The sequence below is a fragment of the Streptosporangium saharense genome (assembly GCF_014203715.1).
Classification (GTDB): domain Bacteria; phylum Actinomycetota; class Actinomycetes; order Streptosporangiales; family Streptosporangiaceae; genus Streptosporangium; species Streptosporangium saharense.
The window spans coordinates 1-447,004 of record NZ_JACHJP010000004.1; the positions used below are offsets into that span (position 1 = coordinate 1).

Genomic DNA, 447,004 nt, shown 5'->3' on the forward strand with positions numbered 1-447,004 from the left:
GGATCACCCGAGGATGCCCTGCTCAACGGTCTGGACCCCGGCCGCTCGAATGGACGCGCTGAGGCTAGCGATCAACTCTCAAACACCTTCTGAGACGCTCCTCGCTGCGGATGTAGTCGTACCCCTGGACAGAGTCGAAACCACTTACGGCCCTGTGATGCGATGTTGATCATCTCGGAGTTGAAGCGTAATGCCCAAAGTGCAAGGTTCCGCCCTCTTGCGCTCCTTATTTCCATGATCAATCCAGGTCTCGGCTTGTATCATCTATGAATGGCTTGGGAGTGGGCTCTCCAACTAGCACCATCGATCGCCACGGTGGCTGCCGCATCCTTCGGATTAATTCGCAGTGACGGCAGGCTCCGTCGGAACCTTCGTCATGATGTCGAAACTCTCAAGGAACTACCCGAAGGATCTTCAGCTCGAAGGGCTATGGAAGAGCATGTTGAGTGGGAAATAGCTCAACTGCGCGGGTCGGCGAAGGACGGGCAACGAGACATATCAGGCGCAGTGCTAGGCGTGATCATGTTATTAGGCTTCGGATATCTATCAGTTTGGCTCGTACAGCGCGATGCATGGTGGAGCTGGTTTTGGATTCCGTCGGCCATGCTAGCATCCATTGGGATTTACGGCCTTGCCGAAGGACTTACCATTAAAAAGCGCAATACTCAAGACCGAGCTGTCGAATAAGCGTTTAGTTTTATTTTTAGTGCTCGCAGTTGTTGCGATTTGAGCTGTCATTGGGCTGGGCCAACCTCCAGGCTCCGTGCCTGGCTGGCGAGTAGGCGCGCCCGCGAGGCGGCGTGGAGCGTCCTTGGAAGATCGAAGAGGCTCAAAAAATGATCAAAGCCCTGGGTAGAAAACCCTTCGTGGCCCGATCTTCCTATATTGGTGGCACACCTGCGACCGACCTACATCTATTAATGCAGCATATCAAGAAGGCATAAAAAATCCGTTTTGAGGTATTAGGCCATTCACATGAAGCCACATGCAAGTTTTCAGATAGCACTGAAATTTTGAACTACCGCCGCACTTGCTGAGCTAAAGATAATAGGCAAGGTTTATGGCCAGGTACGGCGCGCGGCTGGTGCGGTGGGTGGCCCGTGATCCCGCCGTCGGCCTAGACCAGCGCCCACGCCGCACGCTCGGGCGGCGGGCCGTGCGGCGACGCGCTTGATCCTTATGAGAGCAATTCGGCAGTGTCCGCGCTACGTGATCGTGATCGCTCCACGCCCGGTGCTCAGAGCTTGGCGAGCAGAGCTACCACGTCGGCGAAGCTGCCGGTCAGGGAATCGGGGACGCCCCTGCCCCTTTCGGCAGTGGCCAGGGATGGACGCCCGATGACCCCAGTTTCGGTGTAGGCGCGCATGCCCTCAGCCAGCAGATGGCGGCGGTCGTGGGCGTTACCGACAGCGGGCAGGCTCATGACGACCGGGGCCTCAAGCACCGGGTCGAGGACGAAGGGCGGCCGGTGCCCATCCCGCCGGAGCTGGTGGCGATCCTGCGGGAGCACCTCGACGAGTTCGGCGCGCACGAGGACGGCCGACTGTTCCGGACCTCGCGCAGCGGGGTGATCTCCATCGGGACCTACTGCGAGACGTGGAAGGCGGCTCGACTTCTGGCGCTGACTCCCGAACAGCAGGTGTCCCCATTGGGCGCCCAGCCGTACGACCTGCGACACGCGGCCGTGTCGCTCTGGCTCAACGCCGGAGTGGCGGCTTCCGACGTGGCCGAGCGAGCGGGGCACGGGGTGGACGTGCTGCTCAAGGGCTACGCCAAGTCCATTGACGGGGGTGTGGAGATCGCCAACCGGCGGATAGACGACGCGCTCGCCGCATGATCACGGACACGCACGGGGGACTCGTTCCAGTCGAAGGAATCATGGAAGCGATCGACGCTGATGGCACGGCGAACCAGATGATCGTTATCACCTGTCGCAGATCTCTGCCTCCGAAGCCAATGGCCAGCCCTTGGCTAGGCGTCGGATGATCCGCATGAACGTTTGCAGCTGCTAGGCCCTCGTTCTCGCTGATCATTACCCTGGCCTGAACCTAATCAGTGGTTTCGGCTTTGGCGAAACGACTGACGGCGTCACTCGGTAGCGCGAAGGGTAGGAACGCTAGCTTGATCTCGCGATCGGGATCTCCGTTAGCGTGCATCACGAAGTCGATGCGCCCGTCTGTGTCGTGTGTACCGCGCCGTTTGTAATTTGGGTGTGCCTCGATCTGCTCGATCGCTGTCTTCACAGTTACTGAAACGTTCTTGGTGCGGATGAACACCAGCAGCGCGGCCTTTGTGTCCCGCCACACCAGGTAGCCGAAGAGTTGAGTGAGGGCATCCCGGACGGTCTTTGGGCCTTTCCAGACCTTGCACTCACCAATGAAGACGTTACGATCCCGTTCGCGTACAAGGATGTCAGTCTTACCTGCTCCGTTGAAGACCTCACCAGCCGCTGTGCCTTTGAACTGGGCGTTGAGGTTGATGAGCAGCAGATCGCGGATACTTTCCTCGTCCATACCCGCAGCCACTGAGGGAGTGCGCTCTAGCGCGTTGCGTTGGGCGTCCAGGATTTCAAGTGCCGCCTCGTAGTCAGTTTCAGCTAGTACCGGCTCAGGTGCGAAAGGCTCGTTCCCGCTTGCTGGAGGCCTTCTGGGCGCGATCGTCTTTCGGGTGACCGGAACGCTGTAGGTATCGGCATCTGGCCGCCGCCGGATCGGGAAACCGATCTCGGCCTGAAGGTTGCGCATTGCCAGCAGTTGCTGCCTGCGGGCGGAGACCCATCCCGATACCGCCGATCGCAGCCCCTCATTGTGCTGATCGATGTCCTGCCTGCACCATTCTAGGTATGTATCGATTAGATCCAGCTCTCTCTCAAACTGGATCTGCGCTTGAGCAGCGTCAGTGAAGTTGCCAGCCACGGTGACTCGTAGCTCCGTGGTCCCGAGGGAAGCAACTCGTGGCAGGACACTCGTCCATACCGACGGCTGGCACCAAAAGACCTCAGCCTCCCCTGTGAAGGGAACGACCAGGGTGAGCATAGGGACTCCACGGACGACCGTCTCACCGAAGGAACGATGTTCCTCGTCTGTCTCGGCTATGTCCAGCATCCAGGCCTGGTCTCGGAGAAGACGCGGGCAGTCCACAGTCCCTTCACTCACCAGTGTCTCGATCAGATCATGTTCCGAGGCTTTGAGGAAGGCGTCGATCTCCCAATTGGCTATGCGGTTGCGGACCTTCTCAGAGGTGGTCCTGAGGGTGTCGGGGAGCCGGTAGCTGTGGAACAGCGCTTCTGTCACGTCACCATCATGACGGCTACCAACGACAGAAAGCCGATGCCCTCGGATGACCTCTGCAGTGCTCGGACCTCGCGTGGGGTGTGACCCACGTTGGGACGTACTGAGAGGCATGGAAGACGGCCCGGCTCCTGACGTTGACTCCCCAACAGTGGGTATCCCACTCTGTACGATCTGCGCCACGCGACCGTGTCATTCTGGCTCAACGCGGGTGTGGCCGCTCCCGAGATGGCCGAGTGGGTGGGACACGGGGTGGACGTGCTGCTCAAGGTCTACGCCAAGTGCATCGACGGGGGTATGGAGGTTGTCAAACCGGCGGATAGACGACGCGCTCACCACATGATCACACTTATGCTCAAGAGGTCCCGTTTGGCGCGGGGCCCCTTCGTTTTGCGGGCTCGACCTGGGGAAACGTGACCAACATCATTCCGCGTATATTCCGCGACCACCGACCTAGAGGTGCCCAGGGTGGCGTACGGCTGCGCAGCCCCTAAACGACCAACGGCGCCCCACCAAGCCGTCAGACCTGGTCAGGCGCCGTTTCTCAAGCGAAGCGGAGAGCGTGGGATTCGAACCCACGAGGACTGTCACCAGCCCTAGCGGTTTTCAAGACCGCCGCCATCGTCCACTAGGCGAGCTCTCCTGGGTGACGCGTCGAGAACGCGTCAGATTGCACTTTAGTCTCTCACTGGTCCGGGCGTGCCCTGGACGGGCGAGCACCCAGCAGTCTGGGTGCTCGCCGTACGGGCCGGGTCAGGGTTGTTGGGGGATGGCGAAGCCGTCTCCCACGGAGGCGGCCAGGCGGAGGTAGGCGTCGCGGGTGGAGGGCTGGAGTCTGTCCAGCTCGATCTCGGCGCCCTCCTCCAGGTGGGGGTCGTAGGGGACGCGGATCACGGCTCGGCAGCGGGCCGCGAAGTGGGCCTCAAGGCGGTCGAGGTCCACGGTCGACTTCGACCTGGGGCGGACGCTGCACAGCACGACCGTGGCCGAGCGGACCAGTTCCTCGTAGTGGTGGGCCTCAAGCCAGTCGAGGGTCGCCGAGGCGGCGCGGGCGCCGTCGACGGACGGGGAACTCACCAGGACGAGCTGGTCGGCCAGGCCGAGGACACCGGACATGGCCGAGTGGAGCAGGCCCGTACCGCAGTCGGTGATGCAGATCGAGTAGAAGTTCTCCAGGACCTGCGCTACCGACTGGTAGTCGGAGGAACTGAACGCCTCGGACACCGACGGGTCACGGTCGGAGGCGAGGATCTCCAGCCGGGACGGCGCCTGCGAGGTGAAGGCCCTGACGTCCACATAGCGCTTGATCTGCTTACGCTCGTTCAGCAGGTCACGGACCGTGGCGGAGGTCTCAAGCTCCACCTTGTCCGACAGGGTGCCGCGGTCGGGGTTGGCGTCGACCGCGATGACCCTGTCACCGCGCGACTGGGCGAGGGTGGCGCCGAGGCCGACCGTGGTCGTGGTCTTGCCGACACCACCCTTCAGGCTCAGTACGGCGACGCGGTGATGGCCGGTGGCCACAGGAGTGCGGGCACGGGTGACGAGCTCGCGGCGACGCCGTACCTCGGGCGACTCACCTGGCTTGATCAGCCCGGCCGACGCCCGGTAGACCAGCCTGCGCCAGCCACCGGAGGGCGCGTTGCGGCGTCCCCTGAGCAGCGAGTCGGGATCCAGGCTGTCAGCCGAGGGTCTGGAACCCGCCGGCTGCCTGGACGGCGCGCTGAAAGCCGGCGGCGGTGCCGAGTGACGACGTCTCGCCTGGTACGGCTCCCGCACCGGTTCGGCCGTTTCCTGGCGGGGTGCGCCGGGGTCGCGTTCGGGGACGGACGGAACTCCCCGAGAGGGCGTCTCCTGGAAGGCCGGGGACTCCTGGGGGGCGGTGGGCTGGGGGAAGGACAGGTCCCTCAAAGTGGGCTCCCCCTGGGCGAACAGCGCCTCCCGGGAGAACGACACGTCCCGGAACGACGCCGCCTCCTGGGCGGGCGGTTCCTCAGGGAAGGACTCCTCAGGCGTGCCCTGGGGAGGTGTCTCGACGGAGTCGAACGCGGAGGTCGCGGGGGTGAACGCCCTGCCCCAGTCTCGACCGAAGGCACCGGTCTGGGGGGACTGCCCCAGCGCGCCTCCCCCGGCCGCCTGCCGCAACGCGTCACTCACCGTCGCCTGAGGCGATCTGTCACCCTCGGGCGCCTCACCGGTGGAGGCCGGACGTTCCTCGGGTACGGCCCGCTCCTCATCCGCGCGCGAGAAATCCTCACGTGAGGAATCCGCGCGCGAAGGATCCACGTGTGAGGAACCGGCACGCGAAGCATCAGGGCGTGAGGCGTCAGAGCGTGAGGGATCAGCGCTGCGGGACGGCTCTCCGCCGAAGGTGAACCGGTCCTGGTCGTCTCCGGTGGGCCGGGAGCCTTCCGAAGCGGCTGAGGCACCGAGGGGGAAGGCGTCCTGCCTGCGGGCCGACGGCGTGAAGGGTTCGAGTCCCCGGGAGCCGGGAGCGGGCTCGCCCAGGACGTCGTGACCGACCAGGGGAAAGGTCTGCGAAGCGTCGAGCGGCCGGTGGGCCTGCTCGAACGCGTCCTCCGACGGCTCAGGGGGCTCGGACCCGCTCGACGCGTTCCTGGAAGCGGGGCTCCCCTGGTCGGCCGAGGGGTCAGCGAGAGCGGGAAAACCGGGGTCGGTCGACGATCCCTGGTCGGCCAGGGTTTCGGAGACGGCCACCGGAGCGCTGAGGGGGCCGGAGCCCTGACCCGCCGCCGGGCCGCCGGAAGGCTCCGGTGAACCCCCCGAACCCGAAGAAGGAGCGTCCGGAGGGGAATCGGGGGCCACTGAACCGCCCGGATCCGCGGGGGCGGAAAGAACGTGGAAGCCGGGGTCGGTGGCCGTACCCTGACTGGCCGAGATTCCGGGCGCGGAACCGCCCACCGGGCCGTCGGAGAAACCGCCGGACGTCCCTTGAACGGACGGGGAACCGCCCACCGGACCTTCGGTGAAGGCGGTAGGAGCCTCCTGACCGGCCGAAGAGCCACGGCCGGGGAAAGTCCCCTGCTCGGCAGGAGAACCGGCGGGGAAAGGCGCTTCCTGCTCGGGTGGAGAACCGGGGAAAGGCGCTTCCTGGCCGCCAGGAGAATCGGCCACCGGAGCACCCGATGCCGAAGCCCCTAAAGAGCCACCGGAACGAGCCCCAGAAGATCCGCTGCCCGCCTCATGATCATCCATAGGGCGGGTGCCCTTATGATGGGCGGGCGTGTCCTCCTGGCGGGGCAGCGGTTTCAGGGGGGCGAGGAAGGCCTCGTCGTCACGGCTCGGGACCGGCGGGGGCGGGGGCACACTGAAGGCGCCCGCCTCCCTCCACTCGGCCGCGTCCGCGTCCTCGACAGGAGCGGCGAAGGTGCCGGCAAGACTGCTCACCAGGTGGTTCGAGGGGTCGGCGACCGTACGGAACAGCGACGAGGACGCCGTGTCCGGCTCGGCGGGAACCGAGCCCCAGGGGTCCTTGGGGTAGGGCGAGATGACGGCGTCGTCCAGCGCGCCGCTCTTCGCCGCGATGGGGGGCGCCTCCTCCTGTTCCTTGATAGCGTCGAGCCAGGCAAGCTGTTCCTCGAGAGATTCCTCACGATCGTGCCTTGCCACCGTGTTCCCCCTCGGGATGGGCGTAAAGAGGGCAGCAAACACATAGCAGGTTAACGCCCTGTGTTCTTGTCAATGCGGGCAACCACCAAGTTGATCCCCAGCGGATAGCGTTGGAGACATGCACGCCATCGTGATCGATAAACCCGGTGGACCGGAAGAGCTGAGGTGGCGGGAGGTCCCCGATCCCCAGCTCGGTCCGGGCGACGTCCTGGTCGACGTGGCCGCCTCCGCGGTCAACCGGGCCGACATCCTGCAACGACGTGGGCACTACGCCCCGCCTCCGGGGGCCTCGCCGTACCCCGGGCTTGAGTGTTCCGGGGTGGTCGCCGAGGTCGGCGCGGACGTCGAGGGGTTCAGGGCCGGTGACCGGGTGTGCGCCCTGCTGAGCGGGGGCGGTTACGCCGAGCGGGTTGCCGTGCCGTGGCAGCAGGTGATGCGGGTGCCCGAGGGGGTCGACCTGGTCGAGGCGGCGGCGCTGCCCGAGGTCGCGTGCACGGTGTGGTCCAACGTGTTCATGACCGCGCGGCTGCGCAGGGGCGAGACGCTTCTCGTCCACGGCGGCGCCAGCGGGATCGGCACGCTGGCCGTACAGCTCGCCAAGGCGTTCGGGTCGCGGGTCGTGGTCACCGCGGGGTCGGCGGAGAAGATCGCCCGCTGCCTCGAACTCGGTGCCGACGAGGGGATCAACTATCACGAGGGTGACTTCTCGGAGAGGGTCCAGGCGGATGTCATCCTCGACATCGTCGGCGGGCCGTACCTCATGAGGAACGTCAGGGCCCTGAAGACCGGCGGCAGGCTGGTTGTGATAGGGATGCAGGGAGGCTCCAGGGGGGAGCTTGACCTGGGGGCGCTCCTCACCAGGCGAGCCTCGGTGCACGGCACCACGCTACGCGCGCGACCCGTCGACGAGAAGGGGGTCATCGTGCGTGGCGTCGTGGAGAACGTCTGGCCGCTGGTGGACGCGGGGGTCGTCCGTCCGGTCATCCACTCCCGGGTGCCGATGAGTGAGGCCGCCGAGGCTCACCGGCTCCTCGAATCCGGAGAGCACGTCGGGAAAATCCTGCTAGTAGGTTGAGGACTATGAACGCTGAGGAGAGCACTCCCCATGTTGTGGTCGTGGGCCCGCAGGGGCTCCAGACCGAGGAGGAAGGCGAAGGTCGCTCTGTCGCCGACCTGGTCGAGCAGCCCGCGAAGGTAATGCGCATCGGCAGCATGATCCGGCAGCTCCTCGAAGAGGTCAGGGCGGCTCCGCTGGACGAGGCCAGTCGTAAGCGACTCAAGGAGATCCACCAGAGCTCCATCAAGGAGCTTGAGGACGGTCTCGCGCCCGAGCTGGTCGACGAGCTGGAACGGCTGTCGCTTCCCTTCACCGACGACGGCAACGGCACACCGCCGAGCGACGCCGAGCTGCGGGTCGCGCACGCGCAGTTGGTCGGCTGGCTCGAAGGTCTGTTCCACGGCATCCAGACGACGCTCTTCGCCCAGCAGATGGCGGCCCGCGCCCAGTTGGAGAACATGCGCAGGGCGCTGCCCGGTGGGGTCTCCCTGACGCAGCAGCAGGACGGCCCCCACCAGCAGAGCAGCTCGGGCCCCTACCTGTAACCCCCGTAGAGGGTTTCGAGGATCTCGGCGACCCCGTCGTCATCGTTGGCCGCGGTCACGTGATCGACCGCGGCCAGCACCTCCCCGTGGGCGTTGGCGACGGCGTACGACGTCCCGGCCCAGCGCAGCATCGGCAGGTCGTTGGGCATGTCCCCGAAGGCGACGACCTCGGCCGGGGTGACGGCGCGTCCCTCGGCGAGGGCGGCCAGGGCGGAGGCCTTCGTCACACCGTGGGCGCTCATCTCGATCATGGCGCGGCCGCTTGAGTGGGTGGGCGTGACCAGGTGGCCGACCAGTTCGCACACGTTGTCCTGGAGGGCGTCCGGGTCCATTCCCGGATGCAGTGCCAGGAGTTTCGCGCAGGGCAGAGCGGTGAGCGCGTTCGTCCTGGCGCCGGTCAGTCCCGCCACGCGGTCCAGGCTGTCGAGAAGGAAGCCGGATTCGCGGGCGAACCCGCCCTCGTATTCCACCGAGAACGCGAGCCCCGGGATCTTCTCCCTGAGCCGACTCACCACCTCTTCAAGGACATCCGGGTCGATAAGGTGAGATTTCACGATCTGTTCAGTGTGCAGGTCGTAGACAAGCGCGCCGTTGGCACATATGGCCAGCCCCCGATGCCGTACGGCTGCCGCGATCGGACGCATCCACCTGGGCGGACGCCCCGTCACGAAGACCAGGGTGGCCCCGGCGCTCTCGACGAGCGCGAAGGCCGCTGCGGTGCGGGGTGAGACGGTGCCGTCGGAGCGCAGGGCGGTGCCGTCGAGGTCGGTTGCGACGAGCCTGGGACTTCCCATAACAGGCTCCAGTCTGCACCGTCCCAGGATGGGCGCCGCCTCTGGGATCGCCTCCGAGGAATCTTCCTCGTGGCGGGAACACGACCGCGCCGGATAGTGTTAGATGTGATGGCGTTGTATTAGCTGAATCCCGTTGTGAAAGCCAGTTTGACTGAACCACCCCGGGGCCCGCTGTACGACACAGGGGGTTCATGAGGTGTGAATCCCAAAGTTTCAAATCCTGAGGGAGAGCTTTAATGGCTCAGGGAACCGTCAAGTGGTTCAACGCTGAAAAGGGCTTCGGCTTCATCGCACCGGACGGCGGTGCACCGGACGTGTTCGTGCACTTCTCCGAGATCCAGGGCAGCGGCTACCGCAGCCTGGAGGACGGCCAGCGAGTCGAGTTCGAGATCACGCAGGGCCAGAAGGGTCCGCAGGCCTCGCAGGTCCGCGCCGTCTGACCATAGACCTCTGTAAGGAGGTAAGGCGGGGTTCGCTTAACGCGAACTCCGCCTTTCTCCTTTTCCGGACCTTCCGCCTTTCCCGTCACGGCCCGTCAAGGCGCCGTCGGAAGCCCTGAAGGCCCTCCAGAGCCTCCGGAAGACCCCGGGTGGGGATCAAAGAAGGCCCCCCGCCGCAGAAGCGGCGAGAGGCCTTTCAAGCGAGGCGGCTACCTGACCTTGACCGGTTCGAGGACGTCGAGCCCCACGAAGGGACGCAGCGCCCGGGGAACCTCGACCGAGCCGTCGGCCCGCTGGTGGTTCTCCAGGATGGCGACGATCCACCGGGTGGTGGCCAGGGTCCCGTTCAGCGTGGCCACGTGCCGGGGCTTGCCGTCCTTGTCACGGAACCGTACGGCCAGGCGGCGGGCCTGGAACTCGGTGCAGTTGGAGGTCGAGGTGAGCTCGCGGTAGCGGCCCTGGCTCGGCACCCACGCCTCGCAGTCGAACTTGCGCGCCGCGCTCGTCCCGAGGTCGCCCGCCGCGGTGTCGATGATGCGGTAGGGCACCTCGATCTTGGCGAGCATCTCCTTCTCCCAGGCCAGCAGGCGCTGGTGCTCCTCCGCGGCGTCCTCGGGACGGCAGTAGGAGAACATCTCGACCTTGTCGAACTGGTGGACGCGGATGATGCCCCTGGTGTCCTTGCCGTAGGAGCCGGCCTCCCTGCGGAAGCAGGACGACCATCCGGCGTAGCGGTAGGGCAGCTCGGCGCCGTCGAGGATCTCGTCGGCGTGGTAGGCCGCCATCGGCACCTCGCTGGTGCCGACCAGGAACAGGTCCTCCTCGGGCAGGCGGTAGACCTCGCTGGCGTGGGCGCCGAGGAAGCCGGTGCCCTGCATCGACTCGGGCTTGACCAGGACCGGCGGGATCATCGGGATGAACCCCGCCTCGACCGCCTGCTGCATGGCCATGTTGAGCAGGCCGAGCTGCAGGCGGGCGCCCGCGCCCTTCAGGAAGAAGAACCTCGATCCCGAGACCTTGGCGCCGCGCTCCATGTCGATCGCGCCGAGCAGTTCGCCCAGTTCGAGGTGGTCGCGCGGCTCGAAGTCGAAGACCGGCTTCTCGCCGACCTCCTCGATCACGACGTAGTCGTCCTCACCACCGTGGGGGGCGCCCTCCTCGACGATGTTCGGCACCGTCTGGATCAGCTCTTCCAGCTCGCCCGCGAGCTTCTCCGCCTCGGACTCGGCCGACTTGACCTGCGTGGCGAGCTCCTTGGCCCGGTCGAGCAGCGCGGCCTTCTCCTCGCCGGAGGCGCGGGAGACCGACTTGCCGATGCTCTTCTGCTCGGCGCGCAGCGACTCGAAGCGACTCAGCGCGCCGCGCCTGCGCTCGTCCAGGTCGAGCAGCGTCTCGACGACGGCGTCGTCCTCACCGCGGGCACGCTGCGACGCCCGTAGCCGGTCGGGATCCTCACGAAGGGTACGCAGGTCAATCACAGCACAAGGCTACCGACGTCACACCGCGGCCTGCGCGCCTATTAAGCCCGCCTTAGGTCTGTCTTAGACCTGTCCCGCCCTGATCCGGGCCAGCCAGCTCGCGGCCTCGGCGAAGTCGGAGTCGGAGGTGCCCCTCTTGACCTGGGGCGTCAGGCCGTCCGCGCGGGGGTAGCTGCCCAGGAAGCGCACCTCGGAGCTGACGCGGTGCAGCCCGGAGACCGCCTCCCCGACCCTGGCATCGGACACGTGGCCCTCAAGGTCGAAGTGGAAGAAGTAGCGGCCGATGCCGTCTCCGGTGGGCCGTGACTCGATGCGGGTCAGGTTGACCCCGCGCACCGAGAACTCGGTGAGCATCTCCAGCAGCGCACCCGGGTGGTCGTCGGAGAGGAAGGCCACCAGGGAGGTGCGGTCGGCGCCGGTCGGCGCGGGCAGCGGCCCCGGGCGCGCGACCCTGACGAACCTGGTCACCGTGTCGGAGCGGTCGCCCACGTTGGCCACCAGCTCGACCAGCCCGTAGTTGTCGCCCGCGATGCGTGCCGCGATCGCCGCGTCGTACGGCGAGCCGGGCAGGGCGACCTCCTGGGCGGCGGCCGCGGTCGAGGGGGCGGCGACGACCACGGCCTCGGGCAGCTCGCGGGCGGTGAAGCCACGGCACTGGGTGATGGCCGCCGGGTGGGTGAAGACCCGCTTGATGTCGCGCATGCGGGTGCCGGGCCGTACCAGAAGGGAGAACTCGACGGGCAGCAGCAGTTCGGCGACGATGAGCAGTTGCCTGCCCCAGGCCAGCTCGTCCAGGGTGGTGGTTATGCCGCCTTCGAGGGAGTTCTCCAGGGGGACGACGGCACCGTCGGCCTCGCCCTGGCGGGCCGCGTCGAGCGCGGCGCTGACGTTGGCGCAGGGCAGGCGCTCGGCGTCCGGGGCCAGGGTCCGCAGGGCCTCCTCGGTGAAGGTGCCCTCCGGTCCCAGGTAGGCGAGTCTGGGCATGACCCCAGGCTATCCGCCGCCCGCCGGAAACCGCGCCCGGAAGCGCGCATCCGGACGGGTCACACCACCGGAAAACCCGAAAAAGCCGGAAAAGTCGCTCGGCGGCGGGGCAGCCACACCGCGAGCAGCCAGACCAGGACGAGCGCGCCGAGGCCGAAGCCGTTCTGCACGATCTTGCCGACCACGGGGCTGAGGACGGGAATCTCCGCCGCCTTGATCGTCACCCCCCACCACGGGATGGGCAGCACGTAGTACAGCCAGACCCCCGCGGCGACGCGGACGCGCACCGGATCACGGCCGTCACCGACCAGCGCGCCGAGGACCACGACCACCCAGGCCAGGTGGTGGATCCAGGCGACCGGCGACAACAGCACGGCCATCAGCCCGACCAGGGCGACCGCCGTCGTCGGGTGCCCGTCGAGCATGGCCCTGCGGGCGTGGCGGAAGCCGTACCAGGCGATCACCGCGACCAGCGCGAGCCACAGCAGGGAGGTGAGCTGGTCGGGCAGGTAGAGCCGGATGAGCATGCCGCGCACGGACTGGTTGGTGGTCGCGGCGTTGGCACCGAGGCGTTCGGGGTCGAGCAGCGCGCCGAACCAGAAGTCCGTGGCGTCGGACGGGATGACCAGGAACGGCAGCACGGTCAGCAGCGCGGCGGTGAAGGCGGCCATGAGGAAGGCGTCGCGCTGCTCCTTCCTGGCGCCGGGGCCGAAGCCGGTCAGCAGGAGATAGATCAGGAAGACGCCGGGAGTGAGCTTGACCGCGGTCGCCAGGCCGATCAGCACGCCACGCGGCCACGGCGGTCTTCGGGCCACGCAGTCGGCCAGGCAGAGCGCGACGAGCAGGATGTCCACCTGGCCGAAGCGGAACTGGTCCCTGATCGGCATCAGGTAGGCGCAGGCGACCGTCAGCAGCGCCAGGAGCAGCGGCACCTTCCACCCGCCGAGCCGCTCCAGGGCGGGCCGGAAGGCGTAGCGGACGGTGACGGCCAGCGTCAGGAGGATCAGCGCGGTCCACACCCACTGCGCGAGCGGCCACGACATCATCGCCAGCGGCGTGGCCAGCATCGCCGCGATCGGCGGGTAGGTGAACGGCAGTAACTGCGGCGCGGGCGTCACGAAGTCGTAGACCGGCCGTCCTTCGAGCAGCTCCCGGCCGCCGGTACGGTAGACGTCCAGATCGACAAGGCGCTGGTCGTCGACGTTGCCCAGCCACGGGAGCACCAGCGGGGCGAGCGCGACCAGCACGACCAGCAGGGCGGGCAGCCACGTCCACGGTGCCGGTCGTGGTGGCCGCCCGGCCACGGTCGCCTCGCCATTCCTCACGACCAGGCAGGCTACCGTGGGCGTGGGGAAGCGTGGACAAGCCGCCGACGGGGAGAGACACATGGGTTCCGGTGCTGGGCACGTCCGCGCCGCGCTGGCCGTCCTGCTGACGTTCCCGGCGCTCGCCGGATTCCTGCTCACCGGTACGGCCCCGGCCCGCGCTGAGACGGCGCCCGCCAGGGTCGTGGTGGTCGGGGTGCCCGGTCTCCAGTGGGGTGATCTCGACCGGGCGCGGACGCCGAACCTGTGGCAACTCGTCGAGCGGGGCGCCTCGGCCTCGATGTCGACCAGGGCGGTTCCCCCGCCCTCGCGGAGTCTCACCTGCCCGGTCGCGGGCTGGCTGACGGTCTCGGCTGGGCAGCGGGCGGGCGCCCCCGGCGACTCCTGCGCACCGGCGGCCCAGCCGGTGACCGGCCAGGACGGCGGGGCGAGCGTGCCCGGCTGGCAGGAACTGGTGACGTTCAACGCGGTCAAGACGTCGTATCGGCCCGTGCTGGGCTTGCTGGGTCAGCGGGTCGTCGACTCCGGGGGGAAGGTCGCGGCTGTTGGCCCGGGAGCCGCCCTCGCCGCCGCCGACAAATCCGGAAATATCGGCAAATATGCACCGGACGTCGCGGGGCTCGGCGATCTGACGCCGTACCAACTGGTCGTCGTGGAGATCCCCGACCTCACCGCGGCGTGGCTCGCCCGTCCCAGGGACGCCGACGGGGTCCCGGCCGCGCTGCCGGACCAGGCCAGACGGGACGCCGTCGCCGCCGCCGACCGGGGAGTCGGCACGCTGCTCGCCAAGCTCCCCCAGGGCGGCACGGTCCTGCTCGGCGGTCTGTCGGACGCCGCGATCTCGGCGCACCTGCACGTCGCGATCGCCGACGGCCCTTCGCCGGGCGGTGAGCCGTACGGTCCCGGCTATCTTGGCGCCACCTCGACCAGGCAGGAGGGGCTGGTCACCAACACCGACCTGACCGCTACCGCCCTCACCCTGCTCGGCCTCGGCCTGCCGGACGGCGCCGTCGGCCGCCCCTGGAGCGGCGCGGCACCAACCGGAGAGAGCCCGGAAGGGATCGTGCGGAGCCTGACCGAGGCCGATCTGGCCAGCCAGGTGCTACGGCGGGTGCAGGGGCCGTTCTTCGCGGTCTTCGTCAGCGCGCAGTTGCTGTTCTACCTGCTGGCCGCCTTCGCCGTACGGCGTGGCTGGGGTGGTTCGCGGGCACTGGCGGCCACCGGGGTCGTCGCGACCGTCGGCGGGTCCATCCCGGTCGCGACCTTCCTGGCCCAGCTCGTGCCGTGGTGGTCGTTCCCCGCCCCGATGGCCTCGGTCATCGTGACCATCCTCGCCATCGCGGGCGCCGTGGCCGGGATCGCCCTGGCCGGGCCGTGGCGCCGGAACGTCCTCGGCCCGCTGACCGTGGTCGCCTCGATCACCTCGCTCGCCCTGCTCGGCGATGTGATGACCGGTTCGTCCCTCCAGGTGAACGCGGTCACCGGCTACGAACCCGTCACGGGAGGGCGGTTCTACGGCTTCGGCAACATCGCCTTCGCGGTCTACTCGGCCGGGACGATCCTGGCCATGGCGGGCATCGCCCACTGGCTGATCTCCCGGGGACGGCGCCCGCTGGCGTTCACGTTCTGCCTGCTGTACGGCGGGCTCGCGGTGTTCGCCGACGGCTGGCCCGCGTGGGGGGCCGACTTCGGCGGGGTGCCCGCCTTCCTCATCGGGGTCGCCGTCTTCCTGATCCTGCTGGCCGGGGGCCGGGTCTCACCGCTCAGGCTCGTCCTCGTCGGCCTGGCCGGTGCCGTGCTCATCGGGGCCATCGCGGTCGTCGACTGGCTCAAGCCCGCCGAGCGCCGTACCCACCTGGGCACCTTCGTGCAGCAGGTGATCGACGGCGAAGCGTGGACGGTCGTCGGCCGCAAGTTCGGGGCCATGGTCGGAGTGACGGTCGGCAACTGGTCGCTGACCCTGCTGTCGCTGGTCGCGCTGGCCTTCCTGTTCCTGGTGCTCGACCGCCCCTCCCGGTGGGGCGCCTCCGCGCTCGCCCGCGCCTACGCGGCGGCGCCGCCGCTGCGCGCCGGGCTGATCGGCGCGCTGGCGTGCGCGCTGGTCGGGTTCCTGATGAACGACTCGGGCATCGCGATCCCGGCGATGGCGCTCACGGTCGCGGTGCCGCTGACGCTGACCGCCTGCGTGCGCGCGCTGCGGACCTCGCCGACCACCACGCCAGCGCGAGCGTCAACGCCAGCAGGGACCACGGCACCACCTGCTGCCTGACGACGGTCTGCAGCCAGAGCATGTCGTCGGGGCGCAGCGCCTCCCTCGCGGGCAGGTAGCCCAGCGACAGGATGACGACCCTGGCGATCAGGAACCCTTCGAGGGCGGGCCAGGCGACCATGGCCAGCAGGGCGAAGGCAAGCCCGTCGTACCACGGCAGCGCGTAGGTCGCGGCGAACAGCCAGGCGACCACGATGGCCACGGCGACCCCGGGCGCCGAGTGCTCCGGCGCGGCCCGCAGGAGCAGCCAGGCCAGCAGGACGAGCAGCGCCAGCGAGCCCACCTGGGTCCAGGCCGAGTAGGCGCCGGGCCCGAACGCCTCCTGGAGCCCCGTCTTGACGAGCTGCCACGGCGTGCCGAGGGAGACCTTCCTGCTGGCCGCGCCGACCTGGTCGAGCACGTGCGGCCCCGCGACCGCGTAGATCGCCAGCACCGTCGCCGTGGCGGTGCCCGCGACGACGGCGAGCCTGCCGGGACGGCGACGCAGTTCCCAGGCGGGGCCGAGCGCGACGAGCCCGGCGTTGAGCTTCACCCCGATCCCCACCCCGAGCAGCACCCCCGAGGCCGCCCCCCTGGCCATGAGCGCGGCCACCATGCAGGCCACGGCCAGGGTGTCCACGTGCGTCCCCGCGCCCAGGTGGTAGATCATCAGCGGGTTCGCCGCCCACAGCAGCGCCGCCCTGGCCCGCAGGTCGGCGTCCCCCCTGGTGAAACGGTCGAGCAGCAGCGCCGTACCCGCGAAGGCGAGGGCGTTGACCAGCGCCATCACGAAGACGGTCAGCCTGACCGACTCTCCCCCGGCCAGACTCGCCAGCGCCTGTACGGCCGTCGCCACCGGCCCGTAGACGCTGGTCACGCCCGTCCACTCCTCGACGGCGCCGAGCACAGGGTCAGTGGGCAGCGCCGAGGGAGCCGTCTCGTAGGGGTTGTGGCCGAGCGTCACCAACCGGCCGTAGGCGGCGTAGTTGAGATGGTCGGCCGACCCCGAGGGCGGCAGGAAGGCCAGCAGCGCCACGACCGCACAGCCGAGCCCGGCCAGCAGCCGTGGATCAGGCCGCCACCTGGCCCGCAGGGCACCGAGGAGACCCACGCCCCCCAGCAGGATCGCCGCCGCGGCCATGCCGATCACCAGGTGGGCGTCCGGCCGTACCCCCAGTGAGTACGGCGGCTGCCAGGCGGGCCCGGCCAGGTCGGGGACCATGACGGAGGGACCGAGCAGCCCGATCAGGACCGTCAGTCCGGCGGAGAGCCCGAGCACGGCGAAAGCGGCGACGTCGAGCGCCCGCGGCGTGCCCCGCGCGGGAACCCGTGTGTCGTCGGCAACCGTCGCGTCCTGGGTCACCCGCAAATTCCAGCACACCCGGACCGGTGCCCCGGCCGGTGCGCCGGTTATCCCCGGACCTGTCCCCGGACCAGGAGGGCCCAGGCGACGTCACGGAACTGCTTCGCCCGGTGGAGCTGTGCCTTCCAGTCGGTGCCGGTGGCCCGGTGCGCCATCTCGACCTCGACCTCGCGCACCCGGAACCCCTTGCGGACCAGGTCGATCGTCAGCGCCGTCTCGACGCCGAACCCCCTGGCCAGCGGGCGGGCGGCCTCGAAGGCGGCCCTGGTCAGGCAGCGCTGGCCGTTGAGCGGCTGGGCGGGCGTCCAGCCCGTGGCGCGTTCGATGCCCCGCCTGGCGAGGTTCACCACGAGCCCGTGGCCGCCGAGCTTCACCCGGGTGACGAAGACCGCGATGGTCATGTCCGCCTCGCCCGCCGTGACCGGCTTGATCAGCGGATCGGCCGCGCGTGCCGTCTCCCCCAGATCAGCGTCGAGGAAGAGCAGGTGGCGGGGGGACTCACCGTCGAGCAGTCGTACGGCCTCGGCGCCGCTCTCCATGGCGGCGGCCTTGCCGCGATTCCTGCTGTGCCGGATGACCCGGGCTCCCGCGGCCTTGGCCACCCGGCCTGTCTGGTCGGTCGAACCGTCGTCGACGACCATGACGAGGTCCACCCCGGCCAGTTCCAGGGCCGCGGCCACGGTCGCGCCGATGCGGTCGGCCTCGTCCTTGGCCGGGATGATCACCGCTGTCCCGGTCATGCTTGTCGCTTCGCCGACAGCAGCTTGTCGGGCATCGCCTCGTACACGGTGAAGACCGAGTCGAGGCCGGTGACCTGGAGAATCTTGCGGACGGCCGGTCGCGGCGCGGCCAGCTCCAGAGTGCCGCCGCGTTCACGTAGTCGCTTGAGCGCGGAAAGCAGCACGTTCATCCCGGTGGAGTCGCAGAACTCCACGCCGGACATGTCGATGACCACGTGGGTGGCCGGGCTCTCCTGGAGCAGCCGAGTGAACTCGGCCTGCAGGCCAGGCGCGGTATACAGGTCGATTTCGCCAATTATGGCCATGACGGTGTGCCCGGCATGTGATCGAGTTGAGACTTTTAGCTCCACAGCGGGCACACTAGCGGCGCAAAGGCAACCGGTCACGTTTCCGCCACGCGACCCGAGTCGTCGGCCCTTTGTCCCCCGTTTAGGCCCCATGAAAACTCTGAGTGCGCAAAACTTGACCCAGAGCGACACCGGCTTAGCCGGAAAGGGGGGAGACCCGGGAACCTCCCGACCGTCCTGCGCTACGTCAGTGGCGGCCGTTGAGTAGAAACGGGCTCGAACGCATCTATGAACACCGACCTTCCTGAGGATCCTCAGCGACAACGCCTCCGCGAGCACCTGGAGGCCATGGTCACCCGCACCGAGAAGGCGACCTCGTGGCACGACGCCGCCAACTCGCTGCGTGGCCTGGTGAACCGTGAGGGATACGTCCCGATCAGAACCCGCCTGGCGAGCGCGGACCTCGACTTCCTCGAAGGCGCACGTGAGGAGCTGCTCGGCTTCGCGGCCCTGGGCGTCCGGCTGCTCGACCTGCACCAGCCACGTGACGCGGGCGGCATCACCAGCGACACCGCCAACCCGATCCTGCGCTGCCGAAGCTGCATGTGGCGCTGGCCGTGCCCGACGTTCCGCGCCATCTCCGAGTCCTTCGACAGCCCGAGGACACCTCTCTCCTACCAGCGTGTCGAGCCGGACCCCCGTGGCCTGCTGCCGATCGAGCTCGACCCCGACGACGCGCCGCCGGGAGGCACCCACCCCTACGCCACGGGGTGACGCAGCGGCAGGCGGATCTCGAAACGGCAGCCCGGTCCGGCGTTGACGACGTCGATGGTTCCCTCGTGAGCCTCGACGATGCCCCGGGCGATGGCCAGCCCGAGCCCCGCCCCCGCGCCGTCCGTGACGGGCGTCCTGGCCGCCTCCCCGCGGAAGGCCACGTCGAACACGCGGGGAAGGTCCTCGGCCGGGATGCCGCCGCAGCAGTCGGCCACCGACAGGCAGGCCGTACCCTCCTCGGCGCTCGCCCGCACCCAGACGGTGCCGTCGTGCGGGGTGTGCCTGATGGCGTTGTCCACCAGGTTGCGTAGCGCCCTGGACAGCTCCCCCGCGTCCGCCTCGACCGGGACGACCCGCTCGGCCTGCGCGGCGAGCCGTACCCCCTTGGCCCTGGCGAGCGGCTCGGCCCCGGCCAGGGCGTCGGCGACCAGGTCACCGAGGCCGATCCTGCTCCTGGACAGGCGCAGGGCGCCCGCGTGGATCCTGGACAGTTCGAACAGGTCGCCGACCATGCCCGCGAGCCGGTCCACCTCCAGACGGATCTGGGTGTGGTAGCGGCCAACCGTCTCGGGGTCGGAGACGACGCCGTCCTCAAGGGCCTCGGCCATGGCGCGCATGCCGGCCAGCGGGGTGCGCAGGTCGTGGCTGACCCAGGCGACCAGCTCGCGGCGGGCGCTCTCCAGCGCGCGTTCCCGCTCGTGGCCGAGGCGCAGCCGCTCGTAGGCCTCTTCGAGGGTCATGGCGATGGTGTCCAGCTCGGCGGGCAGGCCACGCGGCGGGGTGAACTCCCCGGTCGGCGGTACGGCGTGCACGGCGTCGACGAGCTTCCTGCTGGCCGCGACGACCCGGCGGGCGAGCACAGTCGCGACGCCGAGGCCGACCAGCCCGCCGACCGCGACCACGCTGAGCACGATGTCCCGGGAACCGCCCGCGATGATCATCTTCAGCGTGATGGCCACCACGCCGCCGACCGTCGCGACGACGCTCACCACGGCGACCACCGCGAGCATCACGCCGATCGACCGCTCGCGCAGCAGCCGCATCACGCCGAGGCCGGTCAGCGCGACCAGCAGGCCGAGGCCCGCGGTGACGGCGACGATCTCCAGCATCTCGGGGATCACGGCACGTCCGAGGGCTCGTAGCGGTAGCCGACCCCCCACACCGTGACGATGCGCCTCGGCGCGGTCGGGTCGGGCTCGACCTTCTCCCTGAGCCTGCGCACGTGCACGGTCACCGTCGAGGAGTCGCCGAAGGACCAGCCCCAGACCTGGTCGAGCAGGGCCGTACGGCTGAACGCCTGGCGGGGGTTGCGCATCAGGTGGGCCAGGAGGTCGAACTCACGGGCGGTCAACGTGATCTCCCGGTCGCCGAGCCGTACCTCGTGGGCGCCGACGTCGACCGTCAGGTCGCCGTCCCTGAGCACGCCGGTGCCGGAGGGGGCGGTGGCGCCGCGGGCCCTGCGCAGCACGGACTGCACCCGCAGGGCCAGCTCCCTCGGGCTGAAGGGCTTGGTGACGTAGTCGTCGGCACCGGTCTCAAGGCCGACGACCCGGTCGATCTCCTCACCGAGCGCGGTCAGCATGATGACCGGGACCGGCCAGCGTTCCCTGAGCTTCCTGCAGACCTGCAGGCCGTCCATCCTGGGCAGCATCAGGTCGAGGACGAGCAGGTCAGGTGGGCTGGCCAGCGCGCGTCTGAGCGCCTCGGCGCCGTCGTCGACGCACTCGACCTGGTGGCCGTCACGTTCCAGGTAGCGGGCCACGACCTCGGCGACCGTCGGATCGTCCTCGACCACCAGAATCCGCGCGCTCATGGTTACACCGTAGGCCCGTTCCCCATGATCGCCACACTCCGTCACCACTCCGTAAGGATGAGATCGTTATGGTTCGCCACGCACGTCCGACCTTCGTGGAACATACGGTTGCTGGCATGGTTCGTACCGTCCTGGGCGTCGTGGGCGCCCTTCTCGCGCTCTACCTGGTCTTCGCGATCGTCATCCCGGCCCTGTTCGGGCTGCTGAAGTTCGTCCTCGTGCTGGGCGTTGTGGCCCTCATCGTGGTCGCCGCGGTCACGATCGTGAGCAAGTCGTCCAAGTGACCCTGCTGCTCGCCTGGCTCCTCGACGGTGGCGGCGGCGCCGTGACGGCGGCCGCCGTCATCGGTCTTGGCGTGTTCCTGCTCGCCTGGGCCCTGCGCGGGGTCCCCGTCGCCGCCGAGCCGGGCGGGCACTTCACCCTCTCCATGCGGGAGAGGGCGGGACGACTCGTGTTCGTCCGCCAGCGCGACCCCGACCGAGCCGGGATGTCCCGGCCGAGAGCACCCTCAGCGGGCCCGGCGCCCGCGTAACAGACGTCCGGAGCGCGGGCGCCTTCTGTGCTGTTTCCCTCCCTGCCTGTCGCGGGGATCCCAGTCAGAAGGGCTCTGTTCATGTTCGACTCCGTCATCGGGTTCACCGCCCACCTCATCGACCTCCTCGCCCAGCCCCTGGGCTCGGCCGCCCTGGCCATCGTCGTCTTCACCGTCTGCGTCAGGTTGGTGCTCCTGCCGTTCGGCGTCATGCAGGCCAGGGGCGCCAGGGCCCAGGCGGCGCTGGCACCGAAGCTCGCCGAACTGCGTAGGCGGCACGGGAAGGACCCCGCGCGGCTCTACAAGGAGACGAGCGCCCTGTACACCGCGGAGGGGGTCTCACCCTTCGGCGGCTTCCTGCCCGCCCTGGCGCAGTTGCCGGTCCTCATGGTCGTCTACCGGGTCTTCGTCTCCCCGACGATCGCGGGCCACGCGAACGCGCTGCTCACCCACGGTCTGTTCGGCGTACAGCTCGGCCAGCACCTCGCCGGGACTGTCGCCGGGTTCGGGCTGATCAGCGGGCCGACGCTGGTCTTCGCCTGCCTCTTCCTGCTGCTGGCGGCCGTCGCGGCCGTCACCTCGCGGCGGATGCGGCTGACGCCGGTCGAGGGTCCCGGCTCCGGGATGCTGCGCCGGGTGATGCCGCTGCTGCCGTTCATGACGGTCCTGGCCGCGGCCGTGCTTCCGCTCGCGGCGGGGATCTATCTGCTGGTCACGACGGCGTGGACCGCGGCCGAGCGGGCGGTGCTGTACCGCGCCGCGTCCGCGGCGGTGTGATCCGTGGGTCGTCACCGAGGGTGATGACGAAGGCCGGGCACCGGTGAAGTCGGCGCCGTCGGCAAAGAAATGGCCGGTCGTGCCCCGCCTCATTTTCCCCGTGAGGCGGGACGCGCCCTACCCGCACTCGCGCAAGGCGGGTTCGGGGACGGAGACCTTTCCGTTACCCACGGTGTCGGCCGCCGTGACGACCGCCCAGACCGTGGTGATCTCCCCTTCGTGCCTGACCCCCCAGCTGGTGGCCAGATATTCGACGATGCCGAGCCCCCGGCCCCCCAGAGAGGAGAGTGTCGGGCGCCCCGCCCTCGGTTCCGTGGCGGCACCGCCGTCACTCACCGCTACTTCCACGTGCTCGTCGGCCCAGCGCCATGCCACTCTGATCTGACCGGACGGCAACGGATGCGCGTGCCTGAGCGCGTTGCTCAGCAGCTCGCTCACCACGAGGACCGCGTCGTCGATAGCGGTCTCGTAGACCCCCCATTCCTGCAGGTCAGAGCAGAGGCGTTGGCGTGCGACAGCGACGCTGGACGGTGCATACGGCAACAGAACGACGCTCGACGCACTCACCTCCCCGTATCCCTGTTCCCCCTGAGGAACCACACCCCAGTACGACCGAAATGCCCCGTTAGTTGGTCTTAGAAACCGAGCGGCAATTACAGCTTGTGCACATTCGACAATAGATCAGCTCATCCGTTACCGGCCTGTTACCGGGAGTGCGTGTCGGTCAGGTAAGGGCGCCCGGCGTGTCGGCAATGCGCAGCGCCAGCCGCATCCGGGTGCCGCCTCCGGGACGGGGATGGGCCGAGACCTCTCCGCCCTGGGCGCGGGCGAGGCTGCGGACGATGTAGAGCCCGAGGCCGACACCGCCGAACCGGCGGCGGTCGCCACTGTCTCCCTGGACGAAGCGATCGAAGATCCGCTCCCGGCTCGTGGGCGTTATGCCCACACCCTCGTCGTCCACTACCACCACCACCCAGTCACCGTCGGTCCAAGCCTCGACCCTGATCAGGCCACCGTCCGGTGAATATTTGAACGCGTTCTCCAACAACTGGCCCAGCACGATATCGGTGGCGATGGCGTCTCCGGACACCGGGGGCAGGTTTTCCGGGACATTCACCTCAACTCGATGCACATCAGACAGATCAGGCAGACCAAGCGTCGCCGCCCTGACCAGCCTTCCGAGGTCGATTCCCTCGATCTTCAGGGGCAGCTCACCCGCCCCCGCCCGGGAACCGAGCAGCAGGTTGTCCATCAGCTTGCCGAGGGAACGCGCCCGCTCGGCGATGATGTGCACCGCGGAACGACGCTCCTGGTCGGTCATGCCGTCCCAGCGGGCGGCGAGCGTCCCGGCGAAGCCCTGCACCACGGTGATCGGGGTGCGCAGCTCGTGACTGGTCGTGGCCAGGAAGAGGTCCTTGGCCTCCTCAAGCTCCTTGGCCCCCGTGACGTCGCGGAAGTCGACGACCACCTCGCCCGTCTCGACGATCTCCGCGCTGAGCACGTCGAGCCAGGTCCCTGAGGGAAGCTGCAGCGTGAGCTTGTCCCCCGGCCCCGGCAGCTCGAACGGCGGCGGCCCCCCGACCACGTCGATCGCGGCGAACCCGGTCAGCTCGGCCGCCGCGGGGTTCCACTGGACGACCCTGCCCTGCCCGTCAAGCACGGCGATGCCGTCGGCGCTGGCGTCGAAGACCGCCCGCTGGTGGGCGCGCTGCCGTACGGCCTCCTGGTAGGCCATCGCGTTGCCGACCGCGATGCCCGCGTGCCCGGCCAGCAGTTCGAGCAGCTCAAGCTCGACGTAACCCGCCTTGTGCTTGGCGAACAGGGCATACAGCGCGCCGTACGGCCTGCCGCCCGCCATGGCCAGGCCGAGCGCGATCGTGTGCAGACCGGGCAGCTGCGACCAGATCAGCTCGTCGAGACGCCCCTGGTCGCCCGTCTCCAACATCACGGTCCTGCCGGTGCGCAGCAGCTTGCCGACCAGGCTCGTGCGCATGTGCGCGGTCGAGTCACGCAGCGACTCGGGCAGCCGGTGACTGGCCACGAGGCGGAGCCTGTCGCCCTCGATGAGCACGAACCCGCCCGCGTCGGCCCCGGTCAGCTCGGTGAGGCTGGCCGCGATCCTGTCGAGCACGGCGGGCAGCTCCCGCTCGGCGTTGATGTCGGCGACCACGTCGGTGAGCCTGCGCACGAGCCTGGCCCTGCGGACCGCCCGCTCCTGGGCGCTCTCGTCGTCCTGGACCAGGTGGTAGACGCTGGTGTAGCCCAGCAACGCGCCCGTCTCAGAGCGCAGCGCGCTGGTGTCGAGCCGTACGTCCAGCAGACTGCCGTCCCTGCGGAAGCGCTTGGTTCGCAGCGAGACCTGGCCGCCGGTGCGCACCCGTTCGAGCACCGCGTTGTGCTCGGCCGTCAGCTCCCCCGGCACCAGCGGGGGCCTGCGTCCGAGCATCTCCTCGGCAGGCCAGCCGAAGAGACGTTCCGCGGCGGGATTCCACGCCAGGACCGCCTGGTCGCGGTCCAGAACGACTATCGCATTCGGGGCACTGGCGACGATCGCGCGGCCGATCCCCTCGTCGCTTTCGGCCCTGTCGTCACCCACAGGACCATAGTGCCGTGTCAACTGGCCTGATCTTGGCACTTCGTCCGCATGTGCTGACACTCGTTGGGACGATCCGTCCGATACGCTGCGGTGACCACACGCCTGGACACGGAAGGGTGGGGCCATGGCATCCGGGTCAGCCAGCGATCTCGACGCCCTGCTGCGGGTGACCTCACCCACCTACGTGGGCGCCACCCACCCGGACATCGCGTTCGGCACCCTCGACGGGCCCGTAGGACGGCTGACGCTCGCGGCGACACACCGGGGCGTCGTCGCGTGCAGCTACGAGGACGAGAACGTCGTCTTCGAACGCGTCAGCAGGGAGATCGGCTCCTTCATCGGTCCCGATCCCCGAAGGCTCGACCCGGTCCGCAGGGAGCTCGACGCCTACTTCTCCGGCAGGCTCCGCGCCTTCACGATCACCGTGGACCTGCAGCTCGCGACCTCCTTCGCCAGGACCGTGCTGCAGATGATGTTGGCCGTGCCGTACGGAACGGTGACCACCTACCGCGAGATCGCCGAGCGGATCGGCAGGCCCCGCGCGCTGCGCGCGGTCGGCAACGCGCTGGGCAGCAACCCGGTCTGCGTGATCGTGCCCTGCCACCGCGTGGTCGAGAGCGAGGCCGTCCTCGGCGGCTACGCCGGAGGCGCGACCGCCAAGGAACGTCTCCTACGCGTGGAGAGCACCGCCCGCCTCTAGCTTTTCGTACGGCGCCGCAGCGCGCCGATGGCCAGGGTGACCAGGCCGGAGACCAGGAAGGCACCGACGGCGGCGCTCATCCAGGGCTGCGGGACGAACCCGACAGCCTGCCTGGCGCCGTCCCAGACCGCCGCCCACCAGGAGACCTGCGAGGGCGCCGCGAGCATCCACCAGGTGACGAAGCCGAGCGCCCACGGCAGGACCATGACCAGACGGGAGGGCGCGTTCTCTGAGATGTCCCAGTTCCTGCCCCTGCCCAGCAGGAAGTAGTCGACGGCCAGCACGCCGAACATCGGCACGAACACCGCGCCGATGATGCTGAGGAAGGCGCCGTAGGAGTTGACGTCCACGACCAGGGCGATGCCCGTGGTCAGCACGCCGACGGCCACCGAGAAGACACGGCGGTCGATCCTCGGCATCAGGTTCTGCAAAGACATCGCGGTCGAGTAGACGTTCGCGAACGACTGGTCGGTCTCGCGCAGCACGAGGATTCCGAAGAACAGCGCGCCCAGCGGGGCCGCGACGAACGGTCCGAACACCGCGGTCGGGTCGCCCGCGACCACGCCGTGCCCGGCGAGCGCGACCGCGTAGACGCCGACGGCCAGACAGGCGACCTGGGCGATGGTGTAGCCGCCGACGATGCCGGTGAAGGCGGCCCGGCTCGACCGCGAGTGCCTGGCGTAGTCCGCCGCGACCGGCACCCAGGAGACCGAGAGGGCGACCACGAAGTCGACAGCGGCGGCGAAGGAGTCCCAGGAACCGCCGCTCTGCGCGGGGGTCTCACGCAGGAAGACCACCGCGAACCAGACGACGGAGACGACCACGCCGATCGTGACGAAGCGCCTGAGCAGCCGGATGGCTCCCAGCGGGTAGATGGTCAGCGCCGTCGTCAGCACCCCCGCCGCGATTGCCCAGACCGCGTAGGGGACCGAGGGCCCGAAGATCGCCTGGGCGCCCATCGCGACGACCCACAGCTCGAACGCTCCCCAGCCGATCATCTGGATGACGTTGAGCACGGTCGGGACGTAGGACAGCCGCACCCCGAACAGGCCGCGCAGCAGCACCATCGCGGGCTGCCCCGTCTGCACTCCCGGCACCGCGGCCAGACCGACCATCGCGGTGCCGATGAGGCTGCCGACCAGGGCCGCGAGCAGCGCGGCGCCGAGCGTGAGCGGGTTGTCGTCACCCAACGGGTTGATCAGGAAGAGCGCGAAGGAGAAGCCGAGCAGGCTGACGCCCAGGTTGGCCCAGAACGCTCCCTGGTCGAGCGTGCCGAGGGTCTTCGGAGGTGCCTGGTCGAGGGTGAGGGGGGCCTCGGCATGCTTGGAATTGATGACGTCAGACGTCATGACGCTCCCTACGCCGGCATTACCCGGACAGGTTCATGCGGTCGGCGACAGCCGTAGTCGCCCTCTCAGCCTGGTTGCCCCAAGCTCCCGCGTCTGTTTACGTGCCGAACCGGGATCACCCCAGTTCGCGCCCCAATGATGCACTATTTGTCCGCTCCCGGCTACTTCCCTGGTTCGGCTGGCAGCCGCACGACGGCGACACCGGCCTGGGACTCGCCGAACCCCCAGCCCGCGACGAGGGAGCAGCCGACCGCTTCCAGGAGATCGCTCCACGGCCAGTGGCCGGTGCCGTAGTAGAAGCCGCCCTCGCTGCGCGCGTCACGCTCGGAGAGGCAGAGCATGCGGAGATGGTCGCGAAGCGCGGGGTGCGTGACCGCGCCCAGCCTCTCCTCCCAGGGCTCGTCGGCGGACCTGTCGTGGATCGGCACCAGGTGTTCGGGGCCACGCTCGGTGAACGTGGCGGCCCGCATCGCGTCGGTGAGGGTGCCGTCGGTGGCGACGCGCAGCAGCACGGTCAGCCAGGTGTTCAGTTTCTTGGACGCCTTGTCGGTCAGGTCGACGCCGTGTCGGCCCAGGAGCGGCCCCAGCTCCGCGCCGCGTACCAGCCCGGCTTCTCCGGCTGGGGAGAAGGTCCGCAGGTCGGCGACGAAGGCGTCGTCGAACGGCCGGGGACCCTTGTGCCCGTCAGCGCCCCACGGCCCCGTTCCCGCCAGGAGATCGGCGTCGAAGTGGAACAGCGACCCACTCAGGTCGAACCGCCACGTCCAGGGGGAGAAGGGGTACTCACCATCCGAATCCGGAAGGAACCTCGGCTTCCGATCCGACAGCGTTTCAGGAGTGGCCCAGGGGTTCGGGAACAGGAACTCGTCGAGGGAGTCCGAGGCGTAGTAGACCCCGTATCCGGCGGTGGGGTCGGTGACCGGCTTCCCGCCGAGCAGGATGTCGAAGGCACCGGCCAGCGCGGCATCCCACCCGTCGAGGCCGGTCTCGGGTGTCACGATGGCGCTCCTTCAGTCGTTTCGGTTCGGCCGTTGGCACGCGTCCGGACAGGCGACCCTCTCAGCCCGGTTGGCCTCAGGTTTCTTACGCGTCGAGCCGGGATCAGCCAGATTCGCGCCCAATGAGGATTAAACCGGTTGCTTCCCGCACGAGAGGGTTGTTTGACTGGCCCCGAGCAGACGCAGATGAGGGGGGATGTTTCATGCCCGCGGGCACCGAGGACGCCGTCGTGCGCCCTCGATCGGGTCATCATCCCCACCGGAGGCTTCGGCGGGGGTGATCCCGCGTGGGTCGCGACGGCACGGTCAGCCGATTCGCCACCCATCCCGTCTGGAGTTCCTCCGTTGCCACGCCATCGCGCTCGTGTCAGTTCTTTCCGCTGCGTCAACTGCCGCCTCGACGTGTCCACCGACGCGCCGGGCACCGCGCACCGCAACCACTGCCCCACCTGCCTGTGGTCCAGGCACCTCGACCGCACCCCGGGTGACAGGGCCGCCGACTGCGCCTCGGGCATGGCGCCGATCGCCATCCACGCGCGCCAGGACGGCGAATGGGCGATCATTCACCGCTGTACGGCATGCGGCACCCTCGACGCCAACCGCGTCGCCGGTGACGACAACCCCCTGACCCTGATGCGTCTGGCCGTCGCCCCGCTGGCCCGTCCACCCTTCCCCCTGGACTACTTCGCCCGGCTCTGAGACGCCCCGCCGTACGGTCAGACGTAGTGGAACTCGGGGTGGGGGTGCATCAGGAAGTCATGGTGGGAGATGTTCCAGGCGTAGGCACCGGCCATGGCGAACTCCACCACCTTCCCGGGTTCCAGGGCGATCGGTACGTTCTCGGCCAGTTGGTCCTTGGGGGTGCATAGCTGGCCGCCGATCGTGATCGGCTCTCCGGGGACGCCCGGAATAACGGGCTGGCTGTGGCCCTTGGTCGCGGGGGTGCGGATGTGGTGGGTGCCTCCCGCGACGACGGCGAACAGGCGGCCGTGGACCCGTTTGACGTCGATGACCTGGGTGGCGTACCGCCCGCAGTAGACCGAGACCGACCGGCCAGGCTCGATCCTGAGCGTCTCACCGGAGCGGCGCAGCCCGGCCAGGCCCTTGCCGTAGGCGGCCCAGTCGAAACGGTCGTCGGGATCGGCGTAGGAGACGGCCATGCCGCCCCCGAGGTTGATCTCGGTCACGCCCAGGGAGCGGGCGTAGTCGAGGACTTGCTCGTTGAGCTGGAGCATGCGTTCGGCGTCCAGGCCGCTGGCCAGGTGCGCGTGGACGCCGCGAAGCCGTACCGCACCCTGCTGGTCCAGCAGGTCCAGGCAGACGGCGACGTCGTCGGGGTCCATGCCGAAGGGGGTCGCGCCGCCGCCCATGGCCAGGGCCACGTCACCGAGTGAGACGGCGAGATTGACCCGGAGCAGGATGTCGGCCTCCCGGCCCGTGGCGATCAGACGGCGCAGTTCACCGGGGCTCTCCACGTGCAGCCGGGCCACCTTGGCGTCCAGGGCCGCGGCCAGTTCGGCGTCGGTCTTGCCGGGTCCGCCGAAGGCGATCGGGACCTCGGGAAGCACCCCGAGCACGTGCGCGAGCTCACCGCCCGAGGCGACCTCGACGCCGTCCACGTGCCGGGCCAGCACCCGCAACAGTTCGGGGTCGGGATTGGCCTTGGCCGCGTAGTACAGCTCGACGTCGCCCAACGCGTCGCGGACGGCCGCCGCGTGCTCGTCCAGCGCGGCCAGGTCGTAGACGAAGGCGGGCAGCCTCCCGGCCTCCGCGAGTTCGTGAGCCCGTATGGTCGCTGCGTCCATGGGATCTCCGATCGGCCCGGCGGCGGTGACGTTGTTGATCAAATCGTAGAAGATCTTCCACCGCCCGGCCGGACACTCGGCGCGACAGCCGTACGACCAATCGGCACGGAACCATCCCCGCACGCGCGGGGAGCACCCCTCGTGGCCACGACGCAGCGTCCGGCGTGGGGGACCATCCCCGCACGCGCGGGGAGCACCCTCGGTGACCTGCGGATCCATCAGCGAATGTGGCCCAAAATCATCACTTTCATTGACTTGGGCATTTCAGACATACCCCTGACAGGGCGATGAGAGAGCCGGAAGGCCGCAAGCGCAGGGAGTTGGGGGGCGCGGGGGGTGCGGGCCCGCGCCGGGGAGGTCGCGCTGGTGGTCACCTGAGAGGTCCTGAGGATGCTCGGTGACGGCGCGTTCGGAGGGGATGAAAGGGCCGGTTCAGCGCGGCCGTCGCTGTGTGTACGACGTGAGGGGTCAGGCCACGAACGGGGTGGCGCCGCTCTCGCTGACCATGGGGCGGCCCGCGAAGTTCCAGGACTGCATGCCGCCGCCGACGTTGATCGCCTCCCGGCCGATGCGGTTGAGCCAGGCGGCGGCGTGCGCCGAGCGGCCGCCGACCCTGCACACCACGTAGACGGGCGCGTCCTGCGGAACCTCCTCGACCCGGGCCTGCAGCTCGCCAAGCGGGATGTGGACGGCCGTCGGGGCGTGCCCCGCCTGCCACTCGTCGAGCTCACGCACGTCAAGCAGGAACGCGTCGTCCGGCACGGCCTGCGCTTCGATCTCAGGAACACTCATGCACCCATTGTTCCAAGTCCGCCGACCGATGTGGCGCAAAGTGCCCCAGCAGCCCCCGACTCGTCCACAAGCGGCCACCATTCGACTCCGCAGAGCAACCTTTGACGAAATGGACAACCTGGTTTACCTTCTACCCAAGAAAAGACAACCTGGTTTACCAATGGAGGAACCATGACCGTCGCGAACCTGGCGGACGCCCCCGTCTTCGCCAACGGCGACACCACCACGCGCTCGCTGGCCGTACCCTCACGAGGCTCGTCCGAGCTCGCCGTCTGGGCCTTCGACATGAGCCCCGGCGCCTCGGGGCCCGAGCACACCGTCGATCGCGAGGAGGTGTTCGTCGTCACCTCGGGGCGGGTTGTGGCCGTCCTCGGCGGCGTCGAGCACGTGGCCGGGGAGGGGGACGCGCTGATCGTCTCCCCGAACACCCCGTTCGCGCTGCGCAACCCCTCCCAGACCGAGCGGGCCACCGGCACCGTCTGCACCTCGGCCGGGATCACCGCCTCCCTCGGCGGGAAGACCATCCTGCCCCCGTGGGCCCAGTGATCACTTGAGCAGGCGTGACATGCGGCGGTCGGCCAGCGGCTTGCCGCCCGTCTGACAGGTCGGGCAGTACTGCAGGGAGGAGTCGGCGAAGGAGACCTCCCTGATCGTGTCTCCGCACTCCGCACAGGGCTCGCCGGTCCTGCCGTGCACCCGGAGGCCGGACTTCTTCTCGGCCTTGAGGTCCTTGGCCGCCAGCCCACGGGCCCGGTCGAGCGCGGTGCGCAGGGTCGTGACGATGGCCTCGTGGAGGGCGGTGACCTGCTCGTCCGTCAGGCTTCCCGCGACCTTGAAGGGAGAGGTCCGCGCCGCGTGCAGGACCTCGTCCGAATAGGCGTTGCCGATGCCCGCGATCACCTTCTGGTCGCGGAGCAGCCCCTTGATCTGGGCGCGGCTGCCGTTCAGGATGCCGCCGAGGACCTCGGCGGTGAAGCCGTCGGACAGCGGGTCGGGGCCGAGCGCGGCGATCCCCGGCACCTCACCGGGGTCGCGCACGACGTAGACGGCCAGCCGCTTCTGCGTGCCCGCCTCGGTCAGCTCGAAGCCCGGCTCCTGCTCCCCCGTCTCGTACGGCGCCAGCCGTACCCGCAGCGCCAGGGGGCCCTTGCCCGGCCTGACCGCCCTGGCACGGGAGAGGTCGTCATGCCAGCGCAACCAGCCCGCGCGGGCCAGATGCGTGACGAGGTGGAGCCCGTCGCAGTCGAGGTCGATGAACTTGCCGTGCCTGGTCACCCCGGTCACCGTGCGCCCGGCCAGGGCGGTGACCGGAGGATCGACGGTCTTCAGCGCCTGGAAGCCGTAGACCTCGACGGCCCCGACCTTCCTGCCGACCGCGTGCCCGCGCAGGAACTCAGCGAGCGACTCCACCTCGGGAAGCTCTGGCATGCCCCCAGGCTAATTCACAACACATCCCAGAAGGCGATCTCGTGGCGCATGCCCTCGGTGAAGAAGCGCGCTGCCCTTGCGGGGTCGGTGACGGTCTCGTCGATCATCGTGGCGACGCGTCCGGCGAGTTCGGCAAAGCCGGGGTCGGCGTAGGTGTCGATCCAGGGCCGGTAGCGGGACTCGGCGGGGGCGTCGGCCGCCAAGGCCTTGCCGAGCGTCGAGTAGCCCCACATGCAGGGGTAGAGCGCGGCCAGCCCGTCGGCGTAGTCGGCGGCCGACTCCAGCAGGAACGTGGTGTAGGCCGCGCAGGCCGGTCCCTTCTTCACCCCGCCCAGGTCGGCGCCGAAGCCCGCCGACAGCGAGCGGTGCAGGTCCAGCTCCTCGTGGAGGGTGGCGTGGGCCAGATCGACCAGGACGCCCAGGTGGTCGTCGGGGGCCTGCCAGGCCAGCCGGGAGAAGACCCGCACGTAGTCGAGCAGGAACAGGTAGTCCTGTTCGAGCCACGACCGGAACACCGGTTCCGGCAGGTCTCCCCTGGCGATCCCCACCACCGTCGGATGGGCGAGCTGGACGTCCACGAGAGGACGGCCAATGGCGTGCAGTTCCTCGGAAACGCTCATAAGTCGAGCATTATCGCAGTTCACCCCATCTCGCCTGGTACGGCCCCGCAGCATGAAAACCTGCGCGGCATAGGATTTTGGGCATGACGACCATCGCTGAGGAGATCCTGCTGCTCGCCTACGACGAGGCCGAGGGCAGGCAACTGATCGGCTCGACCGAACTCGACGCCGCCCTCGGCGGCTCCCTCCTGGCGGAGCTGGCCGTCAGCGGTCGCATCGACCTCACGAACAAGAAGGTCGCCGTCCTCGACCCCACGCCGCTCGGCGAGCGGGAGCTCGACGCGACGCTGGCCCTGATCGCCGCCGAGACCAGGCAGCGCAAGCCCGACTGGTGGGTGCGCAAGCTGTACTCCTCCGGGCTGCGCAGGCGGCTGCTGTCCGGCCTGGCCGAGCGGGGCGTGCTCGACGAGCGGCGGCGCAAGATCCTGGGCATCTTCCCCAGCACGCGCTACCCGGAGCGCGATCCCCAGATCGAGCAGGAGATCAGGGAGCGGATCGGCGGCGTGCTGACCGGGGCCGAGCCCGACGAGCGCTCCGCGGTGCTGATCGCCGTACTGCACGCCGCGAAGATCGACCGCAAGGCCTTCCCCGGGGCGGACAAGGCGCGGATCAAGGAGATCACCGAGGGCAGCTGGGCGGCCGACGCGGTGGCCAAGAGCATCGCGGCCGTCAACGCCGCCGTGGTCGGCGCGGTCGTGGCGGCGAGTGTCGCCGCCACGGCCGGCACCGGCTGAGGGCTATTTGCCCAGAACGTCCTGAGGGACCGGCTTGTCCTCGGCGAGGGCCTTGAACATGCGCAGCGCCTTGGCCCGGTCCCACTGGACCACGGCCTGGCCGTCGATGGTCGGCAGGGAGCCGACGGGGACGACTGTCGTGATCGGGTTGTCGCCCATCGCCAGGCCCAGGGAGAGCAGGTCGAAGGTGCCGGTCTCCTCGCCGACCTCGACCGAGTCCGCAGCGCTGAGGGCGAGCGGGATGGAGGTGAAGGGGTTGAGCAGCACACCGGGGCTCGCCGCCTTCTTCACCACGGCGGAGAAGAACTGCCGCTGGCGCTGGGTCCGCTCGAAGTCGGGGATGGCGCCGGTCGCGCGGGTACGCACGTAGCCGAGGGCCGTCCCGCCGTCCAGCACCTGGCGGCCCTTCTTCAGGTTGATCCCGGCCTTGCGGTCCTTGATGTCCTGCTTGACGTCGATCTCGACTCCGCCGATGGCGTCCACGATGCCCACGAAGCCGCCGAAGCCGATCTCCATGTAGTGGTCGATCCTGATGCCCGTCACCTGCTCGACGGTCTTGGGCAGCAGCTTCTGGCCGCCCTCGAAGGCGTAGGCCGCGTTCAGCTTGCCCCGGCCATGGCCGTCGATCGGCACGTAGGAGTCACGCGGGAGGCTGACCAGGGTGGGACGGTCGCCGGTCGCCGGGATGTGCAGGAGCATCATCGTGTCGGTCCTGCGCCCGACTGCCGAGCCTGTGGCGAACTTCTTGCGCTGGGCCTTGGTCAGGCCGGCGCGGCTGTCGGAGCCGACCAGCAGCCAGTTGGTGCCGGGGGTGTCGGCGGGACGGCCCTCGTAGTCACCGAGCGCGTCCACCCGCTTCAACCGCGAGTTGATCATGAAGTAGCCGCCGATCGCGACCACCAGCACCACCACGAGCAACCCGACCAGGATCCGTACGGCCAGCCTGCCCGGCCGCTTCGGCCGCCAGGAGCGCCTCGGGACGTTGTTCCCCGAACCGGGGGGTGGCGGTGGTGGCCCACCCGGGCCGCCCGGGGCGGGCTGCAGGGGCCTCACCGCGCCGGAACCCTGTCGCGGCTTGCCGTACACCCTGGAGGTCGCCCGTGGCTCCCCGCCGGGAGCATTCCTGGAGGAACCCTGCGCCGGATAGGCGGGCTGGCCCGCTGCTCGCGGCGACGCGGGACCCGGCGTCGGCGGCCGCAGGGCACGGGTGCGGTCGTCGTCTTCGGTCCAGTCACCCACGTGGTATTCCCGCCGCCTCTCGAACTCACGATGAGACCGTCATTATCGACGCTACGTCGTGGTTCCGGCGCACGTAGGCGTGTGCTCAAGCTTTCGCTATGGAAAAGTACATAAAGGGGTGGTTGTCAACCAACTATGTGATCGTCGGCCCATCCGGAAACATCGACCCCCAGGTGGATCGTTACCGTAGAGGACGACCGCTGCTCGAAAGGAAGATCGTGTCCACTTCGGACCCGTGGAGTACCTGCCCGTGCGAACGCACGGGAACCACTGACCCAGCCGGGGGAAGCACCCGGTGAACACGGTTCTCGGCCTGCTGGCCGTACTGCTCCTCACTCTCGCGACCGGTTACTTCGTCGCCCAGGAGTTCGCCTTCGTCGCCGCCGACCGGGGCGTTCTGCGTGAGCAGGCCGACGCCGGCGACGCCGCGGCGGAACGCGCGCTCACGGTGACGGGGCGCCTGTCGTTCATGCTCTCCGGCGCCCAGCTCGGCATCACCGTCACCGCGCTGCTCGTCGGTTTCATATCCGAGCCCGCCATCGCCACCGTGCTGCGCCCCCCGCTCGAAGGGGCCGGGGTGCCCTCCGCGGCGGTGCCCGGCCTGTCGATCGCGCTGGCCGTGGCCGTGGCGACCATCATCCAGATGGTGTTCGGCGAACTCGCCCCGAAGAACCTCGGCATCGCGCGGCCCGAGCCCGTCGCCAAGTTCCTCGCCCGCTCGACGCTCGTCTACCTCAGGATCGCCGGGCCGGTGATCCGGCTGTTCGACTCCGCCGCCACCGGCCTGCTGCGCCGGGTCGGTGTCGAACCGGTCGAGGAGATAGAGCACGGCGCGAGCCCCGAGGAGCTCTCGCGGATCATCTCCGAGTCGGCGACCTCGGGCGACCTGCCCCCTGGCCTTTCCGAGCTGCTCGAACGGGCGCTGGAGTTCGGCGACCGCACCGCGGAGGACGTCATGGTGCCGCGCCCCAGGGTGGTGCTGCTGCGCGCCGAGCGTCCCGTCTCGGACCTGCTTGACGCCGTCGCCGAGTACGGCCACTCCCGCTACCCGGTGCTGCGGCACGACAACGGCGAGGAGGTCGCCGGGGTCACCGGGGTCCGCGAGCTGCTGAGGTCCGGCGTGACCGAGGGCCCGATCGAGCGGATCACCCGCCCGGCCCTGCTGGTCCCCGACTCGCTGCCGCTGCCGATCGTGCTCGAACGCATGCGCGCCGCCATGGACGACCTGGCGTGCGTCATCGACGAGTACGGCGGGCTCGCCGGCGTCGTCACCGTCGAGGACCTCGCCGAGGAACTGGTCGGCGAGCTGGTCGACGAGAACGACCCGGAGCCCGCGGGGGTCGTCGCCAACGACGACAGCACCTGGGACCTGCCCGGCACGCTCAGACTCGACGAGATCGAGCGCGCCACCAGGCTCTCGCTGCCCGAGAGCGACGACTACGACACCGTCGCGGGCCTGGTCCTGGCCACCCTGGGCAGGATGGCCGAGCCCGGCGACCAGGTCACCGTCACCCTGACCCTGGAGAGCGACCCGCTCGACGACGACGGCGAGCAGGAGGCCGAGGCCACCCTCACCGTCCTGTCCGTCCACCGCAGGGTCCCCGAGTGGGTACGGCTGGCCTTCCCGGTGGCCGAGCGCACCGGCCCTCCCGAGGATCATGACGAGTCCACGGACGAGCTCCAGCTCCCCGTGCCCGCCTCCCGGCAGAACGGACACAGGCAGGCGGTGAACGGCCGATGAGCACGACCGGAGCCCTGCTGCTGGGCGTCGCACTGTTGATCGGCAACGCCTTCTTCGTGGCCGCCGAGTTCGCGGTCATCTCGGCCCGCAGACACCGCCTGGAGGAGCTCGCGGGCAGGGGTGGCAGGCTGACCCGCCTGGCCGCCCGCGCCGCCGTACGAGGAGGCAGGGAGCTCTCCCTGATGCTCGCCGGGGCGCAGCTCGGCATCACGCTGTGCTCCCTGGGTCTGGGCATGGTGACCGAGCCCGCCGTCGAGCACCTGCTCGAACCGGTCTTCGGGGCGGTCGGCGTGCCCGAGTCGCTGCGGGTGCCCATCGCGCTGGTGATCGCGCTCGCGGTGATCACCTTCCTGCACATGGTGGTCGGCGAGATGGCCCCCAAGTCGTGGGCGCTGACCCACCCCGAGGTCGCGGCGATGGGCCTCGCCCTGCCGTTCCGGGCCTTCACCCGGGTGGTCCGCCCGGTGCTGGCCGGGCTCAACGGACTGACCAACGGGGTGCTCGGCCTGTTCGGCGTGCGCCCGAGGGACGAGCTGGCGACTACCAGGACCCCGGTCCAGCTCGCGATGCTGGTCGGTGAGTCGGGCCGGATGGGCCTGCTCGACCGCGCCGAGCACGACCTGCTCACCCGGGCCCTGCGGGTGCACCAGCAGCCCATCGAACGGCTGGCGCTGCCCCTGGCGCGGGTGGCGAGCGTCGCCGGGGACGCGACTGGCGAGCAGGCCCGCGCGGTCGCCGCGCAGAGCGGTCACCTGCGCCTGCTGGTCACCTCGGAACGGCCCGGCGAGGTCCTCGGCGTGCTGCACGTCAGGGACGCCCTGGTCCGCCCCGACGCCTCCCCCGCCGAGCTGGCCCGCCCGGTGCCTCTCCTGGGCCGGGACACCACGATCCCCGAGGCGGTCTCAGCCCTGCAGGAGGCCCACGCCCACGTGGGGCTGGTGGTCGAGGAAGACAGGGTGGTCGGCATGGTCAGCCTCACCGACCTGCTCGGCGAACTGCTGGACATGCGGGTCCTGGCCACCCGGTAGATCTTCGGAAGACGCGGGCCGGTGGGAGATGTCCTCTCACCGGCCCGTTTCTCTGTCAGCGTAATCAGGCCTGCCGTACCGGCTCGTGTAAGTGAGACGAAAGCGGCCAGTAAGGGTGGACTGCTACACCTTGCCGTCGAACCGACATCCGGGTCTTCTCCACGAGGGAGCGAACGACTAGTTTGATCACCGATCAGCCCGTAACCGCCACCCTCCACGGACGGACCCCGATGCGCGAGCGCGCCCCAGAGACAACGCAAAAACCCCGGTGCTTTCGCGACCGGGGTCTTGATCGAGTGGGCGAGGAGGGATTTGAACCCTCACGTCCTTTCGGACACACGGACCTGAACCGTGCGCGTCTGCCGTTCCGCCACCCGCCCTTGTTGGGTGCGCTGAAACACTAGCACGGATCAGCCGATACCCACGAACCCGGATACGATCCTCCTAGACGCGAGCGGAGCAGCTGGGGCGCGAGAGAGCGAGGAACAGCCCCGGGCGGCCGTGACCTACATAGACGGAAGAAGGGAGGGACCCGGTGGGAGTCCTTCAGCGCTTCGAGCGGAGGCTCGAAGGTCTGGTTGAGGGGGCCTTTGCGCGGGCATTCAAATCCGACCTTCAGCCGGTCGAGGTGGCCAGCGCGGTCCAGCGGGAGATGGACGAACGGGCGGCGATCGTCGCGCAGGGCAGGACCCTCGTGCCGAACGACTTCGTGGTCGAGCTGTCGATGACCGACAGCGAACGCCTGGAGGTCTACGCCGACAGCATCAGCCACGAGCTCGCCAACCTCGCAAGGGAGTACGCCAAGGAACAGGGTTACTCCTTCGTCGGCCCCGTACGGGTCCGGTTCGAGACGGCCGAGGACCTGGCCGTCGGCCTGTTCCGCATCCGCTCCGGAGTGATCCGCGGGGCGACCGTCGAGCAGGACGAGATCCGCCAGCCGGTGAGCGACGTGCCTCCCGCGCGCTCCCACGCCTTCGACGGGCGTCCCCGTCTGCTGGTCTCGACCCAGGACGACCCGCAGGGGCAGCGCTCCTTCGATCTGACGACCCCGGTGACCCTGCTGGGCAGGGGAACCGACTGCGATCTTCGACTGGTCGATCCCGGGGTCTCCCGCCACCACGCCGAGCTCCGGGTGGAGGGGCCGCAGGTCGTGCTCGTCGATCTGGGCTCGACGAACGGCACCTTCGTCAACGGCCAGCCGGTCCGCCGGGTCGAGCTCCAGAACGGCACTCGCGTGACGTTGGGGCGAACGACTCTGGTTTTCCGGCGCGATTAAAGGTAAACAGACGGTTCATGTCCGAGCTCACGCTGCTACTGATCCGCCTCGCGTTCCTGGCGGTGCTGTGGTTCTTCGTGATCGCCGCGGTAGGTGTGATCCGGACAGACTTGTTCGGATCACGCGCCGGTGCGCCGATCCCCCCGCGCAAGGCCCCAAAGGCCGTCAAGCCCGTCGCCAAACCCAGGAAGGGGGAGCCCCGGCAGATGGTCGTCACCGGCGGCCCCCTGCAGGGCACGACCATCACCCTGTCGGAGACGCCGATCACCATCGGCAGGGCGACCGACGCCACACTGGTGGTCAGCGACGACTACGCCTCCAGCCGGCACGCCCGGCTCTTCCCCCAGGACGGTCAGTGGATCGTGGAAGATCTCGGCTCTACCAACGGAACATACCTCGACCGTTCCAAAGTCACCCGTCCGACTCCGGTGCCGCTCGGTGTTCCGATCCGCATCGGTAAGACCGTCATCGAATTGCGCAAATGACCATCGCACTCCGTTACGCCGCCCGCTCGGACGTCGGCCTCCTGCGTGAAGGCAACGAGGACTCGGCGTACGCAAGCGGCCGACTGCTCGCCGTCGCCGACGGCATGGGCGGCCACGCGCACGGCGAGGTGGCCAGCTCGGTCGCCATCGCCGCGATGTCCTCCCTCGACGAGGACACCCAGGGTGTCGACCTGCTCGGCGCCATCGAGGCGGCGGTCAGGGACGCCAACCGCAGGCTCCACCAGATGGTCGGCAGCGATCCCAGCCTCAAGGGCATGGGCACAACACTGACCGCCATGCTGTGGTCGGGCACGAGGGTGGCCCTGGTCCACGTGGGTGACTCGCGCGCCTACCTGCTGCGCTCCGGCGAGCTGTACCAGATCACCCACGACCACACCCTCGTGCAGTCGCTGGTCGACGACGGCCGGATCACGCAGGAGGAGGCGGCCACCCACCCACAGCGGTCGATCCTGCTGCGGGCACTCGACGGCAGCGGCGAGGTCGAGCCCGACCTGTCCCTGCGCGAGGCCCAGATCGGCGACCGCTACCTGTTGTGCTCCGACGGCCTGTCCGGGGTGGTGACCGCGGAGACGATGCACCAGACGCTCTCCACGATCGACGACCCCGAGGCGGCGGTCCGCGCGCTCATCGACCTGGCCAACCGGGGAGGTGGCCCCGACAACATCACCTGCGTGCTCGCCGACGTGCTCGACGTGGACGAGGGGACCGCCCTGCCCGTCGAGGCGGCCGTCGTCGGCGCCGCAGGATCGACTAGGCAGTCCTCCTCCCCGACGCCGGACACCCCCGCGGGCCGCGCCAGCGCCGTCACCATGCCGCAGCCGGTCATCACCGACGACGCGTTCGACGAACCGGTCGCCAGGGCCGCGGCGCGACCGGCGAAACGCCGCCGCCTGTGGCCACTTCTGGTCTCGGTCGGCGGCGTCGTCCTCGTCGGCGGCAGCCTAGGGTGGTATTTCGGGACACAATGGCTGGAAGATCAATATTTCGTGGGAGCGAAAGGTGACGAGATCGTGGTTTTCCAGGGCGTGAAGACCAATCTCGGTCCGTTCGAACTCTTCGACGTCGCCCGGAGCACCACGGAGTCGGTCTCAGCCCTTGGCGCGTTCCAGCGGGGCCAGGTGCTCGACGGCATCCCCGTAGCCAACGTCGACGCCGGTCTGAAGAAGATCGCGGAACTGAAGTCCTCCGCGACCCCGCAGAAGGCCGAGCCGACCCCGAAGGCGACCGGCAAGAGCAGCACCCCCACCCCGGACGCGACAAAGTAGATATATGAGCACCCCAAGCGCCGAGCTCGTCCCCCTGCCCGCCAAACGGCGGGTGGCCCAGTTGGTGATGCTCGCCTTCGCGATCGTGATCGTGATGGGCGCGTACGCCAACGTGGGCCTGGCCATCGACGGCCGGGTCCCCGCGGGCATGCTCACCTACGGCCTCGGCCTCGGCGGGTTCATGCTGGCCGCCTACCTCGTGCTGGCGAAGTTCGCCCCCTGGGCCGACCCGCTGATCCTGCCGCTGGTGACCCTGGTCAACGGGCTCGGCCTGGTGATGATCTACCGCCTGGAGCAGGCGAAGATGGGCGGTGCCTCGGCGACCAACCAGCTCGTCTGGACCGGCGCCGGGGTCGTGCTGTTCTCCGTGACGCTGATCGTGCTGCGCGACCACCGCGCGCTGCAGCGCCTGACCTACACCGCGGGAGCGGTGGGCCTGATCCTGCTGGTCTCCCCGCTCACGCCGTTCCTCGGTAAGGAGATCAACGGCGCCCGCATCTGGATCGGCATCGGCGGCGCCAGCCTGCAGCCCGCCGAGTTCGCCAAGCTCGCGCTGGTCGTCTTCTTCGCCGGCTACCTCGTCGCCAAGCGCGACGTGCTGGCACTGGCCGGGCGGCGGCTGCTGTTCATCGACCTGCCCCGAGCCCGCGACCTCGGCCCGGTCCTCATCACCTGGGGCTTCAGCCTGGCCGTGCTGGTGGTGCAGAAGGACCTCGGCTCCTCGCTGCTGATCTTCGGCACGTTCATCGCGATGCTCTACATCGCCACCCAGCGCACCTCGTGGGTGCTGATCGGCATCCTGCTCTTCGTCGGCGGCGCGATCCTGGCGGGGATGATCTTCAGCCACGTGCAGGACCGCTTCACCGTCTACCTCCACCCCCAGGACCCCGCCCTCTACGACAAGGTCGGCGGCAGCTTCCAGCTCCTGCAGGGCCTGTTCGCGATGGGGCAGGGCGGCGTCATCGGCACCGGCCTCGGTCAGGGGCATCCCAAGCTGATTCCGCTGGCCTTCTCCGACTTCATCTTCCCCGCCACCGGCGAGGAGCTCGGGCTGACCGGCCTGATGGCGCTGCTGATGGTCTACGCGCTGATCGTCGAGCGCGGCCTGCGCACCTCGATCGCGGCCCGCGACCCGTTCTCCAAGCTGCTGGCGGGCGGTCTGTCGTTCATCCTGGCCTGGCAGGTCTTCATCATCGTCGGCGGCGTGACCAACCTGATCCCGTTGACCGGCCTGGTCACGCCCTTCATGTCCCAGGGCGGTTCGGCGCTGCTGGCTAACTGGATCCTTATCGCGTTGCTGGTACGCATGTCGGACAGTGCCAGGAAGCCCCCGCCCCAGGCCATCCAGGACGAAGGAATGACGCAGGTGTTCCAGCGATGAACGCTCCCCTCAAGCGCGTTGCCGTGGCCTGCCTGGTGATGTTCGCCCTGCTCATGATCAACGTGAACTACCTGCAGGCCGTACGGGCCGACGGGCTGCGCTCCGACTCGCGCAACGTCCGCAACTTCTACGCCCGCTACGAGGTCGAGCGGGGCCGGATCACCGCGGGCGACAAGGTGCTCGCCGAGTCCGTGGACACCGGCGACAACCAGTTCCGCTTCCAGCGGCGCTACCCGGGCGGCAAGGTCTACGCGCCCATCACCGGGTTCTTCGCCCCGGAGAGCGAGCGCGACATGGAGGCCGCGGAGAACAAGCTGCTCAACGGCTCCAGCCCCGACCTGCTGGTCCGGCGCGGCCTCGACCTGATCTCGGGAGAGCGGACCAAGGGCGCCAGCGTCGATCTGACGATCAACCCCAAGGCGCAGGAGGCGGCCTACCGGGCGCTGAGCGCCAGCGGCAAGAAGGGCGCCCTGGTCGCGATCGAGCCGAAGACGGGCGCGATCCTCGCCATGGTCTCGGTCCCCACCTACGACCCCAACACGCTGGTCGGCCCGGACAAGGACACGGTCAACAAGGCCTACGGCAAGCTCGACAAGAACGAGGACAAGCCGGTGATCGACCGGGCGGTCGAGCGCAGCTACCCGCCGGGCTCGACCTTCAAGGTGGTCACCCTGGCGGCCTACCTCGAAAGTGACGACAGCGTCACCCCGCAGACCGAGGTGGACGCCCCGCAGGTGCTCGACCTGCCCAACACCAGCGCCGACCTGCCCAACTACGGTGGCGCCGCGTGCGGCTCCGGCCGGGTCACGCTGACCTTCGCGCTCGAACGCTCCTGCAACACCCCGTTCGCCAAGATCGCGATGAACCTGGGCTACGACGCCCTGAAGGAGCAGGCGGAGAAGTTCGGCATCGGCGGCGATCCGCTGAAGATCCCGATGGACGTCGCGGGCAGCGGCATCGGCCCCGAGGAGGACAAGGCCGCCCTCGCCCAGACCTCGATCGGCCAGCGCAGCAACCAGATGACGCCGCTGCAGATGGCCATGGTCGCGGCGGGCATCGCCAACAACGGCGTGGTCATGAAGCCGTACCTCGTCAACAAGATCGCCGACGCCGAGGGCGGCGAGATCGACGCGGCCAACCCCACCGAGCTGTCCACCGCGATGAGCGAGGAGAACGCGGCCAAGCTCAAGGAGATGATGGTCAGCGTCGTCAACAACGGCACCGCGAACGCGGCGCAGATCCCCGGGGTGACCGTGGGCGGCAAGACCGGCACCGCGGAGACCGCGAGGGGCAAGGCCCCGCACGCGTGGTTCATCTCCTTCGCCCCCGCCGAGGACCCCAAGATCGCCTTGGCGCTCATCGTCGAGTCGGGCAGCGCGGGTGACGACGCCTCCGGTGGCCACACCGCCGCGCCGATCGCCAAGAGCGTGATGGAAGCGGTGCTGGGCGGATGACCGACCTGCTCGGAGGTCGATACCGCCCGCTCGGGCGGATCGCTACGGGCGGCATGGGTGAGGTCTGGCGGGCGAAGGACGAACTTCTCGGCCGGGAGGTCGCGGTCAAGCTGCTGCGCAGCCATGTGGCCTCCGATCCGGCCTTCCGTGACCGGTTCAGGATGGAGGCCAGGTTCGCGGCGCGGCTCGCCGACCCGGCCATCGCGCAGGTCTTCGACTACGGCGAGGCGGAGGACGTCGCCTACCTCGTCATGGAGCTGGTGCCCGGCGAGTCGCTGGCGACCATCCTTGCCCGCGACGGCGCCCTGGGGACCGGGGTCACCCTCGACGTGGTCCACCAGACCGCCAAGGGGCTGCGGGCCGCGCACAACGCGGGGATCATTCACCGCGACATCAAACCGGGCAACCTGCTGGTCACCGGGGCCGGTGTGATCAAGATCACCGACTTCGGCATCGCCAGGGCGCTTGAGGCGGCGCCGGTGACCCTGACCGGCACGGTGATGGGCACCGCCCAGTACCTCAGCCCCGAGCAGGCCTCCGGCGCGCCGCTGACCTTCGCGACCGACATCTACTCCCTGGGCGTGGTGGCCTACGAGTGCCTGGCGGGCAGGCCGCCGTTCGTCGCGGACACCCAGGTCGCGGTCGCGCTCATGCACATCAACGCCACCCCGCCGCCGCTGCCGCTGAGCGTGCCGCTCGTGGTGCGCGACCTGGTGATGGCGTGCCTGGAGAAGGACCCCGAGCTGCGCCCGGTGAGCGCGGGCGAGCTGGCCCAGCGAGCGGCGACGCTGCGCGACGTCGTGGCGTCGGGCACCGCGTCGAGTGCCCCTGACCTGGCCATGCTCACCGATCCCGCCGGGTGGCGCTCCGAGCCGGTGGGTGAGTGGCCGAGGGAGGTCGCCTCCGCTCCGGCCACCCCGCCCCTGCCCGACGCCGCTCCCCCCGCCTCTCCGCCCGAGGTCACCCGGGTCTCCCGACGGCGTACGGCGTTGCGGCGCACGACGATGGTCGTCGCCGCGGTCGCGGGATGCGCCGCCGCCTTCGGGCTCGGCACCCTGGTGGTCAGGGACGCGACGGTCCCCGCGGGCAACACCGGCCCGACGGAACCGGTCATTCCGACGAGCGCCTCGGTGACCAGAACCCCGACGGCCAAGCCGGGCAGGACGAAGCCCGTGTGGACGAGACCGCCTGTGGCGCCTACGAAGTCGGTCAGGACTACGCCCACGCCTTCGGCTACGGTAAGCACATCGGCCTCTCCGAGCGTCCGGCCGACGAAGTCACCATCGCCCAGCCCCAGTCCGTCCACCCCGACCCCGACGCCCACCAGCAGCCCGCCGGCAACGTCAAGCCCCACCCCGAGCACCAGCCCCACAACCGGCGACACGAACGAGCCGACCGGGGAGACGTGATGTGGCAACGGGTCGATGATGGACACCGGTGGCCCGAGAGGCTACCGGCACCCAAGATGAACGGTAAGGGACAGTGCAGGAAATGACTCAGCCCCGACGCCTCGGCGATCGCTACGAGCTTGACGGCGTCGTCGGGCGTGGCGGCATGGCCGAGGTCTATCGCGCACGAGACATCCGGCTGGATCGGATCGTCGCCATCAAGACTCTCCGCGCGGACCTGGCCAGGGACCACATCTTCCAGGCTCGTTTCCGCCGTGAGGCGCAGTCCGCCGCGTCACTGAACCACCCGTCCATCGTCGCGGTCTACGACACGGGCGAGGACGTGACGGACGGCGCGCCGGTGCCGTACATCGTGATGGAGTATGTCGACGGCCGCACGCTGCGCGACCTGCTGCGCGCCGACCGGAGGCTGATGCCCGAGCGCGCGGCCGAGCTGGTCGACGGCATCCTGCGGGCGCTCGACTACAGCCACCGCGGCGGGATCGTCCACCGGGACATCAAGCCGGCGAACATCATGATCACCCGCAACGGCGACGTCAAGGTCATGGACTTCGGCATCGCCCGCGCGATGGCCGACTCGGCCGCGACCATGACGCAGACCGCGCAGGTCATCGGAACCGCGCAGTATCTCTCGCCCGAGCAGGCCCGTGGTGAGCGGGTGGACGCCCGCAGCGACCTGTACTCGACCGGCTGCGTGCTGTACGAACTGCTGACCGGACAGCCCCCGTTCACCGGCGACTCCCCCGTCGCGATCGCCTACCAGCACGTGCGCGAGGACCCGATCCCGCCCTCGCAGATCGACCCCGACATCCCCAAGTGGGCCGACGCCATCGTGCTGAAGTCGATGGCCAAGGACCCCGCGCAGCGCTACCAGAGCGCGGCGGAGATGCGGGCCGACATCCAGCGGGCCATGTCGGGCATGCCGACCGACGCCCAGACGACGGCCATGAACGCCAACTACGGCGCCACCCGCACCATGCAGCAGCAGCCCCCGGCGCCCGAGGGCCCCTCGACGCAGCGCACCACCACTGTCCCGCCCTACGAGTACGGCCAGCAGGAGGGCGGCAGGCCGGAGCGCGGCCGTCGCCGCCAGCAGCAGAGCGGCAACACCGCGATCAAGACGGCGGCGTGGATCCTGGTCCCGCTGCTGATCATCGGTGCCTTCATCGGCGTCGGCTACATGTTCCTGAGCGCGCCCGGTGGCAGCTCGGCGGCGGCGAAGGTGAAGATCCCCGAGCTGGCCACGCAGACCCTCGCCGCGGCGAAGAAGACGCTGACCGACCTCGGGCTGCAGGTGAAGATCGAGGAGACCTTCGACGACAAGCTGCCGAAGGACACCGTCATCGACACCGACCCGCCCGCGGAGACCGAGGTCGACAAGAACAGCGTGGTCACGCTGAAGGTCTCCAAGGGTGTCGAGAAGGTCGAAGTCCCCGACGTGCTCAACATGACCGTCGAGGAGGCGACCTCGGCGCTTGAGGCCAAGGGCTTCAAGGCGAGCGTGCAGACCAAGGTGTCCACCCGCCCGCAGGGCAAGGTGTTCCAGTCCGACCCCGCGGCCGGTGAGAAGGCGGCCAAGGACAGCACGGTCCGGATCTACGTGCCCAAGGAGGCCGTCGAGGTGCCGGGCGTGGTCAACCTCACGGTCGAGGACGCCACCCGGATGCTCAAGGACGCGGGCTTCAAGCCCAAGATCGTCAAGCAGCCGAGCGACCTGCCGGAGGGCACCGTCCTCAGCCAGGGGCCCCAGGCGGGCACCAAGCTCAACCCCGGCACCACGATCACGCTGGTCGTCTCCAGCGGGCAGCCCCCGCAGCCGACCGAGCAGCCCACCTACCCCGACGACCAGACGAACAACCCGCAGCAGCCGGAGCCCGAGCCGACGGAGACCGACGACGGTTCGATCTTCGAGCCGCCGCCGGACGAGGGCGGCGAGCTGGGCTGAGCCCCTGACCTGGGCACTCGTGAGGACCTCCGCCTTCGGGCGGGGGTCCTCACCCGTTGTCGCCCCCGGAAGACGAAAAGAGCCCTTCCGCCACTCGGGGGCGATGGCGGAAGGGCTCACTGGTTAGTCGTTCAGGGCACCGAGAGCGTTACACGCCCCCGGTCTTTTTCTGTACGGCTAGCGCTCGGGGAAGGCGGGGTCGAGGGGCAGGCGGGGTTCGATCCAGGGGAAGACGACGAACCACAGGAAGGCCGCCGTCGCCCCCGCGAGCATCACGGCGGTGAGCGCCCTGACCACGAGGGGGCCGGGAAGCGAACGCCAGAGCCAGCCGTACATGACGGTCTCCTATCCTCGGCGGTCCTCGCGCCGTTCGAGTTCGCCGAAGACGATGAGCCGCTGGGCGGCGGAGTACTCCGGGTGGCAGGTGGACAGCGTGATCACGGCCTTGGTCGGTCTGCGGCCGGGCATGCCGGGGACCGGGGCGATGACGTCCGTCTGGCCGGGATCGACGACGCGCTCACCGGTGACCCGGTAGACGTAGCCCGCCTGCCGGGTCTCGACCACGATCTCGTCGCCCCTGCGCAGTTCCCCGAGCCTGTTGAACGGCGCCGCGTAGGTCGTCCGATGGCCCGAAAGCACGAAATTTCCTACTTCGCCGGGTAGGGCGGTGCCCGGGTAGTGTCCCGGCCCCGTCCGCAACTCGTCCCAGCCGACGCCCTCGACCACCGCGTACTCGTAGTCGTCGCCGAACCGGGGAATCCTGAGCAGCGCCAGCGCGTCCCCCCTCCTGAACCAGGCGGGCAACCGTGCGGGGTGGATCTCGGGCGCGAGCGGAGCCGTGAAGGCCGGGAGGGCGGCGCGGAAGCCCTCGCGCAGCTCCGCCTGCCGCCGTGCCGTGTAGGAGCCGGTCCCCCACAGCAGGTAGGCGCAGAAGAACAGCACGACCACCCCGGCGGTCATGCTCGTCTCCCCGAAAGCGCGCAGTATGGCTCTCACGGACTCACCGTATTGACGGCGAAACGCCGTCCCCGGGGGGAAATCGCGGTATTGAACCAAGGTTTGCGTGGTTATGGCACGCTATGGGATCGCCATGTCACGGGTGTCCCGACTATTCTTACTCGGGTCTTCGCCACCAGCGACTACGCTAGTTGACACGGCCTGCGCATGATCCGACCGCGCAGGGTTGACGCAGGAGAGCCCCAGTGCCCAAGTCCAAGTCTCGTAAGAAGGCGGTTTACACGCCGCCGCAGACCTCCCAGCAGGTCAAGATGAGCCCGCGCTGGCTGGCGCCGGTCATGGTGGCCTCCTGGATCATCGGGGTCCTGTGGATCGCCGTGTACTACGTCGCCCCCCGGGCTCCAGGGATCATCACCCTGCAGAACTGGAACCTGCTGATCGGGTTCGTTTTCATCATCTTCGGTGTGGTCCTGTCCACCCGCTGGCGTTAGCTTTTTCCACAGCGTTTATCCACACCCTGGGGAAGCATCAGGGTGTGGATAGGCGAATCAACCGGGGAAGCCGAGCTGCAACTGGTAGATGTAGGGCGGCATCGTCAGGACCACGGCGACCAGTGCGGCGAACACCAGGGCACATCCACCCCACTGGAACGCGTTCCGGCTGCGCTGCGGAGCATAGGCGAGGATCCCGCCGACCACGGCACCGGTGATCAGACCGCCCAGGTGCCCCTGCCAGCTGATGGTCGGGACCATGAAGGTGATCACCGCGTTGATGCCGATCAGCCAGAGCACACCCCGGGCGTCGTAGCCGAGGCGCCTGGAGACCACGAACAGCGCGCCGAACATGCCGTAGATCGCGCCCGAGGCGCCGACCGCGGCGATGCCGAACAGGTAGACGGCCACGGCCCCGCCGAGCGCGGACAGCAGGTAGAGCGCCAGGAAGCGCAGTGAGCCGAGGCGCCGTTCCAGCTCGGGACCGATGACGTACAGCGCCCACATGTTGAACAGGATGTGGGTGATCATGAACGTGTTACCGGCGAGCGGCGCGTGCAGGAACGCCCCGGTGACCAGACGCCACCACTCGCCGTGGTAGACGGCCCCGGCGTCCATCTGGAAGTTGGCGATCACCGGACCCGGGCTGAGGGTCTCCGCGACGTAGGCGAGGACGTTGAGGACGAGCAGCGTCCAGGTGGCCCTTGGGGCCGTGACGGCCCTGCCGCCGAAGACCGTCTGCGTCCGCCGTACGGTCTTGTTGCCCTCGGAGACACACTCGGGGCACTGGAAGCCGACCGAGGCCTCGCGCATGCAGTCGGGGCAGATGGGCCGGTCACAGCGCTGGCAGCGGACGTAGGTCTCACGGCCGGGGTGCCGGTAGCACGTGGGAACGGCTGCCGTCTCCGGCTCGCTGGGTGGCGGTGTGGTCATGGCGTCTCGGTGGCCCCTTCGACCGTGCTGTCATCCACAGACTGCCAGCCTATTCATGATCCCGAGCACACGCACCAGGGAAAAGTCGTCCGCATGGCCACGGCGGCCTCCCCGGCCCCGGGCGTCCCAGGAAGGGCCCTGCCCGGGGAGGCCACGGGGAACCTCAGCCCTGGACGCGGTCGATGGTGACCGACTCCAGCACCACCGGCTCGACGGGCCGGTCGTTGGCGCCGGTCCTGGTCTTGGCGATGGCGTCGACGACGTCCTGGCCCTCGACGACCTCACCGAAGATGGTGTGCCTGCCGTTCAGGTGCGGCGTGGGGACCACGGTGATGAAGAACTGCGAGCCGTTGGTGCCCCGGCCGCCGACGATGCCCGCGTTCGCCATGGCGAACAGGTAGGGACGGTTGAAGTACAGATCCGGGTGGATCTCGTCGTCGAACTTGTAACCCGGGCCGCCGACGCCCTGGCCCAGCGGGTCACCGCCCTGGATCATGAAATTGTCGATGACCCGGTGGAAGATCGTGCCGTCGTAGAGCTTGGTGTTCTGCTGCTTCTCCCCGGTCTCCGGGTGCACCCACTCGCGGGTGCCCTCCGCCAGTTCGACGAAGTTGCGCACCGTCTTGGGCGCGTGGTCCGGGAAGAGCTGGATCTTCACCGTGCCACGATTGGTGTTCAGGGTCGCGATCAACTTCTCAGCCACGATCGGGCTCCCCCTTCTTGTCGTTGGTCAAAACCTCTGCGATGTGCAGTTTTATGGCGCCTCAGTGGCCTCGGCGGTAGCCGGTCCATCCAGCATCCTCCCACGACCAGCGATGATTGATCCGCCTTCGAGCGGGAAGGGGACGCAACGGGGCCCAGACAACTGGGGAGGTTAACGTGCCTCTTACACTATTTGGAAAGCGTCAGGCGATCGTGATTCCGGACACTCGACTGAACCAGGTGAAGGCTCAGGTCACCCGTGTCGGTGACCTCGCCTCAGAAAGGGTCGGTCCGATGGCCACCCAGGCCCGCGAGGCCGCCGGTCACGCTCGCGACGCCGCCGCCTACGCGCGTGGCAGCGCCGGTGACAAGCTCTATGTGGCGAGAGAGTGGGCGGCGCCGAAGCTGGACGCCGCGGCGCACTCGTTCGAGGAGCAGATAGCGCCCAAGGTCAGCGCGCTGCTGTCCCAGGCGGCGAACAAGGTCGATCCTCGGCCACCCGCCAGATCCAGGAAGTGGCCGACACTTCTGCTGCTCACGGGTCTCGCGATCGGCGCGGTCGGTTTCGCGCTCTACCGCAAGAACTCGGAGCAGTGGAGCGACGCCATGAAGGAGAACGCGGCGGACGCCTCCCGGTGGGCGTCGGACAAGGCACGCTCCACCTCGGAGAAGGTCTCCGACGTGACGGACGAGACCGCCTCGAAGGTCGAGGACAAGGCCGGCAAGCTCGGAGACAAGGCCGAGCACAAGGCGGACCAGGCGTCCAGGAAACTGTCCTGACCTTGTCGTGTTGAGCGGTCCGCGCCGGTTCTCCGGCGCGGACCGCTTTTCGAGCCGCGGGCCGTACGGCTCAGCGGGAGGTTCTGAGCAGGCGCGTCCCGCAGCCGAGTTCGTGGCCGACGCGGCGCAGTCCCCGCGCGAAGCCGTCCCTCGTCCTGTCGCCGAACCCGGCGAAGAACCGGTTGGCCAGCGGTACGGCCCAGCGTCTCCGTTCGGCGACGTTGAAGACGCGGTGGACGAGGAGGGTGCCCTCGGGGTGCGGCTCGACGGTGTGCTCCCCTCGGTACCACCAGCCGCCCTGGGCGGCCAGGGTCGTGTCGGTCACCTCGACGGTCATCGCGTGGGCGGGCGTCCTCAGGACGAAGCGTCCCGGACCTCCCTCGACCGTGCCGCCGTGCTCGGCGAACAGCCAGGCGTTGTCCTGGCCGACGGGGCCCGGCCTGACGGTCAGGATCAGCCGTCCGACCCGGTCGGGCGGTGCCTCGACCACGCCCGAGATCTCATACAGCAGGGTCTTGCCCATCCGTACCTCCTGAAGCGGTGTGGTCCGGCCAGGCCAGTTCCCCCGACGCGAGCCGGTCAAGGACGCCGCGCACCCAGTCGAGCTCCGCGCCGCGCAGGGCGCGCTCGCATTCGAGCTCCAGCGTCAGCAGCGGGGGCAGCCCGTTGTCCCTCAGGTTCCTCAGGTGCGCGTCGCAGGCGAAGACGGCGCTCTCCAGGACGGCGGCGCGGGTCAGCAGCGCCCGCTCCGCCTCGCGCACCGGCAGGCCCCCGATGAGGGAGAGCGCGGCGGTCAGGGCGCGCGTGTCCGGCCCCGGCTCCTCAAGCAGGCGTCTGAGCCGGGTGGTCAGCTCTGCCCTGCCCTCGTCGGTGAGCCGGTAGACCGTCCGCTCCGGCCTGCGGCCCTGCCTGCTCGTCTCGACGGGGACGATCAGCTCCTCCCCGGCCAGCCGGTCGATCGCGTGGTAGAGGCTGCGCGGCAGGCCGGTCACGTAGTCCTTGTGCGTGTCCAGGATCATGCGGTGCAGCTCGTACGGATGACTCGGCCTGACCGAGAGCAGCGCGAGCACGGTCAGTCCGACCAGGTCGGGGCCGCGTGCCATCACACCTCCATGGTGCGTGCTTCTTTATTGCAGTATGCACTATGGAGGCGCGCCGTACGATCCCTCGTGGGGGTCAGTTCCGGTCGTCGATGGTCACCATCACCGTGCCGATGGTGACCTTCATCCCTTCCTCCGGCTCCTCGGCCCGCGGGGTCTCCGGCTCCACGGCGTCAGGGACGATCTCCTGCCTGTACGGCTCAGCCTTCTTGGCGGGCTTGGCCGGTTTGGCCGGTTTGGTGTGCTCGGTGGCGAACGTCAGCTCCGCCGTACCCTGTGGCCGCAGCTCCTCGATCGTGCACCGCACCGCCCTGCCGCTGAAGCGGCACCCGGGGCTCGCCCCGGTGATCCGCCGCCCGCCGAAGGTCCTGCCGACCACCGAGACCCTGGTCGCCGGGATCGACCCGGTGTTGAGGACCGTGACGCCGTAGCCGCCTCTGCCGATCGGCCTGCCCGCGGCGGCCAGTTCGGCCGGGGGCTGGGCGAGCATCCTCAGCTCCGTCAACGAGCCGTTGAAGACGTTCTGTCCTCCCGGGAGCGACCCGCTGTCCGCGGACTGCCAGAAGGTCTGCCGCAGCCAGCCCGAAGGGAGGGGGCCGGGTTCGGCTCCCCAGCGGGCGAGCCAGAGCGGGTTGCGGCCGAAGGCCGAGGAGTCGCCCGTGCAGTTCCGCCACCAGTCGGTGGTGGTGTAGATGATCGCGTCCCGCCCGGTCCGCTCGCGGTACCGCGCGGTGAAGTCCTTCAGCCAGCCGACCGTCCGCTCCCGGTCGAGGCCGTAGCAGTTGTCGAGGCCGTTCCGGTTGGCGTAGGGATTGTCCTCGATGTCGAGCACACCCGGCAGGGTCCGGCCGTCGGCGCTCCAGCCTCCGCCGTTGTCGACGAAGAAGTCGGCCTGCTCGGCGCCGCCCGACTCGTGCGGCTGGGCGAAGTGGTAGGCCCCCCGGAACAGCCCGGCCCCGGCCGCGCCACCCTCCTGCGCGGCGAACAGGGGGTTGCGGAAGGTCGTGCCCTCGGAGGCGTAGACGAAGGCGAACGTGCCGCCGCCCCCGATGACGGACGGCCAGTCGATCTGGCCCGTCCAGTTGCTGACGTCGACCCCGCGGATCTCCTGGAGCGTGCCAGGCATCGGCTCGACCGGCCCGACGGCGTCAGCCGTACCGGGGACAAAGGTTCCGGCCACGACGAGGGCGATCATCAGAGGCAGACGTTTCACGTGAATCCCTCACCCTCGCGTGGTACCGGGCAAGATCCTGACCGATGCCCCCAAGGATCGCAAGGGCCGGGAACGAATGGCACGGGAGATGGCGTCTTTCTTGGAGGAATGTCACCGGGAGAATACCAACCTGGGGGTTCACGGTTCGGAGTTTCGGCATGTGAATGGCCTTTCCCGAAAAGGCCCTTCGAGTTTCCGGTGAATTCCCAATCTGTCCGGAAAGGGGGACCACCTAGGATGATCATGTGCCTGAGCCTGTGACCCTGCGGGGTGAACGCGTGTGCCTTGAGCCGCTCGCCGCCGAGCACGTCGGCGGTCTCGTCGCCGCCGCCACCGAGTCCCGTGAGACCTACGACTTCACCCGGGTGCCCCGGGACGAGACGGCGATGAGCGCCTACGTCCGGTCGGCCCTCGACGACCAGCGGACCGGATGGGCGCTCCCCTTCGCGATCCGCGACCTCTCCTCGGGGAGGGTCGTCGGAACCTCCCGCTTCCTCGACCTCGACTACTGGTCCTGGCCGCCTTCCTGGCCGCCTGGCCGTACGGTCCCGCGTGCCGAAGGGGTGCCCAGCGTGGCCGAGATCGGCAGCACGTGGCTGGCCGCCTCCGCGCAGCGGACGGGATGCAACGCCGAGGCCAAGCTCCTCATGCTCGGCCACGCCTTCGAGGTGTGGGAGGTCCTGCGGGTCACCCTCAAGACCGACGCCCGCAACGAGCGCTCCCGCAGGTCGATCGAGCGTCTCGGCGGTCAGTTCGAGGGGGTACGGCGCGCGCACGCCAGGGCCGTGGACGGCACGGTCAGGAACACCGCCTACTACTCGATCCTCACCGAGGAGTGGCCGAAGGTCCGGTCGTCGCTCAGGGACCGGCTGAATCGGTGATCGTCGTCGCCGGTGGGCGGTGGTTCAACGTCCTGACGGCGACGACCGCGGCCAGGTCGGCGGCCAGGCGCAGTTCGACGGCGTCGAGCAGCGGATGGTCGAGCCAGTGCAGCCGGGCCAGGTCGGGCTCGCCCTCGTGCAGGATCGGCCATCGCCTGGCGGGGGTGAAGTCGTCGACCACGAGTGTCCCACCGGGGGTGAGCAACCGCGCGGGGTCGGCCGCCGCCCCACCCTTGCCCGCCCCGCCCCCGTCAAGAACCACCAGGTCGTACGGCGCGCGGTCGTGGATCGCCTCCCAGTCGCCGTGGACGACCGTGACACCGGGCACGTCCGCGAACAGCTCCCGCACCGCCCGCACCCGGTCGAGGTCGCGCTCGACGCTGAGGATCGTGGCCCCCGGGGGCGCGCCGGTGGCGAGCCAGGCCAGCCCGACCCCGTATCCGGTGCCCGTCTCCGCGACGGAGGAGGCCCCGCCCGCGAGCACCCGCAGCAGGCGTCCCTGCTCGGGACGGCAGGAGAAGGGGAAGCCCTGCCGGTCGGCCAGCTCGACCGCCCTGGCGACCAGCGGGGGAAGATCGAGCCCCCGGTAGGACTCCGTCCCGTCCTGTGCCATTCCTACTGCCCGTAGGAGTAACGGAGCTGGGCGTTGATCAGGAAGTTGAGGCGGTAGCGCATGTGGCTGACCACCTCGTGCGCGGGGGGCTCCTCGGGGGTCAGCAACGTCCAGCGCAGCGAAGTCTCCCCGCCGGCCGGTGCCAGGTCGAAGCGGATCTCGTCACCGAGCCTGGTCGGCCAGAGCGACGACCAGACCACCAGCTCCGGCTCGACCGAGCGGAGCACCCGGGGCCCGATCTCGTCGGGCAGCAGTTCGAGCCACTTCCTGGCGCCGGGGAGCTGCGGGTTGGACAGGCTCTCCCACACGACCCTGGGAGGCGGGGGCTGCCTGCGCTCTCGTGAACCCAACTCGATCACCCCGCCAGAATAGGCGAATGCCGCAAACCCCACCACGGATTAACAAACCAGATATTTGGCCATTTTGCGCGATGAGCTATTCCGTCCAGCCTCATCGTGGGAGGTAGCGTGTGTTTGTGAGTGAGCGGTGAGAACGTTTCGGGGGGCCGTGTGACCAGGCCGTTTGTGCTGGCGTCGGTGGCCATGTCGCTTGACGGTTACATCGACGACGCGACGCCCGAACGGCTGCTGCTGTCCAACGACGAGGACTTCGACCGGGTGGACGCCGTACGCGCCACCTGTGACGCCATCCTCGTCGGCGCCGGCACCGTCCGCGCCGACGATCCGCGACTCCTGGTCCGCGCCGACCGTCGCCGCGCGGCCCGGGTGGCCGAGGGCCGTCCCGAGTCTCCCCTCAGGGCCGTCATCGCCGGGCGTCGGCCCCTCGACCCGGCCGCGAGGCTCTTCACCACCGGCGAAACCGCCAAGGTCGTCTACGCCGCGACCCCGGACGTGTCCGTCCAGCGGGACGCCCTCGCCGAGGCCGCCCCGGTCGTCGACGCCGGGGACCCACTCGACCTGGACATCGTCCTCGCCGACCTCGCCGAACGGGGGGTGGAACGCCTCATGGTCGAGGGCGGCGGCACTGTCCACACCCTGTTCCTCGCGGCGGACCTCGTGGACGAACTACACGTCGTCATCGCCCCGTTCCTCGTCGGCGACCCCGCCGCCCCCCGCTTCGTCAACCCCTCGCACTTCCCCCAGAACGCGAGGAACCGGATGCGCCTCCTCGAAGTGCGCCCGATCGGCGACGTCATCCTCGCCCGCTACCAACCCGTCAGGACGCCGGGCATCGAGACCGGCACGGGTATCTGACGGCTCCGCAAGAACGGCCTCAGAAGGCAAAACTGATCGCGTTCATCGCTGATCCTCTTGTGGTGCCACAGTTATCCAGCAAACAGTTCGAGAACTCATCCCAGAGCATATGAAACCCCTCACACCATCACGCGCCAACATCGGCCATGAGCGAGGTCATCGACGTGCGAAAAAATCGTGTCGCAGAGCGCCCTCAGGAGAGGGTAATCCGACCGAAGAAATTGATCGTCCCAGATATCCTATCAAGGAAAGATCTGGCATCGAAACCTTATTCGACTTCCCAAGGTTATCGATCGCAACGAACCCGACGCCATCCAGGGAGTTCGATCCGGCCTTCCAATAACCAGATCGCCGCCCGGGTTCGACAGTGAAATCCTTGGCGTCGAATTCGAGTCCGCCCCGAGACCACCGCCAGCGGAACCTCCGCGCCGCATGTCACCTCCGAGGGCATTCCAGGTAGGAGAAATTTCTCAAAAGATATTCTCTGCCCCCACTGCTCGGTTGGGTCACCCCAGGCGACCTGACCGATGATCATGGAAGCTGCCCTTCGACACCTCAAGGACGATCAGGGTAGGGGTTAAAGAACACTCTCCGTCCGGTTAGAGGATCTTTCGCTCTTCGATGACAAGCTCATGTGTGTACTGGTTGCACGTACGGGAGGGGTGAGGTTGAAGCCGGCGAGAAAGTCCGCAGAGGACGTGTTACGGGAGTTGGTGCAGTCATCGGCCATAGCGATTCACTCAACTCCGGCGCTGGTCGGCAGTGTGGAGACGGCAGCAGCGAAGGATGACAAGAAACGAAAAGAGAAAGGTGATCGGCCACTTCGCCGGAAGAGCGGCCTGATCGCCCTCCCAGGTTCAGAGGTCAGGAAGTCACTACAGTTGGCCCCGTGGCATCTACTGCACAACCTCGCCCACGCTCTCTCGTTGTCTCGTCAAGGCGCCGGCCGTGGCCTGGCGGAGCACTGGGGAAGCCTTAAGTACAGTCAGGCGCTGACCTCTGTCCCCGAAACGTACATACGATTGTCCAGCGAGGGGAAGGGCATAGCCCGGTACTACAAGCAGCTCCAGTCACGCGAGCTGGCACAGGGGTTCGCCCTGGCGCTGGCCAGGCACGTTCTCGGGCAACGTCACCCGGATCATTTCGTATCGATCGTCAGCGCAGACATCGTCATCCGGGCTGGATGGCCAAAAAGATCGTTGGGTTATCCGTACCAGCCCGACTTCTTCGCGGAGGTCTGGAAACCAGGTGAACCATCATTGGTCTACTCGATGGGGATCAAGGGAAATCATGGCCGCGGATCCGATTCCTACAAACAGCTCGCGGCATGCTCGGCCCACGTGGAGGCTATGCACATCGGAACGTGGGGTCAGGCCCCCTGCTTCATCTTCAGTACGGAGTTTTCGGCGGAAGGTCCCGTCACGACCCACTGCCTCCATACCTCTGGAGAAGGTGGTCGACCACCCGCTCTCCCCGAGTATCCACTGAAGAACCTGGACAACGCCGCCGAAGACGCGAACATCATGCCGGGAGTCCAGCCTCCATCTGAAGGGGATGAAGTCCCGGATTCCGAACCTGGATTCCATGTCCAGTTCCAGCGTTATCCCTGGTTCCATCATGTCCTGGCACGGACAGCCACGGCCGGGGTGGCAGCCTTCGCCGGTGACGGTGACGCCATCGCCCAGTACTTGACCACACGCCAGGGAAGCAAGCGCTATACCGCCGGGCTCGCGCACCCCACGACAGGAAGCGTCAAGGACGCGGCCTACGAACTGCTCGGCATCCCTTTCGTCGGTACGGATCACGTCTTCCGACTGAATGACAAGCGTGTGGAGGCGTTCTCCGGAGTCGCGCAGGATCTGTTCGCCCTCCTCTCTCCGCAGGCAAAGGACAAGAGACCGCTGCCGGGAAGAGTCGAGCAGTACCGCAGGGAAATATACGACAGACGCGGAACCTGGCCTGTGCAGATATGGGATGAGAAATGGGAAGGCCCCGTCTCGGTTCACGAGGACGGAACCGTCCTGGCGATTCGCCTCCTACGTCTCTGACCACCGGCGTCTCGGCTGCCGGAGCATACAACCGTTCACAGATCACGGGGTGGCCGAAGGTGAGGTGGAGGGACGGAAACACGGCGACTGCACCAGCAACGCGAGTTCCTTCTCAACGGTGGAGTCAAGAGCGAGGCCGAAACCGTCACTCGTCTCTCCGGAAAGACGCGGTTCCCCCTCGTCGAATCTGTACGTCATCGTGATCTTATGACCCGCACTCTCCCAGTTGCCTCGGATCTTCTCCGCCACTGCAGAAAGACCGTCCTTGGGCAGGTCTTTCAAGTGATACGACCGCACGACATAGATCTCTCCTGTCAGAGCACTTCCCTCATTCGGAATGCAAGGATGCTCGGCCAAGCTCGTAGGGATAAGCTCCATCCGAGGCTTCGGGGTTATCCCGGAAACCACCTGCCGGATCAGCTCCTCAACTCGGGCCGTGGCCTGAGCCTCCGTCAGCTTGGACCCACCATCTGTCATGGAATCACTCCTTGCGCAACCGCCGAGCCCACCGAGCACCACCAGCACGACAAACACCGCTAACGTTCGACGCCATCTCATATTTCCTCCTGGAAACCAGTCGATCACTCTGAAGGAACCGGCTGTTGCAGGTACTTCATAAGAGCCAGATCCGGCGCTGGAGGAATCTTCACTGATTCGTATTCACCTACCACGACAGAGCCGATATTTCGCAGCGACTCTGATCTGTCATCCCAATAGGCTGAATGCCCTCCGGGTTCGACGGTGAAATGTCTGGCGCCGAATTTGGGCGCGTAAGGGTCCTCACCGAACGCCCCGATCTGTGCTACGAAGTCGTCAGGTGCCCCGCCGATCCACACGTGCGCCGGATCCACTCCCAGGTCGCGGGCATGATCGACTCCGAGGCCGGGGCTTCCGACGAACACCAGATCGTCGGCGAGCTTACCGAAGGGGCGCCGCACGGCGGCCTGGCCCGTGGTCAGCGAACCGTAACTGTGCCCCACCATGGTCAGGTTGGCCGGGACGTCGGGGGCGTGGGAGGCACGCAGCCCGTCCACGAAGGAGGCCAGCTCCTTCGCACCGCTCTCCGCGGCTCCCTTGAAAGCCACCGTATGGCCCGGAGTGAAAACCTGACCCATCTGGGGAGCGTCGTAACCGAGCCAGGCGATGGAGGCGGTCCGCTTCCCAGGACTCAACCTGTAAGCCTGGTCCCAGGTGGTCAGCGCGCGTTTGAAGTCGCCACCTCCCCCCTCGATCGTGGTAGTGAAACCGGGAACGTACGTCGTGACGTGATTGGCCGTGTCCGGATCACCGTAGGAGACCACCGCCCGGCCCTGTCCGGTCGCGTCGAAAGCCAGCAACAGCGCCGGGGGCCGACCGTTGCGGCCTCCGTCGGCGCGGGCGGCCTTCACCGCCTCAACCCGAGCCAGCATGGTGGAGTACTCCGCGATCTTGGTCCCCAGAGCGGTCTTTCCTCCGACTCCCATGAAGCGACCGGGCGGCGGACGAAGTGCGTCCTGCTTCTTGAGCAACTCGGCGCGTTCCTCCCGGAGCCGCTTCTCCTCAAGGGAGAGGAAGGCCCGATTGGCCGAGTCACGGGTGGCGGAGGGGAGACCGTTGAGGGAGCCGACCACACCCGGCGCCTTGTCAATCAGCCGCTGGCGGGCGGCGGGATCCAGCATCCGCCACCAGGCACCGACCCGTCCGGCCAGACCTGCGTCCTTGTCCTGCCGCTGCAGTTCCAGCACCTTGCCGAGGGTCTTGGGGTCGCCCGTCCGCGCCTGGGCCAGCAGGGTCCCGGCTCCGTTGGCGTCTGGGGCGAAGGCGCCAAACAGCCCGTATCCCACCAGTCCGGTGGCCAGGTCCGCGCCCATGTCTCCGCCTCCACTCGCGAAGAGGTCCGGGCCCGTCTGCTTGATGACCTCCATGCGCTTGCGCAGTTCACCGGCCTGGGTAGCGGCCCATGTGCCTGCCTCCCCGACCGTACGGCCGGCCGTCGCCGCCACGCATGCCGCCGAGCACTCGGCGTTCAACCGCGATCCCGCTTCGGGCAGCGTGTGACCGGCGCGGTCCAGCTCCGCCGTTAAGCGCTCCATCGCCTCGACGTCCATCCCGGCGAACGCGGCTCGTGTGGCGGTGGCGACCTCGATCGTCGAGGAGAGGCGGGGCGGCCGGGGTGGTGTCTCCCCTCTCTTGGCGATCAGGTCGGCGATCTCTGTGAGCGTCTGCTCGAAGGCCGCCTGTAATCGCCTGCGCCGTTCTATCAGCTCCTCACCGAACCGAGGCGCCCCACCTCCCACCCAGGCACTCGCCGCCATACTCTGGGCGGCCTTGTCCAGTGCCGAGGCATGGGTTTCTGCGAGTTCGGCGACCGTGCGGTACGCGGCGAGCAACGGCGCCGCCACAGAGGCCTCACTCGGATTCGTCACCGAGCAATTTCACCAAAAAAATACTAGATGATCAATAATCCGATTACTAATCTCTATTTCGCGATGTTGCGATGGCTTGAAGACCGGTCCAGGTCAGGTAGCCGTCGATCAGTTGTGACCGATACCGGGTCACCCTCAAGTCACTTTTGATCGCATGCTGGAGGCCAGGAAGCCGACAAACGGCCTATTATCACCAGCGACGCGCTGAAGCTCAGAGTGAGCATCCCGAGCCGGGTGGCCAAGTATTTCGCCGGAGAAGAACCGGTGAGCCGTTTCCAGTTCGTTGTCGATCACCGGGGCGCCTTCGGGCGAAGCGACTGTGCCCGGGTACTGGCGATCTCTCACTCTGGTTTTTTATCGGTGACTCAAGGGCCACCAACGCTGCGGGCCGACCCCGGGGCCCCGGTTAAGGGCCCCGGGGTGGGGGTTTCAGCCGAACTGGCCGGGCTGGTAGTCGCCTGCGGGCTGTTGGATGATGACGTTCACCCGGTTGAAGGCGTTGATGAGGGCGATGCTGGAGACCAGGGCGGTGAGTTGTTCCTCGTCGTAGTACTTGGCGGCGTTCGCCCAGGCCTCGTCCGTGACGCCCCCGGCCGCGTCGGCGATGCGGGTGCCCTGCTCGGTCAGTTCCAGGGCGGCGCGCTCGGCATCGGTGAAGACCGTGGCCTCCCGCCAGGCCGCGACCAGGTTGAGGCGGACCGAGGTCTCGCCCGCGTGCGCGGCGTCCTTGGTGTGCATGTCGGTGCAGAAGCCGCAGCCGTTGATCTGGCTGGCGCGGATCTTCACCAGCTCCTGCGTCGTGGCGGGCAGCGTTGACTCCACGATCGCCTTGTTCGCCGCGATGAAGTGCTTCACGACCTTCGTCGCGACCGAGCTGCCGAGCGGGTTCAAACGAGCGTCCATCGTGCGCTCCCTGTCGTTGCCGGTGGTTACACCCTCTAAGACCGAGCGGCCCGTCCGGATGTGACAGGGACGGGACGAATGTGACGCGTGTCTCCCCATCACCCCAGAATCTGGCCGGTTGGCTCATTTTCTAGCCGGGTGTGTTATTTTTTGGCCATGCGGTCAGAAAATCGGCAGATGTCGTTCATCGAGGAGGCGCGACGGGCGCAGATCATCGCGTCCGCGATCGAGGTGCTCGCCTCGGTCGGCTTCGCCAAGGCGTCGCTGGCGGCCATCGCCAAGCACGCGGGCATCAGCAAAGGGGTGATCTCCTACCACTTCGCCGGCAAGGACGAGCTGATGGAGGAGATCGTCAACCAGATCTACACGAAGATCGCCGAGCACGTCGTGGCCAGGCTGGAGGGCCAGACCACCGCCGTGGGGATGCTGCGCACACACATCCTGTCCGTGGCCGAGCACATGCGCGACCACCGCAGCCAGATCCAGGCGCTGGGCGAGATCTTCCACAACCTGCGCGACGCCGAGGGCAGGCCACGGTACGGCGCGCACACCAACGAGGAGGTCTACCAGGCGGTCGAGCACATCTACCGGTTCGGCCAGAGCACGGGCGAGTTCCGTGCCTTCGACCTGCGGATCATGGCGGTCACGCACTCCTCGGCCGTCGACGCCATGTTCGCCTACTGGGCGGTCACCCCCGGCCACGACCTCGACGCGCACGCGCGGGAACTGGCCGACTTCTTCGAAAGGGCGGCGACGTGAAGGTCGAGACCAGGATAAGACTGTTCGCCGTCGACAACCTGCGCGTGGTGCTCACGATCCTGGTGGTCCTCCACCACCTCGCGGTCACCTACGGCGACATCAACGCGTGGTACTACTTCGAGCAGGCCAGGGACGCGAGCGGCATCCTCCTCGACATCCTGGTCATGTTCAACCAGGCGTTCTTCATGGGGTTCTTCTTCCTCATCTCCGGCTTCTTCACCCCCGCCTCCCACACCCGCAAGGGTGGCCGGGCCTTCATGCGTGACCGGCTCAAGCGGCTCGGCATCCCCCTGCTGGTGTTCATCCTGGTGCTGCGGCCCCTGTTGACCTTCGGGTCCTACAAGGGCGACATGCCTTACTGGATGTTCTACATCGGCTCGTGGGACCCGGGTCCGATGTGGTTCGTCGAGGTGCTGCTGGTCTTCTCCGCCGTCTACACGCTGTGGCCGAAGCGGGCCGACGAGCCGAGGCGCACCGAGCTGACCGTGCGGGCGGTGGTGCTGTTCGTGCTGGGGCTGTCCCTGGCCACGTTCCTGTGGCGGTTCCTGGTGCCCGTCGGGGTCTACTGGAACGTGGTGGGGCTGCCGACGCCCGCCTACCTGCCGCAGTACGCCTCGATGTTCGTCGTCGGGGTGCTGGCCCACCGGCGTGGCTGGTTCGAGACGCTGCCCTCCCGAGCGGGACGGCTCGGCCTGCTCGCCGCGGGCGGGGTGACGCTGGTGCTGCTGCCGCTGAGCTGGATGACCCAGGGCGCGCTCACCCAGGCGCTGACGGCCACGTGGGAGTCGGCGTTCGCGGTCTCGATCATCGTCTGGCTGAGTGTGCTGTTCAGGGACCGGTACAACCGGCAGGACCGGCGTGGCCGGTTCCTCTCCGACCACGCCTACACGGTCTACTTCGTCCATCCGGTCGTGCTCGTCGCGGTCAGCTACGCGCTGGTCTGGCTGCACACGCTCGCGATCGTCAAGTTCGTCATCGCCGCCGCCGTCGCGCTGCCGCTGTGCTGGGGGGTGGCCTGGCTGGTCCGCGCGCTTCCCGGTGCCAAGCGGGTGCTATGAACAGGTGGTGTCGGTCGCGGGCATGACGCCGTCCACCAGATAGCGGTTGACGACCCTGTCCACGCAGGCGTTCCCGGGGGCGAACAGCCCGGCGTAGACGGTGTGCCTGAAGGCGCCGCGCAGCGTGACCAGGCGTGATCCGGTCAGCGCCCGGTGGGTGGCGAGCTGGCCCGGGTACGGCGCTCCCGGGTCGCCGGTCGCGCCGACCATCAGGACCGGCACGTCGTTGCGGACCCGGGTCGGCGGCTCGGCGGGCGCCACGGGCCAGAACGAGCAGGGGGTGAGGTTGCGGATGAGCGGCCCGAACAGGGGCTCATCCGCCCGATGCGCCTGGATGTCGCGGTAGTAGGCCTCCGGGTCCCGCGAGGCCGCCCGGTCCGCACAGAAGATCGCGTTCTGTACGGCTGCCGCCCCCTCGGCGTCGGGTGCGGAGAAGCCGGTCAGCACCTGCTCCAGGACCGGAGTCGGGGTGACCTTGATCCCCTTGGCGGCGTCGCCGAGCACCCTGACGTCGGCGGCGAAGCTCCCGTAGGCCTCGTCGCTGTCGCCCCCGGTGACGTTGAACATGATCATGGGCAGCACCCGGCTGTCCACCCGGAACCGGCCGACCTTCAGCGGACCGCGATTGGCCGCCCGGTCGATCCGGTCGATGACGGCCAGCACCTCGCCCGCCGTACGGCCAAGCCGGTAGCGGTCGTGGTGCCGGGCCGTCCAGGCGGCCCAGTCCCGCATGACCCCGGCGAGGGCGGGTCCCTGGTAGCGGGCCAGGTCGGGGCCGTAGCGATCGACGTCGAGAACGCTGTCGAGGACGACCCGGTCGGCACGGCCAGGGAACATCTGGAGGTAGACGGCGCCCAGGTAGGTGCCGTACGACGAGCCGAGATAGGACAGCTTCCGCTCGCCGAGGGCGGCGCGGATCACGTCCATGTCCCTGGCGGTGTTGCGGGTCGAGACGTGGGGCAGCACGTCCCGGTGGACCGCGCAGCGGGCGGCCAGGTCCCTGGCCAGCGCCGTGGTCCGGTCGAAGGAACGCCGGTCGGGTCCCGCGGAGCCGACGATGGCGCCGGGCCAGCCGCAGTTCAGCGGGGTGCTGCGCCCGACGAAGCGGGGGTCCATCCCGATCAGGTCATAGCGGGCGGCCACCTCGGGCTCGGCCTTCTTGACCATGAGCGCGAGATAGGTCACGGGGACGCCGGGTCCGCCGGGGTTGTAGAACAGCGTCCCGCGCCGGTGCGCGGGATCGGTCGCCCTCAGCCGGGACATCGCGACCTTGATGGTCCGCCCGCCGGGACGGCCGTAGTCGAGCGGCACCGTGACCTCGGCGCACTGCGCCTTCGCCGCGTCCAACTCCTTGCCCGCCTCGTCGTCGGGACCGTTCTGGCAGCCGTGCCAGTCGATCCCCTGCTTCTCGAACCTGGCCAGACCGTCATCGGCCCGTGCCGTGGCCGTACCGGTAAAAGCTGTAAGCACCGTGGCCAGCACCGCCACCGTCCCGCGTCCGCGCATCGGACTCTCCTCTCACCTCGTTCGGGGCACGAAGCTAGGCCGGGCGGGTACGGCGGCGCGTCAGTCTGGGGTCTGGTTCTCCCACCCCGCGCCACCTGCTCTTCTCCCCAGAAGGTCCGCGACCCCTACGACTCCCGAGGGAGGGGGTCCACCCGGGGGCGCAGAGGGCCGGGGCGCGCGGTCATCCCCCGGGGGCACGTGTTCGCCGGGGTGGGGAACCTAGCATGTGTCACGCGAAGTGGCTGTTCAGGAGGAATGCCGCGATGTTCCGAGTCAACCCGCGTGACGGGACGCTGGCGGCCCTGGTCCTGCTCGGGGGTGTCGTCCTCAACAACCTTGTCTACGGCTCTTCGGGGCCGCTGGTCCTCCAGGTGGCGCTGGCGTTGCCGCTGGTGTGGCGGCGGTACGCGCCGTTCACGGTGTTCTGCGTGGTGGCCGCGGTCGCGCTCGTCCAGTGGGCCGCCGACGTCCAGACGCTGACCGACCTGGCGTTGCTGGTCGCCCTCCACACGGTGGCCGCCCGTTCTTCCCGGTGGCACACGCTCGCCGCCGCGACCGTCCTTGAGGTCGGCGTCCTGCTCGCCGCCGCCCGCTGGGCGGCCCCCGCCGACAGGTTCCTCACCTCGGCCGCCTTCCTGACCGCCGTCCTCGTGGCCGTCGCGGTCACCGGGGTGAACACCCGCATCAGGCGGGAGCGGGCCGTACGGCTCGAAAGTGAGCGGGACCAGCGGGCGCGGCTCGCGGTGGCCGAGGAGCGCGGGCGCATCGCCAGGGAGATGCACGACATCGTCACCCACAACCTGTCGGTGATGGTCGCGCTCGCCGACGCCGCCGTCTTCGCCCAGCGGTACGCGCCCGAGCGGGCCGACGTCGCCATGCGGCAGATCTCCGGCACCGGACGGCAGGCCCTGACCGACATGCGGCGCACCCTGGGCGTGCTGCGGGCCGACGAACCGGACGCGAGCCGGCACCCGGCGCCCGGTCTGGCCCAGTTGGAACCGCTCACCGCCCAGATGCGTGCCGCAGGACTGTCCGTCCAGCTTGACCTGGAGGGCGACGCCACGGCGGTTCCCGTCGCCGCGCAGCTCACGGTCTACCGGCTGGTCCAGGAGGCGCTGACCAACACGTTCAGGCACACCCCCTCGGGGACGCGCGCCGCCGTACGGGTGCGGTGTGATCGTGACGCCGTCACCGTCGAGGTCGTGGACGACGGTCCTCCGGCGCGGGTGCCCGATCCGTCAACGGGACACGGCCTGGTCGGCATGCGCGAACGGGCCGCGGCGTACGGCGGGACCCTGGAGGCCGGTCCCCGCGAGGGCGGCGGCTGGCGGGTCGCGGCCAGTCTCGACCTGAACGCGAGGGAGGCGATGTGACGATCCGGGTGCTGCTGGCCGATGACGAGTCGCTGCTGCGGATGGCCTTCACCATGGTTCTCGACGCGCAGCCGGACATGGTGGCGGTCGGTGAGGCGGCCGACGGTGCCGAGGCCGTACGGCTCGCGAGGGCACTCCGTCCCGACGTGGTGCTCATGGACGTCCGGATGCCCGGGATGGACGGCATCGAGGCGACCGCCAGGATCAGCCGTGACTCACCGTCGTCGAAGGTGCTCATCCTGACGACGTTCGACCTCGACGAGTACGCCTTCGCCGGACTGCGGGCCGGGGCGTCCGGCTTCCTGCTGAAGAACGCGCTGCCCGAGGAGTTGCTCGCGGCGATCCGTACCGTCGCGGCGGGCGATGCCGTGGTCTCCCCCAGGATCACCCGGCGGCTGCTGGAGACCTTCGCCCACCGGCTTCCCCTCGGTGAGCACCCCGTGTTCGACGAGCGGCTCGAACGGCTGACCGCACGCGAGCGGGAGGTGCTCGTCGAGGTGGCGCGCGGTCTGTCGAACACCGAGATCGCTGCGGAACTGCACCTCGCCGAGGCCACTGTGAAGACGCACCTGGGCCGCGTCCTGCTGAAACTCGAACTCCGCGACCGCATCCAGGCCGTGGTCTTCGCCTACGAGAACCGCCTCGTCCACCCGGCGTGAGCGTCGGTCAGAACAGCGTCAGCGGCTCGACCTGCACGGGTTCCGGCAGCGGGACCAGGCCGGGCAGGTGGGACCGTACCTCGTCGTGGAAGCGGCGGGCCAGCGCCGGAGCGTCGGCGTTGCCGGGGGTGTGCACGAAGAAGGTCGGCGAACGCCCCTCCCGCAGCCACCCCACGACCGTGTCCACCCAGGGCCGCCACCCCTCAGCCGTGCGCTCGGCGTCGTCTCTGCCGATGTAGCGGACGATCGGATGGCCGGTGAGCGCCGCCGTACGGCGTGGCATGCGGGGTTTCTTCGACCAGGACTCCCGCTCGGCGTCGGTGGTCGGCGGCGACTCGAAGAGGACAACGGTGTCGAAGGGCACCCATTCGGCCCCGGTCCCGGCCAGGACCCGTTCGAGCAGCCGCGCGGACCGCTCGTCCTCGAAGAACGCGCGGTGCCTGACCTCGACGGCGTAGCGGTGGGACCGGGGAAGCCGGTTGAGGAAGGCCGCAAGAACCCCGAGGTCACCCGGGGTGAACGAGCCGGGAAGCTGGATCCACAGCGCGTGCGCGCGCGGGCCGAGGGGCTCGATCGCGTCGAGGAACGCCCCCAGCTCCTCCTCGGCGCCGGTCAGCCGACGCTCGTGGGTGATCGTCCTGGGCAGCTTGGCCACGAGCCGGAAGCCGGGGTCGGTCTGCCGCGCCCACAGCTCGACCGTGCTCCTCGCCGGGGTCGCGTAGAACGTCGTGTTCCCCTCGACCGCGTTGCACCAGCTCGCGTAGGCGTGCAGCCGCTCCCCCTGCGGAAGCGGATGGGGGATGAAACGCCCCTGCCATGAGGTGTTCGTCCACATCGCACATCCCACATGAAGCCGCATACTCCGACGCTATCCGAGCATCGCGTGCGGGCCGTACCCCAAGCCGGTTCAGCGAGGCTCGAAGAAGGCGAGCGCCCGCGCGGGGTTCTCCACCATGATCGCGTGGATGGCCTCGTCACCGACGCCGAGCGCGCGCAGCGCGGGCAGGAAATAACGCGAGATGTAGTCGTATCCCTTGCCGCCGTACTTCTTGAGCTGGATCTTCTGGCACACGTCGTGACCGAGCACGATCTGGTGCGCGTAGCCCCGCTCGATCAGGTCCGCGACGCCCCGGACGACCTTGTGGTCGCTGGTGAGGAAGAGGTGTCCCCACGGGCTGCCGGGCGCGGCCAGGAAGTCCAGCTCGATGAAGGCGCCGCGGGCGACGAGACGCTCGGCGAGCGAGGGGTTCGTCACGGCCTCCATGCAGTGGCCCATGATGACGTTCGACGGGTCAACGCCCTCCTCGTCGAGGATGTCGAGCACGGCGATCTTCTCCTCGCCGACTCCCCCGACGTGGAAGGTGATGGGGGCGCCGGTGATCCTGCTCGCCCTGCCGCTTGCGCGCACACTCTTGAGCTCGTTCTCGGTCAGCGGCGCGGAGTCGGCGCCGACCTCGCCGATGATGCCCGAGCGGACCCCGGTCTCGCCGACTCCGAGCACGACGTCACGCACGATGATGTCGGTGAGGTCGTCGACCGTGCGCTCGTCCATGTCCTCGGGGTGGAAGGTCGGGGTGTACCACCCGCCGCCCATGACGACGTTGAGCCCGCTCTCCTGGGCCAGCCGCCGCAGACCCTCGGGATCGCGGCCCACGCCGATGGGCGAGACCTCGACGATCGTGCCTCCCCCGGCGTCGGCGAAGGCGCGCACCTCGGCCAGCATCTCGTCGAAGTCACCCATCGCGTCGCTGTCGGCGTTGGGGAACCCGTGGCGGGTGCGCGCGAGGTTGGCGAGCGTGAGCGGCTCGGCGGCCTCGGGAGAGTCCTCGCCGGGACGGCGGAAGCGCGCCGGACGCCGCAGGTCGACGAAGACGTGCTCGTGCATGAGCGTCTCCCCGAGCGTCGCCGGATCGACCGGCCCCGTGACGGTCAGCGCCTTGCCCGCGATGTTCGGGATCTCGAAGGGGTAGCGGCTCACGAGTCTGCCTTCGGGGTCGTGATGGTCAGAAGTCGCCTGGGGTTGCCCACGGTGACGGTCTCGACGAGGGCGTCGTCCGCGCCGATCATCCTGAGGTACTGGACGAACTGCTGCAGGATGAAGCCGTACCCGCCCCCGCCGTAGGCGAGAAGCTGCGCCTTGGCCGAGACGTCCTGCGACAGCAGGACCCGCTCCGCGTGCCCCCTGCGAGCCAGTTCGAGTACGGCTGCCGCCACATCCTGGTCGTCGGCGACACTCAACACGGACGGCAGCCTGCCGAGCTGGTCGAACTGGACGAACACCCCGCGTTCGAGGAGCGGTTCGAGCTCGTCGGGGCGCGGGGAGAGCGGGTCGCAGTGCCCGACGACGACGCGCGTGAGGTCGGCGCCCTCCTCGGCGAGCAGGTCGAGCACCCGCCCCTGGGTCGTGGGGTCCGCGGACCGGCCGAGCGTGATCGCGGCACCGGTGACCGCGGAGGCCCGCGCCGCCGCGACGAGGATCGCACGTTCCGCCGGATCGTCGGGGTCGAGCGCGCCGAGTTCACCGATGACGCCCGCGCGCACGCCGTCCACGCCCTCGGTGATGTCGCGGACGATCTCCTCGGTGAGCCTGTCGGCGTCTTCGGAGCCGTTCTGGCGGTAGCGTCCGGCGCCCATGACGACGGCCAGGCCGGTCGCCTCGGCGATACGGCGCAGCGCGGCCGGGTCACGCCCGAGGTCGGGGGTGGTGACGTCCACCAGCGCGCCGCCTCCGGCCTGTTTGAACGCGGTGGCCTCGCGGACGGCGAGCTCCTCGTCGCCGAGGAGCAGATTGTCCCGGTTGGGGACCCCCATGCTGACCTCGCCGAGCAGGTCCATGGTGAGCGGTTCGTAGGGTTCCGTCCCGTCCCCGAAGTCGCTCAGCAGGTGTTCGTGGGGCATGACCGCGCCGAGGGCGTCCGGCGCGAGGTCACCGGTGACGGTGACGACCCTCGCCGCGCGCGCGGTTGCCATGGTCGAGTCGGTGGTGGACACCGGGCCAACATAACATAGAAGATCGTATATGATACAGAGGGCAACACGTCCCGCTTTGGGGCTGTTCGACTTCGGGGATCCGCATCCCGATGTCGCCCGCCGTACAGGAGACTCGCCGGGTGAACACGTCACCCCAGGAACCACGGCCCCGCGCGAGCCGTACCGTCTCCCGAGCGGAGTTCGCCGCCACCTCCCGTGAGATGCCACTTCTGGACGACCGGAAGTACCGCGACGACATGGACCATTACGTCAATGACGACCTCTACGACCCGTACGACCGCGCGTACGCCAGAGGCGAGTTCGCAGAGTCCGAACGGCCTGCCCGACGAGATGACGACCCACAACCGCCTCCGCAGCTCTCACCACACTCATCGGCGCCTGGCGTCGTCCGCTCCTAGGCTGGGCAGCGCTCGATAGGCCTCGCGCAGGTCAGGAGCCTCGGGGAGGCCGCGAGTTTCGAGGGTGGTGATCACCTCGTTCGCTCTCCAGTGGTTGGACGGCACCAGCACGCCGCTCGTCATGGCTTCGAGGACGAGCCGACCGGCCTCGTCGGGCTGGTCGGCCGTCAGCAACGCCAGAGCCAGGTCGAGACGCGTGGACACCGCCCTGCGCGGGCGGAACGGGACATCCGCCTCCATTCGTGCCACCACCTGCCAGGTGTACGGCACAGCGGCCGGGCCGCCGAGCCACGACAGCGTGGTGGCGACGTAGGCCTCGCTCTTCGAGGGGTCGTAACGGTAGTGGTGCTCCGGGCGGTCGGGCATCGACAACGGCGAGACCAGTTGAGCGACCCGGTTCAGCGCGTCACGTGTCTCCGGACCGGACCCGAGCCGTGCCCATATTCGGCCCTCCTGCGCGGTCGCCTGGATGAAGGCGGAGCTTCTCCTCGGCGCGAGCGCCTGGGCTCCCCGGGCCAGGGTCAGGGCTCGGCGGTAGTCGGCGGTCGTGACGGCCTGCCATGCCTCGGTCTCCAGGCACCACGCCTCGATCTCGGGGTGTTCGGCATGCCTGGCCAACTGTGTGGCCGTCCTGAGCCACGTCGCGGCGGCCTCGAACTGGCGGAGGTCGATGTGACAGGTGGAGGCCAGCAGGGACAGCCAGCCTCCGGCCGCGAGAAGGCGACGGTGCTCGACGAACGTCTTCTTCGCGTCGACCAGGTGCGAGACATAGGTCAGGTGTTGCCGTATCCGGCCGAGCAACTCAACCGGTGACGTCCCCTGGTAGGCCGTCGCGAGATCGTCAACGACCTCCTCCAACCGGTCGAGGGTCTCACCACCGACATCACTGGCGGCGACCCTGCGGGCCAACTCCAACGCTTCGGTCTCCTCGTCGAGCTGGGCAGGGGTGTCATCGTCGTCGCTGAACAAGGCGGACTCATCGGTGCCGAACACGCGGCAGTACAGCACGGGATACGGGTCCTTGGGCCGGTGCTTGCCCGCCTCCCAGTTCTTGATCATGCGGATCAGGGACTCCCGTTCGGGCAGCCGAGCGCGGATCCGCGGCATTGGCCAGTTCCCGAGCCAGATCCCGCTGTGTCCACAACTTGCCACGCCTACCGGCGCGCAGCCGTACGGCCCAGGGGGAACGGTACTCATCGCACACCTCAAAGACGTGGGAGCCGTCTGTCCCCCTCAGTCTTCCCCGCCCGTGTTTTCGGCATGGCCACTTCGGGAAATCGCCGTACGGTCCCGGTGGCCGCTCGCCAGGATGAGCACCTGCGGGCCTCTGACCGGCCGGTCCTTCACGACGGAGATCGTCGGCGCGCCGTACCATTCTCCCGGTGAAAGCATGACCTGTACGGTCAACCATATGGATCCGCAGTATGCCGCCGAGGCGCGGCACATCTGGAAAACCTATGTGCCGCCACGGGGGCAGGCCAATACCGTCCAGGGCGAACTACTACGGGCGGTGGAGAAACTCTATGACGAGGCGTACCGCAATGGGAATGTCAACTGGGGCGAACACCACGAGCGGCTTCTGGCCTACCTGAGAGAAAAACTCGGAAGGTCAGGAATATTCGACAATGAATCATCGCGACAATTGACCAAGGATCTGGACCGGCTGGCCGACTTCGAGCATCCATGTGTCGAGAACGACCCCTTCGACCGAGTCACATACCGCGTCATCGACTGGTGTCGCGCTCATCCCGATCCGGTTCCCCACAAATATGATCCGGAGCTCCACTGCTGAGGCGCTTGTCTCCCCGAGACCCTCTCAGTGGCTCAGAAAGGATGACTCGGAAGCGTCATCGTGACCGGTTCTCGTTGGGGAATGCACGTTTTCCCGCGATTCGAGGGCGACGGTTTCCGGATAGACGCTGACTGGAGAACAAGGGCACGGAACCTGCTCGACCAGGAATCGAACGCGATCCGGTCAGGCCTCGCGGAGCTGGGATTTCCTGCCGGGAAGACAGACGGTCTGCCCAGCGGGCAACGAGGAACGGGGCCCTTCTGAAATCGGGATAGCCTCGACCACGTGGATCCTCATCTCGCTGACGTTCCTCAGGGACTCACCCGCAGGGCACGTCACTTTGTTCGTGTCCACGGTTTCCGGGTGGGCTACCTGAAGGTCGACCAATTTCGGGATAGCTGGATCGCGTCGTCGGGAATCCCGACATATGAGATCGATCGTGTCGCGGATTACGCGGCGCGCTGGGGCGGACTCGTGCTTCCTCCCGCTCCGTATTACGACGGTGGCCCCCGGGTTCTGTCCCCGGACATCCCGGAAGGCTCACCGGCCGAAGGCTGGTCGTTCGAGGCAGGACCACAGCGGACGGCGCTTCCCTACTCCTTCATGATCGGCCCCGGTGGTGAGTTCGGCATTCACGGTGACCGCTGGGTGCCGCTGCACGCGACGGTCGAGGGCTGGGTGGAGTCGGTCGCGCTGGCCTATCACGCGTCGATGTGGGCCAAGGAGATCATCAGGGTTACCGCCGACGAGGTCGAAGCGATCCCGTTCAAGGACTACGAGCCCATCCAGGAGGTGGCCGGAATGACGGACACCTGGTGGAGGGGGGCGGACTCGCTGGTGGCGGTCTACAGAGGAGAGGCGGAACATTTCGCCGCCCCCGGGTACCGGACCGCGTTGGTCTACACGGGCCTGGACCGCTGGGGACTTCACGGTGGCTGAGCCGTACGGCCCGGCACGTCTGTCACGGCAGGAAGATCAGGCCGAGGCCGATCAGGATGTCGAATACGCCGCACCATTCGGCGTAGGAGCGGGCCACGACCTTGCCTCGGTGGAGGTGGGCGAAGTCCCAGGCGCCGTGTAGGAGCCATCCGGCTCCCACGACGTAGTGACCGATCTCCGGAGTGAGGGTCAGGCCGACCAGGGCCAGCGTGCCGTACGCGATCATGCCGATTGCCTGGAGCCTGAACTCGCCGGATTGGCGTGAGTGGACGAACAGGACGGCGCGACCAGGTCAAGTAACCGTGCCCCAACGCCGAGCAGCGGCAGGGTCTGCGCGAGGCTCCTCGTCCCGGCGTCCAGGCCGATGCCGTACGGCTGACGCGTGAGCACGGGTCCGACATCGCTGCCCTGACCGAGGACGACTGCCCGCTCAGCAACCGGGAGCCGGAGGGCATTCCGGACATAAGCCTTGATCAAGGAGATAGCCACGCCTCGGGGACGGTACGCAACTACCTGTCGTCGGCCATGACCAAACTCGGCGCCGGATCCCGCCACGCCGCGGCCCACCGCGCCTGGGAGGAAGGCTGGATCTAACCCCTGTTCCTACGCCAGTCGTCGAGGGCCGCCAGCGCCCGGGGCGTCTCCTCGGGGAAGCTCAACGTTTTGGCGAGCATCCACAACGCGCCCTGCAACCGCCGAGCCCGCAGAAACGGCTGAAGGTCCCGATCATCCGGATCCACCCCATAATCCTGTACGGCCCGCCGCCCCGGGAAGCGTCCCGAACCGAGCATGCAGGCGAGGTCCCAGCCAACCGGCCCCGAGCAGGTCTCCTCGAAGTCGATCCACAGCGGCCCTTCGGGGGTGGCCAGGAGGTTCCCGGCGTGCGCGTCCCCGTGGACGGCCTGGACGGGACCGGGCCAACGGCGTGACTCGGCGCGCAGCAGGTCGAGCTCCTCGCGCAGCTCGGCGAGTGTCCCCCGGTCCGGGTGGGCCCGTGCGTCCAGCCGGTCGAGCAGGAAGGTGGTCTCCTCAAGCGCCGGACCGAGATAGGGCAGCTCTCCGGGATAGTCGCGAAGGACCGCGTGCAGATCCGCCAGGGCCCGTCCCACGTCCACGGGCTTCAACTGCCTGTCCCGGTCGTGCTCCGCGTAGGCCCAGAAGGTGACCGCGTAGCCGTACCGCTCGAAGGGGCCGGGAGGAAGCAGGTCACTCACCGGGACGACCGGTGCGCCCCGTTTTGTCAGGAAGGAGACCACGGCCACCTCGCGTGCGAGCGCGTCCACGGGACGCGGTCGGCCGAACGTGGTGACCGTGGGGACGCGGGCCACGATCGGCGCCGGTCGAAGGTGCACCCGGACGCTGAACGAGTCCTTCAGCACCACCGGATCATCGACCCGCACCCCGTGGTCGGCGGCGATCGCGACGGCGGCGGAGACGGCTCCCGCGGAGCTCACCGTGCGTCCCTCAGTTTGCGGATGTAGGTCGCGGTGAGCGCGACGGCGCGGTCCTCGTCGTGTGACAGGTCCGCGAGGGCGCGTGACGCCGTGGTTCCCGGAATGTCCGCGAGCGCCTGTGTCAGCCTTCGGCGTGCGGACGGCTCGACGGTGCCGTGGGCGAGGCGGCCGACGAGTCCGGTGGCGATCTCGTCCGCCGACGCGGGATCGGCCGCCAGTGCGCTCAGCGCGTCGGCCGCGTCGACGTCGTTCGCCCCCTCGACGATCATGTCGATCAGCGTCGGGACCGCGTCGGCCACTCCGCGCGCCCCGAGCGCCAGTGCCGCGTACCTGCGGACCACGAGGTCGGGGTTCGTGAGCGCGTTCCGCAGCAGCGTGGTCGCCTCACCGCTCGGAATCTCGGTGATGGCCTGGACTGCGCGTTTCCGCACCTCGGCCGTCGGTGAGCCGAGGCCCTCGGCCAGGAGTGTCAGCCCGCCCTCGCCCGATCGTTCCAGGGCCCATCGAAGCGCTCCGGCGACGTTCGGGTCCGTCTCGTTCAGCACCGCCTCGACCAGGGCCTCGACCGGCACCGGGCTCTCCTCGCCCGAGGACAGGGCCGCGCGCTGACGCCTGCCCGCGCTCTCCGCCCCCAAGCCCTGCAGGAGCGCGACGGTCTGCAGGACGTCCTCCCAGTCGGCGGGCCCCGCGGCGCCGATCCGGCGCAGGCGCGTGAGCAGCTCCATCTCACCCGCGATGCGTTCGCGCGTCTGGCGGATGAGGTCGGCGACGAGCTCCGAGGGCCTGAAGCCGGGATCGTCCAGCGCGCGCCCGACCTCGCGCAGCGAAAGCCCCAGCGACCGCAGGCTCTCGACGTGGAAGATCCGCCGGATGTCCTCGCTGGAGTAGGCCCGGTAGCCCGCCTCGGTACGGCCCGTCGGCCGCACCAGGCCGAGCGACTCGTAGTGCCTGAGCATGCGGGCGCTGACCCCGGACCGCCGTGCCACGTCACCGATCAACATCGCCCGTCACCCCTCCCGGCCCTCCGAACCAAGAACCTCCTGCCCAGCCGAGCCTAGGGCCTCCTCGCCGTGGGCCTCCTGGCTGGTCGGGCCGAGGGCCATGATGCGCTTCGCCTCCCCGATCGCGTACTCGAACCCGGCCTCCGGATCGCGCGACAGCCGTTCTGTGGCGATCGCGTGCTGACGCACCCGAGGGTCGGGATCCGTCATCGCGGCGCGCAGGGCCGGAACGATCACCTCGCCGAGCGCGACCAGCGCCCGGCTGAGACTCACCTGCGTCTCACGCTCGCCGCGCCCGAACTGCGTCGCCAGCACCGTGGCCAACCCGGGCTTCTCGTCGTCGGGCACGAGGACGACCGCCGTCCGCCAGGCGCTCCTGGCCACCTCGTCGTCGGCGTCGGTCAGGAGCTCCCGGGTGATCGCCGGCCACGCTCCCCGGTCCCCGATCTTGGACAGCGTGTGCAGCGCCTGGCTCCGCGCCTGCGCGCGCTCGGAACGGAGCTCCTCGACGAGCTTGGGAACCGTCATCGACGCCGGGTGGCGGGTGAGCGCCCAGGTGAGCATGTCCCGCACGTAGAAGTCGGGCTCGACCGCGCACCGCTCGACGAGCCCGTCGACGAACCGTGGGTCGGGGGTCGTGCCGACCGCCAGCGCCGCCTTCAACCGCACCGAAGAGCGGCTGTCCCCAAGCCCCTGGAAGGCCGTGTCCTGTCTCGGCATGGTCATCGGGACCACCTCCTCGACCACAGTCAAAGGCTTGTCACCGTGTCAAGGTCAAGCCACGACGGTCATGACCACTTGCGGCCACGGACACGCCCTTGCCAGCGGTGAGGCACGGACGGATACTCAAGGCCGCTGATGATCTTCGCGGTGGATCCTCCTACGGAATGGGACGTGATCGCATGCCCGATGAAAACACCAGTCAGGACCAAGAGGACATCCCATACTCCGTCTCCCACGAGGAGGCGCAACGGATCTCCCGGGAGTATCTGGACAAGGCCCGCAGAGAGTTCGAGGAGCAGACCGGCCAACTCCCCCTCGCCGACCAGGTCAAGGCTCGCGAGGCCGAGACGCAACTGAACGCCAACGGCTGGGAGGTGTACCCCGTCGCGAGGTGGTGGGGCTTCGAGATCGTCCTCAACGCCGCGGCCGCCCAGGTCGCCGCCGAGATCTCGGAGCTGGTAGGGGAGATCGCCGGGGCCGTCCTTCCCAGGCCGATCGGCGCGCTGGTCGAGCTCTCCTTCAGGATCCGTGCTCTTGTCATCCAGGCCGTCGGCAGGCACCACGGTTGTCGGCTGGTGTCGCCCTGGTTCGCCCCGGGGATGCTCCTGCCCCTCTCTCTGGCCCCCCGGCAGGACACCTCGCTGTGGTGGACGGCCATGAACACCTCCCACAACTGGAGCGACAACGAGAGGTTCCCCAACCACCTGTCCAGGTCCAACCCGGCGCTGGCGGAGTTCCGCGGCCGACTGTACGCCGTGCACCGCGGGGACCGGGACGAATCGCTCTGGTGGACCGCCTACGACCCCGGCAGCAACGAGGGTTGGAGCGACAACGTCGCCTTCCCCGCCCATCGCAGCGCCGACGGCCCCGCGCTGGCCGCCTACAACAACCAGCTGTACTGCGTGCACCGCGGCGGCGGCAACGACCAGCGCCTGTGGTGGACCCGCTTCGACGGCAACCGCTGGAGCCCCGACACCCGCATGAACGGCGGGTCCAGCCGAGGCCCGGCCCTGGCGACCTTCAACGGCATGCTGTACTGCGCCTACCGGGACGCCAGCAACGACCAGATGTGGTGGACCCGCTTCAACGGCACCAGTTGGAGCAACGACCAGCTGTTCGGCAGCCACTTCACGGCCTCCAACCCCGCCCTGGCCGTCTTCAACAACAGGCTGTACTGCGTGTTCCGCGGCGGCGGCTCCGACCACTTCCTGTGGTGGACCAGTTTCGACGGCACGCGCTGGAGCAACGCCCAGCGGATGCCCGCCCACCGGAGCGCGGAGGGCCCCGCCCTGACCGTCTTCAACAACAGGCTGTACTGCGTGCACCGCGGCTCCGGCGACCAGAGCCTGTGGTGGACCAGCTTCAACGGCATTAGCTGGAGCCCCGACACCCGGCTGCCCGGCCACCTGAGCGCCCAAGGCCCCGCCATCGTCTCCTACCGTGACCCCTACGGCACCGAAGACCAGCTCTTCTGCGTCCACCGCGGCCATGGATAGAACCGCCTCGTGAACGGTCCTGGGTGGAGCCCGGGAGATTCGAACTCCTGACATCCTGCTTGCGAAGCAGGAATCGCCAGAGGTGGGGCGGCCCACGTTCTTTGTTGACCAGGGCCGTCAGACGGAGGGTCCAGTCGTTGCCGATCCGGTCCGCCGGCGGCGGCTCGAAGCCGCCCCTCACGGGGGCGAATCCGGCCGCCGGTCGCGCGGCTACGTTCAGCTCTGTCGTGCCAGAGAACCGCTGAACGCCCCCGTGACCGTTCCGAGGACGTTGTAGTTCGCCAGGATCTCGATTCCTGCCTGACCGTTCAGCCGGACGCTCATTGTCAGATCCGCCAGGCAGATCTGTCCCGGTGGCGCGTTGGCCGGGGCGCCGGTGGCTCCGGCCTTCAGAACAAGGTGGTCGCTGTTGACCTCGGCGAGCTGCCAGCTACGTGAGCAGCCAACCTCCTGCCCCCAGTCGAGGGCGCGCTGGTCTGCGATGGTGTCGCCGACGCTGCCCTGCTTTATCGTTATCTCGTCAGTTCCCGTCGCTTTTTCCTGCCTGGTGGGGTCGGGGAAGGTCATTGTGATCTGCCCTCTCCAGGTGCCGAGGTACTGCTCCGGCACATCGCTGCTCTTGCCGTCGCCCTGGGGAAGCAGCCACGCCAGCAGGCTCACCACCAACGCCAGCAAGCCGGTGACCGCGGCGATGACTCCTGCGCGCTCACCCACGTTCTGGCCCAGGAAAAGGGACCAGGAGATGCGCTGCCTGTTTCCGGAAGGGATGTCACCGGGGTGAGGTGTCTCGGAGGCTTCGCCTGTTTCGGAGAGGTCTATTCGCTCATTCTGGCGGGGAGCTACCGACCTGGCGGGGTCAGGATCCGTGGAATCTCCCGGCGCACTGTCGTTCCCGTCTGCTTGGTCAGCGGACTCGCGTAACTCTTCCTTGCGGGATTCACTGGACTCTCTCGGTCCGGATTCCGGCATATCCGTTTCCAGCTTTCAATTGATGACACTTCCCAGCTTTATCGAACACCTACCGGCGTTGCCCTGTCAGTAGGTTGATCGGGCCCAGTGGTCGGCGACGAACAAGGCGGCGTCCGAGGATTCCGGCACTTCGCGCCGGGGCGCCGTCGGAAGTTGCTCATCCACACCCCGCTCTGTTTCAGCGCTCCTGACCTGACGGTGCCGGGTACGGGCAAGGACCTGGTGTTCCGCACCAGGAACGGGACTCCGGGATGTCGGCCATACCAACAGGAGACGGTCTGTCGACAGCAGATCCGGCCGGTCATTCAAGAAAGGGCGGTCGCGGAGGCTTAGTCACTCACGCCCCGTTATCTTGACTGGTAACGGGGCGTTTTCGCGGGTGGAGCCTAGGAGATTCGAACTCCTGACATCCTGCTTGCAAAGCAGGAATCGCCAAAGGTGGGGCGGCCCAAGTTCCTCGTTGACCAGGGGCAAGACGTCCATGGACGTCCGTGGGCGTCCGGGTGAGTACTCCGGCGTTGTCGCGCAGTTAGACGCGCAGAACCTCATGCGAGCCGCACTTACCGCCACCAGCAATCCCCGCGTGCGCGGGGAGCATTTCTGCTGGCCGAGCACGTACTCAGCGCCGTACGGACCATCCCCGCGTGCGCGGGGAGCATACTCGTTCACCTGCGACTCTATCGCCCAGAGGCCACGAAATCATTCGGTTGGAGTGAGCCAGAGCAGTGGCGGCCCCGCAGGGAGGGAGGCACCCGGATGGCCCGTGAGATGACTTCCCGGGGGTGTGGCCGTGGTCGTGGGTGGGCGCCTCCCTGCCTCCCTGAGGCGGCTTCTGCGCTGCTCAGAGCGTAAATCTCCGCGAGGGAGGCGGTCAGGGACTTCTCCCTGCCTCCCCGTGTGCTCCCTGGTCGCCTCCCTGCTTCCGGAGACGGTGTTGACCGGCGCTTCGCGCGTCTTCTGGGCGCTTCGCGCCGGAAGGAAGACCCTGCGTCGGCTCGCGCGCCGGCGCACTGCCCGGCCCGCGTCAGGGCCGTGCCGGTTCGCTCGGACGGCCAGGAGACGACTCCCGGTAAGGGCGAGAAGTTAAGTTAAGCCGGACGGTCCCGCCCTGAGCTTCGCTGAGGGCGTCGTGAGGGTTACCGGAAGGGTCACTTAACCCGGTTAACCGGCTAACTTTGCTGACTTTCTGCACGTCAGCCCGGGTTAAGGCGCCGATCGGGGTCGAGTTAGAAACTTAACTGCCCTCTGATGGACTTAACTCACCCCCGGGGCGCCCTGCGGTCGGCCCTGGCCGGTTCTCCGATGCGGCGGGAGCGCCTGGTCCATCCTCAGCACCACGGCGAGAGGGAGGTCCGTGCCGTGGTTTCGGGGTCGTCATGATCCGTCGTGGTCAGCCTCGACGAATCACCGTGAGGGGGTCAGGTCAGGCGTCGTCCCCGGCCGAACGCGACGGGATGCGGCGGTGCTGAACGCTCGGAACCGGGGAAGAACGCTGAACCATCTCCGCAACTCCGCAACTCCGCAAACAGCCCCTCTACCAGCACAAACGCTTGCGGAGATAGAGACCGGCTGCGGAGTTCTATCTCCGCAACTCCGCACTTCCTGCGGAGATAGAGGCCGTTTGCGGAGATGGAGTCACTCCAAAATTTTCTATCTCCGCACTCGTTTCCCCAGGTCAGAGGCCCTTTTGCGGAGTTGCGGAGATGGTTCAGCCCTCTCCACAACAGCGTCACGACCGAACCTCCCGCCGACCCGCCACACGACCGAACGGCGAGACGGCGAGACGGCGAGACGGCGAGACGGCGAGACGGCGAGACGGCGAGACAGGACGCTGAAACATTTAGGCATCTCTGCAACCCTGCAAACCGGCCCTCTACCAGCACAAACGTCTGCAGAGATGAACCAGGTCAAGGACCATGCATCTCTGCAACCCTGCGCCGAGTGCAGAGATAGCCCGGTCGTGCAGAGATGGACCAGACCGAAGCCTTGTCATCTCTGCACGTGTTTCCCCAGGTCACAGCCACCTTTGCAGGGTTGCAGAGATACAAAGATGTTTCAGCCCTCCCCACAACAGCCGCACGACCGAACCTCACCGACCCCTCGCACGGCCGGACGTCGGGAAGAGAACGCCGAACCATCTCGGCAAGTCGGCAAGTCGGCAAACAGCCGCTCTACCAGCCAAAACGTCTGCCGAGATAGCAGAGACCGGCAACCACCTATCTCGGCAAGTCGGCACCCGTTGCCGAGATAGCCCACGTTTGCCGAGATGAGTTCACCCGACAACTTCTATCTCGGCAAGCATCGCCCCAGGTCAGAGGCACTTTTGCCGACTTGCCGACTTGCCGAGATAGTTCGGCCCTCCCCACAACAGCAGCAGAGACGGACCCTGTAGACCGGCCCCGGGCAGTCATCGGGAGAGCGGCTCGGGCAGGAGGAGCTGGGCGGCCCGCAAGCAACGACGGCGCGTGTCCCCGGCGCAACGCGCCCAGAAGACGCGCGAAGCGCCGATCTCTAGGAAGCTCCGAGAAGGTCATGAATTGTGGTTACCACGTAGTCGGCCCCAGCTTGCTTCAAGCGCTCAACCTTACCTGGCTTATTGGCGTACCCCACAGCCACTACACCCGTCCGCTTGCATACCTCCATGTCGCTCTCCGAGTCCCCAATCAAAACGCTCTCTGACGGAATAGCACCGAGCCATGCAAGCGCCTGCTGTACGAGATGAGGGTGAGGTTTCATCAACTCGGGATCGGCATCTGCCCGCGCCGAGATATGGTCCACATCCATCAGGAGATCATGTCGGGTCAGGTAGGCAGTGACAGCATCAACCGAGTTATTACTCACGATGGTCACCGACCTACCTGCGTGACGCGCCTGGCGGATGAGTTCGACGGCCCCCGGCGTCGGGCGAGAGGTTTCCGTTGCCTTCATCTCCCACTTTGTCAGCGCTTTCAGAACCGCATGGTTCAGGCCTTTACCGAGTCCCGCGCTGAAACGAAAGACCTCCATCGGGTCATCCTGCTCTCGTATGCTCAGGGGTAGATCTACCCCTGAGGCAGCGAGTAGTTCGCGGAGTGAGGCGGCCACTTCAGGCGCTGGCAGCCCGGCAAAGATGTCGCAGATAGGCCCGTCGAAGTCGAGCAGGAGGTGCCGCGCATGCCGTACGGCATGCGCGGCCGTCCGCGCGGTCATGAGACTTCTCGCCCTACGGTGTTCCATACGTTGTCAAACCATGCCCGGGACTGGCGGACAAACTGACCTGAGGTGGAATCCTCCCCATCGCTCACAGCGAAGTGGAATAGCTCGGCATCCTTGCCGCCCAAATCGAAAATCGGGATGGGCGCTCCGCCGAGAGCGACCGTGTGCTCTGAGATCGGATAGAAGCCGAAGAATGCCTCTTCAGCGTTGAGTACGTAGAGCTTGAAGCGTGGCGGTTCTCCGTGGACACGGATCTCTGCCGAGGCTGCCTTAACCAACCCAAGGTCCCGTAGCTCTTGGACAGATTCCACGATCGCCTGAGCATGCCGAGATGAGATCCGGTCCATGCGCTTACGGATTAGCGGTTCGTCTTCCAAGCTGTCCACACGGCAGGGCAACGACCATGGGCGTTCCGTATCCGGTACCAGCATGCGAATGGTGATGCTGTCAGGGATCAGCTTTCCCGCTCGGATGCCGTCAAGTGGTTCCTGAATCGCACCGTGCAGAGTCTCTCCCGAGAATCCCGCGAACTCGATCGTGACATCGGGCTTCTTAAACGCCTGCTCAATGTGCGGACGCAGCCCGACCGGACGCGCAGTGCGTTCGCGCACGAAAACGCCGCTTCCCTGGCGAGAGACCACCAGGCCTTCATCGCGAAGTTGTCGAATGGCCTGCTGCACGGTCATGCGGGCCACACCGAAGTTCTTGGCCAATTCTGGGCCGGAAGGAAGCTTCTCCCCGGGAGTGAACTTTCGAGTCAGGATCGCGGCCCTCAATTGATGGGCTACCTGCAAGTACGGCGGGCGCGGGTCATCCGGATCAAGTTCCATACCGCAAGCCTACTGCCACCTGAACAACATTCCCAGCCAAGTTGGCCAAGCGCCTTGACATGGCTAGCCAGGACAGTCAGCATAGTGCTTGCCCAGCTTGGCCAGCCATGCTGGGCAAGCGAATGCAAACAGCCGGAGTGCGGCCCAGTCGCCAAACCGTCCGCACCCCGGCACATCGATCAGTTGGGAGACCTTTCGATGTACGTTCAGAGTACCTTCATGCCCGAAACCGGCCCCGAGATCAGCGATGAGACGCTGGTCAAGGAGTACCTGGCGGGAGACCGCGAGGCGTTCGCGACGCTCTACCGCCGATACCTCGACAGGGTCACCGGCTACGTGTTCAACAAGACGAGGCAGGAGTTCGCGGCCGACCGCGAAGACCTGGTTCAGGAGATCTTCACTGAGGCCCTCGCCCTGCTGCCCACCTTCCGCGAGGCCGACTACGACAGCGACCCGTTCCGCCGGTGGCTCTACCACGTCCCTGCGGGCAACGTCCTGTTCCAGTACTTCCGGCGCTACTGGTGCGCTCGGCAGGCACACGCGGGGTCGGTGGACGAGAGCGCCCGCTACTTGCGGGAGGAGACGCGACAGGCCGCCGCCCCCATCATCACGCCCGACGCTGAGCTGCCGCAGACCATTCGCGCCATCCTCGACGCTCTGCCCGCCGACGAGCGGCAGGCCATCGAACTGCGCTACCTGGAAGGTCTGTCCATTCCGGTCACAGCGCGGATCATGCAGCGAACCGAAGCGCAGATCAACTGGCTGGTCCGCAAGGCGCTGCGCATGCTCGGCAAGCCGACCCCCGGCCCCGCCGGACCCGTCTCCGCCCGCCCCCGGGGCTCCAACAGCGAGGTTCGGCGTGCCCTGCTGACCTCCGCCTGCGAACTGCTCACCGAGAAAGGAACCTGCACCGGCCCCGAGATCACCGCTCGTATCGGCCGGGGACCTACCATCATCGCCCACTACTTCGACAGCGTCGGAGATCTGATCGCTCAGGCAAGGCACCTGCTCAACCCCACCCAGGAAGCCCCCGCGCCCGTGCCGCCGCGCAGGAAGCGCGCCAAGGGTCAGGTCCGGCTCGACCTGCTCAACGCGGCCCGTGAGCTGTTCACCGAGAAGGGAACCTTCACCGGTCCCGAGGTGGCCCGCCGAGCCGGTGTCGACCCCGCCTGTATCAACCACTACTTCGGCGGCATCGCGGGCCTGCGTGCCGAGGCCGAGCGCTCCGGCGAGTCGCTGGCGGTGGCCGCGTGACCAAGCCCAACGCGCGCCGCCGCCAGCAGCTCCGCCGCCAGCTCGCCGAACGCGACGGAGCCCGCTGTTTCTACTGCGCCCACCGCTTCCGCCACCCCGACCGGGACGCCACCCTCGATCACCTGGTGCCCGTCTACTACGGCGGAACCTGGGTGCGCGCGAACCTGGTGCTGGCCTGCGAGCCCTGCAACATCGCCAAAGGCCACCAGGCCCCGGCCGAGTTCCTGCGCTCACGCGGCTTCCGCCCCGGCCTGCGCCACCGCACCACCGCCCTGCTGACCCGCCCCTTGGGTGACCTGCGATGGAGGAGGGGCGGAGGAGCCATGGAGGAGGGCGTGGAGGACTCCCCGCGACGGCACCGACCGGGGCCGCTCGGCGTGGCCCTGACCGTGCTTCCCGCACTGCTGCTGCTCGGCTGGACCACCCGGCGCTGAAACCCGGCGCCCGATGCGCCCCCTACTCCTGGGGGGCGCACCCGGCGCGTTCGCCCTGTACTCCAGCCCAGTAGCCCCCAGTAGCCCCCGCACCCGGGCGCCACTCTGCCCGTCCGGTTCTCCCGTGTCCTTCCGCTGCCCGAGAGGTAGCCCCGGAATGTGCCGGCCACAACGGCGCCCGGGGCCGCGACCTCACCCAGACCTCACCGAAGGAGGCACACCCGTCATGACCGTCCCCACGACGGAAGCCCCGCTCAACGACCTTGAGCTGTACCGCGTCACCGACGCCATGCGACTGCTCAAACTCAGCCGCACCGTCATCTACCAACAGCTACGCGCCGGACGGCTGCGCTCGGTCCACGAGGGCCGCGCCCGACGCATCCCGCCATCCGCCATCCGCGACTACATCGCCCTGCTCGAACGAGAGGCACAGGCCGCCTGATGACCACCACCGACAACGACCGCGACCCGTTCGACTGGCTGACCATCCCCGACATCCTCACCGACCTCGACATCCCCGAACACGACTGGCGGGAATGGGAGAGCACCGGCCAGGCCCCGTCCGGGGTCATCTTCCCCGACGGGCAGGTCCGCATCAGCCGCCTGGCCTACGACCGATGGCTGGACCAGCTCCCCGACTACACGGCCCCGCTCACCGACACCGAGACCGCCTACGGCGTGATTCGTCACGCGATCCGCCACGCCGGAGACCGGGGCCTGAGCCGTGACGAGGTGTGCGAGCTGTTCTGCGACCATCTCGACACCACCACCATCGACGAGACCCTAAACGTGCTCCTCAAGACCGGATGCTGTCTCCCGACGACCATCAACGCCAACGGCCGCACCGTCACCCGCTACCGCTACTGGGGGCCGCGATGACCAAACGACGCAGCCGCGGGGACGGCGGCCTGCACTGGGACGAACGCCGCCAGCGCTGGATCGCCACGGCCAGTCTCGGCTACAGGCCGGACGGCAAGCGCATCACCAAGCGCGGAAGCGGCAAGACCAAGACCGAGGCGAAAGCCAAGCTCAAGGAAGTACTCCGCGACCACGAGGACGGCCTTGCCGTCGCGCCTGGCAACTACACGGTGGCCGAAGCTGTGCGGTACTGGCTCGCTCACGGCTTGAAGGGCCGTAGCGCCCGGACGGTGGCGCTGTACACCGACTTCGCCGAACAGCATGTGATTTCCGCGCTGGGCGCCCAGAGGCTGCGGAAGCTGTCGGTGGAGGACGTCGACAAGTGGTTGGCGGTCAAGGCCGCGACCCTCAGCACGCGCTCGTTGAAGATGATCCACGGCATCCTGAACCGGTCGCTGAAGAACGCCATGAAGCGCGACAAGGTGAAGCGCAACGTCGTGGATCTCTGTGAGGTCCCCGAGGGGCGGGAAGGACGGAAGTCCAAGGCCCTCACGCTGGCCCAGGCCGAAGCCGTTCTCGCCACGGCGGAGGCTTCGTCGGTGCGGATACGCGCCTACATCGTCTTGTCGCTGCTGACCGGCGCTCGTACTGAGGAACTTCGAGAGCTGGCTTGGCCTTTCCTGGTGGCGTTCGACGAGACGCGCAAGGCGTGGATACCGGTCCCTCAGGCGGGATGGGAGCACACCGACTTCGCCGTCTACGTGTGGCGATCTGTACGGAAGGGCGGTGACACCAAGACCGAGAAGTCGCGCCGCACCCTCAAGCTCCCCCAGCGTTGCGTGGACGTGCTGCGGCAGCTTTGGGACGAGAGCGAGGATGACCGGGTGTCCGCTGAGGAGGCCGGGCGGCTGGGCAAAGACCTGGTGTTCTGCACCAGGAACGGGACTCCGCTCAGCGCGGGGAACGTCCGGCGCGACTTCCGGAAGGTCCTGACGAACGCGGGATTGGTCGCGGAGGAGTGGACGCCGCGCGAGATGCGGCACAGCTTCGTCTCGCTGCTGTCGGACTCCGGGATGTCCATCGAGAGCATCTCTCGTCTCGTCGGCCATACCAACACGGTGGTGACAGAGACGGTCTACCGGCAGCAGATCCGGCCGGTCATGCAAGAGGGGGCGGTCGCGATGGACGACATTTTCAGGGAGGAATCTGAGGCTTAGTCGCTCATTTAGTCACTCACGCCCCGTTACCTTGACTGGTAACGGGGCGTTTCCGCAGGTGGAGCCTAGGAGATTCGAACTCCTGACATCCTGCTTGCAAAGCAGGCGCTCTGCCAACTGAGCTAAGGCCCCCGAGATCAGGTCGCCGATCGGCACGTGTGACCTGCTTCAGGCGTACACGGTAGCAACTGGACGCCCTCCCTCGCCACTTGACCCGTGGGCCACGGGTCAAGGAGATCAGAGGGCGGAGGCGCCCACGGGGGTCTCGGCGGGGCGGTCGGTCAGGACCAGGGAGGGGAGGTCCCTGACGGAGTCCAGGATGTGGGTGGCGCCGCCCTTGAGGAGGCGTTCCCTACTGTGGGCGCCGGTCATGATCCCGGCGACGACCGAGGCTCCGGCGCGTCGGCCACAGAGCATGTCGTTCTCCGAGTCTCCGGCCACCGCGACCTGGCGGACGTCCTGGACGCGCAGCCGCAGGAGCGCGCTGAGCACCATGTCGGGCATCGGGCGGCCACGGCCGACGTCCTCGGGGCAGAGCACGAGGTCGAACCGGTCGGACCAGCTCAGGTCGGCCAGCACCCGGCCGATCAGGGAGCGGCTGAACCCGGTGGTGAGGCAGACCTTGACGTCGCCGTCGCGGAGGGTGTCCAGCGTCTCGACGATGCCGTCGGAGGGGACGAGGCCGGAACGGCCGATGGCGCCCTCGTAGGAGCGCTCGAAGGTCAGATTGGCCGCCTGGGCCTGGGCTTCGTTGTCGGGGAAGATGCCCCGGAAGACGTCGAGCGTGGAGCGGCCCCGGGACCGGTGTACGTGCACCATGGCACGTGCGTACGCGCCGGTCCCGGGCACGATTCCCTGTGTGGCGATCGCCTCGGCGAACGCCCGTTCGACCATGGCGATATCACCGATCGTGGTGCCCGCCAGATCCAGACAGACGAGCCTGATGGGGAGCGTTCCCCCACCTTGGGCAAGGACCATGAAAGCACCCGAATCGGTAGCCGCGTTGTTCAGTTCTCGCTGCCTGTGGCCTCAGTCCACAGGTCGAGCTCGGCGCGGTCCGCCTGCACCTTGCGCCAGATCAGCAGTCCCCCAAGCGCGACGAGCGCGAGAACGAGCAGCTTCTTCACGGTGTGACCCCACTTCTTGACGGTCTCACCTGCCGGGGTGAGACAACGCCCGGTTCCAACGTTTTCCCTGCAGCCTAGCAAGGGATCGGGCCATGATCCGGTCTGGGCGACAAGCCGAAGCGGCCAATCACCATCAACCGGGTGATTCTAAGCATCACGCCGTACGGCTCGCATCCAAACGGCCGCAATACGCGACGAGTCGGGCCTCACGGCCGTTCCCGCTTCACCATAACCCCCGGAAACGCCCGGCGGCGCCCCCACCTAAGGATGAACCCCCACAAAGCCAGCCTGATCAGCAAATATGCTTATTTTGGGGGTGGACATACGGGGCTTCAGAGCCGCTCCCGGCGCCCCTTCGTCCTGGGCCTGGTCAGCGCGTCGCGCCCCCGGTGCACGATGTCCCTGACCGCCTTCAACCCTGCCTCGTCCCCCGCCGTCACCAGCGCCGCCTTCGCCGCGTCGTAGGCGTCGAGCGCCTCGTGCCAGTCGGCCGCCTCGGCGTCGGCCCCCGCCCTGTCCAGCAGGTCGATCTCCTCGCCGAGCGAGGTCACCTCCTCCTCGACCCCCCGCCTGGCCTCCTCGAACCGAGCCCGTTCCCGTACAGCTGCCCGCCCCCGCCGTACCATCCCGCGCGCCACACGGGCAAGCAGGGCGGCGGCGGCCAGGCCGAGCAGCCACAGGACGACGATCCAGCCGACCGGCATCCGGCTCGTCGAGCCCGACAGGTCGGCGTCGTCGACGTTGACCGTCTCCATGTCGGTGACGTCCGCGCCCTGGAAGGTCGCGCCCTTGAGGTGGGTGAAGGACAGGTTCGCCCCGACGAGTACGGCGTCGCGGAACACGGCGTCGAAGTACTGGCCGCTGCTGAGGTTCGCGTGCTCCATCCTGGCCCGGGTGAAGTCGGCCCGGTCTCCCTTGGCGCTGCCGAGGCGGGCGTCGCGCAGGTCGGCTCCCACGAGGGAGGCGCCCCTGAGGTCGGCACTGCTGAGGTTCGCCCTGGCCAGTACGGCGGAGCCGAGGTTGGCGCCGGTCAGGTCCCCGCTGCCCAGTTCGGCGCCGGTGAGACGGGCCTCGCGCAGGTCGGCGCCCCTGAGGGAGCGGAGCCTGGTGCCGGACAGCGACGCCCTGCGCAGGATCGCGCGGTCGAGCCGTACGGAACTCAGGTTCAGGCCGTCGAGACGGGCGCCGGTCAGGTCGGCGCAGCTCAGGTCGTCGGGGAAGTCCCTGACGCCGGTGAGGTCCCGGCCCGCGTACCGCTGGCCGCTGCCTGGCTCGCAGTTCGCGCTCGGGACGGGCAGTTCGGTGGGGACTCCCTTGCTGCCCGCGAGGTCGAGGCCGTTCGCGTCGCGGAAGTTGGCCTCGGTGACGTCGGCTTCCTCGAAGGACGCGCCGTCGGCCGAGGTCGAGTAGAGCTCGGCCTTGGTCAGGTCGGCCCGGTGGAACACGGTGCCGATCAGGATCGCGTTGTAGAGGCTGGCGTCCGCCGCCTTCACCCCGGTGAGGTCGGCCCGGCGCAGGTCCGCGTAGTGGGCCTCGGCCTCGCGCAGGTCGGCGCCGGTGAGCGTGGCACCGTCGAACTGGGCGTTGTAGACCCTGGCCCTGACCATGCTGACCCCGGTGAGGTCGGCGCCCTCCAGGTGGGAGTAGGCGAGCATGGCGTCGTCGAGGGTCGCCTCGCGCAGGTCGGCGCCGCGGAGGTCGGCGTTGGGCAGGTTCGCCTCGGTGAGGTCGGCCTCACGCAGGTCGGCGCCCGCCATGTTCACGGTGGACAGGTCCGTCCCCTTGAGGGAGGCGCCCCTGAGATCTGCCCGGGTGAGGACGGTGCGCAGCCGTACGCCGTCAAGGGTCGCGCCGTGCAGGTCAGCGCAGGTCAGGTCGGCGGGCAGGGCGGCCGTGGTGAGGTTCCTGCCGGACAGGTCGATGCCGCTGCCCGGCCTGCACGGCGCCTCGGCGGAGGCCGCAGGCGCCTGCGTCACGGCCGCCAGGATCACCATCGGGGTGAGAAGGCGGAGAAGGACCCGCATTTTTTCGCTCGCTATCTCCCCCGAAACACCCGGATCCTACCGAAAGGGAGGTCAGGCGTCCTTCACGAGGTCGGCGTAGTCGGGGTGACGCTCGATCCACTGCCCGACGAACGGGCAGCGCGGCACCACCTGGACGCCCTCGGCGCGGGCGGCGTCCAGTGCCGTACGGACGAGCACGGCACCCACCCCCTTGCCGCCGAACTCGTCCTCGACCTCGGTGTGGGTGTAGACGATGACGCCGTCGCGCCGGACGAACTCCAACTGTCCCGCGTGTTTCCCGTCCACCAGTGCCTCGTAGAGATCGCCTTCGGGTGAGAGCTTGACGTCGACGTGCACGAGAGGTCCTCCTTCGTCGGGCCACCGGGGGTGGCGGCGTACCGGTCAGCCTTCCCCGGGCGGGGATTCATTCCCCGGCCTGTGAACACGTGGTTAAAAGGCACCCAACAGGATTTCCGGTCAACGGTAAACTGGGGTCGTCACGGCGATCTCGGTCCGCCCGCATGTCACGGCCGTGGGACGCCTCCGATCCGACAGCCCGCAGAGGTGGCCACGTGACCACGGTCGTCCACGTAACCGTCGTCCCCGGCGACGACGCTCCAGAAGTGATCCTTCTCGTCGCCCTGGCCGGGGAGCTCGACTACACCAACGCCGAGCGGTTCCGCCACGACCTGCACGAGGCCGTCGGCTCGGAGCCGCGTGACCTGGTCATCGACCTGACGGAGCTGACCTTCTGCGACTCGACCGGCATCCAGGTCCTGCTCGGCGTGCGCAGGCTCGTCCAGGCCCGTGGGCGCAGGATCGCGCTGGCCAATCCACACCAGCGGCTGAAACGGCTCTTCCACCTGACCGGGCTCGCCGAGGCCTTCGGCGTCCAGCCGAGCGTCGCGCTGGCGGTCGAGGCCATGACGAGCCAGACACCGCTGGAGACGTAAGTCGGCGAGGACCGGGCAGATGTCTAGCATCATGGAACTCGTCAGCGACGCCCTGGCTCCGGTTCGGCGACCACCGGACAGGACGAGGTCGAGGGGGATGGCGTGACCGGCGACCAGGGACAGCAGTGGCCCATCGACGAGGACCTCAGTGCCCTGCGGGATCATCTCCTGCGCAGGGCGACACTGGCGGGCCTGCGTGGCGACCGCCTCGACGACCTGCTCATCGCCGTCAACGAGGCCGTCATCAACGTGCTCGAACACGGCGGCGGCGAGGGCACGGTGACCATACGGCACGACACGGCCGCCATCACCGTGGACATCGTCGACAGCGCGGGCGTGCTCAGTCAGCGCGACGTGCCGCCCCGGCGTCCGGCCGACGCCGTACGGGGCTTCGGGCTGTGGCTGATGAGCCAGCTCTGCGACGAGTTCACCATCCGGCGCAGTGACGGCCGTTCTCGGGTGCGCCTGCGGATGAGCCTGGACGCCGTACCCGCCCGATAAATCCCGAAAAATCCCAATAAAGCCCAGCAGCCCGGTCGAAGCTTTGCCTCGTGCGGGGATCGACGCGCGCGTCCCAGGGGGATCACCTGGCCATCGTCAGCGCGCGAGGGGGATTCGATGGGCCGTCTGAGGGTGATCGGCGTCGTTGTGGTGGCCGCGGCGACGGGAGCCGCGCTCGCCGGGTGCTCAGGACAGGACGAGGCGAAGGACCCGGCGGCGGTCGCCGCCGCGGCGAAGGCCTCGGCGTCCGCGGTCGCGGCGAGGAAGGCGGCCCAGCTCAAGTCCAGGGCGGCGACGGCGGCCCAGGTCCGCGCCAACGAGCTGGGGCAGATCCCCGTCCTGATGTACCACCGCATCGTGGAGAAACCCGGCACCCAGGACGACCGCACCCCCAAGCAGTTCCGCACCGAGCTGGAACGGCTGGCCAAGGAGAACTACGTCCCGGTCACGGCCGCCGAGTACGTCACCGGGCGCATCGACATCCCCGCGGGCAAGCATCCGGTCGTGCTCACCTTCGACGACTCCTCTCCCTCCCAGTTCGACCTGGACGGGATGGGCGTCCCCAAGCCGGGGACCGCCGTGGCGATCCTTGAGGAGGTCGCCAAGCGGCACCCGGGGTTCAGGCCGGTCGCAACCCTGTATGTGACGCGTGACATGTTCGGCAAGGCGTCGCCCGAGGAGGGCGCGGAGATGCTGACGTGGCTGCGCGACAAGGGCTTCGACATCGGCAACCACACCCGCGACCACAAGAACCTGCGGGGCAAGCCCGAGGACCAGGTGGCCTCCGAGATCGCCGCGGGGCACAAGCTCATCACGGACCTGATCCCCTCCAAGCCCGTCACCCTCGCCCTGCCGTACGGCAACCAGCCGAGCACCAAGACGTGGGGGCTCAAGGGGACCTCGGGGAGCGTCACCTACGACTACGGCGGGGTGTTCCTGGCCGGGTACACGCCCGCGGAGTCGCCCTTCAGCAAGAAGTTCGACCCGGTGGGCATCCCGAGGATCCGCTCGATGGACAAGACCGGCGACTGCGCGAAGTTCTGCTCGACGGCCTGGCTCGACTGGCTGCAGGCCCATCCCGACGAGCGCTACACCTCCGACGGCGACGTGAACACTGTCGCCTTCCCGAAGTTCAAGTCGCCCTTCGCGCTCAAGCGCTTCAGCGACAGGATCCTGGCCTACTGAACAGGGCGAGGGTCTCCCGAAGCTGGGAGTGACGGGGTTCCGGCAGGTCGCCGGGGTCGAACCAGCCAAGCCGGTCGAACTTGTGCGGCTCGCCGATCGCGACCCTCGTGGGATCGACCCTGACCGCGAAGACGACGGCCACCCAGTGGGAGTCGAGTTCGGGGCGGACGACGTTGCGGACGCCGAGCGTCTCGACGTCGAGCGCGTCCGCCGTGTACTCCTCGCGGACCTCGCGGGCGACGGCCGCCTCGAACGACTCGCCGTACTCAAGGGCTCCGGCGCCGCAGTCCCAGGTGCCCGGCTCGTCCCGCGCGCCCGCGCCGCGCCGGGCGAGCAGCACCCGGCCCTCGCCGTCGTGGCAGACAAAGACACACGACACGGCGGGCGTACGGCGCGCCTGTCCTGAAATTTCCATTTAAAAGTGGTCCAGTAGCTCGGGGAAGGCCTGCAACGTGAGCACCCGGTCGTCGCCGGGGTCGAGGGTCGCCTGTTCGAGCACCCAGGTGTTGGCGTTGGGGATGAGGACCGCGTTCATCCCCGCCTGACGGGCCGGGATGATGTCTGACTTGGGGGAGTTCCCGATCATCCAGGTGCTCGTGGGCGTCAGCGTGTGCTCCTCGGCCAGCCGCAGGTAGGCCGTGATGTCCTTCTCCGGGACGATGTGGACGCCGTCGAAGTGGTGGGCCAGCTCGGAGGCGTCCAGTTTGCGGCGTTGCTCCTTGGGGTCGCCCTTGGTGAGCAGGAGCAGCCGGTGCCTGGCGCCGAGGTCGAGGAGCGTCTCGGCGACGCCGGGGACGAGCTCGACCCGGTGCTCGACGAGCGCGACCGCCAGCTCGTCGATCCTGCGCCGCTCCCGCTCGGTCACGGGCCGCTCGTTCAGCCGCTCGAAGCACTCGCCGAGACTGCGCAGGAACACCTTGCTGCCGTAGCCGTGGACCGCGGTGTTGGCCGCCTCGATGTCGTTGAGGACGGCCCGAAGCGCGGCCCTGTCGAGGGTCGGATGCTCAAGCCAGTCGAGGAAGTCGTCGATGACCCGCTCGAAAAGGACGTTGTTCTCCCAGAGCGTGTCGTCGGCGTCGAAGACGAGCACCTGGCCGGTGAACCTCGGGGGCACGGCTCTCCCTCGTTCGGGGTCCTGCATGCCGTACAAGAACTAGCAGGGGGTTTGAAACGGGGGCAAAGGGTTTTCGCCGCTCCCGAGAAACTCAGGAGGACGAGGCGGCCTCGGCGATGACCTCGTCGACCTCTCGGCGGCGTTCGGCCTCCTCGGTGGCGAAGCGCTCGACCTCGATCTGTTCGGCGATCTCCTCGTCCTGCCGCATGAGGGCGTCGAGGTCGCCCTTGGACATCTCCAGCACGCCCATGTCGTCGTAGGCCTGGCGGATGCGGTCGCTCCACAGGCCGATGTCCTTCACGCACGGGACGATCCGGCTGAACAGCAGGCTCTGGAACATCCGGATGTACGGCGAGTCCTTGAGCATCTCCTGGGCCTCGGCGCGGGGGATGCCGAAGTTCTCCCAGATCTCCACGCCGCGCAGGCGGTCGCGCATCAGGTAGCAGCCCTCGATGACGAAGTCCTCGCGCTCGCGCAGCTCGGCGGCCGAGAGCTGCGCGTAGTAGTCGCGCAGCGCCAGGCGGCCGAAGGCGACGTGCCTGGCCTCGTCCTGCATGACGTAGGCGAGGATCTGCTTGGGCAGCGGCTTGGTGCTGACGTCGCGGATGACGCCGAAGGCCGCCAGCGCCAGGCCCTCGATGAGGACCTGCATGCCGAGGTAGGGCATGTCCCAGCGGGAGTCGCCGAGCGTCTCGCCCAGCAGGTCCTGCAGCTTGCCGTTGATCGGGTAGACCATCCCGAGCTTCTCGTGCAGGAAGCGGGTGAAGATCTCCACGTGCCTGGCCTCGTCCATGGTCTGGGTGGCCGAGTAGAGCTTGGCGTCCAGGTCGGGGACGGTCTCGACGATCCTGGCGCCGGTGATCATCGCGCCCTGCTCACCGTGCAGGAACTGGGAGAACTGCCAGGTGGCGGCGTGGTGGCGCACCTGCTTGCGCTCCCGCTCGCCCATCTTCTCCCAGTGTTTTGTGCCGTAGATGGCCAGCGACTGGTCGGGCATGCCGAGGGGGTCGTAGGGATCGACCTCGATGTCCCAGTCGATGCGTTTGACCGAGTCCCACTGCTTGTCCTTGCCCTTCTGGTACAGGGCCAGCAGTTTCTCCCGGCCCTCGTCGTACTCCCAGGTGAAGCGGGCGTCGCCGGTCATCGGCACGTCCCAGGTGACCTCGTCGACGGGGGTTGTGTAGAACCGGTGGGTGGACACGGTGACTACCTCCAGGGCACGCGGACGTACGCCGTAGGAACGGTTTCACGCGCCCCCTGGGGTGTCAACGGCGGTCGGGCAAGTCCGCAACCTGCGAGAAACCGGTCCTCACACCGCCTCGACCGGTGCCTGGGCCTCCGTCGCCGGGTCGGGGGCGCGCAGCCCGCGCACCCCGGGGAAGAGCAGCGCGGCAAGCGAGGCCAGCAGGATGAGGGCGGCGCAGCCGAGCAGCGCTGACCTGGCCCCGACCAGGATCGCCGCGGGCCCGGCCAGCATCAGGCCGATCGGGCCGAACATGAGCGACCCGAGCGCGTCGTAGGAGCTGACCCGCGACAAGGCCTCCGGCGGCACCTCACGCTGCATGGTGGTGTTCCACAGCACCCCGAAGACGTCGAAACAGATCCCCATCACGACGGCGCCGAGGACCACCGTCCACAGCGGCGCGGAGATCCCGATCAGGAGGTACGGCAGCGCGGTCGGCAGCGTCATGAGCGTGGCGACCAGGATGGGACGGCTCGGCCGCAGCCGCAGGGTGACGAGGATGCCCGCGAGCATGCCGACCGCCTCGCCCGCCAGGACGGCCGACCAGGCCGCCGCCCCGCCCATCTGCTCCTTGGCAACCAGCGGCCCGAGCACGCCGTGCGCGGCCTGCATGGCCAGCACCAGCAGGGAGAACTGCGCGACCACGACCCACAGCCACTGCCGGGAGACGAACTCGCGCCAGCCGCCACGCAGGTCGGCGAAGACGGAACGCACCCCGTCAGCGAGCGACGTCTTCGCTGCCTGTACGGCTTCCGCGGCGGGGGGCACCGGTCTGAGGCGCAGCGCGGTCACGAGCACGGCGGCCAGGGCGAACATCAGGCCGCTGACGACGAGCGCCCAGCCGGCGCCGATCAGGACGACCGTCATGCCGCCCATGACGAGTCCGGCGACCCGGGAGATGTTGGTGCCGAGTCCCAGCAGGGCGTTGGCGGTCTGCAGGCGGTCGGCCTCGACGACGTCGGGGACGATGCCGGTCAGGGCGGGGAAGAGGATGGCCGTCGAGACGCCGCTGAAGGCCGCGGCCGCCGCCAGGGCGGGCAGCGGGGTCCAGCCGATGAGCATCATGGCGGCCAGGGCGAGGAAGGCCAGGGCGTTGAGCGACTCGGCGATCATCATCACCCTGTGGCGGGGCAGCCGGTCCGCGATCACGCCGCCGACCAGCATGAACACCACCATCGGCAGTGCCTCGGCGGTCAGGACGACCGACAGGGTCCTGGCCGTCGCGCCGGGCAGCGCGAGGACGCCGAAGGCGAGGGCGACCGGGGCGAAGGCGGCGCCGAGCACCGAGATGGTTCTGGCGACGAGCAGGAGGGTGAAGTTCCGGTCCCTGAGCATGGCGAGGTCACGCCGGTAGCTGTGCACGTGCTGTCTCCAAAACCCCAAACCGGAAAGAGACCCCATTCTTCCGGTTCTTCGGCCATATGTCGCATCAATATTCGACCTGACCTCCTCGCGAGCCGGGCAACGCAGAAGAAGCCCCAAAAGCCGAAATATCCGACAATTGACTGACAGTCAGCACCTCATGTCACCCTCACGGTCACGGCGGCCCGATGGCCGGGGGTCCCCTGCCGAAGGAGCCCGATGAGAACGCTGAGCCCCATGCGATGGGCGGCGCACGAGGACGGCGCGAAGATGGTCGACCGGCTGGGGGAGCTGGTCTCGTGCGAGTCACCCCCGGGTTCGATCCCGCACCTGCGGGCCTGCGCCGACCTGGTCGCGGGCTGGGGCGAGGCCGTACTCGGCAGACCGGTGCGGCGGGTCGTCAGGGACGGCCTGCCACATCTGCTGTGGGCCGCGCGCGACCAGCGGGTGCTGCTGCTCGGCCACTTCGACACGGTGTGGCCCGCGGGCACGATCAGGCAGTGGCCCTTCACCGTGGACGGCGACCGCGCAACGGGACCGGGGGCCTACGACATGAAGGCGGGCATCGTGCAGATGTTCACCGCCCTCGGCCTGCTCGCGGACACCTCGCGGGTCGGCGTGCTGCTCACCTGCGACGAGGAGAGCGGCTCCGTCACCTCCCGCGAGCTGATCGAACGCCAGGCCCTGCGCTCGGGGGCGGTGCTCGTCTGCGAGGCCAGCGACCCCACGGGCGCGCTGAAGGTCGCGCGCAAGGGTGGCTCCCTCTACCGGCTCACCGCCGTGGGCAGGGCCGCGCACGCGGGCGTCGAGCCGCAGCGCGGCGTCAACGCGACCGTCGAGGTCGCCCACCAGGTCCTCACCGTGCAGTCCTTCGCCTCCCCGGCCGAGGAGACCAGCGTGACGCCGACCGTGCTGGCGGGCGGCACCACGACGAACACCGTCCCCGAGTCCGCGACGCTCTGCGTGGACGTCCGCGCCTGGACGCGGGACGAGCTCGAACGGGTCGATCTGGAGATCCGCGGGATGACCGCGCGCCTGCCCGGGGCCGTGCTGTCCGTCGGCGGCGGGATCAACCGTCACCCGCTGACCCCGGAGGTCGCGCTGCCGCTGCTCGCGGTCGCGCGGGCGGCGGCCGAGGACATCGGCCTGCCGCCCCCGGACGGCGCGCACGTGCCGGGCGCCTCCGACGCCAACTTCACCGGGGCGCTCGGCGTGCCGACGCTGGACGGGCTCGGCGCGGTCGGCGGCGGCGCGCACGCGCGGGGGGAGTACGTCGAGGTGGGGACGATGCCCGACCGGGCCGCGCTGCTGGCCGCGCTCGTCGGGAGGCTTCTGACGACGCCTTCCTGACGAAGACCCCACATCGGACGGTCGCCCCCAATACGCTGTGATCGGCCGCGCTTCCCGCGGCGCCAGGGGCTACCGCGAAAGTGGGCACGACACATGAACAGCGACGGTCGGCGGATCGGGGTCGAGGAGGAGTTCCTGGTCGTCGATCCGGTCACCAGGTGCGCGGTTCCCCAGGCCGAGGCGGTGCTGCGCAGGGTTGCCGACCGGCTCGGCCCCCAGGCGGGCGGGGAGATCACCAAGCTCCAGGTGGAGTCGCGCACGCTGCCGTGCCGTACGGTCACCGACCTGTACGGCCAGCTCGCGCGGGGCCGGGCGGCGATGGACGCGGCGGCCGCCGAGGAGGGGCTGCGGATCATGGCCAGCGGCACCCCGGTGCTGGGGGACGTTGTCCCCTCGCCGATGACCGAGGGCCCGAGGCAGGACCTGGGCAACGCCACCTTCAGGGGACTGCACGACGAGCTGAGCATCTGCGCCCTGCACGTCCATGTCGAGCTGCCGGAACGCGACAGGGCGGTGCTCGCGGGCAACCACCTTCGCCCCTACCTGCCCACGCTGATCGCGCTCACCGCGAACTCGCCGTACTGGTCGCGGAAGGACACCGGCTACGCGAGCTGGCGCACGCTGGTGTGGAACCGCTGGCCGGTCGCCGGGCCCCCGCCGTACTTCACCTCCGCGGAGCACTACGACACCTTCGTCGCCACGCTCCAGGAGGCCGGGGCCCTGGTGGACGTCGGCACGATCTTCTGGGACATCAGGCCCTCGGCGCACCAGCCGACCCTTGAGGTGAGGGCGGCCGACGTGCCGACCACCGCCGAGGAGTCGGCGATGGTCGCGGCCCTGGTCAGGGGGCTGGTGACGGCCTCGCTCACGCTGGTCGACCGGGGGGACACCGGGCCGGTCGTCTCGGCTGAGCTGATGCGGGTCGCCTACTGGCGCGCCGCCCGTGACGGGCTCGGCGGCTACGGCGTGGACGTGCACACGGGCCGTGCCGTGCCCGCCGCGGAGCTGGCCGTACGGATGCTCGACGCGGCGGCTCCCGGGCTTGAGGAGCACGGGGACCTCGACCTGGTCGGCGGCTGGCTGAAGCGCCTGGTCGGGGAGGGCGACGGGGCCACGCGTCAGCGACGCGCCGCCGAGGACGGCGGGCTCGCCGCTGTCGTCGACCACCTCCTCGCCCGTACGGCCCCGCCCGCCCTCCAGGAGGAGAGCACGTCCGCGTAACGACATCCCGGTCCGTCCGGTTCACCCTGGGGTGAAGGACGGACGGACTGGGAGGCGTTTTCCGTTGACCGAGACCGCACAGCACCCGACGATCCCCGTGGACACCCGCCGCAGACCGCCCGCGGTCATGGCCCGCGACGCCGGGGTGTTCGCCGACATGATGACCACCCGCAGGTCGGTGCGGGAGTTCGCGCCCGACCCGGTGCCCGAGGGCGTGATCGAGGCGGCCGTGCGGGCGGCGGCGAGCGCGCCCAGCGGCGCCAACCTGCAGCCGTGGCGGTTCGTCGTCGTGACGGACCCCGAGCGCAGGCGGCGGCTGCGCGAGGCCGCGGAGGCCGAGGAGCGGGAGTTCTACTCCCATCGCGCCCCCGCCGAGTGGCTCGACGTCATCGCCCCGATCGGCACCGACTGGCGCAAGCCGTTCCTGGAGATCGCCCCGGTGGTGATCGTGATCTTCGAGGTGCACCAGGGGCCGCGCACCCCCAAGCCCTACTACGTCAAGGAGTCGGTGGGCATCGCGGTCGGCCTGCTGATCGCGGCGCTGCACCACGCGGGCCTGGCCACGCTGACCCACACGCCGAGCCCGATGCGTTTCCTCAACGAGGTGTGCGGACGGCCTCCCGAGGAGCGTCCCTACCTGGTGATGCCGGTCGGCTATCCGGCGGCGGACGCCCGGGTGCCCGACCTGAGCCGCAAGCCGCTGACCGAGGTGATGGTCCGGTGCTGATCGACTACCGGAGATGCCCCTCGAAGAAGGCCAGCAGGGGTTCGACGTGCCGCTCCGGGCGGCGCCAGTCGGCCAGCAGGTCTTCGAGCAGGTGGCGTTCCTCGACGAGTTCGGTGCCCCGGTAGCGCCGGACGACCGGGTGGATGAACGCGCTCTCCTGCGCCCTGCCCGGCTCGGGGTGGCGTTCGATGGCGAAGACGTCGCCGTACTCGTCACGGCCCCAGCGCAGCGTGACCGTGTAGTAGTGGGACTCGTCCCCGAACCGGGAGACCGCGTAGTCCTCCGGCAGGTCCGTGTAGTGCCTGACCAGCCCGCTGCCCTCGTCGAGGACCAGCACGTCGCACAGGTACTCGAACTGGGTCCACAGCGCCGAACTCCAGTTGACCCGGTCCAGCACCAGCGACGTCAGCTTCTGCGGATCGGCGGGAACCGTGTCGTACGGCAGCGCCACCCCGTCGTAGCGTTCGCGCAACAGGGTCGTCAGCGTGCGCAGGTTGTAGCGGAAGCCGTCGATGAAGGCCGAGGACGCCCTGCGGAAGTCACGCGCCTGGGCGAGGGTGCCCGCGAAGTAGAGGTCCTCGACGTTGGCCGAACGCCAGTCGGGGCGCAGTGAGGGGAGCCTGTCGTCGCGCTCGGTCTCCGGGCGGCAGGCCGGGTCGAAGATCGAGGTGTCCATCCTGAAGCCGGTGCACCTGATGACCGCGTCGTATTCGAGCACGGCCTGTTCGCCGTCGGCGTGGGTGTAGGTGATGCGGACCTCGTAGTGGTCCCCGGTCCAGGCGATCTCGTCGATGACGCAGTCGAGCACCGAGTGCAGCGTCTTGAACTGGTAGCTGTCCAGGATGGCGCCGTACTGTCCCCGCACGTCGCCGGGGTGCTTGGTGTTCCACGCGAGCCGCAGCGGCCTGCGGCTGGCCAGGTGCACCATCGCCGCGTGACCGAGGATGGCGTTAGCGGTCTCGAACGCCGAGTTGCCCTTGCCGACGACGAGCACCCGCTTGCCCGCGTACACCGCCGGGTCGGTGTCCATCTCCTCGTAGCCGACCGCGTGCTCGATCCCCTTGATCTGCGGCACGTACGGCGCGCCCCACCCGGTGGCCACGACGACGCACCGGCAGCGCAGCACGCCGTCCCCGGTCCGCACGAGGAAGCCGTCGCCAGAACGCTCGATCGCGTGCACTGCGGTGCCGTACCGGACGTTGAGGTCGTGCAGGTTCTGGAAGTCGGCCAGGTAGCGCACCAGGTCGTCCGCCTTGGGGAGGTACTCCTGGCTGTAGGTGGGGAACAGCAGGCCGGGGGAGTCGTTGAGCAGCGAGTTCCAGTCCCAGCGCAGCCGGATCTCCGGGTCGTCGCTAGTGGTGTGCACCTTGTTGAGGGAGATCAGCCTGCGGTGCCGGGGGAAGGAGCGGAAGAAGCTCGCGGGCGCGTCCGCGCGCTCAAGCGCCACGTAGTCGGCGCCCGCCCGTTGCAGGTAGTAGCTCAGCTGGAGGCCGGCCGGTCCCCCGCCGACGATGACGTACTGGTGCGTCTCCTCGCCCGTGGGCGACCCGGCCTCAGGCATGATCTTCCCTCACTTGTGGTTCCCTCCGACCATGGGGGACGGCCAGAAGGCTGTCAATGACGCGTAGTTGGCCGGATCCGGACGTGTCACCTTCTGAGCACTTTCAGCGATGACGCCGGGGATCGCGCCGTGTCACCATCGGCTCCCGCCCGTGTTACTGATCCCCTCAAGTCCCCTCAAGGAGTGACGTCATGGCACACATCGAACTCGGCGTGGACGAGCGTGAGTTCCCCGGCATCTCCGGTCTCATGCGGTTCAGGCCGGAGACGGCCGGACCGCTCGGCGCCCTCGCCGAGGTGCTGCTGCGCGGACCGCACCCGCTGTCCGCCGGTGAGCGCGAGCTGATCGCCGCCTACGTCTCCGGTCTCAACGAGTGCGACTTCTGCTGCTCCTCCCACTCGGCGTTCGCCGCCGCCCAGCTCGACGAGGGGATGACCCTGGTCGAGCAGGTGCGCGCCGACCTGGACACGGCGCCGGTCTCCGACAAGCTGCGTGCCCTGCTGCGGATCGCGGGCGTCGTGCGCGGCGACGCCCGCCAGGTGAGCCAGGACCTGGTCGAGGCGGCCCGCAAGGAGGGGGCGAGCGACCTGGAGATCCACGACACCGTGCTGATCGCGGCGGCGTTCTGCATGTTCAACCGCTACGTGGACGGCCTCGGGACGCTGGCCCCGGAGGGCACGGAGGGGTATGCCGCCTCGGCACGGCGCATCGTCGAGTCGGGTTACCTTTCCTGATTCCAGGTGATCGTCTGTCCGGGCCGCCGGTTGTGACGGCTTCGCGGCCCGGACAGGTGGCCTTCATGAGTCCGCATATATCCGGATATCGCTGGGGTGATTAATCCGGCATATGCGGCCGATAGCGGATTTATCCGTAGTTAGCGGGAGACCTTCCGCCGCCTGGCGAAGTGGTTCCACACGGCCCCCAGCCGGACACCGCAGATGAGACCCCCGACGACCAGGAAGAACGTCCCGGTGACGTAGGTCCACCAGCCCCCGCCGTGGGAGAGGTCGTGAACGCCGCGAACGATGGAGGAGAGGCCGAGAACGGGGAGAATGAAGGTCAGAAAAATCCACGTGCTGTCAGGCTGTCCACCGAATGATTCCTTGGGAGACATATCCCTACTGTACGGCGCGCTCCCCGTTGATGAAACGAATTATTCCGCCGCCCCAAACCGGTAACGCAGGGGCGTGTCGGGCCTTTCATGGCCGGATGGCGTGCCTAGGGTGGGCGTTATGGACTGGTCGTTGTTGACCTGTGCCTTTGTCGGCCACCGTACCTACGCGCCTGACGAGCCCGAGTTGCGCGATCGTCTGCGTACGGCGACGGCCTCGGGTGAGGCGTGGCGGTGCCTGCGCTGTGCGGCCTTCGCCGTCGGGCCCGCCCAGGGAGGTGGTCCCGCCGAGCTGGCGCCGGACGTGAGCCGGGGTCGCCACCTGCGCGACATCGTCGTGCTGCGCTTCTTCGCCCTTGAGCGCCTGGTCAGGACGGTTCTATTGCTCCTGGCGGCCTACGCGGTGTGGCGGTTCAGGGGGAACCGGGGGTCGCTCCAGCAGATCTTCGAGAAGGAACTGCCGATCCTCGGGCAGGCCGGGCTCGACGTCCAGCACTCCCGTGTCCTGTCTTGGATCCAGGGCGCGCTCGGCGCCAGCGAGACGACCCTGCGCTGGATCACCGTCGCGCTGGTCGCCTACGCCGCGATCGAGCTGGTCGAGGCGGTCGGGCTGTGGCTGCTCAAACGGTGGGGAGAGTACTTCGCGTTCGTCGCCACCGGCGTCTTCCTCCCCCTGGAGATCCACGAGCTGACCCAGCGGGTCACCCCGCTGCGGCTCGGCGCCCTCCTGGTCAACCTGGCCCTGCTCGGCTACCTCGCGTGGACGAAACGGCTGTTCGGGCTGCGTGGTGGCCGGGCCGCCTACGAGGCCGAGCGCAGGAGCGAATCCCTCGTCGAGATCGAGCGCGCCGCCATGAACGGCCGGGACCGCTCGCTTTGACTTAGAGCGCGCTCTAACTTCTAGTCTGCCTGACGACTGCCGCATGTCACGTGGCCCCAGGCCGGTGCGAGAACGAAGGAGCCGACACCATGAGTGAGTCCACGACCCGCGAGGAGCGCTACGACCACGGGCGCGAGATGCTCGACACCATCGACGGCACGGCCGGGGCGAACGTCCTCGCGGCGCTCGGGGACGTCGCCCCCGAGCTGGCCCACCAGATCGTCGCGTGGGGCTTCGGCGAGATCTACTCCCGCCCCGGGCTCGAACCCCGCGACCGGCAGCTCGTCACGCTCGGGATGCTGACCGCGCTCGGCGGCTGCGAGCCACAGCTTGAGGTCCACGTCAACGCCTCGCTCAACGTCGGGCTGACGCCACAGCAGATCATCGAGACGCTCCTGCACTCGGCGGCCTACTGCGGCTTCCCGAAGGCCCTGAACGCGACCTTCACCGCGAAGAAGGTCTTCGCCGAGCGCGGCCTGCTGCCGATCACCTGACCACGCGGGTACGGCCCCGCAGAACCACCTCGACACGAACGCGCGCCAGGCCGTACGGCATAGCCCTGACGTGGATCACTTCGACACGGACATGCCATGCCGTACGGCTCAGGCGCCCGTGTCCTCGCGGACCTCGTCGATTGGGCGTCTGACGCCGATGCCCTCGTCCGGGGTGAATCCGAGGCGCATGATCATCTGTGGGTATTCGCCGGACAGCAGTTCCTGGCGGGCGAACTCCCGCAGGTGGACCATCTCCAGGGACTGGGTGTGGAAGGCCGCGCGGACGTCGTGCGCGCTGGCGTGCAGCAGGACGCGCTGGAGTGCCTGACCCGCCGCGATCCAGTCCTCGCGGGAGTCGGCCAGGGTGGTCAGCACCGCGATCAGGCCGGTCGAGGTCGCGGTGAGCCGGTCGGCCTCGCCGCCCCACGGACGGCCGTGGGCGTAGTCGCGCTGGGCGAAGGCGGGTTCGGTCGTCACCGGCTCGCGGGGGTAGGCCTCGGCGGGAACGCCGTCCGCGCGGCCGCTCTCCGGCGCCCTGCCCCAGCGGATGACGTCCATGGTGAACAGCGTGGCCTGGGCCTGCACCTCCTGGGCCGCCTCGGTGAGCGCGGCCAGCACCCGCACCGCGGCCGTCGAGCGGATCGGCGTCAGCCGCGCCCCCTCAAGGGCGGCCTGCTGGGCCAGCTCGTCGAGCAGCCGGTCGGGAATCGGCTGGTCGGTGAACCCGGCGCGGTGGGTGCGCCGCCGTTCGACCTGGCCGTAGAGCATCAGGGTGTGCTCGTCCGGTTCGACGGGTTCGCCGAGCCGTACGGTGGCCATCAGGGCGGGACGGTCGGGGTCGGGCAGCACCCGCACCAGCGCCTCGCGGCCCATCGCGCGCAGGGCGATCCGCATGTTCTCCAGGGCGGCGCCACAACTGATCAGCTGCTCCCTGCCCGTGATGTCGCCGACCCGGAGCTTCCTGTCGCTGTCGGCCCGCAGGGCGATCTCCTCGCCGTCCACGGCGAACGACCAAGGTTGGGTGTTGTGCACGGACGGCGCCCACACCGCTGCCTGGATCGCCGCGTCGATCGTCTTCGTGGTGTCTTCGGGCCGCATGGCTTCCCCTCCCTCTCCCCATGACCATGCCCCGGAAATCTGTCAGATGTCAGCGTCAAAAGTCCCCGATTCGGGGGACCTATGACCACTTGCCAGCCGTGTGACCTGGGGGCGGTCAAAAGACTCCGGCATCAGGGACTTCCGACTCTCGCCAAGCCGCCCTTCCCGTAGTGAAATGCGGGCAGCCGCGACACCGTGCCGCTCGGCCGATGATCTACCCGAAGGGAGAGAGCGTGGACCCCTGGCTCCTCACATACGACGGTTTCGATCCTGCCCACGAGGGGCTGCGGGAGATGTTCACGACGCTCGGCAACGGTTACTTCGCCACCCGGGGCGCCGTGCCCGAGGCGCGGGCCGACGACGTGCACCACCCGGGAACCTACGTCACCGGCTGCCACGACCGGCCTGTCGGACGGCCCGCCGAGGACGAGGACCTGGTCACCATGCCCAACTGGCTGCCCCTCACCTTCAGGGCGGAGGGCGGCGACTGGTTCGTCCCCGGCGGGGCCGAGCTGCTGACCTGCACGCACACGCTCGACATGCGCCAGGGCACGCTCTCGCGGCTGCTTCGGGTCCGCGACGGGATGGGCCGGATCACCCGGTTGGAGCAGCGGCGCCTGGTCTCCATGGCCGACCGGCACCTGGCCGCCCTGAGCGCGACGATCGTCCCGGAGAACTGGGAGGGAACACTCCAGGTCCGCTCCGCGCTCGACGGACGTGTCCCCGAGGACCCCGCGGACGGGCGGGGGCGGCTGGTGCCGATCTGCGCGCACGCCGCCCACGGGGTGATCGAGCTGCTGACGCGCGTCGCGGCCTCGGGTGTCGAGGTCGCGCTCGCCGCGAGGACCACGCTGTCCGGAGGGCGGGCCGAACGGATCGTCGGGGAGAGCGTCGAGGAGGGCTGGGTGCACGACGACCGCGCCGTGTGGGTGGGAAGGGGCGAGGAGGTCACCGTGGAGAAGATCGTGGCCCTCTACACCTCCTCTGACCTGGCCATCACGGAGAGCGAGGCGTCCGCCAGGGCCGCCGTGGTGCGCGCGGGCTCCTTCGCGACGCTGCTGAGACGGCACGTGAACGCGTGGGGGCGGCTGTGGGCGGACAAGCACCTGTACGCCGAGGACCCCAGGGCGCAGCAGGTCCTGAACCTCTACGTCTTCCAGCGCGCCCAGGCCGTCTCCCCACGGGCGGGCCGGACGACCGCGGAGATCGACTTCAGCGACGGGTGCTGGCTGACCCGCTCCCACGTGTTCGCCGAGGCGGACCGCCGTGGATGATAGGACTTTCGCCTCTGCCCCGGCGCCTGCCCGTCGGGCGAAGCTGGCATGCATGAACGTCGACTCGGCCGGACTGGACGTGCTCTCCCGCCAGGAGTGCCTGGACCTGATCTCCTCGGCCACGATCGGTCGGATCGTCTTCACCGACCGCGCCCTGCCCGCCGTACAGCCGGTCACCTTCTATCTCGACGGTGAGGACATCGTCATCCGCACCGGCACCGGCTCCAAGCTCGCCGCCGCCACCCGGCACACCGTGGTCGCCTTCGAGGTGGACGAGTTCGACGTTCCGACCCGCACCGGCTGGTCCGTCACCGCCGTCGGCCGCGCGCACGCCGTCTCCGACCCCGGCCAGATCGACCGCCTCTCGCGGCTTCCGCTGACCGCCTGGGCTCCGGGGGAGCGCAACCACTTCATCGTCGTCCGCGCCGAGCAGGTCTCAGGCCGCCGCATCAGGCGCTGACGCTCCCCGGTCTCAGGTCAGGGGGACGCTCCATTCGAGGTGGGTGCCGCCCTCGGGGGGCGAGGTGATGTCGAGGGAGCCGCCGAGCCGTTCCGCGCGTTCCGCCAGGTTGCGCAGTCCGCTGCGCCTGCCGTCCTGGGGCATCCCGGCGCCGTTGTCGGCCACCGTCAGGGTGAGCCGCCCGCCGCGCGCCTCCACGCTCACGTCCGCCTTGGTCGCCCTGGCGTGCCGTACGACATTGGACAGGGCCTCGCGCAGTACGGCCAGCAGGTGCTCGGCGACCGGGGCGGGGATGTCGTGTTCGAGACGTCCCTCCATCTGCAGTCCCGGCATGAAGCCCAGGTGGCCCCGCGCGCCCTCGACCAGCTCGACGATCTTCCCGCGGATCCCGGCCTCGGTGTCGTCCTGGGGCGTCTGCAGGGCGAAGATCGTCGAACGGATCTGCCGGATGGTCGCGTCCAGCTCGTCGATCGCGTTCTGCAGCCGGGAGGAGGCCTCGGGGCGCTCGACCAGCCGTACGGTGCTCATCAGCGTCATGGCCACCGCGAACAGCCGCTGGATCACCACGTCGTGCAGGTCGCGGGCGATGCGGTCACGGTCTTCGAGCAGGCCGAGGCGTTCGGCGTCCATCCTGCTCTCGGCCAGTTCGAGCGCGATGGCCGCCTGTCCGACGAAGGCGTGCAGGGTGAGCAGTTCGGCCTGGTTGAACGGGATGCGTCCGGGGGTCTTGCCCAGGGAGAGCACACCGCGCACCGCGCCCTCGGCGCCGATGGGCACCGCGGCGACCGGGCCGAGCGACATGTGCTCGGCGATCGCGGCGGGGGTGCCGGTCTCCGTGGGGGCGGTGACCATGAGCGGCTGCCCGCTGGTCAGGGCCTGCCCCTCGAAGGAGGTCCCGACCGGGACCCGCGCCCAGTCGCCCGGGATCTCCTCGTCGTCCTTGGGGCCGTCGGCGATGATCACCTTCAGGTGGTCGCCCGACTCGTCGGGCAGCAGGACCGCGACCATGTCGGCGCCCGCCATCTGCCTGGCCCGCCGCGCGATCAGGGTCAGCACCCGCTGCGGGTCGGCCCCGGACAGCAGGCTGGTCGTCACCTCGGAGGACGCCTGCAGCCACACCTCCCGCCTGCGGCTCTCCTCGTAGAGGCGGGCGTTCTCGATGGCCACACCGGCGGCGGTGGCCAGCGCGATCACGATCGCCTCGTCCTCCTCGTCGAAGGCCCCGCCGTCGCGCTTCTCGGTGAGATAGAGGTTGCCGAAGACCTCCTCGCGGACCCTGATCGGCACCCCGAGGAAGGAGCCCATCGGCGGGTGGCCGGGCGGGAAGCCGTACGACTCGGGGTGGTCGGAGATGTGGGCCAGGCGCAGCGGCCTCGGCTCCTTGATGAGCAGGCCGAGCAGGCCGAGACCGTGCGGCCAGTGCTCGATGCGGGCGATCTCCTCCTCGGACAGGCCGATCGGGATGAACTGCACCAGGGTGTTCTGCTCGCCGATCGCGCCGAGGGCGCCGTAGGAGGCGTCCACGAGGGTGGTCGCGGTCTCCACGATCCGGCGCAGCACGGTCTCCAGATCGAGGTCGCTGCCCACCGAAACGACGGCGTCCAGCAGGGCGTGCACCCGGTCCCGGGTGGCGAGAACCGCCTCAAGGCGGCTCTGCAGCTCCGTCAGCAGCTCGTCCAACCTCAGGTGTGGCAGCAGGCCACCGGACTCGGTCCTACTCATACTCGGAAGTCTCGCACCCGAAGATCCCGCCCTGAAGACGGGGGAGTGTCCCTGGCACAAAAAGCGGCGAACCGGACCCTCAACAGGGCACAGGAAGCACAGCCGGAAACCCGAAAACGGGGAAGAGAGCGGTTCCGAAGGTGGTGATCTCCGCCACGGCACCGTCCTCGATCCGCAGGACGTCGATCTTGAACGCCTCGAACTCCGTCCCGCCGGGCACCCGGAGGTAGCTGACCGCGGCGGGCATCCGGTTGGCCTCGGTCGGCAGCAGGCGCCACTCGCCGGGCCCCGTCAGCCCCTGCTGGAGCAGCGGCGCGATCATGGCCAGCCCGTCGTAGCACATGGGCAGCGGCGGCATGGTGATCCGGATGTCCTCGCGCATCAGGGCGAGCGCGGCCCCGGCGTCGGCCCGCTCGTGCGCCTCGATGAGACGCCTGAGCAGTTCCCGTTCCGTCTCGCTCGGCGGTTTGGGCGCCGGCCGTACCGGACGCTGGTCCCTGACCGTCACGCGGGCCCGCTGCAGCGCGCTGTTGGCGGAGGCCACCGTCATGTCCAGGGCGGCGGCGGTCTCGGCCGCCGACCATTCGAGCACGTCGCGCAGGATGAGGACCGCCCGCTGCTTGGGCGGCAGGAGCTGGATCACCGCGAGGAAGGCCAGCTCGATCGTCTCCCTGGTCACCACGATGGCGTCCGGCTCGGCCTCGCCCGGCGCCACCTGGTCGAGCAGGTGGTCGGGGTACGGCTGGAGCCAGGGCAGGTCCGCGAAGGAGGTGACCGAACGCGCCCGGCGCCGGGAGTGGTCGATGCAAGCGTTCGTTGCGATCTTGTAGAGCCAGGCCCGGAAGAGCGTGCTCCCCTCGAAGCCGTCCCTTCCCCGCCAGGCCCTCAGGAGCGTCTCCTGGACGACGTCCTCGGCCTCCTCGAAGGAGCCGAGCATCCGGTAGCAGTGCACGTGCAGTTCCCGGCGGTGCCGTTCGACGACGGCCGCGAAGGCCGTCTCGTCCCCCGCGAGGGCGGCCGTGACGAGTGGGTCCTCGCCGGTCTCCTGGTCAGTCCTCCACACGGTAGGAACCTAGCCCGCGACCAGGCCGCAGGTCACGTTGACGATCGTGCCGGTGATCCCGGCCGCCCTGTCCGAGGCCAGGAAGGCCAGGGTGTCGGCGACCTGGGCCAGCCTGGGCATCCGCCCGAGCATGGTCATCCCGGCCATCATCCGCTCGAACTCCTCGGGGTCGAAGTCGCTCATCCCCTCGTTGACCTCGGCGACCTTCTCGCGCGTCATGGTCTCGATAACCCCTGCCGTGTGCAGGCCGACCACCCGCACCCCGCTCGGCCCGGTCTCGGCGGCCAGGTAGCGCAGGAACGCCTCGACCGCCGCGTCCGCGGGGCCGGTGCTGCCCATCATCGGGGCGGTTCCCCGGGAGGAGCCGCTGGTGACCGTCATGACGACCCCGCCGCCCCGGGTGGCCATGTGGCGGGCGGCGACCCTGGCGGTGAGGAAGTTCGTCAGCAGGCCGTTCATGACGGCCGTGGTGAGGTCCTTGGCCGACATCTCGACCAGGGGGACGCCCTGCACGTCCCCACGGGTGATCAGGTTGAGGGAGACGTCCACCCCACCGGCCCTGGCGACGACGGTCTGGAAGTGCTCCTCGACCGAGCGCTCGTCGAGCGCGTCCACCCGGTCGATCTCGGCGCGGCCGCCCTCGGCGGTGATGTCGGCGGCGACCGCCTCAAGCGACTCGCGGGTACGGCCGGCGAGGAAGACCCTGGCGCCTTCCTTGGCGAAGGTCCTGGCCGCGCCGCCGCCGATGCCGCCGCCCGCGCCGTAGATGATGATGTTCTTGTCCTGCAGAAGCTGTGTCATGCCCCCTGTAACGAGGGCTCCGGCGCGAACTCATCGGTGCGCCCAGAAGTTTTTCCCGATTTTTCGTGACATGGCCAAGACCTGGGAAGACGCCGAGGGCCGTCGCACCGGGTTCGGTGCGACGGCCCCGTGGGCGACTCAGCCTAGGAGATGCTGAAGTCGTCGGCGTAGACGTTGCCCTGGCCGTACCAGCCATGGATGGAGATCGTCACCGTGCCGTTCGAACCGGTGGTGAAGGGGACAGAGAGCTGGCTCCAGCCGCCGGAGGAGGTCCAGGTGCTGCCGGTGGCGCCACCGGAGACGTTGAGGAAGGCGTAGCTTCCCTGGACCCAGGCCTTCAGCGTGTAGCTGCGGTTGGGGGCCAGCGTCACCGTCTGGGAGCACTCACCCGTCTGGCTGCCCGTCGCCGCGACCTGCAGGGAGTGGGTGCCGCCGTGGGCCGGGGTGCCGACCACGGTGCCGCCCGACTGGCAGTTCCACGGGTTGAGCGCGCCCGACTCGAAGTCGGCGTTGGCCACCGTACCGCCCGGGGTGCCGTTGACCGTGAGCGTGTAGGTCGTGGTGTGGCTTCCCGAGGGAGCCGTTCCCGTGACCGTGAGCGGGTAGGTGCCCGGAGCCGTCGCCGCGGTGGTCGCCAGCTTCAGCGAGGAGGAGGCACCCGCGTTGACCGAGGTCGGGGTGAAGGTGGCGGTCACACCGGCGGGCAGGCCGGTGACACCGGTGAAGTTGATCGTCTGCGCGGAGCCGGAGGTGACCGCGGTGTTGATCGTCGTCGTCGCCGTCGCCCCGGCGCTCACCGCACCGGAGGCGGGGGAGGCCGAGATCGAGAAGTCGTTGGTCGACGTGCCCCGCACCGTGAGGTTGTAGGTCGCGGTGTGGCTACCGGAGGCCGCCGTGCCGGTGACGGTGATCGGGTAGGTGCCCGGGGTGACCGACGAGGTGGTGACCAGCTTCAGCGAGGAGGAGGCACCCGCGTTGACCGAGGCGGGGGTGAGGGTCGCGGTCACGCCGGAGGGAGCGCCGCTCGCCGTGAGGTTGACCGTCTGCGCCGAGCCGCTGACGACGCCGGTGTTGACCGTCGCCGTCGCCGTCCCACCCGGATCGACGGAGCCCGAGGCGGGGGAGACCGCCACCGAGAAGTCGTCCGACGGGTTCTGGCCGCCGCTGGTGAACGGGGCGAACGCCTGGCTGAAGTACCAGGTGCTCTGCTCGATGCCGGAGCAACTGTCGGAACCCGCGGTCCCGGGGCAGCCACCGTTGTCACGCTGGAGCGCCCAGAACGACAGGTAGGACAGGTTCTTGCTGATCGCCCAGTTCAGCACGGGGGCGGCGTCGGCGGTCCTGAACGTCTCGGCGGGACCGAAGTCGTCGATGCCGATCATCTCGATGACGCCGATCATGTTCCACAGTTGCTCGGACGTCTTGTTCGGGTACAGCCGCGCCAACTGGTCGTGCAGGCCCGTCGCCGCGGTCTGCGTGTCGGTGGCCATGTTGTGGCTGGCGTTGTCGTAGTAGTCGAACGTCATGATGTTGACGACGTCGATCCTGGCGTTGTTCGCCACCGCGTTGCGCAGCACGGCCAGGCCGCTGTCGGCGAGACCGCTGGTCGTGGTGGGCAGGGTGTAGGCGAACTGGATGTTCTTGCCGTTGGCGGCGGCCCAGTCCTCGACCTGCTTGATCGCCTTGTTGCGGCGGTCGATTCCGGCGCTGTTGGTCAGCGAGTTGTCCTCGATGTCGAGGTCGATCCGGGTGACGCCGTAGGTGTTGATGACGTTCTGGAAGACCGAGGCGATCGAGTTGACGTTGGTGCAGCTGTCGGCGATCTCGGTGCCGGTGTTGTCGGCCGTGTAGCCGCCGAACGACGGGATGACGTCGCCGCCCGCGGCCCTGATCTTGTTGATCGAGGCGCCGAAGGTGGAGGACGAGATCGGCATACTGGTGTCGCCGTTCCAGTAGGCCGTACACGACCCCTTGGTCGCGGTCTGCAGGAACGCCATGGTCAGATACTTGGCGCCGGACTGCTGGGAGAGGACCGCCGGGTCTTCGCCGGTCCACGCCTCGAAGTAGGGGGCGAAGACGCGGCTGGGCAGGCCTGCGGCGGCCGCCTTGACCGGGGCGTCGGCCTTGGATGGGGCGGCGTCGGCTGCCATGGTGCCCACGGCGGTGACGCCGAGCACCGTGACGGCTGTGGTGACAGCCGCCAGGGCAGCGCGCAGCGAAGTGCGAATGTGCATTGCAGACTCCCGTAACAGAAGTCAGGCGGGACCCAGAACGGGCCCCGGGATGGGGGGGTGGCGCATCCGGCAGGCCGATGCCGTGTCCGATGCGTGGTTCAACGGAGAGTTGGGAGAACGGGTTGCGGATCCGCGTGTGACCCAATGGTTGGATCAGCCCGTATCTTTTGTCAAGTTTCTTAACAATTCCCGCCGGTAAGTTTCTTAACGATTTCCCGAAACCCGGTCTGACCTGGCCTTATACCCTTCCGCAAGGGCCTGGAGCTCCCACCGACAGCGGGGGGTGAACAACCGTGTACGACCCGGAATCGCCCCTCGCTCGCCAGTCACGGAGAGTGACCATCGCGGGGTGTCGTACGGCCCCGGCACCCCTGCCCAGTGCCCCCGGTTTTTCCGGGCGGGGGAAAACGCGGGAAAGCGCACGGGGAGAACCATCTGGTCAGGCCGGATTTCGGTTTCCTGACACCTTCGCGCCGCCTGTCTGACGGCCCACGCGCAGGAGTTCTGCACGAATTATCCAGAAAAATGTAGGAGAAACGCGGATAAAGGGTGAAAAATGGTGTCTCGGGAGTTTGGACCTCCGGCGGAAGAGGCGGTTGCGATGGTCCGCTCAGAACCGATCGGTTTCTCGCTCGCCGGTGGCCTGCTCGCCACCGTCACCGCGACGGCGCTCGCGTCGTTGCTCTTCACCCCGGGACAGGTTCGCGGACGGCTGCTGGTCATGGCCCTCGCGGTCGGCGCCCAGGCCCTGCGGGTGCCCCGCTGGCCCTCGGCCCTGGCCACGGCCCTCATGGCGTGGCTGCTCACCACCGGGTTCCTGGTCAACACCGAGGCCGAGCTGACCCTCGACACCGACGACCTGCTGCGCCTGTGCCTGCTGCTGCTCGTCGCGGCCCTGGCCCTCGGCGCCCGCGCCGCCGCCCGTCGCCGACCCCCTGCTGGAGACACGACCCCTACCTGACCGGACGGCCGGAGGACAGCGACTCCCCGACCGTCCGGAGATCATGAAGCGCGTTTCCCCACGGTCCTTGAATACGATTTCCTTGACTAGATCCTGACATTCGATTGTCATCGTCACGAGATGAAAAACAGCCATTTATCGTGGGATTTCTGCCAGGCCGTACACCCACGCACCGGAGGAACGTGCGGCGATCGGCGGGAACCACCTGGGCCCGGCCGGCGACTACTCGGATGTCCACTCAGGCCAACCAGAGAAGGAGGATCGTCCATGAAGACGCTCGACATCGTGGCCCGCAGGAAGAAGACCCGCAGCCGCCTGCTGAACAACCACGGCTGACAGGACTGAGCTGGTCATGGACGGTCGCCGCCGAGGATTTCTCCTCGGCGGCGGCCGGTCAGGGACGACGTGAGCGAAAAGGGAGCGTGTGTGACGCAGACCGAGTTCCGGCGAGCGCGAACGTTGATGATCTACTGGCATGACGGCGAGCTGACTGCCGAGAACTACCTGGAGAGCCGCTCGACCGACGAGGAGACCGAGAACGCGGTCGCCGTGAACGCGCGGGCGATCGAGCTGCTCGAACGCTTCACCGACTGGGCGACCGTCGAGAAGGTCGCCGTCGACCTCGGCGAGTTCGACCCCGCCTCGGTGCGCGAGGCGGTCCTGGCCCTGGCCGAGGCCGGGCTGCTGGTCGAACGGGGTGCGGAGGGGCGTGAGGAGCGCTTCCTCGACACCTGGCGCGACTGGGGAGAGGAGGCCCGCTTCTTCCACTTCGGCACCCGCAACACGATCTACACCGGCGACACCCTGGAGCAACGCCGCAGCGACGCCCGCTGGGTGCGGGAGACCGGCGGCACCCCACCGGCCATCTTCAAGACCTATCCGGACGCGCCCCGGGTCTATCTGCCCAGGGCGTTCCTGCCGCTGGCCGAGCCGTACGGGCAGGTGCTGACGCGGCGGCGGACACACCGCGTGTTCACCGGAGAGCCGGTGAGCCTGGCGCAGCTTTCCACGACGCTGTTCTACACGTTCGCGCCGATGCAGCTCTACGACGCCGGTGACCTGGGCACGCTGATCCTGCGGACCAGTCCGTGCGGGGGCGCCAGGCACGAGCTTGAGGGCTACGTCGCGGTGCTGGACGTCCAGGATGTGCCCCCGGGGCTGTACCACTACAACGCCGAGTCGCACGCGCTGGAGCTCGTCGATCCCGACTTCGACAGGGCACGGCTGCACCGGGTGACCTTCGAGTCGGAGATGTGCACGCCTTCGGCGTTCGTCTGCTTCGTCACCGTGGTCTTCGAACGGACGATGTACAAGTACCGGCACTCCCGCGCGCTGCGGGTGACGACGCTCTCGGCGGGACACCTGGGCCAGACCTTCGTGCTGACCTCGACCGCCGTCGGCCTCGGCGCCTGGCAGAGCGCCGCCTTCCGCGACGAGGAACTCGACGAGGCCCTCGGCGTGGACGGCCTCTCCGAGGGCGTGCTCTACATGTTCGGCGCCGGGAACCCCGTCCTCGGCGAGACCGGCATGCCCGCTGGCATCACCCGCGCCCGGCTCACCGACCCCCGTCAGCTCCTCGCCCCGCGCCCGGCCGAGTGAGCGGTACGGCTACCGCCTACCTGCGGCTGTGGCGGCACCGCTGGGTGCCGTCACTGCTGCTGGTCGGCGTGTGCGCCAGGGTGCCGCTACAGGCCTACGTCTTCGCGGTGCTGCTGCTCGCGGCGGAGCGGACCGGCTCCTACCCGGCGGCGGGCGTGGTGACGGCGGCCAGCGGCGTCGCCTACGCCGTCGGGGTTCCCGTGCACGGACGGCTCGTCGACCGGTTCGGGCAGACCTGGCCGCTGACCGTCGCGGCCTGCGTCAACGCGGTCGCCTTCACCGGCCTGCTGGTGACGGCCCAGGTGAACCCGACGGCCGCGGCCCTGGCGGGGTGGGCCGCCGTGGTCGGCCTCTCGCTGCCCCCGGTCGCCGCCGCCGCGCGGGCGCTGTGGTCGCAGGTGATCGCCGACGACGCGGTACGGCGCACCGCCCTCGCCGTCGACGCCATGGTGCTCGACGTCGCCCTGGTCGCCGGGCCGCTGCTGGTCACCGTGGTCAGCGTGGCCGTGGGACCCGCCTGGGCGCTCGGCGGCTGCGCGGCCGTACTGCTCGGCGGCACGCTGTGGTTCAGCACGCTGCCGCCCTCACGTTCCTGGACCCCGGCCCGACGCGGGGGAAGCCTGGCCGGACCGCTGCGCTCACCGGGCGTCGTCGTGCTGCTCGCCGTCTCCGTGCTCACCGGGGCCCTGCTGGGGGTGCTCCGGCTCGGATTCGTCGAGTTCGCGGGCGAGCGGTCCGGCCAGGCCTCCGGCGGCCTGGCCCTTGCCGCGTTCGGCGCGGGCAGTCTCCTCGGCGGCCTGCTGTACGGCGCGCGGCCCTGGCGTGCCGACGCCGCCATGCGGATGCGGGTGATCCTCACCGGATACGCCTGCGGCGTCGGGCTGCTCACGCTCGCGCCGACCGTGTCCGTGCTGGTCGCGCTCTGCGTGCCCGCCGGGCTTTTTTTGGCCCCGTTCGTCATCTGCAACTTCGAGCTCATCGGCCGGTGCGCTCCCGAGGGGACGCTGACCGAGGCCTTCGCCTGGGGCATCACGGCCACCTTCACCGGCTCCGCGCTGGGCAACCTCGTCGCCGGGGCGCTCGCGGGCTCCCCCTCGGCCGTGGTCTTCGGCGCCGCGGCGGGCTTCGCCGTACTGGCCGCCGTCGTCGTGACCGTCGGGACGGCGGCCCTCCAACCGTCAGAGAAAGGCTCCTGATGCGCGTGCTGACACGCCGTTCCCTGGTCGCCGCGGCGACGCTGGTGGCCGTCCTGCTGTCCGCGGGCTGCGTGCAGACCTACCCGGAGGAGCCGGCTCCCGAGGTCAACCTGGTCAGCGTGGACGGCTGTGGCGCCCCCTCCACGACCGTCGCCCTCCCGCCGAAACGGGTGGTCGTGCTCACCCCGAGCGTGCTGGAACTGCTGCTCTGGCTCGACCTCGGCGACCGGGTCGTGGCCATCGGCCAGCAGCCCCGCCCCGGCAGCCTGCCGGAACGCTTCTCCGCGCAGGTCAACGCCCTGCGGTCGCTGTCCGGCAAGTACACCGCGGGCAGCGGCTACAAGGCGGTGCCGAAGGAGGAGCTGCTCTCCGTTGACCCCGACCTGGTCGTCGGGGGGTTCGCCAGCAACTTCGACGCCCCGGGGGCCATGTCCCGGGACGATCTGGAGCTCCGGCGGATCCCGTCCTACCTGGCCCTGTCCACGGCGTGCAAGAAGGCGGTGACCCGCCCGCTGACCGGCTTCGACCTGGTGTGGCGGGACCTGGAGAACCTCGGCACCCTCTTCAGGGTACGCGACCGGGCCGAGCGGGTCATCGCGGAGATGCGGCGGAAGATCGCCCCGGTCCAGGAGAAGGTCAGGGGCGTGAAACGGCCGACCGTCTTCCCGTTCGAGTTCGACGAGGGGACCGCCACGCCGTACGCGCCGGGCAACAGGCAGGCGGTCAACGCGGTCATCGAGACGGCCGGGGGGCGCAACGTCTTCGGCGACAGGAACGAGGCCTACACCAAGGTCGGCTGGGAGGAGGTGGTCGCCCGTGATCCGCAGGTCATCCTGGTCATCATCTACGACCGGGGCGATCCCGCCGCGAACGAGGCCCACTTCGCGGAGGCCGAGAGGTTCCTGACCACGAGCCCGGCGCTGCGCGGGGTGAGGGCGGTGACCGACAAGCGGTTCGCGAGGCTGGTCTACGAGACGGCCTCGGTGGGCGGGGTGCGCAACGCCGACGCCGTGGTCGAACTCGCCGAACAACTCCACCCCGCCCGATGACCGTGAAACGCCCCGGCAGGAAGGCCGTCTGGGGGGCCTGTGCCGTACTGGCCGGAGTGCTCCTCGCCGGGCTGACCGCGTCGGTCCTGCTCGGCACCGTCACCGTCTCCGCCGACGCGGTGGCCCGCATCGTCGCCTGGCACCTGACCGGCCAGGGCGAGCCCACGTGGAGCGCCAGCCAGGACACCGTGGTGTGGAACCTGCGGCTACCGAGGGCGCTGCTGGCCGCGCTGGTCGGCGCGGGCCTTGCCGTGTCCGGCGCCGCGACCCAGGCGCTGGTGCGCAACCCGCTGGCCGACCCGTACGTGCTCGGCCTCACCTACGGCGCCGCGGTCGGGGCGGTCGCGGTCACCGTCACCGGGATCGCGCCGCTCGGCGGGGCCTCGGCCGGGGTCGCCGCCTTCCTGGGCGCGCTCTGCGCCTTCGCCGTCGTCTACGCGCTGGCCCGCGCGGGCGGCGCCCTCGCCCCGCTGCGGCTCGTCCTGGCCGGAATGGCCGTCACCTACGCGCTGTCCGGGGTGACCAGCTTCCTCGTCCTGCAGGCAGACGACCCGGGCACCACCCACTCGGTGCTGTTCTGGCTGTTCGGCAGCCTGGCCGAGGCGGACTGGGCCTCCCTCGGGCTGCCCGCCCTCGTGCTGGCCGCGACGATGCTCGCCCTGCTCGCCCAGGCCAGGCCGCTCAACGCGCTGCTGCTCGGCGACGAGACCGCGGCGGGCCTGGGCGTCCCCGCGGCCCGGCTGCGCCGTCACCTGTTCCTGCTCGTCGCCCTGCTCACCGGGGTGATGGTCGCGCTGGCCGGGGGCGTCGGTTTCATCGGCCTGATCGTTCCACACGCCGCCCGGCTGCTCGTCGGCAGCGACCACCGCGGGCTGCTGCCCGTCGCGGCCCTCGCCGGGGCGGCGTTCCTGGTGCTCGTGGACATCGCCGCCCGTACGGCCCTGCACCCGCAGGAGCTGCCCGTCGGGGTCGTCACGAGCGTCATCGGCGCCCCGCTGTTCCTCTGGCTCGTGCACACCCGGGCCCGCGACACCACAGGACTTTGAGACCACCATGACGAGCCTGATCCTGCGCGACGTGCACGTCACCATCGGCACGACCCCGGTCGTCACCGGCGTCAGCCTCACCGCGCCCTCCGGTGGGCGCGTCGGGATCGTCGGCCCGAACGGCAGCGGCAAGAGCACCCTGCTGCGGGCCGTCTACCGGCACCTCCCCCTCGCCGGGGGCAGCATCACCGTCGGCGGCGAGGACCTGTGGGCGCTCACCCCGCGCCGGGCCGCCCAACTGGTCGCCGCGCTGCCCCAGGAGACCCGTTCCGACTTCGACGTCACGGTCTGGGAGATGGCCGCGATGGGCCGCACCCCGCACAAGCGGCCCTTCGCCGCCGACACCGAGCGGGACGTCGCCGTCGTCGCCGACGCCCTCGCCCACGCCGGGGTCGCCCACCTCGCGGGCCGCCGCTTCACGACCCTGTCGGGGGGTGAGAGGCAGCGGGTGCTGCTGGCCCGCGCCCTGGCCCAGCAGGCGCCCGTCCTGGTGCTCGACGAGCCGACCAACCACCTCGACGTGCGGCACCAGTTCGACCTGCTCGGCCTGGTCACCTCGGCGGGGACCACCGTCGTGGCGGCGCTGCACGACCTCAACCTGGCCGCCGCCTACTGCGACCACGTCTACGTGCTGGCCGCCGGGCGGGTGGTCGCGGACGGCCCGCCGTACGAGGTGCTCACGCCGGAGCTGGTCAGGGAGGTCTTCGGGGTGGACGCCCACGTCACCTCGGTCCCCGGCACGGACGCGCCCCACCTCATCCTGCGTCCGGCGGCGGGGGGCCCGACGACCAGGTGAGTTTGATTGTGAGCTGGCCCTCGGTCGAGGCCTTGGCGATCAGCGCCCCGGTCTCGGCGTTGAGCTTGACGCCGAACTCGATCTCGATCTGGTCGGGCTTGAGGCGGCCCGACCTGAAGGACTCGATGGCGTCGGCCGCGGCGCCCTCGACGTCGGCCAGCGCCTCGCCGAAGCGCCGGGCCACGTCCGTCAGCCCCTTCCTTGAGACCCGCCGTACCCCCTCCTCGTCGGCCGTCTCCACCACGATGTGACCGGTGGTGGTCTCGAACCTGATCAGCTCGGACACGGAGCCTCCTCTAGTACGGCCAGGCCGTCGCGTTCTTCAGGTAGTGGGCCGGGGGCGGCCCCTTGTCCGGGTGGTCCGGCAGCCAGGTGTCGTGGATCGCCTTCCACCGCCCGTTGGCGCGGATCTCGTCCAGGACGTGGTTGGTGAACCTCAGCAGTTGTGTGTCGCCCTTGCGGAAGGCGAAGCCGTGCGGCTCGTCGGAGAACCAGCTGCATTCGGGGTGGATGTTCCAGACGCACCTGCCGCCCCCGGGTGGCGAGGCCGTGTCGGGCAGGAGCCGGGTGTCGGCGCTCATCTCCTTCAGGCCGATCAGGATGTTCTCGTCGGAGGAGACGGCCTCGGCCTGGCCCTGTTCGAGCATCAGCAGGCAGTCGCTGGTGACGGCGGCGACGACCGGGACCAGCCCGACCCCGAGCTGCCTGACGTGGTCGACCGAGACGGTCGAGGCCCCAGAGCACACCCGCTTTCCGCGCAGGTCCTCCACGCGGCGGTACGGTGACCCGGCCCTGACCAGCATGGTCTGGCCGGTGTCGAGATAGTTGCTGGAGTAGGCGATCTCCGTCGCCCTGCGGCAGGTCGTGGTCATCGACTGGGCGAACAGGTCGATGGTCCCGTCGTTGAGCCGCCTGACGCCCTCGGAGAAGGGCACCGTGACGAAGACGACCCGCTGCCTCGCCCGCGGCCCGAACAGGGCCTTGGCGACCTCCCTCACCAGGTCGATCTCGAAGCCCTCGAACTCCCCGGTCCTCGGGTTGCGGAACGACATCCTGGGCGTCGACTGCGAGACGCCCACCCTCAGTCTGTCGAGGCGGGGCCGTACCGCAGAAGGGGGCAGACTGTAGCGGGGGTCGCAGTCCGGTTCGTCCCGCGTCGGGCTCGGCTCCTGCGGCACGGTGAACAGCGCGCCCTCGGGCGTCGGCTCGGTGACCGGTGGCGGTTGGTACGGCGTGGCGCAGCCGGAGACCGCGAGCGCGAGGGCGGCCAGGGCCACGGCGGCTCTCCTCACAGATACCTCCTGATCCTGGGCCAGAGGCCGAGTCCCGCGGCGACGGCGGCGCAGCAGCACAGCGCCACGCTCAGCGACCCGAGCCGCGAGGGCGCGGACGGCACCCGTACGGCCAGCAGCCTGATCTGCCTCGCTCCCTCTTCGAGCTTGGCGGTGTTGTCCCGGTCGACCGCCTCGAAGGCACCCGCGAAACTCCCCCCGGGCAGCGCCGCGGCCACCGCCCCGTCGTTGTTCCCGGCGATCAGCTCCCGGTGGATGGAGGTCGTGTAGCTCTTGCACCAGACGGTCTCCCGCTGCGCGCAGCGCGCGTTCTGCCGGAAGTTGCGCAGCGACTGCTCCCAGTTGAACGGGCTGGTCCCGCCGAGCAGGAGGTGGGTGTCGGCGTAGGCGGTCAGCGCCGCGCGCTCGGTGTCGACGAGTTTCCCCTGGTCGGTCAGGAGTGTCTCGATGGCGCCGAGCTGCCTGTCGGTCTGCGGCCAGTTCCGCAGCGACCAGCCGGTCGCGCCGAGCACCACGGCCACCAGGACCGTCGCGCCGAGCAGGCCGAGATTGAGCACCCGTCGTGTACGGCGTGCCAGCGACCACTGGATCAGGACGAGCCCGCCGATCGTCACCAGGAGCAGCACGAGGTGGGCGACGGAGGTCCACAGGGCGGTGCCCTTGGCGTCACGGAGGTTGTCGGTCTCGTCGCTCTGGAGCCGTCGCGCGGCGGGCAGCAGCACCGTGCGCAGGTAGGAGCTGGCCTCGTGCAGGTAGGAGGCCCCGAGCAGGGCGGGCCCCACGGCCTTCCTCACCTCCTCGGGACCGGCCGTCTCGTCCTTGGCCGGGGCGATCAGCTTCTCCGCCCTGTCCACGAGGTCGGTGTAGACGGGAAGCTGCAGGGCGAGCTCGGCGAGGTTGGTCGCGCGGGAGACGTCTCCCCCGGTCAGGCCGCCCGCGTCGGCCAGGCGTTCCCTGATCCGGTCGATCGCCTCGTCGTAGCGTCCCCGCAGGGTCGCCCGGGCCGAGGGTCCGGCGAGGAAGTGCCCGGTGGCGGAGGTGTCGGCCTTGGCGAGCGACTGGTAGATCACCTGCGCGTCGTCGCTCAGCCTGGCGGCCATGTCGGCCTGTTCCCCACCCGCCCGCTGCAGGGCGTTGTCGGTGAGGGTTCCGGTCACGCCGACGCCGAACAGCGTCGTCGCGGTGAAAATCATGTACAGCAGAAGTCTGGTCCGGGTGTGCCTGACGATGTGACCGACCTCCGTCGTCATCGACACGATTGGCGGCATATACCGCTGGTCACCTTCGGCAAGAATGCCACAGGGCTCGGCTTTTCTACCAGCGTTCCACACTTCCCGAAATTTCAAGAACTGCGGCAATGGCCGAATCTTCCCCGTAATGCTGACCCGGTACGTAGTCTTTTACGGTGAGGGTCGAACCGGGAGAGGAAACCTGGTGGGTGCGAATCCGTCAGGCCGGTGGCGAAGTCCTGGGAGCGGGCGTGCTGCTCGACCAGAGAACCGTGCTGACATGCGCCCACGTCATTCCCGACCGGGCCGAGGAGGTCGTCGCGGAGTTCGTCGGCAGGCCCGGCGCGCGGGCCGTGCCTGCCACGGTGGTCTCCTGGGTCCCCGCCGACGACGACCAGCGCGGTGACCTCGCCCTGCTCGACCTGGCCTCGCCCGCGCCCCCGGGGAGACGGCCGGTGCTGCGACGGCCCAACCTGTGGGGTCGCGAGGTCTACACCAGGGGCTTTCCCTCGCTGCTCGACGACGGCCTGTGGGTGCGGGCGCGACTTGGCGGCAGGGCCGGTCCCGGCGGGGAGTGGGTCCAGATGGACGCCGAGCCGTACCGGGAGATCCACCCCGGCTTCAGCGGCGCGCCGGTGGTCGACGGGCGGAGCGGCGACGTGCTGGGCATCGTGGTCAGCGAGTTCCCCGGCCTCGCGGGGCTGGCGTGGATGATCCCGGTCGAGACGATCGTCCGCCACCTCCCGGCGCTGGCCGGGATGGTCGCCGACAACCCCTCGCTCACCGACCAGATCAGGGAGTTCTTCGGCCCCGGCCGCTCGGGAGGCGCGCTGGTCGTGGTCACCGGCGACGCCCCGGTCTCCGGCTCGCTGACGCAGCCCGCGCAGAACGAGGAGGACGTCTCGGGCAAGTCCGTCGCCGAGGTGTCCCGGCGGGTCAACCGCGTCCTCGAACGGCACCCCGAGCGGCAGATGTTCGTGTTCGACGCCGTGGACGAGGCCGCCGACCCGGAGAACCTCGCGCGGGAGGTGATCAGGCCGCTCACCGAGGCGGGCCACCAGGTGATCACCGGGCTGCGGCAGGAGTCGACGCGCCTGCGCGGCATCCTGAGCGTGCCCTCGGTCTCCCGGCGGCTTGAGGTGCTGGACGTGCGGATCACCGAGGCGCGGACGGCGGCGCGCTCCGCGCGGGCCGAGCACCGCAGGGTCGCCCGCCTGGTCACCCCGGTCCCCGACTGGCCGGACGACGGCCCCGCCCTGCAACTGCGGGCCAACGGCCTGCGGAAGAATCCCACACTTTCCGATCTTGAGGAATGCGAGCAGCAAACAAGGGAGCTTCTCCGCAAATCCACTGAAACACACAGAGAACTCAAGAGAATCTACGACGAGTACAAAAGCCTCAAAAGCCTTCTTCGTGCCTACCATTTGGGGTCGGGCGTAGAACGTTCGGAACGTGACCGAATTCTGGCCGAACGATACTCGCGGGCCCACAACCTGCTTTTCACCGTGCCGTGCGACCTCGCGGCGGCGAGCGAGGCGGTCGACCACTACATCCGCGCGTTGAGGGAGAGCCCATGACCGCGTGCGCCTTCTGTTCCGGCGAGGTGGACGGGGACGGCTACTGCGTCGAGTGCGGCCTGCCCGCCGACACGGCTCCGCGGCCCGCCGTCTCCGGGAGCCGGATGCTCAGGGCTGCCGACGGGCTCGTCTCCGTGCCCGTCCCCTCGGGAAGAGACCCCTCGACCCGGGTGATCTCCGACCCGAGCCGGGTCCGGCTCAACCGCAGATGCCGCAGGGGCCACGTCATCAACTTCACCTACGCCGGACAGCCCGTCGTGCTGAGAGGGTTCTGCCCGACCTGCAAGACGCCGTTCGACTTCACACCCCGCCTGGCGCCGGGGGAACTCGTCGCCGACCAGTACGAGGTCGTCGGCCCCATCGCGCACGGCGGCCTCGGCTGGGTCTACGTGGCCCGCGACCGCCACCTCAACGACAACTACGTCGCGATGAAGGGCCTGATCCAGCCCGACGACCCGGTCGCCGTGAGCCTCGAAGTCTCGGAACGGCGCTTCCTCATCTCGCTCGACCACCCCAACATCGTCCGCATCTACAACTTCGTCACCCACGACGACAGCCGGGGGGAACGCGGCGGCTACATCGTCATGGAGTATCTCGACGGCCAGTCCCTCGGCGAGATCCTCGCCAACCGGCACACGCGCCCCGAACCCGAGCACGTCCTCGCCTACGGCTACGAGATCCTCCTCGCCCTGGACTACCTGCACGGACGCGACCTGCTCTACTGCGACATGAAGCCCGACAACGTGATCATCACCCCCGACCGGGTCAAGGTCATCGACATCGGTGGGGTACGGCGCTGCGACGACCCCTCAGGCCCGGTCGTCGGCACCCCCGGCTTCCAGGTGAGCACCAAGGAGCGCAGGGAACGCGGACTGACCGTCCGCTCGGACATCTACGCCGTCGGCAGGACGCTGGAGAAGCTCCTCGGTCCCGGCGGCACCCCCCGCGCCGGGCTGGCCGTCGAGTCGCTCAGGAGGCTGGTCCAGCGCGCGGCCCACCAGGACTGGGAGCGCCGCTTCGCCTCGGCGGCGGAGATGCTCGAACAGCTCAGGGGCGTGCTGCGCGAGGTCAGGGCCTTCAGGCCGGAGCACGTCCCCCCGGTGTTCGAGCCTTCGACGGTCTTCGACCCCGGCGCCGACCTGCTCGATGGCGGTCTGAGCGCCGTCCCGCCGCTGGAACGCTGGACCCGTGGCCTGCGCGGCGCCCTGCCCGGACTCCCCCCGCCCTCGGCCCTCGTCGCCCGCGGTCTGCCCGTTCCCAGGATCGACCCCGACGACCCCGAGGCCGGTCCGCTCGCGTCCATCGGGACCACCACCGCCCGTGGCCTGCTCGACCAGCTCTCCGAGGTCCGCCCTTCGCCCGAGGTCGCGCTGCGCCGCTTCCGCGCCCACCTCGAACTGGACGAGCTCGACGAGGCCGAGACCTGCCTGTCGGGCGACGGCTGGCGGGTCACCTGGCACCGCGGCCTGCTCGCCCTGGCCCGCGAGGAGTACGGCACGGCGCTGTCGTGCTTCGACCGCGTCTACGGCGCGCTGCCCGGCGAGACCGCGCCGAAGCTGGCCCGCGCGTTCTGCCAGGAGCACCTGGACGACCTCCGGGCCGCCGAGGAGGGCTTCGACGTCGTGTGGCGGCGCGACCGCTCGCAGACCAACGCCGCGTTCGGGCTGGCCAGGCTGCGGGTGCGGGCCGGAGACAGGCCGGGCGCGGTCGCGATCCTCAACGAGGTGCCGAGGGTCGCCCAGCATCACGACGCCGCCCGGGTGGCCACCGTACGCGTCCTGTCCGAGGAGTTGCCCGGCGGGAACGCGCCGGACGGCGAGGACCTGGCACGGGCGGCGCGGCTGCTGGCCTCACTGGTCCTGGACGGAGGAGAGCCGACCGGCAAGGTCAGGGACCGCCTCACCACGGCCGTCCGGGAGGCGCGCCTGTGCGTGGAGCCCGGCGACGAGGCCCGCAGGGAGCTTGAGCGGTCCTATCTCGCACTCGCCAACCAGGCCACCACCTGGCAGGACAGGGGCAGGCTGGTCGATCTCGCGCACTCCGTCCACCCCTGGAGCCTGCTGTGACCCTGAGATTCGAGCTGAACATCGACCAGGACCCGGTCATGACCATTGGCCAGACCGAACTGCACGCCGTCCTCAGGGTGGCGGGAAAGCGGCTCGACGGCCCCGTCCCGGAGACCGAGCGGTGCGAGGTCCTCATCATCGACTGCTCCGGCTCCATGGGCGGGCCCAACCGCAGGTCAGAGGGCCGCCGCCTGAAGATCACCGCCGCGACCAGCGCGGCCATGACGGCCATCGACACCCTGCCGGACGGGGTGGTCTTCGCCGTGGTCGCGGGCAACCACGAGGCCAGGACCGTCCACCCGCCGAAGCCCGCGGACGAACGGACCAGGGCCCGCGCCAAGGCCGCCGTACGCCGCCTGACCTGCAACGGCGGCACCAACATCGGCACCTGGCTCACCGAGGCCCGGCGGCTGCTCTCCTCCCGCCCCGACGCGCTCAAACACGCGATCCTGCTGACCGACGGCCAGAACAACGAGCCCGCCGCCGAGTTCGAGCGGGCGCTGGCGGCCTGCGAGGGCGCGTTCGTCTGCGACGCCCGGGGCATCGGCGAGGACTGGGTCGCCCACGACCTGCTGCGCGTCGCCACCGTCCTGCGCGGCTCCGCCGACGCCGTGGTCGACGACGTCGACCTGGAGGCCGAGTTCGGGCGGATGGTCGAGGCGGCGCTCGGCAAGGTCACCCCGGGGATGCTCCTGCGCTTCACCACGACCCCGCCCGCCAGGCTGGTCTCCCTCAGGCAGGTCTATCCCGACCGGGCCGACCTCACCGGGCACGTCGACGCGCTCGGGGACCGCGCCTTCGAGCTGGCCAGCGGCTCATGGGGGGAGGAGTCCCGCGACTACCAGCTCCACTTCGAGGTCTCCCACGCGGACGCGCCGCACTTCACCGACCTGCGCGTGGCCCGCGTCGAGGCGATGGTCGGCGGCGAACGGCGCGGCACCGCCAACGTCATGGTCCACTGGACCGAGGACCCGGCCGCCTCGACCTTCACCAGCCACACGATCTCGCTCTACCAGGCCCAGGACAACATGAGCCAGGCCGTGGACGCGGGCCTGGCCGCCTACGGCAGGAACGACCTGGCCGGAGCCGAACGCGAATGGGCCCGCGCGGTCCGCCTGGCCGCCCGCTGCGGCAACCAGCGTGCCCTCGACGAGCTACGGCGCTTCGTGGAGATCCTCGACCCCGACGAGGGCCGGGTCCGCGCCCGCCCCAACCTGAGCCACCACGACGTCCAGCTCGTCAAGGTGGCCCTGTCCCACTACGAACAGGCCCCCGAGGAGGAACCGGCCCCCACCGGCCCCCCGTGGATGTGCGACTGCGGCCGAACCTCCCCCTCGACCGCCAACTTCTGCATCCACTGCGGCCACACCCACCGCTCCTGAACTCTCAGGGCTTCCAACCGGGGTCCCTGCCGATGGCACCGAGGAGGCGGTCGAAGGGCGGCGCGTCCTCGGGCACCGCGACCGGCGGCCCGAAGGCACCCCGCTTCCTGCCCATCTCCACCATCCGCTCCGTGAAGCCCAACGCCCGCGCGACCGCCTCCACATCCGGCCCGTACGGCTCGCCGACCGCCCTGGCCAGGTCCCAGCGGTGCACGACCATGTCCACGAGGAACATGTGGGCCAGCGTGGTCATCGGCATGCCCATGGCGGGACTCATCCCCTCCCACGCCCGCGGCTTCTCCCAGGCGGCCAGGGTGCGTCCGGCCCGCTCGGGGAAGTCACCCGCGTAGGGCCCCTGCTCGACGCGCGGCCCGCCCTCCGCCAGCGACTCGAACAGCTCGGCCACCCACTCCAGGTGGTTGATCAGGCCCCTGACATCGAACTCCGCGCACGGTGTCGGGTCCCCGAGCCTCTCCTGTCCCACCGCGCGCACCAGGTCGGCGGTCTGTTCCGTGGCGCGCCTCATGAGCGGCATCATGTCGTCCATGGCAGCAATCGTGCCCCGTTCGTCCGGAACACGGCTTGTAGAAACGCGACAGCGCGGCTGGGTCGATCCGTACGCGGGCCTCGACGCCTTCACCTTCACCCGGTACGCGCCCCCTCCCGGCCTGGCGGCCCACGTGGACCACTTCTGGGTCGTCACCTGGACCGGGTTGGCCGAGCCGTACGAACAGCGCATCGTCTCGCACCCGACCGTGAACATGGTGATCACCGGGGACTTCCACCGGGTCGTGGGCGTGATCAGGGGCGGGTTCTCCTACACGATGCGTGACAGCGGCCGGGTGCTCGGCACGCGCTTCCGTCCCGGCGGCTTCCGGACGTTCCTCGGCGCCCCGGTCTCCACGCTGACCGGCCGCTTCACGGAGATAGGCGAGATGTTCGGTACGGCGGGCACGGCCCTGGTCGAACAGGTCCTGGCCGAGCCCGACGCGCGGGCCGCCGTCACACTCGTCGAGACGTTCCTGCTCGACCTCGGGCCGGGTCAGGACCCGCTCGCCGAGGAGGCCGCGGCGCTGGTGGACCTGGCAGAGGATGACCCCTCGATGACCAGGGTCGACGAACTGGCCGCCAGGTCGGGGCGGCCGATGCGCTCGCTGCAACGGCTGTTCCGCGACTACGTCGGTATCGGCCCCAAGTGGGTGATCCGCCGCTTCCGGCTGCACGAGGCCGCCGACCGGATCTACCAGGGTCTCGACCTGGCCACGCTCGCCGCCGAACTGGGCTACGCCGACCAGGCCCACCTGACCCGCGACTTCACCGCCGCGGTCGGCATGCCCCCCTCGGCCTACGCCCGCCTGGCGTCACGCCGGAGAATGTTTCACGTGGAACAGGGCTGAGTCGGGTACGGCGGGAGCCGTACCCGACCGCGCTCTCACCCGGGCACGTAGACGCTGTGGCCGTACTCGAAGACGTTGACCTCGCCGGGACGGACCACGCCGAGGGGATCGCCCTGGCAGGTGTCGCCGTCGAAGATGAAAACGGCCGTATTGGTCCGGTTGTTGACGGTCAGCGGCCAGAAGCGGCCCCGGTAGCAGCCCGGGTCAGGATCGACGAACCGGTTGCCGCTGACGACAAGAACTCCGTCCGCCGCCCAGGCCGGACCTGTGATGCTCATGATCACCGCCCCCGCGGTGACAAGTGCCGCCAGAGCCTTCGTGGTGCGCCGCATTCCTGACTCCTGTTCCGCGCCACAACGCGGTCGGGGTTACCGTCACCACCGACTATTGGCGGAGAGTAATCAGAAAGGTACTTACCGTCACGACAGTTTGCCCGCTCCCCAACCGGTCAGTTTTGGAGAAGCCGTCACCGGGACGGTTACCTAGCATGAGATTGTTCAGATCTAGCCCCCTGTGAGAGGAAATCTGCCATGAAGGGCACCCAGTCGTCCGCCGAGGAGAAGTACGACGGATTCACGGCCGAGGAGCGGGACGCGATGAAGGAGCGCGCCAAGGAGCTGAAGTCCTCCAAGCGCGGCTCCCGCACCCCCAAGGCGGACCCGGAGGTCGAGGTGCTCGCGAAGATCGCCGAGATGGAGGGGACAGACCGCGTCATCGCCGAGCGGCTCCACGACATCATCAAGACCAACGCCCCCGCCCTCTCCCCGAAGCTCTGGTACGGCATGCCGGCGTACGCCAGGGACGGCAAGATCGTCTGTTTCTTCCAGCCCGCGCTGAAGTTCAAGGCGAGGTACGCCACGCTCGGCTTCAACGACCCCGCGAACCTCGACGAGGGCACAATGTGGCCGACCGCCTTCGCCCTGACCGAGCTGACCCCCGAGGACGAGACCCGCATCGCCGACCTCATCAGGAAGGCCGCCGGCTAATTCATACCGAACGGCCTGTGGCAGCAGGCCGTACAGCCACAGGTCACACCATGCTGTTCACTCTGTCAGCCTTGCCTTTCCAGGAATTCCCTAGGCCCGGAGGAAACGCGATGGCTGATGCAGACGTGGCCGGCGAAAACAAACAGGGTGGAGTCGCCTGGGCCGTGACGAACGTCTTCGCCCCCCAATATGTCGCCTTCCTCGCCCCGGTGCTCACGGGCGGCGTGGCCGACGGCCTGACGGGCGCCCTCTGGGGGCTGGGAGCCGCCGCCGTGTGCGTGGGCGTCCCGGCCGCGGTGATCGGGATCGGAGTACGGCGCGGCAGGCTGGACTCGATGCACGTGGTGGACCGGACGAGCCGCAAGGGGCCGCTGCTTTCGGGGTTGGCCGCGTTGGTCCTCGGCCTCGTCGTGCTCGTCGTCGCGGGAGCGCCCTCGGTCGTGAAGGCCACCGTCGCGGTGATGCTGGCCTGTGTCGCGGTGATGGGCGCCGTCACCATCCGCTGGAAGATCTCCTTCCACACCGGAGTGGTCGCGGGCACAGCCGTGATGCTCGCCCACCTCCTTCCCCCGGCCCCCACCCTGATCATCGGCGCCGCCATCACCGCCCTGGTGAGCTGGGCCCGGGTACGGGTCTCCCACCACACCCCGGCCCAGACCATCGCCGGAGCGGTAACCGGGGCGACCCTGGCCTGGGCGGTTTTCACACTGCTGACATGAGACGACGCCTGGCCGCTTTCGATCAGCCGAATCGAACATTCCAGTTTGGCTGTCGAGCCATGATGATCGCGGAAATGGAGTGATCCATGTAAATTCCCTCCGGGACAGGCGCACCCGGCCCAGAAAGGCTCGGTTTCGCTACCCGACGGCCCACGGGTGATGAGCGGAAAGCACCGGAAGGGAAACCGTGAACTACTATGCCCGCCGGGTGGCCGCGATCACGGGGGCGGGCTCGGGAATCGGCCGCGCCCTGGCCGTCGACCTGGCCCGGCGGGGTGCTCGGCTGGCACTGTCCGATCAGAACGCCGAGGCGGTGGCCGACACCGCACGGCGCTGTCAGCGGATCGGCGCACGGGTGCGCACGGACACGATCGACATCACCGACCGGCAGGCGATGCTCGACTATCCGGCCGCCCTCTCCGGCGAGTTCGGTCGGATCGACGCGGTTTTCTGCGTGGCGGGTGTCATCCACACAGGAAGGCTGCTCAACACCGAGCTCAGCGACGTCGACCACGTGGTGAACGTCAACCTGCTGGGCACGGTGAACACGGCCAAGGCCTTTCTGCCCCACCTGATCTCTTCGGGAGACGGGCACCTCGTGACCTTCTCCAGCGCGTTCGGGTTCCTGACGACACCGGGCTACAGCGCGTACAGCGCGTCGAAGTTCGCGATCCGCGGATTCAGCGAGTCACTGCGCCAGGAGATGCGGCTTGACGGACACCCCGTCTCGGTGACGTGTGTCTGTCCGGGTGGAGTCCGTACGCCGATCATGCGGAACGGACGGTTCGCGGCAGGCGAGGACCCGGACGCCGTCACGGCGAGGTTCGACACGAAGATCGCGCGAACGGAGGCGTCCAGAGCGGCCTCGATCATCCTGCGCGGCGTGGAGCGTCGGCGCCCCCAGGTGCTGGTAGGAGCGGACGCCAAAGCCGCCTGGACCCTCGTCCGCACCCTCGGAACCGCCTACCAACACCTGGTCCTCTGGGCCGGACGGCGAACGTGAACAGCACCGGTCTTCGTCAGTGGCCGCTGCCAGCATGATCCACAAGCAACTGGAGGAATCATGGTGGCCGACCCACACCTGGCTTGAGGAGTTCGGACCGTTCTACGACGTCTCCTGCGTGACCTTCGCCCGGTCCCTTTCTCCCGCTGAGGCGCTGGTTCGTCTCGGCGCGGCCAACGACGCGATCAGAGAGGTGACCTTCGAAGAACTACAGGAGAGAGCGATGAGGTGCTTCGACTCGGGTGTGCCGCGCGCCAGTTATGCGGGCGCACTGGAAGCGGATGGCTGGTCGGTGCTCATCCAACTCTGGACAGGATCGATCGCGGTCGACTTCTCCCTGGTGAAGCAGTTCTCCCAGGGGACGGAGGTCGTGTCGATCAACCGCAACATCCACGCCACGGACTACTTCGTCTATGCGGCCAACGGTGAGCTTGTCACCTGGTTCGACCTGCTGGGTCCCGACGCGTGTGGAGGCAGCGAACCGGACCGGCTTACCGGCATGATGCGCGAGGTCGGCCTGGACCCCGAACTGGACGAGGACAGCCCGGACCTGAAAGCCGGATTCCCCCGCGCCTTCGCCCTGGCAGAGAAGATCACCGGCTTTCCCTTCACCGGGAAGATGCTCGACACACATCTTCTGGGCGCCGTGATCAACAGCGGTTGATCACGGCCATAGACGAGGTGGTCCTCTGACCGTCGCTCAAGACGCCTCTCATCGGATGGTGGTGGCCCTGGCTTGGCCGTACACCCACAGGCTGCTGTTCTCGTGTGGATGCCCCTCGACACAGGGGAACCCCCGGGCGGTGCCGGGGGTTCGGTTCGCAGGGGTGGCTCAGGGGTTGTCGTAGCCGATCCAGTTGATGTACCAGCCGTACTGCTGGGCGGTGGCGGGGGTCAGTGCGCTGCCGTCCTTCCACTGGACGTAGACGCGGAACTTTGTGGCGGTGACGTTGTAGACGGCGCTGGGGCCGACCAGTGCCCACTGGCTGCCGCCGGTGCTGCTGATCGAGGTGACGTAGACGGGGGTGCCGGTGAAGCGGGCCGCTGTGGTGTCGACGTCGATGTAGATGCCGTTGGCCCCGTAGGCCTGCCAGCCCTGTCCGGCTGTGGTCTGTCCGGCGGCGATGCGCGCAGTGGGCATGTGAGGTGTCCTCTCGCGAGATGCGGACTGTCGCGCTAAGCGTTTATCCGATCACGATGAGTGTCCACGGATGCTTTCCTGCCCCTGCCGCCACATACACCCCACCCTCCAGACAGGACGCCCTATGGCCGCGCCACGCGGAGGATCCGGTCGTCTCCCGGGTTGGGGTCACCGCGGCCGTCGGTGTTGTTGGTCAGCACCCACAGCGACCCGTCGGGGGCGACGACGGCGTCGCGGAGCCGGCCGTACTCTCTGACGAGGCGCTCGGTGGAGGTGGAGAGCCGGTCGAGTGGGACCTGCCTGAGCACCTGGCCGCGCAGGTTCGCGATGTAGATGTTTCCCCTCGTGATGGCTATGCCGCTGGGACTCGCCTCGGCCGGTCGCCACTGCTGGACCGGATCGGTGAAGCCGTCCCGGTTGGCGATGCCCTCGACCTCCGGCCACCCGTAGTTGGCGCCCGCCTTGATCACGTTGAGCTCGTCCCAGGTGTCCTGCCCGAACTCGCTGGCGTACATGGTGCCGCGGGTGTCCCAGGCGATGCCCTGCGGGTTGCGGTGACCGTAGCTGTAGACCAGGGAACCGGCGAACGGGTTGCCCCGGGGCACTTTTCCGTCGGGGGTCATTCGCAGGATCTTGCCGGCGAGCACGGCGACGTCCTGGGCGGCGGCGCGGTTACCGGCGTCGCCCACGGTGGCGTACAGCATCCCGTCGGGCCCGAACGCGATCCGGCCACCGTTGTGGAAGCTCGCGGCCGGGAGCCCTGCGAGGACGGTCGTGGGGCGTCCGAGCCCGAGCCTGCCGGGCGTGCCGGTGAGCGGGAACCGCTCGATCCGGTTCTCCCCGCTCGCGGTGTAGTAGGCATACAGGAAGCCTCTGTGTACGGCGATGCCGAGAAGCCCGCCCTCACCCCTCGGGGCGACTCCGTCGATGACGCCGACCTCGCGGGTGGCTCCCCGGTCGCCGATCTCGACGATGCGGCCGGTGTCCCGCTCGCTGACCAGGGCCGTCCTGCCGTGGAAGGCGATGGACCAGGGAGCGTCGAGATTGTCGGCGACGGTGGAGATCTCTCCCCTCGGAGGCGAGGGAGCGGCACCTTCGGCCAGCCCCGGCGTGCACGCGGTCAACACGGTCGACGTGGACAGGGCGAGTACGGCGGCGAGTCGCAGGAACGGGTGTCTCGTGGTCATTCTTGTTCTCCGTCGGGTCGCGTCGGAGCCATTGGATGCGCTGGACGAGTGCGGGGGAAGCATGAAGCTCCCCATGGGAATACCCACGAATCGTCCGCCAACCGATCGGCGTCCCGTAAGCGACACCGCCCGGCCGTCCCCTCATCGCCCGTAACGGCGGGGGCACCTCCTTGGCCGACCTGTATTTCTTCAGGGTGCGTCGCCGCCGCTGCGTGCTCGGAAGAAGTCGGCGAACTGGCTAGAAATGTCACCTATGGGCGATGATTTCGCTCCCTGGCGACAGTCTTCCCTTCGACCGTCCCCACCGACGAGAAATGGCTGTCCGACAAGAGCCGAAAGCACGAGGTGGTCACGTGACCGGCCTCTGGCCGCCGGTGCACGCCGAGCGGGCGGCCCTGGCGAACGACCTGGTGGATCTGACCGGCGAGCGGTGGGCGACGCCGTCACTGTGTGCCGGGTTGACCGTGCGGGAAGTGCTGGCACACCTCACCGCGGCGCAAGCCCCCGACGCCGCGTCGGCGCCAGGGGCTTGCGGGAAGGTGAGCGGTCAGGCGTCGAAGGCGCCGGTGTTCACGCGGCCGATGAATGAGCGCCACTGCGCGGGGGTGAAGGCCAGGGCCGGGCCGGAGGGGTTCTTGCTGTCACGGACGGCGACCAGGCCGGGGAGGTCCGTCGTGACCTCGACGCAGTTATCTCCATTCGCGCCGCTGAGCGAACTCTTACGCCAGGTGATGGACTGAGCTGGGTCCATGATCTTTGCCTTACTCGTCGAATCGGTGGGCGAGGTCCACGAGGAATGCGACCGACTCGTGTGGAGGCAGAGCTACCTCACGGACCTGGTCGAATATGAGGGTATACGCCTGCACCTCCTTGTCCTCCTCCAGATAGAGATCGCTGGTGGCCGCTTCGAGGTAGACGAGGCTGGGATCTTCAGGAAAGCGAAGAATGCTGAACTCTCCATCCAGTCCAGCATGGGCTCCCACGGTGTCCGGGATGACGTGCACGGTGATGGTGGGCTGCTCCGACAGGGCGACGATGTGCCGGAGTTGATCACTCATGACCTTGGGGCCGCCGACGACCTTGTTCAGTGCGGCCTGGTCGATCAGCACCTGTAGCACCAGGGGTTGCTCTCTGTGCAGGATCTTCTGCCGGGCGATGCGGCCCTCTATCCGGCGTTGGATCTTCTGCTCGTCGAGCGTGCCCGTTCGCATCACCGCCGCCATGTAGTCAGGAGTCTGAAGCAGGCCGGGGATGCGCAGTGCCGCGTAGGCGAGGATCTCGGAGGCTTCGGCCTCGAAACCTGGCAACGAGCCACGGAACACTTCGGCGTACTCAGACCACCAGCCCTTCGTGCGGGACTGACGTGCGAGGGTGAGGACCGTCTCTCGCATCTGAGGATCGGTGACGCCGTACACGTTCAGCAGAGCGTTCATGTTGCCGACGTCTGGCCGGGTCCACTTGTTACGCTCCATGTGGGTCAGCCGTCCACGGGACCATTCCAGTCGGCGGGTGGCCTCCTCCACGGTGAGCCCGGATGCCTCACGAAGCTGGACAAGCAGCGCGCTGAGACGACGCCGCCGAAGCGTTGGGCTGTGACTCACGTTCTCTCCTACCGTCAGACGCACTGCCGCCAGAAGCAGTTAACTATGACAACCGAACTTTGGTGTTGAAGTTTTGGCGCTGCTAGGCCACTATGGGTATCCGACCGGAAGCGGGGTGAGATGAACGCTCTGTCAGGAAGATCGAGGCACCGCCCGCACGACCGCCGCTCGCCCGCAACATGGCCTGCGACATCACTCCTGGTTCTTTTCGCCGGGAGCGACCACGAAGGTCCCCATGCCGCGAACGGTCTCCACTCTTCCCTCGGCGACGAGGGCATGGACGGCCTTCCGGGCAGTGTTGAGCGCGATCCCGAACTCCTCCATCAAGTGCGGCAGGCTCGGGATGGGCTGTTTCGGCCGGTAGATGCCGGAGGTTATACGGTCCCGCAAGATCTCCGTCACCTGCTCCCAGACTGGTCTGTTCGGCTCCCGTTCCCACATGGGCTGGAGCGTACGAGGGCATGCCCCTGCCGAGACCGCCAGAACCTATCAGGCCCGCGTGTGATAGGGCCTGATAGGGCCTCCGATATGCGGAGCCTTGAACACGCCATCTCCTCTTTTCCTTGCTGCCAGCGGTGCTCCCCGCGAGCAACACCCTGATCCAAAAACGGACCTGCCCGACGGTTGCATCGCCGGGACAGGCCCTCAATCAGGAAGGCAACTCCTGACGTGAGTAAGAGTAGTGCTCCGAGCTCCAACTCGGACACATCGACCCCGGAGGGCTGCGGCTGCTTCGCCGACGCCGTACCCCTGCCCATGGGCTGCGCCCGCTGCGGCCATTCCCCCTACGCCCACGGTTGCTCCGGCCAGGACGGGCACGAGTACGTGCAGCCGTCCGGGCTGTTGATGAACGCCCGTCTCCAGGCCCGCCGCGAGTACGGCCCGCAGATCCTTCCCGCTCCCCGGCCTCCGATGGAGGTCGCGCCGAACGAGGTGGTTCCGCTGGTGCCCGCCCAGCGTCGGCCCGTTCCCGAGCCGAACCCCGAGCCGGGATCGCCCGCGGCGGCCCCGGCCGCGCACGCCGTACCGGATGACCTGCCCGACCTCCCGGAAGCCGCCTCCGAGCCGGGTCCCGTGCCGGTTCCTGCCGGTGACATGGTTACCGTCCCAGCGTCGGAGCCCGTTGAGCCGGTACGGCCTGCCCGGCCTTCGCTGCCTCGGCAGATCCGGCGCTCTGCGCCCGGTGCTCCCCGAGCCGGGATCTCCTGGGCCAGGCTGCGTCGATCCGGTCTGTCCCGGCCTGGTTTCCGCAGGAGTGCGGTACGGCCCGCGACCGGCAGGCCGCCTCGACGCGAAGGCCGCTGTCGTGCTCTTCATGCTCGTGCGGCTTCCGGCGCTCACGCGGCGGTGCCGTACGGCGCGCACCTTTCTCTTTGTTCTCCCGCAGGGCAGGCCCGTCTGGCGATCACCTCGTCGGCCAGAGCCTCTGATCGGATCACGGAGGTCCAGATCATGCACAACAGCACCCCCAACAGTCCGGCGATCCCGGGCTGGCGGCTGATCGTCAGCGACACGGGCCGCTACTGGGCCATCCGCAACCGCGCCTTCCCCCGCGTCGCCCTGCGCGCCGGGGTCGAACCGGCCGTGGACGCCGACACCTTCGAGGAGGTTCAGGCCGCCGTGGCCGAGCAGGAGGACAAGGCCCGCACCGCCGTCGCCAACGCCGAGAAGACCACCTTCACCAACGCCGAGAAGACCACCTTGGCCGCCGCCGAGAAGACCGTCGTCGCCGCCGTCGAGACGACGGGGCCGGTCTCGTGACGGGCCGGCATCGGGACGGCCAGCCGTACGCCTCGGTGTATCAGCGGGTCTGGGACGGACCCGCCCGCGCCGAAGCCGAACGCCTCGACCAGACCTGGGCGGACTGGACCGTGCTCTACAGCCTGGGCAAGCGCGCCTTCTACGCCGTGGCGTCCTGGGACAGCCCGCAGCTCGTGGTGGTTGAGGACGCCACGTCGGAGGGGTTGGAGGAGCGGATGCAGGAGGCGGAGATGGTCCGGATGCTCCAGGCCACGCTGACCCAGGGCGAGGAGAAGCGTCCGTCGGCTGAGCTGAGTGACCAGGACACGACGGGGACGCGCGACCGGAACACGCCGGGGACGCTCGATCGGGACGAGACGGGGGCGCGGGACCGGGACACGGCGGAGCCGCGGGATCGGGGCCCGGCCAGAAGGCGGCGTTCGTCGCCGGGTGGGAGGGCGGCATGATGCCATCGCTCAAGGCGACTCGTCCCCAGGCCGGTGTCGCGGATCGAACCTGCGACACCCTGCAGACGGCTCACCCGGGTTGGCTGGTCTTCCACAACCCGCAGTCCGGCCTGTGGAGCGCCTACCGCCACGCCCTGTCCGGCAGGCCGACCCCCGGCGCCGTGCTGCTGGTACGCGCCGACTCGGCCGAAGAGCTGGACCGCAAGCTGGCCGCCCAGACACCCGCTCAGACGCTCGCTCAGGTGTCCGTCCAGGCGCCCGTCCAGGCGCCCAGGCAGGTGTCCGCTCGCCTGACCGCTCAGGCACCCCCGATGGTGCCGCCAAGCATCCGGGCCGTCGCCGCCGCCCGCGCCCTCCAGGCCCGAACCGCCCACGCCGTTCGGGCTGGATGGGCCGGTCAGCGACCTGTCGGCCTGCGCAGACTCCTGCGCTCCTGAAGCCGGTACGGCGGGCGGTGGGACCTCATCCCGCCCGCTGCCCGCCGTACCTCCTAAACGTGCGGCCCAGACGGAGGGGTCTGGGCCGCACCCCTTCGCAAGGCGGCTCCCACACACGCCGGGACATGGCAGGGCGTGTTGGGGAAGGGGGAGCCGCCTCGCGTACCGGTCTCGCGTCCCCACACGCGGGACCGGTCCTCCTACCGGGTGCCCGGCCCCTGCTCCCCGGCTCGGGGCCGGGCACCCCCCACCCTCACCTGAACCGGCATGGCCTCCCCGCCTGAACCGGCGCGGCCTCCCCGCCTGACACGTGTTTCCTGTCCGTCTTCCGAAGCGAGACGACGATGACCGATGACGAGTACGAGCGACGCGTGCTCGACGTGCTCACCAGCACCCACCCCGGCTGGTACTACCAACAACGCGACCTACCCGGCCTACCCCGGTGGTGGGCCACCCGCTACTACCCGCTGCGACCCGACCAGCGAAAGGCCGGAGCCCGCGACGTGCTGGGCCGTACCACCCTGCACGGGTTGATCAGGGCCCTGGCCCACCACGACAAGATCCTCCACAACCTCCGCTACTGAAGGAGCCCCCCATGCCTACCCTCAAGGCCACCCGCAAGGCCGTCACCCCCGACGGAACCTTCACCACCGGCCCCGAAACCACCGACCGCCTCCTCACCCCCGGAGAAGTCGCCCACATCTTCGGCGTCGACCCCAAAACCGTCAATCGTTGGTCCCTCACCGGGAAGATCCCCTCGCTGAAGACCCCCAGCGGACAGCGCCGCTACCGCCAAAGCGACATCAACGTAATCCTCAACCCCTCGACCCCGTGACCACTCGCCCCTGACCTCGGGGAAAGATCATCCCCGCGTGCGCGGGGGTGATCTCGTAGCATGCGCGCCTGGGCACCCCGAACAGCTTCGTATCACTGCTGTCAGACCCCGGTGTCCCCCTGGTGAGCCACAGCAGCACGGCCGTCGCGGAACTGTGCACCGCAGACAGATCCGCCCGGTTCTCCAGGGCGGCGAAAACAGAAAGACCGCTATCCGAAGATCGGAAGGCGGTCTTTTTGCTGGTCAGAAGGTGGGGCTACCAGGACTTGAACCTGGGACCTCTTCCTTATCAGGGAAGCGCTCTAACCGACTGAGCTATAGCCCCTCATCACGTGCCAGAACGGTATCGCATCCTGCTTTGGGAGGCGAATCCGTCCGCTCGAACAGGGAAAAGCTTACCCTGTCCTGGCACCGGCTCGCGCCATGTCCCCGGCCCGCGCGCAAGGCGCAGCGCCGGGGACACGCCGGACGATGACTACTCGGCCTCGCTGAAGGTGACCTCGATGCCGCCGACCAGGTCGGAGGCGATGTTGTAGATCACCGCACCGAGGGTGGACAGGGCCGTGATCAGGACGACGTTCACGGCCCCGATCAGGGCGGTGTATCCGAGGATGCGGACCGGCTCGAACCAGGAGGCGACGTTGAAGCCGCTCGCGGACGGCTTGCCGTCGGAGACCGTGAACTGGTTGACCGTCTGGATGATGCTGTCGAACACGCCGAGGCTGTTCAGCACCATGTAGAGCACCGCGACGGCGACGAACAGCACCACGAAGCAGACCAGGGAGACCACGAAGCTGAACTTCATGGCCGACCACGGCTCGATCCTGCGCAGCACCAGATGGGCCTTGCGCGGCGAGCGCGGCGAGGAGTCGGCGGCCGGCTTCCTGGAGTCGGGCCCGGGAGACGACAGCCCCCCCGGCGGAGGCCCTCCCGGCGACCAGGAGGGGTTGCCGGAAGGCGGGGTCGGGCGGGGGTGCACCATGGTGTCGGGCACCTTGCCGTCCTCGGCGGACGCCGTACCCGGCCTGCCCTTGCCGTCGGCGACCGGTTTGTCGGTCTCCGGAGCGGGACCACCGTTGTTTGAGGGCCCGGGCCTGTTACCGTTGCCCGCCGACGGCTCAGCCGCCTTGGCAGGATCTGCTTCGACGGCTTTATCCATTTTCTCCGTCACCTGATCACGTGTCGACGAGGACGCGGGTCGCGGTCCTGGCCTTGACTGAGCGCTCACGGGCTACTCACCTTCCCCGTTTTCCTCAGTCTCCAAAGACTCGGCGTTGCGGGCGAGAGCCACGACGCTGTCTCCATCGACCAGATTCATCAGACGCACCCCCATGGTCTGGCGACCGGACTGCTTGATCTCTCCTGCGCTGGTCCTGATGACCCCACCGACGGACGTGATCGCGAAGACCTCGTCCTCCGGCCTGACCATGACAGCCCCAACCAGCTTGCCACGGGAGCTGACGATCTTCGCGGTCAGGACACCCTTACCGCCACGTCCCTGAACAGGGTACTGATCGGCGGGTGTGCGCTTTGCATACCCACCCTCGGTCGCGACCAACACATCATCGCCGTCGGCGATCCGGTTCATCGCCAACAGTTCGTCTCCGTCAAGGAAGCGCATGCCGATCACGCCGCTGGTCGCCCTGCCCATGGGCCGCAGGGCCTCGTCGGAGGCGGTGAAGCGGATGGACTGCGCCCCGCGAGAGATCAGCAGGAGGTCGTCCTCCTCCGAAACCAGTCTGGCTGCGATCACTTCGTCATCTTCTCGCAGATTGATGGCGATAAGACCACCGGAACGCGGCGAGTCGTACTCGGAGAGGCGCGTCTTCTTCACCAGACCGCTGCGGGTCGCCAGCACGAGGTACGGCGCGACCTCGTAGTCACGCAGGTCGAGCACCTCCATGACCACCTCGTCGGGCTGCATGGCCAGCAGGTTGGCCAGGTGCTGACCGCGGGCGTCCCTGCCCGAGTCTGGCAGCTCGTAGGCCTTGACCCGGTAGACGCGTCCCTTGTTGGTGAAGAACAGCAGCCAGTGGTGGGTCGTGGTGACGAAGAAGTGGTCGACGATGTCGTCCTGGCGCAACTGCGCCCCGCGCACGCCCTTGCCGCCGCGCTTCTGCGCCCGGTAGAGGTCGGTGTTGGTGCGCTTGGCGTAGCCACCGCGGGTGATCGTGACGACCATGTCCTCCTCGGCGAGGAGGTCCTCGATCGACATGTCGCCCTCGTAGGCGATGATCTCCGTCTTGCGCTCGTCGCCGTACTTCGAAGTGATCTCGGAGAGCTCGTCGAAGACGATGGTCCGCTGCCGCTCCGGCGAGGCCAGGATCTCCTGGTAGTCGATGATGTGCACCATCAGCGCGTCGTACTCGTCGGTGATCTGCTGCCGCTCCAGGGCGGCCAGCTTGCGCAGCTGCATGTCGAGGATGGCCTGCGCCTGGATCTGGTCGATGTCCAGCAGCGTCATCAGGCCGCCCTGGGCCTCGGCCGCCGACGGCGAGCGCCGGATCAGCGCGATGACCTCGTCCATCCGGTCGAGCGCCTTGAGCAGCGCGCGCAGGATGTGGGCCCGCTCCTCGGCCTTGCGCAGCAGGTAGCGGGTCCTGCGGACCACGACCTCGATCTGGTGGTCGATGTAGTGCCGGACGAACTGGTCGAGGCGCAGGGTCCTCGGCACGCCGTCGACCAGCGCCAGCATGTTGGCGCCGAAGGTGGTCTGCAGCTGGGTGTGCTTGTAGAGGTTGTTCAGCACGACCTTGGCGACCGCGTCGCGCTTGAGCACGATGACCAGGCGCTGGCCGACCCGCGAGGAGCTCTCGTCGCGGACGTCGGCGATGCCGCTGATGCGGCCGTCCTTGACCGACTCGGCGATGAACAGCGCGAGGTTGTCCGGGTTGACCATGTAGGGCAGCTCGGTGACGACCAGGCACTGACGGCCCTTGGCGTCCTCCTCGACCTCGACGATCGCCCGCATGGTGATCGAGCCGCGCCCGGTGCGGTAGGCGTCGTCCATGCCCCTGCGACCGACGATCAGGGCGCCGGTGGGGAAGTCGGGGCCCTTGATCCGCGCGATCAGCGCCTCAAGAAGCTCGTCGTCGCTCGCCTCGGGGTTCTGCAGGGCCCACTTGACGCCCTCAGCCACCTCGCGCAGGTTGTGCGGCGGGATGTTCGTCGCCATACCGACCGCGATGCCCGTGGCGCCGTTGACCAGCAGGTTCGGGAACCGCGACGGCAGGACCAGGGGTTCCTGGGAACGGCCGTCGTAGTTGGGCTGGAAGTCGACGGTGTCCTTGTCGATGTCACGGATCATCTCCATGGCGATCGGCGCGAGCTTGCACTCGGTGTAGCGCATGGCGGCCGGCATGTCGTTGCCCGGCGAGCCGAAGTTGCCCTGTCCGTCGACCAGCGTGTAGCGCAGCGCCCACGGCTGCGCGAGCCGTACGACCGTGCCGTAGATCGAGGAGTCACCGTGCGGGTGGTAGGAACCCATCACGTCGCCGACGATGCGGGAGCACTTGAAGTAGCCGCGGTCGGGGCGGTAGCCGCCGTCGTACATGGCGTAGAGCACGCGGCGGTGCACCGGCTTGAGACCGTCGCGGACGTCGGGCAGCGCGCGGGACACGATGACGGACATCGCGTAGTCCATGTAGCTGCGCTGCATCTCCGACTGGATGTCGACGGGTTCGATGCGCTGGTGGTCTACCGGCGGAGTGTTCACATCCGTCACGAGGATGGGTCCTTTACGAGAGAGAGGTCTGTACGGCTACCGCTACACATCGAGGAAACGGACGTCCCGCGCGTTCCTGATGATGAAGGAGCGGCGTGCCTCGACGTCCTCACCCATGAGGACGCTGAACAGCTCGTCGGCCTGGGCGGCGTCATCGAGGGTGACCTGCAGGAGCACCCGGGTGTCGGGGTTCATCGTCGTGTCCCAGAGCTGGCCGGCGTTCATCTCGCCCAGACCCTTGAACCGCTGGATGCCGTCGTGCTGGCGCGGGTCGCGCTTGCCCCGCTGGATGCCGTCGTCGATGATCGCGTCGCGCTCGCGGTCGGAGTAGGCGTAGGAGGCGTCCTCGCCCCTGCGGTCCCACTTGATCTTGTAGAGCGGCGGCTGGGAGAGGTAGACGTGCCCCGCCTCGATCAGCGGGCGCATGAAACGGAACAGCAGCGTCAGCAGCAGCGTGTTGATGTGCTGGCCGTCGACGTCGGCGTCCGCCATCAGGATGAGCTTGTGGTAGCGGAGTTTGGCGATGTCGAACTCGTCGTGGACCCCGGTGCCCATGGCGGTGATCAGCGCCTGGACCTCGGCGTTCTTCAGCACCTTATCGATGCGGGCCTTCTCCACGTTCAGGATCTTGCCGCGGATGGGCAGGATGGCCTGGAACTTGGAGTCGCGGCCGCCCTTGGCCGAGCCACCGGCCGAGTCACCCTCGACGATGAACAGCTCGCACTTCTCCGGGTCGCTCCACTGGCAGTCGGCCAGCTTGCCGGGCAGGCCGGAGCCCGACTCGAGCAGCGACTTGCGCCGGGTGAGGTCGCGGGCCTGGCGGGCCGCGATGCGGGCGCGTGAGGCCTGCAGGGACTTGCTGATGATGTCCTTGGCCTCGCCGGGGTTGCGCTCGAACCAGTCGCGCAGGTGGTCGTTGCAGGCCTTCTGCACGAACGACTTGGCCTCGGTGTTGCCCAGCTTGGTCTTGGTCTGACCCTCGAACTGCGGGTCGGCAAGCTTCACCGAGATGATCGCGGTGAGGCCCTCACGGATGTCCTCACCGGTCAGGTTGTCGTCCTTGCCCTCCTTGAGGAACTTCTGCTCACGCGCGTAGCGGTTGACGATCGACGTCAGCGCCGCGCGGAAGCCCTCCTCGTGGGTGCCGCCCTCTGCGGTGTTGATGGTGTTGGCGAAGGTGTAGACCGACTCGCTGTAGGAGTTGTTCCACTGCAGGGCGATCTCGACGGAGATGCCCTCGCCGTGCTCCTCGAAGTCGACCACCGAGAGGTGGGCGGGCTCCTTCTTGGAGTTCAGGTGCTTCACGAAGTCGGAAAGGCCGCCCTCGTAGTGGTAGACCACCTCGGCGACCTCGCCGTTGACGCCGTGGTCGGGCCGCTCGTCGCGCAGCGAGATCGTCAGGCCCTTGTTCAGGAAGGCCATCTCCTGGAAGCGCCGGGAGAGCGTCTCGAAGTTCCACGTCGTGGTCTCGAAGATCGTGTCGTCGGCCCAGAAGGTGATCGAGGTGCCGGTCTCCGAGGTCGGTTCCCCCTTGGCCAGGGGGGCGGTCGGCTTGGAGTGGGAGTAGCTCTGCCGCCAGTAATGGCCGTCGGTGCGGATCTCCACCTCAAGCGCCGTGGACAGCGCGTTCACCACCGAGACGCCGACGCCGTGCAGACCGCCGGAGACGGCGTACGACTTGCTGTCGAACTTGCCGCCCGCGTGCAGCACGGTCAGGACGACCTCGACGGCGGGACGGCCCTCCGCCTCGACGATGCCGACGGGAATGCCTCGGCCGTTGTCGACGACCCTGACGCCGTTGTCGGCGAGGAGGGTCACCTCGATCCTGTCGGCGTGCCCGGCCAGGGCCTCGTCGACGGAGTTGTCCACGACCTCGTAGACGAGGTGGTGGAGACCACGTTCACCGGTCGAGCCGATGTACATTCCCGGGCGCTTACGGACCGCCTCAAGTCCTTCGAGAACGGTGATTGAGCTAGCGTCGTAGGACAAGTGCGAAATCCTCCTGCCGCGGACACGCGGCGATCGGCCCTGTCGGCCCCGCCGTGCCCGTCACCGTCGTGAATGCCCCGATGCGCTCACCCGGGGGAGGTCGGCGCGGTGGCCGGGGTGACACGCAAGCGGACTGTGTCCGGAATTCGATTTCATTCTAGCGGCTCCGAACGTGTCGTGCGGCATTGAAGGGCTCTGGAGGCCTCTGTCGCGCGTCGAGCCTTGGGTTACGCATCCCCCTACGGGGAAGGGGGTAGCCGCCTCAGAAAGGCCGCTGATCCGTTTTCCGGGTTGTGGATCATCCGTAGGTGTCGCCGGGGCCGCGGCTCCCGGTGACACGCAGCCCGCCGCTCGGCCGTGGCCCGTTCTGCGGCCCACGCACCCGCACGCGCCGTACGGTTCCGTCGCCGAGCTCCTGGTTCAGCCGCTTGACGAGCTCGGCGGCGAGCAGCCTGACCTGGGTCGCCCAGGCCGTGGAGTCGGCGATCACCACGACCTCGCCCTCGGCGAAGGTCTCCGGCTTGGTGTGCGCGGCCAGGTCGGAGCCGACGATCTCGTGCCAGCGACCGAACACCCCGCCGACCGCGGCGGGCCGCTCCCAGCCCCGGTCCGCGAGCAGGTCGGCGATGGCGCTGCCGAAGAGCCTCGGGTCGCCGCTGTCCCTGCGCTGGCCGTACGGCTTGCGCCTGGGCTCCCTGCGGGGGAGCTGGCCGCGTTTCGCGGCGTCCGCCTTGGCCTGGGCGAGCTTCTCCCTGGCCATCGCGGCGCCCTTGGCGGCGGTCGCCCTGGCGCCCTCAACAGCCCCCTCAACAGCCCCCTCGGCGGCGCCCTCGGTGGGGTCGGGCATGTCAGCGGACACGGGCCACGCTCCCCTCCGTCACGTCGAAGCGGGCGCCGATCAGCTCGGCGGGCACGTCGGCGGCGACCGCGGCGGTGATCAGCACCTGCTCGGCGGGGGCGACGATCTCGGCGAGACGGCGGCGGCGCTGGCTGTCCAGCTCGGCGAAGACGTCGTCGAGGATCAGCACGGGGTCGCCGCCGTCGCTCCTGAGCAGGTCGTAGGCGGCCAGCCTGAGCGCGAGCGCGAACGACCACGACTCGCCGTGGCTGGCGTAGCCGCGGGCGGGCAGCTCTCCGAGGCCGAGGAACAGGTCGTCGCGGTGCGGGCCGACGAGGGTGACGCCGCGTTCCAGCTCGGAGGTCCGCACGTCGAGCAGGGCGGCCCGGATGCGCCCCTCAAGGTCCTCGCGGGCCGTACCCTCCGACTCCTCCGGCAGGGTGCCGCGGTAGTCGAGACAGGCCGCGTCCGAGCCGGGGGCGAGGGCGGCGTAGGCCGAGGCGACGAGCGGGCGCAGCTCCTCGATCAGCCCGAGGCGGGCCGCGAGCAGCTCGGCGCCGTATTTGGCCAGGTGGGCGTCCCAGACCTCCAGGGTGCTCAGCGGGTCTCCGGCCCCGGCCGCGGCGAAGGCGGCGTCGTTCTCGGCCCGCCGCCCGCCCCTGCCACGCCGTGACTGCGCCGCCACCCGCAGCAGGGCGCCGCGCTGCTTGAGCACCCGGTCGTAGTCGGCCCTGACCCCGGCGAACCTGGGAGCCCTGGCCACCAGCAGGTCGTCGAGGTAGCGGCGGCGCTCACCGGGGTCGCCCTTGACCATGGCGAGGTCCTCGGGGGCGAACAGGACGGTGCGCAACATGCCGACCACGTCGCGCGGGCGGGAGACGGGCGAGCGGTTCAGCCTGGCCCGGTTGGCCTTGCCCGGGTTGATCTCCAGCTCGATCAGGGCCCGCCGGTCGTCGCGCACGACGACCGAACGCACGATCGCCCGCGCCGCGCCCTGCCGTACCAGAGGACCGTCCGTCGCCACGCGGTGGCTTGACTGGCTCGCGACGTAGCCCAGCGCCTCGACCAGGTTGGTCTTGCCCTGACCGTTCGGCCCGACGAACGCCGTGACGCCCGGCTCAAGGCCGAGGTCGACGGTGTCGTAGGACCGGAAGTCGGTCAGCGCGAGATGGGCGACGTGCACCCCAGGAAGACTAGCCGCCCCCGTCCTTCACCGGGGCCCCGCCGGTCACCGGTCGGTCTCGACCGGGGGGACGACGTCGGCGCCGGGGGCGTCCGCGCCCTTGCCGGTCTGGCCCTCCTTGGCGGTGACCGCGTGGCCGCCGAACTGGTTGCGCAGCGCCGCGACGACCTTCATGGCCGGGGAGTCGTCCTGGCGGGAGGCGAACCTGGCGTACAGCGCGGCGGTGATGACCGGCAGCGGGACGGCCAGGTCGACGGCCGCCTGGACCGTCCACCTGCCCTCGCCGGAGTCCTGGGCGTAGCCCTTCAGGTCCGCCAGGTCCGGGTCGTCGTCGAGGGCGCGAACCAGCAGGTCGAGCAGCCAGGAGCGGATGACGGTGCCGTGCCGCCAGCTCGCGAAGGCGCCGGGCACGTCGGTCACGATGTCGGAGGCCTCAAGCAGCTCCCAGCCCTCGGCGAAGGCCTGCATCATGCCGTACTCGATGCCGTTGTGGACCATCTTCGCGAAGTGCCCCGCGCCGACGGCCCCGGCGTGCACGAAGCCGCCCTCCTCGGGCTTGAGGGTGTCGAAGACCGGCATCAGCCGCTGAACATCGTCGTCGGTGCCGCCGACCATGAGGGCGTAGCCGTTCTGCAGGCCCCAGACGCCGCCGCTCACGCCGCAGTCGACGAAGCCGACGCCCCGCTCGCCGAGCTGGGCCGCGTGCTTCTGGTCGTCGAGGTAGTGCGAGTTGCCGCCGTCGATCACGATGTCGCCTTCGGACAGCAGATCACCGAGCTCCTCGACGGTCGCCTGGGTGGGCGCGCCCGCGGGCACCATGACCCACACCGCGCGCGGCGCCCTGAGCCGTTCGACCAGCTCCTTCAGGCTGGAGACGTCACTGACCGCCGGGTCACGGTCGTAACCGACGACGTCGTGACCGCCGCGGCGCAGCCGCTCGGCCATGTTGCCGCCCATCTTGCCCAGCCCGACCATGCCGATCTGCATACGAGCACCCCCTTCAGGGTTCCATCATCCACCTGTCGAAAGCCGCGCCAGCGCGAGCCGTACCAGATGGGCGTTTCCTTCCACAGGGCCGCCGTCGGGGCTGTGGAGGACGTCCTCAAGGCCGATGCGCGTGGCCAGTCCCAGCTGCCCCGCCTCGTCCACGAGTATCCACGCCGGTCCCTCCTCGCCGTGGAGCAGCCGGGGGCCGGGGACGGCCAGCTCGTCGAGACGACCGAGCACGGCCCGCGCCCGGGAGACCGCGGTTTCCGCGGCACCGCCGATGATCTCGACGAGCACCCGTACGCACCCAAGTCCGGTCGCGGCGAGCGCCTCGGCGTCACCGACGGACCAGACCCCGGCCTCGACGTCCACGCCGAGCCGCCGAAGATCATGCCACAGGCCGGTGAAGCCGGGTTCGGAGAGGTTCACCGACGCGAAGTCGGGCCGGTCAGCCTGTGGAAGAACCTCCCACCCGCGTACGGCCTCGCCCCTGGCGTCGGCGTCGCCGTCCGTCATCCACAGGCCCGTGCTCACGCCCACGGGCAGCCCGGGGCACGCCAGCCGTACGGCCCGCACCGCCGCGCCGATGTGGACGGCGCTGAGAGACTCTCTGCCCGCCTCGTCGCGCGGGTGCATGTGCACAGCCGTCGCACCCGCCTCACGGGCCTCACGGGCCGCCTCAGCGAGCTCCAGAGGGGTCACAGGGACGGCGGGGTGCTCGTCGGGCCGTCTGGCCCCGTTGAGGCACGCCTTCAGCATGATCTGGTTCACCGGCGCCCCCTGCCCGGACGCGCCGTTCCCATACACAGGCTGTGTACGGCGGGCGGTCAGCTCGACAGACGGATGGGCATGATCAGGTAGCGGTAGTCGGGGACGCTCTTCTCCTCGACGGGCTTGCCCCCGGTGAGGATGGCGGGCTTGGTCGAGGTCGTCATCTGCAGCCTGGCCACGTCGGAATCGATCGCGCCCAGTCCTTCGAGCAGGAACTGGTGGTTGAAGGCGATGTTGATGTCGTCGCCCTCGAAGTCGACCGGCAGCACCTCGACAGCCTGGGCCTCGTCGCCGCTGCCCGCCTCAAGGACGACCTCGCCGTCGCGGAAGGCCAGGCGCACCGGCGTGTTGCGCTCGGCGACCAGGGCCACGCGCTTGACGGCCTCGACGAAGACGCCTGTGGACAGCTCGGCCCTGGCGGAGAACTCGGTCGGCAGCAGCGAGCGGTACTTGGGGAACTCGGGGTCGAGCAGGCGGGTGGTCGTCCGGCGGCCCGCGCTGCTGGAGAAGCCGATCATGCCCTCACCGGTGCCGCCGACGGAGCTCATCGCGATCTCGACCTCGGCGCCGGTGCTGCCCAGGGCCTTGGCGGCGTCGGCGAGGGTCCTGCCGGGGATCATCGCGACCGCGGAGAAGTCAGGCTGCCCCGGCTGCCACTTCAGCTCTCGTACGGCCAGGCGGTAGCGGTCGGTTGCGGCGAGGGTGACCGTGTCGCCCTCGATCTCCATGCGCACGCCCGTCAGCATCGGCAGCGTGTCGTCCTTGCCCGCGGCGACGGCGACCTGGGCGACGGCGGAGGCGAACACGTCGCTGCCGACCCGGCCCGCGGCCGGCGGCATGGTCGGCAGGGAGGGGTAGTCCTCCACGGGCATGGTCAGCAGGGTGAACCTGGCGCTTCCACAGGTGACGACGGCCTTGGCGCCCTCGACGACGAAGTCCACAGGCTGTGCGGGCAGCGCCCTGGTGATCTCGGCGAGCAGCTTGCCCGAGACCAGCACGACGCCCGCCTCACCGCTCTGGGGTTCGAGGGTCACCTCGGCGGACACCTCGTAGTCGAAGCCGGACAGCTTCAGCTGCCCGCCGTCCGTCACCTCCAGGCGCATGCCGGCGAGCACCGGCACGGAGGGGCGGGCGGGCAGGCTGCGTGCCGTCCAGGCGACGGCCTCGGCGAGTGCGTCTCGCTCGATACGGAACATCACGTGGATCTGCCTCCTGTGTGTCGAGCGCTGTCCGCTCGGTGCCTTGGGTTCAAGTGTTCACTGTCCCGCACCTGCGCTCCCCCGGAACCCTTCTGTGGTTCTTGAGTTCTCTAGTTAGAGATACAAGGGGTCATCGCATTAGGGGGTGTGGATACTGTGGAAATCCTATGTTTCCGCAGCTCAGCTCAGGTTTCTTCATCCACTGGGGATGTGGGCGGAGGGTGTGGAGAACTCGGCGGCCTGGGGAGAACCTCGCTGTACCCACAGGCCGTCCCCAGATCGAGGGGTCTTCATCCACCGGTTATCCACGAGGTTTCCCCAGGTTATCCACTGGGTAAGAGGGTGTTTTGTCCTTGTGGAAAACGCTCTTCACAGGGCGTCCCCAGGTTGTCCACGAGTTCTCCCCAAGTTGTCCCCAGGTTCTCCCCAGAGTTGTCCCCAGGTTGCTCGAAAGTGTTGAAACCACTGAAACCGGCATGTTCACGGTGGAAACTCCCCCTCCATCGGGTGGGGCGGGGCCGTACATTTGATCCACAAGGTTTTCCACAGCCTGTGTATCGCGTCCGGGGAAATCTCAGCCATTGCGCGACTGCTGCTTGATCCTGGTGGTCAGCTCGTTGACCTGGTTGTAGATCGACCTGCGCTCGGCCATGAGAGAACGGATCTTCCTGTCGGCGTGCATGACCGTCGTGTGGTCGCGGCCGCCGAACTGCTGACCGATCTTGGGAAGCGACATGTCGGTCAGCTCCCTGCACAGATACATGGCGATCTGCCGGGCGGTGACCAGGACCCGCGAGCGCGACCCGCCGCACAGGTCGTCAATGGAAAGCCCGAAGTAGGTGGCGGTCGAGGCCATGATCGTGGCGATCGTTATCTCGGAGCCCGCGTCCTCGGTGATCAGGTCCTTGAGCACGACCTCGGTGAGCTGCAGGTCGACCGACTGCCGGTTGAGGCTGGCGAACGCGGTGACCCTGATCAGGGCGCCCTCAAGCTCGCGGATGTTGGTCGAGATGCGGCTCGCGATGTACTCAAGCACCTCGGGCGGCGCGGCCAGGCCCTCCTGGATGGCCTTCTTGCGCAGGATCGCGATGCGCGTCTCCAGCTCGGGCGGTTGCACGTCGGTGATCAGCCCCCACTCGAACCGGTTGCGCAGCCGGTCCTCCAGGGTGACCAGCTGCTTGGGGGCGCGGTCGCTGGAGATGACGATCTGCTTGTTGGCGTTGTGCAAGGTGTTGAAGGTGTGGAAGAACTCCTCCTGCGTCTGTTCCTTGCCCTCAAGGAACTGGATGTCGTCCACGAGCAGGATGTCCACAGCCCGGTAGCGTCCGCGGAAGTTGTCGGCCTTGTGGTCGCGGATGGAGTTGATGAAGTCGTTGGTGAACTCCTCCGAGCTGACGTATCTCACCCGGGCGCCGTCGTAGAGGCTCTGCGCGTAGTGGCCGATCGCGTGCAGCAGGTGGGTCTTGCCCAGTCCGGAGTCGCCGTAGATGAACAGCGGGTTGTAGGCCTTGGCCGGGGCCTCGGCGACCGCGACCGCGGCGGCGTGCGCGAAGCGGTTGCTCGACCCGATGACGAAGGTCTCGAAGGTGTACTTCGGGTTCAGCCGGGCGGGTTCCCCCTGCGTGCGGCCCCCCCGGCCGTCCCACCTGTTCTGCACGGGCGGGCCTGCGGCCTGCGGGGGCGCGGGCCGGTCGAAGCCGTTGGCCTCCGGGCGCGGGGGTGAGGGCTGCGGGGTGTAGCCCCCCCTGCCGTATCCTCCCGACCCCTGCTCCGGCTGGACCGGTGCCGAGGGCTCACCCGGGAGGTACGGCTGTGCGCCGTCCTCACCCTGTTGATAACCGTAGTGACCCTGTGGGCCGTGCTGTGGATAGTCGGTGGACTGCGCCGGAGCGGGTCCCTGCCCCTGGAAGGGCCCCTGGAGGCCGGAAGCGCTGTGGAGCTGGGGTGTCACGGGCTGTGCATAACCCTGCTGGGAACCCCCAGGCTGGGGATAACCGTGCGCGGGCGGCTGGGGATAACTTTCCCCTCTGGGGCCGCCGGGGTCGGAACCGGCCGTGCTGGGGTCGACCATGACCGCCACCCGCATGGGACGGCCGAACTCCTGGGAGAGCGCGTGGCTGATCAGCGGGCGGAGCTTGTTCTCCAGCACGTCCCTGGCGAAATCCGTGGGGGCCGCGAGCACCACGGTGTCGTTCATGAGGCCGAACGGGCGGGTCATGCCGAGCCAGACCCGTTGCTGGGCGGGGACACTCGCGTTGAGGGAGTTCTCCAACGCCCGTTCCCACACCTCGCTGAGGTCCAAGTTGTCCATGCCCGGCCATCCTCCTGTCGACGCGGTTCCCGAAGAGCTCACCGCGATCTGTTATCCACACCGATGGCCGCCGGGCACATCGGATTCCCCCGTTGTCCACATGTCGGAGCCCCTGCTGCCCGCCCGGGGTCGCCGCTCGGAATCCACATCGAATCCACACCGCATCCACATGCTGTGCACAGCCCCGCACCTGCCGACAGACCCGTCTGGGCAGCGGTGAGCAGGGGTTTGGAGGGGCCGACAGTAGCCCTGTCCACAGCCTGTGTTCAAGACGTTGTCCACAGCCTAGTGGCAGTGTGGGGGAGGCTGAGTGCACATCCTGTGGACGGCGAGGCGTCGGTGGAAAAAGGGGCTGTGGATTCGTGGATAACCTATCGCCACGTGTTCGCCGGTTTGACCTGGGGCCCGCGTTACCCGTAACGTACGACGGTCGGCTTGTCACGCGGCGGCTTTTCGCATGCCCCGCTTCCGACAGGCCAGCCACTGTCGAGCGTCCCCATGTGCTGGGGGCGCGCCCTGAGCCTGGAGCCCACTCGTGAGCAAGCGTACTTTCCAGCCGAACAACCGCCGTCGCGCGAAGACCCACGGCTTCCGGCTGCGCATGCGCACCCGTGCCGGTCGCGCCATCCTGGCCGCCCGTCGTCGCAAGGGCCGCGCAGAGCTCTCCGCCTGACGCGTCCGCCGTGCCCGGCTCGTCCGGGCCAAGGCAGTCAACGAACCGTCGCCCGTCGGCGTGACGCCGGCGGGCGATAGCCGTACCTGCCCAGGGTCAACCAAGGTTCTCTCGTGTTGCCGTCCGTGTCCCGCATGCGCCGGGGCGAGGAGTTCGCCGGCGCGGTCAGGAAGGGAAGCCGTGCAGGCCGTCCCACGCTGGTCGCGCATTTTGGCATGCGCCCAGAAGTGGACGAACCCCCCTTGGTGGGATTTGTCGTAAGTCGTGCTGTTGGCGGTGCGGTCACGAGGAATCGGGTCAAACGTCAGCTGAGACACCTCATGCGAGACCGTCTCGACCGTCTTCCGCGAGGTAGCCTGCTGGTTGTACGCGCCAATCCACCGGCCGCGTCCGCGCGAAGCGAGCGCCTAGCCGCCGAACTCGACGTCGCGCTGGATCGTTTACTCAGGCGGCGAGAGCCCTCGACGGCTCGCAGGGATGGGCGATGATGACGGCGCAGCACACCGCCGGGGTTTCCCCGGCTGCCAGGACCCTGATGGCTCCCATCCGGTTCTACCGGAGCTACGTGAGCCCTCTGCTGGGTCCACGCTGCCGCTTCCACCCCTCGTGCAGTGCCTACGGGCTTGAGGCGGTGGCCGTCCACGGGGCCCTGCGCGGCACATGGTTGACGATCCGGAGAATCGGGCGTTGCCACCCATTCCATCCCGGAGGCTTTGACCCGGTGCCCCCACGCCGGGGCCGGTCCGACGAAACGCAAGGGAGCTAGCTCGGTGGAGCTGTCCTGGCTGAACTGGCTGTACACGGCCGTCGCCCAAGTGATCACCTGGATACACCAGGGTTATAGCAGCTTCCTCGACCCGAACAGCGGGCTGACCTGGGCGCTGACCATCATCACCCTGACGGTGCTGATGAGGCTGTTGATCTTCCCCCTCTTCCTCAAGCAGATGCGCTCGTCGAAGAAGATGCAGGAACTCGCGCCCAAGGTCCAGGAGATCCGTAAGCGCTACAAGAACGACAAGCAGCGCATGAACCAGGAGGTCATGGCGCTGTACCAGGGGCAGGGGGCCAACCCGCTCGGCGGCTGTCTGCCGGTCGTGGCCCAGTTCCCCATCTTCATCTCGATGTTCACCGTGCTGAACGCGATGGCCCACGGCGAGCTGAAGTTCGGCATGACCCAGCAACTGGTCGACAGCGCCAGGGCCGCGCACATCTTCGGCGCGCCGCTGCCCGCGACCTTCTGGAGCAGCGACACCCAGATCCAGGCGTTCGGCGCCAACCCGATCCAGACGAAGATCGTCCTGGCCATCTTCGTGGCGATCAGCTCGCTGACCACCTTCCTCACCGTCCGGCAGAGCGTGACCCGCTCGATGGCTCAGATGCCGGACAACCCGATGGCGCAGCAGCAGAAGATCCTGATGTACATCTCGCCGCTGTTCGCCATCTTCTCGCTGAACTTCCCCCTCGGCCTGATCCTCTACTGGGTCACCACCAACCTGTGGACCCTGGGCCAGCAGCACTGGTTCTACAGCCGCCACCCCACTCCGGTGGCCGACGCCAAGGGCAACATGGTGACGCCCGAGCCCAAGCCGGGCCTGCTGGGCAAGGTCAAGAAGGCTCCCGAGCCCGAGCCGCCGTCCGAGCCCGCGCCCAAGATGGTCCGCCAACAGCCCGTCCGCCAGCCCCGCAGCAAGCGGACGGGTAGTAAGAAGTCCTGACGATCATCACGACAGCACGAAGGAGTGGCCGGACGTGACCGAGGCCGAAGCCGAGAAGGAGACCGTGAAGACGGCTCCGGATCTCGCTGCGCTGGAGCAGGAGGGCGAGATCGCGGCGGACTACGTCGAGGGTCTGCTCGACATCGCCGACATCGACGGTGACATCGACATGGACGTCGAGGGTGATCGTGCCGTGGTGTCGGTCGTGGATGTCAAGGGCGGCGACCTCGTCGGCCCGCACGGCGAGGTGCTTGAGGCGATCCAGGAGCTGACCCGGCTCGCCGTCCACCGCCAGACGGGCGAGCGTTCCCGGCTCATGCTGGACATCGCCGGCTACCGCGAGCGCCGCCGTACCGAGCTGACCGAGCTTGGCACCAAGATCGCCACGGACGTCAAGCGCAACGGCGAGCCCAAGTCCCTGCAGCCGATGACCCCGTTCGAGCGCAAGATCGTGCACGACGCGGTCGCGGCGGCGGGCCTGCGCAGCGAGTCCGAGGGCGAGGAGCCCCGGCGTTTCGTGGTGGTCCTGCCCGCGTAACCCCGCACGACGAGAGAAGGGCCGCCGTCCCTGGCCACCAGGGGCGGCGGCCCTTTCTCGTGATCGGTTCCCGGCCCGTCCTTGTACGGCTGCGCGAAGCGGGCCGTTAGCCTTAGAACACCCTGCCGAATGACCGTCCCGAGGAAGAGTGAGCCCCGAGTGAGTGACCAGATCCCCGAGCCGCCCGAGGTCGCGCACGAGGTGTTCACCGGCGATGCCTGGTCCATGGCGGAGACGTTCGCCGGGCTGCTGGCCGGCCCCGGGGTGGTGCGCGGATTGCTCGGCCCTCGCGAGGTGCCCCGCATCTGGGACCGTCACCTGCTCAACTGCGCGGTGGTCGCCGAGGCGGTCCCCGCGGACGTGCGCCTGGTGGACATCGGCTCCGGTGCCGGGCTGCCCGGCCTGGTGCTGGCGATCGTGCGTCCCGACATCCAGGTCACCCTCCTCGAACCCCTGCTGCGCCGGACGGTCTTCCTCCAGGAGTGCGTGGACACGCTGAAGCTCGGCAACGTCGAGGTGCTGCGCGGCCGGGCCGAGGAGTTCGCCGGCAAGCGCGTGTTCGACGTGGCCTCCGCCCGCGCGGTCGCGCCGCTCGACCGGCTGCTGAAGTGGTCGCTCCCCCTGCTGCGTGAGGACGGGGAGCTGCTCGCCCTCAAGGGAGAACGGGCAGCGGAGGAGCTGGCGGACGCCGAGGAACAATTGAGGACCAGCGGGGTGCGAACCGCCGAGCTTGTATCGGTCGGGCACGGTAAGGTCGAGCCGCCCGCAACTCTCATCCGGGTGGTCGCCGGTCGGACCTCCGGAGAAGTACGGCAGGGCGCTCGCCGTAAGGAGCGTGTCTCGCGGGCCAAGCGGGCGCGAGGCCAGTAGAACAGACCGAGCGAAGCGAGTGCGAGGCCAGTGAACGACCATGGAAGTGCGATGGTGAGCGCGGAAGGTGGTCTCGGCTGGCCTACGGGTCCTGTCGTCTCGCCTCGTGAACGCCCTTCCGGTCTTGGCTGGCCCGCATCGAGTTCCACCGCTGCAGTCAGGCCGGTTGAAAGGACGACGACCGTGACCCAGTCCCCCCTTAATCCCGGCGAATCGCCGTTGGTACGAGAGGCACTCAGCTCAGTGGTTTCACGTGAAACATCTACGGCCACTCCCGGAGACACCGTCGGGACCCGGGACGGTGACTGGCCCCGTCCGCCCAAGACCCGCATCTTCACCGTCGCCAACCAGAAGGGCGGCGTAGGCAAGACTACGACCTCGGTGAACCTCGCGGCCGCGCTGTCCATCCACGGCCAGCGGGTGCTCGTCGTGGACCTCGACCCCCAGGGCAACGCCTCGACCGCCCTGTCGATCGACCACCGTGGCGACGTCCCCGACATGTACAAGGTCCTGGTGGAGGACGTGCCGCTGGCGGAGGTCGTCAAGGAGGTTCCGGAGATGCCGGGCCTCTACTGCGCCCCCGCCACGATCGACCTCGCGGGCGCCGAGATCGAGCTGGTCTCCATGGTCGCCCGTGAGGCTCGGCTACAGCGCGCGCTGACGGCCTACACCGACGTCGAGTTCGACTACATCCTCATCGACTGCCCTCCCTCGCTCGGCCTGCTGACCGTCAACGCGCTGATGGCCGCCAACGAGCTGCTGATCCCCATCCAGTGCGAGTACTACGCGCTTGAGGGACTCGGCCAGCTCCTGCGGAACGTGGACCTGGTCCGCGCCCACCTGAACCCCACCCTCGACCTGTCCACGATCCTGCTGACGATGTACGACGGCAGGACCAGGCTCGCCTCCCAGGTCGCCGACGAGGTTCGCTCCCACTTCGCGGACACGGTGCTGAAGACCGTGATCCCGAGGAGCGTCCGGGTCTCCGAGGCCCCGAGCTACGGCCAGTCGGTCATGACCTACGACCCGGGCTCCAGCGGCGCGATGGCCTACATGGACGCCGCCCGCGAGATCGCCTACCGTGGCGCCGCCGTGTGAACGCGCCGAGATCCACCGAAGCCATGAGGAGGGGGAGGGCCAGTGGTAGCTAAGACACCGAGGGGACTGGGCAAGGGACTGGGGGCGCTCATCCCGACGGGGCCCGCCGTACGGGAGACGACGGCACCGTCAGCCGCCACCGCGATCCTGGTCGCGACCGAGTCGGCAGCAGCAGCGGCAGCGGCGGTCCCGCAGCCCAAGCCGGTCGCGGGCGCCTACTTCCTTGAGATCCCCCTTGAGGCCATCGCGCCCAACCCCCGCCAGCCCCGGGACATCTTCGACGACGACGCGCTGGACGAGCTGGCCGCCTCCATCAAGGAGGTGGGGCTGCTCCAGCCCGTCGTGGTGCGCCCCGTCGGAGAGGGGCGCTACGAGCTGATCATGGGGGAACGCCGCCTGCGAGCCTCGAAGCTCGCCGGGCTCTCCAAGATCCCCGCGATCGTACGGAGCACCGAGGAGGACAAGCTCCTGCTGGACGCTCTCATCGAGAACCTCCAGCGCGAGCAGCTCAACCCCCTTGAGGAGGCGGCGGCCTACCGGCAGCTCCTCGACGACTTCGGGGCCACCCACGAGCAGCTGGCCACCCGCGTCGGACGGTCCCGTTCCCACGTGACCAACACCCTGCGACTGCTCAACCTGCCCGCCAAGGTCCAGCTCCGGGTCTCGGCCGGACTGGTCAGCGCCGGGCACGCCCGCGCGCTGCTTCCCCTGAACGATCCGGCGGCACAGGAACGGCTCGCCGACCGGATCGTGGCGGAGCTGCTGTCGGTGCGCGAGGTCGAGGAGATCGTGGCGGTCGGCGACGCCAAGGCGGCACCGGCCCCCACTCGGAAGGTGCCGAGGGCGCGTCAGTCGGAGGAGCCGACGCTCCGCCATCTGGCCGACCGGCTCTCCGACCGCTTCGAGACCCGGGTGAAGGTGGACTTCGGCCGCCGCAAGGGGCGCATCGTCGTGGAGTTCGCGACCATCGACGACCTTGAGCGCATCATCGCCACGATGGCTCCGGGAACGATGCAGCAGACCGAGGACTGACCTTCGCCGAACGGCCCCGGTGTTTCACGTGAAACACCGGGGCCGTTCGTTGTTTCACGTGAAACACGCAGGCAAGGGTTTCACGTGAAACACGACAGCACTGCCTGCCGTACGTCCGTCACGAAGGCGTCCACGTCCTCGGGGGAGGTGTCGAAGGCCGTCACCCAGCGCACCACGTGCTCGGCCTCGTCCCAGACGTGGAAGAGATAACGCTGCTGGAGATCGGAGATCGCCTTCTCCGGCAGCGAGGGGAAGACCGCGTTCGACTGGACGGGGTAGCGGAGCGCGACCCCGGGAAGATCGGTGACGCCGTCCGCCAGCCGGTGGGCCATGGCGTTGGCGTGGGAGGCGTTCCTGTGCCAGAGGTCGTCCGTGAGGAGCGCGGTCAACTGGGCCGAGACGAAGCGCATCTTGGAGGCCAGTTGCATCCCCTGCTTGCGGAGGAACAGCGCGGGAGCCTCAAGCTCGGGCCGCAGGACGACGAGCGCCTCCGCCCCCATGGCGCCGTTCTTCGTGCCGCCGAAGCTGAGCAGGTCCACCCCCGCGTCAGTGGTGAACGCGCGCATCGGGCAGCCGAGCTCCACGGCGGCGTTGGCCAGCCGGGCGCCGTCCATGTGGAGGAAGAGCCCGTGCGCGTGGGCGAAGTCGGCCAGCTCGGCGACCTCGTCGGGGGTGTAGCACGTGCCACACTCGGTCACCTGGGAGATCGAGACGACCCGGGGCTGGGAGTGGTGCTCGTTCCCCAGGACGGAGAGCTGGCCCCGGAGCGCCTCGACGGTGAGCTTGCCGTCGTCCGTCGGGATCGTGACGAGCTTGGCGCCGAGCACCCGCTCCGCGGCGCCGCACTCGTTGGTGTTGATGTGGGCGCTGGCAGGACAGAGGACGGCGTCGTAGGAGCGCAGGACGAGCCCGAGGCCCACAACGTTGGCGCCGGTGCCGTTGAACATGGCGTAGGCGCTCGCCCGGGGGCCGAACTCGGCGCGGAAGGCCTCCTCCATCGCCCGTGTCCAGGGGTCTCCACCGTAGGCGGGGGCGTCGGAGACGTTGGCCTCGACGATGGCGGCGATCACGTCCGGATGCACCCCGGCGTGGTTGTCACTGGCGAAACTCTTGGGAAAACGCACGGCGTCCACCATAGGTGGAGCGATCCGGCGCCGGTCATCCCGGCGCCGGACGGGCCAGGCTCAGTCGGAGTGCCGGGCGGCGGCCCGTTCCAGGAGGGCCTGGCAGAGGGTGCCGAGGTCGTCGCCCGCCGCCTCGACCGCCATGGGCAGCAGCGAGGTCTCGGTCATGCCGGGGGCGACGTTGACCTCAAGGAAGTACGGCAGGCCCGCCTCGTCGACGATGAGGTCGGTGCGGGAGACGTCACGCAGCCCCAGCGCGGTGTGCGCCGTGACGGCCATCTCCGCGCACGCCTCGGCGACCTCGGGGGACAGCCGGGCCGGGGCGAAGAACTCGGTGTGACCCGCCGTGTAGCGGGAGGCGTAGTCGTAGACGCCCGCGTCCGGCACGATCTCCACCGGGGGCAGGGCGACCGGACCCTCGCCGAGATCGATGACCGAGACGGAGATCTCGACGCCCTTGATGTAGCGCTCGATCAGCGCCGTGTCGCCGTAGGCGAAGCAGCCGACCATCGCCGAGGGAAGCTCCTGCGCGGTGCGGACCATCGACGCGCCGAGGGCCGAGCCGCCCCGGGACGGCTTGACGAACAGCGGCAGGCCGAGCCGTTCGACGATGCGGTCGAGCACCGCGGAGGCACCGAGGTCGTGGAAGGTCTCCTTGGGCAGCGTCACCGACTCGGGGGTGCGCAGGCCGAAGGAACGGACGACGGCCTTGGCGGTCGGCTTGTCGAAGGCCACCCGGCACGCGTCGGGATCGGCGCCCACGTAGGGGACGGAAAGCAGTTCGAGCACCGATCGGATGGCGCCGTCCTCACCCGCTCCGCCGTGGAGGGTGACGAAGACCGCGTCCGGCGGGTCGGCGAGCACGGAGGGCACGAGCGAGGCGTCGGTGTCACGTGTCTCCACCGGGATTCCCACCGCGCGCAGCGCCTCACTCACCCGGCGGCCCGACCGGAGGGACACCTCCCGCTCGTAGGAAAGACCACCCGCGAGAACGAGCACGTGGCCCAGATCACTCATCCGAAAAAACCTCTCTTCACGGCCCACGTCGAGCCTTTGGGGTCGCTCTCATCACGCCGGGGACGGTCGCCACACCGGCGCCGGAAGTCACCGTACGGCACGGCACCCGAAGTGACGCCACCCACCGCGTCCAGAAGAGGTCTAAAACAGCCCTCACAAAACGAGAAAGGCGGCGTGGCGGGCAGGAGCGACCGCCACGCCGCCTCGATCGCGACGGCTCAGGCGAGGTCGGGACCCGGGGTGTCCACCCCGCCGCGTTCGATGGGCGCGTCGGGACCGAACGTCTCGCGCGTCTGCATCTCCTGCTCGATCACCCCGGCCAGGCGGCGCACACCCTCACGGATGCGCTCCGGCTCGGGGTAGCAGTAGGACAGCCGCATGTTGCGCGCGCCCCCACCGTCGGCGTAGAAGCCGGCGCCCGGGACGAACGCCACCCGCTCGGCCACCGCGCGCGGCAGCAGCACCTTGGCGTCGAGCCCCTCGGGAAGCGTGGCCCAGACGAAGAAGCCACCCGCGGGACGCGTCCAGGAGCAGCCCGCGGGCATCATCGCCTCCAGGGCGCCGAGCATGGCGTCGCGACGCTCGCAGTACAGCTCCCTGAAGGTCTTGATCTGCTGACGCCACGGCTGGGTCGTGAGGTACTGACCGACGGCGAGCTGGGTGAAGGTGGAGTGCGACAGCACTGCCGACTCCATCGCCAGCACCAGCTTGTCGCGGATGGCGTGCGGCGCCAGGGCCCAGCCGACCCGGAAGCCCGGCGCCAGGGTCTTGGAGAAGGAGCCGAGGTAGACCACCCCGTCGGGGCAGTCGGCCCGCAGCGCCCGCATGGTCGTGCCCTCGAAGCCGAGCAGGCCGTACGGGTTGTCCTCCACGATCAGCACGTCCGCCCGCTGGCAGATCTCCAGGATCTGCTGCCTGCGCGTGGTGTTGAGCGTCACCCCGGCGGGGTTGTGGAAGTTGGGGATCGTGTACAGGAACTTGATCCTGGTGCCCGCGGTCTTCAGCGCGTAGATCGTCTGCGCCAGCGACTCGGGGATCATGCCCTCGTCGTCCATGGCGATGTGGATGACCCTGGCCTGGTAGGCGGAGAAGGTGCCCAGCGCGCCCACGTACGAGGGCCCCTCGGCCAGGATGACGTCGCCCGGGTCGATGAAGACGCGGGTGATCAGGTCGAGGGCCTGCTGGGAGCCGACGGTCACCACGACGTCGTTGGAGTTGGCCTCGATCCCCTCAAGGCGCATGACCTCGCAGATCTGCTCGCGCAGGTGCGGGTCCCCCTGGCCTGAGCCGTACTGGAGCGCGACGGGGCCACGGCGGGCCACCAGGTCGGCGACGAGCTCTCCCACGACGTCCAGGGGAAGAGCGGTGACGTACGGCATGCCCCCCGCGAGCGAGACCACCTCGGGCCTCGACGCGACGGCGAAAAGAGCTCGAACCTCGGAGGCGACCATCCCGGTAGCTCGTGCGGCGTACCGATCGACATAGGCGTCGATCCGCGACCCCTGGGGCGCGATGGCCTGACCGTGATCTGACTCTTGGGGCACGGTCCACCTCCTTGGTTACGGGGAGCACACGGTGCTCAAGCTAGAGAAACCAGCGTACGGCAGTGATGCCTGTCGTCCGCGTGTGGGGACGGGAGACCCTGAAACCAGAGCCTCTACTGAGCTACGATGCCAGCTGGAGACGCCGTTTTCGCGCGTTTTCCGCCACGGCTTGCGCTCGTCTCGCCAGGATTGGGGCCAACAGGTGTCGCGTCGGCTGGCAAACGTCACTCTTGACAACCTTGACGACCTGCCGTACCGGTGCCGCCGGTGCGTGTTCTGGGAGCTCGACCCGGTGAACGGCAACCGCGCGATCGAGGCGGGAGACCCCGGGCTGGAGAAGGAGGCCTGGATCTCCTCGACCCTGCTGGAGTGGGGCAGCTGCGGGAAGATCGTCTATGTGGACGGCGTCGCGGCCGGGTTCGTGCTCTACGCGCCCCCGCACCACGTGCCCCGGTCCATCGCCTTCCCCACCTCGCCGGTCAGCGCCGACGCCGTGCTGCTGATGACGGCCCACATCATCCCGGAGTTCTCCGGTGGCGGCCTGGGCCGGATGCTGGTCCAGGGAGTCGCCAAGGACCTGACCCGGCGCGGGGTCCGGGCGATCGAGGCGTTCGGCGACCTGAAGTGGGAGCAGCCGGGCGCGTGCGTGATGCCCGCCGACTATCTGCTCTCGGTCGGGTTCAAGACGGTCAGGCCGCATCTGCGCTTCCCCAGGCTCCGCCTCGAACTCAAGTCCGCCGTCTCGTGGCGTGAGGACGTCGAGGTGGCCCTGGAACGGCTGCTCGGCTCCATGTCCCCGGAGAGGGCGCTGCGGCCTGTCTGAGGTGGTTTGAGCCCCTTCCAGGAGCCCTTTCGTCCCAGGAGTCACGAAAGCCCCCCGCGTCGCGTCGCGGGGGGCTTTCGCATGGGTGGGTGTGCCGCTCGGAAGCGGTGGTACGGCTCCGCCGTGGGGAGCGCAGCCGCAGGGGGCTTCACCAGGCCCCTGCCACCTGAAAGGCGGGCGGGACCTAGATGATGCCCTCAAGCTCGCGGAGCAGCATCGACTTGGGCTTCGCGCCGATGATCTGCTTCACGACCTCTCCACCCTTGTAGACGTTCAGGGTCGGGATCTGGAGCACACCGTACTTCCCGGCAATCGTCGGATACGCGTCCACGTCGAGCTTGACGACGGTCAGCTTGTCCGCGTGCTCCTTGGCGATCTCCTCCAGGATCGGGGCGACCTGGCGGCACGGGGCGCACCACTCCGCCCAGAAGTCAACGATGACGGGCTTGTCGCTTTTCAGGACCTCGGCGTCGAATTCGGCTTCGGTCACGTTCTTGATGGCGCCCAAGGTGGTACTCCCTCTTCGTGGTGGTGGTCTGGATCAGCTCTCGTGCTCGGCGAGCCACCGCTCGGCGTCGAGCGAGGCGGCGGTGCCGGTACCGGCGGCGGTGATCGCCTGGCGGTAGATGTGGTCGACGACGTCGCCCGCCGCGAAGACGCCGTCCAGGTTGGTGCGGGTGTAGGGGGAGTCGACCTTGATGTAGCCCTCGTCGTCCAGCTCGACCTGGCCCTTGACCAGCTCGGTGCGCGGGTCGTGGCCGATGGCGATGAACAGGCCGGTGGCCGCCAGCTCGCTCTCCTCGCCGGTCTTGAGGTTGCGCAGCCGTACCCCGGAGACCTTGTTCTCGCCGAGGACCTCGACGACCTCGCTGTCCCAGACGAAGCGGATCTTCTCGTTCGAGAACGCGCGGTCCTGCATGATCTTGCTGGCGCGCAGCTCGTCGCGGCGGTGCACGACGGTCACCGAGTTGGCGAACCGGGTCAGGAAGGTGGCCTCCTCCATGGCGGTGTCACCGCCGCCGACGACCACGATGTCCTGGCCGCGGAAGAAGAAGCCGTCACAGGTGGCGCACCAGGAGACGCCGCGTCCGGAGAGGCGCTTCTCGTTGGGCACACCCAGCTCGCGGTAGCCGGAGCCGGTGGCCAGGATCACGGCCTTGGCGAAGTAGGTGTCGGTCGCGGTCTTGACGACCTTCGGCGTGGCGGCGAGGTCGACCTCGACCACGTCGTCGGCGACCAGCTCGGCGCCGAACCGCTCGGCCTGCTTGCGCAGGTTGTCCATGAGGTCGGGCCCCATGATGCCGTCGGGGAAGCCGGGGAAGTTCTCCACCTCGGTCGTGTTCATCAGCGCGCCGCCCGCGGTGACCGAGCCCTCGAAGACCAGCGGCCTGAGGTCGGCCCGGGCGGAGTAAACAGCCGCGGTGTAACCGGCGGGACCCGATCCAACGATGATCACATTCCGGACGTCACTCACTGCTGCGCCTCTCCTCCGTCGTTGCCAGTGGCGTCAACAGATCCTAGGTCCCGGTGATTCCCGTACGGCACGGCGGAGCCCGGCATGGACGAATCCATACCGGGCTCCGGTGTCGTACGAGGGTCTGTGGCTACTTCCAGCGCGCCAGGGTGGGCTTGCGCACGTTGTCACACTGTGGGCCCACGACGTGGACGCGCACGGTGTTCTTGGCCTTGTTGCTCCAGAAGAGCATGACGTTGGCCTCCTGGCCGTTGTAGAAGCCCTGGTCCACGGCGAACGGGGCTCTACCGACCTTTTCTGAGACCTGCTTGACGCACTGGTCGAGCTTGATGCCCTCCGACTGCTCCTGGGCCAGCACGATCTGCGCCGGACCGATGTAGTCGAGCAGCGGCCCACGCAGCTGCTCATCGGTGTAGTTCCAGTTGCTGTCGGTCAGCTGGTAGCCCTCACTCTTCGGCACCGTCGGCAGGGCGATGGCCGGCCCGGGCTTGCTGCTCGGCGAGGAGCCCGCGGTGAGCGCGCCGCTCGTCAGCACGGCCGTGCCCACGACCGCCGCCGCCACACCCGCCGCCGCGGCGGAGAGCGCCCACCGGCGCCGTGGGTTGCCGCGTCGCCGTACGGGCCTGATGGTGCCGTCGTCGCCGACGACGCCGAGCTGTGGCACCGGGGCGAGCTCGGGTTCCGGCTGTGGCCGGACCGGCTCTGGCTCCGGTGTGGGCGCCGTCTCCCACGGCGCGTCGCGCATGATGTCGTCCCAGGCCGGTGCCTCCACCAGGCCTACTCCACCTCCACGGAAGCTCTGGGCCTCTGCGGCCAGTGCGCGGTCGATCCGGAGCGCGACTCCCATCGGCATCGCCGGGGTGGGCGTCGCCGCTAGCACCTCACGGACCGCAGCGAGGTCAGCGAGGCTTTCACCACAGGGGTCACAGATCGCGAGATGCTCGCGTACCTGCAGGGCCGTGGCGGCGTCGAGGAGACCCTCTGCCAACTCGGCGAGAGTCTCCAGGTCGTAGTGCGTATCACCCGTCACGAAGTTCTGCTCCCTTCGCGGATGAGACGCGAGTCAGGTCGGATCGGTTCCGCAGGTGCGAAAGAATCGGGGCAAGTTTCGCGCGACCTCGCGCGCACCTGCTCTTCACGGTGCCGCTCGGCACCTCCAGGACCTGGGCCGCGTCCTCCACGGAGTACCCCATCATGTCCACGAGAACGAGTGCCGCCCGCTGGTCGGACGGCAGCAGTTTGAGCGCTGCGGAGACCTCCATGGAGACCTCCCGCTCGGCTGTCTGGTCGAGCACCGGTGTGTCACGCTCCGCCGCCTCGACCAACTCGTCGTCCGCGACGGGCCGTACGGACTTCCTGCGCATCCGGTCGAGACAGGCGTTGACCACGATGCGGTGGAGCCACGTGGTGACAGCCGCCTCGCCACGGAAGGACTCGGCCTTCCGATAGGCGGAGACGAAGGCGTCCTGTACGGCGTCGGCCGCCTCGTCGGGGTCACCCAGCGTGCGCAGGGCGACCGCCCACATGCGGTCCCGGTGCCGTTTGACGAGTTCACTGAAGGCGTGCGGATCCCCGGCGATGTGCCGGGTCAGCAGATCGGCGTCGGACACTGCCGGTCGCGCCATCTGCTGGCCCGCCGCTGGCGGGGGCTCTGGTGGGGAATTCACGGAGAGAGTCCTGCTTGCCGGTCCGGGGACAACACCATTACGTGATAGATGGTGCCACGAAATCTCACATGATCGGCAAGAACTCGGCTAAAAGCGATCAAATCACTCTGGCGCTACTTGACGGCTGTCACCTTCACGTCGAAGACGCTTCCACGGAACATGCCCTGGTAGGTGGGCTGATCGGGCAGCTTGGTGAACCACACCAGGAGGTAGCGTCCCTTCTCCGTGGAATCGGCGCTGTAGGTCTTCTTTCCGCCGAGGCCGGAGAACTTGTGGACCACCTTCAGGCTGTTCAGGTCGGCCGAGCCACCGACCCTCAGTTCCGCGGTGCCGCCCGAGCTCTGGGAACCGAAGTCGACCGTGACCTGCTTGATCGGCACGCTCTGCCCAAGGTCGAGCAGCAGGCCGACGCCCTTCTTCAGGTTGCCGAAGTCAACCGAGGCGTACGACTGCGTGTGCCAGTCGGTGGAGGGCTTGCCGTCCACCGCGTTGGGCGCCAGCTCCGGCCGCTCTTCGTGATCGCCGTCCGTGCTGAGCGGGTCGAATCCGGTGGCCGACTCCGGCTTGACCTCGCGGGTCTCGACGGGCGCGGCCTGCGTCGGGGTGGCGGTCACCCCCGTCGCCGGGGTGTCCGCGTTGCCGATGCTGCGGCCGATCGTCCAGGCGCCCACGCCGACGGCCGCCATCACCAGCAGCACGATCGTGGTCATGGCGACCTTGCCGAGCATCCCCCCACCGTTCGAGGAGGGGGGCGCGGGCTGGTGCTGGACCGGTGGAGCGGGCCGCTGGGGTGCCGCGGTGTCCACCCCGTCGGAGCGCAGGGCCGACACCGGCTGCGGCGCCGGTACCGGCATCGGGGTGGGCATCGGGACGGGCCGGGGAACCGAGCTGAGGGCCTCGGCCAGTTCGGCGGGCGTGGCGAAGGGGGCCAGCCCCCGCTTGCCCTCGGGCAGCATCGCCCGGCACGTGATGGCGTCGAGATAGCCGGGAACCCCCGCCGTGACCTGCCGGGGCGTGCAGAAGTGGCCGTCGGCCATGGGCGCGGGCGGCAGCCCGAGGTCCTCCTCACCGGCCCAGTGCCCGGTCAGCCCGGCGTACAGCAGGCGGCCGAGCCCCTCGGTGTCGGCGCGGGCGGCCTCCTCGTTCGAGACGTCCATCAGCGCCGCGTCGATGCCCAGCCCGAGCACCTTGACCGTGCTGCCCGCAGCCGTCCACACCAGGTGCTCGGGGGTGAGGCACAGGTGGGCCAGACCGGCCTCGTGGGCGTGGGCCAGCGCCTCGGCGGCCTCGGCGACCAGCGCGGCGGCCCGCTCCGGCTCAAGGGGGCCCGCGGCGACCATGTCGGTGAGGGTCTCGCCGCTGACCCACTCGCTGACGACGTAGGAACGGCCGTCGTCCTCGGTGGTCGCGTCGAAGACCTGGGTGAGACGGGGGTCGGTAAGCCTGCTGGCGACCCTGGCCGCCGAGATGACCTCGTTCAGCCTGGGGAAACCGGGGTCGAAGGTGTAGACGGCGACGGGTCGGGCGAGCACCTCGTCGATGGCCTTCCAGAGGGTCGCGCCATCCGACTCGTGGACGCGGTCCTCAAGCCGGAAGCGCTCGGCCAACTTGGTGCCGGGCTCGACGACGGAGGAACTCATGGGCTCTCCACAAGTGAGAACACGACAGCGCCCCACCAGATTGACACATCAGGACACATCACGCGATGCCGGGTGGATACGCCCACGCCCTCCTGCTTCCATTAGCCGCATGTCACCACACGCGTTGCACCATGTTAGTCGCGCGCAGGTTCCGCCCGTGTTCTCCTTCAGACGCCTGGACGAAGCCTTTGGATTACCGGCGTACCCGGCTCGCGACCATTTCAACGACCGAACTGACCTCGGGGATGCGCATCCGGTGTGCGATGACCAAGTAAAGAACCATACCGAGCCCGCCACCGGCGGCCAGCATCACGGCGGCGCTGAGCGCGTTCAGGCCGGTCAGCTCCTGGGAGCCCCACAGCACGGCGAGGGCGAGCAGCGCGGCGGGCAGGGCGGCGACGTACATCCGTGACAGGCCCGCGGCGACCACGCGCCCGCCGAGGCCGCCCACCCTGCGGCTGGCCAGGGTCCAGGCGACGGCGGTGCCGAGCACGTAGGTGACGGTGAAGGAGAAGCCGAGCCCCATCACGATGTACTGCGCGGGCAGGATCATGTAGGCCAGCAGGCTCAGCAGGCCGTTGACCGCCACGTTGCCCACGGCCACGAAGACCGGGGTCCGGGTGTCGCCGAAGGAGTAGAAGACGCGAAGCAGAAGCTGGAAGAGCGAGAACGGCACCAGCGCCAGCCCGAAGACCTGCAGCACGTTGCCGATGTAGACCGCCGCGTCGATGGTCATGTTGCCCCACGAGAAGATCAACACGGTCACCGCGGGACCCAGCACCATCAGCAGCAGCCCCGCGGGTACCAGCAGCGCCGAGACCAGGCGCACCCCGGAGGAGAACTCCTCCCTGACCACGCCGAACTGCTCGTCGGCCACCGCCCTGCTCATCCTGGGCAGCATCGCCGTGATCACCGAGACCGCGATGATCCCGTAGGGGAGCTGGAAGAACTGGTAGGCGTAGGCGTAGGCGGAGTTGCCCGCGCCGGGGGCCCGCTCACCGGCGCCGGAGGCGAGCTTGGTGGTGATCAGGAAGCCGAGCTGGCTGATCCCGACGTAGGCGAACGTCCACACCGCCGTGCGGCCCATCTCGCCCAGCCCCGCCTCGCGCAGGTCGAGCCTGGGCACGAACCGGAAGCCCGCCCGGTGCAGCGAGACGACCAGCACCGCGCACTGGGCCACGATGCCCGCGGTCGTGCCGAGACCGAGCAGGGCCAGGTTGGCGTCGCTGACGGTCCCGATGTTCGTGCCCGCCGTACCCAGCGAGAGGTAGTAGGTCAGGGCGACGGCGATCATCACGATGTTGTTCAGGACGGGCGCCCACATCGGGGCCGCGAACCTGTCACGGGTGTTGAGGATCGCGCCCGCGATGGCGCCGACCCCGAAGAAGGCGATCTGCGGAAGGATGAACTGCGCCAGCTTGACCGCGACCTCGGTCTTCCTGGGGTTCCAGTCGGCGCTGTAGAGGCTGATCAGCGGCCCGGCCAGCAGCACGCCCGCTATGGCGACCAGCGTCAGCACGATGACCCCGAGCGTCATCAGCCGCTGCTCGTAGGCCCTGCCCCCGTCGGGGTCGCTGCGCTGCCGCCTGACGATCATCGGCACCACGACGCTGCTCAGCACGCCGCCGATGAGGAAGTCGAACAGGATGAGCGGGATCGTGTAGGCCACGTTGTAGGCGTCGCCGAGGGCGAGGGTGCCGATGGCCGCGGCGAGCACCGCCGTACGGACGAATCCCGTGACGCGGGAGACCATCGTGCCCGCCGCCATGACCGCGCTCGCGCGCAGCACCCTGCTCATCGCTCTTCCTCCGCCAGATCGCTCGAAACGCTCGCCAGATCGCCGGGCAGCCGGCCGTTCACGACTCGCTGCCCGCCGGAGCGCTCGCGCGCCTCGGGGGTACGGCCGCCGCCGTCCGACGGCTTCCCCTGCGCCGCAGGACGCGCAGGACGACCGCGGCCAGCAGGACCAGCAGGGCCGCCCCGACGATCACCAGGGCGATCCCGGTGTAGCCGGTCGTGCGGACCGTGATCTCGACGGGCGCGCCGTACCGCCGTCCGTCGGCCGTCATGAGCTGGACCTTCACCGTGGTCTGGCCGCTGGCCAGCACCGTCATGGGGACCCTGACGGTGTCGCTCTGCCCGCCCAGGATGGTCCGCTGGTCCTTGTAGCTCTCGATTCTCAGCAGTTTCGGCTGCTCCGAGGTCACCCTGAGCCGGACGGAGACCTCGCTGCCGGGGCCGGTCAGGCTGTTGCGCACGCTGATCGGCACCTCGCCGTTGGTGCCCGCGAGCGTGCGCAGCGGGGACTGCTCGTTGCCGGTGATGGAGACCTGCTTGATGCGGTCGTCCACCGCCGTGCCCACCTGCGTGACGTACGGCGCCGCCGCGTCCCCCCGCTCACGCCAGACGGAGGAGGAAAGCCGCAGCAGCGCCAGATCGAACACGTCGAAGTCCTGCGCCTTGGTGATCGCCGACGTCAGGTCGGCACGGCGACCGACCCGCCTGACGCTCTTCATGTACGGCTTGGCCAGCTCGGCGCGCCGGTCCTGCTCGGTGTAGGTGAGGTCGGCCCGCGGCGTCGCGACCCCCTTGGCCGGCTTGATCGATTCGAGCCTGGCCGGGGCCAGCCACGGCAGCGAGGAGGCCGTCTTGACCAGGTCCGTCACGTAGGCCGGGTCGGGGGACCAGCGCCGCTGGGGGACGGCGACCACGGTCCGCCTGGCGGTCACCGGCTCGGCGGCGATCATCGCGGTCTCGGCGATGAAGCGCCTGCGGCTCAGCACCGCGGCGCCGGGCACCGAGACGTCGGTGTCGAGGGCCTCGCTCAGCACCCGGTCGGTGAGCAGGGCGGTGACCGGGCCGTTGACGGTGTTCAGGGTCGCCGAGGCGTCCGGCGTGGTCACCGGGGGTATCGCCGGAGGCAGGGCCGCCTCGTCGAGCAGCACGGTCTTGACGCCCTCGGTGGCGAGCAGGTCAAGGCCGTCGTAGTCGATGCGCCCACCGGCAGGCCAGTTCACGGTGGTGATGAGGTCACGGCCGAAGGCCCTGCTGCCGACCAGCCTGGCCGCCTCGACCGCGGTCTTCGCCGAACCGTCGACGCCGCCGTGCGCCAGCGCCGCCACGTCGGGGTCGGCGTACGGCGTCGCCACGACCGGCTCGTTGAACAGGGCGGTGCGCAGGTCGCCGAGCCAGGTGGCGGCCGCGGTGTCGCCGGAGCGGCTCTCCACCTTGTCCTTGACCTTCACCGCGTACGGCTTGCCCAGGGTCTGGGCGTCGTCCACGAGGGAGGGGTCGAGAACCCAGGTGAGGTTCTTGGCCGTCGTGGTGCTCTGGGCGAGCTTGAGCAGGTTGCCCAGCCGCTTGCCGGGGGCCATGGACGCCGACAGCGTGTCGTCGAGGAAGACGCCGTCGACGGCCCTGCGGGGCTGGTCGACGATCGGCAGCACCATGGCCAGCTTGGTGCGGGAGACCTGCGTGCCCGTGGGCATGTGGATCAGGAAGGTGCGCTGGGCGGCGACCGGCTGCCCGAAGGCGTCGATCACCTGGATCATGAGCGGGTAGACCCCGAACCGGTTCATCCCGAGCTGGAACGGGGTGAAGGTGTACTCCCAGGAGGCCTTGGCCCCGGGCGCGAGGCTGGCCGGCTCCAGGTTGAGCTCGTCACGCCAGGAGGTCGGCTGGGGAGCCAGCCCGCCGACGTAGGCCTCCATGTCGGAGCGCCGCTGGAACGGCTGGGACGAGTAGTAGAGCCTGCGGCGCAGGCCGGTGACCGTCTGGGTGCCGGTGTTGACGAAGGTCCCGGAGAACTTGATCTCGGTGGTCGGCTCACGGGTCACGTCCGGCGTCAGCGCGCCGATCACCAACTGGGGCGCCTGCCGCCCGGCGGCGGTCTCCGTCGTCTGGGCGCTCGCCGTACCAGGAAGAGCCACGGCCGCGGGGGAGAGCAGCGTGGCGGTCAGAACGGCGAGCGACGTGACCTTGCGGATCACGCGCTGGCCCGGGGTCGAGTACGGCGCACGCCCGTAATGCTATGGCCTATCCGGCGAGCGGGAAGGTCGCCTGCTCCCTCCGTGACCGGGATTGGGCCAGGTCGATGGTCTTCCCTGAAACAAGCGACAGAAGGTGGTCCGTCCTGATGAGCAACGCCGTACGACGTTCACCCGTCGGGGTGTGGACCAGGTCGCCGGCACCGGCGAGCCGTTCGTCGACCAGCGTGGTCAGTCCGTCGGGCAGCAGCAGCGGGCAGACCAGCCCGGCCGCGTAGTCGGTCGCGGAGTTGACGGTGAAGGCGGAGGCGGGCCTGACCCTGCGGGCGCCGAGCGCGCCGCCGACGGCTCCGGGCCTGGGCGGGGAGTCGGCCGAGGCGACCACGGCGACCGGCTCGCGTCCGACGCGGGTCGTGACCTCGAAGACGGTCACGACGACGCAGGTCGCCGGGCTCACGGCCAGCAGCTCCGGGAGTTCCTCGGCGCACGTCATCGCGCGGGGAAGGCGTACGATCTCATGGTGAACCTGGTGTGCGAGGAGCCAGCGATGGATCGCGAGGGCGTCCTGCATGTGTGTGCTCCTTGCCTCGACTAGCCTCGACGCACGGCCCCCGACGGTCTCTTGACTGACCGTAACCTGGTGATCGCTTGAGGTGTATCCCCAGAGGGGAACATGTTCCGTAACCGAAGGACCTACCCGGCTTGTCCCTTTCAAACCTGACTGAGAAGCAGCGGCACGGCATGAGCGAACTGTTCAGAAAGATCGCCCCCGTGGCCGACGAGCTCGGCGAGTTGTTCGCCGCGAAGGGATACCAGATCGCCCTTGTCGGCGGATCGGTTCGTGACGTCTTCCTCCGCAGGATCGGCAACGATCTCGACCTGACCACCGACGCGCGCCCCGAGGCCGTCCTCGACCTCGTGCGCGGCTGGGCCGACTCGATCTGGACGATCGGCATCGACTACGGCACGATCGGCGTCCGCAAGGGCGGCTGGCAGTTGGAGATCACCACCTACCGCAGCGAGTCCTACGACTCGACCTCGCGCAAGCCGGAGGTGGCCTACGGCGACACGCTCGAAGGCGACCTGGCCCGGCGCGACTTCGCCGTCAACGCGATGGCGTTGCGGCTGCCCTCGCGCGAGTTCGTCGATCCCCACGGCGGTCTGGACGACCTGCACGCCAAGGTGCTGCGCACGCCCGGTCCTCCGGAGCGCTCCTTCGACGACGACCCGCTGCGGATGCTCAGGGCCGCCAGGTTCGCCGCCCAGCTCGGGTTCACGGTCGATCCGGCGGCGCTGGCCGCGATGACGGCGATGGCAGAGCGCATCGAGATCGTCTCGGCCGAGCGCATCCGCGACGAGCTGGACAAGCTCATCCGGGGCGCCCACCCCCGCGAGGGGCTGAAGATCCTGGTCGAGACGGGCCTGGCCGCCCACGTCCTGCCCGAGCTGCCCAAGCTCCGCCTGGAGATCGACGAGCACCACCGGCACAAGGACGTCTACGAGCACACGCTGATCGTGCTCGAACAGGCGATCGGCCTTGAGGAGAACGGCCCGGACGGCATCCTGCGCTGGGCCGCGCTGCTGCACGACGTCGGCAAGCCGAAGACACGCCGCCACGAGCCGGGAGGCCGGGTCTCCTTCCACCACCACGAGGTGGTCGGCGCCCAGCTCGCCAAGAAGCGCATGACGGAGCTGAAGTTCCCCAAGGACGTGGTCGCCGACGTCTCCAGGCTGGTCGAACTGCACCTGCGCTTCCACGGGTACGGCACCGGCGAGTGGACCGACTCGGCCGTGCGCCGCTACGTCCGCGACGCCGGGCACCTGCTCGACCGCCTGCACAAGCTGACCCGCGCCGACTGCACGACCCGCAACAGGCGTAAGGCGCAGGCGCTCTCGCAGACCTACGACCAGCTTGAGGAGCGCATCGCCAGGCTGGCCGAGGAGGAGGAGCTCGGCAAGATCCGGCCCGAGCTGGACGGCAACGAGATCCAGGAGATCCTGGGCGTTTCTCCCGGCCCCGTCGTGGGACGCGCCTACAAGTTCCTGCTGGAGATGCGCCTGGACAAGGGGGTCGTCGGCAAGGAGGCCGCCGCTCTCGCCCTGCGCGAATGGGCCGGGGAGAACGGGATCGCGTCCTGAACCCCTCCTGGGAGGCCCTGGACCGCGAGCACGTCTGGCACCCCTACGCCGCGGTGCCCCCCGCCGTGCCGGTCCACCCGGTCTCCAGGGCCGATGGCGTACGGCTGACGCTGACCGACGGTCGGCGGCTCGTCGACGGCATGTCGTCCTGGTGGGCCGCGATCCACGGCTACAACCATCCCAGGCTCAACCGGGCGCTGACCGACCAGCTCGGGGACATGGCGCACGTCATGTTCGGCGGCCTCACCCACGAGCCCGCCGTACGGCTCGCGCGCACCCTGGCGGAGATGACCGGGCTGCCCCGGGTGTTCCTGGCCGACTCGGGCTCGGTCGCGGTCGAGGTCGCGATCAAGATGGCCTTCCAGTTCACCGGGAGGAGCCGCCTGCTCACGGTCAGGGGCGGCTACCACGGCGACACCTTCGGCGCGATGGCCGTCTGCGACCCGGTCAACGGCATGCACCACCTGTTCTCCGGCGCCCTGCCCAAGCACGTGTTCGCCGACCGGCCGCCCGCCGCGTTCGACGACGACTACCTGACCCACCTGGACGAGACCGTCGCCGCGCACGCGGACGAGCTGGCGGCCATCATCGTGGAGCCGGTCGTGCAGGGCGCGGGCGGCATGCACTTCTACCACCCCGCCTACCTGCGCAGGCTCCGCGAACTTGCCGACGGGTACGGCCTGCTGCTGATCGCCGACGAGATCGCCACCGGCTTCGGCAGGACGGGAGAGCTGTTCGGCTGCGACCACGCCGGGATCCGCCCCGACATCATGTGCCTGGGCAAGGCGCTGACCGGCGGCTACATGTCCCTGGCCGCGACGCTGTGCACCGAGCGGGTGGCCGAGGGCATCGGGACGCTCATGCACGGGCCGACCTTCATGGGCAACCCGCTGGCCAGCGCCGTCGCGGGCGCGAGCCTCGACCTGCTGGCCGAACGCCCGTGGCGGCGGGAGGTCGCCCTGATCGAGGAGGGCCTGACCCGTGGCCTGGCCGAGGCCGCCAAGGCTCCCGGGGTCAAGGACGTGCGGGTGCTCGGCGCGATCGGCGTCGTCGAGACCCACGAGCCGGTCGACGTCGGGCGGGTCCAGGACGTCGTGATGGAGCACGGCGTCTGGCTGCGGCCGTTCGGCCGGTTGATCTACACGATGCCGCCCTACTCGATCGGCGACGACCTCGGCCTGATCACGACCGCGATGACGGCAGCGGCGTTCTCGATCGATCCCCGGGCGTGACCATCCGGTAGACCACCGCGCCGCCGAGGTATCCGGCCGTGATGAGCCCGAGCACCAGCATCGACCTGCCGTCCGCGGGCAGCAGCGCCGCGGCGATGGCGGCGGCGATCACGTAGGTGCCGTTGAAGAGCATGTCGTAGATCGAGAAGGCCCGGCCCAGGTAGACGTCCTCGACGTCCCGCTGCACGCGCGTGTCCGTGCAGATCTTGATGCTCTGCCCGGCCAGGCCGAGCACGAAGCCGCCCGCCGCGAAGCCCCACTGCTGGAACGGCGCGCACAGCGCGAACGACAGCACCCCCGCGGTGACCAGCATGGCCGGGATCCAGGTGTCGATCCCGAAGCGCTCGGTCGCCCACGGCGTGACCACGACGGCCAGGGCGTAGCCGACCCCCGAGGTGGCCAGCACGAGGGAGGTCACGTCGAGCGCGTTCTCGGCGCTGTCGGCGAAGTAGTAACGCGAGAGCATCACGACCATCGCCGTGCACATGCCGTACACGAAACGGTGGGTGGCCATCGCGCCGAGCGCGGCGGCGGCCGCCCGGTGGCCCGCGATGTGGCGGGCGCCGTCGATGAGGCCGCCGACCACGTTGCGCAGCGCCTGGGCGGTCTGCGGCATGTCCGCGTCGTGGGCGGGGCCGAGGAGCCGCCTGTCCATGGTCCTGGCGATCAGCGCGCTCGAACCGAAGGTGACGCCGGAGATGACCAGCAGCGCCGCCGTGCTGCGGTGGTCGCCGCCGAAGGCCCGGTGCAGCAGGTAGCCGACCCCGGCGCCGACGAAGGTGACGACGGTGCCCGAGGTGGGGGTGACCGCGTTGGCCATCAGCAGACGGCTGCCGGGGACGACGTGCGGCAGAGAGGCGCCGAGGGCGGCCAGGAAGAAGCGGTTGACGCCGAGCACGGCGAGCGCGGCGGCGTAGAAGACCCCGTCGGGGACGCCCGCGAGCAGCAGCGCCGCGGCCAGGAGCAGCAGCGTCCCGCGCACCATCGGCGCGACCACCAGGATCTGCCGCCGCGACCACCGGTCGATGAACACGCCCACGAAGGGACCGAGGATGGAGTACGGCAGGAACAGTACGGCCAGCCCGACGGCGATCTCCGTCGCGCTGGTGTTCTTCTCAGGGCTGAAGAAGGCGAATCCGGCCACCGCGAACTGGAAGACACCGTCGGAGAACTGCGAGGCGAGACGGGTGCCGAACAACCGCCTGAAGTCCCGGCCCCTCAGCAGTACGCGTAGATCGGATACGAATGACACGGGCTCAGCCTACGCGTGGCGGATTGACCTCGACATCAGGAGGATCCTGCCTTGCCGGACACTTCACCACCTTTCATGACGTAACGCTGATCAGGCAGAACGAGCAGACATGGTCACGTACCCTCGATCGGGTGACAGCTGATGAACACGTCGTGCTCGTCGACTCCGAGGGAAACGCGATCGGCACGGCGCCCAAGGCCACGGTGCACGGTCCCGACACGCCCCTGCATCTCGCCTTCTCCAGCTACGTGTTCGACGGTCTGAGACGGGTGCTGCTCACCCGCAGGGCGTCGCACAAGATCACTTGGCCGGGGGTGCTGACGAACAGTTGCTGCGGGCACCCGCTGCCCGGCGAGCCGCTCTCCGAGGCGGTGATCCGCAGGCTCTCCCACGAGCTCGGGCTGAGCGTCGAGAGCGTCGACCTGCTGCTGCCACGCTTCTCCTACCGGGCGGTCATGGACAGCGGGATCGTCGAGCGGGAGCTGTGCCCGGTCTACCGAGTCGTGGTCGACGCCGAGGCCGCGCCCAATCCCGACGAGGTCGGGGAGACGCGCTGGATGCCGTGGCGGGAGTTCACGGCCCGGGTGCTCGCCGGTGACCTCGCGGTCTCCCCGTGGTGCCGCGAGCAGATCCCCCACCTGGCCGGGCTCGGCGACGACCCGCTCGGCTGGCCGGTCGCCGACCCCGAGGAACTGCCCGCCGCCGCCCGCCCCACCGTCACCCGACCCGCCTGACCTGCTGTACGGCGAGGCCCTCCGTCCGAATCCGGGCGGAGGGCCTCGTCTTTGTCCGGGGAGCAGGGGCTCAGCGCTCGACCTCGCCGCGGATGAACTTCTCCACGTACTCCCTGGCCTCGTCGTCGGAGTACTGCTCCGGCGGGGACTTCATGAAGTAGGAGGAGGCCGACAGGATCGGCCCGGCGATGCCCCGGTCAAGGGCGATCTTGGCCGCGCGGACCGCGTCGATGATGATGCCCGCGGAGTTCGGGGAGTCCCAGACCTCCAGCTTGTACTCCAGGTTCAGCGGGGTGTCGCCGAAGGACCTGCCCTCAAGACGGACGTAGGCCCACTTGCGGTCGTCGAGCCACGGCACGTGGTCGGACGGGCCGATGTGCACGTCCGCCTTGCCCATCTCGTGCGGGATCTGCGAGGTGACCGACTGGGTCTTGGAGATCTTCTTGGACTGCAGGCGCTTGCGCTCCAGCATGTTCATGAAGTCCATGTTCCCGCCGAAGTTCAGCTGGTAGGTGCGCAGCAACTCGACGCCGCGGTCCTCGAACAGCTTGGCCATCACCCGGTGCGTGATGGTGGCGCCGACCTGCGACTTGATGTCGTCGCCGACGATCGGCACACCGGCCTCGGTGAACTTCTCGGCCCACACGGGGTCGGAGGCGATGAAGACGGGGAGCGCGTTGACGAAGGCGACCTTGGCGTCGAGGGCGCACTGGGCGTAGAAGCGGTCGGCGTCCTCGGAGCCGACCGGCAGGTAGGAGACGAGGACGTCGACGTTGTTGTCCTTCAGGACCTGCACGACGTCGACCGGGGCCTCATCGGACTCCTCGATCATGTCGCGGTAGAACTCGCCAAGACCGTCGTAGGTGTGGCCACGCTGCACGGTGACGCCGAGCGGCGGCACGTCGCAGATCTTGATGGTGTTGTTCTCCGAGGCCACGATCGCCTCGGAGAGGTCGCGCCCGACCTTCTTCGCGTCCACGTCGAAGGCCGCGACGAACTCGACGTCGCCGACGTGGTAGTCACCGAACTTGACGTGCATCAGGCCCGGCACCCGGCTGCCCGGATCGGCGTCCTTGTAGTAATGCACGCCCTGCACGAGCGACGAGGCGCAGTTGCCTACACCGACAATGGCTACGCGCACCGAACCCATGGCACTCGCTCCCCTTGTTTCGAATGGTCAATTGTCTTCCGAGGCGGGGTGCCGCCCCCTGTTATCCGCGCCGGGCGCGGGCGCCCGGGAGGTCCCTTCCTGTGCGGGGCGCCGCTCTTCCTCAGATGCGGAACCCCGTCGCTCCGTGGCGATCAGCTCATTCAACCAGCGCACTTCGCGTTCGACCGACTCCAGACCGTGACGCTGGAGCTCTAGCGTGTAGCTGTCCAGACGCTCCCTGGTCCTGGCCAGAGCCGTACGGACACCGTCGAGGCGTTCCTCCAGCCTGCTGCGGCGTCCTTCGAGGATCCGCAGCCGCACCTCGGTCTCCGTGTGCCTGAAGAAGGCGAAGTGGACGCCGAAGCTCTCGTCCTCCCAGGCCGAGGGCCCCGCCTGGGTGAGCAGCTCCTGGAGGCGCTCCTTCCCCTCCGCCGTCAGCTTGTAGACGATCTTCGAGCGTCGTCCGGTGAGCGTGATCGGGCTCTCGGCCGCGGGCACGTCCGAGTCGTCGTCCTCGACGATCAGCCCGTCGTGCAGGAGCTGACGAAGACAGGGGTAGAGCGAGCCGTAGGAGAACGCGCGAAACATTCCGAGCAGAGAGTTGAGCCGTTTGCGCAGCTCATAGCCATGGAGCGGGGTCTCGTGCAGCGACCCGAGCACGGCGAGCTCCAGCACGCCGCTACGTCCGCCGGCCACGGGAAACCACCACCTCTCGCATCGATGTATCGAGCCGATACATCCTGAGGATACGTCGTGCCAACATATCTCTGCAATTAACGACTTTCCCAAGAGGTTGGGCGCAAACAGTAAAAAGCCGTAGTGTGGCGCTTATGTGGTCACAGCGAACGGCAGCGGGCTCGGCCCCTCGCATGGCCAAGACCACTTCCCAATGTGGGAAATTCCACGCTCGGGTGGGGGAGGTCTGCCATCGTGGTTTCCGGAACCACGTGACGGCCTCACCCGTCCTCGGGAACGGAGATCCGCCCGGATGGGTCGGCTACCAGTGAGCCAAGGCGACGAGGGGATCGCATCCAAGCGGTAATCTCGCCCGCCTGCACGCCGTCGTAGACACCGATGACCGAACGAGGACGCGTGAGTTACAGCAACAGCCATGACCCGGAGCCGCACGGGCGCCCTCAAGCCCCTGACGTGTCGGCTCGTCAGGGACGGCGCCGTCGCTCAGGCACGGGAGCCGCTTCCCCTGCGGTTCCCCCGCCACCGCTTCCCCAAACCGGAGACGCCGGACAGGCGACCCAGATCTACGCCCAGCCGAACTTCCAGGGGCGGCCGCCGTACGGTGACCCCGGGCCAGGACGCCGCCAGGAGGCGCCTCCCCTCGACGGACGCAGGCCCGAGGCCGCCTTCGAGGACACCCAGGCCATGCTCGCCGCCCAGGCCGCCCAGGCCGCGGGCCGTACGGCGGTGCACCCGTCTCCTGTGCCGCAGGCCGCCCCACAGACCGGTGCGCGGGCGGCCATGGACGACCAGGCAACCCAGATCGGCTCGCCCATGCAGGGGGGACCGGTCGCCTCCGGGGGGCGCAGGCGCGCTCGTGGACGTGGATCCGCGGGACGGGCCGACGCCCAGGGACAGGCCTTCGCCGAGCAGGACGGCCCCGGCGGTCCTGGTGGCCCGGGTGGCCCGGGTGGTCCCGGTGGACCCGGTGACGAGGACGGCGGGGGCAAGCCCCGGCGCAGGGGCTGGAGACGCTTCCTGCCGAGCTGGAAGATCGTGGTCGCGGGCTTCACGATCCTCGCCGCGGGCGTCTTCGGCATGATCGCCGTCGCCTACGCCAACACGCCGGTGCCCACCACCGCACAGGCGAGCGTGGACGATCAGGGCAGCGTCATCCACTACGCCGACGGCAAGGTCCTCGCCCGTCTGGGCGTCAAGCGTACGCCGGTGACGATCAAGGACATTCCCGAGGCGATGCAGGACGCGACCATCGCGGCGGAGAACCACTCCTTCCGCGAGGACAGCGGCATCGACTTCAGGGGCATGGCCCGGTCGCTGTGGAGCACGGTCAGCGGCAACCAGGTCCAGGGCGCCTCGACGATCACCCAGCAGATGGCCCGCAACTACTACGACGGGCTCAGCCAGGAGGTCTCGATCCAGCGGAAGGTCAAGGAGATCTTCGTCGCGATCAAGATCAGCAAAACCCTGCCGAAGGACGAGATCCTCACCCGCTACCTGAACATCATCTACTTCGGTCGTGGCGCCAACGGCATCCAGGCCGCGTCGAAGGAGTTCTTCGGCAAGAACGTGCAGCAGCTCACCCCGCCGGAGGCCGCCTACCTCGCGGGCCGCATCCAGAACCCCGGCAACTTCGACCGGCTTGAGGCCAACAAGAAGTTCGCCGCCACCAAAGAGCGCTACGAGTACGTGCTCAACAACATGGTGAAGCTGAACCCCGGCAAGTACGACAAGTACGCCACGGTTCCCTTCGAGAGCCTCAAGTTCAAGAAGATCAAGACGACCGAGATCAACAAGGGTCTCAGGGGCTACATGCTCGACATCGTGTTCAGGGAGCTCGCCAGGCGCGGCATCGACAGGGAGCAGCTGGACACCGGGGGCTACCACGTCTACACCACCTTCGACGAGCAGAAGATGAAGGACGCCCAGAAGGTGGTCAAGGCTCGCACCGCCAACCTGGAGTCCACCATCCACGCCAGCGTCGCGTCGGTGAACCCGAAGAACGGTCGAGTGGTCGCCTTCTACAGCGGAGACGACTTCGTCAAGGACTTCAACAACCGCGCCTTCGACGCCGCCAAGCAGGCGGCCTCCGCGTTCAAGCCCTATGTGCTGGCGGCGTGGCTGGAGAAGGGCAACTCGCTGGACAGCTACATCGACGGTGTTTCCTCGATCAAGCTGCCCGGCACGACCCCCATCAAGAACTCGCACGTCGCGCCGTACGGACCGATCACCACGGTCAAGGCCATGGCCGACTCGGTGAACACCGTCTTCGCCCAGATGGGGCAGGTCGTCGGCCTTGACGAGGTGGCCAGGATCGCCAAGGACGCCGGGGTCGGCGAGCGGGTCAAGAACAGCCCCCTCTACGGCGGTAAGAACGCGGTCGACTGGGCGGTCGAGCACCAGAGGTTCCAGACCACCATCGGGGTCTCCTCGGTCACCGCGGTCGAGCAGGCCGCCGGATACTCGATCTTCGCGAACGCCGGCAAGCACGTCGACTGGCACACCATCGTCAAGGTGACCAACAAGTCAGGGCTGGTGCTCGCGGAGGAGAAGATCGAGCGGCAGGTCATCAGCCCCGAGGCGGCGGCTGATGCGACCTACGCGCTCCAGGCCGTCGTCAAGCAGGGCACCGGTACCGCCGCGAACCTGGGCGTGCGTCCGGTGGCCGGAAAGACCGGTACGAACAACGAGTACAAGGACGCCTGGTTCGTCGGCTTCACCCCGCAGATCGTCACCGCGGTCGGCATGTCCAAGGACGTGCCCTACAGCAAGCCGCAGGGGCAGCCGGGAAGGCACAAGCTCAAGGTCGACAAGTACGGTCTGCCGAACCGCAAGTTCAAGGTCGTGTCCTGGGAGGAGGAGCCGATGCCCTCCTTCATCGGTGGCGGCGGCACTCCCACCCAGATCTGGCACGACTACATGGCCCTCATCACCGCCAAGGACAAGGTCGAGCAGTTCCCCCCGAGGGCGAACGGCGGCACCCTGAACAACCTGGCGACGCCGGAGCCGACTCCCAGCCCCACGCCGACCGACACCTACAACCCTGACGGCGGTTACGGCGACTCCGACGGTGGCGGGGACGACGGCATGCCCGACGACAACCAGTGTCTGCCCGGGGACATCTCGTGTGACCCGACGCTCGACGACGACGGCACCGGGACCGGTCAGCGTGACGACCTCGGCACCGACGACGGTACGGGTGACGGGACAGGCGACGGCACAGGCGATGGAACGGGCGACGGCATAGGGCTCGACTCGGGCGCCGCGCCGGGCGCCGCCGTACCCGATCCGAAACCGACGGGACAACACCACTGATATGAAGAGCGCCCAGACAATGCCTGTCGCGCTGCCTCCTCTGGCTACGCGAGTCACCCCCTACATCCCCCTGGCCCTCTTCGGGGCCCTGGGGGCGGTGCTCTCCTTCCTGTGGAAGTGGCCCTGCCGGTTCGGCGGGGCCTGGAACGACGGAACGCAGCAGTTCACGAACTTCTGTTACACCGACATCTATCCGCTGTGGTGGAACGAGAAGCTCAACGAGGGCAAGATCCCCTACTTCGGCCACCCGGTCGAGTACCCCGTCGGTATCGGCGGGATCATGGAGTTCTTCCGCAGGATCGCCTCCTCCATGGCCGATCCCGCGGTCGCCTTCTACGACCTGACCGTGATCCTCATGGCCGTGTGCCTGATCGTCGGCGTGGTGTTCATGGCCGCGCTCGCCGGTCCCGCCCGGCGCTGGGACGCGCTCTGGTACGCCCTGGCTCCCTCGCTGATCCTCACGGCCTACATCAACTGGGACCTGGCGGCCAACGCCCTCGCCCTGGCCGCGCTGCTCGCCTGGTCGAAGCGGCGCCAGTGGCTCGCGGGTGTCCTGCTCGGGCTGGCCATCGCCACGAAGTTCTACCCGGTGATGTTCCTCGGCCCGCTGTTCCTGCTGACGGTGCGAACCGGCAGGTGGAAGCCGTTCCTGCAGACCGTCGGTGGTGTGGTGGCCGCCTGGCTCGTGGTCAACGTCCCGATCATGGTCACGGCCTTCCCCGGCTGGAGCAGGTTCTACGTCTTCAGCCAGGAGCGACCCGCCGACTGGGGGTCGATCTGGTACTTCTTCAACGTCAAGCAGTGGCCGTTCCTCGGCGACCCCGAACGGCTCGACACGCTGGGCGTCGTCTCGCTCGGCGCCTTCTGCCTGGCGATCGCCGTGCTCGCGGTCACGGCCAAAACGCGGCCCCGGCTGATGCAGCTGTGCTTCCTCACCCTGGCCGCGTTCATGATGACCAACAAGGTGTGGTCGCCGCAGTACGTCCTGTGGCTCATCCCCTTCGCCGTGCTGGCCAGGCCCAACTGGAAGCCGATCGCCCTGTGGCAGATCGCCGAGTGCTGGTACTTCTTCGCGATCTGGCTCTATCTCGTGGCCCAGCGACCGGAGACCGCGGCCCTCGGCATCACCGCCGACACCTACTTCACCGCCGTGTGGGGCCGGGTGATCACGATCCTGATCATGATGGGCTTCGTGGTGCGGGACATCCTCAGGCCCGACAAGGATGTGATCAGGCAGGACGGGACCGACGACCGGTCGGGCGGGGTCTTCGACGGCGCCCCCGACAGATTCAGACTCGCCCTCACCTGAGCACGGCCGTTGACTCTGCTCGCCGCGCCCCTGTTCACGGCCGACTGGACGCTGACAGGGGCGCTCGTCTCCACGGCGGCCTGCGTCGTGGCCGTGGTCGCGCTGGCCAGGCTGGCCGACGACGAGCTCGCCGGGCGGTCCGGCGGCTGGCGGGCGGCCGTGGCGCTGCTGCTCTGGCCGACGTCGGTGTTCCTGGTCGCGGGCTACGACGAGTCGCTGTTCCTGGCCCTGGCGATCCCCGCCTGGCTGGCCGCGCGCCGGGGCCGCTGGCCACTGGCCGCCGCCCTGGCCGCGGGCGCCTCGTGCGTACGGATCACCGGCCTCTTCCTCGCCCTCGCCCTGGTCGTCGAGTTCTTCGCCTCGGGCGGTCCTGTACGGCGGGCGGCCTGGCTGGCGCTGCCGTTCGCGCCGCTGCTGCTGCGCTCCGGCTGGCAGCGCCTGCACGGCGGTGACTGGCTGACCTGGGGGCAGGCGCAGGAGGCGGGCTGGGGGCGGCAGCTCGCCTGGCCCTGGGAGTCACTCGCCTCGACCTGGCAGTCCGCCCTGACCGGGGAGCGCGCCGCGTGGCTGTTCCGGATGGAGCTCGCCGGGGCCTTCCTCGCGGTCGGGGCGGTGCTGCTGTTGCTGTTCCTGCGGCGATGGAGCGAACTCGTCTACGTGGGACTCCAGGCGGGCGTCCTGGTCTGCTCGGCCTCCTACCTGGCGGTCCCGCGCGCCGTACTGCTCTGGTGGCCCGTCTTCGTGCTCGTGGCCAGGGTGAGCGCGCGGGGACGCTGGTGGGCGCTCGTCGGCTACGCGCTGGTGACCGCCCCGCTGATGCTGCTCAACACGCTGACCTATCTGGAGAGCGTCAGGGCGGGGTGATCATCCCTACCCACTCCTGGCGAGAAGTAATCCAGAAAAGTTATCCACAGGCTGGGGATTACCATCTCGTGGTCAGCCGCCCAGGTGCAGATCCACCCCAAGCAGGATGAGGAACCACAGCAGGACGGCCAGCAGTGCCTCGGCGACGTCCCGCAGCAGCGCGGGGGTGATGTAGTGGTGAATCCACGCGACATACAGCCCGATCAGGATGTAGATCAGGCCGATCAGACTCATTCCTCTGCGGTAGCGGATCACTGCGACTCCTCGGGGGCTGCGACGGGGGTGACGGGCATCGGCCCACCCTGCGGCGGGCGCCCGGACGCGCCCTGCGACTGCCCTCGTACGGCCCGCCGAAACGGCTACGCTCGAACACATGCCACTAATCGGAGCTCATGTCGACCAGGACGACCCGCTGACCCACGCCAGGGAGCGCGGCGCGCAGGTGGCCCAGTTCTTCCTCGGCGACCCGCAGGGCTGGAAGGGTCCCGTCATCGGTGACAGGACGCGGGACATCAAGGACTCCGACGTCGCCGCCTACGTCCACGCCCCCTACGTCATCAACGTGGCCACCTCGAACAACCGGATCCGCATCCCCAGCAGGAAGCTGCTCAGCTCCCACCTCGCCGCGGCGGCCGAACTCGGCGCCAAGGGCCTGATCGTGCACGGCGGCCACGTCAGCGCCGGTGACGACCCGCAGAAGGGCTTCGACAACTGGCGCAAGGTGTTCGAACGCCTTGAGGAACACCAGGTCCCGGTGCTCATCGAGAACACCGCGGGCGGCGGCAACGCCATGGCGCGCAAGCTGGAGAGCATCGCCCGCCTCTGGGAGGCCCTCGACGGCTTCGACGTCGGCTTCTGCCTGGACACCTGCCACGCCTGGGCCGGAGGCATCGACCTTGAGGACGCGGTCGAGAAGATCCTGGCCATCACCGGCAGGATCGACCTGATCCACTGCAACGACTCCCGCGACGCCGCGGGCTCGGGCGCCGACCGGCACGCCAACCTCGGCGCTGGCCAGATCGACACCGACCTCATCCTCGCCGCCTGCAGGAAGGCCGACGCCCCGATCGTGGTCGAAACCCCCGCTGACGGCCAGGCGGAGGACATCGCCCTGCTGAGAAAAGCCCTGTAGCTTTTGCGCCGCCTTCGGCGTCGCGGGGCTTGGGCGCCCGAAGTCGGTGACTTCCCTCGTCGCTCCTCCGCTTCGCTCCGTCGCTCCTCAGTCCAGCTCACCGACGCGCCCAAGCCGGTCACTCCTCAGTCCAGGCCACCGACGCGCCCAAGCCGAAACTCCTCACGCATGGCGTCGGAGAGGGGTTGGGCGGGTTTTACGGGTAGAAGCCGCCGTGGTAGATGCCGAAGGCGACGCCTACGAAGGAGGCCACGATGCCCACGATGTTCAGGGCGCGTTCCGGGGTCGTCGCCGAGACGTACTGCGAGTAGAGACCGCCGACGAACCCCACCACGCCCAGCCAGCAGGCGACCGCGTGCGCGGCGGGGAAGAACCCGGCGACGAAGGCGATCAGACCGCAGGCGATGGTGACGACGCTCAGGACGTTCTGCACGGGGTGTCGCCGACCGTCGCTGTCCAGCAGGCGGGAGATCGGGTTTCCCGGAGGACGAGGCGCGTCCGTCATGGTTTCCACCTCCCCTTTCCTCTGCTAGAGGAGTGCCCCGCGTCCTGACGGCCCAACCCTTGACGCCCTGGTAGGCTGGCACGGCTACGTCGCATGGGTGTGTCATTCCCACCCTCCGCCAGGGCCGCCGAAATGGGCGTCCACGGTGAAGACGTCAGCGTCCTCCTGTCACGACACGGTGTCGTGACCGCAAAAGTCCAGAGGAGGTTGGAGCCAGCATGCGTCGTTACGAAGTGATGGTCATCCTCGACCCTTCGCTCGATGAGCGCACGGTGGCCCCGTCCCTCGACCAGTTCCTCGGCGTCGTCCGCAACGACGGTGGCACCGTGGAGAAGGTCGACGTGTGGGGTCGTCGCAGGCTGTCCTACGACATCGCCAAGAAGCCCGAGGGCATCTACGCCGTCATCGACCTGACCGCCGAGCCCGCGACGGTCAAGGAGCTCGACCGGCAGATGAACCTCAACGAGGGCATTCTCCGCACCAAGGTCCTGCGTCCGGACGTGCACTAACCCCGACTTTTGTCGGGCGGCAGCCGTACTCTGAGCCGATAGACCGCGAAAGGCCGCAGGAAGGGCAGCGCTAGCCATGGCAGCAGGCGACACCACGATCACCATCGTCGGCAACCTTGTCGACGACCCCGAGCTGCGTTTCACCCCTACGGGGCAAGCCGTGGCCCGGTTCCGCATCGCGTCCACTCCGAGGTTTCTGGACAAGACGACCAACGAGTGGAAGGACGGCGAAGGCCTGTTCCTGACCTGCAACGTGTGGCGGCAGGCGGCGGAGAACGTCGCCGAGAGCCTGCAGCGCGGCATGCGGGTCATCGTTCAGGGACGGCTGCGCCAGCGGTCCTACGAGACCAAGGAAGGCGAGAAGCGCACGGTCTACGAGGTTGAGGTCGACGAGGTCGGCCCGTCCTTGAGGAACGCGACCGCCAAGGTCAACAAGACCGCCCGTCAGGGCGGTGGCGGTGGCGGCGGTGGCTTCGGTGGCGGTCCCGCCAACGACCCGTGGGCCTCGGCCGCGCCCGCTCCCCAGGGGGGCGGCAACTACGGCGGCGGGGGCAACTACGGCGGCCAGCAGCAGCAGGGTGGCGGCTTCGGCGGCGGGCAGCCGTCGGGCGGCAACTACGGCGGCGGCGGCAACAACTTCGGTGGCGGCGACTTCAGCGACGAACCGCCCTTCTAGGTCCGCGTGCGGCCGTCCTCCGGGACGGCCGGGACCGCAGCTGAGAAAACCAGTCCATATCCGCAGCGACCATTCCCGCCGTACGGCGGGGCTCTGAAAGGAGCACCACGATGGCCAAGCCGGCACTGCGCAAGCCCAAGAAGAAGGTTTGCCTGTTCTGCCACGACAAGATCTCCTACGTCGACTACAAGGACACGGCGCTGCTTCGGAAGTTCATCTCCGACCGCGGCAAGATCCGTGCCCGCCGGGTGACGGGCAACTGCACCCAGCACCAGCGTGACGTGGCGACCGCTATCAAGAACGCTCGTGAGATGGCGCTCCTGCCGTACATGAGCACCGCGCGCTAAGGAGGTCCGGACAGATGAAGCTCATTCTCACCAGTGAGGTCACCGGCCTCGGTGCCCCCGGCGACATCGTCGAGGTCAAGAACGGCTACGGCCGTAACTACCTTCTCCCCCGTGGCTTCGCGATCCTGTGGACGCGCGGCGGCGAGAAGCAGATCGTCTCGATCAAGAAGGCGCGCGACGCCCGCGAGATCCGCGACCTGGGCACCGCCCAGGAGGTCGCCAACCAGCTCAAGTCCCTCAAGGTGGTGCTGAAGACGAAGGCGGGCGAGTCCGGCCGTCTCTTCGGTTCGATCACCACGAGTGACGTCGCCGAGGCCGTCAAGGCCGCCGGTGGCCCGCTGCTCGACCGCCGCCGCATCGAGATCACCTCCGCGATCAAGAGCCTCGGCTCCCACCGGGTCAGCGTCAAGCTGCACCCGGAGGTCTCCGCAGCTCTCGACGTCGAGGTCGTCGCGGCCTGAGGCTGACGCCCACGCCGTACGAGATCGTCCGTGACAGGGCCCTCTCCCGCAAGGGAGGGGGCCTTCGTCCGTCTGGGAGCGCTATTCCCGACCGGCGGGGCTGGTTTACTCGCCGTTACCGTCAATACGTACAATTCGGGAGTCGTCGTTTCCCCCTGGAGGTCCTCCATGCTCCGCCCCTCGATGCTGCTCGCGCTCGGCGCCCTCGCCGCCACCGCGGTCGCCTGTGCGCCCGCGTCGGACTCGACGACGAGCGCCGGCAAGGCCGACGCCTCCTCGCCCGCCACCTCCTGCGCCAAGGACCAGCTCACCCTGAAGACGCCGGGCAAGCTGACCATCGGCACCGACAAGCCCGCCTACGAGCCGTGGTTCAAGGACGACGACCCGTCGAACGGCAAGGGCTTCGAGAGCGCCGTCGCCTACGCGATCGCCAAGGAGCTCGGTTTCCAGAACGGTGAGGTCGCCTGGTCCACGGTGAAGTTCGACTCGGCCTTCGCCCCCGGCGCCAAGCAGTTCGACTTCGACCTCAACCAGGTCTCGGTCACCCCCGACCGGGCCAAGGTCGTGGACTTCAGCGACGGCTACTACGCGGTCAAGCAGGCCGTCGTCGCCCTGGACAGCTCCAAGGCCGCCGCGGCCACGGACCTGGCGGCCCTGAAGAACTCCAAGATCGGTGTGCAGGTCGGAACGACCTCGCTGCAGGCGGTCAAGGACGTCATCCAGCCCTCCGCCGAGCCGAACGTCTACAACGAGCAGATCGACGTGGTGAACGCGCTGAAGAACAAGCAGGTGGACGCCGTGGTCGTCGACCTGCCGACCGCCTTCTACGTGACCGCGGCCCAGGTCGAGAACTCCAAGCTGGTCGGCCAGTTCGGCGCGGCCTCCGGCACGCCCGAGGTCTTCGGCGCGGTCTTCGAGAAGGGCAGCCCGCTGGTGCGCTGCGTCAACGAGGCGATCGGCAGGCTGACCGACTCCGGTGAACTGGTCAAGATCGAGAAGGAGTGGCTCGGCTCGGCGGCGGGCGCTCCGGAGCTGAAGTAGTGGCCGTCCGATCCACGCCGGACGCCTCCGGCTGGGTGAAGAGCGCCCGGCAGGTGGAACGGGAACGCCTGCTCAGGCGGCGCTCGATCCGCTCGGGCTCGATCGCGACCGTCTCGACGCTCCTGGTGGTCGTCCTGCTGGTCTGGGGCGTCACCGCCTCGCCCGGCTGGGAGCGGGTGCGGGAGACGTTCTTCGACCCCGAGCAGTTCGTCAGGGCGTTCCCCGACGTGCTGAGCGGGTTCCTGCTCAACGTCAAGATCTTCCTGATCGCCGAGCCGCTGGTGCTCCTCGTCGGCCTGTCGGTCGCGCTGGTCCGCGGCCTCAGGTCGCCGGTGTTCTTCCCGCTGCGGGCCCTCGCGGTCGCCTACACCGACATCTTCCGGGGCGTGCCGACGATCCTGGTCATCTATCTCGTCGGCTTCGGCCTGCCCGCGCTCGGCCTGCAGGGCATGCCGACGGACCTGGCGACGCTGGGCGTCATCGCGCTCACGCTGTCCTACGGGGCCTACGTCGCCGAGGTCTTCAGGGCGGGCATCGACTCCGTCCACCCCAGCCAGATCGCCGCGGCCAGGTCTCTTGGGCTCGGCCACGGCGGCACCATGCGGCACGTGGTGCTGCCGCAGGCCGTACGACGGGTGGTGCCGCCGCTGCTCAACGACTTCGTCTCGCTGCAGAAGGACACTGCGCTCGTCGCCACGATCGGCCCGCTCGAAGCGCTGCGCCAGGCCCAGATCCACGCGGCGAGCACGTTCAACTACACCCCCTACCTGGTCGGGGCGCTGCTGTTCATCCTGCTGACCATCCCGCTGGCCCGCCTCACCGACTATCTGGCGGCCCGTTCACAACGGCGGAGGGGCCAGTGAAGGACCATAGCCTGCTGACCGTCGAGGGTCTGTGGAAGAGCTACCACGGCCATGCCGTACTGCGTGGGATCGATCTGGAGGTACGGCCTCACGAGGTCGTCTGCCTGGTCGGGGCCTCGGGGTCGGGCAAGTCCACGCTGCTGCGCTGTGTGAACCTGCTGGAGACCGTGGACGACGGCGCCATCCACCTCGACGGCCGGGACATCACCGACGTCCGCGTCGATCCCGACGCCGTGCGCAAGCGCATGGGGGTCGTGTTCCAGGCCTTCAACCTCTTCCCGCACATGACCGTGCTCGACAACATCACGCTCGCCCCCCGCAAGGTGCACGGGACCGGCAGGCGAGAGGCCGAGCAGCAGGCCCTTGAGCTGCTGGAGAGGTTCGGCCTGGCCGACAAGGCGAAGGCGTATCCCGACAGGCTCTCCGGCGGCCAGCAGCAGCGGGTGGCCATCATCAGGGCCCTGGCCGTCAGGCCGCTGCTGATGCTGCTCGACGAGGTGACCTCCGCGCTCGACCCGGCGCTGGTCGCGGAGGTCCTCGGGGTCATCAGGGAGCTCAAGGGAAGCGGGATGACCATGATCCTGACGACCCACGAGATGGGCTTCTGCCGGGAGATCGCCGACACCGTCTGCTTCCTCGACAACGGCGTGCTCCTGGAGAAGGCGCCCCCCGAGGAGTTCTTCACCGACCCCAAGGAGCCCAGGACCAGGCAGTTCCTGCGCAGTGTGCTCGACGCCCGGCGTATCTGAGCCTCAGCGTCTGTGCCTTCCTCGAAGGCCGGATCCCACGGGGGCCGTCGCCCGGTCGTTGCCGGACAGCACGCTGTTGTGCCTGCCGTACAGGAGGTAGACCAGCAGGCCGACGGCCATCCAGGCGGCGAAGTACAGCCAGGTGACGATCTGGAGGTTGACCAGCAGCCACAGGCAGGCGGCGATCGAGGCGACCGGCACGAAGGGGGAGAACGGCACCCGGAAGCCCCTGGGCAGGTCGGGCATGGTCCGCCGCATCCTGAGGACTCCCGCGGCCACGGCCACGAAGACGAACAGGGTGCCGATCACGACCAGCGGTTCGAGCGTGAGTACCGGCACGAACTCGGCCAGGAGGATCGCCACGCCGCCGATGAGCAGCGTCACCCGGGTCGGGCTGTGGTAGCGCCGGTTGACCCTGGCCAGTGAGCGGGGGAACAGGCCGTCCCTGGCCATGGAGAACATGACGCGGGTCAGGCCGACGAGCAGCACCAGCACGACCGTGGTGAGGCCCAGGACCGCGCCCAGGTTGATGACGTGCACCATGAAGCCCTCGCCCGCGGCGCGGAAGGCGTTGGCGAGCGGCGCTTCGACGTCGATCCTGTCGTAGGAGATCATGCCGACCATCACCAGCGCGACCGCGATGTAGACGACCGTGGTGACGATCAGGCTGCGGATGATGCCCTTCGGCACAGAAAGGGGCGCGTCCTCCGCCTCCTCCGCGGCCGTGGCCACCACGTCGAAGCCGATGTAGGCGAAGGTGATGACCGCCGAGGCGGCGAAGATGCCGAACCAGCCGAACGCGCCGGGCTGGCCGAACAGCAGGCCGAGCAGCGGCGAGTGCAGCGCGTCGACGGAGGCGCCCGCGGGGGCCGGGGGAACCGGGATGGCCGACAGGTTGCGCTGGTCGAAGTGGGTGACACCGACCACGATGACCGCGCCGATGGCCAGCAGCTTGGCGGCGACGATGATCCGCAGGGCCCGCAGGCCGATCCTGGCGCCCAGCGTGATCACGGCCGTCAACAGCACCAGGATGAACAGGGTGAACAGGTCGAACCCCTCGGACCGGCCGGTGATCGAGGCCAGGGGCTCGGGGAAACGTATCCCGAGGTCGGTGAGGAGTTGGGAGGCGTACAGCGACCAGACGCGTGAGACGCCCGCGCTGGCCAGCAGCAGTTCGAGCACCAGCGCCCAGCCGACGGCCCAGGCCCAGACCTCGCCGAAGATGACGTAGGTGAAGGTGTAGGCGCTGCCCGAGGTCGGCAGCGCCGAGGATAACTCGGCGAAACAGAAGGCGACGAGCAGGCTGGTGATACCGGCGATCATGAAGGAGAGGACGACCCCGGGGCCGGCCATGGTGGCCGCCTGGCGTCCGGCGAGGCTGAAGATGCCCGCCCCGATCATGACGCCGACGCCCATGACGACGAGGTCCATGGGGCCGTACGCCTTCGGCAGGCCGTGACGCGCACCGCCGGTCCATCGGTTTGTCGCTTCACTGGGGGGTAGGCGGCGGACGATCGACGAGGAGTGACCTTCGGGCACGACGTGTCCCAATCATGGAGGGTGGACAACCGTATTGCCGGACTGTTCACAGTGCCGCAGGGGGCGGCGCGGGACAAGAGTCTCCTGGTTACGTGGCGGACACCTCCCGATCACGCACCGATCACCAGCCACGCCCTGCCCCGAGCGCGCAGTCCCAGGGCGAGGAAGCGGGCGCCCATCCACACCCCCAGCGCCAGCCACAGCGCGACCAGACCGCCGCCCGACAGGATGACCGCCAGCGCCACGGGAAGGTAGGCCAGCGTCGTCCACAGGCCCGCCCAGGCGAGATAGCGCTGGTCACCGGCGCCGATGAGCACCCCGTCCAGGACGAAGACCACCCCGGCGACCGGCTGCAGGAGCGCCACGACCAGTAGCGGGCCGAGCAGGTGCTCGGCCGTCTGGGCGCTCACGTCGAAGACCCCCGGCACGAACGGCCTGGCCACCACGACCAGCAGCCCGAGCACCACGCCGGAGCCGACCCCCCACACGACCATCCTGCGGGTCGCCTCCCGCGTCGCCTCGGCGTCCCCGGCGCCCAGGGTGCGGCCCGTGATGGCCTGCCCGGCGATGGCGATGGCGTCCAGGGCGAAGGCCAGCAGCGTCCAGATCCGCAGGGCGATCGTGTGGGCCTCGATCTGCTCCTCTCCCATGCGGGTGGCCAGCGTGGCGGCCACGGCCAGCACCACCTGCAGGCACGCCGTACGGATGATCAACGCGACCCCGGCCGTGCCCGCGGCCCTGATGCCCGCGAGGTCGGGGCGGACCGGCGCGCCGTACCGGCCGAAGACGAGGGCCAGGTAGACGGCGGCGCCCAGCGACTGGGCCAGCACCGTGCCCCACGCCGAGCCCGCGACGCCCCAGCCGAGGCCGAGGACGAACAGGAGGTTGAGTAGCGCGTTCAGCGCGAAGGAGCCGACCGAGACCAGCAGCGGGGTCGTGGTGTCCTGCATGCCCCGCAGCACGCCGGTCCCGGCGAGCACCAGCAGCATGGCGGGCACGCCGAGCAGGCTGATCCGCAGGTAGGTCACCGCCTGCAGGGCCAGCTCGCCCTCCGCGCCGACCAGGGCGACCAGCGAGGGCGCGAGTGGCCAGACCACGGCGATGATCACCACCCCGGCCGCCGCGGCGAGCCAGAGCCCGTCGCCGCCCTGCCGTACGGCCTGGGCGGTGTTGCCCGCGCCGACCTGACGCGCGACCGCGGCCGTGGTGCCGTAGGCGAGGAAGACGCACAGGGCGACCAGCGCGCCGAGCACCGTGCTCGCCACCCCGACCGCGCCGAGCGCGGGCGCGGGCAGGTGGCTGACGATGACGGTGTCGGTCAGCAGGAACAGGGGTTCGGCCACCAACGCCCCGAACGCGGGGATCGCCAGACGCAGGATCTGCCTGTCGTGGTCGCGACCCGTGGGGGAGGTAAGCGGCATAGCTGCATTGTGTCTCTTACCACCGAGAAGTTCGTCAGGGGGGACCAACAGGACGGCGGAGGAGGCTCTCGGCGTGTCGCCGCAACTTTCTTTTCTCCACAGGCGGTGGATGGAGTTTTCCCAGCTCGGCAAGGTGTTGTGGACAACCTGCCCTGGTTATCCACAGGACTGTCCCCAGGCTGCCCACATGTCTGGGCGAGAACTGCACACCTTATCCACACCCCTGTCGACAGTCCGCGTTGCCACGTCGTCCAGGGAGCGCGAGACTGTCACACCGGTCGGCTAAACCTTAAGATGGCGAAACCATGTTCGAATGAGGGGGTGCGAGGTGAGCATCGCGGAGCCACCGGTCTTCGAGCCAGGGTTCGAGCGCACCCCGCCGAACAACATCGAGGCCGAACAGTCCGTTCTCGGCGGCATGCTCCTGTCCAAGGACGCCATCGCCGACGTCGTCGAGGTCCTCAGGGCCGACGACTTCTACCGGCCCGCCCACCAGCTCATCTACGACATCATCACCGACCTGTACGGCAGAGGCGACCCGGCCGACGCCGTCACCATCTTCGGTGAGCTGCAGAAACGCGGCGAGGTCGCCCGTGTCGGAGGCGCCGCCTACCTCCACACGCTGACCGCCGTCGTGCCCACGGCCGCCAACGCGGGCTACTACGCGCGCATCGTCCGCGAACAGGCCATCCTCAGGCGCCTCATCGAGGCCGGCACCCGCATCGTCTCCTTCGGGTACGGCGGGCAGGACGAGGAGGTCGACGACCTCGTCGACCGCGCCCAGGCCGAGATCTACAAGGTCACAGAACGCCGCACCTCGGAGGACTACGTCCCCCTCGCCGAGATCATGCCCGGCGCCCTCGACGAGCTTGAGGCCATCGGCGGCAGAAGCGGCCAGATGGTCGGCGTCCCCACCGGCTTCCAGGACCTCGACAGCCTCACCAACGGCCTTCACCCCGGCCAGATGATCGTCGTGGCCGCCCGGCCCGCCATCGGCAAGGCCCTCGCCCTCGACACCCCCCTGCCGACCCCCGACGGCTGGACGACCATGGGCGAGGTCAGCCGGGGCGACCGCCTCATCGGCGCCGACGGCAGGCCGACCCGGGTCGTCGCGGTGACCGACGTGCTGCGTGACCGCCCCTGCTACGAGGTCGAGTTCAGCGACGGCACGGTGATCGTCGCCGACGCCCTGCACCAGTGGCGGACGACCGTGGACCACGCCCTCGTCGTCCACGGCGGCCCTGCCCGGCAGAGCGTGGTGACGACCGAGGAGATCGCCCGCACCCTGCACCGCGCCGAGGACGGCTGGCCGGTCCACGCGGTCGCGGTCACGGCGCCGTTCGACCTGCCGGAGCGCGACCTGCCGCTTCCGCCGTACGAACTCGGCCTCACGCTCGGCGGGACCGGTTTCCCGGGCAGGCGCGTCCCCGGGGCCTACCTGCGGGCCTCAACAGGTCAGCGCCGCGCCCTGCTCGCGGGTCTGCTGGAGGGCCGCGACGGGCAGATCCGCTTCGCCGCCACGGAGGGGCCGCTCGCCGGGGACGTCCTCGAACTGGCCCTGAGCCTCGGCCACCGGGCGACCATGCGCGACACCGGCGACCACCACGTGATCGACCTCCCCGAGGTGTCCGTCCGGTACGTCGTCGACGTGCGCGCGGTCCCCTCGGTGCCGGTCAGGTGCGTCGAGGTGGACAACGCCGACCACATGTACCTCGCGGGAAGGGCCTGCGTCCCCACCCACAACAGCACGCTCGGCCTCGACTTCGCCAGGTCCGCCGCGATCAGGCACGGCATGACCACCGTCGTGTTCTCCCTGGAGATGTCGCGCAACGAGATCACGATGCGTCTGCTGTCCGCCGAGGCCAAGGTGGCGCTGCACGCGATGCGCTCGGGCACGATGACCGACGACGACTGGGCGAAACTGGCAAGACGGATGGGCGAGGTCGCCGAGGCGCCCCTGTTCATCGACGACTCGCCCAACATGTCGATGATGGAGATCAGGGCCAAGTGCCGCCGCCTCAAGCAGCGCAACGACCTGCGCTTCGTCATCATCGACTACCTGCAGCTGATGTCCTCGCCCAAGAAGACCGAGAGCCGCCAGAACGAGGTCTCCGAGATCTCCCGCTCGATCAAGCTCCTCGCCAAGGAGCTTGAGGTCCCGGTCATCGCGATCTCCCAGCTGAACCGAGGCCCGGAACAGCGAACGGACAAACGTCCCATGGTTAGCGACCTTCGCGAATCCGGATCGATCGAGCAAGATGCGGACATGGTCATACTTTTGCACCGAGAAGACGCCTACGAGCGGGAGTCGCCGCGGGCTGGGGAGGCTGACCTGATCGTGGCCAAGCACCGTAACGGTCCGACCGCGACGGTCACCGTGGCCTTCCAGGGGCACTACAGCCGCTTCGTCGACATGGCCTCGCACTGAGCACTGAGCCGTTTCTGTCGTACCCGGGTGGTTGACTGGCGCGATGAGCGATGTCCCGGAGAGTCTCTTCTTCCCGTCGGCCGAGGAGTTCGAGGAGTGGCTCGTCGCCAACCACGACTCCTCGTCAGGGCTCTGGCTCAGACTCGCCAAGAAGGTGCCGGGGGTCGAGTCGCTGGACTACGTCCAGGCGCTCGACGTGGCGCTGTGCTACGGCTGGATCGACGGTCAGAAGAAGAGCCTGGACGCGACGCACTGGCTGCAGCGGTTCACCCCGCGCAGGCCGCGGAGCAGGTGGTCGAAGGTCAACCGCGACAAGGTCGCCGCGCTGCTCGAACAGGGCAGGATGCGGCCCGCGGGCCTGCTGGAGGTCGAGCGCGCGAAGGCGGACGGCCGCTGGGCGGCGGCCTACGACGGGTCGCGGACCGCGACCGTGCCCGAGGACCTGGAGCTGGCCCTGGCCGGCAACCCCGTCGCGCGGGAGTTCTTCGCGACGCTGGACAGCCGTAACCGCTACGCGGTGCTGCACCGGGTGCAGGAGGCCAAGAAGCCGGAGACCAGGGCACGCCGCATCGAGAAGTTCGTCACGATGCTGGCCGAGCACAAGAAGGTCTATCCCTAGAGGATCGGGCGGAAGTGCGTGGTGAGGCGGTCGCCGTCCAGGACGTGCAGGGCGATCTGTGGCGGCTGGGAGGGGTCGAGCGGGCGGCGTTCCACGGTCTCCGTGGGAAGGAGCGCGGTGTTGATCACTCCGGGGGCGACCAGTAGGGGACGACCGGCGAACCAGGTGCTCGCGGCGGTGTGGGCGTGCCCGGCCAGGACGGCGACCACCCGGGGGTGACGGCGCAGGACGGCTTCGAGCCGCTCGGGTTCGCCAAGCCGGATGTCGTCCACGTACGGCACGCCCAGCGGGACGGCGGGGTGGTGCATGCCCACGAGGGCGGGGACGTCGGGCGACTCGGCGAGCACCCCGTCGAGCCAGGTCAGGGTCTCCTCCGTCAGCAGGCCGTCATGCCGTCCGGGGATGCTGGAGTCGCACAGGACGAGGGTGAGGCCGTCGAGCCGCAGGACCTGGTTGATCGGGGCGTCGCCGTCCTGGCCGAGGAGGACCTTGCGGAAGGCGGCCCGGGAGTCGTGGTTGCCGGGACAGATCACGGTCGGGTGGCGTGAGGTCAGCGCCTCCTTCGCGATCTCGTACTCCTCGACCGTGCCGTGGTCGGCGACGTCCCCGGTCACGACGACGGCGTCAAGCGGGCCGGGCAGGCTGTCCAGGTGACGCATGACGGCTCGGGCTCGTTCGACGCTGCGAGGGGAGTCGTCGAGGTGGATGTCGCTCACGTGAGCCAGTGTCAGCATCGTCCAAGGTTGTCACGCCGGGTCCCGCTTGTGCCATCGCCGGGGAAGGCCTCAGGGAAGCAGGACGAGGCGTCCCCGGAGGCCGCCCTTGCCGAGGCGTTCGTGGGCCTGGGCGGCCTCGTCGAGGGGAAGCGTGTCGGCGACCCTGAGGCTCAGCCGTCCCGCACCGGCCAGTCCCGCGAGTTCGGCGAGCCGGGGGCCGTCGGCGCGGATCCACACGTTCGATACCCGCGTGCCGCGCAGCGGGCGGGGAGCCACCCCGTCGAGCACGGCCACGAACGCGCCGCCGTTGCGCACGGCGGTGAGCGCCGCTCCGCCGACCACTGCCGCGTCCACCGCGCCGTCCACCCCTCCGGGCACCAGTTTCCGTACGGCGGAGCCCAGCTCGGCGCCGCGTGGCACGAAGAACTCGGCGCCGAAGCCACGGACCAGTTCCTCGTCCGCCTGACCCGCGACGGCGACGACCCGAAGGCCGCGCAGTACGGCCAGCTCGACCGCGTAACCGCCGACGGCCCCCGCGGCGCCGGTGACCAGCACCGTCTGTCCCTCGGACAGGTCCAGCAGGTCGAGGGCCTGGTCGGCGGTGAGGGAGTTGAGCGGGAGCGTGGCCGCCTGAACCGCCGTGACGTTGTCCGGGATGAGAGCCAGGGCGTCGGCGTCCAGCACGATCCGCTCCGCGTAGGCGCCGAGGGACAGGTCGAGCCGGTCGGACAGGCCCGCGACCCGGTCGCCGGGGGCGAAGCCGGTGACCCCGGCGCCGACCTCCTCGACGACCCCGGCGAGGTCCCAGCCGATCCCGTGCGTGTCGCGCCGCTCGGCCAGGCCGATCTCGACGAGGGCTCCCGCCCTGGTCGCCACGTCAACGGGGTTGACGCCCGCCGCCTCGACGCGGACCCTCACCTGTCCCACGCCCGTCTCGGGAACGGGGACCTCCACGGTCTCCAGCACTTCCGGTCCGCCGAACGAACGGACGACCACCGCGCGCATCATCGCCTCCTTGGGGTTTCGATGACACGAACCTATGGAGTGCTACTCTCCAAAAGGAAGTACGCACCCGAAGGTGCGTACCGCACCGGAAGGGGCGCCATGTCCACCCGTACGGCGGCGCAACAGCGGCAGGAGGCGAGGCAGGCCTACGACGCCTTCCTGGCCGCCTGCCCGGCGCGGGAACTGCTCGACGCGATCAGCGACAAGTGGGTCAGCCTGGTCCTGAACGCCCTGTCCGACGGGCCGAAGCGCTACAGCGACCTGGGCAGGATCATCGCGGGCGTCAGCCAGAAGATGCTCACCCAGACCCTGCGGAGCCTGGAGCGCGACGGCCTGGTCTCCAGGTCGGTCACCCCCTCGGTCCCGGTGCGCGTGGACTACGCCCTCACCGACCTCGGCCGGGATCTCCAGCTCCTCATGCTGGCCATCAAGTCGTGGGCAGAGGGGAACATCGAGCAGGTCCGCGTCGCCCGCGAGACCTACGACGCGCGCTCAGGCGGTTGAGCCACCGTCGGCGACGATGTCGGCGCCGATCACATATCCCGCGTCGTCGGAGGCCAGCCACAGGACCGTGCCGGTGATCTCGTCGAGGGAGCCGACACGACCGGCCGGGACCTGGTCCTTCATGCGCTCCGCCCGGTCGGCCTCGGTCTCGCCGGGGCGCATGGACATCGCGGTGTCGTGGCTGCCGGGGCTGAGCGCGTTGATCCGCACGCCCTGGTCGATGTACTCCCGCGCGGCGGTGCGGGTCAGCGCCGTCACCCCGGCCTTCGAGGCGGCGTAGGCGCCGAACCCTGGCAGGCGCTTGTGGGCGCCGATCTGCGAGCTGAAGTTGACGATGACCCCGCCGCCTCCGGCGATCATGGCCGGGATCTCGTGCTTCATCGCCAGGAAGACGCCGGTCAGGTTGACGTCGACGACCCGGGCGAAGTCCTCCTCCGGCTGGTCGGTGACGTTGCCCGTGGCCAGCACCCCGGCGTTGTTGATCGCGATGTCCAGCCTGCCGTACCGCTCGACGATCTGGCCGACCAGCGCGGCGACGGAGGCGGAGTCGGAGACGTCCGAGGTCAGCGCGGCGATCCGGCCGCCGTCGGCCTCGGCCAGTTTCACGGTCTGGTCGAGGGCCTCGCGGCCACGGCCGGAGACGACCACCTGGGCGCCCTCCCTGGCGAAGCCGAGGGCGACGGCCCTGCCGATGCCGGATCCGCCCCCGGTGACCAGGACGACCTTGTCACGGAACCTCATGTCCCCTCCATATAAGAACGATCAGTCAAGAATTTTCAGTGCCTGGGCGGCCGCGTCGCGCAGCCGTTCCCCAGAGGAATGTCCCTTGGCGACCAGCCGTACCCCCTGCAGGAAGACCAGCAGGAAGCGGGCGAGCGCCACGGGATCGCGGTCGGCGGGCAGTTCCCCCTGCGCCCGCGCCCTGATGAGCGCCGAGGTCAGCGCCGTCTCAAGGGCGGTCCAGTTGGCGTCGACGATCCCCGCGACCCGTTCGTCGCCGGGGAGCAGCTCGCCCGCCGCGTTCACGATCATGCAGCCGCGCCGGTCACCGGCCGAGTCCTCGGTGTAGAGCTCGACCAGTCCTCGTACGGCGGGCAGCGCGGCCCCCGGCTGGGACAGCAGTTCGACCGGCGAGGGGTTCCTGTTGGCCACGTAGCGCCGCAGCGCCCTCAGGTAGAGGTCGTGTTTGCCGCCGAAGGTCGCGTACAGGCTCGCCCTGCCGATGCCCAGCCGTTCGACCAGGTCGCTCATGGAGGTCGCCTCGTAGCCGCGCTCCCAGAACAACGCGAGAGCCGCCTCAAGGGCGGCGTCCGGGTCGAACTCCTTCGTCCTCGCCATGGGAGAAGGCTATGCCTATCTGGAACGAACGGTCAAATAAAGACCCGACCCACGCCCCCAAGCACGGCCCGCGCCCCCGTGCGCGAGCCGTACCTGGACTACTCCCAGCGAAACAGCCGGGCCGACAGCGCGCCCGTGACCAGCAGGGTCGCCGCCATCACCACCAGGTGCAGCGGCTGCGGCGCGTGTCCCGCCCACGTGTCGCGCAGCGCCTGGGCGAACGGCGAGAGCGGCAGGAAGTCGCCGATCCGCTGCACGAGGGTGGGCAGCATCTCGCGGGGGATCCACATGCCCGCGACGAACAGCAGCGGGAACATCAGCAGCGAGCCGATCCCCGCCGCCGACTTGGTGCTCGGCGCGACGGCCGCGATCAGCAGGCCGAGACCGAACACCGAGGCGCTGCCCAGCAGGAACACCCCGACGAAGGCCAGCGGGTTCCCCGGCAGGGCCACCCCCAGGAATACGTTGCCCAGCCCGACCAGCAGCGCGGCCGCCAGCACCGCGACGGCGACGTTGTTGATCACCTGGGCGACCAGCAGCCGCAGCGGCGGCATCGGCGTGGTGGACAACCGGCGCAGCACGCCGCTCTCCCGATAGGTCACCAGCACGGCGGGCAGCGCGCTCAACGCCATCGTCGCCACGGACAGAATCACCATCATGCCCGGCAACTGGGTGTCGATCACCCGCTGTCCGCCAAGCTCGGCACTCGGCTCCCGGAAGCCGGGGATGCTGCCCAGCCCCAGCAGCAGCCCCAGCGGCAGCAGGATCGCGAAGATCGGCCCCGCGGGTTCACGGAGGAAGAGCTTCGCCTCCGTAATGATCATCTTGTTCACGTGGAGATCTTCCTTCCGGTGAGCGCGAGGAACGCGTCGTCGAGGGTGGCCTGCTCGGCCCGCAGGTCCGTGGGGACGACCCCGGCGGAGGACAGGGCGGTCGTGATCGCCAGCAGCAGTTCGCCGCTTCCCGTGACCTCGATCCTGGCGCCGTCGCGCCGTACCTCACCGACCTGGGGCAGACCGGTGAGCAGCGCCGTGTCGAAGGCGGCGGGGGCGCGGAAGGTGACGTGCTGGGAGTCCTGGACCCGGGCGATCAGCCCGGCAGGACTGTCCACGGCGACGAGCCTGCCCGCGTCGATCAGCGCGAGCCGGTCGCAGAGCCGTTCGGCCTCCTCCATGAAGTGCGTGACCAGCAGGATCGTCACGCCGTCCGCCCTGACCTGCTCGATGAGCTCCCAGGTGTCACGACGGGCCTGCGGGTCGAGACCGGTGGTCAGCTCGTCGAGGATCGCGACCTTGGGCCTGCCGACCAGCGCCAGCGCGATCGAAAGGCGCTGCTTCTGGCCACCGGAGAGCTTGGCGTACGGGGTGTTCCGCTTGTCGGTGAGCCCCACCCGCTCCATCAGCGCGTGCCAGTCGGCGGGATCCCGGTAGAAGGAGGAGTACAGGTCCAGCGCCTCCCACACCTTGATCTTCGCGGGCATCGCGGAACTCTGCAGTTGGACGCCGAGCCGTTGCTTCAGTTCGGCGTGGTGAAGGCCACCGAGGACCTTCACGGTCCCGGCGTCCGGGACGCGCAGGCCGGCTATGCACTCGACGGTTGTCGTCTTGCCCGCGCCGTTCGGGCCGAGGACGCCGAAGATCTCGCCCTCCTCGACGGAGAACGACACGTCATCCACCACGAACCGGTCACGGTACTTCTTTCTGAGGCCGTTGACCTCGATCACCTTCATGCCAACGACGCTAGAAAAACCCACCGGGAACGGAGAAGCCGTCTGGGTGCCGGGCAAAGGTGGGGTTTCCTCCACCCCGGAGGGGAGCTGTTGTCATTGGATGTCCGGTTCCGATCGCCGACACTCTTATCCATGAGGCGACACGCGGTGACAACCGGCTGGACCCTGGCGATGGGGGCGATGGCCCTGGTGGACGTCGGGTTGATCATGCTGGGCATGCTCGCCGGCCTGTTCACGATCGTCGGGCTGATCTTCTGTTTCCCACCCATGATCAAGTTGATCAGGCGGCGTACGGCCCTGGCCAGGAGGCTGACGGGCAGGTGGCTCGGCGCCGAGGTGCTCCCGCCGTACCTCCCGCCGCCGCCACCGGTCAGGCCCCAGCCCGACGGCTGGTACCGCTACCAGCGCCAGCTCTACAAGACACCGTGGTGGCCCGAGTGGAACAACCGGGCGAAGTGGATGTTCGCCGACCCCGGGACCTGGCGTGACGCGGCCTGGCTGGTGCTCAACCCCGTCATCGGTGGCAGCCTGGTGCTGCTTCCCGTCGCCCTGATCGGGTACGGCGTGGCCCTGCCCTGGCTCTGGGCACCGCAGGCCGCCCCCCTCGGGGTCGCCGTCGCCGCCCTCGGCATCGCGGCGACGCCGTGGCTGCTGCGCTTCTACGGCTGGTGGAACAAACTGCTGCTCGCGCCGACCGCCAGGTCCGTGCTCGCCGGTCGGATCAGGCGGCTCGACCAGGTCAGGCTTGAGGCGGCCGACTCCCAGGCGGCCGAGCTCCGGCGGATCGAACGCGACCTGCACGACGGCGCCCAGGCCAGGCTCGTCGCCATCGGCATGACCCTCGGCGCCGTCGAGGAACTGGTCGACAAGGACCCCGAGGCGGCCAAGGCGCTGCTGGCCAAGTCGCGCGAGGCCTCCTCGACCGCCCTCACCGAACTGCGCGACCTGGTCAGGGGCATCCACCCGCCCGTCCTGGCGGAACGGGGTCTCGGCGACGCCGTGCGGGCGCTGGCCCTGGACAGCCCGCTGAAGGTCACGGTCACCGTGGACCTGAAGTCACGTCCCGAGGCCCCCGTCGAGTCGGCCGCCTACTTCTCGATCAGCGAACTGCTCACCAACGCCGCCAGACACGGCGGTGCGGAACGGGTCTGGATCGACATCAGTGGCCGGGGCAGGACACTGCGCGTCACCGTCACCGACGACGGCTCCGGCGGCGCCGACCCCTCACGCGGCAGCGGCCTGCGCGGCATCGAACGCCGTCTCGCGGCCTTCGACGGGGTGCTCGCCCTCAACAGCCCACCCGGCGGCTCCACCACGGCCACGATCGACCTGCCCTTCGCACTGGCCGCGGCCCAGCGGGACACGCCCTCCATGCCCAAGTGGATGTACGCGGTCGTCGGGATCGGCTGGTGCCTCGGCTGGCTCCCGCTCTTCCCCCAGGGCATCGTCGCCATGATCCTCAAGATCGTCGGCACCGACGAGCGAAGCTGGTTCCTCGCGCTCTACCTGCCCGAGCCACTGCAGTGGCCGCTGATCATCTTCAACATCTTCCTCGGCATGACCCTGTACGGCCTGGCCATCGGGCTGCCCCTCGCCTACTCCCGCAAGCAGGAACTCTGTGGCTCATCCCTCTAAAGTGGGACCGGTGCTTCCCAGAGTCGTCATCGCCGAAGACCTCTACCTCCTGAGAGACGGGCTGGTCCACCTGCTCCAGGCCCACGACTTCGAGGTCGTCGCGGCCGTCGAGTCGGGCCCGGAACTGCTCACCGCCCTGACCACCCTGCGCCCCGACGTCGCGGTCGTGGACGTACGGCTCCCGCCCACGTTCACCGACGAGGGGCTGCAGGCGGCGCTGGCCGCGCGCCGGGCCGTACCCGGCCTGCCCGTGCTCGTCCTGTCCCAGCACGTGGAGCAGCTCTATGCCCGCGAACTGCTCGCCGACGGCTCCGGCGCCATCGGCTATCTCCTGAAGGACCGGGTGTTCAACGCCGAGCAGTTCATCGACGCGGTACGGCGGGTCGCCTCGGGCGGCACCGTCATGGACCCCGAGGTGATCGCCAAACTCCTGGCCAGCACCGCACGGCACCAACCCCTCGGCGCGCTGACCCCCCGCGAACGGGAGGTGCTCGAACTGATGGCCGAGGGCCGCTCGAACGCGGCCATCGCCCAGCGGCTGTACCTCAGCGAGAGCGCGGTCGGCAAACACACCGCGGGCATCTTCACCAAACTGGGCCTCTCCCCTTCGGACGACGACAACCGCCGCGTCCTCGCCGTGTTGGCCTATCTGAACGCCGCCCGCTGACCCAGCCTGACCGGCAGTTTGCTCAGGCCGTGGATGATCAAAGAGGGCAGGTGGTCCAGGGTTTCCCTGGCCAAAGTGAGGGTGGGGAAGCTGTCGAACAGGGCGGGGACGGCGATGGCGGCCTCAAGGCGGGCCAGGGGAGCGCCGATGCAGTGGTGTGGGCCGACGCCGAAGGCCAGGTGTTCGGCCGGGGGTCTGGCCGCGTCGAAGCGGTCGGCGTCCTCGCCGTGCTGGCACGCGTCGTGGCCCGCGGCGAAATAGGTCGCGAGGATGGCGTCACCCGCCGGGATGGCCACGCCGTCCACCTCGATGGGCTCCGTGGCGTACCGCAGCGGGAAGTTGGCGACCGGAGGCGACCAGCGCAGAACCTCCTCGATCACCGCCTCCCAGGTGAGCCGCCCCTCCCGGACCCCGCGTAGCTGGCCGGGGTGGGTGAGCAGGGCGTGGACCGTGCTGTTGATCAGATCGACGGTGGTCTCGTGCCCGGCGCCGAGCAGCGCCATCAGCGTGTCGCGCAGTTCGTCGTCGCTCAGCCGGTCGTCCTCGTAGCGGGCGTTGATCAGATCCGTGGTCAGGTCGTCGCCCGGATGCTCCCGTTTGTGCCCGATCAGCCGAGGGAAGAGCGTCCTGATCCTGGTCGAGGTGTCGGCCGACTGCTCGGCGGTCGCGGCGCTGTCCACGAAGGCCGTGGAGATCCGGGCGACCTCGGGCCGCATGTCCTCGGGAATGCCGAAAAGCTCGCAGATCACCTTCAGCGGCAGCGGGTGGGAGTAGACGACCCGTAGGTCGACGATCTGGTCGGCGGGCAGTTCGACGAGGCCGTCGAGCAGGTCGGCGACGATCCGCTCGATGGTCGGCCGCATGGCGAGGGTACGGCGGGCGGTGAAGCTGGGCGCGATGAGGTTGCGCAGCCGCCGGTGCTCCAGACCGGAGGCGTTGACCATGTTCCGCATGCCGATCCACAGGTTGAGCCAGCCCCACTCGGGCCGTGCCTCGACCTGCGGCCACAGGCTCCAGTGCCGCCGTGGGTCCTTGCTGACCCGGGGATCGAGAATGACCCGCTTGAGCAGGTCGTGACGGGTGATGGCCCAGACGGGCACGCCACCGGGAAGCTCGACCCTGACCACGGTGCCGAGGGCACGCAGCCGGGAGACCTCACCGGGGACGTCGCTTCCGTAGGGATCCAGGGCGACGGGCGAAGGGGAGATGGCCATGCGGGCACTCCTGCCACCGTCGATTATTCGCCGGAGAACACTCAGAACACTAAATTCGTCAACGCCGTACGTCAACAATTCTTTTTCACGGAAGATCATGGCTCTGAACTGGGAGAACCTCGAAAAGGCCGACCGCCGGGGAGGAAAAGGCCCGCCCTTTATGACTCGGGGTCCGGAGCCGTCCGGAAAGCGTCGAGGAATGTGACGCAGCGGCCGAGCAGGGCGACCAGTGTCTCCCTTTCCTCGGGGGTGAACTCCGCGGCGAGTCCCCGTTCGACCCGCACCGCGCGGGGGTCGGCGGCGGCCAGCACCCGTGAGCCCTTCTCGGTGATGCGCGTCTCCAGGACGTTCCTGTGCCACTCGTGCGGGGTGCGCTCGACCAGGCCGTGCTCCTGGAGGTTCTTGAGCACGGTGTTCATCGTCGGCGGGGTGACCGCGCACGCCCTGGCCAGCGCGGCGGCCGAGATGCCGGGGTTGGCGGACAGGTGCATCAGCGCCGCGTACTGCGAGACGGTCAGTCCCGCCTGCTTCAGCGCGGCGTTCTTGGCCGCGCTGAGTGCCTGCTCGGCGCGCTTGAGGTGGGAGCCAAGGCGCTCGGAGACAGGCAACTCGGTCATCCACGCATGGTAACAACCCCGGCATTAAAGCGTTGACGACCATTAGAGGTCTAACTACAGTGTGCATCCGTACAACACGTACGACACTGTCAAGCATGTGCAGACGAACAGAAGGGCACCATGTCCCCGCTCCGCTCGACGGCCGTAGCGGCCGCGCTCCTCATCACGACGCTCGCCCCCGCCCTGCCCGCCTCGGCCACGAAAACCCAGGTCTCCACCGCGTACGAGCTTCCCGGCGACCGGGTCTACCCCGAGGGCATCGCCGTCGATCCCCGCACCGGCGACCTCTACGCCGGGTCCTACACCGACGGCACGGTCTTCAAGATGACGCCGGGCCACCGGGTCGCCAAGGTCTTCCTGCCCGCGGGCGCCGACGGGCGTGACACCGCCAACGGCCTCAAGGTCGACCGGGCGGGACGGCTGTGGGTCACCGACTCCACGACCGGGGTCTCGGTGTACGACACGCGCAGCCGACGCCTGCTGGCCACCTTCGTCGTCCCCGGCAAGGGCGCGACCTTCGTCAACGACCTCGCCATCACCCCGGACGGCAGCGCCTACCTCACCGACTCCGTCCGCTCCGTGGTCTACCGCGTCACACCGAAGCAGCTCGCACGGGCGGCCGGAGGCAGGGCGACGCTCACCCCCCGCTTCGACCTGAACAAGGTCCTCGACCCACGCGAGCCCGGCGCATTCACCCTCAACGGGATCGTCGCCGACCCCTCGGGCCGCTACCTGCTGACCGTCGACATGACCGGCGCCGACCTGTACCGCCTCGACCCCGCCTCGGGCGCGATCCGCAGGGTGGCGCTGACCGGCGGCGACATGCTGCACGCCGACGGGCTCGAACTGCGGGGCGGCAGGCTCTGGGCCGCCCACAACGTCGACAACGTCATCAGCCGCTGGAAGGTGACCGGGAACGGCTCCGCGGCCCGGGTCGAACGACGGCTGACCGACGAGGCCCTCCAGGTCCCGACGACGCTGGTGTTCGGGAACGGCACGCTCCACGTGGTCCGCTCCCAGTTCGACAAGGGCGGACCGCTCGGCGAGGGCACCCCGCAGATCCCCTTCTCCATCGCCGCCGTACGGGGTATCTGAGCACCCTCCCCCACCCGCGAGAATATTGGGACGTTCATTCCCTTTTCTTGGGAAATGTCGTCACCGACGCGGGAGGGGGAGACCACCGTGCCGCAGTGGCTCCAGGCGGGCCTGTGGGGAACCGCCGCGGGAGGAGCCCTCGTCGTCGGAGCGGCCGTCGCCTGGCTGGTACGGGTCCCGGCCGCGATCATCGCCGGGATCATGGCCTTCGGCGCGGGCGTGCTGATCTCGGCGCTGTCCTTCGAGCTCATCGACGAGGCAGAACGCTCAGGAGGACTCGCCCCCACGGCGACCGGCTTCCTCGCCGGTGCCTGCGCCTACGTCGCGGCCAACATGCTCCTGGCCCGGTACGGCGCGCGCCACCGAAAGCGCTCCGGCGACCGGCAGCCGTCGGAGGGCGACGTTCAGGGCAGCGGCACGGCCATCGCCGTCGGCGCCCTGCTCGACGGAATCCCCGAGTCGGTCGTGCTCGGCCTGTCGCTGCTGGACGGCAGGGGCGTCGGAATCGCCGTCCTGGCGGCCGTTTTCATCTCCAACGTCCCCGAGGGCCTCTCCAGCGCGGCGGGCATGAAACGGGCCGGGCGCGGCGCGCCGTACGTCTTCGGAGTCTGGGGTGGCATCGCCCTGGCGAGCGGGCTGGCGGCCCTGGTCGGCCACCTCACCCTCCGGGACGCCTCGCCCGCGACCGTCGCGATGATCACCGCCGTGGCCGCAGGGGCGATCCTCACCATGGTCGCCGACACGATGATCCCCGAGGCCTTCGAACGCGCCCATCTCTTCACCGGCCTCATCACCACGCTGGGCTTCCTGACGGCCTTCACCGTGGAACGCCTCGGCGCGTAGCCGTCGAATCCCCCGAAGGACGGACGATCACTCGCCCGGCAGGGGGACGCCTTCACGGTACGGCCACGGCCACCATGTGATCGCCGTTCCCGGGACGGCCTGAGCCGTCATCACGCGCTCTTGGCACACACCGAACAACCACGGAGGCCGGAGAACATGAACGTGTACAAGAAGGCTTTGCCCGTCGCGATCGCGACGGCCGCACTGGCGACCCTGACCGCGGCCCCCGCGTCCGCAGCGCCGACCACCCTCGCCGTGACGGTCAAGGTCCAGCTCAAGACCACCTCGACCGTGAAGGAGTCGGCCGGGGTGTGGTTCACCTGCCCCACCAACCAGGTGCTGACCGGCCGTTCCCACTCGGGTGACGAGAACGGCTACACCACCTACTACTGCAGCTCGATCACCGTCAACGACCAGCCGGTCCAGCACGTGGTGCTGGGGCTGTGGAGCGGCCCCCTGAAGGAGAGCAGGTCGCACTACGTCGCACCGAACGACCAGGCCATCGTCGGCAGGTGGCACTCGGGCGACGAGAACGGCTCCACGAAGTACCTCGCGGGCATGTTCTTCTGGCAGGGCCAGCAGTTGCGCTTCTCCTCCGCTCCGACGTGGAGTGGCGCTCTGAAGGAGAGCAAGCACTCGTGGCAGGCGGGCAACGGCCAGGTCATGATCGGCCGCCAGCACCAGGGTGACGAGAACGGCACCACGAAGTACCTGTCCGCCCTGGTGACGCTCGCCGGCTGATCCAGCCCGTGTGCCCCCTTCGGTTCGCTTGGGCGAACAGCGGTGATGATGGAGGCTGTCGTCAACGGATCGAAGGGGGCTTTCGTGAGCATTCAGGAGTTCGACCGGCGCGCGGTGCGGGCCAGCGTGGACGTGGTGGCCGAGGTGACGGTTGACGACCTCGGCAGGCCGACGCCGTGCGCGGGATGGACGCTGGCCGACCTGCTCGCCCACATGACCGTCCAGCACCACGGCTTCGCCGCCGCCGCCAGGGGCGCGGGAGCCGACCCGGAGATCTGGAAGGTGAAGCCGCTCGGGAGCGACGCCGTCCCGCTCTACACCAAGGCGGCCGAGGAGGTGCTCGCGGCGTTCGCCGAGGACGGCGTGCTCGAACGGGGCTTCACGCTGCCCGAGTTCGCCCCGCCGGAGCCGGGCGGCAAGCCGGTCTTCCCCGCCACGCGGGCCATCGGCTTCCACTTCATCGACTACCTGGTGCACGCCTGGGACGTGGCCCGCTCCATCGGCGTCGACTACCGGCCAGAGCCGGACCTGGTCGAGGCCGCCTGGCCGATCGCCCTGGCGGTTCCCGACGACGAACGGCGCACCAGGCCGGGAGCCGCCTTCCAGCCGGGCCTGCCCGTGGACGGGACCACGTCGCGTTTCGACCGCGTCCTCGCCGTGCTGGGCCGTACCCCTGACTGGACCCCCGCCTCCTGAACCCCGGGACACGGGAACGCAGCGTGACCACCGACCGACTGAGTGATATGTCAGTATCAGCGGTTTGTCGGTAGGAACGGCTACCGTTCTCCGGAGTACGGCCACCGCATGTGGTGGTGCCGTTCGGGACGAAGGGATGCTCAGGTGAAGTTCCGGGTCAACCGTGATGTCCTGGCCGACGCCGTGGTCTGGGCCGCTCGTGCCCTGCCGAACCGCCCGGCCGTTCCCGTGCTCTCCGGCCTGTTGCTCAAGGCCGACGGTGAGGACCTGGTGCTGTCGGCCTTCGACTACGACGTCTCCGCCCGCGCCACGATCGAGGCCGACGTCGCCGAGCCCGGCAGGGTGCTCATCCCCGGCCGCGTCCTCGCCGAGATCACCCGCAGCCTGCCCGCCCAGCCCGTCGAGATCGTCACCGACGGGTCGGAGGCGGTGCTGACCTGCGGAAGCGCCGAGTTCGGCCTGCTCACCATGCCCGTCGAGGACTTCCCGACGCTGCCCGAGATCCCGCGGAAGATCGGGGCGGTCGGCGGCGGGGTCTTCGCGAGCGCGGTCGGCCAGGTCGCGCCCGCCGCCAGCCGTGACGAGACCCTCCCCATGCTGACCGGCGTCCGCGTCGACATCGCGGGCGAGCAGGTGACCATGGCCGCCACCGACCGCTACCGCATCGCGGCCAGGGAGTTCGAGTGGCGCCCCGAGCAGCCGGACGTCACGGCCGCCGCGATGGTCCCGGCCCGGGTGCTCGTCGAGGTGGCGAAGTCACTGCGCGGCGGAGAGGTCTCGATCGGCCTGGGCGACGGGCTCGCCGGGTTCGAGAGCCTCGGCAGGAGCACCACGGTCCGGCTGCTCGACGAGCAGTTCATCGACTACCGCGCCCGCCTGACCGCCGACTGGCCGATCAGGGCGGACATCCGGGTCGCCCCCTTCGTCGAGGCGATCAAGCGGGTCGCGCTGGTCGCCGAGCGCAACACCGCGATCAGGCTCACCTTCGGTCACGGCCAGGTGCTCATCCAGGCGGGCGGTGGCGACATCGGCCGGGGCACCGAGGTGCTCGACGCCGAGCTGACCGGCGAGGAGATCCAGATCGCCTTCCAGTCGCACTTCCTGCTGGACGGCCTGAGCGGTGTCGAGACCGAGTTCGTACGGCTCAACATGCAGTCGTCCAGCCGTCCCGCCCTCATCACCGAGGTGCCGGGAGACGCGGAACCGGCCTTCCGCTACCTCGTGATGTCCCTGCGCGTGGGCGTCTGACCCCGGAGAGGGAAAACGGCGGCCCACCTGCCGTGGGCCGCCCGAAGATCAACTGGTGAGTTCCTGCGCCTCGGTGAGGGCGATCAGGATGTGCTCCATGCACGCGTGACCGGCGCGCTCGGCCGCGGCGGCGTCGCCGGCCGTGATGGCGCGGGCGATGGCGTCGTGCGGGATGTAGGTGCTGTTGAGCGAGGTGCCCGCGGCGGTGATGCTGGCCCGCAGGGCGGCGGAGAAGTCCTCGTAGAGGTCGATGAGGACCAGGTTGTGGGTCGCCTGGACGACGGCGACGTGGAAGGCGAGATCCGCCTCGACGAAGGCGGTCGGCTCACCCGACTCCCAGGCCTGCTCCCGGTTGGCCAGCGCGGCCTCGATGTGGGCGATGTCGGCCTCGGTGCGCCGGGTGGCAGCCAGCCTGGCGGCCTCGACCTCGAGGGCGCGCCGTACCTCCAGGATCTCCAGCTGCTCGGCGGCACGCAGTCGCCGCAGCATGGCACCGGAGAGTTCGCTCGTCGCGCGGACGTAGGTGCCGTCACCCTGTCGGCATTCGAGCAGACCGGCGTGGGTGAGCGCTCTCACGGCCTCCCGCACGGTGTTGCGCCCGACCCCGAGCTGCTCGGCGAGCACGGTCTCGGTGGGAATCTTCGTGTTCATCTTCCAGGAGTTCGACGTGATCTGCTCTTTGAGCTGGTCGATCACCTGGTCAACGAGAGACGCCCGCTGCGCCGTACGCAGACTCACAGTCCGCCTCCTCCGGAGAAACCAATCATCCTATGAGTCAATGACTGGTAGACCCTAGTTATTCCGGAGGCAGAAAAACAAATCCGGAGCGCCGGAGGAGGCGGATTGCTTTATCGAACCAGTGTCGAATCGACCGTCATTCCCACCATCGCGTCGCGGACTCCCGCTGCCTCAAGAGCCTTACGATACGCGTTGGTCTGTTCCTCTCCCGCGCCGACCCTGCCGTAGAGGTCGCCCAGCTCACGCCAGGCACGCGCCACCTCACGGTCAGGATTGGACCGCTCCGAACGCAGGGCATGCAGAAGCTCCCCCGCGGTGTTCAGCCGTGGCAGGACCCCACCCTCTCCCCGCGAGAGCGCGGCCTGGGCAAGGACCAGGTGCGCGGCTGCGGCGGTCGGGCTGGCCTGTCCGGACAGCGTGTCGAGGGCCGACGAGGCCAGGTTCACCGCGCCGTCCGGGTTACCGCTCCCGAGCTGGAGACGGGCCAGGACCACGAGGCTTCCCGCGTACTCGTTGACCTTCTCGTCGAACGTGGCGAAGACCCCGCTGGCAGCGGTGGCCAACTCGTAGACCTCCTCGGAGGAGGTTCCGAGAGAGACCGTGAGTCTCGCCCATTCCAGTGCGATCCCGGCGAGGCGGAAGGCCATCCGGGCGGGTCGGCCGGTCGCGATGGCGTCGTCGGCGAGCCGTACCGCCAGTGCCGAGTCCTCACCCTCCGCCGCGGCGACGCTCGCCTGCCAGAGGGAGTGGATCTCGGCGGTGCGGTTGACCACCGACGGGACGCCGTTGACCGCCAGGATGTGCCTGACATACGACAGGCCCGGAGACTGGGGCCTGGCAGCCTCGGTCTCCACCAGCGCGGCGGCCAGTTCGATCGCGATCTCGCCCTGCGTCAACGCCAGGTGGTTGACCTGGCTGAGGGCGTAGGTGGCCAGATCGTGCGCGCGGAGCGTGTCGCCCGCGCGCTGGTAACAGCGGCTCAGCGCGACCGTCAGAGGAAGGTCTGCCAGCCGCTCGGGGTGCGCGGCGGCCTCGCGGCGGAGCCGCTCGAACGCCTCTACCGCTGGTCCGACTCGGTCCTGGGCCTCCAGCGAGCGAGCCCGTCCCAGCCGCGCGTGCGCGGCCAGCATGGCGTTCTCCTCGCCGGCGACCTTGACGATCTCGCCGAACCGTTCCGCGGCGACCCCGGGGTCGCCATGCTGCAGCTCAAGCTCTGCGTGGCGCAGGCCGAGCTCGGTGTCGATCCGCTGGCGCGGCTCGATCCCGTGCAGCAAGAACTCGGTAGTGCACCCCAGCCGTTCGGCGAGAAGACGCGCGACCACGGGGGTCGGCGTGCGCTTGCCGGACTCGATGAGGGAGACATAACTGTCGGAGAGGTCAGGCCCTGCCAGCTGGGCCTGAGACATGCGCCTACTCAGCCGCAGTCCGCGGACGCGGTCACCGATGGTTCCCTGACTCGGCATCTGATCTCTCAGGGCGGGGGATGGTCAATGTTCCCGCCATGATTGCACGAAGCAGTCGAATCGGTAACCCCACGTGAAGAGAATCCACCTGCGGACTCTTCGGGCCCCTATGTCATACGGGACATAGGGGCACTAATCATCCGAATCGTTGCCGCCGGGGAAGAGCATCTGACAGACCTCTAGGTAGATGGTCTCCGGATAGGGGATGAAGTTGATCCTCGACAGAGCCTGGTCCTGACCCGCTGACTCCAGGACGAACTCGCCGTATCCCAGCATGCGACCGAGCAGTGAGCGCTGGAAGCTCATGTCGGTCACCTTGCCGAGCGGCATCATGTCCACCTTGCGCGTGATGAGGCCGGTGGTGAGCAGAACGCGCTTGGAGGTGACGATGAAATGCTCAACCGACCATTCCGCCACTTTCCACACAAAACGGATCAAAAGGAGGAGCCATGCCCACCAGACGATCACCAGGGCGGTGCCCCCGGCACTCTGTCCCCCGAACCACCTGCTGAGCAGGCCGGCCAGGATCAGACCACCGAAGACCTCGGCGATGGGGCGAAGCAGTACGGCCGGGTGAAGCCGTACCATGATTACTTGTTGCTCGTGGGGGAGTAGGTAGCGGTTGACCGACGCGGGAGCCGAGTCCCCGTGGGTCACCAGCCTCATGACAGATGGGATACGAATTGGGCCAGAGAATTGGCCGCGTTGAACATGGTGTCCATGGCGCCCCTAACTGTGTTCGCTGCGTCACCCGGTCTTGTGAAGAGGTAGAACGCCACAAAAGCAATGGCGCTGTACGTCAGAACCTTCTTGACCTGCACTGCGGCCTCCTACGACCACTCACCCACTGCACCCGCCGTATACATTACCCATGCCATTCGCGAGGTAAAGCGACTTCCACGACCGGGTCACGATCTCCGCGACGGAACCCGGCCGGGACGGTGTGACTTTCGTCACCCGCCTTCACTCGCGGCCAGCGCGAGGACCTCAAGGTGCTTGCGGGCGATCCGTTCGACCAGCACCGGATGGGCCTGGCCGGTCACCTCAAGCGCGCCGTAGTGCGCCGCCTGGATGCAGCGGGTCACCGTGGCCGCCGGGTGGACCTCGGAGAACTCGTTCCGCAACGCGGCACTGACGTGCTCGTACGGGTCCGGCTCCTGGTCCGGGATGGTCCGCTCGCTCATGTTTCTCCCTGGTGTGTGCCCGCGGCCATCCCCCGGCCGGGAACACGGAAGAGATGTCCTCGTCACCGCTCGTACCCATTCAAGCACGTTGAGTAACGAAGGGGGGAGGTAACGACTCCCTCCACACCGGGAAGATCTTCAGACCACGCCGTAGAGGCGGTCCCCCGCGTCACCCAGGCCGGGGACGATGTAGCCGTGCTCGTTCAGCCGTTCGTCAAGGGCGGCGGTCACCAGGCGGATAGGCCTGTCACTGCCGGCGAAGGCCTCGTCCATGTGGGCGATCCCCTCGGGGGCGGCCAGCAGGCACAGCGCGGTCACGTCGTCGGCGCCGCGGTCGAACAGGAACCGGATCGCCGCCGCCAGCGTGCCCCCCGTGGCCAGCATCGGATCGACCACGTACACCTGACGCCCGGACAGGTCGTCGGGCAGCCGTGTCGCGTAGGTCTCCGCCTTGAGCGTCTCCTCGTTGCGGATCATCCCCAGGAAGCCGACCTCGGCCGTCGGCAGCAGCCGGGTCATGCCGTCCAGCATGCCCAGGCCCGCGCGCAGGATCGGCACCACCAGCGGGTACGGCTGCGCCAGCCGTACACCTCGGGCCTTGGCGACCGGGGTCTCGACGGTCACGCCCGTGACGCGGACGTGCCGGGTCGCCTCGTAGGCCAGCAACGTCACCAGCTCGTCGGCCAGGCGCCGGAAGGTGGGCGAGTCCGTGCGCGCGTCCCTGAGGGCGGTCAGCTTGTGCGCCACCAGCGGGTGCTCGACGACGAGGGTCTCCATGGAGGCCAACGCTATCCCGGACGGCCCGGCCCAAGACAGCGGGGCGACATCGCCCGCTCACCCGGATTTGGATCACAATTTGGCGCCGGAAGCGTACGGCGACGCGGTGCTTCTGAAAGCATTGACGTCCGTAGCGAACGCACCGGTGGGGATGGCCATGTCAGACGAAGACCCTCTGGACTTTGCCATCGTCGTCTATCGCGAGGACGACAGCTGGGAGGCGGAGCTGCTTCCCGTCGCGCTCACCTCCGACCTTGAGGGCCTCATCCACGCCCTGCGCCAGCAGCCGAGCATCAACGGGACGATTGGCCTGGTCGCCGTTGGGGATGAGTTCTTCGTGGCGTTACGAGTGTTCGGTGAGCATGTGGAGGTCTTCCTCTCCGACATCGCCGCGTCCTGGGACTTCCCCCTCGCGCGGCAGGCGCTGGAATACCTCGACGTGCCGGTGCCCGACGAGGACGAACTGGACGCGATCCTCCAGGACGAGGAGACGGCCCTGCCCGCCGGGGACCTCTCGATCTTCGCCGACCTGGGGCTCGACGAGATGGAGCTCGGCATCCTCTCCGGGGACATCGACCTCCTTCCCGAGGACGTGCTGTCCAGCATCGCCGCCCGTCTGGGATTCTCCGAGCCCTTCGAGCGCGCGATCGACTCTGTGTTCGGCTGACCCCGGGAGACCGGCAATGTCCTCCAGGCAACCCGCTGGCAGTGTGTTCTCCGCGGCCTTCGTCCGCACCGAGGACGGATGGAACGGCGCCGAGGTCGATCTCGGCGCCGCGGAGATATCCGATGATCTGGGCGACGCAGTGCAAGAGAGTCTGGGGCTCAACGGTGACGAGCTGGCCCTGCTGTGCGTCGAGGTCGAGGACGAGTGGTTCGCCATCGTCCGCTACGAGGGAGACCGGGAGCCGCGGGCTTTCCTGTCCGACGCCCAGGCGGGCCTGACGGACGGGCTCGGCGAGCTGTTCACCGAGCTGGCCGGGGTCGCCCCCGACAAGGAGACCCCCGACCTCGGTGTACGGCCCGCGGGCGACTTCGAGCTGCTGAGCGACCTGGGGCTGAGCCCGGAGGAACTGGTCGAGCTGAGCATGGAGGAGGGCGCGCTCCCCGCGGACACGCTCTCGGTGATCGCCGAGCGGCTGGCCTTCGCGGACGAGCTCGACCGGCTCCGGTGACCTCGCAGGCGTACGCCGCGGGGATGCGGCTGGCCCTGCGTCAGGCCGCGGAGGCGGGCGCCAGGGGCGAGGTGCCGATCGGCGCGGTCGTCCTCGACGGTGACGGGACCGTGCTGGCCGAGGCGGGCAACGACCGTGAGTCCCTGGCCGACCCGACCGCGCACGCCGAGGTCCTGGCCCTGCGGCGGGCCGCCCTGGCCCGTGGCGAGTGGCGGCTGACCGGCTGCACGCTGGTTGTCACCCTTGAGCCGTGCACGATGTGCGCGGGGGCCGCGGTGCTGGCCAGGGTGGACCGGGTCGTCTACGGCGCCGTCGATCCCAAGGGGGGCGCGGCGGGCTCGCTGTGGGACGTGCTGAGGGACCGCCGTCTCAACCACAGGCCCGAGGTTGTCATGGGGGTGCTGGCCGAGGAGTGTGCCACGGTCCTCACCGAGTTCTTCGCCTCTCGCCGGATGCGCGAGCAATAGCGGATATCCGGTAAGCTGCTCGGCGGTGGAGTCGCCTAGTGGCCGAGGGCGCACGCCTCGAAAGCGTGTGATGGGGCAACCTATCCGTGGGTTCAAATCCCACCTCCACCGCCACGAAGTCAGAAGGGCTCCCGGTTCGCCGGGAGCCCTTCTTCGTGTCCTCAGTCCTCGGGGAGTTCGAGGACGCGGGCGTGCAGGATCGAGCGTTGGTGCAGGGCCGAGCGCAGGGCCCGGTGCAGGCCGTCCTCCAGATAGAGCTCGCCGCGCCACTGGACCACGTGCGGGAACAGGTCGCCGTAGAAGGTCGAGTCCTTGGCGAGCAGCGAGTGCAGGTCGAGCACCGTCTTCGTGGTGATCAACGTGTCGAGGCGGACCTGCCGCGGCGGTATCTGCGCCCACTCGCGATGCGAGAGACCGTGCTCGGGGTAGGGCCGTCCATCACTGACCAGCTTGAAGATCACAGTACGTAGTTTATGAGAGATTCGGACTCTTTGCCTGCCGGGCTGCCCTTCTCCCAGGTCAGCGACGGCCTCAGATGCTTCCCGAGAAGGTGTCGCAGCGGTTGGGGTCCCCGGACTCGTAACCGGTGGTGAACCACTTGACACGCTGCGCCGACGTTCCATGGGTGAAGGCGTCCGGATTCACCCGGCCCTGGGTGCGTTCCTGGATGCTGTCGTCCCCCACCGCGGAGGCGGCGCTCAGGGCCTGCTGGATGTCCTGCTGGGTGAAAGGCTTCTCGAACAGGCCTGTCTTGTAGGCGTTCTTCGCCCACGCGCCGGAGTAGCAGTCGGCCTGCAGCTCAAGCCTGACCGAGCCGCTCTGCGCTCCCTGCCGGTCGCCCTGGGCCTTGGCGTTGGTGCCCAGGAGGTTCTGCACGTGGTGGCCGTACTCGTGCCCGATGACGTACGCCTGGGCGAACGGACCGCCTTCCGCTCCGAAACGGGTGCGCAGTTCGTCGAAGAAACTCAGGTCGAGATAGACCTTCTGGTCGGCCGGGCAGTAGAACGGGCCGACCGAGGCGTCGGCCGCGCCGCAGGCGGTGTTCACCTGGCCGGAGAACATCACCGTCTTGGCCGGCTGGTAGCCCTGCACGACCGTCGGCCAGTAGTCCTGGATGCTGTTGACCACCCCGACCACCCGGCACTCCTCGTTCTGGTCGGCGTCCTGGCCCGTCTTGCACTTGGCCGCCAGGTCGGTTCCCGGCCCGACCGGGGCGGGGTCGCTCCCGCCGACGATGCCGCCGGGGTCGATGCCGAACACCAGAGCCACGATGAGCGCGATGATCCCGGCCGCGCCCCCGCCGACCGCGAGACCACCGCCGGGGATCCCTCTACGGCCGCCGCTCTCCACCTGTGAGCTGTCCAGCCGGGCGTCGTCCCTGAAATCCATCGCAGACGTCCCTTCGATCCGCTTGGACCCCCAACTGCCCTCCACGGGCCCGGACATGCCTCGGGTACGGCTCCGCGTCCCGGCGGCGGGCTCGGCGGCATCGACTTGCACGAAATATATCCCCCACCTGCAGCTTTTCACCGCCGACGAGGGAAATATCGTCACATGTGGCAAACGCGGATGGTAATCACCAATGTGCTCTTTGTGATGGCCGTGGTCCTCGGCAGCGGTCCGGGTGCCGACCCGCGGCCACCCAACAAGGCGGACCTCGAAACCGGTCCCCTCGGCAGCGGATCCGCCGTGGCCGTCCCCGCGGCGAGGGGTCCGCTGACGCTGGAGGCCGACTACCGCAGGGGCATCGCCAGGGTGCTGCCGTCCGTCGTGCAGATCACCTCGCAGTCGGGCAAGGAGATCAGCGAGGGGTCGGGCATCGTCTACGACACCCTCGGACACATCGTGACCAACGCCCACGTGGTCGGTGACGCCAAGCGGTTCGAGGTCATGCTCGCCACCGGCGGCGCTCCCCGTACGGCCAGGCTCGTCGGGACCTACAAGCCGGGGGACCTGGCTGTGATCAAGGTGGACGACGCGTCGGGCCTCGTCCCCACCGGGTTCGGGAACTCCGACCAGCTCGCCATCGGCCAGATCGTGCTGGCCATGGGCAACCCGCTCGGCCTGTCGGGCAGCGTGACCGACGGCATCGTCTCCGGGCTGAACAGGACCGTCCAGTTCTCGGCGGAAGGACACGAGACCGTGGCCCCGACCGCGACCGGCCTCATCCAGACCTCGGCCGCGATCAACCCGGGCAACAGCGGCGGCGCCCTGGTCGATCTCGCGGGTCAGGTCGTCGGCGTGCTGGTCGCCGACCTGGTGAGCGTCGAGACGGGCAGCGTCCTCCCCGGCATCGGCTTCGCCATCCCGTCCAACACCGTGAGCCGCGTCGTCCGCCAGCTCGTCGAGAAGGGCGAGGTCACCGACGCCGACCAGGCGGGCCTCGGCGTCATGGCGCAGACCGTGGTCGACCGGCACGGCAGGCCGACCGGCGTCGGGGTCATGCGGACGGCCCAGGAGCCGGGCCGGGGAGGCGGGACGCAGACAGCGCTCAGGCCGGGCAACGTGATCGTCGCACTCGACGACACGCCGGTCCTGACCGCGCAGGACCTCGCCCGCGCGCTCGCCGCCCACAGGCCCGGCGACTCCGCCAAGGTGGAGCTCCTCAACCCCGACGGCTCGACCACCACCACGACCGTACGGCTCGGCACCTCCCGTGGCGACTGAGCACTACAGGGGCCGGACAGCACGAAGGGCCCGGGTGGATAGTCCGGGCCCTTCGCTTCTGCTGCTCAACCAAGCGCGGAGGATAGGAGATTCGAACTCCTGAGGGGTTGCCCCCAACACGCTTTCCAAGCGTGCGCCCTAGGCCAACTAGGCGAATCCTCCGTGGAGAAGCTTACCGAACTTTCGGCAGTGCGTTGACCACATATTCGAGGCATGTTCTTCGGTGGGCGTTCGGGACGCCGAGCACTCGCCGCAGAGGCTAGACTGTGCCAGGACCCCTCGCGCGGCGTCATCCTGTGAACCTCCCCAGGGTCGGAAGGCAGCAAGGATAAGCAGGCTCTGGCGGGTGTGCGAGGGGTCTCTTCGTTGCAGGCTCCCTCGCAGGTGGGATCGTCGCATGAGTCTTGCGCTGTACCGCAAGTACCGGCCCGGGACCTTCGCCGAGGTCAAGGGCCAGGAGCACGTCACCGAGCCGCTGCGGCAGGCGCTGCGAAGCGGCCGGATCAACCACGCCTATCTGTTCAGCGGCCCCAGGGGCTGCGGCAAGACCTCCAGCGCGCGCATCCTGGCCCGTTCGCTGAACTGCGAGAAGGGGCCGACCCCCGATCCCTGCGGAGAGTGCGAGTCGTGCGTGGCGCTGGCGCCGACGGGGCCCGGCCACCTCGACGTCATCGAGATCGACGCCGCCTCGCACGGTGGTGTGGACGACGCCCGCGACCTGCGGGAACGAGCTTTCTTCGCACCCGTCTCCGCGCGCTTCAAGATCTACATCATCGACGAGGCGCACATGGTGACCCGCGAGGGGTTCAACGCGCTGCTCAAGCTCGTCGAGGAGCCTCCGCCGCACCTGAAGTTCGTCTTCGCGACCACCGAGCCGGAGAAGGTCATCGGGACGATCAAGTCCCGCACCCACCACTATCCCTTCCGGCTGATCCCGTCCGCCTCGCTGCGCACGCTCATGGAGGAGATCCTCACCTCGGAGAACGTCCCGTTCGAGCCCGCCGCGCTGCCGCTGGTGGTCAGGGCGGGCGCCGGGTCGGCCCGTGACTCGCTGTCGATCCTGGACCAGCTTTTCGCCGGCTCCGACGAGGCGGGCATCACCTACGCCCGTGCGGTCTCCCTGCTCGGCTACACCGATGGCGACCTGCTCGACGACATGGTCTCCGCGTTCGCGGCCCGCGATGGGGCGAAGGTCTTCCAGGCCGTGAACCGGGTGATCGAGGGCGGTCACGACCCTCGCAGGTTCGCGATGGACCTGCTGGAGCGCTTCCGTGACCTGGTGATCCTGGCGAACGTGCCAGAGGCCGCGACCAGCGGGCTGCTCGACCGTCCCGGTGACGAGCTGGAACGGCTCCAGCAGCAGGCGTCCTCGATGGGGCCGGCCGAGCTGACCCGCGCGGCGGAGATCTTCAACGAGGGGCTGACCGAGATGCGCGGGGCGGCCTCGCCCCGGCTGCTGCTTGAGCTGATGTGCGCCAGGACGCTGCTGCCCGGGGTCTCCCGGGACGAGACAGCGCTGCTGACCCGGCTCGAACGGCTTGAACGCGGCGGGGTCACGGTGGTCCAGGCGGCGCCCACGCCCGCGCCCGCACCGGCCCCCGCGGTCGTCGTCCAGACCCCGGCTCCCACGCAGGCTGCTCCGGTCCAGGCGGCGCCCGCGGCAGCCGTACCTGATCGGGGTAAGGACGACGACTGGCCCGCTCCCACGCGGCCGGGAGCCCAAACCGCGCCCCAGGCGGAGACTCCGGTCGTGGCTCCTTCCGCGGGGCCGGTGGGAGCCCTGGGGGCCGACGCGGCGGGGGTGCAGCAGGCCTGGCCGCAGGTGCTCGCGGTCCTCAAGCAGCGCAGCATCGTCGTCTGGGCGAACGTCAACACCAACGCCCAGGTCGTCGGGGTCGAGGGCAGGGTCGTCACGCTGGGCTTCGCCCAGGTCGGCGCGATGCGCAACTTCGTCGGCGGCGGCAAGGACGTGGTGGTCGCGGCGGCGCTGCAGGACGTGCTCGGCGGCAACTGGAAGGTCGAGGCCGTCGTCGGCGGCTCACCCGCCCCCGCCGCTCCCCGCCCGCAGGCTCCGCCGCCCGTCCCACCGCGCCACGAGCCCCCTCAGACGGCCCCCCAGGCGCCCGCGCAGGGATCAGCCCAGGCGCCCGCTGCGGGGCCCGCCGCGGGACCGGCGGGAGGTACGGCCCCGCCCGCGGCGCCGCCTTCCCAGGAGGTCCAGCGGGCTCCTCAGGCCCCGCAGGCTCCGCAGGCGCAGCCCCGCCAGAGTCCGCCCGCGACCGACGAGTCGTGGCCGGACGCCCCGCTGCCCGAGGACCCGGGCTCGCCTCCGCCGCCCAGCCCAGGACTGGCCGCAGCGCGCTCGGCCGCCAGGGCCGCCGCCCAGACCGGGCCGAGGGCCGCCGCCTCCAAGACGGCCTGGCCGGAGACCGTACCGGGCAGGGCGGCCGGCTCCGACGAGGTCGATCCGCTCACCGACGCCGACATCGACACGCTCACCGGCATAGCCCTCATCCAGCGTGAGCTCGGCGGCCGGATCATCGAGGAGATCGACCACTCCTGACGCTCCGTCAGAACGGGCCGAGGGCGGCAAGGCGGATCGCGGCGGTCACCGCGCGGTGGTCGCCGGGGGGAAGCATGGCGACGAGCCGCTCCAGGACGTGGACGTCGCCCCTCGCCCCCTCGGTGTTGGCGTAGGCCCACAGGTCGTCGGGAGAGCCACGGGTCAGGAGATGGGCGCGGACCCGGCATTCGAGCTCCTCGCGCTCGTCACGGACCGCGGGGGCGTCGGAGCGGGGCAGCAGCGGCCCGCCGTACGCGCGGGCGACGGCCGCGGCGTCCTCACCGGCGAGCAGGCGGCGCAGGGCGAGGAAGTCGGCCCGCACCACACAGGTCAGCCGGTACGGCCTGGCCGCGACCACGGGGCCGAGTTGCAGGCGCAGGCGGTGGATCTCGGCGCGGGCCGTCACCGGGTTGCCCGCGTCGCCGTACAGGTGGAAGGAGAGCTGTTCGGCCGTCACGCCCCTGGGGTTGAGGGCCAGCACCGTGAGGATCTCGGCGTGGCGCGGGGACAGCGGGACGTGGGCGCCGTCGAGGTCGGCCGTCGGATGCCGGGAGCCGAGGAAGGACAGGCTCAGCACGGGCGCGTCCGCCCCGCCGAGGACCCGTAACAGGAAACCGTCGCGGACCGGGGACAGCAGCGCGGTCTCGCCGTCGGGCAGCACGATCCGGTCGCCGGAGGCGGGCAGCCGTACGCGCTCACCCCAGTGGCGGGTCCGGTCGGAGGCGACGACGCGGCCCGTCGCGGTGACCAGTGCGCCGGGCTCGCCGCGCAGCGCCGTCAGGTGTTCGTCGTTGCGGGTACGGAACAGGTCGTCGCGCTCGCGCATGCGCAGCGCGAGGTGGCTCTCCGCCAGCTTGGCCGTGGTCTCGACGAGGGCAACGGTCGTCGGGTGCAGGGCGTGCATGGTGCCGCTGATGTCCACGCAGCCGATCACCTCGCCGCTGTCGGGATCGACGATCGGCGCCGCCGAGCAGGACCAGGGGTGCAGCGCCCTGACCAGGTGTTCGGCGGAGAAGACGTGGACGGGGCTCCGGGTGGCGAGGGCGGTGCCCATGCCGTTCGTCCCGATCGCCCGCTCGCCCCAGTGGAAGCCGTCGGCGAGCCCGACCTCGTCGGCCATGCCCATCACCTGGCGGTCGCCGTCGCGCCAGAGCACCCGGCCCTCCTCGTCGGTGACCATCAGGATGTGCGCGCTCGCCGAGGCGGCGTCGAGGAGGGTTCCCGAGACCAGCGGCAGCAGGGCGCCCATGGGGTGGTGGGAACGGACCTCCGCGAGGTCCTCCCGCTCGAAGGCGGGTGGCGCCGCGCTCGCCTCGGGATCGACTCCCGCGTCCATGGACCTGCGCCACGAGTCGGAGATCAGGCCGCGAAGGGCCCCGTCAGGTGGTCGGGCGCCGCTCAGCACGGACTCGTGCAGGCGGCGCAGCCGTACCGAATGGGCGTTCGGGTCCGGGACGGATTCCCGGCGGCTGCCGGACATGTGGCTCCCCAGGAATTCAGACCGATTGCCGAAGCATCGGTTGTCGGAGTGGGTGCCCGCAACCGGTTCGGCGAAAAGGGAGTGCGAAGGGTGATTGAACGATCGCAACGTGTGTGCAACCTGAGGTCGGTTACCTTCACACCACACGCCGCCGTGTGCGGCCGCTCCGGCGCGTGTGATGTCGGGTCCCGGACGTCGTGGAGGGGGGCCGGGACCCGACAGGACCGTCATGAACCGACGGAACGGGTTTAGTCACCACATGGGGGGAACACGGGCATGCGCCAGTACAACACCCGCCTCCGACCCCGTAGGCTCGTGACGACTGACGTCACGGACGAGGAGCACAACGACGGTGAACCCAGGGGATGTCAACCTGCAGCAACTGCTGGAGCAGGCACAGCTCATGCAGCAGCAGCTTGTGAGCGCTCAACAGGAGCTGAACGACGCCCAGGTCGAGGGCTCGGCGGGCGGCGGACTGGTCGTCGCCACGGTCAACGGCGGCGGTGAGCTGCTCGAACTGCGGATCAGCCCCGAGGCCGTCGATCCCGGCGATCCCCAGGACACGGCCGACACCATCGCCGACCTTGTCATCGCGGCGATCAGGGACGCGGTCCGCGCCGCGGCCGACCTCCAGCAGGAGAAGCTCGGCCCGCTCGCCCAGGGACTTGGAGGCGGTAGCGGCCTCGGTCAGCTACCCGGGTTCTGAGCCATGTACGAGGGGGTCGTTCAGAACCTGATCGACGAGCTGGGCATGCTGCCCGGAGTCGGCCCGAAGAGCGCCCAGCGGATCGCCTTCCACCTGCTGGCCGCAGAGCCCGCCGACGTGAAGCGGCTCGCCCATGCCCTGCTTGAGGTCAAGGACAAGGTTCGCTTCTGCCGGACCTGCGGGAACGTCGCCGCCGACGAGGAGTGCCGGATCTGCCGTGACGCCCGGCGCGATCCCCACGTGATCTGCGTGGTCGAGGAGTCCAAGGACGTCGTGGCGATCGAGAAGACCCGCGAGTTCCGCGGGCGTTACCACGTGCTCGGCGGCGCGATCAGTCCGATCGACGGGGTCGGCCCCGACGACCTGCGCATCCGCGAGCTGATGACACGCCTGGCCGACGGCCAGGTCACCGAGCTGATCCTCGCCACCGACCCCAACCTTGAGGGGGAGGCGACGGCGACCTATCTCGCCCGTCTGGTGAAGCCGATGGGACTGAGAGTCACACGACTGGCCAGCGGGCTGCCCGTGGGAGGCGACCTCGAATACGCCGACGAGGTTACCCTGGGCCGCGCGTTCGAGGGAAGGAGGCTGCTGGATGTCTGACGCATGGGGTGCCCTGGCGGAACGGGTCGCCGGGCACGCGGAGAACTACATCGACGGCCTGACCAGGCTGGCGAACGGCGAGGGCGGCGACGCCATCCTGCCGTTGCTGCTGGTCGAGGTCGCGCAGGTCAGCTCGGCGGGCGCGCAGCTCGGCGCCAGTCAGGACGTGATCCTGTCCGGCAACTGGGAGCCGCACCTGAGCGAGGACCCGGACGTCGATGTCGTCCGTACGGCCCTGGCCGAGCGGCTCGGTCCGGTCGACGACTACGCCGAGGTGTTCGATCCCTACAAGGACACCTCGGTCACGCCGTACCGGCTGTCCGACGACCTGACGGCGGTGGCCGCGGACCTCCTGCACGGGCTCAGGCACTACCAGGCGGGGCGTCCTCTTGAGGCGCTGTGGTGGTGGCAGTACTCCTACTTCAACACCTGGGGCAACCACGCGGGGGCCGCCCTGCGCGCCCTTCAGGCGCTCGTCGCCCACACGCGGCTGGACGTCGCCGAAGAGCGCACAACGGTGTGATTGTCCACATAATGGGCCAAACCAGAAGTGTGATACCTGGGCGCCATTAGACTGAGAGCTCCACAGCCCTAGATTGCTTCGGAGACATCTCGTGGCGCTCGTTGTTCAGAAGTACGGTGGTTCGTCCGTCGCCGACGCGTCCTGCATCAAGCGGGTCGCCCAGCGGATCGTCGCGACGAAAAAAGCCGGCAACGACGTCGTCGTGATCGTCTCGGCGATGGGCGACACGACCGACGAGTTGCTCGACCTCGCCCAGCAGGTCTCGCCGCTGCCGCCGGGACGCGAACTCGACATGCTCCTCACCTCGGGTGAGCGCATCTCGATGGCGCTGCTGGCGATGGCGATCGCCAACCTGGGCCAGGAGGCGCGCTCGTTCACCGGCTCCCAGGCCGGTGTGATCACCGACTCCTCGCACGGCCGCGCCCGCATCATCGACGTGACGCCCGGCCGGATCCGCGAGGCCGTCGGCGACGGTCAGGTGGCGATCGTGGCCGGGTTCCAGGGGGTCTCCCAGGACACCAAGGACATCACCACGCTCGGCAGGGGCGGTTCGGACACCACGGCCGTCGCGCTCGCCGCAGCCCTTGAGGCCGACGTGTGCGAGATCTACACCGACGTGGACGGGGTCTTCACCGCGGACCCGCGCATCGTCCCGGTCGCCCGCAAGATCCCCAGGATCTCCTACGAGGAGATGATGGAGATGGCGGCCTGCGGCGCCAAGATCCTGCATCTGCGCTGCGTCGAGTACGCCCGCCGCTTCGACCTGCCGATTCACGTAAGAAGCTCGTTCAGCACCAAGGAAGGCACGTGGGTCTCCTCCGACCCCGACAGTGAAGGAACACAGATGGAGCAGCCGATCATCTCCGGCGTCGCGCACGACCGGAGCGAGGCCAAGATCACCGTTGTCGGGGTTCCCGACAAGGTTGGCGAGGCTGCCACGATCTTCAAAACGCTGGCCGACGCCGAGGTCAACATCGACATGATCGTGCAGAACGTGTCGGCTGCCGCGACCGGTCGGACGGACATCTCCTTCACGCTGCCCACGAGCGACGGCTCCACGGCCCTGACCGCACTGAAGAAGATCCAGCAGAACATCGGCTTCGAGACGCTGCTGTTCGACGACCAGATCGGAAAGGTGTCGCTGATCGGCGCGGGCATGCGCTCGCACCCCGGCGTCACCGCGACGTTCTTCGCCGCCCTCGCGGACGCGGGGGTCAACATCGAGATGATCTCCACCTCGGAGATCCGCATCTCGGTGATCGTCGGACAGGACGAGGTGGACTCGGCGGTCAGCGCCGCCCACCGCGCGTTCAATCTCGACGCCGACCAGGTTGAAGCTGTGATCTACGGAGGTACCGGCCGATGAGCCGCAAGCCCACCCTCGCTCTGATCGGCGCGACCGGTGCCGTCGGCACCGTCATGCGCGACATCATCTCCAACCGGGAGGACATCTACGGCGAGATCAAGCTCGTCGCGTCCGCCCGGTCCGCGGGCAAGGTCCTGCGGGTCCGCGGTGAGGACCTGGTCGTCCAGGAACTGACCGCCGAGGTCTTCGACGGCGTCGACATCGCGATCTTCGACGTGCCCGACGAGGTCTCCGCCGTGTGGGTGCCGATCGCCGCCGAGCGCGGCGCGGTCGCCATCGACAAGTCCGGCACGTTCAGGATGAACCCCGAGGTGCCGCTGGTCGTGCCCGAGGTCAACCCGCAGGCCGCGCGCAACCGCCCGCTGGGCATCATCTCGACCCCCAACTGCACCACGCTGTCGATGATGGCCGCGATGGGCGCCCTCCACTCCGAGTACGGCCTGCGCGAGCTGGTCGTCGCCTCCTACCAGGCCGTCTCCGGTGCTGGTGTGGCGGGTTCCGGGCGTCTCTACGACGAGGTCGAGGCGCTCGCCGGTGACAGGACGGTCGGCCAGAGCGTCGGCGACGTGCGCAAGGTCCTGCAGAACAAGCTCGGCGACGAGGAGTCTCCCTTCCCGGCGCCGATCGCGTTCAACGTCGTGCCGTGGGCGGGCTCGCTCAAGGACGGCGGCTGGGCCTCCGAGGAGATCAAGCTCCGCAACGAGTCCAGGAAGATCCTCGGCATCGACGACCTTCGGGTCTCCGCGACCTGCGTCCGCGTTCCGGTGATCACGACCCACTCGCTGGCCGTGCACGCGACCTTCGAGCGGGAGATCACCGTCGCCGACGCGCACCGCATCCTGGAGGCGGCGCCGACGGTGGTCGTCATGGACGACCCGGCCAACGGTGTGTTCCCGACCCCTCTCGACGTCGTGGGCACCGACCCGACCTACGTGGGCCGGATCCGTCAGGCGCTCGACTTCCTCAACACCCTCGACCTGTTCGTCTGCGGCGACAACCTTCGCAAGGGCGCGGCCCTGAACGCGGCGGAGATCGCCGAACTGGTCGTGGCCGAACTCGCGTAGCTCATGCCTCTGTTTCCGGGCGGGTCGTCGTCGTACGGCCCGCCCGGAGCGGTTTCAACGGGCCTCAACGGGCCTCAGCGGGTTTCAGCGGAAGAGGATGTCCCAGTGGTTGGACTCCCTGGCGTAGACGGTCTGTGAGTCCCCGTAGAGCGGGGCGCCGTCACCCCTGGTCCGCTGGTAGGGAAACTCGCTCTTGATGTAGCGGCTGATGCACTGGTTGGGCTTGATGTCCAGCTTGTAGCCCCCGTAGTGGCTGTAGAGACCGGGGGCGTGGCCGACCTCGGTGCCGCCGGTGATGACGACGGGACACTTGCTCTCGCGCTTCAGGTCGATCACCCTGTTCACCGTCTCGGTCCTGACGGCCTCAAGGGACGTGCAGCGTCCGTTGCCCCGGCTGGTGCACCGGCCGGAGGACTTCCAGCCGAGCCCGGCCTGCTTCAGCAGTTGCGCGGCCTGGGTGTGGGCCATCCGTACCGAGGGCAGGCGGTGTGCCGTTCTGGCGCTCGTCTGGACCTGGCTCTTCCTGACCCGGGACTCGCCCACGGGTCGCTGGGGCTCGCTCAGACCCTCCCGCTCCCACAGTCCCGTGTCGAGATCGACGGCCTCGCGCAGGGCGACGGACCGTCGGTACAGGTCGCGGGTGTAGTGCCTGGCGGTCTCCAGGACGCCGAGGTCGTAGAGTCCGGCCCTCGCCACCCGCGCGGACACGACAGGCGGGTCCACGATCATGACGGCGGCCGGTGAGTTGGCGGTCCCGATCTCGGCGTTGCCGTCCGAGGCCAGGGCGATGAACGAGATCTGCAGAGCCAGAAGTGCTCCCGCCGTAAGCCGGGCCGCTCTCCGTCTACAGGGACGTATCCCCATTTTTTATCCCTTGTCGCGGAAGCCCTTCCACAAGAAGGATCAATCCCACGCCGGAACCTCGGCGACCCTCGAACATCGCGAAATTTGCCCCGCCCTGGCGATCACCGTGCGCCCCGCTGAACAGGCCGAATGTCAATAAACGGGACAAAGTATCCGTGTTCCCGAAAGCCTGTCCCACCGTCCCGTAAGAGGGAAGATCGCCGGAACGGACGGGAAAAGCGTGCCCGCCGTACCGGCTCATCCGGGATCGCCAACTTCGTGAGGGAACTGTGGCGGAACCGTGGGCATTTGCGTAATGAAAAGATTACCCTCAGTAGTTACATTCTTGGCTGATCCGAGGGAGTTCCATGGGCTGGATAAGCGTGCTGGTGGTAGTCGCCGTCGCGATCACGCTGATCGCGCTTCTCGTCCTCAGAAGGAGGGGGCACGCGGGAGAGGACAACGGCTCGGCGTCGATCGACTTCGCCGCCAACCTCTCCCTCGCCATCTACCTGCTCGTCCTGGCCTACGCCGTCGTGCTCTGCCGGGACGCGATCTCGACCTCGCAGACCGACGTCCAGGCGGAGACCGAGGCGCTCAGCGAGCTGTACTGGTCGGTCGCGCCGATCCCCGAGGCCGGGCCGATCCGGTCCCAGATCAGGGAGTACTCCGCCAAGAGCGTCTCCCTCGACTGGCCGCTCATGGCCCACGGCGAGATGTCCCCGGTCCCCACGAAGCTGCTTGAGAACATGCGCGCCGAGGTGCTTCGGCTCAAGCCCGCCGACGACGCGGGCAAGGTCCTCCAGCAGGACGCCATCAGCCACATCTCCGACGTCTTCCACTCCCGTGCCGTACGGTCCGACGACGCCAACACCGGGCTTGAGAGCATCTTCGTGATCTCCATGCTCGTCTCCGGGCTGCTGGTCGTCGTGCTTCCCTGGACGGTCGGGACCAGGCCGACGGGCGCGTCGATCATCGGGGACATGGTCAGGGTCGGCGTGGTCGTCGTCGGCGTCGGCTTCATCATGGTGACCGGCCATCCGTTCACCGGCCCCGGCGCGGTCGGGCCCGACGACTTCGTGGCCGTGCAGCAGCAGTACGACCAGATCGACGCCCAGTTCCCCCCGAAGCTGCCCGCGGGGTGAGTGCGCGCGCGACGAGGCCCGGTGGCGACCAATCGCCACCGGGCCTCATGCGTTATCTGCGGGGTCTGCGCTTGAGCAGGGCGACCGCGGTGACCGAGATCACGCCGGTGAAGAGCACCAGGATGACCAGCCTGCGGTCGGTTCCCTGACGCCGTTCGGCGAAGCGGTCCTGGATTCGCTGGTGCCGCATCCCGAGAACCCCGCTCGGCGGGCTCGGCGACGCGGTGGGAGACGGTGTGGGCGTCGGGGATGGGCTCGGTGAGCGGGTCGGGGGTGCCGGGACGACGGCGACGGGCGAGACCGCCACGGGCGGCGGCGGGGGCACCGGCCTCGGGGGTCTCGGAGGCGTTGGGGCGGGTGACTCCGGGGGCGAGGGAGGCGTCGGGGCCGGGGTCTCGGGGGGCGGCTCGGACGTCTGGGACGGCGTCGGGGTGGGGGTCGGTGTCTCGGTGGGGGTCGGGGAGGGCGTCTCGGTCGGCGTCGGCGTCGGCGTCGGTGTGGGAGTGGGTGTTGGAGTCGGGGGTTCGGGCTCCGGGGTGGGGGGGGGGTGGGGGTGGTGACAGCCGAGCAGGATCGAGACGACCGGCAGGCAGAGGATGGGCTTCACGGCCTTGGAGAGCGGGTCGCAGTGCGGGACCAGGCCGAGCAGCGGCCCCAGCAGACCGTCCCCACAGGACCGCGGCCCGATCCTGACCCCGACGCCCACCTCGTCAGAAGCTCCACCAGAAGCCTCGTCCTGAGCACTGTTCGGAGCCCCATCCGAGGCGCTGTCCGAAGCAGTGTCCGAAGCGCTGGCTGGAGCCTCTACCGCGGCCTTGAGCGGGGTCTCTGGTGGAGACTCGACCGCGGCTTCGGCCTCGGCCTGCACCTTGGCTGCGGGGGCTGCGGGGGCTTCGGGGCTGGTCTCCTGCCGGGGCTCCGGTCTGGCCACGATGGCGGGTGACGGGGCTGGGGGCGTTGTCTCCTCGACCGGAGGTGTGTCGTACGGCGGGGCGCATTCCTGTGTCCCGTTCCGGGTGGCCGCCTGACATTGGCCGGGAGTGTCCTGGACACCGGCGAACGCCCCGACGGTTCCCCCCGCCACCGGGGCGGCCACACAGGTCGCCAGCACCGCCGTACCCAGAAGTGCGTGTCGTCGTTTCGCGCGCCGGTTTTTCGTCACATAAACGTTCTAACATCTAACAGATTGTCACGGGGGGGTAATGGAACCCTCGCGAAGATTCGCCCGTGGGACCGCGTTTCACGTTCCGATCGGTAAGGATGTGGGCCACGGCCCAGGGGGGCGATCTGGCGAGGAGTGGTGAGACGTTGGACGACCTGTTTGACCTCGACGCGGTCGGTCAGGCGGAGGCGGTGCGCGCGGGGAAGGTCTCACCGAGAGAGCTGGCCGAGGCGGCCATCGCGCGGATCGAGGCACACGACGGGGAGATCAACGCGGTCGTCCACCGCAGGTTCGAGCGGGCGCTCGCGGAGATCGACGGCCTCGCGGGGGACGCGCCCTTCCTCGGGGTGCCGACCCTGGTGAAGGACCTCGGCTGGAGCATGGCGGGCGAGCCGTACCGGGCGGGCTCGCGGGTGCTCGACGGCGTCGAGGTGGCGCGGGACGGGTACGGCCTGGCCAAGCTGCGCGCGGCGGGGTTCGTGGTGCTCGGCAGGACGAACACCCCCGAGTTCGGCACCGCGATCACCACGGAGCCGAGGGCCTTCGGGCCGACGCGCAATCCCTACGACGTCCGCTACAGCCCGGGAGGGTCGAGTGGCGGCTCCGCGGCGGCGGTCGCCTCCGGCATGGTCCCGGTGGCCGCGGGCGGTGACGGCGGCGGGTCGATCCGCATTCCGGCGAGCCTGTGCGGGCTGGTCGGGCTCAAGCCGAGCCGGGGCCGGGTGAGCTACGGGCCGTCCACGGGAGAGGCCTGGGCGGGCTTCTCGGTCTCGGGCATGCTCTGCCGTACGGTCAGGGACAGCGCGGCGACCCTCGACGTGATCGCCGGAACGATGCCGGGCGACCCGTACGGCGCGCCCGCCTGGCCACGGAGCCTGGCGCGGGAGGTCGGGGCCGACCCGGGGCGGCTGCGGATCGGTTTTCTCAGCGAGCATCCGGGGCGTCCGGGCGAGACCGATCCCGACCTGACGGCGGCCGTGACCGGGGCGGCCGGGCTGCTTGAGGCGCTCGGGCACGACGTCGAGCCGGGAGGGCCGGGGGCGCTCGGCGAGGAGGACTTCGCGCTGCACTTCGGCACGGTCGTCGCGGTCCACGTGGCGGCCGACCTTGAGGACATCGGGCGCTGGCGTGGCAAGCCGGTCGATCTCGACGAGGTCGAGGAGCGCAACCGCATCCTCGGGGCGACGGGACGCGGGCTGAGCGCTGTCGACTACGTGGCCTCGCGCGACTGGATCGATGGTTTCCGGCGCAGGATGGCCGCGTGGTGGGAGTCCTTCGACCTGCTGCTGACGCCGTCCCTCGGGGTCGCGCCGTTCCCGCTCGGCTGGCTGCCCTCGGGCGACGTCAGCATGGCGCGGGGCCGTACGAACCGGGCGGTCGCCTTCAGCTCGCCGGTCAACGCGACCGGCCAGCCCGCGATCTCCCTGCCGCTGCACCGGACCGCCCAGGGGCTGCCGGTCGGCGTCCAACTGGTCGCGGCGGCGGGCAGGGAGGACCTGCTGATCAGGATCGCCTCCCAGATCGAGGCCGCGGTCCCCTTCGCGCACACCGCGATCAGGCCCGCGGCCTCTCACTGATCACCGGGCGTAGCGGACCATGACGGGACGCAGCCCGGCCTTCTCCAGCACGCGGACCGAGGCCGGGTTGGAGGGCTCCACGTCGGCGTGGACCGTGTGGACACCGGGCAGGCCGAGGGCGAACTCCACCATGGCCCGGGTCGCCTCGGAGGCGTAGCCCCGGCCACGCCGTGAGGGCACGACGCCGTAGCCGATTTCGAGGGCGCCCTCGTTCGGCGGCCAGAACAGGCCGATGGAACCGACCACCAGGCCGCTCTCCCGCTCGACGATCAGGCGGTGGCCGTACCCGTCCGCCTGGTTGGCGAGGAGCCCGGCGATGACGTGGTCACCCTCGGCGGGGAAGTCGGGCGCCCAGTGCGCCAGGCGGTCGCCGTCGAGGACGGCGGTGATCTCGTGGGGAGCCCACGGCCGCAGCGTGAGGCGTCCGGTGGTCAGGTCCGTGGACGAGACGGATGAGAAGGAAGAAGAAGACACGCGACACTCCAGGTCGTTCGGACAGGGGCATGCTGACGAGGCGCCTGGCGGGCCATATTCATCAACCTCCCTCGGTCCCGTGAATTCAGGACGGATCATACAAGGTGCCGATAAATCCCCGGGAACCTCCCAAGAGGGGTACGCGTTATATCTCAAGGCGACGGGGTAGAAGGCCGTCGACGAGCGTGCTCCCCGAGGAGGGTTCCCATGGCGAAGGCAGCGCGTGCGGCACAGGCGTGGCGGGTCTACAGGCAGGTGTCCCAGCCGGGCTCACCGGGACTCGCCGCCAGACTGCGCACCGTTCCGAGGATGGTCGGCGCGGTGACGCGGGGTCAGTACCCCGGCATGACCAAGGGGAAGCTGGCCATGCTCGGTCTGGGCGTGGTCTACATCCTCTCGCCGATCGACATCGTCCCCGACTTCCTGGCACTCGTCGGGGTGGCCGACGACTTCGGCGTCTTCCTGTGGCTGATGGCCTCGCTGCTCGGTGAGAGCGGCCGCTATCTCGACTGGGAGCGCAGGAACATCCAGGGGAGCGTCTTCCCCTCCTGAATCAGAGCTGCTCCATCCTGAGCCAGGCACGCGACGGCAGCGGGTGCCCGAACAGGCGGGCGGCGTTGCCGTACGCGACCCTGGCGATGTCGGCGGGAGGCAGGTTGCCCAGGTTCGTCGCGACGGCCTGCTGGGTGTCGGGCCAGGTCGAGTCGGAGTGGGGATAGCCGCTCTCCAGCAGCACGTGTTCGAGACCGACCGCGAAGCGCACCCCGGACAGGGCGTGGTCGTTGAGCGTGCCGAAGAAGAAGTTGCGCCGCAGGACCTCGCTGGGCTTGAGACCGCCCTCCCAGGAGGCCTCCCCGGCGACCGGGTGGTCGAGCGCGTAGTCGGCCCGCTCGGCGAGCATCGGCAGCCAGCCGACTCCGCCCTCCACGATGAGGATCCGCAGCGCCGGGAAGCGCAGCGGGATGCCCGACCAGAGCCAGTCGGCACAGGCGAACATGGCGCTCGCGGGCATCAGCGTGGTGATCGCCTCGATCGGCGTGTCCGTCGAGGGGACGGGCGTCCACGAGGCCGAGCCGGTGTGCAGGCACACGACGGTGCCGGTCTCCTCGCACGCCTGGAAGAACGGGTCCCAGTGGTCGGTGTGGATGGACGGCAGCCGCAGCCGGGTGGGGAACTCGGGGAAGAGCACGGCCTTGAAGCCCCTGGCCGCGTTGTCCCTGATCTCCTTGGCCGCGACCTCGGGGTCGGTCAGCCAGGGCAGTTGCAGGGCGATGATCCGCTCGGGGTAGGTGCCCGCCCAGACGTCCACGTGCCAGTCGTTCCACGCCCGCGTGACCGCGAGACCAAGCTCCTGGTCGCGGGTCTTGGCGAAGACCATCCCCGACTGCCCGGCGAGCATGCCGGGAAAGCACAGCGCCGCCCAGACGCCCGCGCGGTCCATGTCCTCGATCCGGGCGTCGATGTCGTGGCAGCCGGGCCGCATGTGCTCGAAGCGCACCGGGTCGAGCGTCCACTGCTCGCGGGGCAGCCCCGCGCCCACGTCGAGGCCCGCGCACGGATAGGTCGCGCCGCCGTACCTCCAGACCTGGTGACCCGAGTCGGTCTCGACCACCCTGGGGGCGAGATCCGCGTATTTCTCGGGGAGCCGGTCGAGGAACATGTCGGGCGGCTCGATCAGGTGGTCGTCAGCGGAGATGATCACATAGTCCCGCCGCCGTGGCTCGGGGTCGGGCAGCAGCGGCGTAGTCACGCGATAAACCGTACGTCGCTGACATCACACTGAACAACCTGCAAGATATCCGCTTGGTATCTGTGGCCCATACCGTCTTCCGTGCGTGTCCGGGCGTGTGTCCGAGGGGCGCGGGGGGTGTCGCGGCGAGGATCCGGAAACAGCCCCTAATCTATCCGGCAGCGGACATCTCGCGACGGGAGCGGACATGCAGATCCCGAACGGCCGGCACGGCATCCCGTACGGCGCGCGCGTCGTTCTGCTGTTCGTCCTGGCGCTGTCCACGGTCGTGGTCCACCTGAACCAGGATCCCCGGCTGCGGAGCGCCGAGGAACTCGTCTCCGACCTGCGCGCGGGAGTGGTGACCGAGGTCGTCTACGACCGGGACTGGCCCGCGTACGGCACGCTGACCTGGGCGAACGGCTCCCTGTCGTGGAACGAGGCCTACTACGACCCGCCGGACGACGTGTGGGACCCGGTGACGACCAGACTCGTGCCGAGCGAGCAGGAACGCGTCCAGACGGCGTTCCTGGCGCGGGTTCGGGAGGCGGCCGATCCCTCGGTCGAGATCAGGCTCTCGCGTGGTCCCCAGCGGTTCGGGCTGGCCGGGCTGTTCATGGGCTCGCCCGCCTACGCGCGCTGGTGGGAGCCGTTCGCCCCGGTCGCGGTCGCCGCCGAGCTGGTCGCGTGGCTGCTGATGCTCACCAGAAGGAACAACCGCTACGCCGGTCGCTGGGCGTGGACGTGGATGTTCCTGGTCGGTGGGTCGCTGCTCTACGTGCTGCTTGAGCCGTACCCGCTGTGGCGTGGACCGCACGAGGCACTGCCCGCGCGGCCCAGACTCAACGGGACACAGGGATTTGCCCTGGCGGTGATGATTTTCTTCGGTCTTGGCATGATCAGCGCCTGGACAACATGAGGTAGTAAAGAGGCATGACCTCTGAAGTGGGGGACTTATCACCTCGACATGAGGCACGGCGGGGATGGTGGATCGCCGGGACGGTCATCAGGGTCGTGCTGCTGCTGATCCTGCTGTTTGGCGGTCTGCTCGTGGTGACGGCCATGGCGCCGACGCCGAGGACGCTTCCGGACTTCCAGTCGGCCCTGAAGGCGGGCAGGGTCTCGGTCGTCGTCTACCGGATGTCCCAGCCGGACGCGATCTATCCCGTCACACCCCGGGGCAAGCCCGGGGAGGTGCGCGGGCTGACGTGGGCCGAGGGGCCGCTGGTCTGGCACAGGATCATCCCCGGGCCGATCCGCGACGGCAAGGACGTCTACACCTTCGCCAGACTCAGTGCCGACACCGCCCCCTCGGGGGTCAGGGTGACCGAGGAGGTCCAGCGCCAGCCCAGTTGGTGGTACGCCACCTGGCCCTTCGAGATCCCCTCGCTGCTCGGGATGTGGTGGATCGGCGCCGCCTGGGTGCTGACCCTCCTGATCATGCTCGGTTCGACACCCTGGCTGGCCAACCGGTGGGCGTGGTTCTGGCTGTTCGGCGTCGGCCAGCTCGGCGCGATCGCCTTCCTCATCCTCGAACCCAGGCCGCTGTGGTACCGCTACGACCGGCGCCCACGGCAACGCGCGCGGATCTGGGGCGGTCTCGGCTGCCTGATGTCGGTCGCGACCTCCCTGGTGGCGGGCGGGATCGCCCTGGCCCTCGGCGCCCTGCTCAGCAGGGTGCTGCCCTAGGCGCTGGCCGCCTCGGCGCGTTGGTCGGCGGCCTCTCTGCGGATCAGCAGGATCCAGCCGCCGACCGCGATGCCGATGAACAGCCACCACTGCACGCCGTACGCCAGATTGAGGCCACCACCACCGCCGACGTCGGGCGCGGGGACCGGGGCGGGAGCGGCCTGGGCCTTCGGCGTCTGGTCGGTCAGCTCGACGAATCCACCGAGCAGCCTGTACGGCATGCCCTGCCCGATCGCCTCGGTGTTGATCAGCAGGACCTGGCCGGGGGGAAGGCCGGAGCGGTTCCTGATGCCGGTCGTCTCCTCGGTCTCGCTGGGCTGTAGCCGCCCGGTGACAGTTACCTCGCCGGTGCTCGGCGGGGGCACCTCGGGAAGCGCGTCCGCCGTCGCGCCCGCCTTGACCCAGCCCCGGTTGACCAGGACGCCGGTGCCGTCGGCGGTCCGCAGCGGGGTGAGCACGTAGAAGCCGACCCTGCTCTCCTGGGTGCGCCTGCGGACCAGCAGTTGGGAGGCCGCGTCGAAGGTGCCGGTGACCGTTACGGGGCGGTACCTGTCATGTGCCCGCATCGGGGTGCCGGGTGACATGAGGCTTTCGAGAGGAACGGGAGCCGCCGAGAGGTTGGCGGTGATCTCGTGACTGCTGCTGGACCGCTCCTCGTAACGTCCGAACTGCCATCGGCCAAGGAACACGAAGGCGGGGATGACCAGCAGAACCACCACGTGGAGCGCCAGCCATCGGGGAGTCAGAAGGAACCGGTACACGCCCCCAAGGTTAGGCACCGTACCCACCGCCCTGTCCTTCGGCCGGTCCCGGATGTCCGGGAAAGGCTGTCGGACACTCTGGACATCGCGTACGGTCGGATGGATCCGTCCCCCCGGACCGTTCCATCTCCCCCCGGAGCCCGCGCACGATGACCTTGCTCCTGTCGCCTCCCACGGCTCCGGTCGCACTGCCCCGCATCGGGGCCCTGTTGCGACACGCGGCCCCGAGGGTGCTGGAGGGCATGATCCTCCCCGTCGCGGTCTTCTACGCGGGGCTGGTCTTCTTCGGTCTGTACGGCGCGCTCGCCGTCGCGGTCGCGTGGGTCTACGGCGGCATCGTTCTGCGGCTGGTCAGGCGGGAGCCGGTGCCGGGGACCGTGCTGCTGGCGGCGGGGACGATCACGGTCAGGGCGGTGCTGGCCGCGGCGACCGGCAGTCCTGTCCTGTTCTTCCTGCAGCCCTGCCTGGGGGTGCTCTGCGCGAGCCTGGGCTTCCTGCTCACCGCGCCGATGCGCAGGCCGCTCGTCCAGCGGGTGGCGACCGACCTGGTCCCGCTCCCCGGCCACCTGCTCGAACACCCCCGGATGCGCCGCTTCTTCGTGGGGCAGTCGGTGCTGTGGGGCGGCGCGCAGCTTCTCAACGCCTCGCTCAGCGTGTGGCTGCTGCTCACCCAGACCCTGGAGACCTATCTCCTGGTGCGGACCTCGCTGGTGGCCGTGCTGCTCGGCGGCGCCGGGCTGGTCTCGGTGCTCGGCCTCAGGCGCTGCCTGCGGGCACTTGACCATCAGGGACCGTACGGCGTGCTCCAGGACCGGGCAGTGCCGTGATCTCCCTCGGGCCGGAGATCACGTGTCCTTCGGCGCAGCGGAAGTGCTGTTCGAGCGGGGCGCCGCAGTCGCGGTGGGTGAGGAGCATCGGCGGCCCCTCGGGGTCGGCGAGATAGCGGTCGCCCCACTGCATCAGGGACACCAGGGCCGGATAGAGGTCGCGGCCCATCGGGGTCAGCCGATACTCGTCGCGTCTGCGCTGGCCGGGCTCCTGGTAGGGGACCTTGCACAGCAGCCCCTCCTCGACCAGACGGGCGAGTCTGGCGCTGAGGATCTGTTTCGGGGCCCCGATGTAGGCCTGCATCTCGGCGAACCTGCGCACCCCGAGGAAGGCCTCCCTGAGCACCAGGAGCGTCCACTTCTCGCCCACGATCGCCAGCGCGCGCTCGATGGAGCAGTTGTCAGGGCGGAGCGTGTCGCTCATGGACGCATCGTAGGTCGTCACGACGTCACCTCCAACGCGGCTAAGTCTACTTGACATACCCAGCAGGCGAAGGAACCCTAAGTCCATGTTACGAACTCAGGGGGTTCTCACACGTGCCGCCGTCGAGATCAGGGCGGCCGGGCCGTACGACGGGGAGCCGATCGGGCGCTTCCTGGCCGGGCTGTCGCCGAGGACGCGGCACCTGCGTTTCCTCACCGCCGTCGACGCGGACATGGCCGGGCGGCTGCTCGTGGCCGACGACCGGCGGGACGTGCTGCTCGCCGTGAGCGGGGAGGACGTCGTCGGGCACGCGATGGGTCTCACGACGGGCGATGAGGTCGAGATCGCCGTGGTCGTCGCCGACGCCTGGCAGGGGCGGGGCATCGGCTCCCGCCTGGTCCGCAGGCTGCTGCGCCGGGCCTCGGTCAACGGCGCCAGGACCGTGAACATGGACGTGCTCGCCGACAACCACCTGGTCCTGGCGATGATCAGGAGACTGTGGCCCGAGGCCGTCGCCAGGACCTCGCGGGGAGCCGTCGAGATAAGCGCCCCGGCGGAACCGGCCCTTGGAGAAGGCGTCGCGCCGGGTGGTGACGGCGAACGGAGCGTTATTATCGACCTCTGAGTCCGCCAGCCGGACATCGTTTGCGGAACAAGGTTCTGTTGGCGCACCATTGACACCGTGAAAAGTGCCAAGCACGGACGCGACGGCCGTACCCGGATCATCGAGGGCGCGCTCCGCCGGTTCAGCCAGGACGGCGTCTCGGCCACCACCCTGGCCAGCCTCCGCGAGGAGAGCGGCGTCAGCGTCGGCAGCTTCTACCACCACTTCGCGAGCAAGGAACACGTCTTCGGCGTGCTCTACGCCGACACCCTCCGGATGTACCAGGAGGTCTTCCTCGCCGAGCTGCGGCGTCACGAGGGGGCGAAGGAGGGCATCGAGGCTATCGTCGCTCTGCACATGAGGTGGTACGGCGACAACAGGGAGCGGGCACACCTGCTGCTCAGCGAGCGCCCGCCGAAGCGTGACGAACCGGGCGGCACCGAGGTCTCCGAGTCGCGCAGGGCGTTCTTCCGGCAGGTCGCCGACTGGTGGCGCCCGCACATGAAGGAGGGCCTGCTCCAGCCGGTGCCGCCGACGATGTGCTACGTGCTCTGGCTGGGCCCGGCGACCGAGATGTGCCGCCTGTGGTTCGCGGGCGCGCACCAGCCGACCCCCGAGGAGATCGCGGGCCTGTGCGAGGCGGCATGGCACAGTCTGCGCCAGCGTCCCGCGCCTTCCTGACCGTACGGCTTCGCCCGCCTGTCCCCCGTCGCCGCACCCATCACCCACCGCCCACGGCCCAGCGCCGTCGCGACCCGGCCTCTGTGAGAACCCAGGTCAAGCGTCTGAGAGCTCCGGCCCGGAGTCCGGGGGTTCGTCCGGGCCGGAGCGGTCCTCAGCGTGCTCCCGCGAGCTGCCGGGTCCGGGTGGGCACCCGCCAGACCTTCTCGTCCAGCGAGATGTCCAGCCGCAGGTCCTGGCGCTGACGCCGCAGACCGGGCACGCGGATCCGGTCGCTGACGTCGAACCTGCCCTGCCTGGGATACCCGAAGCCCAGCTCGCCCGGCAGGACCCGCAGCTCGTCCCGGTTGCCGCACCTCGGGCAGGTCCACGCGACCATGTCCCGGCCCCGGTTGTAGTCGTGGCAGGCACGGAAATACTCGTCGGGCCGGAAGCGGGACTCGCAGGCCAAACAGGGGATCAGCATCTCGGGTCCTTACCACCGGGTGGAGCGACTCCCCATTGGTACCGTCTCCCGCTTGAGTCGCGCTTGCAGAACGCTTACGACCGTCTGCAACGATCGGGTCACTCCGGTCCGCACGAAGGCTGCGGGAGGATGGCCGGGTGAGAGATCTTCCCGCCCGGCTCAGAGAGCTGCTGCTCGAAACCGGCTACACCCTCGACGGCGTCCGCGAGCGCCTCGGCACGGTCGCCGCGACCGCGCTCGCCCGTGAGGAGACGACCCCCGCGCTGCGCGCGACCCGCGACGGCGACCCGCTCGGCACGCTGATCCGGCTGTGGTGGCTCGGGGCTCCGGTCGAGGCGCCGGACTGGCTTCCGGTCGATCCGCTCGTCGAAGCCGGGCTGCTGGCCGTACAGGACGGGCTCGTCAGTGCGAAGGTGCACCTGCAGCCGTGGGAGACGGGCGGCTATGTCGTCTCCGACCGCAAGGTCAGGCCGGGGGATCCGGCGCTGCGCGAGGACCACGTCGTGGGTGCCGGAGGGGCGTCGGCGAACCTGGCCCAGCTCGTCTCAAGGCGTCCCGCAGGGCGCGTCCTCGACCTCGGCACCGGCTGCGGCGTGCAGGTGTTGCACCTGGCGGAGCGGGCGCGGGAGATCGTGGCGACCGACGTCAACCGGCGCGCGCTCAGGATGGCCCGGCTGAGCTGGGCGCTGTCCGGGATCGACGGGGTGGACGCCAGGCAGGGGTCGCTGTTCGAGCCCGTCGAGGGGGAACGGTTCGACCTGGTCGTCTCGAACCCGCCATTCGTGATCTCTCCCCGGGGCCGGTTCACCTACCGGGAGTCCGGCTTCGAGGCCGACGGTTTCTGCCACGATCTCGTACGGCTCGCTCCCCGTTTCCTGTCCCAGGGCGGCACCTGCCAGTTGCTGGCCAACTGGCTGCACGTCGAGGGCGAGGACTGGCGTGACCGGGTAGGCGGCTGGCTCGCGGGGACCGGCTGCGACGGCTGGGTGGTGCAGCGCGACGTGCAGGACCCCGCCGAGTACGCCGAACTGTGGCTGCGCGACGCCGCCGAGCAGGGCACGCCCCGATACCGGGAGCTCTACGACGACTGGCTCGGCTGGTTCGAGGCCATGAAGGTCACCGGGATCGGCTTCGGCTGGATCACCCTGCACGACTCCGGCAGCCTCGATCCGGTGGTCAGGGTTGAGGAGCTCGGGCAGCGGGTCGAGCTGCCGGTCGGCGGTTACGTGGACGAGGTGCTCGCTTCGGTCGGCGTGGCCCACCGTCTCAGCGACGAGGAACTGCTCGGTGCCCGGCTCGTGCTGGCCGAGGGCGTCGTCGAGGAGCGGACGGGTCCGCCCGGCGCTGAGGACCCCTCGCGGATCGTGCTCAGGCAGACGCGGGGGCTGTGCCGTACGGCCCGGGTGGGGACCGTGGAGGCGGCGCTGGCGGGGGTGTGCGACGGGGATTATCCACTGGGTCCGCTGCTCGCGGCCATCGCGGAGCTGACCGACCAGGATGCCGTTGACCTGCGGGTTCGTGCTCCCGAGGCGCTCCGGCCCCTGATCGCTGAGGGATTTTTCCACATATCCACCGCCTGATTATCCACAGGCTGTGTATATCTCTGGATTTCCCCACCGATCGGTTGTTGATCCGATGTTGAACGTCGGACGGGAAGCTCTGGACGTGGGCACGGTGCGGTCCCGGGGGGTAAGGGATCGTGCCGAGTCCGGCCGGTCGTCACAGTGAGGCGGCCGGTCATCGAGGACGCACCGGATGACCGGGCCCCCTAACGCGTCCTCGATGGCCAGACGGCCGGCCGGGCGCCCCACATCCGATCTCAGGTTCCAGACCGACGGGAATTCCAGTGATCAACCATTTTTGGATGACACGTCTCGACGACGACCTGTACGACCTGTATGACGGATCCTGGTCAGTTGCCGACGGGGTCACGATCGAGCAGGGCACGGATGTCCGTGGCCTCGGGGGCGCCGAGCCTGTCGAAGATGTCGTGCGCCCGCTGAAGGCAGTCACGGCTGCGCCGGACGTCACTCTGCCCGGCGAGCGCTCTGCCTAGCACCCACAGCGACAGCGCCTCGCCGTACGGGTGGCCGATCTCCACGCTGACCGCGAGGGCCTGCTCGGCGTGCCGGGTCGCGTCGCCGAAGCGGTTGGCGGTGATGAACGTCTCGGCGAGCCGCGAGCAGACGCGCTGTTCCCACACCCGCTGCCTGCTGGTACGGAAGAAGGCCAGGCACTCGGCGTGGTGGTGCACCGCCTCGTTGAGGCGTCCGACCCGCGACAGGACCATCCCCAGGTGGTAGCGCGCCCGCGCGGTGCCCGGACTTGAGCCGATCTCGGTGAAGATGGCCAGCCCCTGTTCGGCGGCGGCGATGGCCTCCTCGGCCTGACCGAGGAAGAGGTGGTCCCTGGCCGAGTAGCTGAGCGTCAGCGCCTCGCCTCCCGGCGCGCCCATCTCCCTGAAGACCTTGCGGGCCGAGTCGAACAGGGTCAGCGCCTCCTGGTGACGGCGCTGGCGACCGGCGACGACGGCCAGCGCGTTGAGCACCTCACCGCTGACGATGCGGTCGCCCTCGACGGCCAGGCCCAGCGAGGCCTCGAACTCCTCGCGCGCCTCGACCAGCCGGTTCACGCCGAACAGCACCCTGCCCAGCACGTAGCGGCAGCGCAGCTCGCTGGAGGGCGCGCCGAGCCGCTGCGAGGCGGCCAGCGTCTCCCTCGCCCGCCGCTCGAACTCGCGGGCGTGGCTGCCCGACTCAAGCAGCGGCTCCATGGCCAGCAGCAGGTCGGCGGCGGGCAGCAGCGCCCTGGCCTCCCTGGGCTCGGTCACCAGCGCTGTCGTCTGGGCGACTGCCGCGAACAGCGACTCGGCCTCGATCGACAGCCACGCCACGGCGTCGTCGGCGGAGGCGAACGTGAGACCGTGGCCGGTCACCGAGAGCTGATCGGCGAGCGTGCTGCCGTCGTAGGCGAGCCGGTGCGCCGACTGCGCCGACGCCAGATAGAAGTCGAGCAGCCGCCGCAGCGCGGGCCCGCCCGCCTCGGCGTCGGCGCTCCGCTCCGCCGTACGGCGGGCGAACAGGCGCAGCAGGTCGTGGAAGCGGTAGCGCCCTGGGGCCGGGGCCTCAAGCAGGCTCGCGTCGACCAGGGACTCAAGGATGTCCTCGGTCTCGGTATGGGGCAGCGCGAGCACCGCGGCTGCGGCCCCGATGGAGATGTCGGGTCCGCCGGGCAGGGACAGCAGCCGGAAGGCCCGTGCCTGGGGCGGGGCGAGCTGGCCGTACCCGAGGGCGAAGGTCGCCTCGACGGCGAGGTTGCCCACGCGCAGCTCGTCGAGGCGGCGGCGCTCGTCGGCCAGCCTGGACACCAGCGAGGCGACAGTCCACGACGGCCTGGACGCCAGGCGCGCCGCGACGATCCGTACGGCCAGCGGCAGGAAACCGCAGGCGGCGACCACGTCCATGGCGGCCGAACGCTCCGCGGCCACCCGATCGGCCCCGGCGACCGTGGCGAACAGCGACAGCGCCTCGTCGGGCTCCATGACGTCCAGGTCGACCAGCCTGGCCGCGGGCAGGTCGGCGAGCTTGGGACGACTCGTCACGATCGCCGCGCAGCCGGGCGTGCCGGGCAGCAGGGGATCGACCTGGGCGGCGTCGCGGGCGTTGTCGAGCAGCACGAGCATCCGCCGCTCGGCCAGCAGCGAGCGGTACAGCGCCGCCCGCTCGGCCAGGCCGTCCGGGATGACGTCGGGAGGCAGGCCGAGCCCACGCAGGAACGCCGCGAGCACCGACTCGGCGGCGGCGGGCTCCTCACCGTAACCGCGCAGGTCGGCGTAGAGCTGGCCGTCGGGGAACAGGTCCTGCATGGTGTGGGCCAGATGCACCGCGAGCGTCGTCTTGCCGACCCCGCCGATGCCGGAGATCGCGGCCACCGGCACCCCGTCGGAACCGGCCCGGGTGGCCAGCAGGGTCCGCAGCCTGGCGACGATGTGTCGGCGCCCGGTGAAGTCGTTGACGGCCGCGGGAAGCTGCGCCGGACGGGGCAGGTCGAGCACCTCGGCCTCGGACGTCTCCTGCGGGGCCGTACGCTCCTCGACCTCGGCGGGGGCGGGCCACGCGGGGGCGAGGGTCGGGTCGCCGGACAGGATGCGCTGGTGTAGGGCGGCCAGCTCGGGACCCGGCTCGATGCCGAGCTCGTCGATCAGCGCGGTGCGGGTCTCGGCGAAGACCGCAAGGGCGTCCGCCTGCCTGCCGCACCGGTAGTAGGCCAGCATGAGCTGGGCGCGCAGCCGTTCCCGCAGCGGGTGGTCGGCGGTCAGCGCGACCAGCTCGGAGACCACGTCGGCGTGTTTGCCGAGCCGGAGGTCCAGGTCCATGAGCGTCTCCAGGACGCTCATCCTGCGCTCGACGAGCCTGCCGCGCTGGTGCTCGGCGTAGGGACCGACGGCCCCGGCCAGCGGCTCCCCGGTGCACAGTCGCAGACTGTCGCGCAGGCTCTCCGCCGCTCCCCCCAGGTTTCCCGTACGGCGGGCGGCCTCGGCCTCCTGCACCCCCCGCTCGAACTGCGACAGGTCGAGGGTGGCGTCGTTCAGCCGCAGGGCGTATCCACGGCCGACCGAGGTGAGCAGCTCGGGACGGGTCCTGGGGGATCTGCCCGGTTCGAGGACGGCCCGCAGCCGTGAGACGTAGGTGCGCAGCGCGCCGAGCGCCCTGGGCGGCGCCTCCTCGCCCCAGACCGCGTCGATCATCTCCGAGGGGGTGACCGCCCTGCCCTCACGCAGCAGCAACATCGTCAGGATGGAGCGTTGCAGCGGCGTGCCGAGGTCGAGTTCGACGCCGTCACGCCAGGCCTGAACGGGGCCGAGCAAGGCGAAGCGCAACCCCTCTTCGCTGCTGTGAGCAGCCATTTCCTGGATCTCCGCCCTCAAGGAAAAGCTTTACCACCGAAATGATAGGTCCTGCATTGCTGTCGCCACAGGAAACCGCCCACTCGTTAACCCCGGTGTTGATTCATCGTCAATCGGGCGTTGAACCTCTTCCCGGATGCTGTGACATGCCGGGCATGGCCCCATACGGGGGCGGCCATGCCCGGCATTTCAGCAGGTTGAAGGCATTGATTCAAGCGCCTGCAGGCGTTGATAAAGCCGCTGTAAGTGGGGTGCAGGGACCTCGACCTATCAATGAGCCATGACTTCCACCAAGGAATGGGAAGTCCGTCCTCAGGGAAGAGGAACCATGAACCGCACCATCCGCAGCATGCTCGGTGTCGCCGCGGCCACCGCCGTCCTCGCGGTCGGCGTCCCGGCGCTGACCACCACCGCCTCGGCCGCGACGACCGGCGCCACGACCGCCAGCGCCTTCGACGTCGACTTCTGGGGCTCCTACTACTCCAAGTACCGCAACGGCTCCCGCGCCAAGGCCAGCGGCCGGGTCTGGGACGACGGCGACTCCGAGGTCCACGTCCAGGGGCGGGTCTACGACAGCAACAGCCCGTCGTGGCTGTGCGGCTACGTCCAGGTCAAGTTCGAGAACACCGACGGGGACGAGTCCTACGAGTGGGCCAGGCAGTGCGGTTCGAGCGGCTACCGGTCCTTCCACTACTCCGAGGAGGACGTCGACAGCGTCCAGGTGCGGGTCTGCTACTGGGACAAGCACCAGGCCAAGCGCGTCTACTGCGGCCGCTGGAACTACATCTACGAGGCTGACAGCGACGACGAGTGACCTCTGACGACCACTGACGAGTGACGATGTCATCGGGGCGGTCACGGGGGAAAGGGCCGAGAAGACGGACATCAGGCCCGCCCGGAGAACCGGGCGGGCCTTCTGTTCCATGGTTCATCGAGAGAGAAAGGGCACCGTCACGCTGCCTCGAACAGCCCGAGCCGCGTGTGGAGCCGTTCTCGTACGGCGGGCCACTCGCTGCTCAGGATCGAGTAGTACGCGGTATCTCGGACCGTGTCGTCGGCGCCTCGGGTCTCCGCCCGCCGCACACCGTCGAGGTGTGCGCCGAGGGCCTCGATGGCGGCCCGGGATCGGGTGTTGCGTACGTCGGCTTTGAGCGTGATGCGGTGGACCTGCCAGGTCTCGAAGGCGAGCGAGAGCATCAGGTACTTGCTCTCCCGGTTGACACCCGTGCCCTGGGCCGAAGCGGCCAGCCAGGTGTAACCGATGTCCGCCACGGACGGGACCTCGCCCACCGCTCCGCGCGCGCCCGGCGGCCAGGGCATGGGGCCCTGCCAGTACTCCAGGTGCATGAGGCGGGTGGCACCGACGATGCGGTCGGTGTGGAGCCACCGGACGGCGAAGGGCAACGTGCGGCCCTCCGCCTGCTCAGCCAGAGCGGCCTCCACGTAGGAGACCATCTCCTCCCGGCCTCGGGGAACGCGAGTGAAGGCGTAAGTAGAACGGTCCTCACTCGCCGCGATGACGAGGTCGTCGACCACCGCGAGGCTGAGCGGTTCCAGGCGCACAGAGCGCCCGGACAGGGTGACAAAAGCGGGCATGAGCACATGATGGGGGCTGACAGGCATGCCTGGTGCCAAATGACACAAGACATCTTGGTTAAGCACCTGACACCCCCCGCCCGGAGGGGCGAAACCCCAGGTCAGAGCATGCGGATGCTATCCCGGATGCGCCTGCTCGCGGGGTAAAGTTTCCTTAAAGTGATCTCCTCGAAGATCAGCCCGTCACGGGGCTGGGAACGGCACCGGAAACACGGCGTCCACCGGGTGCCCGCCGTACCCCCTCAAGGCCGGTCAGGGCCTCGCTCAGGTGGTCCAGCGCGGCCGCGATCCAGGGCAGTCTCAGCGGGTCGGGAGCGTGCAACGCCGTCAGCCGAAGCTCGGTCGTCTCGCCGTACAGCAGGCTGGTCGCCACCCGGACCCGCAGCGCCCTGGCGTCGTCACCGAAGACGTGTCCGGGGAGCACTCCGACGCCGTGCCGGTCGAGCAGCGCCGTGGCCAGTTCCGCCGAGGTCGCAAAGTCGTGTCCGGTGAAATCCGGATAGAGGTAGAAACCGCCGAGCGGCGCCGCGACCCGGACCCCCGCCCCGGTGAGCCTGTCGTGCACCGCCCGCGCCACCGTGCCGTGCAACCGCCTGCTCAGGTCGATCCGCTCGACGACCTCCGCGGGCTCGGTGTAGGCGTAGGCCGCGGCCCGCTGGACGGGCGCCGCCGGACTCGACCAGATCTCACTGGCCACCGCGAGCAGCCGGTCACGCAACTCGACGGAGGGGAGCCTGGCCACGCCGATCCGCCAGCCGCCCAGCGCCAGGCTCTTGCTGAGCCCGCTGGTGATCACCGTACGCTCGGGAGCCAGATCGGCCGGACTGACGAAGCCGGTCGCCGGGTCGTGCAGAAGATCGCGGTAGATCTCGTCGGAGATGATCGTCAGACCGAGGTCACGGGCGATCCCCGCCAGCCGCGTGACCGTCGCGGCGGAGGCCATCGTGCCGGTCGGATTGTCCGGCAGCGTGAGCAGGATCGAGCGGACGTCCCGCCCCTGCGCCCGCGCGTGCAGTACGGCGGAGGCCACCCGATCCGGGTCCGGCACCCCACCCTCGCCGGGGGGCGCGGGAACCGGCAGCGGACGGGCCCCGACCAGGTCGGCCTGGGCGGCGTAACTCACCCAGCTCGGCATCGGCAGCACGACGTCACCGCCGATCGCCAGCAGCAGGCCGTACAGCAGAGGCTTGCTTCCCGGACCGCAGACGACCAGGTCGGGATCGGTCGGCAACCCCCGCCTGCCCCAGTAACCCGCCGCGGCCTCGCGCAGCGGCGCGAACCCCGCCACCGGGCCGTATCCGTTGTGCTCCGAGGCGGCGGCCAGCCGCTCGCGCAGCGCCGGATGAACGGGCAGGCCCGCCTCACCGAAGGCCAGGTGGAGCACCCGCTCACCGGCGCGCCGTCTTCGCTCGATGTCCTCGTTCGCCGCCAACGTGGCGGAAAGCATCACGTTCATGGGCATCCTTTCCGATCATTGCGGAACGTTCCCAAGCGTGATGGGGTGCAGGCATCAGAACAAGCAGTGGTTGGTGTGGGTGGGCATAAGGAAGTCCGATGCTTGATTTTCGCCGCCTTGTGGTGATCTGTGAGTTCGCCAGGAGGGGAAGCATCGCCGCCACGGCCGCCTCCCTCGGCTACAGCCCGTCCGCGGTGTCACAGCAGCTCGCGACCCTCGAACGGGAGGCGGGAGCCGCGCTGCTCGACCGCTCCGCGCGCAGCGCCGAACTCACCGACGCGGGCCGCCGCCTTGTCGAACACGCCCAGCGCATCCTGGCGATGGTCGAGCACGCCGAGTCCGACCTGTCCGCGCACGAGGGGACGCCGTCGGGGCGCGTTACCGTGACCGCCTTCCCCACCGCCGCCGTCGCCTTCGCCCCCGCCCTCGCCAGGTCGCTGCGCAGACACACCGAACTGACCCTGCGCATGGAGCAGGGACGCTCGGGACGCGGAATGCGCGAGGTCAGGTCGGGCGAGGTGGACATCGCGCTCGTCGACGACTGGTACGGCAGGGTGCGCGAGACGGACACGCTGCGGGTCTTCCCGCTGCTGTACGACCCGCTGGTCCTCGTGGTGCCGCGCAGGCACCGTCTCGCCTCCCTGGAGGAACCCGTGGACCTGCGCGAACTGCGCGACGAACCGTGGATGGCCACACCGGACGGCGAACCCTCCCGGCTGGCCGTCGATCGGATGCTCGCCGAGGTCGGCGGCGCCCAGCCGGTGCCGTGGGAGTTCGAGGGCCTTGGAACGATCCTCAGCCTCGTCTCCAAGGGCCTCGGCATCGCGGCCGTCCCCGCCCTCGCCCTGGCCGCGGGCATCAGGGGCATCGTCGTGCGGGAGTTCCCCGGCGACCCGGTCGGCCGCGACATCCACGCCGTCGCCCGCGCATCGAGCGTCAACCGGCCCGCAGTCTCCGCCACACTGCGAGCCGTACACGTGGCCGCGAGGACTCTGGTCGACGACCTGGCCGCCGTGCGTCTGGCGGCGGTTGGGGGCCACGGTCGATGAGTCGGCTGCGGCTGGGGGCCGTGGGTCTGTGAGTCGGACGCCGCGCGTCTGACTGGGGCTGGGGGCCATGGGCCGGTGAGTTGGACGTCGCGCGTCTGACTGGGGCTGGGGGCCATGGGCCGGTGAGTTGGACGTCGCGCGTCTGGCTGGGCGGTAACGTCTGGGCGTGCCTCCCACATACGCGCTCGAACGTCTGCTGTCCGCCGGTGGGTCGAAGACCGTCGCCGGGATCGACGAGGTCGGCAGGGGCGCCTGGGCCGGACCCGTCGCGGTGTGCGCGGTCGTCACCGACCTGTCCGAACCACCCTCCGGCCTGACCGATTCCAAGATGCTCACCCCTGCCCGCCGTACCGCCATGTTCGACGAGATCGTCACCTGGGCCGTCGGCATCGGGTACGGCGAGGCAACCCCGGAGGAGATCGACGAACTCGGCATGACCGAGGCACTGCGCAGGGCCGCGGGCCGGGCCCTCGCCGAACTGCCCGTCCGGCCCGACGTGGTCATCCTCGACGGCAAACACGACTATCTCGGCGCGCCCTGGCCGGTCAGGTGCGAGATCAAGGGAGACCTGTCCTGCGTCTCGGTGGCGGCGGCCTCGGTGGTGGCCAAGGTCCGCCGCGACACCTACATGGCCTCTCTGGAGGGCGTCGAGGAGTACGGCTTCGCCGACAACGCGGGCTACCCGTCGCCGACCCACCAACAGGCGTTGGCCCACCTCGGCCCTACCAAACACCATCGCCTGTCGTGGTCCTACCTGGACGACCTGCCGCAGTGGCGCCATCTCAAGCGGCACCGGAATCCGCTGGCGGGGGAAGGACAGCTTGGGCTGTTCGGGTAGGTCGTGTAGTACTTCGTCCCGGTGACGCTGGCGGACGCCAGGGACATCCTCGACGGAGAGGCATTCATGGAGGTTCCTGGGGAGTTGTTCGCGTTCCTAAGGTAGTCAGCATGGATCTCGTGTCTGGTGACGACTTCGTAAGGCTGTTTTCCTCGTTCGACAGGTCTGCCTTCAGGCTGGAAACACGAGAGCGCTACCACCTGGCTAAGGACGAGGAGGAACCCTTGCGACGGTTCCTCTCCGGAGAGCCCGACGACATGGCGTGGATGAGCGAGTGGTTCGATCTCATGCGTGATCACGCAGCGCACGGCCGGACTTTCCAGCGCGTCCGCGTCGTGTCGCGGCCTCTCTCCGACTACACCCGGTTCAGCATGGCTGTGGCGCGCCACAGTATTCCTGCCGGTGATCAGATTCACTATCTAGATCGTGTGGAGGCTGACCGGCTGGGCCTCCCTCAATCAGACTGGTGGCTGTTCGACGACGAGCGTCTGGCACTGCTCCACCTGACCAGCGATGACGTTCTTCTGGGTGCGGAGATCATCACGGATTCCGCTGCGATAGAACAGCATCGCACGCTGCGGGACCTCGCCTGGGGACACGCTGTTCCCCTTGAGGAGTTCGTGGCCACCGGTGCATGACATTGACCGCGTCCGTCAGCTGATGGGCGCAAGGCTCAAAGGGCTACGGCTGGATGCCAAGCTGACCGGGCGGCAACTCACCGCCCGGTACAACTGGCAGTCATTCAAGATCAGCAAACTGGAGAACGGCCGCCAGACTCCTTCAGAGTCCGATATCCATGTCTGGTGCGAGGCCGTGGAGCAGCCAGACGAAGCAGAGGACCTGGTCACACCCTGAGGTCCTCCCCGGCATACAGCCGTATGCACTCATGGCTGTAACCGTGATTTTTCCTGCGGGATGGGGGTGGCGTCCTAGCCTTGAGCTGTCGGGACATCAGGAAGGGGATGCAGCCGGTGAATGACGCCAGCAACGGATCCACCGATCCGGTACTCACCGTTGGGCAACGCATCAAATACTGGCGCGAGCGGCGCGGGATGACGCAGGAGATCCTCGCGGGTCTCGTCGGGAAGTCCGTTTCCTGGCTCAAGAGCGTGGAGGCGGGGCGGCTGCAGCAGAACCCGCGCCTGCCCATTCTTCTTCAGCTCGCCGAAGCGCTGCGTGTGCGCGACCTGTCAATGCTGACGGGTGATCAGTCCATGCCGGTCCGCATGTTCACCGGCCCCGGTCACCCGGCGCTGGAGGCCGTACGGCAGGCCATCAACGCGACGCCGCTGCGCCCGGCCGGGACGGTTCAGCCGCTTGACCACCTGCGTGGCCGTCTGGACGCCGCCTGGCGTGTCCGGCACGCCACGGCCGATCACCGGACCGCTCTGGGACGCCTGCTTCCTGCTCTGATCCGTGACGCGCAGTTGGCGGCGGTGATGTATCGGGGAGAAGACCGGCGCCGCGCGAACGCGCTTCTTGCCGAGACGTACGGCCTGGCCCAGATGTTCCTGGCCTACCAGCCCGCCCAGGACCTGCTGTGGCGGGTCGCGGACAGGGCGCTGACGGCTGCTCAGGAGGCCGACGATCCGCTCGCGCTGACCTGCGCGGTGTGGTTTTTGGGCCAGGCGTACAGGGACTCCGGGGACTTCGAGGCGGCGCGGGCGATCAACCAGCAGGGTATGGCCGCCGTCCAGCCGCACATGGTTGATCCGGAGGTGGATCTGCTCGCGATGTGGGGCGCGCTGAACTTTGAGCTGGCGTTCACGGCCGCCCGTGTCGGGGACGCCGGGGAAGCCTGGTCCTACTGGGAGAAAGCAGACCGGGTCGCCGCCCGGTTGCCCGGCGACTACTACCAGCCGTGGACGAGTTTCTCCCGGGTCATCATGGGCGCGCACGCGGTCACCCTCGCCGTGGAGTTGTCCCAGGCCGGTGAGTCGGCCCGGCAGGCGGAGCGGGCGGTCTCGGCCTCCATTCCCTCTCACCCGCGCCGGGGGCGTCACCTGATTGAGGTGGCTCGGGCGCATCGGCTCCAGCGTGATCATGAGGCCGTGCTCGGCACTCTGGAACTCGCCCGGCAGGCGGCACCGGAGACAATTCGGTACAACGGTTATGCTCGCCGCATGCTCGTTGAGCTCGTCGAGACGGGTCCCGCCCCGCTGCGCCCCCGCGCCCGTGAATTGGCGGACAAAATCGCGTTGATGGTCTGACCGAAACCAGGGGACACAGAGTGTGTCCCCTGGTCATCCCGCCGCCTTCTACGGTCCTTCCATGCTTCCGGAACAGACCGTGCGGCAACTACGTGAGGCTCCGGCTGCCCACGACGCCCAGACGCCGGACACGGACGCCACTCCGGCGATCCCGGGCTGGCGGTTGATCGTCAGTGACACCGGGCGGTACTGGGCGATCCGTAACCGGGCTTTCCCTCGGGTGGCGTTGCGGGCCGGGGTGGAACCGGCTGTGGACGCTGACACCTTCGAGGAGGTTCGGGCCGCTGTTGCCGTGCAGGAGGAGAAGGCCCGCGACGCCGTGGCCGCCGTTGAGGGAGGGGCCTCGTGATCGGGCGCTCCCGGCCCGGTGGGCGGCTCGGGATGGGCTGCCTGCGGCGGCGGTTTATCGCAGGGTGTGGGATGGCCCTGCTCGGGCTGAGGCTGAGGTGCTCGACCAGGCGTGTTCTGGGTGGGCGGTGCTCTACAGCCTGAGTGAGCGTCGGTTCTTCGCGTTCTGCGCGTGGCCCAGCCCGCAGCCGGTGATCGTCAGTGACTCCACCGCCGAGGGGTTGGAGCAACGGATGCGGGAGGCGGAGACGCTTCTGATCCTGCGGATGCCGCTCCCCGAGTCGTTGGGGAGGGCGGCATGATGCCAGGTCTCACGTCGCCGGGTCCAGTGGTTGGTGTCGCACGTCGAAGTTGCGACGCCGTGCAACAGGCCCACCCCGACTGGCTCGTGTTCCACAACTCGGCGACCGGGGTGTGGAGCGCCTACCGACGTGCTCTGCCGTACAGGCCGGAGCTCCGAAACGTGTCGCTGGTGCGGGCCGAGTCGGTTGAGGAGTTGGACCGCAAGTTGGCCGCTCAGGTGTCTCCGGTGGTGCCGCCGAGTATTCGGGCGGTCGCGGTCGCCCGTGCTTTGCAGGCTCGGACCGCTCATGCCATTCGGGCTGGTCAGCGGCCTCCGGGGCTGCGCAGGTTGCTGCGCTCCTAAAAGCCGGTACGGCGTGCAGGGGAACCTCATCCCGCTCCCTGCTCGCCGTACCTCATGAACGTGCGGCTCAGTCAGGAGGGGTCTGGGCCGCACACCTCGCAAGGCGGATCCCACACGCGCCGGAATGTTCGGTGTGTTGGGGAAGGGGGAGCCGTCTGGCGCACCGGCCCCGTGTCGCGACGGGGCCGGTCCTCCTCCAGGGTGCCCGGTCCGTGCTCCCCGGCTCGGGGCCGGGCACCCGCCCTCCCATCTGAACCGGCATGGCCTCCCCGTGTGAGGCGTGCTTCCTGTCCGTCCTCCGAAGCGAGACGACGATGACCGACCACGAGTACGAACAGCGCGTGATCGACGTGCTCATCAGCACGCACCCCGGCTGGCGCTACGAGCAGCGTGACCTGCCTGGCCTGCCCCGGTGGTGGGCGATCCGGTACTGCCCACTGCGGCCCGACCAGCGTCGGGCCGGGGCTCGGGACGTGCTTGGCCGTACCAGTCTGCGCCGGTTGGTCAGCGCGTTGGCGCGTCACGACGAGATCCTCCACCGACTGCGTTACTGAAGGGACTCCCCATGCCCGCGAGCAAGGTCGTCACCCCCGACGGCACGTTCACCACGGGAGAAACCACCGATCGACTCCTCACCCCCGGGGAAGTGGCCCACATCTTCGGGGTGGACCCCAAGACCGTTAACCGGTGGTCGCTTACCGGGAAGATTCCGTCGATCAGGACGCCGAGTGGGCAGCGGCGTTATCGCCAGACCGACATCGACGCGCTTCTCAAGAGCTGATGGCTCCTGGAGGGAAGGGGGATATGGCCTTTTCCGGGGGGTGTGGGGTGGCGCATGGTGGTCAGCATGCGGGTTGGGATCTTTCTCGTCGCGGCCGGATTCCCTGGCAGGGAGCCGGGGCAGGTGCTGCGGGACACGGTTGACGCGGTGGTGGCCGCCGAGGAGGCGGGCTTCGACGACGCGTGGATCGCCGAGCACCACTTCATGTCGTACGGCGTGTGCCCCTCGGCGGTGACGTTGGCGGGGGTCGCGCTTGGCCGTACGAGCAGGATCGGGGTGGGGACGGCGGTGAGCGTGCTGTCGGCGCGGCACCCCGTTGAGCTGGCCGAGCAGGCGGCGATCCTGGACCAGGTGTCCGGGGGGCGGTTCACGCTCGGGGTCGGGCGGGGTGGTCCCTGGCTGGAGCTTGAGGTGTTCGGGATGGGGTTGCCCAGGTTCGAGCGCGGGTTTCCCGAGTCGCTCGACCTGCTGTGCGCGGCCCTCGGGCAGGACACGGTCAGCGCGGACGGGGAGTTCTTCCGGTTCCGGGAGGTGCCGATGGTCCCGGCCGTCAGGTTGAGGCCGGTGGTCGCGTGCACCTCGCCGGGGACGGTCGCGCTGGCCGCCGAGCGTGGGCTGCCGATGCTGCTGGGCATGCATCTCGACGACGAGGGCCGGGCCGGGCTGCTGAGGGAGTACGGCGACGCCCACGGTGCTGCTCACGGTGGGGCCTGTGGTGCTGCTCACGGCGATATCCACGGCGATATCCACGGTGGGGTCTGCGGTGCTGCTCATGGCGATACCCACGGCATCTGCGGGGGGCACGTGGCGGCGGTGGTTGGGCATGTGGGGGACTCGACGCGGGAGGCCGTGGCGGAGCTGAGGGCGGCGATGCCGGGGTGGCTCGGGCCGGGGCTGGCGGGATACGTGCCCGTTGACGGGCGGCCTACGGCGCGGCGTGACGTCGCGGACTACGTGGACTTTCTCTGCCGGACGCATCCGGTCGGTTCTGCGGACCTCTGCGTCGAGCGGATCGAGCGGACCGTCGCCAGGACTGGGCTGAGCCGCCTGATCCTCATGGTCGAGGGGGCGGGCTCGCGGGAGCGCACCCTCGACACGATCAGGCGGCTGGGGGCCGAGGTGCTGCCCCGGATCAGAAAAACGCCCTCGTCAGACCGGGGCACGGCCTGACGAGGGCGGGAGGGGTCAGCAGTCGACGAGCTCGGGGCTCTGGTTGAGAATCTGGGACCTGGCGGTGACGAACTCGGCGTGGGCCTTGACCGCCGTCGGGTCGAAGACCGCCACCCGGTGGCAGTTCTGGAAGGCCAGCTTCACCCCGAAGTGGCGCTCAAGGGCACCGCGCATGGAGTCACTGGCGAGACAACGCAGGAGCTGGCCACGGGCGGCCTCGTCCGGCGGCGGGACGGTGTTGTCGGTGAACTCGGCGCCGGTGCGCTCGCGCTCGCCCACCAGGTCACTGATGAGCGACCAGGCGTACGGCAGGGAGTCACGGACACAGGCGACGAAAGCCGCGTCGTCCACCTCGCCGGCCTTGGCCTGGTCGAGCAGCTCGTTCGGAACGGTCAGCGACATGCTGCCTTCTCCTCTCAGAAGGGAACTTACAGACACTAGGCCGGGCCCGATCTGCCTCCAGCTAGCGCGGGAGGGACACTCGTGTGGGCCCGAAGACGAAGTCGGGGTCGATCTGGGCCGCCAGATCCTCTCCCGTGGCCCGGTTCGCCCAGGCCCGCGCGTTGCGCAGGTGGAACTCCACCGTCTGACGGCCGAAGCGCTCCCAGTCCTTCTCCCGGCCGTCCACCGCCTCCAGCAGCGCTCCGAGGCCCGAGGAGACCTCCGGCTCCAGATCCTCCAGCCCGAACGGCCGTCCCTGCTCCATGCCCCGCACCACGCCCGAGTGGCCCAGGCACACCAGCAGGTCCGAGCCCACGTGCTCGCGCAGGAACGCCACGTCCTGCGGGCTTTGCACCTTGTTGCCGACCACCGCGACCGCCACCCCGTAGTCGGCGGCGTACTCGCGGTACTGCCGGTAGACCCCAACCCCCTGGCGGGTCGGTTCGGCCACCAGGAACGTCAGGTCGAACCGGGTGAACAGCCCCGAGGCGAAGGAGTCGGCCCCGGCCGTCATGTCCACCACCACGTACTGCCCCGGCCCGTCCACCAGATGGTTCAAATACAGCTCAACCGCCCCCACCTTGGAGTGGTAACACGCCACCCCCAGGTCGGACTCACCGAACGGCCCCGTCGCCATCAGCCACGGCCCGTACGGCGCCGCCACCGCGAACCCCTCATGGATCGGGTCCGTCGCGGAGAGGCCGGTGGACGCGGCGGGCGGGAGCTCCAGCAGCCGCGAGCCCTGCCCTGGCGGGGTGGTCTTGACCATGGTGGCGGCCGAGGAGATGCGGGGGTTGTCGCCCCGCAGCCACTCCTTGATCTCGGTGAGGTGCGAGCCCATCGGCCGGGGCAGGGCTTCCTCGTCCATCCCCAGCACCATGCCCAGGTGCTGGTTGATGTCGGCGTCGATCGCCACGACCGGCAGGCCCCGGCTCGCCACATAGCGTGCGAACAGCGCCGACACGGTCGTCTTCCCGCTGCCGCCCTTACCGACGAATGCCACCCTCACGGCGCCGATCCAATCTGGTTATGAAAATCATTGCAGGACCTGAGAGTGATAATCATGCCACGCCGTACGGCGGGCGGAACCGCCAAAAGTGAGAACGGCGCGGGGAGTTAGGTGATGGCGCGCCTGATACTGGCACTTTCCATCCGATAAGGCGCTTCAGATTTTTTCCTACTAAAAGGGGATATATCGGGCGGGGAGTGATGGGTTGAGGGGCGGTTCGAAAGGGGGCTTCGGGCTGTGTCCTATTGCCGGAACATCCCTGATCGGGGGAAGGGGCGTCGTTCCGGGCGGGTCCCCCAGGGCTCCGTTCAACTGCCGATATTTCCTGGCTTGACGGGCTGCTCGCGGGAACGGGCCGCCTGGGGAATCAGTCGCGGGAGTCGTCGAAGCGGGAGACGAACCACGAGGCGAAGGAGGCGGTGACCACGCCCAACAGGCCTACCCCGCCCAGCATCAGCAGGCCGCCGACCCAGCGGCCCCGCCAGGTGACCGGATACACGTCGCCGAAGCCGACCGTGGTGATCGTGCTGACCGTCCACCACGCGGCGTCGCCGAAGGTCCTGATGTTCCCCCGGTGCGCGTCGCGCTCCGCCCCGAACACCAGCAACGCCGAGGTGAGGCCGTACAGCAGCGTGGTGAGGGTGGCGTAGGCGGCGACCTGCGCCTGGAACCGGAAGGAGGGGCCGCGTCGCCGGCGGTTGATCGATCCCCTGCTGATCATGCCGACCGCCCGCAGCGGGCAGAGCGTCGGCACGACCAGGAACACCAGCGACAGCCAGTGGTGGCGCAGGAAGGACATGTGGTTCGGGGCGAGCGCCAGCCGTACGGCGACATCGACGGCGAACAGGGTCCACATGCCGAGCAGGACCGCCCAGCTCGCCACCCGGGCCGGGAAGGGCATGCCGGGAACGAGCGTCAGCGTCGCGAAGGCCGCGAGGAAGACCAGGGAGGCGAGGATGAGCGGCACCTCGCTCGCCCGTTCCCAGCGCTCCGAGCGCGACGGGACGGTGTCCTGGTGTTCCGTCGCCGCCCCCTCACCGTGTGATGGCTGTCATACGGATCGTCACACTTTCTGCGGGGACGGAAACATACCAAACGGTATGGCATGGTGGAGGCATGGCGACGGAGCGGGACTGGCTTGACGAGGGGCTCGCCGTACTGGCCGAGCAGGGGGCGCCGGCGGTGACGATCGAGGTGCTGTGTGAGCGGCTCGGGCTGACCAAGGGGTCCTTCTACCACCACTTCCGGGGGATGGCCGCGTATCGGGCCGCGCTGCTCGACCACTTCGAGAACAGGTTCACCACCGAGTTCATCGCCGTCGCCGAGTCGGGCGAGGCGAAGCTGGAACGGCTGCTGAACCTGGTGACGGGGAAGGGCGACGCGGCGGGGCTTGAGGTCGCTGTGCGGGCCTGGGCCCAGCAGGATCCGCTGGCCCGTGCCGTACAGGAACGGGTGGATCGGCGCAGGATCGAGTATCTGAGCACGCTGTGGCGGCGGCGCGGGGGCGAGGAGCCGGAGACCATGGCGCGGCTGCTGTATCTCATCCTGGTCGGCGCGGGGCACCTGGTTCCCTCGCTGACGGCGGACGAACTGCGTGAGGTCTACGAGCTGGCCGTACGGCCCTACGGCCGGTCATGAGCCGGGCGAGGTTCCACGCGGTGACCGAGGGGCTTCCTGGGCCGCGCGCGCTCGCGGAGGGGGCCGACCACCTCGACGTCAAGACCGTCGAGGGGAGGGCGTCCCTTGAGGAGTTCCTCGGGGGGATGCTGGCCTGGCGGCCGGGGTGGCTGCGGTTCCTCTACCGGGTCCGCGGCGGGTTCGTGCGGCTGCTCGGGATGCGCCAGAACGGGAACCCGGCCGAGGGAAGGGCACCCGCCGGGAAGGACGCGTTCGTCCCCGGCGCCAGGGTGCCGCCCTTCACCGTCGTCGAGGCGGACCGGGACCGCTACGTCGCCGTGGTCGTCGCGGAGTCGCACCTCACCGCCCACCTCGTGGTCGTGGCGGAGCCGGGGCGCTTCCACGTGGCCACGGTCGTGCACTACCACCGCTGGACGGGGCCGGTCTACTTCGCCGTGATCCGGCCCTTCCATCACCTGGTGGTTCGCGCGATGGCCCGCGCGGGGGTCAGGGGAGGGCGTCCTTCGTGATGTGGGCGAAGGTGATCTCGCTCAGCAGCGTCTCCTCGTGCTCGCGCAGCGCGCTCCACACGTCGGCCAGCGGCCTGGCCACCCCCGGGTAGTCGGCGCGCGGGGAGTGCTCGGGGTTGCCCTCGACGACCACGATCACATCGGCCAGGGTGATCTCCTCGGGAGGCCTGGCGAGCCAGTAGCCCCCCTCGGGGCCGCGCTGGCTGTTGATGAGCCCTGCCCTGCGCAACTGCAGCAGGATGTTGTCCAGAAACCTCCTGGGGATGTTCTGTGCGACGGCGATCTTCTCTGCGGGGACGGGGCCCGGAGGCGCCGCGGCCAGTTCGGTGACCGCCCGCAGCGCGTACTGGGTTCTGGCGGAGATCCGCATGTCGGTCAGTTACGTACCTGCTGGAGGCCCCAGCGGCGGCGCAGCGCGTTGTCGCCGGTCTCGAACAGCAGGTCGATGCCGACGCCGATCACCAGGATGATGATCATCGTGGCGAGCAGGCCCGCCGAGTCGGCGAGTTCACGGTCGTAGTAGAGCCGCTCACCCAGCGAGGACTGGTGGGCGATGATGACCACCAGCTCACCGGCCATCAGCGAGCGCCAGGCGAACGCCCAGCCCTGCTTGAGCCCGGCGAGGAACGACGGCAGCGAGGCGGGCAGGATGACGTGCCGGTAGAGCTGCAGGCGGCGGAAGCCCAGCACGTGGCTGGCGCGCAGCAGGATCGGCGGGGTGTAGTCGACACCGGTGATCAGGCCGTTGGCGATGGACGGCGCGGCACCGAGGATGACCACGAAGGTGATCGCGCTCTCGGTCAGCCCGAACAGCAGGATCGCCAGCGGGAACCACGCGATCGACGGCATGGTCTGCAGACCGGTGATCAGCGAGCCGAAGGCCGCCCTGAGCACCTTGATCCGGGAGACCACGGCGCCGACGGCCAAGCCGACGACCACGGCGATCGCGAACCCGGTGACCGCGCGGCGCATCGTCACCGCGATGGCCTGCCAGTACTCGGGGTCGGTCAGCCGCTCGCCCAGCGTGCCCAGGGTCTCGGCCGGTCCCGCGAAGACGTACTCGGGCCAGCGCCCGCTCCACACGACGCCCTGCCAGATCGCGAGCACGATGGCGATGGCGAGCAGCATCGGCCAGGTACGGCCCCACAGCCGGGAGGCCAGCCCACTGCTGGTGCCGCCGCCCAGTTCGAGGGCGTCGAGCCCGGCGAGCTGCCTGGCGTGGATGTCCGAGGGCTGACCGGCGGCGGGTGCCTGGTCAACTGCCATGGCGCAGAACCTCCTGGCGCAGTCGAGCGGTGACGGCCGACGCCAGCTCGGCCACCTCCGGTGAGTCGGTGACGCGGGGCCGTTCGATGTCCACGTCGAACTCCTCGGCGACCTTGCCCGGCCTGCTGCTCAGCAGCACGACCCGGTCGCCGAGCCGTACGGCCTCGCGGACGTTGTGGGTGACGAACAGGACGCTGAGGCCGCGCTTCTGCCAGATGCGTTCGAGTTCGTCGTGGAGCAGGTCGCGGGTCATCGCGTCCAGCGCGCCGAACGGCTCGTCCATCAGCAGCACGTCGGCCTCCTGGGCGAGCGCGCGGGCCAGGGAGACACGCTGGCGCATGCCGCCGGACAGCTCGTGCGGGCGCTTGGCGCCGAAGCCGCCCAGATGGACGATGTCGAGGAACTCCGCGGCGCGCTGACGGCGCTCCCGCTTGGCGACTCCCTGGACCCGCAGCGCCATCTCGACGTTGGCGGAGACGGTGAGCCACGGGAACAGCGCGGGCTCCTGGAACATCATGGCGATCTTGCGTCCCCCGACGCTCAGCGTGCCCGCGGTCGGGCTGTCCAGCCCGGCGACCAGGGAGAGCAGGGTGCTCTTGCCGCAACCGGAGGCGCCGAGCAGGCTGACGAACTCGCCGGGCGCCACGGAGAGCGAGATGTTGTCGAGGGCCAGCAGTCCGTTCTTGCCCTGGCCGTAGATCTTGGAGACGCCGTCCAGCCGGACCGCGGGCTCGTCGCCCTCGGCCCGGCGGGCGGCCCGCTCCGTGAGCGGAGCTGTCACTGTGCCCTCCTGGGGACTCGGATCGGGTGGACTACTTGTCGGCTACCTCGGGCTGCCCCTTGGCCTTGAGGACCTCGTTGAGCGTCTTGAGGTCGTAGATGCCGTTCAGGTCGACGGGCTCAAGCAGCCCGATCTTGATCGCGTGGTCGGCGCTGCCGACCAGCGAGGAGGCGATCGGGTCGTTGGTGAAGGTGATGTTCTTGAACGCGCTGTCGATGACCTCCGGCTTGAGCGGCTTGCCGCTCAGCTTCTCCAGCGCGGCGTTGACGGTCTTCGCGGCGTCGGCGGGGTCGGCGTTGATCGCGGCGTTGGCCTCGACGTGGCCTTCGAGGAGCTGCTTGACGACGTCGGGGTGCTGGGCGGCGAACTCCTGGCGGACGATCAGGTGGGTGATCACGAACTGCTTGTTCGGCCAGAGGTCACGCTCGTCGATGAGGACCTTGCCCTTGCTCTCCTGGATCAGGCGGCTGGCGAAGGGCTCGGGGACCCAGGCGCCGTCGATGTCGCCGGTGGCGAAGGTCTGCAGGGTCTGGGAGTTCTCCTGCGGGACGATGTTGACGTCGCCGCCGCCCTTGGTGTCGGTCTTCAGGCCCTTCTCCTGCAGCCAGTAGCGCAGGGCGACGTCCTGGGTGTTGCCGAGCTGCGGGGTGGCGATCTTCTTGCCCTTGAGGTCCTCGACGCCGTTGATCTCCGGCTTGACGACCAGGAAGACGCCGCCCGAGGCCGCACCGGCGATGATCTTGATCGCCTTGCCCTTGGACTTGGCCCAGGCGTTGATGGCCGGGTTGGGGCCGATGTAGGTGGCGTCGATGGCGCCCGAGAAGACCGCCTCGATCGCGGCCGGACCGGCGTTGAAGGTGGTGGCCGTCAGCTTGGTGGAGCCCAGGTGCTTGGCGAAGAGACCCTTCTCGATGCCGACGAGCGCGGTGGAGTGAGTGATGTTCGGGAAGTATCCGAGCCGGACCTCCGCGAGCTTGTCTCCGCCACCGCTGGAGCCCCCGCTTCCAGGTGTCCCTGTCGTTCCCGAGCTCCCGCAGGCCGCGGCCAAGGTTGTGAGCGCCAGTACGGCGAGTGCCGCCACCACCCCGCGTGCCCCGCGAGCTTTCATGACTACTCCCTAATTCCTACTTAATAAGTCGGTTAGGTGTATATAAGGGTTCCACGGGGGTTTGTGTCAAGCCGATCACCCCAAGGGGGCGGCACTGTTATCGCTTCGTGTTCTCACGTGCGGGATCGGTGACAATCTTTGGGGTCGATGGGGTGAATGTTTGTCATGGTGCTGATGATGCCTGTGTGACCTGGGGTATCCGGATCGGTAGTGGATCTTGAGCCCCCCGGCGAGGTCGAAGCCAACGGACAGTTCGGTGACAAGGGGCTGCGTGGTGTTTGCCGGAACATGGTCGTGTCGCGGTCCAGGGCGGTGGGTCGGTGGGTTCACCGCGTGCTGTGTCGCGTTCCTCGCATTCGTTACACCTTCGGCGGCGATCGCCTCGGGGGCAGCCTCCTCGGGGGCAGTCGATGAGCCGGGGCCACGGTTGCGGATCGTCAAGACCGCGGCGCCGCTTCCCGTCAGGAAGGGCGCGCGGCTGCTCTACATGATCACCGTGGTCAACGAGGGCGACGCCGACGACCCGGACGTCACGGTCACCGACGACCTGGGCGGGGTGCTCGACGACGCGGACTACGGCGGGGACGGCGCCGCCCCGACCGGCACCGTCACCTACGACGCGCCAAAACTGACCTGGACGGGCCCCGTGGGAGCGGGCGAGGTGGTGACGATCACCTACAGCGTCACCACGCACGACGGCGGTGACGGGAACCTCAGGAGCGAGCTGACCGGGCCACCCTCCGCCTCGACCATCTCGAACTGCGTCAGCGACGGGTGCGAGGCGCCCCTCGGCATGGCCGAGCTGAGGATCGTCAGGTCGTCGGAGCCCGCCGTACCCAAACTCGGAGAAACCATCCGCTACACGGTCAGGGTGACCAACGTCGGCACCGTCCCCTATCAGGGAGCGTCGTTCACCGACGACCTGAGCGGGCTGCTCGACGACGCGACGTTCGGCGACGACCTGCGGGCCTCGGACGGCGACGCGTCCTACAGCGCGCCGACGGTCCTGTGGAACGGCGACGTCGATCCCGGGAAGACCGTGACCGTCACCTACTCGGCCAGGACGCACCTCCCGGCGACCGGGGACCGGCGGCTCGGCGGGGTCGTGGTCTCCGAGGGAGAGGGCACCAACTGCCCCCGAGGCTCGGCCGACCCGCGCTGCGGCGACCCCGGGGGCCAGGGCGTCCCCGAACTGACCGTCACCAGGAAGGCGGAACCGGCCACCCCGAAACCAGGACAGACCGTGGCCTACACCGTGACGCTTGAGAACACGGGCACCGGCCGCGATCCGGACGCGCGCTACACCGTCGACCTGTCCGGGGTGCTCGACGACGCCACCTACCGTGACGACGCCACGGCCACCACGGGCACGGTGACGTACGGCAGGCCCGTGCTGGAGTGGCGGGGCGACCTGGACGCCGGGGAAGAAGCCACGATCACCTACAGCGTCGTGGTCGGTGACCCATCGCCGAGGGACGTTCCGGTCGAGCCGGTCGCGGTGGACGATTTCGAGCCTCGGGTGCACCACCACGAGGAGCCCGAGTGCGATGACGAGGCCTGCTTCGGACCGGTCGGGCCCCAGCTTCCCTACACGGGCTTTCCCTCGGGGATCGCGCTGCTCGGACTGACGCTCTGCGGGCTCGGCGTGGCCGTACGGCTGACCGCGCGGGTGAGGGAATAGGTCAACGGGGCTGGTAGGTCAGCCGCAGACGGCGTCGAGGGTGGCGGGGCCGTCGCCGGTGTGCCGCTGGGCCGTACGCGCCGGGCCTGAGGCGGAAGCCGAGGAGTCCGCGGACTGCGCCAGGACGTCGGCGATCTTGTGCCTGATCAGGTGGTAGTCGGGGTTGGCGGTGTCGATCAGCGGCGGGACGAACTGGAAGCTCCTGATCTTCGACCCCTTCACCTTGTCGGACAGCTCGATCAGGTTCGGCAGCAGCTCACGCGGGATGTCGGTCGAGACGGCGTGCGCCGTCGCGTCGGCCAGCCGCTCGAAGCTCCTGAGCACCGTCACCGGGTCCGCCTGCTTGGTGACGGCGTTCATCAGGCACTTCTGCCTGCCCATCCGGACGTAGTCGTCGCCGTAGGTGCGGGACCTGCCGAACCAGAGCGCCTCCTCGCCGGACAGTTTGCGCGTTCCCGCCGGGATCAGGCCCTCGTTCTGCCTGCCGTACACGATGGGGTCCTTGATGGTGACCTTCACCCCGCCCATCGCGTCGATGATCTTCGCGAAGCCGTACATGTCGACCATCACGTAGTTGGTCACATCGAGGCCGGTGAAGTCGCCGATCGTCTGCTTCAGCAGGGTCGGGCCGCGCCTGCCCGCCGGGACCCCGGGGACCATGTCGGGGTGCTCCTCGGCGTACTGGAAGACCTCGTTGAGCAGGCCCGGCGTGTACGGCGGCTCGCCCCCGAAGCCGAAGGGGAAGTGCTCGCGCGGCGGCCCGTCGGGCATCGGGACGTGCTCCAGGTTCCTGGGCAGGCCGAACAGCACGGTCGTACCGGTCCTGGTGTCGATGCTGGCCACGGTCATGCTGTCGGTGCGCACGCCGATCCTGTTACCCGCCGCGTCCGCGCCGATCAGCAGGATGTTGAGCCGTTCGCGGCCCTTCCACGGATCGACCGGGATTGGGGTGGCGCTCGCGGTGAAGACCGAGGTCACCACGTCCTGGGAGATGTAGGCCAGCCGCGCCGCGTAGGCCAGGGGCGCGATCACCATCGCGCACAGCCCCCCGACGGCCAGGGCCGACAGGTAGCGGGCGGGGCCGGACAGCGACTCGGGGCGCACCAGCCGGTAGGAACAGACGACCACGGCGACCGTGGCGGCGGCGAACAGGATCGCGCCCAGCGTGAAGGCCCACAGCCAGCCCGGCCGCACGACCAGGGTGAGGATCTCGGGCCTGCCCGTGACGAGGGCGGAGACGACAGTCGTGACGATGACCAGGTAGGTCCCCATCAGCAGCGTGCCCGTCACGCGCCTTCCGGTTCGCAGGTGGGCCAGGCCCCACAGCACGGCGGAGCCCAGGGTGAGAGCCAGGCCCGATCCGATTCCCGAACGATCCCTGTTTCCTGCCATCTGGTCGACATCTCCCGTCCCTCTGGCCCCCCACGTCGCAGGTTAGTGACGGTTTTCGAGTGAATGAGCTATGTACCCCTACGACGCGCTGAGAAGCCTGAGTCAAGATTCGGTGCACGCATTCCCGCTGGTTACGGGGGTTTGCGGGTTTTTCAAATCGCGGTCAAAAACAGTTCTCAGCGGGATTTACCAGGCGAGAAGGGGGATTCCCGGTTATGTGCGAAGGACGATCAGCGCGGTCCTCGTCGTGCTCGGATGCGTCTGCGCGCCGTTCGCCCTCGTCGGCTTCTGGATGGCGGACCGGGTCGTCGAAACCGGACGTTATGTCGAGGCGGTGACACCGCTCGCGGAGAACTCCACGGTCCAGGACGACGTCGCCGACCGGGTAACCGCCGTGGTCGCCGAGTCGATGCGGGAGCTGGACACCTCCATGCCCGACCACATCGTCCGGATGGCGGTGGACTCGGTCGTCACGGGCGACGGGTTCCCCGAGATCTGGAGGCGGGCCAACCAGGAGGCGCACCGGCGCATGTCCGCCAGGCCACGGGACGGGGACGTCGTCCTCGACTTCACCCCCGTCTGCGAGCTGGCCAGGATCGAACTGGGGCACGAGGGCGTCCCGGCCGCCGCGCGCCTGCCCGCGCTGCACCCGAGAATCGAACTGCTGTCCGCGACCGACCTGGCCAGGGCCTGGGCCGTACGGTCCTGGCTGGTTCCCTGGAGGTGGGCGGTGCTGGCCCTGTCGGTCGTCCTGCTCGCGGCGGGGACGTTCTTGGCGGGGGACCGGCTCGGCGCGCTGCTCGGTGCCGGGCTCGGCCTGGCGGGCGGCATGACGGTGCTGGCCGTGCTTCTGGTCGTGGTCCGCGACACCGCCCTGTCGGGCGCCACGGAGGACGGCGTCCAGGGGCGGATCTTCGTCGCGGTCTTCGACGCGCTGACGGGGTCGCTGTGGACCTGGCTACGGGTGATCTTCGCCATCGGGTTGGCCACGGCGATCGTGGCGTTCTTCACCAGGCGGCGCCTGTGAACGGCGTAGCCGAGTCTGGCGCCCGGTTCACCAGGCGGCGGCACCTCTGAACGACGTGGCCGAGGGGCGGTAGCCGAGTCTGGTCCTGGCCGCCGTGATGTCCAGGGTCCGTTCGACGGCCAGGTGACCGATGGCGTAGCGAGTGAGCCGGGGCGGACGCGGACGCCGCAGCAGCCGGAACACCGCCTCGGCCACGGCGGCCGCGGGTTCGACGAGCGCGGAGGGCAGATAGTACGGCTCGGCGTCGATGCCCAGCTCCGTGATCAGCTCCCGCAGCGCGGCGTCGAGGACCACGGGTTCGGCGTCGGTCACGTTGAACACGCCGTACCTCACCGGCCCCGCGGCGGCCCGCAGGCACGCCTGGACCAGGTTGCCGACCGAGGTCAGGCTGATCCGCTGACGCCCGTCCCCGACCGCCAGGAGCCTGCGCCCCCGGACCGCCCCGAGAATGCGGGGCAGCAGCGTCGTGTCCCCTTTGCCATAGATCGCGTGCGGTCGCAGGATCACCGCCCTGTCCAGCTCCCGCTCCGCCGCGGCCTTCGAGGCGCCGTAGGCGTTGGCGTAGCGCCGCACGGGCGCCGCGTCCTCGGTGGCCATCACGGTCGGCGTGAACGGGTCGTAGACGCTGGCCGTACTCACGTGCACGAACCTGGCCTGCGGAAACGCGGCCGCGGCGTTGCGGGTACCGTCCACGTTGGCCGCCCAGATCGCCGGGGACGGCCCCCAGTCGGTCACGCTCCCCGCGCAGTGGATCACCGCGTCCACCTCGGGCAGTTGCGGGCGGGCCCCCAGAAGATCCCACGAGGTGTACGGCGCGCCGCCCACGTGCTCGGACTCGACGCGGGGGCGCCTGCCGAAGGCCCACACCTGCCACCCCTCGTCGACGGCGCCCCTGCAGACCGCCCCGCCGACGAACCCGGAGGCCCCCGTGACCCCGATCCTCATCGGATCACCCCTTTCCGGACGTCGTTCAGGTGCGGCGCGTGACCAGTTCGCGAAGGGCCGTGCGGTCGAGTTTGTCAGCGCGGCCCGAGCGGGGGAAGGCGTGGATTGTCTCGATACGGTTGGGTATGGCAGGGGCGTCCATGATCTCGGGGAGCGCTTTCCTGAGCAGGGTCTCGTCGTAGCCCTCCGCGGGGACGACGGCGAGCACGACCTCCTCGTCACCCGTCTCGGGATCGGCGAGCCCGACGACGGCCGCCTCGGCGATCCCGGGCAGCGCGGTGATCGCGGGCTCGTAGAGACCGGGATAGATGTTCACCCCGTCCCGCAGGATCATGTCCTTCTTCCTGCCGAGCAGAACCAGCCTGTCGCCGTCGAGCCGGGCCAGGTCGCCCGTGGCGATCTCGGTGAGCGGCTCCTCGCCAAGATAGCGCTGGGCCAGGTGCGGTCCCGAGACGAACAGCTCGCCGTCGTCGGCGATCCGCACGCCGACCCCGGGCAGCGGAACGCCCATGAGGTCGCCCTCCGGGTAGGCCAGCTTCTCCTCGGCCGAGGCGATCGCGATGGGCAGCGCCTCGGTCATCGCGTACACCGACAGCACCTGGGGCCCGGACCCGACGGCCCTGCGCAGCACCCCCGCCGGCGCCGGGGCCGCCCCGAGCAGCAGGTAGCGCAGGGTCGCGGGCAGCTTCGGCGTCCCGCGCAGCAACCGGTCCAGGTGGACGGGGACGGCGAAGGTGTGGGTGGCCCTCCTGGCGGCCAGCTCCTCGGCGAGGTCGCTACCCCCGGGAAGCGACCAGGTCGCCCCGGCGAGCAGCGCGGGCAACCCCAACATCAACTGGTCGGTGTGCACGACGTCGCCCGGTCCGAGGGGGAACGCTTCCCGGAACAGGTCGAGTCCGGCGGCCAGCGATCCTCGGGTGTGGACCACGCCTCGGGGACGCGCGGTGGTGCCCGACGTGAAGATCACTGCTGCGGGCTGATGTGGTGAAATTTCGGATATGTCTGGCGCGGTAGCGCCGGACATATCTGACTTTTCTGGTTGTGGGTCTTTGTTGGGGGACGGGGACTCTCGTGGAGGCTGTGTCCTGTCGTGGCTCTCTTCCCCGCTTCCCTCAACTCGTTCCCCGGCCCGGCCTTCGGGACGGGCGCCTGCGGTCGTGTCCCACGGCTCCACTCGGTCCCTGGCCGGGTCCTCTGTTCGATCCTCGGGCCGACTCCCGGCTAGGTCCTTGGGTTGGCCGTCTGCCCGGTCCCCAGGAACAACCCCCCTGAGCACCCGCGACAGGCTCAGCGCGCCCCGGGGCACACCCGGCAGCCACGAACCCGTGTGCAGGTGCCGTACGGCATGCCCGGGAAGCGGGTCGCGCAGGTTCGGCAGCAGCAGGCCGCGACGGCGGGCCAGGCTCCGCAGCGGGCCGCTCAGCGTGTAGAGGATCGACTCGGCGACCACCCACCCGGGGCGGGTCGCGGTCATCCTGGCGGCGAGCACGTCGGGGGCGAGCCCGGGGTCGGCGAGCACGAGCGTCCCACCCGCCGCGACCGAGCCGAGCGCGAGCACCACCGCGTCCACGCCGGGCCGTACCGCGAACAGCACGCCCTGCCCGGCCGCCGTCGCGGCCATCGCGGCGCGCACGGCCTCGACCCGGTGAGCCAGCGCGCCATAGCTGATCTTCCGCCCGCGCCCGTCGATCAGGGCGGTCCGGTACGGCTCCCGCCGGGCGGTCTCCATGATCCCGGTGATGATGTCGTTCATGCCGCCGTGATCCACAGGTGCTCGTAGGTGGGGATGAGGACTCCTCTGGCCGCGCGTCGCCGTACGACACGGACGTTGTGGGACAGCAGGACCGTGGCCACCGCCCTGATCTCGGCCAGGGCCAGCGGGTATCCGATGCAGAAGTGCGCCCCCGCGCCGAACCAGATCCGCCGCAACTCGGGCGGATGCCTCCTGGACGGGTCGAAGGGGCCGTAGGCGCGGGCGCAGTTGTGGGTCACGATCACCACCCGGTCGCCGGGCCGTACGGCAAGCCGCCCGACGTGGGCGGGTTCGCCGACCGAGCGCAGCATCACCGGGGTCGGGGTGGTGACCCGCATGGCCTCCTCGATCACCCGGTCCAGGTCGTCCACCTTGGTGCCGTGGTCGTGCAGCAGCGCGACCAGCCGGGGGACGAAGGTGGCGACCGTCTCCGTACCGGTCAGGAAGAACGCGCCGGCCGCGCCCCTGGCCTCGGCGGCCGAGAGTCCCTGCGACTTCATCCTGCCCATGACCGTGGACTCGTCCCCGGCCTCATAGGCGGTCTGCGCGATGTCCCCGATCCGGTCGAGCACGCCCCTGGCGACCGTCACCTGCCGCTCGTTCAGCCGCCGGGAGCGCAGCGAGACCATCGAGACGACCCGCTCCCCTTCGGCGAACAGCTCCCTGGCCCTGGCCGCGGAGACCTCGCCGAGCCCGATCGTCCGGCAGATCACCGCCCCGGCCATCGTCCGCATGACGTCGACCAGATCGACGGTCTCACCCCGCCCGAGCCGTAAGGAAAGGTCGTCGAGCGGCTCCCGCAGCACGTCGGCGACCAGCGCCGAGACGTATCCCGGGGTGAACAGCGGCATCAGCTTCCTGCGCAGCGCCGCGTGCCCCGGACCCTCCATGTTCAGCAGCACCGAGGGACCGAGCACCGGCGTCCACAGGTCGCCGGGAGAGCCGGGGCCGTCCTTGCGGAACCGCGCGTCGGTCAGTACGGCCCGCGCCGTCGCGGCGTCGTTGACCACCACCCCGAGACCGGGGACGCGGACCGCGGGTCCCAGCCGGGCCAGCAGCCGTACCAGCGGGTAGGCGAAGGGATGGGCGGCCAGGTGGAGCCGGGTCTCGTGGTTCATCGGATGTCGACCACGTCGGGGCGGTAGCGGTGGTCGGCGTACCACGCCAGGGTCCCGGCCAGGCCGTAGGCCCGCAGGCGGCGCACCGAGCCGTAGACGACCACGTCGCGGCGGGAGCCGTACGCGGAGGTAATCTTGCGGACCCGGTTGACCAGGGCGCGGTCCTCGTGGACCTCCTCGATGGCGGTCCTGGGGAAGCCTCCCGAGCGCTCGTACAGCGAGGCCGTGATCGCCATCGCGCAGCCCGGCATCATCACGTAGGGGCCGACGTACTCCGGCGACCGGTTGCCCGGCCTGAAGCGGCCGAACGTCGCGGCCACGTCCACCACGAACGGGATGAGACGCCGCTCCCAGAACTTCAGCGGGAACTCGTCCGTCCTGGGCAGCAGCCTGCCGCCGACCATTTCGAGCCCGTCGCCGAACGCGCGCCTGACGCCGCGCACCCAGTCGGCCCGGGGCAGGCAGTCGGCGTCGGTCCTGGCGATGTGGGTCGCGCCGTTGGCGATGGCGTGCCGTACCCCGGTGTCGGAGGCGGCGCCGGTGCCCTTCTGCGGCTCGGTGACCACCTGGACGCCGTGCCGTCTGACGATCTCCGCGGTGCCGTCGGTGCTGGCGTTGTCCACGACGACGAGCGTGAAGTCACGGTCGTCCTGCGCGTCGAGCGCCCTGAGCGTCGCCTCGATGCCCCGCGCCTCGTTGTAGGCCGGAACGACCACCCACAGGTTCATCACATCTCCGCCAGGATCACGCCGGTGCTGATTCCGCCACCCAGGCCGAGCAGCGCCACCAGGTCCCCCGGCCGCCAGGTGCCAAGCGCGAGCTGCAGCGGCAGCGTGGTCGAGGCGCAGTTGCCGTGTTCGGGGAGGCTGACCACGAGCCTGTCGGCGGGGATGCCGAGCGTGGCCGCCAGATGGTCCAGGTACGGCAGCGCGACCTGGTGCACCGCGACGAGGGCGAAGTCCTCCCAGCTCAGTCCGGTGTGCTTGAGCGCGTTGAGGAAGACGTCGGGTCCTGCCAGTTCGAACGCCTCCTTCAGTCGCCGTCCGTCACCGCGGAAGTAGGAGTGCTCGGGGTCGCGCGGGTGCGCGGTGCCGCCGCCGGGCAGCGTGCCGATCGCCCATGCCGTCGAGTCGGCGGCGAAGTCGCGGTAGAAGATGCCGCTTTTTTCGTCGGCGCTCAGCATCACGGCGCCCCCGGTGTCCGACAGCGTGTATCCGGCGAAGGACTCGGCGAACTGCGCGTGGTCGCGCACCCGCCAGCGGACCGCCCGGGAGGGGACCTCGCCCGAGCAGACCAGCACCCTGCGGTGCGCCCCGGTCAGGATCAGCGCCTCGGCCACCTGGATGCCGTTCAGCACGCTGTTGCAAGCGTTCTTGACGTCGAAGACCGGACATGAGAGCCCGAGTTTGGCGGCCACGATGTGCGCGGTCGCGGGCTCGACCATGTCCTGCGAGGCGGAGGCGAAGATCAGAAGGTCGGCGTCGGCGTGGTCGAGTCTCCTCGCGGCCTCCACGGCCAGGTCGGACGCCTGTTGGTCGTCCTCGGCGACGTGGCGGGACCGGATGCCGGTCATCCGCTCGATGACACCCCGGTGGGGGACGTACCCCTCGATCCGCCGCTCGACCTCCGCGCTGGTCATGGTCCGTGGCGGCAGGTATGTCGCGACGCCCGTGATCCGGGCTTTCATGATCCCCCTAGGTTTCCCGATATCGGGGCAATGTACCGAAAATATGGGTAATTGTCCTGGTCAGGTCGGGGCGGGGGGCGCCGGGCGGGGGCTCTGAAGGGTGGGCCGAAACCCTCATGATCGTGCCGGGTGGGGGTTGGGAGTCCCGATCTATGGCGGAGTGAGTGTTCCATGGCGCTATGTCGCGATTTATGGGATTTATCGCTATATGAAAGTGGGTTTACGGGGCGGGTTTTTCGTGCTTCCCCTTGACGATGCGCGACGTCGCCATAATCAATGGGCATGTCCTCACCCCGTTGGTCTTTACCAAAGGGCACATGGAAAATAATCTTGTCGCCGGAGTCGTCGTGTTTCGCCGACCGCGTTGGAGTTCGCCCCTGATGGCCCATCCATATCCCACGCCATCGCCACTGCCGACGGCCACGCCGCCTCCTCAGCCGCCCGCCGGCCAATCTGTGGCGAAATCCGCCCCCTCGCCCATGCCGCACCCGGCCCCGGGAGTCAGTGGTGAGTACTCGGGAATCGACCCCGCCTCGATGGACGACTTCGAGAAGGGACTCGGCAGGGCCCAGGACACCCTCGGCAGGAACGAGCCCCGCATCCGCGGTGCCCTGCAGAAACTCGACCTGGACACCTCCGGCCTGAACGCCCTGCGTGAGGTGCGGAGCTGGATCGAGACCAGCCGCCCCGACCTGCGCCGCCGCAGCGAGACGATCCGCGCCGAACGCACCGCCTGGGGAACCTCCTCCTCCCTCGACACGACCCCCTTCGGCCTGCCCACCTTCGACGAGCAGCTGTACGGCAAGGCCGCCCACGACCCCGACGTCTACGCCGCCGTCCTCAAACTGAACGAGGCCGCCGAGAAGGGCGAGATCGACCAGAAAGCTCTGACAGAGCTTGAAAAACGCACAGGAAATTCAGAATTCGCCCTCGGACTGATGACAACCTTGGGCGCCACGAGGTTCCGCGAGCTGATGACGAAGGCGGTGGAACAGGGCGACGGCAAGAACGCGAAACGCCTGCAGGCCGCCCTCGGCAAGACGCTGGGCACCGCGAGCCCGAAACTGAGCAACGCCTGGCGTGACGAACTGGTCTCAAGGCCCGCTCTGGGATGGCCGGGAAACGAGTATCGCGGCGTCGCCGAAGCACTGAAACACGGCACCTTCGCCTCCCCCTTCCTGCTCGCCGTCGCCAGAAAAATCGACGCCTGGGACCGCGAACCCTCCCCTCCCGGCATCACGTCGAATGTCATGGTCCCCCTCATGGAAGCCCTGAGCAGAAACCCCGAAGCCGCCCAGGACTTCTTCGCGGGCGACCCGACGACTATGGAGCGTTTCCTGGTCAACTGGGAGATGAGCGACGGTGGTGAGGCCTTGGGTAAGGCGTTGGAAGTCGCGATGCTCAAGTTCCGCGACCATGATGGTTCCCCGCAGCATCCCTCACGCGGCTACCTGTCAGCCAAGTTGGCTTCTGAGTTCGTGCATCTGAGAGCCAAGCAGCTCAGATCAGGGGATTCCATCGATTCGATCCTGAAACCGGCGACCGTTGGCCGAATACTCGCCGGTTATATCAATGACATCAATCGAGTCGCTCAGGTGGGTGACGATGCTCCTGTCCCCGGAGCCCAGGACAACGATAATCCCAGCACCCCTGGCCAGGACGCCTGGGGAGCGCAGTTCAATCTGGCGGATCTGCGCCGGGTGATGAAGGACGCGTTCGCCGATCCCGAGGCATTCACCTCCGTTCTCACGATGCAGACGGCGTTTGCTGACTGGGTTTTTGATCACGGTGCCGCACAGATGGCCGCCGGCAAGGGAAACAACGCGCTTCTGGCTGGAGTGCAGCGAATCGGAGCGGGATTCGCCATGATCACTGATGCAGCCAATCTGGCTGGCGTTGAAAAGGGAAAGGAAATGGACGAGAAGCAGCAGCGAAACATGAAGCTGCTCACCGCGACGGTCAACACCGCCCTCGCTCTGCCGCAGAGCAAGGGATGGCCGGTTATCGCAGGGGTCGTGGGGGCCTGGACGGGAGTCATCGAGGACAGTGTCAAGGGCAACAAGGAGGATCTGGCTCGGGAGGATGCAGGCTCCGCCGTCAGTAAGACCCGGAATCTTGTGCACGATCTCACCGCCCGCGCCATGCTGAAACATGGCCTGTTCGGTTCCGCTGAACCCGCTTCGAAAACCCATCCCTGGGCGTCACTAAAAGATCTGGATAAATGGGAAAACCCCGTTGATAATCCTGACAATTTCCTTAAGGGGGATGGTAGGACGCTCATGGGACCTGAGGATATGACCGACAAAGATCGGCAAACCAGGGCCTATAGGCGCTGGCTCTATGGTGGGCTGTCCGGAAAGCCCTGGCAGGACGTGGTGGTTCCTCTGGACCAGAGTTTTTATAATGGCTTCAACCAATATGGGGCATGATGAGAAAGCCGTTTCTGCTGACTCCGGTCTTAGGGTGCTTTTTGCTTTTCGTGTCCGCCTGTCAGGGGGATGATACGGGGGCGAAGGATTTAAGTCCGTTGCCGGTTTCGGCTTCTCCGCCCTACGTGTGTGACTATGTGCCACTTGAGGCGGTCAAACTGATGACGGGGGTTCAGGATCCTTTGGTTCGAGGCTCCTTTGATCTCGCGGCCTCAGATGGAGCGGGGGTTGGAAGTTGCACGGCTTACCAGGGAAGCGGTGATCGGCTAAGGGCCCTGCAGATCACCCTCACTCCAGCGGGGAATGAGAAGGAAGTTCGCAACAAGCTGGAGGGCGGTGCCTCGCCATTGCCGGAGATCGTTGACGGGTCCATCGGCTACTATTTCAAGTCCGCGGACGGTGAAAACGAAGCCGCGTACGCCATGCTTGTCCGGGGAAAAGCGGGAGTCATCATCCAGCTGGGCCTGGGTGTCGAAGGGCGTGACAGCGCGGCTGATGTGTTGGGGTTGATGAAGTTGATCGCGCCGAAACTTGTCGCCGGGACGGGTTCTCCCTCCGTGAGCGCCGCCTCCCCCTCGCCGGAGAATTCATGATCGGGGCCGTTCCCAATCCCTTCTATGACGCTCTGGTCGAGACGCTGCGGATGGTCGAGCCGTTGGTGCGGGAGATCGAGAGCGGGGTCGAGGCCCCCTTCCAGGCGTTTCACTCCGGGAAGGTGTGGACGGGGCCCGCGGCCAAGCGGTTCGACGAGCAGCTTGTCGGTAACCGTGAGCGCCTCCGGGGGTCGGCGGACAGGATCCTTGCCGATCTGCGGCAGACGTTGGCCAGCACACCGCGTCAGGTGTCCGAGGAGGAGGCCACGGCGATCAGGAAGAAATACGGCCTGCCCTGACAAGCTCCACGCCTGACAAACTGCACAAACCATGCCTGATGAACTGCACAAACTCCCTGTACCTGATGAGACCACAGGTGAAGCATGAGGTGATCCTCACGGGGTAGCCGGGAGGAATGAGTGATGTTCAGACGGGGACGGTGACCACGAAGGTCCCCGCGAGGTTGGACCGGTTGCCCTGGTCACGGTGGCACTGGATGATCATCATCGGCCTCGGAACCGTCTGGATCCTCGACGGCCTCGAAGTGACGATCATCGGTAACCTCTCCGCCCAGCTCGCCAAGCCGGGCAGCGGCCTGGAGATCACCCAGACCCAGGTCGCCGGTACGGCCGCCGCCCTCTACGTGGCCGGAGCCTGTATCGGGGCGCTGTTCTTCGGCTGGCTGACCGACAGGTTCGGCCGCAAGCGGCTGTTCATCATCACGATGATCGTCTACCTGATCGCCACCGCGGCGACCGCGTTCTCCTTCTCCGCGTGGTGGTTCTTCCTGTTCCGCTTCCTGACCGGTTTCGGTATCGGCGGCGAGTACGCCGCGATCAACTCCGCCATCGACGAACTGATCCCGAGCCGCCACCGGGGCCGCATCGACATCGTCATCAACGGCAGCTACTGGTTGGGGGCCGCGGGTGGCGCCCTGCTGACGGTTCCGCTGCTCAGCAGTTTCCCGGTGAACATCGGTTGGCGTATCGCCTTCGGCCTCGGCGTCGTGCTCGGCCTGGGCATTCTGCTCGTCCGGCGGCACGTGCCGGAGAGCCCGCGGTGGTTGTTCATCCACGGCCGGGACCGGGAGGCGGAGAACCTGGTCGACGGCATCGAGGTGCGGATCGAGGAGGAGAAGGGGACACGCCTCGAAGAGCCGGAGCGGTCCATGACCATCCACCAGCGCACGTCCATCGGGTTCGGGCGGATCGCCCACACCATGGTCGCCCGCTACCCCAAGCGCACGATCCTGGGCTTCTCCCTGTTCATCGGGCAGGCGTTCCTCTACAACGCCATCACCTTCGGGTACGCGCAGATCCTGTCGACGTTCTTCAAGATCGACACGACCACCGGCTACTTCTTCGCGGTCATCGCGGTCGGCAACTTCCTCGGTCCCCTGCTGCTGGGGCACCTGTTCGACACCGTCGGCCGCATTCCGATGATCTCGGCGACCTACATCGGCTCCGGTGTGCTGCTTCTGGGTACGGCCTGGCTCTTCTCCCAGGGGGTGCTGACCGCGGTCACGCTGACCGCCTGCTGGTGCGTGGTGCTCTTCTTCGCCTCGGCGGGGGCGAGCGCGGCCTACCTGACCGTCAGCGAGATCTTCCCGATGGAGACGCGGGCCATGGCCATCGCGTTCTTCTACGCGATCGGTACCTTCGTCGGAGGCGTCGCCGGACCGCTGGTCTTCTCCAGCCTCGTGAGCAGCGGCAGGGTCGGGGACACGGCGCTGGCCTTCTGCATCGGGGCGATCCTCATGATCGCGGCGGGTCTGGTCGAGGTGTTCCTCGGCGTCAAGGCGGAGGGCAGGGGGCTGGAGGACATCGCGGAGCCGCTGAGCGCCGCCTCTCCGGCGTCGCGGTGAATCGGACGAAGAACGTTCCATAATCCGGATGCAGAACTTGATATGATAGTGATTATCATTTGAGCATCTGTTCAGGAGTTCGCCCATGGATGTCGCCACCGCGCCCGACATACACCCCCCCATGGAGTTCGACGAGGCCGGGGCGGAGACGAGAGACCGGATCGTCACCGCGGAGGAGGCCACCCAGCTCGCTGAGCTGTTCCGGCTGCTGGGAGACCCGACCCGGGCCCAGCTTCTCTACGCCCTGCTGGAGGCGGGCGAGCTGTGTGTCTACGACCTCACCGAGACCGTCGAGGTCAGTGACACCGCCGTGTCGCACGCCCTCAGGCTGCTGCGGACTGCGGGCATCGTGGCCAGCCGCAGGGCGGGCAGGATGATCTACTACCGGCTCGCCGACGTTCACGTCCGCATGCTCCTCGACCTCAGCCGTGAGCACCTGCGGCATGGCTGAGGCCGCTCGCCGTCGGTCTGAACGTACGGCGGTAGGCCATCGGTGAGACCCCGACCGCGCTCTGCATGTGCTGCCGCAGTGAGGCGGCGGTGCCGAAACCGGCCTGGGCGGCCACGGCGTCGACGGACAGGTCGCTGGTCTCCAGCAGACGGCGGGCCAGTTCGAGCCGCTGCAGGACGAGCCACTGGCCGGGGCTGACGCCCACCTCGTCGCGGAAGCGGCGGGTGAAGGTACGGCGGCTCATCCTCGCGTGCGCGGCGAGGTCGGTGAGGGAGAGCGGCAGGCCGAGGCGGTCCAGCGCCCACGCCCTGGTGGTCGCGGTCGTCGCCGTCGTCTCCTCGGGTATCGGCCGTTCGATGAACTGGGCCTGACCGCCGTCGCGCCACGGTGGGACGACACACTTCCTGGCCACCTGGTTGGCCACCTCGCTGCCGTGGTCGCGGCGCACGATGTGCAGGCAGAGATCGACCCCGGCGGCGACGCCCGCGGAGGTCAGCACGTCCCCGTCGTCCACGAACAATACGTCCGGGTCCAGCTTCACCTGCGGAAACACCTTCCTGAACCGTTCGGTCCAGCTCCAGTGCGTGGTCGCGGGCCGTCCGTCGAGCAGTCCGGCGGCGGCGAGCACGTAGGCGGCGGTGCAGATCGAGACGAGCCTGGTGCCCGGCCTGACCAGGACGAGCGCCTCGGCCAGGGGACGCGGGAGCACGCCCTCCGTGGCGATCGGGCCGAGCCGGTGGGTCGCCGGGATCACCACCGTGTCGGCGGTGGCCAGCGCCTCGGCGCCGTGGCTCACGGAGATCGAGAAGTCGGCGTCCGTCTCGACGGGGCCGCCGTCGACGGTGCAGGTGACGACCTCGTAGAGGGACTCCCCCGAGGCGTTCCTGGCCATGCCGAAGATCCGGGGTGGTATGCCGAGTTCGAAGGGGATGACACCGTTCAGGGCGAGTACCACGACTCTGTGCATGACCCGATCCTTGCACACAAATGGTTCAGGCCACCGATTCTTTGCGTTTCATGACATGACGCCTCCGGAGAGTCCGGGTACCTATCGCTACGTGATCACGTTGACGGCGGTGACCCTGGTCCTGGGCGCGCTGGGGTTCGCGGCTCCGGTTCCCGGTGAGGCGCTGCGCCCCGGCGACTTCGCCAAGCCCGTCGAGCGGCTGCAGCACAAGCTGCGGAAGCTGGGGTTCGCACCGGGACTGGTCAACGGCTACTACGGGTCGGAGACCCAGGCCGCCGTCTGGGCTTTCCAGAAGTCACAGGGGCTCGTGCCGCGTGACAGGGTCGGCAGGCGGACCTGGCAGGCGCTGGCCCACCCGGACCTTCCGGCGCCCCTCGTGCCCCACGGTGAGCCACGACGGGTGGAGATCGATCTGGAGCGCGAACTCCTCACCGTCTACCGGGGCCGCCACCGGGCGCTCGTCTCCCACGTCTCCGCGGGCGCGGGCTCCGCCTTCTGCCAGTACGGCCTCAGCTCGGCGGAGAAGGCTCCCACCGGGAACTTCCAGGCCGCCGAACGCCCCACGCGCCCCGGGACCGACCCGCTCGCCCCGATCCACGAGGCGTTCTCCTTCACGGGGCGTACTGCGCAGAACAGGCTCGTGCGCCCGGTGAGGGAGGAGTCGGTCCCCGCCTCACCGTCGCCTCGCCCGACGGTCCGGCGGTCCTACCCGATCGGCACGGTCGCTCCGGTACGGCCCGCACCCACGATCAAGTCCGTCTTCCCGATGGCCACGGTCAGGCCGGTCCGCCCGGTCCCCACAGTCGGCCCGTTCCGCCCCCGCCCCCTCGTCGGTCCGATCAAAGTGGGCCCCATCAACCTGGGACCGATCAAGGCCGATCCGGTCCCCACCCCGCACCCGCAGGTGAGCGCCGCGCCCGTGGTCCGCGGGTGCGTCCAGGTTCCCGCGCACGTCGCCGAGCGGCTCTTCGGCCTGGTCAAGCCGGGCGACCCGGTCCACGTCCGCCGCCGCTGAGACGCCGCTGAGACGCCGCTGAGTCACCGCTGATTCACTGTGCGGCCAGGGACAGGGGGAGTTTGAGGATCAGCCGGGCGCCCTGGCCGGTCGCGCTGGTGGTCGCGTAGAGAACTCCCTGGTGCGCCGAGGCGATGTCCCTGGCGATGGGCAGGCCGAGGCCGGTTCCCCCGGCGTCGCGGCTGCGGGCCGAGTCCAGGCGGGTGAACCGCTGGAAGATCCGCTCACGCTCCTCAGGCGGGATGCCGTGCCCGTCGTCGGCGATCTCGACGACGGCGTCCCCGTCCTCGCGGGCGACGTGGACCTCGACCTTGTTGGCCGCGTGGCGGTCGGCGTTGGCCAGGAGGTTGGTCAGCAGCCGCGTGAGCTGGAGCCTGTCGCCCCTGACGACCACGTCGGGGGCCAGGTGCGTGCGGATCTCGTGCCGGGAGGGGCGGCGCCGTACCTCACCGGCGACCAGTTCGCCCAGGTCGATGGGTTCGGGGTCGGTGGTGACGCCCGCGTCGAGGTGGGCGAGCAGGAGGAGGTCGTTCACGATCGCCTGGAGACGTTCCGCGTCGTTGAGCGCCGACCGTATCGTCAGGGCGGGCTCCTCCGACTCCGGGTCGGACAGGGCGAGTTCGAGCTTGGTGCGCAGCCCGGTCAGCGGGGTGCGCAGCTCGTGCGAGGCGTCGGAGACGAAGCGGCGCTGCCGCTCGGCGGCCTGGTCGAGCCGTTCGAGGGTGGTGTTGATGGTCCGGGTGAGTTCGCAGAGCTCGGTCTCGTCGTCGCCGACGGTCAGCCGTCGGCCCAGGTCGGAGGCGGTGAGCGAGGCCATCTCCTCGCGCATCCTGCCGACCGGTTCCAGGGTCCTTCCCACGGCCCGCCAGGTGCCCCAGCCGAGCAGCGCCAGGAGCGCGAGCGAGAGCCCGGCGAGTCCGGCCTCAAGGGTGTGGCCCGCGACCAGCGTGGGCTCGGGTGTCGCCGCGTAGACCATGACACCTCCCCCGGGGGCGGCGGCGTCCAGCAGGCCCACGACGACGTAGCACGTCCGTTCGCCCGTCGATGAGACCGTGCAGGACCTCGTCTCGATCCGGTTGTCGTTCTCCAGGGGCCAGGCGTCGCTGATGGCGGGGCGGCCCTGCATCGCGGGGCTGGCCGCGACGATCCGCCCGTCGCGGGCGACGACCTGCAGGCGTCTGACGCTCTGGGTCGGCAGGATGTTGTCGTTCACCCTGCGGTTGACCTCGTAGGCCTGCCGGGCGGCCTGCGAGACGAGCTGCACGGTCCGGTCGACGAGCCAGGCGCGTACGGCGAGCGACGTCGCGGCCGAGCCGATCCCCAGGATCACCGCGAAGATCATGACCGTGGTGAGCGTCGCCCGGGCCCGGATCGAGCGAGGCCTTCGCCATGAAGCCACGCTGCCCCCTCAAAGATCCCCTATCTCCTATTTATAGGTTGTGGATCTTCATTGGAGAGCAAAGGCGAAATAGCCCTTATGTCCTTTTAAACGGGTGCGGCAATCGGATGGTCGATCTCAGTCGGAGAGGGCGATCGTCGCCAGCTCTCCCCGGGAGGCGACGCCGAGTTTCGGATAGGCCTTGTAGAGGTGGTAGCCGACCGTGCGCGGGCTCAGGAAGAGCTGGGCGGCGATGTCCCGGTTCGACAGGCCACGGGCCGCGAGCCGTACGATCTGCAGCTCCTGTGGGGTGAGCAGGGCGAGCAGGCCGGGGGCCGGGGCGGCGGGGGCCGTGGAGCCGGTGGCGTTCAGTTCCGCCCGCGCCCGCTCGGCCCACGGGGTCGCGGCGAGCCGCTCGAAGACCTCCAACGCGGCGCGCAGGTGGGGGCGGGCGTCGGCCTTCCTGCGCGTACGGCGCAGCCACTCCCCGTACAGCAGGGCGGTTCTGGCCCGCTCGAAGGGCCGTCCCTCCGCGCGCAGCGCCTCGACGAAGTGCTCCTCAGAGTCGTCGAGCAGGGCCTGACAACGGGCGAGCAGGGCCCGCGCCCACGGCTGTCCCGTGCCGGCGACCCACGTCCGGTAGCCGGAGAGAGCGTCGGCCGCGCGCTCGGGGGCGCCGAGCCGTACCGCCGCCTCGACCAGGTCGGGCACGCAGCGCGTCCCGGCCACCTGGTAGCCGCCCGCGACCGGTTCGAGACGTGAGAGCGCGGCCTCGATCCTGCCCTTCCCGAGGTCGAGGACGCCCAGCGCCCAGGTCGCCCACCCGTGACCGGCCGGTCCCGCGGCGAGCGCCTCGTCGGCGAGCGTACGGCAGCGCTCCTCGTCCCCTTCGAGGGCGGCGAGGTAGGCGAGGAAGGCGCCGAGCTGCCCGGCCCACTGCGTCTGCCCGGTGTCGCGGGCGATGCGCAGGCCCTCGGTCGCGGTGGCCAGCGCGTCGCGGTGCCGTCCGTGGAACATCTCGGTCTCGGCGAGGAAGAACAGCAGCGTGGGCAGGATCCCGATGGTGCCCAGGGACCTGGCCTCGGCGACCAGCGTCCTGGCCGTCTCGGCGACCTCCTCGTCCTGCCCGGCGACCAGCCCCATCCCGCAGGCCAGAACCAGGTCACCCGGGCAGCGCGCCCTCGTCTCGCGGGACCTGGCGACGACCTCGGCAAGCGGGGGGATCTCCCTGTCCCGCGACAGGGTCGCCGTGACGAACGCGACGACCGGCGCGAGCGGATCCCCGTCGGGCAGGGGCAGCTCGCCGAGCCGGGCGGCGACGCGGGTGACCTCGGGCGCGCCGAGATACCAGGCGGTGTGCAGGGCCTGGAAGAGCATGCGCGCCGCCTCGGTGCCCCCGGTCGCCGCGGCCCCCTCGACCAGCGCCTCGTAGGCGGCGCGCGGGGCCCCGCGCAGGAAGTCGGCGGTCGCGCGGGCGTGCGTCAACCGCGCCCCGAGCGTCTTGTCGGGGAGTACGGCCAGCAGGCGGGTGCCCTGTTCGACGAACGCCGCCGTACGGTCGAGCTGGCCCGCCCACGCCGCGGTCTCCGCGGCCAGCGTGAGCCGCCTGGCCCGGGTGTCCGGTCTGAGGCTGAGCCTGGCCGCCCGCTCGTAGGCGCTCGCCGCGGCGGCGTGACCGCTGCGGCCGCTCGCCCGCACGGCCGTACGCTCCAACTCGGCGGCCACCTCCTCGTCGGGCCCGGTCGCGGCCATGGCCAGGTGCCAGGCGCGCCGGTCGGAGTCCTCCGGTCCGTCGAGGGCCTCGGCGAGCGCCCCGTGTACGGCGAGCCGCAGGCTCGGCGGGATCCCCTGGTAGACGGCGGCCCTGACCAGGGGGTGCCGGAAGGTCACGGTGCCCGCCTCGACCCTGACCAGGTCGGCGCTCTCGGCAGGATGCAGGTCCTCAAGGAAGTCCCCGAACCCGGCCGCGGCCCGCAGCACGACGCGCAGGTCACCGGTCTCCTCGGCGGAGGCGACGGCCAGCAGCCCCTGGGTCGCCTCGGGCAGTTGCCTGACCTTGCCCAGGAAGGCGTGCTGGACCCGGTCGGTCAGCGGCGGCGCCGTACCGTCACCGGAGGCCGTCCTGGGCAGCTCGATCAGCGCGAGCGGGTTGCCCTGGGCCTCGGCGAGCACGCGGAAGCGGGTGACGGGATCGATGTCGGGGCCGAGCAGGGCCGCGGCGGCGGACGCGTCGAGCCCGCGCAGCGGGAGTTCGGCGATCCCCTGGGCGGTGAACGGGTCACGCGCGGCGAGGATCAGCGCGATCCCCTCGGCGTCCAGCCGCCGCGCGGCGAACAGCAGCGCGTCCGTCGAGGCCCGGTCGAGCCACTGGGCGTCGTCGACGAGCACCAGCAGCGGTCCGTCCTCGGCCAGCTCCGACAGCAGGGACAGTACGGCGAGGCCGACGAGCAACCGGTCCCCGGCCTGCACTGCGGCAAGCCCGAAGGCGGCTCTGACGGCCCGTTCCTGCTGCTCGGGAAGCGCGTCGAGCCGGTCGAGCACCGGGCGCAGCAGCAGGTGGAGCCCGGCGAAGGGCAGCTCGGCCTCCGACTCGATTCCGGTGCCGCGGATCACCCGCATGTCCCCGGCCGCCGCGGCGTGGTCGAGCAGCGCGGTCTTGCCGATGCCGGGTTCGCCGCGCACGAGCAGGGCGCCGCTACGGCCCGCGCGAGCCTCCGAGAGCAGCCGGTCGATCACGGCCTGTTCGGCGGCCCGCCCGTACAACATGCCTCGAACCCTACTCAACCGGTATCAAGCGCCCGCGCAGGAGTCGTGGGTGGCGTCGAAGCCCTTCAGGCTGTCGAGGTCGTCCTGCTTGAGCGGCTTGAGGCCCTTCCAGTCGTCGCCGACGGTGAGGACGAGCCTGGACGTGCTCGCCCGCCGTACGAACAGGCCCGTGGACTGGAGCACGTCCCTGGTGAGGGTCGGGGCCGCGGCGGCGCCGTTCGGCGAGTAGGCGATCGTGGTCTTCGGGTACGGCTTGCGCGGCGCGTCAGTGATCTTGGCGATGTGGTAGCCGCGCTCTTCGAGCTGGACGGCCACCAGCGAGCCGAGCCCCTTCCTGGCGGTTCCGTTGCGGACCTCGACCTGGATCTTCGACCGGGAGACCTTGTTCTGGCCGCCCTTGATGCCCGACCCCTTGACGGCAGTGTCCTTGGCGACGATCTGGAAGAGCTTCCTGCTCTGCGGCTCGACCCACTCGACCCGGCCCGGATAGGTGACGGAGTAGCGCCACGGCGTGGTGATGAAGTGGATCTGCCCGGCGGCAAGGCCCTGGGCGCTGGTCGCCAGGTCCTTCATCACGACGGGGGTGAGCGCGGGGTCGGTGGTGACCGACTTGGTGGCCGCGTCGAGGAAGCCGAACAGCCGGGCCGGGTCGGTGAGCGTCTCGCCGCTCATCACCTTCTTGATCATGGAGGCGATGAACATCTGCTGCCGTTGGATGCGCCCGATGTCCGAGCCGTCGCCCAGGCTGTAGCGGGCCCTGACGTAGCCGAGAGCCTGCTCGCCCTTGAGCGTCTGCCTGCCCGCGGGCAGGGTGAGCAGGGCCTTCTTGTCGCGGATCGGCTCGGGGACGCACACCTCGACCCCGCCGACCGCGTCCACCATGTCCTTGAAGCCGGTGAAGTCGACCTTCACGAAGTGGTCGATGTGGATGCCGGTGAGCGTCTCGATGGTCTTCCAGGTGCAGGTGATCCCGCCCGAGTTGAACGACTCGTTGATCATGCCCAGGTGGGCCCGCTGGCCGGTGAGCCCCGGCTTGGCCTTGCACTCGGGAAGCTGGACCATCGAGTCGCGGGGGAAGCTGACGACCATCGCGTTGTCCCGCTTCGGGGAGATGTGCGCGAGCATGATGGTGTCGGTGCGCTCGCCGGGGAACTTCCCGTATTTCGCGTTCTTGCCGCCGCGCTGGTCGGAGCCGACGACCAGGACGTTCAGCGCCCTGGTCGCGACCTTCACGGGACGGGCGCCCAACTCCTCGTCGGGGACCTCGATGTGTTTGACGTTGCCGTTCAGCCGGATGACGGCACCCGTCACCGTCGCCGCGACCAGGAGGACGACGGTGGTGAGGGCGGCCACGAGCCACCACAGCCACCTGCGGCGCCGCCGGGGGGCCTGGGCCTCCGGCTTCGTGGGCGCGTCTGTCAACCCGCTACTCACGTGTCTCCTGGGGAGGATGGGGTCAGGGACGCGTCCGTGACCGTGGAGCCGGTTCCCGGCCATCGAGGAGTGTACTAATCCTCCATAAGGGAGGGATAAGAACCGGGAATCACCACATCTGCCCAGAACGGCGAGCAGGACCGGCACGCCCGCCGATCGGCAGGGTAGCGCGTGATAACGCCTCACGCCCCGACCTCTGGCTTCCGTGGGGACTTCGGCGGCCTGTTACGATCCGCCGGTGATGATCCGTGATGGGCTGCCGGAGGACGTCCCCGCGGTCCTGGCGATGTTCGACAGCGCGGTCGCCTGGCTGACGGAGCGGGGCCGTACCGGACAGTGGGGGGACAGACCCTTCTCCGAGGACCCGGCCCGCATCGAGCGGATCACCTCCTGGGCGCTCTCCGGCGGGATGCGCGTGGCGGAGGTGGACGGCGAGCCCGCGGGGTGCCTCGTGCTCGGCGCCGCCGTCGAGTACGTGGAGCCCGCGCCCGAGCCGGAGCTGTACGTCCAGGGACTCGTGGTCGACCGGCGCTTCGGCGGACACGGCGTCGGTGCCGCCCTGCTGGCCAGGGCACGGCAGGAGGCGCTCGAACGCGGCGCCGTGCTGTTGCGGGTGGACTGCTACGCCGGGGACGACGGCCGTCTCGTCGCCTACTACGAGAGCCAGGGCTTCACCAGGACCGAGCGTTTCGCGGTCGGCGAGTGGCCGGGACAGGTTCTACAGATCCGACTGTGACCTACGTCGCGGTTGACCTCAAGTCTGCTTGAGGTTGCACGGTTGGGGTACGAGCCGTGCACCGGAGGAGGCCAGCGTGCTGGACATCGCAGTGATCATCGCCAGTCCCCGCGAGGGCGGTGTCGGCACGACGATCGGCCGGTGGTTCCTCGCGCAGGCCGGGCGGCGGACCGACCTGCGCCTCGACGTGATGGAGCTGAGCCGTACCCCACTGCCCCCCGCCCAGCCGTCCCTGACGGGCGACACCGGGCAGGAGGCCGCCGCGCTCGCCGCCAGGATCGGCGCCGCCGACGGCTTCGTGGTCATCACCCCCGAGTACAACCACGCCTACCCCGCCTGCCTGAAGCTGGCGATCGACGCCGTCCGCCACGAGTGGGCCGCCAAACCCGTCGGTTTCGTCTCGTACGGCGGGCGCTCCGGGGGTCTGCGCGCGGTCGAGCAGCTCCGCCTCGTCTTCGCCGAGCTGCACGTGGTGTCCCTGCGCGACACGGTGAGCTTCCACCAGACCCCCGTGCTGTTCGACGCCGAGGGCCGGGCGACCGGGGGCGACGGCGCGGACGGCGCGGTCAAGGTCATGCTCGACCAGCTCATCTGGTGGGCGACGACCCTCGGCGAGGGACGCCGGGCCAGGCCGTACACGACCTGAGGGTCATGACTCAAGAGGGTAGACGCGTAGCCAGTCGACCTCCATCCAGGCCTCGCCCTGTTCGCCCTCGCCGGGGAACCAGTCGAGTTGGAGGCAGGCGGACATGGGGCTGTGGGCCGCGTTCCGCGAGCGGAACCACTCCCGGCCGTCGAGATAGCCGACGACGCCCTCCGAGGTGTTCTCCACGGCGTAGGTGTGCCAGTCGGTCATGTCCACCTCGGCGTGCGCCTGCTCCTGGCCCTGCGGCGTGTGCAGGAAGAAGTTGGGGCGCTGCCGCTCCGGGTCGTTGATGACCTCAAGGAAGTCCACCTCCTCCCCGGTCGAGCTGCGCACGTTCCCGCCGCCCTCCTGCGGCCACAGCAGGGCGACCGGGTGGTAGGACCCGGCGCCCGGATACAGCCTGATGCGGGTCTCCCAGCGGCCGTAGGTCTGGACGTGCCGGGCGGCGAGCCCCGCCGTCGTGCCGTCGGCGCGGCCGTACAGGTAGAGGGCGCCGTTGCCGAGGAAGAGCTGGTCGGGGGAGCGGCGGCCGTTGCCCGCGTGGCCCTCGGAGTCGTAGACGACCCACTCGTTCTCGTCGAGGTAGTCGTCGAACTCGGCGCACCAGGCGGGTGTCCCCCAGCCGAGGGCCTCGGCGTTCTCCGAGGGGGAGCAGTCGGCGCCGGAAGTCACCTGGCCCCGCGCGACGGTGAGGGTGCTCACCGCGAGCGCGGCCACCAGGCTGAGCACGGCTAATCGTAGGTTCGACCTGGACATCAGGAACGCCGCTCCTGTGGTCTGGCGCAGAGCGCGGAGGGACTGAAGCTCCAGCAACCCGGCGCCTTCGGCGACCAGGTCCCGGACGGGTTCGGGGGACGGCCGTCATACCCGGTGGGCGGTCCGAAGGCCCAGCGGGAGGTCACGGCCGCCGACTGCGGCGTGTTCGACGCGGCGAGGGGGAATTCGGCGGTACGGCTGCGCCACGGCCCGAGGCTCCAGCACGCGGCGAGCTGGTCGGTGCCGCAGACGCCCGAGCCGATGGAGTGCCGCAGCGGCGGCAGCGGGACGACGACAGGGGAGAAGGGGGACGAGGGGAAGGGCACCGGGGCGGCGCTCGTGGTCGGCACTGTCGAAGGCACAGCCGGGGGCGTGCTCTGGGAGGCGGTGGGTACGGCGGTCGCGGTCGGTGTCGGGGACGGCGTTGTGGTGGGGGTCGGGCTGGGGCTCGGAGTCGGGCTCTGGATGGCCGCCGGGACCTGGGTCTCCTCCTCGCCGGGAGGCGTCGGCTCCGGGCTGGGGGTTGGCTTCGGCTTCTGCGCCTTCTTCTGGGCCTGGGCTTTCTTCTGTGCCTTCTCCGCGTCGGCCTTCTTGTCGTCCTGCTCGCTGGGCTTGTCGCCCTTGTTGCCCTTGCCGGATTTGTCGGGCTTGTCGGTGTGTTTCGGGGTGGGCTTCTTCGCTTCGGGCTTCTTGGTTTCCGGATTTTTCGGGGTTTCGGCGGGTTCCGTGGACGGGCCTTCGTCCGGCTTCTGCGTCGTGGTGGGAACGGTCGGCGCAGGGGTCGGCGCAGGGGTCTCGGCGGGTTCGTCGCTGACCGTGGCGGCGGGAGTGGGGGCCTGGGTCTCCTGCGGGGTCACCGGCTCGTCGGCGGAGAGCGTCGCGGCCTTCTCAGAAGACGCCTTCTCAGAAGACGCCTTCTCCGGAGCAGCCTTCTGCGCGGGGGCCTTCTGAGCCGTGGTCTTGGGGGACTTCTGCGCCGGGCCGCCCTTGTCGTGCGCGACGGGCTTCTCCGCGACGAAGTGCTTCTCCTGGGAGGACTTCTTGCCGGGCTTCCCGGTGTCGTTCCCCCCGTCGTCCTCGTAGACGGGCCCCTTGGCCGGCTTCTTCGGGGAGTAACCGGCGTCCTCCCCCGACTCTTCCGACGCTGACGACGATGACGATGACGGGTCGGAGACCGAGGACCCCTCAGCGTCGGAGAGCGAGGAACTGTCCGACTCGGCCTGGGGAGTCGGCTGGGAGGGATACGAGCTCTCGCCCGACGAGCTCTCGCCCGCGGGTTCGGCCAGCGCGCTCCAGGGATGGGCGGCGACCGCTCCGGCCGTCGCCGAGACCCCGGCGAGCAGCAGACCTGACATCAGGGTGACGCGCCGGGACGGGATGCGTCGGGGCATGGGCGGTCCTCCTCGATCTAGGGGGTGGGGTCGGAACCGGCGAGGGGCTTCCATCCCGCGGCGGTGAACTCGGGGGTACCGGGCAGGGCGACCTGGGGCACCGTGGTCGTGACCGGGTCGGGGATGTTGACCCAGTCACCCTGGCTCGGGCCACGCATGGTGGGGTTCCAGCTCATGAGCAGGTTCATGGCGAACGGGCTCGAATAGGTGGGGTCGGTGTCCCCGACGCCCTTGGTCGCGGTCACCTGGACCAGGACGGAGACCTGGACCAGGTCCTTCGACCGGGGACGCCACTGGATCCCGATCGTCCTGGTCCGCATCGCGGCGTCCTCGGGCAGCGGCCCGGTCCTGGGCAGGCCGAGCGTCTGGCGCCACCCGGCGACCGCGGCCCGCGCCCCGGCCAGGGCCGTCTCCCGCTGCTCGGGCGGGGCGTAGAGGACGGCGGCGTGCTCGGCCTGGGCGACGTCCAGCGTCCAGGCGCCTTCGAGCGCCGCAGCGGCGGCCGAGGCCGCCCCCAGGTCCGTGTGCGGGAACCCGACGGGATAGCCCGCCTCGCTCTCGTAGCCGGAGGGCTGTGCGAGCACGACGCCCCCGCCGCCGTCCTCGGCGGTGGAGACCGTCGAGACCACCTGGGGCTCCTGGCCGCCTCCCACGACACGCCACATCACGGCAGCCAGCAGGATCGCCCCGACCATCGAGACGACGACGAGGACCATCCGGCGGTTGTTGCGCGGCGGACCGAGATCCCAGTCCAGGTCGCCGTTCTTGCCCACTAGCGGCTCCGGTCCTGGCGCTGGCCGAACGCCTGACCCGCGGCGGCGGCCAGACGCAGGTAGGCGCCCCTGGTGGTCGGGCGCAGCCGTACAAGATCGACCTCCGCGCCCTCCTTGAGATGCGGGTCGTACGGCACGCGGATCACCGAGCGGCAGCGGGAGGCGAAGTGCCGTTCGAGCAGGTCCACGTCCACGTCGGACTTGGGCTCGACGGCGTTCAGCACCACGATGGCGTTCCTGACCAGTTCGGAGTGGCCGTGGGCGGTCAGCCAGTCCAGCGTCGCGGCGGCCGAGCTGGCGCCGTCCACGGCGACCAGGCTGACCAGCACGATCTGGTCGGCCAGTTCGAGCGTCGCCCCCATGGCGCCGTGCAGCAGTCCCGTCCCGCAGTCGGTGATGCAGATCGAGTAGTAGCGCTCGATGAGCCCGGCGACCGTCCGGTAGTCGTCGGCGTCGAACGCCTCGCTCACCGCCGGGTCGCTGTCGGAGGCGAGGACCTCAAGCCGGGCCGGGGACTGGGAGGTGAAGGCACGGGCGTCGGCGTAGCGCACGATGTGCGGCGCCTCGGCGAGCATGGTGCGGATGGTCGCGGCGGTCTCCGACTTGACCTTCAGCCCGAGGGTGCCCCGGTCGGGGTTGGCGTCGATGGCGATCACCCGGTCACCCCGCAGGGAGGCCAGGGTGTTGCCGAGGGCGACGGTCGTGGTGGTCTTGCCGACCCCGCCCTTGAGGCTCATCACCGCGATTCTGTGGTGGCCGCTGGCGACCGGCGTCTGGGCCTGGGCGATCAGCGTGCGGCGTTCCACCTCGGCGGCCGACTCGGCGGGGGTGATCCGCCCCCCGGAGAGCTGCCACACCAGGCGGCGCCAGCCTCCGGTCGGCTCCGGGCGCCGGTTGATGAGCAGGTGTTCGGCGGTGAGGGGGACCGTCTCCTGGAACGGTTCGCCCTGCGGGGGCGGCGAAGCCTGGATCTGGGGGGACGTCTCCGTCATGGCCAGGGGTCCTTTCACAAAGGGCGAAGCGGGGAGGTCAGCAGGTCTGCCAGCGCACCGTGGTGGTGATCGAGTCGTCGGGTCCGTGCACGGTCAGGGAGGTCGTCGCGGTGAAGGGGGTACCGCACCAGTGGCGGATCCGGTGGGCGCGCAGGGTGATCACATCCGGGTGCCCCGGCCGCGAGGTGCCGCTCGAAGGGCGCACCGTCAGTCCGGGAGCCGTGACCCGCCACCGCAGGGGGGAGCCCGTCACGGTGAGCAGGATGTTCCCCTGGCCGAACTCGTCGAGCGTCACCAGGGGCGGGACGCGCACCCGTTCCGCGAGCCCTCCCGACCTTCCCGAGGTCGACCCCGGCGCCTCGGCCCCGGGGAAGGTCACCTCCGGCGAGGCCGTTGGCCGGTCCGGGGTGCGGCTCTCCGTGGTCGTCCGCAGGGAGGTCACCGGGTCCCGCGACCCCATCACGGGCGCCAGGAGGTTCATCCCCAGCAGCGTGCCCGTCGCGCCCGCGACCACGACGATCACGACCTTGACGGTGGTGTTCCTGACCCACGTCCCGAGCGGCGCCAGCGCCTCAAGGACGCGGACCGAGAGGGGATAGCCCTCGGTGTCGTACGGCTCGCCCTTCCTGTCACGTTTCTGGGCCGTCGGCTGGACCGTCGGCAGGGACGGCATGGTGGCCGAGGCGTCCGTCTCACGCTTCGCCCACGCCTGGGTGAGGGCGTCGTAGAGCGGGGTGTTCTGCGCCGGAGGCGCGGGTGGCTTCGAGGGCTCGGGGGGCTCTGGGGCCTTCGCCGGAGGCAGGGCGGGCAGGGACGGCAGCGTCGGACGATCCCCGTGCCGCTCGGGGGAACGCTTCCCCGAGGCTGGGCCGTACGGCATGGAGCGGTCCCGGCGGTCACGCCGGTCGGGTTCCCCCTCGGGCGCGGGACGATCCCGGCGGTCAGCGCGCTCCCGAGGTTCGGTACGGCTCGCGTCTCCCGAACGGACGGGCTGGTAGGGCAGTGTGGATCGGTCCTGCCTGCCAGGACGCGGCCGGGTGCCGGTGACGGCTTCCTTGGCGGTAGGGGTGGCGGTGGGCGCGGCGAGCACGGGCGAGGTCCCGGCCGGAGACGCGGCCGGGGACCTGGGCGCGGACCCGGGTGGGGAGCCGATGGTGGTTCCGGAGGTGCGCTTCGGCGGGGGCTTCGGGGCCTGGGGCGGGGGCTCGGGGAGGGTGTCGAGGAGGCGGCGCCGGATCTTCGGGGGCAGCGAGCGGATGCGCGGGTGGGAGACCATCTGCGGGACCGTGTAGCGGATGTTGATCGGCCGCGCGCACACCGGGCACTTCACCATGTGCGATATCAGGCGCGCCCGCGCCTCCTCGTCGATGTCGGCGGCCGTCCACTCCTCCTCGGGGAAGATCCGCTCGACGAGGGGGCCCAGGTCGGGGCAGGTGCGGCGGTGGTTGGCGAGCGCGTCGAGCCCGCTGGCCAGGATCTCCAGGAGGTCCTGGGTGCGGGTGGCGAGCTGGGTCACCTCCTCGACCGGCAGCGCCAGGACGTGGGAGAGGTCCTCGGTGGTGAGTCCGTGGCGATACATCAGCCTGAGCGTCTCGGTGCCCAGGGGCTCGACGAGCGACCAGACGCGCTCGGTGACCTCCTCGTCCGGCATGCCGGGGCCCGTGTCGGGGACGTAGCGCTCCTGGTGCTCGGGGGAGGTCAGGCAGTCACGCCGCAGGACGGAGAAGAGCCGTCCCCTGACGCCGATCCCCTCGGGCGGGGACGCCTCGGCCAGGCAGGTGGCCAGCACGGTGGCGACCGCGGGCAGCGCCCGGCCTGAGGCGAGGTGGGAGGAGGCGTAGTCCAGCAGGTGCGCGCCGTGCTCGCTCACCCACGTCGCCCCCTCGCCGGCGCCGGGCGTGACACGCCCGGCGCCGGTGGAGGTGCTCATGGTCCGGTGTGCCCGTCCTGGTCCGGCTCGACCTGACCGGGTCCGCTCTTGATGTAGCGCCGGGTCTCGTAGGGACCGGCGTCGGACGGGGTCTCCCGCCGTTGCTGGTCGGGGCGGCTCTTGTGCTGTTCCGGCTGCGGCTGGGCGGGCACGAGGCCGCCGGACTGGTCGGGCTGCGTCGCGGGCTGCTTGCCGTACTTGCCGTCCTGACCGGGCTGGTTGTGCTTGCCGGACTGGTTGGGCTGGTCCTGGCCGTAGGGAGCCTGGCCGTAGGGGTCGTACTGGTCGTTCTGGCCCTGCTGGCCCGGCTGCTGGTCCTGCTGGTCCTGCTGGGCGGGCTGCTCGGGGGCCTGCGGGGACTGGGCGGGGGCCTGGTCCGTCACCACGAACTCCAGGTTCCGCTCGGGCAGGCCGGTGAACTTGGTCCAGTTGCTGACCTCGCCGGGCGCGGGCTCGGCGTAGAGCCAGCGGACGAAGGCGGGCCACTGGCACGAGTCGCGCGGGATGACCGCGCCCTCCTGGTCGGCGCCGAGCTCGCGCAGCTCGTCCTGGGAGTAGTCACGGCACGGCGGGGTGCCGGGCGGAGCGATGTTGAGGTCCCAGACGCCGTTCTCGTCGGTGTAGCGCATGTTCTTGTCGAGCCCCAGCGCCTCCTGCGCCCGCTTGAGCAGCTCCGGGTCCTTGAAGACCGGCAGCGTCTCGACGCCCTGGCCCGTGGGGGCCTGGAGCACGGACTGGTTGGGCGCCTGCTGGGGTGCCTGGTCCGGGGTGTACGGCTGGCCGTACTCGCCGCCGTTCTGCGTGGGCTTCTGGTGCTTGCCCCCGGGGCCGTAGTGCGGCTTGGACGGCCTGACCGTGGGCCTGGGCGTGGCGGCCAGGGGCTGGTTGATCGCGCTGGGGGTCTTCTGCTTGGTGGTGTTCGGCGTGACCGGCTTGGCCGTGCTGTTGGGCAGGGCGGGCTTGAGGGTGCCGGTCGGCTTGGCCGCCTTCGCCTGCGGGGGAGAGTCAGGCTGCGGCTTCTCGTCCCGGTCGGCGACCTTCGGCGCGTCCGCGGCGATGTCGAGCTTCGGCTTCTCCGCGAGGGTCGCGGGCTTGTCGATCACGCTGCCGTTGTCCGCGATGCCGCCGGTGACCTTCTTCGTCGGTGCCGGTGGAGGCGCGGGTGCCGGTGCCTTCGGGGCGGGGTTGGCGGTCGTCTTCTGGGGCTGGACCGGCGCGGCGACGGGTGCCTTCTTGGTGGTGCCGCTGTTTCCGCCCCCGGTGTCCTTCGGGGGGGTGTCGTTCTTGACGGGCTTGACCGTCGCCGCCGGTGCCTTCGGCGGCGTCGTGTCCTTGACGGCCCCGGTCTTGGGGTTGCCGGGGCGCTGCAGCGGGGCGGTGGCGCTGGCCAGCACGGGCAGGCCGATGCAGCCTCCCGCGCCGCCTGAGACGGCGTGCCCGTCCGCGGTCGCGGTCAGGCAGACCTTCGCGCCCGCGACGGTGCCGAGCAGGCCCTTGTCGGTGATCGCGCTGCCCGCGTCGGAGCCGGACAGCGGGACGGGATCGTCACCCGCCTTCCATGCCTGGGCGACCTCGTCCAGGTGGTAGGTGCCCGCGGCCAGCCGTACGGCCTGGTCGGCGGGGGGCGCGGAGCGGGCGGCGATGACGGTTCCCAGCCCGGCGCCGGCACCGAACACGCCGATCGCGATGCTCGCGGTGATCACCGTCGCACGTGAGGGCTTACGTGAGGGTGTCATATGGGCGTTCCTCTTCTCCCGGTGGGACGTCAGTCGCCGTGGCTCTCCAGGACTTCGCTCCACTCACCCAGCACGCGGACCGGGTCTGTGGAGCCTGCGGGGGGTACATATGTCACGTACATCCGTCCATAGGTGGCGCTCGCCGAGTGGGTGAACGCCTTGTTGCGCGTGCGGACGGCGGCCGAACCCTTGAGGGTGACCTTCGCCCCCGCGCGCTCGGCCATGCGGGTGTCGGTCGAGCGTGCCGCGTACCAGACCAGGGCGCCCCCGTCCCCGGTCCGCAACGCCCGGATCGGGCCCTCCCGACGGTAGGTCAGGCTGAGGATCCACCCGGCGTCCTCAAGTTGGGCGCGTTCCTGCTGCCAGAACTTCACGGTCTCGCTGGTCCACGGACCGTCCTCGAACCTCTTGTCGGGCTTGACGCTCTCCAGGCTCGCCAGGTGCTGCTCGGCGATCTGGCGCGGGGTCGCGACCAGGCCGGTGGCGTTCTCCGGCAGGCTGGTCGCGTATCCCTCCGCGTCTGTCGCGATCTTGGGGAAGGGGGGCAGCACCGCGCGGGTGTCGGCCCCCGAGGCGACCAGGCGCCAGCCGGACGGGGTCGAGCTCATCACGTCCACGACCCTGGCGATGCCGGTCTCGTGGGCGACCGCGACGAACCAGTCGGGGGAGCCCTCGACGTGCCGGGGCACCCACACCTGCGGGTTCGGCCAGGTGCCCGAGGCGACCGACTCGCCCTGCAACCTGGCGGTCTTGAAGCTCGCCCTGGTCATCTCGACGGCCAGTCCGGCTTCGAGCTTGCCCATGGCGGCCTCGTCCATCCGGGACTGGACCGACGACAGGCCCTTCTGGTAGGAGCCGTGGACGCGGTAGGCCTGCCGGACCGTGAACTGGGGAGCCTTGGGCTCCGCGGTCGATCCGATGGAGGTCTTGCCCGTCGGCGCGGGCTCCGAGGGACGCTCGCCGGTGCCGCTGCGGTCGACGTAGATGGAGGCCGAGGGGGCAGGGGTCTCCGAGGGGGACGGCGAGGCCGTACCCCAGCCCGCGGCGGGTGTCTGCGGGGAGGGGTCGGCCACGAGGGTCTGCGGGGTCGCGGAGTTGGCCCTGATCAGCCAGATGCCCGCGCCCGCGACGACAACGGAGAGGGTTCCGAACAGTACGGCGCGGCGCCAGTTGAAGGTCGGCAGGCTCTCGGGGTGCCAGTCGGACTCGTGCTCAGATTCGTCTCCGGGGGAAGCGCCGCCACGACCGGGGGGCCAGGCTTCCTCTTCTGGGAAATCTGATGCACGCCATGACATAGGTCCAAATATTAGACTGACCGTGATCCATTGGGAAGGTAAAGCGCAATGGTAATCGGCACTTATGGTTATTAAGTTATAAATAATACATAACCCGAGATAGGTGCTGTCCGAAACCCCTCCTTTGTGGTCGTGTGCCGAGGCCGCGCCGGGGGCGCCGGAACCTCTCTGGAGAGGTTTGCGAGCCAGGGTTTGTGCTGGTCTGGGCTATTTGCTGTTGATCGGATATTTCCCTGAAGCGGGGTTTACGTTCTTCCTGCGTTGTATTTCCGTTTTCCCGCCCCCGGGCGTCTCGGGAGCGGGGATCGTGAAATCGTTTCCAACCGTGGGGTGCCGTCCCCGGCCTCCGGAGGGCACCGGGAATGGCCCGTGTCCCATTCGCGGTGCCCGATCGGGCGAGCTGAACACGACAATTAGGTCCTGTCCCTATTTCCCGAACCCCGGGACGGTCGCGGGCTCGTCCTCGGCGTGGCCCGCGTCGTCGAGGACCACCTCGGGGATCTCCCTGGGGACGCCGCGCAGCGCGAACAGCACGGCCACCGCGAGTACGGCCAGCAGCGCGGCCCCGGTCACCAGGGTGGTCCGCATCCCTTCGAGGAAGGCCAGCCTGGCGGCCCGCACGAGGGCGTCGGCGACCTGGGCGGGCAGCGTGGCCGCGATCTCCAGCGCCCCGCCGAGCGACTCCCCGACCTGCCCCGCGAGCTGACCGGGCACCCCGGAGGGCAGGTGGAGGCCGTCGCGGTAGGCGCCGTTCAGCACGCTCCCGAGCACGGCGATGCCCAGCGCCCCGCCCATCTCCTGGCCGGTCTCCGCGATGGCGGAGGCGGCCCCGGCCCGTTCCCTGGGGACCGAGGCCAGGATGGTGTCACCGGTGACGGCGAAGGTGAAGCCGTTGCCGAACCCGGCGACGACCATGGCCAGCAGCATGTAGGGGTAGCCGGTGTCCGTGCCGAACCCGCTGTAGAGCACGAAGGCCACCGCGCCGAGCGCGAGCCCGAGGGCCACGACCCGCGCCCTGCCGAGGAGGCCGACCAGCGGGGAGGCCAGGGCACCCCCGACCGCGGCGCCGAGCCCGCCGGGCAGGCTCGCCAGTCCCGAGGCCAGCGGCGACCATCCCAGGACGAGCTGGAAGTACTGCGCGAAGGTCAGCGAGGCGGCCAGCATGGAGAAGATGCACACGACGTTGGCCCCGACCGCCCCGGAGAAGGCGCGGTGGTGGAAGAGCCGCACGTCGATGAGGGGCTCGGCGAGCCGCCGCTGGCGCCGGACGAACAGCGTGAGCACGACCACGCCGACCGCCGCCGCGACCAGGACGCCCGGCGCGGTGAGTCCGTCGTGCGCCGCGTTCTTCACCGCGTAGATCACCGCGATCACCCCGGCGATCGACAGCGGCACGCTGACCAGGTCGAGCCGCCCGGGACGCGGGTTGCGCGACTCGGGAAGGATGAGGGCGCCCGCGACGACGATCAGCGCGGCGACCGGGACGTTGACCAGGAAGACCGACCCCCACCAGAAGTGGTCGAGCAGCACGCCCCCGATCACCGGGCCGAGGGCGAAGCCGAGCGCGGAGACGCTGCTCCAGATGCCGACCGCGGTGGCCCGCTCGCGGGGGGAGGTGAAGACGTTGCGGATGATCGACAGGGTCGAGGGCATGACGGTCGCGCCCGCGACGCCGAGCAGCGCCCTGGCGGCGATCAGCAGTTCGGGCGTCGGGGCGTAGGCCGTCAGCGCGGAGGCTCCGGCGAAGGCGACGAGCCCGACCAACAGCAGCTTCCTGCGTCCGATCCGGTCGCCGACGTTGCCCATCGTGATCAGGAGCCCGGCCAGGGCGAAGCCGTACACGTCGACGATCCACAGGAACTGGGTCGCGGAGGGGCGCATGTCCTGGACCAGCTTCGGCGCGGCCAGGTGGAGCACGGTGAGGTCGATGCTGAGGAGCACGACGGCGAGGCAGGCGACGACCAGCGTGCCCCACCGGCGGGAGGAGGAGATCATGCGAGGAGCCTCGGTGACGGCGTTGACGGGACGCTGACCGGACGCTGACGGCCCGCCCGGTTGCGCCCGCGCGGATCAGGGAAGCCCTCCGGTAGGCGGGAACGGGGACGGGGGAAAGACCATGCGGGTGGCGGTGCTCGGGATGGGCAGGATGGGCAGGGCGATGGCCCAGCGGCTGCTCGCCCGTGGTCACACGGTGCGGGTCTGGAACCGTACGCCGGGCAGGGCGGCGGAGGTCGTCGACGCGGGCGCGGCCGAGGTCCCCTCGCCGCTGGACGCCGCGCGGGACGCCGAGGTCGTGCTGATGTCCCTCGCCGACGACCGGGCCAGCCGCGACGTCATGGGACGGCTCGCGGCCCTGGGCCCCGACGAGGTGACGGTCATCGCCGACATGAGCACCGTCTCCCCCTCCACCTCCCGTGAGCTGCGCGACCTCGCGCCGGGCCGCCGCTTCGTCGCCGCGCCGGTCGTCGGGGGGCCGCAGGCCGTGGTCGAGGGTCAGGCCACGGTGCTGCTCGGCGGGGAGGAGGAGTACGCCCGCGACCTCGACCCCGTCTGGCGTGACCTGTTCGCCGTCCAGCACTACTGCGGCGAGGACCCGGGTGGCGCGCTGACGTTCAAGCTGCTGAACAACTACCTGCTCATGGCCGGGCTCGCCGTGCTCGCCGAGGTGGTCGCGGCCGGGCAGGCGGCCGGGGTGGACCCGGCGAGGCTGCGTGACTTCCTGCGGCGCTGGCCGACCGTCGCCCCCGCCCTGCACAACCGGCTCGACGACGTCCTCGACGGTGACCACAAGGGCTGGTTCACCACTCCTCTGGGTGCCAAGGATGTACGGCTGGCGGTCGAGTTGGGCGAGTCCCTCGGGCTTGACCTGCCCGTGGCCCGGCTGGTCGAGGAGCGCTACGCGGAGGCCGCGGAGAACGGCTGGGCGGACCGTGACATCGCGGCCGTCGTCGAGCTGGTCCGCCGCCGTCCGGAACCCTCCAGGTGAGAACCGGAAATTTCGGCGAATAACGGCGTTCCTTCTGTGAAAGGTGACAAGGACCTTTCCAATCGGTGACACGGACAAGGGTGTGATGGACTACAAATCCATCCTTGACAGGAATTCCCAACATCCCTACTGTCTGTGTAGGTAAAGCAGGAAATGCGCACATATCCCTGTTTAGGGACTCTGTGTGGGACAGCACCTCCGTGGCCACTCTCGCGATAGGGGCGACGAGATCGATGGCAAGACCGAGAGCTGATCTTTCCGGCGTGCGCGGGACGGTGACGTCCCGCCTGGAAGCCGGTGGCGCGTCCGCCGCCTGTCGAGTCTGTACCGAGGGCTGAGAGAGCACGCCGTACGGGGAGCCGTCTGACCCGTCCTGTTTCCCGCGTCGCGTGCCCCCGGGGCCGGGGCCGCTGGATTCTCGCGTTTGTTGCATGAACGCCGTATGCCGACTTTTCCAGAAATCGGGGTCGAATCATCATGCAGACGTTGACCGAGCACACGAACACACTGCTGGGGATATTTCCCAGGAAAATCGAGGAACTCAAACGGAACGGGCTGTACCGCAGTTTCGTCTCCTTCTCCCACCTGGCCGCCGATCAGGGCCACGCCGTACACGACACGGACCGGATCCAGGTCTGGTGCAGCAACGACTACCTCGGGCTCAGCCAGCACCCGGAGATCATCCGGGCGCAGCTCGACTCGACGGTCAAGCACGGCACCGGCAGCGGCGGATCACGCAACATCGCGGGCACGAGCGCGGCCCACGTCGAACTCGAACGCAGACTCGCGGCCTGGCACGGCAAGGAACGCGCGCTGGTCTTCTCCAGCGGCTACGTCGCCAACTTCGAGACGCTGAGCACCGTCATCTCCGCGATCCCCGACATCGTCGTCTTCTCCGACGCCAAGAACCACCGCTCCCTCATCGAGGGGATCCTCCGTACGAGATGCGCGAAGCACATCTTCCCGCACAACGACCTCGACGACCTTGAGCGGGCGCTCGCCGAGCACGACCACGACCGCCCGAAGCTGATCGTCTTCGAGTCCATCTACTCGATGGACGGCGACGTGTCCCGGGTGAGCGCCATCTGCGACCTCGCGGACAGGTACAACGCGCTGACCTTCGTCGACGAGACCCACGCCGTCGGCAGCAGGGGTCCGACGGGCGCCGGGGTGTGCGAGGAGGCCGGGGAGACCAGGCCGACCTTCGTGCAGGGCGTCTTCAGCAAGGCCTTCGGGACGGTCGGGGGATACGTGGCGGGCCCCGACGGGGCGCTGGACTACGTCCGCTCCCACGCACCCGGGTTCATCTTCACCACCTCGCTGCCGCACTCCAGCCTGGACGCCACCATCAGGAGCCTGGAGCTCGTCCAGAACGGCGACGCCCTCAGGCGCGCGCTCGCCGACAACGTGCGGTACCTGAAACAGGCGCTGAGCGCCGCCGGGATCGGCTTCCTCGACGCCGACAGCCACCTGGTCCCGGTGCTCGTCCCCGGCGCCGAGCGCATCAGGCACGTGGCGCGGGTGCTCCTTGAGGAGCACGGCGTCTACGTCACCCCGATCAACTACCCCTCGGTCCCCAAGGGCGCGGAGCGTTTCCGGATCACCGTCCCGCCCTTCAGAACCCCCGAGCAGATCGACGACTTCGTCGCGGCCCTGCGCAAAAGTCTCGACTCCTGAGCACCCCGAACCAGACGAGAGGGACAGAACAATGTCGTTCCACGAGATCACCCCGTTCATCGGCGCCGAGCTGACCGACGTCACCTACGAGGAACTCGAACGCCCCGAACTCTTCGACCAGCTCGTCGACAACCTGCGGCGCCGCGAACTCGTGGTCGTCCGTGGCATCGAACTGACGCCGAAACAGCAGATCACCCTGGCCAGGCGCCTCGGGAAGCCCGTCCCCTTCCTGCTCAAGGAGTATCGCCACCCGGAGTTCGAAGAGATCATGATCTCCTCGAACGAGGTCAAGAACAACAAGCCGGTCGGGGTGGCCAGGGTCGGCAACTTCTGGCACCAGGACTCCTCCTACATCTCCAACCCGGCGCCCTACACGATGCTGCACGGCGTGAACGTGCCCTCGACCAGCGGGCACACCCTCTACGCCAACGCCGTGGACGTCTACGAGCGCCTCCCCGAGGACTGGAAGCGCAAGATCGCCGGCAGGAACGCCCTGGCCACCGTCAACAAGCGCCTGCGGATCGGCAAGGAGCACGTGGGCCTGTCCGTCGCCGAGTTCCGCGCGCTGATCGACATCGAGCACCCCAAGGTCGAGCACCCCCTCGTGCGCGAGGACCCCTTCACTGGCCGCCCCTACCTGTACGGCTCGCCCGAGTATCTCGACTCGGTGATCGGCTTCGACGCCAACGAGAACGCTGCCTTCTTCGCGGTCGTCGACGAGCTGATCCAGGACCCCGAGCACGTCTACACCCACCGCTGGACCCCCAACGACCTGGTCATCTGGAAGACGGCCACGACCTACCACAGCGCGACCGCGGTCGAGCCGGGCGTCGGCCGTACGGTGCACCGCGTCAGCATCCAGTCCGGTGACTGATGGGCGGCATCGTCGACTTCGAGGTTCGCCTTCCCCGGGCGCGGGTCAGCGTCCACCGGATGCACCGGGAGTCCGGCGTGCCGGTCGAGGCCATCAGGGAGATCACCCACACCGACGGGTTCCCCGTCCTGGGGGAGGAGGAGAGCTCCTGGCAGCTCGCCGCCGAGGCGGCCAAAGCCCTGCTCGGCCGTACGGCGACGCGCCCAGGGGACGTCCGGCAGGTGATCTTCGCGGGCTCCGGTGAGTGGGACGTCCCGTTCTGGTCACCGGCCGCGAAGGTGGCCGCGGAACTCGGCATCGACGACGCGCACTGCTTCGAGGTGGCCAACTTCTGCAACGCGGGCACGGTCGCGATCAGGATCGCCCTCGACCGGCTGGCCGGGGGCGGCGACGGGTACGCGCTGGTGCTCATAGCCGACCGCCTCGGCCAACTGGTGGACTACGCCGACCCCGCGTCCAAGGAGCTGTTCAACTTCGGCGACGCGGCGGCGGCCGTACTGCTGTCGGGACGGGACACGGCCTTCGAGGTGCTGCACACCGCGACGCGGACCGACCCGAGCTGGGCCGACTACTACTACGGCGAGCAGCGGGACGGGCGCCTGGTCATCCGCAGGGGACCGCACCGTCCCGGGCTCGCCGACGCCTACGTGGACAACTTCACCCGGCTGGTCGAGGAGACCCTCAAGGCCGTCGGCGGCAAGAGGGACGACGTCGCCCACTTCCTCATCAACCAGGGCGACCGGAGGATGCACGAACGGCTGCTGCGGGAGCTCGGACTGCCGCAGGACAGGAGCGTCTTCAACTACGACAGGCTCGGCCACATGGGAGGCGCCGACACCCTGATCGCCCTGGACGGGCTCAGGGAACGGCGGGCGCTGCGGCGCGGGGACCTGATCCTCCTGGCCACGAGCGCCATGGGCTTCAGCTGGGGTGTCACCGCATTGGAGTACGCAGAATGAAGATTCTGGTCGTCCACCAGGTTCCCTACCGGAAGATCGACTACCACCTCGCCATCGACCACGAGGCGCACGACGTCACCTACGTCGGCCGCGCCGAGCGGATCGCCGAACTGCCGGAGGGGCTGCGCTGCGAGCGGTTCGAGGTCGGTCCCGGCGACGACTTAGCCGGGTGGATCATCGAGAACGTCTCCCCCTCCGAGGGGTTCGAGCAGCTCCTGTCGCTGTCGGAGGACGGCGTCCTGCTGGGCTGGCGGGTACGGCGCCACCTCGGGATCGAGGGCCCCTCCCTCGAACGGCTGCGCCGGGTGCGCGACAAGGTCAGCATGAAGGAGGCCCTCGAAGGCTCGGGGGTGCGCTACCCGCGTTTCGTGGCGGCCGACGCCGTACCCGAGGAAGGCTCGCTGCCGTGGACCGGCAGGACCGTCCTGAAGCCCAGGCAGGGCGCGTCGAGCAAGGAGGTCGTCATCCACGAGACGGCTGAGGCGGCGCTCGCCGCGGGCCGCGCGCTCGACGACCCCGGCGGGTTCGAGCTTGAGGAGTACGTGGACGGCGACGTCCTGCACGCCGACGGGCTGGTCCAGGACGGCGAGCTGGTCAACGTCGTGTTCAGCAGGTGCGTGCGCACGCCGCTGGACTTCGCGCAGGGCACGCCGATCGCCTCGCACCAGATCCAGCACGACGAGCGCCACCGGGCCTTCGCGGAACGGGTGCTCAAGGCGCTGGAGATCGACACCGGCTGCGTCCACCTGGAGTTCTTCGAGACCAAGGAGCAGGAGCTGGTCTTCCTTGAGGTCGCCAACCGGCTCGGCGGCGCGGGCATCGTGACCTCGCACCTGCGCCACACCGGGGTGCACCTGCCCTCGCACGAGATCGCCATCCGGCTCGGCTGGCCGAGGCCGCAGCCGCAGCCCGCCAGCGGGCGCTACCACGGCTTCGCCATCTTCCCCGGCCACCAACTGAGGCCGGAGGACGGCTACCAGGTCGAGGTGCCCGACCACATCCGTAACCACCCGTGGGTGGACAAGGTGCACAGCCTGGACGGCAGGCAGCCGCTGCCGGACCACATCTCCTACCAGGAGTGGGAGATCCCGGTCTTCATCGAGGCGTCGCACCCCGACCCCGGCGTGCTCAGGCAGATCCTCGGCGAGTTCATCCTGGCCCCGCTCGTCAGACCGGGCAGCGCCCCGCCCGCCGGGCCGGAGAGCGCCCCGCTCGTCAGGCCGGGGGGCGCCGCGTGAGGCACTACCCGACCGACCTGCTGCTGGCCGTCGAGCACGCCGAACGGCACGCCCCGGAGGTCCTCGCCGAGCACGGGCTGACCGGCCTGCTGAACGGTGAGGCGCTCACCGAGGCCCTCGACGAGCTGTTCGACGGCCTCGGCCAGTATCCGTGGCGTTCCCTGCCCGACGGCGACGTCGAGGAGTTCGCCCCCGTCGGCACGGTCCCGCTCGACGACGACGAGCCCGAGGCGACCCTGCGCGGCCTGCTGTACGGCCTGGCCACCGGCAACCGGGTCGTCGTGCGCACCGGGCGCCGTGACCTCTGGCTCGCGGTGGCCGGCCTGCTGACCGGCGCGGACGTGCCGCTGCCCGACGTCACGGTGACGACCCTCGACGACGGTACGGCGGGGCCGCCCTTCGAGGTGCCGCCTCCCCGGGTCAGGGGCGCCTTCCCCACCGAGGCCGCGCGGCAGGCCGCCGTGCTCGCCGCCGACGCCAGGGCGGGGTGGGTCGGGCGGCTGTTCACCCGCGACTACCTGGCCGGGGTCTCCCTGGCCGTCGCCAGGGGCCGGGACGTGGCCGAGGAGCCGGGGAGGATCGGGGCCAAGCTCCGCTACCTGGCCGGGCGGGCCCGCCGTACTCCCTACTACCGGGACCTGCCGCCCGTCACAGGAAAGCAGGACCTGACCCGGCTGCCGATCCTGGACAAGGCAGCGCTCGACGCCCACGCGCCGCCGGTCAGCCGGGACCTGTCCAGCGGCGCGGCGCCCAGCGGTGAGGTCCTGCGCAGCGGGGCGACCACCGGGGGGCCGCGCTACATCGTCTACTCCCTCACCGACTGGTCCAACATGGTGCGCGAGGCCGTGCCCGTCCTGTACGGCGTCGGCCTTGAGAAGGGCGACCGGGTGGTCAACGCCCTGTTCGGCGGCAGCCTCTACGGCGGCCTGATCACCAGTAGCTGTGAGCTGTCGCGGATGCCGGTCGAGGGCTACACGACAGGCCAGCACATCACCGTCGAGGACGTGCTGGCGCTGGTGCGGAACTTCTCCGTCAACGCCGTCGTCGGCCAGCCCGCGCTGATCCTGCCCCTGCTGCGCGAGGCCAAGTCACGCGAGCCGGAACTGCGGCTGGAGAAGGTCGTCTACGGCGGCACCGCGATGACCGAGACCGACAAGGCGTGGCTGCGTGAGCGACTCGGGGTCCGGGTGATCTCCAGCATCGTCGCGGCCAACGACGGCGCCCAGCTCGGCTACCAGTGCCCCGGCCTTGAGGGCACGCTGCACCACCTCTGCGACGACTACAACCTGATCGAGGTGGTCGACGAGGAGGACAACCCGGTGCCGGAGGGCGAACCGGGCCACCTGCTCGTCACGGCCCTGCAGAAGTTCGAGGGGCCGCTGATCCGCTACCGGATCGGCGACGTCGGCCGCATCCTGCCCAGCCGTACGTGCGGCTGCGGGGTCTCCGGCAGGCTCCTTGAGTATCTCGGCAGGTCGGACGGCCTCATCAAGGTCAAGGCCCGCACGGTCCTCTACGACGAGATCCTCACGGCGCTTTCGGTCTTCCAGGTCTCCCGGCTCCAGGTCGAGATCACATCGAGCGACGGTACGGACACGGTGATCGTCCGTACCGAGTCGCCCCTCGACCTCGACCCGGAGAAGGTGCGTCACCTGCTGGGAAGCGAGTTCGAGGCGCTGAGCGACCGTCACGCCTTCGGCGACGGGCTCGACGTGTTCCGGCTGGTCGTGGAGTGCCACCCGGAGGGCGGCCTGCCCAGGAACCCGGTGAGCGGGAAGGTCAGACCGGTGATCGACCGGCGCGTTGGAGCGGCCTCATGACCAATCGCCTCACGGAGCTGTACAACGAGGAGCTGTTACGCGGTGGCAGTCCCCTCGCGGAGATCGACCTGCACGACGAGGAGCGCTTCCCGTACCTGGCCAGCATCGACCGTAGGTATCTGAACCGGCCCGTCTTCGTCGGCGAGGGCGAGCTGAACCGGTTCGCCGACGACACGGTCCGCGCCGTGGACATCCTCATGACGCTGCCCGAGCGGCTCTTCGACGGCGACCTCGACCGGCTCTGCGCGGCCCTGGGCATCGAACCGCGCAGGGCACGGCTGATGCGCCGCCTCGGCGGGGTCACGCCGTACCGCTTCGGCCGCATCGACGCCTACCACGACGGCGAGTCGTTCAAAATCCTGGAGTTCAACGCCACAAGCGAGACCGGCGGCCTCGAATGGGTCGGCCCCGCGACCCGGGCCATGCTCGATTACGACGCGCTGCGCGCCTTCGCCGAACGGCACCGCCTGCGCTTCACCGATGCCCCGCAGCAGGTCGCCGAGGCCCTGCGCCAGGTGGGCGCGACCGTCACCGGGGGCCGGGACCCGGTGGTCGCCCTGATCGAGGGGGAGGGCGGGCTCGCCGACTACGGCGTCGCCTGGCGTCCGCTGCACCGGCTGCTGCGCGAGTTCGGCCTCGACTGCCACCTGGGCGAGATCACCGACCTGAGCTTCGCGAACGGCAGGGTCCTGTTCCGGGGCACCCCGGTCGACGTGGTCTACCGCGTCTTCGAGGTGGACCAGGTCGTCGACCACCCTGAGAGCCTCCTGCTCACCGAGCGGCTCCTCGCGGCGCACGAGGAGGGGCGCGTCGTCATCTGGACCCCGCTGGAGACGGAGATCTACCGGCAGAAGGGCTGCATGACGCTGCTGTCAGACCCTCGCTTCGGGGTACGGCTGTCCGCCGACGAGCGGGAGCTGATCGACCGGGTGCTTCCCTGGACGCGTTCCCTGGGAGCCTCGGATCCGCTCGACGAGTACGTGGAGCGCAGGGAGCGCCTCATCCTCAAGCCGAACGACGCCTACAGCGGGCGGGGCATCACGGCGGGGTGGGAGGTCGGGGAGCGCGAGTGGCTGCGGGCCCTGCGCGAGGGGGCCGAGCGGGGCGCGATCGTCCAGGAGCGGGTCGTGCCGCGCCACGAGCCGGTCGTCGATCCGGTGACCGGCCGCGTCGAACCGTGGGAGGCCTGCTGGGGACTGTACTACACCCCGGCCGGAGGCTACGGGGGCGGCGGCTGCCGCTTCCAGAAGGTCGGCCAGGTGGACATCAGGGCGATGGGTCCGGGCACGAAGACCAGGGTGGCGGGCGTCTTCACCTACCCCGACGCGGTTGAGGAGGCCGAGTCGTGGTGACCGTACGGCAGGAGGAAAGGGGTCTCGGGCGCAACTTCCACTACCTCCTGTCGGCCTACTCGATCCAGACGCTCGGCGAGGGCGTCGTGATCGCCGCCCTGCCGCTGCTGGCGAGCAAGCTGACCGACGACCCCCGGCTCATCTCCTGGGTGCCGCTGGCCACCGAGCTGCCCTGGCTGCTGCTCGCCCTGGTCGGCGGCGTGATCGTCGACCGCTACGACCGGCGCCTGCTGATGATCGGCGCCCAGACCATCCAGACGCTGCTGCTCGTCACGGTCGCGCTGGTCGTGACGCTGGGCGGCACCCAGATCTGGATGATCTACATCCTGGCGTTCGGGCTGTGCGCGGGCGACATCGTCTTCATGGGGTCGAGCAGGGCGCTGATCCCCACGGTCGTGCGCGGCGCCGACCTGGAGACCGCCAACGGGCGCAACGTGACGGCCGAGACGCTGGGCCGGATGTTCCTCGGTCCCGCGCTGGGTTCGGCGCTGTTCGTACTGTTCGTCCCGCTGCCGCTGTGGACGAACGCCGTGACCTACGTCGTCTCGATCGTGCTGATCTCCCGCATCCGCAACGCCGCGGGCCACTTCCGGGTGACTCCCGTTCCGGGAGCCACCGAGGAGCGGCGCGGGGTGGTGGCCGAGATGATGGAGGGCGTGCGCTGGCTGGCTCGGCACCGGGTGCTGCGCATCGTCGTCCTGCTGGCCGCGACCAGCAACTTCAGCGTCTTCATGGCCCAGTCGATCACCGTCCTGTTCGCCAGGGACGTCCTGGGCGTCGGGGACGCGGGCTACGGCATCCTGGTGGCCGCGATGGCGATCGGCGGGGTCGTCGGGGGCCTGGTCAGCCGCCGGGTCGTCGCCCACTTCGGCACCCGCTCCGTCGTCATCGGCGTCTCGGTCGCCAGCGCGCTGAGCCTGGTGGCCATCGGCCTGTTCGGCAGACAGCCCGTGGTCGTGGTCGCGCTGTTCGGCGTCTGGTCGGCGGGCCTGTCCGTGTGGAACGTGATGGCCCAGTCGCTCAGTCAGCGACTCGTCCCCAACCGGCTGATGGGCCGGGTCGGCAGCGCGACCAGGATGATCGCCTTCGGTGCGCTGCCGCTCGGCGCCCTCGCCGGAGGCCTGGTCGCCGCCGCCTACGGCCTGACGGCCCCCTGGGTGATCGGCGGGATCGTGCACCTGACCGTCGCCCTGCTCACACTGCCCGCCCTGCTCCGCTGGCCCTCGGTGATCGAGGCGCCCCAGGAGAGCTGACCTCAGCGCGTGCCGGGTGCCTGGCCGTACGGCACGGCATGGGTGGCGCCGGAGGGCTGGACCGGGGCGGGGGGCGCGGTGGCCCGGCCGTGCAGGACGAGGGCCCAGGTCAGGGCGGCGAAGGCGGCGACGTTGGCGACCGCCCTGACCACGTTCCAGGTGACCCACCTGGCCTCGAACGCCTGCCGTACGGCGGCGAGGTCGGCGATGTCCCCGGGATGGCCCGCCCTGGCGAGCTGGTCGTTGAGCGGCACGTTGACGGCGGCGGTGATGACGAACATGGCCGCGTACAGCACGAGGGCCGTGATGATCCAGGGCAGGAGCTCCCTGCCGGTGCTCAGGTGCAGCACCAGCGCCGCGATGGTGAACACCAGGCCGCCCAGGAAGCAGACTATGAACCAGCCGTTGACGATGGACACGTTGATCCGCTGCATCGCCTCGACGAAGGTGCGGTCGTGCGAGCGCGCGAGGCCGGGCATCACGGCGTAGGAGAAGGCGGCGAACAGCCCGGCCATGAGGCCGGTGGTGACAGTAGCTCCCAGCAGGGAGACCGTCTGCAGAATCTTGATCATCTCAGGTGTTCCAGACCCCGGTCGCGGCGGTCGCGCGGGCGTAGTCGGCGAAGTCGCGGGGCCGCCGCCCCAGGGCGCACTGTACGCCGTCGCCCAGGTGGGCGTTGCGGCCGTCGAGCACGGTGGTGAACAGGTAGGTCAGCAGCTCGACGACCTCGGAGGGGACTCCCTCGGCGAGCAGCGCGGCGGCGTAGTCCTCGGCGGAGATCCCGGTGAGGGTCACCTCGCGGCCCGACGCCTCGGCGATGGCGGCTACCGCGTCGGCGAAGGTGAGCAGCCTGGGGCCGGTCAGCTCGTAGACCTCGCCCACGTGGCCGTCCTCGGTGAGCGCGGCGGTCGCGACGTCGGCGATGTCCTCGACGTCCACGAACGGCTCGGGCACCTGGCCCACGGGCAGCACGACCTGGCCGGACAGCACCGGGTCAAGCAGGTGGCCCTCGCTGAAGTTCTGGGCGAACCAGCTCGCCCGCAGGATCGTCCACTCGGCTCCCGAGGCCCGCACCGCGTCCTCGGCGGCCTTGGCCTCCTCCTCGCCCCTGCCGGACAGCAGCACCAGCCGCCGCGCGCCCAGGGAGACCGCCAGCTCGGCGAAGGAGCCAACCGCCTCCGGCGCCCCGGGAGCCGCGAGGTCCGGGTAGTAGGAGACGTAGACCGCCCGCGCGTCCTGGAGGGCGGGGGCCCACGTCGCCGGGTTCTCCCAGTCGAAGGGGACGCCGCCCGAGCGGGAGCCGATCCGCACCGGCAGGTGGCGTTCCGTCAGGCGCCGCACCACGCGGCTGCCCGTCTTGCCGGTGCCGCCCAGGACCAGTGTCGGCGTGTGGTCGCTCATGATGTCCCCCCGTAGTCAGTCTGACCCCTCAAGGATCATTCACTCCGAAACCGGGAACAACGCCATGTTCCGCAACGTTCGTTAACCCACACGTTGACGATCGGGGGCGTGGTGGAGCGGCGTGACATAGAGATCTTCCTGGAACTCGGCAGGGAACTGCACTTCGGCAGGACTGCCGAAAACCTGCGGGTGTCCACGGCCAGGGTCAGCCAGACGATCAAGCAGTTGGAGCGCCGGATCGGGGTCCCGCTGTTCGAGCGGACCAGCCGCAGGGTCGAGCTGACCCCGGTCGGCCGTCGCCTGCACGAGGACCTGGCCCCCGCCTACCAGCAGATCCTGGACGGCGTCGCCAGGGCGGTCGCCGCGGGCCGGGGCATCGACGGGACGCTGTGCGTCGGGTTCATCGGCACCGCCGTCGGCCGCTTCCTCTTCGAGGTCGCCGACGTCTTCCACGCCCGCAACCCCACCTGCCAGGTCCAGGTCAGGGAGAACGCCTACAGCGACGGCACGACCCCCCTCGACGAGGGCAGGATCGACCTCCTGGTCGCCGCGCTCTCGCCGCCGGAGGGCTCGGGGCTCAGCGCCAGCCCGATCCTGTTCAGGGAGGAACCGCTGCTCGCGGTCTCGGCCCGGCACCCCTTCGCCCGGCGCGAATCGGTCACCCTCGACGACCTCGCCCACGAGAACGTGCTGCGCCCCCGCCTGCTGCCTGACTTCGTGGACGAGGCCCTGGTGCCACGCCGTACGCCCAGGGGGATGCTCATCACGCGCGGACCGGACTTCAGCACGATCCAGGAGATGTGCGCGCTGGTCGGGGCGGGCAAGGGGGTCTTCCCCGTTCCCACCCACGCCGCGGAGTATGACGCGCGGCCCGACGTCGCCTACGTCCCGCTCACCGACGGGGCCGCCTTCGAGTGGCGGCTGCTGTGGCGGACCACGGCGGAGACCACCCGCGTCCGTGCCTTCGTCCAGGCCGCCCAGGACTACGTGAACACCAGGCGGGACCCGCTCATCAACCGCTGACCAGCCCGGCCAGTACGGCTCGCGCCTCGGCGAGCGAGGCGTCCGCCATCGGCCGGAAGCGGGCCAGGCCGGGGAGCCGGTCCGCCATCGTCATCTCGGCCCGCACGACGTGCAGGTTCTCCTCGGCCACCCCGAGGTTGCCGAAATAGGCCCGCAGGTAGGGCTCCTGGAAGTCGAAGCCCCGCCTGGGGGTGCCCGGTCCATAGGCGCCGCCCCGGGCGAGGGCCACCACCACCCTCGTACGGCGCAGGCTCCCCTCGGGGAAGGCGCCGGGGAAGGTCACCCGGTCGATCCACGCCTTCAGGGAGGCCGGGACGGAGAAGTTGTACATCGGCACGCCAAGCAGCACCGTGTCCGCCGTGCTCACCTCCGTGACCAGCGGCAGCGTCAGCGCCCACTCCCGCTCCTCCTCGGGGTTCTCCACCAGCGCGCCCACCTCGCCGGGCGGGACGAGCCCCTTGCCCTCGACCCGCCTGCCCAGGGCGCAGTAGGCCGGGGAGATCGGCGGCACCGGCTCGGCGACGAGGTCCCGGTGTCGGTATCCAGCGGCGCCGTACCGCTCGCGCCACAGGTCGGTGAACAGCGTGGTCAGCCGCCTGCTGACGGACTCGCCGGAACTGTCGGCGCTGGAGTCGAGCCGCAGCAGGGACGGCTGTGCGTTGACGGTCATCGGAGTCTCCCCGTGTCACCTTGGTCGTGTCGCGCTCGTCATGCTCATAGGGATGACGAGGGACGGGGGACGAAGGTGACCGGGGACGACGAACTCGCCGGGCGGTTCGAGGCGCACCGCGAGCATCTGCGGGCGGTGGCCTACCGGCTGCTCGGTTCGGCGGCGGAGGCCGACGACGCCGTCCAGGAGGCGTGGCTACGGCTCGGCCGCGTGGACGCCGGGGAGATCGGCAACCTCGCCGGGTGGCTGACGACTGTCGTCTCCCGCGTCTGCCTCGACATGCTGCGTTCTCGTACGGCCCGCGGGGAGGACCCCCTCGGGTACCGGTCGGAGGAGGTGACCGACGCCGGGGATCCCGAGCGGGAGGCGCTGGTCGCCGAGTCGGTCGGCAGGGCGCTGCTGGTGGTGCTGGACACCCTGGCCCCCGCGGAACGCGTCGCGTTCGTGCTCCACGACCTGTTCGCCGTGCCGTTCGACCAGATCGCGCCGGTCGTCGGGCGCACCCCGGCCACCACGAAGAAGCTCGCCAGCCGGGCCCGCCACAGGGTCCGGGGCGTCCCCGCGCCCTCCGGCGTCGAGCCGGGCCGTCGGCGGGTCGTCGAGGCGTTCCTCGCCGCCTCTCGTGACGGGGACATGGAGGCGCTGCTGGCGGTGCTCGACCCGGAGGTGGTGCGCCGCGCCGACCCCGCCGCCCTGCCGCGGGGCGTCCCGGCCGTCTCGCGTGGCGCGCGGGCCGTCGCGGGGGAGGTCCTCGTCCTCGGCGGCCGGGCCAGGTTCGCCGAGATCGCGCTGGTGAACGGGACCTTTGGCGCCGTGGTCGCCCCGTACGGACGGCTGCTGCTCGCCCTCACGTTCACGGTCGAGAACGACAGGATCACCGAATACGAGGTGATCGCCGACCCGGCCCGTCTCCGGGGTCTGACGCTCTCCTTCACAGAATCATGAAAAATGGCGCCACAAACCCATTCGCGTGGAGATTTTTAATGGCTTGACAGAATGGGAAAATCATGAACCGGATTGTTTTAACATCCATCACATTCTCATCATATATAAAGTTTCTTTTCTGTTATAATTTGACGGTTTCCCAACGATCCAACAGCGTTTATCGTGGCGATTACGCCAACAGGGCGGAATCCACCAAAGAACGCGATCGGTGAGAATCACCGGGAGTCGCGGGGGAGGTTGATGTCCGATGTCATCAATGCGTGTGAGGCGAGGTTTATGGGGGCGGGCGGCCGCCGTGCTGCTGCCCGCTCTCGTCCTGGTAGCCCTGGCACCCGCGACGCCCGCCGCCGCGAGCGTCCCCGTCGTGTCGCAGGTGCACTGCGTCGGCGACGGGACCAGCGGTCACCGGGTCAAGCTGATCTACGCCTACGAGCCGGGCTCCAACCGGTTCACCGAGAAGGAGCCGCTGATCCGGCAGGCCGCGTGGATCACGCAGGAGAACGTGAACGACAGCGCCCGCAGGGACGGCGCCGAGCGCTGGGTCCGCTTCGAGACCACCGGCTCCACCGGCTGTGACGTGGACATCGACGTCGTCGAGATCTCCGATGGCACGGCCAACGACGGCTGGAAGGAGGAGCTTCAGGACCTCGGCTACACCGACACCGACCACATCTACGTCGCCTACTTCGAGGACGGCACCGGCTGCGGCGGCACGATCGGGGACGGTCCCATCGCCGACGACGCGACAGCGGGGACCGGCAACCGCCACAACTCCTACGCCACCTGGATCTCCCTCGCCCCCAACTGCGCGACCGGGCACGAGATGACCCACGAACTCGCGCACGCCCTGGGCGGCATCCTGCCGGGCGCCCCCAACTACGTCTCCGGCGCGCACTGCAGCGACTCCAACGAGACCCTCTGCCAGGGCGGCCCGACCGTGGTCTGCTCCGACCCGCTGGCCGTCCGGCTGATGGACTGCGGCAAGGACGACTACTTCGGCGTCACCCCGGTGGGCACCTACCTGTCCTCCAACTGGAACGCGGCCAACGACAGCCTCTATCTGGAGCACGGCTCCTCGGTACCGGCCATGACCGTGATCCCGCCGCTGGCGCCCCAGATCTTCCAGGCCGTTGACGTCGAGGGAACCGAGATCGTCTTCACCTACGAGCCGAGCACCAAGGTCGAGGGCTCCGGCGTCACCCGTGAGGTCCAGGTGCTGCGCAACGGCACGGTGGTCGCCACCGTCCCGATCTGGCAGCGCTCGGTCAGGGTGACGGGCCTGACCACCAACACCAGCGCGACCTACACGGTCAGGGAGAAGATCACCGTCGGTGGCGTCAGCCGTACCTCGGAGCCGTCCGACGGGCTGATCGTCCTGACCGGCACGAGCGGCACCCCCGCGGGCGCCGTCGACGACGGGATCACCACGGTGTTCACCAACGACGTCGTCGATCCCACGGGCCCGAACCTGGCCATGGACCTGTACGCCTTCAGCACCGCCGACAACGCCTCCATCGTGGAGTGGCCGCAGAACAGCCTGAAGAACCAGCAGTGGCGGCTGGACGCGGTCAGCGGCGGCTACACGATCACCAGCGCGCACAGCGGCAAGTGCCTGAGCCCGCTGGGCGGCAGCGGCACCGCTGGGACGGCCGTGGTCCAGGTCCCCTGCACCGGCGCGACCGCGCAGAAGTGGACGTTCCCCTCGATCTCCGGAATCACCTACCAGATCAAGGCGAGCGTCGGCACCAACCAGTGTGTCGCGGCGAACGGCGGCGGCACCACGGGCGGGACCACCCTGGTCCTGGCCACCTGCAACTCGTCCTCCTCGACCCAGCGCTGGACCAGCAACCAGGTCGCCTGACCCGCCGGGTGACCCGCTGACCGCCGAGCCGTACGGACCCCCCTGCCGTACGGCTCGGCCACGCGTGTGGAGGTTCATGTGAGAAGCAACAGCCGGGTCCAGGCGGGCGTGGGAGAGAGCAGGAGGGCCGCGACCCCGGCGGCCCCGCGCAGCAGGCCCGGATTGTCGGTCTCCGTCCCCGGCTGTTCGACGTCGGGGTACCCGAGCAGGGCACCGGACCGGAACCCGTCGGCGAGTTCGGCCGCGAGGTTCTCCGCCGTGGCCACCAGGAGTGGGTCGCCGGTGTCACGGGCGAAGGCCGCCACGATCGCGAGCTGACCGGCCAGGCCGTGACAGAGGTTGGGCGAGTCGAGCACGGGCGGTCGGGAGCACAGCGTGCGCGTCGCCGTCACGGCCACGTCGACCAGGTCGGGGGAGCCGGTCGCGACCCCGGCGAGATACACGGCCCGCGCGATACCCGAGCTGCCGTGACACCAGGAACCGGCGTTCTCCACGGCCTCGCGGCCCGGCGGTTCCACGCTCGCGGGCCACAGCAGGCAGCCGGAGTCCCACGTCGCCAGCTCGGCCAGCCACCGGCCCGCCCCGAGCAGGGTGTCCCGGTGTCCCGTGCCACGGTGGATCTCCAGCAGCGCCAGCGCGGCGAGGGGTCCCGCGATCCCGTGCGCAACCCCCAGGTCGAGCCGTACGGCGCCGCCGAGCCGGTAGGCCATGCGGCCCCTGCCATCGGGACGCAGCACGGCCGCGAGCGCCTCGGCCACCGGGCCGACGACCCGGTCGATCTCCGGGGTGCGCTCCCGGCTCAGGAGGTAGCCAACCCACCCGGCGACCCCGTTCACCGTGTCATGGGAGGCGGGGCCGTACGGCATGGCGAGGGCGAGGGCGCGCATCCGAGGCAGCAGGGCGGCGTCGAGGGAGGCGAGCAGCGAGGTGTAGCGGGTGCCGCCCCGGCTCGCGAACCAGATCGCGGCGGCGTAGCCGACCGCCCCGGAGAACAGTCCGAGCGGCCGGGCCGGGTCGCCCACCTCGTCGAGGCCGGAGGCCAGCAGCCCATGCGCGGCCACGTCCCAGCCCGCGTCGGGGAAGCGGCCGTCGAACTCCGCGCACATGATCGCCAGTCCGGCGCCCCCGAGGGAGACGCCGGACGGCGACCAGGTGTTCACCTGCGGCTTGAGCGTGGCGCGGGCGAGCCGGACGAGCGCCCGGTCCCGGAGCACCGGGTCCAGCACGCGCCGTGCGACCTCACGCGCCACGTCAGTCGGCATGGTGTGGGGCACCGGTTCAGCAGACCCGGGAGCCCAGGTTGCAGCAGGTGTCGGTGCACGTCGGCTGGATGCAGGACGACATGTTCGGGCTGAAGGTGCACATCTGCACCGTCGTCTCCATGGCCTTGGGGAACGGGTTGGTCGCCGTGGCCTGGGACCGGACGGGGATGGTCCGCATCTCCAGGTCGAACAGTTCCTCGGTGTTGACGGTCATGATGCCTCTCGTGGTCGTCGGAACGGGGGTCAGCAGACCCGGGAGCCCTGGTAGCAGCAGGTGTCGGTGCACGTCGGCTGCGTGCAGGTGGACTGGATGGGGCTCAGCGTGCACTGGTACTGGGTGTTGGCCGAGCAGATGGTCATCCGCGTCACGGCCTCGTCCTGGACGCGCGCGGGGATGCTGCGCATCTGCAGGTCGAACGCCCCGAGAGGGTTCTCCATGGTGTTCTCCTCCATTGGTGGTCGCCCCCGGGAGGACCCGGGGGACTTGTCCGGCATGACCGGTCTATGGGGCCGTCAGGCCATGAGCAGGGCCGCGTCCCAGCGGCTGTCCGTCAGGTCGCCGGTGGCGTAGCCGTACAGGGCGAGGGCCGTGCCCGCGGCGCCGTCGAGCATCCCCGCGCTCTCCAGGTAGCGCTTCGGCGGCGGGACCAGGTAGCGGAACCCGACCTCGAAGCCGGGGTCGAACAGCTCGACTGTGCGTTCGGCGGCCAGGTCCGCGATGTCGCCCGCGGTCGTGTCCCCCTCGCTGTCGGCGGCCACGCGCATGGCGATCCGCAGCAGACCGGCCGAGCCGTGGCACACGGAGGGGGAGGCGAGCGTCCAGCCGTCCGTGGGCCGGTTGAGCAGGGACCGCATCGCGTCGAGGGCGGCCTCGCGCCAGTCGCGCCGGTCGAGGGCCAGCCCGGCGAGCTGGATCGACCTGGCGATGCCGGGCAGGCCGTAGCACCAGGTGGGCACGCATCCCGGTGTCGGCCGTTCGCCCCCGAGGTGCTGCTCGAAGGTGACCGTGTCGGGCCAGCAGACCCCGGCCGCGTCGGGGCAGCGCCAGTCCAGCAGCCACGCGACGACGCGCTCCATCGCCTCCCGCTGTCCCGGCACCCGCACCCCGGCCCGCCACGCCAGGGCGAGCAGCGCGAGCGGGCCCGCGATGCCGTGGGCGACCCCGACGTTGGCGTGCCCGTCGCGGTACACCGGGTCGTCCGGGATGTCCAGGCGGGGCCCGCCCGCGACCCACCAGCGGGGTACGGCCCGCCCGGCGACCTCGCCGGTCCCGGTGAGGGCGACCAGGTAGCGCAGCACGTCGCGCAGCACCCCGTCGTCCCCGCCGGAGGCCGCGAGCATGAGCAGGTAGCGGCCGAGCCCGCTGAGCCCGCTGATCACGTCGTACAGGCCCATGGACCCGGCGACGTGCTTCGGGTCGTCGTCGAGACGGCCGTGCCAGACGCGGGTGCGCTGCTCGACCAGGTCGGTGACGTAGTGGTCGAGGGGGTCGATCAGCGAGCGGTACTCACCGGGACCCGCCGCCGTCCTGGTGGCGAAGGCCAGCGAGGCGAGCCCGATGTAGAGCGAGCCACCGGTCGGCGGGTGCGGCCGGGTGACGGCCTCGGCGAGCAGCCGGTGCGCGGTCTCCCGGTGCGCCGCCTTTTCGCGGCCGAGTTCGGCGAACAGCAGCACCACGCCGGGATAGCCCATGGTCAGCGACAGGTCCTGGTAGACGCGCTCCTCCGGTCCTCCCGGGGCGAGTGTCGCCGCGTCGTCGATCGCGCGCCGTACCCGGTCCAAATCGGTGAGCCGTTCCGCGACGATCCCGGCTATCTCCCCCGCCCGGTCACGAAGATCACTCATCCCACGGCCCCCTTCCGGTTGAGGTGCGCCTGCCTGGCGAGGTGTTCGGCGACGGCGCCGCGGGCCACCGCGTACGCCGACTGCTCCGCCTCGGCGTCGATGCCGAGCAGCCGGTTGCAGTGCATGTGCAGCAGGCTCGTGACGACCTGGACCTCCAGGTCGCCGCCCGTCTGGGCCCGCAGGGCGCGGCCGTACTCGGCGAGGACCGGGGCTCGCTCCCGCCACGCGGCGAGGATCTCCACGCCACCGGGTTCCGCGGCCAGGGCGGACCACGGGCCCGTCACGTCGAGCAGGCGGCGCGCGTCGGCCCTGCGCTCCTGGAAGGCCGGGTGGTGCGCCCCCTTGGGATAGGCGTCGAGGAACCAGCCGGTCCACCCGGTGCCGTCGGCGAACCCACGGCAGATGTCGAGGCAGTTCGCCGCGGCCAGCAGCACCGGGTCGAACCCGGTAGCCCCGAGGGTCCCGAGCTGTCTGAGCACCGCCTCGCTGTCGGCCGCGAAGGCCCGTTCCGCGTGGTCGAGGACCTTCTCCCCGCCGTAGCGGACGGTCTCCGGCTCGTAGGTGTCGAGGGTCAGCCTGCGGATGAGGCCCGCCTCGCAGGCCCGCGCGGCCCAGTCGTGCAGCCGGGGCAGCACCCGTCCGTTGAGTACGGCCCGCTCCCCGTGGAAGCGCACGCGCAGGTGGGCGTCGGGATCCCGGTAGCGGATGAAGAACATCCGTCCCGCGTCCGTGCCGACGGCCCCGAGCAGGACGGGCAACTGCTCGGTCAGCAACTCGTCCTGACGGTCCTCGGCGACGTAGAGCTTGGCGAAGAGCCAGTCGCCGCCGGGGACGTGCCGGGGCTGCCCGGAGACTACGGTGACCGACGGCGGGCGCGTCGTCGCGGGGCTGCCGGGACGCGGCACCATCGGCACGACGATCTCGTTGGCGACGCCGCCGCACCACCCCGTCCCGTACTCACCGCCCGCGGGACGCTCGGTGATGACCGGGGGAAGCTCCTTCCTGGCCTCCCGCCAGAGCAGCCGCAGGTGTAGCGGCACGGTGAGGTTGAGGGCGACCCGCTGGTCCTCGTTGGTCATCTCGACCTCGTCGGGCACCGACCAGCGCTCACGCCAGCGTTCGAGTTCGGCGCGCCAGCGCGGCCACGACAGGGCGGGGTCGCGCAGCGCCCTGCTGAGCCGCCAGCGGGCCGAGGCGAGGATCGTCCGGTCGTGGCGGACCCGTGGCTGGTGGGGGAAACGGTCGAGACCGGTCCACTCCCAGGGGCGGACGCACCACCGGCGCACCTGGGTGATCTCGCCGAGGAAGCGGACCGCGTTGGGCTGCGCGATGTACGGGTTCAGCATGTGGCCGACCATGGGCGTCACCTCGCGGCCCGTGGCGGCCATGACGACGTGGAGGCGTTCCCGGTCCGCGACGATCGCGAGGTCGTCGACGCCGTGCACGCGCTCGTCGCCCCGCTCGGCGAACGCCCCGACGACCACCTGGTGTTCGGTCATCGCGGGGACGCGGCTGACGTTGCCGGAGCGGGAGTTGTTGGGCTGGAACCGTACCTGCGCGAGGAGTGTCTCGGGGGAGACCAGCTCGGGCCGCGCGTGGAGCTCCCTGAGCCGGGCCGCCGTGTCGCCGAGCAGGGGGAGGAACCGGCCGAAGAAGGCCCCCGGCTGGGGGCCGCCGAGCCCGTTGGAGACCACAAGCCGGAAGTCGCCCGCCGCGACGGCGTCGAGGGAGGCGCCGAGCAGCGTCACGGACATGTCGAAGGAGGCGGGGGGCCGTTCCCACACGCCCTCCTCGGTCAGCGCGGCGACGGCGGCCTCGTCGAGGACGACCTCGGCGGCGCCGGTGCGGTGCGCGTCCTGCGCCAGGTCGGCCAGCAGTTCCTGACGCTCAGGCCGGTGCCGTTGCCGGTTGTCGAACGGGCGGGTGCTCGGCGGACGCAGGTAGGTGGCCGGGGCGCCGAGTCCACGCTCCGGGTCGAGCATCTCCCGCAGCGGCACCGCGTGGCGGTAGCCGTACCGCTCGACGAAGGCGTTGTGGTAGTCGCGCAGGTGGTCGGGGACCGGGTCGGGCGACATGCGCCACAGGACCGTGGCGGCCTCGGCCATCTGGCGGGTCACGATCTCGGGCAGCCGGGCGTCCACGTCCACGGCGAGGTCGATCTGGAGCGGGTGCTCGGCGGCCTGGACGCGCCGCATCGCCGTCGTCAACGCGTTCAGCCGCGCCGTACCCGCCCCGACCGGCATTCGCGCGTAGTCGTCGAGCGCGCCGGGCAGCTCACGGAGCAGCCGTATCTCGTCCCGCCCCGCGACCGGCGCCAGTTTCCCGAGCACGTGGCCGAGCGCGTCGGCCGAGTCCGACGGCGGGCGCAGGTCGGTGAGCAGGAACTCCTTCTCGACGAGCTGCGCCAGCATGCCGTGCACGGTCTCCACGGGCGCCGCGAAGGCGTCGGCCAGCTCACCCGCCAGCTCGGGGTACGGTACGGGCCGCCGGGCGAGCTCCATGGCACGCCGTACGGCGGGCGTGTACCTGACCGAGAGCTCCTGGGTCCGGGACAGGACACCCCCGTTGGCGCCGTCACGAACGTAGGCCAGCACGAGGCGGTCCCCGCGCGGGGCGGCCAGGTCGTTGCCGACGAGCCGCAGGCACGCCAGGACCTCGGGCAGCCCCTCCCACCGCGTCACGGCGCCGAGCAGCCACTCGGAGTCCGCCTGGACGAGCTTCTCCCCGGGACCTCGGTACTCGAAGCCGTGGCCGTCACCGAAGGACACCGGCGCCACCCCGGCCATGAGCCCGAACGGCGTGGGCCGGTGCGACATCCTGATGAGGTACTTCGTGACCGTGTACACCATGCGGCGCAGCCGGGAGAAAGGAACCTGCCGTCCTTCCCTGATTTTCGCCAGTTCACCGGCCAGGGTGGGGTTCGAGACGGTGAACGCCTCGAAAACGGCGTCGTCGCCGATCGCGGACCGCAGATATCCGGCCATGGAAACTGCCTGTCCGCGATCCTCGGGGTCGAGATCGGTCACGGTGCCCGACGCCATTCCGAGGGGAAAGGCGGGGAGCCGCAGAAGTCCGAACGAAGGGGCGGAGAAAACCGGTCCGAGTTCATTCGTCAACGGCTTTTTCCGCCTTTCATGTGAAGGCGCATGTCCACATGTTTCGTTGGTCTCGGCCGTCGTTCAACGCGTGACCCTGCCAATTAGCGCGGGTTTCCTGCCAAGCGCGTTCGCCCGGCTTGTCCGCCTCTCCCGGCGCTCTGAGGCTTGGCCTGTGACTTCTGCACCGAACACGGCCCTCGTCGGCGGAGGCGACCCCGTCATGCCCACCTGGGCGCGGGTCGATCGCGAGGTCGCGCGGTCGAGCCTGTGGGCCGGGCTTTCCGCGGTCCGCGCCGCGGTGGGGGTCGTCGTCGCGATGGCCTGGCGCGTCGCCCGCCGTACCGTCCTGCTGGCCGTCGTCCTGAACCTGGCCGGAGGGCTGGCGACGGTGTTCGGCATCGTCACGAGCGCCCGGGTCATCGACGAGCTGATCGCGGGCGGGCCGACACCGGAGCGGGTCGTCGCGGCGCTGCCCTCCGTGGTGTGGATCGCGGTCGCCTACTCGCTGCGCGCCCTGCTGGACGCCGCCGCCACCGCCTCGCTCGGCGTCACGATCCCCAGGGTGCGGCAGGCGGCGCAGGTCGAGCTGCACGAGCTGGTCTCCGGGGTACGGCTTGTCGCCTTCGAGGACGCGAGCTTCCGTGAGCTGGTCGAACAGGGGTCGGGCGCCGGGATCAGGTCGATCGAGGCGAGCCTCAGGTACGGCGGCACGCTGCTGTCCTCGGGGGTCGCCGTGCTGGCCGCCCTCGTCGCGGTCGGCTCACTCGACCCCTGGCTCGTCCCGGTGACGCTGCTGGTCGCGGTCCCCGCGGCGTGGGCCTCCGCCAAGGCCGCGAGGATCGGCTACGCGTCCTTCCTGCGCATGGTGGCCACCCAGCGGCTCCAGGCGATCACCGGCAGGCTGCTGACCGATCGGGAGACGGCGGCGGAGCTGAGGGCGTTCACGCTCAGGGAGGCGATGCTCGGCGACTACCGCCTCGCGAGCGCTGCCCTCGGCGCCGAGGCGGTCAGGACGGAGACGCGCACGACGGGCGTCGCCCTGGCGGGCAGGGCGCTGGCGGGGGTCGGCGCCGGTGCCGCCTACCTCGCCCTGGGGCTCCTGCTGTACACCGGGCGGATGCCGCTCGCGCTCGGCGGCGCCGCGGTCATCGCGATGCGCGCCACGACCGGGGCCTTCTCGTCCGTCGTCCACACGGTCAACCAGTTCTACGAGGCCAGCTTCTACATCGACCTGTACCGGGGGCTGCGGCGGGAGTGCCGGGAGCGCACCCCGCCGCCCGCCGTACGGCACGCGCCCGCCGACCCCGAGGTGATCCGGCTCGACGGGGTCTCCTTCACCTACCCCGGCCAGGAGCACCCGGCCCTGCGGGAGGTCACCCTGGAGATCCGCAGGGGCCAGGTCGTAGCGCTCGTCGGGGAGAACGGCTCGGGCAAGACGACGCTCGCGAAACTGGTCGCCGGTCTCCACGCGCCGGGCTCAGGGGCGGTCCGCTGGGACGGCGTCGATCTGGCCGGGTGCTCGCCCGAGTCGGTGGCCGCCGCCGTCGCGGTGGTGTCCCAGCACCCGGCGCGCTGGCCGGTCTCCGCGGCGACGGCCGTACGGCTCGGCAGGGTCGAGCAGGTCGCCACGGGCGGGGATGCGGCGTTCGCGCACGCCGTCGAGGTGGCCGGGGTTCGTCCCGTCGTGGAGCGGCTCCCCGCCGGGTGGGACACCGTGCTGTCGCGGGAGTTCGAGCACGGCCGGGACCTGTCGGGCGGTGAGTGGCAGCGCGTCGGGATCGCCAGGGCGCTGTTCCGCGACGTCCCCGTCCTGGTCGCCGACGAGCCGACCGCCGCCCTGGACGCCCGCGCCGAGGCCGCGGTCTACGAGGCGCTGCGCACCCTGCGCGACGGCCGTACCTGCCTGCTCGTCACCCACCGGTTGGCGAACGTACGGCAGGCGGACCTGATCGTCGTGCTGCACCACGGCGAGGTGGTCGAGCGGGGCACGCACGAGGAGCTGATGCGCCTCGGTGGCCGGTACCGCGACCTGTACGACCTGCAGTCGGGGCCGTACGCCGAGCTCGCGTTCAGGCGGCCTCGTCCTTGGAGGTGGAGTCGGGAACGGGAACCAGCCGCACGTGCGGGAAGACCCACTTCCTGAACGCCCAGAAGCGGAAGACCATGGCGACCAGCGTGCCGACGACCTGCGCGCTCACGAAGTCGGCGATCTCCTGGGTCACCAGGCTCGCCTCCGGGGTCTCCAGGCCGAACACGTACCGGGAGATCCACAGCGGCGCGGAGCTGAGCACCAGACCGACCGCGCTGACCAGGAAGAACAGCGCCGCCTCGTGACGACGCTCACGGCCGCCCCTGGTCCGGAACGACCATTCGCGGTTCAGCACGTAGGACACGATCGTCGCCACGAGCACCGCGACGATCTTCGCGGTCACCGGCTTCGGCTCCAGGACGGTCAGCTTCAGCCCGTAGAACACCGCGTTGTCCACCAGGAACGCCGTTCCGCCGACCACCGCGAACTTCAGGAGTTCACGGTGCCTCAGCGCGCGGGCGCGCAGCGGTTCCGGCAACCTGGCGAGTACGGCCTTCGCTGTTCGGAGCACTCCTGGATCCTCTCACCGGATCCCGTGTCCTATCCGGCCCGCGGTCGTCAGGAGCAGGGGCAGGAAGTCCCGAGTCATCCGTTCGTGGGGGACCTCGGCGGCGATGGCGCTGACGTTGACGGCGGCCACGACGGTCCCGTCACCGTCGCGGACCGGCGCGGCGACGGAGCGGACCCCGGGGGTCATCTCCTCGTCGGTCGCCGCCCAGCCACGGGCCCTGACCTCCCGTAACTCCTCCCGCAGGTCGCCGGGGGGCCGCTCCCTGAAGGGGCGGACCGTCGCCGTCGAGGGGGTGCCCAGTGCCTCGTCGAGCCGGTCGAGGTCGAGGGCGGACAGCAGGACCTTGCCGAGGGCGGTGCTGCGCGCGGGCAGGCGCATGCCAGCGGTGACGTTGGCCGAGACGACCTTGGGCACGGCGACGCGGGCGGCGTAGACGACGTCCGAGCCGTCGAGCAGGGCGACCGAGGCCGCCTGATCAGTCGCCAGGACCAGTTCCCGCAGGTACGGCCGCGCGACCTCCCACAACCCCGCCGACATGGTGTAGGCGACGCCGAGCTCCAGCACCCGGGGGGTCAGCGTGAAACCGCCGCCGTCGGAGCGCACGTAGCCGAGCCGTTCGAGGGTGAGCAGGATGCGCCGCGCGGTCGGGCGGGCCAGGGCCGTCCCGGCGGCGATCTCGCTGAGGGATCTCGGCCGGTGGTGGGCGCCGAAGGACCTGATCACGTCGAGACCGCGTGCGAGGGCCTCGACGAAGTCGGGACCGGTGTTCTCCCGGGCCATGGTTACCGTCCTCCACCCGCGTCCGACAAGCGGTTATCCGTACAACGGACAGTCGTACGGCGATGCTTTTCCCATTCGTGTCCAGGTAATTTACCTGGCGTTGACATCGTTGACGCCAGGTTACCGCTCACCTAAGCTCAGCGGCGCCGAGAAACGGACAGTTGTCCGATGGACGGACAGGCTGGGCAGGGAGCGAGGCAAGAGAGATGCGAAGGACTGACGCGGACGTCGTCGTCATCGGTGGCGGCCCCTCGGGTGCGACAGTCGCCGCCGAGGCCGCCCGCCTCGGGGCGCGCGTGGTCGTGCTGGAGAAACGGGAGGGCGACAGCCCGTCGCGGGCCGGGGTCATCCAGCCACGCGTGCTCGAACTCCTCGACGCCCGAGGGCTCATGGGCCGCTTCCGCGACGCCGCCAAGGACTGGCGGCCCGACTTCGAGGTTCCCCGTTACATCTACGCCGGGCTGGTCGGCCTGCGCTACGACCTGCTGGACAGCGCGCACCCGTACGCGCTGATCCTGCCGCAGACCACGACCGAGCACCTGCTGCGCGCCTGGGCCACCGAGGCGGGGGCCGAGGTGCGGCGCGGGGTGACCTACGTCGAGCACACCGAGGACGACGACGGCGTCACCGTGACCGCGCTCGACGCGGACGGGGCGACCGTCACCCTCCGCGCCGGGTTCCTGGTCGGCGCGGACGGCGCCCGCAGCACGGTACGGACCCACCTCGGCGTCCCCTTCGAGGGCCGCGAGACGGAGATGACGGCGGTGTCGATCGACGCCGACCTGACCTTCCCGTGGGAGGCGTCGATGCAGATGCGGCGCAACGAGAACGGCTGGATCCTGGCCTATCCGTTCGGGCAGCGGACCACCCGTTTCATCATCGTCGCCGAGGCGCGCCGTACCGTGCCGAGGGGCGAACCGGTGACGATCGAGGAGGTCCGCGAGAGCCTGCGCGCGATCTTCGGTGACGACTTCGGCGTCACCACCGCCAAGTGGGTCTCCCGGTACGGCGACGCCCACAAGATGACGCCCTACCTGCACCGGGGCCGGGTCTCGCTCGTCGGCGAGGCGACCCGGGTGCACTACCCGGCCAGCGGCATCGGGATGAACTACTGCATCCAGGACGCCTTCAACCTCGGCTGGAAGCTCGGCCTGGTCGCCACCGGCGACGCCCCCGAGGCGCTGCTCGACACCTACGACGGTGAACGGCACCCGGTGCTGCGGGAGGTCATGGACGACATCGCGGCCCAGTGCAAGCTGCACTTCGACTTCACTCCCGGTGGCCTGCGGCTCAAGGACTTCGTGGAGAGCGAGCTGATCCCCATCCCTGAGGTGAACGCGATCCTGTGCGACCGGCTGAGCGGGTTCGGGACCAGCTACCACCGGCAGGACGACCCGCATCCGGCCGACGGCACCCGCGTCGGCGAGATGCCCCTGGGTGACCGGCGCTACACCGAGGTCGCGGCCGGGAGCGCGTTCGTGCTCGCCGAACGCGCCGACGGGGCGCCGACCACCAGGGCGCTGCCGTCCAGGGTCACCCGGGTCGTGACCGGGGAACCCGGCTTCGCGCGGGAGCTGGCCGGTGCCGCCGCCGCGCTCATCCGTCCCGACGCCTACGTGGCGCGGGCCTGGGACACCACCCCGTCCGACCGGGAGGTCGAGGCGGCCTACGCGGAGGCGGTCGGCTATGGCGTTCGTTGAGGAACTGCTGGTCAGGGGTGGCTGGGTCGTCTCCGGCGACCCGGCGATCGGGACCGTGCGCGACACCGACGTCCTGGTGCGCGGCGGGACGATCGCCGAGATCGGCCGGGGGATCACGGCTCCGGGCGCCGAGGTGATCGACGCCTCCGGGATGCTCGTGATCCCCGGTCTCGTGGACGCCCACAAGCACACCTGGCAGTCCGCCGTACGTCACCGGTGCACCGGCATGGACCTGATGACCTACTTCGGGGAGATGTTCGGACGGCTCGGCCCCCGCTACCGGCCGCACGACGTCCACGTGGGCAACCTGCTCGGCGCGCTGGCCGCCCTCGACTCCGGCACGACGACCCTCATGGACTGGTCGCACGTGCAGAACTCTCCCGAGCACGCCGACGCCGCGATCCAGGGCCTGCGGGAGGCGGGTATACGCGCGGTGTTCGGCCACGGCTGGCCCCTGGTGGACCTGCCCGAGTGGATCATGGGGAGCACCCGCGACCACACCGGCGACCTGCGCCGCATCCGCGAGGAACTGCTCTTCGACGACGACGCCCTCGTCACGCTGGCCCTGGCCGGGCGCGGTCCCGAGCTGTCCACGATGGAGGTGACCCGCAACGACCTCGCGATGGCCCGCGACCTGGGCATCCGCACCTCCATCCACATGGGCTGCGGCGAGGAGTTCGGCGCCATGGCCGCCATCGCCCAGATGGACGACGCCGGGCTGCTCGGCCCCGACCTGACCTTCGTGCACTGCGGAGAGAACAGCGACGACGAACTGCGGATGATGGCCGACCACGGCGTCTCGGCGGCGGTCGCCCCGCAGCACGAACAGGGCCTTCCCGGCATCGGGCACACCCCGATCGACCGGCTGCGCGGCCTCGGCGTCACGACCGGCCTCAGCACCGACACCGAGGCGTACGGCGCGGCCGACCTGTTCACCCAGATGCGGGTGGCGCTGGCCGCGACCAGGAGCCTGGTCAACACCGGACGGTCGCGCTTCGAGGAGCCGCTGAGCGCCTTCTCCGCCACCGACGTCCTCCACCTGGCCACCCAGGGCGCCGCCGACGCGCTCGGTCTCGGCGACCGGGTGGGCAGCCTCACGCCCGGCAAGGCCGCGGACATCGTGCTGGTCAGGGCCACCGACCTCAACCTCTGGCCGGTGACGGACCCGGTGGCCGCCCTGGTCAACGCCGCCCACCCCGGCAACGTGGACACGGTCGTCGTGGCCGGGACGGTCCGCAAGCGGGGCGGGGTCCTGCTCGGCGTCGACCAGGACCGGCTGCGCGCCCTCGCCAAGGCCTCGAACCAGCACATTCTCAGCTCTTGACACCCCTGCAACGGAGGAACCTCATGACCCTCGACAGCGGATTCGCCGGTTTCCTCGGCATGCTCCGCTCCGTCGGAGCGCCGGGATCGTTCGACGGCGAGCCGGAGGAGATGCGCGCCAGGATGACCCAGGCTGTCGAAGGCGGCTGGGACCCGGCCGCCTTCGCGCCGGTCGCCTCCGACGAGGAGGCCGTCGCCGGGCGGGAAGGGCCGCGCCTGCGGGTCTTCCGGCCCGAGGCCGAGGGGCCGGTCCCCACGGTGCTGTACTTCCACCCCGGCGGCTTCGTCATGGGCAGCGCCCACCTCATGCAGGACGTCGCCCGCCGTCTGAGCCACGAACTGTCCGCCGTCGTCGTCTCCGTGGACTACCGGCTCGCCCCGGAGAACCCGTTCCCCGCCGCCGTGGAGGACGCCTGGGCCGCGCTCGGCTGGGCCAGGGCCAACATCGCCGCGCTCGGCGGCGACGCCGACCGGATCGGCCTGGCCGGGGAGAGCTCCGGCGCCAACCTGGCCGCCGTCACCGCGCTGCGCGCCGCCAGGAGCGGGGAGCCCGTCCGCGCGCTGCTGCTCGCCTCGCCCGTCACGGACTTCACCGCGTCCTACCCCTCGGCGACCGAGAACGCCTCCGGCTACTTCTTCGAGGCCAAGGATCTGACCGTGGTCCGCGGCCACTACTTCGGCGACGACCCGGAGACCGCGCGCGACGACCGCGTCTCCCCGGCGCTGGCCGAGGACCTCGGGGGGATGCCCAGGACCGTGGTCGGCGTCGCCGGGTTCGACCCGCTGCGGGACGACGGCGTCGTCTTCGCCGGACGGCTGCTCCAGGCGGGCGTGCCCGTCGCGCTCCGGGTCCACGCCGGTCTCATCCACCCGTTCTTCGGCATGCCGGGCGTCTCACCCGCCGCCGACCGGGCCGTCACCGAACTCACCGAACTGTTCGCCGCCGCACTCGACTGACCGCCACACCCGCGATGCGAGGGGGACCGCTTCGCTGTCACGACCACCAGGAGGTACCACGATGTCCAGCAAGACCTGGAGGCGGAACCCGCTCGCCCTGCTCTGCGCCGGGATGCTCGCCCTCACCGCGTGCTCGTCCACGACCACCACGCCACCAGAAACCGCGAACGCCGCGAAGATCACCATCAGCAAGGCCCTCGACGAACTGGTCAGGGGCACCTACGGCACCCCACCGACGAGCGCCCCACCGCCGCCCCCGGGCAAGAAGGTGTGGATCGTCTCCTGCGGGCAGAGCGCGATCGGCTGCCAGACCGGCGCCGAGGCGGCCAAGGAGGCAGCCCAGGCCGCGGGCTGGCAGGCCCAGATCTGCGACGGCAAGCTGAACGCGGGCGGCGCCTTCGCCCAGTGCGTCCGCCAGGGCGTCGCCGCCAAGCAGGACGCGATCATCACCGAGGCCATCGACTGCGCCGACATCCAGCAGCCGTTGCGCGAGGCCAAGGCCGCCGGGGTGCTCACCGTCGACTTCTGGGGCTTCGACTGCGACGCCGGGGAGAAACTGTTCACCGCCTCCGCCGTACCGGCCGAGAAGTATCCGACGAACGCGCTCTACCAGGAGGCCATCGGCAGGGCGCGGGCCGAGTGGATCACGGCCAGGTCCGGGGGACAGGCGACGGTCGTCGAGCTGGTCTTCCAGGGGACGAACATCGGCGCCGCGCTGCACCGGGGGTTCGTCGAGGGCATGGCCCCGTGCGCCGGATGCACGGTCCACCCCGTTGACGTGACGCTCACCACCTTCGGCGACGTGCGCCAGATCATCGAGTCGGCCCTGCTGCGGCACCCCGACGCCACCTGGGTCTCCGTCCCGCTCGACTCGCTCGTCCTGGCCGGAGCCGCGCAGGCCGTCGCCGGTTCGCCGCGCCGTGCCGAGATCAAGCTGATCGGCGGCGAGGGGCTGCCCCCCAACCTGAACCTCATCCGCGAGGAGCAGGGGCAGAGCGCCGCCGTCGGCCAGCCCATCGACTGGTACGGCTGGGCCGCCGTGGACACCCTGATCAGGGCCTTCGCCGGGCAGGAACCGGTGTCGGCGGGACTGGGCTTCCAGATCGTCGACTCGACCGCCAACCTGCCGACGTCGGGCGCCTACCCGGCCCCGGTGGACTTCCGCGCGGCCTACCGGAAGGCGTGGGGCCGGTGACCACCCCGCGTGAGGCACTCCTCCACGTCGAGGACGTCCACAAGTCCTACGGCCCGGTCCCCGTGCTCAAGGGCGTCCACCTGGACCTGTATCCCGGGGAGGTGCACGCCCTGGCCGGGGGCAACGGGTCGGGCAAGTCCACCCTGATCAAGGTGCTGGCCGGGATCGAGCACGCGGACGCGGGCACCCTGCGCGTGCCGGGACGCCCGACAACCGACCTGGCCGGTTTCGGCGCGGCGGCCTCCAGCAGGGCCGGGCTGCGCTTCGTGCACCAGGACCTCGGGCTGGTCCTCGACATGACGGTCGCGGAGAACTTCGCGCTGTCACGCGGCTTCCCCGCGAGGTTCGGGGCCGTGGCGTGGTCGCGGCTGCGCCGGGCCGTCGCCGACAGGTTGGAACGGTTCGACCTCGCGGTCGATCCGGGAGCGAGGGTGGCGAGCCTGCGCCCGGCCGACCGCACGATGGTGGCCGTCGCCCGCGCGCTCGCCGACGACGAACCGGGTCAGATCCTCGTCCTCGACGAGCCGACCGCGAGCCTGCCCCACCACGAGGTGGACATCCTCCTCGATGCCCTGGCCCGCAGGGCGGCCAAGGGGCAGGCGATCCTCTACGTCAGCCACCGGCTGGCCGAGGTGCTGTCGCTGGCCCACCGGGTGACGGTCCTGCGCGACGGCACGGTCGCCGAGAGCCGCCCGACCGCCGACCTCGACGGCCTCGGGCTCGCCGAACTCATCGCCGGACGCTCCGTCGAGACGCTCTACCCGGCGCGGGCCGTACCCACCGAGAAGCCGGAACGGCCCGTGGTCCAGGTGCGGGAGCTGTGCGCGGGACCGCTGCGCGAGGTCAGCATGGAGGCGCACGCCGGAGAGATCGTGGGCGTCGCCGGACTGCTCGGCTCGGGGCGTTCGACGCTGCTGCGCAGCCTGTTCGGCGCCGTCGTGCCGCGCTCGGGCTCGATCACGGTCGAGGGAAGGCCGCTGCCGCCCTCCGTGCGGGCCGCCATGCGGGCCGGGGTCGCGCTGGTGCCCGAGGACCGGCAGCGCGAGGCGCTCTTCGGCGACCTGTCGGTCGTGCGGAACACCACGATCGCCACCCTCGCCCGGCACACCCGGTGGTCGTGGCTGCGGCCCTCCAGCGAGCGGGCCGCGACCCGGGACGCGATCGACGACTTCGCGATCAGGGTTCCGGCCCCGGCCCAGGCGATCACCCGGCTCTCCGGGGGCAACCAGCAGAAGGTCGTGCTCGCCCGCTGGCTGCAACGGGAGCCCCGGGTCCTGCTGCTCGACGAGCCGACCCAGGGCGTGGACGTGCTGGCCAGGGCCGACATCTACCGGCGGCTGCGGGAGGTCGCCGTCGGCGGCACCGCCGTGGTCGTCGCCTCCTCCGACGTCGAGGAGCTGGCCAACCTCTGCGACCGGGTCGTGGTGCTGCGGGCCGGGCGGGTGAGCGCGCGCCTGCGCGGCACGGAGGTCGCCATCCCCGCCATCGTCAGGCACTCCTACGCCGACCGGGAGGCGTCATGAGCCGGGCTCTTGGCGAGCGGTACGGCCTGCTCCTGCTGCTGGCCGGGGTGTGCCTGTTCTTCGGCGTCCTGCCCGCGAGCGCGGCGGCCTTCCCCACGGCGGCCAACCTCCAGGCGGTCCTGGGCAACATCGCCGTGGTCTCGGTGCTGGGGATCGCGGCCGTCTTCCCGCTGGTCGGCGGGCACTTCGACTTCTCGGTCGCGGCGACCTCACTGGTGTCCTCGATCACCTGCGCGGCCCTGCTGTCCGACCACCACGCCCCGCTCGTGGTCGGGGTGGCCGGTGGCCTGCTCGCCGGGCTCGTCGTCGGCCTCGTCAACGCGACCCTCGTGGCGGTCCTCAGGCTCAACGCCTTCATCGTCACGATCGGCACCGCGACCCTGCTGCCCGGCGTCGTGCAGTGGTACACGGGCGGCGTCGGCATCACCCGCGACATCGCACAACCGCTGCGGGACCTCGGGTCGGGGACCTGGCTCGGCCTGCCCCGGGTGATCTGGCCGGTGGCGCTCGTCATCGCCGCCTGCTGGTTCGTGCTCGGCCAGACCGCCGTGGGCCGCCGCCTGCACGCGGTGGGCAGCAACCCCGCCGCCGCCCGGCTCGTCGGCATCCCGGTCACCCGGGTGTCCTTCCTGGCCTTCGTGATCTCCGGGGGACTCGCCGGGGTCGCCGGGATCCTGCTCACCGCGCGCAATGGCGGCGGCCTGGTCACCAGCGGCGTCGATCTGCTCTTCCCCGCGCTGGCCGCCGTCTTCCTGGGCGGCACCGCGATCGACCCGGGCCGTTACAACGTGCTCGGCACCGTGGTCGGGGCGCTGTTCGTCGCGGTCTCGGTGAGCGGGCTCACGCTCGCGGGCGCCGCCGACTGGGTGCCTGACGTGTTCAACGGCGCGGCCCTCGTCGTCGCCGTGGCGGTCTCCACCTTGCTGGCCAGACGCCGCGGAACCCCATGATGAAGGAGGAAACTGATATGTCCGTCATAGAGCACTGGATCGGCGGCCGGGCCGTCACCGGAAAGTCCGTGCGAACCGCCCCCGTCCACGACCCCGCGACCGGCCGACAACGGAACGAGGTGCTCCTCGCGACCCCCGAGGACGCCGCCACGGCGGTTGAGGCCGCCCGGGCGGCCTTCGAGGGGTGGAGCCAGACGTCGCTGATGCGGCGCGCCCGGGTGCTGTTCGCCTTCAGGGAGCTGGTCGACCGCGAGGCGGGCAGGCTCGCCGAGCTGATCACCGCCGAGCACGGCAAGGTGCTCTCCGACGCCCTCGGTGAGGTACGGCGCGGCATCGAGGTCGTCGAGTTCGCCTGCGGCATCCCCACCCTGCTCAAGGGCGACTACTCCGACCAGGTCTCGACGGGCGTGGACACCTGGTCCTTCCGCGAGCCACTCGGCGTGTGCGTCGGGATCACGCCGTTCAACTTCCCGGCGATGGTGCCGATGTGGATGTTCCCGGTGGCCATCGCCTGCGGCAACACGTTCGTGCTCAAGCCGAGCGAGCGCGTCCCCTCGGCGTCGATGCTGCTCGCCGAGCTGTGGCGGGAGGCCGGGCTGCCCGACGGCGTCTTCAACGTGCTGCACGGGGACGCGGTCGCCGTGGACGCCCTCATCGACGCGCCCGAGGTCGCCGCCGTCTCCTTCGTCGGCTCGACCCCCGTGGCCCGCCACGTCCACGAGCGCGCCTCCGCGGCGGGCAAGCGGGTCCAGGCGCTCGGCGGGGCCAAGAACCACGCCGTCGTCCTGCCCGACGCCGACCTCGACTTCGCCGCCGACCATCTCGTCGCCGCCGCGTACGGCTCGGCGGGCGAACGCTGCATGGCCATCTCCGCCGCCGTCGCCGTCGGCTCCCAGGCCGACAGGGTCGTCGAGGCGGTCGCCGGGCGGGCGAAGGCCGTACGGGTCGGGCCCGGAACCGACCCCGGCAGCGAGATGGGGCCCGTGGTCACTCGCCAGGCCAGGGAACGCATCGCCACGCTGATCGGCACCGGCGCCGAGCAGGGCGGAAAGCTCGTGGTGGACGGCCGCGACCACGTCGTCCCCGGCCACGAGGAGGGCTTCTTCCTCGGCCCGACGCTGATCGACCACGTGCGCCGGGACATGGACGTCTACCGGGAGGAGATCTTCGGCCCGGTGCTCTGCGTCGTGCGCGCCGACGACGTGGACGAGGCCATCGCTTTGATCAACGCCAACCCGTACGGCAACGGCACCGCGGTCTTCACATCGAGCGGCGAGGCGGCCCGGCGGTTCCAGCGCGGCGTCCACGTGGGGATGGTCGGGATCAACGTCCCGGTGCCGGTCCCGATGGCCTTCCACTCCTTCGGCGGCTGGAAGGCGTCGCTGTTCGGCGACCGGCACGTGCACGGCCCCGAGGGCGTCGGCTTCTACACCCGCGCCAAGGTCGTCACCGCCCGCTGGCCCAGGTCACGCGGCCTTCCCGGAGAGAGCCGCAAGGCCAGCTTCGACTTCCCGAACGACGCGTGAGGAGATACCGATGACGGACGGCTTCGTCTACGAGGCCCAGCCGATGCGGGTGGTCTTCGGCGCGGGCAGCACGGCTGTGCTCCCCGCCGAGGCGGAGCGGCTCGGGATGCGGCGCGCCCTGGTGCTGTCCACCCCGCAGCAGCGGGGACTGGCCACCCGGGTGGCGGCGCTGCTCGGCGAACGCGCGGCGGGCGTGTTCGACGGGGCGCGGATGCACGTGCCCGTCGAGACCGTCGCCGCCGCCGAGGCGGCCGTGGCGGAGGCGGACGCGGACGGCTGCGTCGCCGTCGGCGGCGGCTCGACGGTCGGCCTTGGCAAGGCGCTCGCGCTGCGCCGGGCGCTGCCGGTGCTCGCGCTGCCCACGACCTACGCGGGCTCGGAGATGACGCCCATCTGGGGGCTCACCGAGAACGCGGAGAAGAGGACGGGCCGCGACCCGGCCGTGATGCCCAGGAGCGTGGTCTACGACCCGGACCTGACCATGACGCTTCCCGCCGCCGTCTCGGTGACCAGCGGGATCAACGCGCTCGCCCACGCCGTGGAGGCTCTCTACGCCCCCGACGGCTCCCCGGTGGTCGCGGCGATGGCCGAGCGGGGCGTCCGCGACCTCGCGAACGCCCTGCCGCTGCTGGCCGACGACCCCGGCGACCGGGCCGGGCGCAGGGCGGCGCTGTGCGGGGCGTGGCTGTGCGGGGCCTGCCTCGGTGCGACCACGATGGGCCTGCACCACAAGCTGTGCCACGTCCTGGGCGGCATGTTCGACCTGCCGCACGCCGAGACCCACGCGATCGTGCTTCCGCACGTCGCCGCCCTCAACCTGCCCGCCGCCCCCGAGGCGGACGCCGCACTGCGCCGCGTCCTCGACACCGACGACGTGCCCGCCGCCCTGGCGAAGCTCACGGCCCTGGCGACGCGCCTGGGTGCCCCCGGCGGTCTCCAGGAGCTGGGGGTCGCCGAAGACGATCTTCCCCGGGTTGCCGACGAGGTGCTGGCCAGGCCGTACGCCAACCCGTGGCCGGTGGGCAGACGGGACCTGCTGGGACTCCTGCACGCCGCGCACCGGGGAGGCACGTCATGAGCGAACAGGAACGCAGGGAGACCGCCCTGCTCGATCGGGTTCTCGGGTCCTTCGACGGGTGCCGGGACCCCAGGCTCGGGGAGGTGATGCGCTCGCTGGTGCGCCACCTGCACGGTTTCCTGCGGGAGACGCGCCTCACCGAGGAGGAGTGGGAGCGGGCCATCGCCTTCCTCACCGCGACCGGGCACATCACCGACGCCAGACGGCAGGAGTTCATCCTGCTCTCCGACGTGCTCGGTGCCTCGATGCAGACCATCACGATCAACAACGAGGCCGAGGGCGACGCGACGGAGGCCACGGTCTTCGGGCCGTTCTTCGTCGAGGACAGCCCCCGGGTGCCGGTCGGCGGCGACATCTCCTTCGGCGCGGCCGGGGAGCCGTGCTGGGTCGAGGGAACCGTCGTCGACACGACGGGCAGGCCAGTGCCCGGCGCCAGGATCGAGGTCTGGGAGGCCGACGAGGACGGGAGATACGACGTCCAGTACGACGACGGGCGCACGGCCGCCAGGGCGCATCTTTTCAGTGACGCCGACGGGCACTACGCGTTCTGGGGGGTCACGCCGACGCCGTACCCGATCCCGCACGACGGCCCGGTCGGCGCCCTGCTTGCCGCCGTGGGCCGCTCCCCGATGCGCGCCGCCCACCTGCACTTCATGGTCACCGCGCCGGGACTCAGGCGGCTGGTGACGCACATCTTCGTCAGGGGCGACGAATTCCTCGGCCGCGACAGCGTCTTCGGCGTCAAGGAGTCGCTGGTCAAGGACTTCGAGCGCCAGCCGTACGGCACGGCGACCCCGGACGGCCGTCACGTCGAGGGCACCTGGTCCAGGACGCGCTTCGACATCGTGCTCGCCCGCGCGGAGGTGTGAGATGTCCGGTTCCGCGTTCCTGTACGGCTCGGCCAGGACACCCTTCGGGCGTTTCGGCGGCGGCCTGGCCGGGATCAGGCCGGACGACCTGGCCGCCGGGGTCATCCGGGGACTCCTGACCGGCCTCGATCCGGGCGTGATCGACGAGGTCGTGTGGGGCAACGCCAACGGCGCCGGGGAGGAGAACCGCAACGTCGCCAGGATGGCCGCGCTGCTGGCGGGACTGCCGGTCTCGGTCCCCGGCACGACCGTCAACCGGCTCTGCGGCTCCTCCCTCGACGCGGCGATGACGGGCTCGCGCATGATCGAGACCGGTGACGCCGAGATCGTGCTGACCGGCGGCGTCGAGTCGATGACCAGGGCGCCCTGGGTGCTGCCCAAGCCCTCCCGCGCCTTTCCTGCGGGGGACGTCACCGCTGTCTCGACCACGCTCGGCTGGCGGCTGGTCAACCCGGCCATGCCGAAGGAGTGGACCGTCTCCCTCGGCGAGGCGAACGAGCAGCTCCGGGAGCGCTTCGGCATCTCCCGCGAACGCCAGGACGCCTTCGCCGTCCGCTCCCACCGGCTCGCGCACACCGCCTGGGAGCAGGGCTTCTACGACGACCTGGTCCTCCCGGTGCCCGGCACCGACCTCACCCGCGATGAGTCCGTACGGCCAGGCACGAGCGTCGAGGCGCTCGCCGCGCTGAAGCCCGCCTTCCGCGCGGACGGCACGATCACGGCGGGCAACGCCTCCCCGCTCAGCGACGGCGCGGGCGCGGTGCTGCTCGGCTCCGAGCGGGCCGCCGACGTCCTCGGGCGCACGCCGATCGCCAGGATCGCGGGCCGGGGTACGGCGGCGCTCGACCCGAGGATGTTCGGCTACGCCCCCGTCGAGGCCGCCGACCTGGCGTTACGCCGGGCCGGGGTCGGGTGGGGCCGGGTCGGCGCGGTCGAGCTCAACGAGGCCTTCGCGGTCCAGGCGCTCGCCTGCGTGGACGCCTGGGGCGTCGATCCCGGCATCGTGAACACCCGGGGCGGCGCCATCGCGATCGGCCACCCGCTGGGCGCCTCGGGGAGCCGCGTGCTGGGGACGCTGGCGAAGGTGCTCGTCGAACGCGGCGAACGCTGGGGCGTCGCGGCCCTCTGCATCGGCGTCGGCCAGGGTCTCGCGGTCGTCCTGGAGAACGTCAGAATCTGAACCCGGTTTGTTTATGAACCAAGTTCATATATGCTGACCGGCATGATCACGGAGGAGAAGCGAGCACAGCGCAGGGCCCACATCGCGGACACGGCGATGCGCCTTTTCGCCGAGCGGGGGTTCGACGCGGTAACCGTCAACGAGGTCGCCGAGGCGGCCGGGGTCGTCAAGGCGACCCTGTTCGGCTACTTCCCGACCAAGGAGTCCCTGGTCCTGCACGTGCTCGACGACGACCTCGCGCGGGTCGTCGCCGAGCGCGTGCCGGGCCAGACGCCGCTGCGCGCGCTGCGCGAGCACTACCACGGCGCCGTCGCCGAGCCCGCGGGCTCCTATGTCCCCGAGCTGCGCGCCATGGTGCGGGTCATCCAGCGGAGCCCCGCGCTGGTCGCCGGTGTCAGCCGATTCCGTGGCGAGCAGGCCGAGGCCCTGGTCAAGGCCCTCGTCGAGGCGGGCGAACCCGACGGCATCCGCGTCCGGCTGATGGCCGCGCACATCGTCACCGCGGTCAGCACCGTCCAGGAGACGTTCTTCCAGCGCCTGACGGACGGCATGACCCCGCTGGCCGCGGGCAGGCTCGTCGGCGGCGACCTCGACCTCGCGTTCGACCTGCTGGAGCGGGCCTTCGGCGAATTCAGCGAGTTCGGCGGGGACGAGAGGTGAGGCGCGCACGAGGCGTCACCTACGAGACCGGTTTCCTGCCCGGCAACGCCAGCCGCCCGGAGTGGCACCCGGAGGCGGTCGAGCGCGACATCCGGGTCATCGCCGACGAACTGCACTGCACCGCCGTGCGCGTCACCGGCGGCACGCCGGAGCGGCTCTCGCTCGCCGCCGAACTGGCCGCCGAGGCGGGCCTCGAAGTGTGGTTCTCCCCCTTCCCCGTGGACCTGGGCGCCGCCGAGACGCTCGCCCTGTACGCCGACTGCGCCCGGCGGGCCGAGGCCATCCGGAGGGCGGGCGCCGAGGTCGTCCTCGTTCCCGGCTGCGAGACCAGTGCCTTCGGCAACGGGTTCCTGCCCGGGGCCACCTACGGGGACCGGCTGACCGCCATGGCCGGTGCGGACCTGGCCTGGTGGCGGTCACTCGGCCCGGTGATGGAGCGCCTCAACGCCTTCCTGGGCGAGGCGGCCAAGGTGTCCAGGGAGCACTTCGGCGGCCGGGTGACGTACGCCGCGGGCCCCTGGGAGTTCGTCGACTGGACCCCGTTCGACCTGGTCGGCGTGGACGCCTACCGGGCCGCGTACAACGCCGCCGACTTCGCCGACGAGCTGCGCGGCCTCCTCCGTCACGGTAAGCCGGTGGCCGTGACGGAGTTCGGCACCTGCCCCTACGCGGGAGCCGGGGACCGTGGCGGGATGGCCTGGCACGTCCCCGAGGGCGCCGTCCGCGACGAGACCGAGCAGGTCCGCTACTTCACCGAGCTGACGGACGCCTTCGAGGAGGCGGGAGTCGACACCTCCTTCTGGTTCACCTTCGCGACCTACAACCGCACCGGGCACGCCGCCCTGGGCTCCTACGGCGTCGTCGAGACGCTGGACGCGACAACCTGGCGGCCCAGGGAGGTCTTCCACACCATGGCCACCCGCTACGCGCCCTAGGCGGCCAGGCCCCGGGAGATGCCTCGGGCGGCCGTCACGACGGCGGGGACCAGGCGGTGGACGGCGGGGTCGGGGCCGACCACGGAGAGGCTGGCGACGACCCGGCCCCGCACGTCGGTGATCGGCGTCGCCACCGAGTAGGCCCCCGTGCTCATCTCCTCCCGCACGACGGCGACGCCCGTCCTGCGGCACTCGGCCAGCGCCGTCCGCAACTCGGTCACGTCGGTGACCGTCGTGGCGGTGAACCGGGGCAGGCTGTCCCTGACGATCTCGGCGAAAAGGTCCTCGTCAGCGTGCGCGAGCAGCACCTTGCCCACGGCGGAGGCGTGCAGCGGCAGCCGTCCGCCCACCTGCGACAGGACCGGGATCGCGTCGGTCGCGGAGATCCGCTCGACGACGAGGGCCTCGCCGCCGTCGAGGACGGCGAGCTGCACGTGCTGCCGGGTCGCGGCATGCAGGTCCTCCATGAACGGCATCGCGCGCACCCGCAGCGGCAGCCCGCGCGGGTTGAGCGTGCCCAGCTCCCACAGCCGCAGGCCGATCACGTAGGTGCCGCGCGGGGTGCGTTCGAGCGCTCCCCAGCAGGTCAGCTCGCCGACGAGGCGGTGCGCGGTCGCGTGCCGCAGGCCGGTGACGCGGCAGATCCTGGCGAGCGTCAGCTCCGGCTGCGCCGGGGTGAACGCGCCAAGGATCGCCAGTGCCCGGGACGTGACCGTGCGACCACGGTCGGTGCTGTTGGCCATGTGTATCACCTGTTCACGCTGGTCTTCCTCCCCATTGTGTGCTTTGTCCAACACGGTCGGCCAGAAAGGGGTCCGTCCAACGGACAACGTGCTGCGGCGTGCCGTACCCGCCACGGATCGTTGGGGCAGCCCGCCGGAGAGTCCACCTCTGGCGACCGGCGCACCCCGCCGCCTCGTCGGCGGGACGTTCGCGCCCCCGTCACCGCCCTCGGCGGCACCGCCGGTTTCCCCCTTTTGATCGACAGGAGTGTGCCAATGGGCATCAGCGACACCGGGCCACGGGTGGCCGTGGTCGGCGGGGGGATCGGGGGCCTCGCCGCCGCGGCGTTCCTCGACCGCGCCGGGATCGACGTGACCGTCTACGAGCAGGCCAGGGAGCTGACCGAGGTGGGCGCGGGCCTCGTCGTCTCGCCCAACGCGGTACGGCTGCTGCGCCGCCTCGGCCAGTTCGAGCGGCTGCGGGAACGCGCGGTCGCGCTGCGGGTCGGCTGGGAGTTCCGGCGCTGGGCCGACGGGCGCGTGCTGTTCTCCCAGCGGCTCGGCGAGGAGTGCGAGCGCCGGTACGGCGAGCAGTGCTACGTCACCCACCGGGCCGACCTGCTCGACGTGGTCAGGGCGGCGGTCCCCGGGCGGGCGCTGCGGCTCGGCAGCCGTCTCGTCGATCTGGAGCGGCGGCCCGAAGGTGTCCTGTTGACCTTCGCCGACGGGACGCGGACGACGGCGGACGTCGTCGTGGGTGCCGACGGGGTGCACACGACCGTGGGACGGTTCGTGGGCCAGGCGGGGCCGCCGAGGTTCTCCGGGATGTGCGCCTACCGCTGCCTGGTTCCCGCAGAACGCGCCCCCGCGTTCGCGCTGCGCCCGGTGCAGACGCTCTGGCTGGGGCCGGGCCGCCACCTCGTGCACTACCCGATCTCCGCGGGCGCACAGGTCAACGTGGTCGCCTTCGGCCCGGCCCACGACTGGACTACCGAGTCGTGGTCGGCGGAGGGCCGTGTCGAGGACCTGCGGGCGGAGTTCGCCGGGTGGGCCGACGAGCTGACCGACCTGCTCGCAGCCGCCGACCACACCGGCCAGTGGGCGCTTCTCGACCGCGATCCGCTGCCCCGCTGGACCAACGGCCCCGTCACGCTGGTCGGCGACGCTGCCCACCCCATGTTCCCCTTCTACGCCCAGGGCGCCGCCCAGGCCCTTGAGGACGCCGCGGTCCTAGCCCACTGCCTGGCCGAACGGCCACAGGAACCGCGGGGGGCCCTCGAACGCTACGAGCGGCTGCGCCGTACCCGGGCGACCCAGGTGCAGCGGGCCAGCAGGGACAGGGCCGAGACCAACCACCTGCCCGACGGACCGGCCCAGCGGGCCAGGGACGCCTCGTTCGCCAACGAGGACCCGCTGACACACAACGGATGGATCTACGGCCACGACCCCGCGACCACGCTCGCGTCGGACGGCCACGACATGAGGGATGCCGCACATGACTGACCGCACACGTGCCCGGCGCGGGGCCGTGGCCCTCGGCGCGGGCCTCCTGCTGGGCCTCACCGGCTGCTCGGCGCAGGAAGCCGTCCAGAAGCCGGTTCCGAGTACGGCCAAGCTCCCGGGCCTGGACGTCGCGCAGCGCACGCTGAGCGACTACGTCGGGGGCACGCCCGGCGCCGCCGACAAGGCGAAACCGCCCGTCTACATCGGGTTCGTCACCCAGCAGGGCGGCATCCCGAGCTTCCCCGAGGCCCAGGCCGCGGCGCAGGCGGCGGTGGCGTTCGCCAACGACAAACTGGGCGGCGTCCAGGGCCGCCCGCTCGAACTCGTCCCCTGCGTCGTCGTCTCCGCCCAGGAGGAGGCGCTCAACTGCGCGCAGCGGATGGCCGGCGACGAGCGGATCAACGTCGTCCAGCTCAGCCTGCTGACCGTCGGAACCGCCTCCGTCTACGAGACCCTTGCCGGTCGCAAGGCTGTCGTCGGGCAGACCCCCGCCTCCCCGACGGACGTCGCCGCCCGCGACGTCTACCAGCCCTGGCCCGGCTCGTACGGCATCCAGGGCGGCATCGCGAAATACGTCGCCGAGGTGCTGAAGGCCAAGAACGTCGCCGTGGTCTACGACGGCGACGACCCCGGGTCCGCCTTCGGCGCCAAGTCGGTCGCCGCCGCGTTTGGCCAGCTCGGGGTCACGTTCAAGCAGGTCGCCACCCAGACCGGCTCCGCCGACGTCGCCTCGGCCCTCGTCTCAGCCGGGGCGCTCACCGCCGACGCCGTGGTGCGGATCTCCAACACGCCGAGCTGCGTGCCGACCGCGCGAGCCGTACAGCAACTCGGGGTGAAGGCACCGGTGATCGCCCTCGACTTCTGCACCGATGATTCGGTACGGCAGGCGAACGGTGGTGACCTGCCCAAATGGACATATGTCGGGCAGTCGCGCAACGTGCTGTCCCCGGAGACGGACGAGCAGGCCGCGATCTACCGCAGCGCCATGGAGGCCTACGCCCCCGGCGCCAAGGTCGGCGGGCTCGCCCCCTACGCCTGGGACTCGATCATCCTCGACGTGAAGATGCTCAACCAGCTCGGCGCCACCCCCACCCCGGAGCAGGTCTCCGGCTGGTGGAAGGGGTTCGGTGGCCCGCTGTTCCTCGGTCCCGAGAAGGTCGGCTGCGGCTTCCTCGCCGACAAGGGCCTGCCCTCGCTCTGCTCGACCACGGTCTTCCTGAGCCCCTACCTGGGTGACGGCAAATGGGAACGTTCCGTCGAGGTGAACGCCGAGAGCATCGGTCTCGCGCGATGACGTCGTCGCTCGGTCCGGAACAGGTCCTCGCCTTCGTGGCGCTCGGCCTGGGGTACGGCGCGCTCATCGCCGGGCTCGCCACGGGGCTGGTGGTGACCTACCGCTCCTCGGGCGTCATCAACGTCGCCGCTGGTGCGACCGCCGCCCTGGTCGCCTACGTCTACTCCGAACTGCGCACCACCGGCGTCCCGTTCGCCCTGGTGATCGGCCTGGTCGTGGCGGCCGTCCTCGGTGCCCTGCAGTACCTGCTGGTCTACCGGCCGCTGGCCAAGGCCGGGCCGCTCGCCAAGCTCGTCGCGTCCTCGGGCGTGCTGCTGACGGCGCAGGCGGTGATCGTGCTGCGCTGGGGCGCCGACCCGGTCGCGGCCCCGGCGATCCTGCCGCAGGAGACGGTTGACCTGCTCGGCGTCTCGATCCCCCAGGACCGCCTGCTCCTGGCCGGGCTGGTGATCGTGGCGACGGCCCTGCTGTGGGCGCTGTACCGCCACACCCGCTTCGGGATCGCGACCAGGGCGACCGCCGACAGCGCCAAGGGCTCGGTGCTGCTCGGCCTGTCCACCGGCCGCCTCGAAGTGGCCAACTGGGTGATCGCGAGCGTGCTCGGCGGCCTGTTCGGCATGCTCGCCGCCCCGACGACCCAGTTGCAGCCGACGACCTTCACGCTGCTGGTCGTCCCGGTGCTGACCGCCGCCCTGCTCGGCGGCTTCTCCTCGTTCGGCGTCACCGTCGCCACCGCGTTCGGGCTCGGCGTGGTGAACTCGCTGATCGCCCTGCTCCAGGGGCAGTCGTGGTTCCCGCAGGTCGAGGGAACGCCGCTGCCCGGCGTGACCGAACTGGTGCCCTTCCTGGTGCTCGCCGTCACCCTCTACCTCAGGGGACGCGCGCTGCCCGACCGGCTGACCGCCGTCGCGCCCCCGATGCCCCGCGCGCCCCGGCCCCGGCGCGCCGGTCCCGCCATGGCCGTGGGGGCCGTGGTCGCCGTCGCGGCCCTGGCCGGGCTCCCGTTCGACTGGCGTCAGGCGCTGGTCAACTCCATGCTCGGGGCCGTCCTCTGCCTGTCGGTAGTCGTCACGACGGGCTTCGTCGGCCAGATCTCCTTCGCCCAGATGGCCGTCGCCGGGGCCGCCGGATACGTGATGGCCACGGTCGGCGGGGACCTGGGCCTGCCGTTCCCGCTGCCCCCGCTCGCCGGGATCGCCGCCGCGGTGCTGACGAGCCTGCTGTTCTCGGTGCCCGCCAGGAGAGTGCGCGGCCTCCAACTGGCGGTGCTGACCCTGGCCGGGGGTGTGGCCGCCCAGCGGTTCTGGTTCGGCAACCCGCAGTGGGGCAGCGGCCTGCGGCCCGCGAACGTCGCGCCGATCACGGTCTTCGGGATGGAGATCTCCCCGTCCCGCTCGTTCTGGGGGACGGAACCGCCCAGCCAGGGCTTCGGCCTCGTCGTCCTGGCCGCCCTGCTGGGGTGCGTGTTCCTGGTGGCGTGGCTGCGGCGCTCCGACCTCGGCGCGCGCATGCTGGCCGTACGCTCCAGTGAGGCCGCAGCCGCCGCGACCGGCGTGAACGTCGGCGCCGTCAAGACCCTCGCCTTCGCGATCGGCGGGCTGCTGGCGGGCGTCGCCGGGGTGCTCTACGGCTACACCTTCACCGGCGTCAGCGCCGACCGCTTCGGGCCGCTGACCTCCATCGCGTTCTTCGGCGTCGCCGTGCTCGGCGGGGTCGGAACCGTCGGCGGCGCGCTCGTCGGCGGCCTGCTGGTCGCGCAGGGCCTGCTGTTCCACGCCGTGACCACGTGGTTCGGCATACCCCCCGACTACCAGCCGCTGTTCGCCGGGCTCGCGGTGGTCCTGACCGTGATCGGCTCGCCGGACGGCGTGGCGGTGAGCGTCGCCGACGCGGCCCGTTCCCTGCGGGTACGGCGACTCGCTCTGGGGGAGTCATGACCGTGCCGTTGCTGCGCGCCGAGGCGCTGTCGCTGTACTACGGCGGCGTGTGCGCGCTCAGGAGGATCGACGTCGAGATCATGCCCGGCGAACTGGTCGGGGTGATCGGCCCCAACGGCGCGGGCAAGAGCACCCTGCTCGACGCGATCACCGGATTCGCCCCGCTCACGGATGGTTCCCTCACCTTCGAGGGCCGGGACCTCCGGCGCCACGGCCCCACCCAACGGGCCCGGATGGGGGTGGCCAGGACCTGGCAGACGCTCCAGCTCTTCGAGGACCTGACGGTCGCGGAGAACGTCCGCACCGCCGTCGGCCGCCACTCCGTCAGCCCTCTCGTACGGCTCGGCATCGACCGGCTGGCGGAGCGGATGCCCGGCGAGCTGTCCCACGGGCAGCGCGTCCTGGTCGGCGTCGCCCGCGCGCTGGCCGGGTCCCCGAAGCTGCTGCTGATGGACGAACCGGCGGCCGGACTCGACGGACACGAACGCGCCCTGCTGGGGGAGATCCTGCGCGACGTCGTCGCCTCCGGCACCTCGGTCGTCCTCGTGGACCACGACATGCCGCTCGTGCTGGGGATCTGCGACCGGGTGTGCGTCCTCGACTTCGGCGAGGTCATCACCGACGGCCCCCCGCATGCCGTACGGCACGACCCCGCTGTCATCGCGGCCTACCTGGGAGCTGACGAGGGCGAGGACTCCGAAAGCCCGGACGGTTCCGGAATCGGGAAGGAGGCGGTTCGGTGAGTCTGCTCGACGTTCGGGGGCTGACGGCCGGGTACGGGGCCGTGCCCGTCGTGCGGGACGTCGGTCTCTCGGTGGAACGCGGGGAGCTGGTCGCCCTGCTCGGTGCCAACGGCGCGGGCAAGACCACGACACTCCTGGCGATCTCCGGCCTGGTCGGTCTCCAGGCGGGGGAGATCACCCTGGACGGCAGGCCGGTCACCGCCCTGACGCCCGCGCGACGTGCCAGGGCGGGCATCCAGCACGTCCCCGAGGACCGCTCGCTGTTCCCCTCCCTGACCGTGGACGAGACGATCAGGCTCGCCTGCCGTACACGACGGGCGCCAGGATGGGTGCTCGACCTCTTCCCCGCGCTGGAGCGGCTCGGCGGGCGCAGGGTCGCCGCGCTCTCCGGTGGGGAGCAGCAGATGCTCGCCCTCGCGCGGGCCCTGTGCCGTGACCCGAGCCTGCTGGTCGTGGACGAGATGAGCCTCGGACTGGCCCCGCTGGTCGTCAACGCCTTCTTCCCCGTGCTCCGCCGGGTCGCAGCCGAGCGGGGATGCGGGGTGCTCATCGTCGAGCAGCACGTGCACGTGGCGCTGCGGTGGGTGGACCGCGTCCACGTCATGGCGGGCGGGACGGTCGCGGCCTCGGGAACCGTCGAGGAGATGCGGCCAAGGATCGACGAACTCGCGGGCGCCTACCTCGGGCCGTCCGCCTACCCCACAGAAGGAGACAAACCATGAAGGTCTTTGACGTCCGTGGCATCACCGAGGGTGTCGACGCCGCGCTCGCGGTCGTCGAGAACCCGAAACACCGGCACGTGCTGAAGAACTACCGCAGGCACGCGCTCCTTGAGGTCTCCGGCTACTGGGAGGACATCCTCATCCCGACCATGACCGTGGCCCACCCGGTCTACCGGCTCACCGAGCGCGGCAGGACCACGGTGTGCGACGGCATGGCCGAGGTGCGCGACTTCTACGAGGCCATCGTCACCCAGGGGGTCAACGTCTTCGGCGCCCTTGAGGAGGAGGTCGCCGTCTCCGACCACGGCCTCTTCATCGAGGCCGTGTTCGCCCAGGTGGTCCGGGGCACCGACCCGGCGCTGGCCGGGGAGGACGTCGATCCTCAGGGGACCTACCAGGTGTCGCACAACTTCGCCGCCTGCTGGCCGTACCGTGACGGGCTGCTCGTCGGCGAGCGCATCTACGACGACTGCGGAAGCTGGCGGGTGGACGAGGTGGACGCGTCCGCGCTGGTCTCCCCGGCCAGGGCGCGGGAACTGCTGGCACCGCTCCTGGAGCAGAGCCCGCTCAAGGAGATCGAAGAAGGCCTGGCCCTGTTCGCCTGAGGAGCTCGATAGAGCCCGATGAGCTCGGAGAAGCTCGATGGGGCTCGGAGGGACTTGGAGGGGCCCGGAAGGGCTTCGATGGAAGATTTCGATGGAAGACGAGGACACCGTGCGACACATCGACGTCCACGCGCACTTCTCCCCGCCGAGCACGCCGGACGAGCGTCGGCGGACGTGGCAGGCCATGCTCGGCAGGGGGATCTACTTCCCGGAACCCTACGAATGGTCCCTGGAACGGACGCTCGCCCACATGGACGCCTCGGGAATCGCCATGCAGCTCCTGAGCAACATCCCGGGCTCGGCGTCAGCCGTACGGGCCTCCAACGACTACGGGGCCACGCTCGTGGCGGACCATCCGTCGCGCTTCGGTCTCCTGGCGGGGCTGGCGACCGAGGACCCTGACGAGGCCCTGCGGGAGGCGCGGCGGGCCCGTGAGCTTCTCGACGCCGACGGGTTCGCCGTCACGGCAGACCGGCACGGCGTCCACCTGGGCGACGATGCGCTCACGCCGCTGTGGGAACGGCTCGACGACTGGGGGGCCGTGGTGTTCGTCCACCCGGAGGCCCGGCGCCCCGCCGTCCTCGGTCACCCGGCGCCGCTGTACGAGGTGGCCTTCGAGACCGCGAGAACCGTCTTCGACATGCTGTTCCGCAGGACGTTCAGCCGCTATCCGAACATCACCTTCGTCATCGCCCACTGCGGGGGCGCCTTCCCCGCGCTGACCGGACGGCTGCGCCTGCTCGGCGACGAGGCGTGGGTGCCGCACGGGATAACTCCGGAGGAGATCGACGCGCAGGTCTCCCGGCTCTACGTGGACACGGCGGCGACCGCCGCGGCCTCGTCACTGCTCCCCGCGATGGCGACAGTCGGCGCCGACCACATCGTCTACGGCAGCGACTGGGGCGCCCCCTGCACGACCGAGGCCTCCGCCGAGGCCAACCTGCGCGACCTGGCGGGCTGCGGCACCCTGTCAGCCGAGGAGGCGGAGGGCGTCATGCGCCGCGCGGCGGACCTGTTCCCCCGTGCCGCCCGACGACTTTCCGGTACGGCGGTCGCCCGCCCGCCTGCCGGTCGGTAGTCGAACCTGGAGGGGGACAGGGCTCCGTGACGCCAGGCCGTACAGCCCGGACACCGGACCGCCCGCCGGACGCCTTCGCTAACCTGGACCCGATGCCCTGGTTCCGGGACCCTGGCGTCAGAGCCCTGACCCCGCCGTTCGACGAAAGGCCGCAGATGCCGCGTGACAACGCCGGTCCCGACTTCATCGAGGCGTTGGCCCGTGGGCTCGACGTGCTCAGGTGCTTCGGCACGCGGCGGGTGCCGATGTCCCTCACCGATGTCGCGACCGCCTCCGGCCTGGCCAGGCCGACCGCCCGGCGCATCATCCTCACCCTCGAAAGCCTGGGATATGTACGGCATGTCCCCGGCGGCGTGGTCCTCACCCCCCGCGTGCTCGAACTCGGCATGGCCTACACCCTGTCCACCGGGCTCTGGGAGATCGCCCGCCCCCACCTGGGTGACCTGGTCGCCCAGACCAACCAGGCAGCCTCCATCGCCCAGCTCGACGGGGCCGACATCCTCTACGTCGCCCGCGTCGAGGTGCCCAAGGTCGTCTCCGTCCGGATCGACGTCGGGACCCGGCTGCCCGCCGCCAGCACCGCCCTGGGGAAGGTCCTGCTCGCCGCCCTCGACGCCGACGCCCTGGACGCGGCCCTGGCCACCCCCGCCCGTTCGGCGATCACCCCCCACCGGCGCGGGAACACCGACGACCTGAAGGCCGAACTCCGCGAGATCCGGGCCCGGGGCTGGGCCTCGACCGACGAGGAGGTCGCCGCGGGGGTCCGTTCCGTCGCGGCCCCACTGCGCGACGGGGACGGCAGGACCATCGCGGCGGTCAACGTCACCGCCATCACCGCCGAGGTCAGCCACGCGCGACTGATCGACGAACTGCTCCCCCTCCTCCTGCGCGCGGCCGGTGCGATCAGCCGCGACTACGAGCTCATCCACTCCGCTCCCCAGCGTATGGTGACCCCCGTCGAACCTGTGTACGAGTCTGTGGAAACTGTGGATAACTCGTTCGACCACTAGCTCGCGTAGTCCCGCAGGGCGATGTTCTCCGCGACCTTGCGGGTCTTCGCGACCATCATCTTCTTGCCCGGCATGTACGGCATGACCTTGTAGTACTGCTTGAGGAACGCGGACAGGAGACGGCTCTCGGGGACCATGTAGCCCGCCACCCCGTCGCCCATCTTCTGGCAGCCCAGGGCGTAGTCCCGCATCGCCTCCTCGTAGCGGCCGAAGGCCACCCGGTGGTCACCGTGCGCGGCGGCCAGCTCCCCGGCCAGGACGTAGGCACCGATGAGCGCGAGCCCGGAACCCATGCCGGACAGGGAGGAGGGGCAGTAGGCGGCGTCGCCGACCAGGGCCACCCGGCCCCGGGTCCAGTTGTCCATGCGGACCTGACCGACCGAGTCGAAGTAGAAGTCGGGCGCATGGCGCATCTCCTGCAGCAACCGGTCACTCTGCCAGCCGTTGCCCGCGAAGTGCTTGGCCAGTACGGCCTGCTGCTGCTCCACGTCGCGACGGAAGAGGTCCAGCGGCGGAGAGGCGAAGTAGAAGACGGCCCTGGCCTCGGCGTTGCCGTTGGCGGTGTACATCGAGACCAGCTTGCCCGGCGTGAGATAGGCGTGCCCGGTGCGGTCGAGCCCGAGGTGGTTGCCGACGGTGAAGATAGAGCAGTAGACGCCCAGGTGCTTGACGAAGTTCTCCTCCGGCCCGAAGGTCAGGCGCCGGGTGTTCGAGTGCAGCCCGTCGGCGCCGATCACCAGGTCGAACCTGCGCGGCGCCCCCCGCTCGAAGGTCACGTTCACCCCGTCGGCGTCCTCGGTCAGCGAGGTGATGGAGTCACCGAAGATGTACTCGGTACGGTCCTTGGTCGCGTCGTAGAGGACGCGGGCCAGGTCACCCCGGAGAATCTCGACGTCCCCGGAGAACAGGTCGTCGGGCATCCTCGCCTGGTGCTTGCCCTCGCTGTTCACGTACCACGTCGAGGTGATGTCCGTCTGGACGGCTTCGAGCCTGTCGAGGATCCCCATCTGCCGCAGGACCGACAGGTGAGCCTCCCCCCGGAAGTCGACGGCGTGGCCACCCTCACGCAGCGCCGGGGCACGCTCCACGATCGTGGGCTTGAAACCGTGCCGGTCGAGCCAGTAGGCGAGCGCGGGCCCGGCGACGGAGGCACCGGAGATCAGGACGTTGAGGCTTCTCATGCCGCACACTCTCGCCCGCCCCCCTCACCGCCCCCTCACCGCGCGCTCACCACCTCCACGAGCCCCCCACCTCCACGAGCCCCCCACCAGGCCCATCCCCGCGCACTCGCCATCTCCACGAGACTCTTCGCCAAGGCGTTCACCGTACGCTCGCCACCTTCACGAGACCCTCACCGCCCCACGGAACTCCCCGCCAGGGCTCTCAACGTGCGCTCACCACCTCCACAAGGCTCTCCGGCAGGCCGATCAGGCGGAGCGCGTCCGTCCCCGAGGCCCCGGTCACGGCTGTCGCGGAGTCCATGGCCTGCCGGAAACGCTCCCTGGCCGTGGCCCGGTCACCACGTGTGTCGGCGAGGCGGCCGAGTCCGGCGAGCAGCCGTACCCGGTTGCCCGCGCTCCTGATCCAGAGCGGGTCGATCCGATCCAGCGCCTCGGCGTAGTCGCGCTCCGCCTCGGCGAGGTCGCCCACCCGCAGGGCGATGTCCCCGAGCCCGCGCAGGGCGGCCCCGATGCAGTTCGAGCTGCCCGCCCTGCGGGCCAGGGCGGCGGCCCTGACATAGTCGGCGCGGGCCGCCTCGACGTCGGTCTCGACGAGGTGGTCGCCCCGGTTGACCAGCAGGTCGGCGCCGTCCTCAAGGGCTCCGAGTTCCTCGGTGAGGGCGAGCGCCTCGTCGATCAGCGCGACCGCCCGCGCATAGTCACCGTGCATGACCGCCAGACCGGAGAGCGCGTCCAGGGCCAGCGCGGTACCCCACCGATCCCCAAGCGCACGGAACTCCTCGACGGCCTCCCCCCAGGCACGCTCAGCCCCGCGGCCGTCGCTCCCGCCGATGGACTCCCCCAGCGACCCGAACCCCTGCACGTATCGGGCGGCCGCCCGCGCCCACGCCTCCGGGCAGTCCCGCTGGGCGGTGAGCAGCGCGAACGCCTCCATCGCGCTCGCCCCGCCCGTGTTGCGCATCATCCACGGCAGCAGGACGGCCGGATACCGTCCAGGCCGGTCGCCCGGCCACGCGTCGGCCAGCGCCCGTCCCGCCGCCGCGCGGTGCAGCCGCCACAGCTCCTGCCCCCCGGAGCAGGAGGCGGCCAGCAGCACGCACACCGCGTACTCCTCCCCGAGCCCGGCGGGCGGCCCCTCACCCACCGCGTCGAGCAGCGCGACGCCGTACGGCGTGACAGAGGGGGAGACGCCACGGATCCACAGGTAGGTCGAGGCCGAGGCGAGCAGCTCAAGCCCCATGGCCACGTCCGAGGACTCGACGGCCCAGCGCACCGCCGCCAGCAGGTCGCCGTGCTCACGCGCCAGGACCTCAAGCCACCCCAACTGCTCCGCCCGCAGAAGGTACGGCCCGGCGACCCTCAGCAGGTCGAGGACGTTGCGCGCGTGCGCACGCCGTACGGCATCGGCCTCCCCGGCCGCGTCGAGCTGTTCCGCACCGTAGGCCCGGATGGTCTCCAACATCCGGTAACGCCCGCCGACGACCTCAAGGAGCGACTTGTCGACCAGGGAGTCGAGTGTCTCGTCGTCGATGTCGCACACCCGCGACGCGGCCTCGGCACTCGCGCCCCCGGCGAAGACGGTGAAGCGCCGCGCTGCCCGCTGTTCGGCCTCCGACAGCAGGTCCCAGCTCCACGCGACCACCGCGCGCAGCGTCCTGTGCCTCTCCTGCGCGGTACGGCTGCCGCGCGCCGCGACGGCGAGCTTGTCGTCGAGCCGCCCCGCGAGGTCGTCGAGCTCCAGAGTGCGAAGCCTGGCCGCGGCGAGCTCGATGGCCAGCGGCAGGTTGTCGAGAGCGGCGCAGATCCGCCGCACAATGCCCTCGTCGGCCGTGCCGGCGACAGCGAAGCCACGCCGTACGGCACGGGCCCGGTCGGTGAACAGCCGTACGGCCGCCTCGTCGTCGAGCGGGCGCACCTGCCACAGGTGCTCCCCGGTGATACCGAGCGGCTCCCTGCTGGTCGCCAGCACCCGCAGCCGGGGGCAGGTGGCCAGCAGCCGTGCCACCAGCGGGGCCACCTCCTCCACCAGGTGCTCGCAGTTGTCCAGGACGAACAGGAGCACCCGGTCGGCGAGCGCCGCGATCAGGCGGTCAACCGGCCGCTGCTCCCCGGCCTCCATCCGCAGGCCGTTCTCCCGCAGGCCGAGCGCCCCCAGCAGCGCCTGCGGCAGCTCGGCACCGCTCCGCAACGCGGCGAGCTCCACGAAGCACACGTCGTCGGCCCGTGCGCCTCCCGCGTCCCCGGCGACCTCGACCGAGAGCCGTGTCTTGCCGACGCCACCGGGACCGACCAGCGTGACCAGCCGGGCCGTACGCAACAGCTCGGCGACCTCGCCCACATCCTCGGCGCGGCCGACGAAGGACGTGAGCTGGGCGGGCGGCGCGACGGGCGGGGGAGACGGGTCGGCGGCCAGCAACTCCCGGTGCAACGCGAGAAGCTCGGCCGAGGGATCGGCGCCCAGCTCGTCGGCCAGATGCCGCCTGGTCTCCTCGAACGCCACAAGCGCCGCGGCCTGCCCACCCTCGGCGAACAACGCGCGCATCAGCAACCCCGTCAGCCGTTCCCGCAGCGGGTGACGGCCGACCAACTCCCGCAGCTCCGGCACGAGCGCGCGGTGCCCGCCGAGCCGCAGGTCACTCTCCGCACGATCCTCAAGCGCCGTGAGCCGCGACTCCTCAAGCCGGACGGCGGCGGGACTCTCGGCGAGATCGTCCAGGGCAGGGCCCCGCCACAGCGCGAGCGCCTCCCGCAGCAGCGTGGCCGCGCGCTCGGCGTCCTCCTCCCGAAGCGCGTCCCGGCCCTCACGCGCCAGCCGTTCGAACCGGAAGGCGTCCACGTCGTCCCGGGGAACCGCGATCCGGTAACCCGCCCCGGCCCGTTCGATCGTCGCCGCCGAGCCCAGGGCCGTACGCAACCGGGACACCTGGGACTGCAACGCGTGCGCGGACAGCGCCTCACCGGGATTGACCTCGTCGGCCAGCCGATCGGCGGAGACCACCTCACCGGCGCTCTCAAGCAGCAACGCGAGCAACCTGCGGCGCGCGGGACCCCCGAGCTGAACCTCACGCCCGTCGTCATGCCACGCACGGGTCTGCCCCAGGATCCCAAACTGCATAAAAGTGATTATCCCCTGTCAGTACTGATGAGTTGATTGATGTCGCTTTGTCGGTAGCGGCGCTGCCCACTCGGGGTCCGAATCGAGGGGATCTTCCCGGTGAGAGACCATCTGTTGACGGTCTTGGGGTCCACCCCGAAGATGTGCGCGACCTCCCCGGGGGTGAGGAGCCGGTCGGTGGTCTCTCCCATGGCGAAGGTCCCGTCGGGCGCGACGGCCTTGGCGGGGGGCTTCTTCTTTGTCCTGTACGGCATGCATGGCCTTCAGTAGCGGAGGTTGTGGAGGATCTCGTCGTGACGTGCCAACGCCCTGACCAACCGCCGCAGGCTGGTACGGCCCAGCACGTCCCGGGCCCCGGCTTCGCGCTGGTCAGGCCGCAGCGGGTCGTAGCGGATAGCCCACCACCGAGGCAGTCCGGGCAGGTCACGCTGCTCGTACCGCCAGCCCGGATGAGTACTGACAAGTACGTCGATCAGCCGTTGCTCGTAATCGGTCATGGTGATCCTCTGTTCGGAGGACAGGGGCATGGATGGGTGCCCGGCCCCGAGCCGGGGAGCACGGACCGGGCACCCGGTAGAGGGACCGGCCCCGCGTCACGAGGCCGGTGCGCGAGGCGGCTCCCCCTTCCCCAACACACCGAGCGCATCGGTGCGGGAGCCGCCTTGCGAAGGTGTGCGGCTCAGACCCCTCCAGACTGAGCCGCACGTTCATGAGGTACGGCGAGCACGAGTTCCTCCGCACGCCGTACCGGCTTCAAGAGCGCAGAAGTCTGCGCAGACCGGGTGGCCGCTGACCGGCCCGGACAGTGGTGGCGGTCCGGAGGCCATGAGCGGTCCGAGCCTGCAAAGCACGGGCAACGGCGACAGCCTGAATACTCGGCGGCACCACCGGGGACGCCTGAGCGCTCAGCTTGCGGTCCAACTCCTCAACCGAGTCGGCCCGCACCAGCAGCACCTTCTTGGGCTCCGGCCTGCTGCGGTAGGCGCTCCACAGCCCGGTCGTCGAGTTGTGGAACACCAACCAGCCGGGATGGGCCTGCTGTACGGCCTCGCAACTCCTCACGCCGCCCTCCCCAACCGACCTTCGACAGGCGACATGTGGAGAATCAGCAGCGTCTCGGCCTCCCGCATCCGCTGCTCCAACCCCTCCACGGTGTCATCGCACACGATCACCGCCTGCGGAGAAGGCCAGGCACACAGACCGAAGAACCGACGCTCACTCAGGCTGTAGAGCACCGCCCATCCAGAGCACGCCTGGTCGAGCGCCTCAGCCTCAGCCCGAGCCGGACCGTCCCACACCCGCCGATACACCGCCGTCACCGGCAGACCGTCGCGATGCCGCCCACCAGGCCGAGACCGCCCGATCACGAAGCCCCTCCCTCAATGGCGGTCCGGGCCTTCTCCTCCTGCTCAGCCACAGCGGCCTGAACCTCCTCGAAGGTGTCGGCGTCCACAGCCGGTTCCACCCCGGCCCGCAACGCCACCCGGGGAAAGGCACGGTTCCGGATGGCCCAGTACCGCCCGGTGTCACTGACGATCAGCCGCCAGCCCGGAATGTTCTCGGGGGCCGGAAGGGACCTGGCGGTCTCCATGGACTTCACCTCCGTTACGTTCGAAATCCCGCCGAACATGAGAGGTGGACGGGATGGCGTTGTGGTGTACGGCTATTTCAATGGAGCCGTAATGCCACGTCGAGGTGTGCCGGCGGGGATACTGAGGGTAAGAGCAGCGTTTACCCACCTGTGGTGAGGCACCAATGGCTGTAAGGGATGAACTGCCCGAATGGGCCGTACGGCTACGCGCCGAGCGTGAACTACGAGGTTGGGGGCGTACCCGACTCGCCCGTGAAATGCTGAAAGAGGCCGAGCCGTACACTCTGCCCACGTTGAAATCAATAGTCGGCAGCATCAAGGGGCACGAAACCGGACGCCACAAGCCGGATGACCCATATCTGCCGCTGTATCGCAAAGTGCTCGGCCTTGATAAGGAAGTGTTCGCCTCGGTGGAAATGCCACTCGCGGCTCTCGCACTACCGGCCCTGACGCCCGATCCGGATCTGTACGAACGGATCACGAAGACGATCGACGAACCACGACGGGTGGATCTGGAGACGATCGAATGGCTTGAACGGTGCCTGGCCGAGCACCGCCGGGCCGAGGACACCATGGGTGGTCGCCCGCTGATGCCCGTTGTCCGTGCCCAGTTCGCCACCGTCGCCGACCTCGCCCGAGGGGTTCGCGGAGCGTCAGGAGACCGCCTGGTCAGCATGGTCGCCCAGTACGCCCAGTTCCTGGCCTGGATGTGCCAGGACTCTGGTGATCTTGCCGCCGCGCTGGTGTGGTACGACCGCTCCCACAGTTGGGCGATGGAGGCCGGAGACGCCGCCCTGGCCGCGACGACCCTGAACATGCGCGCCCATCTGGCCTGGAGCATCGGGGATCCGCAGCGGTGTGTACGGCTGGCCGAGGCGTCCCGATGGCACGATGGCCGCACCTCGCTGGGCATCCAGGGGATGGCTGCCCAGATGGCCGCCCGAGGGCAGGCGCAGATGGGGCAGGGACAACAGGCGCGATCCCTGCTCGGACAGGCCGAAGAACTGATCAGGAAAGCGGCCGAGCACCCCGAGGCGGAGCCGTCGTGGATGTACTTCTACGACGAGGACTGGTTCCTGATGCAGCGCGGCATGGCCGAGCTGGAGTTGGGTGACGGCCATCGCGCGGTGCCCTTCCTCGAACGAGGACTGGCAGGATTGGCGGGGTCCTACCGGCGTGACCGCGCCTGGTTCGGCGCCTGCCTGGCCCACGCCCACGCCTTGGCCGGTGAGGCCGAAGCGGCGACGGAGACGGCACTCAACGTCGCCCCTGACGCGGTGGCCGTCAACGCCTACGCCGTCCGTGACCTGCACAAGGTGGTCGGGCTGCTGGACCGCATGCGCGCACCGGGCGCCCGCGCCCTCCAGGAGGCCCTGCCCCAGGCATCCTGAACCCTGTCCGTCAACCGCTTGAAGGGCCACGTTCATGGATCACCCGGCAACACGGCATTCGGTCAGCGTGGCCGGAGTGATCCTCGACGGCCAGGGACGCGCGCTGCTCGTCCAGCGACGCGACAACGGCCACTGGGAAGCACCGGGCGGCATCCTGGAACGCGACGAGGACATCACCACCGGCCTGGTACGCGAAGTGCGCGAAGAGACCGGCCTGATCGTCGAACCCCTCGCCCTGACCGGCGTCTACAAGAACATGACCCGCGCCGTCGTCGCCCTGGTCTTCCGCTGCCAGCCCATCGGCGGCCACCTCACCACAAACCACGAAAGCCGCGCCTTCCGCTGGGCCGACCCCCAGGACGTCAAAACCCTCGCCAACGAGGCATTCGCCGTACGCGTCCTGGACGCCATGCACCCCAACAGGCCGCCCGCCGTACGCCACCACGACGGCACCCACCTGCTGACCCACCCCTGATGCCGGGCACTGCCTTACCGCCAAAGACGTCGACCTGGCTCACCACATCGACGCCATCACCACAGCCCACGGCGCCGAACCAGCCTGAACCACCTTCATGCCTCGGCGTTGAGGGTCGCTATCCCGTCCGGTAGTTCGGTCAGGGAGTCGATCCGAAGATGAGGCAGCCGGGCGGCCTCCGGGTCGGCTCGCTGTATGGTTCCCCATGGGCCGCGTCGGACCAGTACGGTCTTCATTCCCGCCGTCACCGCTGGGCGGATGTCGTTGTCCAGTCGATCCCCCACATACAGGATCTCCTCGGGGGCGAACGGCACCGCCTCGGCCAGCCGGGTGAAGAACGCCGGGTCCGGCTTGGAGGCTCCCCAGTCGTCGGAGGTACCGATCAGGTCCACATCCGCCGCGAACAACTCCCGCAGGATGCGACCGGCCCGCACGGTCTGGTTACCGGCGATCCCCAGCCACAGCCCGGCCCCGCGAAGCGCCGCCAGCGCGGGCCGTACATCTGGATAAAGGTTCTCCTCGCCGAAGCACTCCGCCTGGCCCGCCGCCGTCCGGACCTCCCGTTCCTTGTCCAGATCGAAGCCGGGACGAAACACCTGGAAGGTCTCCCGGTAGTCACCCCCCTGGGCGATCACCGCGCCGAACATGGCGCTGAAGGTGTGCCGGGGAACACCAAGCCAGTCGGCCCAGGTGCCATACTCACGGCTCTCATCCACCAGACACTCGCCGACATCAAACGTCACCGCGCGAATCATGCCCGCAGCCTACGACGCCTCTTCACCAAGGAGATGACCATGACTCCCCACCCGTTGTCCGACGAGGAGATCACCGAACAACTGGCCGATCTGCCCGGCTGGGAGCGGCATGGGCAGGCGATCGAGCGGACCTTCCGGCACACCTACCACGAGTGTGTGCACCTGGCGGTGTATGTCGCGGCCAAGGCCCGGGAGGTCGGGCATCACCCTGACATGCACATCACCTGGCAGCGGATCCGTTTCGTCATCACCACCCACGACGCCGGGCACCGCCTCACCGCCAAGGACTTCGACCTGGCTCACCACATCGACGCCATCGCCACAGCCCACGGCGCCGAACCAGCCTGAACCACCTTCACGTCGCTCATCACCCTGGAGGGTTCGCTACAGGTCCGTGGAGACGGGCTGATGCCTGAGGGCCTGTTGCTCGTCGCCCTGGAGATCAACGGTCCCTTACCCGAGGGGGCCGAGGTAGGTTCCGCCTGAGACGTCGACGGTCTGGCCGGTTATCCAGCGGGCCTGGGGGCTTGCCAGGAAGGTGACGACGTCGGCGACGTCCTCGGGTTCGCCGAGCCGTCCGAGCGCCGTGATCGACTCAAGCGTGGCGACCGCCTCGGGGATGGACGTGTAGCCCGCGGTCATGTCGGTCCGCACCGCGCCGGGCGCGACCGTGTTCACGGTGATCCCGCGCCTGCCCAGGTCGTTGGCCAGGGTCGGCGCCATCGCCTCGATCGCCGCCTTGCTGATGGTGTAGCCGATCTGCATGGAGACCGCGAACCTGCTGGCCGTCGAGCCCATGTTGACGATGCGGCCCCCGTCGTTCAGCAGCGGCAGCGCACGCTGGATCACGAAGAACGGCACGGTCACGTTGACCGTCAGCAGCCTGTCGAACTCCTCGGGGGTGACCTGGGAGATCGGGTTGCTCGACCCGATGCCCGCGTTGTTGACCAGGATGTCCAGGCCACGTCCCGCCAACCCCCCGGTCAGGCCCTCGAACAGCCGGTCAACGGCGTCCTTCTCACCGAACCGGGCCTGGACGGCGAACGCCTGGCCGCCCGCCTCCTCGATCCGCGCCACCGTCTCCCGGGCCGCCGCGTCGTTGCCGCCGTAGTGGACGGCGACAAGGGCCCCCTCGGCCGCCAGCCGTACCGCGACCGCCCTGCCGATGCCCCGCGAACCACCCGTCACCAGCGCCGTCTTACCAGCGAGAACACCCATCAGAACTCCTCGATCCACAGCCGGCCCTCGGTACGGTCCCGGCGACCTCCGAACCATGGCAGCCACCCCTCACCGCCCCCTCACCGCTGGCTCACCGGCTTTCTCCTGAAATAGGGGAGGGCAAGAGCGATAAGGAGAGAAGGTGAATGTCCCAACGACCTGTTTTCAAGCACTACTGGGCAGCCACAGTTCATCGCCCGCCTCAACCCCAGAATTACTGTCTGGCTCGCTTCACCCACTAGCCCTCAAGTGATCGCAGGTCACACGGACACCTCGCTCAGGAAGCCGTGACACCGTATGGCGACGTTCTGCTTTGGTCGAAGGCATTCAGATCGCCTGCGACGCTGACCATCGCAACCGACACTGGGCTAATAGTATATGTCATGAATCGCTTCGAGGCGGGCGAATTTACCGAATGATGCAAAATGGTCAAGGCGATATGTGTATTTTCTCGCCGTCTGACTGGGTTGCCCGTGTGGTTAATTAGCTCCCTTCGCCTTCCATCGGGGATGGGTGAACGTGATGGGAGAAAGCTCGATAAGAATCCTGCTCGGGGGCGCCGCAGACGTCGTCCATTGCAGCCAGTGGGTGATATTGTGGCGCCACGGAGGGGCTGTTGGGGGAGTTATGAATTTCAAGGATTTTGCGATTTTCCTGTCCATGGATCTAGGTGTATCGCTTCTTTGCGTGATTGCCGTTCTGGTTGGAACCCTCTTTTTGGGGGTGTTCCTCTGGGTGGTAATCAAGAGAAGTGCGCGAAGAGGCTGAGGGGAGGAGGTTTAGTCAAGGTGGCCCGCATAAGCGAGGCCACCTTGACTGGCCTCTAGGCTGATAAACAAATAGGTCTGCAGCGCGAGAGTTCTCTCCGTTGCGCGGACACCTATCCCTTTTTGATTTACATGGGCGGCTACTGGAGCCTTCCTTGAAGCTCTATATTATATGAAGTTGCTGCCGGTAGTCATGGTAGCCATAGTTTATTTTTGTGATCTATGACGCAAATCCCTGAAGATTGGATTTATTTCTTTTAGCCTCTTATGTTCGGGTTTGTCTTATTTCTCATTGGGCTAGGGCGTCAAGCTGGCAGTGCTTCGGAAATTGTCGGAGCGTGCTGCTACTACTGAAGTCGAGTTTTTGGTGCGGCTTTTGAGGATGGCTTGATGCGGTTTTATGTGGACGTCGCAGCAAATGCATCATTTATTCCCTGGGGTGATGTCCATGGTCCCGCCAGGGCGGTGCTTTATGGCCTCGTCGGGGAGCAGGACGCTGACTTGGCCAAAGATTTGCATGACGCCGGGTGGCAGGGCAGTCCGCTCAGGCCGTTAGGCGTCTCTCCGCCGCTGTTCTCAAGGACGCGACCGCGCCACGGGGCGTATTCGGCCTCGTCGGACGGTGTGATCTCGATGGGGTCCCCGGTGTCACGGATCGCGGCGTGTCTGCTGGCCGCCCTGGCGAGCCGGAAGGAGATCCGCTGGGGCTCCGTGACCCTGTCGGTCAAGGGGATCCGGTTGGACGACTTCGCGGACCACGCCGGAGGAGTCGCGGTCTTCGAGACGGTTTCGCCGGTTCTGGTGAAGCACGAGGATCTCTACCTCCTCCCCGAGGACCCGCACTTCCAGGAGCGGCTGACACACAACATCCGGCACAAGGCGGATGTCCTCGGCCTGCCGGGCGAGGTGGAGGTGGAGGTGCTGGACTCCGGCCCTCGCCGCAGGTTCGACCTGTCCAAGGGCTTCCGCATCGGGGCGACCGCACGGATCCGGGTGGCGGCAGCACCGAAACTGCTGGACGCGCTGCGCGAGTGGGGGCTCGGGCTGTCCACCGTCGAGGGGTTCGGGTGGGTCAGGTGAGCGTCACCCAGGCTCCGGCATCCTCCCTGCTGCTGACCGAGCATCCGCTGCAGCGCTGCGGGGCGTGGGCGGTGACGGTGCTCGCCGACCGTGAGCGGGTCGAGCAGGTCACGACGGAACTGCTTGACAGTGTGACTGCGCGAATCATCGAAAACGTGGTCGAGGCGGCGGTCGCTCGGCAGGGGAGCGGGGCGTATGACTGGTGGAAAGTCCTGTTTGCCCTTTATCCCAACTCCAAGCCGACTCATGCCAAACGGGGGAAAGATCGTACGGCACTGCGCGAGGAGATGGCTCGGCTGTTCGTCCTGGACGACGTCAGCGGGCCGGTATGGGCCTGTACATTCTGTGGACAGCCGAGCGGGGTGCTGTGGGCGAAGGCAACCCTCCCGATGTTCGACTCGATCCGGGCGGTGAACACGCTGCCGCCCGCGACGGCCGGGTGGCCGGTGTGCCGGGGGTGCCGCGTCGCGTTGTGGGCGCTGCCGTACGGTGCCTGGCTGACGGCGGGCTCGGCGACGGTGCTGACGTGCGACAACCCACAGGTCGAGCGGCAGTTCGTGAGGCGGAACATCCAGCGGGCGGATCGGATCCGTCAGTTTGGCTTCGATGGCATGCCCGCGACGGCCGGGCCTGAGGCGGTCACATTGGAGGCGCTGCGTGAGCATGCCAGCGACGCACCGGTCGCGACCAACCTGTGGATGTTCAAGAACGACAACCAGGAGCCGTGGCTCCTGGTGTCGGGGACGCGGACGGGCGTGGCCCGCTTCGTGCACCTGTTGATGGCCGACCCCGACTGCAGGAGGGGTTGGAGAGATCTGCGGCGTGCGCTCGCGCGCAGAGACCGGCAGGGCAAGGCGGCGGTGGACGGGGCGACCGCTGCGGCACGGTTGCTGTTCGACCGTGAGGGAGGGCAGTCGGACCGGCTGCCGATGGAGCTGTGGGCCCGGTCAGCGGACCTGGAGAAGGTCCCTCGACACACCCTGGTGGGGTGGCGGGCCCTGTGTCGTCTTTACGTGGAGGTGATGTTCGAGATGGATCCTGATCGGATCAAGCCCGTCGCGGAGCTGCTGGCTGGCTGGATCGCCCAGGAGTCCCACCGTGGCCGGTTCAACCTGTACCGGAGGGCCGCAGGCAGCGGCTACGAGCTGCACAAGCTCCTGATAACCGCCGGTGCGCGCCTTTACCTGGACGGCAAGGAACGACATGTCGTCCCGGAGGTCCTGGGAGACCTTCTGGCGAACGGATCCCAGGGGTGGCGGGAGCGCACGGTGCTGTTCTTCGAGGTCATCGAGACGCTTCACAAGAGGGGGGTGGCCATCGGCGCACCCAGCGGCGGGAGCGAAGAAGGCAATGGTAAGGACAGCGGCGAGACCAGGTTCGACGGCAACGACGATGGTGAGGAGTACGCCTGATGACCTACTTGGCGGGCAAGATCGTGCTGGCTGTCAGTGCGGGGGCGCCGAACAACGGGCGCGGTGAGAACACCACAACCACGCCGGTCAAGAAGGCCAGAATCCGTGGCCAGTGGTACCCCTACGTGTCGGCTCAGGCGTTCCGCAGGTGGCTGCGAGAGACGATGGTCGACATGGGTATGGTCGCCTCCCCGACCGAGCGGGTGGGCAAGGCACAGGGCAAGGCACAGAAGGCGAACACGGCGGCCGACCCCATCCGTTACGCCGATGACGACCTGTTCGGCTACATGAAGGCGGCCGTCAAGAGTGCCGACGAGGCCACCACCCTGCGGGACACGCCGTTCATGGTCGGCACCTTCCTGTCGGTTGAGCCCGCCCGTCCGACCGAGGACTTCGGCGTGATGTCCCGGGGCATCGAGGAGCCGGTCCTGCACGGGCACGAGTTCTACACCGCCGATCTGGCGGCGCCGTTCCTGCTCGACATCGCCAGGGTGGGCACCTTCACCCTGCCGACCGCACGGGGCGGGCGGCCCAACTACCTGTCGCCCGAGGCCGCCCTGCAGGTGGCCCAGGCGATGAGCATGGGCGCCGAGCAGGTCCCCTTCCGGGGCGGTTCCGCGGTCCGGCTGCCACTGGAGGCGCGCAGAGACCGGGTCGCGATGCTGCTGGACGCGCTGGCCGAGCTGACCGGTGGAGCCAAGAAGGCGCTGCACTACGGCGACCGCACCCCGGCGCTGGTGGCCGCGCTGCCGATGGAGGGTGGGGTGAACCCGCTCACGTTCGCGATCGACGGTGCTTCCGACGGCAGCGGGCTGACGGTGAGCGGCAAGGTGCTGGGCGAGGAGCTCAAGGCGTGGCAGGACCGGTGGGAGGCCCCCGTACGGCTTGGCTGGCGGCCCGGTTTCCACGAGAGGAAGCGCAAGGAGTTCGAGCACGATCTGGCCGAGTTGATCGACCAAGGACAGGTCGTCATCGACCACCCGCGTTCGATGCTGCGCGGCCTGGCGGAGGAGATCCGTACCGGACGGCATGACGCCTGGTTCGACGACCCGGCCCGGTGAGTCCGGTGAGTGACAGACCAGGTCCGATCCAGGCGGTTCGGGTGGAGCTGTACGCACCGGTCGCCTCCTTCCGCGACCCGATGTTCCCCGGGGTCAGCCGGTGTCTGCCGGTACCCCCGCCCTCGACCGTGCGCGGCATGCTGGCGGCGGCCACCGGTCGTCCCGGTGAGCCGGTCATGTTCGGCCTGGCGGCATCGGCCGAGGGCATGGGCGTGGACGCCGAGACCTACCACCCCATCGCCGCCGACGGCTCCAACCCGGCCGTCGCGGGGCAGGTGGCGGCGGGCAAGGGCGGCATGACCATCAGGAACCGGCCGTTCCTCGCCGGGGTCCGCCTGACGGTCTGGATACCGGCTCCGGAGGGGGAGCGGATCGCCGAGGCCCTGTGTCGGCCGGTGTGGGGGCTGCGGCTGGGGCGTTCCCAGGATCTCGTGCACATCGTCTCCATCGAGAAGGTCACCCTCCATCCCACCGAGCGGGCCAGGGTGGGTCACGCGCTGGCACCGATCGGGGGGCACGATGCCCCTTCTGCCAGCACACTGCGGCTGGCCGAGTCGGTCAGCCCCGACCGTGGCCGCACCGAGTACCGCAGCTACCGGTGGTGCTCGGAACCGGCAGGTGAGCGTCCCGTCGTGGGCGCCTACCGTGACGGGGACCAGGCGGTCTGGCTCAGCGCGCCCACAGTGCCGGACGAGCACGCCGCCGGGCTGTCCCAGGTGCTGGCCAAGTCCGCTCGTGGATCTGCGCTGGGCAGGCCGGAACTGCTGACCGAGCACAGCCTCGCTGTACGGGACGCCGCCCGTACGGTCGCGGACCGGATCGGATCTCCGGGTGTCCTCGCCGCCCACCCGAGGTTCTGGTCCTGGGTGGAGACCGCGGCCCTGCTGCACGACGCGGGAAAGGTCGCCGAAGGCTTCCAACGTCAGGTTCGTCCCGGGGGAGAGGCATGGGGAGAGCGGCACGAGGTGCTCTCCCTCGCCTACGTTGACCTGCTCGGCCGTCAGTTGGATCCACGGGACCGCAGGATGATCGCCGCAGGGGTGGCCTTTCACCACAGGCCGCTGACCTCGCACGGTGGTGGCGACCTGCGCTCCATGTATCCCCCGGTGGCGGCGTGGGAGCGCAAGTTCGGCCGCGATCCCGCTCCGGTGTCCGGTCGTCCCCGCATCCAGATCCCGGCCGCCCGTCACCGTTCCTTGCTGGCCTGGTTCGCACGTCAACTGGCCGTCCCCGTGCCCGACAACGACCGCCGGATGTGGGAGCTCGCCAGGGACGCCTTCGCCCGGCTGACCACCGAGTGGATCAACCCGGTCGATGAGGACGAGGGCTTGGTCGCCGTGCTGTTGCAGGGGGCGGTCACGCTCGCGGACCACTCCGGTTCCGCGCATGTGTCCTTGCAGACGCACATGCCGCTGCCACGCGACTTCCTGGGGAGGTTGGCCACTCCCTATCCGCACCAGCGGCGGGCCGCCGACATCGGAGAACACCTGATCCTGGTCTCGCCCACGGGCAGTGGCAAGACCGAGGCCGGGCTGGCGTGGGCCTCGCGGCAACTCGACGACATGGCCGGGCGGCCCCGGCTGGTCTGGCTTCTGCCGTACCGGGCCTCCATCGACGCCGCTCGTGATCGTTTCGTCAAGGGCCTTGACCCCGCTCCCTGGCAGCAGGAGCCGGACATCGGTGTCCTTCACGCCACCGCGGCGCGCACGCTGTTGTCGCGGGCCGTCGCCGACGAGTGCACGCCTGGCCCGGCTGAGGCCGGTCGAGCCCGGGCGCGGGTTCGTGCGATGCGGCTGTTCAGTCAGCGGGTCAGGGTCGCCACTCCGCACCAGCTCCTGCGGGCGGCTATCGCCGGGGCCCGCTACTCCAGCGTCCTGTTGGAGCAGGCCAATGCCCTGATGGTCCTGGACGAACTGCACGCCTACGATCCGGCGACCTTCGGCCGGATCTGCGCCTGCATGCGGTTGTGGCAGCGGCTCGGCAGCCGGGTGGCCGTGCTGTCCGCCACCCTCGCCCAGCCGATGATCAGTCTGATCGAGGACACCCTCGGCGCGGTCGAGGTCTGCCGGGCACCGGCGGGCACCGCGCCGCCCCGGCACCGGCTCGTGCTCGACGAGGACCCGATCGACTCCGAAGCCAGCCTGGAGCGTATTCGCGGGTGGCTGGACGAGGGACAGAGCGTCCTGGCGATCGCCAACACCGTCGCGATGGCGCAGAAGCTGTATGAACAGTTCGACTGTCCTGGCGCGATGCTGTTGCACTCGCGGTTCCGTTCCCGGGACCGAGCCGCGATCGAACGCCGCATCATGGGGCGATATCCGGAGCGGAAACCGGAGGAGAACGCGCCGCGCGGTGGACTGGTCGTGGCCACGCAGGCGGTGGAGGTCTCCCTCTGTCTGGACTTCGACAGAGGAGTCACCGAGCTTGCGCCGATCGAGGCCATCGCCCAGCGGGCCGGGCGGGTCAACCGGCGTGGCCGACATGCTGACGGCGTGGTCGAGTTCCGCGTGCACACCGAGGTCGGCACCGGCAGGCCGTACGACAAGGGGGCGCTGGAAGCGTCGCTGGCCGCGCTGACGACGGCGCCGGGGCCTGAGATCTCTGAGGAGACCGTCGAGACCTGGCTCGACATCGCCTACGCCACGCCGTGGGGACGGAACTGGGCGGTCGAGGCCAAGCGTCACCGCGACGAGTTCGGCCGGAACTTCCTCACCTTTCCCGACCCCTTCCACGACCGGAGCGAATTCGCCGCCAAACTCGACAATGCCTTCGACACCGTCGAGGTGCTGCTCAGGAAGGACCAGGACGAATACCGGGAAGAGGCAGAGAAGGACCCCCTCCTGGCGGCGGGGTTGCTCATTCCCATCCGCTACACCCAGTTCGCCGGACTGTGCTCCACAGGACGGGCGAAGTTCGTGAAACGCGGCCTCAACCTGTGGGTCATCGACGTGGAGTACGACCCTGTCCTCGGGCTGAAGCTGAACCCCCAGTCCACGCCCGTCCCGGCGCCCATCCTGTGAGCGCCATCGGTGGCGTCCACGTCAAATACCTCCTGCACTGTCCCCGTCAGCTCTGGCTCTACATGCGCGGTTATCGTCCCGAGCAGCGCAGTGACGCCGTCGCCTACGGCGAGGCCGTCGACGACACGACCTACACGCGCCGACGGGACATCGACCTGGGGGAGGCGAAGATCGACTGGGTGACGACGGGAGCCGTCGTCCACGAGACCAAGTCCTCCCGGGCACCGTCGGAGCAGCACGAGGCCCAGGTCCGTCACTACTGCCTGCTGCTGGAACGCAGAGGCGTGGCCGTCCAGCACGGTGTCATCCACTATCCGCTGGTTCGCCGTACCACCACGGTCGCCTGGGACCGGCAGGCCCGCACTCTCGCCGAGGACACCGAACGCCAGGCCCAGGCCGTGATCAGTCAGCCCGACGCGCCGCCCAGGCTGGACCGTCCGCGTTGTCGTGGCTGTTCCTATATCGACTACTGCTGGGGAGATTCATGACCGCCGCCTCCCGCACCTACTGGCTCACCCAGCCGTGCCGTATCCGCCGCGAGGACAACAGCCTCCGCATCGAACGGCCCGACCAGACTCCCGTGCGTGTCCCCGTCACGGACGTCCGCGACGTGATCGCCTTCGACCACGTCGACATCAACACCTCGGCGATCTCGCTCCTCAGCCGCCACGGCGTCATGGTCCACGTCCTGGATCACTACGGAAACTATGCCGGGGTCGTCGCCCCCGCGGAGGACACGGCTTCGGCCCATGTCCTGCGGAGCCAGGTCACCCTCACCGGCATCGACGAAAGGCGCCTTGAGGTCGGTCGCTCTCTCATCACCGCCACGGCCGCCAACGTCCGATGGGCTCTGGACACCGACCTCCTTGAGGCTCCGCTCTCCCAGTTGGCCGAGAAGTTGCCGACATGCCTAACCGCCGAACAGCTCATGAGCGCGGAAGGTAACTTCCGCCGCTCCTCCTGGGCGGTCCTGGACACGGTCCTGCCCTCGTGGCTCCGGCTGGAGGGCCGCAGCCGTCGCCCACCCGCCAACGCGGGAAACGCCTTTGTCAGTTACGCCAACAGCATCGTCTACTCCCGGGTTCTGACCGCGTTGCGCTGCACCCCCTTGCACCCGGCGCTCGGTTTCCTGCACGCCGACACCGACCGGCGCCGCAACACGCTTGCCCTTGACCTGGCCGAACCCTTCAAACCGCTGTTCGCCGAACGGCTGCTCAGACGTGCCGCCGCCCAGAAGACCCTGCGTCCCGCCGACTTCGAAACCGACGTTGGCAACGCCTCCCTCAGCAGGGAGGGCCGCAAGAAGGTCTCCGAACTCGTCCGGGAGGAGCTGGCCACCACCGTCTTCCACCGGAAGTTACGCAGGAAGGTTTCGTACGAGGAACTCATCCACCTGAAAGCCCTCAAGCTCGTACGGCTCTGCCTGGAGGGCCTCACCTACAAGCCGTTCCGGCCCTGGTGGTGACGGTGTTCGTCATCGTCGTCTACGACACCCTCGCCGAGCGCAATCCCGGCGTCATCAAGGTCTGCCGCCAGTATCTGCACTGGGTGCAGCGGAGCGTCTTCCAGGGAGAACTCTCCACCGCCCAACACCGAAAATTCGTGAACGCCATCAACGCCAGAATCGACCCGAGCTACGACAGCGTCCTCATCTACCGGACCCAGGGCCCCCACACCATCCAGCTCGACCAGCTCGGCCAAACACTGGGCAACACCAACCCGGTCCTGTGACCACACCCCTTCTGACCTGGCCCTCTGCACTACCGCCGGACCGCTGCAGAATCTCCCCTTCGAACACTCCCCAACCCGCCCCTTACCTGCGGCTTTACCCTCGGGTCGCTCATCACCCTGGAGGAATCGCAACACCGGCCGGTGTTCCCGGAGGGAGCGGCCTTCCCCGGCCTGTCGCTCATCACCCTGGAGGAATCGCAACTCGCGCACCTGCTTGGACACGGGCAGGCCGGTGAGGTCGCTCATCACCCTGGAGGAATCGCAACAGCCCCAGGGCGCGGGCGATGGCGCCCAGGGTGCGGGTCGCTCATCATCCTGGAGGAATCGCAACTCATCCTGGAGGGACCCCAGACGGGCGGTCAGGAAGGTTTCGGCGTGGTGCCAGGGGAGTGGTGGGCTCGGGCCAGGCTTGCGAAGTCGCGGGGGTAGGCCCGGGGGTCGAAGCCGGTGAACACGCCGATTTTCTCCGCCCACGCCAGCACCTGGCGCCACTGTTCGATCGATGCCGGTCCGATGGACTCCACCCCGTGGGAGAACAGCAGCAGTCTGATCTTGGAGAAGGAGTCGGAACGGTCGAGACAGTTGATCAGGCTCGCGCGGGAGGGTCGGTGTTGAAGACCATCCAGTACGGCACGGAGCCGCTGCGCAGCGTCCACCACGGTTCGAGGAACAGGAAGCATTCGGCGAGCAGCCGGTCGGCGGGCGGGTCACGGCGTTGATACCAGTCGCGGTAGAGGTCGGCGACCACGGGGCTGAGGTCCTCCGGCTCCGTGAAGCGCATGCGCGGCAGACGCCATCCGTTGCGGGCGGCCAGTTCCCTCAGGCCAGGCAAGCGGTGAGGGCTCGAACCCCCACTCGGCCTCCGGGCTCTCCTCGTCAACCGGTGGGTAGTCCCACCTGCGGTGCGGGGAGCCGTAGCGGCGCACCTCGTACTCCTGCGGTGTCGCGCCACCGAGCGCGCCGTGCTGGAAGACGTGGCGGGGGCCGACCCGCGTCACCGGCCTGCGCGGGCCGCAGTCCACGACCACCAGGGTCGCGCCGGGTTCCGGGCTCGCCTCAAGGAAACGCCGGTAGGCCTCGGGCAGGCGTCGCCACTTGACCCGGAAGTAGGTCATCCCCGCGATCATCAGCCGGTCCTGGTTGGTGGTGCAGGACGGGGTCCGGGTGCGTCCGCCTCCTCGGTGCCGAGGAGGTCCCTGCGGGGACGCCGCGACGCCGTACCGGAATCAGGAGGGGCGGCGGACAGGTGGGCCAAGACGCCGTTGGACGATCCGACGAAAGCCACCTGGCCACGGCGCGGTGACCCACCGCGCCAGACCGTCCGACCTGATGTCCCCGACCAGGCCGAGCGGTACGACTTGACGCTTGCCCCGAAACCCAGGCGTCGTGCCGTTCTCCGAGCGCCTCGGCGAAGGGAAGCGGCTCCCTGCTGGGCACCCCGGCGCCACCGGGACCCCGCTCACGGTGACCGTCCACGACAAGGTCCAGCCGCACGCGCCATCCCTAACGGCGGGTGAGTTCCTCGGGGCGCTGGAGCTGGGTGGAGAACCAGTCGATGGTACGGCGCAGCCCCTCGACCGCCGGGACGGTGGCGTGCCACCCCAGCCGGGAGGCGGCCAGGTCCGTGTCCGGGCGGCGCACGGCCGGGTCGTCGGCGGGGCGGGGGACGAAGACGATGGACGAGGACGATCCGGTCAGGTCGCGGATGGTCTCGGCCAGTTCGAGCATGGTCACCTCGGCGGGGTTGCCGATGTTGACCGGGCCGGTGAAGTCGCTGTCGGCCATGGCCAGGATGCCGGTGATCGTGTCGTCCACGTAGCAGATGGAGCGGGTCTGCGAGCCGTCGCCGGTCACGGTGATCGGTTCGTCGTTGAGGGCCTGGCGGATGAAGGTGGGGATGGCGCGGCCGTCGTACGGACGCATCCGGGGACCGTAGGTGTTGAAGATCCGCACGATCGCGGTGTCGGTGGTCGCGGCGTTGCGGTAGGCGGTGGCCAGGGACTCGGCGAAGCGCTTGGCCTCGTCGTAGACGCTGCGCGGACCGACCGGATTGACGTTGCCCCAGTAGGTCTCGCGCTGCGGATGTTCCAGGGGGTCGCCGTACACCTCGCTGGTCGAGGCCAGCACGAACCGGGCGCCCTTCTCCTTGGCCAGCCCCAGGGCGTGCAGGGTTCCCAGGCTGCCGACCTTGAGGGTCTCGATGGGGTGGCGCAGATAGTCGACGGGGGAGGCGGCCGAGGCCAGGTGGAGGATGAGGTCCAGGGAGCCGGGGACGTGCACGAACCCGGTCAGATCGGTCTCGATGAGCCGGAAGGCGGGCCGGTCCATGAGATGTTCGACGTTCCTGGGCGATCCGGTCAGGAAGCTGTCCATGCAGATCACTTCGGCGCCGCGCTCCAGAAGGTGTTCGCACAGGTGGGAACCGAGGAATCCGGCTCCTCCGGTGACCAGGACTCTCATGATGGGCTCCTTTCCAGGGTGGTGACGGCGGCCAGGACGTCGGCGGGGGTGATGGCCAGCAGGCCGGGATCGGGCCGGGCCGCGTGCGGGTCGCCGGTACGGCCACGCCAGAGCACCACGTGCCGCCTCTCATGGGGCGGCGGTCCCCAGCGGGCCGGGGGAGTCGGGCCGAACAGCACGACCGAGGGGGTGGCCAGCGCGGTGGCCAGGTGCGCGACCCCGGTGTCGCCGCACACCACCAGCCGCGCCGCCCCGACCAGAGCCGCCAACCGTTCCAGTCCGGTACGGCCGGCGAGCACGGCCTCCTGGGGAAGCCCCGCCAGGTCGGCCACCGTGAAGGCGAGGTCGCGTTCGGCCGCGTCCCCGGTGACGAGAACGTGGTGGCCGTCACCGGCCAGGGCTGCGGCGACCTGGGCGAACCGCTCGGGAGGCCAGCGCCGGGCGGGAAAGGCCGCCCCGGGATGGACGATCACATGTCCGGCCACCTCGGTGGGCGGAGCGGGCAGGGCCAGATCAGCCGGGTCCGCGGCGATGCCGTACCACTCAAGCAGGGCGCACCAGCGCTCGACCTCGTGCAGGTCCTCCCGCCAGGCGGGCCCGGTCACGTACGGCAGGGCGGGGTGGGCGTGGGTGATCAGGCGGCCGGGGGCGACGCGCGCCAGCGCCGTGGTGCTCTGCGGCCCGGCGCCGTGCAGGTTGACCGCCACGTCGACCCCGAGGACCCCGAGGACCCCGAGGTCGGGGACGGGACCGGGGCCACGGACGTCCACGACCTCGTCAATGGCGCCGGTCATGCGGGCCAGCTCCGCCAGCGCGGTGGGCGCGGCCAGCACGATCCGGTGCCGGGGCCAGGCCCGCCGCAGGGCACGCAACGCCGGTACGGCGGTCAGCAGATCCCCCAGCCCCAACCCCCGCAACACCAACACGACCGGCCGCGTCTCAGGCGACGCGGCCATGCCGCGACCCTGGGCCGCACCTTCAGCCCGGTCTCCGAAGCCCGCGTTCCCCAAGGCCGTGCCGCTGCCCGGGTGCCCCCGAGCCGCGTCCCCTTCGAAGGGCACGCTCCCGAGGACCGTGTCGTCGGAGGCCACACCTCCAACCGGGTGCTTGGCCGCACCACCTGTGGAAAGCACGGCCCCGAAAACGGCGCCTCCGGCTGTCTTTCTGGGAGCCGTGTCTTCGCGGGCCGTATCCCTGGAGACCGGCTCCGAGAAGGCGGTGCTTCCGGGGGCCGTGTCTCCGGCCGCTGTCCCTCTGGGAGACGTGTCTTCGCGGGCCGTACCTCTGGAGGTCGGGCATGAAAGAACCGTGCCCCCGGAAGACGCGGTCTGTGGGTGTGGGGTGGGCATGGCGTTTTCCCGGGTGGGTCAGGGCCAGGAGGATTCGGTGGAGGGGCAGACGACCAGTTCTCTGATCTCGCATCCCTGTGGCTGGGACAGCGCGAACACCACGGTCGCGGCCACGTCCTCGGGGGCGTTGAGCAGGGTGTCGGCGCCGGGTTTGTACTGTTCGTCGCGGTCGTCGAAGAACGGGGTGCGCATCCCGCCGGGCACCAGCAGCGTCACCCCGACCCGTCCGGCCAGTTCGGCGGCCAGGGCGCGGGTGAACCCGACCACCCCGAACTTGGAGGCGCAGTAGGCGGTGGCGTCGCTGAGCGCCCGCAGCCCCAGCGTGGAGGCGCAGGTGACGACCCGTCCCCGGGAGGTGATGAGGTACGGCAGCGCGGCGCGGACGACCGTGGCGGTGCCGAGGAGGTTGACCTGGATGACCCGTTCCCAGGCGTCGGCGGGTACGTCGGTCAGTTGCCCGCAGGCGTCGATCCCGGCGGCGGTGACCACCCCGTCGAGGCCCCCGGCGCGTTCGGCCAGCTCGGCCACGGCCTGTTCCGTCTGGTCCCGGTCGGTCAGGTCGGCGATGACGTGGTCGAAGCCGTTCTCCGGCGGGTTGACGTCCACGACCAGGGGACGGCCGCCGTCCTTGGCGACGGCGATGGTCACCGCCCTGCCAAGCCCGGACGCTCCACCGGTTATCAGGATATTTCCCAGCATGTTGGTCTCTCCTTAGTGGAATGGGGCCGTGCGGAGGGCGGTGATCAGTCCGGTGGTCGAGTAGCCGGGTACGACGGGCAGGATCACGACCTCACCCCCGCAGCGCCGTACGGCATCGGCCTCCGGCAGGTCGGCCTCGGTGTAGTCACCGCCCTTGACCCACACCTCGGGCCTGAGCCGTTCGATGACCTCGGCGGGGGTGTCGTCGTCGAAGACGACGACCGCGTCCACGCACTCCAGCGCCCGCAGCACCTCGACGCGGTCCTGCTGGGAGATGACCGGACGATCCGGGCCTTTCAGGCGGCGCACCGACGCGTCGGAGTTGACGCACACGACCAGCGCGTCCCCCAGGGCCCTGGCCCGGCGCAGCAGGCTGACGTGACCGGCGTGCAGCAGGTCGAAGCAGCCCCCGGTCGCCACGAGCCTGCTCCCCGGGGCACGGACGAAAGTGCCGTTCGCCGACGTGCGGGGCGGGGGGATGTCGGCGGGGGAGACAGACCGGACCGCCGCCGCCCCTCCCGCCTTCACGAACCGGGTGGCCGCGCCGACCGCCGCCGTGACCGCCTCCCCGACGGGCACCCCGTCCGCCAGGGCCAGTGTCGCGGTCACGGCGAACCTGTCGCCCGCGCCGCACGGATCACGCCCGAAGGCCACCTCGGGTGGCGGGACGCTGACGGGCCGGGCGTCACCGTGCGCCAGCACGGCACCCCGCTCCCCGAGGGTGACGGCCACCGCGCCGACGCCGAGGTCACCGGTCAGCCGCAGGGCGACCTCCTCCGGCGTCCCGTACGGCAGCGCGCACAACCTCGTGGCCTCGGCCTCGTTCGGCGTGACGAGGGCACAGCCGGGCAGAGGTGTGGGGCCGCGCGAGTGCGGATCCCAGACCACCGGTACGGCAAGGCTCTCCAGAAAGGGACGGCACGCCTCGGCAACCCCGCGTCCGTAGTCGGAGACCAGGACCGCCCGCGCGTCGCGCAGCACCGCCGACAGCCGCCGACGGAGCACCCGGTCCGCCCCGATCTGGGCGAGGCCGTCCCCGGAGTCGATCCTGACCAGGGTCTGCCCCCCGGCCCTGACCCGTGTCTTGCGCACGGTGGCGCCCCGCAGCGGCAGCCGTACCACCCGGACTCCCTCGGGGAGCAGCTCCGTCAGGTGGTGGCCCGAGGCGTCGTCGGCGAGGGCGGTGACCAGGACCACCTCGGCGCCGTCACGGGCGGCGAGCAGCGCCGCGAGCCCGGCCCCGCCGGGGCGGCGGTGCTCGGCGCGCACGTCGACGACCGGCGCCGGAGCCTCGGGGCAGAGCCGTTCCGCGCTGCCCTCGATGTCCACGTCGAGCAGGCAGTCGCCGACGATCACGATCGGACCCGTCACGAGCACCCCTCCTCGATCACGTCGCAGAGCATGTGGATGACCGTCAGATGCACCTCCTGCACGGTGGCCACGTCCTCGGCGGGGATCGCCAGCGTCTCGTCGCACAGCTCGGCGAGCGGGTTGGGGGCCGGACCGGTCAGCGCCCACGTGGTCAGTCCGCACTCGCGCCCGGCCCGCGCCGCGGCCAGCACGTTTCCGCTGGCACCGCTGGTGGACAGGCACATCAGCACGTCCCCCGGCCTGCCGTGCGCGCGCACCTGGCGGGCGTAGGCCTCCTGGGTGCCGAAGTCGTTGGCGATCGCGGTGAGACTTGAGGTGTCGGCGTGCAGCGGGATCGCCGCGTACGGCCGGCGGTCGGCACGGTAGCGGCCGACAAGTTCGGCGCTCAGGTGTTGCGCCTCGGCGGCGGAACCGCCGTTCCCGCAGGTCAGCAACCGGCCCCCGCCACCGAGCACCGCGGCGAGCTTGCTGCCCCACGCCTCGATCCGGGAGGTCTCCCGATCGACGGAGGCCAGGGTCGTGCTCAGCCGGGACAGATGAGGATGCATCACGCTCAACCTTCCGCGACGGCGAGCCGGCCCAGCCGGCCGCTGATCAGAGCCTGGTAGACCGACTCGGTCTGGGCCGCGACCCGCGGCCATCCGTACCGCTCCCTGGCCCGCCGTACCCCGGTCGCGGCGAGCCGTTCCCGCAGCGCCCGGCGTGCCAGCAGGTCGTTCAGGGCACGGGCCAGGGCGTACGGCCTGCGCGGCGGCACAAGAATCCCGCTCCCCGACACCGTGTCCAGGTGCCCGCCGACCGCCGAGGCGATCACCGGCACCCCGCACGCCATCGCCTCGACCGGCACGATGCCGAACGGTTCGTACCACGGCACGGTCACCAGCACGTCCGCCGAACGCAGCAGCGCGGGCACCTCGTCCCTGCCGACGCTGCCGACCAGGCGGACCCGCTCCGCCAGGCCGTACCCCGTCACCAGGAGCCGCAGCCGCCCGATCTCCTCGTCGTCGGGGGAGCCGCCGACGATCACCAACTCGGCGTCGGGCACCCGGCGCAGCGCGCGGATGACCGTGTCGACGCCCTTGCGGGCGACCATCCGGCCGATGCTGAGGATGCGCGGACGCCCGCTGCGGGGAGCGGCCGGACCTTCTGGGCGGAAGTGCTCCAGATCAACCCCGCACGGTACGACCGAGACCTTCCTCTCCGGAACCCCCATCGCACGCAGTTCGGCGACCTCGTCGGAGCAGGTGGCCACGACCGCCGCGGCCCGCCGTCCGATACCGGCCTCGGTGGCGATCCGTTCGGGCGGGCTGGTGTCGGCGTCGCCCTGCCAGCGTCGTTTGACCGTGCCCAGCGCGTGGAAGGTCTGCACGACCGGCACCCCGGCCGCGGCCGTCAGCGCGGCCATGCCGCTCATCCAGAAGTGCGCGTGCACCACGTCCGGTGGCTCCGCGGCCCAGCGGCGTGCCAGATACGCCGCGAAGGAGGACATGTGCGGCGGCAGGTCGTCCTTGGGGATCGGCCTGGCCGGTCCCGCGGGCACGTGCTCGACGCTCACCCCGGGCGCCATGACCACCGTCTCCGGCAGGTCGGGGTCGTCACGGCGGGTGTAGACGACGACGTCGTGACCGCGACCGGCCAGGGCGGTGGCCAGGGCCGCGACGTGGACGTTCTGCCCGCCGGCGTCCACGCCGCCGACGGTCGCCAGTGGACTGGCGTGCTCGGAGACCACAGCGATCCTCATGACGCCTCCTCCTTCACCGTCAGGTGGCCGATTTCGCCCTCCCACGCCGTCAGCCGACGCACCGCCTCGACGACCTGCTCGGCGGTCACCGAGGACAGGCACGGGTGCCCGGCGACCGGGCAGATCGTGGCCCTGCTGCCCCGGCAGGGCGCGTGCTGGTCCCCCAGCAGGACATTCGCCACGCCGTACGGTGCCCACCGGGCGGCCGGGACGGTCGGGGCGAACAGGCTGACCACCGGGGTCGCGACCGCGGCGGCCAGGTGCGCGGGCCCGGTGTTGGCGACCACGACCGCGTCCGCCTCGGCCAGCACCCCGGCAAGCTCCGCCAGCGACGTCCTGCCGCCCAGGTCGACGGCGTGCTCCCCGGCGACGTAGGCGGTGAGCGCCGTCTCGCCAGGAGATCCGGTGACCACGACCCGGTGCCCGGCCTCGGCCAGAGCCCGGACCGCCTCCGCGCAGTGACCGGCGGGCCAGGCGCGGGCCGGCACCGACGCCCCCGGATGCACGACCACATACCCGCCCGGCCCGGTCAGGTGCCCGACCTCGGGCAGCGGATGCCGTACGGCCAGCAGCCCGTCGTCGCCGGGTGGCGGCTCGAACCCGGCGGCGCGGGCCAGGGCGAGCATCCGCTCCGGCTCGGGGACGTCCACGTCCTCGTTGACCGTGTGCCGCACGTCCAGCAGGGAGCCGGGGTAGTCGTTGCTGGTCGCGGCGATCCTGCCCACCCCGGCCAGCCGCAGCAGCGCCGCCAGCGGCAGCGCCGACTGGTGGAAGGAGGTGAGGATCAGCGCCTGGTCGGGCGCCACCTCCCGGACCATCTCGATCAGCCGGGTGGCGTGCTCGTGGGTCAGGGGCGGCGGCTCCGGGTCGATCCACGGGGTGCGCCAGCACAGCACCCGGTCAACCCCGGGCAGCAGTTCGGCCGCGGCCCGCCCGTTCGGCCCGGCAAGCACGACCGTCCCGGTGGCGTGGGCGGCCACGGCCCTGATCGCGGGTCCGGCCAGCAGCACGTCCCCGGCGTTGTCGGTCCGCGCCACCAGGACGGTCCCCGTGACGGCGCGCGGCGTGGGAAACGTTCGCACCCGCGCGGTCGCGGGCGAAGACGGGATCCGCGGCTTCTTCGAGGGGCGGGTCATCGGCGCACCCACCCTTCACCACGCGGCCGGTGCCCGCGCACGGCCGGGGGCCGGGAGGCGTCCTCCAGGTTCCTTGGAGAACCGGTCGGGCGGGTCATCGGCGTACCCGCCATTCGCCGCGCAGCCGGTGCGCGCACGCGGCCGGAGGGATGAGCGCGCTCGTGACGGCCATCCGTCTGATCTCCTCGGCGGTGCGTGGCCCGGGGGCGATCCGTGACCAGGCGAACTCGGCGGTCAGCGCCAGCCACCCGGCCCCCGCCACCACCGCGCCACACCACAGGACACGCCCGACGAGACCTCTCCCGCCCGCCGGAGCACCCGCACCCGTTCTTCTGCCTGCCAGGGCGCCCACGCCCGTGAGCACAGGGCTTTTCCTGCTCGCCAGGGCATCCACACCCGTGAGCACAGGGCCCAAGGCGCCCGCCCTCGCGCGCGCGGCGCCTCTCCCGGCCACCAGGGCGCCCGCGCCCGCGAGCAGGCTCACCACGCCCAGGCCGGTGGTCAGCGCGTGCCTGCGGAGGCGTCCTCTCCCGCCGCCGACGGCCGCCCGCCAGCCGGGGCCGTGCACCCGGCGCATCAGCGCGTCGTCGGCGTTGCCCCGCTGGCGGCGCAGACTGGCCCAGGGGCCGTCGTCACGAACGGGATGCCGTACCGTCCTGTCGCCGCGCACCAGCCGCAGGCCCGTCGCGAGCAGCCGCAACGCCAGGTCGGCGTCCTCGCGGTAGGCGCGGGGGAAGCGTTCGTCGAAACCGCCGACCTTCTCCAGCGCCGTCCTGCGGCACGCCATGTCGGCGGTGATCCACACGGCCTCCGCCAGGGCGGCGGTGTTGCGTTCCTCGTCGGTCGGCGCCCGGTGCCTGGGCAGCGGCACCTCGACCCGGCCCTGGCTTCCCGCCACCTCCTCCGGCAGGTCGGCCAGGTCGGCGGCGACCGCCCGTGCCCAGCCCGGCGCGGGGACCACGTCGTCGTCGAGGAAGACCACCCACGGCGTCCCGGCCGCCCGCCACCCGGCGTTGCGCGCCGCCGCGGGGCCACGGCCTCCTGAGCGCACCACCCGCACCCGGGGCCGTTCCGCGACTCCCGGCAACCCGTCCGCGACCGCACCGGGACGGTCGTCGACCACGACGACCTCCACGTCCTGCCCCACGGCGGCCAGTGTCGTGGCCAGACTCGCGCGGCCGATCGTGGGAATCACGACCGTGAACTCCTCGGGCCCGTTCATGCGGCGAACACCGCCCCCCGGCGCACGAGGTACGGCCCCAGCACCAGCACGTCCACCGGCGCGGAACCGAAGCACTCAAGGGCGTCGCGTGGGTCGTCGACCATCGGCCGTCCCGCGGTGTTCAGGCTCGTGTTCACCACCACGGGAATCCCGGTCCGCGCCGCGAACTCCTCAAGCATCCGCGCCAGCAGCGGGTCCCGCTCCCGGTCCACCGTCTGCACCCTGGCCGTGCCGTCCACGTGCACCACCGCGGGGATCCGCTCCAGCCACTCCGGGGCCACGTCGTGCACGAACAGCATGTACGGGCTCGGCAGCGGCCCCCGCGTGAAGATCTCCCCCGCCCGTTCGGCCAGCACCATCGGCGCCACCGGCCGGAACTGCTCACGGCCCTTGACCTGGTTCAGCCGCTCGGTGTTGCCCTCCCTGCCCGGGTGCGCCAGCAGCGAGCGCCGCCCCAGCGCCCGCGGGCCGTACTCGGCGCGGCCCTGGAACCATGCCACGATCCGGTCGGCGGCCAGCTCAGCCGCCACCGTCGCCGCCAGGTCGGCGGGCTGCTCGTACGGCACGCGCGCCGCCCGCAGCCAGTCCGCGAGTTCCTCGTCCGTCCACTCCCTGCCCAGGTCGGCCCCCTGCATCGGCGCGGCGGGCTCCCCGAACGCCTGCGCCAGGTGCAGCGCCCCACCAAGGGCGGTTCCCGCGTCCCCGGCCGCCGGTTGCACCCACACCTGTTCGAACGGGCCGTGTTCGGCGAGGTGGGTGTTGGCCACGCAGTTCAGCGCCACCCCACCGGCCATCGTCAGCACGCGCCGCCCGGTCCTCTCGTGCAGCCAGCCCGCGAGTTCGAGCAGCACCTCCTCAAGCCGGGTCTGCACGCTCGCCGCGAGGTCCGCGTGCTCCCCGCCCCACTCCTGGCCCGGTCGCAGCGCCTTGGCGTAGGCCGCCCAGTCGATCGGCTCGACGCGGAAGCCACCGTCCCCGGTGGCGTAGACCAGCTCCCGCAACTCGTCCAGGAACCGGGGCGTGCCGTACGAGGCCAGCGCCATGACCTTGTACTCGTCGCTGGAGCGCATGAATCCCAGGTGCTCGGTGACCGCCTCGTACATCAGCCCCAGCGAGTGCGGCAGCTCCTGGGCGGCGAGCACCCGCAGCCGCCCGTCCTCGTAGACCCCGGCCAGGTGGGACAGGGCCTCGCCCCGCCCGTCGCACACCAGCACGGCCACGTCCTCGTACGGCGCCGCCAACCCGGCCGAGGCCGCGTGCGCCACGTGGTGGGGCACGTACCGCACCTGCGCCGCGTCCAGCCCCGGCAGCACCCCCGCGAGGAAGGCCGGAGCCCGCCGCGCGTACGTGGTGCGCAGTTCCTCCCACCGTTCGTCGAGCCCCGCCTGGCCCTGCCGTACGAGATCCGGGTCGTAGGAGTAGGCGACCGCGTCCAGGTCCTCGGGGCGCAGCCCCGCCCGCTCCAGGCACCAGGCCGCCGCCCGCTCGGGCAGCTCCCACGCCGAGAACGGCACCGGCCGTTTCCCGTGCTTGCGCCGGCTGAACCGTTCCTCCTCCGCCGCGGCGACCACCTCTCCGTCGACGACCAACGCCGCCGCCGGATCATGAAAGATCGCATTGATCCCAAGAAATCTCATGGGTCCGCCTCTCGTACGCATCCGATAACTACCGATGAACCCCTCCCCGAAACCGACAAATCAGGAAAAATCGTGGTAAGTAGCTAGGTATCGTATATATGTGTGTTTCTATATCGAAATTAGGTTTATCGGTTGCGGTGTTGATGAGCAGGGCTTCTCTGGGAAAAGTCCCGGAAATACACGCCGGAGGCTGTCCCGTGCCAAGGCAAGATCCTCGTAACCGGGGGCTCCAGGTGACGAGTGGAGAAGCTGGGGTAGAGGGGACGGGTGAACGTCCGAGTCCTACCGGTGATCCTGTTTGTCCTGACGCTCGGCCTGTCGGGATGCGCGACCGAGGGAAAGGTCCCCGCGGAGCAGGCCGTCGCCAGTTTCTACGCCGCCGTACGCGCCCACGACGGGGAACGCGCCTGCGCCCTGCTGGCTCCCGAGGCGGCAGACGGACTGCGCACCGGTGGTCAGGACTGCGCCAAGGCCATTCTCGATCTCGACCTGCCGGGCGGTCAGGTGCGCGAGAGCGCAGTCTGGGGAGACGAGGCCCAGGTACGGCTCACGCACGACACCGTCTTCCTGCACCGCTTCCCCCGGGGGTGGCTGGTGCGGGCGGCGGGGTGCACGCCACGGGGTGACCTGCCGTACAGATGCGAGGTGAAGACCTGAGATGCGCGCCATGTTCGTCATCACGGTGACCGTCATCGCGGTCGGCCTTGTCTACTTCTTCGCCGTCGGCCTGCTGCAGCGTTAGGAGGGCCCGTGAAACGTTTCGTACGGGACAACGCCCTGAGCCTGTTCTTCCTGGTCGCCTTCCTGCTGACGCTGGTCGGCCAGTCCTTCGCCGGGCTGGCCGACGTCAACGCCGACCAGCTCTCCAGCGGTGGCGCGGCCGTCTCCTGGTGGCACTACGTCACCTCGTCGGACTTCGCCGTGGACGTGGCCGAGAACTGGCAGTCGGAGTATCTCCAGTTCCTGCTGTTCATCGTCATCACGGTGTGGCTGGTGCAGCGGGGCTCGCCCGAGTCGAAGAAGCCCGGTGAGGAGGGCAGGGGGAGTGCCGCCGAGCAGAAGGTCGGACGGCACACCGTCCCCGGCAGCCCCGGATGGGCCGGGGCGACCGGGCTGCGGCAGACGCTCTACGGCAACTCCCTCGGCCTGCTCATGGGTTTGATCTTCGTGCTCTCCTGGCTCGCCCAGTCGGTGGCGGGTACGGCCAGCTACAACCGGCAGCAGCTCTCGCAGCTCCAGGACCCGGTGACCTGGGGAGGTTACGTCCTCTCCCCGGACTTCTGGAACCGTACGCTGCAGAACTGGCAGTCGGAGCTGCTGGCCGTACTCTCCATGGTGGTGCTCTCGATCTACCTGCGGCAGCGTGGCTCACCGGAGTCCAAGCCCGTCGGCACCCCGCACGAGGAGACCGCGGTCGAGGGGTGAGTCAGGACTTGGGCGCGCCCTTGCGGTCGTCGGGCAGGTGCGGCTCGGGGCCGTCGGGGTCGATGCCGACCGGTTCGTCGGCGCCCTCGGCGCCCTCCCGGTCGTCCGGAACCTGGGCCGGAGGCTGCGGCGAGGTGTCCTCGGGATCTGTCTCGGTCATCTGAATTCCCCCTCTGGAAAACGCTCTTCACGATTTATGTGACGGTACGGCGCGGCCATTGATACCCCGATATACGCGGATATTTCGTGTTAAAGAGAGGCTTTACCGATCGTCCCGGGAGCGGAACCTGTTCAGCACCGTCGCGAGGACTATGCCGTAGACCACGTGCCCGGCGGCCATGACCGCGGGGCGCCCAGGCCGGTCGTCGGAGATCGGCGGCAGGACCGTCACCCCCGGCACCCACCCCTGGTAGCTGGCCAGCCAGATCGCCAGCCCGTAGCCGATCCCCACCGGCATCGGAGTGCGGCGCCCCCTGCTGACCAGGCGGAACAGCGCCCCCGCCGTGATCCCGAACCCGAAGTGGGCCAGCGCCGCCAGCACGCCCTCACCCGGTTTCCTGCGGCGAGAGTGGCCGGGCAGGGCGGCGCGGACGATGTGCTTGGGCGGCTGGTCCTCCATCAGCCCGGCCTTGCTGCCCGCCAGCATCACCGCGCTCATCGCGGCGGTGGCCACCGCGCCGCCGACGCCGCCCTCGACCAGCCCCCGCCCGGTCATGACAGCTCCGGCAGGATCTTGGTGGCGTAGAAGTCGAAGAAGGCGTCCTGCTCTGGGCCGATCTGGTTGACGTAGACCTCGTCGAACCCGGCGTCCACGTACTCGCGGATGGCCGCCAGGTGCCGTTCCGGGTCGGGGCCGCAGGGGGAGGAGGCGACCGCGTCGTCCTCGCTGACCATCTCGGCGAGCTGCTCGAAGTGCCGGGGCAGCGGCAGCAGCTGCGACGCCTCGCCCTTGATGCCCTGGTTCGGCCACAACCGGTGCACGTGCGCGCGGCCCTGGGCCTCGTCGGCGGCGTAGCAGACCTTCAGCCCGCCCTGCGTCGTCTTGCCCGCGCCGCCCGCCTTGTGGAACGCCTCCACGAGCTCGGCGCTGGGGCCGGTGGTGACGAAGCCGTCGGCGATCCGCCCGGCCAGCTCGGCGGCGCGTTCCCCGAGGCCGGAGACGTACACCTCCGGCGGTTCCTCGGGCAGCGTGTAGAGCCTGGCGGTGTCCACGTCGTAGTACTGGCCACGGTGGGTGACCAGTTCGCCGGTCCACAGCCGCCGTATGAGCTCGACGGCCTCCTCAAGCATCTCCATCCGTACGGCCGCGGGCGGCCACGGGTCACCGAGGATGTGCTCGTTGAGCGCCTCGCCGGTCCCCACACCAAGGCGGAAGCGGCCATCGGTGAGGACGGCGCTGGTCGCGGCGGCCTGGGCGATGATCGCGGGGTGGATCCGCACCAGGGGGCAGGTGACGGCGGTGGTGATCGGCAGTGAGACGGCCTCGGCCAGCGCGCCGATCACGCTCCACACGAACGGGCTCTGACCTTGCTCGTCGAGCCACGGATGATAGTGGTCGGAGATCCACAGGGCCTGGAACCCGGCCTGCTCGGCCAGCTTCGCCTGCCGTACCAACTCCTTGGGATCGTGTTCCTCACAGCTCAGGAAATAGCCGAACCTGGTCACCATCGGCTCCCTTCGACAGGTGGGTTCTTCCCCTACCCCGCCTGTCCGGGTGAAACAGACCCATAACCTTTGGTGGTATGTACCCGAGTTCTGCTCTTGGTGAGTTTCTTCGGTCGCGGCGGGCCAGGCTCAGGCCCGAGGACGTGGGGCTGCGCTCCGGGGTGCGGAGCCGCAGGGTCGCCGGGCTGCGCAGGGAGGAGTTAGCCTCGCTCGCCGGGGTCAGCGTCGGCTACTACACCCGGCTTGAGCAGGGCCAGAGCCCGAACGTCTCGGAGGAGGTCCTGGACTCCGTGGCCCGCGTCCTCGGGCTCGACGGCGAGGAGATCGCCCACCTGCACCGGCTGGCCAGGGCCTCCCGTCTCCGCGAGCAGGTCAGGCCGGAACGGCTGCGGCCCGGGGTGCGGCTCATGGTGAACTCCTTCACCGAGGTACCCGCCATCGCGGTCGGCAGGCGGGGCGACATCCTGGCGTGGAACCGCCTGGCGCACGCCCTGCTCGCGCCGCACTGGCCGTTCGAGATCCCGGAGGGGGAGGCGAGGCCGAACTTCGTCCTGATCGACTTCCTGGAGACCGGGTTCTCCCGTGGCCTCTACGTCGACTGGGAGCAGAAGGCCCGCGACGACATCGCCTACCTGGAAGGGGCGCTGAGCAGGTTCCCCGGGGACGAGGGGCTGATCGCGCTGGTCGAGGAGCTGACGGCGGCCAGCCCGGAGTTCCGCGCCCTGTGGGCCGAGCACCCGGTGAGCACCTGTGCCTCGGTCACCCGCGACTACCGCCATCCCGTGGTGGGCGTGATGACCCTCACCGCCGAGCTGCTGCGCACGCCCGACGACGAGGGCCAGGGGGTGACGGTCTTCCAGGCCGAGGTCGGCTCCCCGTCGCGGGACCGGCTACGACACCTGGCCGACCTGCTCGCTGAGCGCCCGTGACACGATCCTCAACCGGCTCGTACGGCGGAGCAGCAGGCCCCCGGCCACGGCGCCGAGCAGCGCGACCACACCGGCCACCAGGAAGGCGGTGTGCAGCCCACCCAGGGTGGCCAGTGCCTTGGTGGTCGTGGGGGCCAGGGCCTCGGTGCGGGCGGCGACGATCGCGGTGAGCCCGGCCACGCCGACGGCGCCGACGAAGGTGGGCATCTGGGCGAGACTGCCCGCCACCCCCTGGTCGGCCTCGTCCAGCCCCGAGGTGATCGTCGTGATCGCGGCCACCACGGTCAGGACGTGCCCGAAGCCCATCGTGGCCGAGGTCACCAGCAGCGTGACCAGGCCACCCTCCGCGGGCAGGAACACCATCGCCGCCGTTCCCACGGCCTGTACGGCGAGGCCGACCACGATGGTCGTGACGGTGCCCGCGGCGCTGATCAGCCGCGCCACGACCGTCCCGGCGAGCAGGGCCGCGACGCCCTCGCCCAGGAAGCCGAGGCCGGTCTGAAGCGGCGAGTAGCCCAGCACGTCCTGCATGTGGATGCTCAGCAGCAGCGTCGCCCCGCCGCACATCCCGAAGGTGACCAGCCCGACCGTCATGCCCCACGTGACGGTGGGACGGCGCAGCAACCGCGGCGGGACCAGCGGCGCCGCCGACCGTGACTCGACGACCAGGAAGGCGCCGAGGAGGACCACCGCGGCCAGCAGCGTCGCGAGCGTCGGGAGGCTGCCCCAGCCCGCCTCACCACCGGTGGAGATGCCGTAGACCAGGGCGAACAGCCCGCCACTGGCCAGGACCGCACCGGGAATGTCGAGCCTGGTCCGGCTCGGGGAGGTCGTCTCACGGACCACGGTGATCGCGCCCAGCATCACCAGGACGCCGATGCCGAACAGGATGAGCATGGTCCAGCGCCAGTTCAGGCCGCTGGTGATGAGGCCGCCGCCGATCGTCCCGACGACGAACCCCAGCGAGAGCAGGGCGCCGTTGACCCCCAGGGCTCTCGTGCGTCGCGGTCCCTCGGGGAAGGCGGCGGTCATCAGGGCCAGCGCGGTCGGGCCGATCATGGCCGCCGCGACCCCCTGCCCCGCCCGCGCGGCCACCAGCAGCCCGGGATTGGGCGCGAGCCCGGCCAGCAGCGAGAACACGGTGAAGGTCGCCACCCCGACGATGAACAGCCTGCGCCTGCCGACCATGTCCGAGGCCCGTCCGAACAGCGGCATCAGCGCCGCCGTCGGCAGCAGGCACGCGGTGGCCACCCACTGCAGGGCCGAGGCGCCCGCGAAGTGCAGGTCCCGTCCGATCTCCGGGAGCGCGACCGTGATGACCGAGTAGTCCAGCCCGGTCATGAACGTCGCCCCGCACAGGGTGATGAGGATGAGCCAGCCGTGAAGCCCGAGCCGTACGGCACCGGGGAGTGTCCCTGTCGTCATGGCGCCCAGCCTGCGACCCCCGGGAACACCCAACCAGCCCCCCGCCGAAGGTACACCTGCCAGGTGCAGGCTCCCGTACGGCGTTGGCCTCATCCGGACAGTGCGCGCGGCGTCATCGGCCGTTTCCTCCTCACCTGTCGGGATGAGGTCGCCCCGGTCGCGGGCGGGGGACGCGTAGCTCCCCTGGGCGTGTGATAGGTTGAAAGCAGTTGCAGTTTTGGTACCCATAATGAACTTGTGTGCACCTGACGGTTTGTGGCCTCGGGTGCATTTTTTGTTTACCGGTCTTCTCCGGGTGTGGGCCTATCACGGCGACGCGAAACTCGTGTAGGTGCGGGTTTCGGATTTACACATACCAAGAGGAGACCAACATGGCTTCTGGCACCGTGAAGTGGTTCAACGCTGAAAAGGGCTTCGGCTTCATCGAGCAGGACGGCGGCGGCGCCGACGTCTTCGCGCACTACTCCAACATCGTCGCCCAAGGCGGCTACCGCGAGCTGCGCGACGGCCAGAAGGTGACCTTCGACGTCACCCAGGGCCAGAAGGGCCCGCAGGCCGAGAACATCGTCGTCGTCTGACGAAGAACCACACGAACCAGGGCTCGCACCTTCACGGGTGCGGGCCCTGATTCTTTTCCACCGCGTCAGGTGTCCGTGGTCCTGCGGGCACGCAGGGCGCGGAGCTTGTGACGGTTGCCGCAGCGCTCCATCGCGCACCAGCGCCGGGCTCCCGGGCGGGAGGAGTCGACGAACACCAGCGGGCAGGTCTCGCTCGCGCACTCGCGGAAGCGCCCGGCCAGCGGCCCCGACAGCAGTTCGATCATCTCCCGCGCCAGCGTTGACAGCACCTGTGTGGTCCGCACCGGCGCCGCCCACCGGGTGGCCGTGCCGGTCGGGTCGAGTTCGGGGGCCAGTGGCGGTTCCGCGGCGGCCCGGTTGACGGCCGCGACCGCCTCCGAAGGCAGCGGACGGCCCGCCGCCCTGGCCCGCGCCGCCTCCCAGATCGCCTGACGGAGAGCCTTGGCCGTGACCAGGTCGTCGGCCGTCACCGGGACCGTCATGACCGCCCCCAGCGGCGGCTGGGCCAGCCATCCGCCCAGGTCGTCGGGCTCGTGGAGGGTCTCGAAGACCGCGTAACGCCCCTCGCCCCCGGTGTAGGCGAAGTCCAGGCAGACAGCCCCCGCGTCGAAGCGGAACGACCCGCCCCGGGGATCGTGGAGCACCCGTCCGTTTGCGTTCGTGCGCATGTAACCACTATAACTGGTGTCAGACGAAACCACTATTACCGGTGTCAACAGGAGGAAGCGCATGGGCGTCCGGCACATCAACCCCGAGGGACTCCACCGCAGCCCGGCCTTCAGCCAGGCCGTCGTGGTCGAGCAGCCGACGAAGACGATCTACATTGGCGGCCAGAACGGCGTCGGCCCCGACGGCAAGGTCGTCGGCCCCACGGTCGGGGAACAGGCCGCGCAGATCTTCCACAACCTCTCGACCATCCTGGAGAGCGAGGGCGCGACCCTGGCGAACATCGTCCACTGGACGATCGCCGTGGTCGACGGCAACTCCTTCGACGAGGGCGTGACGGCCTTCCGCCAGGTGTGGAACTTCGCCGCCCCGCCCCCGGCCATCACGCTCCACATCGTCGCCGGTCTGAACCCCGGATGCCTCGTGGAGATCGACGCCGTCGCCGTCGTGTGAGGCCGATCCCGGCGATGGGCGGGCAGCCGTACGACCAGGGTCGACCCGTGCTAGCCCGCCGCCGGGATGTATGCCAGGCCGTGCGCGCCCTGGTTCGGGACGCCTCGGCCCGCGGGCAGCCTCTCGCCGCGATCGACCTCCAGCGTCGTCACCACCCGGAACGTCGTGAGGTCGACCACGCTGACGGTGCCCGACTGGAGGTTGGCGACGAACGCCGTCGTGGAGTCCGGTGTGGAGACGATGTTGATGGGGCCGAGCCCGACCTCAAGTTCGGCACGCGGCTCGTAGGTCGCGGCGTCGAAGACCGACAGCAGTCCACTGCGGAACGGCGGGCCTGCGGGGGCGCCGGTGAACCGCCACTGACCGACCAGCAGCGTCCCATCGTCGGTCACGTGGACCGGGCTGGGAACCTCCTCCAGCGGGATGGCGTGCACGATCTCGTCCGAGGCGGTGTCGACGACCTGGACCGCGTAGGTCGCCCGCGGATCGGCCGGGACGGAGATCGTCGGCGTGGCCACGAACAGCCGGGTCCCGTCCGGTGAGAGGGCCAGGTCCTCGCTCCCGGCGACCGGGACGCGCCGCACCGGCCCGCCGCCGGCCAGGTCGATCACCGACACGTACGGGCTCTGCTTGTTGGCCGTGTACGCCCTGCGGCCGTCCGGGGTGAGGACGGCCCAGTGCGGGATGGGAGCCTCGGCCGAGTATCTGGCCCTGACCTCCCGCGTCAGAGGATCGAGGGCCAGCAGCCCGCCCGCCCCCTGCGGACCTCCCTCGACGCTGACGTACAGCAGGCCGGTGGCCGGGTCGAGCTGGAGGGCGTGCGGCGCGTGCTCGGGCGCCAGGTCGATGACGTCGAGGATCCTGTGCGTGTCCACGTCGACGACGCTGATCTCGGTCCCCTTCTCCTCGTGCGCCAGATAGTGGCCGGACCGGTAGGTGTGGCTGGCGTACACCACCCGCCGCGCGGGGTCGAAGCACAGCTCATGACCCTCGGGCAGCACATCGACGACGTCGGTGCGCCGCCCCGAGTCGAGATCGAAGAAGTTCAGCGTGTGGCCGCTCTGGCTCAGCACGGCCAACTGGGCACCGCCGGGAAAGCTCATGGTCATGGTCCTTCAGCGTGGAGAGATGGATTCCGGCCGGGCGCCCGCCGTCGTCCCCATCCTCCGTGGCCATCCCGATGACCATCAATGCCGATATCGGCCATGACACCTTCCACCTGACGCAATCGGCCGCCGCCCTGTCACGGCCACCTGAGTCTGGCCGTTCCGCTCGCCAGCCACGTGACGATCTGGGCGGCCACGCCGCCCGTCGCGAGCACCAGCAGGAGGCTCTCGGGCAGCGGCTGCCCGCTCATGCGCAGCGCCACCGTGACGAGGACGACCACGATCAGGACGACGATGCGATGGCCGGAGGGCATGGTCGCCGGTGAGGGGCGCGTGGTGCGGACGGACATGTGAGCCTCTTTTCCTGGGCGCGGCGTGAAATCCGCGGTGTTCTTCGGGGCCGCTTCCGATCTGTGGTCGTAAGAATTGCTCACGTCCCGGTCCGCGGTCCAGATTTCACGACGTTTCCGCTTTTCGGACTTCTCCGATCACGTTCGGCCGTATACGACCTACGGCGATGTCTCATTCCGTATGGCAGTTCCGAAACTCCATCACGGAACCGAATGTTTCCGGCGCTCCCAGGATCGGCCCGCGTGCTCCTCGAACGGTCCACGCCGCGCCCAGGAAGACAAGGCGGGCACCCGAGGCGCCCTCCCGTTCAGGATCAACGGCTTCCCGAACGCTCCGGAAAATCCCCTGAACTGCCCCGATGTCATCGGGTACGGCCCCGCCAAGGAGGGGATCAGCGGCAGCCGTACGAAATGGCGATGATGAATGGTTTCGGCGTTTCACCGCGCGCCGCGAAATGTCCTACGGTTTTCTGGCCACTGCGGCGTACATGTTGGTCGCGGTTTCCGGGAGGGGGGTTTCGTCGGGGGTGGGGTGCCAGTGGGGCATGGGGACGATTCCGGGGGCGAGCAGTTCCAGGCCGGAGAAGAGGCGTTCCACCTCGCTGCGGCCGCGCAGATACATGGGGATGCCCCTGGCGGTGTATTCGCGGGCGAGGCGTTCTGACTCGGGGGCGAGTTCGCCGGTCGGGATGGTGATGGCGAGATAACTGCCCGAGGGGAGCGGTTCGAGGAGCGCCTCGATCACTCCCTGGGCGTCCTCGACGAACTGGAGCATCGCGATCACGGTGAGCGCGACCGGCTGGGAGAAGTCGATCACCTGGTGGAGCGTGGAGTCGTCGAGAAGCGCCCGGGGGGTGCGCATGTCGGCCTGGATGTAGGCGATGCGTCCCTCGGGCGTGCCGGTCAGCAGGGCGCGCGCGTGCATCAGCACGATGAGGTCGTTGTCGACGTAGACGACCCGCGCGTCGGGCACGGTCTCCTGGACCACCTCGTGCAGGTTCGGCGAGGAGGGGATGCCGGTGCCGATGTCGATGAACTGCCGGATCCCCAGGCCGGTGAGGTGATGGGCCATCCGGTGCATGCAGGCCCGGTTGGCCAGCATCGAGGTGCGCAGCCCCGGCCAGTCGGCCAGCACCTGGGCCGCGGTCTCCCGGTCGGGGGCGAAGTTGTCCTTGCCGCCCATGATGTAGTCGTAGACCCGCGCCGAGTGCGGCCGGTTGGTCTGCAGATCGACGCGGGCGACCCGGTCCTGGGGGACGTCTGACATCCTTGATCACTGCCTTCCGGTTGCGCCTGCCGTACCACCAAGATCAACTTATATCCGTAAATCACCCCTTACGCCTTCGTATCTCACCTTCTTGACGGAAAAATCGGGATTTTCGGGAAAGCCAGGCGGCGAGGAGCGGAAAGAGTGCGACGACCGCCAGGGTGCCGGACAGGCCCACCGTCTGCGCCAGCGTCCCGGCGACAGCGGAGCCGACCCCGCCGCCCACGAAGAACGCCAGGTTGAGCAGGCCCATCCCGGCCCCGCGCAGCGCGGGAGGCAGCCGCGCCGACACGTCACCGGTGACGACGACCTGGGTGAGGGCGAACGCGGCGAGACACAGCGAGGCCGCGACCACCGGCGGCCAGGGGCCACCCCGGCCCGTCGCCGCACCGGCCAGGGCGATCGCCGAGGCCAGCGCGGTGACGGCCAGCACGAGATAGCCATGCCGTACGGCGAGCGGGCCCACGCGGCGGGACAGCACCGCGCCGAACGCGGCACCCGGCAGCAACGCGACGCCGACGGCGAGCACGCTCCAGCCGTGTGACCGGGAAAGGATCTGCGGAACCACGTACATCACGGCGAACAGCCCTGCGAAGACCCCGGCGCCGACGGCCGCCGCCAGCAGCCAGGGGACGTCGCCGACCACCTGACGCGGGACGAAACCACCGGGGCGCCGGGCCACCCGCCAGGCCAGCCATCCGGCCGCGAGGACGAACACCACAGCCAGCGCGACGACGACGGGGACGGCGAGGCCGAGCGTCCCGGACTGGATGAGCACCAGCAGACCGCTCACGGTCACGGTCAGCAGAACCGCTCCGGTGACGTCGATCGGCCTGCGCGATCCGGGCCGTACGGCGAGCGGCAGGCAGAAGGGCACGGCCAGGATCGACAGCACAGGAAGCACCATGGCGACCCGCCAACTCATCCAGGTCGTCACGACGCCGCCGACCAGGGTGGCGGCCGCCGCGAAGACCGCCATGAGCGTGCCGTACCCCGTGAGCACCCGGGGACGGTCGGCGGGGTCCACGCCCGCGAGCAGCGCCACCGCGACCGCCGCCATGCCTCCGGACCCGGCCGCGAGCACCAGTCGTCCCGCGACCAGCACGGCCAGGGTCGGCGCCGTCGCGCACACCACCGCCCCGACCACCAGCGCCGACGACGCGACCGCCAGCGTGACGCGCGCCCCCAGCGAGTCCGTCAGCCGTCCGAGGACGGCGACGCCGACACCGAGCGCCAGGGCATGCGCGGTGAGAACCCAGGCGACCTGCGCGGGAGTGGCGTGCAGCGCGGCGGCGACCCGGGGCAGCGCCACGGCGGCGGCCGTGACGCCGAAGACCACCGGGCCGAACAGCCCTCCGAGCCGCAGGGCCGTGGACAGCGCCCCGGGGGCGCTCATCGAGAGTTCCGCATGGACTGCCAGGCGGCGTCGTCGGCGAAGTGGACGTCGTAGCGGTCCTGCTCCGGCAGCAGGTCGTCGAAGGGCTGGCCGCGTCCCAGCCGCCTGAAGTATCCGAAGCGTTCGACCCCCGGCGTCAGGACGACCAGCACGTCGGCCTCCGCCCCGGGCGCCGCGCCGAACGCGTGCGGCAGCCCCGGCGGCACGACGACAAGCCCGCCCGCGGAGACCGTCACCCGCTCGTCCCCCAGGAGGAACTCCATGTCCCCGGTCAGGACATGGAACAGCTCGGTGGAAAGGGCGTGGAAGTGGGGACGGGCGCCGTCGCGTCCCCTGCCCAGCCTCAGCCGGTTGGCGCCGAGCGCGCCCGAGGTGTGGCTCGCGTCGGCGAGCAGCGTGAACGCGCCGCCCTCGGAGAGTTCGACGATCTCCGCGGCGTCGGCGGGCATGACGAAGGCGCGTGCTTGGGTGCCGGTCATGGGGGCTCCTTCCGGGAAAAACCGGGAAAAAAGGATCGGAATCCATTGGAGTCCGGGAAGAAGCCGCGAACCAGAACCGGTTATGACGTGCAGTTATCACCGATCGAGATGAATCAGGGGACGCGGATGGAGTTGCGGCAGCTCGAATACTTCGTGGCGGTCGCCGAGGAGGGTGGGTTCGGCAGGGCGGCCGACCGGCTCAGCATCGTGCAGTCGGCGGTCAGCCAGCAGATCCGCCGCCTCGAACGCGAACTCGGCGTGCCGCTGTTCGACCGCTCGACCCGGCACGTTCGCCTGTCCGGCGCCGGGGAACGCCTGCTGCCCGAGGCGCGTGCCGTACTCGCCGCCGTGCGTCACACGCGTCAGGTGGCCGCCGACATCGGCGCGGGCATCGACGGTGTCCTACGCCTCGGGATCGTGCACGGCCCCGGCGACCGGGTCTTCCGCACCCTGAACGAGCTGGCCGCCGTCGCGCCGCGCCTCCAGGTCCGGCTCCGTCGGCTCCCGCTGCCCGCCCGCCTGGCCGCGGTCCGCACCGGCGAACTCGACGCCGCCCTGGTCAGGGCGCTCACCGACGCGCCCGGCCTCGAACTGCTCCCCGTCTGGACGGATCCGCTGTACGTGGCGTTGCCCGCCGTACATCCCCTGGCGCGTTCGGCGGAGATCGGGCTCCGGGATCTGGCGAGGCTTCCCCTCAGGCTCGCCTCGCGGGAGGACAATCCGCCCTTCCATGATCTGGTGACCGGGGCCTGCCGGGACGCCGGGGTGGCGCCGCCGTCGGGACCGCCGTTCACCACCCTCCAGGAGACCCTCGCCCGCATCGGAGCGGAAGCCCCGTCCTGGACCGTCTTCTACGAGGTGGCGGGACTGCCGGAGTTCCCCAGGGTCGCCATCCGGCCGCTCGCCGGACCACGGTTGACCACCTCGCTGGCCGTCCCCCCTGGCCCGCCCACCCCGGCCCTTCGCCACCTGCTGCACAGCCTGACCCGCGTCACCCCCGGATGAACGGCATCAACCGCCGCAGTTCGGTCGCGTCGGCCCGCCTGCCGTACGGGGCGAGCTGGAAGGTCTCCGACGCGAAGAGGTCCGGCCAGTATTTGCCGACGAACTCGCGGCAGGCGTCCACGTCGTCGGCCGGGGGCACCTGGTCCAGGAAACCGCGCTGGAACGGGGCGAACTCCAGGAACTGGGAGGCGTGCGCGAGACAGGCGTCCAGCTTGGCCCGCGTCACCGGCGTCACGTCCACCACCACGTCGTCCCGGTGCACGGGGGCCGAGGCGTAGTCGGTCATCAGCAGGCAGACCGGCTGCCGTTCCAGGGCGGGCTTGCCGCACTCGACGTTGCGCACGGTGACGAGCTCGACGGCCTGTTCGGCCAGCTTCCCGGCGGCCCGGTTGTCCGGGTGTCCCGCGCCGTCACCGTGCAGGGCGATCAGCAGGTCGGGCCGCCAGGCGCGGATCTCCCGCATCACCCGCAGGCGCAGCTCAACGGTCGGTTCAAGAAGGCCGTCATGCACGTCGAAGATCTCGTAGTCGACAACTCCGAGGGCGTCGGCCGCACGCCGTCCCTCCTCCGCCCTGCGGCGGGCCAGCGGAGCCCGTTCGAGCTCGTGGTGCCCGGCGTCTCCGTTGGTGAGCGTCAGGAACTTCACCGCGTGTCCCGCCTCGGACAGCAGGGCGGAGACGCCACCGGCGTAGAGCTCGGGTTCGTCGGGGTGGGCGGCGATCACCAGGGTGCGCAACATCTCTCAGCTTTCGTTGACAAGTCCGGTACGGCCTGCCGTACCGGCGTGGAAGACCTGCTCACGGGCCAGGTCGAGGGCGTGACGGACGGCACCTTCGAGTACGGCGTTGCCGCTGACGCGGCTGACGGCGACGGTGACGGGCGCCAGACCGGTGGGGGCCAGGAGTTCGGCGACGCGGGAGCGCAACGGTTCACCGGCCGCCGTGCAGACGGGGCCGCCGAGGACGACGTAGCCGGGGTCGAGCACGCCGACGGCCGCGGTCACGCCGAGCGCGACCCGGCTGGCGACGTCGTCGAGGAACCCGGCAGGAGGGTCGGTGCGCAGGAGTTCCGTGACCGCGCGCAGGGTGGGTTCGACCTCCAGCCCGTGCGCCCCGGCCAACTCGGCGAGCGGGGCCGTACCGAGCAGGGCGCCGAGCGGGCCGCCGTCGGGACCGTAGAGCCGCCCTCGGCTCACCGGATCGGGAACGACAACCGAACCGACCTCGCCGCCCCGCCCGGTGACGCCGCGCCACAGGACGTCGTTGAGCACGACCCCGGCGCCGACTCCGCTTCCCACCCAGAAGAGGACGAAGCTGGTGCCCTTGTGCTCCTCAAGCTCGCGGATCGCGACGAGGTTGACGTCGTTCTCCAGCCTGAAGCGGTGGGAGCCGAGCTGTTCACGCAGGTCACCGAGGTCGTCGAGGTGTGACCAGCCGGAAAGCTGCACCGCCTGGCTCAGCCGGTGGCCACCCGCCTCGACGACCCCGGGCACCCCCAGCACGATCTGGTCGAGGTCGTCGAGGGTGATCCCGGCGTCGTGGGCCGCCGCCTGCACCGCCTCGGTCAGGAACGCCACCGCGTCGGTACCCACGCCGGGGGCCTCGGCCTGGTGGCGGCCGAGGACCTCGCCGGTGAGGTCGGACACCGAGACCTCGACGGCGCGTGCCGTCAGGTCCAGCCCGGCGACCCAGGAGGCCGAGCCGTTCAGCTCCCAGAGCTGGGCGGCGGGGCCCGCGTTGCCGGGTTTGGTGCCGGCCTTGCGCGCCAGCCGCCCGTTCTCCAGGCGGCGCAGCACCTCGGCGGCCGAAGCCTTGGAGAGCCCGGTGTGGAACTCCAGCTCGGCGCGGGTGAGGGAGCCGTGCCGGAGCAGCAGTTCCAGGGCCGCCCGTTCGTTGAGGGTGCGGAAGACGGTGGGATTGCCGGTGGACACTACTTCACTGCTCCTGACGTCAGTCCGGACTGGATGTGCCGCTGGAAGACGATATAGGCCACCACCACCGGCAGAACCGTCATGCTGAGCGCCGCGAACAGGGCAGGCCAGTCCGCCTCGTATCCGGCGATGGTGGAGATGTCGGCGATGCCCTGGGTGATGACCCAGTTGCTCTTGTCCCCGGGGAGCAGCACCAGGGGGAGAAGGTATTGGTTCCACTGGCCGAGCACGTTGAAGATGGTCAGGCTGACCATCCCGGGCTTGGCCATCGGCAGCATGACCTGGAAGAAGGTCCGCGTGTAGGAGGCCCCGTCGATCATCGCCGCCTCGGCGACCGCGTCGGGCAGCCCCCGGAAGAAGGACGTGAGGAAGAAGATGGTGAAGGGCAGCGAGTACGCGATGTAGACCAGGACCAGCCCGACGTGCGTGTTGAGCAACCCGAGCCCGTCGACCACGAAGAACAGCGGCACCAGGGCGAGGAAGACCGGGAAGGCCATGCCCGACACGAACAGGAAGTAGATCAGCCGGTTGCCGGGAAACCTGAACCTGGCCAGCACGTAGGCGGCCATGGAGCTGAGCAGCATGGTGCCCGCGACGCCGAAGAAGACGACGATCACCGTGTTGAGGAGATACCGGCCGACGTTGGCCCGCTCCCAGGCCCGCGCCCAGTTGTCCCAGCGCAGCTCACCCGGCAGTTGGAGGGCGTCGCCGAAGATCTCACCGTTGCTCTTGAACGAGGCGAGCAGCGTCCAGATCAGCGGGGCGATGATGAGCAGCGCCCACACCGCGAGGACGGCCTGCGAAACACCCCCGAAGAGTTTGCGGCCCATCAGTAGACGATCCTCTCGCGCCTGGTGACCCGCATCGTCAGCGCGGCGAAGGTGAGGGTCAGGAAGAACAGCGCCACACCGAGCGCCGAGGCGTAGCCGAACCGCGAGTAGCCGAAGGCGTTCTTGTAGATCTCCGTGGCCAGCACCGTGGTCGCGCCGTCGGGCCCGCCCTGCTCGATGGAGAGCACGTTGACCAGGGCGAAGCCGTCGAAGGCCGCGATGCCGAGATAGATCCAGCCGACCTGGACGGTGTCCCAGAGCAGCGGCAGCGTGATGGAGAAGAACAGTCTCGTACGGCTCGCGCCGTCCAGGGCGGCCGCCTCGAAGACGTCCCTCGGGATGGCGGCCATCCCCGCGGAGAAGAGCACGACGTAGAAGCCGACCGCCTGCCAGACCATGACGGCGATGATCGACCAGAGCGCGAGTCTCTGGTCGGTCAGCCACCCGACCGGTTCCATGCCGAGCTTGACGAGGGCGCCGTTGACCACGCCGCTGGCGTCGGGGCGGTAGACGGCCTTGAACAGCACGCCGACCACCGCCACCGCGAGCACCTGCGGCAGGAAGAAGACGACCCGGTAGAAGCCGGAGCCCCTGACCCCGGTCATCGTGCCGCCGCGTGAGCCACCCGCGACGTTCAGCAGGTAGGCGAACAGCAGCGCGAGCAGGACGGTGACCAGCGGCATGGCGATGAGCAGGACCGCGTGGTTGCGGATCGCCTGCCAGAAGGTCTCGTTGCCGAACATCCGCCGGAAGTTGTCCAGCCCGACGAAGTTGAGCTTGGCCGAGACTCCCCGCCAGTCGGTCAGCGCGATCTGGAACGCCTGCACGTACGGGCTGATGACGAAGACGCCGTAGAGAACGACGGGCAGGAGCAGGAATCCCGCGACGAAGCCGTGCCGCCTCATCGGTCAGACGGTCCGGGTCTGCTTGGCGATGGAGGAGTCGGCCTTGAGTTCGCCCGCCTTCTTCTGCATGTTCTCGCAGAACTGGTCGGCGGTGATACGACCGGCCATGACCGAGTTGGTCTGGGTCTGCCCGTGGTCGAACAGCTCCTTGTACCAGGTCTCGAAGCGGGCGTCGGTGATGGTGTTCTTCCCGGCCGCCTCCTGGGCCTTGGCGGCGCTGTTGACCGCCGAGGTGAGCTTCAGGCCGTCCACCAGGCCGTTGACGATGGTGAGGTTCTTGGTCATCTCGGTGTAGCCTCGGGCGCCCTCCCTGGAGAGCATCATGCGCAGGTAGTCCAGGCCACCCTGCGGGTTCTTCCCCTTGGCCGCGACGAAGAAGGCCTCGGAGACCCCAATCATGATCGCCTCGTACGGCAGGGCGTCCGCGGCGGTGATGCTCGGCACCGGGGCGATGGCGTACTCGAAGGTGTCCGGCTTGTCCTTGGCCATCTCGTTCTCCAGCCAGGAGCCGCACGGGTAGAACAGGACCTTGTCCTGCAGGTGCTTGACCTGGGTCTGTGTGTGGTCGAGACCGAAGTAGGCCTTGTCCCCGTAGTCCTTCTGGACCTGCGCCCAGGCCGCGACGGCCTGCCGTACCGGCTCGGCGGTCCAGGCGCCGTCGGCCAGGTTGTCGATGTCGATGATGACCTTGTTGCCGCCGACCTTGGCGGCGCTGTAGACGAGGTTCCAGAGTTGGTAGAAAGGCCCGACCTGGCCGGGGTAGGCGAACAGGGCGATCCCTGCCTTCTTCGCCTCCTCGCCGAGGGCGTTGAACTCCGCCCAGGTCCTGGGAACGGTCCAGCCCTTTGCCTCGAAGAGCTTGGCGTTGTACCAGAGGGCGCGGTGGGCGACGGTGTACTGCAGGACCCTCGGCACGCCGTCGATCAGCGAGTTCTCGTAGGCGCCGCCGACGAGGGTGTCCTTGACCTTCCTGTCGGGGAAGGCCAGGGAGGGGGCCTCGAAGAGCGGGGTGAGGTCGGCCAGGTGTCCCTCCTGGACCAGCGACTGCAGGTCGAGCGCCTCGGGGCCCGAGTTGTTGACCACGTCGGGCACGTCCCCGGCGATGAAGCGGGGGCGGAGCTGGGTGCCGACCTTCTGCGTGGCGACGTGCTTGATCTCGGCCTTCGGGTAGGCCCTGCGGTAGGCGGCCTCGTGCAGGTCCACGGCGTACTTGTCGCCGTTGCCGCCGCTGAAGATGACGACTTCGAGGCGCCGGGTGGCGTCCACGCCGAGCGGGTTGTTCGTCGAGGTCGCGGCGGCGGAGGGGGTCGGGCTGGGGGCGGTGTCGCGGCCGGTGGTCACGCAGGCGGCGAGAGGGGTGGCGAGCGCGGCGAGGCCGAGCCCGCGCAGGACGTCGCGGCGGGTGGGGGACATGCTTCCTCCTGGCGCTAACCGTCCGGATACCTTCCAGACGATTAGCGGCCGACTATAGGTCGCGGCTCCTCAGCGCGTCAAGGAAGCCTCACCTGCGCCGATGCGGTCCCGACGACTCAGCCGTCGGTCGAGGAGCACCGCCAGCGCGGTGGCCGCCGCCAGACCGGCGCCGATCCACGCGACGGAGACGACACCGGCACCGGCGTCGAAGGCGATCCCGGCGAACGCGGGGACGAGACTGATGCCGAGCTGGAACGCCGAGACGGTGGTGGCCCCGGCGAGCGTCGGCGCCTCGGACGCGATGGTGAAGACCCGCCCGTAGATGGCCGGGTTCAGCACGAACCCGGCGATCCCGAGGAGCAGGACGAGCGGGATGACCGCGAACGCGTGCCGGGCGAGGACCGCGAGCAGGACCGAGCTGACCAGGATCCCGGCCGCCCCGAGCAGGAGCGCGTGGGAGGGCCGCCGGTCGGCGATCCTGCCCCCGAAGGAGAGACCGGCGAAGGCGCCGACGCCGAACAGCGCGAGAATCGCCGGGACCCAGACGCCGGGGACGCGGGTGACCTCGGTCAGGAACGCCGCGAGGTAGTTGAACGAGACCATGTAGGCGGCGGTGCTCAGGATGGTGACGGCGTAGACGACCCACAGCCGGGGCCGTCCCATCGTGCGAAGCTCACGCCTGACACTGGGTTCGGTGCCCGTGGCCGTCACGGGCAGGACGAGCAGGGTCAGGACCGCACCGGCGACGGTGAGGGCGATCACCCCCCAGAATCCGCCCCGCCACCCGGTGAAGTAGCTGATCAGCGCGCCCGCCGGGCCACCGGCGATCATCGCGAGGCTGAGACCGCTGACGACGACCCCGGAGGCACGCGCGGTGCGGTCGGACGGGACGAGACCGATCGCGGTGACCGCCGCGACCGCCCAGAACCCCGCGTAGGCGAGGCCGCAGACGAAACGGCTGGTCAGCAGCACCGGGTAGCTGTCGGTGAGAAGACCGACCGCCACGGAGACGGCGAAGAGGACCTGGGTGACGACGAGGGTGGTCCGCCGTGGCCAGCGCAGCGTCATGATGGCCAGCGGAGGCCCGCCGACGACGACCCCGACGGCGAACGCCGAGATCAGCGCACCGGCAGAGGACAGCGTGATCCGCAGGTCGTCCGCGATGGCGGGCAGGACCCCGGCGAGCAGGAACTCCGCGCTGCCCATCGCGAACAGGCTGAACGCGAGCAGGTAGACGCCGAACGGCAGTCTCCTGGGTGTCACGTGTAGGGACATATGGGGATCTCCTTCGGGGGATCGGTGGCATCCGGCCCGATGGTGTGGTTCCTGATGGCGAATCGACAACTTCCGTTGCCATTTCTGGGACAGGTGACTGGAATGGGGAGATGGACGAGCAATCCCCGATCGCCGCGACGCTGGCCCGGGTCGGCCCCCGGCTCAGGAAGATCCGCGCCCAGCGCGGCGTGACCCTGGCCGCGCTGTCGGAGGCGACCGGCATCTCCAAGAGCACGCTGTCGAGGCTGGAGGCGGGCCAACGCCGCCCGAGCCTGGAACTCCTGCTGCCCATCGCCCAGGCCCACCAGGTGCCGCTGGACGAACTCGTCGGGGCGCCGGAGGTCGGCGACCCACGGGTCCGGTGCAGGCCCCGGGTCCGCAACGGCCGGACGGTGATCCCGCTGACGACCCAGCCGGGTCCCCTCCAGGCGTGGAAGTCGATCATTCCCGCCGAGCAGAACCGGCCGGAACCGTGCACCCACGAGGGCTACGAGTGGCTGTACGTGCTGTCCGGGCGGCTACGGCTCATCGTGGCCGACCACGACCTGGTCATGGGGCCGGGGGAGGCCGCCGAGTTCGACACCCGGCTGCCGCACTGGTTCGGTCCGGCGGATGGCTCCTCCGTCGAGGTCCTCAACCTGTTCGGCCGCCAGGGAGAACGCATGCACATCCGCGCAAAACCCCACCCCCGCCCGCAGCCGTCCCCTTGAACACGGCCATCCGCAGGCCCATGCCGTACGGTGCCAGCCTGGTCGTGCCATACCGACAGAAAACAGGTCAGGTTGCTCCGTCGAGCAGGGTGAGGGCCTCCTCGGTCCAGGCGATGAGGGCCTGGGCGCTGTGTCTGCCCGCCGAGATCGTGGTCATGATGTACGGCAGGTCCGGTGAACCAGCGTCCTCGACGGCAACCGTACGGCGCAGCTCCTCGTAGTCGGCGAGGCTGCGTTCCGCGTCCGCCCTGGCCTGCAGGATCAGCTCCCGGCACCTGTCAGATCCCAGGGTCCGGCCGAAGAACAGGCGCAGCAGGAGCCCGTTGCGCGAGGGCGTCGTGGTGATGGGCTCGCTCAGCAGTTCGTGCAGGTGGGCGGTGCCCGAGGCGGTGATAACGAAGGTGGACGAACCGGCCCGGGGTCCCTCGCGGCGTTCCACGTGTCCCTGCTGCTCCAAAGCCTGCAGAGTGGGATAGATCTGGCCGAAGCTCTCGCTCCAGAAGTGGCCGAGGACGTCCCGGATGGCCTCTCTCAGCGCGTAGGCGGTCATGGGCTGCATGCTCAGCGCCCCCAGGACGGCCATCTCGGTCTGACTGCGGCGTGCCATCCGGCCCCTCCTTATATCTGGCAGATATTTCTAATAGATAGTAGCTTACCGCCATGTCCCGAGTCCGTGAGATCGACGCCATCCGGGCCTTCGCGCTCCTCGGCATCCTGCTCGCCAACATCGGCTACCTGGCCGACCCCGCCCACATCGCGCTCGGCGCCCTGCCCGAGGTCGACAACCCGGTCGGGTTCGCCGTCAGTGCCCTGGTCCTCACCAAGTTCTACGTGATCTTCGCGTTCCTGTTCGGCTACTCGTTCACCCTCCAGATGCGCTCGTGGGGCGAGGACCGGGTGCGGGCCAGGATGCTCCGCCGCTGCCTGGCCCTGCTGGTGCTCGGCCTGCTCCACGGGTTCCTCCTGTGGTTCGGCGACATCCTCACCCTCTACGCGGTCCTCGGCGTGGTCCTGCTGCCGATGCGGAACATCAGGCCACGGACCGCCGTCATCGTCGGCTCCTGCCTCATCGGGTTCCTCACCCTGGTCTGGGCCGCCCTGGGCTGGCTGACCTCCCTCGACCCCACGGCCGCCACGACGTCCGCCACGATGCCCGCCGCCGACCCGGCCGCCGGGGCGCGCGCCGTACACCTCGTCACCGACGGGCCGCTCGGCTTCCTCACCTTCCAGGCGGAGAACTACCCGCCCTACGCGCTGTTCGTCTGGGCCTTCCAGGGCCCGACCGCGCTTGCCCTGTTCCTGTACGGCCTGGCCGCGGGCAGGTCGCGGCTGCTTGAGCGGCGCGAACGCTGGGAGCACCTGATCCCGCGCGTGCAGTGGACGGGCTTCCTGGTCGGACTGCCCGGCGCAGTCTTCTTCGCCTGGGCCTCCGGCCGCCCCGACGAGTTCGCCCTGTACGGCCTGGCCGTCAACACGGTGACCTCCCTCTTCCTGTCGGCGGCCTTCGTCGCCACCCTGCTGAGGGTGCTGCGGAGGTTCCCGGCCCTCATCGACGTCCTCGGTCCGGCGGGCCGGATGACCGCCTCCAACTACGTCGGGCAGTCCGTGCTGGTCGCCCTGGTCTTCACCGGCTACGGCCTCGGCCTGGCCGGACGGCTCGCGCCCCCGGCGGCGATGGGCGTGGCCGTCGCGATCTACACGCTCCTGCTCTGGCTGAGCTCCCGGTGGCTGCGGTCCCACCGTCACGGCCCGATCGAGTACGGCCTGCGGGTGGTCACCCTCGGCACCGGTCGGCGGACCCCGGTGAACCCCTCCTGATTCGGTGTATTCGGTGTTGCTAAGTACCGGTAGTCAGTGTTACTTTCTACCGGTAGCTAGCAGCACCAAGTAGTCGAAAGGGAAAGGGCACTCCATGGGCAGACAGGCCACCGAGATGCTCAAGGGAACACTGGAGGGCATCGTCCTGGCGATCCTCTCCACCCGGGCCGCATACGGCTACGAGATCACGGCATGGCTGCGTGAGCAGGGCTTCTCCGACATCGCCGAGGGCACCATCTACGCACTGCTGGTCAGGATCGAACAGCGCGGCCTGGTCGACGTGGCGAAGGTCCCCTCGGAGAAGGGGCCGCCACGCAAGGTGTACTCCCTGAACGCCCAGGGCCGGGAGTACCTGGAGGAGTTCTGGAAAACCTGGGCCTTCCTCACCGAACGACTTGAACAACTCCGCCAAGGGGGCGACCAGGCATGACCAGAGAACCGGACGAGTCGAAGAGCCGCTACCTGAAGTACCTGGAGGTCGTCACCGGGTCGCTGGACGAGAAGAGGCGCTACCGGCAGTACAAGGCGCGGATCAAGCAGCTTCCCGAGAACTACCGCATCGCGGTCGAGGCTCTGGAGCGCTATCTCATGCACTTCGGCCCGGTCGACGGCGCGGGCGCGATGGAGATGTACGAGGACCTGGCCGACCTGTTCGAACAGAGTGTGTCGGACGGAACCCCGATCCGCGACCTCTTCGGCGACGACCCCGTGGAGTTCGTCGAGGCCTTCATCCAGAACTACCCGGCCGGACAGTACAGGGCCCGCGAACGCGCCCGCTTCACCAACGCCGTCGCCCGCGCCGCGGGCGAGGAGGACGGAACCGTCTGATGAGAACACAGCAAACCCCCGCCATCCAGGTGCGTGACCTGCGCAAGTCCTACAAGGACCTGCACGTCCTGCGCGGTGTGGACTTCGAGGTGGCGCGGGGCGGCGTCTTCGCGCTGCTCGGCTCCAACGGGGCCGGCAAGACCACCGCCGTGCGGATCCTGTCCACCCTGCTCAAGCCCGACGCAGGAGTCGTCCGTGTCAACGGCTTCGACGTCACCACCCAGGCGGCGGACGTCCGCGAGTCGATCAGTCTGACCGGGCAGTTCGCCGCGGTCGACGAGATCCTCACCGGCCGGGAGAACCTCATGCTGGTCGCCCGGCTGCGCCACCTCGCCAACCCCGCCCAGGTCGCCGACGACCTGTTGCGCCGCTTCTCCCTGACCGACGCCGCGGGACGCAGGGCGGCCACCTACTCCGGTGGCATGCGACGCCGCCTCGACATCGCGATGAGCCTCATCGGCGACCCGCCGATCATCTTCCTCGACGAACCCACCACTGGCCTGGACCCCCAGGCCCGCCTGGAGGTCTGGCGGACCGTCAAGGACCTCACCGCCCAGGGCACCACGGTCCTGCTCACCACCCAGTATCTCGACGAGGCCGAACACCTCGCCGACCGGATCGCGATCCTCCACCAGGGCCGCATCATCGTCGACGGCACCCTCGCCGACCTCAAGCGGCTGCTGCCGCCCGCCAAGGTCGAGTACGTGGAGAAGCAGCCAACCCTGGAGGAGATCTTCCTCACCCTCACCGGCACGAACACCTAGGAACCCCCCATGACCAGGCACTTCCTCGGCGACACCGCCGTCCTGCTGGGACGATCCCTGCGCCATGTCACCCGCAGCGTGGACACCGTCATCACCACCGCGATCATGCCGGTCGCCATGATGCTCATGTTCGTCTACGTGTTCGGCGGCGCGATCAACACCGGCACCGACTCCTACGTCAACTACCTGCTGCCCGGCATCCTGCTCATCACCATCGCCTCGGGCATCGCCTACACCGCCTTCCGCCTCTTCACCGACCTCAAGAGCGGCGTCTTCGAACGCTTCCAGTCCATGCCCACCGCCCGTTCGGCCGTCCTGTGGGCCCACGTGCTGACCTCCCTGGTCGCCAACCTCATCTCCCTGGCCATCGTCATGCTCGTCGCCCTGGCCATGGGGTTCCGTTCCAGCGCCCCCGTGACGGCCTGGCTCTCGGTCGTCGGCATCCTGATCCTGTTCACCCTGGCCCTGACCTGGATCGCCGTCATTCCCGGACTGTCCGCGAAGACCGTGGAGGGCGCCAGCGCCTTCTCCTACCCGCTGATCTTCCTGCCCTTCCTCAGCTCGGCCTTCGTCCCCACCGCCACCATGCCCGGCCCGCTGCGCCTCTTCGCCGAGCACCAGCCGGTGACCTCCATCGTCAACGCCATCCGCGCCCTGTTCACCGAACAGCCGGTCGGCACGGACATCTGGATCGCCCTGGCCTGGTGCGTGGGCATCCTCGTCGTGGCCTACCTCTTCGCGATGAACACCTACCGCCGCAGGATCGCCTAGGCCACGTCCACGACGGGAAGGGCTCACGCCGCCGGACGGCGAACCTCGGAAGATCCGCGCGAGACGAACACCAGGCTGTGAACAGGTCCCCCGGAGCAGCCTCCCCACCCTCCGCCTGGCCGTACCCGCACCTGAAATCTCACGTTCGGGCCATCCCGCGCGTCTGCAGGGTAGAGAGCGAAAGGAGCCGGTATGAACACGCGACACACCGTGGTGGACACCACCCTGGGACCGGTCACGATCGTCGCCGAGGGTGACGCGGTCACCGGCCTGTACTTTCAGCACCACACCCGCCGTCCGGCGCGGGAGACGTTCGGCGCCGTGGCCACGGGCGACACCCTGCTCGCCGAGGCCGCCACACAGGTGAGGGACTACCTCGCCGGACGCAGGCAGGGATTCGCCCTGCCGCTGCGGGCGGACGGTGACGCGTTTCAGCGGGCGGTGTGGAGCATCCTGAACGAGATCCCGTACGGCGGGACGACGACCTACGGCCGTATCGCGGAGCGACTCGGCGACCGTGGCCTGGCGTACCGCGTCGGACAGGCGGTCGGCGCGAACCCGCTGTGCGTTCTCGTGCCCTGCCACCGCGTGCTCGGCGCGAACGGGAACCTCACCGGGTACGCCGGAGGACTGGAGCGCAAGCGGGCCCTGCTGGAGCTGGAGGAGCCCGCCCAGGTCAGAGCGGGACGCCTGTTCTGATGGGATCGAGATGAAACAACCGTTCGAGAAGGTGGTCGCGCGGCACGGGGTGACCGTGCTGCGCGTCTGCCGCGCCCTCCTGGGCGTGCACGACGCCGACGACGCGTGGTCGGAGACCTTCCTGTCGGCCCTGCGGGCCTACCCCGACCTGCCGGAGACGGCGAACGTGGAGGCCTGGCTCGTCACCATCGCGCGCCGCAAGGCGATCGACGTCCACCGGGCCACGAAGCGGAACGCGGTCGCCGTCGAAGCCCTCCCCGAGACGCCGAGCGATCTCGGTGTCCCCGGTGGCGACGACACGGATCTGTGGGACGCGGTGGTGAGGCTGCCGGACAAGCAGCGCCAGGCCATCACCTACCGGTATCTCGCCGGGATGTCGCACGCGGAGATCGCGGCGATCCTCGGCGGCACCGTGGACGCGGCGCGCAGGGCCGCGGCCGACGGACTGAACACCCTCAGGAAGGGCTACCCGGGCGCCCACGCGAAAGGAGCATCCTCATGAACGACATCCTTGGCGTGCTGTCGGCGCCCGTCGACCCCGAGACGATGGCACGGCTGCACGCCCGGCTCGCGCGTGAGGCGGAGTCCGAGGGGCTTGTGGACGTCGCCTACACCGTCGTCGACTCCCCGGTCGGGAGGCTGCTGCTCGCGGCGACCCCGAAGGGTCTCGTCCGGGTGGCCTACCAGAACGAGGACCACGACCGGGTGCTGGAGATGCTGGCGAGCAAGATCAGCCCCCGCGTCCTGCACGCCCCCCGGCGGCTTGAGACCGCCGTGCGGGAGATCGACGAGTACTTCGGCCGTCTCAGGAGGACGTTCGACCTGCCCCTGGACCTGTCGCTGTCGCACGGGTTCCGGCAGCTCGTGCAGAAGCACCTGCCGGAGATCGGCTACGGGCAGACCCTCAGCTACCGGCAGGTCGCCGAACTCGTCGGCAGTCCCAGGGCCGTCCGCGCCGTCGGCACCGCCTGCGCGACCAACCCCCTCCCCGTCGTCGTCCCCTGTCACCGTGTGCTCCGCACCGACGGCTCCCTCGGCGGTTACATCGGTGGCCTCGACGCCAAGACCACCCTGCTGAACCTGGAGGCAGCGGCATGACGTGGCGCGAGCGTGTCGACGCCGCCGACTGGGCCGCCGTCGCAGCCGAGATCGACGAGTACGGCGGAGCCCTGCTTCCGCGACTCCTCACCTCTGAGGAGGCCGCCGAGTTCTGCGAGATGTTCGACCGGGACGAGCCGTTCCGAAGCACGATCGACATGGGCCGGTACCGCTTCGGCGAGGGACGGTACCGGTACTTCGCCGCGCCGTACCCGGAACCGGTCGAGCGGTTGAAGCAGGCGCTCTACCCGCGGCTGCTGCCCATCGCGCGTGACTGGTGGGCCAGGCTCGGCCGCCCCGCGCCCTGGCCCGACACGCTCGACGAGTGGCTCGCGATGTGTCACGAGGCCGGGCAGACCAAGTCGACGGCGATCCTGCTGCGATACCGCGAGAAGGACTGGAACGCGCTGCACCGCGACCTCTACGGCGACCTCGTGTTCCCCCTCCAGGTCGTGATCAACCTCAACCGGCCCGGTGTCGACCACACGGGAGGCGAGTTCCTGCTGGTGGAACAGCGTCCCCGCGCGCAGTCGAGGGGGACGGCGACGCTCCTGCCGCACGGACACGGCTACCTCTTCACCACCCGCGACCGTCCCGTCCGGTCGAGTCGAGGGTGGTCGGCGGCGCCGGTCCGTCACGGCGTGTCCGCCATCCGTTCCGGCCTGCGCCACACCCTGGCCCTCGTCTTCCACGACGCCGCGTGAGCTGTTCACCCGGCCCCGGGTCTGAGGCCGTGTCCGAAAACAAATAAACTCCCCTGTCCTTTTTGAATTCCGGCGGCAACGTCCACCGGGCGCGTATTTTCTTCTTTCCAAGTAGGAATTTATCCTTTCATTGGCCGGGTGTGCGCGACCCCATATGGAATGTGTGAAATTCACCAACAGGGTGTGAAAACTTCACGAACGGGTTAGGGGGACTTCGCGGAACGCCTGGTCACGACGCGGGGCATCGGCCGGTGGCGCGTGACCTGCGTTGATGCGGGGTTGTGTGAAATCTGAAAGAGGGCCCTTGACGCACTCTTCTTGCTCGATTAGTAATAGTTACGGTCAAGTTACGCGAACCGCCGAATAGACGCGGCAGGGTCGCGCCGCCCCCGACCCGGACGGAAAGTCACCGGCAAGTTACGGCTACTCCCCTTCGCCATCCCGGTATCCGTGTTTTCAGAGGGAGAACTCTCATGCGTGACCGCCTGCCCTCCGTTGTCTCCGAATTCGGCACGCCGTGCTACGTGTACGACGAGAACCTGATCGACAGGAACGTCAGCCGATTCACCGGTCTGGCGTATCCGGAGAAGGCGGTTCACTTCGCCTCCATGGCCAACAACAACCCCCGGCTCCTCGAACTGGTCAGGCAGCGCGGCCTGGGCATCTTCGTCAACTCCCTCAAGCACATGAGGCTGGCCCTGAACTGCGGGTTCAGCCCGAACGAGATCATCTACACCTCGACGGGGGTCCGGCGCGAGGACCTGGAGTTCATCGTCGAGCACGGGGTGGCCGTCAACCTGGACTCGATCGGCCAGCTACGGCTTTTCGGCGAGGTGAACCCGGGCGGACGCTGCGGTATCCGGCTGAACATCGACGAGAACTCGCTCGACAACGTCTTTATCGGCGCGGAGAGCCGCATCGGCGTCCTTGAGAGCGAATTCGAGAAGGTCATGGCCACGGCCAAGGAGCACGACATCACCATTGTCGGAACGCATGTCTACCTTGGCACGAACATTGTCTCGCTGCCGACCATGATGCAGGGCGTCAAGCGCACCCTCGAACTCTCGAACTACTTCCCCGACCTTGAGTACGTGGACCTGGGAGGCGGTTTCCCGGTCAGGGGCGACGAGGCCGTCGATTTCGACTACGCCCGGTACGACCAGGGCATCACCGAGATTTTCAACGCTTACTCGAAAGAGCGCGGACGCCAGATAAAGCTCATTCTTGAGCCCGGCCGCTCCCTCTTCGGCGACACCGCTGTTTTCTGCACCTCCGTGCTCGACGTGAAGGAAAGGCCGGACCGCTTCCTGGTCTGCTGCGACGCCAGCGCGACCCTGCTGCCGCGGTCGATGTTCTACGACGAGTTCCACATCGTCGACACCCTGGACAAGCGCGGGCCTGTCCTTGAGAAGCCGGTGGACATCGTGGGATCGACGACGTACTCCCGCGACTTCCTGGCCAAGGGCGTCCACCTGCCCGCGCTGGAGCCCGGGGACGTCCTGGTCTTCGACCAGGCGGGAAGCTACTGCTACTCGATGATCACGCAGTTCCTCGGCCAGACCGAGCCGTGCGAGGTGCTGCTCGGCAAGGACGGCAAGCCCACGCTCATCAGGTCCCGCGAGCAGCTGGTCGGGAGCGACCGTTGACCGACGGGCACTGGACGTTCGAGGAGATCGCCCCGGGCGAGGCTCACCGCCACCGGATCGTCGCGGAGGTCCACTCCACCAAGAGTGCCTTCCAGCACATCCAGGTGCTTGAGACCGAGAGCTACGGCCGGGGCCTCTTCCTCGACGGACGGATCCAGCACGTCGCCGCGGACGAGTACATCTACAGCGAGAGCATGGTCCACCCGGCCATGTTCCTGCTGGAGGGCTCCTGCGAACGCGCGCTGTGCATCGGGGCGGGCCCCGGCGGCGTCGTGCGCGAGCTGCTGAGATACCCCGGGGTCGGCGAGGTCGTCCAGGTGGAGATCGACACCTCGGTCATCGACGTGGCCCGCGAACACCTGCCCCACGTCGGCACCGAGCACTGGTCCGACCCGAGGGTCCGGCTCCGGATCGCGGACGTGCTGGAGTATCTCGCGGACGAGCCCGGCCGGTTCGACCTCATCGTCAACGACCTGAGCGAGCCGCTGCCCGGCAGCCCCGCCTCCGAGGTGTTCTCTGCGCGGAGCGTCGGCCTGATGCGCTCCAGCCTCAGCGAACGCGGCCTCTACGTCTCGTGGTGCGGCTCGGTCGGCCCCCGCTCCTCGGAGATGGCCGCGCGGATCGGCGCCGTGGTCGGGCGGGTCTTCCCGCACGCCTACCGCTACGTCACGCATCCGCAGTCGTACGGAACGGTCTGGATGACGGTCATCGGCTCCAACCTGCCGCTCGACCCGCTGGGCGCCGACGTCGCCGAGATCGACCGCCACCTCGCGGAGCGGATGACCGGCACGCTCCGCCTCTACGACGGGGTCACCCACCACCACATGTTCCACGTGCCGAAGGACGTGCGCGAGGCCGTGGCCCAGGTCGACCTCGAACAGCCGATCCAGCTTCTCGTCGACGGGGGCGCCCTGACATGAAGACCGAGAACGAGGATTTCACCGCCGTCGCCCAGCTCTACGACGAGGAGATGCCGGGCAACAACCTCGTCCACGACCTCATCTACCCGGAGGTCTACGGGCAGGGCGAGTACATCGGCCAGTTCAGCGACAACAGCGCGGCCGAACTGCGGCTGATGGGCTCGTCCATGAAACTCCCGCCGGGTTCGGCGGTGCTCGACATCGGCTGCGGCACCGCCGCCGTCGCGAGCTTCCTCGCCGGGGAGTTCGGGTGGCGGATCACCGGCATCGACGTGGCGGGCAGCCCGCTGGAGAAGGCCGGAGCCCGCATCGCCGCGACGGGACAGCAGGAGACCATCCGGCTCGTGCACGGAAACGTCTACGAGCAGGAGTTCGACGAGCCCTTCGACGGGGCCTACGGAACCGGCGCGTTCTGCCACTTCGACGCCGCCAGGCTCTTCGCCCGCTGCCGTGAGCTTCTGCGCCCCGGCGGCTCGCTCGCCTTCCTCGAACGGGTCCGCATGGGAGAGCTGGACGAACGGGAGTGGCACTCGCTGACCACGGCGTGGGCCTGCCCGAGCGTCTACTCGACCGGCGAGTACACCGAACTCCTCACCGACGCGGGCTTCGCGGTGACGGAGTGCCTCGACCTGACGGAGACCTTCCGCGACTGGCAGGACAGGTCGGTGACCGTACGGCACCGCCTCCGCGACCAGATCGTCGCGCTGACCTCGGAGGAGTACTTCGAGACGAGCACGCGGCTGGCCGACTACGAGAACGCCGTCACCAAGGCGGGAAAGCTCGGCTACGCGCTCGTCGTCGCCAGCGCCCGCTGACCGTCCACACCTTCGGAAACCACAGGGAACCCCATGTCGGCCGGACAGGTTGTCGAACCCATCACCGCGTACGAGCGGCACGTCCACGACGTCGTGGCCGTTCACCGTACCGGCCGGACCCGGGTCCAGGAGTTCGCGATCGTCGAGCTCGGGACCTACGGACCCGCCCTCCTGCTCGACGGGCGGGTCCAGTCGACAGCGGCGGACGAGGCCCACTACCACGAGGCGCTGCTGTACCCCGCCTACGCGATGAGTGAGCGGGTCGAGCGCGTGCTGGTCTTCGGCGGCGCGAACGGCGGCGTCCTCCACCGCCTGTGCGCCCTGCCCGACCTGCGGCAGGTGGTCCAGCTCGACGTGGACGGCGAGCTGTACGAGATCACCAGGTCGGCGCTTCCCCACATGCACCGGGGGGCGGAGCGCGACCCCCGGTGCCGCGTCGTGTTCGGAGACCCCCGGGCCCTGGTCCGCGAGATCGACGGCACCTTCGACCTGGTGATCGCCGACCTTCCCGACGCCACCGAGGGATCGGCCACCGAACGGCTCTTCACGACGGAGTTCTACGCCGAGGTCAGACGAGTCCTGCGTCCCGGGGGACTCTTCGCGACGCAGGCGGGGCCCGCGCACTTCCTCAGCCCGGACTTCTTCGCGGGCACCCTGCGGACCCTGGGAACGGTCTTCCGGTACGCGACGCCGTACGCCATCTCGGTGCCCTCCTACGGCGTGCCGTGGGGGTTCGTGGTCGCCGGGGACACGATCGACCCCGCGGCCGTGACGGAGGAGCGGGTGGAGGAGGCCATGGCGAAGGTGGATCCGAAGACGCCCGTCGTCTACGACGCGATCACCCACCGCCACATGTTCGCGCTCGAACGGCGGCTGCGTGAGGCGCTGGCCAACTCCGGCACGGTGGCCACGGACCGGAGACCGATCAATGTAGTTTCGTGATCCCGCACGCTCGTCCCGGCCACGTTCATGGAGAGATGAAACCCGATGTCAGTTCCCGGTAGGTCCTCGCTGGCCGGCACCACGGCCGCCGTCGCGACGGGGATCACCGCCAACCTCATCTGGGGACTCGCGTTCCTGGTCCCCGTCCTGCTCAGCGCCTTCGACCCCGTGGTCATCACGCTCGGCAGATACGTCAGCTACGGCGTCGTCTCGCTGCTGATCCTCGCGGTCACCAGGACCCGGCTGCGCGGCCTCGGAAGAGACGTCTGGCTGATGGCCGCCCTGTTCGCCTTCACCGGCAACGTCGGCTACTACTTCTTCCTCGTCCAGGGTGTCGCGCTCGTCGGCGCCCCCGTCGTCGCCGTGATCATCGGCACCCTGCCGGTCACCGTCGCCCTCTACGGCAACTGGCGCCAGCGGGAGTTCCCGTTCAGCCGTCTGGCCCTGCCCATGGCCCTCATCGCCGCGGGGCTCATCCTCGTCAACCTCACCGAGGCCGGTGGGTCGGGCACCGCGGACCGGCCGCTGGGCGCCCAGCTCGCCGGTGGCGGCTGCGCGCTCCTCGCCCTGCTGATGTGGACGTGGTACGGCGTCGCCAACGCGGCCTTCCTCAAGACCCACCCCGACATGACCTCGGGGCGGTGGGCGACCCTCATCGGCGTCGTGACCCTCGTCATGGCGCTGTTGGCCAGCCCCCTGCTGCTGCTCGGCTCCACCGCCTCGCCCACCCCGGGCACCGGGGGAGTTGGCGACTCGGTGGCGTGGCTGATCGTGGGCAGCCTCGTCCTGGGCATCCTGGTCTCCTGGGGCGGCACCCTGCTGTGGAACAGGGCCTCCCACCAGCTCCCGGTCTCGGTCTCCGGACAGCTCATCGTCTTCGAGACGATCTCCGGTCTCTCCTACGTCTTCCTCGCCGAACGCCGTCTGCCACCCCCCGTCGAGGTCGCGGGCATCGCCGTCGTCATCATCGGCGTCCTGATCGGCATCAGGCGGTCGATGCGTCAGGCCGCCCGCGAGCCCGTCGGCCACCTCAACCATGGGAACGACCGATGAACTCCGACGAACCGCACGTCAGACTCGCCGCGATCCGGGACAGGGTGACCGTCGCGGCCGAGAAATCCGGCCGGAACGGCGACGAGGTGACCGTCATCGCGGTCACCAAGACCCATCCGGCGAGCACCGTCGCCCGCCTGCGCGGCACCGGCCTGACCGACCTCGGCGAGAACCGGATCCAGGAGGCCGCGACCAAGATAGAGGAGCTCGGCCGTACCCCTTGGCGCTGGCACCTCATCGGCTCCCTGCAGTCGAACAAGGCGGCCCAGGCGGTGCGGCTGTTCGACGTCGTTCACTCCGTCGACACCCTGAAACTCGCCCGGCGCCTCGACCGGGTCGTCGCCGACGACCCCGAGCGGGGCCCGCTGCCGATCCTGCTCCAGGTCAACGTCGCCGGGGAGGCGAGCAAGTCCGGCTTCGACGTCCGCGGCCCCGGCGACGGGGAGCGATGGGAACGGTTCCTCGACACCGTCCAAGAGATCGCCTCCCTGCCCAACCTGGTGCCGTACGGCCTCATGACGATCGCCCCCTTCGAGGACGACCCCGAGCGGGTCCGCCCCTGCTTCAGGGCCCTCGCCCACCTCAGGGACGCACTGCGCGAACACGTACCGAACCGCGACTGGCGCGAACTGTCGATGGGCATGTCCAACGACTTCGAAGCCGCCATCGAGGAGGGCGCCACGATGATACGCATCGGCAGAGCCCTCCTGGGCGACAGAAGCGCCGCCATCTGAACCCGGTTGGTCGCGTCCGCTTGGAGAGTTCTGGGCGGTTCGTCCCCGGGAAACGAGCGCCGCACGGCTCACGCGCGTCGTACGGCGAAGCGGGAGCCGTTCCTTTCGATCTCGACAGCTCCCGTGCCGCCGAAGTGTGCCGGGATCACGAGTGCCCGGTGGTCGGCGGCCCACGTGAGGATCGACGCGCGGGTGCGGGCCGCCTCGGCCGGGTCGTGGCAGAAGCAGCTCGACACCTCGGGAGTCAGGATCTGCACGGGGGAGTGCAGGAGGTCTCCCGCGAAGATCGCCCTGTCGCCGTCCGATTCGAGCGTCAGCACGTTGTGGCCGGGGGTGTGGCCGGGCGCGAGGGTGAGCCGCAGGTTCTCGTCGATGGTGTACGAGTCGTCCCAGATCCGGGCCTGTCCCGACCTGAGGACGGGGGCGATCGACCGCTCGTGGACGGCGGCGCTGCGGCCGGGCTCCTCGGTGAGCGTACGCGGGTCGAAGAAGTCGAGATCGGGACGCGAGAACAGATAACGGGCGTTCGGGAATGCCGGAACCCATCCTCCGTCGCCATCCGGGGAGGTGTTGCCTCCGACGTGGTCGGCGTGCAGGTGGGTGCAGACGACGAGATCGACGTCCGTCGGCGCCACCCCGGCGGCGGCGAGCGAGGCCGTCAGCGGGACACCGTCCTGCTCGACGATCCCGGGGGCGAGGCCGGTGTCGACGACGATGACGCGGCCCGCGCTGCGCAGCAGCCAGGTCCGGACCTCCACCCGCACCCGGTTCGCGTCCTCGTCCCAGTGGTCGGGGACGAGCCAGGCGCGGTTCGCCCGCCACAGGTCCTGGTCGGTGCCCGGGAAGAAATCGGTGGGCGACAGCGGCCCGTTGCCGAAGTGCGGGATCCGGGTCACCGAGACCCGGCCCAGCTCGATCGTGTGCATATGCTGAAGCTTCGGGCACCTCGCCGGAGGCCGAAAGAAGGCACATTGATGTCCACTGACGCCGTCGTCACGACCGCCGCCTACGAGGCGTGCCCGGTGACGGGGGTGCTGCGCATCATCGGCGACAAATGGAGCCCGGCCGTCCTGCGCCTGCTCGCCGAGCGCGGCCACGGCTTCAACGAACTGGACCGCTCGATCGAGGGCATCAGCCGCCGCATGCTGACCCGGACGCTCCGGTCCCTGGAGGAGTCCGGATACGTCCTCCGCACGCCGTACGGCCCGGCCCCGGCACGCGTGGAGTACACACTGACCGCCCGAGGCCGTTCCCTCCGCGAACAACTTCGCGCACTCGGCCAGTGGGCGTCGGTCCACGACACCGGCCCCTGACGCGCGCAGCCGACATCCGGCCGAGGACATGCCGGTAGGAAGCCTTCTGGGCCGTCCGCCGATGCCCGCCAACACCGAACGAGCCGAATCAACCTTGCCGCTCAGAAATGGCTCGCGTCTTCCCCTGAAAGGCAAACACCGATCCACCGTTCAAGTTCTCCAACAACGCCTTCCATGATCGCCAGTTGTAAAGTGGCGCCATGTTCAGCAGGCCACCCGGCTTACCCTTCCTGGTTGTTTTCTCGGCTGTGGCAGCCGTCATTCTGATGTGGGCCAGTTACCCGTACTGGTACGGGGTCGAGATGTTCTTCTACGCGGTTCCGTTCGGCGGGTGGCTGCTCGCCTACTGGGCCATTCGGGTGGTGCTGGCCAGGCGCACGGGGACCCTGACGGGTTCACGCCTCCGCTGGATCCTGCCGCCCTTCATCGCAGGTGGCGTCGTGCTCGCCCTCATGACCGACGCGCCGTTCTGGATACGCTTCACGATCTCCGCTCCCAGCATGGAAGCCTATGCCGGAGCCGTGGCCGAAAGCCCCAACCATCGAGAGCCCTGTCAATGGGTGGGCCTGTATCGCGTGTGCGACGGATGGCGATATCTGGATCCCGAAACCGGCGAAGAGGTGACCGGCAGTGCCGAGTTCGGCGTCGAGGACTGGTTCCTTGACACCAACAAGGGCTTTGTCTGGCTGCCCTCCGGCAAGCCGTACGAGACGATCGACGACAGATATCGCTACCTGAAGGACCATTGGTACGGCTCCGACGGCTGGGGCCACTGGTGATCGAGTTGTACTACCTGATGGACGCCGAAAGCGCCGCTTGCTTCGTCGCACCCGACGTCGGCAGGTAGCCACCTGCTCCCTGACGAGCAAGGGGATCCTTAACAGGGACACCAACCAGCCGAGGCGGCGCCCCAGGTCGAGGCGCTCCGTATAGGTACCGCTGCTGTGACCACGTGCATGAATCGCCAACAGGTGGGCGTTAATCGTCAATGCTTCTCAGAAGATGGCACGGCACCCTTGGAGTTGCTTCCCCTCTGGGAGACCGAAGAAGAGAGGTTGGGTGATTAATTAGATTTACGGCTGTCCTGTTCGTCCTCGCTCTGGCTGCAGGATAGCTTCACTGGTGATCGGACATTCTCGGAGTGCGAAGTCCGCCATTGGGATATGTGACATTCAGGTCGTCTGAGAAGTCGCATCATCCCTCGCTGGATTTTGCACAAGCGAAACAACAGATGGAGTCCAAACCAGGTACGACGCGGAAGGATCCGATCGGTGACCGCTTTGAAACGGCCTATACTGGCCGCAGTATTCGTTATGACCCTCGCCGCAGGGTCAATGATCATGGGAATTCAGTCGGCTGTCGCAGCCGGACAATCATCGTCCACAGGGAGCGATGCGACCTACATGGCCGAACAGCCACCACGAGTCTGCGCAACCGGAGATTGGTTCGTTGAAGACGTCTGGCGTATCGGCAGTGACGGCAAAGGCCATATAGGCTACTACGCATACGATTATCAGGGATCTTACACGGCGGAGGGTAGCGTACATCGTCGCTACAACGTGAAATTCTCAAGCGACGACGGCTATTTCAACGACGCAGGAGCGGGTGCATGGAGCTTCGCCTGCGCCAAAGCTTGATCGCAATAACCAGTCATTCTTGACTGGTTCGCTCATCGGTATCTGCCAGCATTTCTCTGTGTACTGACGATCTACTTGGTCGGGCACTGGGGAGGAAATCGCCGCGGTTTGTCTCCGATGACGCCGACCCGAGCGGAGCCTATGCTTGCGTGCGAGACAGATCCGGCGCGGGCAGCGCCATGGTGATGCGCATCCCTGTATCTGCTTGTGGAAGTACGCAGAAACCTGGTTAGACGAGGACACCCTCGTGATACCTTGATGAGGTTTTCGATGATCGAAAACCTCAATCGCAGAGGTTCCGGCCGTCCAAGAAAGTTCGAAACGGAATTCACCGCGACGCGGGCCTAGGGGGCGAGACGCCTACCTGGGCCCGTTGTCGTTTATCAGCCAATCAACGGCAATCAGGAGCGTTCGGGGGCCAGGCGGCGCCCCCTCACTTCCTGTCATGGAAGACTCCTCCCGCAGAGTTTCTGAACGAGCAGGGACAACCATAGGGCCCGTGCTGGCCGCTCCTGCGGAAGATCACCCCAGGCCGACAGGATCGTTCAGTTCGATGATGCCGCCGACGGTGAGGATAGTCAGGCTTGAGGAAGAGGAACAGGGCTGGGTCGTCGCCAATGTGGGGCCGATCCGGGGACATAAGTTCGTCCCGGGCCTCGGTGGAGCCATCGTTTCGGCACCTCAGAACAGATCCGTGTCAACCCGCTTACCTGGGCCGGTCCTTGAGTTTGCGCCAGCCGCCTGCTCGGTTGTTGGCGATGATCTGGCGGAACATGGCGGTGAGGGCGGGGGCGTTGATCGGTTCGCCTTCGCGGAAGGCCACGGTGCGGGCGGTCTTGTTGTGGTGGCCGGACGTGATGATGCCTTCGGGATCGGGGACGATGCCGCCGTCGTACAGGAACACGTTGACGTGGTCCTTGGCGGCGAGCAACGCGCACACGTTGCCCTGAAGCACGAAGTAGGGCTGGACGGTTCGCTTGACGGTCTCGGTGACCTCGGGGTCGGCGGCATGGATCAGGTCCCTGACCCGCTGGCAGATGTCCCGCTGCCACTCGGGCAGAGCCTCGATGTAGGCGTCCACGCGCGGGTCGGTCTCGTAGGGGCGTACGTCGTTCACAGCCAGGCTCCCACGATCGCCGAGGTGATGAGGATTTTGATCAGCCAGTCGCCCGCGTGCAGCGCCGCGGTGGCGGCGGGTGTCCTCTCCCACATCATGGACCCGGTGAGCAGCACCGCGGGGAACCCGACCCAGAGCACCAGGCCGAGCACCACCACCGACCACACATCGGAGAGACCGGCGTACCGGGCCAGGCCCGCGATCACTGCGGCGACCACGAGGCCGCGTGCCAGCTCCAGCAGGATCTTCAGCGGCGGCGGCCGATCGCCCCGATCCGGTGCGCGCTCACCCAGCAGGCGCTTCTCGACCGGTGTGAGCAGGGCGTAGTAGACCGAACTGAGCACGAAGACCACGATTGACGCGGTGACGACGGAGATCAAGCTGCCCACGTTTCACCTCTAAGTAAACTAAACGGTATCGTTTCCGTGCTGAGAAAACTAAACCGGGTAGTGTTCCCTGTCAAGGAGGTAGTTCGTTGACGACTTCGACACGGGCCGAGGCCCGCTCGGCGCGCAAGCGTCAGGAGATCCTCACGGCCGCGCGGTCGGTGTTCACCGCCCAGGGCTACGTCGGCACCAGCATGGACGCGGTGGCCGCCGCGGCGGGCGCCTCGAAACGGACGGTGTACCAGTACTTCGCCGACAAGGAGGAGCTGTTCGCCGGTGTCGTGCTGGACACCGTCGATCGCGGCTACGAGTACTTCAGGCCCGCGATCCTCGCGCTCGCGGAGGCGGACGACCTTGAGACCGCCCTGCGGGACCACGCCCGGATGACGCTCGCCGGGTTGATGAACCCGGAGATCCTCCAGATGCGACGCCTCGTCATCGCCGAGGCGGAGCGCTTCCCGGCCATCGGCCGTGAGTACTTCGAGCGGAGCTGGGGCCGTACGCTGAAACTCCTCGCGGAGACCTTCGCGAAGCTCACCGAGCGCGGCCTGCTGAACACCCCCGATCCCGAGCGTGCCGCCTACATGTTCACCTGGCTGATCGTCTCGATCCCCACCGGCCGATCGGCCTTCCTGGGTGACGCGGCCATCGGCTCCCCCGAGGAGCTGACCGACCTGGCCGACGAGGGCACCCGCGTCTTCCTCGCCGCTTTCGCCCGCCGCTGACTTTGGGGTACGGCCGGCGCCCCAGAAAAATTCCGGAGGCGGTGTCGGATCGGGACGGTGGCGTTCGTAGCAGGGGTGAGGCCGCCCGCAAGGGGCGGCGCCGAGGCAAGGGAATCGCGACCATGAAGCTGACGACCGTAACCCAGGTCACCCTCGACGGAGTCGTGCAGGGAAACGGCGGCGCGTCGGACGAAGACCGCAGGAACGGCTTCGAGCGCGGCGGATGGGCCCTGGGCAAGGGCGACAAAGAGACCCACGCGTTCATCAACCAGACCTACCAGCGCGCCGACGCGTTCCTGTTCGGGCGGCGGACCTACGAGCTGTTCGCCGGTTCGTGGGGGACGATGACGGTCCAGGACGCCCCCGGCTGGGAGCCCGTCCTGCGGGCGTTGAACACCCGGCCCAAGTACGTGGCCTCGACCACGCTCGTTGATCCGGCGTGGTCGGACACCACAATCCTGTCCGACGACCTCGCGACCGCCGTCGCGGACCTGAAGGCCAAGCCGGGAGGTGAGCTGCAGGTGAACGGCAGTGGCACCCTGATCCGGTGGCTGCTGGAGAACGATCTGGTCGATGAGATGACGCTGATCGTGGTCCCGGTGGTCGTCGGCCAGGGCACGCGCTTGTTCCCGGAGGCCGGCCCGGACCTCGCGCTCGACCTGGTCGAGTCACGCGTCGACACGAAGGGCGTGACGATCCAGGTCTACCGACCGGCCGGGCGCCCGCAGTACGTCTTCAACCCGCACCACCCGACCGGCACCGGGAGATGATCCGCAGATGCAGTACCTGATTTCCGTGATCCACGACCAGGCCACCCTCGCCACCCCGGAGGAGGACGCCGCGATCGACGTGTTCAACGACCGGCTTCAGACCGAGGGCCACTGGGTCTTCGCCGGTGGCCTCGCCTCACCCGAAACGGCCACCGTCATCGACAACCGGGGCGGGTCGGAGATGGTCACCGACGGGCCCTTCCTGGAGTCGAAGGAGTATCTCGCCGGTTTCTGGATCATCGAGGCGGCTGACCTCGACGTGGCGCTCAGGCTGGCGGCCGAGGGGTCGAGGGCCTGTAACCGGAAGGTCGAGGTCCGGCCGTTCCAATGAACACGATCCGTGAGGCGATCACCCGGGCCCATCGTGAGGAGTGGGCCCGGATCGTCGCCTCCCTGACCAGGCGCTTCGGTGACCTCGACATCGCCGAGGAGGCGGCCGCCGAGGCGTTCGCGACCGCCGTACAGCGGTGGCCGACCGACGGGGTGCCCCCCAACCCGGGCGCCTGGCTGACCACGACCGCCAACCGCCAGGCCATCGACCGGATCCGGCGCGAGAGCAAACGCGACGACAAGCACAGGAAGGCTCAGGTGTTCCACGACGACCCGCCCGAGTCTCTCGGCGCCATCGACGACGACCGGCTCCGGTTGGTCTTCACCTGCTGTCACCCGGCGCTGGCGATGGAGACCCGCGTGGCGCTGACGCTGCGCATGGTCGCCGGTCTGACCATGCCCGAGATCGCCCGCGCCTTCCTGGTCGCCGAAAGTGCCATGGGGCAGCGGATCACCCGCGCGAAGGCCAAGATCAAGGCGGCCCGCATCCCCTACCGCGTGCCGTCCGCCGAGGACCTCCCGGCGCGCGTCTCCGGCGTCCTCGCCGTCCTCTACCTCGTCTTCAACGAGGGCTACCTGGCCACCGGCCCCGACACCGATCCTGTACGGCATGAGCTGACCGGCGAGGCGATCCGGCTCACCCGCCTGATCCGTGTCCTCCTGCCGGACGACGGTGAGGTGGCCGGGCTGCTGGCGCTGATGCTCCTCATCGAGGCCCGCCGTCCCGCCCGGGTCTCGCCCGGCGGCGAACTGGTCGCCCTCGGTGAGCAGGACCGTGGGGCCTGGAACGCGGAGCTGATCGCCGAGGGGCACCGGCTGGTGCGCGAGCGCCTCGCCGCCGGTGTGGCCCCGGGGCGCTACCAGATTCTCGCGGCGATCAACGCCGTGCACACCTCCGCCCGCGACATGCGCGACACCGACTGGTCGCAGGTCCTCGCCCTCTACGACCAGCTCGTCCGCCTCGACCCCTCGCCGATCGTCGCCCTCAACCGGGCCATCGCGGTCGCCGAACTCGACGGCCCCGAGGTGGCGCTGGCGGCCGTCGACCGTCTTGAGCACAGGTTGGCCGCCTATCACGCCTACCACGCCACCCGCGCCGACCTGCTGCGTCGGCTGGGCCGTGGTCAGGAGTCGCGCGCGGCCTACGACAGGGCCATCGACCTGGCGGGCAACACCGCCGAGACCGCCTACCTGACCCGCCGCCGCGACCAACTGCTCCCGTAACGGCGCCGGTCAGGCGGCGGTGGTGCGGGCGTAGTGTTCGGCGATGTCGTCGCTGGTCGTGGTCCACACGCCCGGGTGGTTGACGACGTACTCGAGCGCCTGGTCCAGATACTTCATCCGGAACGCCTGGCCGGTGACGAAGGGGTGCAGGGCCAGCGACATCACACGGCCACTGTGCTCGGAGTCCGCGTACAACTGGTCGAGCTGATCCTTGACGATCCGCACGAAGTCGGGGCCACTGATGGAGTGGGCGGTGAACAGTCCCAGGTCGTTGAGTTCGAGGGTGTAGGGGACGCTCAGCAGCCCCGGCACGTTCAGCCGGAACGGCTGGTCGTCGGCGGTCCAGTCCAGCACGTAGTGGAGACCGAGTTCGGCGAGCAGCGCCGGGGTCTGGAACGTCTCGCTGAGGGCCGGTCCCATCCAGCCTCGGGGACGCCGCCCGGTCGCCTTCTCGATGCTCTCGACGACCTCGGTCAGGTAGGCGCGTTCGTCCGCCTCGACTTCGGCCTGCACTGTGGAGTTGTTCTTACCGTGTGCGAGCCAGGCCCAGTCGCGCGCCCTACCGGCCTCGACGATCTGCGGGTAGTGCTCGGTGACATCGGAGTTGATCAGCGCGCTTGGCCGTACGCCATGACGGTCGAAGGACTCGATCATCCGCCAGATTCCCACCCGGGGGCCGTAGTCACGCCACCCGTGGTTCAGCGGATCGGGCACGAGGGCCGCGGTGCCCTGGTTGATGCTGGTGGACGGCTTGCCCAGGACGAAGTGCTCCACGTTGAGGCCGACGTAGAACGCCACCCGGGCGCCGCCGGGCCACCGGATGGGGACGCGCTCGGTGATCGGGCTGTAGCCGTACAGGTCGTTGCGCATGAGGTTTCCTTCGCGAGAAAGGGAGACGATCCGGATCGGATCGCGATACGCTACGGATCGTGTCGCACCATCGCGGCCATGTCAACACGAACCGGTTCGTCTCCCCGATGCGATAGCGTGAGCCCGTCAGCACTACGGAGGTGGCATGAGCACGACGCGGGCACCCGACCCCGCCCGGCGCAACCCGCAGGTGACCGCCGCGATTCTTGAGGCCGCGCTCGCCATGGCGCGCGAGGACGGCCTGGCACGAGTCAGCATCGAGGGGATCGCGGCCCGCGCGGGCGTCGGCAAACGAACCATCTACCGCTGGTGGCCCTCCAAGGGTGCGGTCGTCCTGGACGCGTGGGCGCAGCGGCTCGAAGAGCGCCTGCACCGGCGGCTCGAAGCCACGCAGACCGACGACTTCGAGGCCGACCTGAAGCTGATGGTCAAGGACGCCTGGATCGACACGATCGGTGACACACGCGGCGTGCTCGCCTCGATCGTCGCCGAGGCCCAGCACGACCCCGACCTCGCCGCGGAGTTTCGCAAGCGCCTCATCAGCCCCGCCAGCGCACTGGTCGCGGAGCGCATCCGCCGCGCCCAGGCGGACGGACAGGTCGCCGCCGACATCGACCCGTACCGCGCCATCGAGCTGATCTACGCCCAGCTCTACTACCGGCTGCTCATCGTCCCCGGCCCCCACGACGAGGCATACGTCAACGACGTCGCCGACCTCGCCATGCGCGGCCTCAGGCCCTGACGTGACTAGCCTGGCGTCCTGGTGGAATTCTCCGGGCCGGAGCGCTGTTGGCCGGATACGTCGATCTTGGCCGTAACGGGGGAAGCTGATGACGATCTTGATCACGACGCCGACGGGTGGTGTGGGGCGCCACCTGACCGAGGCCCTACGGGACCGGGAGGACGTGCGTTTCCTCGTCCGTTCCCCGGCCAGCGCCCAGGCGCTCGGCGCGGTTCGCGGGGAGGTCGTTCGCGGTGACGCCGCCAACGCCGACGACGTCCGCCGCGCGGTCGCCGGGGTGGAGCGGCTCTACCTCGCGCATCCTTTCGCCGAGGACCAGGTGTCCATCGAGATCGGAATCGGCCTGGCCGCCCTTGAGGCGGGCGCACGGCGAATCGTCAAGCTCGGCGCCCGAGCGTTCACCGGTCCCGAGGCCATCCCCGACGCCGTCACCGGCGCCCATCACGTGATCACCGAACGGCTGCGCGAGGCCGGTGTTCCCGAACTGACCGTCCTGCGGCCCGACCGGTTCCTGCAGAACTTCCTGCCGGCCGCCGCCTCGATCGCCCAGGGCACGCTGTCCGATCCGGTGTTCGCCGGGGCGCGGGGCTACATCGACGTGCGGGACATCGCGGAGGTCGCGCTCGCCGAGCTCCTGGCCGCCGACCCGGTCGGCGGCGAGATCGATCTCAGCGGCCCGCGGTCCCTGACCGTGCCCGAGCTGGCCGAGCGCTTCGGCGCCGTGATCGGCAGGCCGGTCCGCTACGTCGAGGTTCCGATGGACGAGGCCTGGCGTACCACCCTGGCCGAGAGCGGAGTCCCCCCACACGTCATCGACGGTCTGCGTGACCTGTACACCAACTACCTGCGCGAGGGCGTGGCAGGACTCGGCGACGGCGTCCAGCGAATCCTCGGTCGCGGCCCACGCTCGGCGGAGGACTTCGCCGCCGACCAGCTCGCGCCTGCCGTACGGCGACACCTCCCGTGAGGAGCGGTCATGTGGCCTGTGTGCCGGTTGAGGAGGTCGCGTCCTTCCGGCCCGCGTGGAGGCTGGTCAGGGTGACGGTGACCAGCACGGCGATGATGACTGCCAGCGAGGCGAGCGTGGGGATCTGCGGCACCCAGGTCCAGATGCCGTGCGCCCAGTGCAGGACGAGCTTGACGCCGATGAAGGCCAGGATGACGGCCAGACCGTGGTTCAGGTGGCGCAGCTTCGCCAGCGCGCCCCGGAGCACGAAGTACAGCGCCCGCAGGCCCAGCAGGGCGAAGGCGTTGGTGGCGAAGACGAGGAACGGGTCCTCGGTCACGCCGTACACCGCGGGCACCGAGTCGACGGCGAAGACGATGTCGGTGGCGAAGACCGCCACGACGGCCAGGGCCAGCGGGGTCAGCGCGCGGCGGCCACCCTCGCGGACGAGCATGCGCGAGCCCCGGTAGTCGTCGGTGACCGGCATGAAACGCCGGATCAGGTGGACCGTGCGCATGGAGGAGATGTCCACCTGCTGCTCGTGCCCGGTCAGCGCGTCGCGGAAGACCTTCACGGCGGTGACGATCAGCACCGCGCCGAAGAGCAGGAACGCCCAGGTGCCGCTCTTCAGGGCCGCGGCCCCGAGCGCGATGAAGATCGCGCGCAGCACCAGCGCCCCGACGATGCCGTAGAGCAGGACCCGCTGGGCCAGCGCGGGCGGGACCGCGAAGGCGGCGAGCAGGAGCATGAAGACGAAGAGGTTGTCGACCGACAGCGACTTCTCCACCACGTAGCCGGTGAAGAACTCCACCGAGACGCCCGAGCCGTGCGCCGCCCACAGGTAGACGCCGAAGGCCAGCGGAAGGGCCAGGTAGAAGATCGACCAGCCCACCGCCTCGCGCATCCGCACCTCGTGCGGGCGATGGGTTATCGCGAAGTCCAGGGCCAACAGGACCAGCAGGGCGCCAATGGTGATCGTCCACAGGCCGGGGGAGGCGATCGTCTCAAGATCGGCCGCCAGCGGACTCGTTTGGACGGGCATGAGGGCTCCTCGAACGCGCTTGGCTGTTCGAGGTCTCCTTCACCCGCGTCATCCGGGCGACTGTCCGGGGACACCGTGGGGCGTCCGTACTGACCGGAGCAGCTCTTGGGAAGTACTCCCCTCGCTCCTCTCAGGTTAGGCCACCTCCCGCTCCGGGTGAACCTTGACCCGGGGCTGAGATGGACAGATAGTGAAATAAGCGGAGGGGAGTACCCGCCGTCCGACACCTCGTCCGTCAGCACGGCCCCCGTGGTCCGGGAGCCCGGCGAGGTGGCCCTCCCGGTCCGGGAGGGTGTGGGAAGACCTCCGTCCTCTGGTTCGCACGTTCACCACGAGGACGAAGGAGATCCCATGTCCCACGTGCTCGCCGAAGTTCTCCTGGGCATCCTGCTGACGCTCTCCGCGCTCGTCACCGCCGCCGTCCTGTGGCCGGGCCCACGCCGCCCACGATCGCCGTCGCTTCCCAAGCCGCCTCCCCGGCCCGGCGTCCGGAGAGCCGCGAATCGCCCGGCGACGGCTGGGGACTCGCTCCCGGGATCATTTCCCGGGCATGAGCACGGTGTCGATGATGTAGACGGTGGCATTGCGGGTGGGCACGTTGCCGCACACCACCTTGGCGTCGCCGACCGTGTAGTCCTGGCCGGAACCGGCGGTGGTGATCTTGCCGCCCTGCAACGTGGTGAACGAGCCGCTCGCCAGATCGGCGGGCGTCTTACGCCCGGCGACGACGTGGTAGCTGAGGATGCCGGTCAGCGCCTCCTTGTCGGCGAGCACCTTGTCCAGCGTCTTCTTGTCGATCTTGGCGAAGGCGTCGTTGGTCGGGGCGAAGACGGTGATGCCGTCGGCGGAGTTGAGCGTGTCCACCAGGCCTGCCTTCTGCACCGCGGCGACCAGGGTGGACAGGACCGGGTTGTTGGAGGCGGCGGTGGCGACCGGGTCGTCGGCCATGCCGGTGAAACTGCCCTCGCCGGAGGAGGGAACCGCGGAGCAGGCCGTACCGAACGGCGTGTCGGCGACGGGCTCGACGGCGGAGTCGGTGACCGTCGGTGTGCCGCTGGGAGCCGGGGCGGCACCGCTCGCGGAAGGAGCCGCGCCGGTGTTGTCGCCGCCGCACGCGGTCAGGGACACGGCCAGGGCGAGCAGGGGCAGAACGACGGTAAGGCGCTTGTTCTTGATCATGTGATGGGGTTCCTCATCTGAGTGCGGCCATGTTCTGTGCGGGAGGGGGCCCGCCGTACGGCTATCTGGGGGGCATGAGCACGGTGTCGACGATGTAGACGGTGGCGTTGCGGGTGGGGACGTTGCCGCACACGACCTTGGCGTTGTTGACCCTGTAGGTGGCGCCGGAGCCGGTGGTGGTGATCTTGCCGCCCTGCAGGGTGGTGAACGAGCCGCTCTTCAGGTCGGTGGGCGTCTTGCGGCCGGAGACGACGTGGTAGGTGAGGATGCCGGTCAACGTCTTCCTGTTGGCCAGGACCTTGTTCAGGGTCTTCCTGCCGAGCTTGGCGAACGCCTGGTTGGTGGGCGCGAAGACGGTGATGCCGTCGGCGGAGTTGAGCGTGTCCACCAGACCCGCCTTCTTCACCGCGGTGACGAGCGTGGACAGGGCGGGGTTGTTGGAGGCGGCGGTGGCGACCGGGTCGGCGGCCATGCCGCTGAAGCTCCCCTTGCCCGTGCTGGGAACGGCCGAGCAGGCCGGGCCGAAAGGCCGCCGGGCCGCGGCCTCTGCGGCGGTGTTGGCGAGCGCGCCCGAGCCGGGCATCGAGACGGCGACAGCCACGATCGGCAGTGCGGCGGCGATGTGACGGATGTTCATGTTCTGGCATCTCCTGTGTTCGGTGGATGGACGTGCCGAGGGGGTTCAGGTGACGGTCACCAGGACCGTGTGCCAGCCGGTGGCGCCATCCGGGATCGGCGGCACCCGTTCGGCGGGCTGGGTGTGGCCGGTGGCGTCGGTGGCGCGGACCTCGATGCGGTGCTGTCCGGGGGTGGCCTGCCAGGTCGTACGCCATTGCCGCCAGGTGTCGGGTCCCGCGGAGGCGGCCAGGTCGGCCTGGCGCCAGGGGCCGCCGTCGACGCGAACCTCAACGGCCGCGACGCCACGGTGCTGCGCCCACGCCGTACCCGCGACGGTGACCGGACCCGCCGGTATCTCGGCGAACGGCTTGGGCACCTCGATGCGGGAGGCGGTCTTGATCGGCGCTCGCTCGGCCCAGCCGCGCCGGGTCCAGTAGGCGCGCTCGTCGGCGAAGCGGGTGAGCTTGAGGTCGACTACCCATTTGGTGGCCGAGACGTATCCATACAGACCGGGCACGACCATCCGCGCGGGGAAACCGTGGGCGGGCGACAGCGGCTGGCCGTTCATGGCGATGGCGAGCAGGGCGTCACGGCCGTCCAGCACGCTCTCCAGGGCGGTGGAGGCGGTCCAGCCGTCGGCCGAGCGGGACAGGATCTGATCGGCTTCTGCCCGGATGCCGGTCTCGCGCAGCAGAGCCGCCAGATCGACGCCGAGCCAGCGGGCGTGCCCCGCGTATGGTCCGCCGACCTCGTTGGAGACGCAGGTCAGGGTGATGTCACGCTCGGTCAGAGGCCGGGCCAGCACATCGGCGAAGCTCAGCTCGACCGGACGGTCGACCATGCCGTGCACGCGTAATGTCCACTCCTGGTACGGCACGCGAGGGATGACCAGCGCGGTGTCGACCCGGTAGAAGGCGCGGTTGGGCGTGGTGAACGGGCCGAGTCCGGGCACGTTCAGCTCCACCCCTGCGGGAAGCGTTCCTGCGGGGTCGGCCGGACGGGGAAGCACCAGGGCGCGGCCGTCGGCGGAGGATCGGCGGGCCGAGACGATCGCCCGGCCGGTGCCGCCGCTCAGGACGGCCAGCCCCAGCATCGCGGCTCCCCGAGTGAGCAGGACCCGCCGTGCGGGATCATCTGTCTCAGGTCCCGGCTGAGATAGGCGACGGGTACGCAGCAGGGCGAACGCACCGCCCGCCGCCCCCACCACGGCGGGCAGGACATCCGCCGGTCGCGAGCCCGGCCGTGACAGCGCCGCAGCCCCGGCGACCGCCGCGAGCCCTGTCAGGGCTGCGATGGCCAGGTACGGTCGCCGGGGCGCGGCGATTCCAATGGCTGCGGCCGCGATGACGATCACGGCTGCCAGCCCCACGAGCAGGACCAGCTTGTCCTGGGCGCCGAAGGTACGGATGGCGAAGTCCTTCAGCCACGCCGGGCTCAGATCGATGAACACCGACCCCACCGCGGGAAGCGGACCGGCCTCGGGCCGCCCGATCAGCGCGGCCGTCAGTTCCGCCGAGCCCAGGGCCAGCGCCGCGGCGAGCACACCGAAGGCCGCCATCACGACGCGGGCCGGTTTCTCAGCAGTCACACCGGGGCTTCGGAGCCACTGCGGAAACGGATGGGTGCCCCCGGCCCAGAAGCTGGAAAGTCAGGCGGCGGGCACGTTCAGCAGCAACAGCGGCGTGGTGGTCGGCTGCCGTGAACCACCGGTCGGCTCCACCGTCACCCCTACCCGGTCCACATCGGAGTCGGTGGCGCTCAGCACCGGCACCGTACCTCCGGAGCCGCTGGAGGCGAGCAGCCCGGCCGAGGTGATCCGCCCAGGAGCGAGCCGCCACAGCTGGTAGACCCGGCCCGCGGGCGGATCGCCCAGCCCGGCCGCCCAGAAAACCATCGCGCCCCGCGAACGCGACACCACCACCGTGCCGCGTCCGCCTCGCCCCACCCCGGTGGCCGGAGCCGTCACGGTCCGAGCGTCATCCGCCGTCAGCACCGCGGTGATCCGCTGCTCGGCACGCCGGGCCTGTTCCAGCTCCTGACGCGCCTGAAGGGTCGTCACGCCGAGTCCGGCCACCACGGCCAACGCCGCCGCCACACACAGAGCCGTCAGCCAGGGCCGCCACGTGACCGCCCCCATCCGCCTGACACGTGGTGTGGACGCGACCTCCGGTGGCAGCTGCCGTACCTGCTCGATCTCGGCCAGCACCCGCGCCCGCAGGCCGGGCGGCGGCTCGGCCGCCACCGCCGCACCGAGCCGCGCGGCCGTCTCGGCCAGCGTCGCCGTCTCCTGCGCGCACTCGGCGCACGCGGCCAGATGCCGCTCGAAACGACGCAGCTCGACCTCGTCGTCGATGGCGTCCAGCGCATAGGCACCCGCCAGGGTGTGCGGGTCTCGTGCCTTCATCGGCCCACTCCCAGGCAGTCGCGCAGCCGGATCAGCCCATCGCGCATCCGTGTCTTGACCGTCCCCAACGGCGCCTTGACCAGCTCGGCGACCTCCCGATAGGAGTAGCCGCCGTAGTAGGCGAAGGTGACCGACTCACGCTGCAACTCGGTCAACCCGTCCAGGCAGCGGCGCAGCCGCTCGCCTTCCAACCGGCCCACCACCAGCTCTGGCACCTCGTCAAAGGGTCTGTACGGCTCCAGCCGCGCCGCCCGTTCTTCCCGGTCCATGCCCGCCTGCGCCGAACGCACCCGATCGATCGCCCGCCGATGCGCGATGGTCAGCACCCACGCCATCACCGACCCCTTCCCTGGTTCGTAACGGGCGGCGCCGCGCCACACCTCAACCAGCACCTCCTGCGCCACCTCCTCGCTGTGCGCCCGATCCCGCAACACCCGCAGCACCAGCCCGAACACCCGCGGCGCCAGCACCTCGTACAGCCGCTCGAACGCCCCGCGATCACCTTTGCCGACCGCCTGCAGCAACTCCTCCAGCCCCGGCGGGCAGTCTTCGCCAACCGGCGACTGATCACGCGCTCTCATGCAGCCCCTCCCGCCCCGACCGACACAGCACCGGCCAGAAGAACTTCGGAGCCATCCACGTATTGGATGGGTTTCAGGGCTGGTGGTTCCTCAACGGCACGGGTGAGGCGCCCTGCCGGTGTCGTCCCACCGGAGGGATCGCCTGGCTTGTCCAGCTCGAACTGGGAGGTCGCCAGTGCACTGGGCGAGCGCATGCCGGTGCCGGTTGACGTCGCCACTGACCGGCTCGGCGGTGGCGGCGGGCGGCCGGGATCAGCCGTTGGGGTCCTTCGGAGTCGCCTCCACGATGGACAGGACGGTACCGGTGGGGATGACGCGGGACAGCCGCAGATCGGCCGCCTCGAAAAGCTGCGAGAACTCCTGCGCCGTGCGCTCACGACCGACGAGAGAGGCCATCAGCAGAAGGTCGACGAGCTTCGCCTGGTGCGGGGCGTCGCCGGGGGGAACGACCGCGTCGATGACCAGGATCCGGCCACCCGGCCGCATCGCCGTACGGCAATTGCGCAGAATGGTCACGCACTGGTCGTCCTCCCAGTCGTGCAGGATGCGCTTCAGCAGGTAGATGTCCCCTTTGGGGACCTCGGTGAAGAAGTCCCCCACGGCCAGTTCCCAGCGGCCACCGGCCTCCGCCACGTCCAGCACGTGGTGTCGCAGGACGTGCTCGGCGTCGAAGAGCACACCCCGCAGGCCGTCCCTCCGGCCCAGCACCGACAGCAGCAGCCCGCCCTGGCCGCCGCCGACATCGACGACGACCCCCGAGTCGGGGAATTCGCAGGCCGCGGCGATCGGCGCGTTCTCCTGGGCGGACATAGCCGCCATCCCATGGTGGAAGATGGCCGCCGTCGCCTGATCCTGTGCGAAATAGTCGAAGAACGGCATGCCGAAGATGTCGTCGAACGCCGAGCCGCCCCCCTGCAGGCAGCGTTCCATCTCGCCGGCGGGCCGCCACATCGACTGGTCCGTGAGCATCAGTACGGCTGACCGCGCTGACAGGGGCGCGTCCGTGCGCAGCGCGTCTCCCGCAGGGGTGAGGCGGAACCGGCCGTCGTCCAACTCCTCGAAGATCCCGCGGGTCGCCGACACCCGCAGGGCCCGGTACAGGCTCTGCGCGTTGACATCCGTACGCCGGGCCAGGTCTTCGACGGTGCGCGGACCGTCCGCGAGATGATCTGCCACGCCGGTCGCGGCTACGGCCCGCAGGGCGGCCGGGTAATAGAACATGAGCGCTTCGTCGATCAGGAAGGACGCCGACGTCCGACCGTCAGCGGTCGCGCTGTCCTGTTCGTGGCGGCCATCCATCTAGGTGCCTCCCTGGGTGGGATCTGCGTGTTCTTCGCCGTCTCTGCGGTGTGGGACCTCGTTCGAGCCTATGGGTCTGCCGGATCTTCAACCATTGGTCCAGGAGGCGATATCCGGCTGCACCGTGAGTGAGCATAGTGTCGCGCGGATCACCGTCCCGCCACCTTGATTGGCCAGTTCTACGCTGCGACGAACGACGGAAAGGACGCCGGATCCCTCCCGCTGCCAGCTCCCCTTCTGGCCCCCGCGAGCGCACCCCAAGCCATGCCAGCTCCGCAGGCTGCCCCTCTGCGTGTCTGCGACCGCAGGATGGATGAACGAGGCCACTTAGACCGTGACTCAGACGCCGACCCGTCAAACTTCACGGTGACGAAGGCTACGACTACCCCTACCTGCGGGGCTTTCTGCATAGCCGCGGCGTCGTGCCGCGTATCGCCCGCCGGGGCGTCGGCTCCAGCCAGCGCCTGGGCCGTCACCGCTGGGTCGTCGAGCGAACCGTCTCCTGGTTGTCCGGTTGCCGCCGCCTGCACCGCCGCTACGAACGCCGAGGTCGCCATCGCCGCAGACCGACCAAATGAGTCACGGTCTAGCGTGACCTGGCTTACCGTGTCTGCGGTCCGCGATCCACTTCATGTCGTCACGTACTGAAGTGGCAATCCGATAACTACGTACGCCAGTGCCGCGAGGGCCAGGGCCGTCAGCAGGGTCGGCGTCCGTTCTCCTCGCCGACGTGTCATCAGTAGCGGTGCGAGGATGAGGACGGCCAGGCAGGCCCATGCCTGCGGGGCGTAATGCAGGACGAAGGCATACATGATGCTCTCCATCCCGAAGACGCCTCCCAGTGCGGCGAGGCCGATGACACGGTGACGTACGGTACGTCCGTTCCGCCACCACAGCCCGGCCACGCCGAACAGTGGGCCGCTGATGACCGCCATCGCGAGCCAGATCAGCGGATAGGTGAGGCTGCCCATGCCGTCACGGCCGAACTCCGCGTACCCGTAATACCCAATGACCAGACCGATCGAGGCACATAGGCCGGCGGTGGCAGCCGACCGCGCCGACGCCCAGCCGGCAATCAGGGCACCGGCGACGAACGCCGGGACGCACCAGACAGCACCGGAGTTGGCGACCTGGTTCCAGGCGCCCGGAAGCCAGCCCTGGGCCAGATTGGTTACAACACCGAGTCCCAGACCCGCCAGCAGCGCCGATGCCCACGAACCGCTGAGCTTCGCTACCGGGCCGAAGCGGCTTCCCATCAGGAAGATCCCCCTGTCTTCCCTCACGGGATACCGACAAATCGCAACTTTAACGACAAATAGGTATACCAGCTCGGTGCTGCTCGGCCGCGGTCTCCTCTTGGAAGGCGAAGGCGGCGAAGTGACCGTCTGGTAGTTGTACGGCCAGCCGCCGGGTCAGCGCGACCGGCACCTTGGGGTCGTCGGTCCCGTGCCACAAGCGCACCAGGCCAGGGATGTCGGCGGGCTCGAATCCCCACGGCCGCTCTGGACACGGGTAGCGATCCTCAGGACGGCGGAGCCTCGGGCCGTCACCAGAAAAAGAGATCCGCGAAACGGAGATGATCCCCCGATTGCCCGAGATCATCAGGAAGGCCGGAACGACCTCTACACGCAGATGGGCCTGCACCTCGCCTACAACCCCTCAGAGAGAGGCCGTAGTTGAGGCCAGGCCCAACATGTATCAGAGTGCGTGTCCGAGGGGGGACTTGAACCCCCATGCCCCGTAAAGGGCACTAGCACCTCAAGCTAGCGCGTCTGCCTATTCCGCCACCCGGACGTGGTGCCTGCACGCGGGACCGTCATCCCGCGTCGGCGGACTCAGGTTAGCAAACTCTTGAGCTTGCGTCATATCGGTATGCGGGGCGGTCCGCCGGGGATGCCGAGACGTGTTCGGCGGCGGCAGGATGGGAGGCGCAAGCCGTACCAAAACTAAGGAGTCGCCATGACCACGCTCAAGGGTGAGGACGAGGTCGCGGGGCTGTGCCGTGATCTGATCAGGATCGACTCGACCAACGCGGGCGACAATTCGGGCCCCGGGGAACGGGCGGCGGCGGAGTACGTCGCGGAGAAGCTGGCCGAGGTCGGGCTCGAACCGCGCATCCTGGAGTCCGACAGCCGCAGGGCGAACGTGGTCGTACGCGTCGAGGGGGAAGATTCCTCGCGCGAGGCGCTGCTCCTTCACGGTCATCTCGACGTCGTTCCGTTCGACGCCGACGACTGGACCCTCCACCCGCTCAGCGGGGAGGTCGCCGATGGTTGCGTCTGGGGGCGCGGCGCCGTGGACATGAAGAACATGGACGCGATGATCCTCGCCGTCGTCAGGCAGCGGCTCAGCGAAGGACGCAGACCGCCGCGGGACGTGGTGCTGGCGTTCACCGCCGACGAGGAGGCAGGTGGCACGTACGGCGCGCAGTGGCTGGCCGCCGAGCACAAGGACCTCTTCGAGGGGTGCACGGAGGCGATCGGCGAGGTCGGCGGATTCAGCGTCTCCATCGACGACGCGCGCAGGCTCTACCTCATCGAGGCCGCGGAGAAGGGCATCGCCTGGATGCGGCTGACCGCGACCGGCAGGGCGGGGCACGGCTCCATGCTCAACGCGGAGAACGCCGTGACCGAGCTGGCCGAGGCGGTCGGCCGTGTCGGGCGCTATCAGTGGCCGGTACGGCTGACGCGGACCGTGGAGAACTTCCTCACCGAGACCTCCCGGGCGCTGGGGATCGACTTCGACCCCAATGACCCCGAGGCGACCGTGGCCAAGCTGGGTCCGCTGGCCCGGATGATCGGCGCCACGCTGCGCAACACCGCCAACCCGACCATGCTCCAGGCGGGTTACAAGGCCAACGTGATCCCGCAGACCGCGACCGCGCACGTGGATGGCCGGTTCCTGCCCGGGTACGAGGAGGAGTTCTTCCAGACGCTCGACGAGTTGCTCGGGCCCAACGTGACCAGGGAGTTCGTCTATCACGACATCGCCCTGGAGACCGGGTTCGACGGGTCGCTGGTGCGGGCCATGGCCGACGCCCTGGTGGCCGAGGACCCGGGGGCGCTGGCGGTGCCGTACACGCTGTCGGGAGGAACGGACCTGAAGGCGTTCAGCACGCTGGGGATGCGCGGGTTCGGGTTCGCGCCGCTTAGGCTGCCCGCCGACCTGGACTTCTCCGGGATGTTCCACGGGGTGGACGAGCGGGTGCCGGTGGACTCGCTCCAGTTCGGGGTGCGGGTGCTTGACCGCTTCCTTGACGCCTGCTGAGAGTTTCTTGCCGAAACCCTCAGGAAACCGCTCACGTTGACTCCCCGTGCTGGTAGCGTAACGCTCCGTTGAGGGCCGGACTTTGCCTTGGGCTGGTCCGGCCGGGAGCTTCGGGGAGGTTCACGTGGCGCGTGTGCCGCACGGACGGTGGAGGGTTTCGCCCTTCGTCGTCCGACACGCGTCCGTGACCGTTTCCGCGGATGAGTTCGTCTCTGCTCGGGCTGACCGGATGGCGCGGTTCGTGGTCGGCGCCCGGGTGGTCGTCAGGCGGGCTCTCGCGCTCGGCGGCGTGCTGGCCGCCGGGTGGTTGCTCGCGCTCGTCTTCGGGCTTCTCGGCGCCGCCCCCGCCGCCGCGGACACCACCGCGGCGGCGGGGGCGGCGCGTCTCGACGCTCCCGACTCGACCGCGCCCGGACCGGCCTTCCAGGCCGGTGTCTTCCCCACGGGTGGCGGCGGGTTCTCGGTCTCAGGAGACGCCGCGGCCATGGCGGGACGAGGTGTGGACGGGCTCACCAGCCAGTCCAAGCCGACCTCCCCGGCCCCCGCGTCAGATGACCACTCCGCGGGTGCGAACGGTTTCGTGCCCCAGGGCAGTGGTGGTTCCGGTCCTTCAGGGCCGGGTGTTGGGGACGTCACGCGGTTCGTGCACGACCCGCGAGTGACGGCGCGGCGCGCTCCTGCGGCCCGCGCGCTTCCCCCGGTCGTCCGCACAGCGGCGGACGACCCTTCTTTCTCTCCTGACTGAATCCCCAATCCCGCAGACCGGCCCGCGCTTCTCGCGTCCGGGCGGGACGGGGCGCCACCGGTAACCGGTCCGCGCGAAGGCGTCAGGTCACCTCACCAGAAACACGCGTTCCTCGTGGTACGGCCCATGCCGACCACGAGAAGTCCGGCATTCCCCCTGTAAGCAATTGCTAGGAGCATAAATCATGCGTACGTGGGTCAAGGGCACCGCACCGGCAGCACTGCTCGCGCTGGCCGCTATGTCCCTGGGCAGCGGTACGGCCTTCGCCGACACCGATGGTCAGCACTCGGTCGGCGGGGGCAACCAGGTCAACGCGCCCGTCACTCTGCCGATCGACATCAGCGGCAACGCCGCCGCCGTCGGGGGTAACTCGACCGCGGTCTCCCAGGGCGGCTCCTCGGTCACCGGGAAGGGCGGGCAGGGCGGCAACACCACCTCGGGCAAGTCGTCGGTGCTCGGCGGCAACCAGGTCAACGCGCCGGTCACCGCCCCCGTTAACGCCTGCGGCAACGCCGTCTCGGTCATCGGTAACTCCAAGGCCGCCTGCCGGGGCGGTGCCTCGGTCGTCAGGCAGGGCCGTGGCGGCGGTGGGGCCGGTGGCAACCGTACGGACGGCACCTCCAGCGTCCTGGGCGGCAACCAGGTCGTGGCGCCGGTCACGGCGCCGGCCAACGTCTGTGGCCTCGCGGTCGGGGCGGTCGGCAACGCCTTCTCCGGGTGCAAGGGCGGTGCCGTGGTTCCCGGTGCTCCCAAGCGTCCGACCACGGGCTACGCGGGCACCGGCCGTCCCGGAGCGGGGGGTAACCGTACGGACGGCACCTCCAGCGTCCTGGGCGGCAACCAGGTTGTCGCCCCGGTCACGGCTCCGGTGAACGTGTGCGGTACGGCTATCGCGGCCGTGGGCAACGCCGCCGCGGGTTGCGTCGGCGGTTCCTCGATCAACGGGTTCGGTCCTGGCCGGGGCGCGGGCGGCAACACGACCTCCGGCAGGTCCTCGGTGCTCGGTGGCAACCAGGCGGTCGCGCCGGTGACGGCTCCGGTGAACGTGTGCGGTACGGCGGTGGCGGCGGTCGGCAACGCCTTCGGCGCCTGCCGGGGTGGTTCCTCGGTGAACGGTGGCTACGGCCCGGGCGCGGGGGGCAACACGACCTCGGGCAGGTCCGGTGTGCTGGCCGGCAACCAGGTCGTGGCGCCGATCACGGCGCCGGTGAACGCGTGCGGCAACGCGGTCGCCGCCCTCGGGGACGCCGCCGCGGGCTGCCTCGGCGGTGCCCGGGTGGGTGGCCCGGCCCCCGTCACCAGGGTTCCCGCCGGGGCGCGTGAGGTGTGGCAGTCCTACGGCAAGGGGAACCCCCCTCAGCCCCCGGCCGCCCCGCCGGTCAGCACCCCCAGGAGCGGTCTGCTGTCCAGCCTGCCGACCATCCCCCTGCTGGAGACGATCAAGGGGCTGCCCAGCCGTACCGGACTGACCGGGTTGCCCGTGCTGCCCAAGGTGCCGCTGGGGTCGGCGAGCGGTGAGCGCTCGCGTCCGGTCTCGGTCGGCGTCGTGGACGGCCTCCTCAACAGGGGTGGGCTCGTCGGGCTGACCCGTGGCGCCCAGTCCGCGCCTCAGCTCGCGCCGCAGTCCGTGACCAAGGGGCTGCCGGTCGTCGGGCTGATGAGCGCCGCCCAGCCGGTCGGGGTGACCGGGATGAACTCCGGTTCGCTCTTCTCCCTGCTGCTCGGTGCCATGGCCGCCGCCTCCGCCGCCCTCTTCGTGACCGCGCGCCGTATCCGCTTCGCCAAGAAGTAAGGCGTTAGTAACCCTCCAGACATGTCTCCTCTGATCCTCTGTGGGAGACGCAAGACGCTTCGCGGATGACGGCGTTCATCAGGCGGGGCACAGGAGCTTCGTCCGCTCCGGGGGCGCGGCCCGGGGCGGGCGAAGCCATCTCAAGAGCTACAGAAAGCCGTGTCAGAGGTCACATCGTCCTGGTCACACGTATGATCTTGCGACGCAGACGGATGTCACGGCGGCCATCGGGATACAGTCGCAGACGGTCGAGTTCCCAGTCACCGTATTCTGCATGTTCGGTCAGTATCCTCCGGGCCACGTCCCGGGAGGTGCCACGCGGAAGATGGAGAACCAAGTAGGAGTAGTCGAGCACAGCGATTAGTCTCCGAGGGTGTGCAGGGGACGTCGGCTCCCATAGGGCTTTATTGTGCGTCCTTGCGGCTTTACTTGGGAGTGTGCCCGATGCGGATCGGGTAACCCGAGTGGAAGTGAACGGGGAACGAATGGGAACAGCGAGGTAGGAAGCAGCGTGCCAGCCAAGAACGGCAACGTCGGCGGAACCCGCCTGGTGATCGTCGAGTCGCCCTCCAAGGCGAAGACCATCGCTGGGTACCTCGGCCGTGGCTACGTCGTGGAGTCCAGCATCGGACACATTCGCGACCTCCCCGAGAAGGCCGACGACATCCCGGAGAAGTACAAGGGCGAGTCGTGGGCCCGTCTGGGCGTCAACGTGAGCCATGAGTTCGAGCCGCTCTACGTCGTCAACCCCGACAAGAAGGCCCAGGTGAGCAAGCTCAAGCAGCTGCTCAAGGACGCCGACGAGCTCTACCTCGCCACCGACGAGGACCGCGAGGGCGAGGCGATCGCCTGGCACCTGCGCGAGGTGCTCAACCCCAAGGTCCCGGTCCACCGCATGGTCTTCCACGAGATCACCCCGAGGGCGATCCTGGAGGCCGTCGCCAACCCGCGTGCCCTGAACCTGCGGCTTGTCGACGCCCAGGAGACGCGGCGCATCCTCGACCGCCTCTACGGCTACGAGGTCAGCCCCGTCCTGTGGAAGAAGGTCAAGCCTCGGCTGTCCGCAGGACGGGTGCAGTCCGTGGCGACCCGGCTGGTCGTCGAGCGCGAGCGCGAGCGCCTGGCGTTCACCAGCGCCAGCTACTGGGACCTGCAGGCGCTGTTCGACACCGGCCGTGACGAGGTTCCCCACGAGTTCACCGCCGCGCTGACCGGCGTGGACGGCAAGCGCGTCGCGCAGGGACGCGACTTCGCCAGCAACGGCACGCTCAAGACCGCCGGTGCCCTCCACCTGGACGAGGAGGCCGCGCGGGCGCTGGCGGGCAGGCTGGCCGGTACGGCCTACACGGTCGCCTCGGTCGAGCGCAAGCCGTACACCCGCAAGCCGTACGCGCCGTTCAGGACGACGACGCTGCAGCAGGAGGCGAGCAGGAAGCTGGGCTTCTCCGCGAAGTCCACCATGCAGGTCGCCCAGCGCCTGTACGAGAACGGTTTCATCACCTACATGCGAACCGACAGCATCACGCTGTCGGAGACCGCCGTCGCCGCCGCCCGCAGCCAGGCCATCAAGCTGTACGGCGCCGCCTACGTGCCCGACAAGCCCAGGGTCTACGCGAGCAAGGTCAAGAACGCCCAGGAGGCGCACGAGGCGATCCGTCCCTCGGGTGAGGAGTTCCGCACCCCCGGGGAGACCGGGCTGACCGGCGACATGTTCCGGCTGTACGAACTGATCTGGCAGCGGACCGTCTCCTCCCAGATGAAGGACGCGGTCGGCGAGTCGATCAACGTCAAGGTGAAGGGGACCTCCAGCTCGGGTGAGCAGGTCGAGTTCTCCGCGACCGGCCGGACGATCACCTTCCACGGCTTCCTGAAGGCCTACGTCGAGGGGGCCGACGACCCGGCGACCGACCGCGACGACTCCGAGAAGCGGCTGCCCACCCTGGCCGAGGGCGACCGTCTCACCGCGGCCGAGCTCAACGTGCTGGCGCACGCGACCAAGCCGCCCGCGCGCTACACCGAGGCCTCGCTCGTCAAGGAGCTTGAGGACCGGGAGATCGGCCGTCCCTCGACCTACGCCTCGATCATCGGAACGATCCTGGACCGCGGCTACGTCTTCAAGAAGGGCACGGCGCTGGTGCCGTCCTTCCTGGCGTTCGCGGTGGTCAACCTGCTGGAGCAGCACTTCGGGCACCTCGTCGACTACGACTTCACCGCCGACATGGAGAAGGTCCTCGACGACATCGCCAACGACAGGGCCGAGCGGGTGCCCGAGCTGCGGCGTTTCTACTACGGCTCTGACGACGACGAGGGACTGAAGGTCCTGGTCACCGAGCTGGGGGAGATCGACGCCAAGGAGATCAGCTCCTTCCCGATCCGGGGCACCGACATCATGATCCGGGTCGGCCGCTACGGTCCGTATCTCGACCGTGACGGCGCCAGGGTGAACGTCCCCGAGGACCTCGCCCCCGACGAGCTGACCGCGCAGATGGCCGAGGAGCTGTTCGCCCGTCCCTCGGGGGCCAGGGAGTTGGGCAAGGACCCGGTCACCGGCAATCTGATCGTGGCCAAGGACGGTCGCTACGGCCCCTACGTGACCGAGATCCTTCCCGAGGTCGAGGAACCTCCCGCCGAGGGAAAGAAGCGGACGAAGAAGGCCGACGCGCCCAAGCCGCGCACCGAGTCGCTGCTGAAGACCATGACCCTGGACACCGTCACCCTGGACGACGCCCTGCGGCTGCTCTCGCTGCCCAGGAACCTGGGTGAGCTCGACGGCCAGGCGGTCACCGTGCAGAACGGCAGGTTCGGTCCCTACGTGAAGAAGGGCACCGACTCCCGCTCTCTGGCGTCCGAGGAGGAGATGTTCACGGTCACCCTGGAACAGGCCAAGGAGCTGTTCGCCCAGCCCAAGGCCCGTGGCAGGGGCAGGGCCGCCGCGGCGCCCCCGCTGCGCGAGCTGGGCGAGGACCCGGTCTCCAAGAAGCCGATCGTGGTCAAGGAAGGGCGTTTCGGCCCGTACGTGACCGATGGCGAGACCAACGCCTCCCTGCGCAAGGGTGACGAGGTCGAGCAGATCACCACGGAGCGTGCCGCCGAGCTGCTCGCCGACCGTCGTGCCCGTGGCCCGGCCCCCAAGAAGCGCACCACTTCCAGGGCGAAGGCCAAGGCCTGACGTTCACTACTGCCCGGGGTCCCGATTTTTCGGGATCCCGGGTGTTTTTTTCGCCGTTCTCACGGAACGCATCCGGGTTCGCGGGCGTTCTTGGAGACGAGCCGGGTACGGCGAGCGGGCGCGGAAGAAAGCGAGTCGTGGCGGCGATGGGCTTCGTGGTGCTGATCGTCCTGATGACCACCCTCGTCCACTACTACCTGTGGCGCCGTCTCGTCAGGGCGACCACGGCCCCGGGACCGCTGCGCAGGGTGCTGACCTGGGCGACGGTCGTGCTGGGCGCGCTCATCCCCCTCACGCTCGTCGGCTCCCACAGCGACTGGGGCCGCGTCCTGGTGTGGCCGGGGTTCCTGTGGCTCGCGGTGATGTACTACCTGGCCGTCTTCCTCGTGCTGCTTGAGGTGCCACGGGCGGTGGCGCTGGCCGTACTGCGACGGAGGACTCGGGTTCTTGTCCCCGTCGGAGCTCCCGAACCCCGTGAGGAGGGGCTGAACCGCCGGGACTTCGTGGCCCGTACGGCTGCCGCCGTCGCCGGGGCAGGGGCGCTCGTCACGGTCGGGACGGGGGTGCGCACGGCTCTCGGCGACCCGGTGATCGAGAGGGTGAGCGTGACGCTGCCCGGCCTCGACCCGCGCCTCGGCGGGCTGCGCTTCGCCGTGGTCAGCGACATCCACCTCGGCCCGCTCACCGGCATCGGGCACACCGAGCGGATCGTCCGGATGGTCAACGGCCTCCAGGCCGACGTGGTCGCGATCGTGGGTGACCTGGTGGACGGCACGGTCGCCGAGTTGGGGCCGCTGGCCAGGCCGCTGCGGAGCCTGGAGTCGCGCTACGGCTCCTACTTCGTCATCGGCAACCACGAGTACTACACCGCCAACGGTCCCGACGAGTGGGTCGAGGAGCTTCGCGACCTGGGGGTCCGTCCGCTGAGGAACGAGCGCGTGGAGATCGCCCACGCGGGAGCCGTACTCGATCTGGCGGGGGTCGACGACGTGACGGGGAGCGCGGGTGGGCGCGGTCCTGATTTCGAGCGGACGTTCGGCGGGCGGGACCCGGCGCGGTCGACCGTCCTTCTCGCTCACCAGCCGGTGCAGGCCGTACAGGCGGCGAAATATGGGGTGGACCTGCAGTTGTCCGGGCACACCCACGGCGGGCAGATGGTGCCTTTCAACCTGATCGTCCCGCTCCAGCAGCCGCTGGTCTCCGGCCTCGGCGAGGTGGACGGCACCCAGGTCTACGTCACCAGGGGAGCGGGCTTCTGGGGGCCGCCGGTCAGGGTCGGGGCACCGCCGGAGATCACCCTTCTCGAACTGCGCCCGGGAGGGTGATTTCCTGTCACGACCGCTGCGCGGGCCGGGCCGTACGTAATAACCTCGTGCGACGGACGGCCCGGCGTTTCGCCCGGTCCCGTGTCCTCCCCCGCCCGGCGAACACCTGGATACGCTGACATCATGACCACCCCTGGCCGGAACACCGCACGTCGCAAGCCTCCCCACGTGCTGGCCAACGCGCCGTTCCGCAAGCTGTGGACGGCCATGGCGGTGTGCAGTCTCGGCGACTGGCTCAACCTCATCGCGCTGACCGCCCTGGCGGGCAACCTCACGGCCGGGTCGGGCTACCGGATCCAGAGCTTCGCGATCGGTGGTGTCTTCGTGGCGAAGATGCTCCCGGCGATCCTGCTCGGCCCGCTCGCGGGTGCCTTCGCCGACCGGTTCGACCGCAGGCTGACGATGGTCGTGGCCGACGTGACGCGCTTCGCGCTGGTGCTGTCGATTCCGCTGGTCGGCAACTACCAGTGGATCATCATCGCCACGTTCCTGGTCGAGTGCGTCAACCTGTTCTGGGTTCCGGCCAAGGACGCCACGGTGCCGAACCTGGTGCCCAAGGAGCGCCTTGAGGCGGCCAACCAGCTCAACCTGCTCGTCACGTACGGCACGGCCCCGGTCGCGGCGCTGCTGTTCGCCCTGCTGTCCGTGGTCACCGACCTGCTGGGCGCCTTCGTGCCCTATCTCGCGGCCAGGGACACCTCGCTGGCGCTGTTCGTCAACGCCCTGGCCTACCTGGTCTCGGCCGTCATCATCTTCACCCTCAAGGAGATCCCGAAGACCGGGGCGACCTCCCCGGCCGCCAGGGTCTCCACACCCTCGGTGCTGCGGCAGATCGTGGACGGCTGGCGTTTCGTCGGGCGCGACCGGCTGGTTCGCGGCCTGATCATCGGCATGATCGGCGCGTTCGCCGCCGGGGGCGCGGTGGTCGGGGTGGCCAAGCTCTACGTGCGGGCGCTCGGCGGGGGAGACCCGGCCTACGGCGTGGTGTTCGGCGCGGTCTTCCTCGGGATGGCCGCGGGCATGTTCTTTGGTCCCCGGATGCTGCGGGAGCTGTCCCGGCGCAGGCTGTTCGGGCTGTCGATCATCGGGGCCGGGGTGGTGCTGGCCGCGGTCGCGCTGGTGCACAACCTGGCGATCGTCGTCATGCTCACGACGCTTCTCGGGGCGTGCGCGGGAACCGCCTGGATCATCGGCTACACCATGATCGGTCTTGAGGTCGAGGACGGGCTGCGGGGCCGTACGTTCTCGTTCCTGCAGTCGTTGGCCAGGGTGACGTTGCTGCTGGTCGTCGCGGTCGTGCCGACGCTGGCCGGTCTGTTCGGCACCCACGGGTTCGTCTTCCGTGGGGAGACGGTCTACATGTTCGACGGCTCCAACCTGGTGCTGCTGATCGGGGCGCTGCTCGCGGTGACCGTCGGTCTCCTCGCGCTGCGGCAGATGGACGACCGGCCCGGCATGTCGGTCCTCGGCGACCTGGTCGCGGCGCTGCGCGGGCACACCAGCCCGGTGCCGGACAGCGACGAGCACCCCAGGGGGATGTTCGTCGCGTTCGAGGGCGGCGAGGGCTCGGGCAAGACCACCCAGTCCCGGCTGCTGGCGATCTGGCTGCGGGACCAGGGCTTCGACGTCGTGCAGACCAGGGAGCCTGGCTCGACCAAGGTCGGCATGCGCCTGCGCGCGATCCTGCTCGACGCCGTGCACCAGGGGCTCTCCGCGAGGTCGGAGGCCCTGCTGTACGCCGCGGACCGGGCCGAGCACGTGGAGAAGGTCATCCGCCCGGCCCTCGGCAGGGGTTCGCTGGTGATCTCCGACCGCTACGTGGACTCCTCGCTGGCCTACCAGGGGGCGGGCAGGGCGCTCGACCCGGCGGATGTGGAGCGGCTCAACAGGTGGGCGACGGGCGGCCTCGTCCCCGACCTGACCGTGCTCATCGACACCCCGCCCTCGGTCGGCCTCGCCCGGCTCGGCGGGGCCGCCGACCGGATCGAGTCGGAGCCGCTGGAGTTCCACGAGCGGGTGCGGCGCGAGTTCCGCGCGCTGGCCGCCGCCGAGCCCGAGCGCTATCTGGTCGTCGACGGGACGCTTCCCCAGGATCGGATCTCCCAGATCATCCACGACCGGATGCGCGAGATCATGCCCGACCCGGTGCCGCAGGAGGCGGAGGACGCCACCGGCACCATCCCCGTCATCCGCGACTGAGCCCCGGCTTCCCGGCGGTAGGTTGATGACGTGGGTGTCTTCGATGATCTTGTGGGGCAGGAGCAGGCGGCCCTGACGCTGCGCCGCGCCGCCGCGGCGGGGGCCGAAATCCTCGCGGGTGGGCGCGGGGCGGGGATGACCCACGCGTGGCTGTTCACCGGTCCACCCGGCTCGGGCAGGGAGGAGGCCGCCAGGGCCTTCGCCGCCGCGCTCTTCTGTCCCGACCAGGGCTGCGGCCACTGCGACCTGTGCCACCAGGTGGCCATCGGCTCCCACCCTGACCTGGAGATCGTCCGGCCCCAGGGGCTGTCCTACGGCATCAAGGACACCCGTCAGCTCATCCTGCGCGCGGCCGGGGCGCCGACCCTGGGCCGCTGGCGCGTCGTGCTGTTCGAGGACGCCGACCGGGCCACGGAGGGTGCGTCGAACGCGCTGCTCAAGGCGATCGAGGAGCCGCCGCCGAGGACCGTCTGGCTGCTGTGCGCGCCCGCCCCCGACGACATGATGATCACCATCAGGTCGCGCTGCCGTCAGGTCACGCTCGTCACCCCGCCGACCGCCGCGGTCGCCCACGTGCTGGCCACCCGCGAGAACGTGCCGCCCGCGATGGCGGAGTTCGCCGCCAGGGCCGCCCAGGGGCACATCGACCGGGCCCGCAGGCTGGCGCTGGACGAGGAGGCGCGCAAGCGCCGCGACGCGGTGCTGTCCATCCCCAGGTCGCTGACCGGGGTCGCCGAGTGCGTCACGGCCGCCGAACGGCTGGTGAAGACCGCCGAGGAGGAGGCCGCCGCGGTCACCGCGGTCCTGAACGAGTCCGAGGTCACCGAACTACGGAAGATCTACGGCGAGGGCTCCTCAGGCAAGGGGCTCAACAAGGGCCTCATCCGGGGCGGGGCGGGCGCGCTCAAGGACCTGGAGGACCGGCAGAAGTCCCGGGCCACCAGGACGAAGCGCGACGTCATCGACACGGCGCTGCTCGACCTGGTCGCGTTCTACCGGGACGTGCTGGCCGTACAGTTCGGGGCGCGGGTCGAGCTGGCCAACGAGGACCGGGGGAACGAGATCGAGGGGCTGGCCCGCTCCTCGACGCCGGAGGACACCCTGCGCAGGATCGACGCGATCATGCGGTGCCGGGAACGGCTGGCCGCCAACGTCAACCCCCAGATGGCCGTCGAGGCGATGACGCTGTCGCTGCGGCGCCCGGGCTGACTTTTTTTGATTTTTCGCGGTTGGGTCGGATTTTTCGGGATTTGTAAGCAACCCGGGGGCGGTTTCCACGTCTCTTGGGCATGCGGGTCGAGACGCTGCACCTGGGGCGCCCTGAACACGCCGAGACGGTCGGCGACCTCTACGCCAACCACGCCCTCGGCCTGACCCGCCTCGCCCTGGTCATACTCGGCGACCGTGAGTCAGCCGAGGACGTGGTCCAGGACGCCTTCCTCGGCCTCCACCGCCGTTTCCGTGGGCTGCGGGACCCGGCCAAGGCGCTGGTCTACCTTCGCAGCGCCGTACTGAACAACGCGCGCAGTGTGTTGCGGCGCAGGCGGCTGCCGTCGTGGTTCGCCGGGACCTACGAGCCGCCGGTCTGGTCGGCGGAGTCGGCGGCGATGCTCGGCGACGAGCGCAGGGCCGTCATGGAGGCGCTGCGGCGTCTGCCTACCCGGCAGCGCGAGGTGCTTCTGCTGCGGTTCTACGCGGATCTGTCCGAGGAGGAGACCGCCCAGGCCATGGGGGTCGGCCGGGGGACGGTCAAGTCGACAACCCACCGGGCGCTGGGCGCGCTCGGCCGTCTGCTGGAGGAGGAACGGTGAACGCCGCCGAGGAGAGGGTCGTCGCCAGGCTGCGGGACGCGGCCGGGGCGGTCGGGGAGACCGTGGGCGAGGTGCCCCCCTTCCCCGAGGCGCGCCGTACCGGATGGTGGGCACCGGTGCTGGCGGCCGTGACAGCGGCGGGGGCGGTGGTCGTGACGGCGGCCGCGATGACGGTTGGGGTGGGAGTGGTCGCCGTGGGGCGGGCGCCGGAGTACTTCGCCGTGGGGGACGAGCACGACGTCGTGTTCCGGCGTTCGGACACGGGTCAGGAGACGGGCAGGTTCCCGGTGCCCGAGGCGGGGCTGCGCTTCGGACTGCTGGCCTCGGCGAGGGACGGCTTCTACGTCTCGGCGTCGGCGGACGCGTGCGCGACGCGGTTCTTCAGGGTACGGCTCGGCCCCGGTGGCGAGGTGGCGCGGGCGGAGCCGCTCACGGTCGAGCTGCCGGAGGGAACCAGGCCGGTCTCCATGGCGGTCAGCGCGGACGGCGCGAGGCTGGCCTACGGCCTGTCGCGGTGTCCCGGGGCCGGTGCGAACGGCGTCGAGCGGCTGGGGGTGACCGACCTGGCGGGCGGGGGCAGCCGGGTCTTCGCCTCACACCGTGAGGGGATGGTCAGCCGTCTCTCGGTGACCGGGGACGGGCGGTTTGTTGCTTTTCAGCGGACGGGTGTGGAGGTTTCCCTGTCGGCGGTGGATGGGCGGGAGGTGCCGGAAGGGACGGTGAGTGCATGGAGGGGTGTTTTTGGGGTTAAGTCCGGCATTCCGGAGGTGTGGGTGCTTGATGTCGGGGCAGTCGGCACGGGGACCGGGGGCGGCGATCTCGGTGCGGCGCGGCGGGTTGAGTTGCGGGCGGCTTCGGACGTGCCCATGGGGATGCACGGAGTGCGGATCAGTGCCGACGGCCGGTCGTTCACGGCGGCGCTCGGTCCGGTTCACTCGGATGGGAAGGGGACCGGGGTGATCGTGCGGTTCGACGCCGGGGACGGCGGGCAGACCGAGGTGCTCCACCGGGACGGGACCTCGGGCCTCCGGCTGCTGGGTGGGGACGCCTCCGGTGATCACCCACTGGTACTGCGGGGTGACGAGATCGGGACCGTCGGAACGGATGGTTACCGGATGTTGCTGCGGGTTCGGGAGCCAACAGGAGTGCGTATCGCCTGGTGAGGGGCATGTTTCACATCGAGTGGAACCATTCCTGGCTAATTCCCCTCAAAGTTGGGGTGTGCATCGTTAGAATTCCCAGCGAATTTCGATGCATTCGTTATAAAACTACCGAACTGTGTCCTGTTCGACGGGGATGGACAGGGAAGGACCGGGGGAATCTTGGTCAGCATGGGATCGCGGAGGAGTGTGACGGTGCCAGGGGGCCGGCGAGCCGTCACCAGCCGCGTGAGAGACGACGACACGTTGCGCATCGAGTGGCCGGAACCGGCCGATGACACGGAGGTCGTCCTGCGGCACGCGGAGACAGGGGAGGAACGTTCCGGGACAGACCTGACAGGACTGCGGGCCGGGATCTGGCTGGCCTCCCACCGGGGGGAGCCGCTCGCCACCGACGACCCCGGCTTCTCCCTCGACGACCTGATCGCCTACGCGGGAACCCCCCGTGACCGGGAGATCAGGGCCTTCCGGACATCGGCCGGAATTCTCGCCCTGACCGTCCGCGAGGTCGAGCCGTACGTCGAGGTGACCGGGGTTGTCGCCGACGGCGGGGTGATCGAGGTCGAGGGCCTGGTCGCCTACGGCGCGCCGTACGAGGGGGCGGCCAGGCTTGTGGCCGTGCCGCGCAAGGGAGCCGAGCCGGTGAGCGGGCCCGCCACCTTCGGGGGGCGGCGCTTCGGCGGCAGCGTCCTGATCGAGCCGATGGCCGACGGCCAGGCGCGCAAGCGCGTCTTCTGGGACCTGCACGCCGAGGTCGACGGCGTACGGCTGCCGCTGGCCGCCCGCCTGGACGACGTGGCCGAGAAGAAGGCCAAGGTGCGCTTCCCCGCCCAGCACGTGGGCCAGATCAGGGTCAGGCCGTACTACACCGACAGCGACAGCCTGGCCGTCGCGCTCAGCGTTGAGGAGGAGGCCGCGTGAGGGTCTCCTATCTGATCCTCAACGCGTACGGCATGGGCGGCACGATCCGTGCCACCTTCGACCTGGCGACCGAGATGTCCGAACGGCATGACGTCGAGGTGATCAGCGTCTTCCAGCACGCCGACCGGCCGTTCCTGCCGCTGGGGGAGAAGGTCAGGCTGCGCTCGCTGGTGGACCTGCGGCCCGGGGCGCGGGTGCGCTGGCCGTACACCAGGAAGGCGGAGCGGTTGAGCGCGCAGGAGAGCGCGCTCGTGCACCCCGAGGAGCGCGCCTACGCCTCCTTCACCGCGTGGAGCGACGAGGTGCTCAGGCGGGAGCTGCGGCGGCTGCGCACCGACGTGCTCGTCACCACCAGGGCCGGGCTGAACATCATGGCCGCCAGGTTCGCCCGCAGGGGAGTCGTGACGATCGCCCAGGAACACCTGCACTTCGAGGCGCACAAGCCGGGGATCTTCGAGGAGATCCGGCAGTGGTATCCCCGGCTGGACGCCGTCGTCACCCTCACCGAGGCCGACGAGCGTGACTACCGCGCCATGCTCGGCGAGGCCAGGACCCGGGTCTACACGATCGGCAACGGCCTGGCCGGAGGGCCGCGCCCGCGCTCGAAGCAGGACAACCGGATCGTGCTGGCCGCGGGCAGGCTGGTCCCGGTCAAGGGTTACGACCGGCTGCTGAAGGCCTTCGCCCAGGTGATCAGGAAGCGCCCCGACTGGAAGCTGCGCATCTACGGCGAGGGCCGGGTCGCCGACAAGCTGATGAAGACGTCCGTCAAGCTGCGTCTGCACAACAACGTCATGTTCATGGGGCCGACGGACGACATCGAGGGCGAGCTGGCCAAGGCCTCGATCCACGCGGTCAGCTCCCGCTTCGAGGGCTTCGGCATGACGATCATCGAGGCGTTCGCCTGTGGCGTCCCGGTGGTCAGCTTCGACTGTCCCCGGGGTCCTCGGGAGATCATCACCTCCGGTCACGACGGGCTGCTGGTGCCGCCCGACGACGTGGACGCCCTGGCCGAGGGGCTGCTGGCGATGATCGACGACGAGGAGGGCAGGCACAGGATGGCGGCCAACGCCCTGCTGACAGCCGAGAAGTACGACATCTCCACCATCTCCGACCGCTGGGAGCGGACCTTCACCGACCTCACGCGCTGAGGTTTCCGTGTGGTCGGCGCAGCGGCTCCCGGCCCGGGGCGTCTCTGTGATGTGAAGACCGAACTGCTCTCCCATGGAGAGCCGACGACCATCTCGGGCTGGTACGGCTCGCGCTGCTGGTGGTGGGCGACCAGGCCACGGCCGAGGACGTCGTGCAGGAGGCGTTCGCCCGCACCCACGCGGGCAGACGCCGCCTGCGCGACCCGGGGAAGGCGCTGGCCTACGTTCGTTCCGCGGTGCTCAACGGCTGTCGTTCCGTGCTGCGGCGCAGGGCGGTGGCGTGGCGGCGGGCCGTGCCGTACGAGCCGCCGGTCTGGTCGGCGGAACACGCGGCGCTGCTCGGCGAGGAACGCCGCGAGGTGCTCCTCGCCCTGCTCAGGCTGCCCAGGCGGCAGCGGGAGGCGCTCACGCTGCGCTACTACCTCGACCTGCCGGACGCGGAGATCGCGGAGGTCATGGGCGTGGGGGCGGGCACGGTCAGGTCGACCATCGCGCGTGGGCTGGCCGCCCTCGCCAGGACGCTTGGAGAACAGTCATGACCGAGACGGAGAACCGCCTGCGTGACGCCCTGTCCGCCGCGGCCTCGACCGCCGTGGACATCCGCCCGCTGACCGTGCCTGTGCCTCGCCGCAGGCGGTGGACGGTTCCCATCGCGGCAACCGCGGCCGCCGCGTTCGTCGCCGTGTTGCTGACGGTACGGCTCGCCTCTGTTCTGGCCTCTTCCGACGGGAGCGAGGTCATCGCCATGTCCGTCGGGACTCAGGGTGAGTCCGGCACACCAGGCATCAGGGTCTTCCTGTGTGCCAGCGGTGACACGGCTCTGTACTCCGGGTGCGCGGATGGGAAGGTCACGGAGAAGGGGAAGGCCGATGTCCAGGCGGCCCTCCAGAACCGGTCCGAGGTGGAGAGCGTCTTCTTCACGGACCAACGGACGGCCTACGAGGACTTCCGGCGAACGTATAACGACAAAAACCCTGAACTTCTGCAGGTCGTGAAAATCACGGATATGTCGGATAGCTTCACCATCCAGGTCAGGCCAGGAGCGGACCGGACGGCGCTGCTCGAAGCCGTGAGTAAGCTGCCCGGGGTGACCCAGGCCGCCGACATCGCTTGTCTCGTCGAACGCACATCCTTGAGGTCGATCGTCATCCGCATGTTCTTCGGGGACGACGACGAACCGTGTGTCCGGTGGCAGTCAGGGGCAGGTAAGCCGGGTTTTGGGAGTCCCCAGGGACGGTCGTGACGCGTAGGGTGGCTGGCGTGGGCGCTTAGCCGTACTCCCAGCCGCCTGGAGCCATATGAGCATGATCATGGCCGTGAGCTTCACCCGATACGGCCGGTTGTACTACCTCGATCCCGGCGGCCACAGCCCCAAGATCGGCGACAAGGTGCTCGTGCCCACCGATGCCGGGCCCGAGGTCGCCGAGTGCGTCTGGGCGCCGCAGTGGACGAGTGAGGAGATCGACGGCCTGCCGGTGTGCGCGGGTCTCGCCGGGGAGGAGCACCTGACCCGCGACGAGACCAACAGACGTCGGCGGGCCGAGGCGCGGAGCGTCGCGAAACGGCTGATCAGACGGCACGAACTGCCCATGAAGGTCGTCGGTGTCGACTATCTCGACACGGAGAACGTCTACACGGTCTACTTCTCTGCTCCGCACCGGGTCGACTTCCGCCTTCTCGTCCGTGACCTGGCCAGGAACCTTCGTGCCCGGGTAGAGCTACGCCAGATCGGCCCCCGCGACGAGGCCCGGATCCAGGGCGGGATCGGCCCCTGCGGCCGTGACCTGTGCTGCGCGACCTTCCTGAAGGACTTCGAACCGGTCTCGGTGCGGATGGCCAAGGACCAGGACCTTCCGGTCAACCCCATGCGTATCGCCGGGGCGTGCGGACGGCTGATGTGCTGCCTGAAGTACGAGCACCCCCTCTACACCGAGGCGCAGAGCAGGATGCCCCGGGTCGGGGCGAAGGTGGAGACCCCCGAGGGCGCGGGAACCGTGGTCGGGCGCAACGTCCCCTCCGACTCGGTGGTCGTCCGTCTCGACGACGGCGGACGCCGCTGCGCCTGCCCTTCGGCCTCCGTCTGCTCCCCGAGAAAACAGCACGACGCCGCCTACGGAGACGCCCCCGGCGTGTGAGCCGGGGGCGTCAGCCGGAGACGATCACCGGAAGGCGCCGGTCATGCCGACGTCCGGACGACTTCCGTTGACGCGGGTCCCGCTCCTGCTCTGGCGGTTCAGCTCCTCGGTCCGCCGGTTCATCAGCTCCTCCCTGCGGGCCCGCGCCTCGGCGTCGGCGGCCTGGCCGTCCAACTCGATGAGCTGGCGCCGCTTCCTGCGCTCCTCGGCCCTGGCGTAGGCGTCGAGTTCCAGCTCTCCGACCTGTGCGTCCGCGTCGAACTGAACCCGCTTCTCGTGGACCCTCTCCCCCATGCGGTTGGCGTGCTCCACCATGCGGTCGTAGGTGGTCGTGCCTCCTATGAGCTTGACGAGGACGGGCAGGCAGTCGATGAGCACCAGGAAGAGACGGAACAGCCAGCTCGCCGCGAACAGGTAGGTGTTCTCCGAAGAGATCTCGTGCAGGGCCCGCATCCGCTCCATGATCCCGATGGGGGCGTTCCCCGCGGGCATCGCGGCCAGCCGTTCGTCGATCGCGGCCTGGATCCTCTTCCCAAGGTCGCCCCGCTTGGCGGCCAGCGGGGCGCGCAGCGCGGAGATGCGCTCTCGCAGCTCGCGGAGCTTCTCGGTGTTTCCGTCCAGATCGCTGAGGGACCTGGCGCTCCTCGCCGCGGCCTCAAGACGCCTGCAGAGCGGGCCGACCCCGCGTTTGCCGCTGGTCACCCCCGCGATCTTCTTGCCCACGCACTCGGCGCTCGCCTGGTCCTTCAGCCTGCGGTACTCCCCGTGGGCGTCGTCAACCCGCTGCTGCAGCCTCGCCGCGTCCTTCTCCAGGTCGGAAATCTCCGCCTCGTCCGCCGACGCGCTCGACACCAGAAGCCTGGCGTTCTCGCATCCACTTCCCGACGGTGCGCCCGTCATGGGATTGCACCTGGTCAGCAGGGCTCTCTCGGCGCTGCGGGCGGCCTCCCGCCCGTCCGCGACGTGCTGGACCACGGCGGTCTCGAACACCCGCAGGACCAGGGGCTCGGCGACGATGGAGCCCAGCACCATGGCGACGAGCAGCCGGGGGAACAGCATCATGATCCTGCGCTGCCACATGCCGGTCACCGTCGAGACGAGCCACCGGTCCAGGTTGAGCACGACGAGCGCCCAGCCCAGCGCCAGGACGACCATCCCGGGATGGACGCTTCCCATGACCTGGCCGAGCGCGAACCACATCGAGATCCCGGCGATGACCGCCGTGCCCAGGATCACCCCGCCGAGGCCGACGTAACGGGTCCGCTCAAGCGGAACCTGGTCGAGGACCTCCTCGTTGACCCCCGCCAGGACCCGTAGCCGTCTTCCCAGGTCGAAGCGGACGGCACGCCGCCCCCGAGCCTCAGTCATCGAGGTCCTCCAGGCCGATCCTGCGTGGCTTCTCGTCCCCGTCTCCCGGCCTGCCCTCCCCGAGTTCGAGACGGTCCCCGGAGGCCTCGACGAAGGGGGACTCCCCGATGATCGAGGTCATGACCCTGTTGATGAGCCCCTGGGTGTCGATGGGCAGGAAGTCCAGCGTTCCCTCGGGGAGGCGGTTGAACAGGTCGGACAGCGACCGCATCCGGTTCTCCTGCGCCTCGCGGGTGATGCCCACGGCGTCCGTCATCATCAGCTGCTCGCGGCTCACGCCGAACGCCGTGGTCGCCTCGGCTCCCCGCTTGAAGATCTCCTCGATCCTGGCGACGTCGCGGTTCTCGATGGCCCACTGCATTTCCTTGATCTCTCCGGTCCACTTGAGCTGCTTGATGTTCTGGCCGTGGGCGAGGATGTCGTTCGGCGGCAGGAGCGCGACGTTGACCAGGGTGACGTCGACCCCGTCCAGCCGGGGCGGGCAGAACTCCAGGTAGGCGCGGACCCGGCTGGCGACCTCGACCGACAGCAGGTGCACCTCCTCGACGGGTCTGGTCACTCCGAGCCGCATGAGTCCCGCGTCGTCGCGGAGGTGGTCTCTCAGGATCGTCGCCGCGTCCTCGACGCCGGAGGCGACCACCGCCTCGGGGTCGCTCACCCTGCAGGTGAAGGTCGCCTGCACCTGGAAGCCGTACCCCATGTCCTGGGACGGGATCTCGATGCCGGCCATGACCTGGCGGCTGCGCAGGTAGACGACGCTCACGGACTTCGCGCGCACGACGGCCTCCTCGGAACCCCTGAGGTGCGCGCCTTCGGTGTAGGCCTTGTAGGCGCCGTTCACGGCGAAGACGAGGACGGTTCCCACCGGCGTCTCGGGGAGTTCGGCCAGGTCGCGCCGTACGAGAAAACCCAGTCGGCGCTGGGGAGGCTGGAGAGAGCGCTCTTCGACGATCGGATAGCCACGCAGAGTGGACATCGGTGTCTCCTTGGGATCAAGAGGAAATTCGCCGGGCGCCCGCGTTGAGCAGGGCGAGGACGACTTGCTTCGCGGGAGGGGAGTCCCGCCGCACGCGCCTTTCCGCGCACGCGCGGTCGATCGAGCGCCTGACCAGCAGGGCGACGGCCTCGGGCAGGACGGACCACACCGCGGAGCCGAGCGCCTCCGCGGCCGCCAGGGCCCCGTCCTGCTCTCCGAGGTGGCGCAGAGTACGGCACAGCGCCCGCACGGCGTCAGAACGGTGGTAGGCGTTGTGCAGTGTCCAAGCCCACAGGGTGCCGATCGCCTCGGCGCTGTCGGGCTGGGACAGCAGCAGCCACGCCATGAGCGACTCCTCCCTGTCCAGCCGGTCGGCCGTCAGCACGCCGAGTACGGCCCGCAGGGCCCGCCTGGCCTTCTGCGGCTCCATGCCCTCGCCGAGGTCACGTTCGAGGTGCATGACGAGCAGCCTGAGCGCGGTCGACGCCTCGGAGTCCCGCTCCGCCGCCGCCTGGAACATGAGCGTCAGGGCTCGCTGGGCGACGTCGCTCACCCGGACGCCACGGAGCGACAGGTACCAGAGCCAGTCGACCGTCTCACCCGGGTAGCGGATGGCCAGGCCACCGGCGAAGGCGAGCGCCGCGGTCATCGCCTGGGGCTGTCCCGCGTTCTCGACCCAGCCCAGCGCGGTGGTGAAGGCGACGGCCGCGGTGGTGTCGTCCGCGCACATCAGGGACAGGGTGTTGGCCGCGGCCAGCCGTTCCTTGACCAGGCCACCCGCCCAGGGAACGAGGAAGGACTCCTTGACCTCGTCGGGACGTTTCCTGGCCAGCAGGGCAAGACCCGCGGCCGCCTGGACCTGCACCTCGGGCAGGTCGTCGGCCAGTTCGCGGACCCACTGCCGCAACGGCTCAAGAACGCCGTATCCGTAGACGCGGTAGAGCTGCAGGATCACCTGCTCCCGGTAGTGCGGGCTGCGGAAGACGACAGTGGGCTCCCCGCCGTCGGTCGACAGGCGGACCAGGGGGTTGGCGTCGTTCCACAGCCTCCGGCTCTGGGGGAGCTCCTCCCCGATGGAGCGGCGCTCACGTTCCGCGCCCTGCCGTTCGACCTCGTCGGCGATGGCGGTCAGCCGTACCAGAAGGCGTTCGAAGATCCGCTCCGGCATGCCGTAGGCGAAGGCGAGGGCGGCGACGGCGAACACCTCGGAGCGCTTGGGCATGCCGTCGAACCATCCGGCGACGGTGCCGCCGCACAGATCGGCCATGATCTTTTCGGGGGGCTGGCCTTTGAGCATCTGCTCGGCCAGTTCGACGACCTGGCGTGGGGAGCGTAGTGCGGTGACCTCCTCGGGAAGCCCGTCCCGCTCGTAGGTGAGGCGGGTACGGCCGAGGCGGGCCTCAAGCATTTCGAGCGGGTCGGGTGGCTCCCAGCCGATCTCGAACGGTTCGAACCCCTGACGCGCCTCCGCGCGGTTGAGGGTGATCACCAGGTGCGCTCCGGCCCGCGCCAGTCTGGTGCCGAGCGTGTCGAGGCCGAACCGCCTGACGCTGTTCTCGACCTTTCCCTCGATCCAGTCGTGGACGAAGTAGACCCTGCCCTTCCTGTAGGAGGTGGCCAGCAGGCCGTCCAGGTCGAGGCCGGGGGACAGGACGGTGATCCTGTCCTGGAAGCCCGTCGCGGAGAGCAGCGCGACCCCGCTCGTCCATTTGCCGATGCCCTCCTCGCCGACGAGGAGGACCAGGTGCCGCTCGCTCAGCGTCGCGCGGGCCCGTTCGAAGCCCGCGGGCCTGACGAAGTGCGCGAGGGCGCGTTCGACGTCATCACGATCGAGCCGTCCCGCGGCCGACCGCACCGCCGGGGCGCCCGTCATGCCGAAGTTCGCCTGCCGCGTGCTGACCCCGGCGAAGAAGTTGTTGATCACGTTGGCGGTCTGGCCGAGGGCGTCCTCGTCGAGATCGACAGTCGCCTGCTCGGGCTGCTCCGGTTCGTCCTGCGGCGGGTTCTCCTCCTGCGTCGTCATTTATGGGTGATCCCGAAGTTCATCTCACGCGCCCTGACGGGCCC

At 69.5% G+C, this 447,004-nt stretch carries 444 protein-coding genes, 8 tRNA genes, 1 other RNA gene, 3 pseudogenes and 1 riboswitch (1 of these 457 cut by a window edge); of the genes and pseudogenes, 236 read left to right on the forward strand and 220 right to left on the reverse strand.

All coding sequences use genetic code 11. From position 1 onward, the window contains the following. Positions 1 to 1,237 precede the first annotated feature (1,237 nt). Positions 1,238 to 1,444, reverse strand: coding sequence for a hypothetical protein (locus tag FHS44_RS19535; protein ID WP_184717998.1), 207 nt, complete (start codon positions 1,442 to 1,444; stop codon positions 1,238 to 1,240). 24 nt (positions 1,445 to 1,468) lie between these two features. On the opposite strand from FHS44_RS19535, the gene FHS44_RS19540 reads away from it, so the two are divergent. Then, entirely contained in the window at positions 1,469 to 1,837 is a 369-nt protein-coding gene (locus tag FHS44_RS19540; RefSeq protein ID WP_281401520.1) for a site-specific integrase, read from the forward strand. Positions 1,838 to 2,048: 211 nt separating this feature from the next. Here the strand turns inward: FHS44_RS19540 and FHS44_RS19545 are convergent, their stop codons facing one another. The 3 genes from FHS44_RS19545 to FHS44_RS41040 all read right to left on the reverse strand — a co-directional run bounded on the left by FHS44_RS19545 (position 2,049) and on the right by FHS44_RS41040 (position 5,444). Then, entirely contained in the window at positions 2,049 to 3,293 is a 1,245-nt protein-coding gene (locus FHS44_RS19545; protein WP_184716707.1) for a hypothetical protein, read from the reverse strand. Between the two features lie 551 nt (positions 3,294 to 3,844). Then, a tRNA-Ser gene (locus FHS44_RS19550) sits at positions 3,845 to 3,933 on the reverse strand. A 110-nt stretch (positions 3,934 to 4,043) separates the two neighbouring features. After that, the gene (locus FHS44_RS41040; protein WP_312863730.1) at positions 4,044 to 5,444 is read right to left on the reverse strand and encodes a MinD/ParA family ATP-binding protein; all 1,401 of its coding nucleotides are present in this window, start codon (positions 5,442 to 5,444) and stop codon (positions 4,044 to 4,046) included. 1,591 nt (positions 5,445 to 7,035) lie between these two features. On the opposite strand from FHS44_RS41040, the gene FHS44_RS19560 reads away from it, so the two are divergent. After that, the gene (locus FHS44_RS19560) at positions 7,036 to 7,992 is read left to right on the forward strand and encodes an NAD(P)H-quinone oxidoreductase (RefSeq protein ID WP_184716709.1); all 957 of its coding nucleotides are present in this window, start codon (positions 7,036 to 7,038) and stop codon (positions 7,990 to 7,992) included. Positions 7,993 to 7,997: 5 nt separating this feature from the next. Further along, positions 7,998 to 8,519, forward strand: a complete 522-nt coding sequence (locus tag FHS44_RS19565; RefSeq protein ID WP_184716711.1) for a bacterial proteasome activator family protein — start codon at positions 7,998 to 8,000, stop codon at positions 8,517 to 8,519. On the opposite strand, the gene FHS44_RS19570 is transcribed toward FHS44_RS19565, so the two are convergent. Continuing rightward, entirely contained in the window at positions 8,510 to 9,313 is an 804-nt protein-coding gene (locus FHS44_RS19570) for an HAD family hydrolase (RefSeq protein WP_184716713.1), read from the reverse strand. The two genes, FHS44_RS19565 and FHS44_RS19570, sit on opposite strands and share 10 nt — an antisense overlap. 236 nt (positions 9,314 to 9,549) lie before the next feature. Between FHS44_RS19570 and FHS44_RS19575 the strand changes: the two genes are divergently transcribed. Continuing rightward, positions 9,550 to 9,753, forward strand: a complete 204-nt coding sequence (locus FHS44_RS19575; RefSeq protein WP_179821289.1) for a cold-shock protein — start codon at positions 9,550 to 9,552, stop codon at positions 9,751 to 9,753. Positions 9,754 to 9,962: 209 nt separating this feature from the next. On the opposite strand, the gene serS is transcribed toward FHS44_RS19575, so the two are convergent. The 3 genes from serS to FHS44_RS19590 all read right to left on the reverse strand — a co-directional run bounded on the left by serS (position 9,963) and on the right by FHS44_RS19590 (position 13,540). Continuing rightward, on the reverse strand, positions 9,963 to 11,231 hold the full coding sequence (gene serS, locus FHS44_RS19580; protein ID WP_184716715.1) for a serine--tRNA ligase: 1,269 nt from the start codon (positions 11,229 to 11,231) through the stop codon (positions 9,963 to 9,965). A 63-nt stretch (positions 11,232 to 11,294) separates the two neighbouring features. Then, positions 11,295 to 12,215, reverse strand: a complete 921-nt coding sequence (pheA, locus tag FHS44_RS19585) for a prephenate dehydratase (RefSeq protein ID WP_184716717.1) — start codon at positions 12,213 to 12,215, stop codon at positions 11,295 to 11,297. Between the two features lie 59 nt (positions 12,216 to 12,274). Next, positions 12,275 to 13,540 (reverse strand): glycosyltransferase 87 family protein, encoded by a 1,266-nt coding sequence (locus FHS44_RS19590; protein WP_312863731.1) that lies wholly within the window; start codon positions 13,538 to 13,540, stop codon positions 12,275 to 12,277. 61 nt (positions 13,541 to 13,601) lie between these two features. Here FHS44_RS19590 and FHS44_RS19595 point away from each other — a divergent pair, with 61 nt between their 5' ends. Continuing rightward, positions 13,602 to 15,809 (forward strand): hypothetical protein, encoded by a 2,208-nt coding sequence (locus FHS44_RS19595; RefSeq protein ID WP_184716721.1) that lies wholly within the window; start codon positions 13,602 to 13,604, stop codon positions 15,807 to 15,809. Here the strand turns inward: FHS44_RS19595 and FHS44_RS19600 are convergent. Genes FHS44_RS19600 through FHS44_RS19610 form a run of 3 tightly spaced genes read right to left on the reverse strand, consistent with a single transcriptional unit; the run spans position 15,691 to position 18,241 of the window. After that, the gene (locus tag FHS44_RS19600; protein ID WP_312863732.1) at positions 15,691 to 17,151 is read right to left on the reverse strand and encodes an MptA/MptB family glycosyltransferase; all 1,461 of its coding nucleotides are present in this window, start codon (positions 17,149 to 17,151) and stop codon (positions 15,691 to 15,693) included. The two genes, FHS44_RS19595 and FHS44_RS19600, sit on opposite strands and share 119 nt — an antisense overlap. 47 nt (positions 17,152 to 17,198) lie before the next feature. Beyond that, positions 17,199 to 17,891: a glycosyltransferase family 2 protein gene (locus FHS44_RS19605; protein WP_184716725.1), complete on the reverse strand. Its 693-nt coding sequence runs from the start codon at positions 17,889 to 17,891 to the stop codon at positions 17,199 to 17,201. Then, complete coding sequence (locus FHS44_RS19610; protein WP_184716727.1) at positions 17,888 to 18,241, reverse strand: STAS domain-containing protein; 354 nt, start codon at positions 18,239 to 18,241, stop codon at positions 17,888 to 17,890. Before FHS44_RS19610 ends, FHS44_RS19605 begins: the two co-directional genes overlap by 4 nt. Positions 18,242 to 18,466: 225 nt before the next feature. Here FHS44_RS19610 and FHS44_RS19615 point away from each other — a divergent pair, with 225 nt between their 5' ends. Beyond that, positions 18,467 to 18,952, forward strand: a complete 486-nt coding sequence (locus FHS44_RS19615; protein ID WP_246435757.1) for a hypothetical protein — start codon at positions 18,467 to 18,469, stop codon at positions 18,950 to 18,952. Here FHS44_RS19615 and FHS44_RS19620 read toward each other — a convergent pair. Together FHS44_RS19620 and FHS44_RS19625 are read right to left on the reverse strand one after the other, a co-directional pair. Then, positions 18,937 to 20,073, reverse strand: coding sequence for a sensor histidine kinase (locus FHS44_RS19620; protein WP_312863733.1), 1,137 nt, complete (start codon positions 20,071 to 20,073; stop codon positions 18,937 to 18,939). The two genes, FHS44_RS19615 and FHS44_RS19620, sit on opposite strands and share 16 nt — an antisense overlap. Beyond that, positions 20,070 to 20,765 (reverse strand): response regulator transcription factor, encoded by a 696-nt coding sequence (locus FHS44_RS19625; RefSeq protein ID WP_184716729.1) that lies wholly within the window; start codon positions 20,763 to 20,765, stop codon positions 20,070 to 20,072. The genes FHS44_RS19620 and FHS44_RS19625 overlap by 4 nt, the downstream gene beginning before the upstream one ends. 116 nt (positions 20,766 to 20,881) lie before the next feature. Here FHS44_RS19625 and FHS44_RS19630 point away from each other — a divergent pair, with 116 nt between their 5' ends. From FHS44_RS19630 to FHS44_RS19640, 3 genes are all read left to right on the forward strand, one after another. Then, a complete protein-coding gene (locus FHS44_RS19630; RefSeq protein ID WP_184718000.1) occupies positions 20,882 to 21,049 on the forward strand; it encodes a hypothetical protein in 168 nt (55 codons plus the stop codon). After that, the gene (locus tag FHS44_RS19635; RefSeq protein ID WP_184716731.1) at positions 21,046 to 21,297 is read left to right on the forward strand and encodes a DUF6412 domain-containing protein; all 252 of its coding nucleotides are present in this window, start codon (positions 21,046 to 21,048) and stop codon (positions 21,295 to 21,297) included. The genes FHS44_RS19630 and FHS44_RS19635 overlap by 4 nt, the downstream gene beginning before the upstream one ends. A gap of 81 nt (positions 21,298 to 21,378) precedes the next feature. Next, positions 21,379 to 22,074 carry a YidC/Oxa1 family membrane protein insertase gene (locus FHS44_RS19640; RefSeq protein ID WP_184716733.1) on the forward strand — a complete coding sequence of 232 codons (696 nt, stop codon included), beginning with the start codon at positions 21,379 to 21,381 and terminating at the stop codon, positions 22,072 to 22,074. Between the two features lie 117 nt (positions 22,075 to 22,191). Here the strand turns inward: FHS44_RS19640 and FHS44_RS19645 are convergent, their stop codons facing one another. Then, entirely contained in the window at positions 22,192 to 22,617 is a 426-nt protein-coding gene (locus tag FHS44_RS19645; RefSeq protein WP_312863734.1) for an ATP-binding protein, read from the reverse strand. 181 nt (positions 22,618 to 22,798) lie between these two features. Beyond that, positions 22,799 to 24,670 carry a sensor histidine kinase gene (locus FHS44_RS19650; protein ID WP_312863735.1) on the reverse strand — a complete coding sequence of 624 codons (1,872 nt, stop codon included), beginning with the start codon at positions 24,668 to 24,670 and terminating at the stop codon, positions 22,799 to 22,801. Positions 24,671 to 24,794: 124 nt separating this feature from the next. Here FHS44_RS19650 and FHS44_RS19655 point away from each other — a divergent pair, with 124 nt between their 5' ends. Continuing rightward, positions 24,795 to 25,370, forward strand: coding sequence for a methylated-DNA--[protein]-cysteine S-methyltransferase (locus FHS44_RS19655; RefSeq protein WP_184716737.1), 576 nt, complete (start codon positions 24,795 to 24,797; stop codon positions 25,368 to 25,370). On the opposite strand, the gene FHS44_RS19660 is transcribed toward FHS44_RS19655, so the two are convergent. Together FHS44_RS19660 and FHS44_RS19665 are read right to left on the reverse strand one after the other, a co-directional pair. Next, positions 25,367 to 26,719: a purine-cytosine permease family protein gene (locus FHS44_RS19660; protein ID WP_184716739.1), complete on the reverse strand. Its 1,353-nt coding sequence runs from the start codon at positions 26,717 to 26,719 to the stop codon at positions 25,367 to 25,369. The two genes, FHS44_RS19655 and FHS44_RS19660, sit on opposite strands and share 4 nt — an antisense overlap. Beyond that, a riboswitch (TPP riboswitch) is annotated at positions 26,708 to 26,820 on the reverse strand. Its footprint overlaps the gene before it by 12 nt. Positions 26,821 to 26,880: 60 nt before the next feature. Next, entirely contained in the window at positions 26,881 to 27,717 is an 837-nt protein-coding gene (locus tag FHS44_RS19665) for a hypothetical protein (RefSeq protein ID WP_221461088.1), read from the reverse strand. Positions 27,718 to 28,062: 345 nt separating this feature from the next. Here FHS44_RS19665 and FHS44_RS19670 point away from each other — a divergent pair, with 345 nt between their 5' ends. Further along, positions 28,063 to 28,416 carry an RNHCP domain-containing protein gene (locus FHS44_RS19670; RefSeq protein ID WP_221461089.1) on the forward strand — a complete coding sequence of 118 codons (354 nt, stop codon included), beginning with the start codon at positions 28,063 to 28,065 and terminating at the stop codon, positions 28,414 to 28,416. Between the two features lie 17 nt (positions 28,417 to 28,433). Here the strand turns inward: FHS44_RS19670 and FHS44_RS19675 are convergent, their stop codons facing one another. Together FHS44_RS19675 and FHS44_RS19680 are read right to left on the reverse strand one after the other, a co-directional pair. Next, positions 28,434 to 29,522: an alanine racemase gene (locus FHS44_RS19675; protein WP_184716743.1), complete on the reverse strand. Its 1,089-nt coding sequence runs from the start codon at positions 29,520 to 29,522 to the stop codon at positions 28,434 to 28,436. A gap of 468 nt (positions 29,523 to 29,990) precedes the next feature. Next, positions 29,991 to 30,314: a rhodanese-like domain-containing protein gene (locus tag FHS44_RS19680; protein ID WP_184716745.1), complete on the reverse strand. Its 324-nt coding sequence runs from the start codon at positions 30,312 to 30,314 to the stop codon at positions 29,991 to 29,993. A gap of 171 nt (positions 30,315 to 30,485) precedes the next feature. Here FHS44_RS19680 and FHS44_RS19685 point away from each other — a divergent pair, with 171 nt between their 5' ends. Then, positions 30,486 to 30,860, forward strand: a complete 375-nt coding sequence (locus tag FHS44_RS19685; protein WP_184716747.1) for a cupin domain-containing protein — start codon at positions 30,486 to 30,488, stop codon at positions 30,858 to 30,860. Here the strand turns inward: FHS44_RS19685 and FHS44_RS19690 are convergent, their stop codons facing one another. Further along, on the reverse strand, positions 30,861 to 31,742 hold the full coding sequence (locus tag FHS44_RS19690) for an Fpg/Nei family DNA glycosylase (protein WP_184716749.1): 882 nt from the start codon (positions 31,740 to 31,742) through the stop codon (positions 30,861 to 30,863). 14 nt (positions 31,743 to 31,756) lie between these two features. Continuing rightward, complete coding sequence (locus FHS44_RS19695) at positions 31,757 to 32,362, reverse strand: TenA family protein (RefSeq protein WP_184716751.1); 606 nt, start codon at positions 32,360 to 32,362, stop codon at positions 31,757 to 31,759. An 83-nt stretch (positions 32,363 to 32,445) separates the two neighbouring features. Between FHS44_RS19695 and FHS44_RS19700 the strand changes: the two genes are divergently transcribed. After that, positions 32,446 to 33,096, forward strand: coding sequence for a GOLPH3/VPS74 family protein (locus FHS44_RS19700; protein ID WP_184716753.1), 651 nt, complete (start codon positions 32,446 to 32,448; stop codon positions 33,094 to 33,096). Positions 33,097 to 33,099: 3 nt separating this feature from the next. Here FHS44_RS19700 and FHS44_RS42370 read toward each other — a convergent pair whose 3' ends face one another. Beyond that, positions 33,100 to 34,335: an LCP family protein gene (locus tag FHS44_RS42370; RefSeq protein WP_312863736.1), complete on the reverse strand. Its 1,236-nt coding sequence runs from the start codon at positions 34,333 to 34,335 to the stop codon at positions 33,100 to 33,102. 295 nt (positions 34,336 to 34,630) lie between these two features. On the opposite strand from FHS44_RS42370, the gene FHS44_RS19710 reads away from it, so the two are divergent. Together FHS44_RS19710 and FHS44_RS19715 are read left to right on the forward strand one after the other, a co-directional pair. Beyond that, a complete protein-coding gene (locus FHS44_RS19710; RefSeq protein ID WP_184716755.1) occupies positions 34,631 to 36,076 on the forward strand; it encodes a hemolysin family protein in 1,446 nt (481 codons plus the stop codon). Further along, on the forward strand, positions 36,073 to 37,104 hold the full coding sequence (locus tag FHS44_RS19715; RefSeq protein WP_184716757.1) for a hemolysin family protein: 1,032 nt from the start codon (positions 36,073 to 36,075) through the stop codon (positions 37,102 to 37,104). The genes FHS44_RS19710 and FHS44_RS19715 overlap by 4 nt, the downstream gene beginning before the upstream one ends. Positions 37,105 to 37,401: 297 nt before the next feature. Here the strand turns inward: FHS44_RS19715 and FHS44_RS19720 are convergent. Beyond that, positions 37,402 to 37,484: transfer RNA gene (locus tag FHS44_RS19720), tRNA-Leu, on the reverse strand. A gap of 155 nt (positions 37,485 to 37,639) precedes the next feature. On the opposite strand from FHS44_RS19720, the gene FHS44_RS19725 reads away from it, so the two are divergent. The 7 genes from FHS44_RS19725 (at position 37,640) to pknB (ending at position 46,340) form a co-directional block, all read left to right on the forward strand. Then, positions 37,640 to 38,380, forward strand: a complete 741-nt coding sequence (locus FHS44_RS19725; RefSeq protein WP_184716759.1) for an FHA domain-containing protein — start codon at positions 37,640 to 37,642, stop codon at positions 38,378 to 38,380. Positions 38,381 to 38,397: 17 nt separating this feature from the next. Beyond that, positions 38,398 to 38,865: an FHA domain-containing protein FhaB/FipA gene (locus tag FHS44_RS19730; RefSeq protein ID WP_184716774.1), complete on the forward strand. Its 468-nt coding sequence runs from the start codon at positions 38,398 to 38,400 to the stop codon at positions 38,863 to 38,865. Then, positions 38,862 to 40,151 carry a Stp1/IreP family PP2C-type Ser/Thr phosphatase gene (locus FHS44_RS19735; protein ID WP_184716776.1) on the forward strand — a complete coding sequence of 430 codons (1,290 nt, stop codon included), beginning with the start codon at positions 38,862 to 38,864 and terminating at the stop codon, positions 40,149 to 40,151. The genes FHS44_RS19730 and FHS44_RS19735 overlap by 4 nt, the downstream gene beginning before the upstream one ends. A 4-nt stretch (positions 40,152 to 40,155) precedes the next feature. Then, the gene (locus tag FHS44_RS19740; protein ID WP_184716778.1) at positions 40,156 to 41,532 is read left to right on the forward strand and encodes an FtsW/RodA/SpoVE family cell cycle protein; all 1,377 of its coding nucleotides are present in this window, start codon (positions 40,156 to 40,158) and stop codon (positions 41,530 to 41,532) included. Further along, positions 41,529 to 42,986 carry a peptidoglycan D,D-transpeptidase FtsI family protein gene (locus FHS44_RS19745; protein WP_184716780.1) on the forward strand — a complete coding sequence of 486 codons (1,458 nt, stop codon included), beginning with the start codon at positions 41,529 to 41,531 and terminating at the stop codon, positions 42,984 to 42,986. The genes FHS44_RS19740 and FHS44_RS19745 overlap by 4 nt, the downstream gene beginning before the upstream one ends. Next, on the forward strand, positions 42,983 to 44,395 hold the full coding sequence (locus FHS44_RS19750) for a serine/threonine-protein kinase (protein WP_184716782.1): 1,413 nt from the start codon (positions 42,983 to 42,985) through the stop codon (positions 44,393 to 44,395). The genes FHS44_RS19745 and FHS44_RS19750 overlap by 4 nt, the downstream gene beginning before the upstream one ends. Before the next feature lie 82 nt (positions 44,396 to 44,477). Beyond that, positions 44,478 to 46,340 carry a Stk1 family PASTA domain-containing Ser/Thr kinase gene (pknB, locus tag FHS44_RS19755; protein ID WP_184716784.1) on the forward strand — a complete coding sequence of 621 codons (1,863 nt, stop codon included), beginning with the start codon at positions 44,478 to 44,480 and terminating at the stop codon, positions 46,338 to 46,340. Positions 46,341 to 46,517: 177 nt separating this feature from the next. Here the strand turns inward: pknB and FHS44_RS19760 are convergent, their stop codons facing one another. Beyond that, on the reverse strand, positions 46,518 to 46,676 hold the full coding sequence (locus FHS44_RS19760; RefSeq protein WP_184716786.1) for a hypothetical protein: 159 nt from the start codon (positions 46,674 to 46,676) through the stop codon (positions 46,518 to 46,520). A 9-nt stretch (positions 46,677 to 46,685) separates the two neighbouring features. Beyond that, positions 46,686 to 47,336 (reverse strand): class E sortase, encoded by a 651-nt coding sequence (locus FHS44_RS19765; RefSeq protein WP_184716788.1) that lies wholly within the window; start codon positions 47,334 to 47,336, stop codon positions 46,686 to 46,688. A gap of 206 nt (positions 47,337 to 47,542) precedes the next feature. Between FHS44_RS19765 and FHS44_RS19770 the strand changes: the two genes are divergently transcribed. Continuing rightward, positions 47,543 to 47,788: a cell division protein CrgA gene (locus FHS44_RS19770; RefSeq protein ID WP_184716790.1), complete on the forward strand. Its 246-nt coding sequence runs from the start codon at positions 47,543 to 47,545 to the stop codon at positions 47,786 to 47,788. Positions 47,789 to 47,845: 57 nt separating this feature from the next. On the opposite strand, the gene FHS44_RS19775 is transcribed toward FHS44_RS19770, so the two are convergent. Beyond that, positions 47,846 to 48,721 carry a rhomboid family intramembrane serine protease gene (locus FHS44_RS19775; RefSeq protein ID WP_184716792.1) on the reverse strand — a complete coding sequence of 292 codons (876 nt, stop codon included), beginning with the start codon at positions 48,719 to 48,721 and terminating at the stop codon, positions 47,846 to 47,848. A gap of 163 nt (positions 48,722 to 48,884) precedes the next feature. After that, a complete protein-coding gene (locus FHS44_RS19780; protein WP_184716795.1) occupies positions 48,885 to 49,424 on the reverse strand; it encodes a peptidylprolyl isomerase in 540 nt (179 codons plus the stop codon). Between the two features lie 293 nt (positions 49,425 to 49,717). Between FHS44_RS19780 and FHS44_RS19785 the strand changes: the two genes are divergently transcribed. After that, complete coding sequence (locus FHS44_RS19785) at positions 49,718 to 50,203, forward strand: hypothetical protein (RefSeq protein ID WP_184716796.1); 486 nt, start codon at positions 49,718 to 49,720, stop codon at positions 50,201 to 50,203. 70 nt (positions 50,204 to 50,273) lie between these two features. Here FHS44_RS19785 and FHS44_RS19790 read toward each other — a convergent pair whose 3' ends face one another. From FHS44_RS19790 to FHS44_RS19800, 3 genes are all read right to left on the reverse strand, one after another. Further along, positions 50,274 to 50,726, reverse strand: coding sequence for a hypothetical protein (locus tag FHS44_RS19790; protein ID WP_184716798.1), 453 nt, complete (start codon positions 50,724 to 50,726; stop codon positions 50,274 to 50,276). Continuing rightward, on the reverse strand, positions 50,704 to 51,306 hold the full coding sequence (locus FHS44_RS19795) for a PadR family transcriptional regulator (protein WP_184716800.1): 603 nt from the start codon (positions 51,304 to 51,306) through the stop codon (positions 50,704 to 50,706). The genes FHS44_RS19790 and FHS44_RS19795 overlap by 23 nt, the downstream gene beginning before the upstream one ends. A 73-nt stretch (positions 51,307 to 51,379) precedes the next feature. After that, a complete protein-coding gene (locus FHS44_RS19800; RefSeq protein WP_184716802.1) occupies positions 51,380 to 52,516 on the reverse strand; it encodes a GH25 family lysozyme in 1,137 nt (378 codons plus the stop codon). Between the two features lie 245 nt (positions 52,517 to 52,761). Here FHS44_RS19800 and FHS44_RS19805 point away from each other — a divergent pair, with 245 nt between their 5' ends. Beyond that, the gene (locus FHS44_RS19805; RefSeq protein ID WP_184716804.1) at positions 52,762 to 53,397 is read left to right on the forward strand and encodes a GNAT family N-acetyltransferase; all 636 of its coding nucleotides are present in this window, start codon (positions 52,762 to 52,764) and stop codon (positions 53,395 to 53,397) included. Here FHS44_RS19805 and FHS44_RS19810 read toward each other — a convergent pair. Beyond that, positions 53,375 to 54,010 (reverse strand): O-methyltransferase, encoded by a 636-nt coding sequence (locus tag FHS44_RS19810; RefSeq protein WP_184716806.1) that lies wholly within the window; start codon positions 54,008 to 54,010, stop codon positions 53,375 to 53,377. The genes FHS44_RS19805 and FHS44_RS19810 overlap by 23 nt on opposite strands. A 2-nt stretch (positions 54,011 to 54,012) precedes the next feature. Then, on the reverse strand, positions 54,013 to 54,369 hold the full coding sequence (locus tag FHS44_RS19815) for a hypothetical protein (protein ID WP_184716808.1): 357 nt from the start codon (positions 54,367 to 54,369) through the stop codon (positions 54,013 to 54,015). Positions 54,370 to 54,519: 150 nt separating this feature from the next. Between FHS44_RS19815 and FHS44_RS19820 the strand changes: the two genes are divergently transcribed. Then, entirely contained in the window at positions 54,520 to 55,224 is a 705-nt protein-coding gene (locus FHS44_RS19820; RefSeq protein ID WP_184716810.1) for a RibD family protein, read from the forward strand. A 662-nt stretch (positions 55,225 to 55,886) separates the two neighbouring features. After that, positions 55,887 to 57,272: a hypothetical protein gene (locus FHS44_RS19825; protein ID WP_221461090.1), complete on the forward strand. Its 1,386-nt coding sequence runs from the start codon at positions 55,887 to 55,889 to the stop codon at positions 57,270 to 57,272. A 42-nt stretch (positions 57,273 to 57,314) separates the two neighbouring features. Here FHS44_RS19825 and FHS44_RS19830 read toward each other — a convergent pair whose 3' ends face one another. From FHS44_RS19830 to FHS44_RS19840, 3 genes are all read right to left on the reverse strand, one after another. Beyond that, on the reverse strand, positions 57,315 to 57,797 hold the full coding sequence (locus FHS44_RS19830; RefSeq protein WP_184716813.1) for a hypothetical protein: 483 nt from the start codon (positions 57,795 to 57,797) through the stop codon (positions 57,315 to 57,317). 56 nt (positions 57,798 to 57,853) lie between these two features. After that, entirely contained in the window at positions 57,854 to 59,653 is a 1,800-nt protein-coding gene (locus FHS44_RS42375) for an alpha/beta hydrolase (RefSeq protein WP_184716815.1), read from the reverse strand. A gap of 453 nt (positions 59,654 to 60,106) precedes the next feature. Further along, positions 60,107 to 60,580 (reverse strand): carboxymuconolactone decarboxylase family protein, encoded by a 474-nt coding sequence (locus FHS44_RS19840; protein ID WP_184716817.1) that lies wholly within the window; start codon positions 60,578 to 60,580, stop codon positions 60,107 to 60,109. Between the two features lie 156 nt (positions 60,581 to 60,736). On the opposite strand from FHS44_RS19840, the gene FHS44_RS19845 reads away from it, so the two are divergent. Together FHS44_RS19845 and FHS44_RS19850 are read left to right on the forward strand one after the other, a co-directional pair. Then, positions 60,737 to 61,339 carry a TetR/AcrR family transcriptional regulator gene (locus tag FHS44_RS19845; RefSeq protein WP_184716819.1) on the forward strand — a complete coding sequence of 201 codons (603 nt, stop codon included), beginning with the start codon at positions 60,737 to 60,739 and terminating at the stop codon, positions 61,337 to 61,339. Then, positions 61,336 to 62,397, forward strand: a complete 1,062-nt coding sequence (locus tag FHS44_RS19850; protein ID WP_184716821.1) for an acyltransferase family protein — start codon at positions 61,336 to 61,338, stop codon at positions 62,395 to 62,397. The genes FHS44_RS19845 and FHS44_RS19850 overlap by 4 nt, the downstream gene beginning before the upstream one ends. Here the strand turns inward: FHS44_RS19850 and FHS44_RS19855 are convergent. Further along, on the reverse strand, positions 62,392 to 63,903 hold the full coding sequence (locus FHS44_RS19855) for an alpha/beta hydrolase (protein ID WP_184716823.1): 1,512 nt from the start codon (positions 63,901 to 63,903) through the stop codon (positions 62,392 to 62,394). The two genes, FHS44_RS19850 and FHS44_RS19855, sit on opposite strands and share 6 nt — an antisense overlap. A gap of 263 nt (positions 63,904 to 64,166) precedes the next feature. On the opposite strand from FHS44_RS19855, the gene FHS44_RS19860 reads away from it, so the two are divergent. Further along, the gene (locus FHS44_RS19860) at positions 64,167 to 65,276 is read left to right on the forward strand and encodes a sensor histidine kinase (protein ID WP_184716825.1); all 1,110 of its coding nucleotides are present in this window, start codon (positions 64,167 to 64,169) and stop codon (positions 65,274 to 65,276) included. Continuing rightward, positions 65,273 to 65,935: a response regulator gene (locus tag FHS44_RS19865; protein WP_184716827.1), complete on the forward strand. Its 663-nt coding sequence runs from the start codon at positions 65,273 to 65,275 to the stop codon at positions 65,933 to 65,935. Before FHS44_RS19860 ends, FHS44_RS19865 begins: the two co-directional genes overlap by 4 nt. A 7-nt stretch (positions 65,936 to 65,942) precedes the next feature. Here FHS44_RS19865 and FHS44_RS19870 read toward each other — a convergent pair whose 3' ends face one another. From FHS44_RS19870 to FHS44_RS19885, 4 genes are all read right to left on the reverse strand, one after another. Continuing rightward, positions 65,943 to 66,794, reverse strand: coding sequence for a DUF72 domain-containing protein (locus tag FHS44_RS19870; protein WP_184716829.1), 852 nt, complete (start codon positions 66,792 to 66,794; stop codon positions 65,943 to 65,945). Between the two features lie 48 nt (positions 66,795 to 66,842). Then, a complete protein-coding gene (locus tag FHS44_RS19875; protein WP_184716831.1) occupies positions 66,843 to 67,913 on the reverse strand; it encodes a phosphotriesterase family protein in 1,071 nt (356 codons plus the stop codon). Then, positions 67,910 to 68,926: a phosphotriesterase family protein gene (locus tag FHS44_RS19880; protein WP_312863737.1), complete on the reverse strand. Its 1,017-nt coding sequence runs from the start codon at positions 68,924 to 68,926 to the stop codon at positions 67,910 to 67,912. The genes FHS44_RS19875 and FHS44_RS19880 overlap by 4 nt, the downstream gene beginning before the upstream one ends. A gap of 368 nt (positions 68,927 to 69,294) precedes the next feature. Continuing rightward, positions 69,295 to 70,431 (reverse strand): NsdA family TPR-like regulatory protein, encoded by a 1,137-nt coding sequence (locus FHS44_RS19885; RefSeq protein WP_184716832.1) that lies wholly within the window; start codon positions 70,429 to 70,431, stop codon positions 69,295 to 69,297. Between the two features lie 304 nt (positions 70,432 to 70,735). Here FHS44_RS19885 and FHS44_RS19890 point away from each other — a divergent pair, with 304 nt between their 5' ends. Beyond that, entirely contained in the window at positions 70,736 to 71,116 is a 381-nt protein-coding gene (locus tag FHS44_RS19890) for a hypothetical protein (protein WP_184716834.1), read from the forward strand. 363 nt (positions 71,117 to 71,479) lie between these two features. Continuing rightward, positions 71,480 to 72,055 (forward strand): hypothetical protein, encoded by a 576-nt coding sequence (locus FHS44_RS19895; protein ID WP_221461093.1) that lies wholly within the window; start codon positions 71,480 to 71,482, stop codon positions 72,053 to 72,055. Between the two features lie 22 nt (positions 72,056 to 72,077). Here FHS44_RS19895 and FHS44_RS19900 read toward each other — a convergent pair whose 3' ends face one another. From FHS44_RS19900 to FHS44_RS19915, 4 genes are all read right to left on the reverse strand, one after another. Further along, a complete protein-coding gene (locus FHS44_RS19900; RefSeq protein WP_184716838.1) occupies positions 72,078 to 72,281 on the reverse strand; it encodes a DUF6010 family protein in 204 nt (67 codons plus the stop codon). A gap of 364 nt (positions 72,282 to 72,645) precedes the next feature. Next, positions 72,646 to 73,509 carry an aminoglycoside phosphotransferase family protein gene (locus FHS44_RS19905; RefSeq protein WP_184716840.1) on the reverse strand — a complete coding sequence of 288 codons (864 nt, stop codon included), beginning with the start codon at positions 73,507 to 73,509 and terminating at the stop codon, positions 72,646 to 72,648. Continuing rightward, positions 73,506 to 74,510, reverse strand: coding sequence for a HEAT repeat domain-containing protein (locus FHS44_RS19910; protein WP_184716842.1), 1,005 nt, complete (start codon positions 74,508 to 74,510; stop codon positions 73,506 to 73,508). The genes FHS44_RS19905 and FHS44_RS19910 overlap by 4 nt, the downstream gene beginning before the upstream one ends. Before the next feature lie 6 nt (positions 74,511 to 74,516). Continuing rightward, complete coding sequence (locus FHS44_RS19915) at positions 74,517 to 75,236, reverse strand: HEAT repeat domain-containing protein (RefSeq protein ID WP_184716844.1); 720 nt, start codon at positions 75,234 to 75,236, stop codon at positions 74,517 to 74,519. A gap of 176 nt (positions 75,237 to 75,412) precedes the next feature. Between FHS44_RS19915 and FHS44_RS19920 the strand changes: the two genes are divergently transcribed. Then, positions 75,413 to 76,729, forward strand: a complete 1,317-nt coding sequence (locus FHS44_RS19920) for a PLL family lectin (protein ID WP_184716846.1) — start codon at positions 75,413 to 75,415, stop codon at positions 76,727 to 76,729. A 216-nt stretch (positions 76,730 to 76,945) separates the two neighbouring features. Here the strand turns inward: FHS44_RS19920 and FHS44_RS19925 are convergent, their stop codons facing one another. From FHS44_RS19925 to FHS44_RS19940, 4 genes are all read right to left on the reverse strand, one after another. Beyond that, complete coding sequence (locus FHS44_RS19925; protein ID WP_184716848.1) at positions 76,946 to 77,443, reverse strand: hypothetical protein; 498 nt, start codon at positions 77,441 to 77,443, stop codon at positions 76,946 to 76,948. Between the two features lie 635 nt (positions 77,444 to 78,078). Further along, positions 78,079 to 78,155: transfer RNA gene (locus FHS44_RS19930), tRNA-Ala, on the reverse strand. 2,054 nt (positions 78,156 to 80,209) lie between these two features. Further along, positions 80,210 to 80,887: an HAD family hydrolase gene (locus FHS44_RS19935; protein WP_184716850.1), complete on the reverse strand. Its 678-nt coding sequence runs from the start codon at positions 80,885 to 80,887 to the stop codon at positions 80,210 to 80,212. Further along, entirely contained in the window at positions 80,884 to 81,723 is an 840-nt protein-coding gene (locus tag FHS44_RS19940) for a GntR family transcriptional regulator (protein WP_184716851.1), read from the reverse strand. Before FHS44_RS19940 ends, FHS44_RS19935 begins: the two co-directional genes overlap by 4 nt. A gap of 219 nt (positions 81,724 to 81,942) precedes the next feature. Between FHS44_RS19940 and FHS44_RS19945 the strand changes: the two genes are divergently transcribed. From FHS44_RS19945 to FHS44_RS19965, 5 genes are all read left to right on the forward strand, one after another. Then, positions 81,943 to 82,977 carry a sigma-70 family RNA polymerase sigma factor gene (locus FHS44_RS19945; protein WP_184716852.1) on the forward strand — a complete coding sequence of 345 codons (1,035 nt, stop codon included), beginning with the start codon at positions 81,943 to 81,945 and terminating at the stop codon, positions 82,975 to 82,977. Then, positions 82,974 to 83,411 (forward strand): HNH endonuclease, encoded by a 438-nt coding sequence (locus tag FHS44_RS41815; protein ID WP_184716853.1) that lies wholly within the window; start codon positions 82,974 to 82,976, stop codon positions 83,409 to 83,411. The genes FHS44_RS19945 and FHS44_RS41815 overlap by 4 nt, the downstream gene beginning before the upstream one ends. A gap of 226 nt (positions 83,412 to 83,637) precedes the next feature. Next, a complete protein-coding gene (locus tag FHS44_RS19955; protein WP_184716854.1) occupies positions 83,638 to 83,853 on the forward strand; it encodes a helix-turn-helix domain-containing protein in 216 nt (71 codons plus the stop codon). After that, positions 83,853 to 84,290 carry a hypothetical protein gene (locus tag FHS44_RS19960; protein ID WP_184716855.1) on the forward strand — a complete coding sequence of 146 codons (438 nt, stop codon included), beginning with the start codon at positions 83,853 to 83,855 and terminating at the stop codon, positions 84,288 to 84,290. Before FHS44_RS19955 ends, FHS44_RS19960 begins: the two co-directional genes overlap by 1 nt. Beyond that, the gene (locus FHS44_RS19965; RefSeq protein ID WP_184716856.1) at positions 84,287 to 85,486 is read left to right on the forward strand and encodes a tyrosine-type recombinase/integrase; all 1,200 of its coding nucleotides are present in this window, start codon (positions 84,287 to 84,289) and stop codon (positions 85,484 to 85,486) included. The genes FHS44_RS19960 and FHS44_RS19965 overlap by 4 nt, the downstream gene beginning before the upstream one ends. 59 nt (positions 85,487 to 85,545) lie before the next feature. Here FHS44_RS19965 and FHS44_RS19970 read toward each other — a convergent pair. The 5 genes and pseudogenes from FHS44_RS19970 to FHS44_RS19985 all read right to left on the reverse strand — a co-directional run. Next, a tRNA-Ala gene (locus FHS44_RS19970) sits at positions 85,546 to 85,618 on the reverse strand. Positions 85,619 to 85,723: 105 nt separating this feature from the next. Further along, the gene (locus FHS44_RS19975) at positions 85,724 to 86,464 is read right to left on the reverse strand and encodes an HAD-IA family hydrolase (protein ID WP_184716858.1); all 741 of its coding nucleotides are present in this window, start codon (positions 86,462 to 86,464) and stop codon (positions 85,724 to 85,726) included. Between the two features lie 29 nt (positions 86,465 to 86,493). Then, entirely contained in the window at positions 86,494 to 86,613 is a 120-nt protein-coding gene (locus FHS44_RS41050; protein WP_013130296.1) for a DLW-39 family protein, read from the reverse strand. Positions 86,614 to 86,945: 332 nt separating this feature from the next. Then, positions 86,946 to 88,637 (reverse strand): pentapeptide repeat-containing protein, encoded by a 1,692-nt coding sequence (locus FHS44_RS19980; RefSeq protein ID WP_184716860.1) that lies wholly within the window; start codon positions 88,635 to 88,637, stop codon positions 86,946 to 86,948. A gap of 51 nt (positions 88,638 to 88,688) precedes the next feature. Next, a pseudogene (locus FHS44_RS19985) lies at positions 88,689 to 88,985 on the reverse strand (GNAT family N-acetyltransferase); the annotation flags it as partial. Between the two features lie 203 nt (positions 88,986 to 89,188). Between FHS44_RS19985 and FHS44_RS19990 the strand changes: the two are divergent. From FHS44_RS19990 to FHS44_RS20000, 3 genes are all read left to right on the forward strand, one after another. After that, complete coding sequence (locus tag FHS44_RS19990) at positions 89,189 to 89,569, forward strand: STAS domain-containing protein (protein ID WP_184716864.1); 381 nt, start codon at positions 89,189 to 89,191, stop codon at positions 89,567 to 89,569. Between the two features lie 102 nt (positions 89,570 to 89,671). Beyond that, positions 89,672 to 90,070: an ATP-binding protein gene (locus FHS44_RS19995; protein ID WP_184716866.1), complete on the forward strand. Its 399-nt coding sequence runs from the start codon at positions 89,672 to 89,674 to the stop codon at positions 90,068 to 90,070. Positions 90,071 to 90,187: 117 nt separating this feature from the next. Next, positions 90,188 to 91,255 carry a polysaccharide deacetylase family protein gene (locus FHS44_RS20000; protein WP_184716868.1) on the forward strand — a complete coding sequence of 356 codons (1,068 nt, stop codon included), beginning with the start codon at positions 90,188 to 90,190 and terminating at the stop codon, positions 91,253 to 91,255. Here FHS44_RS20000 and FHS44_RS20005 read toward each other — a convergent pair. The 4 genes from FHS44_RS20005 to FHS44_RS20020 form a co-directional block, all read right to left on the reverse strand. Next, complete coding sequence (locus tag FHS44_RS20005) at positions 91,230 to 91,670, reverse strand: NUDIX domain-containing protein (RefSeq protein WP_184716870.1); 441 nt, start codon at positions 91,668 to 91,670, stop codon at positions 91,230 to 91,232. The two genes, FHS44_RS20000 and FHS44_RS20005, sit on opposite strands and share 26 nt — an antisense overlap. Beyond that, positions 91,671 to 92,369, reverse strand: a complete 699-nt coding sequence (locus FHS44_RS20010; protein ID WP_312863738.1) for an HAD family hydrolase — start codon at positions 92,367 to 92,369, stop codon at positions 91,671 to 91,673. A 91-nt stretch (positions 92,370 to 92,460) separates the two neighbouring features. Further along, positions 92,461 to 93,570, reverse strand: a complete 1,110-nt coding sequence (locus FHS44_RS20015) for a ferritin-like domain-containing protein (RefSeq protein ID WP_184716874.1) — start codon at positions 93,568 to 93,570, stop codon at positions 92,461 to 92,463. Positions 93,571 to 93,678: 108 nt separating this feature from the next. Further along, positions 93,679 to 94,974: an MFS transporter gene (locus FHS44_RS20020; RefSeq protein WP_312863739.1), complete on the reverse strand. Its 1,296-nt coding sequence runs from the start codon at positions 94,972 to 94,974 to the stop codon at positions 93,679 to 93,681. A 219-nt stretch (positions 94,975 to 95,193) separates the two neighbouring features. Between FHS44_RS20020 and FHS44_RS20025 the strand changes: the two genes are divergently transcribed. The 3 genes from FHS44_RS20025 to FHS44_RS20035 all read left to right on the forward strand — a co-directional run bounded on the left by FHS44_RS20025 (position 95,194) and on the right by FHS44_RS20035 (position 98,272). Next, positions 95,194 to 96,324, forward strand: coding sequence for a M20 family metallopeptidase (locus FHS44_RS20025; protein ID WP_184716879.1), 1,131 nt, complete (start codon positions 95,194 to 95,196; stop codon positions 96,322 to 96,324). Positions 96,325 to 96,417: 93 nt separating this feature from the next. After that, positions 96,418 to 97,545, forward strand: a complete 1,128-nt coding sequence (locus FHS44_RS20030; RefSeq protein WP_184716881.1) for a carboxylate-amine ligase — start codon at positions 96,418 to 96,420, stop codon at positions 97,543 to 97,545. Between the two features lie 64 nt (positions 97,546 to 97,609). Beyond that, positions 97,610 to 98,272, forward strand: coding sequence for a nitroreductase family protein (locus tag FHS44_RS20035; RefSeq protein WP_246435762.1), 663 nt, complete (start codon positions 97,610 to 97,612; stop codon positions 98,270 to 98,272). A gap of 4 nt (positions 98,273 to 98,276) precedes the next feature. On the opposite strand, the gene FHS44_RS20040 is transcribed toward FHS44_RS20035, so the two are convergent. Then, positions 98,277 to 99,833 (reverse strand): NAD(P)-binding domain-containing protein, encoded by a 1,557-nt coding sequence (locus FHS44_RS20040; protein ID WP_184716883.1) that lies wholly within the window; start codon positions 99,831 to 99,833, stop codon positions 98,277 to 98,279. 191 nt (positions 99,834 to 100,024) lie between these two features. Here FHS44_RS20040 and FHS44_RS20045 point away from each other — a divergent pair, with 191 nt between their 5' ends. Then, positions 100,025 to 100,567: a carboxymuconolactone decarboxylase family protein gene (locus tag FHS44_RS20045; RefSeq protein ID WP_184716885.1), complete on the forward strand. Its 543-nt coding sequence runs from the start codon at positions 100,025 to 100,027 to the stop codon at positions 100,565 to 100,567. A 140-nt stretch (positions 100,568 to 100,707) separates the two neighbouring features. Here FHS44_RS20045 and FHS44_RS20050 read toward each other — a convergent pair whose 3' ends face one another. After that, a complete protein-coding gene (locus tag FHS44_RS20050; RefSeq protein WP_184716887.1) occupies positions 100,708 to 100,947 on the reverse strand; it encodes a hypothetical protein in 240 nt (79 codons plus the stop codon). 184 nt (positions 100,948 to 101,131) lie between these two features. Here FHS44_RS20050 and FHS44_RS20055 point away from each other — a divergent pair, with 184 nt between their 5' ends. Together FHS44_RS20055 and FHS44_RS20060 are read left to right on the forward strand one after the other, a co-directional pair. Next, entirely contained in the window at positions 101,132 to 101,824 is a 693-nt protein-coding gene (locus FHS44_RS20055; protein WP_221461096.1) for a DUF2127 domain-containing protein, read from the forward strand. Between the two features lie 89 nt (positions 101,825 to 101,913). Further along, positions 101,914 to 102,318, forward strand: a complete 405-nt coding sequence (locus FHS44_RS20060) for a carboxymuconolactone decarboxylase family protein (protein ID WP_184716891.1) — start codon at positions 101,914 to 101,916, stop codon at positions 102,316 to 102,318. 108 nt (positions 102,319 to 102,426) lie between these two features. Here FHS44_RS20060 and FHS44_RS20065 read toward each other — a convergent pair whose 3' ends face one another. Next, a complete protein-coding gene (locus tag FHS44_RS20065; protein ID WP_184716893.1) occupies positions 102,427 to 103,416 on the reverse strand; it encodes an Acg family FMN-binding oxidoreductase in 990 nt (329 codons plus the stop codon). A gap of 233 nt (positions 103,417 to 103,649) precedes the next feature. Between FHS44_RS20065 and FHS44_RS20070 the strand changes: the two genes are divergently transcribed. Together FHS44_RS20070 and FHS44_RS20075 are read left to right on the forward strand one after the other, a co-directional pair. Then, on the forward strand, positions 103,650 to 104,690 hold the full coding sequence (locus FHS44_RS20070) for a glycoside hydrolase family 65 protein (RefSeq protein ID WP_184716895.1): 1,041 nt from the start codon (positions 103,650 to 103,652) through the stop codon (positions 104,688 to 104,690). 52 nt (positions 104,691 to 104,742) lie between these two features. After that, on the forward strand, positions 104,743 to 105,150 hold the full coding sequence (locus FHS44_RS20075) for a pyridoxamine 5'-phosphate oxidase family protein (RefSeq protein WP_184716897.1): 408 nt from the start codon (positions 104,743 to 104,745) through the stop codon (positions 105,148 to 105,150). 12 nt (positions 105,151 to 105,162) lie between these two features. Here FHS44_RS20075 and FHS44_RS20080 read toward each other — a convergent pair whose 3' ends face one another. From FHS44_RS20080 to FHS44_RS20095, 4 genes are all read right to left on the reverse strand, one after another. Next, positions 105,163 to 106,872 carry a sensor histidine kinase gene (locus tag FHS44_RS20080; RefSeq protein WP_184716899.1) on the reverse strand — a complete coding sequence of 570 codons (1,710 nt, stop codon included), beginning with the start codon at positions 106,870 to 106,872 and terminating at the stop codon, positions 105,163 to 105,165. A 79-nt stretch (positions 106,873 to 106,951) separates the two neighbouring features. Then, complete coding sequence (locus FHS44_RS20085; RefSeq protein ID WP_184716901.1) at positions 106,952 to 107,935, reverse strand: RNA polymerase subunit sigma-70; 984 nt, start codon at positions 107,933 to 107,935, stop codon at positions 106,952 to 106,954. 9 nt (positions 107,936 to 107,944) lie between these two features. Then, complete coding sequence (locus tag FHS44_RS20090) at positions 107,945 to 108,736, reverse strand: SDR family NAD(P)-dependent oxidoreductase (protein WP_184716903.1); 792 nt, start codon at positions 108,734 to 108,736, stop codon at positions 107,945 to 107,947. 143 nt (positions 108,737 to 108,879) lie between these two features. Next, a complete protein-coding gene (locus FHS44_RS20095; RefSeq protein WP_184716906.1) occupies positions 108,880 to 110,970 on the reverse strand; it encodes a glycosyl hydrolase family 18 protein in 2,091 nt (696 codons plus the stop codon). 601 nt (positions 110,971 to 111,571) lie between these two features. Here FHS44_RS20095 and FHS44_RS20100 point away from each other — a divergent pair. From FHS44_RS20100 to FHS44_RS20125, 6 genes are all read left to right on the forward strand, one after another. Then, positions 111,572 to 111,931, forward strand: coding sequence for a hypothetical protein (locus tag FHS44_RS20100; RefSeq protein ID WP_184716908.1), 360 nt, complete (start codon positions 111,572 to 111,574; stop codon positions 111,929 to 111,931). Positions 111,932 to 112,357: 426 nt separating this feature from the next. Beyond that, positions 112,358 to 113,530: a SagB/ThcOx family dehydrogenase gene (locus FHS44_RS20105; protein WP_184716910.1), complete on the forward strand. Its 1,173-nt coding sequence runs from the start codon at positions 112,358 to 112,360 to the stop codon at positions 113,528 to 113,530. Next, positions 113,527 to 114,726 (forward strand): MFS transporter, encoded by a 1,200-nt coding sequence (locus FHS44_RS20110; RefSeq protein ID WP_184716912.1) that lies wholly within the window; start codon positions 113,527 to 113,529, stop codon positions 114,724 to 114,726. Before FHS44_RS20105 ends, FHS44_RS20110 begins: the two co-directional genes overlap by 4 nt. Further along, complete coding sequence (locus tag FHS44_RS20115; protein WP_184716914.1) at positions 114,726 to 115,775, forward strand: ABC transporter substrate-binding protein; 1,050 nt, start codon at positions 114,726 to 114,728, stop codon at positions 115,773 to 115,775. Before FHS44_RS20110 ends, FHS44_RS20115 begins: the two co-directional genes overlap by 1 nt. Further along, complete coding sequence (locus FHS44_RS20120; RefSeq protein WP_184716916.1) at positions 115,772 to 116,821, forward strand: FecCD family ABC transporter permease; 1,050 nt, start codon at positions 115,772 to 115,774, stop codon at positions 116,819 to 116,821. The genes FHS44_RS20115 and FHS44_RS20120 overlap by 4 nt, the downstream gene beginning before the upstream one ends. Positions 116,822 to 116,828: 7 nt before the next feature. After that, positions 116,829 to 117,617 carry an ABC transporter ATP-binding protein gene (locus tag FHS44_RS20125; RefSeq protein ID WP_184716918.1) on the forward strand — a complete coding sequence of 263 codons (789 nt, stop codon included), beginning with the start codon at positions 116,829 to 116,831 and terminating at the stop codon, positions 117,615 to 117,617. Here FHS44_RS20125 and FHS44_RS20130 read toward each other — a convergent pair. From FHS44_RS20130 to FHS44_RS20140, 3 genes are read right to left on the reverse strand one after another with little or no spacing between them, the layout of a single operon-like run. Then, positions 117,577 to 117,903 (reverse strand): CU044_2847 family protein, encoded by a 327-nt coding sequence (locus FHS44_RS20130; RefSeq protein WP_184716920.1) that lies wholly within the window; start codon positions 117,901 to 117,903, stop codon positions 117,577 to 117,579. The genes FHS44_RS20125 and FHS44_RS20130 overlap by 41 nt on opposite strands. Before the next feature lie 10 nt (positions 117,904 to 117,913). After that, positions 117,914 to 118,909, reverse strand: coding sequence for a transporter substrate-binding domain-containing protein (locus FHS44_RS20135; protein ID WP_184716922.1), 996 nt, complete (start codon positions 118,907 to 118,909; stop codon positions 117,914 to 117,916). Then, complete coding sequence (locus FHS44_RS20140) at positions 118,906 to 120,159, reverse strand: GlnX family signal transduction membrane protein (RefSeq protein WP_513766676.1); 1,254 nt, start codon at positions 120,157 to 120,159, stop codon at positions 118,906 to 118,908. The genes FHS44_RS20135 and FHS44_RS20140 overlap by 4 nt, the downstream gene beginning before the upstream one ends. Positions 120,160 to 120,314: 155 nt before the next feature. Between FHS44_RS20140 and FHS44_RS20145 the strand changes: the two genes are divergently transcribed. From FHS44_RS20145 to FHS44_RS20155, 3 genes are read left to right on the forward strand one after another with little or no spacing between them, the layout of a single operon-like run. Further along, positions 120,315 to 121,715 (forward strand): S1 family peptidase, encoded by a 1,401-nt coding sequence (locus FHS44_RS20145; RefSeq protein WP_221461098.1) that lies wholly within the window; start codon positions 120,315 to 120,317, stop codon positions 121,713 to 121,715. Next, on the forward strand, positions 121,712 to 123,781 hold the full coding sequence (locus FHS44_RS20150; protein ID WP_184716928.1) for a serine/threonine-protein kinase: 2,070 nt from the start codon (positions 121,712 to 121,714) through the stop codon (positions 123,779 to 123,781). Before FHS44_RS20145 ends, FHS44_RS20150 begins: the two co-directional genes overlap by 4 nt. Further along, complete coding sequence (locus FHS44_RS20155; RefSeq protein ID WP_184716930.1) at positions 123,778 to 125,163, forward strand: vWA domain-containing protein; 1,386 nt, start codon at positions 123,778 to 123,780, stop codon at positions 125,161 to 125,163. Before FHS44_RS20150 ends, FHS44_RS20155 begins: the two co-directional genes overlap by 4 nt. Before the next feature lie 4 nt (positions 125,164 to 125,167). Here the strand turns inward: FHS44_RS20155 and FHS44_RS20160 are convergent, their stop codons facing one another. After that, on the reverse strand, positions 125,168 to 125,689 hold the full coding sequence (locus FHS44_RS20160) for a TIGR03086 family metal-binding protein (RefSeq protein WP_184716933.1): 522 nt from the start codon (positions 125,687 to 125,689) through the stop codon (positions 125,168 to 125,170). 19 nt (positions 125,690 to 125,708) lie between these two features. On the opposite strand from FHS44_RS20160, the gene FHS44_RS20165 reads away from it, so the two are divergent. Further along, entirely contained in the window at positions 125,709 to 126,560 is an 852-nt protein-coding gene (locus FHS44_RS20165) for a helix-turn-helix domain-containing protein (RefSeq protein ID WP_184716935.1), read from the forward strand. A 35-nt stretch (positions 126,561 to 126,595) separates the two neighbouring features. Here FHS44_RS20165 and FHS44_RS20170 read toward each other — a convergent pair whose 3' ends face one another. Beyond that, a complete protein-coding gene (locus FHS44_RS20170; RefSeq protein ID WP_184716937.1) occupies positions 126,596 to 126,892 on the reverse strand; it encodes a hypothetical protein in 297 nt (98 codons plus the stop codon). 198 nt (positions 126,893 to 127,090) lie between these two features. Here FHS44_RS20170 and FHS44_RS20175 point away from each other — a divergent pair, with 198 nt between their 5' ends. The 4 genes from FHS44_RS20175 (at position 127,091) to FHS44_RS20190 (ending at position 129,932) form a co-directional block, all read left to right on the forward strand. Beyond that, complete coding sequence (locus tag FHS44_RS20175; RefSeq protein ID WP_184716939.1) at positions 127,091 to 127,546, forward strand: iron chaperone; 456 nt, start codon at positions 127,091 to 127,093, stop codon at positions 127,544 to 127,546. A 110-nt stretch (positions 127,547 to 127,656) separates the two neighbouring features. Further along, the gene (locus FHS44_RS20180; RefSeq protein ID WP_184716941.1) at positions 127,657 to 128,265 is read left to right on the forward strand and encodes a phosphatase PAP2 family protein; all 609 of its coding nucleotides are present in this window, start codon (positions 127,657 to 127,659) and stop codon (positions 128,263 to 128,265) included. A 187-nt stretch (positions 128,266 to 128,452) separates the two neighbouring features. Further along, on the forward strand, positions 128,453 to 129,268 hold the full coding sequence (locus FHS44_RS20185; protein WP_184716942.1) for an SDR family NAD(P)-dependent oxidoreductase: 816 nt from the start codon (positions 128,453 to 128,455) through the stop codon (positions 129,266 to 129,268). Positions 129,269 to 129,302: 34 nt separating this feature from the next. Beyond that, on the forward strand, positions 129,303 to 129,932 hold the full coding sequence (locus tag FHS44_RS20190) for a DUF6461 domain-containing protein (RefSeq protein ID WP_184716943.1): 630 nt from the start codon (positions 129,303 to 129,305) through the stop codon (positions 129,930 to 129,932). Positions 129,933 to 130,100: 168 nt separating this feature from the next. Here FHS44_RS20190 and FHS44_RS20195 read toward each other — a convergent pair whose 3' ends face one another. Continuing rightward, on the reverse strand, positions 130,101 to 130,409 hold the full coding sequence (locus FHS44_RS20195; RefSeq protein WP_184716944.1) for a hypothetical protein: 309 nt from the start codon (positions 130,407 to 130,409) through the stop codon (positions 130,101 to 130,103). A gap of 122 nt (positions 130,410 to 130,531) precedes the next feature. After that, a complete protein-coding gene (locus FHS44_RS20200) occupies positions 130,532 to 131,596 on the reverse strand; it encodes a PQQ-dependent sugar dehydrogenase (RefSeq protein ID WP_184716945.1) in 1,065 nt (354 codons plus the stop codon). A gap of 314 nt (positions 131,597 to 131,910) precedes the next feature. On the opposite strand from FHS44_RS20200, the pseudogene FHS44_RS20205 reads away from it, so the two are divergent. Then, a pseudogene (locus FHS44_RS20205) lies at positions 131,911 to 132,105 on the forward strand (maleylpyruvate isomerase N-terminal domain-containing protein); the annotation flags it as partial. Positions 132,106 to 132,143: 38 nt separating this feature from the next. Here the strand turns inward: FHS44_RS20205 and FHS44_RS20210 are convergent. From FHS44_RS20210 to FHS44_RS20220, 3 genes are all read right to left on the reverse strand, one after another. Next, positions 132,144 to 132,347 carry a DUF397 domain-containing protein gene (locus tag FHS44_RS20210; RefSeq protein WP_184716946.1) on the reverse strand — a complete coding sequence of 68 codons (204 nt, stop codon included), beginning with the start codon at positions 132,345 to 132,347 and terminating at the stop codon, positions 132,144 to 132,146. Between the two features lie 10 nt (positions 132,348 to 132,357). Further along, on the reverse strand, positions 132,358 to 133,197 hold the full coding sequence (locus FHS44_RS20215) for a helix-turn-helix domain-containing protein (protein ID WP_184716947.1): 840 nt from the start codon (positions 133,195 to 133,197) through the stop codon (positions 132,358 to 132,360). Positions 133,198 to 133,389: 192 nt separating this feature from the next. Next, complete coding sequence (locus tag FHS44_RS20220; RefSeq protein ID WP_184716950.1) at positions 133,390 to 133,638, reverse strand: GntR family transcriptional regulator; 249 nt, start codon at positions 133,636 to 133,638, stop codon at positions 133,390 to 133,392. A gap of 228 nt (positions 133,639 to 133,866) precedes the next feature. On the opposite strand from FHS44_RS20220, the gene FHS44_RS20225 reads away from it, so the two are divergent. The 5 genes from FHS44_RS20225 (at position 133,867) to FHS44_RS20245 (ending at position 136,676) form a co-directional block, all read left to right on the forward strand. Further along, on the forward strand, positions 133,867 to 134,958 hold the full coding sequence (locus tag FHS44_RS20225; protein ID WP_184716952.1) for a hypothetical protein: 1,092 nt from the start codon (positions 133,867 to 133,869) through the stop codon (positions 134,956 to 134,958). Beyond that, positions 134,955 to 135,404: a hypothetical protein gene (locus tag FHS44_RS20230; protein WP_184716954.1), complete on the forward strand. Its 450-nt coding sequence runs from the start codon at positions 134,955 to 134,957 to the stop codon at positions 135,402 to 135,404. The genes FHS44_RS20225 and FHS44_RS20230 overlap by 4 nt, the downstream gene beginning before the upstream one ends. Continuing rightward, on the forward strand, positions 135,401 to 135,841 hold the full coding sequence (locus FHS44_RS20235; protein WP_184716956.1) for a hypothetical protein: 441 nt from the start codon (positions 135,401 to 135,403) through the stop codon (positions 135,839 to 135,841). Before FHS44_RS20230 ends, FHS44_RS20235 begins: the two co-directional genes overlap by 4 nt. Before the next feature lie 344 nt (positions 135,842 to 136,185). Next, the gene (locus FHS44_RS20240; RefSeq protein ID WP_184716958.1) at positions 136,186 to 136,425 is read left to right on the forward strand and encodes a hypothetical protein; all 240 of its coding nucleotides are present in this window, start codon (positions 136,186 to 136,188) and stop codon (positions 136,423 to 136,425) included. An 11-nt stretch (positions 136,426 to 136,436) separates the two neighbouring features. Next, positions 136,437 to 136,676: a helix-turn-helix domain-containing protein gene (locus tag FHS44_RS20245; RefSeq protein ID WP_184716960.1), complete on the forward strand. Its 240-nt coding sequence runs from the start codon at positions 136,437 to 136,439 to the stop codon at positions 136,674 to 136,676. Positions 136,677 to 136,927: 251 nt separating this feature from the next. Here FHS44_RS20245 and FHS44_RS20250 read toward each other — a convergent pair. The 10 genes from FHS44_RS20250 to dnaA all read right to left on the reverse strand — a co-directional run bounded on the left by FHS44_RS20250 (position 136,928) and on the right by dnaA (position 149,678). Then, positions 136,928 to 137,001, reverse strand: a tRNA-Ile gene (locus FHS44_RS20250). 150 nt (positions 137,002 to 137,151) lie between these two features. Continuing rightward, the gene (locus FHS44_RS20255; RefSeq protein ID WP_184716961.1) at positions 137,152 to 137,835 is read right to left on the reverse strand and encodes a DUF3566 domain-containing protein; all 684 of its coding nucleotides are present in this window, start codon (positions 137,833 to 137,835) and stop codon (positions 137,152 to 137,154) included. 72 nt (positions 137,836 to 137,907) lie between these two features. Beyond that, positions 137,908 to 140,400, reverse strand: a complete 2,493-nt coding sequence (gyrA, locus tag FHS44_RS20260) for a DNA gyrase subunit A (protein ID WP_184716963.1) — start codon at positions 140,398 to 140,400, stop codon at positions 137,908 to 137,910. A gap of 42 nt (positions 140,401 to 140,442) precedes the next feature. Further along, complete coding sequence (gyrB, locus tag FHS44_RS20265; protein ID WP_184716965.1) at positions 140,443 to 142,389, reverse strand: DNA topoisomerase (ATP-hydrolyzing) subunit B; 1,947 nt, start codon at positions 142,387 to 142,389, stop codon at positions 140,443 to 140,445. A gap of 298 nt (positions 142,390 to 142,687) precedes the next feature. Then, entirely contained in the window at positions 142,688 to 143,248 is a 561-nt protein-coding gene (locus FHS44_RS20270) for a DciA family protein (RefSeq protein WP_312863740.1), read from the reverse strand. Then, positions 143,238 to 144,410 carry a DNA replication/repair protein RecF gene (gene recF, locus FHS44_RS20275; protein ID WP_184716967.1) on the reverse strand — a complete coding sequence of 391 codons (1,173 nt, stop codon included), beginning with the start codon at positions 144,408 to 144,410 and terminating at the stop codon, positions 143,238 to 143,240. The genes FHS44_RS20270 and recF overlap by 11 nt, the downstream gene beginning before the upstream one ends. A 45-nt stretch (positions 144,411 to 144,455) precedes the next feature. Then, entirely contained in the window at positions 144,456 to 145,397 is a 942-nt protein-coding gene (gene gnd / locus FHS44_RS20280; RefSeq protein ID WP_184716969.1) for a phosphogluconate dehydrogenase (NAD(+)-dependent, decarboxylating), read from the reverse strand. 24 nt (positions 145,398 to 145,421) lie between these two features. Continuing rightward, on the reverse strand, positions 145,422 to 146,168 hold the full coding sequence (locus tag FHS44_RS20285; RefSeq protein ID WP_312863741.1) for a 3-keto-5-aminohexanoate cleavage protein: 747 nt from the start codon (positions 146,166 to 146,168) through the stop codon (positions 145,422 to 145,424). Between the two features lie 56 nt (positions 146,169 to 146,224). Beyond that, entirely contained in the window at positions 146,225 to 147,367 is a 1,143-nt protein-coding gene (gene dnaN / locus FHS44_RS20290; RefSeq protein WP_184716970.1) for a DNA polymerase III subunit beta, read from the reverse strand. A 574-nt stretch (positions 147,368 to 147,941) separates the two neighbouring features. Further along, the gene (gene dnaA / locus FHS44_RS20295) at positions 147,942 to 149,678 is read right to left on the reverse strand and encodes a chromosomal replication initiator protein DnaA (RefSeq protein ID WP_184716972.1); all 1,737 of its coding nucleotides are present in this window, start codon (positions 149,676 to 149,678) and stop codon (positions 147,942 to 147,944) included. Positions 149,679 to 150,213: 535 nt separating this feature from the next. Here dnaA and rpmH point away from each other — a divergent pair. From rpmH to FHS44_RS20335, 8 genes are all read left to right on the forward strand, one after another. Next, positions 150,214 to 150,351: a 50S ribosomal protein L34 gene (rpmH, locus tag FHS44_RS20300; protein WP_010849920.1), complete on the forward strand. Its 138-nt coding sequence runs from the start codon at positions 150,214 to 150,216 to the stop codon at positions 150,349 to 150,351. A 134-nt stretch (positions 150,352 to 150,485) separates the two neighbouring features. Next, entirely contained in the window at positions 150,486 to 150,839 is a 354-nt protein-coding gene (gene rnpA, locus FHS44_RS20305; RefSeq protein WP_221461152.1) for a ribonuclease P protein component, read from the forward strand. Then, the gene (gene yidD / locus FHS44_RS20310) at positions 150,839 to 151,117 is read left to right on the forward strand and encodes a membrane protein insertion efficiency factor YidD (RefSeq protein WP_184717911.1); all 279 of its coding nucleotides are present in this window, start codon (positions 150,839 to 150,841) and stop codon (positions 151,115 to 151,117) included. The genes rnpA and yidD overlap by 1 nt, the downstream gene beginning before the upstream one ends. A 4-nt stretch (positions 151,118 to 151,121) precedes the next feature. Further along, positions 151,122 to 152,066 carry a membrane protein insertase YidC gene (yidC, locus tag FHS44_RS20315; protein WP_184716976.1) on the forward strand — a complete coding sequence of 315 codons (945 nt, stop codon included), beginning with the start codon at positions 151,122 to 151,124 and terminating at the stop codon, positions 152,064 to 152,066. A 34-nt stretch (positions 152,067 to 152,100) separates the two neighbouring features. Further along, positions 152,101 to 152,604 (forward strand): Jag family protein, encoded by a 504-nt coding sequence (locus FHS44_RS20320; RefSeq protein ID WP_184716978.1) that lies wholly within the window; start codon positions 152,101 to 152,103, stop codon positions 152,602 to 152,604. A 129-nt stretch (positions 152,605 to 152,733) separates the two neighbouring features. Next, entirely contained in the window at positions 152,734 to 153,474 is a 741-nt protein-coding gene (gene rsmG / locus FHS44_RS20325) for a 16S rRNA (guanine(527)-N(7))-methyltransferase RsmG (RefSeq protein WP_184716980.1), read from the forward strand. Positions 153,475 to 153,717: 243 nt separating this feature from the next. Then, positions 153,718 to 154,572 carry a ParA family protein gene (locus FHS44_RS20330; protein WP_312863743.1) on the forward strand — a complete coding sequence of 285 codons (855 nt, stop codon included), beginning with the start codon at positions 153,718 to 153,720 and terminating at the stop codon, positions 154,570 to 154,572. Between the two features lie 42 nt (positions 154,573 to 154,614). Further along, positions 154,615 to 155,604 carry a ParB/RepB/Spo0J family partition protein gene (locus FHS44_RS20335; protein WP_184716982.1) on the forward strand — a complete coding sequence of 330 codons (990 nt, stop codon included), beginning with the start codon at positions 154,615 to 154,617 and terminating at the stop codon, positions 155,602 to 155,604. Positions 155,605 to 155,684: 80 nt separating this feature from the next. Here FHS44_RS20335 and FHS44_RS20340 read toward each other — a convergent pair whose 3' ends face one another. The 3 genes from FHS44_RS20340 to FHS44_RS20350 all read right to left on the reverse strand — a co-directional run bounded on the left by FHS44_RS20340 (position 155,685) and on the right by FHS44_RS20350 (position 159,196). Then, complete coding sequence (locus FHS44_RS20340; RefSeq protein ID WP_312863744.1) at positions 155,685 to 156,728, reverse strand: threonine aldolase family protein; 1,044 nt, start codon at positions 156,726 to 156,728, stop codon at positions 155,685 to 155,687. Between the two features lie 60 nt (positions 156,729 to 156,788). Next, positions 156,789 to 157,745, reverse strand: coding sequence for a D-alanine--D-alanine ligase family protein (locus FHS44_RS20345; protein ID WP_184716987.1), 957 nt, complete (start codon positions 157,743 to 157,745; stop codon positions 156,789 to 156,791). Between the two features lie 218 nt (positions 157,746 to 157,963). Beyond that, positions 157,964 to 159,196, reverse strand: coding sequence for an aminotransferase-like domain-containing protein (locus tag FHS44_RS20350; RefSeq protein WP_184717914.1), 1,233 nt, complete (start codon positions 159,194 to 159,196; stop codon positions 157,964 to 157,966). 295 nt (positions 159,197 to 159,491) lie between these two features. Here FHS44_RS20350 and FHS44_RS20355 point away from each other — a divergent pair, with 295 nt between their 5' ends. Next, the gene (locus tag FHS44_RS20355; protein WP_184716989.1) at positions 159,492 to 160,112 is read left to right on the forward strand and encodes a GNAT family N-acetyltransferase; all 621 of its coding nucleotides are present in this window, start codon (positions 159,492 to 159,494) and stop codon (positions 160,110 to 160,112) included. 184 nt (positions 160,113 to 160,296) lie between these two features. On the opposite strand, the gene trxA is transcribed toward FHS44_RS20355, so the two are convergent. The 8 genes from trxA to FHS44_RS20395 form a co-directional block, all read right to left on the reverse strand. After that, entirely contained in the window at positions 160,297 to 160,611 is a 315-nt protein-coding gene (gene trxA / locus FHS44_RS20360) for a thioredoxin (RefSeq protein WP_446697304.1), read from the reverse strand. A 42-nt stretch (positions 160,612 to 160,653) separates the two neighbouring features. Next, on the reverse strand, positions 160,654 to 161,586 hold the full coding sequence (gene trxB, locus FHS44_RS20365; RefSeq protein WP_184716993.1) for a thioredoxin-disulfide reductase: 933 nt from the start codon (positions 161,584 to 161,586) through the stop codon (positions 160,654 to 160,656). Positions 161,587 to 161,716: 130 nt separating this feature from the next. Continuing rightward, on the reverse strand, positions 161,717 to 162,616 hold the full coding sequence (locus FHS44_RS20370; protein ID WP_184716995.1) for an anti-sigma factor family protein: 900 nt from the start codon (positions 162,614 to 162,616) through the stop codon (positions 161,717 to 161,719). Further along, entirely contained in the window at positions 162,606 to 163,211 is a 606-nt protein-coding gene (gene sigM / locus FHS44_RS20375) for an RNA polymerase sigma factor SigM (RefSeq protein WP_184716997.1), read from the reverse strand. The genes FHS44_RS20370 and sigM overlap by 11 nt, the downstream gene beginning before the upstream one ends. Positions 163,212 to 163,366: 155 nt before the next feature. Next, positions 163,367 to 164,893, reverse strand: a complete 1,527-nt coding sequence (locus tag FHS44_RS20380; protein ID WP_184716999.1) for a protein kinase family protein — start codon at positions 164,891 to 164,893, stop codon at positions 163,367 to 163,369. A 193-nt stretch (positions 164,894 to 165,086) separates the two neighbouring features. Next, positions 165,087 to 166,691, reverse strand: coding sequence for a murein biosynthesis integral membrane protein MurJ (gene murJ / locus FHS44_RS20385; RefSeq protein ID WP_184717001.1), 1,605 nt, complete (start codon positions 166,689 to 166,691; stop codon positions 165,087 to 165,089). 58 nt (positions 166,692 to 166,749) lie between these two features. After that, positions 166,750 to 168,882, reverse strand: a complete 2,133-nt coding sequence (locus FHS44_RS20390; protein ID WP_184717003.1) for a DUF6049 family protein — start codon at positions 168,880 to 168,882, stop codon at positions 166,750 to 166,752. A gap of 46 nt (positions 168,883 to 168,928) precedes the next feature. After that, complete coding sequence (locus FHS44_RS20395) at positions 168,929 to 169,450, reverse strand: aminoacyl-tRNA deacylase (RefSeq protein ID WP_184717005.1); 522 nt, start codon at positions 169,448 to 169,450, stop codon at positions 168,929 to 168,931. A gap of 170 nt (positions 169,451 to 169,620) precedes the next feature. Between FHS44_RS20395 and FHS44_RS20400 the strand changes: the two genes are divergently transcribed. Continuing rightward, positions 169,621 to 171,018, forward strand: a complete 1,398-nt coding sequence (locus tag FHS44_RS20400) for a CCA tRNA nucleotidyltransferase (RefSeq protein ID WP_184717007.1) — start codon at positions 169,621 to 169,623, stop codon at positions 171,016 to 171,018. Continuing rightward, positions 170,988 to 172,250 (forward strand): adenosylmethionine--8-amino-7-oxononanoate transaminase, encoded by a 1,263-nt coding sequence (locus tag FHS44_RS20405; RefSeq protein WP_184717009.1) that lies wholly within the window; start codon positions 170,988 to 170,990, stop codon positions 172,248 to 172,250. The genes FHS44_RS20400 and FHS44_RS20405 overlap by 31 nt, the downstream gene beginning before the upstream one ends. On the opposite strand, the gene FHS44_RS20410 is transcribed toward FHS44_RS20405, so the two are convergent. Then, positions 172,201 to 173,502, reverse strand: a complete 1,302-nt coding sequence (locus FHS44_RS20410; protein WP_184717011.1) for an MFS transporter — start codon at positions 173,500 to 173,502, stop codon at positions 172,201 to 172,203. The two genes, FHS44_RS20405 and FHS44_RS20410, sit on opposite strands and share 50 nt — an antisense overlap. A 131-nt stretch (positions 173,503 to 173,633) precedes the next feature. On the opposite strand from FHS44_RS20410, the gene idi reads away from it, so the two are divergent. Continuing rightward, positions 173,634 to 174,236, forward strand: a complete 603-nt coding sequence (gene idi / locus FHS44_RS20415; protein WP_312863745.1) for an isopentenyl-diphosphate Delta-isomerase — start codon at positions 173,634 to 173,636, stop codon at positions 174,234 to 174,236. Between the two features lie 70 nt (positions 174,237 to 174,306). On the opposite strand, the gene FHS44_RS20420 is transcribed toward idi, so the two are convergent. Both FHS44_RS20420 and FHS44_RS20425 read right to left on the reverse strand, forming a co-directional pair. After that, positions 174,307 to 175,386, reverse strand: a complete 1,080-nt coding sequence (locus tag FHS44_RS20420) for an inositol-3-phosphate synthase (protein WP_184717015.1) — start codon at positions 175,384 to 175,386, stop codon at positions 174,307 to 174,309. Positions 175,387 to 175,413: 27 nt separating this feature from the next. Next, positions 175,414 to 176,082, reverse strand: a complete 669-nt coding sequence (locus FHS44_RS20425) for a PadR family transcriptional regulator (protein WP_184717017.1) — start codon at positions 176,080 to 176,082, stop codon at positions 175,414 to 175,416. 453 nt (positions 176,083 to 176,535) lie between these two features. On the opposite strand from FHS44_RS20425, the gene FHS44_RS20430 reads away from it, so the two are divergent. Genes FHS44_RS20430 through FHS44_RS20440 form a run of 3 tightly spaced genes read left to right on the forward strand, consistent with a single transcriptional unit; the run spans position 176,536 to position 181,567 of the window. Beyond that, on the forward strand, positions 176,536 to 179,394 hold the full coding sequence (locus FHS44_RS20430) for a transglycosylase domain-containing protein (protein ID WP_184717019.1): 2,859 nt from the start codon (positions 176,536 to 176,538) through the stop codon (positions 179,392 to 179,394). A gap of 19 nt (positions 179,395 to 179,413) precedes the next feature. Beyond that, positions 179,414 to 180,703 (forward strand): glycosyltransferase family 87 protein, encoded by a 1,290-nt coding sequence (locus FHS44_RS20435; protein WP_184717021.1) that lies wholly within the window; start codon positions 179,414 to 179,416, stop codon positions 180,701 to 180,703. 9 nt (positions 180,704 to 180,712) lie between these two features. After that, positions 180,713 to 181,567 carry a mannosyltransferase family protein gene (locus tag FHS44_RS20440; protein WP_184717023.1) on the forward strand — a complete coding sequence of 285 codons (855 nt, stop codon included), beginning with the start codon at positions 180,713 to 180,715 and terminating at the stop codon, positions 181,565 to 181,567. 72 nt (positions 181,568 to 181,639) lie between these two features. Here FHS44_RS20440 and FHS44_RS20445 read toward each other — a convergent pair whose 3' ends face one another. Continuing rightward, positions 181,640 to 181,801 carry a hypothetical protein gene (locus tag FHS44_RS20445; protein WP_221461100.1) on the reverse strand — a complete coding sequence of 54 codons (162 nt, stop codon included), beginning with the start codon at positions 181,799 to 181,801 and terminating at the stop codon, positions 181,640 to 181,642. A gap of 139 nt (positions 181,802 to 181,940) precedes the next feature. Here FHS44_RS20445 and FHS44_RS20450 point away from each other — a divergent pair, with 139 nt between their 5' ends. Beyond that, positions 181,941 to 182,699: a deoxyribonuclease IV gene (locus tag FHS44_RS20450; protein ID WP_184717026.1), complete on the forward strand. Its 759-nt coding sequence runs from the start codon at positions 181,941 to 181,943 to the stop codon at positions 182,697 to 182,699. A 196-nt stretch (positions 182,700 to 182,895) separates the two neighbouring features. On the opposite strand, the gene FHS44_RS20455 is transcribed toward FHS44_RS20450, so the two are convergent. Continuing rightward, positions 182,896 to 183,204 carry a hypothetical protein gene (locus FHS44_RS20455; RefSeq protein ID WP_184717028.1) on the reverse strand — a complete coding sequence of 103 codons (309 nt, stop codon included), beginning with the start codon at positions 183,202 to 183,204 and terminating at the stop codon, positions 182,896 to 182,898. A 218-nt stretch (positions 183,205 to 183,422) separates the two neighbouring features. Here FHS44_RS20455 and rpsF point away from each other — a divergent pair, with 218 nt between their 5' ends. From rpsF to FHS44_RS20490, 7 genes are all read left to right on the forward strand, one after another. Further along, the gene (rpsF, locus tag FHS44_RS20460; RefSeq protein WP_184717030.1) at positions 183,423 to 183,713 is read left to right on the forward strand and encodes a 30S ribosomal protein S6; all 291 of its coding nucleotides are present in this window, start codon (positions 183,423 to 183,425) and stop codon (positions 183,711 to 183,713) included. Positions 183,714 to 183,789: 76 nt separating this feature from the next. Continuing rightward, complete coding sequence (locus tag FHS44_RS20465) at positions 183,790 to 184,389, forward strand: single-stranded DNA-binding protein (protein ID WP_184717032.1); 600 nt, start codon at positions 183,790 to 183,792, stop codon at positions 184,387 to 184,389. A gap of 110 nt (positions 184,390 to 184,499) precedes the next feature. Then, on the forward strand, positions 184,500 to 184,736 hold the full coding sequence (gene rpsR, locus FHS44_RS20470; RefSeq protein ID WP_012895699.1) for a 30S ribosomal protein S18: 237 nt from the start codon (positions 184,500 to 184,502) through the stop codon (positions 184,734 to 184,736). Positions 184,737 to 184,750: 14 nt separating this feature from the next. Next, positions 184,751 to 185,197 (forward strand): 50S ribosomal protein L9, encoded by a 447-nt coding sequence (gene rplI, locus FHS44_RS20475; RefSeq protein WP_184717034.1) that lies wholly within the window; start codon positions 184,751 to 184,753, stop codon positions 185,195 to 185,197. A 168-nt stretch (positions 185,198 to 185,365) separates the two neighbouring features. Beyond that, on the forward strand, positions 185,366 to 186,238 hold the full coding sequence (locus FHS44_RS20480; RefSeq protein WP_184717036.1) for an ABC transporter substrate-binding protein: 873 nt from the start codon (positions 185,366 to 185,368) through the stop codon (positions 186,236 to 186,238). Further along, entirely contained in the window at positions 186,238 to 187,101 is an 864-nt protein-coding gene (locus FHS44_RS20485; protein ID WP_184717038.1) for an amino acid ABC transporter permease, read from the forward strand. The genes FHS44_RS20480 and FHS44_RS20485 overlap by 1 nt, the downstream gene beginning before the upstream one ends. Continuing rightward, on the forward strand, positions 187,098 to 187,850 hold the full coding sequence (locus FHS44_RS20490; RefSeq protein ID WP_312863746.1) for an amino acid ABC transporter ATP-binding protein: 753 nt from the start codon (positions 187,098 to 187,100) through the stop codon (positions 187,848 to 187,850). Before FHS44_RS20485 ends, FHS44_RS20490 begins: the two co-directional genes overlap by 4 nt. Positions 187,851 to 187,853: 3 nt before the next feature. Here the strand turns inward: FHS44_RS20490 and FHS44_RS20495 are convergent, their stop codons facing one another. Further along, positions 187,854 to 189,281 carry an APC family permease gene (locus FHS44_RS20495; protein WP_246435764.1) on the reverse strand — a complete coding sequence of 476 codons (1,428 nt, stop codon included), beginning with the start codon at positions 189,279 to 189,281 and terminating at the stop codon, positions 187,854 to 187,856. A 218-nt stretch (positions 189,282 to 189,499) separates the two neighbouring features. Further along, positions 189,500 to 190,810, reverse strand: a complete 1,311-nt coding sequence (locus tag FHS44_RS20500) for an MATE family efflux transporter (protein ID WP_184717043.1) — start codon at positions 190,808 to 190,810, stop codon at positions 189,500 to 189,502. A 328-nt stretch (positions 190,811 to 191,138) separates the two neighbouring features. Here FHS44_RS20500 and dnaB point away from each other — a divergent pair, with 328 nt between their 5' ends. Continuing rightward, entirely contained in the window at positions 191,139 to 193,238 is a 2,100-nt protein-coding gene (gene dnaB / locus FHS44_RS20505; RefSeq protein ID WP_312863747.1) for a replicative DNA helicase, read from the forward strand. 43 nt (positions 193,239 to 193,281) lie between these two features. Continuing rightward, complete coding sequence (locus FHS44_RS20510; RefSeq protein WP_184717048.1) at positions 193,282 to 193,857, forward strand: YdeI/OmpD-associated family protein; 576 nt, start codon at positions 193,282 to 193,284, stop codon at positions 193,855 to 193,857. Here FHS44_RS20510 and FHS44_RS20515 read toward each other — a convergent pair. After that, positions 193,854 to 194,573 carry a metallophosphoesterase gene (locus FHS44_RS20515; protein WP_312863748.1) on the reverse strand — a complete coding sequence of 240 codons (720 nt, stop codon included), beginning with the start codon at positions 194,571 to 194,573 and terminating at the stop codon, positions 193,854 to 193,856. The genes FHS44_RS20510 and FHS44_RS20515 overlap by 4 nt on opposite strands. 69 nt (positions 194,574 to 194,642) lie before the next feature. Continuing rightward, positions 194,643 to 195,581, reverse strand: coding sequence for an NADP-dependent oxidoreductase (locus FHS44_RS20520; protein WP_246435766.1), 939 nt, complete (start codon positions 195,579 to 195,581; stop codon positions 194,643 to 194,645). 96 nt (positions 195,582 to 195,677) lie between these two features. Here FHS44_RS20520 and FHS44_RS20525 point away from each other — a divergent pair, with 96 nt between their 5' ends. Continuing rightward, positions 195,678 to 196,082, forward strand: a complete 405-nt coding sequence (locus tag FHS44_RS20525; RefSeq protein WP_184717052.1) for a winged helix-turn-helix transcriptional regulator — start codon at positions 195,678 to 195,680, stop codon at positions 196,080 to 196,082. Here FHS44_RS20525 and FHS44_RS20530 read toward each other — a convergent pair. The 4 genes from FHS44_RS20530 to FHS44_RS20545 form a co-directional block, all read right to left on the reverse strand. Next, positions 196,071 to 196,823, reverse strand: a complete 753-nt coding sequence (locus FHS44_RS20530; RefSeq protein ID WP_184717054.1) for an SDR family NAD(P)-dependent oxidoreductase — start codon at positions 196,821 to 196,823, stop codon at positions 196,071 to 196,073. The two genes, FHS44_RS20525 and FHS44_RS20530, sit on opposite strands and share 12 nt — an antisense overlap. A gap of 21 nt (positions 196,824 to 196,844) precedes the next feature. After that, positions 196,845 to 197,420 (reverse strand): TetR/AcrR family transcriptional regulator, encoded by a 576-nt coding sequence (locus FHS44_RS20535; RefSeq protein WP_184717055.1) that lies wholly within the window; start codon positions 197,418 to 197,420, stop codon positions 196,845 to 196,847. 98 nt (positions 197,421 to 197,518) lie between these two features. Beyond that, complete coding sequence (locus tag FHS44_RS20540; RefSeq protein ID WP_221461160.1) at positions 197,519 to 198,244, reverse strand: ABC transporter permease; 726 nt, start codon at positions 198,242 to 198,244, stop codon at positions 197,519 to 197,521. A gap of 5 nt (positions 198,245 to 198,249) precedes the next feature. Next, a complete protein-coding gene (locus FHS44_RS20545) occupies positions 198,250 to 199,149 on the reverse strand; it encodes an ABC transporter ATP-binding protein (RefSeq protein ID WP_184717057.1) in 900 nt (299 codons plus the stop codon). Between the two features lie 132 nt (positions 199,150 to 199,281). Between FHS44_RS20545 and FHS44_RS20550 the strand changes: the two genes are divergently transcribed. Together FHS44_RS20550 and FHS44_RS20555 are read left to right on the forward strand one after the other, a co-directional pair. Continuing rightward, positions 199,282 to 200,784, forward strand: a complete 1,503-nt coding sequence (locus FHS44_RS20550; RefSeq protein WP_184717058.1) for a sensor histidine kinase — start codon at positions 199,282 to 199,284, stop codon at positions 200,782 to 200,784. A 10-nt stretch (positions 200,785 to 200,794) separates the two neighbouring features. Further along, positions 200,795 to 201,451 (forward strand): response regulator, encoded by a 657-nt coding sequence (locus FHS44_RS20555; protein WP_184717059.1) that lies wholly within the window; start codon positions 200,795 to 200,797, stop codon positions 201,449 to 201,451. On the opposite strand, the gene FHS44_RS20560 is transcribed toward FHS44_RS20555, so the two are convergent. Together FHS44_RS20560 and FHS44_RS20565 are read right to left on the reverse strand one after the other, a co-directional pair. Then, the gene (locus FHS44_RS20560) at positions 201,430 to 202,665 is read right to left on the reverse strand and encodes a cytochrome P450 family protein (protein ID WP_184717060.1); all 1,236 of its coding nucleotides are present in this window, start codon (positions 202,663 to 202,665) and stop codon (positions 201,430 to 201,432) included. The two genes, FHS44_RS20555 and FHS44_RS20560, sit on opposite strands and share 22 nt — an antisense overlap. A 158-nt stretch (positions 202,666 to 202,823) precedes the next feature. Beyond that, positions 202,824 to 203,282: a MarR family winged helix-turn-helix transcriptional regulator gene (locus tag FHS44_RS20565; RefSeq protein WP_184717061.1), complete on the reverse strand. Its 459-nt coding sequence runs from the start codon at positions 203,280 to 203,282 to the stop codon at positions 202,824 to 202,826. A 120-nt stretch (positions 203,283 to 203,402) separates the two neighbouring features. Between FHS44_RS20565 and FHS44_RS20570 the strand changes: the two genes are divergently transcribed. From FHS44_RS20570 to dnaN (FHS44_RS20590), 5 genes are all read left to right on the forward strand, one after another. Then, positions 203,403 to 204,377, forward strand: a complete 975-nt coding sequence (locus FHS44_RS20570) for an SMP-30/gluconolactonase/LRE family protein (protein ID WP_184717062.1) — start codon at positions 203,403 to 203,405, stop codon at positions 204,375 to 204,377. Positions 204,378 to 204,431: 54 nt separating this feature from the next. Then, entirely contained in the window at positions 204,432 to 205,220 is a 789-nt protein-coding gene (locus FHS44_RS20575) for a ZIP family metal transporter (RefSeq protein WP_221461102.1), read from the forward strand. A 156-nt stretch (positions 205,221 to 205,376) separates the two neighbouring features. Beyond that, on the forward strand, positions 205,377 to 205,961 hold the full coding sequence (locus tag FHS44_RS20580; protein ID WP_184717064.1) for a hypothetical protein: 585 nt from the start codon (positions 205,377 to 205,379) through the stop codon (positions 205,959 to 205,961). An 84-nt stretch (positions 205,962 to 206,045) separates the two neighbouring features. Then, positions 206,046 to 206,657, forward strand: a complete 612-nt coding sequence (locus tag FHS44_RS20585) for a TIGR03086 family metal-binding protein (RefSeq protein WP_312863749.1) — start codon at positions 206,046 to 206,048, stop codon at positions 206,655 to 206,657. 144 nt (positions 206,658 to 206,801) lie between these two features. Next, on the forward strand, positions 206,802 to 207,905 hold the full coding sequence (dnaN, locus tag FHS44_RS20590) for a DNA polymerase III subunit beta (protein ID WP_184717066.1): 1,104 nt from the start codon (positions 206,802 to 206,804) through the stop codon (positions 207,903 to 207,905). Between the two features lie 48 nt (positions 207,906 to 207,953). On the opposite strand, the gene FHS44_RS20595 is transcribed toward dnaN (FHS44_RS20590), so the two are convergent. The 5 genes from FHS44_RS20595 to upp form a co-directional block, all read right to left on the reverse strand. Then, positions 207,954 to 208,643: a FadR/GntR family transcriptional regulator gene (locus FHS44_RS20595; RefSeq protein WP_184717067.1), complete on the reverse strand. Its 690-nt coding sequence runs from the start codon at positions 208,641 to 208,643 to the stop codon at positions 207,954 to 207,956. A gap of 110 nt (positions 208,644 to 208,753) precedes the next feature. Continuing rightward, a complete protein-coding gene (locus FHS44_RS20600) occupies positions 208,754 to 210,106 on the reverse strand; it encodes a helix-turn-helix domain-containing protein (protein WP_184717068.1) in 1,353 nt (450 codons plus the stop codon). Positions 210,107 to 210,238: 132 nt separating this feature from the next. Beyond that, on the reverse strand, positions 210,239 to 210,772 hold the full coding sequence (locus tag FHS44_RS20605) for a PH domain-containing protein (RefSeq protein WP_184717069.1): 534 nt from the start codon (positions 210,770 to 210,772) through the stop codon (positions 210,239 to 210,241). Positions 210,773 to 211,059: 287 nt separating this feature from the next. Continuing rightward, positions 211,060 to 211,290, reverse strand: a complete 231-nt coding sequence (locus FHS44_RS20610) for a hypothetical protein (RefSeq protein WP_184717070.1) — start codon at positions 211,288 to 211,290, stop codon at positions 211,060 to 211,062. 138 nt (positions 211,291 to 211,428) lie between these two features. Continuing rightward, complete coding sequence (gene upp / locus FHS44_RS20615; RefSeq protein ID WP_184717071.1) at positions 211,429 to 212,067, reverse strand: uracil phosphoribosyltransferase; 639 nt, start codon at positions 212,065 to 212,067, stop codon at positions 211,429 to 211,431. 151 nt (positions 212,068 to 212,218) lie between these two features. Between upp and FHS44_RS20620 the strand changes: the two genes are divergently transcribed. The 4 genes from FHS44_RS20620 (at position 212,219) to FHS44_RS20635 (ending at position 213,823) form a co-directional block, all read left to right on the forward strand. Beyond that, positions 212,219 to 212,734 carry a tRNA adenosine deaminase-associated protein gene (locus FHS44_RS20620; RefSeq protein WP_184717919.1) on the forward strand — a complete coding sequence of 172 codons (516 nt, stop codon included), beginning with the start codon at positions 212,219 to 212,221 and terminating at the stop codon, positions 212,732 to 212,734. Between the two features lie 16 nt (positions 212,735 to 212,750). Then, entirely contained in the window at positions 212,751 to 213,242 is a 492-nt protein-coding gene (locus tag FHS44_RS20625) for a tRNA adenosine deaminase-associated protein (RefSeq protein ID WP_184717072.1), read from the forward strand. Between the two features lie 23 nt (positions 213,243 to 213,265). Next, a complete protein-coding gene (gene tadA, locus FHS44_RS20630; protein ID WP_184717920.1) occupies positions 213,266 to 213,709 on the forward strand; it encodes a tRNA adenosine(34) deaminase TadA in 444 nt (147 codons plus the stop codon). 24 nt (positions 213,710 to 213,733) lie between these two features. Further along, positions 213,734 to 213,823 (forward strand) — tRNA-Ser (locus tag FHS44_RS20635). A 47-nt stretch (positions 213,824 to 213,870) separates the two neighbouring features. Here the strand turns inward: FHS44_RS20635 and FHS44_RS20640 are convergent. Together FHS44_RS20640 and ypfJ are read right to left on the reverse strand one after the other, a co-directional pair. After that, the gene (locus FHS44_RS20640; RefSeq protein WP_184717073.1) at positions 213,871 to 214,170 is read right to left on the reverse strand and encodes a type II toxin-antitoxin system VapB family antitoxin; all 300 of its coding nucleotides are present in this window, start codon (positions 214,168 to 214,170) and stop codon (positions 213,871 to 213,873) included. 70 nt (positions 214,171 to 214,240) lie between these two features. Then, positions 214,241 to 215,098, reverse strand: a complete 858-nt coding sequence (gene ypfJ, locus FHS44_RS20645) for a KPN_02809 family neutral zinc metallopeptidase (protein ID WP_184717075.1) — start codon at positions 215,096 to 215,098, stop codon at positions 214,241 to 214,243. Positions 215,099 to 215,305: 207 nt separating this feature from the next. On the opposite strand from ypfJ, the gene FHS44_RS20650 reads away from it, so the two are divergent. After that, complete coding sequence (locus FHS44_RS20650; protein WP_246435770.1) at positions 215,306 to 216,376, forward strand: S1C family serine protease; 1,071 nt, start codon at positions 215,306 to 215,308, stop codon at positions 216,374 to 216,376. Between the two features lie 76 nt (positions 216,377 to 216,452). On the opposite strand, the gene FHS44_RS20655 is transcribed toward FHS44_RS20650, so the two are convergent. Further along, positions 216,453 to 216,538: transfer RNA gene (locus tag FHS44_RS20655), tRNA-Ser, on the reverse strand. Between the two features lie 108 nt (positions 216,539 to 216,646). Here FHS44_RS20655 and ffs point away from each other — a divergent pair. Next, an RNA gene (ffs, locus tag FHS44_RS20660) (signal recognition particle sRNA small type) lies at positions 216,647 to 216,742 on the forward strand. Between the two features lie 31 nt (positions 216,743 to 216,773). After that, a complete protein-coding gene (locus FHS44_RS20665; protein WP_184717079.1) occupies positions 216,774 to 218,939 on the forward strand; it encodes a DNA polymerase III subunit gamma and tau in 2,166 nt (721 codons plus the stop codon). Between the two features lie 7 nt (positions 218,940 to 218,946). Here FHS44_RS20665 and FHS44_RS20670 read toward each other — a convergent pair whose 3' ends face one another. Next, positions 218,947 to 220,419: a helix-turn-helix domain-containing protein gene (locus FHS44_RS20670; protein WP_184717081.1), complete on the reverse strand. Its 1,473-nt coding sequence runs from the start codon at positions 220,417 to 220,419 to the stop codon at positions 218,947 to 218,949. Between the two features lie 352 nt (positions 220,420 to 220,771). Between FHS44_RS20670 and FHS44_RS20675 the strand changes: the two genes are divergently transcribed. From FHS44_RS20675 to FHS44_RS20695, 5 genes are all read left to right on the forward strand, one after another. Continuing rightward, positions 220,772 to 221,125, forward strand: coding sequence for a YbaB/EbfC family nucleoid-associated protein (locus tag FHS44_RS20675; RefSeq protein ID WP_184717083.1), 354 nt, complete (start codon positions 220,772 to 220,774; stop codon positions 221,123 to 221,125). Positions 221,126 to 221,128: 3 nt separating this feature from the next. Next, a complete protein-coding gene (gene recR / locus FHS44_RS20680; protein ID WP_184717085.1) occupies positions 221,129 to 221,728 on the forward strand; it encodes a recombination mediator RecR in 600 nt (199 codons plus the stop codon). Next, on the forward strand, positions 221,721 to 222,251 hold the full coding sequence (locus FHS44_RS20685; RefSeq protein ID WP_184717087.1) for a DUF5063 domain-containing protein: 531 nt from the start codon (positions 221,721 to 221,723) through the stop codon (positions 222,249 to 222,251). The genes recR and FHS44_RS20685 overlap by 8 nt, the downstream gene beginning before the upstream one ends. 91 nt (positions 222,252 to 222,342) lie before the next feature. Further along, positions 222,343 to 223,617: an aspartate kinase gene (locus tag FHS44_RS20690; RefSeq protein WP_184717089.1), complete on the forward strand. Its 1,275-nt coding sequence runs from the start codon at positions 222,343 to 222,345 to the stop codon at positions 223,615 to 223,617. Continuing rightward, complete coding sequence (locus FHS44_RS20695) at positions 223,614 to 224,681, forward strand: aspartate-semialdehyde dehydrogenase (RefSeq protein ID WP_184717091.1); 1,068 nt, start codon at positions 223,614 to 223,616, stop codon at positions 224,679 to 224,681. The genes FHS44_RS20690 and FHS44_RS20695 overlap by 4 nt, the downstream gene beginning before the upstream one ends. Positions 224,682 to 224,765: 84 nt before the next feature. Here FHS44_RS20695 and FHS44_RS20700 read toward each other — a convergent pair whose 3' ends face one another. Further along, complete coding sequence (locus FHS44_RS20700) at positions 224,766 to 225,545, reverse strand: hypothetical protein (protein ID WP_184717093.1); 780 nt, start codon at positions 225,543 to 225,545, stop codon at positions 224,766 to 224,768. 347 nt (positions 225,546 to 225,892) lie between these two features. Between FHS44_RS20700 and FHS44_RS20705 the strand changes: the two genes are divergently transcribed. Beyond that, on the forward strand, positions 225,893 to 226,669 hold the full coding sequence (locus FHS44_RS20705) for a bestrophin-like domain (RefSeq protein ID WP_184717095.1): 777 nt from the start codon (positions 225,893 to 225,895) through the stop codon (positions 226,667 to 226,669). Positions 226,670 to 226,721: 52 nt separating this feature from the next. On the opposite strand, the gene FHS44_RS20710 is transcribed toward FHS44_RS20705, so the two are convergent. Then, complete coding sequence (locus FHS44_RS20710; protein WP_184717097.1) at positions 226,722 to 226,859, reverse strand: hypothetical protein; 138 nt, start codon at positions 226,857 to 226,859, stop codon at positions 226,722 to 226,724. A gap of 46 nt (positions 226,860 to 226,905) precedes the next feature. On the opposite strand from FHS44_RS20710, the gene FHS44_RS20715 reads away from it, so the two are divergent. Further along, positions 226,906 to 227,229: a hypothetical protein gene (locus FHS44_RS20715; RefSeq protein ID WP_184717099.1), complete on the forward strand. Its 324-nt coding sequence runs from the start codon at positions 226,906 to 226,908 to the stop codon at positions 227,227 to 227,229. Positions 227,230 to 227,977: 748 nt separating this feature from the next. Further along, entirely contained in the window at positions 227,978 to 229,408 is a 1,431-nt protein-coding gene (locus tag FHS44_RS20720; RefSeq protein WP_221461105.1) for an amidase, read from the forward strand. On the opposite strand, the gene FHS44_RS20725 is transcribed toward FHS44_RS20720, so the two are convergent. Next, positions 229,409 to 229,882 (reverse strand): GNAT family N-acetyltransferase, encoded by a 474-nt coding sequence (locus tag FHS44_RS20725; protein ID WP_312863750.1) that lies wholly within the window; start codon positions 229,880 to 229,882, stop codon positions 229,409 to 229,411. A 207-nt stretch (positions 229,883 to 230,089) separates the two neighbouring features. Here FHS44_RS20725 and FHS44_RS20730 point away from each other — a divergent pair, with 207 nt between their 5' ends. Continuing rightward, entirely contained in the window at positions 230,090 to 230,434 is a 345-nt protein-coding gene (locus tag FHS44_RS20730; RefSeq protein ID WP_184717104.1) for a YkvA family protein, read from the forward strand. Between the two features lies 1 nt (position 230,435). On the opposite strand, the gene FHS44_RS20735 is transcribed toward FHS44_RS20730, so the two are convergent. Next, entirely contained in the window at positions 230,436 to 231,632 is a 1,197-nt protein-coding gene (locus tag FHS44_RS20735; RefSeq protein ID WP_184717106.1) for an amidohydrolase family protein, read from the reverse strand. A 187-nt stretch (positions 231,633 to 231,819) separates the two neighbouring features. On the opposite strand from FHS44_RS20735, the gene FHS44_RS20740 reads away from it, so the two are divergent. After that, positions 231,820 to 232,530: a hypothetical protein gene (locus tag FHS44_RS20740; RefSeq protein WP_184717108.1), complete on the forward strand. Its 711-nt coding sequence runs from the start codon at positions 231,820 to 231,822 to the stop codon at positions 232,528 to 232,530. Positions 232,531 to 232,625: 95 nt separating this feature from the next. Then, positions 232,626 to 233,300: a hypothetical protein gene (locus tag FHS44_RS20745; protein ID WP_184717110.1), complete on the forward strand. Its 675-nt coding sequence runs from the start codon at positions 232,626 to 232,628 to the stop codon at positions 233,298 to 233,300. Here the strand turns inward: FHS44_RS20745 and FHS44_RS20750 are convergent. Further along, positions 233,297 to 234,061 carry an SURF1 family cytochrome oxidase biogenesis protein gene (locus FHS44_RS20750; RefSeq protein WP_184717111.1) on the reverse strand — a complete coding sequence of 255 codons (765 nt, stop codon included), beginning with the start codon at positions 234,059 to 234,061 and terminating at the stop codon, positions 233,297 to 233,299. The two genes, FHS44_RS20745 and FHS44_RS20750, sit on opposite strands and share 4 nt — an antisense overlap. A 149-nt stretch (positions 234,062 to 234,210) precedes the next feature. Here FHS44_RS20750 and FHS44_RS20755 point away from each other — a divergent pair, with 149 nt between their 5' ends. Further along, entirely contained in the window at positions 234,211 to 234,888 is a 678-nt protein-coding gene (locus FHS44_RS20755; protein WP_184717113.1) for a VC0807 family protein, read from the forward strand. Here the strand turns inward: FHS44_RS20755 and FHS44_RS20760 are convergent. Continuing rightward, on the reverse strand, positions 234,818 to 235,312 hold the full coding sequence (locus FHS44_RS20760; RefSeq protein WP_184717115.1) for a winged helix-turn-helix transcriptional regulator: 495 nt from the start codon (positions 235,310 to 235,312) through the stop codon (positions 234,818 to 234,820). The two genes, FHS44_RS20755 and FHS44_RS20760, sit on opposite strands and share 71 nt — an antisense overlap. 85 nt (positions 235,313 to 235,397) lie before the next feature. On the opposite strand from FHS44_RS20760, the gene FHS44_RS20765 reads away from it, so the two are divergent. Then, positions 235,398 to 235,937 (forward strand): GNAT family N-acetyltransferase, encoded by a 540-nt coding sequence (locus FHS44_RS20765; RefSeq protein WP_184717117.1) that lies wholly within the window; start codon positions 235,398 to 235,400, stop codon positions 235,935 to 235,937. Between the two features lie 57 nt (positions 235,938 to 235,994). Then, positions 235,995 to 236,597 carry a TetR/AcrR family transcriptional regulator gene (locus FHS44_RS20770; RefSeq protein WP_184717119.1) on the forward strand — a complete coding sequence of 201 codons (603 nt, stop codon included), beginning with the start codon at positions 235,995 to 235,997 and terminating at the stop codon, positions 236,595 to 236,597. 154 nt (positions 236,598 to 236,751) lie between these two features. Here FHS44_RS20770 and FHS44_RS20775 read toward each other — a convergent pair whose 3' ends face one another. Next, positions 236,752 to 237,063, reverse strand: a complete 312-nt coding sequence (locus FHS44_RS20775; protein WP_184717121.1) for a hypothetical protein — start codon at positions 237,061 to 237,063, stop codon at positions 236,752 to 236,754. A gap of 137 nt (positions 237,064 to 237,200) precedes the next feature. Here FHS44_RS20775 and FHS44_RS20780 point away from each other — a divergent pair, with 137 nt between their 5' ends. Further along, the gene (locus tag FHS44_RS20780; RefSeq protein ID WP_184717123.1) at positions 237,201 to 238,643 is read left to right on the forward strand and encodes a DUF7059 domain-containing protein; all 1,443 of its coding nucleotides are present in this window, start codon (positions 237,201 to 237,203) and stop codon (positions 238,641 to 238,643) included. Positions 238,644 to 238,975: 332 nt separating this feature from the next. On the opposite strand, the gene FHS44_RS20785 is transcribed toward FHS44_RS20780, so the two are convergent. Beyond that, the gene (locus FHS44_RS20785; RefSeq protein ID WP_184717125.1) at positions 238,976 to 241,969 is read right to left on the reverse strand and encodes an AfsR/SARP family transcriptional regulator; all 2,994 of its coding nucleotides are present in this window, start codon (positions 241,967 to 241,969) and stop codon (positions 238,976 to 238,978) included. A 328-nt stretch (positions 241,970 to 242,297) separates the two neighbouring features. On the opposite strand from FHS44_RS20785, the gene FHS44_RS20790 reads away from it, so the two are divergent. Next, entirely contained in the window at positions 242,298 to 242,783 is a 486-nt protein-coding gene (locus FHS44_RS20790) for a hypothetical protein (protein ID WP_184717127.1), read from the forward strand. A 137-nt stretch (positions 242,784 to 242,920) separates the two neighbouring features. Here FHS44_RS20790 and FHS44_RS20795 read toward each other — a convergent pair whose 3' ends face one another. Together FHS44_RS20795 and FHS44_RS20800 are read right to left on the reverse strand one after the other, a co-directional pair. After that, on the reverse strand, positions 242,921 to 243,565 hold the full coding sequence (locus FHS44_RS20795; protein ID WP_184717129.1) for a GNAT family N-acetyltransferase: 645 nt from the start codon (positions 243,563 to 243,565) through the stop codon (positions 242,921 to 242,923). A gap of 175 nt (positions 243,566 to 243,740) precedes the next feature. Then, complete coding sequence (locus tag FHS44_RS20800) at positions 243,741 to 245,021, reverse strand: pyridoxal phosphate-dependent aminotransferase (protein WP_184717130.1); 1,281 nt, start codon at positions 245,019 to 245,021, stop codon at positions 243,741 to 243,743. Positions 245,022 to 245,119: 98 nt separating this feature from the next. On the opposite strand from FHS44_RS20800, the gene FHS44_RS20805 reads away from it, so the two are divergent. From FHS44_RS20805 to FHS44_RS20850, 10 genes are all read left to right on the forward strand, one after another. Beyond that, positions 245,120 to 246,070 carry a LysR family transcriptional regulator gene (locus tag FHS44_RS20805; RefSeq protein ID WP_184717132.1) on the forward strand — a complete coding sequence of 317 codons (951 nt, stop codon included), beginning with the start codon at positions 245,120 to 245,122 and terminating at the stop codon, positions 246,068 to 246,070. A 166-nt stretch (positions 246,071 to 246,236) separates the two neighbouring features. Then, positions 246,237 to 246,908, forward strand: coding sequence for a ribonuclease HII (gene rnhB, locus FHS44_RS20810; RefSeq protein WP_312863751.1), 672 nt, complete (start codon positions 246,237 to 246,239; stop codon positions 246,906 to 246,908). Between the two features lie 110 nt (positions 246,909 to 247,018). Beyond that, positions 247,019 to 247,546, forward strand: coding sequence for a DUF6879 family protein (locus FHS44_RS20815; RefSeq protein WP_184717134.1), 528 nt, complete (start codon positions 247,019 to 247,021; stop codon positions 247,544 to 247,546). Further along, entirely contained in the window at positions 247,539 to 247,763 is a 225-nt protein-coding gene (locus FHS44_RS20820) for a helix-turn-helix domain-containing protein (protein ID WP_312863752.1), read from the forward strand. The genes FHS44_RS20815 and FHS44_RS20820 overlap by 8 nt, the downstream gene beginning before the upstream one ends. A gap of 107 nt (positions 247,764 to 247,870) precedes the next feature. Further along, entirely contained in the window at positions 247,871 to 249,118 is a 1,248-nt protein-coding gene (locus FHS44_RS20825) for a helix-turn-helix domain-containing protein (RefSeq protein WP_184717136.1), read from the forward strand. A gap of 61 nt (positions 249,119 to 249,179) precedes the next feature. Then, on the forward strand, positions 249,180 to 249,467 hold the full coding sequence (locus FHS44_RS41055; RefSeq protein ID WP_246435772.1) for a hypothetical protein: 288 nt from the start codon (positions 249,180 to 249,182) through the stop codon (positions 249,465 to 249,467). A gap of 127 nt (positions 249,468 to 249,594) precedes the next feature. Then, positions 249,595 to 249,768, forward strand: coding sequence for a hypothetical protein (locus tag FHS44_RS20835; RefSeq protein WP_184717139.1), 174 nt, complete (start codon positions 249,595 to 249,597; stop codon positions 249,766 to 249,768). A gap of 658 nt (positions 249,769 to 250,426) precedes the next feature. Then, positions 250,427 to 250,666, forward strand: coding sequence for a hypothetical protein (locus tag FHS44_RS20840; protein ID WP_184717141.1), 240 nt, complete (start codon positions 250,427 to 250,429; stop codon positions 250,664 to 250,666). Between the two features lie 11 nt (positions 250,667 to 250,677). Beyond that, entirely contained in the window at positions 250,678 to 250,893 is a 216-nt protein-coding gene (locus tag FHS44_RS20845; RefSeq protein ID WP_184717143.1) for a BldC family transcriptional regulator, read from the forward strand. A gap of 66 nt (positions 250,894 to 250,959) precedes the next feature. Further along, complete coding sequence (locus tag FHS44_RS20850; protein WP_184717145.1) at positions 250,960 to 252,063, forward strand: LLM class flavin-dependent oxidoreductase; 1,104 nt, start codon at positions 250,960 to 250,962, stop codon at positions 252,061 to 252,063. Positions 252,064 to 252,078: 15 nt separating this feature from the next. Here the strand turns inward: FHS44_RS20850 and FHS44_RS20855 are convergent, their stop codons facing one another. The 3 genes from FHS44_RS20855 to FHS44_RS42380 all read right to left on the reverse strand — a co-directional run bounded on the left by FHS44_RS20855 (position 252,079) and on the right by FHS44_RS42380 (position 254,480). Next, positions 252,079 to 252,465 (reverse strand): SCO5389 family protein, encoded by a 387-nt coding sequence (locus FHS44_RS20855; protein ID WP_184717147.1) that lies wholly within the window; start codon positions 252,463 to 252,465, stop codon positions 252,079 to 252,081. A gap of 61 nt (positions 252,466 to 252,526) precedes the next feature. Then, positions 252,527 to 253,513: an ATP-binding protein gene (locus tag FHS44_RS20860; RefSeq protein ID WP_184717149.1), complete on the reverse strand. Its 987-nt coding sequence runs from the start codon at positions 253,511 to 253,513 to the stop codon at positions 252,527 to 252,529. Positions 253,514 to 253,880: 367 nt separating this feature from the next. Further along, on the reverse strand, positions 253,881 to 254,480 hold the full coding sequence (locus tag FHS44_RS42380) for a potassium channel family protein (protein ID WP_184717151.1): 600 nt from the start codon (positions 254,478 to 254,480) through the stop codon (positions 253,881 to 253,883). A gap of 149 nt (positions 254,481 to 254,629) precedes the next feature. Between FHS44_RS42380 and FHS44_RS20870 the strand changes: the two genes are divergently transcribed. Beyond that, positions 254,630 to 255,151 carry a TetR/AcrR family transcriptional regulator gene (locus FHS44_RS20870; RefSeq protein ID WP_184717153.1) on the forward strand — a complete coding sequence of 174 codons (522 nt, stop codon included), beginning with the start codon at positions 254,630 to 254,632 and terminating at the stop codon, positions 255,149 to 255,151. Further along, positions 255,148 to 255,660, forward strand: a complete 513-nt coding sequence (locus FHS44_RS20875; protein ID WP_184717155.1) for a DUF2867 domain-containing protein — start codon at positions 255,148 to 255,150, stop codon at positions 255,658 to 255,660. The genes FHS44_RS20870 and FHS44_RS20875 overlap by 4 nt, the downstream gene beginning before the upstream one ends. Here FHS44_RS20875 and FHS44_RS20880 read toward each other — a convergent pair. The 4 genes from FHS44_RS20880 to FHS44_RS20895 are packed head-to-tail and all read right to left on the reverse strand — an operon-like array spanning position 255,638 to position 258,815. Further along, positions 255,638 to 256,030, reverse strand: a complete 393-nt coding sequence (locus tag FHS44_RS20880) for an RrF2 family transcriptional regulator (RefSeq protein ID WP_184717157.1) — start codon at positions 256,028 to 256,030, stop codon at positions 255,638 to 255,640. The two genes, FHS44_RS20875 and FHS44_RS20880, sit on opposite strands and share 23 nt — an antisense overlap. 5 nt (positions 256,031 to 256,035) lie before the next feature. Continuing rightward, positions 256,036 to 256,926: an ABC transporter permease gene (locus tag FHS44_RS20885; RefSeq protein WP_184717159.1), complete on the reverse strand. Its 891-nt coding sequence runs from the start codon at positions 256,924 to 256,926 to the stop codon at positions 256,036 to 256,038. Beyond that, a complete protein-coding gene (locus tag FHS44_RS20890; RefSeq protein WP_184717161.1) occupies positions 256,916 to 257,707 on the reverse strand; it encodes an ABC transporter ATP-binding protein in 792 nt (263 codons plus the stop codon). Before FHS44_RS20890 ends, FHS44_RS20885 begins: the two co-directional genes overlap by 11 nt. A gap of 31 nt (positions 257,708 to 257,738) precedes the next feature. Beyond that, positions 257,739 to 258,815 carry an ABC transporter substrate-binding protein gene (locus FHS44_RS20895; protein WP_184717163.1) on the reverse strand — a complete coding sequence of 359 codons (1,077 nt, stop codon included), beginning with the start codon at positions 258,813 to 258,815 and terminating at the stop codon, positions 257,739 to 257,741. Positions 258,816 to 259,242: 427 nt separating this feature from the next. Here FHS44_RS20895 and FHS44_RS20900 point away from each other — a divergent pair, with 427 nt between their 5' ends. Further along, positions 259,243 to 260,496, forward strand: coding sequence for a DUF7927 domain-containing protein (locus FHS44_RS20900; RefSeq protein ID WP_184717165.1), 1,254 nt, complete (start codon positions 259,243 to 259,245; stop codon positions 260,494 to 260,496). 18 nt (positions 260,497 to 260,514) lie between these two features. Here the strand turns inward: FHS44_RS20900 and FHS44_RS20905 are convergent, their stop codons facing one another. Next, a complete protein-coding gene (locus tag FHS44_RS20905) occupies positions 260,515 to 261,888 on the reverse strand; it encodes an LCP family protein (protein WP_184717167.1) in 1,374 nt (457 codons plus the stop codon). Positions 261,889 to 262,105: 217 nt separating this feature from the next. Between FHS44_RS20905 and FHS44_RS20910 the strand changes: the two genes are divergently transcribed. After that, positions 262,106 to 262,915 carry a hypothetical protein gene (locus tag FHS44_RS20910; protein WP_184717169.1) on the forward strand — a complete coding sequence of 270 codons (810 nt, stop codon included), beginning with the start codon at positions 262,106 to 262,108 and terminating at the stop codon, positions 262,913 to 262,915. Between the two features lie 27 nt (positions 262,916 to 262,942). On the opposite strand, the gene FHS44_RS20915 is transcribed toward FHS44_RS20910, so the two are convergent. From FHS44_RS20915 to FHS44_RS20935, 5 genes are read right to left on the reverse strand one after another with little or no spacing between them, the layout of a single operon-like run. After that, a complete protein-coding gene (locus tag FHS44_RS20915) occupies positions 262,943 to 263,860 on the reverse strand; it encodes an NAD-dependent epimerase/dehydratase family protein (protein ID WP_184717171.1) in 918 nt (305 codons plus the stop codon). 25 nt (positions 263,861 to 263,885) lie between these two features. Beyond that, on the reverse strand, positions 263,886 to 265,613 hold the full coding sequence (locus FHS44_RS20920) for a class I adenylate-forming enzyme family protein (protein ID WP_184717172.1): 1,728 nt from the start codon (positions 265,611 to 265,613) through the stop codon (positions 263,886 to 263,888). Further along, the gene (locus tag FHS44_RS20925) at positions 265,610 to 266,731 is read right to left on the reverse strand and encodes a cytochrome P450 (protein WP_184717174.1); all 1,122 of its coding nucleotides are present in this window, start codon (positions 266,729 to 266,731) and stop codon (positions 265,610 to 265,612) included. Before FHS44_RS20925 ends, FHS44_RS20920 begins: the two co-directional genes overlap by 4 nt. Then, positions 266,728 to 267,459 (reverse strand): glycosyltransferase family 2 protein, encoded by a 732-nt coding sequence (locus FHS44_RS20930; protein ID WP_184717176.1) that lies wholly within the window; start codon positions 267,457 to 267,459, stop codon positions 266,728 to 266,730. The genes FHS44_RS20925 and FHS44_RS20930 overlap by 4 nt, the downstream gene beginning before the upstream one ends. After that, positions 267,459 to 268,418, reverse strand: a complete 960-nt coding sequence (locus FHS44_RS20935; RefSeq protein WP_184717178.1) for a 3-oxoacyl-ACP synthase III family protein — start codon at positions 268,416 to 268,418, stop codon at positions 267,459 to 267,461. The genes FHS44_RS20930 and FHS44_RS20935 overlap by 1 nt, the downstream gene beginning before the upstream one ends. A gap of 536 nt (positions 268,419 to 268,954) precedes the next feature. On the opposite strand from FHS44_RS20935, the gene FHS44_RS20940 reads away from it, so the two are divergent. From FHS44_RS20940 to FHS44_RS20960, 5 genes are all read left to right on the forward strand, one after another. Next, complete coding sequence (locus FHS44_RS20940; RefSeq protein WP_184717180.1) at positions 268,955 to 270,847, forward strand: DUF6571 family protein; 1,893 nt, start codon at positions 268,955 to 268,957, stop codon at positions 270,845 to 270,847. Further along, positions 270,844 to 271,440 (forward strand): hypothetical protein, encoded by a 597-nt coding sequence (locus FHS44_RS20945; RefSeq protein WP_184717182.1) that lies wholly within the window; start codon positions 270,844 to 270,846, stop codon positions 271,438 to 271,440. Before FHS44_RS20940 ends, FHS44_RS20945 begins: the two co-directional genes overlap by 4 nt. Next, positions 271,437 to 271,739: a hypothetical protein gene (locus FHS44_RS20950; protein ID WP_184717184.1), complete on the forward strand. Its 303-nt coding sequence runs from the start codon at positions 271,437 to 271,439 to the stop codon at positions 271,737 to 271,739. Before FHS44_RS20945 ends, FHS44_RS20950 begins: the two co-directional genes overlap by 4 nt. A gap of 116 nt (positions 271,740 to 271,855) precedes the next feature. Continuing rightward, on the forward strand, positions 271,856 to 273,304 hold the full coding sequence (locus FHS44_RS20955; RefSeq protein WP_184717186.1) for an MFS transporter: 1,449 nt from the start codon (positions 271,856 to 271,858) through the stop codon (positions 273,302 to 273,304). Between the two features lie 121 nt (positions 273,305 to 273,425). Continuing rightward, positions 273,426 to 273,755, forward strand: coding sequence for an ArsR/SmtB family transcription factor (locus FHS44_RS20960; protein ID WP_184717188.1), 330 nt, complete (start codon positions 273,426 to 273,428; stop codon positions 273,753 to 273,755). Here FHS44_RS20960 and FHS44_RS20965 read toward each other — a convergent pair. Continuing rightward, positions 273,727 to 274,722, reverse strand: coding sequence for a GlxA family transcriptional regulator (locus FHS44_RS20965; protein WP_184717190.1), 996 nt, complete (start codon positions 274,720 to 274,722; stop codon positions 273,727 to 273,729). The genes FHS44_RS20960 and FHS44_RS20965 overlap by 29 nt on opposite strands. A 91-nt stretch (positions 274,723 to 274,813) precedes the next feature. Between FHS44_RS20965 and FHS44_RS20970 the strand changes: the two genes are divergently transcribed. After that, complete coding sequence (locus FHS44_RS20970; protein ID WP_184717192.1) at positions 274,814 to 275,737, forward strand: peptidoglycan-binding domain-containing protein; 924 nt, start codon at positions 274,814 to 274,816, stop codon at positions 275,735 to 275,737. 34 nt (positions 275,738 to 275,771) lie between these two features. On the opposite strand, the gene FHS44_RS20975 is transcribed toward FHS44_RS20970, so the two are convergent. The 3 genes from FHS44_RS20975 to FHS44_RS20985 form a co-directional block, all read right to left on the reverse strand. Next, a complete protein-coding gene (locus FHS44_RS20975; protein WP_312863755.1) occupies positions 275,772 to 277,136 on the reverse strand; it encodes a HAMP domain-containing sensor histidine kinase in 1,365 nt (454 codons plus the stop codon). Between the two features lie 117 nt (positions 277,137 to 277,253). Further along, on the reverse strand, positions 277,254 to 279,881 hold the full coding sequence (locus tag FHS44_RS20980; RefSeq protein ID WP_184717194.1) for a helix-turn-helix transcriptional regulator: 2,628 nt from the start codon (positions 279,879 to 279,881) through the stop codon (positions 277,254 to 277,256). Between the two features lie 24 nt (positions 279,882 to 279,905). Then, positions 279,906 to 281,315, reverse strand: coding sequence for an LCP family protein (locus FHS44_RS20985; protein WP_312863756.1), 1,410 nt, complete (start codon positions 281,313 to 281,315; stop codon positions 279,906 to 279,908). 241 nt (positions 281,316 to 281,556) lie between these two features. On the opposite strand from FHS44_RS20985, the gene FHS44_RS20990 reads away from it, so the two are divergent. Together FHS44_RS20990 and FHS44_RS20995 are read left to right on the forward strand one after the other, a co-directional pair. Further along, positions 281,557 to 282,051, forward strand: coding sequence for a GNAT family N-acetyltransferase (locus FHS44_RS20990; protein WP_184717930.1), 495 nt, complete (start codon positions 281,557 to 281,559; stop codon positions 282,049 to 282,051). A gap of 76 nt (positions 282,052 to 282,127) precedes the next feature. Then, on the forward strand, positions 282,128 to 282,697 hold the full coding sequence (locus FHS44_RS20995) for an NADPH-dependent FMN reductase (RefSeq protein ID WP_184717198.1): 570 nt from the start codon (positions 282,128 to 282,130) through the stop codon (positions 282,695 to 282,697). Positions 282,698 to 282,700: 3 nt separating this feature from the next. Here FHS44_RS20995 and FHS44_RS21000 read toward each other — a convergent pair whose 3' ends face one another. The 8 genes from FHS44_RS21000 to FHS44_RS21035 all read right to left on the reverse strand — a co-directional run bounded on the left by FHS44_RS21000 (position 282,701) and on the right by FHS44_RS21035 (position 293,565). Next, positions 282,701 to 283,453, reverse strand: coding sequence for a glycoside hydrolase family 16 protein (locus tag FHS44_RS21000; protein WP_184717200.1), 753 nt, complete (start codon positions 283,451 to 283,453; stop codon positions 282,701 to 282,703). Continuing rightward, positions 283,453 to 284,844 carry a hypothetical protein gene (locus FHS44_RS21005; protein WP_184717202.1) on the reverse strand — a complete coding sequence of 464 codons (1,392 nt, stop codon included), beginning with the start codon at positions 284,842 to 284,844 and terminating at the stop codon, positions 283,453 to 283,455. Before FHS44_RS21005 ends, FHS44_RS21000 begins: the two co-directional genes overlap by 1 nt. Positions 284,845 to 284,861: 17 nt before the next feature. Beyond that, entirely contained in the window at positions 284,862 to 285,617 is a 756-nt protein-coding gene (locus FHS44_RS21010) for a hypothetical protein (RefSeq protein WP_184717204.1), read from the reverse strand. Beyond that, positions 285,617 to 286,609 (reverse strand): MinD/ParA family ATP-binding protein, encoded by a 993-nt coding sequence (locus tag FHS44_RS21015; RefSeq protein WP_184717206.1) that lies wholly within the window; start codon positions 286,607 to 286,609, stop codon positions 285,617 to 285,619. The genes FHS44_RS21010 and FHS44_RS21015 overlap by 1 nt, the downstream gene beginning before the upstream one ends. 37 nt (positions 286,610 to 286,646) lie before the next feature. Continuing rightward, complete coding sequence (locus FHS44_RS21020; protein ID WP_184717208.1) at positions 286,647 to 288,539, reverse strand: hypothetical protein; 1,893 nt, start codon at positions 288,537 to 288,539, stop codon at positions 286,647 to 286,649. Continuing rightward, positions 288,536 to 290,275: a hypothetical protein gene (locus FHS44_RS21025; protein ID WP_184717210.1), complete on the reverse strand. Its 1,740-nt coding sequence runs from the start codon at positions 290,273 to 290,275 to the stop codon at positions 288,536 to 288,538. The genes FHS44_RS21020 and FHS44_RS21025 overlap by 4 nt, the downstream gene beginning before the upstream one ends. Positions 290,276 to 290,304: 29 nt before the next feature. Further along, positions 290,305 to 291,570 (reverse strand): DUF8094 domain-containing protein, encoded by a 1,266-nt coding sequence (locus FHS44_RS21030; protein WP_184717212.1) that lies wholly within the window; start codon positions 291,568 to 291,570, stop codon positions 290,305 to 290,307. A 426-nt stretch (positions 291,571 to 291,996) separates the two neighbouring features. Then, positions 291,997 to 293,565, reverse strand: a complete 1,569-nt coding sequence (locus FHS44_RS21035) for an MFS transporter (RefSeq protein ID WP_184717214.1) — start codon at positions 293,563 to 293,565, stop codon at positions 291,997 to 291,999. Positions 293,566 to 293,686: 121 nt separating this feature from the next. Here FHS44_RS21035 and FHS44_RS21040 point away from each other — a divergent pair, with 121 nt between their 5' ends. The 8 genes from FHS44_RS21040 (at position 293,687) to FHS44_RS21075 (ending at position 303,729) form a co-directional block, all read left to right on the forward strand. Continuing rightward, positions 293,687 to 294,556, forward strand: a complete 870-nt coding sequence (locus FHS44_RS21040; protein ID WP_184717216.1) for an NAD(P)-dependent oxidoreductase — start codon at positions 293,687 to 293,689, stop codon at positions 294,554 to 294,556. A 486-nt stretch (positions 294,557 to 295,042) separates the two neighbouring features. Continuing rightward, on the forward strand, positions 295,043 to 296,233 hold the full coding sequence (gene hemA / locus FHS44_RS21045) for a 5-aminolevulinate synthase (RefSeq protein WP_246435774.1): 1,191 nt from the start codon (positions 295,043 to 295,045) through the stop codon (positions 296,231 to 296,233). Between the two features lie 31 nt (positions 296,234 to 296,264). Continuing rightward, a complete protein-coding gene (locus tag FHS44_RS21050) occupies positions 296,265 to 297,107 on the forward strand; it encodes a TauD/TfdA dioxygenase family protein (RefSeq protein WP_184717220.1) in 843 nt (280 codons plus the stop codon). After that, the gene (locus FHS44_RS21055) at positions 297,107 to 298,066 is read left to right on the forward strand and encodes a 3-oxoacyl-ACP synthase III family protein (protein ID WP_184717222.1); all 960 of its coding nucleotides are present in this window, start codon (positions 297,107 to 297,109) and stop codon (positions 298,064 to 298,066) included. The genes FHS44_RS21050 and FHS44_RS21055 overlap by 1 nt, the downstream gene beginning before the upstream one ends. Continuing rightward, positions 298,063 to 299,304 carry an ATP-grasp domain-containing protein gene (locus FHS44_RS21060; RefSeq protein ID WP_184717224.1) on the forward strand — a complete coding sequence of 414 codons (1,242 nt, stop codon included), beginning with the start codon at positions 298,063 to 298,065 and terminating at the stop codon, positions 299,302 to 299,304. The genes FHS44_RS21055 and FHS44_RS21060 overlap by 4 nt, the downstream gene beginning before the upstream one ends. Then, positions 299,301 to 301,124, forward strand: a complete 1,824-nt coding sequence (locus FHS44_RS21065; RefSeq protein WP_184717226.1) for a phenylacetate--CoA ligase family protein — start codon at positions 299,301 to 299,303, stop codon at positions 301,122 to 301,124. The genes FHS44_RS21060 and FHS44_RS21065 overlap by 4 nt, the downstream gene beginning before the upstream one ends. Then, on the forward strand, positions 301,121 to 302,476 hold the full coding sequence (locus FHS44_RS21070; RefSeq protein WP_184717228.1) for a circularly permuted type 2 ATP-grasp protein: 1,356 nt from the start codon (positions 301,121 to 301,123) through the stop codon (positions 302,474 to 302,476). Before FHS44_RS21065 ends, FHS44_RS21070 begins: the two co-directional genes overlap by 4 nt. Continuing rightward, positions 302,470 to 303,729 carry an MFS transporter gene (locus FHS44_RS21075; RefSeq protein ID WP_184717230.1) on the forward strand — a complete coding sequence of 420 codons (1,260 nt, stop codon included), beginning with the start codon at positions 302,470 to 302,472 and terminating at the stop codon, positions 303,727 to 303,729. Before FHS44_RS21070 ends, FHS44_RS21075 begins: the two co-directional genes overlap by 7 nt. A gap of 2 nt (positions 303,730 to 303,731) precedes the next feature. Here the strand turns inward: FHS44_RS21075 and FHS44_RS21080 are convergent, their stop codons facing one another. Further along, positions 303,732 to 304,301: an anthrone oxygenase family protein gene (locus FHS44_RS21080; protein WP_184717232.1), complete on the reverse strand. Its 570-nt coding sequence runs from the start codon at positions 304,299 to 304,301 to the stop codon at positions 303,732 to 303,734. Position 304,302: 1 nt separating this feature from the next. Continuing rightward, the gene (locus FHS44_RS21085) at positions 304,303 to 305,130 is read right to left on the reverse strand and encodes an NAD(P)H-binding protein (protein ID WP_184717234.1); all 828 of its coding nucleotides are present in this window, start codon (positions 305,128 to 305,130) and stop codon (positions 304,303 to 304,305) included. Positions 305,131 to 305,238: 108 nt separating this feature from the next. Between FHS44_RS21085 and FHS44_RS21090 the strand changes: the two genes are divergently transcribed. Continuing rightward, on the forward strand, positions 305,239 to 306,153 hold the full coding sequence (locus FHS44_RS21090) for a LysR family transcriptional regulator (protein WP_221461106.1): 915 nt from the start codon (positions 305,239 to 305,241) through the stop codon (positions 306,151 to 306,153). Here the strand turns inward: FHS44_RS21090 and FHS44_RS21095 are convergent. Beyond that, positions 306,143 to 306,823, reverse strand: a complete 681-nt coding sequence (locus FHS44_RS21095; RefSeq protein WP_184717237.1) for an FMN-dependent NADH-azoreductase — start codon at positions 306,821 to 306,823, stop codon at positions 306,143 to 306,145. The genes FHS44_RS21090 and FHS44_RS21095 overlap by 11 nt on opposite strands. Before the next feature lie 75 nt (positions 306,824 to 306,898). On the opposite strand from FHS44_RS21095, the gene FHS44_RS21100 reads away from it, so the two are divergent. Both FHS44_RS21100 and FHS44_RS21105 read left to right on the forward strand, forming a co-directional pair. Then, positions 306,899 to 307,768: a sigma-70 family RNA polymerase sigma factor gene (locus tag FHS44_RS21100; protein WP_184717239.1), complete on the forward strand. Its 870-nt coding sequence runs from the start codon at positions 306,899 to 306,901 to the stop codon at positions 307,766 to 307,768. Positions 307,769 to 308,024: 256 nt separating this feature from the next. Continuing rightward, complete coding sequence (locus tag FHS44_RS21105) at positions 308,025 to 309,629, forward strand: RICIN domain-containing protein (protein ID WP_184717240.1); 1,605 nt, start codon at positions 308,025 to 308,027, stop codon at positions 309,627 to 309,629. Positions 309,630 to 309,703: 74 nt separating this feature from the next. On the opposite strand, the gene FHS44_RS21110 is transcribed toward FHS44_RS21105, so the two are convergent. The 5 genes from FHS44_RS21110 to FHS44_RS21130 form a co-directional block, all read right to left on the reverse strand. Beyond that, positions 309,704 to 310,891, reverse strand: a complete 1,188-nt coding sequence (locus FHS44_RS21110) for a lanthionine synthetase LanC family protein (protein ID WP_184717242.1) — start codon at positions 310,889 to 310,891, stop codon at positions 309,704 to 309,706. Positions 310,892 to 310,907: 16 nt separating this feature from the next. Further along, entirely contained in the window at positions 310,908 to 311,105 is a 198-nt protein-coding gene (locus tag FHS44_RS21115) for a hypothetical protein (RefSeq protein WP_184717245.1), read from the reverse strand. A gap of 29 nt (positions 311,106 to 311,134) precedes the next feature. Then, positions 311,135 to 311,329: a hypothetical protein gene (locus tag FHS44_RS21120; protein WP_184717247.1), complete on the reverse strand. Its 195-nt coding sequence runs from the start codon at positions 311,327 to 311,329 to the stop codon at positions 311,135 to 311,137. A gap of 75 nt (positions 311,330 to 311,404) precedes the next feature. Then, on the reverse strand, positions 311,405 to 312,736 hold the full coding sequence (locus tag FHS44_RS21125; protein WP_184717249.1) for a lanthionine synthetase C family protein: 1,332 nt from the start codon (positions 312,734 to 312,736) through the stop codon (positions 311,405 to 311,407). After that, on the reverse strand, positions 312,733 to 315,762 hold the full coding sequence (locus tag FHS44_RS21130; protein ID WP_184717251.1) for a lantibiotic dehydratase: 3,030 nt from the start codon (positions 315,760 to 315,762) through the stop codon (positions 312,733 to 312,735). The genes FHS44_RS21125 and FHS44_RS21130 overlap by 4 nt, the downstream gene beginning before the upstream one ends. A 244-nt stretch (positions 315,763 to 316,006) precedes the next feature. On the opposite strand from FHS44_RS21130, the gene FHS44_RS42385 reads away from it, so the two are divergent. Further along, positions 316,007 to 317,977: an ABC transporter ATP-binding protein gene (locus FHS44_RS42385; RefSeq protein ID WP_221461107.1), complete on the forward strand. Its 1,971-nt coding sequence runs from the start codon at positions 316,007 to 316,009 to the stop codon at positions 317,975 to 317,977. Here the strand turns inward: FHS44_RS42385 and FHS44_RS21140 are convergent. Both FHS44_RS21140 and FHS44_RS21145 read right to left on the reverse strand, forming a co-directional pair. Continuing rightward, positions 317,904 to 318,434 carry a GtrA family protein gene (locus tag FHS44_RS21140; protein ID WP_184717253.1) on the reverse strand — a complete coding sequence of 177 codons (531 nt, stop codon included), beginning with the start codon at positions 318,432 to 318,434 and terminating at the stop codon, positions 317,904 to 317,906. The genes FHS44_RS42385 and FHS44_RS21140 overlap by 74 nt on opposite strands. Before the next feature lie 12 nt (positions 318,435 to 318,446). Then, positions 318,447 to 319,214 carry an IclR family transcriptional regulator domain-containing protein gene (locus FHS44_RS21145; RefSeq protein WP_184717255.1) on the reverse strand — a complete coding sequence of 256 codons (768 nt, stop codon included), beginning with the start codon at positions 319,212 to 319,214 and terminating at the stop codon, positions 318,447 to 318,449. Positions 319,215 to 319,420: 206 nt separating this feature from the next. Here FHS44_RS21145 and FHS44_RS21150 point away from each other — a divergent pair, with 206 nt between their 5' ends. The 12 genes from FHS44_RS21150 (at position 319,421) to FHS44_RS21205 (ending at position 333,110) form a co-directional block, all read left to right on the forward strand. Beyond that, a complete protein-coding gene (locus FHS44_RS21150; protein ID WP_184717257.1) occupies positions 319,421 to 320,914 on the forward strand; it encodes an FAD-dependent oxidoreductase in 1,494 nt (497 codons plus the stop codon). Beyond that, on the forward strand, positions 320,901 to 322,238 hold the full coding sequence (locus FHS44_RS21155; RefSeq protein ID WP_184717259.1) for an amidohydrolase family protein: 1,338 nt from the start codon (positions 320,901 to 320,903) through the stop codon (positions 322,236 to 322,238). The genes FHS44_RS21150 and FHS44_RS21155 overlap by 14 nt, the downstream gene beginning before the upstream one ends. Positions 322,239 to 322,261: 23 nt before the next feature. Further along, positions 322,262 to 323,194, forward strand: coding sequence for an alpha/beta hydrolase (locus FHS44_RS21160; RefSeq protein ID WP_184717261.1), 933 nt, complete (start codon positions 322,262 to 322,264; stop codon positions 323,192 to 323,194). 61 nt (positions 323,195 to 323,255) lie between these two features. Further along, positions 323,256 to 324,389, forward strand: coding sequence for a sugar ABC transporter substrate-binding protein (locus tag FHS44_RS21165; RefSeq protein ID WP_184717263.1), 1,134 nt, complete (start codon positions 323,256 to 323,258; stop codon positions 324,387 to 324,389). Next, positions 324,386 to 325,912 (forward strand): sugar ABC transporter ATP-binding protein, encoded by a 1,527-nt coding sequence (locus FHS44_RS42390; RefSeq protein WP_184717265.1) that lies wholly within the window; start codon positions 324,386 to 324,388, stop codon positions 325,910 to 325,912. The genes FHS44_RS21165 and FHS44_RS42390 overlap by 4 nt, the downstream gene beginning before the upstream one ends. Continuing rightward, positions 325,909 to 326,862, forward strand: coding sequence for an ABC transporter permease (locus tag FHS44_RS21175; RefSeq protein WP_184717267.1), 954 nt, complete (start codon positions 325,909 to 325,911; stop codon positions 326,860 to 326,862). Before FHS44_RS42390 ends, FHS44_RS21175 begins: the two co-directional genes overlap by 4 nt. Positions 326,863 to 326,879: 17 nt before the next feature. Continuing rightward, positions 326,880 to 328,388 (forward strand): CoA-acylating methylmalonate-semialdehyde dehydrogenase, encoded by a 1,509-nt coding sequence (locus FHS44_RS21180; RefSeq protein WP_184717269.1) that lies wholly within the window; start codon positions 326,880 to 326,882, stop codon positions 328,386 to 328,388. Positions 328,389 to 328,398: 10 nt separating this feature from the next. Further along, positions 328,399 to 329,466, forward strand: a complete 1,068-nt coding sequence (locus FHS44_RS21185; RefSeq protein WP_184717271.1) for a maleylacetate reductase — start codon at positions 328,399 to 328,401, stop codon at positions 329,464 to 329,466. After that, entirely contained in the window at positions 329,463 to 330,335 is an 873-nt protein-coding gene (locus FHS44_RS21190) for a hydroxyquinol 1,2-dioxygenase (RefSeq protein ID WP_184717272.1), read from the forward strand. Before FHS44_RS21185 ends, FHS44_RS21190 begins: the two co-directional genes overlap by 4 nt. A 1-nt stretch (position 330,336) precedes the next feature. After that, a complete protein-coding gene (locus FHS44_RS21195) occupies positions 330,337 to 331,515 on the forward strand; it encodes a thiolase family protein (protein ID WP_184717273.1) in 1,179 nt (392 codons plus the stop codon). Between the two features lie 42 nt (positions 331,516 to 331,557). Continuing rightward, the gene (locus FHS44_RS21200; RefSeq protein ID WP_246435778.1) at positions 331,558 to 332,175 is read left to right on the forward strand and encodes a TetR/AcrR family transcriptional regulator; all 618 of its coding nucleotides are present in this window, start codon (positions 331,558 to 331,560) and stop codon (positions 332,173 to 332,175) included. Further along, positions 332,172 to 333,110 (forward strand): glycoside hydrolase family 113 protein, encoded by a 939-nt coding sequence (locus FHS44_RS21205; protein WP_184717274.1) that lies wholly within the window; start codon positions 332,172 to 332,174, stop codon positions 333,108 to 333,110. The genes FHS44_RS21200 and FHS44_RS21205 overlap by 4 nt, the downstream gene beginning before the upstream one ends. On the opposite strand, the gene FHS44_RS21210 is transcribed toward FHS44_RS21205, so the two are convergent. After that, on the reverse strand, positions 333,107 to 333,853 hold the full coding sequence (locus FHS44_RS21210; RefSeq protein ID WP_184717275.1) for an IclR family transcriptional regulator: 747 nt from the start codon (positions 333,851 to 333,853) through the stop codon (positions 333,107 to 333,109). The genes FHS44_RS21205 and FHS44_RS21210 overlap by 4 nt on opposite strands. Positions 333,854 to 334,108: 255 nt before the next feature. On the opposite strand from FHS44_RS21210, the gene FHS44_RS21215 reads away from it, so the two are divergent. From FHS44_RS21215 to FHS44_RS21250, 8 genes are all read left to right on the forward strand, one after another. After that, positions 334,109 to 335,335 carry an FAD-dependent monooxygenase gene (locus FHS44_RS21215; RefSeq protein ID WP_184717276.1) on the forward strand — a complete coding sequence of 409 codons (1,227 nt, stop codon included), beginning with the start codon at positions 334,109 to 334,111 and terminating at the stop codon, positions 335,333 to 335,335. Next, entirely contained in the window at positions 335,328 to 336,629 is a 1,302-nt protein-coding gene (locus FHS44_RS21220) for an ABC transporter substrate-binding protein (protein WP_184717277.1), read from the forward strand. The genes FHS44_RS21215 and FHS44_RS21220 overlap by 8 nt, the downstream gene beginning before the upstream one ends. Then, the gene (locus tag FHS44_RS21225; protein ID WP_184717279.1) at positions 336,626 to 338,566 is read left to right on the forward strand and encodes a branched-chain amino acid ABC transporter permease; all 1,941 of its coding nucleotides are present in this window, start codon (positions 336,626 to 336,628) and stop codon (positions 338,564 to 338,566) included. Before FHS44_RS21220 ends, FHS44_RS21225 begins: the two co-directional genes overlap by 4 nt. Next, positions 338,563 to 339,309, forward strand: coding sequence for an ABC transporter ATP-binding protein (locus FHS44_RS21230; RefSeq protein ID WP_184717281.1), 747 nt, complete (start codon positions 338,563 to 338,565; stop codon positions 339,307 to 339,309). Before FHS44_RS21225 ends, FHS44_RS21230 begins: the two co-directional genes overlap by 4 nt. After that, the gene (locus tag FHS44_RS21235; RefSeq protein ID WP_184717283.1) at positions 339,306 to 340,031 is read left to right on the forward strand and encodes an ABC transporter ATP-binding protein; all 726 of its coding nucleotides are present in this window, start codon (positions 339,306 to 339,308) and stop codon (positions 340,029 to 340,031) included. Before FHS44_RS21230 ends, FHS44_RS21235 begins: the two co-directional genes overlap by 4 nt. Further along, positions 340,028 to 340,636 (forward strand): hypothetical protein, encoded by a 609-nt coding sequence (locus FHS44_RS21240; protein WP_184717285.1) that lies wholly within the window; start codon positions 340,028 to 340,030, stop codon positions 340,634 to 340,636. Before FHS44_RS21235 ends, FHS44_RS21240 begins: the two co-directional genes overlap by 4 nt. A 91-nt stretch (positions 340,637 to 340,727) precedes the next feature. Then, on the forward strand, positions 340,728 to 341,714 hold the full coding sequence (locus tag FHS44_RS21245; protein ID WP_184717287.1) for an amidohydrolase family protein: 987 nt from the start codon (positions 340,728 to 340,730) through the stop codon (positions 341,712 to 341,714). Between the two features lie 92 nt (positions 341,715 to 341,806). Beyond that, on the forward strand, positions 341,807 to 342,724 hold the full coding sequence (locus tag FHS44_RS21250; protein ID WP_246435779.1) for an IclR family transcriptional regulator domain-containing protein: 918 nt from the start codon (positions 341,807 to 341,809) through the stop codon (positions 342,722 to 342,724). Here FHS44_RS21250 and FHS44_RS21255 read toward each other — a convergent pair. The 7 genes from FHS44_RS21255 to FHS44_RS21285 form a co-directional block, all read right to left on the reverse strand. Next, the gene (locus tag FHS44_RS21255) at positions 342,721 to 343,905 is read right to left on the reverse strand and encodes an FAD-dependent monooxygenase (protein WP_184717289.1); all 1,185 of its coding nucleotides are present in this window, start codon (positions 343,903 to 343,905) and stop codon (positions 342,721 to 342,723) included. The genes FHS44_RS21250 and FHS44_RS21255 overlap by 4 nt on opposite strands. A 202-nt stretch (positions 343,906 to 344,107) precedes the next feature. Next, positions 344,108 to 347,020 carry an ATP-binding protein gene (locus tag FHS44_RS21260; protein ID WP_184717291.1) on the reverse strand — a complete coding sequence of 971 codons (2,913 nt, stop codon included), beginning with the start codon at positions 347,018 to 347,020 and terminating at the stop codon, positions 344,108 to 344,110. An 8-nt stretch (positions 347,021 to 347,028) separates the two neighbouring features. Continuing rightward, positions 347,029 to 347,274, reverse strand: a complete 246-nt coding sequence (locus FHS44_RS21265; protein ID WP_446697302.1) for a BldC family transcriptional regulator — start codon at positions 347,272 to 347,274, stop codon at positions 347,029 to 347,031. A 9-nt stretch (positions 347,275 to 347,283) separates the two neighbouring features. Beyond that, positions 347,284 to 347,517 carry a hypothetical protein gene (locus FHS44_RS21270; RefSeq protein ID WP_184717293.1) on the reverse strand — a complete coding sequence of 78 codons (234 nt, stop codon included), beginning with the start codon at positions 347,515 to 347,517 and terminating at the stop codon, positions 347,284 to 347,286. A gap of 256 nt (positions 347,518 to 347,773) precedes the next feature. After that, positions 347,774 to 348,082, reverse strand: a complete 309-nt coding sequence (locus FHS44_RS21275) for a hypothetical protein (protein ID WP_184717294.1) — start codon at positions 348,080 to 348,082, stop codon at positions 347,774 to 347,776. Next, entirely contained in the window at positions 348,079 to 348,339 is a 261-nt protein-coding gene (locus tag FHS44_RS21280; protein ID WP_184717295.1) for a hypothetical protein, read from the reverse strand. The genes FHS44_RS21275 and FHS44_RS21280 overlap by 4 nt, the downstream gene beginning before the upstream one ends. A gap of 44 nt (positions 348,340 to 348,383) precedes the next feature. Continuing rightward, positions 348,384 to 348,611, reverse strand: a complete 228-nt coding sequence (locus FHS44_RS21285) for a hypothetical protein (RefSeq protein WP_184717296.1) — start codon at positions 348,609 to 348,611, stop codon at positions 348,384 to 348,386. Between the two features lie 416 nt (positions 348,612 to 349,027). Here FHS44_RS21285 and FHS44_RS21290 point away from each other — a divergent pair, with 416 nt between their 5' ends. Together FHS44_RS21290 and FHS44_RS21295 are read left to right on the forward strand one after the other, a co-directional pair. Further along, positions 349,028 to 350,002, forward strand: coding sequence for an NsdA family TPR-like regulatory protein (locus tag FHS44_RS21290; RefSeq protein WP_246435867.1), 975 nt, complete (start codon positions 349,028 to 349,030; stop codon positions 350,000 to 350,002). Positions 350,003 to 350,036: 34 nt separating this feature from the next. Continuing rightward, complete coding sequence (locus FHS44_RS21295; RefSeq protein ID WP_184717298.1) at positions 350,037 to 350,477, forward strand: NUDIX hydrolase; 441 nt, start codon at positions 350,037 to 350,039, stop codon at positions 350,475 to 350,477. 95 nt (positions 350,478 to 350,572) lie between these two features. Here the strand turns inward: FHS44_RS21295 and FHS44_RS21300 are convergent, their stop codons facing one another. Beyond that, positions 350,573 to 351,220, reverse strand: coding sequence for an HAD family hydrolase (locus tag FHS44_RS21300; RefSeq protein ID WP_312863757.1), 648 nt, complete (start codon positions 351,218 to 351,220; stop codon positions 350,573 to 350,575). A 51-nt stretch (positions 351,221 to 351,271) separates the two neighbouring features. On the opposite strand from FHS44_RS21300, the gene FHS44_RS21305 reads away from it, so the two are divergent. Beyond that, on the forward strand, positions 351,272 to 351,580 hold the full coding sequence (locus FHS44_RS21305) for a 4a-hydroxytetrahydrobiopterin dehydratase (RefSeq protein WP_221461108.1): 309 nt from the start codon (positions 351,272 to 351,274) through the stop codon (positions 351,578 to 351,580). A 105-nt stretch (positions 351,581 to 351,685) separates the two neighbouring features. Here the strand turns inward: FHS44_RS21305 and FHS44_RS21310 are convergent, their stop codons facing one another. After that, complete coding sequence (locus tag FHS44_RS21310) at positions 351,686 to 352,450, reverse strand: SDR family oxidoreductase (protein WP_184717302.1); 765 nt, start codon at positions 352,448 to 352,450, stop codon at positions 351,686 to 351,688. Positions 352,451 to 353,607: 1,157 nt separating this feature from the next. Between FHS44_RS21310 and cas6 the strand changes: the two genes are divergently transcribed. The 7 genes from cas6 to cas2 are packed head-to-tail and all read left to right on the forward strand — an operon-like array spanning position 353,608 to position 361,521. Beyond that, positions 353,608 to 354,297 carry a CRISPR-associated endoribonuclease Cas6 gene (cas6, locus tag FHS44_RS21315; RefSeq protein WP_184717304.1) on the forward strand — a complete coding sequence of 230 codons (690 nt, stop codon included), beginning with the start codon at positions 353,608 to 353,610 and terminating at the stop codon, positions 354,295 to 354,297. Then, positions 354,294 to 355,709 carry a hypothetical protein gene (locus FHS44_RS21320; protein WP_184717306.1) on the forward strand — a complete coding sequence of 472 codons (1,416 nt, stop codon included), beginning with the start codon at positions 354,294 to 354,296 and terminating at the stop codon, positions 355,707 to 355,709. Before cas6 ends, FHS44_RS21320 begins: the two co-directional genes overlap by 4 nt. After that, complete coding sequence (gene cas7i / locus FHS44_RS21325) at positions 355,709 to 356,770, forward strand: type I-B CRISPR-associated protein Cas7/Cst2/DevR (protein ID WP_184717308.1); 1,062 nt, start codon at positions 355,709 to 355,711, stop codon at positions 356,768 to 356,770. The genes FHS44_RS21320 and cas7i overlap by 1 nt, the downstream gene beginning before the upstream one ends. 41 nt (positions 356,771 to 356,811) lie before the next feature. Beyond that, positions 356,812 to 359,790 (forward strand): CRISPR-associated helicase Cas3', encoded by a 2,979-nt coding sequence (cas3, locus tag FHS44_RS21330; RefSeq protein WP_312863758.1) that lies wholly within the window; start codon positions 356,812 to 356,814, stop codon positions 359,788 to 359,790. Continuing rightward, positions 359,787 to 360,278: a CRISPR-associated protein Cas4 gene (locus FHS44_RS21335; protein ID WP_312863759.1), complete on the forward strand. Its 492-nt coding sequence runs from the start codon at positions 359,787 to 359,789 to the stop codon at positions 360,276 to 360,278. Before cas3 ends, FHS44_RS21335 begins: the two co-directional genes overlap by 4 nt. Beyond that, on the forward strand, positions 360,275 to 361,255 hold the full coding sequence (gene cas1b, locus FHS44_RS21340) for a type I-B CRISPR-associated endonuclease Cas1b (RefSeq protein ID WP_184717310.1): 981 nt from the start codon (positions 360,275 to 360,277) through the stop codon (positions 361,253 to 361,255). The genes FHS44_RS21335 and cas1b overlap by 4 nt, the downstream gene beginning before the upstream one ends. A gap of 2 nt (positions 361,256 to 361,257) precedes the next feature. After that, entirely contained in the window at positions 361,258 to 361,521 is a 264-nt protein-coding gene (gene cas2 / locus FHS44_RS21345; protein WP_184717312.1) for a CRISPR-associated endonuclease Cas2, read from the forward strand. 586 nt (positions 361,522 to 362,107) lie between these two features. Here cas2 and FHS44_RS21350 read toward each other — a convergent pair. The 10 genes from FHS44_RS21350 to FHS44_RS21395 form a co-directional block, all read right to left on the reverse strand. Continuing rightward, positions 362,108 to 362,353, reverse strand: coding sequence for a hypothetical protein (locus tag FHS44_RS21350; RefSeq protein WP_184717314.1), 246 nt, complete (start codon positions 362,351 to 362,353; stop codon positions 362,108 to 362,110). 671 nt (positions 362,354 to 363,024) lie between these two features. Then, positions 363,025 to 363,981 (reverse strand): UDP-glucuronic acid decarboxylase family protein, encoded by a 957-nt coding sequence (locus FHS44_RS21355; protein WP_184717316.1) that lies wholly within the window; start codon positions 363,979 to 363,981, stop codon positions 363,025 to 363,027. Beyond that, positions 363,978 to 364,937, reverse strand: coding sequence for a glycosyltransferase family 9 protein (locus FHS44_RS21360; RefSeq protein WP_184717318.1), 960 nt, complete (start codon positions 364,935 to 364,937; stop codon positions 363,978 to 363,980). The genes FHS44_RS21355 and FHS44_RS21360 overlap by 4 nt, the downstream gene beginning before the upstream one ends. A 411-nt stretch (positions 364,938 to 365,348) precedes the next feature. After that, the gene (locus FHS44_RS21365; protein ID WP_184717320.1) at positions 365,349 to 366,029 is read right to left on the reverse strand and encodes an SDR family oxidoreductase; all 681 of its coding nucleotides are present in this window, start codon (positions 366,027 to 366,029) and stop codon (positions 365,349 to 365,351) included. Between the two features lie 12 nt (positions 366,030 to 366,041). Further along, the gene (rfaE2, locus tag FHS44_RS21370; RefSeq protein WP_184717322.1) at positions 366,042 to 367,400 is read right to left on the reverse strand and encodes a D-glycero-beta-D-manno-heptose 1-phosphate adenylyltransferase; all 1,359 of its coding nucleotides are present in this window, start codon (positions 367,398 to 367,400) and stop codon (positions 366,042 to 366,044) included. Next, positions 367,397 to 367,948 carry a D-sedoheptulose-7-phosphate isomerase gene (locus FHS44_RS21375; RefSeq protein ID WP_184717323.1) on the reverse strand — a complete coding sequence of 184 codons (552 nt, stop codon included), beginning with the start codon at positions 367,946 to 367,948 and terminating at the stop codon, positions 367,397 to 367,399. The genes rfaE2 and FHS44_RS21375 overlap by 4 nt, the downstream gene beginning before the upstream one ends. 5 nt (positions 367,949 to 367,953) lie before the next feature. Beyond that, entirely contained in the window at positions 367,954 to 369,141 is a 1,188-nt protein-coding gene (locus FHS44_RS21380) for a glycosyltransferase (RefSeq protein WP_184717324.1), read from the reverse strand. Further along, positions 369,138 to 370,178 (reverse strand): glycosyltransferase family 9 protein, encoded by a 1,041-nt coding sequence (locus FHS44_RS21385; protein ID WP_312863760.1) that lies wholly within the window; start codon positions 370,176 to 370,178, stop codon positions 369,138 to 369,140. The genes FHS44_RS21380 and FHS44_RS21385 overlap by 4 nt, the downstream gene beginning before the upstream one ends. A gap of 193 nt (positions 370,179 to 370,371) precedes the next feature. Further along, positions 370,372 to 371,499, reverse strand: a complete 1,128-nt coding sequence (locus tag FHS44_RS21390; protein WP_184717326.1) for a glycosyltransferase family 2 protein — start codon at positions 371,497 to 371,499, stop codon at positions 370,372 to 370,374. Further along, a complete protein-coding gene (locus FHS44_RS21395; protein WP_184717327.1) occupies positions 371,496 to 373,136 on the reverse strand; it encodes a carbamoyltransferase family protein in 1,641 nt (546 codons plus the stop codon). Before FHS44_RS21395 ends, FHS44_RS21390 begins: the two co-directional genes overlap by 4 nt. A 288-nt stretch (positions 373,137 to 373,424) precedes the next feature. On the opposite strand from FHS44_RS21395, the gene FHS44_RS21400 reads away from it, so the two are divergent. Further along, a complete protein-coding gene (locus FHS44_RS21400; RefSeq protein ID WP_184717329.1) occupies positions 373,425 to 373,793 on the forward strand; it encodes a hypothetical protein in 369 nt (122 codons plus the stop codon). Between the two features lie 93 nt (positions 373,794 to 373,886). Then, positions 373,887 to 374,561, forward strand: coding sequence for a DUF6766 family protein (locus tag FHS44_RS21405; protein ID WP_184717331.1), 675 nt, complete (start codon positions 373,887 to 373,889; stop codon positions 374,559 to 374,561). 1 nt (position 374,562) lies between these two features. On the opposite strand, the gene FHS44_RS21410 is transcribed toward FHS44_RS21405, so the two are convergent. The 3 genes from FHS44_RS21410 to FHS44_RS21420 all read right to left on the reverse strand — a co-directional run bounded on the left by FHS44_RS21410 (position 374,563) and on the right by FHS44_RS21420 (position 376,226). Beyond that, the gene (locus FHS44_RS21410; protein WP_184717333.1) at positions 374,563 to 374,721 is read right to left on the reverse strand and encodes a hypothetical protein; all 159 of its coding nucleotides are present in this window, start codon (positions 374,719 to 374,721) and stop codon (positions 374,563 to 374,565) included. Positions 374,722 to 374,823: 102 nt separating this feature from the next. After that, positions 374,824 to 375,276 carry a DUF6789 family protein gene (locus FHS44_RS21415; protein WP_184717335.1) on the reverse strand — a complete coding sequence of 151 codons (453 nt, stop codon included), beginning with the start codon at positions 375,274 to 375,276 and terminating at the stop codon, positions 374,824 to 374,826. Then, positions 375,273 to 376,226: an LLM class F420-dependent oxidoreductase gene (locus FHS44_RS21420; protein ID WP_184717944.1), complete on the reverse strand. Its 954-nt coding sequence runs from the start codon at positions 376,224 to 376,226 to the stop codon at positions 375,273 to 375,275. Before FHS44_RS21420 ends, FHS44_RS21415 begins: the two co-directional genes overlap by 4 nt. 77 nt (positions 376,227 to 376,303) lie before the next feature. Here FHS44_RS21420 and FHS44_RS21425 point away from each other — a divergent pair, with 77 nt between their 5' ends. After that, entirely contained in the window at positions 376,304 to 377,155 is an 852-nt protein-coding gene (locus tag FHS44_RS21425) for a helix-turn-helix transcriptional regulator (protein WP_184717337.1), read from the forward strand. Here the strand turns inward: FHS44_RS21425 and FHS44_RS21430 are convergent. Continuing rightward, positions 377,117 to 378,580 carry an MFS transporter gene (locus FHS44_RS21430; protein WP_184717339.1) on the reverse strand — a complete coding sequence of 488 codons (1,464 nt, stop codon included), beginning with the start codon at positions 378,578 to 378,580 and terminating at the stop codon, positions 377,117 to 377,119. The two genes, FHS44_RS21425 and FHS44_RS21430, sit on opposite strands and share 39 nt — an antisense overlap. A 371-nt stretch (positions 378,581 to 378,951) precedes the next feature. Between FHS44_RS21430 and FHS44_RS21435 the strand changes: the two genes are divergently transcribed. Continuing rightward, positions 378,952 to 379,158: a cold-shock protein gene (locus FHS44_RS21435; protein ID WP_184717341.1), complete on the forward strand. Its 207-nt coding sequence runs from the start codon at positions 378,952 to 378,954 to the stop codon at positions 379,156 to 379,158. Positions 379,159 to 379,223: 65 nt separating this feature from the next. Here the strand turns inward: FHS44_RS21435 and FHS44_RS21440 are convergent, their stop codons facing one another. Then, on the reverse strand, positions 379,224 to 379,826 hold the full coding sequence (locus tag FHS44_RS21440; protein ID WP_184717342.1) for a CGNR zinc finger domain-containing protein: 603 nt from the start codon (positions 379,824 to 379,826) through the stop codon (positions 379,224 to 379,226). A gap of 61 nt (positions 379,827 to 379,887) precedes the next feature. Between FHS44_RS21440 and FHS44_RS21445 the strand changes: the two genes are divergently transcribed. Then, entirely contained in the window at positions 379,888 to 380,277 is a 390-nt protein-coding gene (locus FHS44_RS21445) for a RidA family protein (protein WP_184717344.1), read from the forward strand. Positions 380,278 to 380,327: 50 nt separating this feature from the next. Here the strand turns inward: FHS44_RS21445 and FHS44_RS21450 are convergent, their stop codons facing one another. The 5 genes from FHS44_RS21450 to FHS44_RS21470 all read right to left on the reverse strand — a co-directional run bounded on the left by FHS44_RS21450 (position 380,328) and on the right by FHS44_RS21470 (position 384,875). Then, complete coding sequence (locus FHS44_RS21450) at positions 380,328 to 381,380, reverse strand: YncE family protein (RefSeq protein WP_184717346.1); 1,053 nt, start codon at positions 381,378 to 381,380, stop codon at positions 380,328 to 380,330. Positions 381,381 to 381,520: 140 nt separating this feature from the next. Continuing rightward, the gene (locus FHS44_RS21455) at positions 381,521 to 381,733 is read right to left on the reverse strand and encodes a hypothetical protein (RefSeq protein ID WP_184717348.1); all 213 of its coding nucleotides are present in this window, start codon (positions 381,731 to 381,733) and stop codon (positions 381,521 to 381,523) included. A 460-nt stretch (positions 381,734 to 382,193) separates the two neighbouring features. Then, entirely contained in the window at positions 382,194 to 383,000 is an 807-nt protein-coding gene (locus tag FHS44_RS21460; RefSeq protein WP_184717350.1) for an SAM-dependent methyltransferase, read from the reverse strand. A gap of 61 nt (positions 383,001 to 383,061) precedes the next feature. Beyond that, on the reverse strand, positions 383,062 to 384,396 hold the full coding sequence (locus FHS44_RS21465) for an MFS transporter (protein WP_184717352.1): 1,335 nt from the start codon (positions 384,394 to 384,396) through the stop codon (positions 383,062 to 383,064). Then, on the reverse strand, positions 384,393 to 384,875 hold the full coding sequence (locus FHS44_RS21470; RefSeq protein ID WP_221461110.1) for a cupin domain-containing protein: 483 nt from the start codon (positions 384,873 to 384,875) through the stop codon (positions 384,393 to 384,395). The genes FHS44_RS21465 and FHS44_RS21470 overlap by 4 nt, the downstream gene beginning before the upstream one ends. A gap of 126 nt (positions 384,876 to 385,001) precedes the next feature. Between FHS44_RS21470 and FHS44_RS21475 the strand changes: the two genes are divergently transcribed. Beyond that, positions 385,002 to 385,880 (forward strand): LysR family transcriptional regulator, encoded by an 879-nt coding sequence (locus FHS44_RS21475; RefSeq protein ID WP_184717354.1) that lies wholly within the window; start codon positions 385,002 to 385,004, stop codon positions 385,878 to 385,880. Here FHS44_RS21475 and FHS44_RS21480 read toward each other — a convergent pair. The 6 genes from FHS44_RS21480 to FHS44_RS21505 all read right to left on the reverse strand — a co-directional run bounded on the left by FHS44_RS21480 (position 385,867) and on the right by FHS44_RS21505 (position 392,233). Next, on the reverse strand, positions 385,867 to 386,619 hold the full coding sequence (locus FHS44_RS21480) for a PIG-L deacetylase family protein (protein ID WP_184717356.1): 753 nt from the start codon (positions 386,617 to 386,619) through the stop codon (positions 385,867 to 385,869). The two genes, FHS44_RS21475 and FHS44_RS21480, sit on opposite strands and share 14 nt — an antisense overlap. Before the next feature lie 3 nt (positions 386,620 to 386,622). After that, positions 386,623 to 387,810, reverse strand: a complete 1,188-nt coding sequence (locus FHS44_RS21485; protein WP_184717358.1) for an ROK family transcriptional regulator — start codon at positions 387,808 to 387,810, stop codon at positions 386,623 to 386,625. Then, positions 387,810 to 388,640, reverse strand: coding sequence for a carbohydrate ABC transporter permease (locus tag FHS44_RS21490; protein ID WP_184717360.1), 831 nt, complete (start codon positions 388,638 to 388,640; stop codon positions 387,810 to 387,812). Before FHS44_RS21490 ends, FHS44_RS21485 begins: the two co-directional genes overlap by 1 nt. Continuing rightward, positions 388,640 to 389,545, reverse strand: a complete 906-nt coding sequence (locus tag FHS44_RS21495) for a carbohydrate ABC transporter permease (protein WP_184717362.1) — start codon at positions 389,543 to 389,545, stop codon at positions 388,640 to 388,642. The genes FHS44_RS21490 and FHS44_RS21495 overlap by 1 nt, the downstream gene beginning before the upstream one ends. Before the next feature lie 3 nt (positions 389,546 to 389,548). Beyond that, entirely contained in the window at positions 389,549 to 390,958 is a 1,410-nt protein-coding gene (gene ngcE, locus FHS44_RS21500; RefSeq protein WP_184717363.1) for an N-acetylglucosamine/diacetylchitobiose ABC transporter substrate-binding protein, read from the reverse strand. A 69-nt stretch (positions 390,959 to 391,027) separates the two neighbouring features. Continuing rightward, the gene (locus tag FHS44_RS21505; RefSeq protein ID WP_184717365.1) at positions 391,028 to 392,233 is read right to left on the reverse strand and encodes an MFS transporter; all 1,206 of its coding nucleotides are present in this window, start codon (positions 392,231 to 392,233) and stop codon (positions 391,028 to 391,030) included. Positions 392,234 to 392,343: 110 nt separating this feature from the next. Here FHS44_RS21505 and FHS44_RS21510 point away from each other — a divergent pair, with 110 nt between their 5' ends. Next, positions 392,344 to 392,943, forward strand: coding sequence for a helix-turn-helix domain-containing protein (locus FHS44_RS21510; RefSeq protein ID WP_184717368.1), 600 nt, complete (start codon positions 392,344 to 392,346; stop codon positions 392,941 to 392,943). 67 nt (positions 392,944 to 393,010) lie between these two features. Here FHS44_RS21510 and FHS44_RS21515 read toward each other — a convergent pair whose 3' ends face one another. After that, on the reverse strand, positions 393,011 to 393,550 hold the full coding sequence (locus tag FHS44_RS21515) for a PadR family transcriptional regulator (protein ID WP_184717370.1): 540 nt from the start codon (positions 393,548 to 393,550) through the stop codon (positions 393,011 to 393,013). Positions 393,551 to 393,603: 53 nt separating this feature from the next. Here FHS44_RS21515 and FHS44_RS21520 point away from each other — a divergent pair, with 53 nt between their 5' ends. The 15 genes from FHS44_RS21520 to FHS44_RS21590 all read left to right on the forward strand — a co-directional run bounded on the left by FHS44_RS21520 (position 393,604) and on the right by FHS44_RS21590 (position 405,735). Continuing rightward, positions 393,604 to 394,761, forward strand: a complete 1,158-nt coding sequence (locus FHS44_RS21520; protein WP_184717372.1) for a DUF418 domain-containing protein — start codon at positions 393,604 to 393,606, stop codon at positions 394,759 to 394,761. Positions 394,762 to 394,855: 94 nt separating this feature from the next. After that, complete coding sequence (locus tag FHS44_RS21525) at positions 394,856 to 395,191, forward strand: PadR family transcriptional regulator (protein WP_184717373.1); 336 nt, start codon at positions 394,856 to 394,858, stop codon at positions 395,189 to 395,191. Next, positions 395,188 to 395,589: a DUF1048 domain-containing protein gene (locus tag FHS44_RS21530; RefSeq protein ID WP_184717375.1), complete on the forward strand. Its 402-nt coding sequence runs from the start codon at positions 395,188 to 395,190 to the stop codon at positions 395,587 to 395,589. The genes FHS44_RS21525 and FHS44_RS21530 overlap by 4 nt, the downstream gene beginning before the upstream one ends. Further along, entirely contained in the window at positions 395,589 to 396,353 is a 765-nt protein-coding gene (locus FHS44_RS21535) for an ABC transporter ATP-binding protein (protein WP_184717377.1), read from the forward strand. The genes FHS44_RS21530 and FHS44_RS21535 overlap by 1 nt, the downstream gene beginning before the upstream one ends. Before the next feature lie 9 nt (positions 396,354 to 396,362). After that, a complete protein-coding gene (locus FHS44_RS21540; protein WP_184717379.1) occupies positions 396,363 to 397,124 on the forward strand; it encodes an ABC transporter permease in 762 nt (253 codons plus the stop codon). Between the two features lie 192 nt (positions 397,125 to 397,316). Beyond that, positions 397,317 to 397,823 (forward strand): methylated-DNA--[protein]-cysteine S-methyltransferase, encoded by a 507-nt coding sequence (locus tag FHS44_RS21545; protein ID WP_184717381.1) that lies wholly within the window; start codon positions 397,317 to 397,319, stop codon positions 397,821 to 397,823. Positions 397,824 to 397,833: 10 nt separating this feature from the next. After that, a complete protein-coding gene (locus tag FHS44_RS21550; protein WP_184717383.1) occupies positions 397,834 to 398,325 on the forward strand; it encodes an RNA polymerase sigma factor in 492 nt (163 codons plus the stop codon). Then, positions 398,322 to 398,921 carry a methylated-DNA--[protein]-cysteine S-methyltransferase gene (locus tag FHS44_RS21555; protein ID WP_184717385.1) on the forward strand — a complete coding sequence of 200 codons (600 nt, stop codon included), beginning with the start codon at positions 398,322 to 398,324 and terminating at the stop codon, positions 398,919 to 398,921. The genes FHS44_RS21550 and FHS44_RS21555 overlap by 4 nt, the downstream gene beginning before the upstream one ends. Then, entirely contained in the window at positions 398,918 to 399,625 is a 708-nt protein-coding gene (locus tag FHS44_RS21560) for a 2OG-Fe(II) oxygenase (RefSeq protein WP_184717387.1), read from the forward strand. Before FHS44_RS21555 ends, FHS44_RS21560 begins: the two co-directional genes overlap by 4 nt. 473 nt (positions 399,626 to 400,098) lie before the next feature. Next, positions 400,099 to 401,271: a diaminopimelate decarboxylase family protein gene (locus FHS44_RS21565; protein ID WP_184717389.1), complete on the forward strand. Its 1,173-nt coding sequence runs from the start codon at positions 400,099 to 400,101 to the stop codon at positions 401,269 to 401,271. Further along, positions 401,268 to 402,191, forward strand: a complete 924-nt coding sequence (locus FHS44_RS21570) for a spermine/spermidine synthase domain-containing protein (RefSeq protein WP_184717391.1) — start codon at positions 401,268 to 401,270, stop codon at positions 402,189 to 402,191. The genes FHS44_RS21565 and FHS44_RS21570 overlap by 4 nt, the downstream gene beginning before the upstream one ends. Further along, complete coding sequence (locus tag FHS44_RS21575; RefSeq protein WP_184717393.1) at positions 402,188 to 403,006, forward strand: SAM-dependent methyltransferase; 819 nt, start codon at positions 402,188 to 402,190, stop codon at positions 403,004 to 403,006. Before FHS44_RS21570 ends, FHS44_RS21575 begins: the two co-directional genes overlap by 4 nt. A 33-nt stretch (positions 403,007 to 403,039) precedes the next feature. Next, positions 403,040 to 403,948, forward strand: coding sequence for a spermine/spermidine synthase domain-containing protein (locus FHS44_RS21580; protein WP_184717395.1), 909 nt, complete (start codon positions 403,040 to 403,042; stop codon positions 403,946 to 403,948). Between the two features lie 45 nt (positions 403,949 to 403,993). Continuing rightward, entirely contained in the window at positions 403,994 to 405,001 is a 1,008-nt protein-coding gene (locus FHS44_RS21585; protein WP_184717397.1) for a DMT family transporter, read from the forward strand. After that, positions 404,998 to 405,735 carry a YggS family pyridoxal phosphate-dependent enzyme gene (locus FHS44_RS21590; protein ID WP_184717400.1) on the forward strand — a complete coding sequence of 246 codons (738 nt, stop codon included), beginning with the start codon at positions 404,998 to 405,000 and terminating at the stop codon, positions 405,733 to 405,735. Before FHS44_RS21585 ends, FHS44_RS21590 begins: the two co-directional genes overlap by 4 nt. Before the next feature lie 68 nt (positions 405,736 to 405,803). On the opposite strand, the gene FHS44_RS21595 is transcribed toward FHS44_RS21590, so the two are convergent. Further along, the gene (locus FHS44_RS21595) at positions 405,804 to 406,661 is read right to left on the reverse strand and encodes an MBL fold metallo-hydrolase (protein ID WP_184717402.1); all 858 of its coding nucleotides are present in this window, start codon (positions 406,659 to 406,661) and stop codon (positions 405,804 to 405,806) included. Between the two features lie 48 nt (positions 406,662 to 406,709). Here FHS44_RS21595 and FHS44_RS21600 point away from each other — a divergent pair, with 48 nt between their 5' ends. The 3 genes from FHS44_RS21600 to FHS44_RS21610 all read left to right on the forward strand — a co-directional run bounded on the left by FHS44_RS21600 (position 406,710) and on the right by FHS44_RS21610 (position 408,685). Further along, positions 406,710 to 407,048: a winged helix-turn-helix transcriptional regulator gene (locus tag FHS44_RS21600; RefSeq protein WP_184717404.1), complete on the forward strand. Its 339-nt coding sequence runs from the start codon at positions 406,710 to 406,712 to the stop codon at positions 407,046 to 407,048. 200 nt (positions 407,049 to 407,248) lie between these two features. Next, the gene (locus tag FHS44_RS21605) at positions 407,249 to 407,827 is read left to right on the forward strand and encodes a hypothetical protein (protein WP_184717406.1); all 579 of its coding nucleotides are present in this window, start codon (positions 407,249 to 407,251) and stop codon (positions 407,825 to 407,827) included. A 492-nt stretch (positions 407,828 to 408,319) separates the two neighbouring features. Further along, positions 408,320 to 408,685: a hypothetical protein gene (locus FHS44_RS21610; protein ID WP_184717408.1), complete on the forward strand. Its 366-nt coding sequence runs from the start codon at positions 408,320 to 408,322 to the stop codon at positions 408,683 to 408,685. Positions 408,686 to 409,391: 706 nt separating this feature from the next. Here FHS44_RS21610 and FHS44_RS21615 read toward each other — a convergent pair. Beyond that, positions 409,392 to 409,802 (reverse strand): DUF1801 domain-containing protein, encoded by a 411-nt coding sequence (locus tag FHS44_RS21615; protein ID WP_184717410.1) that lies wholly within the window; start codon positions 409,800 to 409,802, stop codon positions 409,392 to 409,394. Next, the gene (locus tag FHS44_RS21620) at positions 409,799 to 410,191 is read right to left on the reverse strand and encodes a DUF1761 domain-containing protein (RefSeq protein ID WP_184717412.1); all 393 of its coding nucleotides are present in this window, start codon (positions 410,189 to 410,191) and stop codon (positions 409,799 to 409,801) included. The genes FHS44_RS21615 and FHS44_RS21620 overlap by 4 nt, the downstream gene beginning before the upstream one ends. Before the next feature lie 86 nt (positions 410,192 to 410,277). Between FHS44_RS21620 and FHS44_RS21625 the strand changes: the two genes are divergently transcribed. The 4 genes from FHS44_RS21625 to FHS44_RS21640 all read left to right on the forward strand — a co-directional run bounded on the left by FHS44_RS21625 (position 410,278) and on the right by FHS44_RS21640 (position 413,237). Beyond that, the gene (locus tag FHS44_RS21625) at positions 410,278 to 410,913 is read left to right on the forward strand and encodes a TetR/AcrR family transcriptional regulator (protein WP_184717414.1); all 636 of its coding nucleotides are present in this window, start codon (positions 410,278 to 410,280) and stop codon (positions 410,911 to 410,913) included. Between the two features lie 122 nt (positions 410,914 to 411,035). Continuing rightward, complete coding sequence (locus FHS44_RS21630) at positions 411,036 to 411,683, forward strand: dihydrofolate reductase family protein (RefSeq protein ID WP_184717416.1); 648 nt, start codon at positions 411,036 to 411,038, stop codon at positions 411,681 to 411,683. A 7-nt stretch (positions 411,684 to 411,690) separates the two neighbouring features. Next, on the forward strand, positions 411,691 to 412,014 hold the full coding sequence (locus FHS44_RS21635) for a YciI family protein (RefSeq protein WP_184717418.1): 324 nt from the start codon (positions 411,691 to 411,693) through the stop codon (positions 412,012 to 412,014). After that, positions 412,011 to 413,237, forward strand: a complete 1,227-nt coding sequence (locus tag FHS44_RS21640) for an RNA polymerase sigma factor (RefSeq protein WP_184717420.1) — start codon at positions 412,011 to 412,013, stop codon at positions 413,235 to 413,237. The genes FHS44_RS21635 and FHS44_RS21640 overlap by 4 nt, the downstream gene beginning before the upstream one ends. Positions 413,238 to 413,246: 9 nt before the next feature. Here the strand turns inward: FHS44_RS21640 and FHS44_RS21645 are convergent, their stop codons facing one another. After that, complete coding sequence (locus FHS44_RS21645; RefSeq protein ID WP_184717422.1) at positions 413,247 to 414,107, reverse strand: polysaccharide deacetylase family protein; 861 nt, start codon at positions 414,105 to 414,107, stop codon at positions 413,247 to 413,249. Positions 414,108 to 414,252: 145 nt separating this feature from the next. On the opposite strand from FHS44_RS21645, the gene FHS44_RS21650 reads away from it, so the two are divergent. Further along, positions 414,253 to 414,849: a TetR/AcrR family transcriptional regulator gene (locus FHS44_RS21650; RefSeq protein ID WP_184717424.1), complete on the forward strand. Its 597-nt coding sequence runs from the start codon at positions 414,253 to 414,255 to the stop codon at positions 414,847 to 414,849. An 88-nt stretch (positions 414,850 to 414,937) separates the two neighbouring features. After that, entirely contained in the window at positions 414,938 to 415,816 is an 879-nt protein-coding gene (locus FHS44_RS21655; RefSeq protein ID WP_184717426.1) for an NmrA family NAD(P)-binding protein, read from the forward strand. Between the two features lie 7 nt (positions 415,817 to 415,823). Here FHS44_RS21655 and FHS44_RS21660 read toward each other — a convergent pair whose 3' ends face one another. The 7 genes from FHS44_RS21660 to FHS44_RS21690 all read right to left on the reverse strand — a co-directional run bounded on the left by FHS44_RS21660 (position 415,824) and on the right by FHS44_RS21690 (position 422,918). Next, positions 415,824 to 416,837, reverse strand: a complete 1,014-nt coding sequence (locus FHS44_RS21660; protein ID WP_184717428.1) for a TerC/Alx family metal homeostasis membrane protein — start codon at positions 416,835 to 416,837, stop codon at positions 415,824 to 415,826. A gap of 537 nt (positions 416,838 to 417,374) precedes the next feature. Beyond that, a complete protein-coding gene (locus FHS44_RS21665; RefSeq protein ID WP_184717430.1) occupies positions 417,375 to 418,016 on the reverse strand; it encodes a fasciclin domain-containing protein in 642 nt (213 codons plus the stop codon). A 61-nt stretch (positions 418,017 to 418,077) separates the two neighbouring features. Continuing rightward, complete coding sequence (locus tag FHS44_RS21670; RefSeq protein ID WP_246435875.1) at positions 418,078 to 418,599, reverse strand: fasciclin domain-containing protein; 522 nt, start codon at positions 418,597 to 418,599, stop codon at positions 418,078 to 418,080. 99 nt (positions 418,600 to 418,698) lie between these two features. Next, on the reverse strand, positions 418,699 to 420,222 hold the full coding sequence (locus tag FHS44_RS21675; protein ID WP_312863761.1) for a molybdopterin-dependent oxidoreductase: 1,524 nt from the start codon (positions 420,220 to 420,222) through the stop codon (positions 418,699 to 418,701). 60 nt (positions 420,223 to 420,282) lie between these two features. Beyond that, positions 420,283 to 421,038 (reverse strand): anti-sigma factor, encoded by a 756-nt coding sequence (locus FHS44_RS21680; protein ID WP_184717434.1) that lies wholly within the window; start codon positions 421,036 to 421,038, stop codon positions 420,283 to 420,285. After that, a complete protein-coding gene (sigK, locus tag FHS44_RS21685) occupies positions 421,035 to 421,619 on the reverse strand; it encodes an ECF RNA polymerase sigma factor SigK (RefSeq protein ID WP_184717436.1) in 585 nt (194 codons plus the stop codon). The genes FHS44_RS21680 and sigK overlap by 4 nt, the downstream gene beginning before the upstream one ends. 252 nt (positions 421,620 to 421,871) lie before the next feature. Further along, the gene (locus tag FHS44_RS21690; RefSeq protein WP_184717438.1) at positions 421,872 to 422,918 is read right to left on the reverse strand and encodes a methyltransferase; all 1,047 of its coding nucleotides are present in this window, start codon (positions 422,916 to 422,918) and stop codon (positions 421,872 to 421,874) included. 341 nt (positions 422,919 to 423,259) lie between these two features. On the opposite strand from FHS44_RS21690, the pseudogene FHS44_RS21695 reads away from it, so the two are divergent. After that, positions 423,260 to 423,496 (forward strand): annotated as a pseudogene (locus FHS44_RS21695) (IS5/IS1182 family transposase); the annotation flags it as partial. A gap of 51 nt (positions 423,497 to 423,547) precedes the next feature. Here the strand turns inward: FHS44_RS21695 and FHS44_RS21700 are convergent. From FHS44_RS21700 to FHS44_RS21710, 3 genes are all read right to left on the reverse strand, one after another. After that, the gene (locus FHS44_RS21700) at positions 423,548 to 424,174 is read right to left on the reverse strand and encodes a DUF6518 family protein (RefSeq protein ID WP_184717440.1); all 627 of its coding nucleotides are present in this window, start codon (positions 424,172 to 424,174) and stop codon (positions 423,548 to 423,550) included. A 49-nt stretch (positions 424,175 to 424,223) separates the two neighbouring features. After that, positions 424,224 to 424,379, reverse strand: a complete 156-nt coding sequence (locus tag FHS44_RS21705) for a hypothetical protein (RefSeq protein ID WP_184717442.1) — start codon at positions 424,377 to 424,379, stop codon at positions 424,224 to 424,226. 247 nt (positions 424,380 to 424,626) lie between these two features. Further along, positions 424,627 to 424,712: transfer RNA gene (locus FHS44_RS21710), tRNA-Leu, on the reverse strand. Between the two features lie 165 nt (positions 424,713 to 424,877). On the opposite strand from FHS44_RS21710, the gene FHS44_RS21715 reads away from it, so the two are divergent. From FHS44_RS21715 to FHS44_RS21725, 3 genes are all read left to right on the forward strand, one after another. Then, entirely contained in the window at positions 424,878 to 426,185 is a 1,308-nt protein-coding gene (locus FHS44_RS21715; RefSeq protein WP_184717444.1) for a M20/M25/M40 family metallo-hydrolase, read from the forward strand. A 229-nt stretch (positions 426,186 to 426,414) separates the two neighbouring features. Next, positions 426,415 to 426,930 (forward strand): hypothetical protein, encoded by a 516-nt coding sequence (locus tag FHS44_RS21720; RefSeq protein ID WP_184717446.1) that lies wholly within the window; start codon positions 426,415 to 426,417, stop codon positions 426,928 to 426,930. A 184-nt stretch (positions 426,931 to 427,114) separates the two neighbouring features. Further along, the gene (locus tag FHS44_RS21725; RefSeq protein ID WP_184717448.1) at positions 427,115 to 428,722 is read left to right on the forward strand and encodes a chaplin family protein; all 1,608 of its coding nucleotides are present in this window, start codon (positions 427,115 to 427,117) and stop codon (positions 428,720 to 428,722) included. A 169-nt stretch (positions 428,723 to 428,891) separates the two neighbouring features. On the opposite strand, the gene FHS44_RS40205 is transcribed toward FHS44_RS21725, so the two are convergent. Continuing rightward, complete coding sequence (locus FHS44_RS40205) at positions 428,892 to 429,077, reverse strand: DUF5703 family protein (RefSeq protein WP_312863762.1); 186 nt, start codon at positions 429,075 to 429,077, stop codon at positions 428,892 to 428,894. Positions 429,078 to 429,233: 156 nt separating this feature from the next. Here FHS44_RS40205 and topA point away from each other — a divergent pair, with 156 nt between their 5' ends. The 11 genes from topA (at position 429,234) to FHS44_RS21780 (ending at position 442,593) form a co-directional block, all read left to right on the forward strand. Further along, positions 429,234 to 431,891: a type I DNA topoisomerase gene (gene topA, locus FHS44_RS21730; RefSeq protein ID WP_184717450.1), complete on the forward strand. Its 2,658-nt coding sequence runs from the start codon at positions 429,234 to 429,236 to the stop codon at positions 431,889 to 431,891. 146 nt (positions 431,892 to 432,037) lie between these two features. Next, positions 432,038 to 433,216, forward strand: a complete 1,179-nt coding sequence (locus FHS44_RS21735; RefSeq protein WP_184717950.1) for a metallophosphoesterase — start codon at positions 432,038 to 432,040, stop codon at positions 433,214 to 433,216. 123 nt (positions 433,217 to 433,339) lie between these two features. Then, on the forward strand, positions 433,340 to 435,415 hold the full coding sequence (gene tmk / locus FHS44_RS21740; RefSeq protein WP_184717452.1) for a dTMP kinase: 2,076 nt from the start codon (positions 433,340 to 433,342) through the stop codon (positions 435,413 to 435,415). 30 nt (positions 435,416 to 435,445) lie between these two features. Continuing rightward, positions 435,446 to 436,624, forward strand: coding sequence for a DNA polymerase III subunit delta' (locus FHS44_RS21745; RefSeq protein WP_184717454.1), 1,179 nt, complete (start codon positions 435,446 to 435,448; stop codon positions 436,622 to 436,624). Between the two features lie 80 nt (positions 436,625 to 436,704). After that, the gene (locus FHS44_RS21750; RefSeq protein WP_184717456.1) at positions 436,705 to 437,226 is read left to right on the forward strand and encodes a SigE family RNA polymerase sigma factor; all 522 of its coding nucleotides are present in this window, start codon (positions 436,705 to 436,707) and stop codon (positions 437,224 to 437,226) included. Then, positions 437,223 to 438,389: a hypothetical protein gene (locus FHS44_RS21755; RefSeq protein WP_184717458.1), complete on the forward strand. Its 1,167-nt coding sequence runs from the start codon at positions 437,223 to 437,225 to the stop codon at positions 438,387 to 438,389. Before FHS44_RS21750 ends, FHS44_RS21755 begins: the two co-directional genes overlap by 4 nt. Before the next feature lie 225 nt (positions 438,390 to 438,614). Further along, on the forward strand, positions 438,615 to 439,307 hold the full coding sequence (locus tag FHS44_RS21760) for a hypothetical protein (RefSeq protein WP_184717460.1): 693 nt from the start codon (positions 438,615 to 438,617) through the stop codon (positions 439,305 to 439,307). Further along, positions 439,304 to 440,458, forward strand: coding sequence for a glycosyltransferase family 4 protein (locus tag FHS44_RS21765; RefSeq protein ID WP_184717462.1), 1,155 nt, complete (start codon positions 439,304 to 439,306; stop codon positions 440,456 to 440,458). Before FHS44_RS21760 ends, FHS44_RS21765 begins: the two co-directional genes overlap by 4 nt. A gap of 98 nt (positions 440,459 to 440,556) precedes the next feature. Continuing rightward, complete coding sequence (locus tag FHS44_RS21770) at positions 440,557 to 440,997, forward strand: sigma-70 family RNA polymerase sigma factor (protein ID WP_184717952.1); 441 nt, start codon at positions 440,557 to 440,559, stop codon at positions 440,995 to 440,997. Further along, positions 440,994 to 441,701: a permease-like cell division protein FtsX gene (locus FHS44_RS21775; protein WP_184717464.1), complete on the forward strand. Its 708-nt coding sequence runs from the start codon at positions 440,994 to 440,996 to the stop codon at positions 441,699 to 441,701. Before FHS44_RS21770 ends, FHS44_RS21775 begins: the two co-directional genes overlap by 4 nt. Before the next feature lie 67 nt (positions 441,702 to 441,768). Then, positions 441,769 to 442,593, forward strand: coding sequence for a PSP1 domain-containing protein (locus FHS44_RS21780; RefSeq protein WP_376771605.1), 825 nt, complete (start codon positions 441,769 to 441,771; stop codon positions 442,591 to 442,593). A gap of 24 nt (positions 442,594 to 442,617) precedes the next feature. Here the strand turns inward: FHS44_RS21780 and FHS44_RS21785 are convergent, their stop codons facing one another. The 4 genes in view from FHS44_RS21785 to FHS44_RS21800 are tightly spaced (at most 16 nt apart) and all read right to left on the reverse strand, a layout consistent with a single transcriptional unit that may run on beyond the window. Beyond that, complete coding sequence (locus FHS44_RS21785; RefSeq protein WP_184717466.1) at positions 442,618 to 443,961, reverse strand: DUF4407 domain-containing protein; 1,344 nt, start codon at positions 443,959 to 443,961, stop codon at positions 442,618 to 442,620. Then, complete coding sequence (locus tag FHS44_RS21790) at positions 443,954 to 444,937, reverse strand: hypothetical protein (protein ID WP_184717468.1); 984 nt, start codon at positions 444,935 to 444,937, stop codon at positions 443,954 to 443,956. The genes FHS44_RS21785 and FHS44_RS21790 overlap by 8 nt, the downstream gene beginning before the upstream one ends. A gap of 16 nt (positions 444,938 to 444,953) precedes the next feature. Continuing rightward, positions 444,954 to 446,960 (reverse strand): hypothetical protein, encoded by a 2,007-nt coding sequence (locus tag FHS44_RS21795; protein WP_184717470.1) that lies wholly within the window; start codon positions 446,958 to 446,960, stop codon positions 444,954 to 444,956. Then, a protein-coding gene (locus tag FHS44_RS21800; protein ID WP_184717472.1) for a hypothetical protein crosses the window boundary here: on the reverse strand, positions 446,957 to 447,004 show its end. It continues 690 nt past the right edge of the window; 48 of the gene's 738 nt are visible here — the last part of the coding sequence; the start codon falls outside the window, past its right edge; it ends in the stop codon at positions 446,957 to 446,959. Before FHS44_RS21800 ends, FHS44_RS21795 begins: the two co-directional genes overlap by 4 nt.

Coding starts and splice junctions, on each gene's coding strand:
- FHS44_RS19965 (WP_184716856.1), top strand. CDS start 84,287: ATGACCAAACGACGCAGCCGCGGGGACGGCGGCCTGCACTGGGACGAA.
- FHS44_RS21395 (WP_184717327.1), bottom strand. CDS start 373,136: ATGAGATTTCTTGGGATCAATGCGATCTTTCATGATCCGGCGGCGGCG.
- FHS44_RS20405 (WP_184717009.1), top strand. CDS start 170,988: ATGGGCCGGGGAGAACGGGATCGCGTCCTGAACCCCTCCTGGGAGGCC.
- FHS44_RS21585 (WP_184717397.1), top strand. CDS start 403,994: ATGTCAGTTCCCGGTAGGTCCTCGCTGGCCGGCACCACGGCCGCCGTC.
- FHS44_RS20160 (WP_184716933.1), bottom strand. CDS start 125,689: ATGAGGCGCGCCACGGAACAGACCGCCGACCTGGTGCGCGCGGTGGGA.
- FHS44_RS21555 (WP_184717385.1), top strand. CDS start 398,322: ATGAACGACATCCTTGGCGTGCTGTCGGCGCCCGTCGACCCCGAGACG.
- FHS44_RS20350 (WP_184717914.1), bottom strand. CDS start 159,196: ATGGTCGCCTCCGAGGTTCGAGCTCTTTTCGCCGTCGCGTCGAGGCCC.
- FHS44_RS20880 (WP_184717157.1), bottom strand. CDS start 256,030: ATGCGGATCTCCGCCAGAACCCAGTACGCGCTGCGGGCGGTCACCGAA.
- FHS44_RS19935 (WP_184716850.1), bottom strand. CDS start 80,887: ATGACCGCGCGGACGGCCGCGCATGCCGTACGGCATGCGCGGCACCTC.
- FHS44_RS21190 (WP_184717272.1), top strand. CDS start 329,463: ATGAGCGAACAGGAACGCAGGGAGACCGCCCTGCTCGATCGGGTTCTC.
- FHS44_RS19980 (WP_184716860.1), bottom strand. CDS start 88,637: ATGCGGGTCCTTCTCCGCCTTCTCACCCCGATGGTGATCCTGGCGGCC.
- FHS44_RS19640 (WP_184716733.1), top strand. CDS start 21,379: ATGTTCGACTCCGTCATCGGGTTCACCGCCCACCTCATCGACCTCCTC.
- FHS44_RS21055 (WP_184717222.1), top strand. CDS start 297,107: ATGGGCGGCATCGTCGACTTCGAGGTTCGCCTTCCCCGGGCGCGGGTC.
- FHS44_RS21655 (WP_184717426.1), top strand. CDS start 414,938: ATGACGATCTTGATCACGACGCCGACGGGTGGTGTGGGGCGCCACCTG.
- FHS44_RS21780 (WP_376771605.1), top strand. CDS start 441,769: ATGGCCGTGAGCTTCACCCGATACGGCCGGTTGTACTACCTCGATCCC.
- ypfJ (WP_184717075.1), bottom strand. CDS start 215,098: ATGGATTTCAGGGACGACGCCCGGCTGGACAGCTCACAGGTGGAGAGC.
- FHS44_RS21025 (WP_184717210.1), bottom strand. CDS start 290,275: ATGACACCCTCACGTAAGCCCTCACGTGCGACGGTGATCACCGCGAGC.
- FHS44_RS21490 (WP_184717360.1), bottom strand. CDS start 388,640: ATGGGCCGCAAACTCTTCGGGGGTGTTTCGCAGGCCGTCCTCGCGGTG.
- FHS44_RS20165 (WP_184716935.1), top strand. CDS start 125,709: ATGGCAGCAATCGTGCCCCGTTCGTCCGGAACACGGCTTGTAGAAACG.
- rpsR (WP_012895699.1), top strand. CDS start 184,500: ATGGCCAAGCCGGCACTGCGCAAGCCCAAGAAGAAGGTTTGCCTGTTC.
- FHS44_RS21290 (WP_246435867.1), top strand. CDS start 349,028: ATGCCACTCGCGGCTCTCGCACTACCGGCCCTGACGCCCGATCCGGAT.
- FHS44_RS20600 (WP_184717068.1), bottom strand. CDS start 210,106: ATGCCGAGTCAGGGAACCATCGGTGACCGCGTCCGCGGACTGCGGCTG.
- FHS44_RS19890 (WP_184716834.1), top strand. CDS start 70,736: ATGGATCCGCAGTATGCCGCCGAGGCGCGGCACATCTGGAAAACCTAT.
- FHS44_RS21250 (WP_246435779.1), top strand. CDS start 341,807: ATGCCCTGGTTCCGGGACCCTGGCGTCAGAGCCCTGACCCCGCCGTTC.
- FHS44_RS21240 (WP_184717285.1), top strand. CDS start 340,028: ATGAAGGTCTTTGACGTCCGTGGCATCACCGAGGGTGTCGACGCCGCG.
- FHS44_RS20420 (WP_184717015.1), bottom strand. CDS start 175,386: ATGGGTTCGGTGCGCGTAGCCATTGTCGGTGTAGGCAACTGCGCCTCG.
- FHS44_RS21160 (WP_184717261.1), top strand. CDS start 322,262: ATGACCCTCGACAGCGGATTCGCCGGTTTCCTCGGCATGCTCCGCTCC.
- FHS44_RS19745 (WP_184716780.1), top strand. CDS start 41,529: ATGAACGCTCCCCTCAAGCGCGTTGCCGTGGCCTGCCTGGTGATGTTC.
- FHS44_RS21005 (WP_184717202.1), bottom strand. CDS start 284,844: ATGCCCCGACGCATCCCGTCCCGGCGCGTCACCCTGATGTCAGGTCTG.
- FHS44_RS21680 (WP_184717434.1), bottom strand. CDS start 421,038: ATGAAGGCACGAGACCCGCACACCCTGGCGGGTGCCTATGCGCTGGAC.
- FHS44_RS21560 (WP_184717387.1), top strand. CDS start 398,918: ATGACGTGGCGCGAGCGTGTCGACGCCGCCGACTGGGCCGCCGTCGCA.
- FHS44_RS21580 (WP_184717395.1), top strand. CDS start 403,040: ATGTCGGCCGGACAGGTTGTCGAACCCATCACCGCGTACGAGCGGCAC.
- FHS44_RS19955 (WP_184716854.1), top strand. CDS start 83,638: ATGACCGTCCCCACGACGGAAGCCCCGCTCAACGACCTTGAGCTGTAC.
- FHS44_RS41055 (WP_246435772.1), top strand. CDS start 249,180: ATGCTTCCGGAACAGACCGTGCGGCAACTACGTGAGGCTCCGGCTGCC.
- FHS44_RS19660 (WP_184716739.1), bottom strand. CDS start 26,719: ATGACGTCTGACGTCATCAATTCCAAGCATGCCGAGGCCCCCCTCACC.
- FHS44_RS21650 (WP_184717424.1), top strand. CDS start 414,253: ATGAGCACGACGCGGGCACCCGACCCCGCCCGGCGCAACCCGCAGGTG.
- FHS44_RS21255 (WP_184717289.1), bottom strand. CDS start 343,905: ATGAGAAGCCTCAACGTCCTGATCTCCGGTGCCTCCGTCGCCGGGCCC.
- FHS44_RS21060 (WP_184717224.1), top strand. CDS start 298,063: ATGAAGATTCTGGTCGTCCACCAGGTTCCCTACCGGAAGATCGACTAC.
- FHS44_RS19810 (WP_184716806.1), bottom strand. CDS start 54,010: ATGGCACAGGACGGGACGGAGTCCTACCGGGGGCTCGATCTTCCCCCG.
- FHS44_RS19870 (WP_184716829.1), bottom strand. CDS start 66,794: ATGCGGCTTCATGTGGGATGTGCGATGTGGACGAACACCTCATGGCAG.
- FHS44_RS21110 (WP_184717242.1), bottom strand. CDS start 310,891: ATGCCGACTGACGTGGCGCGTGAGGTCGCACGGCGCGTGCTGGACCCG.
- FHS44_RS20510 (WP_184717048.1), top strand. CDS start 193,282: ATGAGCGATGTCCCGGAGAGTCTCTTCTTCCCGTCGGCCGAGGAGTTC.
- FHS44_RS20625 (WP_184717072.1), top strand. CDS start 212,751: ATGTCCTCCAGGCAACCCGCTGGCAGTGTGTTCTCCGCGGCCTTCGTC.
- FHS44_RS20120 (WP_184716916.1), top strand. CDS start 115,772: ATGACCGTGAAACGCCCCGGCAGGAAGGCCGTCTGGGGGGCCTGTGCC.
- FHS44_RS20500 (WP_184717043.1), bottom strand. CDS start 190,810: ATGCCGCTTACCTCCCCCACGGGTCGCGACCACGACAGGCAGATCCTG.
- FHS44_RS21125 (WP_184717249.1), bottom strand. CDS start 312,736: ATGAGTGATCTTCGTGACCGGGCGGGGGAGATAGCCGGGATCGTCGCG.
- FHS44_RS20040 (WP_184716883.1), bottom strand. CDS start 99,833: ATGCCTGAGGCCGGGTCGCCCACGGGCGAGGAGACGCACCAGTACGTC.
- FHS44_RS19715 (WP_184716757.1), top strand. CDS start 36,073: ATGAGCACGACCGGAGCCCTGCTGCTGGGCGTCGCACTGTTGATCGGC.
- FHS44_RS21670 (WP_246435875.1), bottom strand. CDS start 418,599: ATGCCCGGCTCGGGCGCGCTCGCCAACACCGCCGCAGAGGCCGCGGCC.
- FHS44_RS20550 (WP_184717058.1), top strand. CDS start 199,282: ATGAGGCGACACGCGGTGACAACCGGCTGGACCCTGGCGATGGGGGCG.
- FHS44_RS20760 (WP_184717115.1), bottom strand. CDS start 235,312: ATGAGCGACACGCTCCGCCCTGACAACTGCTCCATCGAGCGCGCGCTG.
- FHS44_RS19730 (WP_184716774.1), top strand. CDS start 38,398: ATGTCCGAGCTCACGCTGCTACTGATCCGCCTCGCGTTCCTGGCGGTG.
- FHS44_RS21595 (WP_184717402.1), bottom strand. CDS start 406,661: ATGCACACGATCGAGCTGGGCCGGGTCTCGGTGACCCGGATCCCGCAC.
- FHS44_RS21660 (WP_184717428.1), bottom strand. CDS start 416,837: ATGCCCGTCCAAACGAGTCCGCTGGCGGCCGATCTTGAGACGATCGCC.
- FHS44_RS20395 (WP_184717005.1), bottom strand. CDS start 169,450: ATGCAGGACGCCCTCGCGATCCATCGCTGGCTCCTCGCACACCAGGTT.
- FHS44_RS20545 (WP_184717057.1), bottom strand. CDS start 199,149: ATGAAGGTGATCGAGGTCAACGGCCTCAGAAAGAAGTACCGTGACCGG.
- FHS44_RS19885 (WP_184716832.1), bottom strand. CDS start 70,431: ATGCCGCGGATCCGCGCTCGGCTGCCCGAACGGGAGTCCCTGATCCGC.
- FHS44_RS21565 (WP_184717389.1), top strand. CDS start 400,099: ATGCGTGACCGCCTGCCCTCCGTTGTCTCCGAATTCGGCACGCCGTGC.
- rsmG (WP_184716980.1), top strand. CDS start 152,734: ATGACCGTCCCGAGGAAGAGTGAGCCCCGAGTGAGTGACCAGATCCCC.
- FHS44_RS20480 (WP_184717036.1), top strand. CDS start 185,366: ATGCTCCGCCCCTCGATGCTGCTCGCGCTCGGCGCCCTCGCCGCCACC.
- FHS44_RS19785 (WP_184716796.1), top strand. CDS start 49,718: ATGGCCACCCAGGCCCGCGAGGCCGCCGGTCACGCTCGCGACGCCGCC.
- FHS44_RS21150 (WP_184717257.1), top strand. CDS start 319,421: ATGCGAAGGACTGACGCGGACGTCGTCGTCATCGGTGGCGGCCCCTCG.
- FHS44_RS20050 (WP_184716887.1), bottom strand. CDS start 100,947: ATGTCTCCCAAGGAATCATTCGGTGGACAGCCTGACAGCACGTGGATT.
- FHS44_RS21030 (WP_184717212.1), bottom strand. CDS start 291,570: ATGTCATGGCGTGCATCAGATTTCCCAGAAGAGGAAGCCTGGCCCCCC.
- FHS44_RS19775 (WP_184716792.1), bottom strand. CDS start 48,721: ATGACCACACCGCCACCCAGCGAGCCGGAGACGGCAGCCGTTCCCACG.
- FHS44_RS21460 (WP_184717350.1), bottom strand. CDS start 383,000: ATGTCAGACGTCCCCCAGGACCGGGTCGCCCGCGTCGATCTGCAGACC.
- FHS44_RS20025 (WP_184716879.1), top strand. CDS start 95,194: ATGAGAACGCTGAGCCCCATGCGATGGGCGGCGCACGAGGACGGCGCG.
- FHS44_RS21775 (WP_184717464.1), top strand. CDS start 440,994: ATGACCGAGACGGAGAACCGCCTGCGTGACGCCCTGTCCGCCGCGGCC.
- FHS44_RS19675 (WP_184716743.1), bottom strand. CDS start 29,522: ATGGACGCAGCGACCATACGGGCTCACGAACTCGCGGAGGCCGGGAGG.
- FHS44_RS20235 (WP_184716956.1), top strand. CDS start 135,401: ATGATGCCATCGCTCAAGGCGACTCGTCCCCAGGCCGGTGTCGCGGAT.
- FHS44_RS21795 (WP_184717470.1), bottom strand. CDS start 446,960: ATGACGACGCAGGAGGAGAACCCGCCGCAGGACGAACCGGAGCAGCCC.
- FHS44_RS20450 (WP_184717026.1), top strand. CDS start 181,941: ATGCCACTAATCGGAGCTCATGTCGACCAGGACGACCCGCTGACCCAC.
- FHS44_RS21575 (WP_184717393.1), top strand. CDS start 402,188: ATGAAGACCGAGAACGAGGATTTCACCGCCGTCGCCCAGCTCTACGAC.
- FHS44_RS20700 (WP_184717093.1), bottom strand. CDS start 225,545: ATGGGGATACGTCCCTGTAGACGGAGAGCGGCCCGGCTTACGGCGGGA.
- FHS44_RS21085 (WP_184717234.1), bottom strand. CDS start 305,130: ATGAGCGACCACACGCCGACACTGGTCCTGGGCGGCACCGGCAAGACG.
- FHS44_RS20175 (WP_184716939.1), top strand. CDS start 127,091: ATGAAGGGCACCCAGTCGTCCGCCGAGGAGAAGTACGACGGATTCACG.
- FHS44_RS19860 (WP_184716825.1), top strand. CDS start 64,167: ATGTTCCGAGTCAACCCGCGTGACGGGACGCTGGCGGCCCTGGTCCTG.
- FHS44_RS20930 (WP_184717176.1), bottom strand. CDS start 267,459: ATGAACCTGTGGGTGGTCGTTCCGGCCTACAACGAGGCGCGGGGCATC.
- FHS44_RS21375 (WP_184717323.1), bottom strand. CDS start 367,948: ATGCATCCTCATCTGTCCCGGCTGAGCACGACCCTGGCCTCCGTCGAT.
- cas6 (WP_184717304.1), top strand. CDS start 353,608: ATGCGGTTTTATGTGGACGTCGCAGCAAATGCATCATTTATTCCCTGG.
- FHS44_RS21165 (WP_184717263.1), top strand. CDS start 323,256: ATGTCCAGCAAGACCTGGAGGCGGAACCCGCTCGCCCTGCTCTGCGCC.
- FHS44_RS19960 (WP_184716855.1), top strand. CDS start 83,853: ATGACCACCACCGACAACGACCGCGACCCGTTCGACTGGCTGACCATC.
- gnd (WP_184716969.1), bottom strand. CDS start 145,397: ATGCAGATCGGCATGGTCGGGCTGGGCAAGATGGGCGGCAACATGGCC.
- sigK (WP_184717436.1), bottom strand. CDS start 421,619: ATGAGAGCGCGTGATCAGTCGCCGGTTGGCGAAGACTGCCCGCCGGGG.
- FHS44_RS19840 (WP_184716817.1), bottom strand. CDS start 60,580: ATGGACGCTCGTTTGAACCCGCTCGGCAGCTCGGTCGCGACGAAGGTC.
- FHS44_RS19565 (WP_184716711.1), top strand. CDS start 7,998: ATGAACGCTGAGGAGAGCACTCCCCATGTTGTGGTCGTGGGCCCGCAG.
- FHS44_RS20195 (WP_184716944.1), bottom strand. CDS start 130,409: ATGCCCACTGCGCGCATCGCCGCCGGACAGACCACAGCCGGACAGGGC.
- FHS44_RS20805 (WP_184717132.1), top strand. CDS start 245,120: ATGCTTGATTTTCGCCGCCTTGTGGTGATCTGTGAGTTCGCCAGGAGG.
- FHS44_RS19655 (WP_184716737.1), top strand. CDS start 24,795: ATGGCATCCGGGTCAGCCAGCGATCTCGACGCCCTGCTGCGGGTGACC.
- FHS44_RS20535 (WP_184717055.1), bottom strand. CDS start 197,420: ATGGCGAGGACGAAGGAGTTCGACCCGGACGCCGCCCTTGAGGCGGCT.
- FHS44_RS21155 (WP_184717259.1), top strand. CDS start 320,901: ATGGCGTTCGTTGAGGAACTGCTGGTCAGGGGTGGCTGGGTCGTCTCC.
- FHS44_RS20845 (WP_184717143.1), top strand. CDS start 250,678: ATGCCCGCGAGCAAGGTCGTCACCCCCGACGGCACGTTCACCACGGGA.
- FHS44_RS21545 (WP_184717381.1), top strand. CDS start 397,317: ATGAACACGCGACACACCGTGGTGGACACCACCCTGGGACCGGTCACG.
- FHS44_RS21715 (WP_184717444.1), top strand. CDS start 424,878: ATGACCACGCTCAAGGGTGAGGACGAGGTCGCGGGGCTGTGCCGTGAT.
- FHS44_RS20190 (WP_184716943.1), top strand. CDS start 129,303: ATGATCCACAAGCAACTGGAGGAATCATGGTGGCCGACCCACACCTGG.
- FHS44_RS20905 (WP_184717167.1), bottom strand. CDS start 261,888: ATGGCAGGAAACAGGGATCGTTCGGGAATCGGATCGGGCCTGGCTCTC.
- FHS44_RS19695 (WP_184716751.1), bottom strand. CDS start 32,362: ATGAGCGTTTCCGAGGAACTGCACGCCATTGGCCGTCCTCTCGTGGAC.
- FHS44_RS20610 (WP_184717070.1), bottom strand. CDS start 211,290: ATGAGCGAGCGGACCATCCCGGACCAGGAGCCGGACCCGTACGAGCAC.
- FHS44_RS20095 (WP_184716906.1), bottom strand. CDS start 110,970: ATGCACATTCGCACTTCGCTGCGCGCTGCCCTGGCGGCTGTCACCACA.
- FHS44_RS20955 (WP_184717186.1), top strand. CDS start 271,856: ATGAGTGATGTTCAGACGGGGACGGTGACCACGAAGGTCCCCGCGAGG.
- FHS44_RS21365 (WP_184717320.1), bottom strand. CDS start 366,029: ATGCTGGGAAATATCCTGATAACCGGTGGAGCGTCCGGGCTTGGCAGG.
- FHS44_RS19900 (WP_184716838.1), bottom strand. CDS start 72,281: ATGATCGCGTACGGCACGCTGGCCCTGGTCGGCCTGACCCTCACTCCG.
- FHS44_RS21305 (WP_221461108.1), top strand. CDS start 351,272: ATGACTCCCCACCCGTTGTCCGACGAGGAGATCACCGAACAACTGGCC.
- FHS44_RS21410 (WP_184717333.1), bottom strand. CDS start 374,721: ATGACCGAGACAGATCCCGAGGACACCTCGCCGCAGCCTCCGGCCCAG.
- FHS44_RS20965 (WP_184717190.1), bottom strand. CDS start 274,722: ATGCACAGAGTCGTGGTACTCGCCCTGAACGGTGTCATCCCCTTCGAA.
- FHS44_RS21495 (WP_184717362.1), bottom strand. CDS start 389,545: ATGAGGCGGCACGGCTTCGTCGCGGGATTCCTGCTCCTGCCCGTCGTT.
- FHS44_RS20895 (WP_184717163.1), bottom strand. CDS start 258,815: ATGAAAGCTCGCGGGGCACGCGGGGTGGTGGCGGCACTCGCCGTACTG.
- FHS44_RS20605 (WP_184717069.1), bottom strand. CDS start 210,772: ATGAGGCTGGTGACCCACGGGGACTCGGCTCCCGCGTCGGTCAACCGC.
- FHS44_RS20030 (WP_184716881.1), top strand. CDS start 96,418: ATGAACAGCGACGGTCGGCGGATCGGGGTCGAGGAGGAGTTCCTGGTC.
- FHS44_RS20455 (WP_184717028.1), bottom strand. CDS start 183,204: ATGACGGACGCGCCTCGTCCTCCGGGAAACCCGATCTCCCGCCTGCTG.
- FHS44_RS21095 (WP_184717237.1), bottom strand. CDS start 306,823: ATGACCGTCAACGCACAGCCGTCCCTGCTGCGGCTCGACTCCAGCGCC.
- FHS44_RS21635 (WP_184717418.1), top strand. CDS start 411,691: ATGCAGTACCTGATTTCCGTGATCCACGACCAGGCCACCCTCGCCACC.
- FHS44_RS19920 (WP_184716846.1), top strand. CDS start 75,413: ATGCCCGATGAAAACACCAGTCAGGACCAAGAGGACATCCCATACTCC.
- FHS44_RS20400 (WP_184717007.1), top strand. CDS start 169,621: ATGAGCGAACTGTTCAGAAAGATCGCCCCCGTGGCCGACGAGCTCGGC.
- FHS44_RS20200 (WP_184716945.1), bottom strand. CDS start 131,596: ATGACCACGAGACACCCGTTCCTGCGACTCGCCGCCGTACTCGCCCTG.
- FHS44_RS21120 (WP_184717247.1), bottom strand. CDS start 311,329: ATGGAGAACCCTCTCGGGGCGTTCGACCTGCAGATGCGCAGCATCCCC.
- FHS44_RS21725 (WP_184717448.1), top strand. CDS start 427,115: ATGCGTACGTGGGTCAAGGGCACCGCACCGGCAGCACTGCTCGCGCTG.
- FHS44_RS20790 (WP_184717127.1), top strand. CDS start 242,298: ATGAACCGCACCATCCGCAGCATGCTCGGTGTCGCCGCGGCCACCGCC.
- FHS44_RS20180 (WP_184716941.1), top strand. CDS start 127,657: ATGGCTGATGCAGACGTGGCCGGCGAAAACAAACAGGGTGGAGTCGCC.
- FHS44_RS20150 (WP_184716928.1), top strand. CDS start 121,712: ATGACCGCGTGCGCCTTCTGTTCCGGCGAGGTGGACGGGGACGGCTAC.
- FHS44_RS21525 (WP_184717373.1), top strand. CDS start 394,856: ATGGGCAGACAGGCCACCGAGATGCTCAAGGGAACACTGGAGGGCATC.
- FHS44_RS20540 (WP_221461160.1), bottom strand. CDS start 198,244: ATGATCATTACGGAGGCGAAGCTCTTCCTCCGTGAACCCGCGGGGCCG.
- FHS44_RS21050 (WP_184717220.1), top strand. CDS start 296,265: ATGTCGTTCCACGAGATCACCCCGTTCATCGGCGCCGAGCTGACCGAC.
- FHS44_RS20960 (WP_184717188.1), top strand. CDS start 273,426: ATGGAGTTCGACGAGGCCGGGGCGGAGACGAGAGACCGGATCGTCACC.
- FHS44_RS21020 (WP_184717208.1), bottom strand. CDS start 288,539: ATGAGCACCTCCACCGGCGCCGGGCGTGTCACGCCCGGCGCCGGCGAG.
- FHS44_RS19685 (WP_184716747.1), top strand. CDS start 30,486: ATGACCGTCGCGAACCTGGCGGACGCCCCCGTCTTCGCCAACGGCGAC.
- FHS44_RS21430 (WP_184717339.1), bottom strand. CDS start 378,580: ATGACGACAGGGACACTCCCCGGTGCCGTACGGCTCGGGCTTCACGGC.
- FHS44_RS21380 (WP_184717324.1), bottom strand. CDS start 369,141: ATGAGGATCGCTGTGGTCTCCGAGCACGCCAGTCCACTGGCGACCGTC.
- FHS44_RS19700 (WP_184716753.1), top strand. CDS start 32,446: ATGACGACCATCGCTGAGGAGATCCTGCTGCTCGCCTACGACGAGGCC.
- FHS44_RS21445 (WP_184717344.1), top strand. CDS start 379,888: ATGGGCGTCCGGCACATCAACCCCGAGGGACTCCACCGCAGCCCGGCC.
- rnpA (WP_221461152.1), top strand. CDS start 150,486: ATGCGCCGGGGCGAGGAGTTCGCCGGCGCGGTCAGGAAGGGAAGCCGT.
- FHS44_RS20090 (WP_184716903.1), bottom strand. CDS start 108,736: ATGACACAGCTTCTGCAGGACAAGAACATCATCATCTACGGCGCGGGC.
- FHS44_RS21295 (WP_184717298.1), top strand. CDS start 350,037: ATGGATCACCCGGCAACACGGCATTCGGTCAGCGTGGCCGGAGTGATC.
- FHS44_RS21690 (WP_184717438.1), bottom strand. CDS start 422,918: ATGGATGGCCGCCACGAACAGGACAGCGCGACCGCTGACGGTCGGACG.
- FHS44_RS21530 (WP_184717375.1), top strand. CDS start 395,188: ATGACCAGAGAACCGGACGAGTCGAAGAGCCGCTACCTGAAGTACCTG.
- FHS44_RS20800 (WP_184717130.1), bottom strand. CDS start 245,021: ATGAACGTGATGCTTTCCGCCACGTTGGCGGCGAACGAGGACATCGAG.
- FHS44_RS20885 (WP_184717159.1), bottom strand. CDS start 256,926: ATGGCAGTTGACCAGGCACCCGCCGCCGGTCAGCCCTCGGACATCCAC.
- FHS44_RS20915 (WP_184717171.1), bottom strand. CDS start 263,860: ATGAGGATCGGGGTCACGGGGGCCTCCGGGTTCGTCGGCGGGGCGGTC.
- FHS44_RS19940 (WP_184716851.1), bottom strand. CDS start 81,723: ATGGAACTTGATCCGGATGACCCGCGCCCGCCGTACTTGCAGGTAGCC.
- FHS44_RS20650 (WP_246435770.1), top strand. CDS start 215,306: ATGGCCGTGGTCCTCGGCAGCGGTCCGGGTGCCGACCCGCGGCCACCC.
- FHS44_RS20220 (WP_184716950.1), bottom strand. CDS start 133,638: ATGTGGGAACGGGAGCCGAACAGACCAGTCTGGGAGCAGGTGACGGAG.
- FHS44_RS20980 (WP_184717194.1), bottom strand. CDS start 279,881: ATGTTGTACGGGCGGGCCGCCGAACAGGCCGTGATCGACCGGCTGCTC.
- FHS44_RS21145 (WP_184717255.1), bottom strand. CDS start 319,214: ATGGCCCGGGAGAACACCGGTCCCGACTTCGTCGAGGCCCTCGCACGC.
- FHS44_RS21310 (WP_184717302.1), bottom strand. CDS start 352,450: ATGGGTGTTCTCGCTGGTAAGACGGCGCTGGTGACGGGTGGTTCGCGG.
- FHS44_RS21475 (WP_184717354.1), top strand. CDS start 385,002: ATGGAGTTGCGGCAGCTCGAATACTTCGTGGCGGTCGCCGAGGAGGGT.
- FHS44_RS19570 (WP_184716713.1), bottom strand. CDS start 9,313: ATGGGAAGTCCCAGGCTCGTCGCAACCGACCTCGACGGCACCGCCCTG.
- ngcE (WP_184717363.1), bottom strand. CDS start 390,958: ATGTCCCCCACCCGCCGCGACGTCCTGCGCGGGCTCGGCCTCGCCGCG.
- FHS44_RS19845 (WP_184716819.1), top strand. CDS start 60,737: ATGCGGTCAGAAAATCGGCAGATGTCGTTCATCGAGGAGGCGCGACGG.
- FHS44_RS19690 (WP_184716749.1), bottom strand. CDS start 31,742: ATGCCAGAGCTTCCCGAGGTGGAGTCGCTCGCTGAGTTCCTGCGCGGG.
- FHS44_RS21465 (WP_184717352.1), bottom strand. CDS start 384,396: ATGAGCGCCCCCGGGGCGCTGTCCACGGCCCTGCGGCTCGGAGGGCTG.
- FHS44_RS21505 (WP_184717365.1), bottom strand. CDS start 392,233: ATGTCCCTACACGTGACACCCAGGAGACTGCCGTTCGGCGTCTACCTG.
- FHS44_RS20125 (WP_184716918.1), top strand. CDS start 116,829: ATGACGAGCCTGATCCTGCGCGACGTGCACGTCACCATCGGCACGACC.
- sigM (WP_184716997.1), bottom strand. CDS start 163,211: ATGGCGCGACCGGCAGTGTCCGACGCCGATCTGCTGACCCGGCACATC.
- FHS44_RS19760 (WP_184716786.1), bottom strand. CDS start 46,676: ATGTACGGCTGGCTCTGGCGTTCGCTTCCCGGCCCCCTCGTGGTCAGG.
- FHS44_RS21225 (WP_184717279.1), top strand. CDS start 336,626: ATGACGTCGTCGCTCGGTCCGGAACAGGTCCTCGCCTTCGTGGCGCTC.
- FHS44_RS21700 (WP_184717440.1), bottom strand. CDS start 424,174: ATGGGAAGCCGCTTCGGCCCGGTAGCGAAGCTCAGCGGTTCGTGGGCA.
- FHS44_RS21175 (WP_184717267.1), top strand. CDS start 325,909: ATGAGCCGGGCTCTTGGCGAGCGGTACGGCCTGCTCCTGCTGCTGGCC.
- FHS44_RS20695 (WP_184717091.1), top strand. CDS start 223,614: ATGAGCCGCAAGCCCACCCTCGCTCTGATCGGCGCGACCGGTGCCGTC.
- FHS44_RS20560 (WP_184717060.1), bottom strand. CDS start 202,665: ATGGCCATCTCCCCTTCGCCCGTCGCCCTGGATCCCTACGGAAGCGAC.
- FHS44_RS19625 (WP_184716729.1), bottom strand. CDS start 20,765: ATGAGCGCGCGGATTCTGGTGGTCGAGGACGATCCGACGGTCGCCGAG.
- FHS44_RS20380 (WP_184716999.1), bottom strand. CDS start 164,893: ATGAGTTCCTCCGTCGTCGAGCCCGGCACCAAGTTGGCCGAGCGCTTC.
- recR (WP_184717085.1), top strand. CDS start 221,129: ATGTACGAGGGGGTCGTTCAGAACCTGATCGACGAGCTGGGCATGCTG.
- FHS44_RS19975 (WP_184716858.1), bottom strand. CDS start 86,464: ATGGTCCTTGCCCAAGGTGGGGGAACGCTCCCCATCAGGCTCGTCTGT.
- FHS44_RS21540 (WP_184717379.1), top strand. CDS start 396,363: ATGACCAGGCACTTCCTCGGCGACACCGCCGTCCTGCTGGGACGATCC.
- FHS44_RS19630 (WP_184718000.1), top strand. CDS start 20,882: ATGGTTCGTACCGTCCTGGGCGTCGTGGGCGCCCTTCTCGCGCTCTAC.
- FHS44_RS20520 (WP_246435766.1), bottom strand. CDS start 195,581: ATGATGCGCGCGGTGGTCGTCCGTTCGTTCGGCGGACCGGAAGTGCTG.
- tadA (WP_184717920.1), top strand. CDS start 213,266: ATGCGGCTGGCCCTGCGTCAGGCCGCGGAGGCGGGCGCCAGGGGCGAG.
- FHS44_RS20685 (WP_184717087.1), top strand. CDS start 221,721: ATGTCTGACGCATGGGGTGCCCTGGCGGAACGGGTCGCCGGGCACGCG.
- rplI (WP_184717034.1), top strand. CDS start 184,751: ATGAAGCTCATTCTCACCAGTGAGGTCACCGGCCTCGGTGCCCCCGGC.
- FHS44_RS20445 (WP_221461100.1), bottom strand. CDS start 181,801: ATGAGTCTGATCGGCCTGATCTACATCCTGATCGGGCTGTATGTCGCG.
- FHS44_RS21390 (WP_184717326.1), bottom strand. CDS start 371,499: ATGAACGGGCCCGAGGAGTTCACGGTCGTGATTCCCACGATCGGCCGC.
- FHS44_RS19795 (WP_184716800.1), bottom strand. CDS start 51,306: ATGGCACGCGGCCCCGACCTGGTCGGACTGACCGTGCTCGCGCTGCTC.
- FHS44_RS21480 (WP_184717356.1), bottom strand. CDS start 386,619: ATGTTGCGCACCCTGGTGATCGCCGCCCACCCCGACGAACCCGAGCTC.
- FHS44_RS21070 (WP_184717228.1), top strand. CDS start 301,121: ATGACCAATCGCCTCACGGAGCTGTACAACGAGGAGCTGTTACGCGGT.
- FHS44_RS21195 (WP_184717273.1), top strand. CDS start 330,337: ATGTCCGGTTCCGCGTTCCTGTACGGCTCGGCCAGGACACCCTTCGGG.
- FHS44_RS20245 (WP_184716960.1), top strand. CDS start 136,437: ATGCCTACCCTCAAGGCCACCCGCAAGGCCGTCACCCCCGACGGAACC.
- FHS44_RS21450 (WP_184717346.1), bottom strand. CDS start 381,380: ATGAGCTTTCCCGGCGGTGCCCAGTTGGCCGTGCTGAGCCAGAGCGGC.
- FHS44_RS21260 (WP_184717291.1), bottom strand. CDS start 347,020: ATGCAGTTTGGGATCCTGGGGCAGACCCGTGCGTGGCATGACGACGGG.
- FHS44_RS21115 (WP_184717245.1), bottom strand. CDS start 311,105: ATGACCGTCAACACCGAGGAACTGTTCGACCTGGAGATGCGGACCATC.
- FHS44_RS20940 (WP_184717180.1), top strand. CDS start 268,955: ATGGACGACTTCGAGAAGGGACTCGGCAGGGCCCAGGACACCCTCGGC.
- FHS44_RS20345 (WP_184716987.1), bottom strand. CDS start 157,745: ATGAGTGATCTGGGCCACGTGCTCGTTCTCGCGGGTGGTCTTTCCTAC.
- FHS44_RS21515 (WP_184717370.1), bottom strand. CDS start 393,550: ATGGCACGCCGCAGTCAGACCGAGATGGCCGTCCTGGGGGCGCTGAGC.
- FHS44_RS20775 (WP_184717121.1), bottom strand. CDS start 237,063: ATGCTGATCCCCTGTTTGGCCTGCGAGTCCCGCTTCCGGCCCGACGAG.
- FHS44_RS20005 (WP_184716870.1), bottom strand. CDS start 91,670: ATGGAAATTTCAGGACAGGCGCGCCGTACGCCCGCCGTGTCGTGTGTC.
- FHS44_RS21605 (WP_184717406.1), top strand. CDS start 407,249: ATGTTCAGCAGGCCACCCGGCTTACCCTTCCTGGTTGTTTTCTCGGCT.
- FHS44_RS21080 (WP_184717232.1), bottom strand. CDS start 304,301: ATGATCAAGATTCTGCAGACGGTCTCCCTGCTGGGAGCTACTGTCACC.
- FHS44_RS19790 (WP_184716798.1), bottom strand. CDS start 50,726: ATGGGCAAGACCCTGCTGTATGAGATCTCGGGCGTGGTCGAGGCACCG.
- FHS44_RS21035 (WP_184717214.1), bottom strand. CDS start 293,565: ATGATCTCCTCCTCCCGCCGGTGGGGCACGCTGGTCGTCGCCTGCCTC.
- FHS44_RS20730 (WP_184717104.1), top strand. CDS start 230,090: ATGGCGAAGGCAGCGCGTGCGGCACAGGCGTGGCGGGTCTACAGGCAG.
- FHS44_RS19750 (WP_184716782.1), top strand. CDS start 42,983: ATGACCGACCTGCTCGGAGGTCGATACCGCCCGCTCGGGCGGATCGCT.
- FHS44_RS21105 (WP_184717240.1), top strand. CDS start 308,025: ATGCGTGTGAGGCGAGGTTTATGGGGGCGGGCGGCCGCCGTGCTGCTG.
- FHS44_RS20060 (WP_184716891.1), top strand. CDS start 101,914: ATGAGTGAGTCCACGACCCGCGAGGAGCGCTACGACCACGGGCGCGAG.
- FHS44_RS20855 (WP_184717147.1), bottom strand. CDS start 252,465: ATGTCGCTGACCGTTCCGAACGAGCTGCTCGACCAGGCCAAGGCCGGC.
- FHS44_RS21720 (WP_184717446.1), top strand. CDS start 426,415: ATGGCGCGGTTCGTGGTCGGCGCCCGGGTGGTCGTCAGGCGGGCTCTC.
- FHS44_RS21200 (WP_246435778.1), top strand. CDS start 331,558: ATGATCACGGAGGAGAAGCGAGCACAGCGCAGGGCCCACATCGCGGAC.
- tmk (WP_184717452.1), top strand. CDS start 433,340: ATGACCACCCCTGGCCGGAACACCGCACGTCGCAAGCCTCCCCACGTG.
- cas7i (WP_184717308.1), top strand. CDS start 355,709: ATGACCTACTTGGCGGGCAAGATCGTGCTGGCTGTCAGTGCGGGGGCG.
- FHS44_RS21425 (WP_184717337.1), top strand. CDS start 376,304: ATGTACCCGAGTTCTGCTCTTGGTGAGTTTCTTCGGTCGCGGCGGGCC.
- pheA (WP_184716717.1), bottom strand. CDS start 12,215: ATGCCCAGACTCGCCTACCTGGGACCGGAGGGCACCTTCACCGAGGAG.
- FHS44_RS20620 (WP_184717919.1), top strand. CDS start 212,219: ATGGCCATGTCAGACGAAGACCCTCTGGACTTTGCCATCGTCGTCTAT.
- FHS44_RS20210 (WP_184716946.1), bottom strand. CDS start 132,347: ATGGACCCAGCTCAGTCCATCACCTGGCGTAAGAGTTCGCTCAGCGGC.
- FHS44_RS21455 (WP_184717348.1), bottom strand. CDS start 381,733: ATGTCCGTCCGCACCACGCGCCCCTCACCGGCGACCATGCCCTCCGGC.
- FHS44_RS20580 (WP_184717064.1), top strand. CDS start 205,377: ATGAACGTGTACAAGAAGGCTTTGCCCGTCGCGATCGCGACGGCCGCA.
- FHS44_RS20255 (WP_184716961.1), bottom strand. CDS start 137,835: ATGGATAAAGCCGTCGAAGCAGATCCTGCCAAGGCGGCTGAGCCGTCG.
- FHS44_RS20435 (WP_184717021.1), top strand. CDS start 179,414: ATGCCTGTCGCGCTGCCTCCTCTGGCTACGCGAGTCACCCCCTACATC.
- FHS44_RS20140 (WP_513766676.1), bottom strand. CDS start 120,159: ATGACGACGGAGGTCGGTCACATCGTCAGGCACACCCGGACCAGACTT.
- FHS44_RS21600 (WP_184717404.1), top strand. CDS start 406,710: ATGTCCACTGACGCCGTCGTCACGACCGCCGCCTACGAGGCGTGCCCG.
- FHS44_RS20875 (WP_184717155.1), top strand. CDS start 255,148: ATGAGCCGGGCGAGGTTCCACGCGGTGACCGAGGGGCTTCCTGGGCCG.
- FHS44_RS21645 (WP_184717422.1), bottom strand. CDS start 414,107: ATGCGCAACGACCTGTACGGCTACAGCCCGATCACCGAGCGCGTCCCC.
- FHS44_RS20565 (WP_184717061.1), bottom strand. CDS start 203,282: ATGACCGAGTTGCCTGTCTCCGAGCGCCTTGGCTCCCACCTCAAGCGC.
- FHS44_RS20840 (WP_184717141.1), top strand. CDS start 250,427: ATGACCGACCACGAGTACGAACAGCGCGTGATCGACGTGCTCATCAGC.
- FHS44_RS21215 (WP_184717276.1), top strand. CDS start 334,109: ATGGGCATCAGCGACACCGGGCCACGGGTGGCCGTGGTCGGCGGGGGG.
- FHS44_RS21210 (WP_184717275.1), bottom strand. CDS start 333,853: ATGGCCAACAGCACCGACCGTGGTCGCACGGTCACGTCCCGGGCACTG.
- dnaA (WP_184716972.1), bottom strand. CDS start 149,678: ATGGACAACTTGGACCTCAGCGAGGTGTGGGAACGGGCGTTGGAGAAC.
- FHS44_RS21180 (WP_184717269.1), top strand. CDS start 326,880: ATGTCCGTCATAGAGCACTGGATCGGCGGCCGGGCCGTCACCGGAAAG.
- FHS44_RS20465 (WP_184717032.1), top strand. CDS start 183,790: ATGGCAGCAGGCGACACCACGATCACCATCGTCGGCAACCTTGTCGAC.
- FHS44_RS20100 (WP_184716908.1), top strand. CDS start 111,572: ATGGTCCGCTCAGAACCGATCGGTTTCTCGCTCGCCGGTGGCCTGCTC.
- FHS44_RS20990 (WP_184717930.1), top strand. CDS start 281,557: ATGATCCGTGATGGGCTGCCGGAGGACGTCCCCGCGGTCCTGGCGATG.
- FHS44_RS19915 (WP_184716844.1), bottom strand. CDS start 75,236: ATGACCATGCCGAGACAGGACACGGCCTTCCAGGGGCTTGGGGACAGC.
- FHS44_RS20920 (WP_184717172.1), bottom strand. CDS start 265,613: ATGAACGACATCATCACCGGGATCATGGAGACCGCCCGGCGGGAGCCG.
- FHS44_RS21285 (WP_184717296.1), bottom strand. CDS start 348,611: ATGGAGACCGCCAGGTCCCTTCCGGCCCCCGAGAACATTCCGGGCTGG.
- FHS44_RS21735 (WP_184717950.1), top strand. CDS start 432,038: ATGGGCTTCGTGGTGCTGATCGTCCTGATGACCACCCTCGTCCACTAC.
- FHS44_RS20785 (WP_184717125.1), bottom strand. CDS start 241,969: ATGGCTGCTCACAGCAGCGAAGAGGGGTTGCGCTTCGCCTTGCTCGGC.
- FHS44_RS20530 (WP_184717054.1), bottom strand. CDS start 196,823: ATGAGGTTCCGTGACAAGGTCGTCCTGGTCACCGGGGGCGGATCCGGC.
- FHS44_RS21590 (WP_184717400.1), top strand. CDS start 404,998: ATGAACTCCGACGAACCGCACGTCAGACTCGCCGCGATCCGGGACAGG.
- FHS44_RS21440 (WP_184717342.1), bottom strand. CDS start 379,826: ATGCGCACGAACGCAAACGGACGGGTGCTCCACGATCCCCGGGGCGGG.
- FHS44_RS19735 (WP_184716776.1), top strand. CDS start 38,862: ATGACCATCGCACTCCGTTACGCCGCCCGCTCGGACGTCGGCCTCCTG.
- pknB (WP_184716784.1), top strand. CDS start 44,478: ATGACTCAGCCCCGACGCCTCGGCGATCGCTACGAGCTTGACGGCGTC.
- FHS44_RS20935 (WP_184717178.1), bottom strand. CDS start 268,418: ATGAAAGCCCGGATCACGGGCGTCGCGACATACCTGCCGCCACGGACC.
- FHS44_RS21230 (WP_184717281.1), top strand. CDS start 338,563: ATGACCGTGCCGTTGCTGCGCGCCGAGGCGCTGTCGCTGTACTACGGC.
- FHS44_RS20665 (WP_184717079.1), top strand. CDS start 216,774: ATGAGTCTTGCGCTGTACCGCAAGTACCGGCCCGGGACCTTCGCCGAG.
- FHS44_RS21015 (WP_184717206.1), bottom strand. CDS start 286,609: ATGACGGAGACGTCCCCCCAGATCCAGGCTTCGCCGCCCCCGCAGGGC.
- FHS44_RS20815 (WP_184717134.1), top strand. CDS start 247,019: ATGGATCTCGTGTCTGGTGACGACTTCGTAAGGCTGTTTTCCTCGTTC.
- FHS44_RS19945 (WP_184716852.1), top strand. CDS start 81,943: ATGCCCGAAACCGGCCCCGAGATCAGCGATGAGACGCTGGTCAAGGAG.
- FHS44_RS19595 (WP_184716721.1), top strand. CDS start 13,602: ATGGGTTCCGGTGCTGGGCACGTCCGCGCCGCGCTGGCCGTCCTGCTG.
- FHS44_RS21665 (WP_184717430.1), bottom strand. CDS start 418,016: ATGATCAAGAACAAGCGCCTTACCGTCGTTCTGCCCCTGCTCGCCCTG.
- rpsF (WP_184717030.1), top strand. CDS start 183,423: ATGCGTCGTTACGAAGTGATGGTCATCCTCGACCCTTCGCTCGATGAG.
- FHS44_RS20065 (WP_184716893.1), bottom strand. CDS start 103,416: ATGCGGCCCGAAGACACCACGAAGACGATCGACGCGGCGATCCAGGCA.
- FHS44_RS21040 (WP_184717216.1), top strand. CDS start 293,687: ATGCGGGTGGCGGTGCTCGGGATGGGCAGGATGGGCAGGGCGATGGCC.
- FHS44_RS20705 (WP_184717095.1), top strand. CDS start 225,893: ATGGGCTGGATAAGCGTGCTGGTGGTAGTCGCCGTCGCGATCACGCTG.
- FHS44_RS20045 (WP_184716885.1), top strand. CDS start 100,025: ATGGCACACATCGAACTCGGCGTGGACGAGCGTGAGTTCCCCGGCATC.
- FHS44_RS19575 (WP_179821289.1), top strand. CDS start 9,550: ATGGCTCAGGGAACCGTCAAGTGGTTCAACGCTGAAAAGGGCTTCGGC.
- FHS44_RS21790 (WP_184717468.1), bottom strand. CDS start 444,937: ATGTCCACTCTGCGTGGCTATCCGATCGTCGAAGAGCGCTCTCTCCAG.
- FHS44_RS21510 (WP_184717368.1), top strand. CDS start 392,344: ATGGACGAGCAATCCCCGATCGCCGCGACGCTGGCCCGGGTCGGCCCC.
- FHS44_RS20495 (WP_246435764.1), bottom strand. CDS start 189,281: ATGGACCTCGTCGTCATGGGCGTCGGCGTCATGATCGGGGCGGGCATC.
- FHS44_RS21415 (WP_184717335.1), bottom strand. CDS start 375,276: ATGACCGGGCGGGGGCTGGTCGAGGGCGGCGTCGGCGGCGCGGTGGCC.
- FHS44_RS19560 (WP_184716709.1), top strand. CDS start 7,036: ATGCACGCCATCGTGATCGATAAACCCGGTGGACCGGAAGAGCTGAGG.
- FHS44_RS20850 (WP_184717145.1), top strand. CDS start 250,960: ATGCGGGTTGGGATCTTTCTCGTCGCGGCCGGATTCCCTGGCAGGGAG.
- FHS44_RS20755 (WP_184717113.1), top strand. CDS start 234,211: ATGACCTTGCTCCTGTCGCCTCCCACGGCTCCGGTCGCACTGCCCCGC.
- FHS44_RS20240 (WP_184716958.1), top strand. CDS start 136,186: ATGACCGATGACGAGTACGAGCGACGCGTGCTCGACGTGCTCACCAGC.
- FHS44_RS20795 (WP_184717129.1), bottom strand. CDS start 243,565: ATGCCCGCTTTTGTCACCCTGTCCGGGCGCTCTGTGCGCCTGGAACCG.
- FHS44_RS20710 (WP_184717097.1), bottom strand. CDS start 226,859: ATGCGGCACCAGCGAATCCAGGACCGCTTCGCCGAACGGCGTCAGGGA.
- FHS44_RS20075 (WP_184716897.1), top strand. CDS start 104,743: ATGAACGTCGACTCGGCCGGACTGGACGTGCTCTCCCGCCAGGAGTGC.
- murJ (WP_184717001.1), bottom strand. CDS start 166,691: ATGAGCAGGGTGCTGCGCGCGAGCGCGGTCATGGCGGCGGGCACGATG.
- cas1b (WP_184717310.1), top strand. CDS start 360,275: ATGACCGCCGCCTCCCGCACCTACTGGCTCACCCAGCCGTGCCGTATC.
- FHS44_RS21000 (WP_184717200.1), bottom strand. CDS start 283,453: ATGTCCAGGTCGAACCTACGATTAGCCGTGCTCAGCCTGGTGGCCGCG.
- FHS44_RS21435 (WP_184717341.1), top strand. CDS start 378,952: ATGGCTTCTGGCACCGTGAAGTGGTTCAACGCTGAAAAGGGCTTCGGC.
- FHS44_RS21785 (WP_184717466.1), bottom strand. CDS start 443,961: ATGACTGAGGCTCGGGGGCGGCGTGCCGTCCGCTTCGACCTGGGAAGA.
- FHS44_RS21630 (WP_184717416.1), top strand. CDS start 411,036: ATGAAGCTGACGACCGTAACCCAGGTCACCCTCGACGGAGTCGTGCAG.
- FHS44_RS21640 (WP_184717420.1), top strand. CDS start 412,011: ATGAACACGATCCGTGAGGCGATCACCCGGGCCCATCGTGAGGAGTGG.
- FHS44_RS20925 (WP_184717174.1), bottom strand. CDS start 266,731: ATGAACCACGAGACCCGGCTCCACCTGGCCGCCCATCCCTTCGCCTAC.
- FHS44_RS20870 (WP_184717153.1), top strand. CDS start 254,630: ATGGCGACGGAGCGGGACTGGCTTGACGAGGGGCTCGCCGTACTGGCC.
- FHS44_RS19855 (WP_184716823.1), bottom strand. CDS start 63,903: ATGCGCGGACGCGGGACGGTGGCGGTGCTGGCCACGGTGCTTACAGCT.
- FHS44_RS20825 (WP_184717136.1), top strand. CDS start 247,871: ATGCAGCCGGTGAATGACGCCAGCAACGGATCCACCGATCCGGTACTC.
- FHS44_RS21220 (WP_184717277.1), top strand. CDS start 335,328: ATGACTGACCGCACACGTGCCCGGCGCGGGGCCGTGGCCCTCGGCGCG.
- FHS44_RS21535 (WP_184717377.1), top strand. CDS start 395,589: ATGAGAACACAGCAAACCCCCGCCATCCAGGTGCGTGACCTGCGCAAG.
- FHS44_RS20740 (WP_184717108.1), top strand. CDS start 231,820: ATGCAGATCCCGAACGGCCGGCACGGCATCCCGTACGGCGCGCGCGTC.
- FHS44_RS19605 (WP_184716725.1), bottom strand. CDS start 17,891: ATGACCGGGACAGCGGTGATCATCCCGGCCAAGGACGAGGCCGACCGC.
- upp (WP_184717071.1), bottom strand. CDS start 212,067: ATGGAGACCCTCGTCGTCGAGCACCCGCTGGTGGCGCACAAGCTGACC.
- FHS44_RS20950 (WP_184717184.1), top strand. CDS start 271,437: ATGATCGGGGCCGTTCCCAATCCCTTCTATGACGCTCTGGTCGAGACG.
- FHS44_RS20115 (WP_184716914.1), top strand. CDS start 114,726: ATGCGCGTGCTGACACGCCGTTCCCTGGTCGCCGCGGCGACGCTGGTG.
- FHS44_RS20575 (WP_221461102.1), top strand. CDS start 204,432: ATGTCGTCACCGACGCGGGAGGGGGAGACCACCGTGCCGCAGTGGCTC.
- FHS44_RS20570 (WP_184717062.1), top strand. CDS start 203,403: ATGTCCCCGCTCCGCTCGACGGCCGTAGCGGCCGCGCTCCTCATCACG.
- FHS44_RS20670 (WP_184717081.1), bottom strand. CDS start 220,419: ATGTCCGGCAGCCGCCGGGAATCCGTCCCGGACCCGAACGCCCATTCG.
- FHS44_RS20000 (WP_184716868.1), top strand. CDS start 90,188: ATGGGCCGTCTGAGGGTGATCGGCGTCGTTGTGGTGGCCGCGGCGACG.
- FHS44_RS20080 (WP_184716899.1), bottom strand. CDS start 106,872: ATGAGTAGGACCGAGTCCGGTGGCCTGCTGCCACACCTGAGGTTGGAC.
- FHS44_RS20525 (WP_184717052.1), top strand. CDS start 195,678: ATGTCCACCCGTACGGCGGCGCAACAGCGGCAGGAGGCGAGGCAGGCC.
- FHS44_RS19740 (WP_184716778.1), top strand. CDS start 40,156: ATGAGCACCCCAAGCGCCGAGCTCGTCCCCCTGCCCGCCAAACGGCGG.
- FHS44_RS20170 (WP_184716937.1), bottom strand. CDS start 126,892: ATGCGGCGCACCACGAAGGCTCTGGCGGCACTTGTCACCGCGGGGGCG.
- FHS44_RS21750 (WP_184717456.1), top strand. CDS start 436,705: ATGCGGGTCGAGACGCTGCACCTGGGGCGCCCTGAACACGCCGAGACG.
- FHS44_RS21520 (WP_184717372.1), top strand. CDS start 393,604: ATGTCCCGAGTCCGTGAGATCGACGCCATCCGGGCCTTCGCGCTCCTC.
- FHS44_RS21360 (WP_184717318.1), bottom strand. CDS start 364,937: ATGGCCGCGTCGCCTGAGACGCGGCCGGTCGTGTTGGTGTTGCGGGGG.
- FHS44_RS21265 (WP_446697302.1), bottom strand. CDS start 347,274: ATGCCGTACAGGACAAAGAAGAAGCCCCCCGCCAAGGCCGTCGCGCCC.
- FHS44_RS19615 (WP_246435757.1), top strand. CDS start 18,467: ATGAACACCGACCTTCCTGAGGATCCTCAGCGACAACGCCTCCGCGAG.
- FHS44_RS19680 (WP_184716745.1), bottom strand. CDS start 30,314: ATGAGTGTTCCTGAGATCGAAGCGCAGGCCGTGCCGGACGACGCGTTC.
- FHS44_RS19910 (WP_184716842.1), bottom strand. CDS start 74,510: ATGTTGATCGGTGACGTGGCACGGCGGTCCGGGGTCAGCGCCCGCATG.
- FHS44_RS20945 (WP_184717182.1), top strand. CDS start 270,844: ATGATGAGAAAGCCGTTTCTGCTGACTCCGGTCTTAGGGTGCTTTTTG.
- FHS44_RS21245 (WP_184717287.1), top strand. CDS start 340,728: ATGGAAGACGAGGACACCGTGCGACACATCGACGTCCACGCGCACTTC.
- FHS44_RS20765 (WP_184717117.1), top strand. CDS start 235,398: ATGTTACGAACTCAGGGGGTTCTCACACGTGCCGCCGTCGAGATCAGG.
- FHS44_RS21270 (WP_184717293.1), bottom strand. CDS start 347,517: ATGACCGATTACGAGCAACGGCTGATCGACGTACTTGTCAGTACTCAT.
- FHS44_RS21185 (WP_184717271.1), top strand. CDS start 328,399: ATGACGGACGGCTTCGTCTACGAGGCCCAGCCGATGCGGGTGGTCTTC.
- FHS44_RS21470 (WP_221461110.1), bottom strand. CDS start 384,875: ATGACCGGCACCCAAGCACGCGCCTTCGTCATGCCCGCCGACGCCGCG.
- FHS44_RS21550 (WP_184717383.1), top strand. CDS start 397,834: ATGAAACAACCGTTCGAGAAGGTGGTCGCGCGGCACGGGGTGACCGTG.
- yidD (WP_184717911.1), top strand. CDS start 150,839: ATGACGGCGCAGCACACCGCCGGGGTTTCCCCGGCTGCCAGGACCCTG.
- FHS44_RS21355 (WP_184717316.1), bottom strand. CDS start 363,981: ATGAGAGTCCTGGTCACCGGAGGAGCCGGATTCCTCGGTTCCCACCTG.